The organism is Lysinibacillus sp. JNUCC 51 (assembly GCF_015999525.1).
Lineage (GTDB): Bacteria > Bacillota > Bacilli > Bacillales_A > Planococcaceae > Lysinibacillus > Lysinibacillus xylanilyticus.
This window is the reverse complement of record NZ_CP065545.1, coordinates 513,536-974,908: the sequence shown is the minus strand read 5'-3', so window position 1 is coordinate 974,908 and position 461,373 is coordinate 513,536. Positions and strand designations below refer to the sequence as shown.

Sequence of the window (461,373 nt, the reverse complement as noted above, 5' to 3'; positions counted from 1 at the left end):
TCATCTCAGGGTTATACATATAGACAATACTAATGATATAGAGCATTAGTACAGCGAGAATAATACAAAAAAGTTTAACGGTAGCTAGCACCTCATGTTTTAGTAAAGTAAAGTTCATGATTCTTTACCTCCACTTTCGTAGTAATGCATGAATATATCTTCAAGTGATTGTGAAATGATATCGAGGTCATTAATTTTATAGTCTGCTAATGTATGAAGCAATGTTTGGACATTACCCTGAACTTTTATAATTGCTTGAGTTGGGCTAATCTGTTCAATTTTAAGTTGCTCTCCTAAGAAACGAGACAACTCTTGCTCGCTTTGAAAATCAATTAAAAACTTTTTAGATTTTTGCTTTTTTAAGTCAGCAATTGTTTCAGTTGCTACAATTTTCCCCGCATTAAGTATCGCTACACGGTCACAAGTTTTTTCAATTTCTTCAATCATATGAGAGGACATGAATACTGTTGTTCCTTTTTCTTTTTCAGCTAAAATAAAATCGATAAACTTTGTTTGGATAAGGGGATCTAAGCCACTTGTCGGTTCATCTAGAATGACTATCTCAGGGTTATGCATAAATGTGCAAATGAGACCAAGTTTTTGCTTCATACCCTTTGACATTTTCTTAATAAGTCCATTGGCATTTAGTTCAAAGAATTGCATGAGTTCATTAGCTCTTGTTAAATCATTTAATCCTCGCATTTGGGCAATAAATTTGATAAATTGTTGTCCGGTCATTTTATCGATAAATGCAATTTCACCAGGTAAATAGCCTACAAATTTTTGAATTTCAGCCGTAGATTGTCGACAATCTAATCCTTTTATGAAACACTGTCCTTCTGTGGGCTGTAAGAAGCCCATTAAATGCCGTATTGTAGTAGATTTACCTGCACCATTTGGACCTAAAAATCCGAACACTTCACCTTTCTCAATTTGTAAGTCCACATTCTGTACACTATAAAAATCGCCGAACTTTTTAGTTAAATTATTGACCTCGATTAATGCCATACATTTCACCCCTTTGACTGTTCTTTAAAATGATTATAAGACTAATTATCAAAAAATAAATTACTATAAAATGAAACTTTAATCATTGGGCTACTACATCTTTCACTAATCGAGCTTTGTGCGATAAAAAAGAACATGAATGGCTTCTTTAAAAAGACTCCTTCATGTTCTGCGCTTAGTGATTATATATTCCCTGTAATATTAATTTGAAGATATCTATTCTCCATAATAATTATTAAGTGCTACTTCAAAACGTTCTTCTAGGTGCTTCGAAATATAACTCAACACAAATTGCTCCTTTTCCATCTCGATATGAGAGGAACGAAACATTTTGCTGAAAAAACCTGCTTTATTTTCTATAGAAAATTGCTGTAATGCTTCTGTCCGTAATGTCGACACAATTTCATTTTCGATTTGACGCTCACGAAGTTTTTGAACGATATCCTTAACGTTACGCTCTTGCAGTTCTAAAATTTGTTTTTGTAGATTTTCATTTTCTTGTTTAAGTTCAGCGGTTTCTTTTTGAAGTTCTTCAACTTGAAGATCCGATTCCGAGGATACTAATTGAATTTTTTGTGCGAGAAAGTCTTGATTTAACGTTACTTGCAATGCTCCATGCTCTTCGCTTGGGAAAATATTGAAAAGCCCCGTTTGTATCATTTGCTGAAGAACATTCCCAAGAACGTCAACTTTATTCACTAAATCATCAGTACCCATAGTTGTTGCAGTTATTTGATGATTGATGAATTGACCGTTGTCATCAATTCCAAGCAAAAGTTTTAAGCCTCTAACGCGGTGTTCATCTTTTAACAGTAAAATCATGCGAAGTCTTAAGATGGCAGGAAGATTTAAACGAATATTGGTGTTTGGGCTATTCGAAACATTATCAAAAATATACTGTTCGAATGGTTTAATGTAATAACGAAGCATCGCATCCGTAATTTCAAACCAACCTGCGACTTCTGCAATGGAATAATGATTCGATTCTTCAATATGCGCTAAATAGTCGTCATTATACAGTATTTCTTCTGAAGGCGTATTTTGTATTACGACAAACAATGGGTCATGTTGCACAATTCCGAGTACCATTTCTTTTGCATCATTTAGTTTAAGCATCCTTTCACACCCCACTTAATTTTTCCGTATAACTCTATATAGGTTTCTATTCTACTGGAAGCAATTGTATGACTATTTTGAATAGGAAATAATCATTAGAACCAATGAACTGAAGACTTTTTCTGACTCTTAAGAAAAATTTAAGAAATCTCCTCGTAAATCTTTAAGAAGTGCCCTTTATATTAAAAGTATTCAAATAATACTCGTGATCGGGGAGAGAGAAAATTTATGTTAACGTTCCTTACTGAATTTATAAAACATCCAAAAACTATAGGTGCGATTTCACCTAGTTCAAAAAAATTAGCAAAAAAAATGGTCGAGACAATTTGTTTTGAAAATGCCCAATGTATTGTTGAGCTAGGTCCAGGTACTGGTTCATTTACGAAAGAATTAATGAAAAGGAAAGAGCGTTCAACAAAGTTAATTCTTATTGAAAATAATGAGATTTTTTATGGAAAGCTACGTGAACAATTTCAGCATGAGCCGAGTATAATCGTAATACATGGATCAGCTGAGGATTTATGCAAATATATGTCAGCATTAAATATTGAAAAAATTGACTATGTCGTATCTGGGTTACCTTTTACATCATTGAATCCTGCAGTTTCCTCACGTATTTTACGGAATGTAAAGGAGTGCTTAGAAGACGGAAAATTTATTACATTCCAATATTCACTTGTTAGGAAATCCTTTATCCAAAACTATTTTGAGGATATTACACATGAAAAAGTATGGATTAACCTTCCACCTGCCTATGTGCTGAGCTGCAAACTTGGAAATGTGAGGGCTATTTAATGGGACTACAGGATCTTTTATCATATATTGAGCAATATGGTTATTTTGCTTTATTTTTCAGCTTATGGTTAGGAATCGTGGGTATGCCTCTACCTGATGAGATGATTGTTATGAGCGGCGGCTTTATGTCTTCGTTAGATAAAATGAGTGTGCTAAAAGCTTTTGTATTAACCTATCTAGGTGCAGTTTCAGGACTTTCCTTAGGATTTATTCTTGGTAAGGTGTTTGGCCATAAAATACTTGATAGATTGGTGAAAAAGAAGAAGGCTAAATATTTATTAAAGTCAAAAGAGCTACTAGATAGATACGGACATTTTGCTTTAGTTATAAGCTATTTCATACCAATTGTGAGACATATACTTCCTTACTTAGTAGGTATGAACAACATGCCGTTTAAAAAATACGCTTTGTATTACTATACAGCAGGTTTTGTTTGGACATTGATTTACTTTACACTTGGTTTATTCTTTGGAAAACACATTGAGCATATTTCCATAATAGCAACAAAATACGGTATATATTTTGGCGCTTTCGTCGTTATTGTTGGATGTTTTTATTATTTTTATAAACGAAAATTAAAGTCGGTAATGTAGAGTGTTTATATTATTTTTATATACTTAAAATAAAAAAATAGTTAAAATTAGGAAGTGTGTAAAGGTTGATTGGAGTGGAGACTGGTGACTCTCAGGAATCAGCGTCACAGCTAAGACCCAAGATCCTGTTGTTGCCGCTGTCGCTTCGCTTTCGCGCAGATAAAACCCTTTTGCTGACGCTACGTTAGCACTGCGCTTTCGCACAGACAAAAACACGTTGCTACCGCTACGCTTTCGTGCAAAAAAAATTGTGGGCCTAAAGCCTGTCACGGAATCGGAAAGGAGTTCTTTGAAATATCACAAAGCCGATTCCGGACGCGATTACGTCGAGGCATAAATTGATTATATTTTGAAATTGGTGGGATTAGATGAGTAAAGAAACAATACTTATTGTTGATGATGAAAAAGAGATTAGAAATCTTATTGCTATTTATTTAAAAAATGAAGGCTATGATGTTCTAGAAGCAAGTGATGGAGAGGAAGGCTTAAGTCTTTTAAAGAAACATAAAGTACATTTAATTGTTCTAGATATTATGATGCCGAATGTGGATGGTATTGAAATGTGTATGAAGGTACGAGAAATAGCCGAGATGCCAATTATTATGCTGTCAGCAAAGTCTCAAGATATGGATAAAATCGTTGGATTAACTTTAGGGGCTGATGATTATGTAACTAAGCCATTTAACCCTTTAGAGCTAATTGCGCGCATAAAATCTCAGCTGCGTAGATATATCAAAATGAATCGACTAGATGATATGAACGAAAATGAGATAGAGATTGGTGATATGCGAATCAATACCGAAACACATGAAGTAATCGTCAATAATGAAAAAGTGAAGCTTACGCCAAGGGAGTTTTCAATTCTTGATTTACTTGCAAGAAATCAAGGCATTGTGATGAGTGCTGAGCAAATTTATGAAAAGGTTTGGAAGGAAGAGGCTATACAGTCTGAAAACACGGTAATGGTACATATTCGTAAAATTCGAGAAAGAATTGAGACAAACCCGAGAAATCCTCAATATATTAAAACAGTATGGGGAGTAGGTTATAAAATTGAGAAAGATCATTAAGCCATTTAAATACATACTAAACAAGCTTAAATTGCTCATTTTAAACGCCATTACAAAAGTACGGCAAAGTATCAGAATACAACTTTTGACAACTTTTATTCTTTGTGCATTTTTAGGTTTACTTGGAGCAAAAGCCGCTCTTTCATTTGCTTTGAACATCAACCAAACAGCTAAGATTGATTATAGTCAAGGGATGCAGGAAATAAATGATCAAGCGAAGAGTGCCGCAGATCTAGCCAGCAATGATAATAGTTTAGAAGCAATACAGCAAATGATTGAATCAGAAAATTTAAAACTTGAAATGAAACAAAGTGCATTAAAAGTAATCGTTACCGATGAGAACGGAAAGGTTTTATACAAAACAAAGCAAGTGGAAGAGGAACAAATCAATTTGCATAATAAGATTAGGAATGTAATGGATTTTGCGATAAACCACCCACTCTATAATTATGAGATACCGGCAATCAAGCAATCGCGGGAAGAATTTATTGCCTTTTATCCATTAACTTTAGAAGAAAAAAACTTATATTTCTTTGTCAGTGGTATTCCTGAGGGGATGGTTATCGCGAGTTCGAATGAGGGTCTTATCCCATTATTTAGTGCAATTATTGTATTTACCTTTTCATTCTTCTATATAACGAAACGAAAAATGAAACAAATTGAGGTGTTGGCGGAGGGGGTTATGGAAATCGCAAAAGGGAATTTAGCCTATCGCATTAAGAAAAAAGGGCAGGATGAGATTGCTGTATTAACAGACAATGTTAATCATATGGCCGAAGCAATCATGACAAATATAGAGATGGAACGAAGGATTGAAAAACAAAAAAATGAATTAATTACTAATGTCTCGCATGACCTACGAACACCACTTACTTCGATTATGGGTTATTTACGATTGTTAAGAGATGAGAGATACGACACGAAGGAGCAATATGATGAGTATTTAAAGATTGCTTTCTCAAAATCCGAACAGTTAAAAAACCTAATTGATGATTTATTTGAATATACGAAGCTAACGAATGAAAGTATTATCCTTGGGCAACAAGAGGTATGTATCAATGAACTTCTCGATCAGTTAATCGAGGAGTTGATTCCTCAAGCGGAGGAAAACCATCGTACATTCAATAAAAATTTCTCGGAGGAGCGGATCTTTGCTACACTAGATTCTGAAAAAATTGTCAGGGTTTTTGATAATTTATTAATGAATGCAATTAAATATAGTACAGGTGATGGCGAGATTTTTGTTTCTCTTGAAAGAAAAGAAGAGAATGTTCAAATCTGTGTCGCAAATGAAAGTAATGAATTTACATCTGAAGAGCTAATGAGCCTATTTGATCGTTTTTATAAAAAAGATCAATCTAGAACAAGTGTAGCGGAAGGTTCAGGACTTGGACTTGCTATTGCTAAAAGCATTGTAGAACTACATGGTGGCAAAATTAACGCAAAATATACGGAAGGAATGTTGCAGTTTAACATCGAACTGCCAATTACAGCCTCCGGACGCAATTATGCCGAGGCAGATTGACTAAAAATAGAAAGGTAGCATTTAATAGAGCAATGCTACCTTTCTTCATGGGTGAATTAGTTGCTCAATAGTGAGAATATGATTGGCCTTAGTGTGGGGGAGTATCTTTTGTAAGTGCATTAAAATATTCTTGTCCTTAATAATAATTTGAATTTCTGTATAGCTATATTGTTTTTGGACTTCTTGAACATATTCTGTAATTTTCAATAAATGATGTGGCTCTTTCATTTCTACTTCTACAAAAAAGGGCAGCGTTAATTGATGTAAATTTAAGCAACCGCGACGAATCCAAATCGCTTCATTGACGTAATAACGGATAGGTAATTGACGATTACTTGCGATAAATAAATCCATTTATTTCTCCTTTTTTTATATCTTGATGTTAATAGTGACGGATAGCCTCCGCCTCCAATTATGGATAGGACCATGAAAATGATGGATAGCCCCGCCCAGATGATGGATAGAACTCTACCAAGTGTGGAAAGCCGCGACAAAGTTGATGGATAGAACCCCATAATGATGAATAGCCCCGCCTCAAATCGACGGATATTTGTACGCATCGATCGTCTCTAGAAAATATTTTAGCGCAGGTGACTGTACTTCGTCATTGCGATAAATAAACCAAGTTGGGATTTGTGCCTGCTTTGTTGCTAGTATGTGCATCGACAGTGACTGAGTATCCATATATTTTTGAGCGATTGCACGTGGCAGTAGTGTTACACCTAGCCCTGCAGCAACGCAGCCAATGATTCCATCGAGTGTGCCAAATTCCATACGCTTTTGTGGTTGCACACCGTCTTCACGCAACCAATGCTCCCAAATAGCTCTATATGAGCAGCCATGAGGAAAAGTAATAAATGTGCTGTTTTCTAAATCACGTTGGCTATCAATTCGTTTATGTTTGCTAGATGTGATGACAACAAGCTCCTCATAAACAAACTCCTTCGCAAGGATATTTTCTTTATAAACGGGTCCATTTACAAACGCACCATCTAATTCATAGTTTTCTAGCCGTTCGATATTTTGTTGAGATGGACTTGTCAATATAGTGATATCCACCTGATCATAGGCTTTATGGAAAGTAGTTAAGAGGGTAGGTAAGTGTAGTGCCGCAGTCGTTTCCATTGAACCAATTCGTAAAAGTCCTCTATTTTCCTCTGTATCCTGAAGTATTTCAAAGGATTTTTCATAGAGATGTAGCATTTTTAATACCATTTCATAAAACTGTTCTCCCTTTGGTGTCAATCGGATACCTCGATGTCCTCGATAAAAAAAGGTTGTTTGATACATAGCCTCAAGATTTTGTATTTTCATAGAGATGTTAGATTGGGTGTAATTAAGCTCTGCAGCAGCTTTAGAGAAGCTACCTGTTTGTACGACTGTCCGAAAAATTAAGAGATCATTAATATTCATATGTTCCCTCCAGCCATCAATTTATTTGATATCTATTATAAAGGATTAGTGCTATTTGTGATATCTGATTTTTCGTTATAGTGAGAAGGAGGGGAGGTAAAATATGCACAAGCAAACAGTTCAATATTTATTAGGAGGCATTTTTTCATTAGTCATTGCTATGAGTATTGGTCGTTTTTCCTATACGGTTATCTTGCCGTATATGCAAGATACTTTTGCCTTTAGTCATACTACAGCAGGTTTTCTAGCGACAAGTAATTATTTAGGATACTTAGTAGGAGCATTGGTGGCTGGTCGTTTACAAATAGGGGGTAAACGTATTCCTTTTTTACAAATATCACTCGTTATTAGCATTTTGACAACGGCTATGATGGGCTTTACTGATGCTGTTATCGTATGGTATGTGCTTCGTTTTATTTCTGGGGTTATGAGTGCATTAATCTTTGTAGTTGTTGCTAGCCTTGTACTCGATCAGTTAGCTGGGAATGGTAAAGCGCATTTATCAGGGCTTTTTTATAGCGGGGTAGGTGCAGGAATTGCTCTAAGTGCGGTTATTGTATCACCCATACATGCAATGTTTGATTGGAATGGAACGTGGATTGCTTTGGCGTTGTTTAGTGTCGTATTGCTTGTATTCGTCGTGTTGTTCATAAAGCCAGTTACTCAACATTCACAACAGAAACAAAGTCAAACAGTAGCGCCACAAAAAGTCCCACCTACGTCATGGATGAAGTGGCTAATTTTAGGTTATAGCTTAGAGGGCCTTGGCTATATTGTCACGGGAACATTTATCGTGTCAATCGCAGAAGAATCAACAAGCTTTCATGGTGATGCTACCTTTGTATGGTTTGTTGTCGGGATTGCAGCGATTCCATCCTGCATTGTTTGGTCTACGCTTGCACAGCGATATGGTTACGTGAGAACATTATTGATTTCTATGTTAATTCAAGGGTTAGGAATTATTTTACCCGCGTTTGCGACTAATAAAATGACACTTTATATAAGTGCCTTTATTTTTGGAGCAACTTTTATGGGAATTACTACAGTAGCGACAACATTAGCAAGACAAATATTGCCTGTGAACAGTCACAAAATATTAGGTTACCTAACTGCTGGATATGCTTTGGGACAAATGTTAGGTCCTTCACTTGCAGGAGCGCTAGCCAATTATACGAATAGCTATCAGTATGCCTTATTTGGCGCAACAGCCGTTGTAGTAATAGGAGCATTATGTCTTATTAGTGGATTAAAATATGAAAAAGTAAAAGTAGGAAAGCTAGCTACGCAAGTAAACCTTAAGTAAATAGACAAAGTAAGTAAGTCTACGAGTGACTTACTTACTTTTGTTTTAGTGGATATCACGTTTTTTGAAGTTCCCACCACGTACCTCTGATACATCAGAAATAACTACGAAGGCACTTTCATCGATATCTTTAATAATCGATACAAGTTTATTTTCTTCCATACGGTTAATGACACAGTTTAATATATCAGTTGGTTCATTGGAGAAACCGCCTCGTCCTTTAGTATATGTAACACCACGACCTAAACGAGCTTGAATAGCATCACCGATTTCATCTGATTTTGCACTAACAACACGAACATCTTTTGATTTTTCTAAACCAACTTGAATAATATCGATAACGTTTTTCGCAATATAATACGTTAAAGCTGAGTATAATGCACTTTCTAAGCCAAAAATAAAGCTTGCCCCTAAGAAAATAAAGGCATTAATAAATAATATAATATCCCCGACTGAAAATGGAATCTTACGTGATAGTAGCACAGCTAAAACCTCAGAACCATCCAAAGCGCCACCGTTACGTAAGACAATCCCAATCCCAACACCTAGTAACATACCACCAGATAAAACAATTAATAACGGATCATTTGGGCCTAAAATTGTTTTAACATCATGCATAAGCACTGTGGAAATAGAAAGAGCTGCTATCCCAGCACAACTCATCAATGCAAAAGTTTTACCTACTTGTTTGTAGCCAATCCAAATAAAAGGAATGTTTAATACAAAGAGCAGTACGCCTAATGGAATACCAAAAAGGTGTGCTCCCATAATACTAATACCTGTCACGCCACCATCAATGACATTGTTCGGAATTAATACCGCTTCAAGTCCATATGCTGCGATGATGGCGCCAATTATAATCATGATAAATTTTCGTGAGTTTTCAACTGTCTTTCTTCTTTTCATTAATCTTCTCCATTTCTTTACGTAAAAATATTACTTAAGGTTTTGGAATAATATTTATAGCAATTGTTTTTGTCTCAGTCTCTTTGCTTGAGTCGGCCATATTATAGTATTTAATTATTAAATCGTTTAATTCTTTTTCAAAGCTCATAAATTGATCATTCGTTAATGTCAAATCGATAAATGAAAAAGTTGCTAAATCTGCAAGTCTTTCTTCTTCATCAAGAGAATTTAAATAATTTTGATATTGAGATAGTAAAGCTAATTGATAGTTGGAAACATAATTTAATTTTTGTTTGATTGTTAGTTGTGTCCAATCCTCCTGACTAAGTTTTTCTGCTCCTTCATTTAATGCATAAAATTTTTCTGTAACAGAACGTACTTTTCGCTCTTTCACAATTTTTATGATGTCTTCATCCATTAAAATTTGAATGTGACGATATAAAGTAGCTTGAGGTACATCCTTTATGATAGAAATCATCTCCAAAGTACTTAAGCCTTCTTCTTTATCGTGCATTAGAGCTTGTAAAATTTTCATTCTCACAGGGTGCATTAAAACTTCTGCTTTATTCCGCATAAAAACGATCCTCCTATCAGATGGAATCAAGGGAAGCAATCAAATGTTATCAATATGAGAACATTATCAATAAATATACTATATATTTTTTTTTCAGATGTACAGTAGAAAGGTAATGAAATTTTTTACATACTCTGTTATCATTATCAATAATGATAATGAATGGGGGTTTTAGGAATGAAATTACATTATAGTTTTGATGATTTAAGCCAACTGGATTGGGCAAGCATACTTCCAATCATTTTGCCATTATTATTCGTAGGATTTGTTCTAATCATTGTTGCTTTATTCGATCTATATCGGCACCGAGATACGAGAGAAAACATACTAATGTGGACAATTATTATTTTGTTCTTTAATACAATTGGTTCTGTTCTTTACTTCATAATTGGTAGAAAGGATGTAAATAAACATGCGCTTAGAAATTAAAAATATTACGAAAAAGTTTAAACAAAAAACAGCAGTGAATGATTTTTCTATGGTTATTGATGCTAATGAATGTGTCGGATTAATTGGACCGAATGGAGCAGGAAAGTCTACATTAATTCAAATCATTGCCGACATTCTGAATGCAGACAAAGGGGAAATTCTTCTTGATGGTCAAAAAATTTCATCTATGAAAAATCAAATTGGTTACTTACCTCAGTATCCTAATTTTTTCTCATGGATGACAGCATTTGAAACATTGTCCTTTATGGGAACACTTTCTGGCTTAGAAAAAAATGAATTGCAGAAAGAGATCCCATTGCTTTTAGAAAAGGTCGGCTTAGGGAAAGAAGCACATCTCCATGTCGGGACGTTTTCAGGTGGTATGAAGCAACGTCTTGGCATTGCACAAGCATTATTGCATAAGCCAGCTTTAATGATTATGGATGAACCGGTATCAGCACTTGATCCAATAGGGAGAAGAGAAGTGTTAAACCTATTGAAAGAGATAAAAAAAGAAACGACCATTTTATTATCAACGCATATATTGAGCGATGCGGAGGAAATTTGTGAGCGCTTTGTAATGATTAAAAATGGTCACAAAATAGAGGATGCTACAAAATTAGAGTTACTTGAGCGCCATCAAGAATCAGCTATCTATGTAATGATTCGCAAGGTAGATTATCAGTGGTTAACAATGCTCGAACATTTACCTTATGTGAAGAAAATCGAAAGCTGTGGAAATGGCTTCAAAATCCACGTTGGAAATTTGGAAGCAGATACTAATCGATTAATACAGTACGGACTGGATTCAAAAGTGTTGTTTACTAAATTTGAAGTAGGTATTCAAGACAATCTAGAAGAAATATTTTTAGAATTGGTGGTGTAAATGAATGAATGCTTTTATCGAATTAAGTAAAAAAGAAGTACAGCAAATGGCAAGAGAGTTTAAAATATTGTGGCTACCAATTGTATTTATTTTCCTAGGGCTAACACAACCGATTATGATGTATTATTTACCGGTTATTCTACAATCAGCTGGTGGTGTTAAAGGTATAATAATTGATCCTACGATGGCAAAACCTGTCGGACAGGAAGTACTTGCCTCAACGTTAAATTCACAGTTTGATCAGTTGGGCATTATTATTCTGGTCGTCGCCACTATGAGTATTATCCAAGGAGAGAAAGCAAATGGCATGATGGCATTTATCCTAACAAGGCCAGTATCGATAACTTCTTATTTAAATAGTAAAATCATCATCCATTATATTTTGGCTGTTATATGTATAGCTCTTGGCTATGCAGTGTCCTATGGCTATTCAGCGTATTTATTTACTACTGTTCCTATGACACAAGCTTTATGGGCATTAGTTTTTTATTGTGTATGGCTGTTATTCATCATTACGTTTGTTGCGATGATGAGTACATTTTTTAAAAGTACGGCATTTATTGCACTAATAAGTATCGTTAGTCTATTAGTATGTCGTTTTATCGCTGGGCTACATCCATTCATAGACATTGTTAATCCTGCTAGTAATAGTATGTATGCAACAAATATTCTAATGTCAGGTGATGTGGGATCTTGGTATGGCCTCAATATTATAGTAACACTGCTGTTAGTTTTATTGATGGTCATTACAATGCAAAGTTTCATAACGAAAAAGAAATTTTAACTTCTATGGGATGAGGTGATGAAATTGTTATCGATACAAAATTTACAGAAATCATATGGACAGCATGAGGTTAAATGCCATCCCTATCTTTTGGCGATGAACCGTATGAAAGGATACGTATATAATTGAATGTAAAAATAGATCCAATGAGTAAAACTCCTTTGTATCAGCAGTTAATCCAGCAACTACTTTTTGAAATAGCGACAGGGAAATTGCAAAATGGTGACCCATTACCCTCCATTCGTGATTTAGCAGCTCAAACAAAACTCAATCTTCATACCGTTCATAAAAGCTACAAGGAGCTTCAGAAGCAGGGAATAATCACAATAAAACCTAACTCAAAAGCACTTGTTAAAAAGTCTTCTGAAGCAAAGGATGTTAACCTTCAACAAATTTCTATTAAGGTCGAACAAATAATGTGTGAAGCAAATGTTTTAGGGATTAGTGAGTATCAACTGCAGCAGATGTTTCATAAGAGTTTGCAAAAATATTATACTCAACGTTAAGAGAGAAAGAGATGACTTCTGCAATATAAAGAAGTCATCTCTTTCTAATTAGAGTGTATTTTAATCAATTATGCCTTGGAATAATTCCGTAACATGCGTTGGAGGCTTTAACTTCTTTCAGAGACACCCGTTGAAATGTAACTTAAATCCAAATTCATCTCACCAACTATAAAAGTGGGTTCTGCTGAAACAAGTTAAACTCATCCTTGGTCATCCCAAAATAGACCTCATCATAAAAGGTACCATTTGTATAAATCATATTTCTCAACCGGCCTTCTTCAACAAATCGCAGTTTTTTATGTAGAGCAATAGAAGATGCATTAAATGAGTAAACACAGATTGTTGCTTTTTGATAGCGTAGTTCAAAGAAATAATGCTTTAAAATCGTTAAAATCATATCTTTAGCATACCCTTTTCCTCTATGAGAAGGAAATACCGTGATAGCATAATCAAAGGTCCCATTCTTTGCATCACAACCAGAAACCTCAATTGTCCCCACGATATTGTTTGAAGCATCCTCCGCAATCCAGTAAAAATCATCACTCTCAGAAGATGCCCCTTGTGATATTTCATTTATCCATTCTTCAATTTGCTGATTTGTACGAGGAAAAGCGACTGAATCAAGGTTTTTAAGTATGTCATCATCTAAATTTTCAAATATATGAATATCCTCAGACTTTGGTGCCCTCAATCGTATTTTTTCTCCACGCCAATAGGAAACTTTCATTGAACTCATCTCCCTTTTTAATTTGTTCAGTTAAATTATACCATTGGAATTGTGTGGAAGGGAAAAAAGTAAGAAACCACTAAAAGAGTTCCTTACTTTTACAAATGCTATATTAAAAACACCGCCACAATGGTTGTAATCACAAGACCAATAGCCACTGGCAATAAATTACGCCTTGCAAGTTCGAATGGGCTAACATTACAAATTGCAGCAGCTGGGATTAGTGCCCAGGGAATTAATGTTCCGCCTCCTACAAAGATCGCTGTTATTTGCCCTAAAGCTGTTAAAGTTGCAGTACCTCCTCCAATAGCATTGCCAAACAGACTACCGACGGAACCTGCTAAGGAAATGCCTGAGAAGCCAGAGCCGTCTAAGCCTGTAATAGCGCCAACGACTGCTAAAGTGACGACTGCAATCCCCTTTGTTAATGGCACTACCGCAGCTAGACCCACACCGAGATCGTTGACGATACCATGTGAAGCGGCTGGTAAGTAGTCACCGATAATTTGTGTAAATCCAGAATCCCCTAAATAGAAAAGGCTGCGATTGGAATAACCGGTCCAAACACTTTAAATCCGAATTGGAATCCTTGAATGAAATAGCTTGTTGTCTTTTCGAGCCCTTGTTTTTTGTGGGCTACAACACAAAGTAATAGTAGGATAAAGACAGATGTGCCTCCTATTAAAGCTGTTGCATCTCCGCCTTGTAATTTTAATATAGACATTGCGATGACATCGAGTACAAAGGCAATTGGAATAAGTACTGCGAAAAAGCGTTTTTGCCCGAGTGTTAACAGGTTTTCAGCAGCTACTTGTTCTACTTCCTCATTTGTGTCGTTTGTTGCAAATAAATTCGCTGATCCACGCTTCATATCCCGTCGTAATAAAATATAGGCGACTACCGTAGTAACAACGCCCATTGTAATAACAAGGGGGATACTAGCAGACATTACCTCACTAACTGGAATACCAGCAGCATCAGCAGTTAGCTTAGGAGCTCCTTGTATAACAAAATCGCTTGAGAGAGCTAATCCGTGACCAAATAAATTCATCGCCATCGCCACACCGAGTGCTGGTAAACCTGCACGTAGAGCAACAGGTAACAAAACTGCCCCTAATAGTGCAACAGCAGGCGAAGGCCAGAAAAACCAAGAGATACACATCATTAAAAGACCAATCGTCCAATAAGCTAATGCGGGTGTTTTAATAATTTTCGTAAAAGGCGCAATCATGACCTCATTAATACCAGAAGTCATCATCACCCGACTCATTGCTACGATAATAGAAATAATGAGAATGGTCGACAAAAGCTCAGTGATAGCATAAATAAAACTGTTAAAAACACCACTAATGGACGAAGTTATATCGCCTGTAGCAACGATTGCTAACATGAATATGCCTAGTACACAAATGAGGGTGGTATCGCGACGTTTAACCATAAAGCCAATGATAAGGACAATAAAAACAACGTAAATCCAATGGAGAGCAGTAAATTCAATCCCCATACGTTTCCCCCTCAATATTCGATCTGATTCTATAGAATATGAAGGGGAAAAAAGTTGGTGATGGTTTAGAAAAAATTCTACTTAGTCAGAACGACGGAAAGTATGGTCAGAGCGACGGATAGAATAGTCGAAGTGACGGAAAGTATGGTCAGAGCGACGGATAGAATAGTCGAAGTGACGGAAAGTATGGTCAGAGCGACGGATAGAAAAGTCGAAGTGACGGAAAGTATGGTCAGAACGACGGATAGAAAAGTCGAAGTGACGGAAAGTATGGTCAGAGCGACGGATAGAAAAGTCGAAGTGACGGAAAGTATGGTCAGAGCGACGGATAGAATAGTCGAAGTGACGGAAAGTATGGTCAGAACGACGGATAGAATAGTCGAAGTGACGGAAAGTATGGTCAGAGCGACGGATAGAAAAGTCGAAGTGACGGAAAGTATGGTCAGAGCGACGGATAGAAAAGTCGAAGTGACGGAAAGTATGGTCAGAGCGACGGATAGAATAGTCGAAGTGACGGAAAGTATGGTCAGAACGACGGATAGAATAGTCGAAGTGACGGAAAAAAGAGCCAATGTGACGGATAGAATCGTCAAAGTGACGGATAGAGAAGCCAAAGTTGTGGATAGCGCCGCCCAATTCATGGATAGAAGCACCAAAGACGTGGATAGCGCTGCCAAATTCGTGGATAGATCCGTCATAGCGAAAAACTAGTAATAAAATAAAATAAAAGAGGTGTGATTTGGAAATTGTTATTTCCAGGAAAAATACTTATCGATAAAGGCGGAAGCAGACCAGTTGGTACATATAGATTAAACCACCAGTTATACAGGAAGTTCTGGTTTTAATTGACAATGATAATCATTATCGGTATTGTGGAAGTGGACTAGAAATCACATGTCCACCTATTCGCATACCAGCGGTTATTTGATTAATTTATGCCAGCATGAAGATGCCTAATACACAAATGAGTGCGGTGTCGCGACGTTTAACCATATCCAATTTTTATACATATTTATTGCGAAATATCCTAAATTTATCCTTGTAAGTTGTTGTAATAGTTTTTTAGAAATTTAAGTTTTATAAAACCGATATTCTTTTAATAAATTAAGTAATGAAGTAGAGGTGAACCATAGGTGAAGCAGGTGTTGGTAATTAAGAATGAACGGTCTTTAGCAAAGAAAATCGGAAGCGGTCTAAAGCAAGAAGGCTATTTCATTTTAACACTTCACAATGAAAACAGAGGTTTAAATATAGTATACGAGCAAGATTGGGATCTTATTATATTGGATTGGGATTCGTTAAGTATGTCTGGACCGGAAATTTGCAGACAAATACGGTCCGTTAAAACGACCCCAATAATCATTGTGACCGACAATGTGTCCAGTGAGGATTGCATAGCAGGATTACAAGCAGGAGCAGATGATTATATAAGAAAACCATTTGTAAAAGAAGAATTAGTAGAAAGGATAAAAGTTATCTTAAGAAGAGGGGACTATATCCAGTTAATCGAGAATGATTACTTTCGATTTAAAGATCTCTTCGTTGATGCATCCCGCAAAATTGTGACAAAAGGTGGTGAAAATCTCCCGTTTACTAAGCGCGAGTATGACTTACTTGTATATTTAATCAAGAATAAAAATACAATATTGAGCCGTGAAATGCTCTTGAATCAGGTTTGGGGATATGACGTAGCAGTCAATCCAAATGTAGTAGATTTATATATTGGGTATTTAAGAAAAAAGCTAAAGTGCGAGAAGAAAGACAGATATATTCAAACAATCCATGGCAGGGGCTATTCAATGATTGAATAGTAAAAATAAGATAATATATAAAGTACCGTTTGTTACAGCAATCAATATTAAACATAATCGAAAAAAAACGAGTAAAAACAGTTTCAATCAGTTTTGCTCGTTTTTTTGTTCTATTAAATCTGAAAACCAAACAGTTTCTGATAGATATTGAGTAGACGGAAACAATAAAAGTATTTTGTATCCAATCTAAGCTAGAAAGTAGACTTCTGTATAAACTTGTATTTTTCACAAGATTTTCACAGAATTAAAGACTATACTGTTTCACAGACAGGTTAAATGAAAATGATTATCAATAGCAATTGAGGTGGTTAGCAATGACTATGCAACTCAATGTATAGATTTCATCATTTTCAAAATAAATTACATAAGGAGTATATGTATGAAGAAATCTATGTTTTTAAAATTTGTTGGTATTATCGCAGTTTTGACATTGATGTTAGTAGGTTGTTCAGATTCAAGTAATAAATCTAATCAAGAGTCAAAGTCTAATGAAGATAATGGAAGTAAAGAGGTTGCTAAACCTGCGACAGTTGAAATCACTGATGCCCACGGAACTGTTACTGTTCCTGTAAATCCAAAGAATGTAGTTGCTTTGGATAATAGAACTTTTGAAACTTTAGCTGATTGGAACATTGACTTAGTAGCTGTTCCAAAGGATGTAATGCCTGCTGATTCACCATATGTAAAGGATGATTCGGTACAAAATATTGGAAATCACCGCGAACCAAATCTTGAAATTATAGCAGCTGCAAACCCTGATCTTGTAATCGTCGGTCAAAGATTTGCAGACTATTACGAAGAGATCAAAAAATTAGTGCCAAATGCAGTTGTTATTGATCTTAATGTAGATGTTTCAGAGGAAGCTGCTACGCCTGGAGAAAACTTAGTAAATGGACTTAAAAATTCTACAATTGCTTTAGGAAAAATTTTCGATAAAAATGAAGAAGCAAAACAAGTAGTAGCTGATTTTGATAAAGTTATCGAAAATGCTAAATCTGCTTATAACGGAAAAGATAAAGTTATGAGTGTTATCGTTGGTGGTGGGGATATTGGTTTTTCAGCTCCTCATTCTGGACGTGTTTGGGGACCAATGTATGAAATTTTCAATTGGGTTCCAGCATTAGAAGTTGCTGATTCTACTTCAGGTCATAAAGGTGATGAAGTTTCTGTTGAAGCTATTGCACAAACTAACCCTGATTGGCTTTTCGTATTAGATCGTGATGCTGCAATATCTGGTGAAGAAAATTCAGTTCCTGCTCAGGATGTTATTGCAAACGCACCTGCTCTTCAAAACACAACTGCTGTTTCTAAAAAACATATCATTTATGCACCAGCAGATACTTATACAAATGAATCAATTCAGACTTATATAGAGTTGTTTGAAAACCTTGCAAATACTTTAGGTAAGTAGTGTAAAGGAGTATAAAATAGTGCTAAAAAATGTAATTTCTAGGGTTGAGATAAATTCTCAACCCCAGTTTTATAACTACAATAAGATATGGACAAAGTCTTTTATATTAGCGGCTATAGTTGTTAGTATTTTAGGCATTATATCACTATTTACTGGAGTTTATGATATACGTGGACAAGAGGATGGAATGGAGATGTTTTTCATTACTCGTATTCCGAGAACAGTTGCATTAATGCTAACTGGGGCTGCAATGTCAATGGCAGGACTCGTAATGCAACTGATTACACAGAATCGTTTTGTTGAACCTACTACAACAGGGACTATTGAATGGTCAGGTTTAGGGCTGCTTTTTGTTTATTTATTATTTCCCGCCCCAACTTTAGTTTTAAGAATGACTGGTGCAATCATTTTTTCTTTTATAGGAACTATGATTTTCTTTTTGTTTTTAAGAAGAGTTAAACTTCGTTCTTCTTTAATTGTCCCGATTATTGGATTGATGCTTGGAGCAGTTATTTCTGCAGTGTCCACTTTTATGGGACTTCTTTTTCAAATGACACAAAGTATTGAAACTTGGTTTGTCGGTTCTTTTGCGCCTGTTCAGGTGGGAAGATATGAATATTTATGGTTAATTGTAATCGTTACTTTGTTTATTTTTATTTATGCTAATAGATTGACTTTAGCTGGACTAGGAGAAGATGTCGCAACAAGCCTTGGAGTTAATTACAATAGGATTGTTCTTGTGGGGACTGCCCTTATTTCTCTTGCAGTTGGAATTGTTGCAGCAGTTATTGGAAATTTACCCTTCTTGGGTTTAATTGTCCCAAACATTGTTTCAATGTATAGAGGTGATGATCTTAGGAGTAATTTACCTTGGGTATGTTTGATAGGAATGGGGACTATAACTGCTTGTGACATAATTTCTCGAACAATTATAATGCCTTTTGAAGTACCTGTTTCTTTAATACTGGGAACAGTGGGTGCAGTCGTGTTTATTATTATCTTATTGAGACAAAGAAAACCAAGGAGGCTACGATGAGCACATTGGAATATAGAAATAAAGAAAATGTCGAAATCGATTCTAGCCTTCATAATAAAAATAGATCAGCTAGGGCTTTTCGTTCTAAGAAGGAGGAAAGGCGTTATTGGTTTTTGCTGATAACATTGATTGCTTTGGGCATCCTTTCTTCATATGGACTTTTAGTTTATAACAATCCAGTTCCGATTGATTCACCTTCTTTTATCCCAGTTGTTAAGAGAAGGATAGTAGCTATTGTTGCAATGATTATTGCAGCAGTTTGTCAGAGCTTGTCGACTGTTGCTTTCCAATCCATTACGCATAATAGGATTATTACTCCTTCGCTTTTAGGTTTCGAATCACTTTACTCAACAATTCAAACTAGTACTATATTTTTCTTTGGGGCTAGTGCATTAATAAATTTTACTGGGGTTGGATCATTTTTATTTCAAGTTGTTGTTATGGTTTTAATGAGCTTGATACTTTATGGATGGCTACTTTCTGGTAAATACGGGAATTTACAACTTATGCTTTTAGTTGGAATTATTATTGGAACTGGGCTAAATTCAGTGGGAACTTTCATGAGAAGACTACTTGCGCCTTCTGAATTTGATATTTTACAGGCAAGATTGTTTGGTTCTGTTAATAATGCTGATTCTGCATATTTTCCTATTGTAATTCCTATTGTAATAATTGTAGCAATATTACTTCTTACTCATTCTAAGAATCTAAATATATTGTCACTAGGAAAGGATGTTGCTACTTCTTTTGGAGTTAAATATCAATCTAATGTAATTTATACGCTTGTATTAGTTGCTATTTTGATGTCAATTTCAACAGCTTTGATTGGACCACTTACTTTCTATGGTTTTTTAGTAGCAACTTTGAGCTATCAGGCGGCATCAACTTATGATCATAGATATATTTTTCCAATGGCTCTAGCTATAGGATTTTTGATAATAACGAGTGCTTACTTTTTGATGTATCATGTATTCCATGCTCAAGGTGTAGTTTCAGTTATTATCGAATTATTTGGTGGAATAATATTTTTAACTGTAGTTTTAAGGAAGAGGGCTTTATGATAAAAATTGATAATGTTAAAAAGTTCTATACTGATAAAGTAAAAATAGGACCTTTGGATATTGAAATACCAAAAGCGGGTTTTACATCTTTGATTGGACCAAATGGCGCTGGAAAGTCTACTACACTTTTGATGATTGGAAGACTCTTGGATATGGAGGAAGGACAAATTCAGGTGGCAAATATGGATGTTTCTGAAACCAAATCAAAAGACTTATCAAAAATTCTTACTATATTACGCCAAGAAAATCATTTTGTAACTAGGCTTACTATTAGACAACTAGTTGGATTTGGACGTTTTCCTTATTCAAAGGGAAGATTGACTATAGAAGATGAGGTTATTATTTCTAAATATATCGATTTCTTAGACTTAACTGATTTAGAGAATAGATATTTAGATGAGCTTTCTGGTGGTCAAAGACAAAGGGCATATGTAGCGATGGTTTTGTGCCAAGAGACTGAATATGTACTTTTGGACGAGCCTCTGAACAACCTTGATGTTGCTCGCTCTGTTCAAATGATGGAGCATTTAAGACGTGCAGCTAATGAATTTGGAAGAACAATTCTGACTGTTATGCATGATATAAATTTTGCAGCCAAATACTCTGATAGAATTTGTGCTATGAAAGATGGACAAATTGCCGCTTTTGGAACAGTAGAAGAGGTTATGGACTCGAAAATTTTGACAGATATTTTCGAAACAAAAATAGAAATTATCGAAGGTCCTTATGGTCCACTAGCTGTTTATTAGTTACGAAGTTTTAACTCAAAAAATGAGTAAGCCAAAAAAATTAATAGAAAATTAAATTATTTGCTGTAGCTTGCACAGATCATAATAGCTACTCTAGTTGAAAGTTGCTGCCTGTATTTTACAGACGGCAGCTTTTTCAAATGCCATTGCCCACGTTTATGATTGAAGTATATAGTAACGAGAAATTTAGTGATCTTAATATACTCTGACGTTTTTCAATGAGTAATTCAAAAAAAGGATTACAAAACCAAAATAACATAACATTGACAGATGATAACTACTTCACCTTTAGACTATTTCAAATTAAGCGTTACACAACAATAGAAAAATTGAAAGACTTAGGAGATATTCCTAAGCCTTTTTTTGCAATAAAATTATAAATTTTTACTTACTAACTTTAAGGTATCTTTAATATAATCATGATAAGGTGTTTCGGGTAGCGAATCTATATTACTAGCGGCTCTCTTTGCATAAATAAGTGCTTCTTCTACTTTTCCTAGCTGGAAAAGACAAAAAGCTCTATATGCATCTGCTGTGTAGAGAATACATAATTCCAGCGGATAACTATTTGTATTTGGCATTTCAAATCTTTCGAAATCTTTCAGCGCTTCTTTTACCTGTTTTTTACCTAACAAAGCTTTACCTTTTTCAAGATAATAAAAATCATTGTCAAGATTACCCTTCATTAAGGTAGCGTACTTATTTAAATAAAAAAGAGCTTGATCATAATCTTTTGGTATTTGATTATAATAATGAGCTTGAAGTAATAGTGTAAAAGCTAAGGACCTATCATTCTCACTACACACAGCAAACTGCTCGGATTTCTTTATAAAATAGGAAAAATCATTTTCATTGTTATGAAGAAGTGCTTGGAATGCTGCAATTCGGAAAATATTATCCATTTTATAAAAGACCATTTTTCTTTTTGATATTTCTATTAATTGATTAAGTTTATCCTTTCCGGATTTATATTCACCAATTCCGAAGAGTAAGACCATTTCAACAAAATTCGCTTCTATATCAACAAACAAATCAATTACTATTGCTTTTTCCTCATATTCTTTTTTTACGCTTCGTAACATTTTTAGAGCTGCATGATACTTGCCGTTTTTTGCAAGGTATTCCACTTCATATACTTTAGCAGCCAAGCAATGGCTATAAAGTGATAATCGTTCATAGATTGTTATTGCCTGATCTATCAAATTTTTTCCTCGGTTTTGATCTGTCTTTATTATTATCCTTCCAGAAATGTCTAATATTCTGGCGGATTCCAAAGAAATAGGAAACTGTTGTTCAAATATATTTTGGGTTAGATTAATTATCTGCTCATCGTTGTTTTTATCAAAAGCTTCCTCTAATCTCTTAAGTAAATACTTTAGCTCATTAGGAGTAGGGTTCCCTAACAAATACTGAGGATCACAGCCTAACTGACGTGCAATAAATTTTAAGCTCTCCATAGAAGGGTTTGCACGCCCATTTTCAATCATACTTAACATTCCTTTTGACATTTTATTATCGGCTAGTTGTAGAATTGTCATTCCTTTTTCTAATCTTAATTTTTTTATTCGTTTCCCTAACTCATTCATTTTCAACATCCTTTTTAATTCTAAAATATTAGTTCAATTATATTAAACTTTGGCTTGAAAAGACAATTATTACATGCTACGATAAGTTCAATCAAATTGAACTTTTGGATTGGGTTAAACAGAGGAAGAAGATGAGGGATTGAATATGAGTGCATTTATTGAGAACAAAGTTGAACAAAAGCTAGATATAGGTGGAATTGAATTATATTATGAATTGTTAGGAAGGCAGCATGAAGGTCCTACTTTAGTTTTCGATTCAGGGTATGGAGTAACTTTAGATAATTGGAATCCGATTAAAGATGAAATATCAAATTTTTCAAAAATGTTCATTTATGATAGAGCTGGTATTGGAAAAAGCGGTATAGATGATAGACCCCGACACAGTAAACAAAGTGTTGAAAATTTACATATTTTACTAAAAAAAGCAGGTGTGAAACCTCCATATGTATTGGTGGGTCACTCATTTGGAGGATTAAATATAAGATTATTTGCTAGTACATATCCAGAGGAAGTTGCGGGAATAGTTCTTTTGGATTCAACTCATGAGGATCAAAATAAAATATTGCCTCCTTTATTTTCAAAAGAAGTTCAGGAATCGTTTTATAATCAATTTACTTTAGAAGGTTCTCTTAATGAGGTTGAAGAAAGTCTAGAACAAGTTCGTAATTCTAATTCCTTTGGAAGTATTCCATTGGTAGTCGTTACAGGCGGTCTGCAGCCTTTCCATACAAAGGAATCTATGGCTGCTTGGATTAGATTTCAGAGAGAGCTAGCTAAGTTGTCATCGAATAAACAACATATTATCGTTGAAGATGCTGGACATGCGATACATATTGATCAACCACAAGTTGTTATTGATGTAATAAGAAATTTGTTAGCTACAGTAAAGAATAACAATAAGAATACTGGACATAACTTTTTTTAATTATTTATTGCTTATTTGGATTGTATTCTTAAATAATTTAAAACAATATAAACATCCAATATACCAATTATTAAACCAACAATTATAAAACATATACCCGTAACATTAACAACAATTGGTTTAAGTAGTTCAAAAACGAAAGATAATTCATTAGTACTTGAGGATAGAAAATAAAAGTACTTCACAGGCTTTTTGGTTCTTAATATGACAACAGTATGAGGGCGATTGAAAACACATAAGGTTTTCAAGTACAACAATTTTAGTGTCAGAAAAAATATCTTGAATCAGATGATGAATGTCAAAAAGTATAAACAAGCCGATCTTCACATTTGGAAAATTGGCTTGTTTATATTCTAAGATAAAGATACTTTACAACATCGAATATTCAGAGTGTTCCCTCTGTGCTTTGACGAGAGAAGAATTGTATCTGAGTAGCATTTTAAGGCTAAATGTTTGTGAATAAATGTACTTAAACTCCCATGAAAGAACTTAATCATCTTTCATTTTCTGTGATGTAGTGCTGGTTTTTGCGCTACATGGATGGCTAACGGGTGCGATTGTTCAATTAAACAGTCGCTATCCAATAACGTCGAGATTAGTTCAATACATATATAAGTGAAAAAATAAATAATGGAGGGGTAAGGTGACACATTTTTGTATAGAAATTGTTAAACCTCCAGTCATTGAGACACACACAAACACTTTTTAGGTTGCTTGATTCCAATATTAAATGGGCGTTAAGTAGCCTAATTTTTATTGTGTCCGCTCCTCATGTTGATTTGAAATAAAGTTGTACATTTAATAAAAAAGGTTAGATGTTCAAGCAAACTCGCGACGAAATAAACACGTTCAAAATCAATGCATTACTTGAAGAAACGTATTGGGAAAATCGACTTTAAGCGTAACATCTGTTGAGTAATTATCTGAATTATTTCGAACTATTTTAAGAAGAGAAAGGCTTAGGAGTTATTCTAAGCCTTTTTGTAGTTTTTCAGTGAAAGAGAATAGCATTGATTTTATGTACTTATTACATCACTTAACGAAATCCTATAAAAGTTTTTTTGAAAAAATGAACTATTTATAATACTAAATTGTTACTTGTATAGAAATCAGAAAAAGGAGGTGGGATTGTGGAACACTTTAGCGATGAGAGGGTTTTGTTTCAAACATATTATAAAGACGTCTTCAGGGCTTGCTATTACATGCTTCAAAATAAATACGATGCAGAAGATTTATGTCAGGATGTATTTGCAAAAGCTTTGAGTGAAGATTTTCGAGACATACAAAATCAAAAATCCTGGTTACTTAGTATTGCCATGAATATGTCTCGAAATTATTTAAAGAAAAAGAACAGACTGTTATTAAAAGAAAATTTTAATTTCCTATCATCTAAACAGTTTGACAATACCCAAAACATTGAGCAAACAATACAGATCAATGAAAATAAAAGTGAGTTAGTCGATTTATTGAACAAACTGCCTGTTCGTATACGGAAGGTTATGGTATTGAAGTATGTGCATGATTGTAAAGATAGAGAAATTGCTCAAATTCTAAAAATCCCTGAGGGGACGGTTAAATCGAGGCATTTTAAAGGCAAAAAATTAATGGAAAAGTTTATAGAAGTGGATAAAAATTTGTTACTTGAATGGAGGGGGCATCGTGAGTAATATGGACGATTTAATAAAAGAGCAAGTGAAGTGCGACCAAGTAGATTATCCTAATGAGAATGAAATGTGGAGTAAAATCATCCGTAAACAACAAAATCGTAATTATAAAACTAAAAAACATAGCTATAAACCCCGAATTATATTATCCGCCATTTTGTTTACAATTGTTTTATCATCCACAACTGTATTTGCTAAATATTCAACAGAAATCTTGGACTGGATGCGAAATATGAATAGATCAGGCATTATTACTTCTTTAGAAAATGGATTTGGACAAGAAGTAAATAAAACTGCTGAAAATGAAGTTGGTGTCTTAACTATCCATAATGTAGTTTCAGATCAAAATGGTACTACTATTAACTTTAGCTTAGATATTGATCACGAGTATCCCATAGATTATGCAAACTTCGAACAAGCGTTACTCAAAATTGACGGAAAAGAAATACAGATGGAAGCAAGTGCAGTCTATAATCAGGAATCGGATAAATTAGTAGGGGTCCTACATACAGATGAGGATATCCCACATAACAGCCATGTTACACTTCAACTAGGTGGTGTAAAGGAGATACAACTGAAAAGTATAGAGTTAAAAGATTTGGCTCACTCGAACAAATATCCTGAAAAGATAAACATTCATCAAGATGGAATATCACAAATAGATTTCATTTCAAATGATTATCAAAAAGGACAATATATATTGGATTATCTCATCGAACTGGAGGAACCCAATAACATTGAACACGCCTATTTATCCTATACCGTAGAAAATGAACCCATTGCGAATTCTGGCGTTACTCATAAACGTCCACAACCAAATGTCATTAAAAGAAGTGACTCACTAGAGATACAAAAAGAAGCGGTAGAAAAATTAGGGGTATTTTTAAGTTACAATGATACAGTAAGTTATAAACCAGAAACATGGAACTTGGATTTCCAATACAATCATGATCTTGCTAAACAATCTACCTTTGTTATCGACGTGGACAAAAAAGTTGAGCTAGGCTCTCGGCAACTTCAATTTAAAGAGCTTGTGATTACACCGAGTAGGGTGAAGCTATATTTTGATGAAAAAAATATAAAGACCAATTCTAATTGGTCTTATGTCTATAATTATCGTCAGATTAAATTGCGAATTGGTGAACAAGAATTGTCAGGAAATTATTTTGATGATGGTTATCTTTCCTTTGAAACACAGGAACTAATAAAGGATATTACGAATAAAGAAATTGTTCTTACTTTAAAAGATGCGACTGTCTCTTATGAAGCTGAAAAGCAAGACAAAGTAGACCTTACAAATATTTCTGATGTACCACAAACCATAAAAGCAGAATTAAACGGGTATCCAATTGATGTTACCTACTATGCTAATGGCAATGATTTAATCGTTGAATCAGAAAGTAAGAACGAGCAATTTGGTGGTATTACACAAAATGTTATTTATCAGAATGGCGAAAGAATCTTTGCTGAAACTCGTTCTAATGATGGAGTGTTAAGAACACATAAACAAGTGGAAACATTTAAAAATATAAAGGAGAAAGATATTACATTAAACTTCTTCCTTTATACTGTCAATGAAGATCGAGCTAAAACTATTATTTTACAGTAAATCATTTGTAGTGTAGATTTAAGTTTTAAATAATGAATGACTAATACTGCTGTAGAACATAATTGAGAATTGTTTTAAGAAAAAATAAAAGAGCCACTCTTTGTGAACCCCAATCGTTAGATTTTTGGTCTAACTTTTGGGGTTCACTGCTTTTTGAGTGACAATCTTTTAGAATAAGTGATATAAACAGTCCAGTCATTAACCAACACTTCAGTTGTTGCCTCTCCGCCGTTTGCTTTAACAATATCATCGGTATTTCAAGATTGATTCTTACTTATCCAGGGAAACATAGGGACATTTGTCTTCAAAATCTACGGAACGGGCCCATACCTGGGAAAAACGGTCTCCCGCCTGGAAAAAACGGTCTACCTGGGAAAAATGGTCTGACTGGGAAAAACGGACCAATCGGGAAAAACGGACTGACCGGGAAGAATGTTCTAACTGGGAAGAATGGACTGCCTGGAAAAAACGGTCTACCTGGAAAAAATGGTCTCCCGCCTGGGAAAAACGGGCTCATACCTGGAAAACGCATTGGAAATACCATTTTTTTAACTCCCTTCAATTGATTATATTATAGGCTATGTTCAATCAATGAAGTGGCTTAGACTAAGGCACAAATTTGGGATATTTGCAAAGGATGATTTTAAATTGTTCCACAAATTGCCACTCATCTAATACAGATACTCTTTAGTTGGCATCTGGAACCAATAATTTATTAACTTAAAGGATTGTTACGTAAAATGTATTCAATTCCGGTATGATAAAAAATATTATTCAACGTAGTGTAGTTCTTTTATTGAAATAGCTCAGTAACTAGGCCACCTCTGATAGATGATATTGTAAAGTCATATAAACAAATAAATGTAATCGGAATGACCAATAAAAGATAAACACGGTTATTTCATTTGGCACTGCGATGGATAATTTCTCTACTTTACTGAATTTGAAAGTGTGGAGCATTTTAAACAAGTGCTAGATGAATATGAAGAGAAAAAAATTGGTGATATGGTTGAATGATATGTTTATAGCCTCGTAGTGGTTATACACCTCGATAAATTATGTTTATTTAGTAAACGTATTACAACTAAAAGTAAAACATATAAAAAATGTTACAAAAAATAATGAAAATCAGTACATTTAAATGATAAAATTCCGATATTTAATATTGTCTAATGTCCAACATCTATATTTACGATACATCCACTTTTTGAAATAAAATAGTAATTTCAAAGCCTTTATACAAAAGTTTGAATAATAAATTCATCCTCTTTTTTAGAAAGTAAATGCTCTATTAAACCGGATGCTATTTGAATAGTAATACTCGAATAACATTAGAAATTCCTAAAAAAAAAATAAAAAATTTATTATTGTAATAGAGCATTGTGAGATAGTAACAGGAGGAACATGATGAGAAATTATTTCGAAGACCCGTACATAAAAATTGAGCAACAACTAATTAACTTAGTTAGTGAAATTAGTGAATATAAAGGAATGTTGACCGCTTATAAAGAGCAAAGACCTGATATATTTACCAATCTTGAAAAAGCTATACCCCTACAATACATAAAAAACTATATTTCGGTTTATGAGGATATAAAAGTTTCGAATAAGCGATTAAAAGAACTTATTTTAGATGATATGATACCTCAATCAATTTCGGAAGATGCGATATTTTGTTATTATGAAACTTTGACTCTTGTACATAAAAAATCCAGTACTTTTTCTATAAGTCCAGATACTATACAAGAATTGCATTTTCAATTAATTCATTATAATACCTCTGACAGTGCAAAATGGCGCGAAAAGCCATTTTCTATTCCAGGATTACCTGAAAAAGGGATGCACACGATTTGTTATCGTCCTCTTCCACCTGAAAATATTCCACAGGCAGTAGAACAATTATGCAATCAGTACAATTTATTGAACTGTAAAAAAGAGTTCCCTACACTTATATTGATAGCTCGCTTTATATTGAATTTTTATTGCATCATTCCTTTTAGTCAAGGTAATAGTAGATTAGCGCTTATGTTAATGCAATTACTATTAGTAAAAAGCGGATATACATTTGTAAAATATGTTTGTTTAGATGAATATATAAAGAAAAGAGAATCAGAATACTATGAAGCTATCTATAAATCATCGGTCAATTGGTACTGTAATGGGCATAATATTAGTTTCTGGTTAAAAGAGTTCTTAATTATTATTATTGAGGCTTATAAAGATCTACATAGCAGAGTACTGGATTCTATATGTAAACATACTAAGGTTGAGCGAATTCAGAATTTTATACATAACCAAAAACAACCTTTTACAAAAGAATGCATTCGAAGCATTTACCCAGATATAGCTGAAAGTACAATTAGTAAAGCTTTAACTGATTTGCAATTATTAGGAGAAATTAAACTTATTTCAAAAGGGAGAAATGCGCGTTGGATGAAAGTCCAATCTTAGTCTATACCTTTTTTGATGGGCTAATAAGCTTTTACAAAACAAAATAAAAATCTTATTAAAGAACCAGTTGCCAACCTTTATAAAGCAATTGGTTCTTTACATTTCAATCTAGAAACATTGAAAACCTCAAAAGATCCTTGTAACTACAAAGTCAAGTATACCCCTCAATAATGAAAATTTAGTAGGTTCCATTTCACAGCTAATATCTTTTATCAGAAGAGTCCTTAGGCCAAGGAATAATTGATAGAATTATTCCAATTACTTAATTAACCTATTATTAACAAAAATATGTCATTATTTAGTTGTCAGACGACTGAACTTTGTTAGATTGTGACACATTCAGATTAATATTGTTAATATTAATCAATTTTCAGACTCGAAATTACAGTGAAATACCCTATTTTTGCGTGAAATAGGTTATTTCCATCGTTATTTGCTAAAAAATGTGTACATGACTAAAATTTACATCATAGGAAATAGAAAGGATTTTTCCTAAACTCAAGTAAATTGGGGGGTGCTCAAAATATATATAAAACCGTATGAATTATTATGAAAAATATCAAATAGGGAGGTAAATAGAATGAAACGGAAATTAATTAAAGGATTAATGATAACATCCATTGTTGCAACAGGAGTTATTCCTGTACATACTTTTGCAACACCTATTGCTCAAGCAGAACTTCAAGAAGAGAACGTGACTCTTTCGTCATCTTTAAGAAAATTAGGTGCACAATCTAAATTAATCCAAATGTATATAGACCAATCTTTAATGAACCCGAATGTACAGCTAGATGAAGTACCAGCTTTACATACAGATCAATTTCTAATCAAACAAGATATGAAGGAATGGACATCGGAACTCTACCCAAAGTTAATTCTAATTAATTCAAAAAGTAAAGGATTTGCCACTAAATTTAATAGCTATTATCCAACATTAAAAGAGTATGTAGATAATAAGGAAGATAAGGAAGGTTTCCTCGATAGGTTGGAAGTTCTTCAAGAAATGGTTATAACAAATCAGGAAAATGTTCAATATCAAATTAATGAATTAACAGATCTTCAATTACAGCTTGATAAAAAGCTTAAAAATCTCGATACTGATGTGGCAAAAGCTCAGGAAGTACTTAGTTTAGAAGGAACAGGGAAGATAGACAAGCTAAAAGGCGAATTACTTGATACTAAAAAATCAATTCAAAATGATTTGCAAGAAATAGCGTTTCTACCAGGGGCTTTAAATGAACAAGGACTAAAAATATTCCAAGAAATCTATAGTCTTTCAAAAGATATTATTGAACCAGCTGCTCAAACAGCGGCAGCAGCGTATAACAAAGGAAGAGAAATTAACAACGCTATTTTAGAAGCAGAGAAAAAAGCAGAGCAAGAAGCAAAAGACAAGGGTAAATCTGCTTTAGAGATTGAAGCTGCTAAAAAAGAAGCACGGGAAGCAATTGAAAAAAATAATCAAGGTGAAATTGCAGCAGCAGCAGCCACAAAAGCGAAAGAGCATGACCTTATGAAAGTAATTGACTCAGAAAGAATCAAGAAAACATATAGTACCTTCGCTGAAGTAAATAAACTAAAGGCAGAACAACGAGCATATTTAGATGATTTAGAGCAGCAAAACCAAAAATTATATGATTTAACAACGAAACTATCGATAGCAGATTTACAAAAATCAATGCTTCTTCTTATTCAACATGATTTACATACATTTGCTAGTCAAGTGGATGTAGAACTTGACCTATTGAAACGCTATAAAGAAGATTTGAATTTAATAAAAAGTAGTATCACGAAGTTAAGTACGGATGCTGAAACTACTAACAATCTATCTCAAAAAGATACATTAAGACGATTAAAAAATGGTATTGGTCAACTTGAAGAACAAGTTCATAAATTTTGATAGTTTATTGAAAAATTAGGAGGGATTAGATTTGAAGAAACTTTCATATAAGGTGTTAACCGTGGCCACATTGGCAACGGTTATAACTGCAACTAACAGTGGCCCTATTCAGGCGCTTGCGCAAGAACAGAGCGTTCAAGAACAGGGAATTGGGAATTATTACACATTAGGACCTGAAGGACTGAAGAAAGCGTTAGCTGAAACAGGTTCTCATATTCTTGTTATGGATTTGTACGCAAAAACAATGATTAAACAACCAAATGTAAATCTATCAAATATTGATTTAGGTTCTGAAGGGGGAGAGTTAATCAAAAATATTCACCTTAATCAGGAACTGTCTCGAATCAATGCGAATTATTGGTTAGGTACAGCGAAGCCAAAAATTCAAAAGACAGCACGTAATATTGTAAATTACGATGAACAATTTAATAATTACTACGACACATTAATAGACACTGTAAAAAAGAAAGATAAGGAAGGGCTAAAAGAAGGTATTGGTGATTTAATCAGTTCGATTGATACAAATTCAAAAGAAGTTACAGAAGTCATAAAGATGTTAGAAGCCTTCAAAACAAAGCTATATACAAATACTATAGATTTTAAAAATAATATTGGTGGTCCAGATGGGAAGGGGGGATTAACGGCAATATTAGCGGGCAAACAGGCATTGGTTCCACAACTTCAAACTGAAATTGAGAATCTACGTGCCACTCAAAAAGCACATTTTGACAATGTACTAGCATGGTCAATTGGTGGTGGATTGGGAGCAGCAGTTTTAATTATTGGAACTATTGCAGGAGGGGTAGTAATTGTTGTGACTGGCGGAACAGCAACGCCACTTGTTGTCGGTGGCCTTACAGCTCTCGGAGCAGCTGGTATTGGTTTAGGAACAGCAGCTGGTGTTACGGCATCTAATCATATGAACTCCTACAACGAAATCTCCAATAAAATCGGGGAATTAACGATGAAAGCCGATTTCGCTAATCAAGCAGTTATTTCACTTACTAACGCCAAAGACACTTTGACATACTTATATCAAACAGTGGATCAAGCGATAATGTCTCTAACGAATATTCAACAACAATGGAATACTATGGGGGCAAATTATAAAGACTTATATGATAATATCGATCAAATGCAAGAACATAAGCTCTTTTTAATACCTGATGATTTAAAAGCTGCTAAACATAGTTGGAATGACATTCATCAAGATGCAGAATTTATTGCAAAAGACATTGCCTTTAAACAAGAAGAAAAGAATTGAAATAAAGATAGGAGGAATATAAAATGAAAAAAAAATCTCTTTACAAAGTACTCGCTGTATCGACGTTATTAACTTTGACAACGACTTCTGTAATCTCTCCAGTAGCAGCATTTGCAGAGACAAGTAAAATTGAACAAACAAGCAATAGTGATATGTCTCTTTCAGCAAATGAAGTAAAGATGAAAGAAACTTTGCAAAAGGCGGGGCTTTTTGCAAAATCTATGAATGCCTATTCTTATATGTTAATAAAGAATCCAGATGTCAACTTTGAAGGAATTAATATTAATGGTTATACAGATTTACCTGGTAAAATTGTACAGGATCAAAAGGATGCAAGATCACATGCATATACATGGGATACAAAAGTAAAAAAACAGCTTATAGATACATTGACAGGTATTATTGAATACGATACAAAATTCGAAAATTATTATGACATAATTGTAGAGGCCATTAATACAGGAGATGGAGAGACATTAATAGAAGGAATAACAGATTTACGAAAAGAAATTCAACAAAATCAAAAATATGCACAACAATTAATAGAAGAATTAACTAAATTAAGAGACGATATTGGACAAGATGTAAGAGCATTTGGCAGTAACAAAGATCTTTTGCAGTCGATTTTAAAAAATCAAGGGGTTGCAGTTGAGGATGATCAAAAGCGACTAAAAGAAGTTTTAGATTCTGTAAACTATTATAAAAAATTAGAGTCCGATGGAATAATAACAGTGTCTGTGCCTTCTATTCCTACTTGGATTGCTGGTGGTATCATGCTGGGGGTAGCTAGAGACCAACTAGGTCAATTAGAACCGTTATTAACACAATTAAATCAGACGGTTGATTATAAAACCACATTAAATCGTGTAGTTGGAATTGCACATAGTAATATTAGTGAGATGTACAATGCACTCGATGATGCTATTAATGCTCTTACTTTTATGTCTGCACAATGGAATGATTTAGACTCTCAATATTCAGGAGTACTGAGACATATCGAGAATGCATCTGAAAAAGCGGAACAAAATAAATTCAAATTTTTACTACCTAACTTGAAATCAGCTAAAGATAGCTGGAGAACATTAAAAATGGATGCAGACACATTAAAAGCAGGGATAAAAGAGTTAAAAATATAGCCTATTTTCAATAAAAAGTAGATTTGGAGAATATTTCATTTTCCAAATCTAGCTTTTTATTTTTGTTGTGTTATGTTATATCAATAAATCCGATACGACCTGAACAATTAGCAAGAAAAATATAATTGGTAATAAAATTTGGATCCACTTTGTTTTGATATAAGGAATTATCTTTAAGCCTAAGAACGAGCCAACGATAGAGCCAATTGAAACAGGAATGGTGATTCCCCAATTAACAATGCCCGTAAAGTAGTAAAAGAGAAATGCACCTGTACAACTTGAAAACGTTATAATTCTTGTTATCTCAACCGCTTTTATATAGGTATATTGCTTTTTAAGGTGATAGGTTACATTCATAAGTGCTGAGCCTGGTCCAAAACCACCGTCATATATTGAGATCGCAAACGGTATGAGTTTATTAATTGGTAGTTCCGCTGTCTCTTTAATATCCTTTACCATAAATTTATTACTGCTAAGTACAATGAAAAATGCGAAAATTAAGAAGACACAGGCTACCACATTCATGACTTGTCCCGATAATCGAGTGGCTAAAAATGCGCCCAATACACCTCCTAAACTAGAAATCATAATTAAAGGTGTAAATTTTTTTAACGATAAATGTCCTTTAATTAAAAATGATACGACATTTGATAGAGCTGAAATTCCGGTCGCGAATTTATTAACTGCTACGGTTGTATGAATCGGAATGCCAATAAGTAACATTGCGGGTAACAAAACGAAGCCTGCAGCGCCGAAAAGAACACCAATGACTGCTGCGAGTAAGCCAATTGTAAATAAAATAAATCCATTTACTGATAACCATTCATGTAGTAAAATTTCCATCAAATCACCTCTATACCCAAAATACTGCTAAATAATACATAAAACAAATATATATAAATTGCTTATTCATAAATTAAATTTATCCTTTATTCAGTGGGGGTTAGAACACCCACTGAAATAGAGGAACTCAGTCTAAGAACGCAACATCCAGTGGCAACGACTAAGTGACCAACATCATGTCGCTGACGCTGCGTTAGCACTATGCTTTCGCGCAAAAAAACATCTGTACCTGTCGCTACGCTTTCGGTACAAAAAACATCTGTTGGTCCAAAGCCTCCGGCGGATTTCACGGATTTTGAAAGGAGTGAATATAAGGAATGTTAGCCTAAAACCTTCGCACGCATCCTGCGAAAACGGCTAACTGCCCTGCATCGGTAAAAATGCCACGACCTGTGGCATTACCGAAATGACCGACATCGTGTCGGCCCTCGTGCAGGCCCGGGCACAATTCAAAATCCGGACGCATTGTTTATCTGCGCAAAAGCGAAGCGTCAGCGGCAAATATTTTCTGTAGCGAAAGCAAAGCGACAGCTACAATTACGCCAAGGCGAAATTGATTGATAGAAAGGTGTGAATGAAATGAATTTGCATGCGTTAAGGATTTTTACGAATGTAGCAAAGCTTGGAGGAATTACTGCAGCAGCAAATAAAATGCTTCTTAGCCAACCAGCCGTCACTATTCAAATACGGAAATTAGAGAGCGAAATAGGGGCAAAATTGATAGAAGGGAAAGGACGTGGCATTCAATTAACTCCTGAGGGGAGGTTTTTGTATGAGCAGGGAATGCGTTTATTTTATTTAGAAGCACAAATTGATGAAAAGCTTGGTAAATTTTTAGCGAAGGAAGAAAAATTACATATTGCTTCTTCCTATATACCAATAAACTATATACTCCCGCCTATTATAGCAGCGTATAAGCTTGCTAATCCTCACATTGAATTTTTGGTGTCGTTAGGTAATGTGAAATCTGTGGAGGAGCAAGTCATGAGTTATGAAGTGGATCTTGGTTTCGTCGTGCAAAATAAAATTGGTCACCCTGATTTACAGTTTGAAAAAATATTAGATATCCCGTTTTGGTTTGTTGTTCACCCATCACATTCTTTGGCAAATCAAACTGTTTCCATTTATGAATTATCGAAAGAGGAATTTATATATCGGGAACGTGGTAGCTCAACACTAGATTTATTGGAGGCCGTTTTTTACACGTTAAACAGTCCATTACCTAAATTAGGACTTCAAATGCAGGGCTTACATGAATCGATTAAAGTAGTGGAAGCAGGGTACGGTATGACTTTAGCGCCGTCCTACAGTGTAAAGGAAAGTATAACAAATGGGAAACTAGCTCGGGTGTATGTTGAACAGGCAGATATTCAGCAAAGTTTATTTATATGTACACGCAAAACAGATTTAGAAGAGCATCCATTTATTCAGTATTTAAAAAATCATTTAAACGCTATAAATTAACAATAAAAATCGGAAACTAGCATTAGTTATGCTTGTTTTTCACTTGTAGTCTTCAACTTTTATTAAGTAACGGCCACGATTCCTATAATTTGAGCTAAAGAGATTTGTTCATGCAGAAAATAACCGGTAGAGTGTCTGAAAAATTTCGTGATACCGACGATTGTCAAAACCTACGACGTTGTGATAGAATGAGAACAAACGTTCTTGTGTTAAGGTGGGATTATTTAGTCAATTAAGCATACAAATAAATTCCCTTCCACATAATAATATTTTATAGTAATTGTAGTTAAACACATATTAATTCAAGTAAGATTTTGCTTTATAACGAGGAGGATATCATGGGAAGATTAGTTCATTTTGAAATTCATGTAAGTGACATGGAACGTGCAAAGAATTTTTATGGAGAGGTATTCGGATGGTCATTTCAAGATTGGAGTGAGTATGCAGGAATGCCTTACTTTGGAGCAGTGACTGGCAATGAAGACGAGCATGGAATCAATGGTGCTTTAATGCAACGTCAAGGTGCTTCTCCGGAACCAAACCAAGCTTTAAACGGATTTGCTTGTACAATGGGTGTGGAAAATTACGATGTAACAGAAGTTAAAATTCTTGAGAATGGCGGCACGGTTGCAATGCCGAAATATGCTCTACCAGGAATGGCGTGGCAAGGATACTATATTGATACTGAAGGAAATATATTTGGAATTCATCAACCCGATAAAAATGCAAAATAGCATCCACTATAGATCAATAAAATATGCAAGGATAAGACACTAAGAGACTCAATGGATCTGACTTATTAATTGCTTAAAAGACCTGAGGTTGGTATTGTACCGGCCTAGGTCTTTTTATTTTTGCCTTCATTCGTTTGTGGATTATGAACGCTTGGGACTAAAACATAAGCGTTTAGCTTTTCGATAAAATAGCTAAGTCACAATGATTTGGCGCTTTCAATGGGCTTAATAACCCTATATTTGCTGATGCTCAGCAATTGTTTTTAAAAAACATTCCATCGAATTTGTCATATATGCATCTTTTCGTCGAATAAAGACGGTTGAAATCGTACCGTATTTTTTAGGAATTGGATGACAATAAACCTTGCCTGCTGAAGAAAGATGTTCAGCAGCCGATTGTGGTACAAGTGTAACGCCAAGACCTATTGCTACACTTTTTAAAATTGTCTCTAATATATTAAACTCCATGATTCTTTTTGGCAGTAAACCTTCATCTTTGAGCCAGAGTTCTAGCTTGGAACGATATCCGCAACCTTGATTAGATACAAGGATTGGTGTAGACATAAATTCCTCTATGTGAAAGGATTTGTTTTGTGATAGGAGAACGAGGTTTTCGGTAAATACATCATATTGTTCTAAAACTGGATGTTTAATCGGTCCAGTTATAAAAGCCCCATCTAATTGATGATCCGCTACTTCTTTAATAAGTTCCTCAGTTAAACCAGCTTGCAGTGTTAAGTCGACATTAGGATACCCCTTATAGTAAGACGCTAGAATGGTTGGTAATATACTCACTGTTTCGACTGTACCGATTTTTAATGTACCAGTCGGTGTATCATTATCTAAAAAGACTTGTTTCATTTCCTCGACATCCTGCAAAATTTTATTAACGTAAGCCAGCATTTTCCGCCCTTCTGGATTTAATGTCATCCCTTTTCTATGACGATAAAAAAGCGGTGTTTTGAGCTCCTTTTCTAATAGTTTAATACGTGCAGTTACATTGGATTGTACATAATTTAATTCTTTTGCAGCACCGCTGACACTTTGGTGATTTGCTACACTTTTGAAAATCTGTAAATCTCGAAGTTCCATTGAGCACCCCTCCTTAAAAACTATCATTATAAATGATAGTTAATATCACTTTCAATCATTTTACGTGATGTATTTTCTTTTTTATAATTCTCATTGTGAATTTTAACTTCTTTCAGCGGGTGCCCAAACACCCGCTGAAATAGAGGAACTCAGTCTAAGAACGCCACGTCCTGTGGCAACGACTGAGTGACCAACATCTTGTTGGCCCAAAGCCTCCGGACCAATTATGCCGAGGCATAATTGATAGAGTTGTAGAGAAACGAGGAAAAACAGTGAGAAAAAGTCAAATAATAGTAGGTATGATAGCATGTTTAATTGCTAGTATGTCATGGGGAGCCATGTTTCCAGTTGCAGATCATGCACTTGAATATATAAGTCCATTCTATTTTTCAATTATTCGATATGGGGCAGTATCGATTGTATTAGTTATTTTATTATGGATGAAAGAAGGTAAAAAAGCTTTTCGTTTAGAGGGGAAAGGTAAGTTGCTCGTCTTTTTTGGGACGATGGCGTTTACTGTTTACAACGTGTTAGTTTTTTTAGGTCAGATGTTAATGGGGAAATCTGGCGTTATGGTAGCGTCGATTATGGAAGCACTAATGCCGATGATTTCGATTGCTATTCTATGGGGGTATAAACATGTGAAACCGAAGAAGTATATGATTAGCAGCATGATCATTGCTTTTATTGGAGCTATTTTTGTTATTACAAAAGGCGATATGAGTTTCTTTCTTACACTGAAACATAATCTAGTTTCGCTCGCATTTATATTAATTGGTGTTGTAGGTTGGGTTATTTATACAATGGGTGGTCAAACATTTAATGATTGGTCTACTCTACGCTATTCTACATTAACATGTGTATTTGGCACAGCTGTAACAGGTATCATCACAATGATCATCACGGCACAAGGGTATGTATCAGTCCCAAGTACGGAAACGATTTTTGCTATTAAATATGATTTATTGTTTATGATGACACTACCAGGTATTGTAGCATTGCTTAGTTGGAATTATGGTGTGAAAATCTTATCATCTATTAATGGAATTTTATTTATTAATTTCGTTCCAATTACTACATTAGTCATTATGATGTTACAAGGATATAAAATAACAATCTTTGATATAGCAGGGACCCTACTTGTTATTTCAGCTCTAATTTGGAATAACATTTGTCAGCGTAGAGAAGAAAACACGAGTCCGCAGGTTATACAAGAGGAAGAAGAATTACGGCAGGCTGTCTAATATTAGAAAGGTTTGTTGTTTTCTTCGATAGCGCAATCGCCTTCTAAGTAAATTAAAGCAGGAAGTTTATCATATTTAATAAAGTAAATTTGACTTAAAGGGAGCATGTTTTTATTAATGAAAAAACATGCTCCCTCTTTATTTGATCATAGAAAACTCTAGGTTGAACAGTTACCTTTAATGTATGAAATCAATTTCTCTATAATAATATATTATTTCCTCAATGGACATTTCTTACAATATGGAATATCAGATTTTGTATTTACTTCATAGTATCGGCAACACGTTTTTCGAACTGGTGCTTCAATCCATGTCTCTTTAATCTGAATATAAGTCTGAAAAGGATTTTGCTCCATACCTAACCAATTGGCTTCAGCGCTTGTAAGGTCATTAAAATGTTCATTTAATTCATTTAAAGTATATAATTCTTCATTTTTACGAAGAGTTGCAAATAGCCTTACAGCGAGATTTTCCCATAGGATCTTTGAGGAAATTTTACATTCCTTGCTTATAATAGTAATAATCGGTGTTAAATTTTGTGCAAAAATGCGATTTTTCCAACAGTCGTCAAAAAGTTCTGTTGGATTTTCTTCAATTAGCAATTTAAATGATGTTACATCTAATCGAGCTGTAGACCACCAATCAATTCTTTTCTTTTGTAGTCCATAATAATCAAGACTCGAAGCTGCTACTAACACTGCATAACGTTTTAAAAATAAAGAACCTGCTACAGGTAAGGAAGAAGTATTTAAGTAATTTCCATACTGTTTAATGATTGGTAGTAAAATATCTTTATTCAATAATTGATGTAAAGGAACACCTTGAGGTGAGGGGTGCTTTTCCACGCCATAAGGCTCTAAATTCATTTTAAATACCTTCCTTTTCCTTTCGGGATACATAATGGAGTTCCAAAAAAAGGATCCTTGAACTATTTCTACTGTCTGATGATGAATTGCAACTATATGGTCTGCATAGCGACAAGCGAGATTCAAATCATGCAGAACCATAACAATCGTTCTATGTTCGGAGCGATTTAATTTAAATTAATAAAGTGTCAAAATACACTTTGGTGTTTCTTCAATTGTCGTTGTACCAAGAACAGGTTTAATTTCATATTTTGTTGACTTTGTTGTCTGATGCTGTATCTCCACATGCTACTTATAACAAATAGCACTGCAAATATTGTGAAGAATAATATTAAATACTTATTAATCATCATTTCTTTAATTAATAATGATTTTCATTTTCAGTTAGGATTGTAATATATATTATATTCAAAAACAAGGAAAAACTTGTTTTTTGTTTCTATATGTTGAAATTTAACTTGTCCTATGACCACTTAATTTGATATAGAGATTATGTATCACATTGAATGCAATTTTTATTTTTGCTATAGTGTTTGGAAAACTAGAGAGAGGGGAGCATAGATCATGATGGGAATTTTAGATTTAAAACGATTTACAAGTTTATCAAATGAACAGTGTGAAATTATTTTAGGTGTGGCCAAAAACCTTCAAATAATAGCTGACCTTTCTCAAGCAGACATTTTTATTGATTGTCTTTTGGAAGAAGATAACGCATCTTTCGTTGTAGCTGAAGCAAAGCCCACCAATATAGCATCTTTGTATAAAAAAAGTATGTTAGGGCAGATAGCGTATGAAGAAATGGAACCGGGTGTTTTATTTAGTTTGAAAACCGGAAAACCACTTTTTGGATCAAGAGGCATTACGGAAGAGCGCGGAATCATGCAACAAGATATTGTTCCTATAAATGATCAGCATGGGGAGACTATTGCGGTATTAATTAAGGAAAGAGATATCTCACAGGTAGTACAGAATGAGAGAAATATAGAGCAGCTTATGAAAGCGACTAATAGTGAAGAAAAGCAACGTGTATTTCAAGCCATTGTCGTTCAGGAAATCCATCATCGTGTAAAAAATAATTTACAGGTTATTTCTAGTTTGCTGAGGTTACAGATGCAACGCACTCACTCGGAGGAAGTATCTGAGGTATTTCACGATAGTATATCTCGTATATCTAGTATGGCTTTAGTACATGATTATTTGGCCCAACGTGGAATTGAGGAAGCGGATATTAAAGTTTTAATACAGCAAATTTCTTCTTTACTAGTTTCCTCGTCCATTATTCCAAGTCAACATATTACTGTGTCTGTTGAAGGGGAATCAATATTCTGTCTTTCAGATCAAGCAACAGCTATTGCATTAATAGTTAATGAGTTAGTTCAAAATAGCATTAAGCATGCTTTTCCTTCACAAAATTACGGGAAAATTGATATAAATTTGAGGAGACGAAAACAGATGGTTACGATTACAGTAACGGATGATGGATGTGGAATTGGTGATTCTTTTTCTTTAGACGATACATCATCTTTAGGATTACATCTTGTAGAGATGTTAGTTGAAGAGAGGCTGCAAGGAGTTCTTTCATTTCCTATGTATGACAAAGGGGCAAAAGTTTCAATAACTTTTCCGATAGTAGCTATTGAGGGTTCCTAAATAAATCTTAAATAACAATTTTAACTCCTTTCAGCAATATCTTCTGTACCGAAAGCATAGCGATAGGTACAGAAGTCTCCCACCTCTATAGGTGGTGAGATGAATGAGGTTTTAAGTTACTTTTCAGCAGGTGTCCATAATCTGCTGAAAGAAGTTAAATCCTTACTGATTCCGAACGCATTGTTTATCTGTGCGAAAGCGAAGCGACAGCAACAATTATGCCGAGGAATTATTGATTTGGTGCTTTGTTTCGTTAATGGTGTTGTCATTGTTTTCAAACTATTTACAAAACATTTGAGAGTATTGTAGAATGAACTAAAATAATAACTGAGGCAAAGGCGCCTTTCACGCCCGAAGAAAATTTCTTCAGGGATAAGTGAAAGCGCTTTTTTTCGTTTGATTGCAATCTTTTACATATAAAAAGGGGTGTTAAATGATGAAATTGTCTTGTGTAGTAAAAGGAACTCATTATACGTTTTCGTCGGTAAGGGAGGTACTTGCAAAAGCGAGTGAAGCGAAGTCTGGGGATGTGATGGCGCGTGTAGCAGCAGGATCATCGCTTGAGCGCATGGCAGCAAAAGTAGTACTTAGCGAGATGCAGCTGAAAGAAATTTATGAGAATCCGGTTATTCCGTATGAGATCGATGAAGTAACACGTTTGATTTATGATGATATTAGCAACACGATTTACAAGGATATTCAAAGTTGGACTGTCGGTGAACTGAGAAATTATATTCTGTCATCTGATACAGGTACAGATAAATTATTGAAACTTTCAAGGGGACTAACAAGTGAAATGATTTCTGCTGTTACTAAGTTGATGTCCAGCATAGATCTTGTTCTTGCTTCACAGAAAATGAGATATCAAGCACATTGTAATACTACAATTGGAGAGCATGGTCGTTTAGCATTTCGTTGTCAACCAAACCATCCAAATGATGTTCCAGAAGGCATTTTGTATTCAATAAAGGAAGGGTTGTCCTACGGAGCGGGTGATGCAGTTATTGGTATCAATCCGAATGTGGATACGATTGAATCCGTCAAAAAACTTTTGACTCTTTCACATGAATTTATTGAGAAGTGGCAAATTCCAACTCAAAATTGTGTTTTGGCTCATATAACAACACAAATGGAAGCTTTAAAGCAGGGGGCACCTATCGCTCTTATGTTTCAAAGTTTAGCAGGTACGCAAAAAGGGAATGAAGCGTTCGGTATATCTAAAAAAATTCTTGATGAGGGCTATGAGATGATGGCTCGATATGGTACATCTACAGGTCCGAACTTTATGTATTTTGAAACAGGGCAAGGTTCTGAGGTTTCTTTAAATGCTGATTTTGGGGTAGATATGCAAACGCTTGAATCTAGAAGCTACGGTTATGCACGCCACTGGAAGCCTTTCATGGTGAATACTGTTTCTGGCTTTATTGGACCGGAGACACTTTATGATGGACGCCAATTAATTAGAGCGGATCTTGAAGACGGATTTATGGGGAAATTGCATGGCTTACCAATGGGGATTGCTCCAACGTATACAAATCATATGGATGCCGATCAAAATGATCAGGAAGTTGCCGGTATCATAACGGCAGTTGCAGGAGCGAATTTTTATATGGGAGTACCAGGTGGAGATGATGTTATGTTGAATTATCAAGATACAAGCTATCACGATGATGCTAGTTTGCGTGAGATTCTGGGCTTACGACCACTTCGGGAGTTCGAAAAATGGATGGAGAATATGGGCCTAATGGAAAATGGAAAGTTGACGAAACGTGCGGGAGATTTATCAATTTTTGATTAGGAGGGGAGGAGCAAAATGGATATTCAAGAAATTGTTCAAAGAGTAGTTGATGAAGTGAAGAAAAACATGAATTCGCAAAAAAACGATATCGATCAAAATAAAGAAGAAACTATATATTTTCTAGAAGAACGTATAAAAGGGGTAGACAAGCCGCATAACGCTGCATCCATTGAGCGAGCACAAAGTATTACACCTGCCCGTATTGGTATTGGTCGAACAGGAACGCGTATGTTGACGAGAAGCTATTTACAATTTTTAATTGATCATGCAGCTGCACAAGATGCTGTATTAAGAGATGTAAGTGATGATTTTCTTCAAAATATGGGTTTACACAAGCTGGAAACAAGAGCTAGTGACATGAAGTCTTACTTAATGGATTTAGATGCTGGCCGAAAGTTATCAGATGAAGCTATTAACTATCTTGAAAAGAACGGGGAAAAAGGCAAAGATGTTCAAATTATTGTTTGTGATGGATTGAGCTCCTCTGCGGTAGAAGCAAATGTAGTTGATTTACTACCTGCTTTAATACAAGGGCTAAAATTAAAGAATATTAGTGTCGCAAAGCCGTTCTTTATTAAGCGAGCGCGTGTATGGGTGCAAGATGAAGTAGCAGCTATTGTTAATTGTGACCTTGTTATTTCATTGATTGGTGAAAGGCCAGGACTAAATACAGATGAAAGCTTGAGCGCATACATGATTTATAGGCCTACTGAAAAAACAGTTGAAGCTGATCGGACGGTCATTTCAAATATCCATAAAGATGGACTGACTTCAGTTGAAGCTGGTGCCTATCTTTCTGATTTAATCGAACAAATGCTTCTTGCTAAGTGTACAGGAGTTTCTTTTGCTCAACAAAGGAATAACAATATGTAATATTCCCCCTGTCGAGAAAGGTTGTGATGTTATGAAAAAACGGATTTTAGTTGCTGAGGACGAACCAATTATTAGACTGGACTTAAAAATGATGCTTCGGAACAATGGCTATGAGGTAGTCGGGGAAGCAGGAGATGGGGATCGAGCAATCGAACTTGCTTTTAAGTTAAAACCAGATCTAGTGTTAATGGATATTGAAATGCCAAAATTAAATGGTTTAAAAGCAAGTGAGGTTATTGGTCATCAGCTGGATATCCCAGTGTTGTTGATTACTGCATATAGTCAAAAAGAATTTGTAGAAAAGTCTAAGCAAGATAATATAATGGGTTATCTTGTTAAACCGGTTTCTGAAGCTAGCTTAATTCCCGCAATGATGATTGCACTTCAGCAAGCTAAGAGGACACAAACATTAAAGCAATCTTTACAACTAACACAAGCAAAAATTCAAAAACGAAAGATGATTGAACGAACAAAAGGGCAATTTGAAAAATGAGGTTTTTAATAAAATGCTAAAGTAAAGCAAGTAATAATAAACTTAATCTCACTTAAATTAGAAAGGTTAAATCTTTCTAGTTTAAGTGAGATTTTTATATTCAAAAATAAATACAAACCCTAATGATACCTAAGTTGAAGTTTAGAAGAATAATATGAAACTAATTATAAATCTCAGTCGTATAAAAAAATAAGGAGCTTCTGGATAGAAAAATCTACGATGAATATAAAAACAATATTTATAAAGGGAAGTGTGTTATGCAATTCGAAGGTGCAATGTTAGAATATCGTTTGCAAAAAGGTAAAGACAAGTTTGAACCAATCTATTATTATACTAAAATTGACTTGCCGCAAATTTTAACAAGAAGAGAATGTGAATTTTTTATTAAAGAAGGTAAGACTTATAAACAATTGTCTTCTGCTATTGAAGATGAGTTATTCGTGATTTATGTAGAATTGTATGAAGAAACACCTATGGAAATGCAAGAGCTCTTATGCGAAGGTATTAAACTTGAAATTCGCGAATTAAATACCTCTAAAAATCATCCGCTTATCACATTTGAATATATGGCGAATCATTTAGATATTTTAAGCATGATCGGCAGTATATATACATATATCGAAGACAAGGAGTGGGAGCGTGACTCAGCTGAAATTGATGAAGATCGAGGTGTGTATGTTTTATATGTTACGCCAACAGGATATATGCTTGCAACATCGGAAGGTGGATTTTTAACATGAAGAAAACAAAGAAGATGATGACAGGAGCATTAGCAGCTGCGGCTTTGGTGACGTTAACTGCTTGTGGAGAGGAAAGGGGATATGCAGAGCCAACAGGAACGGATTGCGATGATTGGGATTGGGATAAGGAAACGGGTACGTATTATTGCGATGATAATGATTCAACTTATGCGCGTAGTTACTACCATGGTGGGAAATATTATGGAACAAAAACATCATTACAAAAAAGTGCTGACTATAAAACATATGTATCGAATTACAAATCAGGAATAGGCAGTGGTTCAAAAGGCGGTTTTGGAGGGTAAAGATGAACCGATTTCGAGAAAATCGACAACAATTTTTTAGCCAAATAAAGGATTTTTGGCATGACATATATGGGATGGAATATGCTCTATTTGATATTAAGAGAGAAAGTTCAGAAACGATTAATAGGATTCGCCAAGCAACGGACCAGATAGGCCATATTTTTTATAAGTCGGCTGCTTTGTTGCGTATGGTAGATGATGAGACACTTTTGCATCTTGGATTTCCCACTGAAACTCACTCTTTCATCCGTTTGCAAACACTTCCAGTAGAAAGTGTCATTGCTCGTTTAGATTTAGTGGTGACCGATGAACAAGTAAAATTGCTTGAAATAAACGCAGATACACCTACATTTATAAAAGAAACTTTTTTTGTGAATGGGAAAATGTGTGAACAGTTTGAGATGCAAAATCCAAATGAAGGATGCGAAGACCAGTTAAAACAAGCGATTTTGAAAGCTGTAACGTCGTCGTTTCGTACGAGGAAAAAATATGAAGCTAGCAATATTGTTTTCGCAGCACATTCGGAACATGAAGAAGATAAATTGACAACAATGTATTTACAGGGACTCTCTAGTTTAAAAAGTCAGTATATGGACTTTAATCACCTACAACTTGTCGATGAGCCAATTTTAGAAAATGAAGAAGTTGTCCTACCACAAGGTCTTTATGATAGAAGCGGGGAAAAAATCGATGTTTTATATCGACAGACGTATCCTATTGAACATTTGATAGATGATGAAGATCCAATAACGAAGGAAAAAGTTGGTCAATCGTTGATGAAGCTTGTGGAACAACAAGACTTAGCCATTGTGAATCCTCCTTCTGCTTTTTTACTACAATCTAAGGCAATAATGGCGCTCATTTGGGGACTACATGAGGAAGAACATTCTTTTTATACACCTGAAGAACATAACGCAATACATAAATATTTTTTACCAACTTATCTAGATCCAGATGTTTTTTTGCAACAAGGACAAAGTTTTGTAAAAAAGCCTTCATTTGGTCGTGAAGGAGACACTGTTGAGATTTTTTCAAATACAGGTAAAAAAATTGCGGAAGATATTCATAAAACATATAAAGATGAACTTCCTGTTTATCAACAATTTATAGAGCTACCACAAACTATGATTCAAACGGAACAAGGTCCAAAACGAGCGCATTATATGTATGGTTGCTTTTATATTAATGGTAAGGCAAGTGCAATTGGTATTCGCGCAGGGGGACAAATTACAGATAACGGATCTTATTTTCTACCAATAGGATATTAGAAAATTGTAAGAATTTAAGAGTAAAGTGAAACAAACTGAAGCACGATAAAAGGAGTGTGTATTGAATGAGATATTTCTCATTAGATAGTTTTTTTAATTTTTTATTATATACAGGGACAGGGTTAATTCTCATTTTGATTGGTATTGTTGCATTTGCTTTTACAACAAAATTTTCAGAGTGGAACTTAATTAAAGAAGGCAATATGGCCGTTGCATTAAAGCTATGGGGAAAAGTGATTGGATTAGGCATCACATTATATACAGTATGGTCTTCAAGTGTTCATATACTTGATGCTTTTATTTGGGGGTTAATCGGAATTGCTACACAAGTAATTGTGTATTTGATTATTGAATACGTGTTAACACCAAAAACAAGCTTGGAGAAAAAAGTGGAAGAAGGAAATACTGCAGTAGGCTTCAGCTTATTTGCAGTGGGCATTACGGTAGGATTAATTATAGCGGGAAGTTTATCGTATTAATAAAGTATATTTGATAACACTATAATAATACATTAAAGGGAGCATGTTTTTTACGAATGAAAAGACATGCTCTCTTTATATTTACTGTTCACATCTGACATCGCCTAGTCGGAACGGAAATCAACGACACGTTATGTGATAAGTAGAAATATAGAAGGAATATTTCTCTTTATGCCGAAATAAAAAAGAGTACAAATAGAGAGCAATATTTCTATATTATTGTACAGTTTAACGATGACTACTATCTTATGAGGAGTGATGTAGTATGTATATTAAAAAAACAGGTTGTTTTATAAGTAGGGGAATACTAATTTAGTAGAGAGTTCGTGATTATGGGTTTCTCTACTACTAGAGGAGGAATCTGAAATTTGATTAGTCTAAAATCGATTGATCAAAGTAATTGGGAAGATTGTATTCAACTGAAGCCTAAGGAAGAACAGGAAGGTTTTATTGCTTCAAATCTATATTCAATTGCAGAAAGTAAATTTTTACCGCATATGAAGATAAAGGCGATCTATTATGTAGAAATGCTTATTGGTTTCGCGATGTACGGGATAGATTCGGATGACGGGAACTATTGGATATACAGGTTTATGATTGATGAACAATTTCAAGGGCGTGGACATGGCAAGAGCGCAATGAATTTGATTATTGAAGACATCCAGAGCAGAGATGATCACACTGACGTCATCTGGCTTGGGTATCAGCCGGACAACGAGCAAGCAAGAAAACTATACGCCAGTGTGGGTTTTGAAGAGGAAGGAATAGCTCCATGGGGAGAAATGTTAGCAAAGTATAATTTTAGTTAGAATATCAAAGAAAGTAATAAGTATCTCGTAACAAATGCTTTCAAGGGGATGTTCCAAAAGCCACAAATGGTTTTTAGAACATCCTCTTTTCTTTATTTATCTTCATTTAGCAGACGAAGAGAAAAACAGTTGGTGATTAGTAGTCAAAGTAATCTGTACTAACTGCTCTCAAGTCAAAGTAAAATTCGACTCCATTTTCAGTGTTATTTACGCCGAAGCTACTGTGATGACGTTCCAATATTTGTTTTACAATAGCTAAACCTAAGCCTGAACCACCAAATTCTTTGTTTCTAGATTTTTCCACTCTATAAAACGGATCCCAAATTTGTTCAATCTCATCATTGGGAATGAAAATATTTTCATTTTCAATTTTGAACATATATTTATTGAAACTCTCTAAATAGACAATTTTGATGTTGATACGGTTATGTTTTGGCGTATATTTTACAGCGTTGATAAATAAGTTGGTAATGACCTGTTCGATTCTTTTTATATCTCCATTTACATAAGCTTCCTCATCAATTTCAAACAGAATTTGCAATCCTTTTTCGTCAGCCATTGCTTTGAATTTATCATACACCTTTAAAAATGTATGCCATAAGTCAAAGGTGCTTTCAGTAAGCTGATAGATAGGGGACTCAAGTCTCGAAATATCAAGCATTTCTTGTACCATTTCCGTCATTCGGTCGACTTCATCCAAAATAACATCACAATATTTCAAGTCGCTTTGCTCATATACTCCGTTTTTTATGCCTTTAATATAACCGTTTATTACGGTTAAAGGGGTTTTTAATTCGTGAGATACGTTGGCAACAAACTCTTTTTCTTTTTCCTTCAACTTCAACTGTAATTCATAATCCTGTGCAAGTTTTTCATTGGCATGGACTAATTCCGTAATTTTCTGTTCTAAGTTGGTAGAAATTTTGTTTAATGCTTCTCCCATTTGTCCTAACTCGTCCTTGGACTTAACAATATATTTTTCACTGAAATTTTGATTTGCAATCTGATTAGCGATAGTGCTCATTTTAACTAGAGGCTTTGATAAAGTCTTGGAAAAAATGATTGCTATTAAAATAACGATGATCATCGTAAAAACAAATAAAATAATATAGTACTGATTTAGAGTCCCGATAACCTCATCTACAGATTGAAGAGAAGTGACGGCGAATATAACCAAATCTGTGCCTTCCACATTTTCAGTTAACACCAAATTATTAATGTCTGTCTGTGTGTCCCGTACCGTATTTATTTGATTAGTGAATGTTTGTTCTTCTTTTCTATCCATCATGACAATCATTTCTTGAATGAGGACATTCTTTTGCGCTGTGAAGGATTTATTTTCAGTTGGTTTAGAAATCACTTTTCCTTCAATTGTAATAGGCTTAGGCTGCTGATTCATCATGTCATTATCATTAGTGAATCCTTCAAAAAATATCGTGGAAATCTCGGTTGGCTCTAAGACTCGAGTACCCATTTTGATTTTATTCGGAAGGACCAAGGATTCCTTACCATCCATTAGTAGACCTTCGATTGAGATGCTGTTTTCTTTATTTATCTCTTTATAGTCGATGGAAAAAAAGTCATCTACGATTTTATACTCCTTGTTGTCCTTCGTTCTGACCACGAATTGAGTGTAATTATTGTTTAATGACGAACCGTAATGATGCTGAAGTTGATCATCGATAACCGTAATGATAGTATTGTTATTTTCCGAAATTTGTGTAATGTACTGATTAATAGTGTCAGTTGGCTCATGATTATTAATCTTTGATTCAATCGTACGAGCAAACTCTTCCATGTTTTGCTTTTTCGTATGGATATAGTAAGGTTCAAAGTAAGTCGATTGGAAGACGATTTGGATTATAAATATAGAAGCAAATAATAAAATATGAATTAAAAAAAGCTTATAGGCAATTCCTCTTTTTCGCATTATTCCACCTCGAATTTATACCCTAAACCAAATATGGTTTTAATTAGGTAGGCTTTATGCAGTAAGTTTTTTCTAAGTTTTTTGACTTGCGCATCTACTACTCTTGTATTTCCGAAATAATCATATCCCCATACTTCATTTAATATTTGATCTCTGGACAAGACAATATGCTTGTTTTCCATCAAATATAGTAAAAGATCAAATTGTTTTGGCTCTAATTCGATGGACGTGCCATCTATCCATACTTCACGTGTAAGTTTGTTAATAGTGACTCCTTTTAGCATCAAGGTTTCTTTGTCTCTATCTTCTTTTTTTACAGTGTAGATTCTATCGAGAAGAACTTTAGATTTAGCTACTAGAATCTCAGGATTGAACGGCTTAGTCATATAATCGTCCACTTTAAATTCATAGCCCATCAACTGATCTTCTATCTCTGATCGTGCTGTCAGCATAATGATAGGAACATCTGATTTTTTTCTAATTCTTCTGCACACGGAGAATCCGTCGATTTCTGGTAGCATGATGTCGAGAATAATTAAATCGACTGTTTCTTCTTCAAACATTTGCAGACCAACCTTACCATCCGTTGCAATTAGGGTTTTGTATTCGTGCATTGTAAAATAGTCTGCTAATATATTAGCAATTTTCATTTCATCTTCTATAATTAAAATCGTTCGCTTCATTAAGTATCTCCTTATTTAATAAAGCAGGCATCTTCGTAGTAAAATTACTTACCGTACGGAGAAAAATGCCTGCTAAATATATGGATTCGTTAATTCATCAATATTTGATATTCTCCGTCTTTTTCCTCATACTTGGCATCAAAGATTAATATATCATCTCTTTGAATCGTAAGTAGTTTGTCCTTAGAGAATTCGATGTCCTTTTTCGGAACATACACAATCGTGTAACCCATTAGCGTATTTGGATTCATCTTCGTTGGATCTTCCAAACCTTCCATAGGGGCTTTTAGGAAAAGAGATTTCATTTTGTTAAGTTTTATCCGAGTATCTGAAAGGATAATTTCTCTTGTCGCTGTCTGTATTTCTGCTGGATTCCCTTTATATTGATATTCCACTATCATATCCTCATACATAGCTGAGGAGTTTTGGATTGTCACAGGGATTCTGACTGCTACATACTGGTTATCCTTCTGTTTGGATACTATATCATCTACATAAGATTTTAGCTTATTATTATAAGAATTGTAATAATCATCGTTAGCTTTTTTTATATTTTGATGCCCTTCAGCTTTTTTGCTACCAATTTCAGATTTCAACAATCCTAAAGGAGAAGCTGTTAATATTGTTTTGTCATTAAGGTTCAATTCAACTGCAGAAGCAATTGCTAAAGCTCCGATATCATAAAATTCTCGGCCCTTCATCAAGAGTACTTCTTCTTGATCTTGATCAGCTGGAATAAAATTATCTATAATGTTTTGTGCAGTCAACTCATTTAATTCTTTTACAGATGCCTCTGGATGTTTAATCATCTGATATGCTTTTGACTCTAGATAAGTAGCCATTCCTTCCATATTATCATAGCCATCTTGTGCCTTATTCTTCTTGTTACTATTTAAATATAATTCATAAAAATATACCGCTTGTTGAATCTGATCGATTTTTTCATCTTTATTCTTAGATTCAATCGCTTTTTTTAGGTATTGGTACATTTCATTTCGATAATATCTACTGTCGATATCTTCGGGATATGTTTCAGCTCTTGTACCAAGACCTTCCACAGATTCTCCTGACTGAAGCAAAATATGAATCCCTTCATGCACAATAAACTTAAACACAATTTCATATGCTTTCTCACCTGAGCCAGAAATTATGTCTGACGCAAATTCAAGGTTAAATACATAGGTAGGGTGATCGTTGAATGTCGCGAGTTGGAAGGGCACGACCAACAATTGAGTATCTTTAATGGAATCCGTACTGTATTCGATCACTTCGTCTTTAGGTCCAATATCGGTTTTCTGGTTGTTAATTAAATAGGCCATTTTGTTAGAAGGATTCAACAATAATATTTGCTTATCCTCATTATTGAACGATGGCCATAGCTTGCTTGCATCGTCTATCAAAATCTTTTTAATATCTTTCACTAATTCAGGCGTTATTTCTCTAATTTTTTTACTATTTTCAATAGGGTTGCTGTCCATCGAATCTTCGTTTGACTTCTGGGATTCTTCAACCGGCTTTTCGGTTGTTTCCTGATTATTGTTGCTGCATGCTGTCAATATCGTTATGATCAAAATCATGAACAATAAACGTACAGTTTTTAACATAAATATCATCCTTCTTTCAATAATTAATCCTGTTTAAGCAGTTGAATCGGATTCAACTTTGCTGCTTGGTTAGCTGGAATCATACATGCCAACACATTAATTACAATCCCAAATCCTATAGTTAGTAGTACTGTAAATACATCAATATGTAACAGCTCGAAATGAATTTTAGCTTCTAGTGCACGGTTTAAAATAACCTGAACCACAATGCCTAGCACTGTACCATTGATAGAAGCCATGCCTCCCAATAAAATTGCTTCCGAAAAGAAGATCCAGCGAACTTCTCTGTTTCTGCCACCAATTGCTTTGAACAAACCAATTTCTTTTCTTCGCTCTAAAACACTGATATAAAGAATAATTCCTACCATAATAGAGGAGATCAATAGAATTAGCATAGAAACCCCAGTAATAGCAAGCTGTATATTTTTAAATGTTTTAGTTAACTCTTTCAATACGTTTTCAGGTGTTGTAATGGTATAGCTTTGTTTAAATTGGTTGACAACTGATTCGATTGAACCTTTATCATCCACATACACTTCATAGTTGTTAGTCGTTATTTCTGAATCTTTTCCAATAAATCTTGAACGTTTAACAACCTCTGTGTGGAAATCGTATGGAATATATGAATATTCTTTTCCAATAAAAGATTGTTCTGTAATGGCAGAAATTTTCAGCTTTTGTGTGTCCCATCTAGAGGGATAATTCGTAATTTCATCCATGGACAGAAATTTAATAGTAATCTCTTTACCAATTAATTCTTCCAGCTTGCCGCCTTCCTTTAGCAGTTTTTTTGCTGTGCTTTCTGACAAGGCGACTCCGTGCTCCTCATCTTTTGGAAGTTGGCCATATAATACCTTTGGCAAGGCGTATTCGTTGCTATTTTTTTCTTTATGCAAAGGCTTGACATCAAAGCTGATAATATCCGGCTTTTTCTCAATTCTTGCCGATAGCTCGAATTCAGGCTGCACTAATTTGATATGCTCATTTTTCTTGAGTTCATAATAATCGGAACTAACCATATAATCTTGTTCTTTTTTAAAATCTAATTTTTTACTGTCTATTACTTTATCGGATGAATACTGTATATAGTTGTCTATTCCGCTCCCGAACGCCAGAGCTAGTAAAAATCCACATATCCCCATAGAGATACCTATGGATACAAGGAAATAACGCCACCTTTTTTCCTTAATCCTATGATAGGAAAGTCTAAATGCTGATTTTAGTTGAAAAGAACGTTTCCGGGATGGTTCTTCTGTGATCTCCATTTGAACAGATTCCTGTTTATTTTGTTTCCTATCCTCGATGATTTCTCCATCTTTAACTCGAACGATTCTAGAAGCTTGCTCAGCAACCGCTTCATCGTGGGTGACTACAACAACCAAGCGACCTTGCTCAGAAATTCTTTTTAATAAATCAATTATTTCTTGAGAGGTTTGGGAATCTAAGGCACCGGTAGGTTCATCAGCCAAAATGATGTTTGGCGACTTGACCAACGCTCTTGCAATTGCAACTCTTTGCTGCTGTCCTCCCGACAATTCATTAGCCTTTTGGTGAATCGCTTTTTCCAGGCCGACTTCTTGAAGAGCTTGTACACATTTTTTGTGAGCTTCCTTTTTCTCATACGAGCTCATAGCTAAAGCCAACTCTACATTTTCCAATACGGTCAGGTGAGGAATCAGGTGAAAATGTTGAAACACAAATCCGACATTATCTTTCCGGTAATCAGAATACTGATTATCATTAAATGTTGACATAGGTGTTTCATTTATGAACACCTCTCCCGAATCTGGCTTATCCAGACCTCCAAGTGTGTTAAGGAGTGTAGATTTTCCAGAGCCCGAAGCTCCTACAATCGCGACGAACTCACCGTGATCTAACATTAAATTTACATTTTTCAATGCAGGGATTGGCGTTGACTTATCTGGATAATAGGTTTTACTAACATTTCTAATTTCTATCATGGAACCACTCCATTTCTTTTAACTGTTGTCTATAAAGATAGCGGTTGGCTATGATGGCCTTATGACTACCGTATGACTTTTTTGTGACTATTGGAAAAGAATATCGATTTAAAAGTCAGACCAGAAATTTTTTGTTGACTACAAAAGAAGGGGCTCTTCCATAAATCATTGATCAATGACTTTCGGGAGAACCCCTAAACTTTATATCATTTATATTGACTCATCGGACGGCCCAAGGAAAGCGCCCAGTCGGAACGGAAATCAACCCTACGTTATGGTGATGAGTCTTTATATTATGGTTGGTAAACTTCCCCTTTTATTATTACTTTAGAAGCTGAGATAAGAATTTCTAAATTTGCTTCATAATATGGATTTAAAATTTTGTTGATAGCACCCCATTTTTCATTGGATTTTTCATAGTCACCTTTTTTTTCAAGAGCTATTGCTTCTTCATAAAGTTTTTTTAATTCCGCTTTATCTTTTGCTTTGATTTCAAAATCAAAGTAAGTCATGTAATCTTCAAAGCTAAGTGGCTTCATGTAAGGTTTAATCATTTCATCAAATTGCTCCCATAGCTTTTCAGATAATTGACCATTATTATCTGTCACTGCTTTTTGAGCATCTTTATAAACTGCTTTTAGTTTCGGTAAGGCTTCAGCTGGAATATCTAATTCCAAATCTGAAATGTAATCTTCAAATGTTACAGGTGGATATAGTTCATCTAGGTAAGGTTGAAGAATCTTCTGAAATTCATCAAATTTTGCTTGTGCTTTTTCTTCTTTACCAGATTTCTCTAGTTTTATCCACTGTTCATAAATCGCTTTTAGCTGTTTTTTATCCTGTTCTTTAATAACTATATTTTTTTCACTAAATCCATACTCTTCCATGAACGCTTCGAAGGATACAGGTACCCAGCTAGCTAAAATATATGGCTTTGTGATTTTATCCATTTCACGATTGATTTTCTCTACTTCATCATATTTCTCTTCTTTTACTAACTGCTCCGTTTTATTAAACAATTTTTCTAATTTAGCTAGATCTTCTTTTGTGATTTCTTTAGGTAAGTCTTTTTTATAGACGTCAAACGTGTAGAAATCTGCATAATCTTGTACTAAGCTACCTTCTACAGAAATTTCTTGCCCTTCAACTAACTTCATTTTTGCTATTTGCTCATCTGAAAATTGTTGGATTCCAATATAGTAGTTTTTACCGTCTTTCCCTTTGATTGTCACACTATCTTCGTTAATGCTTTTAACAGTTCCTTTAATTTGTTGCTCAGCTTGAACAGTTATTTCGTTTGTTGGTTTTACTGATGTAGCTCCAGCTTGATGCGGAGCGAAGACAGCCATTCCAATTGTTAGTGCTGATGCGATCATCCAAGCTTGCTTAGTTGTTTTTTTCATAATCAATTCTCCTCTTTTTTATGACTCATATTACTTACACTTCATAAGATAGTGGTTTGTTATGAAGACCATATGAATTCGATATGACTTTTTTGTGACTATTGGAAAAGAATATCGGTGCATGCAAAAGCAAGCAAATGCGCTTGAATGTTACATACTTTTTGTATTGTCATATAACGTTTACTACATAGACATTTCAAAGAAATTTTCAGATACTATCCAAATGATGATAAAATTGCAAAAAAAATAATTTAGTGCAACTTTTCCTATTACTGAAACGAGGATAAGGTGAAAGGTGGGAAGAGATGGACATTGAACAGCTTTATTTGCGTTATATAAACGATATCTATCGGTATTTTTATTCCTTATGCAAAAACCCAACATTAGCAGAGGATTTAATGCAGGATACTTTTTATAAAGCGCACATTACATTACTTTCTAATACGGTCCAAGACATTAAACCATGGTTATTTAAAGTAGCTTATTATACCCATATCGATTACATACGAAAACAGCACCGTGTGGACCTTACGAATACTCTTGAACGATCAACACATATGACACCTGAAACCATTGCGGTAAATGAGGAATCCTTCCATTCGTTAATATCTTTACTCGATCAGCTATCGCCTTATGAAAAGCAGGCAATTATGTTGTGTGATCTGCACGATTGTACTTATGAGCAAGCGTCAAATATTTTAGATTTAAAATTAAATACGCTCAAAAGTCATTTATTACGTGGTCGAAAAAAGATGAGAATTTTAATAGAAAAGGAGAGACAACAATATGGATGATTATGAAAAATTAATAGCCAGCTCCAAAGAAGAAATCGCAAATATAAAAGATCAAAGTAAATTTCAAAAAGCTATTAAAAGAACAATTTTCACGTCAAAATCGAAGTTGATTTTTGCAACTTTAACAATGATATTATTGATTGTGCCAATTAGTTTTATGTTGACATTAATGTATTACGCATTCGGTACAAAGTCTACAACATTAATGGAAGTAGCAAGCAAAACGTTGTATGTTACTGAGCCAAATACATCATTAGAGGAAATAGAGTTTGATATGTCCTTTTCACCATTTTCAATGAAGCTTGCTTTTGAGCAGTATAAGCGAATAGGAGAGGAAGACTATAAAGCGAACAAGTATGATTTACGTTTTTTCCTTGGTGGTTTATCTAAAAAAGAAGTGACAACATCTTTAGAAAGAGTAGCTCCAAAAAACCCAACAGAAACGAATCCTTGGCTAATACATCCTGAAAACAAGAATTTGAATTTGGATATTGGTCGAGAATTGCGGGTGCTTAACGGTTTACCAGATGAAACAGTTGTGGAAGCTTATATTTCATTTTACGATTTAATGACAGTTAAAGAAGTTGAAGATGCAATGCCTAATGTCGATGTTGTGTGGGCTGCTGTCGATACAGGTGTAGAAAAAACAAATTTAAGCAAAGATGGCAAAGTTGTATCACCAATTGGCTATCCTGTGCAACGTGATAATTCTACTTGGTCACCATTTAGAGATTCAGCGTCAAATGAAGAAGTATTTAAAGATATTTTAAAGACTATGGAAAATCACGAAGAGCTTGCGACAGCAATTTCTAGCGCGAAAAATTTAGCATTGCCGGAGCGTATTGCTTACATTAATAAACATGGTGTAAAGACTTATGGGGTTGTTGTAACAGGACCGAAAAATGATGTCCTTACATCACTAGAAAAAATGAATAAAATTGTACGGTATTTAAAAGTTGGTGAGGTGAAATTATGGAACTGGTCACGTTAAAACGATTTGAAAAGGGATTCATCATAGCTGGATGGTTTGGAGTCATTAGTGGCTTATGCCTACTGCTATTACTTAATATTACGCTATTAACGAATATTTATATAACGACTAAAAACCTCTTTTTGTTAATTTATCTGACAGCACCTCTAAGCGTCCTTGCGTTATTTTCTAAAAAAAGTCGTTCATTAGGGCTATGGGGGTTAAGTACTGTATTATTTATCATAATATTTACAGTCATTTTTTTCGGCTTGGGATGGATAGTAACGCCGTTTCCTTAAAAAAGCTATTCCTATTGCTCCCCGCAATGGGTTTGGAGAACCGATGGGAAGGATCAATAGTTCTAGTAGATGGTGGTTTAACTTAATAATATTTCAATAAGAAAAATCCCGAATAATGAACGTTATTCGAGAATTTGTTTTTCTTATCTTGTGTTTTTAATTTATCCTAAAGCCTTCTAAGCAATTAATAGATTAATAATTTTAATCAGTTTTCGGTTTAGATACAGGAACAGATCGATTTAAAATACTGTTAGCAATCATTCCAATCATGATAATGATCATACCAATTAAAGATAATCCCATAGGCCAAGAACCGTTTAAAAAAACGATTTCACCAAGAACAGTAAATACCATTGTTCCAGCCTGTGTTGCCTCTACTGCCCCTAACAAAGCAAGGTTATTTTTCGCTAAGTCAGTAGCGAAGAAAAATGTCATTGTGGCGATAACACCCGAACATAAGGCTAATAAGAAACCTTGAGAGATTTGCCCAGATGTTGGTATGCCAGTTGTAGTCCAACCATAAATCGCTAATATAATACTGACTGGAAGGCTTCCAATTGCCATGCCTAACACGCGTTGAAATGTATCTAAGCGACCATCAACGACTTCCATCATTTTTCTATTACCGAAAGGATACAAGAATGCAGCGATGACCACAGGGAGGAAACCGGTTAAAAATTGAGAAACAGTAATATCTCCAGCTTCAGTTAATTGCATACAAATGACACCTGTTAAAATAAATAATGAAACGAGTAAGCTTCGCATTGGGATTTTACCGCGAACTCGTTTAACTCCTGACTTCGTCTCCAATGTAATAAAAAATAACGGAGATAATAGCAAACCAGCTAAAATGGTTATTTGCCATGTACCTGCTACGAGCCATGCAGGACTAAATACAGCAGCATAGCTTAATAAGGAATAAAATCCAACCCCGGCTATTGTGCCATAACCAAGCCATGCTAAAGGATGTTTACGCATTTCTCCCAATAGTGGACGAAGGTTTTTGCGAAATAGGACGATAAAGAATAAAATGGGTAAAGCGAATAAAAATCGGAAGGAAGCAGTCCAAGCCCAGCTTGTACCTGATACGTTCATAACTCGATTTATAATAAATGTAGCTGAAAAAAACGCAGATGATAAAATACCTAATAAGATAGCACGCATTTCGTTCGCTCCTTTCTAAATATATATTATAATATAATTATCAGCATAAAAAGTAAACTATAATATACTGAAAGCGGGGGGTTCCTATGAAAGAACAAGAGGATATGCAAACAAAAGAAGTAATTCTGCAAGTTGGTCAATTGTTACGACAAATACGCAATGAACAAAAATTAAGTTTAGAAGAGTTAGCAAAAAAAACGGGTGTTAGTAAATTAACGTTAGGGAAAATCGAAAGAGGAGAAACGAATCCTACATTAGGCGTCATTTGGAAGATTACAAAAGGATTATCTATTCCGTTGTCACGGCTTATGGTTATAGAAGATATAGTAAATGTTGCACGCTGCGGAGAAGGATTTATTATAGAAGAAAATCAAATGTGGCGATTAGAAACTATATTTCGATACAAAAAGGAAACAGGATTGGAAATGCATCGTGCTTGTTTGCAACCAAATAGCATATATGAAGCAGAACCTCATCATGAAGGAGCTATCGAATATGTTACAGTAATGAAGGGGACAATTTCGATTCAAGTTGGACAAGAAATATATACATTAAACGAATTTGATTCTATTCAATTTGAAGCAAATAGAAAGCATAGCTATGAAAACACCGGAAATGAAGTTGCAGTTCTCCATTTAACAATGAAATATCTATCTTGAAATAAGTAATTACTCTAGTAGTTTTATCTTTCGATTCTATGTGGGGGGCTTTAGCTGGAAGCGGCATTGGCGAGCCAACAGTGGACAGAACAAACAATAAGAAAAATCCCGAATAATGTCCGTTATTCGGGATTTTGTTTTTCTAACTTTTTGCTATTAATTTATTCAAAAGCTGTATTTATCATGATAATGTGAATTTTTTTAGCTCTACAGTCAACGTATTTGTCATTTCTTGAAGTTCTGAAACCTTTTCACTAATTTTTTCGAATGATCCTAACTGTGCTTGAGTAGAAGCGGATATTTCTTCTGTTCCTGCTGCGGTTTCTTCCGTAATAGCTGAAATGTTTTCAATGGCGCTGTTCATTTGCTTGCTCATTTCGCTTGTTTGCTCCATATCCATCGTAAGGAGCTGTAACTGATCATTAATATCTAATACATGAGTTGCAATCGCCTCAAATGACTTTTCAGTATCGGTCATCGATTGTAATTGTTCATTTGAAAGCTGATGTCCATGCTCTGCCGTAGAGAGAATGAGCGTAATGCCATCTTGTATATGTGTCACCATCGATGAGATTAAAGAAGTTGCTTTTTCTGTTTCATGAGATAGTTTTTTGACTTCCTCTGCTACAATTGCGAATCCTTTTCCGGCTTCTCCAGCACGTGCCGCTTCGATTGCAGCATTTAATGCTAATAGATTTGTTTGATCAGCAATAGCGTGTACTGCATTAGCTGCACCTTCAATTTCTGTTGTGAATTTAGAGAATTGAGTAACAGCCTCTTTGATGTTAATCGAAGTGGATGAAATATCCTTCGCGATAGAGGATTGCTTCTCTAGTGAGCTACGACCATTTTGAACTGCAGTAAGTGCTTTGCTACCGTTCACTGCTGATTGTTCACTTGTCTCCTGAACAGTAGTAAATTGATCTGCCATCGTATTCATAAGGATAGCAGCTGACTGGATATCTTCTGAAATAGTTAGGCTTCCCTTTGCCAATTCATCTGTTGATGTAGCAATTTGTTTATTGCCCTCGTTAACAGTATCAATATAGCTTGTGACATCTTTTGTAAATAGACCAACATTTTTGCCTACATGATCAATTGATTGTACGGTACTTTTTAAGCTAACAATCATTTTTGAAAAGTTCTCCGTTAGTTGATCAACTTCATTTCGACTGCCTTCCTTATAGGGCAGGGAAGAGGTGTCAATTGTCAAATTTCCTGCAGCCACCAATTGTGCACAATCCACGATTCGGTTAATCGGTTTAGTAATTCTTTTCGTTGCGACATACGAAAAAATGATAGTAGCAATAAGTAGAAGGATACTTCCTATTATTGTTGTTGTGGTAATAAATGAAATTTTTTGTGCTGCCAAATCATTCGTTTCTTTATACCATTCATTTGTTTCCTTTTTCAGTAGATACATATCGTTCAAAATACCGGATATTCTGATTGCTTGTTTTTTTATTTCAGGACGATTGTGAGCAAGAAATCCTGCTTCTGAAGCTTTTGCTAATGCATCGTATTTACCCTCAATTTTTTTGATGATTGCCTTATGCTCAGATATTTTTGCAATAGTTGAGAGTTTTTCTATATTTACTTTCGTTTCTTTTAAAATTGAAAGAGCTTCATTTTTATTGGCCTCACTATCTAAAAAAGTGTAGTTGTTTAATGATTGGCTCGCTACAACTAAACTTTGTTCAAGTTCTTTCACTGCCAGTAATAGTTCTGTATCATCTTGTGCAGTTGTTTGTATATCGAATGTTTGAACGATAATAAAACCAATCATAGCCATTGCGAGTCCAATGGGAATAAGTATGTTCAAAAATAGCTTTTTTCTTAGTGTCACTGGCTGTTCCCCTTTTCTGCAGAAACTTTTATTTTACCCGAGACAATATCTTCTTTTGCTTTTTCAAGAGCAGCCTGTTGTTCAGGTGTAAAATTAATAACTCGTATATCTGCAAGGCCTACTCCATTATCAGCTAAACCGAATGACAATGATTTTTCGGGAATTTTCCCTTCCTCATCTAATGTTTTAGCCATTTTAAAAACAGCTTGGTCGACATTTTTTAACATCGATGTCACGACAGTTTTTTCTGCAATGTAAAATTGATCAATATCAACTCCGGCCGCATATATGCCCATTTCTTCTGCTTTCTTTATGGCGCCAAAACCTGTGAAGCCCGCTGCATGATAAATAAAATCTACTTTGTTCTTTATGTAACGTTCTGCGATTGCGGCACCCGCATCGGTATCATCAAATGAGCCAGCATATTCACTAATAATTTCGATATTTGGATTATAATATTTAGCTCCCTCAATAAAGCCGTTTTCAAAGTGATGGATAACTGGAACATCTGCACCACCAATAAATCCTATTTTTCCAGTTTTACTCGTCATTGCAGCAACCATTCCAAGTAAAAAGCTACCTTCCTGCTCTTTAAAGGTTATGGAAGTGATGTTTGCAACATCTGATTGCCCGTCAATAAGGACGAATTGTTGATCAGGATATTTCTTCGCAGTCTTTTCCAATGCCTCCTGTACAGAGAAGCCTAGACCAATAATGATGTTATACTTTTCTGCGACAAGTTCCTCTAGCTTCTCTTCGTAATTACCATCAGGCGCCTCTTTATAATCAAACAAAATACCTAGTTCATCGCGTGCTTTCTCAAGCCCTTTAAAAGCTGAGTCATTAAACGATTCATCACCAAGCCCAGCATCCGAAAGTAAGATACCAATTTTATAGTCATCTTGCGCTTTTTCCGGCTGAGTAATTGAACAGCCTGCTAATAACAAAGCTATTAAGCAAAAGCCAATCATTAATTTTTTCAATATGAGTACCCCCAATTGTATGTATTATTTATATCGGCAAAAAGTTATTCTACGTCAGAGGTCAGACGATGATTTTTTGTTTTACCATTAAATACTATCAGATTTTTTGAAATTTACTACAGGGAAATGGGTTTAAATCATTATCGAAAATTTTTAATCACTAGTTATTTAGTTTGTTTTGAAACGTATTTTCTCTATGTGTATAGTGAAAAAGGTAGGGGGATATTGTGAAATGTTTATATATTTTGCAAAATTAACCCTTTTCTTTGTCAATTAAACTAGCCTTGCAAACATCCAAAGAGTTTGCAAGGCCCACTATCTGATAGTGAAGAATTAAATTGTACTAAATAATTTTAATAAATTTTGATTATATTCTGCTTTACATAGGCGGCTTTAAGTGTAAATTTATTAAATTATCAAAATTTGCAGAAAAATCAACAAATTTTGATTTTGATTATTTTGAAAGTTAGCGTATGGTGTGAATAACCACTATAAATAAAAACTAGTACTTGGTACGGTTATTATGTTTTTGCTAGCAGTCATGGATTCAAAAGGAAGTGAAATCCATAATCTTCGCAGCTAATAATAAGTGAGTGGTTCAAGTTTATCGAATTAGCCTAATAATAATTTCAATAATCTGATTATTATAACTGATGAGGCGATTCCGTTAATTCGAAGTACAAGCTTAGGGGGAGGTTATTATTAATTTTATATTAGTCAATATTGCATATTTTATTATTTATTATCCCATTGTTACTATTATTCACGAAATTGGTCATGCAATTTTTGTAAAGATATTCAGTGGGAAAATTATTTATATCGGATTTGGCGGGGGTGACTCGTTATATTGCAATGGAAGTAGTTCAAATGAATAGAACTAATAATGTACTTAAAATTGCTCCGGGTAAAATAAGCGGAATAAAGCAACGCACTTTAATTGAGGGAATTATAAAGTTTAGTAGAAATAAAAAAAGTCGAAGGTATTAGCTATGATTATTAATAAGAATTTTTCAAACCTATTATTTGGTAGGCTTTTTGTTAATATGGGCGACAGTCTATATTATATCACGATTATGTGGTTAGTTTTTGAATTAACCCAAAACACTTTATTTACTGGAATTGCAGGTGCATTATTTATGTTGCCTGAAGTTTTTTCATTTTTTTATGGGCCTATTATTGATAGATGTGATAAAAAGAGATTTTTAATAATTTTCACCTTATTACAGACTTTATTAATGTTAATTTTATATGTACTGTATTTTTCAGGCGGAGATGTAGCAATCTACAGTATATTATTCATTATTCCATTTCTTGCTTTTCTTTCTGAGTTTACTTACCCAATAGAAAACGCATTAATTCCTGGATTTGTGGGAAAGGAGGATTTAACAAAAGCTAACTCCATTATGGCTATTGCTGCGGATGGGGTAGATTTATTATTTAACGCTGTATCCGGTATTTTAATTGCTGTTACGTCCATAGCTTCAATTTTATTAGGTAATGCTGTTCTTTTTTTATTAGCCGCTGTTCTTTTCTTAAGACTCAAGATAAAGGAAAAACACCAAGATGTTAAAAACTCAGAACATGAAAAAAAAGAAACATACTTTACAGACCTTAAAGAGGGGTTAAAGTTTGTTAAAAAGAAAGAAATTTTAGCATTAATTATTCCATTTCTTGTTTTAAATCTATTACTAGCAACATTTACTGTAAATTTACCAGCTATATCAACAACAATTACGGGTTCTGTGATTTCTTACGGAATTTTGCTTACAGTTTCCGGGATTGGAAGTGTCGTAGGGGCAATTATCAGTAATTTTATTTCTAAAAATCTTAAAATGGGTGCAATAGTTATAAGTACAGTCTTTTTTTATGGGTTATCATGGCTAATTGGAATATCCCTAGGTGGATTTTTTATTTATATTTTTTCTTTTGTAGCTAGCATATTTATAGGAATTATAAATGTGGTTTTCACAGTAATTTTCCAAGAGCTCCCTCCTGAAAATATGTTAGGTAGAGTGAATACAACTATCAAAACATTAATTACCATTTTTATGCCAATAGGTGCCTTGCTAGGAGGATGGCTCCCGACTATATTAGGTTTGAAAAATACGATAATAGTTAATGCAAGTTTGATTATTATTCTAGCGTTATTGCTGCTTTGTATTAATTCAATAAGAAATATGGTTATAGATGCAGAAGAACTTAAAATCTAATGCTAAGTTTAATTTTACAAATATTGCTAAAAAGATAAGGGATCTTGAGGCAGCTATTAAAAGTAGTATCGAGTTTATTGCTTTAATTATTAAACAAAACCTGCATATTAGAAAACCAGTTTTTTACAACTCTAATACTCTCAAAAAGTTCACCTGAATTATTCATAGCTTTCTAAAGTTTGTGGATTTTCACGAGTTTTTTATAGAAGTCTCGTTTTTTTGAGAATTCATGCTTAAGTTAAACAGGGGTTGGAAATAAGAGGTGAATAAATTCATTGTTTGGACAGACTTCTCTCTTGGTGTGATGTCGATTTTTTTAAAAAGGGTTAAAAGTGTTATTTGATTTCTAGTTACTGCACCCGGATCTGTACGTCCCAAAAGAAGCGTGCGTACACGAAGTTAGATGACAATCTAAAGTAAAGCGAGCATCCAGATTTTATTAGTTTGCTTGCCACTTTAATGAAGTGCATACGAATTTTTTAGATTTAAATACCCTTGTAGTACTCTGGGAAACTCAGTATTTTTGGGGAAATATCTATCAAACTGTTGATTGATAATAAATTATATTTTCCTACTTTATTCAATAGGGGTTCAGCTAGTTGATAAACAAAAAGAAATTTAATAATGAGTTTGATATTAGCCCTCAATGATTCTAAGAACTATCGAGGGTTTTCTGATGTTGTGATTTAAAAATGTTGAAAAATAAATTTGCGGTAAGTGGCATTGATGATGAAATTTTTGCTATTTATAGTCGTATGATACAAGTAAATTTTACAAACAATGATTATTTAGTTCGTATCAATTAAAATAGCCTCGCAAACATCCATTTAGTTTGCGAGGCCAATTGTTTATATTAAACTGCACCAAATAATTTTAATAAATTTATTATGATAATCCCTACAATGCCGAAGTCTGAATCGCCAAATGTAGTTCCTTCATAGCCGATATCACCCATGAAGATAAGTAGAATTGCGGGGATAAAGCTAATAATTAATCCGTTGGCAAATGCTCCTACCATAGCACCGATTCTACCGCCAGTTGCATTACCGAATACTCCTGCAGCCGCACCTGTGAAGAAATGTGGTACAAGCCCAGGTACAATCACTTTTAGTCCTATGAGGGGAAGTATAAACATGGACACTAAACCTGCTACAAAGCTAAACAGGAAGCCGATAATAACTGCATTTGGTGCGAACGGGAAAATTGTTGGGCAGTCTAATGCAGGCTTTGTGTTTGGTACGAGTTTATCTGCAATACCTTTGAAGGCAGGAATTATTTCGGCAATCAGCATTCGCACTCCAGCTAAAATGATATAGACACCAGCGGCAAAGGTAATAGCTTGAATAATGGCAAAGACGATAAAATTCGAACCGCCGGATAGCTGTGTCTCAATATAGGATGGACCTGCGAATAGGGCAACGATAATAAAAAATAGACTCATAGTTAAGGATACAGCTACAGATGTATCTCTTAAAAAGCCAAGAGATTTTGGAACTTTTATATCTTCCGTTGATTTGGCTTTATTTCCAAAGAGCTTTCCAATTTTAGCAGATACATAATAACCAACACTGCCAAAATGACCGATAGCAAAATCATCACTACCTGTTATTTGACGAACGGTTGGTTGTAAAATGGCAGGGAATAAGACCATACAAATACCTAGTATAATAGAGCCAACGATGATAAGAGGTGTGCCACTCATACCGCCGACTGAAAGTGATGCTGCGATTAAACACGCCATAAATAATGTATGATGACCAGTTAAAAATATATATTTAAATGGCGTAAATCGCGCAAATAAAATGTTCATGATCATACCGAAAACCATAATCATGGCTGTAGATGTTCCGAAACTAGTTTGAGCGGCTGCTACAATCGCTTCATTATTTGGGATAACCCCTTGGACATTAAATGCATGATCAAACATATTACTAAAGTGATTTAAAGAACCGATTAAAACAGTTGCACCTGCACCAAGAATAACAAAGCCCATAACCGTTTTTAACGTACCAGAAAGAACTGTTGAAGCTGACTTTTTTTGGATTAATAAACCGACAAAAGCGAATAGGCCGACTAATATAGCTGGTGTTCCTAAAATGTCATTCATAATAACATCTAACATATTAACACCTCATCCTATCCAATTTTTAATGAAGTTCATCCTTATAACAGTGGTTTAAGCTTTGATTTAATTTCTGAAATACTCATCATATTAACAATACTAACGATATGACCTCTTCCTTCACCTAATTGATTAACAATATCTTTAGCACCAAGATAAATATCCGCTTTCTCGGCCTTGGCAGATGCTAAATCTGTATGAGTTACTTCAACAACTTTTCCAAGTTCAGTTAATGCTTTTTTTACATTCAATTCCATGATAAAGCTACTGCCTAAGCCATTCCCGCACACTACTAAAATCTTCATCAAGATTGCTCCTTTGCCACAATTTGTTGAATTTCTTTAATAATATCGTCTTTATGCTGGCAGGCGATGATGCTGTCTATTTGATTTGGTTCTTGCAAAATCTTTGTTAAGTCAACCAAGGCCTGCAGATGCGACGCGCTATCAGTCGCAGCTAAAACAATAATTAAGAATACAGGCTTTTCTGGTCCAAACAAAACAGGTTTTTGTAAGCTTAATAGGCTCATGGATAACTCGTTAACTCCTTCTGTGTGCCGTGCATGTGGAATCGCTACTTTTGGTGTTATGACTACATAAGGTCCATGTTTTTCAATGGAATGAATCATTGACTCAATATAGCGTTCTTCGATTTTATTGTTCTTTAATAGTGGACTTGCCGCTAAATGAATAGCCTCTTGCCAAGTATTTACAAAATTTGCGAGTTGTATAGTATCTTTTGTCAGTAACTCAGTTAGCAAAAACAACCCTCCTTTCATAGGGATAAACATACCCCATTTCATGTTATTATTGCTTACTATGAAATTATGTCATATGAGGATACATTTTTAATTGTTTTGCTAAATCGTAAATTGAATTTTTTACAAATGTATCCGTTTTGCTATCTAGACGAGATTTAGGATAAACAAGTTGAATCTTTCTATTAAGTGTCACATCGTGTAAGTCCTTTTTGATTAAAATTCCTGATTTTAACTCATCTTCGATTAGGGCAACTGACAAAAAGGCAATTGTTTTTCCGAAAGTAAGCATCTTCTTAATCGTACTAACAGAATCTAGCTCGATCGTATAAATGGAGGGGTGAAATGGGTCCATCCATTTTTCTATAAAATGATTTGTTGAACTTGAAGATGTATGCAATAATACTTTGTTTTTTAGGACATCTGCTTTTGTGATGTCCTTTTTTGTTGCAAGTTCATGGGTAGGGCTTAATGCTAAAACAAGTGAATCTTCGCCGATTGTTTCGTAATTAAGAGACGAATTTTCTTGTTTTGTTTCCATAATTAGCCCGAAATCTAATTCTTGAAGAGCTACCTTTTGTTCAATTTCGGGTGCTGTTTTTACTTCAAGAGATATTCGAATGTCAGGGTAAGCTGTTGAAACGAGATGAATAATATCCGGCATAAAAATATGTGCAGGTAGCCCGCTTGCTCCAAGCCTAATGGATCCGATATTGCCCGCTAAAAGATTTTCGACAAAGCGGTTCATATCTTTTTGTAGTTGTACAATTTGGCGAGCGTAATGATAGAGTCCTTCTCCCGCTTCTGTTAAGCGGTATCCACCTGCATTTGTCCGAAATAAACGGATGCCATATTCCTCTTCAATTGAGCGAATATGAAAGGATACTGTTGGTGCTGTAAGACCAAGCTCTTTGGCGACAGGAGCTAATTTTTTTAATTCTACAAGTAGGCAAAATGCCTGTAACTTCACATTGTTCATTTTATCCCCCTAAAGTAAATTAGAAAAAATCTTGTATTTGCTTTAGTTTATTAGATTTTTTTTAACGAGTTATTAATAGTAGATTAATATTTTCTAAATATCTGGAATTTATAGTTGTAATTAACAAGGAGGATATTATGAAAATCTCATTAACGAATATAGAGAAAAAATATGGACAGGCTCAAGCGCTATTGCCTATCAATATTGAGTTGGATAGCAAATTCATTACAATCTTAGGTCAATCAGGCTGTGGTAAGACAACATTATTAAAAATATTAGCAGGGCTTGAACAACCGACAAATGGAGAAATCCGTTTTGATGAAACAATTATTTATTCGTCCAAACTCCGTAAAAATGTAAAACCAAATAAGCGAAATTTGGCAATGGTTTTTCAGGATTTTGCATTATGGCCACATATGACTATTTTCCAAAACATTGCTTTTGGATTGAAGGGAATTGTTCCAAAGTCAGATATTCCGACACGAGTAGAGCACGTTATGCGATTGGTGAAAATGGAGGGATTTGATAAACGAAAGCCTGGTGAGCTATCTGGAGGACAGCAGCAAAGAGTAGCGCTTGCGAGGGCACTTGCGACAAATCCAAAGCTTATTTTGTTTGATGAACCTTTATCGGCTCTCGACGCAGTACTAAGAGAAAAAATGCAAGATGAAATCATGCATATTATTCATGAGCTAGATTGTCAGGCTATTTTTGTCACGCATGATCAAACAGAGGCTATGGCAATGTCAGATCAAATTATCGTGATGGAGGCAGGAAGAATTGCACAAGTAGGAACCCCAGAAGAAATATACCACGCCCCAGCAACACCGTATATAGCAGATTTTATAGGCAAGGTGAACTGGTTTGATAAAGGTAATTATATTGTGCGACCAGAAGGAGTTTCCAGATTACCACGCCCAGGTACAATTGCAAAACAAGCGATGATTTTAAAAAGTACCTTTGTTGGTGATCGGTATTTAGTGCAAGCACAGGTAGAAGGTAAGCACTGGAGCTTTTACGAAGCAGAACCTATAGAGCACGGGAAGCAGCTTGAAGTTTTTATTGATGAAAAACGAATATATCAATTGGAGGGTTTACATTGAAAAAACGAAGTTTAGAACTATTTGCTACAGCTGGAATTCTTTTAACATTAGCATTAGCGGGCTGTGGAAATAAAACAGTAGAGAGTGAGAAAGAATCAAGTGCAAAGCCGAAAGAAGAACAAACTTTAACGGTATATTCTGCTGGTCCAGATGGTTTAGCGGCGAATATTCAACAAGCTTTTGAAGAGAAAACAGGAATAAAAGTAGAGATGTTCCAAGGGACAACAGGCAAAATATTATCGCGTTTAGAAGCTGAGAAAAACAACCCTGTAGCAGACGTTGTCGTACTAGCTTCTGTCGCTTCAATGGATGGCTTAAAGGAAACAGATCAGCTTCAAAGCTATAAAGAAGCTGCAAATGCAAAGAAAATCAATAGCGATTGGTCTGATGCAAAAGGTTATTACTATGGTTATAGTGCCTCAGCTTTAGGAATTGCTTATAATACAAAAAATATACAACAAGCTCCGGCAGAATGGACAGATTTAGCAAAAGCTGAATGGCAAAATAAAATTAATATTCCAGACCCTAGCTTGTCAGGTTCTGCTGTAGATTTCTTATACGGATATACAGAAGCTGAAAAAATGGCTTGGGCTACGATGGAGAAGTGGAAGGAAAATGGTCTACAGGTAAATGGCGCTAATAAGGAAGCTTTAGATGCTGTTATAACAGGTGACAAAAATGCCACAATTTCAGGGGTAGATTACATGGCCTATAAAGCAAAAGCAGATGGTGAGCCAGTAGAAATTGTTTATCCAAAAAGCGGAACAGTTGTCAGTCCACGAGCTGTGGGTATTTTGAAGGATGCAAAAAACGTAGATAGTGCAAAAGCGTACGTTGACTTTTTACTGTCTGATGAAGGGCAAAAACTTGTGGCAAATGCCTACTTACTACCAGGGAACAAAGATATACCTGTTAAGGACCGTGCAGCCTTAGATGAAATTCCACAGTTAAAAGTGAACTGGAATGGTGCAGAAGCGAAGCAACTTGAAGTATTAACTAAATTCAATGGTATTTTTCGTTAAGTAGATGTGGGAGGTTTTTTAGCCTCCTTTAAGTTTTTCTAGGGAAGGATTGAATCATTAATGATAATGGAAGGCAGACGAACTTTTGGATTATTGCTGACGCTTGTCGTTACGTTTGCTATTGCACCGTTAATTGCCATTGTGCTTTATACATTTATGAGAGATGGGCAATTAGATGTTTCACAGATTAATAGAATGTTTGCCAATGAGAGAGTATGGCAAACGCTTGGAAACTCTATACTATTAGGAGTTTTAGTTATTATAGGGACAACAATTATAGCATTCCCCATGGCATTAATAAGAACGAAAACAAGCTTGTATAAATATAATTGGCTAGACATTGTTCTAACGATTCCGTTTATGACTCCACCGTATATTGGCTCGATGGGTTGGATATTGTTTATGCAAAATAATGGATTTCTCCAACAGCTATTTCCAAGTGCAGCTTGGATGACTGAAGCGTTCTTCTCCTTATCTGGAATGGTTATGATTATGAGTCTGCATCTTTTTCCTTTTTTATATTTAATGCTAAAAAATACGCTATTAAGAATCAATGGCTCCTTTCTTGATGCTGCACTAATTTTCGGTAGAAATCCTTGGAGAAATTGGACGAAAGTAGTATTGCCTTTATTGTTTTCTAGCTACGTTCTAGGGAGTTTGCTAATTTTCATCAAAACGTTAGCGGAATTTGGGACACCTGCAACATTTGGTAGTCGAATTGGTTTTCAAGTATTTACGACTGAAATTCATTCGTACCTATCGAGATGGCCTGTAGATATTAGTATGGCGACATCGCTGTCATTATTTTTATTGTCGGCTTGTCTCGTTATCTGGTATTTTCAAAATCTTATTGGACGCAAATATACATATAGCGTACTTTCAGGAAAAACATCAGCTATTCGTAGGATTAAAGATAAGTGGTATATCAAGCTCGGTTCATGGCTTTTTGTGGGGATCATCATTTTGCTATCAATCGGTATTCCTTACTTCTCGATTATCATGACATCTTTGCAAAAAGTAAGGGGAGATGGTTTACAAGCAGGCAATTTTAGCTTTGCCTCCTACCAGGCAGTATTTACAAGTGGAAGTGCTGGATTGTCAGCATTTTTAAATAGTGTTGTTTTCTCCATGATTACAGCTGTCGTTACAGCGATTATTGGTTTGTTCATTGCCTTATACATTAAAAAAGGAGAAACGAAAAAGCAGCAAGTATTAGATTTCTTTAGTTTGATGCCTAATATTATTCCTGGAATTGTTTTTGTAGTTGGGTTAATTATGTTTTGGAATGCACCGTGGCTACCAGCAACCATTTATAATACGAAAGCAATGGTTTTGGTCACGTATTGTGTACTTTTTTTACCGTATTCTGTGCAATATATAAAGTCCTCTTTATCACAATTAGATTCTTCGATATTCCAATCAGCAGCTATTTTCGGGAGAAGTAGTTGGGCTGTTTATCGACAAATCATCATTCCATTATTAATGCAGGGAATCCTTGCTGGGATGACGATGACGTTTATTATCTCAATGCGTGAGCTTGTCGCTGGATTACTTATTTTGCCCCCTTCAGTAGAGACTGGAGCAACATTTATTTACAGTCAATTTGAGCAAGGAAATGTCGGGGAAGGAATGGCTTTAGCAGTAATAACAGTCATCATGACCGTTATTTTCATGTTGCTGTTTGCCTGGTTACAAAAAAGGGGAGGGCATGCGGATGCTTAATGTAGAGATTTTAGGTGGGGTCGGTGAGTATGGCCGTAACTGCTTTTTCATTGAAAATAATGGACATGCTATTTTACTCGATTGCGGAGTGATGAACAATCGACAGAAGACTCCTCCGAATTTAACACGAGCTCATGTAGCGAAGGTTGATGCAGTGTTTATTTCTCATTCACATACAGATCATGTAGGTGCTCTTCCTTTACTTGAGACATTGGGATACAAAGGGCCGATAATTATGAGTAAAATGACTGCGCAGCAATTAAAACAGCCATGCAAACATACAAGAACCTTTAAACCAGAATCTATTGGACAGTGGTTAGTTGTTAGTAACTGTCTAGCCTTTCAATGGGGCTACAGTGGACATCTAATAGGGAGCGTTTGGTATAAAATTCGTTTTTTTGAGGAGGTGATATTTTACTCTGGCGATTATGTGGTGGATTCCTTTTTGTTGAAAGCAGAGCTGCCGATAGAGGACGGGACGGTATATGATGTAGCCATTATTGATAGCGGTCATGTTGAGAAGTGCATCAATAATTTAGAAGTATTACAGCAAATGACAGAATATATTAATGCAAATCCGGGCTGCCCAATTATTTTCCCATCTTCTTTTTCAGGAAAAACAGTAGATATTGCTACCTATCTTTTTCAGCATACGACAAGGGCGGTACGTGTAGATCATGATTTGTTGTCTTTATTTGATAATTATGATAAAGCTCCTGAAAATTTATTGGCTACCAAAACATTGTTGCAACAGTTTAAACTAGAATGTTTGGCAAAGAAAACAGAAAGTGAAAACGCCATTTATTTTATGCCTGAGCGTGATGAAGCGAAATTAGTGGAGCTACTTAATAATAAATCTACAGCTATAGTCATCTTTACAGGATATAGGAATAAAGGCGAATATAGAATGCGATTCTCCAAAAATCAATGCAAGGAATTTTTTTACAAAACGCATCCAGATTATCATGATATTATCGCACTATCTCAGAAAATACATGCACATAAAACAATCTATTTTCACAGTTCATTAACGAATAGCGAAACAACTTTCTTGCAATTACTTAAGGAGGAGATCATATGAAGAAATGTTTAGTGAATTTTTGTTTAATTGGCATTGTACTTGTTAGTATTATTGGCTTTGGTTCCACACAAGCGAAAGCAGCTATCGAGCCAGGGAATGAAATTAAATTCAATATTAAATCTGAGCTTTTCAGTGAATCGGATATTTTAAAAGTTTTCCAAGCTACAAAAAAAGATGAGGTAAAGGTATATTTCTTTGATACTTCAAATAAAGATTTCTTAAAAGAGGATTATATCCATCGTTTGCGTGTCTATAAAGGGAGCAATAAAATGGATATCACCTATAAAAAGAGATTTTTAAATACACCTCTAGATGAAGCAATCGCAATTACAGAAAGTCATGGCTTTACTGGAGCAGAGTCTAACTATAAATTTGAAATGGATATAAAGGGTGACAATCGTACATTTACCATAAGTCGTAAAGAATCATTAAAGACTACATCTAAAGTTTCCTATGATAATGTGGATACGAATGCGGCCAAAAAAATAATTTTAGAAAATGGTCCGAAGAAAATTTTAAATTGGGATTCTGAAGCATGGTATAAAAATACATTATCTCAAGCGGTAGTTTATGGTCCTGCAAAGGCAACGACATATATAGGAAGCTTTGCGGGCTATGAGGCAGATATTGAGATTTGGCAATATCAAGGAGAGATTATGGTAGAGCTATCAACGAAAGAGGAAGATGCATTAAAGGCCGCTGTTATAGAAAAAGAATGGCATGATCGATTAGAAACTGCAGGTTATTTAAGTGATGATCAACGTGGCAAAACGGCATTTGTAATGGATAAGTAATATAAATTAATTCGCGACACTTCTGGAAATGGTGAGCAAGCTATGGTGCTTGTCACTCGTTTAAAGAAGTAGAGCGAATTTTTCTTTTTGGTGTGAAGTAGAATAGAAGGTAAATAAAACAAAGAAAAATTTGTTCTAACTTTTACATTTTAGCTTACACTTACTATAGGACGAACTTAGTGTTGAACAAGGGAGGAAATGACATAGCGAAAAAAATGGGAATTGTCGCGCTACTTATATTCGGTGTTTATGTGCTGTGTATGTATTGGTATATATTCCACAGTGGTGGAGGTACAATACCACGAGCGATGCAGGGGACAGCTGCAGATCCAGTGATGTTTATGTCTGAAAAAGAACTATACTTAAGCGGTGAATATTCTAAAATACGGAACTTCCTATTCTTTGTTGCTACACCTTTGGAATGGTTAATCTATTTCATGATATTAATTATGGGCGTATCACGTTATTTCGAAAAAGTAGCTACATCACAAACAAAATGGAAGCTGTTGCAAAATGCAAGTTACTTATTCTTATTATCACTTTTACTATATGTTGTACTATTTCCACTCAATTATTATCGTTACAATTTAAGCAAAACCTACGGAATTAGTACGCAAGGTTTTTCGTCATGGATGCGAGATGGCATTATTGATTTTTGGGTCAACTTTGGCATGAGTTTTATTATCGTGACTGTCCTTTATTGGCTCATCAAAAAAAGTGCCAAAAGATGGTGGCTATATGCATGGTTTCTAACGATTCCATTTACAATATTTGTTATGTTTATTCAACCTGTAGTCATTGATCCATTATATAATGATTTTTATCCGCTAAAAAATAAAGAGCTAGAGGCGAAAATTTTGTCAATTGCTTCACAGGCGAATATACCAGCAGAGCACGTATATGAAGTCAATATGGCAGAAAAAACAAATGCCTTAAATGCCTATGTAACGGGTATTGGCAGTAATTCGAGAATTGTGCTATGGGATACAACCTTAAATCGTTTAACAGATAACGAAATATTATTTATCATGGCACATGAAATGGGACACTATGTTGAGAAGCATATTTATTTTGGCATTGCTGGATATCTTCTGTTGTCATTGATAGGCTTATGGCTGACGGCGAAATGTTTGAGATGGTTCATTGGGCGTTACGGAAAGGAATTAAAAATTAAAAAAATCGGTGATATAGGCTCTTATCCATTGTTCTTACTCCTAACATCTGTTTTATTATTTGCATCGAGCCCTCTGTCGAATTATGTTTCGAGGTATCAGGAAAATAGAGCTGATCAATATGCGATTTCACTAACGGGAGATCGAGAGTCCGCAATTACTGCATTCCAGAAGCTAACGATATCTGGTTTGAGTGAGGTAAATCCACAGTTACTCGTAAAGTGGTTCCGCTATACACATCCGCCAATGCTTGAACGTATTTATAAGGTAGCGGAGAAATCTGAAGAGAATAAAGAGGAGCCATTAAAAGAAGTGCCGATAAAAGAGGAGCAGAAAAAAGAATATCAGAAGAAATAAATGTCGTTGTTTTCACAGCAATAGTACCATATTCGGGTTTTTTGAACGAATAAGTTGGGTATTCTAAGGGAAAAGAAGTATAAAACTCGTTCGTTTATGATAGGGGAATTGTTATGCGAAATATTGTCGTTATTACACTTTCATCAATATTAGTCGCCTTTGCCTACAATCTTTTGTTAATTCCACATGAGATTTTAAGTGGCGGATTAAGCGGGATTGCTATCATGCTTGGTATTATTACACCCTTGAATACAGGGGTTTTAAATTTACTATTGAATTTGCCTTTGCTTATATTAGGGGTTTTGAAGCTAGGGAAACGATTTATTGGCTATACCATTCTTTCTGTAGTCGTATTGTCGGTAAGCTTGTATATTATTCCGGTTTATAAAGCTACACAAGATCCAATTCTTGCCTCATTATTTGGTGGTGTTATTGTGGGCTTAGGGTTGGGCATGATTTTTCGTGCGGCAGGTTCTTCTGGTGGTTTTGATATTATAGCGATGCTGCTAAGTCGCAAACGAGATTTTCCACTTGGTACTTTAATCTCTGCGATGAATGGTATCGTTGTAGCTATCTCCGGATTCGTTTTTAGCTGGGATGCGGCACTACTGACGCTCGTATCAATTTATGCTACAGGGAAGGTTGTCGACACTATTCATACGAGTCATATTAAATTGACAATGATGATTATTACGAGCAAGGGCGAGGAAGTAAAACAGCAGTTACTGCAAAAGCTTCATAGAGGTGTAACTATTATGGATGCAAAGGGTGCTTATTCAGGCGAAGGGCGAAAAGTTTTAATTACCGTCATTACACGCTATCAGCTTGCCGATGTTAAAGCTATGATCAAGGAAGCGGATGCCAAAGCATTTGTCAATATATTACAAACTACCGAAGTCATCGGCGTGTTTGATAGAGGCATAAAGTAATGGATGTTTTGTAATAACGAGTTATGATGACGCTCTGCTTTCTCAAGGTTCCTAAGAAGCTCAGTAGATGATTTGAAAAAATTAAATATTTCCTCTGCACACGTTATTGATTACAATTAAAATAATCGAACGTGTGTTTTTTTTATTTTGATATGAAAAGGGGTTAAATAATGAACAAAGAAACAATTCATGCAAATTGCCTAAAGCTTCGTGGAACAACGTATGATTTCAAAGAAGAATGGCAAGCGGATCGCTATCATATAGGTGGTAAAATGTATGGGATGATGGGCGGAGACGCTACTGGAAGACCGGTACTTACATTAAAATGTGAGCCTAATCGAGCCGAAGAGTTGAGAGAAGCTTATGAAGGTATTATTCCAGGTTACTATATGAATAAAACACATTGGAATTCAATCTATATGGATGCAGATGACGTGCCATTTGATTTAGTTGAAAATTTAATCAAACATTCCTATGAGTTAGTTTTTGGAAAGCTAACAAAAAAAGCTCAGCAGGAAATTAATTTAATGGAGGAAATGAAGTAAGAGTACCAGTAGATGAATACTAGTGCGCAATGTAAAGCCTCGCGTAAAGAAGTGGGAGTTAATTCGAGGAAGAAATGCTATGGTAGGCCAAAGAACTGATCAGGTGCAAGGAAAAAGTGCTCGGTTCCAACTGGTTTTGTTCTATCTACGAAAAGGAATACCTTAGAAGCAGTGAATCCTCACGCGAAACAATTTGAAATAAAAAAAGAATCTGCAAGTTTCTCTAACTTAATCTCGGAGAAAACAGATTCTTTTTTTATGTTACCTAGTTATATCCACGTTCACCAAATGGCTGAAGCTTGTCGAGCCATTTTTGTTCCAGCTTTTCTAGCTCTTTTTTTGCATCGAAATAGCCTTCTTCTTTTTTCTTCAAATATTCCACAACTTCAATATCGAAGGCATCCTTGCCGAGTGTGTTGTAATCGGCTTGTAGCTCTTTATTAGTATGTGTATTTGTTTTTAACATAAATTGAAAGCCGTTTAAGCGTTTTAAATTATTGAAGCTGCCAACAAACGTTTTACCATTTTGTTTATTGGTCATTGTAAAAACGCCAGCTTCGATTTTTATTTCTTTATACATTTCTTTTAATTCTTTTTTATGGTCCATTGGAAACCCTGCTTTCTTATTTTTTTATCCAGTAAGCACTGCCATCCTCTTGTCGATCCATGAAGCCGTATTCGATTAAATAGCGACGTATTTGCACATAGTCCTCATATATCGGTTGAATCATTTCGTTTAATTCTTTTTCGGAATACTGTTTTGTTTTATCGAAAAGCTTTGTGATTGCACGGAGTACTACAATTTTATGCTTTTCACGTTTTGGAAAGCGGACAAGTTCTTTACCAATACCGTCTGGAAAGTACTTTTCAAGTAATTGCTGTTCTTCAGAAATCGTAATATTATAACGATCGTCGACCATCGTAGCCGTTTTGTGAATAGGTACAAAGCTGTCTTCCTTTTGATTTTGTTCTTTTAATAGTTCCATCATTGCAAGGAAGGTTTTCGCTTGACGTTCCTTTTCTTTAAGGGTAAAGCGATGATGACGTATCGTTGTTGCACTACCAATCTCCAATTCTTCTTTAATGTCTTGATCGGTTTTTCCTTCATAAAATAAGCGTAAAATATGACTTTGATGATCAGTTAGCCCTGTCATTTTTTTATTTAGACCATTTAAATAATGAAATACAGATCGATGTGCAGCAGTAATATGATGTTGCATAAATTTTTCTGCCTCGTAGAGAACGCCTTCATATGGATAAATAATACCCTTTTCAATCTTTTCCCCGCAAAGCAAACAAGTGAAATGTGTTGTTTCATCATTGTAGCCTTTTTTTATGTCATGGATCGAAGCCTGCCAAAATAATTCATTTACATCCATTAAATGTCCTCCTGAAAAACAAACGATTAATAATTTTGTTTGCTTATTTATTATTAAAATAACAAATTGTTTAATTAAAATCAATAAAAAACACACCGTTTTATAAACGATGTGCGAAAATGTTTATTTATTTTTCTTTTTAAAAATAATAATAGATAAGATTGCTAGCACAATAATTGTGACAACAATAATGATAATGCTTGTTGAGGTACTTAGTATATTTCCATGAAGGTCATAGACTATACCATACATTTTTTTGTATTCTTCTACCTGTGAAGCAGGCGCACCTTCGAAAACCTTGGAAATTGAGCTTTCCATAAAAGAATTGCGTAATAGTAAAGTTGTATGACTGATAGGGAAATACATAATAAGGTTTTGAGCAAAACTTGGAAGTGCACCAACAGGTACATATACGCCACATAAGAAACCGAGTGCTGTACCGACGATTGTACTGAGCGTTGAAAATGAATGTTGGCTGTTAGCAAGTAACACAAGGAAGAGATTAAAAACACTGGCAAGTAACACTGATAAAAATAGTAATCCTACTACTTTTAAGAAATCCCCGAAGTTTAGTAGCCCACCGCCTGTTGATACGATAAAAATTTCACAGCCAATGAGGGCGATAAAGGAAAGGATACAGCCAATGAAAAAGGCATTTAATACATAGCTAAATTGAATGGTTGCTCGCGAGATAGGAGCTGTTAGAAAATCAGCCTGCGCTTTTGATTCAAGATCCCTTACAGCAATGCCATACGCAGCGAGTGTAGTAGAAACAGCGGTCATAGAAAGTAAACCTGCGACAATCCATTCATTAACCATCGTTACCAACGCTGGAGTAGCCTTTGTCACTTCTTCAATGGCATTAACTTGCATTTTTTGAAGAAATACTGCGTAAAGGACAATGACAATAATGACAGAAAGTAGCGAGTAGAAGACTTGTGTTTTATCACGTCTAAAAACCTTATTATTGCGTTTTACTAAGCTAAATAATGCTTCCATTAAGCTGCGCCTCCCTCGGCCATAATATGAAGAAAGACATCATCCATCGTACCTTTGATTACTTCAAACGAAGCAATAAGTGGTTCTGCATTTTTTAATAGCGTTAAAGCATGAAGTGTCGATTCGACTTGGATGGAGAAAATACCTAGCTTTTCAGTATAGGAGATGGCATTATCTTCGAGCCACTGTATCCCTTCAGAACTATTATGAAAAACAATTGCCATTGAATCATAGGCGTATTTTGTTTTAAGTTCATCAGGTGTCCCTTCAGCAACAATTTTTCCTTCCTTTAAGACGATAACTTGATGAGCGACTGCCGCTTCTTCCATATAATGAGTTGTTAAAAAAACAGTCATGTTTGTTTCGAGCTGAAGTTGCTTAACGGCTTGCCAAACAAATTGACGCGTTTGTGGATCAAGCCCAGTTGTTGGTTCATCTAAAAACAATATTTTCGGTCGATGGATAAGGGCTCGAGCGATATCAGCACGTCTTTTTTGACCACCCGACAAAGTTCCGTATTTGCGCTTTTCTATATCATCTAGATGCAAATATGTTGAAACGAATTGATAATTTTCGATTAATTGTTTTTTAGATAAGCCATATGTTTTACCACGGTGAAGTATATTTTCCTGCACCGTTAATCGTTCATCTAGTAAACTTTGCTGGAATACGACACCAATGGATTTTCGAATTTCCGCATTGTCGTTGCTTGCATCAAGTGTATAACCATTAATGTTTACAGTACCGTTTGATTTTTTTAATAATGTACAGAGTATTTCAATGGTCGTTGATTTTCCCGCACCATTCGCACCTAAAAAGGCGAAGAGAGAGCCTTGTTCAACCGTAAATGAAATACCTTTTACGGCCTGAAGATCGCCGTATTGCTTACATAGATTTTCAACTTGTATAGCAAAGGTCATATTGTTTATTCCTTTCTTTTTTGAATTACTTGATTGATTTTTGCAATATCATTTTTTTGAAGTACATAAATAATGCACCAAGCGAAAAAGAAAATAATAGCTTCACTTATAAAAATAGACGTAATGCTTGAATTTTCAAACCAGCGCCCGAAATAACCTGCAATCAACACACACAGGGTAACTGCAATTACATGTAGAATAAACTGAGCAATAAAAGGTAAACGCTCGATATCAAAAATGATGGACAGCAAACCAATTACAGCTCCAAGTATGGCGGCGATGATAATTTGTTCAAGTAATTCCGATCCTGACATTACAGCGTTATTAGATATAACACTTAATGTTACTAAGACGTAGGAAGAGCTAAGTGATATGAGTATTCCAATAATCATCATACGAATAAATTTCATATTATGAATCCCTCCCGATACCTAAGTGGTGTTTTAGTTCTTTTAAATATTTGCGGCTAACATGGACGGACACATCGTTTTCTAAAATCAGTTCTGTTGTACCGATTTTACCCATTTGAATAGAGGCAATTTTATTAATGTTAACGAGTGTCGATTTACTGACTCGGGCAAAGTCTTTTGCTAACTGTGCTTCCAGCTCATATAATTTCCGCTTCGTTTCGAATTCCTGTTCCTCGGTCTGCAAAAATACTTTAGCACCCTCAGCGTAAATAGAGTAAATATCTGAAATTTTTAGCATATGAATTTCCTGTTGAAAGTAGCCATCTAGCATGGTTGTTTGTGAAGCTTTAAGCTGCTTCATCAGTCGCTCAATTTGCTCGGTGTATTCCTTTGCATGTATATGAATCTCGGTTTCTTCTAGCTCACTATTGATTGTTAAATGAATTTTCATAGGAGGCCTCCTTTATATCTCCACTATGGAGAAACACTGAATCAGGTAATAATAATGTAGCATAGAAAATTTTAGGGTGAAGAAAATCTTGGATAAGTGGTTAAACTTTGTAGATAACAGGTTCAAATTTAACGATATATGACCTTGTAGAAAAAGTGATGAAGTAGAAAAATAGGCAATTTCACGGCATAATAGAATGATATAGTCACGAGGGGTTGCTTCTATGTTTATTTTTGACAAGCACATGTTTATTACATTATGCATTGGTTTAACAGGTGCGATTTTATTTAATGTATTACATATTCCAATGCCATGGTTACTTGGAGCTATTACGGCAGTGCTAATTGTTCAGTTATTGACGAAAGTACAATTGAAATGGCATAAATATTTCCGTAATTTTGGTTTAATTGTTGCGGGGTATTCCATTGGTTTTGCGTTTACACCGGATGCGGTGCAGGATATTAAACAATTTTTAGGAAGTATGATTGTTTTAAATGTATTATTTATTGTATTGTTTTTTTGCGTTAGTTATTTAGTAGCAAAACGAGCGGATTTAGATTTTGCGACCGCGTTAACATGCTGTGTGCCTGGTGGCATGTCACAGGTCGTAGCCTTTGCCGAGGAGCAAGGGGATATGGATATGGTCGTAATTACGTTTTTCCAAATATTAAGGGTTCTTTTAATTGTCGGCTTTGTCCCATTAATGGTTTCAGGCTCTGGGGGAACTGGTTTAGTTGTCAACGGAGCATATACATGGGGCCTAATAGCTTTACTTGCTGTAAGTGGAGTAGCGGGTTGGTTGGCACAAAAGGCTAAAATTCCGACAGGCTATATGCTTGGTCCAGTTTTTTTATTAATGGGCATAAATATTGCAGGGATTGATGTACCAAAATTGCCGTTGTCACTACTTCATATTGCGCAGCTAATGCTTGGAATTTACATCGGACTTTTATTGAAAAAAGAGGATTTACATTTATCGAAGAAGCATGTGTTTTACGCATTTGTATCGGCGGGTATCTTTATTGGCGCAGCTTATGGTTTAACATTTATTATGAAGAGTTTATACAGCCTTGATTTTAAAACAGGCTTTTTAAGCATTGTGCCAGGTGGACTTGATCAAATGGGAATTATTGCCGCTTCCGTGCATGCAAATGTCACGATCGTCACAGCATTTCAGCTATTCCGAGTGCTGGTCGTATCTGTTTTCCTTGTACCGTTTGTGAAAATGTTTGTGAAAAAGGTGAAAACGTAGAGTGATAGGGGAATATCCTCAGATTTAGCATGAGAATATTTATAAAAAATCTCGCACTTTTCCAATCTTATAGCTATTCATTTTAGCTTCTTTCTGTAAATGTTTTTTGTAGCTAGAGTTGATTTTTTATAAAAAACACATTTGAAATAATTGTCTTAATGCCTCCGGAAATTTTTCTTTTCCAATTTATCGGAATTATGGTATTATAAAGTTAACTATTATGAACGGAGGTGAAAAGGAATGAATAAAAACGCTACGAAAACATGTGTAAAAGTGGATACAGCTATGTATTTTGCACGTGTGATTACTTTCGATTTTGCGAACAACGGGATAGGTCTGTCCATTTTTAAGCAAAATCAAATATCAAACGTAGCGAATTAACCATTCTTTTTCACAAATTAATGAGGAAAAGACTGCTTGTTAATCGAGCAGTCTTTTTTGTGTCTATAGATGTTTTTCGCACGTTTCATTGGAGGAAAAAACGATGCAAATTAAGGCTGAGCAAATACAAAAAATTATTGGTGGAAATGTTTTATTTGAAGGGCTTCAAGTAGAAGTAAATACAGGGGAGCATGTTGCCATTGTTGGCGTGAATGGCAGTGGAAAAACGACTTTATTACAGTTACTAGCTGGTTCGGATACACCGGATAAGGGGCGAATTATAAAAAGTAAGGAAGCGACGATTGGTTATTTACATCAAATTCCACAATATCCTATGTTCTCAGTGAAGGAAGTGCTGGAGGAAGCATTTGCGGAAATTTATGCATTAAAGGCAAAAATGACAAAGCTTGAGCAGGAAATGCAGTTAGCTGTAACAGATAAGGTACTGCAGCAATATGGTCATGTGCAGGAACACTTTATGTTGCAAGGTGGCTATGAAATTGATGCGCAATTAGCGACGATTGCAAATGGTCTAGGTATTACACCATTGCTTGAGCAGCTTTTTAGTAGCTTAAGTGGTGGGGAGAAAACGAAGGTGATGCTTGGGCAAATCCTGTTAAGTAATCCTTCTATTTTGCTATTAGATGAACCGACGAACCATTTAGATATGCAGGCAATCGAATGGTTAGAAAATTATGTGCGAAACTTTGCAGGGATTGTTATTGTAGTATCACATGATCGCCATTTTATGAATCAAATGGCTCAAAAAATAATTGAAATTGAAGATGGAGAGGCATTTACGTATATCGGCAATTACGATGCATTTGTAGCACAAAAGGAAGCAAAGGTTGAACAGCAATTTGCTCAATACGAAGAACAGCAAAAGAAAATTAAAAAAATGCAGGAAACAATAAAGCGCTTAAAGCAATGGGCAAATGAAGCGAATCCGCCAAATGCTGGCATGCATCGTCGTGCTAAAAGTATGGAAAAAGCACTAGCCCGTATAGAGCGTGTGAAGAAGCCTTCAACGAAAAAGAAAATGAATTTAGCTTTAACAATGGCTGAGCGTAGTGGTAAAGAGGTTGTGCAAATGAGGGGCATTAGCCATGCATTTGAGAAACCATTATTTAAGGAAAGTAATTTAGCGGTTTACTTCGAAGAACGACTGGCAATTGTTGGTGGCAATGGCAGTGGGAAATCAACGTTATTAAAAATGATGCTAGGTGAAATAGAACCGAATGAAGGTGTTTGTCATGTCGGTAGCAGTGTTAAAATTGGTTACCTTTCACAGCAGTTTGAGCATAAAAATCCTGCCATTCGTTTAATAGATGCCTTCCGTGAGAGCGTCTCTGTGTCAGAGGCTGAAGCACGTCATATTCTTGCTCAGTTTTTATTTTATGGCTACGACGTTTTTAAAAAAGTGAAGGATTTAAGTGGCGGTGAAAAAATGCGCTTACGTCTAGCTCAGTTAATGTATGAGGATATTAATTTATTGATGCTGGATGAGCCGACCAATCATTTAGACATTGAAGCAAGAGAGGTATTGGAGGATACACTGGAATCCTTTGAAGGGACCATAATAGGTGTTTCTCATGACCGTTATTTTTTACAAAAGATTTTTACTAAAGTTGCATGGATTGAGCATGAAACGATTCAAGTATTTGAAGGCGATTATGAATGGGCAAGACAAAAACGCTTAGAAGTAGCAAAAGAACCAGTAATAAAAGAAATACCTGAAAAGTCCTATGCTGCTAAAAAAGAGATATCAATTGAAGAACAAATTGAAAAGCTCGAAATGAAATTAAAAGAGCCCACACTTGCCAAGGAGCAAAGTCAAAAGCTTGAGCAGCAGCTAGAGGATTTATATGAAAGATGGATTGAGGGAGGAACAGAAAATGCAAAAAATTGAGCACATCATGCAGTTAGATATTGATTATATTAAAAGTTTTAGTGAGATGGAGACATGTCACGAAGGAGTATTATTTTATAATAAGGAAATGCCGACATATTATGACGCTAATCATGCACACATTTGGAAGAAGATTACCGAGCCAGATATGTTTTTAAACAAAATCAAAAATTTCTATCAGTCAAAATCTCTGATTCCAAGATTGTATTTATACAACGTGGAGGAAAATCAGTCATGTATAGAAGTGCTAGAGAATCATGGCTTTCAATATGAAAGTTTTATTGATGATGTACAGTGTTGGAACGGTGAATACTTACAATTACCACATAATCCAGCAATACAAATTGAACGTGTAACAAATGCCAATATGGAGGAAGCATTAGCTGTAGAAATGAGTATTTCTACATTTGGGGAGCCTGCATTAATCAAAAAAGCCTTTGAGGAAACTTATCATTCTCCGCATTTTACGTACTATTTATTAAGATTGGATGGCACACCTTGCTGTACTGCCAATATTTTCGTCTCAGGAAATCAAGGGAGAGTCGAGAGTGTAGCAACACTTGAAAGCCATCGAGGTCGAGGTTTGATTGGATATATTTTGCAGCATATACAGCAAGAGTCGATAAAGCAGGGGTTAGAATATCTCTGGATTTTACCTATTAATGAACAGGTTGCAAAGGTCTATGATAAGGCAAATTTCAAATCAGTAGGTAAAATAAAATCAATTCATGCCTTTACTGAGGGAAAAAGCATTAAGCAAATACGACAAGATTCTTAATTAAGATATAAGATAAAAAAATTCGCCTTACTCCTGTAGGACAGCAATCCAAGTGGGATTCTCCTACAGGAAAAGAGCGAATTTTTTTAAGCTAGAACGTTACCTGCCAATTTTTATTACATGTTGCATGAATAGATGGGTGTTTTAAAATATAATCTGCAATTAGTTCCGTTATATCAATTTGTATTTCCTTTACGACAGGACGATTTTTTAAAAAATCAAAATTCCCCGCCCCAGTTGCACGATAGCTACTCATAACAACGTCGAACTTTTCATCCATCTTTATAGGCTCACCGTTGATGGTAAGCTTAGTAACACGCTCACCAATAGGCTTTGAAATATCCAAAATATATTCGATTCCTTCCCACATATCATAATTATAAGGCTGTGCTTTAGGATAAAGAAAAGACTTGGTTACTTTCAGTTCTCCTGCTTCCACAGTAAAATAAGTCGCTGATTGTTCAAGGGCGAGTAAGATGTCGAGCCCCGATAAACGAAGAACTTTTAATGTATTCGCGTAAATATAGTTTGTAACAATATCACGAATCGTTACCTCTTGCTTTAATCCTCCACACTCATCGTGAAAGAGCGCTGTACAAGAAATAGAAGATCCAGATGCCTCCATTTGAATATGATTTATAAATTCGATATATGGATGCTCTTGAATACGTGCCAAAAATGTATTCTCGATTAGCATATTTCCTTGAATGATCCCAATCGTTTCATCTAACCATGCCTCTGTTTTGTCGAAAGTAGGGGAGATGATGGCGCAAACAGATGTATTTGGTTTTATATCCTCCGTAACATATATCAGTGATGGTGTATGGGTAATAGAGTGGATTTTCTTTTGACTGTCCATCATAATTTTTAGTTCTATACTAGCTAAGCAAATTCCTTTAGTGTTAGGCTGTACTATTGATTTTCCCATAAATGTTGTACTAATTTCACGATGCTGATGACCGGAAATGATGATATCTACTTCTTCGATTTCAGTACATATACGATATCCTTGATTTTCCCCGTCTTCTTTTTCGAGTAAATCTCCGGTTTCTAGACTTCGCTCAAATCCTCCGTGGTAGCAAAGAATAAGAACATCAATTTGCTCATTTGAGCGTATCCATTTTGCCCAGTAGCTTGCACTAGAGAAAGCATCTTCAAAACGAAGCCCACTGATATGATCCGGTTTCTCCCATTTAGTTACGAAATGAGTTGTAACGCCTAAAATAGCTATGCGAACGCCTTCTATTTCTTTGATGATATAGGGCTTAGTAAAGTGCTGGCCATTATTCGTTAAAATGTTGGCGCCTAGCCATGGGAATTTGGACTGGCTTATTACAGATTGTAGGGCAGGTAACCCATAATTAAATTCGTGATTACCGAATATCATCGCATCATATTGAAGAGCATTGGCAACCTGTATTAATGGATTAGGCTCTTGTGTTTGAAACTTTTGATGATAATAGGTCAACGGGCTTCCTTGAATAAAATCTCCGTTATCAATTAAAATTGTTGGCCCTTCCAACCTTTTTTCCTGAATGATTGTTGCTATTTTGGCTAAACCAAGAGCCTCATTGTTTGTATTCCGGAAAGTTGTGGGCATTATATAACCGTGAATATCACTAGTCGCAAGTATTTGTATTTTTTTTAAAGTCATGAGAAGTCCTCCGTTAGTTAGTATATCCATAGTATATAAAGTTATTTTTAATAATTTTGCATATTTACGATATCAAAATATTGTTTTACATATAAGAACTATATATTTACTTTCTATTAATACCAGGAAAATATTTACTGTATACTCGGCCTAGTTGGAGCTGGTGGAATAGGAGCACCACTTATTTTTGCTATGCATGCCTATAAGTGGTCAGAGGTAGGAGCTATTTTATTGGGACTTATTTTGCTTATTTTAGTAGTGGAGTTTGTTTCAAATCGTATACGAACAAAGTTAGTTAGAGGATGAAGTGGTAAAATTTTTATCATAATAAAAAATTCAAAAATCCTGAATAGTATCGACTATTCGGGATTTTTGAATTATTGTTCAAAAGAAGGATTTTCAATCTTTAAAAGTTTTTTACTTGAAAAAATGTCGTATTCGATTTATTGTCTTTAGAGATACTTGTTTAATGGACTTGGAGGATATGGAATGCACGGAATTTATATACGCTATAATGTCTCAGAAGAAACCCCAGCAGCACAATGGCCCAAAAAAATGGATGCATTTGCGTATGTTCAACGAGGAAAGCCACAACAAGACAATGGCAACTTGCTGTCGATGGAAGAGCTGAAAAGCCATGCAATTCGCTATATTAAAAGCTTAAAAGACAATGCAAGTGATCATTTAGTAGAGCAACGCAATGGTGAAATTGAGCACTTTGATCGACGCTATATGGAATCCTTAAAGCTAAAGGAAAGCATCGATTCACAGCTTATTAATCTAGAAGAAATTCGTTTACTTTTACAGTTAATGAATGTCTTGAATTTATCACATGGTTTCGGAGAAAATGCTGGCAAGCTACTACGTCAAATTACCCCATATGCAAAAGAGGTAGAGCACCCAACATTCCAAACAACTCGTGTTGAGCGACATTTTTATTCAGAACTAATTGAACAAATTGAAGCAGTATATGCACGAATTATGCGTCAACACAACCCATCAACGACTGAAATGCAGCATTCAGAAAAGATATGGACAGCAGTTTGTGAGCAAGCAATTGAAAAGGTAGAATCGCGAATTGAACGCTTGTCTTCTATCAAGTTAAAGCATGAGAAAAATTTGCTAGAGTTTAGTCAATTAAAACAGCAAAATATTGAGGCAAAGGAACGTCTAGATATTGCTGTCACTGATCTTGATGCTATTTTAAATGTACTAGAATCCTAAATGCATTGTTAATGCCTATATAAAGCGGTTTGAGGGGGGAGCTATGAGCTAGCCCTATTTTCAATAGCTGTCAAATGTGTCGGTGGAATCGAAAGAACTACCAACACATTTAGAAGGCAGTGAAAAATAAGAAACCAGTAATCGCTTGGTCAAAAGTTTTACGTCAAAGATTTCAAGGTAGCCGAACTTCATAACAAAATTGAAAAGACATACTTCAGTTTCCTAAATGGCAATTGAAGTATGTCTTTTATTATATAGATGATAAAAACAAGCACCATTCTTTGTTGAAACACTCGATCCCCAAGGACCCAGGATTATGAATTCAAACAAATTGTTCCAGTTTTTATACCAGTTGGACCGTTAAACCCTGGAATTGTATCGATTACTGTATTTGTTGCTAAATCGATGACAGACACAGTTTGGTCAAGTTGATTTGTGACATAAGCAAGTGTCCCATCCGGTAAGATGGTTACTTGGTCAGGGGATAATCCTACAGGGATTGTAGCAATCACCAAATTTGTTATTGTATCTATGACAGATACAGTATTATTACCTTTATTTACAATGTAAACAAATGCTCCATCAGGTGTAATGGCAGTTCCCACAGGTCCTAATCCTACAGGAATTGTAGCAACTACCGTATTTGTTGCAGTATTAATTACAGATACAGTATTACTACTTTCATTTGTAACGTAAGCAAATTGTCCATTCGGTGTAATAACGATTGATCTTGGGCGAAGTCCGACAGGGATTGTAGCAACCACCGTATTTGTAGCCGTATTTATAACGGATACTGAACCTGGGTTGGGAAGTATGTTTTCGTTTGCAACGTAAGCAAATGCACTATTCGGAGTGAAAGCTATACCTTGAGGTAGGACCCCTACTGGAATAGTAGCGGTTACGGTATTTGTAGCTGTATCTATGACAGATACAGAATTAGCTCCAGGTCCATGATTTGATACATAAGCAAGTGCTCCATTTGGTGAAATCGCTACACCAAGAGGCTGACTTCCTACCGGAATGGTAGTGACTACTGCGTTTGTTGCAGTATCAAAAACCGTTACATTATTCGAGAAGAGAGCTGGAACATAACCAAATGCTCCATTTGGTGTAATCGCTACTTCTAGTGGGGCCGTTCCTACTGGAATGGTAGCGACTATTGTATTTGTCGCTGTATCAATTACTGATACCCTATTATCAGGAGTAGCTACCTGACCAGCGTCTGTAACGTACACTAAAAAATGACAAGGTGGAGGAGGTGGTGGTTCAGGTATAAATGGTGGTGTAAATGGTGGCTTACAACGACAAGGGCAACAAAAACCACAACAATTACAATGGCAACTTGGATTTGATCTAAACTTGAATTTTATAAATTTATTTTCTTTGTCCACAATGCACACCCTTTCTATCATATATTTTGATACATTGATACATTGATACTATATGCAAAAAGACTTATGTTGCTTGTACGCTTTACCTTAACTAAATAATTTTGAACAGCGTAGTTTACAATCATTGCTTGTTTCATAAATAAAGTGTTTGCTAATGATTCTTCGAAGAGGTCTTTATTAAAAATGACTTAACCTAAAATGAATGACAAGAATCATAAGAAAAGCATGTCTGCCGATTGAAGCTTCCAAATAAAGCTCAATCAGTGACATGCTTTTTGTTATATAAAAATCGATGGATAATACCATAATGTGTGGTTGATTTCCGTTCCGATTAGGTCCGATGAGCCGCTTGGGCCAACAAATGTTTTCTGTGCGAAAGCGGAGCGGCAGCAACAAATGTTTTCTGTGCGAAAGCGGAGCGGCAGCAACAAATGTTTTCTGTGCGAAAGCGGAGCGGCAGCAACAAATGTTTTCTGTGCGAAAGCGGAGCGGCAGCAACAAATGTTTTCTGTGCGAAAGCGAAGCGGCAGCGGCACGAAATTGGTCACGAAGGCGTTATCACAGGTGCTCTTAGCCTTCGTTCCTCTATTGCTAATCCCCCGAAGGAGTCAGTCGCCCAGCCCCCACTACAATCAACTAACTATGGTATATGTTTTAACAATAAAACTTATTTACTGCTTTTCTTTTTCCTCAGACTGCTCTTTCTTTGATTGACGAAAAATACGCAATAAATCGAGCGCAAGTAACAGTACGATAATATAAAAAATAGGACTGTTAAAGGATAGACCTATTTGTGACTCGCCTCCAAGCAATGTTAATACAATCCAAAGCCCTACTGTATATACTGTTAAGCCAACATAGGCTTTTTTTGAAAGCTTTTTATATCTATCTTTGTCTGAAGCGATTTGTATGATTACAAGAGCCATTAATATAAGAAGGATTATTTTTTTTGATAAAATCTCAGCTATTGTAGTGTGTGGAAAGAAATCATTGACGAATAGTAAGGTGAAAAATACAAGAATACAAAAATTTAAAATTGTAGAAAGTCTCATGCAATATCTCCTTAGTTGAAAGTATTCCTTTTATTGTAGCATGGCTAATAAGAAGTTTACGATTTCAAAAGTAGTCATTGGAAAATTAAGAAAATGTTAAAAATTCCGAAACTTTTCGCAGGCTTCATCCGTATAGTAGGTAATACAATGAAAAGGGGTGAGAAACTTGACGCTATTTGGCTATTCACTCGAGCAGATCTTTTTAGTGGGATTAATATTCGGGGGTCTTGCAACTCTTTTATTTACGTTTTTTAGTGATGCTGTTGAGGGCATTGGAGAGGGACTGCCGATTTTTAATCCAAGTGTCATTCTATCTTTCATTACGTTGATGTCAGCAACAGGATTTATTTTAGAAAAATTAGCCTTCTTCCCTAGCGTTTGGAACATTGTTGCTGCTTGTATCATCGGAGCTATTTTAAGTGCACTATTTTATTTATTTGTTCTTGTTCCGCTACGATCGGCCGATGTATCGTTAGCTTATACAGAAGAATCGCTTGGCGGACAGTTAGGAAAAGTTATTGTTCCAATCCCGACTAACGGTTTTGGAGAGGTAGTTATTGAAACAACTAGTGGAATGATTTCCAAGCGAGCAACAGGATTTGACAATGAGGCTATCGATTACGATACGACGGTACTTGTTGTAGAAGTTAAGGAAGGAACACTTTTTGTGAGATCTTATGATAAGAAATTTTTATAAAGGGGCGATATTTATATGTCAATGGAGATTTTAATTGTTCTAGGGATTGTAGCCTTTGTTTTAATTGCACTAGTTGCACTTTATGTGACAAAGTATCGTACAGCGGGTCCTGATGAAGCACTGATTGTAACTGGTAGCTATCTTGGCTCAAAAAATGTACATAAAGATGAGTCAGGAAATCGTATAAAAATTATCCGAGGTGGCGGTACATTTGTTTTCCCGATTTTCCAGCAAGGACAGCCATTAAGCTTGTTGTCTAGTAAGCTTGATGTGACAACACCTGAAGTGTATACGGAACAGGGTGTACCGGTTATGGCCGATGGAACAGCTATCATAAAAATTGGTGGTTCCATTTCTGAAATTGCTACGGCAGCGGAGCAGTTTTTAGGGAAGCAAAAGGAAGAGCGTGAAAATGAGGCACGTGAAGTGTTAGAAGGTCATTTACGTTCAATTTTAGGTTCAATGACGGTTGAGGAAATTTATAAAAACCGTGATAAATTCTCTCAGGAAGTACAACGTGTTGCATCTCAGGACTTGGCGAAGATGGGTCTGACAATCGTTTCCTTTACGATTAAAGATGTACGTGATAAAAATGGCTACTTAGAATCCCTTGGTAAGCCACGTATTGCACAGGTTAAACGTGATGCGGATATAGCTACCGCAGATGCAGAAAAGGAAACACGTATTAAGCGCGCTGAAGCATCGAAAGAAGCACAAAAGGCAGAACTTGAACGTGCGACAGAAATTGCAGAAGCAGAAAAAGAAAATCAATTAAAGGTAGCAGAATTCCGTCGTGAGCAAGATATCGCTAAGGCGCGTGCTGACCAAGCGTATGAACTTGAAACGGCTCGAGCGAAGCAAGAAGTTACTGAACAAGAAATGCAGATTCGCATTATCGAACGTCAAAAGCAAATTGAATTAGAAGAAAAAGAGATTTTACGTCGTGAGAAGCAATACGATTCAGAAGTTAAGAAAAAGGCTGATGCTGATCGTTATGCTATCGAGCAAAACGCAGCTGCAGCAAAAATGCGTGAGCTAGCACAGGCAGATGCGGAGAAATACCGTATCGAATCATTAGCACAAGCAGAAGCGGAGAAAATTCGTTTGGATGGTCTTGCGAAAGCAGATGCTGAGCGTGCAAAAGGGGAAACAGATGCGGATATTATTCGTCTTCGAGGTTTAGCAGAAGCCGAGGCAAAGCGTAAAATTGCGGAAGCATTCGAATACTATGGTCAAGCAGCTGTCCTCGATATGATTGTACGCATGATGCCAGAATATGCGAAAGAGCTTGCGAGTCCACTTGGCAATATCGATAAAATTACGGTTGTTGATACTGGCGGTGGAGAAGGAAATGGTGGTGCTAATAAAGTAACTGCTTACGCAACGAATTTAATGTCAACATTACAGGAATCGTTAAAGGAAACTTCAGGGATTGATGTGAAGGAACTAATTGAAAGCTATGCAGGTAAACATACATTGCGTCCAGAGCTAGAGCGAATAGCAGTAGGCTTAGGAGAGCAAGCACCAGCTTCAGCTAGTGAAACGCAAGGCGAGATAAAAGAAGCAGTTGAACAAAAATAAAAATAGTAGCCGCCTGATATCAGGCGGCTACTATTTTTATCTTACCTTAACTTGTTTCCACTCACTAGCGAGCATACCGTAAGCTACATGGTCAACATAATGATCATAAAGCCACTCTGCTGCACGAATCGTACCTTCTTTGGTAAAGCCAAGACGCTCAGGAATGGCACGGCTTTTTGCGTTGCCAACAGCAGCGCGAATTTCGACTTTATTGAGTTGTAAATCCTCAAAAGCATACTGTAATAAAGCCAATACAGTCTTCGTCATAATACCATGTCCTTGAGCGCCTTCACTGAGCCAATAGCCGATAGCAGCTATTTTATTGCTATGATTAATAGTATTAAAGCCAGCAATACCGACTATTTCATTTCGAAAAATGATGGCAAGAGTGAGGCTGCTTTTAGCTTCGTGTCCTTTTATACAGCCTTCAATATATGTCGTTGTATCTGCTACTTCTTTTGTAAAATCCAGCCAAGGCAACCATTCACGTAAATATGCTCGTGATGCATCCGTTAAGGCAAAAACAGCGTTAGCATCTTCTAATTCGACAGTACGTAAAGATAATTCCGGATTAATTGTAATTTTCAATGTTATTCACCTCTTTATTATTTTAAGGCATCATGCATAAAGCCCTTCATTTCACGACTAAGAACAGTTAACTCCTCAATGATTTCACTAAAATTTAGAACGAGCTGAGCCTATTCATTTGTTGCTTCATTGATTTGCCCCATATTTTGCTTAAGGTTTTCAAGGTTTCTATTTATATTTTTGTAGAGATGCTTCAATGTTGTCCGTGGCACTTGATGTTTCGAATGAGCTTTCTAACTTCCTACGCAACGATGTTAAAGCCAGCGCCATGCTGACCTGCGCGAGCCGCCTCGATAGATGCATTTAAGCCGAGTAAATTTGTTTGGCGAGAAATGCTTTTTATTAAATCTGTTACTTCATTTGTTTTCTCTGAATATTCAAGGTCGTGCTGTGCTTGTTTGCTAATTTCTTCACTTGTTGCTGCTAATTCCTCTGAATGTGAGGCAATAGTATGTATTTTGTCTTGTAGGCTGTTTACAATGCTATCCATTGTCACCATATAATTCTCGAGTTTAAGCTCATTGTCAATCGGTAGTCCAAATGCTAGGGCACCTACGACTTTACCATTTTCACGGATTGGAAATGAAAAAGCATTGATGGCAACGCCGTATACATCCTTCGGTATAACGACATCGGCATTTTTCCTAGTAAAGGCAATGAAAACATTTTGGTCATTAGCATTTACTTTTTGTCCATCTAGATAGCCTGAATCTACACGTTTGCCAGCGAAATATTTTACAACCGTCTCACTTTCCTTCTCAACGACAGCCACAATTGCCTCTTCTTTTAATGCTAGGTGAATATAAGGTGCTGAAAATGCTAAAGCTTCAATAATTTTTATGAAAATTCCTCCAAGTTTATGGAACGAAAATAGTTTAGTCATCTGAGCCCATTTTGCCAATGATTACTTTCACTGTAACACAATATTTGCCAACTCAAAATAGATAAAAACTAAATTCATATGAAGAAAATGTGAATCGCGGTAAAATTGTCAAATAAAATCGTGCACATAATAATAAAAAAAGAGTTAAATTTGTCTATTTTTTGACAAACTATCGTGTGTTTTAAAGATTATTGTATTAGAATAATAGTAGAATTGGAAGAACGTAAGGAGAGAGAGAAATGGATTACATTCAAAAGGGGACAAAGGCGTTCCATAAAGCAAACTGGGCTTTATTTTTAGCAGGCTTTATCACCTTCGCCAATTTATATGTATCACAGCCATTATTACCAACATTTGCGAAGGAATTTCATGTATCACCTGCAGTTGCGAGTTTAACGCTCTCTGTGACAACCTTTGCGTTATCCATCAGCATGATTATTGTGGGATCATTATCAGAGGCATGGGGGAGAAAATCTTTGATGACGATTTCTATTTTTGCGGCATCTATTATTACACTTGCACTTGCCTTTTCTCCTAATTTTGAAACGATACTAGTGTTACGTGTTATACAGGGCGTTGTTTTTGCAGGATTGCCAGCAATTGCGATGGCTTATTTAGGAGAGGAAATGGATCCCTCTAGTCTAGGTATTGCGATGGGTTTATACATAAGTGGTAATTCGGTAGGCGGGCTTAGTGGACGAGTTATTATTGGGACATTAACGGATCTTTATAGTTGGCAGGTGGGTATGATTGTACTGGGGGTCATCAGTCTTATGATTAGTGTATTATTTATCTCGATGCTACCTAACTCCAAGCATTTTACAGCACGTCGATTGCAGATAAAATCATTGGCGACATCTCTTTTACAGCATTTAAAGGATCTATCTATGCTTTGCCTTTTTGGTATTGGCTTTGTGTTGATGGGAAGCTTCGTGACTCTTTATAACTACATTGGCTTTAAATTGATGGCGCCCCCTTATAATCTAAGTGCTACGATTGTTGGTTGGATTTTTGTTATTTACTTAGTAGGTACTTTTAGCTCTGCTTGGTTCGGAAGTCTAGCTGATCAATACGGCCGTCAAAAGATGCTGTTATTGTCTATTGCGATCATGTTTATAGGGGCGATTTTAACATTAAATGGGCTACTTACTTTGAAAATTTTGGGGATTACAATCTTTACATTTGGCTTTTTTGCAGCACACTCGATTGCTAGTGGTTGGGTAAGTAAACGAGCCACTCATGATAAAGCACAAGCCTCCTCGCTCTATTTATTTTTCTATTATTTTGGTTCAAGTGTTGGAGGAACAGTAGGTGGGGTATTCTGGATGCATTACGGCTGGGTAGGCGTTATTGCAATGATTGCTGTATTTTTAGTCGTAGCATGCTTATTATCCTTTTTGTTAAAGGTGATTATTGCTAAACAACAACGCATTGCAGCAGGGCACTAGAAATAGTATTTTTTTGCTTAGCTTATTTACTTTCTCGTCCGCATCCATAAATATAGCCTTCTTCATTAATTATTATAAAAATGATTTGTCGTAAACTATCTGATAGTATAATGAGTAGACTGGTGATAAAGAGGAGTTGAAAGATATGTTCGCGCGTTTTAAAGGATTTTCTATTGTCTTTGCAATGCTGATGGTAGCATTTGTTTTGACAGGTTGTGGAGCTGCTAAAGAAAGTGAGCAATCGGAAGGCAATAAGGCAAAGAAAACGGAAGAAAATGTGGATTATTCATCAAAGGTGAAGGAAAATCCAATTGTAACGATTACGATGAGCAATGATGAAAAAATCGTCATCGAATTAGAGCCTTCTACAGCACCGAATACGGTAGCTAATTTTATTTCCTTAGTTAAAAAAGGCTTTTATGATGGTCTTATTTTCCATCGAGTTGTCCCTGATTTTATGATTCAAGGTGGAGATCCTTCAGGTAATGGTACAGGAGGACCGGACTATTCGATAGAAGGTGAGTTTACATCAAATGATTTTAAAAATGATTTAAAGCATGAACGTGGTGTCATTTCAATGGCTCGTTCAAATGATCCGAATTCTGCGGGATCTCAATTTTTCATTATGGTAAAGGATACTCCGCAACTAGATGGCCAATATGCTGCTTTTGGGAAAGTAATCGAGGGGATGGAAACAGTAGATGCTATCGCTGCTGTTGAACGAGAAGGTGAAAAACCAATAAAAGACCAACAAATGAAAAAGGTCGAAGTAGATACAAAGGGCTTTGATTACCCTGCTCCAAAGGTAATAAAATAACAGATTTATTAATCCGAAACAAAAAAGCATGAGAGATCAATTTTGATCTTCCATGCTTCTTTGTATTTAACCCATAATGTTGTAGCCTGCGTCAATGTAAATCGTTTCGCCTGTTACACCGCGAGATAAGTGAGAAAGCATCACGATTGTCATGTCTGCTACTTCATCTTGTTGAACATTACGTTTTAAAGGAGCTGTTTCTTCGATTTTGTGTAAAATTGTATTGAAAGAAGGGACCCCTTTTGCAGCAAGTGTGCGGATCGCTCCTGCCGAGATCGCATTAACGCGAATATTATCTTTACCAATATCTGCAGCAAGGTAGCGCATAGATGCCTCTAATGCAGCTTTTGCTACACCCATAACATTGTAACCATCTAGGACACGCTCTGCTCCTAAGTAACTCATTGTTACGATAGAACCGCCCTCAGTCATATAAGGATGTGCGGCTTTTGCTGCTGAAATAAGAGAATAGGCGCTAGTGTCTTGCGCAAATGCATAGCCATCACGAGTTGTATTTAAGAAGCGATTGTGTAAATCTTCTGCATTAGCAAATGCTACAGAGTGGACAATCCCATGGATTACGCCTACTTTTGTACCGATTTCTTCGAAAGCTGCTTTTGTGCTCTCGTCGCTGTTGACATCACATTGTACAATCAGTGAATCGGATTGTCCGATTTTCTCTAATTGCATTTGTAATTTTTTTAATGAACGTTCTTGACGGTATGTGAAAATAACGTTTGCACCTACATCAAATAAACGTTTTGCGATACCCCAAGCAATACTTCGATCGTTTGCCACGCCCATTACGACAATATTCTTATCTTTTAATTGTAATAAATTATCCATCATCTATAAGAACCCCTTTATGAAATAATATCTGTTATTAGTACCAACTACTAAAATCTTATCATACATAAAAAATGGTTGCAATAACAAGATGAAAAGAGGATCAACTTTACGTTGAAAAGTACAAAAAAATCTCTACTATGAAGGGGGATTTTCTGCAAGACTTTTAAATTGATATAAAGAATCTAACGATTGTGTATATCTTGGGGGAATTAATCATTAATCTAATTTTGGTGTTTGTAAAGCGAGGATAAAAATAAAGGCACCCGATTAAGGGTGCCTTTAAAGATACTTATGAAGTGTAAAACCTATTCGAATTTTAATGAGTCGCCATCAAAAGTTTCATCTGCTACTTTGATTGAGTCAGTTGGGCATCCTTCGAAAGCATCTTGCATGTCTTCTAGTAGATCTTCTGGAACTTCAGCAGTTCCCATGTTATCATCTAAAATAACGAAGGCAATACCTTCATCATCATAATCATAAATATCTGGTGCTGCGGCTCCGCAAGCGCCACAAGCGATGCATGTATCTTTATCAACAATTGTGTATTTAGCCATTTTTCATTCTCTCCTTTACATGTTCCTACAAAGCTTCATACTCATTTTAAAGATGTTTATCTTACTTTTCAACATAAATACTATTAAATTGGAGGAATTTGCGTCTATGTTTCATCAAATTTTATTGCAAATCTTTCAAAAACTAAATAATGAAAGAACAATTTCTGCTGCATATCATGTATTAAGAGGAAAGCGCTCAGGTCAGACTATTCAAGACATCGGCCTATTTCAGTTACATAATTATTTTGGGCTATTACCTAAGTTACCTAGGAAGACATTTGATGAAGCCGTAACTTCGTTTTTACAAAATAGTTGGTTAACTATGCAAGATTCTGGTCACTATTCCATGAAAAAGCTAGGTTTACAACGAGCGGAACAGACTCCTGATTTTTTATTTGATGGATGGCACTATCGAGGAAATGAGCATGTATTTTTTGCGAGGTTCTCATTAATTGTACAAAGTTTATCTTTTCTAAGTGCTGGGGTACGTTCATTTTCTCCTATTAGTAGGGATACGAATATTCAGTCTTGGGTTCGTACATTTTTAGTCGAGCATAACTATCAAGATGGGCATTTACAGCAACAATTATTGGAGGAATGTGAACAGGTGCTTTCTGTGTTACCCTTATCAGACGCCAACAAACAGCTTGTCCTCTATCGGTTAAGTGGTCATAGTTTACCGGGATGGACGTGGCAGCAGCTTGCGAGTGAAAGGAAGGAAACAGTTTTAGATTGTCAATTAGCGTTTATAGAAGTGCTACATACATTATTAAATGAAGTTCATCAGTCAAATGATTATCCGTTACTTGGAAAAATGGCAGAGGAATTAAGAGTAAAAGCATTACTAACCGATTCAGCGCAGCAAACAGCACATTTATATGAGCAGGGCTATTCAATTGAACAAATTGTGCAATTAAGGAAGCTAAAACAAAGTACAATTGAGGATCATTTGGTGGAATTAGCCATGAATGAACCGAACTTTTCAATTGGTCCATTCGTCTCCTATGAAGAAGCGGAAAAAGTTTGGCAGGCATCGAAACAATATCAAACCAAGAAATTGAAAACATTGCATGAAGTAGTTGAAGGTATGAGTTATTTCCAGTTAAGGCTTGTCCTAGCGAAAGGAGAAGTGTAAATGGAACTTGAACAAACGTTAGCAAAGTATTTTGGTTATACAACATTTCGTCCAGGCCAAAAAGAGGTCATTGAAGCAATCCTAGAAGAAAAAGATGTTATTGCTTTATTGCCAACAGGAATGGGGAAATCACTTTGTTATCAGCTACCAGGATATATCTTGCAGAAGCCAGTTTTAATTGTTTCTCCTTTACTTTCTCTAATGCAGGATCAAGTAGAGGAGCTAAAACGCTTTGGTGAAAAGAGAGTAGTTGCATTAAATTCATTTTTAACCGTAAGTGAAAAACGATATGTGTTACATTTTTTAGAGCAGTTTCGTTTTATCTTTACGTCACCAGAGATGCTTTTACAGCAACAAGTTCAAGACAAGCTTTCTCAAATGCAGTTAGGTCTTATCGTAGTGGACGAAGCACACTGTATTTCTCAGTGGGGCTTTGATTTTCGACCAGATTATTTACGAATTGGACAATGGTTTTCGCAAGTAAATCGTCCACCAGTTTTAGCATTATCAGCGACTGCGACGAATAAAGTAGTCAATGATATACGAGATACATTGTCGCTAGATACCCCATTTGAGTTTTTGTACAATGTGGATCGGCCAAATATTCATCTTGGGCGTGTCGTTTTTGAGGATAGGGCAGATAAAGCTCATTGGATTATGCAGCATGTTAAAGAAACGGCAGGACCGGGTATATTATATATGTCTTCGCGGAAGCGTGCTGAACAATATAGCGAAGCGCTTATACAGGCTGGTATACGAGCTGCAGCTTATCATGCAGGCTATGGTGCTGAAGACCGTCAGTTTATTCAGCAACAATTTATAGACGGTGAACTCGATTGGATTGTGGCTACAAATGCTTTTGGTATGGGTATCAATAAGTCAGATATTCGTCAGGTCATCCATGAAACGATGCCTTCTAATGTAGAAAATTACATGCAGGAAATTGGCCGTGCAGGGCGTGATGGTCAACCGGCGCTCGCAATTTTACTTTATAGTGATAGTGACGAGGAACTTGCGAAATTTGTTGTAACAGGTGATTTGCCAACAGCTGGTCATGTTGATCGATATCAGGAACTACTAAATCAACAAGTACATCCTTCACAAATGTTGAAAAATGGAGAGCTGAGTGAGACCGCTTTTCGTGTTCTTGATTACTGGCTGCAACAAGAAAAGATGGAACAAGTTAAAGAGCGTTTAAACCATTTAGCACTGGAAAAGTATCGTGCTGTCGATAAAATGCATAAAATTACTCAGACAAAAGACTGTATTCGCACGCAGTTAGTCGGGTATTTTGGGCAAAAATTGCTGAAAAAACCAGAAAACTGTTGTGAAAATTGTGGAATCCATTATGATGAAATCAATAAGGTACGCTTGAAAGAAGAGAAGAAAATAGAAATGATTCCTTGGAAAAGTCGACTAAAGCAACTCTTGGGTTGTTAAAGGTTCATCCATAGAAAGTCTGGGGTGGAATTTGTTAAAATGTATGCCATTCCGACTGAACGCCCCTAAGAAAGCGCTCAGTCGAAACAGAAATCAACCCCACGTTATGGTGATATGCCTTTTTTAGACTAATATTTACGGTCATTTACTTTTTTCGCAAAATTCGTCATAATAGAATGATAGAAAGCGTAGTAAGGTTGGAGGAACGGCGAATGAGTAAAGAAGATTATCGCGATAAAATCGAAGAACATCGTCAATCTTTTGAAGAAGAACAAAAAGAACAGCAAACTTTATCTAGAGTTTCAAGAATGAAGAAAAATGGAAATGACAATAAAAAGCCAAAAAATACAAAACGAAAACCGCCATTAATGACGATTCTTTTTGTAATTTTTATCTTAATTCCATTATCGATATTAGTCTATTTCTTAAAATTCTATGAACCTGGAACAACAATTGAAGAAGCTGAAAAAAAATCTACGGATCAAGAAGTTGTAGAAATTGATAAATCAGGGGATAAAGATAAGGTACCCGTGTCAACTGACAAAAACAAAGCAAAAGAAGACGATAAAGCAGACAAAGACAAAACAAAGGAGCCTTCTAAGAAAGATGCTGAGAAAATAGCAGCTGAGCAGAAGGCAGCTGAGGAAGCGAAAAAGGCAGAAGAAGCTAGAAAAGCCGAGGAAGCTAATAAAGCTGAGCAAGCTAGAATAGCACAAGCAGAAGAGGCTAGAAAAGCCGATCAGGAACGAAAGGCCCAGGAAGCACGTGATGAAGAAAAAGCAAAACAATCTGCAAGTGCAAGTACTCATACTGTAAAAGCAAATGATAATCTATATCGTATTGCATTGAATCACTATGGTGATGGCAGTGAAGCTACACTAGCGAAAATTCGTGCAGCAAACGGTATGTCTTCAAATGATGTAAGGATTGGGCAAGTTATTAAATTACCATAAGAAAAGCAGGTGTCATTCTTTGGCAATGATGTTTTTCTAGTATAAAATAATGGACAAACGTCAACACCAAATATGGTTGAGGCGTACGTCTGATTTAGTGAAAAGGCGATTCTTCATTATAATGAATCGTCTTTTTGCTTTCGTAAGGAGATGTGAGGGAATGATTTATTTTGGACTATTTGTTTTAGTAGTCATTGCGTTCCTGCTTTATATGTTGAAGGTGGCACATGAAAATAATGTTTTACATCATCAATTGTTATTAAAGGGTGAACAGGAAAAAATCCGACTATTTTTTATTTCGGATACACATTTACGAAAAATTAACCGTAAAATGATTGAGAAATTAGATGGTCAATTTGATGCTGTTATTATTGGTGGAGATTTTGCGGATGGACGCACACCTATTCTGCGTATTCATGACAATCTAAAATTATTAACTCCTTTAGGACCGACTTATTTTGTATGGGGTAATAATGACAGAGAAGTAGGTGAAGAGCAATTTCGAAAAATTTTACAGGAACATGGTGTTCAGATTATTGCCAATGATGCTGTATTACTACCTAAAAAAAACCGATTTTGGATAAATGCGATTGAAGACACATCTACAATGAAATGTAGATTTGATGAAGCATTTGCAAAAGTAGGAGAGAAAGACTTAGTTGTTTTCATCGCACATAACCCTGGTGTTTTTGCAAGAGTCCGAGAAAAATTTAGGGCAGATTTAATGATTGGTGGGCATTTACACGGTGGTCAAATTAGAATTGGTCCATACGGAATGCATCCAAACGGTTCTTATCGGGAGCGTGATGGTGTGATGACGTTAGTAAGTAACGGCTATGGTACGACATTATTACCTTTTCGACTGGGTGCGAGACCACAGTGTCATATTATTGACATCGAAATTTCGGGTAAATAAACAACCAAAACCCGATAGAAGGCGTATAATGAAAGCGATAAGGATTTATTCGGTAAAAGCCCGATTATGGAATAGTATTAGCAAATAGCTGATACAAAGTTGATAGGAGTGTCAAGAAATGCAGCAAGTAGATGCAATTATTGTTGGGGGAGGCCCATGTGGTTTATCAGCAGCAATAGCTTTGCAAAACATTGGATTAAAGCCAATTGTTATTGAAAAAGGAAATATCGTAAATGCGATTTATAATTACCCTACACATCAAACTTTTTTTAGTACGAGTGAGCGTCTAGCTATTGGTGATGTGCCCTTTATTATTGAAGGTCGTAAACCAAAGCGAAATCAAGCACTAGTTTATTATCGAGAAGTTGTGCGTTTGAAAGATATTCAAGTAAACCGCTTCGAGAAAGTAAAGAGCGTTGTAAAAAATGGAACGGTGTTTACAGTAACTTCAGATAAAGAGATATATACAACACCTTATGTTGTAATCGCAACCGGCTACTATGACCATCCAAATTATTTAAACATCCCAGGTGAGAAATTACCGAAAGTCTTCCATTACTTTAAAGAGGGACATGAATTTTTTGATACTGATGTTCTTGTCATAGGTGGAAAAAATTCAGCAGTGGATGCGGCGCTTGAGTTGAATAAGGCTGGAGCTCGCGTCACAGTAGCCTATCGTGGTAGTGAGTATTCACCTAGCATCAAGCCGTGGGTTTTACCAGAATTTGAAGGAGTAGTACGAAATGAAGAAGTCCAAATGCATTTCAATACAAATATACTGGAAATCCGTGAGCATGAGGTCGTAATAGAAATTGATGGTAGCAAGAAAACTATAAAAAATGATTTTGTTTTTGCAATGACAGGTTATCATCCAGATCATTCGTTTATTCGAGCAATGGGTGTCTCTATTGATTATGAAACTGGTCGTCCTTTCTTTAATCAAGAAACTATGGAAACAAATGTAGAAGGATTATTTATTGCAGGAGTTATTGCAGCTGGGAATAATGCCAATGAAATTTTTATTGAAAATGGCCGTTTCCATGGCGACTGTATAGCGAAGACAATTGCCAATAGAGCGAAATAGCAATAGGAGCTGTATAAGCGTGTATGCTTATACAGCTTTTTTTAAAATGTCGGATAGTAGAGAGAGCGACGGAAAGAAGGTCCATGGCGAAGGAAAGAGGTCGAAGCGAAGGAAAGAAGGGTCATGGCGACGGATGAAAGAGTCGAAACGACGGAAAGAAGGACCATGGCGACGGAAAGAGGTCGAAGCGAAGGAAAGAAGGTCCAGAACGACGGATGAAAGAGTCGAAGCGAAGGAAAGAAGGTCCAGGGTGACGGAAAGAGGTCGAAGTGACGGAAAGAAGGTCCAGAACGACGGATGAAAGAGTCGAAGCGAAGGAAAGAAGGTCCAGGGCGAAGGAAAGATGTCGAAGCGAAGGAAAGAAGGACCAGAGTGACGGATGAAAGAGTCGAAGCGACGGAAAGAAGAGCCAGGGCGACCGAAAGAGAGCAAAACGACGGATTGAAGAGCATACACAACTCATAGACGCCACAGAAAAGTGCCCAGTAGGATCGGAAAATCTAACCCATGTATGGTGATGAGACAAAATTTCATCGAAGCTGAAAAAAGGTGTGAAAGAATGCTTAGATTATATTGGTTTCTAAGTTATATTGTAGGGAACTTCATGACGGCGTATGTCGTTGGAAAAGTATATGGTATTAATTTACAGGAAGAAAGAAGTAAAAGCCTAGGAGCTAGAAATGCTGGCAGTGTAATTGGGAAAGGTGCTTTTCTATGGACCTTTTTAGGAGATTCTTTAAAAGGTGTGCTTATTGTCGGTGCAGGACGTTTATTGCATTTCGAAGAATGGGAAATCGTTATAGGCGCTAGTTTGGGCATGCTTGGTCATATGTTTCCGTTTTGGCTTAAGTTTAATGGGGGTAAAGGAGTAGCAACTTTTATAGGTGTAGGTCTGGCATTATCTCCGAGCTTATTTTTTATGATGGTTGTTGGGACTGTTATTACACTATTTGTCACTAGAAGTTTAACACTTAGTATGATAGGTGGCTTTCTATTATATGCTGGAGCGATTATCTATACAGATAAATTAATGTTATATATGCCAATTCTAGTAGCGATATTTTTTGTGATTATTAAACATATGTCAAATATTAAAGAAGCTTTAGGAAGAAGGAAGTGATTATATGTATTGGTGTAAAATTGCGCATACAGAAGCTGAGTTTGAGGAAATTGCACGATTAAATTATGAAACCTTTGTCGAAGAAATTCCACAGCATAAACCGAACTCTGAAAGGAAAAAAGTTGACCGTTTTCATCATGAAAATACGTATATCGTTGTTTATAAAGGAATAGAACTTATAGGTATGCTTGCATTTAGAGATCAAAGGCCGTTTTCAATCGATGAAAAGATAGGAAAGGTTGAGCAGTATTTATCAAAAGAGATTAGTGCTAAGTTATGTGAAATTAGATTGCTTGCCGTCAAGAAGGCATATCGAACAGGAAGAGTATTGTTGAAATTGACACAGGCACTAACTGCTTTTGCTTACGAAAAAGGTTATTCAGCAGCGGTTATCTCAGGTACTACTCGTGAAGAGAAGCTTTATAAGCAAATGGGATTTACCCAATTTGCACCTGCTACTGGGACAGAGGATGCTTTATTTTTACCAATGGTTTTAACGCGACAGCAGTTTGAAAAGTCTTTGCAGCAAAGACTTGCGAAGGAGTGCCATACATTTTATCCAGGTCCAGTGAAACAAAGCGAATCATTTATGTATTCAGAGCTTTCTCATCGTTCGTTAAGATTTCAATCATTATTTGAGCAAATGAGAAATAAGTTGCTTCAACTATCAGGAGCAGAGCATGTAGCCACAATTGTAGGAACTGGGACATTGGCAAATGAAGTTATGCTAGGGCAATTAAAGGCTCAACAACTAGGGCGTGGACTGATTTTAACAAATGGAGAGTTTGGAGAACGTCTTCGAAAACAAGCAGAGAGATGGTCATTAGATTTTGATGTCATTGAGCAAGATTGGGGAAGTTCCTTTGATACAAATATGCTGGACTCTTATTTGCAAAACAGAACTTATCAATGGCTACTTGCAGTACATGGAGAAACATCAACTGGTACTTGTAATGATATAAAGGAAATTTTACAGCTTACAAAGCGATATAACGTAAAGCTTTGCATTGATTGCATTAGTTCTTTCGGAGCAATGCCGTTTTCATTAAAAGATTGTTATTTAGCGACTGCAGTGAGCGGAAAAGCAATTGGTGCACTCAGTGGCCTGGCTTTTGTTTTTTCGCAAAACATTGTGAAATCTTCTACAACATTACCTTCTTATCTCGATTTAGCTAATTACCAGCAAGGTGCGATTCCGTTTACATTACCAGCAGTACTTGTTGCAAATGTTACTGCAGCATTACAAGCATATCCAGAAAGATATGGACAGCTACAGCAACGCTTTAAAACATTGCTACAGCTACCATATATGCACTACCAAGTTTCAACAAGACAGTATCCGATGCTAATCACTTTACAACTTCCTAAGGCTTTGGCAAATCTACAGAGAGATTTAAATTTAAATGGTTTTTATGTTCATGCTGATAGCCAATACTTATGCCAAAGAAATTTCATACAGCTCTCTGTTATTCAGCCAGATTTTGAGATAGCAATCAATCATTTACATAAAATCTTGAATTATTATAAGCAGATTGTAGATGCATAACTATAAGTGAATATTGAATACATTAGCCTTACATGAAAAATTCTTTTAAATCAAGAGGAGTCCCTACTTTGTTGAGTCCAATTAATAATTTTAATCGCGCCTTTTGACCATTAATACCGGTTGCAAATATAGTTCCTAAGTCTTCGAGCATCTTGCCACCGCCAACGTAGCCGTAAACACCTTCTGCGATTCCATTAAAACAACGGGATACGAGTATAACAGGAATACCGCGCTCTAAAAGACTTTCAATACCTTTAACAACCGTTGGAGGGACATTGCCTTGTCCAAGTCCCTCTAACACAACGCCATCATATTTACATGCAAGTACTACATCAAGTAAGTCAACTTCCATGCCAGCATACACTTTCAGCATGGCAACTCGTTTTGATAACCCATCAATTTCCACATATTGACGGCGGATAGGTGCATGATGAAATAATATTCTTGATTTTGTAATAAGTCCTATCGGGCCATATTGAGGTGACTGAAAAGTATTTACAGAACTAGTGCTTGTTTTTGTAGTGTTAACAGCAAGGTGGACCTCGTCGTTCATGACAACTAGTACACCTTTCTCACGAGCTTCTTCGTCTACGGCTACACGGACAGCTTCTACTAAATTATAAATACCGTCTGCACCAAGTTCGTTTGAGGAGCGCATTGCACCTGTTAAGACAATAGGAATTGATAAATCAGTCGTTAACTCTAAAAAATAAGCTGTTTCTTCTAATGTATCTGTACCATGAGTGATAACAACGCCATCTATTTTCTCCTCTGAAACTTTGTCGATAATAAGATTGCGTAATTTAAGCATTTCTTTTTGTGTAATATGTGGTGATGGGAGGTTAAAGGCCTCCATTTCAATAATTGAAGCAAGTGCATCAAGCTTACTACTTTCTTTCATTAGAGGATTTTCCTTGTTTGGCATAACGGCACCTTCATCGCTCATCGCCATAGAAATAGTTCCACCTGTATGAATTAATAAAATTGTTTTTTTCATAAAAAATATTTATCTCCTTTTAAAAAGTTTTATGTCATATCATGGTATAATAATATCAGTTTATCTTCGAGTAACAGATATTTTTTTGTCGAAAACAGAAGTTTAATGACGCAGAAGAAGTTTGCTAGCTGAGATATACGGATTTATTTTTTTATGCGGTTGTCCAATAATCGGTAGAAAAAGATAAACTTGGGATAAGGAATTTTACATCCTTTGAAAACGCCGAAGTTAACCAACATTTTGCACTACCGCTTCATGCGCAGAAAACATTTTGTTGGTTTATTCATTAGAAGGATGTCACGAATTTTAAAATCTTAACATAATTATGTCAAGGCGAAATTGATTTTTGAAAGGAGCCGGCATCATGATCATTCTATTATCAGCTGCCATTGCTCCCGGTCTAGCGCTTTTTAGTTACTTTTATTTGCGCAATCAGATGGCAACGGAGCCAAGAAGAACCTTACTTCAAACGTTTTTGTATGGCGCATTTTTAACGTTCCCAATCTTGTTCTTACAATATGTACTAACAGAGGAAGGGGTCTTTCGTTATCTTTATCTACAAGATGTAGTTTTTTCTAGTGTAGTTGAAGAGTTTTTTAAATGGTTTGTACTTTTAATCGCAATCTACAATCATGTAGAATTCGATGATCCCTATGATGGCATACTGTATGGTGCAAGTATATCGCTTGGCTTTGCCACGATAGAAAATGTGCTTTATTTATTTTCTTTCGGTTTAAATACTGCATTTATGCGTGCATTATTACCAGTATCAAGTCATGCTTTGTTCGGTGTTGTAATGGGCTATTATTATGGACGTGCCAAGTTTTCTAAGTTTGCAAAGACGAAAGAAATGATTGCTATGGCGCTATGTGCACCGGTAGTATTACACATTTTATATAATACAATTTTATCATTCAAAGGATATTGGGTATATTTAATGATCCCCTTTATGCTATTTTTGTGGTGGTTTGGGCTACGAAAAGTAAAGCTCGCTCATTATCACCTAGTACAACATTTGCATATGCATAAAAAAATATAAAGCGTAGAAATCTAAAAAAGATTTCTGCGCTTTTCTATTTTTTAACTGACCTGCATCCAGCAGGCCTAAGCACAAAGTCGATTCTAGACGCAATTTTGCCGAGGCAAAATTGATATGTATAAAATAAGTCGTTTGTTTCAAGCTATCAAAAAAGGAGTGATGATAATGCGTTTTGTAAGCATAGTTTTTGCCTTGATGTTGGGGATTAGTATATTTGCTATTCCGCAAAATGACGCTATTGCATTTACCGAGCAACAGATTTCTCGTGGTGCTTATGGTGATGATGTAATTGAGCTACAGGCGAGGCTACAATACTTAGGATTTTATAAAAGTAAAATTGATGGCAAATTTGGCTATAACACATATTGGGCTTTACGAATTTTCCAAGAAAAATATGGTTTACCAGTAGATGGGATAGCCGGCGCTAAAACTAAAAAAGCTTTATCGGGTTATTCAGATTACGATGAAGGATGGGTAAAAGCGCAATTAAATGCAGGAAATCAATTTACTTATTATGGTGGCATTCCACTTGAACGGCAAGTGAAAACAAACACTGGCGGTGGTGGTGGAGGTAATAGTAGCGGTAGTAGTAATAATAATGGGACTAAAACTCAAGTACCTCCAAAGTATACTGACAGAGATGTACAGTTAATGGCGAATGCGGTTTATGGTGAAGCTAGGGGAGAGCCTTATGAAGGTCAAGTGGCTGTAGCGGCTGTTATTTTAAATCGTTTGGAAAGCCCTGAATTCCCAAATACTATTTCGGGTATTATTTTCCAACCGTTAGCATTTACTGCGGTGGCAGATGGACAAATTTGGCTTGAACCAAATGAACGTGCAAAAGAAGCAGTTCTTGATGCTATGAATGGATGGGATCCTTCAGAAAATGCACTTTACTATTTTAATCCGAAAACAGCTACAAGTAAGTGGATTTGGTCACGACCTCAAATTAAACGAATTGGAGAACACATTTTCTGTTCATAAGGAAGGAGGAAAAAAATGAGAACTATGCTCGTTATACTCACTGCGGCAGTTATTGGCTTAGGTGCATATAGCATTAATTTGCACGGAAAAAATGTAAGTTTACAACGTACTGTGCTAGCTCAGTACACAGATAATTTAACGGATGCATCAGAGAAATTATCGCATTTACAGCGATCTGTTTCACAATCTCTATTGTTTCAGGATGACAATGCCATTCACAATGAGTTAGATTCTGTTTGGCGACTAAGCTCTGACGTTCGATCTTCGATGTCGAATATTCCTATCGGGCAGGAAATGTCTAACGACTGGCTAAGTTACTTAGGGCGTCTAGGAGATGAGGCAAAGAAAACAGCTGAAACAGGTGATTACGAAGCTTGGCGAGAAAAAATGCCACAAATCTCTACAAATTTACAATCACTTTCAGATGAGTGGTCGGCAGCAACAGTAGATTTTTATAAAAACAACGGTAAGATGGATGTCTGGTTACGCCAAGTAGATACTAAGAACCCAAATACAACATTTGATAATGTTCAAAAGACATTAAAAGATTACAGCGAAAAAGACTTCCCACTTACATTAAGTGAATCGGATTGGCAGAAAAAAATAGAGCTTAAAGCATTACAAGATTCAGTCATTACTGAAAAAGAAGCATTGGAAAAAGTAAAACAATTATTCCCTATCTTAAAAGATGCAACATTTACTGTAACGAAAAGTAGCGATACTGCACCTTATCCGTTTTATCATATCCAATTCCACCAAGATATTCGATTAGGATATGTTGATCTAACAGAAAAGGGTGGACATTTAATATCCTATTTAGTGGAACGTCCAGTAGATGAAGCAAGGCTATCACAAGATGAAATTATGAAAAAAGCTGAAGAATATGTAAAACGACTTGGAATGAGTGATGTTGCATTTGTGGAATCTCGTGAAAACCATCAAGCATGGCATGTGACATTTGCACGTGTTCACCCAGGCGATAAAGCATTAATTTATGCAGATGGGGTGCAATTAAAACTTGCTAAGGATACAGGCGAGTTACTTGGTGCAAATGCGATGGAATATATTCAGGCAGAGACGATCAAACCGCAAACTGCAAAACCAATTGATTGGAAAACTTTCTTCGATGATGATGTGAAAGTACAAGAAGTAAGAAATATTTATACAGATAACGGTTCATATGAACAACGTCTTTGCTATGAGGTAATTGCGGTCCGTGATAAAAACGCGCAAGAAACATTCCGAATTGTTATTGACGCTGAAAATCATAATGTTTTAAAAGTGGAATATTTAACTTAATATAAGAAAAAACTACCAGTTTATATAGCCAAAGTGAGCATCTCATGCGATAATATAGGTATATTTGTGTTCGGGGAGATGCTCATGGAAATAAAAATTGGTACTCAATTAGAACTTGAACCAACTTATACAGAACGTGTTGAAAAATTCCGCTGTAAAGTTGTAGAGCAAAAAGAAAATATTATTTATATCGATTATCCAATAAATGTTGCCACAAAGAAAACCGCTTTTTTAATAGATGGATCTGAATTTAGAGCAACTTTTCGCACAGAGGATAAGCAATCATTTGCATTCAATACTGAAGTAATTGGACGTAAAGCTGGTAATATACCTATGATTATGATGCATTGTCCAAAAGCAGATGACTTTATCAAAATTCAACGTCGTGAATATGTACGTGTGGAAACACCTGTGGATGTAGCGATACAGTTTAAGGATTACAAATATCAGCTAGTAACAACGGATATTAGTGCAGGTGGTTTGGCAGTGACCTTAAAAGGGGCAATTGCTTTTCAAGATGATGATGAGGTTAAGTTAACAATCGTTTTACCTTTTGCCAATGGGGATGCAAAATACGTGGTCACGGATGCGACGGTTGTTCGTATATTCGAAAAAGATGACCAAAAATTTGCAACTATTCAATTATCAGATACTGATGATGTAGACCAACAGCATATTGTTCGTTTCTGCTTTGAACGTCAATTAGTGAATCGTCGTAAAGAAATAAATCCTTTTGATGCTTGATTTTTAGGCTTTTTAACCTCTTACAGCGTGTGTCAAATAGAGGAACTTAGTCTAAGAACGTCACGTCCTGTGGCAACGACTGAGTGACCAACATCGGGCCGCTGACGCTACGTTAGTACTACGCTTTCGCAAAAAAACATTTGCTGGCAAAAACCTGCGGAAGGCATAATCGATTGGTCTTCCCATTCACTATTGGTGAGTGGAAAATACCATGAAATTTTGCAGGGAGTATACACACCTTCAAATCGAGTAGTATTTTTGATTTAAGAAAGCCCTCTGCTTAAAGAGGGCTTTTTTATGATACAATATGGTGTGATAGAAAGTAGGGGAGAATATGAAAAAAAACATTCAAATTGCGATTGATGGACCGGCTGGTGCTGGGAAAAGCACAATCGCGAAAATTGTTGCAGAGGCACTTGGATTTACTTATATCGACACAGGTGCTATGTATCGTGCTGTGACGTATAAAGCAATGCAACAAAACATACATTTAGATGATGAAACAAAATTAGCAGAAATGCTAGCATCTAGCACAATTGAATTAAAGCCTTCTTCTGAAGGACAACTTGTCTATTTAGATGGGAAGAATGTGTCGGCAGAAATTCGATCAAATGAGGTAACTTCATCTGTTTCACAAGTAGCGGCACACGCTAAAATACGCGAACTATTAGTAGCACAGCAACAAAAGCTTGCGGCTAATGGTGGTGTTGTAATGGATGGGCGCGATATTGCTACGCATGTATTAAAGACTGCAGAACTAAAAATCTTTATGTCTGCAACTGTAGAAGAGAGAGCAAGACGTCGTTTTATTGATAATCAAAAACGAGGAATTGAATCTTCTATTGAAAAGCTTCAAGAGGAAATTGCCCTGCGCGATAAAATGGATAGCGAGCGTGAAGCATCGCCACTAATTCAGGCAGCAGATGCCACATTTTTAGATACGACAGCATTATCAATTGATGAAGCTGCACAGGCCATTTTAAAATTAGCGCAAGAAAAAATGATATAAATCCTAAAATTTCAGACATTTTTTGAATTTAAAGGATTTATTTTTGTCTTTATCTTCAATTTCGAATAAAATAGTAAGGGAAGATGCGAAGGAGGGTTACATATGTCTGAAGAAATGAACTATGCAGAACAAACGTTTAACGAAGGTGATATCGTCAAAGGTATTGCAGAGCAAGTTGATGAAAAAGCGGTAACTGTTTCAATTCCAGGTGCACCATTTGACGGCATTGTACCAATAAGTGAACTATCAAGCTTACACATTGAAAAAGCGTCTGACGTAATTTCTGTTGGGGATGAGTTGGAGTTGATGATTACAAAAGTTGAAGAAGAAAACTATGTATTATCAAAACGTAAAGTAGATGCTGTAAAGGCATGGGATACACTTGAGCAACAATTCAACGCTGGAGAAATTTTCGAAGCGGAAGTAAAAGATATTGTTAAAGGCGGTCTTGTCGTTGATTTAGGAGTACGTGGCTTCGTTCCAGCATCCCTAGTAGAAGACTACTTTGTTGATGATTTCGAAGACTATAAAGGTAAGTCCCTAAGCTTTAAAATTGTTGAGCTTGATAAAGAAAAAAATCGTTTGATTTTATCACATCGTGCTGTAGTGGAAGCTGAAAAAGCTTCTCAAAAGAAAGATGTTATTAATCAGATTAAAACTGGCGATGTTTTAGATGGTAAAGTACAGCGTATCGCATCATTTGGTGCATTTATTGACCTTGGTGGTATTGATGGCCTTGTGCATATTTCACAAGTATCTCATGAGCATGTGAGTGATGTGAGCGAGGTTTTATCAGAAGGACAAGAGGTAAAGGTGAAAGTCCTTTCTGTAGACCCAGAAAATGAGCGTATTTCGCTATCTATTAAGGATACGATTCCTGGTCCTTGGTCGAACATAGAAGAGCGTGCAGCTAAAGGAACAGTCCTAGACGGAAAAGTAAAACGTCTTACTTCATTTGGAGCATTTGTAGAAGTTTTCTCAGGTGTAGAAGGTTTAGTGCATATTTCGCAAATTGCGCATAAACATATAAACACGCCACACGAAGCTCTAAAAGAAGGACAGGATGTACAGGTGAAAGTGCTTGACGTTAATGCTGAAGAAGGTCGCTTAGCATTAAGCATTAAGGATTTACTTGAAAATCCTGAGGCAGAGGAAGTTGTCGACTATGAATTACCAGAAGAAAACACAGGCTTCTCTTTCGGTGATGTCATTGGCGATAAACTAAAAAATTTTAAATAAACTAGACATGCGAGGATGCAGTTTGTGTCCTCGCTTTTTTATGTAGGAAACGGATAGAAAAATCAAAGAGATGGATAGAATAAGTCAAAGCGAGGATAGCCGCATCGAGCCACTAGAATTAAGAGAAAGTGATGAAAAAAATTCCAGAGAGATAAATAGAACAGTACATAGCGCGCTCTTTTATGGATATGATATGATATAATGGCATTTTTCGTGTATAATAGCGAAAGACAAGAAGTTGGAAGGATGAAGTACAGATGACGAAACCAGTAGTAGCCATCGTAGGTCGTCCGAACGTAGGTAAGTCGACGATTTTTAATCGTATCGTTGGAGAACGTGTATCGATTGTGGAAGATATTCCAGGAGTTACACGCGACCGTATTTATAGTTCGGCAGAGTGGTTAGCACATGATTTTAATATTATTGATACAGGTGGTATTGAGATTGGGGACGAGCCGTTTTTAGAGCAAATTCGTCAACAAGCAGAGATTGCCATTGATGAGGCGGACGTTATTATCTTTATGACAAATGGCCGTGAAGGTGTAACAGCTGCTGATGAGCAAGTAGCAAAAATTTTATACAAAACAAAAAAACCGGTCGTTTTAGCAGTGAATAAAATTGATAATCCGGACATGCGTGAGATGATTTATGATTTCTATGCGCTTGGCTTTGGTGAACCTTGGCCAATTTCTGGTTCTCACGGCTTAGGCTTAGGGGATTTATTGGATGAATGTGCAAAACATTTCCCTAAAGAAGATGAAGATCAATATGGGGACGAGGTCATTAAATTCTCGTTAATTGGTCGTCCAAATGTTGGGAAATCTTCGTTAGTAAATGCATTTTTAGGCCAAGACCGCGTAATTGTTAGTAATATAGCAGGTACTACTCGAGATGCTATTGACACACCTTATGAGTATGATGGTCAGGAATATGTCATTATTGATACTGCAGGTATGCGTAAAAAAGGGAAAGTGTACGAAACGACAGAGAAATATTCTGTATTGCGTGCGTTAAGAGCAATTGAACGCTCTGATGTTGTTTTAGTCGTTCTAAATGCAGAAGAAGGCATCCAAGAACAAGATAAGAAAATTGCAGGCTATGCACACGAAGCAGGAAAAGCTATTGTTATTGTTGTTAATAAATGGGATGCGATTGAAAAAGACGAAAAAACAATGAACGTCTTTACACAACAAATTCGTGAGCATTTCTTATTCTTAGACTACGCACCAATTATTTTTGTTTCGGCCAATACAAAGCAACGTGTACACCAAATTTTACCGATTGTACAACGTGTAAGTGAAAATCATGCAATGCGTATTCAATCATCTATCCTTAATGAAGTTATTGAGGATGCTGTGGCACGTAACCCAGCACCAGCTGATAAAGGTCGCCGTCTTCGTATCTACTATGCTACTCAAGTTGCGATACAGCCACCGACATTTGTGGTATTTGTCAATGAACCAGAGCTAATGCATTTCTCTTATGAACGATTTTTAGAAAATCGTATTCGAGAAACATTTGATTTCGAAGGAACGCCAATTCGTTTAATTTCCCGTGCTCGTGCTTAGGAAAATATACACATACAATACGCCAGCCCGACAAATAATTGTTGGGTGGCGTCTTTTTACAAGAAAGGAAAGTATAATTTTTCTAATGTCTACCATAAGATGCTTTGCGAGTTTTACTGTTGTAAGCCTTTCTCTAGCATTTTTCGTAACTATAAGAGTGAATTATCTTTTCTTAACAAGGGAGGATTTTGAATGGAAAAAGTTTGTGTGTTAGGGGCAGGCTCTTGGGGTACAGCACTTGCGATGGTACTTGCAGAAAATGGGCATGATACACTTCTATGGACTCATCGAACTGATCAAGCTGAAGAAATTAACAACCTGCATACAAATAGGAAGTATTTACCTGAAACAGTGCTACCGGCAAATTTATATGCAACAAGTGATATTGCTAAAGCAGTTGCTCATTCGGAGACAATTGTCGTAGCCGTACCTACTAAGGCTATTCGAGAAGTATGTGAAAAAATGATAGCAACACTCGATAAAAAAGTACTGTTTGTTCATGTATCGAAAGGGATTGAGCCCGATACATTAAAACGAATTTCGGAAATTCTGGAAGAAAGTCTACCAGCTGAATTTGTAGAAGATATTGTTGTACTTTCAGGTCCAAGTCATGCAGAGGAAGTTGTCTTGCACCACCCGACAACTGTTACAGCCGCTTGTGCAAGCATTGAAGCCGCCGAAAAAGTGCAGGATTTATTTATGAATCAATTTTTCCGTGTCTACACAAGCAAAGATGTGATTGGCGTAGAAATAGGTGGAGCATTAAAAAACGTAATCGCATTAGCTGCAGGTATTTCAGATGGTTTAAATTATGGTGATAATGCCAAAGCGGCACTTATTACTCGAGGATTAGCTGAGATTTCACGTCTTGGTGTTAAAATGGGTGGGAATCCATTTACATTTTCAGGACTTACAGGCATGGGAGACTTAATTGTAACATGTACAAGTGTGCACTCTCGTAATTGGCGCGCAGGTAATTTACTGGGGCAAGGAATGAAACTGCCAGAGGTACTAGACCAAATGGGCATGGTTGTTGAAGGGGTCCGCACAACAAAAGCTGCCTATCAACTAGCAGCGAAACATGACGTTGCTATGCCGATAACTACGGCGCTTTATAGTGTTCTATTTAGTGATATAGAACCGAAAGTAGCGGTTGATGCATTAATGATGCGTATGAAAAAGCGAGAAATCGATGACATGAAATACTAATCATAATATAGGACCGATTCCAGATGCAATTTTGCTAAAGGCTAATTGATTGAATAAAAGTGAATAAAAATGGTTCATATCGATATGCCGGATCTATTTGATTAGTTTTGTCATAAAATGGACATAAATAAGGTGTCTCAGTAAATAACTGAGACACCTTATTGTGTGCTTTGAGATTAAAAATCTATAACGCTATAAAGGTTGTCCATTTAACTTCTTTGAACAGAATTCTACCACCTCAATAGGTGGTATGATGCGGATTTAAGCTACTTTTCAGCGGGTGTCCAAACAACCGCTGAAAGAAGTCAAAGCCTCCGGCGGATGCCACACAAAGCCGATTCTGGACGCAATTATGCCAAGGCATAATGGATTGATAGTTACCGGACAACTATTTCTTTTTAGCGAAAGCACATAGTATAATATATTTTGATTGTTTCGTGACATTGAAGAAAGGTGGTTGTCTTAAATGGGTCCGTTAGCACATTTGCCAGCGCTTGATGTAATGTGGGTATCATTTTATTGTATCGGCTTTATGATTATATCTGTTGGCTTAATTTATTTAGCTCGTAATAAGGTTTCAAACGGTTTTTTACGTACAATCGTAAATTTAATTGCATACATACTATTTGGGCTTGGCACATTTTTAATGGTACTAATTGTAGCCACATGGCCTGCATAAAAATGATGAGGTGGAAGTGACATGAAAAAACTAAGTGCTTTTCTTTTGGTAGTAGTAACTGCTGTACTTCTAGTAGGTTGTGCATATCCAGAAGACGAAAAAGCGGCAAAATCAGTGCCTGATGCTGACCAATTAGCTGCAGTTCAGCGTGCGGTTAATGAATACCGCGAAGCAACTGGTGGACTAGTTCCAATTAAAAATAGTGAGCTAGATACAGATATATATATAAAATATTTAATTGATTTTGAAAAACTAATGCCAAAATATCTTGCACAAATTCCAGGGAACGCTTATGAAAAGGGTGGAATTTACCAGTATATTATTTGGGATCCTGAGAATGAAGCTAAAGTAAAATTGGTAGATTTAAATGCTGCAGAGAGAATTCGTGAAATTAATATTCGTAAACTTTCTACTCAATATTTACCGATAAAGGGTTCAACTTCAGATAATGTATTTCAAATTAACTTTGAAGAATTGGGTTATAAAAAAGATGTTACTGTGAAAAGCCCTTATTCTGGTACCGAATTACCGATATTTATGACAGGCGATGGTGAAATGCATGTCGACTATTCAATCGATTTAGGTCAACTACTAAAAGAAGACAAGCTTGATGTGAAGCCTGGAGATGATATTCGTCAGCTACTTGTCGATAAATATCCAGTCGTACCTGCTTATTCTATACCTTATACGGTAGATGATAAGGGTGAGCCAATTTATTTTATGGACGAATATAATAGTGACGCAAAAAAAGCTAGAGAAAAAGCTACAGAAAAAGCAATTCAAGAGTCGGAATCCAAAACTAAAAAAGATTAGTCATTAAGAGGCTGGGACAAAACCCACCTCTTAACTAAAAAGCCGGTGAAATTTTACGATTAGTAAAATTTCACCGGCTTTAAATTTTTTTCATAAAAAATAAGGACCACTTCTGATAAAATTAAGTCACCATAACAAAATTATACAGAAAGAAGGATCCTTATGTTTAAAGATTATAACATGAATCAATTAGTTTTGCCTTTAGATTTTGAAGTGAAGTTACAAAAGAATGATATCGCCTTCCATGTCCACCATTTAGTCGAAAGTATCCCGCCCGAAGCGTTTGAACCATTCCTTCGAAATGAGGGCTGTCCTGCCTACCATCCACGCATGATGCTTAAAATTATCTTATGTGCCTACACGCAATCTGTCTTCTCAGGGCGCAAAATTGAAGCGCTTTTAAAAGATAGTCTTCGGATGATGTGGTTAGCTCAAGGGCATGAACCAACCTACCGCACAATCAACCGATTCCGTGTCCAACCAGAGGTAAAAGAGTTGATTCGTCAATGCTTCGTTCAATTCCGCTGCCAGCTGGTACAGGGAGAATTAATTGACCAGGAAGCTATTTTTATTGATGGAACAAAGATTGAAGCGAATGCGAACAAATTTACATTCGTGTGGAAAAAGTCGGTTGAGAAATTTCATAACGGACTAATTGAAAAGTCAAACCAGCTATACGATGAGCTGCTTGAAAAAGAAATCATGCCAGAAATTGAACGGGAAAGTGAAAAGGAATTAGCATTGGAAGACCTCGCTCAAATGGTCGAAAAAGTTGATGAAGTGATTTCTGAATATGATCGAAAAATTGAAGAGTCATCGGATGTAGCAGAGCGAAAGGCTTTAAGAACGGAACGGAAATTCCCAAAGCAGGCTCGCAAACAATTGATCGACTATATTGAACGCAAACTAAAATATCAAAGAGACTTCGAAATCTTTGACGAACGAAATAGTTATTCGAAAACAGACCCGGATGCAACATTTATGCGTATGAAAGATGACTATATGAAAAATGGTCAATTGAAGGCAGGTTATAACATACAAGTGGCAACAGAAGGTCAGTATGCGCTTGCCTACAGCATTTTTCCGAATCCAACGGATACACGTACATTAATCCCATTTTTAGATGAAATCGAACAACATTATTTTAAGTTACCAAAACACATCGTCGCAGATGCTGGATATGGCAGTGAACAAAATTATGATGATATCCTTTCGAACCGTAAGCGAGAAGCCTTAATCACGTATAACATGTATGTAAAAGAACAGAAGAAAAAGCATAAGCAAAACGAATTCAATACAGAGAACTGGGATTATGATAAAGAACATGATCGATACACTTGCCCAAACCAACAACAGCTTGTATTTAAATATCGTTCCACGAAAACGGATAAGTATGATTTCACGCGTGAATTTAAGATATACGAATGTGAGGACTGTTCCGGATGCCCCCTACGTTCGTTATGTACGAAAGCAAAAGGGGGAAATAATCGTAAGTTAATCGTGAATGAGAAGTGGGAGCAACAAAAAGAATATGTAAGAGTAAAGCTTTCAGAAGAAAAAACGAGTACCATTTATCGTCAACGCAAAATTGACGTGGAACCAGTTTTTGGATTCTTGAAGGCTAATTTGCGTTTCACTCGATTTTCTGTGAGAGGAAAATCGAAGGTTGAAAACGAGATGGGCCTCGCATTAATGGCCGTGAATTTAAGAAAATTCACAGCCATTAGCTAATAGCTATATGGAGACAACATAAAAAATAGAGAAATCCGAATTTGAATGAATTCAAATTCGGATTTCTCACTAATGAAGCTAGTTATGTCCCAGCCTCTTTTCTTACGATTAGTCAACCTTATTTAAAGAATAATTTATATTTTTATGAGTGTGAAGTGGTGAGGGATATCCCTCACCACTTCACACTCATTTTTAGATACGCCAAAAAGACCTGACGATTTTTATTTTTTTCGAAAGGTCATTATGATATAGTTCTATGTAGGTGATTATGATTTTTGAGCTGGTAGTGCGGACTCATAATCGTAAAGAATGCCATGCGTCAGTAACTGAAATGTCACTTTCAGAAACTTATTGATGCAGGCGATGATCGCAACCTTATGAGGCTTCTTCTGAGGTTGCTTTTTTAATTTGTAGTAATAGTCCACAAAATGATTCGGTTTTCCTTTAGCCATAAGCATGGCGCACACCATAAAATATAAAATCTTCCGTAAATGTTTGTTTCCTCGTTTATTAATCCTGTCTCGATATTGCGTATTCCCAGACTGGTACCGCATAATATCAATGCCTGCGTAAGCATTCAGTTGTTTCGCATTTTGAAAGCGGCGGATGTCACCAATCTCTCCAATTAATCGGCACGCCGTTGAATCGCCAATCCCAGGAATCGAACGAAATACTAGATATTCTTTTCTTCCTTCCGACAATTCCACCATCTGTTTCACAAGCGCATCTTTCTTCTCTAGTAAATCCGCAATGCGAGCTGCGTAATCTCGTGCTTGATCACAACGAATATCTGTGGGTTTAATCGCTGGGTAACTATTTTCAGCTGCTTCTAATAATGTAATAGCTTTAGCCTCCGCACGCATTAGCGATAGTTTTTTTCGCGTATTGCCCTTTAAACGATTTTTAATAATCGTTTTTGAATGGGCCTGTAAAAGTGTTGGGTGCGGATATAGTTGTACAATATTTAAAAATAGTGCTGAACTCGGTGTAACCAGTTTTTCTAATTCTGGAAAACTCAACTGTAAAATGGCATGCATTCTACTTTTGAGTAAAATGATTTCTTCGTCAATTTCATCGTAATAACGAGTCAGTGCACGCATCTGTTCATAATAATCGTCTTGTATGTACGTTGTTTTGCGTTCCATTTTGAAATGTGTCTTCGCGAGTTCATGGGCATCACTGATATCGGTTTTATTGCGACGCATCGTTGCCATCTGTAAATTCGCTTCAAGTGGATTCATGCGGCAGTATGCATAGCCGTACTCTTTGAAAAACGCTTCGATAGATTTTGAATAGATGCCTGTTGCTTCAAATACGATATCTGGCGCTTGTCCATCTTGCTTTGTCATCTCTTCCATTCGTTCGTGTAATCGCTCGAAATCACCCCGTGTATGATGTAGCACACCTTCAAACTCACATTGGCGGTGACCATCATAAATCGCAACGGTACTTTTTCCTTTACTGACATCTAACGCAATGACATGTTTCATCTCATTCTTCTCCTTTTGACCAATCATAGAAGCCTTCACAGTACCTTATCGATTCCACTTTCTTATACACGATCTCTTGGATCCAACATACTAAACTGATTCATATAAGGGCATGAAGTTAGCCGGTTTTATATACGGACTCACAAATGGTCCCAGAGGCTGGTCGGCTTTTCTTCACTTCTACTATAAAAAAATAGTAGCACAAACCATGGCCTTGGTTTGTACTACTAATGTTAGTATGTTTCATATTTATCTATAAGCTCGCATATAGTGAAAAAGCGTAGATAAAGGAGGCAGAAACCTTGAGTGAAGCAGTATTTAGAGAAATTGCAGAGCGCACAAATGGCGATGTTTATATTGGTGTTGTCGGTCCAGTACGTGTAGGTAAATCAACATTTGTAAAAAAGGTTATGGAATCAGTCGTGTTACCAAATATTGTGGATGAAACAGAAAGAATGCGTGCACAAGACGAGTTGCCACAAAGCTCGCCGGGGCCAGTCATTATGACTGCTGAGCCGAAGTTTGTGCCTGCCCAAGCAACACGTATTGCTGTCGGTGAAGATGAAATGACGTTCCAAATTCGTTTAGCAGATTGCGTTGGTTATATCATTGAAGGGACAAAGGGCTATGAGGATGAAAATGGACCAAAATATGTCCATACACCTTGGCATACAGAGCCTATCCCGTTCCAAGAAGCGGCGAAAATAGGTACAGATAAAGTAATTCGTGACCATGCCAATATTGGAATTGTTGTAACAACAGATGGCACGGTAAATGGTATAAGTCGTCGTGCGGCTGAGAAAGCTGAAGAGGAAATTGTAGAACAATTAATGGATATTGGAAAACCTTTTGTCATTGTACTAAATTGTCAAATGCCAGCACGTGAGGAAACCGTACAGCTTCGGAATGAGTTATTTGAGCGCTATAATGTTCCGGTAATTGCTACTTCTATTGATCAAATGCGTGCATCTGATATTCAGTATATTTTGCAAGAAGCATTATTTGAATTTCCAGTTCGAACAATTGAGGTAGAAAAACCAGATTGGTTAGATGTTTTAGATGCAACACACCCATTGAATGTTGCGTTAATTGATTCGATGGAAGAAGTATTATCATCTATTATGAAAATAAGAGATGTACAGCAGGCGTCAGATGCTTTTAAAGCCATTGATTTTATTGACCAGAGTGAAGTGGTACATGTGGATGCTGGAGTCGGGACCGCAGTCATTCGAGTGTCATTACAAGGCGAGCTATATAAGTCGGTTTGCAATGAATGGCTAGATGAGCCGATTGAGACGAAGCGAGATTGGCTACTATTTATTAAAGAGGCAGCAGAAGCAAAAGAGGCTCAAAAACGCTTTAAAACTGCTATTAGTCAAGCAGATTCAACTGGTTATGGTGTAACATTGCCGATGATGCAGGAATTTGAGCCAACAGCACCAGAGCTCATTAAACAAAATAATTTTTATGGTGTACGTATGAAGGCAAAAGCGCCATCATATCATATCATTCGTGTAGATATGGAATCAGAATTCGCGCCACTAATTGGTTCTGAATTCCATAGTCAACAACTGCTTAAGGATTTAAATCATGCTTATTTACATGATCGTGATGCTTTATGGAATACACAGCTTTTTGGAACTCCACTACATGAAGTGTTAAAAGAAGGGATACGCTATAAAATGGATGCTGTTCCACCTACAGCCAAAAAACGGATGCGACAAACAATTGAACGTATGGTGAACGAGGGCGATAGAGGATTAGTTACATTTATTTTGTAGCGAAAAAATGAAAAATAAAGCACAAAAAAATACCACAGGGCTTTTCGTTTTTATGCGAAAAGTCCTGTTATTTTTGTTTTTTGGGTGAAAAACGTGTTTTTTGGTTATAATCATGTATGAATACAGTTGCGTAGCGGTTTTCTATGTGTTAATCTTTTTACAGAATTGGTTCATGACCCTTTGAGAGGAGGTGAATGGTGTGAATAAAACAGAATTAGTAAACTCTGTTGCTGAAGCTGCAGGTCTTTCTAAAAAAGACGCTTCTAAAGCAGTTGAAGCTGTATTTGATACAATTCAAGATGCTCTTGCAAAGGGTGACAAAGTACAATTAATTGGTTTTGGTAACTTTGAAGTACGTGAACGTGCGGCTCGTAAAGGTCGTAACCCACAAACTGGTAAAGAAATCGAAATCGCTGCTAGCAAGGTACCTGCTTTCAAACCAGGTAAAGCGCTTAAAGATGCTGTAAAATAATACACGTCTAGTAGTTACATAGAGCAGTCTTCATGTAAATATACATGGAGGCTGCTCTTTTTAACTTCTTTTAAGGTTGTCCATACATCCGCTAAAAGAAGTTAAAACCTCTATGACTCAATAATGCCGTGCCACTACGAAAAGTTGTGCACATAGCTAAAAATGTTAATGGTACATAGATAGATGCAATAAATGTAAATATTCATTATAGATATCATAAGCACAATAGGCATATCCTTAAAAGTTAAGATATATTTTGTAGAAACTTATACCATATATTTAGTTGATTGGAGTGAAGACAGGGCGACTTCACGAGAATCAACGCCACAGATGAGAGCGCAGCGAAGCGGGTAGAGGAACGAAGGCTAGTAGCATCACGTCCTGTGATAACGCCTTCGTAGCAACATCCTGAAGTTGCCGCTTCGCTTTCGCGCAAAAAAATCTGTTGCCGCTGCCGTTTCGCTTTGCTTTCGCACAGACAAAACTCAGTTTTTGTCCCGACGTCCCCAATAAAGCGCCCAGTCGGAACGGAAATTAACCAACGTTTATTGTAATGAGCCACAAATTATAATATGTGCTTCTAACTAGAAAGCAATAAGTGGCTATTTTGCTCATATAGCGATGAATTTCTTTTGAATCAAGTAAGTCGTTTTGCGCTTACCTTTTGGATGTGCTACGATGCATAAGGAAATGTGTAATGTATTGATACGCAGGAGGGTTTTTACGGATGTCGAATGTTGATTTATTGAAAATAGAAGAAGCAGTAAAAATGATTTTAGAAGCGGTGGGCGAAGATGTAAATCGTGAAGGTTTACTCGATACACCGAAACGTGTAGCAAAAATGTATGCAGAAATGTTTAGTGGCTTACATGAAGACGCAAAAGATTATTTTAAAACAGTGTTTCATGAAGACCATGAGGAATTAGTACTTGTAAAGGACATTCCGTTTTATTCGATGTGTGAGCATCATTTAGTACCTTTTTACGGAAAAGCTCATGTCGCATACATACCAAACGATGGCATTGTTGCTGGACTAAGTAAATTAGGACGTGCAGTAGAAACCATTGCTCGTCGTCCACAATTACAGGAACGAATTACTTCTTCTGTGGCAGAGACAATTATGGAAATGCTCTCTCCGAAAGGTGTTTATGTAGTGATAGAGGCGGAGCATATGTGCATGACTATGCGAGGACTTAAGAAGCCAGGATCTAAAACTGTGACTTCGGTTGCACGTGGCATTTACGAAGAAGATGAAGTAAAACGTAGAGAAGTTTTATCATTTATTCAAATGTCTTAAATTGAGTGTCTAATTATGTTATGATGGACTAAGAATTTGTCGGATTTAAGGAGTGTACAGACAATGGCGCAAGATTATATTATTATTCAAGCAGAGGAAGATGGCGTGCATGTAATCGGTTTAACACGGGGTACAGATACAAAGTTCCATCATTCTGAAAAATTAGATGCAGGCGAAGTTATGATTGCTCAATTTACCGAACATACATCTGCCATGAAAATTCGTGGGAAAGCACAGATTCATACGGCTCACGGTGTTATAAATAGCGAAGCTAAAAAGTAATAGAGCGAAATTACATTCAGAAGTGCTTTTTGAATGGTTTCCTGTCTATGCAATTTAGTAATGGCACATATAAATCGACTAGATGTGTAAACCTTAGTAATGTTTTTGCTCCGATTTTATCTTCTTTCAGCGGGTGCCCAAAAACCTGTACCTGTCGCTACGCTTTCGGTACAAAAGGCACCCGCAGAAAAGAGGAACTTAGGCTAAGAACTTCACATCCTATGAAAACGCCTGAGTGACCAACATCGCCCAAAGCCTCACGCGGATGTCACAGAATCGGAAAAGAGTTCCTAGAGGATGTTAGCCTAAAATCATCGCATCCATGCGATAACGGCTAATTGATCTGCATCGGTAAAAACGCCACGTCCTGTGGCATTACCGAAATGATCGACATCGTGTCGGCCCTCGTGCAGGCCTAAGTACAAAGACGATTCCGTATACAATTATGCCGTGGCATAGTTAATAGGCAGTTGGATTTCTTCCGTTTTTTAACGAGAATGCTCTTCTGCCTATCGTTTTGAATAAAGCAAAAATTTTTTATTCCGAATCGTCGCGTATGCTATAATGACTCAGTAAGCAAGCGTTAGGTCATGAAGTAACTAACGTATTTGAAATGAAATGGAGTAAGGTCTATGAATGCAACATACATTCAAAATTCAATTGCACAATTAAAAACAGAGATTTTCATGGATGTTCGTCATAGAACTTTGCAAAAATACACAGGGTTGCCTGTGCTAGATGAAAATCAATTATTTTACTTGTTAATTCCTTTTTTTAATGGGGAAGAGTGGCAACAAGAGGAAAGAGAAGCTGCAATCACTGTTGGAATTGTGTACGCAGCTTTAGCGGCTCACGATCATATTAAAGAATTAAACGCCACATCAAAAGAACAGCAGCTAACCGTTTTAGCTGGAGACTTTTATAGTGGCCGTTATTATGAGATATTAGCGATGTCGGGAAATGTCGCATTAATCCGAAGTTTGTCGCAAGGGATTGTGGCACGTTGTGAACACCAAATTAAAGTATATGAGGCAGAAAAACGATCAATCGAACAATGGTTTGCCTCAATAACAAACATTGAATCAGGACTAATCTCAAAATTTTTTGAGCTCTATTCTTTTGGTAATTACATTCCAATGGTGGAGAAGAGCTTATTGATTTTGCGTTTAGAAAGAGAATTGTCGACATATCAAAATGGACAAGTATCTTTAATGAGTAACGTTCTTGAAGAAAGTGCAAAATCTGCTGGAGCGACCTATGGCAACGTCATACAGGGTAAAATTGTGCAATTAAAAACAGAGCTGTTACAAGTTATAGAAGATGCATCGTTTTTACAAAGTGATGTTAAACAAGCTTTGCAAGCACGTGTAGAGGCATCCATTGCTTCTACTAATGGATAAGAGAGGTTTTTCAAATGGCTAAAACGAAAGAAGAGCACGTGCATGAAGTATTTGAAAGTATTTCGCAAAACTATGACAAAATGAATGGTGTTATTAGTTTCCAGATGCATGTAGGCTGGCGCAATGATACGATGAAGCACATGGCAGTAAAACCTGGAGCGAAGGCACTAGATGTTTGCTGCGGTACGGCAGATTGGACAATTGCATTAGCCGAGGCAGTTGGTGAAGGCGGAGAAGTAAAAGGGGTAGACTTCAGTAAAAACATGCTGAAGGTAGGCGAGGAAAAGGTAAAGCCATACCCACAAATTGAACTAATACATGGAAATGCTATGGAGTTACCTTTCCCAGACAATACATTTGATTATGTAACAATTGGTTTTGGACTTCGTAATGTACCAGATTATTTACAAGTTTTAAAGGAAATGAATCGTGTTGTAAAACCAGGGGGGATGGTTGTTTGTTTAGAAACATCACAATCTGAAATTCCAGGCTATCGACAACTATTCCGTTTCTATTTTAAATTTATAATGCCGATATTTGGTAAAATATTTGCAAAAAGCTATAAAGAATATTCTTGGCTACAGGAATCAGCAAATGATTTCCCAGGTATGAAGAAGTTAGCGGCATTGTTTGAGCAGGCAGGATTAGAAAAAGTAACGTATAAAGCATACAGTGGCGGTGCTGCGGCAATGCATATGGGCTTTAAAAAAGTACGTTAATGGGGGAAGGTTTTCACACGTGGAAAAGATGAAGTTAAAACTACTCTATTCCGATTTGAAATCAGATATCGATATCATTGAAAAAGAATTAGAAAAAGCGGTAAACTCTTCTTCATGTTTGATCAATGATGCTTCTCTCCATTTATTGCAAGCTGGTGGCAAACGGATACGACCAATTTTTGTGTTGCTTGGTGCGAAATTTGGCGAATATGATATCGAAAAGATGAAAGATGTAGCCGTGCCAGTAGAGCTTATTCATATGGCATCACTTGTGCATGATGATGTAATTGATGATTCCAATATGCGAAGAGGACGCCCGACTGTCAAATCACAATGGAATAATAGAGTTGCAATGTACACGGGCGATTTTATTTTTGCACGTGCACTTGAATATATTACGAAGCTTGAAGACCCATTAGTTCATCAAATTTTAGCACGTACAATGGTGGAAATTTGTAACGGTGAAGTTATTCAAATCGAAGATAAATTTAGATTAGATCAAGGATTAAAGGATTATTTTAGACGAATCAAACGAAAAACGGCATTACTGATTTCTTCTAGTTGTGAACTTGGTGCAGTGGCAGCAGGTGTCGATCCAAAAACGGTGAGACATTTGAAACGATTTGGCTATTTTGTAGGCATGAGCTTCCAAATTATCGATGATGTTTTAGATATTATGGCAACAGATAAAGAATTAGGGAAGCCAGCAGGTAGTGATTTACTGCAAGGTAATATTACATTACCGATTCTAATGTTAAAAGATGATCCCGAGATGAAACCTTATTTAACAAAAGTATTTGCAGGCACATTGACGGAAACAGAGCGTCAAAATATGCTGCAGTATGTGCGTAAATCCGACGCGATTGAGCAAGCTAATAAAATGAGTGATAAATATTTAAAAAAGGCATTACAGGAAATAGATGCATTACCAAAACATCCCGTTAAGAAAAAATTACGTGATGTCGCTTTATTTATGGGTAAGCGTAAATTCTAGCTTTTTGTTGTACAAAGGCTCATTTTTTGTTAATATTTATCGGTAGGTGTAAAACCTGTTATACGAACTTAAGGAGTGTTTTAAACATGGCAATCGAAAAAACTTTTTTAATGGTTAAGCCTGATGGCGTAGAACGTCAAGTAGTAGGAGATATCGTAGATCGTTTTGAACGTCGCGGTTTTGTATTGAAAGGTGCTAAATTAATGGTAATTCCTACAGAATTAGCAGAAAAGCACTATGCAGAACATGCAGAGCGTCCATTCTTTGGTGAATTAGTTGATTTCATCACTTCTGGTCCTGTATTCGCTATGGTATGGGAAGGCGAAAACGTAATTAAGCTTGCTCGTACAATGATGGGAGCAACTAAACCTGAAGAATCTAACCCAGGTACAATCCGTGGTGACTATGCAACAACTGTTTCTCACAACATCATTCACGGTTCTGATTCACTTGCTTCTGCTGAGCGTGAAATCGGCTTATTCTTCGGTGAAGATTTAGTTTAATTTGCTAATTTAAAAAGCAATCTCAATTTAATTTGAGATTGCTTTTTTTTTGTTCTAAAAAGAGTGCCGTTAGCTTTATTAGTGTGACAGATAGAACCCAAGGATTAAAAATAAACCTTCTAAAACAATGGTTAGAATCTTCTAGATACATATAGAAATTGTTAAATACTTCTTAGTCATGTAGAATAAAAGATATAATATTCTGATAATTAAGTCGGGTGTCACGGAAATCGGAAAGGGTTTAAAAAAGGATGTTTGCCTAAAATCATCGCATCCATGCTTTTACAACCCGCTAGCCTATGCACAAAGCCGATTCCGGACGCATGTTTATCTGCAGCGAAAACAAAGCGACAGCTACTATTATGCCGAGGCATAATTGATGAGCTTAATAATCAAGAATATATTTCCTAACATCTAAATACATTGGATGATAGGAAATGATAGAGATAACAGTACAAAGGGGTTATTTTATGAGAGAAGTAGTGATTGTATCAGCTGTTCGTACAGCGGTTGGCAGGAGTAAAGGGGCATTAAGCAATGTTCGAGCAGATGACTTAGCGGCAGATGTTCTGCAAGAAGTAGTGCAACGTGCAGGTATCAACAAGGATCAGGTTGAGGATGTAATTTTTGGCTGTGTAACGCAAACTGCTGAACAGGGAGCAAATATAGCTCGTACTGCATTATTAATGGCAGGCTTTCCGGAAAGTGTCCCAGGTGTGACAATCGATCGTCAATGTGGCTCAAGTCAGCAGGCTGTACATTTCGCTGCACAGGCTATTTTAGCAGGCGATATGGACATTGTTATTGCTGGTGGAGTTGAAAGCATGACGAGGGTGTCAATGGGGTCTAACACGAATGGTGCCCACACAGGTAAACGATTACAAGAAAATTATACAATTATTCATCAAGGGTTATCAGCCGAGAAAATATCAGAAAAATGGAATTTATCAAAGGAACAGCTAAATAACTATGCTTACAATAGTCATAGACGAGCATTGGCTGCAATTGAGGCAGGCCATTTTAAAAAGGAAATACTGCCTGTTCAAGTTACGCAAGAAAACGGCTCAATTACAACATTTTCTGTTGATGAGGGACCTCGGGCAGAAACGACAGTTGATAAATTAAATGGGCTTAAAACTGTTTTCCAGGAAGATGGTGTGATTACAGCTGGTAATGCAAGTCAAATGAGTGATGGTGCCTCGGCGGTAGTTATAATGTCTTTGGAAAAGGCACAGGAGCTTGGTATCCAACCGCTTGCTAAAATTGTTACAAGAGTTGTTGTTGGTTCAGATCCGACGTTAATGCTAACTGGTCCAATTGAGGCAACTAGACAAGCATTAGAACGTTCAGGTCTTACGATAGAGGAAATTGATACGTATGAAGTGAATGAGGCTTTTGCGCCAGTGCCACTTGTTTGGTTGCATGAAATTGGAGCAGATCCAAATAAATTAAATCCAGATGGAGGAGCAATCGCTTTAGGGCATCCATTAGGAGCGACAGGTACAAAGCTATTAACAACGATGCTTTATAGAATGGAACGAGAAAATTTACGTTATGGCTTACTTGCGATTTGTGAAGGTATGGGAATGGCGAATGCCACTATTATAGAGAAAATATAAAAGGGGTTGTGTTTGATGAAAGAAGTAATAGCAGTTGTAACTGGGGGAGCATCTGGTTTAGGAGAGGCGACTGTTCGTAAAATTGTTGCAGAGGGTGGCAAAGCAATGATTTTTGATCTTAATGACGAGCGAGGACATGCATTAGCAGAGGAGTTAGGGGAGAATGTTCGGTACGCCCGTGTAGATGTCACAAAAGAAGCTGATGTAGCGGCAGGGCTAGAGCAAGCAGTGGCGAAATTTGGGTCCATTAACGTCACTGTGAATTGTGCGGGAATTGCTGATGCAAAAAAGGTACTTTCAAAGCGTGGTGTACATGCCCTTGATTTATTTGAAAAGGTGATTTCTGTAAATTTAATTGGGACTTTCAATGTTATTCGCCTTGCAGCAGAGAAGATGCAACATAATGAGCCAAATGAGGATGGTCAGCGTGGCGTTATTATTAATACTGCATCTGTGGCAGCATTTGATGGGCAAATAGGACAAGCTGCATATAGTGCGTCAAAAGGAGGGGTGGCATCGATGACCTTGCCGATTGCCAGGGAGCTTGCTGAAATTGGTGTACGTGTTATGACTATTGCTCCAGGAATAGTAGAAACACCAATGTTTGCATCGTTACCAGAGCCAGCAAGAATAGCGCTTGCCCAAATGACTCCGTTCCCTAAACGACTTGGGAAACCATCAGAATATGCGCTATTGGTCGAAAGTATTATCAAAAATGGTTTATTAAATGGTGAAGTAATTCGCTTGGACGGCGCGATTCGTATGCAGCCGAAATAGAGGTAACATGAAGGTGCTTGACTCTAGCTAAATAAGCTAGACTGTTCATAGAACATAGAGAATGAGCAAAAGCTCCTGTGATTACGCATTTGTTGCTCTGAAGTGAGGTACTTGTCTACGGTTAGCGAGGGAAAAAATTAACTTGTTTTATATGGTTCATCACCGAAAGTTGTGGTTGACTTTCGTTAAAACGTCTACTTTGTAATTAAGTTGATTGGAGTGGAGGATGGGCGACTCCTTGGGGATTAGCGTCACAGATGAGACCCTGGAGCGAGCAGCGCGAGTGAAGCGGCTCATCGGACGCCCCCAGGAAGCTCTGCTCTGCGCGAAAGCGAAGCGTCAGCGGCAAAGCGCCCAGCTGGAACGGAAATCAACCACACGTTTTGGTGGTGATCCTTTTATATGTAATTATTGGTAGTAACAGTAAGCCTTGAACGATTCAAAAATTTATGAACTAAGGGGAGCGTTTTTATGCATATGATGGATACACCTTTATTATTAACAAGTTTTTTGGATCGAGCAGAACGATTTTTTCATGCGAAAAAAATATATTCGCGGACAAGCCCTACAACAATTCACGAGTTTACTTATAAAGAATATGTAAAACGAACTCGTAAACTAGCTGATGCCCTTACAAAGCTAGGAATGGAGCGGGGTATGAAAGTAGGTACCTTCGCTTGGAATCACCACCGCCATTTAGAAGCATATTTTGCAGTACCATGCGCGGGAGCTGTCTTGCATATGATTAATATTCGACTAGCAACTGAGCATATTGCTTATGTTATTAATCATGCAGAAGATGAAATATTACTAATTGATGATAACTTAGTTCCGCTTATTGCACCGATTGTCTCACAGCTTAAAACGGTAAAGCATTTTATTGTAATGGGAGATGCTGTCGAGCTGGAAAACATCCCATTACCGAATGCTCTTTCTTATGAGGCATTACTTGAAGAGGCGAATGATAATTTTAGATTCCCAGATGATTTAGATGAAAATACACCTGCTGGCATGTGCTACACAAGTGCAACAACAGGAATGCCAAAGGGTGTAGTGTATACTCATCGTAGTATTGTCCTCCATACTATGGCAGCAGGACTCTCCGATAGTATTGCAATAGGTGAGGCTGATGTTTTACTACCTGTCGTCCCAATGTTTCATGCGAATGCATGGGGATTTCCGTTTGCTGGTGTATTATTTGGTGCTACACAGGTGCTTCCTGGGCCAATGTTTACACCGCAGCTATTACTTGATTTGATTGAAACATATAAGGTAACGTTGACTGCAGGAGTACCTACAATTTGGCTTGGGGTATTACAGGAGCAACGCAAAACTCCTCGTGATTTGTCTTCAATACGGTTGATTGTATGTGGTGGTTCAGCATCGCCGATCGGTCTAGTGCGTGGCTTTGAGGAGGAGCTTAAAATTCCTTACATGACGGGCTACGGTATGACTGAGACGTCGCCACTTGTTAGCATATCGACGTATTTAACACATATGCAAGATTATACGATGGATGAAAAAATGGATGTTCGTATAACGCAGGGAATCACAGTACCGCTCATTGAGACACGCGTAGTTAATGAAAACGGTGAAGTACCTTGGGATGGCCAAACAATGGGCGAATTGACAATTAAGGGCCCTTGGATTGCTGCCGAGTATTATAACGATGAACGAACAAATGAAGCCTTTAAAGATGGCTGGCTCTATACAGGTGATATTGCTGTAGTGACAGTAGATGGTTATATCAAAATTACAGATCGGACAAAAGATTTAATTAAAAGTGGTGGAGAATGGATTTCTTCAGTAGAGCTTGAAAATGCTTTGATGTCACATCCTAAAGTGTTTGAGGCAACAGTTATAGCAATCCCTCACGAAAAATGGATTGAACGCCCTCTAGCATGTGTTGTACCAAAGCCTGAATTTAAGGATTCCATTACAAAATTAGAGCTACTAGAAGATTTGCAATCTCAATTCCATAAAACATGGATTCCTGATGACGTTGTATTTCTAAATGAAATACCGAAAACTTCTGTAGGAAAATTTATGAAGGTAAAATTGAGAGAAGATTTAAAGGATTATAAAGTAGAAGTTTAGGAGACTAAAAAATGAAGGTGGTAACTAACTGCCTTCATTTTTTATGTGAATAACTAGATCAATACCAAAACGAAAGGCTGTTTTCCGTTCCCACTGGGGCTTTGGCGCTGTCGCTTCGCTTTCGCATAGAGCAAAGCTTCCTGGGGGCGTCCGATGAGCTGCTTGGTACAAAAGAATGTAAGTCTCGAAGGTATTTTATCATAGGACATGATGCCGTATCTTTACCGGGTACTATGGTATTTCAGTTGATGTAACAAATAATCAATGAAGAGAATATTTTAACTAAATTGATAAAAGTATAAAAAGAAAAATGAAACTTTTTTTTCCATTTTGCCGTATAATTATTATTAATGAGAGGATGTGGACGTATGTCAATAGCATTGGCTGGGATTATTGCAGGAGTAGTTATTTGCTTAGCAGGTATTTTTACAGATACACATACAAAAAAACAAAAAATTAAATTAAAGGCTATTGAGAAGGAAGTAGAGCTAGAAAAGCTCAGATTAGAAACGTATACGATGGAAACAGAGAAATTACGTCTAGAATTAGAGCAATCCAAAGTGTTATTGTTAGAGGAAAAACAAAACTCATCTAAGTAACTTGGATTACTTGTGAAAGACTATTTTCAGGAAGGGCACTTTTCCGCTATAATGGAAATACGACGCTAGAGGGGAAGAAGACCGTATGTCTGATTATGAACAGTTTATAGAAGGTATAAAGCGGAAAACAGGAATAGATTTAGCACTATATAAAGAAGCGCAAATGAAAAGACGATTAACATCTCTGTATGAGAAAAAGGGATATCGTAATTTTGTGGACTTTCTAAAGGTACTTGAACAAGATCGTGATTTAATGAATGAGTTTTTAGATCGTATGACAATCAATGTTTCCGAATTTTATCGCAATGGGAAGCGCTGGGAAGTGTTGCAGAAAAAAATATTTCCGAAATTACTGCAATCTAATAAGCGTTTAAAAGTTTGGAGTGCTGCTTGTTCAACGGGTGAAGAACCCTATTCTTTAGTCATGGTATTGTCTCAATTAGTGCCATTATCTCAAATTCAAATCATTGCTACTGATTTAGATGAGAATGTCATTCAAAAGGCGAAATTAGGTGTGTACCCAGAGCGCTCATTAGCAGAAGTGCCAAGTGATATTAAAGCCAAGTATTTTGAGCAAGAAGGTTCCTTTTATAGGGTTAAGGATGAGATTAAACGTTGTGTGACTTTTAAGAAGCATAATTTACTTAATGACCGTTACGATTCTAATTATGATTTAATTGTTTGCCGCAATGTGATGATTTATTTTACTGAAGAAGCAAAAGATCAAATTTATACTAATTTTAGTAAAGCATTGCGCAAGGATGGGATTTTATTTGTTGGATCAACAGAGCAAATCTTTAATCCATCTCGTTATGAGTTTGAAGTCGAAGATACATTCTTCTATAGACGAAACTAATTAATAATATGAGAAAAGCATTCGTACAGAGACAATATGAATGTCATGTACATATTTTTAAATCTTAGACATAGATGAATCGTACGCTTTTCGCTTTTTATAAGCAAAAAGCGTATTTTTTATTAGTTATCTCACATCGAGGACTGTAAGGCTCAACCTCAAATTTTAACGAAAGCTTAGGTAGGGGATCAACTGATGGTGAAGAACAATAATATGTGGAGATGAAGAAGCTATCTTCTTTTAAATAAATCGTTCAGAATATTCTAATTTAAATTCATTCAGAAGTGTTTTGGTAGCGAAAGCGAAGTGCCAAGTCCTGTGGCATTACCGAAGTGGCCAACATCGTGTCGGCCTATTTAAGCCGATAAACTTCAAAATGATGAAAGGCGCTAGAACAATTCGGAATTTGCAAACAATTTAAACGAGTCTTAAAAGACATTTGCAAAAGGACTGTTTTTTTAGAGAATATATGTTATAGTGAAAAATACATACTTTAGCGAGTTGAAGGGAGAAAGCGTTTATGCGTTACTTAACAGCGGGAGAGTCACATGGACCCCAATTAACAACAATTATTGAGGGCCTACCGTCGCTCTTACCAATTACAGCAGAAAAAATTAACCACGATTTAAAACGTCGTCAAGGAGGACATGGACGCGGCCGCCGTATGCAAATCGAAACGGATACAGTGGAAATAGTCGCTGGTGTTCGTCACGGACAAACACTTGGTTCTCCCGTAGCACTCGTAGTCACAAATGATGACTGGAAGCACTGGACAAAAATTATGGGAGCAGAACCGTTAGCAGAAGATGTGAATCCTGAAGATATCAAACGTCAAATTTCACGTCCCCGTCCAGGGCATGCAGATTTAGTAGGAGGCATGAAATACGGACACCGTGATTTACGAAATGTGTTAGAGCGTTCCTCTGCGCGTGAGACAACTGTTCGTGTAGCAGTAGGTTCTGTTGCAAAAGCTCTATTAAATGAATTAGGCATTTCCATTGTGGCACATGTAACAGAAATCGTTGGTATTAAGGCAGACACTTCCATAGTGGAAGGGAAATCTGCAGATGAAATTCGTACCATTGTTGAAGCAGATCCTTGCTATTGTGTTGACCCAGAGGCTTCTGCAAAAATGGTGGAGGCAATTGATGAAGCGAAAAAAGCAGGTGACTCAATTGGTGGTGTTGTTGAAGTCATCGTAGAAGGAATGCCAGCTGGTGTCGGTTCATACGTTCATTATGACCGTAAGTTAGATTCGAAATTAGCAGCTGCCATGTTATCTATCAATGCTTTTAAAGGCGTTGAATTTGGTATTGGTTTCGAAATGGCGCGTCGTAAAGGTTCAGAAGTACATGATGAAATCATTTGGTCAGAGGAAGAAGGCTATACACGCGCAACAAATCGACTTGGTGGTTTAGAAGGTGGAATGTCTACTGGAATGCCTATTGTCGTACGAGGTGTAATGAAACCAATCCCTACACTATATAAACCGTTGCAAAGTGTTGATATTGAAACAAAAGAACCATTTAAAGCTAGTGTAGAGCGCTCGGATAGTTGTGCAGTACCAGCAGCATCAGTTGTTGCTGAGCACGTTATTGCCTGGGAAATAGTGAATGCAATATTGGAACAATTCCATAGCGATCAATTACCGCAACTAAAAGCTCAAATCGACGAACATCGTCGTTATACAAAGGGGTTCTAATTTATGCGAGTACCAGTAGCGACGAAATCACATCAATATGAGGTTGTACTTGGCCACAATTTTTTAACAGAAGCAGTTAAAGAATTTGATGAAAAGCTTCAAAAAGCTGACAAGCTCATCGTTTTTACAGATGCTAATGTGTGGGCGGCGCAAGGGGATTATTTCAAGGCTAATTTCCCTTATCATTTTGAGGTTTTCGTCTTACCTGGTGGTGAGGCGTGTAAAACCTTTGAACAATACAATGCAGCGCAAACATTTTTACTTGAACAAAAATGCTCACGTAAATCTTTTGTTTTTGCTTTTGGTGGGGGAGCTGTAGGTGATTTAACAGGCTTTGTTGCAGCCACTTATATGCGTGGGGTGCCGTTTATTCAAATCCCAACGACGATTTTAGCACATGACTCAGCAGTAGGCGGTAAAACAGCAATAAACCATCCACTAGGTAAGAATATGATTGGTGCGTTTTATCAACCAGAGGGAGTTATTTACGATACAATATTTATCGATAGTTTATCTGAGCGTGAGGTACGTTCAGGAACGGCAGAAGTGATAAAGCATGCAATGATTTCAGATGCAGCGTGGTTAGAGGAATTGATGGCTGCAGAGACAGTTATTCATTTCAGTACAGAAGAATTAGCGAAGCAACTTAGAAAAGGAATTGAAGTGAAGGCGCAAATAGTAGCTGAGGACGAAACTGAGCAATCCGTGCGAAAATTTTTAAACTTAGGTCATACTTATGGGCATGCCATTGAAGCGGCCGCGGGTTATGGAAAAGTAGCGCACGGCGAGGCTGTAATGATTGGTCTCGTATATTGTTTATTATTAAGTGAACGATATGGTGAATTAGACCGTAACTTCACGACAGCATTTTTGCAATTTGCAGTGAAGAATGGCTATCTATTTGAGGCTGTGAAAGAGTATACCTTTGAACAGTTAACAGAGTATTTAATGAAAGATAAAAAAGCGGAGTATGGTATTTTACAATTTGTTTTGTTGGATAAAATTGGTAAACCTTTTGTACAACCAATTGATTTAGCGGAATGCAGAGAAGTAGATGCCGAATTCCGACAGCTATTAGCGGAGGTGCTTGTATGATTCGTGGACTTAGAGGAGCAATTACAATTGAATCTGACAAGCCAGAGCTTGTGTGGGATGAGACAGCGAGATTAGTACGTGAAGTAGTAGCAGCAAATAATGTGGAAGTAGATGATATTGCTTCTATATTAATTTCCACAACACCTGATATTACGTCAGCATTTCCGGCACGCGCTGTACGGTTAATGGACGGGTGGCAGTATGTACCTGTCATGTGTACTCATGAAATGGACGTGCCAAACGCATTGCCACTTTGTATTCGTGTATTAATACATGCGAATGTAGAAGTGGCACAAAAAGATGTAAAACATTTGTATCTCAATGATGCAGTGAAATTAAGACCAGATTTAGCCCAAGCTAAATAATTAGAGGAGATGTTTAAGATGAAATGGAAACAACAATTGGACGGTATGCAAGCATATAAGCCTGGTAAACCGATTGAAGAAGTACAACGTGAATATGGCCTACAAGAAGTCGTAAAATTAGCATCAAATGAAAACCCGTTTGGATGCTCACCTAAGGTAACTGCTTATTTACAAAATAATTCAGTAAATCATGCTATCTATCCAGACGGCTATGCACAAAATTTACGCACTGCTGTTGCAAATCATTTAGGTGTCAAAGAAACACAGCTTCTTTTTGGTAACGGCTCCGACGATATCATTGCAATTATTACTCGTGCATTGTTGTATCCAGGTGTAAACACAGTGATGGCAGACCCATCCTTCTCTCAATACTGGCACAATGCCGAAATAGAAGGCGCTGAGGTACGTAAAATTCCTTGTGTCGAAGGTACACATGATCTAGATGCAATGATAACTGCAATTGATGATAATACATCGATCGTTTGGGTTTGTAGTCCAAATAATCCAACAGGTGTTGTGATTCCTGATGTTGAATTGCGTGCATTTTTAGCTAAAGTACCAAGTGATGTGCTAGTAGTATTAGATGAAGCATATATCGAATATGTAACGCATCCTGGTCACAAAGATACTCTACCTATAATTGATGAGTTTCCAAATGTACTATTATTGCGTACATTCTCAAAAGCATATGGTCTTGCTTCTTTCCGAGTTGGTTATGCAATTGGTCAACCAGAGGTTATTGCTAAATTAGATCCGGTAAGATCGCCATTTAATAATACAATTTTAAGTCAAGCAGTTGCGACAATCGCTATAAGTGATCAAGATTTTATAAAAGCTTGCCGTGAAGCAAATGAAAAAGGTAAAAAACAATATGTTGAATTTTGCGAAAAACATAATTTGAAATACTTCCCATCTGATACGAACTTTATTTTCTTTAATACGAATGCTGATAGTGATGTTGTTTTCAATGAGCTAATGAAACGAGGCTTTATAATCCGCAGTGGAAGTGCGTTAGGATTACCTGGGTTTATTCGCGTGACAATCGGAACAGAAGCTCAAAACGAAGCGTTGTTAGGTCACCTTGAAAACGTCCTAAAAGAGCAAGGAGTTTTTGCATGACACGCAACGTGCTCGTGGTAGGGCTAGGCCTAATTGGAGGGTCAATAGCCTTAGCATTACAAAAGGCACCAGAAACAAAAATTATTGGCTATGATATGGATGCGAAAACTCGTGAACATGCGAAAACGTTAAATATTGTTCATGATATTGTGACAGATCCAAAAGAAGTGGCGGCCGACGTAGATGTTATCATTTTTGGAACTCCCGTCAACGCAACGCTGGAATGGATGGAACAATTAAAAACATGGCCGTTAAAAAATAAAGTAATCGTAACAGATACAGGTAGTACAAAAAAGAAGATTATGCAAAAGGCTGGGGAACTACGTGAGCTAGGCATTACCTTTATTGGAGGACATCCAATGGCAGGCTCACACAAAAGTGGTGTTTTAGCTGCCAAGGCTCACCTTTTTGAAAATGCGTATTATATGCTAACACCGCTAGCAGGTGAAGAAATTGTTAATATGGCACAGCTTGAAAGTCTATTAAAATTTACACATGCAAAGGTTGTTAGTGTATCTGCTCGTGAGCATGATCATATGACAGCTGTAGTTAGTCATTTTCCACATGTCATTGCTGCTTCCCTTGTGCATCAGTTGGGTGGAGAAAATGGGGAATATCCGATGACACGTTCACTTGCTGCAGGTGGCTTCCGTGATGTGACGCGTATTGCCTCGTCTAATCCGATTTTATGGCGAGATATTACATTGCAAAATCGAGATGAGCTTATTGCACAGCTAGAAGGCTGGGAAAAAGAAATGACTCGTGTTAAGGAGCTGCTTTTCAATGGTAGCTCGGATGACATAGAAACATACTTTGCGGTTGCTAAAGAGCTAAGAGATGAATTACCGATTAGTGCAGGCGCAATGTTCACAACATTTGACTTATATGTTGATGTTCCTGACTATCCGGGGGTTATTTCTGAGGTGACTGGCTTACTTGCAGACGAAGCGATTAGTATTACAAATTTACGTATCGTAGAGTCACGAGAAGATGTTTTCGGGATTCTTGTAATTAGCTTACAAAGTGAAAGTGACCGTGAACGTGCAGCAGCGTGTATACAAAAGCGTGCTAATTATGAAACATATATTTCATAGGCAAAGAAATGCCTGTTTAACTTCTTTCAGCGAAAGTCTCCCACCTCTAAGGTTGTGAGACGAGTACGGTTTTAAGTCACTTTTCAGCGAGTATCCAAACATCCGTTGAAATAGAGGAACTCAGTCTAAGAAAGCCACGTCCTGTGGCAACGACTGAGTGACCAATATCATGCTGCTGTCGCTGCGTTAGCACTACGCTTTCGCGCAAAACACATCTGTACCTGTCGCTACGCTTTCGGTACAAAAAACATCTGTTGGCCTAAAGCCTCTGGCGGATGTCACGGAATCGACTTTGTGCTTACACAAAGTCGATTCCGGACGCAATTATGCCGAGGCATAATTGATTAGAAAGCGTCGGAATTACGGCGCTTTCTATCTTCATATTGGAGGGAAGAAAACGATGAGTGAAAAAGTATTACAATATGATAAGCCTTCCTTACAAGGGACTTTAACGATTCCAGGTGATAAATCTATCTCTCACCGTTCCGTTATGTTTGGAGCTATTGCAACTGGTAAAACAACAGTTGACGGCTTTTTATTGGGTGAGGATTGTTTAAGTACAATTGATTGCTTTCGCAAGCTCGGTGTGAAGATTGACGTAGAAGGAACAAATGTATCCATCGATAGCCCAGGTATAGAGGGGTGGCAAGAGCCTACAGAGGTACTATACACAGGGAATTCTGGAACAACGACACGCTTAATGTTAGGAATTCTAGCTGGATCTACTGTACATTCAGTAATGACAGGGGATGCGTCTATTGGAAAGCGACCGATGCGCCGTGTTATTGATCCGTTACGTCAAATGGGTGCACACATTACTGGAAGGGCAGATGGACAATATACGCCATTAGCTATTCAAGGTACAGCATTACAAGCTATTGATTACCACATGCCTGTTGCAAGTGCGCAGGTGAAGTCAGCTGTTTTACTTGCTGGTTTACGCGCTGAAGGTACTACAATTGTGCGAGAAATTGAAGTATCTCGAGATCATACTGAGCGAATGCTACGTCAATTTGGTGCAAAGGTTGATGAGGTGGATGGTGTTATTTCATTAAAAGGAGGGCAAAGTTTAACAGGGACGCATGTTTCTGTACCAGGTGATATTTCATCTGCAGCCTTTTTCTTAGTAGCAGGAGCTATCTGTGAGGATAGTAAAATAACGCTAGAAAATGTCGGAATTAATCCAACACGAGATGGTATCATCGAAGTGCTTCATAATATGGGCGCATCGATAACTGTTATACCGAATGAAGATAGCCAATCAGAGCCGACAGCAACAATTACAATCGAAACATCAACATTAGAAGGAACTACAATTGAGGGAGATATTATTCCTCGTCTAATCGATGAAATCCCGATCCTTGCTTTATTAGCAACGCAGGCAAACGGCAAAACTATTATTAAGGATGCCGAGGAATTAAAAGTGAAGGAAACAGATCGGATAACGGCTGTAGTGGATGAATTGAAAAAATTAGGTGCTAATATTGAAGCGACTGAGGATGGAATGGTTATTCAAGGACCGACCCCATTACGTGGTGCTAGCCTTCAAACCTATGGTGATCATCGTATAGGAATGATGGGCGCTGTTGCAGCACTTATAACAGATGGAGCTGTAGTTTTAGATGACGCAGAATGTATTGCGGTTTCATATCCATCGTTTTTCGAGCATGTAGAGGAAGTAAAGTAATGTAGTATCTTCATTCAGTAGAAGAATCCTACCTTTAAAGGTAGGATGATGAATGCGGTTGGGGGTTCCTTTTTAGCGAATATACCAAGCACCTACTGAAATAGAGGAACTCAGTCTAAGAACGCCACGTCCTGTGGCAATTTAGCTGTGCGAAAGCGAAGCGGCAGCAACAACAACAACAACGACTGAGTGACCAACATCGTGCTGTTGCTGTCGCTACGTTGCACTACGCTTTCGCACAGAATGAAACCCTTTTGCTGTCGCTGCGTTAGCACTACGCTTTCGCGCAAAACACATCTGTACCTGTCGCTACGCTTTCGGTACAAAAAACATTTGTTAGCCTAAACCTCCGGCGGATGTCACGGATTTTTAAAGGAATGAATTGTGAGGACACAATTCAAAATCCGGACGCAATTACGCCAAGGCGAAATTGATCCTTGACTCCCCAAGTCTTTTGGGGAGTTTTTTCTTGTTTCAAGAGAAAATGTTTTGTAGCATAAAGATATTAATGAAAGAATAGGTGAATGACTGTGAACAATTCGATGACTGAAATGATGCAAGCACTTGAACAAGGGGACTTAGCATTAATTGAACAGCTACTTGAAACATTTTTAACGAAAGAGCTACCTGAGGACATTTATGCGCTAGCTGAAGTTTTTATGCAGTATGGATATATGAAAGAAGCTGACCGTGTACTTGAGCATTTACAATTTTTATTCCCAGAAGAGGCACAGTTGAAAATTGATCGTGCAAACGTTTTAATGGAACTTGGCGATGAAGATGAAGCGTTAGATTTTTTATTAGAGGTAGAGGAGACAGCCCCAGAATATCCTCAAGCATTATTGGTGTTAGCGGATTATTATCAAATGCAAGGATTGTTTGAAGTAGCAGAAATGCGCATCAATGAGGCACTATCAATATTACCTGATGAGCCATTATTACAATTTGCTAAAGCGGAGCTTTTATTTGAAACGGGTCGTTTTTTAGAGGCTGCGAGACTATATGAAGAATTGTATGACCAACAGGTTGAATTTGCTGGGGTAAGTCTTACTGAACGACTTGCTGAGGTGTATCGTGCAGGAGCTGCCTATGAAACGGCCTTAGAGTACTATTTAAAAGCACTTGATGATGAAGTGAAGCCAGATGTTTTATTTGGTGCGGCGTATTCAGCCTTTCAATCACAAAAATATGAATTGGCCATTAAACAATTAGAGGAATTAAAAGAATTGGACCCTGATTATTTCTCTGCCTATTTATTGCTTGCTGAAAGCTATGCAATGACGGAGGACAATAAAAAAGCATACGCTGCCACTCTGGAAGGATTAAAGCGTGACGAATACGATAAGTCCTTATTCTTATTCGCGGGTAAAATGGCTTTAAAAACTGGATTGCCAGCTGAGGGCGAACAGCATCTACGTGAAGCCATCGCCTTAGATCCTGAATACATGGAAGCAGTATTAGCATTGATCTCTGTGTTGGCACAGCAAGAGCGTCATGAGGATGTAATAGAATTATTTGAAACGTTGCAAAAAAATGATTTTGAATGGAGCACCTTATACCCATTTGCTGCGGCTGCATATGAAAATTTAGAATTGTACGACCGTGCATACGAATTTTACCGTTTGGCATATAATGATTTTAAGGAAGACGCAGCATTTTTAGAAAAATATGTTTATTTCTTATTAGAGGAAGGAAAGCGTTTAGAAGCTAAAGAAGTACTCGGTCAATTAATAACTATTCAACCGGGTGAACTGGAGTGGCAAGAGAAGTTAGAAACCTTAGAATTTGAGTAAAGGAGGGAGTGGGTATGACTGCTTCTGTATCAGTTGTCGATAAAAAAGCATTTGTTAGATGGTTTTTAAAAAATTATCAATTGAAACGTCGTGAGTGTGTATGGATTTTGAATTACTTATTAAGTAACGATGAGTTATTGAAACGAATTCGGTTTGTTGAAGAAGCTCACTATTGCCCCAGAGCAATGGTAATGTCAACAGTTGACTCAACAGGTGTGCCGTTTCGTTTTTACAAAGGCAATGTAATGACAGCAGATGCTGAGAAATCCTTTCATGATTTACGTTTACATGAACATGAAGATATGTATATACAATTGAATTTTCCAAATATACCACCAAGTGCACAATACTTAGCAGTTCTTGAAGAAAACCCTTATATGCCAGAAGCACTGATTGTTAGTGAAAAAGATCGCTTACTGGCAGAAGAGCTGCTATCCAACAGCTTACTCGTATTCCAAGAAGAAAAATTACTCGCGCAAATTGATGAAGCCCTCGATCAAGGAGATGAAGAGCGCTTTTATGAATTGTCTAATTTGTTACAAGCTTTAAAGGAAACGGCCAATTTACGTTAGTTATAAGTAAAAATTGAATGTCCTTTATCTACCTCAATATGATAACATAACAAGTGAATGATTGTTTTCACTTTTTATTGGCTATTCTATTGAAGAGTGGAGAAGGGCATTTTTTTATCTTCATTCAGTGGGTGTACCGTACCCCACTGAAATAGAGGAACTCAGTCTAAAAACGCCACGCACTGTGGCAATTTAACTGTGCGAAAGCGTAGCGACAGCAAACAATTACGCCAAAGCAAAATTGATTTATGCAACAAGAGGAGGTTTGTCAGATGTATTTTAATGCAAGTGATGTGACATCGTTTATGGCACAGAAGGACTTTATCGATACAGCAATTGTTCCACTCGTAACTGTCGATTTAACTCCGGAAAAAATAAAACAGAGTGGTACCGACGCGGATTTTTTGTTATCGCTTACATCATTTATCGAACAACAGTTTAAAGGTCGTCTACTACTGATGCCACCATTTTCGTATAGTTCAACCTTAAAAAACGAAGATATGCCAAGGCAATTAGAGACACAATTACATAATGCTGGTTTTAAGCATGTGTTCTTCATTACTTGTGACCATTTTTGGACAAATATTGGAGATGAAGTAAATGTTATTTGGCTTCCAGCGATTCCGTTAGAAAGTATGGATAAAGGTGTGAAAAACTCCATTCTCGAAGATCAATTGCGACAAGTGGTTCCGATGCTTTCGACCAAATGGACACAGATTTAACAATTTGTTTCAATAAATGTTCACATTCTCCATCTTTCCACAGAATGCTATATTGACCAAGCTATGGAGTTGATATATCATAGATATGTCCTAGTATTACTATTTGTAAAAGCATGTCCGTTGGACTGACCTTTAAGTTAGAGGGGGGAAAAAAATGAGTAATAATCGAGTTTCTCGTCGTCAATTCCTAAGCTATACACTAACTGGTGTAGGTGGCTTTATGGCGGCAGGTATGCTGATGCCAATGCTTCGTTTTGCAATAGACCCAGTACTACAAAAACATGGTGGTGGGGACTTTATTAAAACAGAGCATAAAATCGCAGATATTACTGACAAACCTATTAAAGTTGACTTAAAATTTGAACAAGTTGATGCATGGTACAAATCAGAAGTAACAAATGTAGCATGGGTTTTCAAACAAGGCGATCAAATCGTTGCACTATCTCCTGTTTGTAAGCATTTAGGATGTATGGTGAACTGGGGAGAGAATTCAGAATTCCCAGATCAATTCTTCTGTCCTTGTCACGGTGGCCGTTATGAAAAAAATGGTAAAAATGTACCAGGAACACCACCAACAGGTCCGTTGGATGAATATGAAGTTAAAGAAGAAGCTGGTTACTTATTGCTTGGTCCAACTAAAGCAAATACTCTAGTTTAGTAAGGGGGTACAAAACAGTGCTAAATAAAATTTATGATTGGGTCGATGAACGCTTAGATATTACACCTATTTGGCGTGATATTGCCGACCACGAAGTGCCAGAGCACGTGAACCCTGCACATCATTTTTCAGCATTCGTTTACTGTTTTGGTGGATTAACTTTCTTCATCACAGTGATTCAAATACTATCAGGTATGTTCTTAACAATGTACTATGTACCGGATGTAGTGAATGCTTGGAAATCAGTTTATTATTTACAAAACGAAGTAGCATTTGGTGAAATCGTACGCGGTATGCACCACTGGGGAGCTTCATTAGTAATCGTAATGATGTTCTTACATACACTTCGTGTATTCTTTACAGGTTCTTATAAGAAACCTCGTGAATTAAACTGGATGGTTGGTGTAGGTATTTTCGGTGTAATGATGGGTCTTGGCTTTACAGGATACTTATTACCTTGGGATATGAAAGCATTATTCGCTACAAAAGTAGGTATCGAAATTGCTGCATCTGTACCGTTTATCGGTGAATGGATTAAAATCTTATTAGCGGGTGACTCAACTATTCTTGGTGCTCAAACGTTAACACGATTCTTTGCGATTCATGTATTCTTCTTACCTGCAGTATTGTTTGGGTTACTTGCAGCACACTTTATCATGATTCGTCGTCAAGGAATTTCAGGGCCGTTGTAATAGTTCTTGACGGTTCGATGATTTTTTAAAGGAGGGGACATAATGCATCGCGGAAAAGGAATGAAATTTGTTGGTGATTCTCGTATTAAAGCGAATCACAGAATGCCGAACGTTCCAAAGGATTATTCCGAATATCCAGGTAAGACGGAAGCTTTCTGGCCAAACTTCTTACTTAAAGAATGGATGGTTGGTGCTGTATTTTTAATTGCTTATTTAATTTTAACAGTTGCACATCCATCACCACTTGAAGGACCAGCTGATCCAACAAGAGCATACGTGCCATTACCGGACTGGTACTTCTTATTCATGTATCAATTATTAAAATATTCATATGCTTCAGGTCCATATAATGTTATTGGAGCAATTGTAATTCCAGGTCTTGCATTTGGAGCGCTATTATTAATGCCATTTTTAGATAAAAGTCCAGAACGTCGTCCATCTAAACGTCCGTTACCAACAGCGTTTATGTTATTGACACTGGCAGCTATGTTTTACCTAACATGGGAAGCGGTTGCTAACCATGACTGGGAAGCTCAAAAAGCAATGGGTGCAATTGTAGAAGAAGTTGATGTTGATATTGATGAATCGCTTCCAGGATTCGCAATTTGGAATGGTGACTCAGGAGACCAAGCTAAAACTTGTATCGGATGTCACGCTGCTGATTTAAAAGGTGGCCCAGCTGCTCCAAAATTACTTGGTAATGAGCTAACAGCTGAACAAGTTGAAGATATTATTCATAATGGTCGTGGTGGAATGCCACCTGGTCAATTCAAAGGTACAGATGAAGAAGCGAAGCAATTAGCTGAATTTATTGCGAGCTTAAAGGCTAAGAAATAAGCTTTGATTTAAAAGAGTCAGGAAACTGGCTCTTTTTTTCTTCTTACTTAATAATGTGACTGTTACAACACCAAAAAAGTTCCCGCAAAATAATTTTGTCCTATAAAATTTGATAGGAAATACATACTATTTGATATAATGGAAAATGATTCACTACTTTTGCCGAAAAAACTTGCTAGTAAGACCTGACGGTATTTGTGTGAACAAATCGAGGAGGTTAGGCAGTCAGTTGGCGAAAAGGGCTGGACCGTTATAGGAATTTATGTAGAGCTACACATAGTGCCTAGCCTAAAATTTGATGTGGTCATTTTTAATTTCTTTCAGCGGATTCCGGACGCAATTAGCCGAGGTATAATTGATAGGGAATGTTAGAAATGATGGCTCATCAACAAAAGTTAGGAATGATATTTATTAAAACGTAAGCATGCATATCTTGTTGAATGGCTGGAAGGTTTAGGTGGCTCCTTGGAAGTCAATTTCACGGATGAGACTTGGAACGAAGCGGCTCATCTGATTCGCTCAGTCAGAACGGAAATCACCCCCACGTTATGGATTTGGGAAAAAATACTGCCAATATTCATTATCGATAGTAAGTGGCAAATTAAAGACTATTTTATACATAATAACAGTTAAAAAAGGCATCTTAGTAAAGACAGAAGATAAAGGAGTTTTAAATATGCAAATTACACGTGCAAACATCTGGTATCTCCTTACACATAAGTCATTTTTAATACTATTACTTATTATTAATCTATTAGGAACTATTTACGGTTATTATTGGTATGGATGGCAGCTTGCCATCACAAAGCCAATTTTTTATATTTTTGTGCCGGATAGCCCAACAGCAAGCTTATTCTTTTGCTTTGTATTATTAGCTTGGATTATGAATAAAAAATGGCCGCTAATGGAAGTGCTAGCCCTTATTACATTGGTAAAGTATGGAATTTGGGCTGATGTTATGAATATTTGGACGTTGATTGAAACAGGATCAATTGGTTGGCAAGGCTGGATGCTCGTGGGCTCACATTTTGCGATGGCTGCGCAAGCCATTCTGTATCTCGGTAAATATGTTTTTTCATATTGGCATATTGCCGTGGCAGCGGTATGGACATTGCATAATGATGTGATTGATTATGTATTTGGCCAAATGCCGATGTATCGTGATTTAGAAAATTATACGAGCTATATTGGCTACTTTACTTTTTGGTTATCAATTATATGCATTTTCCTAGCCATCTTCTCAATTAGGTGGCGCAAATATTTGCCGAATTAGGTAAATGATTATAGAATTATAGTATCGAGGTAGAAAGGGGTTAGAAAATTGTCAACAAGTATGTATATTGTTTATTTTGCAATAATAATGCTGCTGCCGCTTTACGCACAAATGAAAGTAAAGGGTACGTATAATAAGTTTGCAAAAGAACGTACAATGAAGGGACAAACAGGTGCAGAGGTAGCGCGTGCGATTTTAGATGCGAACGGCTTATATGATGTACGAGTTGTTCCAACACAAGGTGTGTTGTCTGATCACTATAATCCGGCAACAAAAACAGTTGCTTTATCGGAAAGTAATTTCTACGAAGCGAGTATTGCTGGTGCTGCAGTTGCTGCCCACGAGGTTGGCCATGCCATCCAGCACAAAGAAGCTTATTCGATGCTGACATTACGTAGTAAGCTAGTGCCAGTTGCAAATATTTCATCAAATATGTCTTGGATATTTGTAATGATTGGTATTTTTGCAAGTAGTTCGAATATGTTACTTTTAGGTATCGTATTATTAGCAGCAGGTGTGGTTTTCCAATTAGTAACGTTACCAGTGGAGTTTGATGCTTCAAAGCGTGCTTTAGTGCAGATGAATTCTCTGGGGATTATTACAAATGAAGAAGAGCGCCCAGCACGAAAAGTGTTAAGTGCTGCAGCATTAACATATGTTGCCGCAGCAGCAGTAGCAGTATTAGAATTATTACGTTTAGTATTAATTTTTACAAATATGAGAAACGACGACTAATTAAAAGACTTGTTGTAGTGGTAATTCACTATAGCAAGTTTTTTAATCCGTTAAACTATGTATATAATTTATTATGTAAAAAAAAGCCTACGCTCACTAAAAAGTAAAATGTCTTTTTCGTGAGCGTAGGCAGGTTGTTAATGTTAATGGAGAGGTTGTTTTTGGGCGTCTAGCGTGAAGCCTTCTCCTGCAACATCTCGTACTTCTATTATAGATACGAAAGCGTGTGGATCAACCTCATGAACAATAGATTTTAAGCGTACAACCTCATTGCTACCAATGACACAATAAATAACTTCTTTTTGTTGTTTAGTAAAATGGCCATGACCTTCAAGTATAGTAAGACCGCGTTCCATTCGCAATGCAATCAACTCAGCAATGGCGCTAGACTTTTCAGATATAATAAGTGCACCACGTGCTGCATATGCTCCTTCTTGAACAAAATCGATGACTCGCGCGCCAACAAATACAGCAACAAGAGTATACATCATAGAGCGAGCATCTAAAAATGTTAGCCATGATAAGATAATGACAATTGCGTCAAAGATGAACATCGTTTTCCCCATACTCCAGCCAAAATATTTATGCCCAAGGCGAGCCAAAATATCTACACCGCCTGTTGTACCACCGAAGCGAAAGACGATACCGAGTCCTAGTCCAACAAAAACCCCTGCAAAAAGAGCAACAAGTAACAGATCGTCCTCTAAATGAATAGTAAATTGATACTTTTGGAAAACTTTAAGGAAAACTGAAACAGATAAAGTTCCAACAAGAGTATAAATAAATGATTTTTTTCCTAGTAAACGATAACCAATAATAAACATAGGAATGTTTAAAAGTAAATTCATTAAGGCAGGGTCCCAGCCTAGTGTAAAATAAAGTATAAGTGTTATCCCACTTAGGCCACCTTCACCAAGTTGATTTTGTATGTTGAAGTGGACGAAACCGAAGCTAAAAATAGCAGCTCCGAGCATTATTGCGATGATATTGCTGATTTTGATCTGTTTTAGCATATGACCTCCTGAAGTCCCAAACAATTGAAGTAGTGATATCTATTATCTGACATTTTATTGTTTTTGACAACAATGGTGTAAATTTTATAGGATGGTAAGTAGGAGTGTGATTTATAATGACTGAACAAGTGACAATGCATGCTTTACAGCAGCGTGTGGATGATTATATAGGACAATTTAAGGAAGGCTATTTCCCACCATTTGAGTTATTGGCACGTCTAACCGAAGAGCTTGGTGAATTGTCTCGCGAGGTACAGGACGTTTACGGGCAAAAGAAAAAAAAGAGTACAGAAGAAGTAAACAGTATTGAAGAAGAATTAGGTGACTTTTTCTTTGTTTTAGTTTGCTTTGCAAATGCTCAAGGCATTAAATTAGATGAAGCACTTTTACGCGTTATACATAAATTTGAAACAAGGGATAAAGATCGCTGGACTAGAAAGGATGGAGAATAATGTCAATTCGTGTAGCAATTGCAGGACCTAGGGGAAAAATGGGGGCTGAGGCTGTACATACGGTCATGAAGCATGACAAAATGGAATTAGTAGCAGTACTAGATTATAAGGAAGTAGGAAAAACATTAGCTGATCTGGATATGTTTCCGGCAAGTTATACGGCTCCAATCTTTACAGATATGTCTGAACTTGTAGAGGCGACTGCACCAGACGTATTAGTAGATTTAACAAGCCCGCATGCAGTATACAAACATACTAAAGAGGCCTTGAATTTAAATGTACGACCTGTAATTGGTACAACAGGCTTTACAGATGAACAACTAGTGGAATTATCAGCAATTGCTAAAGAAAAAGAGCTAGGCTGTATTATTGCTCCAAACTTTGCGATAGGAGCAATCCTTATGATGAAGTTTGCTAAGGAAGCGGCAAAATATTTACCTGATATTGAAATTATAGAAATGCACCACGATCAAAAGCTAGATGCTCCATCGGGAACAGCTGTTAAAACGGCGCAATTGATTCAAGAGGTGCGAACACAAAAGACACAAGGACATCTAGAGGAAAAAGAAACAATCGAGGGTGCAAGAGGTGGAGAGTTTGATGGCATGCGTATTCACTCTGTCCGTTTACCAGGTTTAGTGGCACACCAGCAAGTGTTATTTGGCGGAGATGGGCAGCTGTTAACAATTCGTCATGATTCGTTAAATCGTAATTCTTTTATGTCAGGTGTAGCATTTTGCGTAGAAGAGGTCATGAAAATGGATCAACTTGTATATGGTTTAGAAAACATCATCTAAAGATTGGGATGGAAGCATTATGAAAATCGCATTAATTGCACATGATCGTAAAAAAGATAATTTAGTACAGTTTGCTATTGCATACCGAGATATTTTAAATGAGCATACGTTGTTTGCTACGGGTACAACAGGACAGCGTGTTATTGAAGCTACAGGCTTAGAAGTAACACGTTTTCGTTCAGGACCACTCGGTGGCGATCAACAAATTGGCGCAATGATTGCCAATAATGATATGGACATGGTGATTTTTTTCCGTGATCCATTAACAGCACAACCACATGAGCCAGATGTTTCTGCACTTATTCGTCTTTGTGATGTTTACCAAGTGCCACTGGCCACAAATATGGGAACAGCAGAAATATTACTAAAAGGCCTACAAGAAGGCTTTGTGGATTGGAGACTGATTCAAGAAAGACGAAATTAAAAAAAGACGTGATTTAGAAAGGATGATAATCGAATGAAAAAGCTAAAAATCGGCATTACCTGTTATCCAACTGTTGGAGGCTCTGGTGTTATTGCAACAGAATTAGGAAAAATGCTTGCAGAGAGAGGACACGAGATTCATTTCATCACCTCAAGCGTACCATTTCGATTGAATAAAATTTATCCAACCGTCTTTTTCCATGAAGTAGAAGTTAACAATTATTCAGTATTTCAATATTCGCCATATGATATAGCATTAGCGAGTAAAATGGCGGACGTGATTAAGGATGAAGAACTAGATGTGCTTCATGTACATTATGCAATACCACATGCTGTCTGTGCTGTTTTAGCACGTGAAATGAGTGGTCGCGACATTGGGATTGTCACAACGTTACACGGTACAGATATTTCGGTGCTTGGGCAGGATTCCACTCTTTCGCAGGCAATTAAGTATGGCATTGACAAATCTGATATTGTTACGACAGTGTCAGAGGCATTAAAGCAACAAACTTATGAACTTATCGATACAGTAAAGCCGATAAACACGATTTACAACTTTGTTGATGAACGTGAATACTTCTCGCGCAATTCAGGGAATTTAAAGGAACAATTTGGAATTAAAGAAGATGAAAAAGTTATTATTCACGTATCTAACTTCCGTAAAATTAAAAATCTTCCGCATATTATAGACGCCTTTATGAAGATTCGTGCAAACATGAAGGCAAAGCTATTGCTTGTAGGAGATGGTCCAGAAAAGCATCGTGTAATGGATCAAGTAAAGGAAAGTCCTTATATGGAGGATGTTCTATTTTTAGGCAAACAAGAAAATTTGGCCGAATTATATGCGATAAGTGACCTTAAATTATTACTATCACAGCAGGAATCATTCGGGTTAGTTTTACTTGAAGCAATGGCTTGTGGTGTACCTTGTATTGGATCAGCAGTAGGCGGTATTCCAGAAGTCATTGAGCATGGTGTAGATGGCTATATAGTAGAATTAGGTGATACGGACGCAGTAGCAGAGTACGCCGTGAACCTATTGAATGATGAAGAGAAATTACAACGTTTCCGAGAAGCGGCTATCCGTGCAGTTGATGAAAAATTTCATTCATCTAAAATTGTAGAACAATATGAAAAATTGTATGAAAAGGTTGCTGAAAGAAATCATGCAAAACAATAAAGAATGGCAAGCTGCCTATTCAGTTATTGAACAACTAGAAAACGCAGGCTTTGAAGCAGTGATCGTTGGTGGTGCGGTACGAGATGCTATACTTGGTCGTCCTGCCCACGATGTAGATGTTGCGACAAATGCCATGCCAGACGAAGTAAAGTCTGTCTTTAATCATACAGTTGATATAGGGATTCAGCATGGGACGGTACTTGTTATCGACCCAGCTGGTTCTGTGGAGGTAACGACATATCGTACAGATGGTGAATATACGGACCACCGTAGACCAGAGGAAGTGCAATTTGTACGTTCACTAAAAGAAGATCTACAGCGCCGAGACTTTACGATGAATGCCATAGCAATGCGTCGTGATGGTTCTTTTGTTGATTTTTACGGAGGACGCCAAGATATTGAGGCTGGTGTAATCCGAGCTGTTGGTGATGCACAGAAACGTTTTTCGGAAGATGCATTACGAATGCTGCGAGCCGTACGTTTTTCAGCACAGCTCGGTTTTCTAATTGAATCAGAAACCTTGAAAGCAATGCAGGACAAGGCCGATAATATTTCTTGGATTGCGAGAGAGCGAATAAAAGCAGAGCTCGACAAGCTATGGGTAGGGAAAGATGTTTTTAATGGTATAAGGAAGCTTGAGGAAAGCAATTTAGTAAATTATTTGAATGGTACTTTTCAAGCTAAAGACTGGTATGAATTTAACACGCAGGACAAGCTATTAGGCTGGGCATATTTTGCGGTGTTACAGGGTGAACATTGGCGAGAAGTGCTAGGTGAATATCGTTTATCGAATAAGGAGATGGCGTTTGTAAAAGCTGTGTTTGAAGCTTTAAAAGCTTTAAAAAACGGCTGGACAAATATGGATTACTTTTTGTATACAGAACAGGAACTAGAAGCTGCTTGTTATTTTGCGGAACTGAGACAGCTTGACGTTCAAATGCCACAACAAAGTATACAGGAAATACAGACAAAGCTTCCAATTAGACACAAACGAGAGCTAATTGTAAACGGTACAGATTTATTAAAATGGTCCGGAAAAAAAGGTGGACCATGGGTAAAAGAAGCATTGCAGGCGATGCTTGAAGCAGTTGTCAATGGCGAGCTTCAAAATGACCAACAACAGATAAAAAATTGGATAGAACACGATTATTTCAAACAAGAATGATAACTATAGATTTTTTTTAACGAGGAGCGGTCTCAAAATGAATGAGACGGCTCCTTATTAATTTGGTTCTATAATATTTTTTTGCTTAATCACCAAAGGTTTTGGGTGACAATTGTTAAAACGCAAAATGAGTATAAGTTAATTGGGAAGGCTAGGCTGTCAAATCAAATCACAGCATCACAGATGAGACACTGGAGCGCGAGTGAGCGGATAGAGGAACGAAGACTAAAACCATCATGTCCTGTGATAACGCATTCATGACCAACATCCTGTTGTTGCTGCTTCCGCTTCGCTTTCGCACAGATAAAACAAATTGCTGTCGCCACGCTATCGCCCAAAACATCTGCCGCTACTGCTTCGCTTTCGCGGAGAAAATATTTGTTGCCCCGACGCCCCCAGCCGGAACGGAAATCAACCCTACGTTATGAGGGTAATCTAACGATCAGAAGCAAAATAGTTAAAATAACGAATAACTAGAGCTAAAAGATATTTGATGATAGATTGTGGTCAATTGTCATAATTTACAGTATGATTAATACAATAGAATCAATATTATGTAAGCAAATAAAAAAATATAGTAGAGTTTAATAAAGGATTGATTAGCATGAGTATTTCTATGAAGGATGAAATTTTAAAAAGAATATTAGCTGCTAATGGTGAAGCGGTTTCGGGTCAGGAGCTAGCAGATTCTCTTGGAGTATCACGTACAGCTATATGGAAACATATGCAGACGCTACAGGAGGAAGGCTATACATTTGAAACGGTAAAGAAAAAGGGCTATGTACTGACTGGTGTGCCAAACAGCTTAAGTCCAACACAAATTGAACTATTTTTAAATACTGAACGTTTTGGACGTGAAATTCATTATTTTGACGTTGTAGATTCAACACAAACAATCGCTCATAAGCTTGCACAGGAAGGCGCTCCACATGGCACTATTATTATCGGTGAGGAGCAAACTGCTGGTCGTGGTCGTATGGCGCGTCCATGGGAATCTGCAAATGGCACAGGTATTTGGATGACCATTATTGTAAGACCAGATGTTACTCCTCAGCAAGCTTCATCTTACACACTTGTCGTAGCAGTTGCGGTTACGATGGCTATTAAAACATTATATAACCATATTGAACCAGCCATTAAATGGCCAAATGATTTGCTCATTAACGGTAAAAAATGTACCGGTATATTAACAGAAATGCAGGCTGAGGCAGACTGTGTACAAGCACTGCTGGTAGGTATCGGTATTAATGCAAACCAAGTCGAAGCAGATTTCTCTCCAGAAATCGCTGATATTGCTACATCTCTACGTTTAGAAGCGGGTGAGGAAATTAATCGTGCAGCTCTTGTCGCATCTATTTTACAATATTTAGAACAATTTACGGAATTATACGTGAAGGAGGGCTTTGCTAGCATTAAAACGCTTTGGGAACAAATGTCATGTACCATTGGACAACGTATCGAAGTCACGACTTTACGCGGCCGCTATGAAGGCATTGCCAGTGGGATTACGGATGAAGGTGTACTACAGCTAACAGAGGATAATGGCACAGTCCGAACAATTTATGCTGGAGACATAAAAATTTTATAGAAACATGTGCACATACTTAATTAACAAGACCGTATATTTTCAAATCTGAAAATATACGGTTTTTCATATTCTTCGAAATACATTTAGCTCCGTATATTTTTTTCTCGTTTGTAGTCTTGTCTAAAGAAAATAAGAGAAAGTATTAGTGAAATTATTGGAAGAAAAAAGAATCCAGAGTCATATTTAACTGAATGCTCCATTTTTAATCCGAACAAATAAATGAATAAAGTAAAAGAAACAGATAAAGAGATCGTTCTCGCTATAGATTTCATTACAAGCCCCCCAATAATTTAATTTCTTTCAGCAACTCGCTGGAAGAAATTAAAGTCTTCAGCCAATTCCAGACGCAATTAAGCCGAGGCATAATTGATATAGTTCTCTATTTTATTTTTTCTATAAATACCTTATCAATATCATTCCATACGTAAATAAGCTCTTCTAATACTTTTCCGCCAATTTTAATTTCGGTGTTCTCGACATATTGTGCACCATAATATTCATAGAAATTACGTGTTTTATTATCTGCTAATACTTCAACAAATACTTTTTCGTATCCTTTTAGTTTAATATAGGCGAATATTTCTTTGAGTAGTTGCTTCCCGATTCCCATCCCTTGATATTCTTCTAAAAGATATATAGAAGTTAAATCAGTTGCATTCGGTACTGAATTAGTTTTTCGTGTGCCACCAGTTGCAAAGCCGATTATTTCATCTTGTTCATTTTCTGCCACCAGAACATAATTCGTAAGATCTGAAATATTCTTCTTCCAAAGTTCTGTTCGCTGCTCGTAAGATAAATTATTCAAAAAATCATCTGGAAGAATCCCTTTATAAGTCGTCCGCCAACTGTCAACATGTACTTTTCCGATACCTTGAGCATCTTCAATGTTTGCTTTTCTAATTTTCATATTGATCACCTCAAAAATCGTATTTTATATTTATGATGATGCCGTAACTGTCCTGAATCACTTCAGATCCTGCTTAATTTAAATATATATATTTCTAAAATATGAGTATAGAATACGATAAATGGGAATTTCCCTCTAATGTTTAGAGGGAAGAACTGAATCATATAAAAATCTTACAAAAAAAGACAGAATCACAAATATGTAATTCTGCCTTTTCTGAACTGGGAGCTTACTTTATTTCAACGTTAACTGTAAGTCACCATATGAAAGGGTTGCTTTTAGCAAGTTATCACCCTTAAAAGATTGCGATATCTTGCTAATTTGATCCTTCTTATCAACTGTAAGATCCCCGAAGTCAGTTTGTAATTCAAAGCCAAGTTCACTTTTTTTATTTTGTAAGTGAAGTGTAGCATCTCCAAAGTTAGACGTAATTGTGGATTGGCCATTTAATGTTCCATCTATGTTAATATCACCATGTTCACTTTCAGCAACAAAGCCATTACTTGAAAATTGTTTTAAATTCATATCACCAAATGATTGTGTAATCTCTGTTTTATCACCAGTAGTGTCCTTAAATATGATGTCTCCAAAATCCTCAACAAGATTTAACTCCTGATATTTCAGACCACGAATGGTTGTATCTCCAAAATTACTTTCAAGGATAACGGTTTTCAATGTTATATCTGAAGGAACATAGATTTTGATGGAAGGAGTTCTGAAGCTACCAAATCCGAATTGAAAACCATTCTTTTTCTTACTCTTAGTTTCAACAGTTAATGTATTATCTTTAATACTGTAAGTCACATCATCATTTTTAATAACATTTGTTTCTAATGCATAACGATCACTCGTAACAATTTCAACATCTCCATAGTGATTGATAACCTTGAGATTAGTGAAATCATCTAGTTTATAGGAGTTGTTTACTAGTTTATTGTTCTCTGGTAATTGGATGCCTTCATCGTTTAACACAAAACTCCATTTCCCACCAGAGAAATAACCAACTAGAGCTAACAGTATGCCAAAAGCAATCATAGTAATGGCAATATGGGTATGTCGAGACGTCATTAGTATCCCTCCTTCCGCTTCTTAGTTATTTTGTGGAATAGTTTACCTAATGCTTCAACACAAACAACAACGATTGTTTTGATCAAACGAGCAACGATTGGGAAAAGCAGGATGCCCAAACCTGTTACAATAAAGCCAACTCCCATAAAGAGTAATGCTGTTGGCCAATGCTGAGTTAGAATGAAGAAGCCTGAAATAAGTGCAACAATTCCACCGAAAAAGATACTAAGTACAGTTGCGATAATCGCAATGATAAAGCTGAATATAACTGCTCCAAATGAAAAAATAAGTGCTATAGCAACAACAAGTAACGGTAATGAAAGTGGAGCAGATATTATTGCTAAAATGATAAGCCAAATCGCAGACATATTCTTCTTAGTCGAAGTCGACGTTGAGGTTGCTTCTAAATCCTTTAATGCATAGTCCGCCATTATTTGTGATGCAACATGAGAAGGGGAACCTAGTTGTTGAATGACCCGCTGTTCATTTTCCTCTCCTGCTTCATCGAAATATTCCTCATAATAGGCAAGCGCAGCATCAATCTCATGCGCTGGAAGACGTTGTAATTTCCCCCGTAGCTTTTTCAAAAAGCTTGCTCTATTCATCATATTTCCCTCCTATAAGTACACAATCAACCTTTTCTTTATACTTTTGCCATTCTTTTAATAGTTCCAGTAATCGTATTCGACCTTGCTCGGTAATTTGGTAATACCGTCTATTTCTGCCTTGGTAGGGCTGATCGTAGGTTGTTAAGCAATTTGCTTTTTGTAAACGACGTAATACTGGGTACAGCGTAGATTCTGATATATCCATCACGGATTGTATTTGCTGTGTTAATGAGTAACCATAAGCATCCTCTTTATCGACGATAGCGAGTACACAAGCGTCAAGTAAAGCTGAGCCAAGTTGAAATGTCATCATCTCTCACCTCACAATGTAGTACCTATACAAGGTTTTATATTATATGTCGTATAGTATGGTGGAAGTATATTACATATCACATTGAATTGTCAAATTTTATTAAAAGTTCAAGAGGAAAATGACGATGGTGTCATTTTAAATTGACAATAAAAAGCAAAATGTTTATGATAAAAATGACAATAGTGTCATTTTATGTTTGGAGGTAAAGATTGTGCCAAAGGTAAGTCATGAATATGTAAAGGAAAAGAAAAAAAGCATTTTAGAAGCAGCAATAGCAGTATGTAAAGTTAAGCCACTTTATGACATTTCGATGAGGGATATTATTAAAGCTTCAGGAGTAAGTCAAGGTGGGATTTATCGTTATTATTCAGACCTGGATGAAATACTTATTGAGGTTATTAATCAAGTAAATGTTAATGCAGACTATAAACATATTATCGATGAAATTACGGATACGAGTAATTCTCCCACGAAAACAATCATTAAATTATTTAATTTTCTTGGAGAGTACATGAAGGAAAACGTATCAACAGTTGGCAAAATCCAATTTGAGCTTACGATTTTATTTGCTAACAATCCGGATAGAGAAAAGAAAATTTTATCGAGCATTTATGAGAATGAAAGTGGGCAATATTTTATGCAACAAATTTTTCGTTCAATCGATAAGGGTATTTATTCAGGATGTTTTCAGCTTGAGATTTCGATAGAGGATTTATCTACTTTTATAATGACGTCCATTGATGGCATTGTGAGAGACGTTGTCTTGCAAAAATGTTACGGGGTGTTCTCAAATGATCAAGTGCAGTTTGATGAGATTCGTTTGATGAATACACTTTGCAAATCCGTATTATTACTATTGGGTACCAAAGAAGGAGAGGATTAAAGTTGGGAATAGAGGTAAGAAGATTTCTATTTTATACCTTTGCAACGTCTTGGATAATATGGGGTAGTTTAGCCTTATTAACACAGCTGAATTTACTGAAGTTTGGCAATGCAATATATATGCTATTGTTTATTCTCGGTGGAATTACTCCTGCAATTTGTGAGATTTGGTTGAAAAAGAAATATTCTACTAAAGAAGAGTTTAAATTATTTATCCATAATGTAAAAAATCCAAAGCATCCTGTATCTTGGTATATTTTTGTAATCGGATTGGCATTTGCGGCTTTTTTTTTACCAACGCTATGGGGCGGAGCAACTATGGAGAATCCAATATATCTGGCGTTACTTGAATTGCCAATCATGATTATTGGAGGAGGGGTGGAAGAAATTGGCTGGCGTGGTTTTTTACAGCCTACATTACAAAAAAGATGGTCTCCCTTCATAAGCACAATGATTGTTGGCGTTATTTGGGCAGTCTGGCATCTGCCATTATGGTTTGTCATTGGATCAAATCAAATGAACATGAACTTCCTATGGTTTTCTCTAATAACTTTAGCGTTATCCTTTTTATTGACGATCATTTACCAATCCACTAAAAGTATTTTTCTTTGTATTATTTTCCACGCTTTAACCAATTCATTTTGGGATGTTTATGTACCAGTTACAAACGTATCGTCTGGTATATTAATATTATTATTTGCACTGTTTCTATTTACAGTATTTGAAGTTTATCGAAAATCAAACTTTCAGAAACGAATGGTTTGAATTTGGTAATAGTTATTGATCGTAATTATTAGAAAATAATATTTGAAGATTACTAGGTGAATCTGTTATAGTATGTGCGAAGGGCAGTATCCTTTTGTGAACGGCACCTTCAAAACGTAAGATCAATTTACAATAAATATCTGCCTTGATCTTTTAATGACAGGGACGGAAGAAAACAAGCGTTCAAAAATATAACTTGATTCAATGGAATGGGCAATTCTCACAAAGAGATTTAATTACTTATTCTTTTATTAAGTTATGGCCTCTATTCAACAACGAGAGGTGATTTTTGATGACGAACGAAACACTACCCTTCTGTCCATTTTAGGAACAGAGGGGTTTTTCTGTTTTCTTCCCTTAAAAAAGGAGGACTACATGATGAAAACAACTTCAGATTTTTTAAAGATGAAGGCAGCAGGTGAGAAGATCGTTATGCTTACTGCATATGATTATCCTGCTGCGAAATTTGCCGAGGAAGCAGACGTCGATATGATTCTAGTGGGAGATTCACTAGGTATGGTAGTTCTAGGCTATGATTCTACAATGCCAGTAACAGTAGCCGATATGGTTCATCATGCAAAAGCAGTGCGCAGAGGGGCAAAGGATACGTTTGTTGTTGTTGATATGCCATTTGGTTCGTACCACGGTGATGTACACGAGACGTTGAAAACGGCTGTAACCATGATGCAAGAAACTAGAGCAGATGCATTAAAGTTAGAGGGTGCAGACGATGTTCTACCAGCAATTCGTAAATTAACGTCAGCTGGCATTCCGGTGGTAGCACATTTAGGTTTACTACCTCAATCAGCAGGAGTACTTGGTGGCTACAAGGTTCAGGGTAAAACAGCTGAACAGGCAACGAAACTCATTGAAGATGCAAAAAAATGTCAAGAGGCTGGAGCATGTGCAGTCGTCTTAGAATGTATTCCACATCAGCTAACTGAGATGGTATCTGCTAATCTTATTATTCCAACGATTGGTATTGGAGCTGGTGTAGAGGCTGATGGACAAGTTTTGGTTTATCATGACATGTTAAGCTACGGTTCACACCATGTACCAAAATTCGTGGAACAGTTTGCTAATATGGGTCAAGAAGCAAGCCGTGGTATTGCTAGTTACGTAGAAGCGGTAAAAGCAGGTAATTTCCCTGCGCCGAAGCATTCTTTCACAATGAAAGAGGAAGCATTGGATCAGCTATATGGGGGCGTAAAGTAATGAAAGTCGTAACTACAATCCAAGCACTAACCGTAGAAATCCAAGCAGCTAAGCAAGCTCAAAAATCAATTGGACTCGTCCCAACAATGGGGTATTTACATGAGGGTCATTTAACGCTAGCAAAAACAGCTCGTGCTGAAAATGATTTAGTCGTTATGAGTATCTTTGTAAACCCAACACAATTTGGACCAGACGAAGACTTTGAAAGTTATCCACGTGATTTGCCACGGGATATAGCTTTGGCAGAATCTGCCGGTGTAGATATTGTTTTCGCACCGAGTGTTGAAGAAATGTATCCGCATGATGGTGGTATTCGTATACATGCGGGTGAACAGGCAACAATTCTTTGTGGGGCAAGCCGTCCAGGACATTTTGATGGAGTGTTACAGGTCGTATCAAAATTATTTCACCTAACACAGCCGACACGAGCTTATTTCGGACAAAAAGATGCACAGCAGGTTGCTATTATTGCTACGATGGTACGCGATTTTAATTTCCCTTTGGAAATGCGAGTAGTACCTATTGTACGGGAGGAGGACGGTTTAGCGAAATCCTCTCGTAATGTCTATTTAAGTGAAGCGGAGCGTCTTGAGGCACCAGCAATTAATGAAGCTCTACAGCTTGCTCGTGATAGCTTTTTAGCGAATAGGGATACTGCGAATGCGCTTGCTAAAGCAAAGGCACATATTGCAACACGCACCCATGGTCAAATAGATTATATTGAACTATTAGCGTATCCAGATTTAATTCCCGCAACTGCTGAGACTGAGCAAGTCCTTTTAGCAGCAGCCGTCTATATTGGTAAAACTCGATTAATTGATAATTGTATCTTTAATGTGAAAGAAGGATTGTAATATGTTACGAATGATGATGAACAGTAAAATCCACCGTGCTACAGTGACACAAGCAGATTTAAACTATGTTGGATCTATTACGATTGATGAGGATATTTTAGATGCAGTAGGGATGCTACCGAACGAAAAAGTGCATATCGTCAATAACAACAATGGCGCACGTTTTGAAACGTATATTATTGCAGGAGAGCGCGGATCAGGTGTTATTTGTGTGAATGGGGCAGCAGCACGCCTTGTGCAACGTGGAGATATTGTGATTATTATTTCTTATGTGTATGTAGATAATGCAGAGGCAAAAGACCATAAGCCAACAGTAGCTATTATGGGCGAGGGTAATACAATTAAAGAAATGATTGCCTATGAGCCAGAAGCAACAGTGATGTAGTAGGGAGGAAGCGTGTACAAATTGTACATGCTTCTTTTTATGTTTGGCTGTTTTCTCAAAGATTGTTGCTATTATGATATAAAATAAGAATAGAGGTTTAATCCACAATCGTGTAGATTAAACCTCTATTTAAGTAGTTAACATAATATTTGTTTAGTTAAACCTCTATTTTGGTTGATTAAAGGAAAAAATTAAAACATCGGCATTTTTTAGCAACCACAATCTTGTTCCTCATTATTTACTAATGGAATCAAAGGGAACCCCATAGTCTTCCAAGCAGCTATACCACCATTCAACTCTTTTACTGAGTACCCGTTTTCAATTAACATAATAGAAGCCTTCGCAGCTGTATTACACCAAACATCCCAACAATACAAAACGATTTCTTTGTCTTTAGGTATTTCATCTAACCGAATTTCTAATTCTGAAAGTGGGATTTCTAAAGCACCTTGTATTTTTTCTTTTTTCAATGCAGGAGAGCCATTCCTAACATCAATTAATAAATAATTTTCTGGTTGCCTTTTTTTCTCCGTCATATAATCCATTGGACTGAACGTTGATTCAATGCGATTTTTGAAATATGAGATTTGATTCATTTTATTTTTCTCCTATTCTTTTCACTATTTTAATTAAATACTTTTTAAACGCATCTTTTTCCTCATCTTCTAATGCTGACAACACTTCTCGCTCAGACTGATTCATTAACTCTAAACAATCATCTACGGTTTTTCTACCTTTTTCCGTAAGATTGAGACAGTAAGACCTTCTATCATTTGAGTTTTTGTCTCTAATTATATAGTGAAGAGATTCCAAACGATCTACGTGATCCACCATAGATGTCCTGTCTATTTTTAAATCTTCTGCAATTTCTTTCTGAGATGTGTTAGGACGTTCCTTTATTCTAATCAGGACTCCGAATTGTCTTGCATTTATACCATAAGGCTTCAACTGATCTATAAAATCTTCTTCTAACAGTTGTTCTACTTTTCCAGTTAAAAAACCAAATGATTTAAATATATCACTCAATTTAATACCTCCCACCAAATATTCACTTAATATGATAATCAGTATAACTGATTAATTGGTAAATGTAAATATTTTGAATGATTGAGTTCAGGAATAATCTACATTTAATTCTTACAGATGTTTTAAAGCCATTTTCAACAAATGTATCTGCTGCTTATATTGAAAATAGGTGATTTTTGTTTTCTCGTAATGATGCTACTGTAAAATAGTTAGATTTTTGACAAGCTGAAATAAGCATTTGTTCTACCCGATTTTCAAATGCCAAGTTTTTATGTATCTCAAGCCAACGATACCAGTAGAGGTAACTATCCAAATAATACGTACCAACGCCTTGATATCGCTCCATCTATCCCTTCAAACGACGATGGAAGTTATTAACGTGTTGTATGTGGAATATCCCTTTTTTTACTCGTTGATTTTGATTAAGATTAATTGTTTCGTGTTTAAGATTTTTTGTTGTTGCAAATTTTTTATAGTTGGTAGCTATATCCGTGCATAACAAAGAAGAATGGGCTATATTCCATTTTATTTTCTTCTTTTGGATATAGATCTTGTTCCATTGCCTTAAATAAGGCTAGTTGATCTGCTTTTCCTAATTCTCCGACTGCTTCATATACAGCCTTGTGTTTAATCTAAAAGGCAGAGGGATGCCGCTGAACCAAAAATGTGATAAAATTCATCTATCTAATGTGAACTGTGAGTTGAGATGTATGGTGGAAAGTCAAAAGTATGCAATTGTTGATTTAGAGACGACTGGTCATTCACCGGCAAATGGGGACCGAATGATTCAAATAGCAATTGTTATTATGAAAGATTGGAAAATAGAGCGCACCTTTACGAAGTTTATTTATCCAGGGAAAGCTATTCCAACTTTCATTCAGGATTTAACGCATATTACGGATGAGGATGTAAAGGATGCCTTGCCGTTTGAGGCACATGCCGACTACATATATGAACTGCTTGCTGATTGTGTATTCGTCGCGCATAATGCGGATTTTGACTTATCCTTTTTACAAGCAGAGTTCAAGCGTGCAGGTTTACCAAAATGGCAGGGTAAAAAGATGGACACGGTTGAGCTTGCCAAAATATTGTTCCCAATGTCACTGAGCTTTAAGCTAGGTGATTTAGCGGCAGATTTAAATATAGAGCTAACAAATGCACACCGAGCAGATGACGATGCCCGAGCAACTGCTGAGCTCTTTAAACATTGCTGGAAGGAGTTACTCAGTCTCCCTCAGCTAACTCTTGAACAAATGCATAAACGTTCATTCAGATTGAAATCAAATTTATCCCAACTTTTCTTTGAGGCACTTCAAATTAAACGACAGCATGTAACTGCAAATGAGAATGTCTCCTACTATCGCAATTTGGCTATTTGTGATGGACGAAAGAAGCATACAAATAATGCGGAGATTGTATCATATCCACAAACAGCAGCTGACAAAACAGCATTAATGATAAAGGCTATGTCGAATTTTGAGCAACGACCAGCGCAATTCGAGATGATGGACACTATTTGGGAGGCGCTTAATGATAAAAGGGAATGCGTTATAGAGGCTTCCACAGGCATTGGTAAAACAGCGGGCTATCTACTTCCTGCGATTTTGTATGCTCGAGCGGTCGATAAAAAAATTGCCATTAGCACATATACGTCGCACTTGCAGGAGCAACTTGTCGAGGAAGAGTTACCAAAGATTGAAAAAATTCTTGGCACTAAAGTAAATATTGCTGTTCTTAAGGGCATGCAGCACTATATTGACGTTGCGCGATTTGAGCAATGTATGGCTTATGCTGATGAAACTTATGATGATACATTTACGATTTTGCAGATTCTCGTCTGGCTGACTAAAACAGAAACGGGTGTGCTAAGTGAGCTCAATGTATCTGGCGGTGGACAACTATTTTTAGAGAAAATCCGCAAAATGCCTGATGAAAAACCTTCAAAGGGCTTTGATTTCTATGAGCAAGCGTTAAAAAATAGTGAATTTGCTGATTGTATTGTAACCAATCATTCTATGGTACTCAGTGATTTAGTCCGTCAAACACCGATCTTTACACAAGTTGACGGATGGATCATTGACGAAGCACATCAATTTATACAATCTGCCATGCAGCAGGACGAAGTTGTCTTCTCCTATACGCAGTGGAAGTATATTTTCGGTCAAATAGGAACGATAGAGGAAACCGCTTTGTTCCAGCAATTTAGTCAGGCTGCTAAGAAAAAACAACGGGTTTCTATGCAAAGCTTGCAGCGACTAGATGCACAATTTATACGCCTACAACGGACGTTCGATGAAACCATTCAGCGGGCTGTTCAAAAAATGCAACAACAAATAAAAGGAAAACAAGCTAGTAGTAAATGTACTTTGTTTTTAGAAGATGTATCTATAGCAAAAGAACCGCTTCTACAAGTAAGTAAGCTCACACAGCAGTGGCTCGATCTTGCAACAGAAGTAGGCCATGCCTTTGAAAATAATATTGAGCAATTGGATAAAAGTGAGCACTATATATTAACGGAGTGGCATTATTGGATCCGTGAATTAAAAGTGAAAATCGCTGAATGGGAGGAAATTTTCTTATCGCCACAAGATGATAATTCAGTGTGGCTAGAATTTGATTTAAGGAGCATTCCAGGAAGCTTGCAAGTCTTTAAAAAGCCTGTTAATGTCACGCCTATCATTGAAAAAGTACTGGCCCCGCTTCGTAAACAGGCAAGCATAGTATGGACTTCTGGTACGTTGACTGTGCCAGGTAATGAGCGTTTTGTAACACGCCAACTCGGTATTTCCGATAGTGTGCAAGTAATAAAGTTACAAGCACCACCATCCTATTATTCAGGTGCGAAGGCATTTATTGTCACAGATATGCCGGATATTCAACATGTGTCACAGGATGAATATATTGAAGCGGTCGCCCACGCCATTACACGTACAGTGCGAATGACTGAAGGACGTTGTTTTGTCCTATTTACCGCACAGGACATGCTTCGAAAAACAGTGGAGCTTATTCAAGATAGTGAACTCCTTGATGACTATATGCTTTTTGCACAAGGCGTTACGGGTGGTAGCCGTATGCGAATTCTGAAATCATTCCAAAAGTTTAGCCATTCGGTACTCTTTGGTACAAACAGCTTTTGGGAAGGTGTGGACGTTCCAGGTGACGCACTGGCATCGGTTATTGTTGTTCGTTTACCGTTTTCTTCGCCAGAGGAGCCTGTATTTAAAGCGCGAGCAAAGCATATTACTGCACAAGGTCGCAATTCCTTCAATGAGCTATCACTGCCAGAAGCCATCATGCGTTTTAAACAAGGCTTTGGACGTTTAATCCGTTCATCACAGGATAAAGGAGCCTTTATCGTTTTAGACCGCCGCATTTCTACAAAGTCGTATGGTAAGGAATTTATCAAGGCGTTACCACCGATTGATGTTAAGAAATTGCAGCTACCTGAGTTGTTAAAAGAACTTAATAATTGGCAGAAATAGTTGGAACCCCTTTTAGCAGTTTTGCTAAAAGGGGTTTTTTCGTATTTGCCTGGCATCTTGGGACGTTTTCAGCGGGTGTCCCAATCCTATTCCTAACTTAGCCTAGTTTGCCTTTCGTATAAATAAGCGGTTATTGCTAAAAATAAGACCGTCAAAATAGAGGATTTAATTACAATAATTATTTGTAGTTATCTCTCTTGTTATGACAGTTTTTTTCGCAGTATCGACGTTTTTTATACATGTGAAGCATGAACTTCAAATGTGTAACTGGCTTCGTATTTACTAATAAAGGAGGTGGAAACGTGAGCGTAGTTTATAGAATTGCTTTAGTGTTAGTCATCATTGGTGCAATTAACTGGGGACTCATAGGATTCTTTAGATTTGATTTAGTTGCCTATTTGTTTGGTGGACAAACAGCAGTATTGTCACGATGGATTTATGCATTAGTTGGATTAGCAGGACTAATATCCTTACCAATTCTTGTTATGCGATTTGATGAGGACGAAGATCTTGTTCCTGATCATGATCTTAATCTTAATCATAATCATGACCATCATACTCGCATAGACAGAAAACCAAGCTATGGTATGGAGTTTGGTGATGAAGCAGATTTTACTGCATTAAAAACAACTAATGAGCTAAAAGAAGAAAAAAAGGATACACATAGCAAAAAGAAAAATAAAAACAAAAACAAAAAATAACCTCGATTTTATTCCTCAAAAAAACTGGTGACCATTGATCTGCCCCTTAAAAGTTAGATTGGTGTCTAACTTTTTTGGGTCAGATCACATTTGGTTCGTCAGTTTTTTCGTTATGTCTAGGAGTAAAATGTAAGGTGAAAATCCGTATAGAAATCAAGGTTGGGGGATGCAGTTTTAAATATCCATAAACCTAGATAACGAAGCGGATTGTAGTTTGGAATATAAATTATTTGTTTAGTAATTTAAACCGTTAATTAATTATTAGTTTCTGCTAGAGTAAAAGGAGCCTTCTTTTTGATCCTTTTTAAAAATTGAAATGAAATAGCCTAATATAAAACCACTAATAAGTCCACCTACATGTCCAGAAATACTAATATCAGGTACGTTTAAGCTGAAAATAAAGCTAATGGCTAATAAGATAATAATAAATCTTTTATCATAGGAATTAAACTTATTTGGGTACCTGATGAGAAAGAATGTGAATATCCCTAATAGACCATAACCAGCCCCGGAGGAACCTGCTAATGGATAAACCCCAACATAAAAATAATAAATAAATATACCTGAAGCTATAGATAAAAGAATATAAGCTCCAAAAAAGAGTCTACTTCCGAAATATCTTTCAAGTGGTTTAGATATCAGTAATAAAATTGGTATATTTAACAATAAGTGAAAAAGGCTCATATGTCCGAATGCATAGGTTAAAAATCTCCATGTTTCACCGCTGTTAATTAATTCTTTTTCAAGACCTCCAAGAATAATAATTGCATCCTCATTATAACCATCAAAAAATAACATAGTTACGATAGAAGCCAAACTACATAGAAGAACTATAAATACAGTAGCCGGATAATACTGAATAAATTCTTTATAATTCTCTCTTATAGCAAACATTCAGCCACCAACCTTTAGATTAATAGATTTAAAATTATATTATGCAAGATTCGAAATCAAATATATACAGTTGTGTTTATTGGTGTGTTAACACATCTTCAATCAAAAATGCGATATAGAGATTTGTTTTAGTAAATGGGTTACTTAAGTCCATATCTAATAGTGTTTCTATTTTTTTTATTTTATAAAGTACTGTGTTGCGATGAATAAATTGACGCTCACTGATTTTGCGGGTACTACCATTTTCCTCAAGAAAAATGCGTAGAAATTGTACATAATCTGAGTCATGTAATTCATCATAGCGATAAAGCTGACCTAAGATGTCTTGGCTATATGATTTTATTAGTGTTTGATTTTGCACGGCCATGATAATTTTGTAGGCACCAATTTCTTTATATTTATATAGGAAACGATTGTTATGAAGCTTTGCTAATTGGATTACTGTTAATGACTCATCATAGCTTTTGCGAACATTTTCAAGCTCTTTATGATAATTTCCTTTACCAATGATAATATCCAAGTAACCATTTTTTTGCGTAATTTTGTCGTAAATTTCTTCAACAACTTTTGAGAAGGGAGTGTTTGGTGTATTGATTTGTGCTCTGTCGATTAAAAAGATGAGGTGATTTTTATGCTTTAGTTTTAAGAAGCGTTTATATCTATTTTGAAATGCAAATTGGATCATGACCTCGTAGCGGTCAATAGTAGCTTGTGCACCATTTGTAGTACATGAAATGATGGCTAGCTCCCTACCTTGTGGAAAACCAAGTAATGCTAATTGGTCTTTAATATAGTTGGTGTTTTGTTTGTAGTGAAAAAGTAAGTTATAAAGAACCTTTTCTTCGATAGAAAGCTCTTGATGGTGATTGGCGATAAATTGAAATGTTGTTTTTAATAGATCGGCTATACGATAATTCCATGGCATCTGAAAAATAGGGAAATCATGTTCGTTGGCAAAAGAGATTACTGAATCTGGTATATCTGGAATATATGGACCGGTATTAATAATGAAACCTGCTACCTTTTTAGTGAAAGCCAGTTTTACAAGTTGCTCTAAGGAATCTCCATCTGAAGATAAATTAATACCTGTAGTCACGACTAATTCATTAGGTCTACAGAACATAATTAAATCGATGCTTTCAACTACGTTAATCCCTGTAACTCTTCGAAAAGTTCCGTTATGTCCTGCTATTAATGTTAGCATTGGGAATTGAACTCCCTCGACAATTTTGCGAATAGTCCCCATTTCCTCCCCCCCTTATTATGAACATAACTTACCATATATTATGTGCAGATGCACATATTTTTTTAGTTTGCTATCTATATCTCATAATTTTTATCTTTTATAGAATGTGTATAACTACTGTGAAAGAGAGGACTTGCATATGTATAAGTGTAATAGTAGACGATTGCAAGAGTTAATTGAACAATTTAGTCAATTTGGAGCTACTGAAAATGGTGGCGTAACTCGTTTGTCTCTTTCGAATGAGGATGTATTAGCAAGAAACTATTTTTGTGAGTGTTGTGAAGAATTAGGGATGGACATTAAAGTCGATGATATGGGTAATATTTATGCCGTTCTACCAGGGAAAAAGGATGTTCCTCCAATTGTTATGGGGTCGCATTTAGATTCCGTTGAAAAGGGTGGGAAATTTGATGGTGTATTAGGCGTTTTAACGGCTATAGAGGCTATTAGAACGTTAAAGGAAAACGAGATTGAGCTAGATATCCCTATAATGATTGTGAATTTTACAAATGAAGAGGGTGCTCGTTTTGATCCAGCAATGATGAGCTCTGGTGTTATTTCAGCTAAATTTGAAAAAGAAAAAATGCTGCAATCTATCGATAAAAATGGTACTAGTTTCAAAGAAGCGCTGCAAGCAAGTGGTTATGAGGGAGATCAAGAAAATCGTTTAAAAGAAGCACTTGCTTATATTGAATTGCATATAGAGCAAGGACCTGTTTTAGAGGCGAAGCAATTGGAAATAGGCGTTGTTGAAGGTGTATTAGGCATGGTTTGCTATGAAATTACGGTGACAGGGCAATCCAATCATGCTGGAACAACACCGATGACAATGCGTCAAGATCCGATGATCGTAACTTCGAAAATCATTACGTATTTACATGAAGAGCTCGGAAAAATTGATGAACAGTTAGTGTTTACCTTTGGCCGAATGAATGTTTCTCCAAATATTCATACAGTGATACCGAACAACGTGACATTTACGATAGATTCACGTCATCAAAAACCAGAGATCATGCAAAAGGTTGAAGACATACTGAATAATCTTCCTACAGAGGATATGGGCTGTAGCATTAAGCCAGTTAAGCTATGGGGTAGAGATACAGTCTATTTTGATACTCATATTTGTAACGAAGTGGAAAGGGCTTGTCAGAGCTTCGGCTATACTGCCCATCGAATGTTTAGCGGGGCAGGGCATGATGCGCAATATATTGCGGGCATTGTTCCATCAGCGATGATTTTCGTACCAAGTATTAATGGTAAAAGTCATTGCGAGGAAGAGGAAACAACATTTGAGGATTGTGCGAAAGGAGCAGATGTATTACTTGAAACAGTATTGACTCTGCAAACAAAGTTCAGTATAGGGGAGACCTACACATTACATTAAGGTAGTTCCTAACATTTTTATAATTGAGCATTCTCCATTATTTTACGAAGGGTGAGGGGCAGAATGAAAAAAATTATTAAAGGCGGACGAGTTGCGACAGCTGCAGATATTTTTGAGGCAGATATTTTAATTGAAAACGGAAAAATTGTTCAAATTGGCAAAAATCTATCCGACATTGGAGCAGAAGTAATTGATGCAACAGGTAAATATGTGATGCCAGGAGGAATTGATCCGCACACACATTTAGATATGCCATTTAACAATACTGTCACTGATGATGATTGGAAATCTGGTACTATTGCAGCAGCTTTCGGTGGAACGACTACTATTTTGGATTTCTGCTTAACGGCTGGCGAGGATAAACTTTCAACTGCAGTTGAAAAGTGGCATGACAAGGCGAAGGGGAAATCAGCTATCGACTATGGATTCCACTTAATGATTGGTGATTTAACCCCTGAAACAGAAGCCGAATTGCCGCAAATCTTAGAGCAGGAGGGCATTACTTCTGTAAAAGTATTTATGGCTTATGCGAAAGAATTTCAAGCAACTGATCGCACCCTTTTTAAAGCTTTTAAAATAGCAAAAGACCTCGGTGCTGTTGTTATGGTGCACTGTGAAAATGGTTCTGTTATTGATGAGCTTGTAGAAGAGGCGCGACGTGCAGGTCATAAGGAGCCAATTTATCATGCACTTACTCGTCCAGCTGAATTAGAAGGAGAAGCGACAAAACGTGCGATTGAGTTAGCACATATTGCGGGCGCTACCCTTTATGTTGTGCATGTAACTTGTAAAGAGGCTGTAGATGAGATCATTGCTGCACGTGAGAAAGGCTATAACGTCTATGGTGAAACATGTCCACCATATTTAACTTTGGATCAATCTGCTTTAGCACAACCAGGTTTTGAGGGTGCAAAATATGTTTGGTCCCCACCACTTCGCCCAAAATATCATCAGGATCATTTATGGAATGCTCTTAAAGCAAAACAACTTCAAACAATCGGCTCTGATCAGTGCTCGTTTAGTTTTAAGGGTAAAAAACAGTTAGGAATAAATGATTTTTCTAAAATTCCTAACGGTGGGCCGTTTATTGAAGATCGCTTCAGTATTTTATATTCAGAAGGTGTAGCAAAAGGGAAAATTTCTATCAATGAGTTTGTCGATATGATTTCCACAAGTGCGGCAAAAATATTTGGTTTATTCCCACAAAAAGGAACGATTGCTATTGGTTCTGATGCCGATATCGTTATTTTTGATCCAGAGGTAAAACGAGAAATTTCGGCAAAAACGCATCATATGAACGTGGATTATAACCCATATGAGGGATGGGAAGTAACCGGTGAGCCAGTAAGTGTTCTAGTGCGTGGAGAATATGTCATTAAAAATAAAGAGTTTGTTGGTGTACTAGGTAGCGGGCAGTATATAAAACGTCCATTAAAAACAACAGCTGCAGAAGCACTAAACATTTAGTTAGTATTATGACCGATTGCTTTGAATGGAGAACAGAGCAATCGGTCTCGTAATATCTTCATTTAGCTAAATCTACCTCTATAAGTGGTGAGATGAATGTTGAATGTAGCATTTTTTCAATGGTGTAATTAATAAAGCTCATCACCAAAAGTTGTGGATGACTATGTTCAAACTTATGCTATGTATATAGGTTGATAGGAGTGGAGGCTGGCGATTCCTTGGGGCTCATCGGACGCCCCAGGAAGCTCTGCTCTGCGCGAAAGCAAAGCGCCCAGCCAAAACGGTAATCAAACACACGTTATGGTGACGAGCCATTATAAGAAGGAAAAAATGAACACATGAGGGGGATGTGGAAATGGCTCCGAATCAAGAAAATGCAATGTCCCAACAGTTAACACGTAATTTTTTAGAATTGACTAGCAGTATGACAAAGAATGAAGCAATAGAGGAATCCAATCGTTGTCTTTATTGCTACGATGCACCATGTATTAAAGCCTGTCCAACGAGTATACAAATCCCAAATTTCATAAAAAAAATTGCTTCTGGTAATATGAAGGGCTCTGCTACGACTATATTAGAAGCAAATCCAATTGGTGCAAGCTGTGCAAGGGTTTGTCCAACGGAGGAACTATGTGAAGGGGCGTGTGTGTTAAATTCCTCAACAAAGCCAATTAAAATCGGAGAGCTACAACGCTATGCAACAGATTGGGCAATGGCAACAAACGCTCAGCTATTTAAGCAAGGCCAAAACAATGGACAGAAGGTAGCGATTATTGGTGCAGGTCCTGCTGGTTTATCAGCTGCTCGTGAACTAAGTCGATTTGGTTATCAGGTCACTATTTATGAAGCTGAATCGAAAGCTGGTGGCTTAGGGAGCTATGGTATTGTATCGTTCCGTTTACCAAATGAAGTCGTTGATTGGGAAATTGAACAAATTGAAAAGCTTGGTGTGGAAATCAAAACAAACACAACTGTCGGTGTTGATATCTCTGCTGAAGAAATTTTGGAGCAATATGACAGTGTTATTTTAGCTGTTGGTATGGGAGCTGTGCCAAATCTGGGCATTGAAGGAGAAGATTTAGACGGTGTACATGATGCAATAGAGTTTGTCAGAAAGACAAAAATGGGACCGCTTACAAAAGATATTGTTGGGAAGAGAGTGGCTGTCATTGGTGCGGGGAATACAGCAATTGACGGTGCTACATGTGCAGTGCGTTTAGGTGCGGACAATGTTCAAATTCTTTATAGAAGAACACAAAAAGAAATGACTGCGTACAAATTTGAATATGAATTTGCAAAGCAGGATGGCGTGGAGTTTAAATGGCTAACAGCACCGAAAAAGATTATTGGCAATGAGTCAGGTGAGGTCATAGGTATCGAATGTACAAAAATGAAGCTCGGTGAAACAGGTGCTGATGGTCGTCAAAGACCTGAGGAGATCGAAGGGTCCAATTTTATTATCGAAGTGGATGCTGTTATTAAAGCAATAGGGCAAACACGTTTTGTGTCATTGATTGAAGCTTTTGGCTTACAGCATACAAATGGTGTTGTTGATATTGATGAAGCGACAATGCAAACTTCGAATGACAAAGTATTTGCATGTGGAGATGTCGTTTTCGGAAATGGCCAGGGCGAGGCGATGGTTGTAACAGCTGTACAGCAAGGAAAAGACGCAGCATACAAGATCCATGAACGTTTAACTTCTTTCAGCAAAGTGTCTATTGTACCGAAAGCGTAGCAACAGGTACAGATGAGTTGCAGAAATCTCCCATCTCTATAGGTGGTGAGGTGAATGCAAGTTTAAGTTACTTTTCAGCAGTTGTCCAAACATCCGCTGAAAGAAGTTAAAGCCTCCGGCGGATGTCACAGAATCGGAATGGAGTTCTTAAGGGATGTTAGCCTAAAACCATCGCATCCATGCGATAACGGCTAACTGACCTGCATCGTGCAGGCCTAAGCACAAAGCCGATTCTGAACGCAATTATGCCGAGGCATAATTGATGAAACCAAGTGAGATTGCATAAGGGAGGAACTAATATGGCAGACTTACGCATTGACTTAGCGGGCATTAAATCGCCGAATCCATTTTGGCTTGCGTCAGCACCACCAACGAATTCAGGCTATCAAGTACAACGTGCATTTGAAGCGGGGTGGGGTGGAGCTGTATGGAAAACATTGGGTGATCCGATTTTGAATGTTTCTTCCCGCTTTGCAGCTGTTAGCTTTAACGGCCAAAGAGTAGCAGGCTTCAATAATATTGAACTAATTACGGATCGTCCGTTAGAGGTAAATCTACAAGAAATTTATGAAACGAAAAAAAGGTTTCCACATCACGCAATCATCGCTTCTTTAATGGTGGAGCCAAAACAAGAAAAATGGCATGAGATTGTTAAACGAGTAGAAGATGTGGGAGTCGATGGCCTTGAGCTTAACTTTGGTTGTCCACATGGGATGGCAGAACGAGGAATGGGGTCTGCTTCTGGTCAAGTACCTGAATTGGTGGAAAAGCAAACGTACTGGGTGAAAGAGGCTGCGAAAACTCCGGTAATTGTGAAGTTAACGCCAAACATTACCGACATTACGGCAACAGCAGAAGCGGCCACAAGAGGTGGAGCAGATGCGGTTAGTATGATTAATACAATTAACAGCTTAGCCGGTGTCGACTTAGATACATGGAATACAATCCCTCATGTAGCAGGAAAGGGTGCACACGGTGGCTATTGTGGTCCTGCTGTTAAACCAATTGCACTCAATATGGTTGCAGAGTGTGCTCGTAATCCATTAATTAATGTTCCTATTTCGGGCATTGGTGGTATTTCCAACTGGCAAGATGCTACTGAGTTTATATTGATGGGAGCAACGGGCGTACAAGTTTGTACAGCAGCAATGCACCACGGCTTTAGTATTGTTGAGGATATGATCGATGGACTCAATAACTATTTAGACGATAAAGGCATTGCCTCTGTCATGGATTTAGTAGGTCGCTCAGTCTCTAGATATTCTAATTGGGGTGATCTGGACTTAAATTATAAAATCGTAGCTGCAATTAATAACGATGTTTGTATTAACTGTAACAAGTGCCATATTGCATGTGAAGATACGTCGCATCAATGTATCGATTTATATTCAGAAGATGGTCACCCAATGCTGAAAGTTCGAGAAGAGGACTGTGTAGGCTGTAATTTATGCTCAATCGTTTGTCCCGTAGATGGTGCTATTACAATGGTTGAGCGCAAATCTTCAATTCCACCAATGACTTGGAATGAACGTCAAACTTTAATTAGCAGTCTATCTAAGTAAAGTGTCTAAAATCAATTTCACTTTGGCTCAATTGTAGGCTTAATCTTCATTCATCTCACTACTTTCTAAGGTGGGAGGATTTTGCCGAATGAAGATAAACTGAAATTCCACCTTCCTTCAGCATGTTCATTGAAGGAAGGAATAACCTCATGTAAGTTGTCACGGAAATTTGATAAAAAAGGAGAGATTATATGGAACGAGATGGGAATTATTTAAAATCCCCAGATTTACTTCCAGTGACACATCAACAAAGAAATATTGGAACATTTGGTTTTGCAGTAATTTGGATAGGGATGGCAATTGTATTAGCTGCTTTTGCAATCGGAGGCTCAGCAATCATGAGTTTACCATTGCCAATGGTGATTTTAGCAACGTTGATTGGTTCTTGTCTAATTGGTGTATTTATGACGTTGATTGGTGATATAGGCATTGAACATGGCTTATCTTTCCCAGTATATATGCGTGCTCCGTTCGGGACATTTGGCACGCATATCCCGTCACTTGTCCGGGGTGTAACGGCTGCCTGTTGGTTCGGTCTGAATACTTATTTTGGAGCATTAGCTATAAACGGTATTTTGAATTTACTTTTTAATTTTGATAATTGGTTTATCTGTTTCATTGTCTTTGCAGCACTTCAATTATTTAATACATCACTAGGGATTAAATCTATTGAACGTTTTGCAGATTTGGCAGCGCCAGTTATTATTTTAATTTCCTGCTGGATGTATTATACACTGGCAGATAATGCAGTAGCTCAAGGGAAAAATATTTGGACGTGGGTGGAAGCACCGACTACAGGGTTCGCAACCTTCACTGCATTTATGGTAGTGATTATGGCAAACATGGGATTCTGGTCGACACTAGCAGCGGATATGCCTTCACTTTCACGCTTCTTTAAAGCACCAAAAAATGAACGCAGTTGGTTCAAACGCAATAAAACACAGCTAGTTGGCTCATTAATCGTCATGCCGATTACAAATACCTTCATTGTGACAATTGGTGCTGTGTGTTATATGGCTGTTGCCTCTGCTGATCCTATTAATGCTTTACAGCAAAGTGCAAGTGGTTTTATTTTAGGTATTTTATTGTTAATGATTGTATTAGCACAATGGTCAACGAACACTTCCGCAAATGTTATCCCAGCGGCAACAATCTTCTCAAATATTGGTGGTCCAAAAGTGCCGTTTTGGGTTGGGGTTGTTATTGCAGGAATAATTGGTATTCTAGCACAGCCTTGGAGTTTATTTGATGTGTTAGTCAATGCACTTTTAATTATCGGGGGAATTTTAACAGCAATCGTTGGAATTTTATTTGCTGATTATTATTTAATCCGGAAACGTCGCGTGCATGTAAAAGGGCTTTATGAATTAGAGGGTCAATTTAAATATTGGAATGGCTTTAACATAGCTGGTTTAATCGCTTGGGTTATCGGTGGTGCAGTGGCAAATATTTTCTCCACTTATTCTTCATTAGTAGGTTTTTTTGTAGGGGCACTTGTATATTATATATTAGCGAAGTATTGGTGGTTCAAAAAATACCCTCAAGCTGAGCTAGAAGATCCAAGTGATGCAAAATATTTAGGAATTACAGCTGGTCACAATTTGGATGAACTATTTGGACAGCAACAAGCACCTGCTCCAGCTGTTGTTCCAGATGAGAATGATGTCGTTGAACAACCAAATCCGCTGGTAGATATAAAAGGTGCTGAATAATATTAAACACCTAACAGAATATCAAGAGGTTGATTAACGGAAAGGTGGAGTGATAGCATGTCAGAACATCAACAAAGCACAGAGGAAATAAAAAAAGTGGATCATTATTTAGATAGCGGCTTTAAAATCAAATATGTTTATGAAAATTTAAGCGGAATGTTTGTAGAATTCGCGCGTCAAGAAGAGGTTATTCTGCTGCAAATTCTAACAGCAGATGCACGCAAATATTTCTCTGCAAAGCTCCAAGAACAAACGTTATTACAGTAACAAAGAAGACTCTATTCCATTCATCGTTACAAGATGGAATAGAGTTTTTTTACGTAATAAAACAGGTCGGTCGATCCGTTAACGGCTAAGTAAGATAAAATAGTTGCTACAACAGCTAATCCAATTATAATAACAGCCCAAAGTGATGGATAGAATCTTCGAAGTAATGGATAGAATCTTCGAAGTGACGGATAGAATCTTCGAAGTGATGGATAGAACCGCCGAAGTGACGGATAGAACATTCAAAATGATGGATAGAACCCCAAAACGCTCAGAATCCAAATCTTATTACTGCCATAATTGTGTTTTTCCTAAAAATACATTTGTGTTTTTCGAAAGAATTGATTATTATTATAAGATAATTCATCGTAGAAAGAACTTCAGAAAGAGGCGTAACTTAGTGGCGAATAAAGAATTAAAAAGGGGACTAGATGCCCGGCATATTCAAATGATTGCTCTTGGAGGTACTATCGGCGTAGGCTTGTTTATGGGCTCTGCTAGCGCCATTCAGTGGACAGGGCCTTCTGTGCTCCTTGCATATGCTATAGCAGGTATTTTTATTTTTTTCATTATGCGAGCAATGGGAGAAATGCTTTATATGGAGCCAAGTACAGGTTCCTTTGCAACGTTTGGCTATAAATATATACACCCATTAGCCGGTTATTTAACGGCGTGGAGTAACTGGTTTCAGTGGGTCATTGTTGGGATGTCAGAGATTATAGCAGTAGGGACATATATGCAATACTGGTATCCTGATTTACCAGCATGGATTCCAGGTTTAATTGCAATGGTGATTTTAGGCGTTGCTAACTTTATTTCTGTTAAAATGTTTGGAGAATTTGAGTTTTGGTTTGCCATGATAAAAATTGTGACGATTGTTTTAATGATTGTTGCGGGCTTTGGTCTTATTTTTTTTGGGATTGGTAATGGAGGCGTGGCAATAGGATTATCGAACCTTTGGAATCATGGAGGCTTCTTTACAGGCGGCTGGACAGGCTTCTTCTTTGCGTTATCATTAGTAGTTGCAGCTTATCAAGGTGTTGAGCTTATTGGGATTACGGCAGGAGAAGCGAAAAATCCTCAACAAACTATTACGAATGCGATTCAAAGTATTATTTGGCGAATTTTAATATTTTATATCGGTGCAATCTTTGTCATTGTAACAGTTTATCCGTGGGATGAATTAGGTACGATTGGTAGCCCATTTGTTGCGACTTTTGCAAAGGTTGGAATTACCGCTGCGGCAGGAATTATTAATTTTGTTGTCATTACAGCAGCAATGTCAGGCTGTAATAGTGGGATTTATAGTGCGGGACGTATGCTTTATACACTTGCCATGAATGGGCAAGCACCTAAATTTTTTGCGAAGCTTTCTAATAATGGTGTTCCTATTTTCGGCACAGTAGGTGTGCTAATTGGTTTGGTCATCGGTGTTATTCTAAGCTATATAGCGCCAAAGAATTTATTTGTATATGTATACAGTGCAAGTGTATTACCGGGAATGATTCCATGGTTTGTTATTTTAATAAGTCAAATTAGATTTAGAAAAATAAAAGGTGAACAGCTATCAAAGCACCCGTTCAAAATGCCCTTTGCGCCATTTACAAACTATATAACGATTGCATTTTTAATAATGGTACTAATCGGTATGTGGTTTAATGATGATACTAGAGTTTCTCTCATCGTGGGAATTATTTTCTTGGCTCTTGTTATCATTAGCTATTATGTTTTTAGAATTGGAAAAGAACGTCCAGTTAAATAATGAAATATTAAAAGGGTGTATTTCCACTATGAGATACATCCTTTTTGCTTTTGTAACAACCCATTTGGTATGTTAATTTTTAGCATCTTTAAAAGATCTTTTCGCATTAGGACTAGTGTTATTAGTAAAAGGGACAATCCGTTATAAATTGGATTGTCCCTTTTAACTTACGTTGCCGCTACGCTTTCGCACAAAAAACATCTGCCGCTGCCGCTACGCTTTCGCGCAATAAACATCTGCAGGCCTAAGCACAAAGTCGATTTCGGACGCAATTATGCCGAGGCATAATTGATTTATTGTTCTTTACGCATAATAAAGCTTAAATGTCTGCCAGCCTGTTTATTTTGACGGTAGGAAAAACCATCTGGGCTGAGGAATGTGCACGTTGAATCAATCAATATCTGCTCAGGAGGAATACCTGCAAGCTCACATTGTTTTTTGACAGTTTGCTGATTATCGATATGATATTTATTTGTTTGTGTATTGTAATACATAAAGTCCTCGGCATAGCCTAGGTTGTGGAATTTTTCATAAACATCTGCATCCACTTCAAATTTTTGCTGACTAAGTGCCATACCGATTTGAACGTGAAAATCATTTGGATTACATTGCTCATGCTCCATCAAATGTTGGAAAAGCTTTGTTGTGATTTCCTTGACTGTACCTTGCCAACCAGAATGCACCACGCCAATAAGGCCATTGACTTCATTATAAAAAATGACAGGTACGCAATCGGCTGTAAAACTACATAAAAGTAAATTCGATTCAAATGTATAAAGTGCATCTGTATTACTAATGGCATTGTCTATCTGCTTAGCGCCACGTCCCTTATCAGAAATCGTGACTTTATGGAAATTAGCACTATGTGTTTGTTGAGTGCAAATAAAATTATTTAAGTCACAATTTAAAGTAGCTGCTAATTTTTTTCGATTTTCTAGCACATCTGCTTCATTCACACATGTATGGAGTGCCATATTATTATGTTCTAGCTCGATGTCATCCTTTAAGGTAGTGCCTGCGATAAATTGTTCGTTATCAAAATAAATTTTAGTTTTCATATTATCACCTCGTCTTACTATATATGATTGGTTAATGAATGTATAGGCGCTTACTCTAAAGATTATTAGTGCCCTTAGTATTTTCTATAATTCTTTTGACATAAACAATAGATTTCTTCACATATAGTATCGAAGAATGAGAATTAGTGGGAAGGAGTTTGTAGATATGACTCAAGAAAAATTCATACTGGTCTCCCAATTCGGAATGTGGCTATTTTGGATAATTACATATATATTAATCATCAAACAAGGAATACGGGATAAGAGATATGGGATGCCCATGGCCGCAATTTGTGCCAATATTTCATGGGAATTTATTTTTTCATTTATGTATCCGCTAAATGACTTGCAAAGGATCCTTACTTTCTTGTGGTTTCTTTTGGATATCTTCATTTTGACGCAATTTTTACTTTATGGTTATAAGGAGTATAAGAAAATTATTTCGAGAAAGTTATTTTATTCATCTTTTTTCATAACACTCATCGTAAGCTTTCTGACGATTTTAGCGATGATGCATGAATTCCATGATAAGGCAGGCATATATGCAGCATTTTTCCAAAATCTGATGATGTCAGGGCTTTTTATCGCCTTATTCATACAAAGAGGGAACTTGAGTGGGCAATCAATGGGCATAGCCGTTTGTAAAATGATCGGTACTGTGTTTGCAGCAGTTTGCTTCTATTTGTATTTTAGAACACCATTGATTACTATCATTTCGCTTGCAATCTTTATTTATGATTGGATTTATATAATATTGATCTATAGGTTTAATGTGAAATATGCAAAATAAAAAAAAGCGCTCTACAATGTCATTCAACTTTGTAGAGTGTTTTCATTTTATAAACAAATAAAAATGATGAAATGAAACACACTATCAGCAATACACGAATAAGATGTCTCTGTAGTATGAAGATAGGGTAGGTGTTTTATTTGAAAAAGAAGTGGATGACCACGCTATGTATTATTTGTTCTATTGGGCTAGTTGGCTGTCAGGGGAAGTCCGAGGATGAGAAAAACCAAGAACAACAAATTCAAGAGTCAGAGCAAAAAGCTCAGGATGTAAAAAAGCCTGTTACCTTTGAACAGCAACAAACGGAGCCAGTCGTTGTTGAAATTGTGGACCCTTCAACAAAAGCTATTATACAAACAATTTCACCGAAAGAAATGGATTATGAAAGTAATAGACAATCGTATACAAAACAAATTGAGCAATTAGCAAAAGATTTAGCAAGAGGGAATGAAAAAACTGCAGGTTATGATAAGCGTATGATACTCGATAAGCTGGACGATCAAGGAAAAGTAATTAAAGGTAGTCCTTTAATTGTTTTAAAAGAAAGTGAATTAGTAGAAAGAATATTAGAAGCATCAGCGACCGGTGGCAAAGTGGAAATGCCTCTTTATGTTACAGAAAGTGGGTATTATTTTGAAGATATTCCTTATTTAGAAGACGTAGTTGTTGCATCCTATACGACTTACTTCAATACCCATGATGTAGGAAGAAATAAAAATATTGAACTTTCTGCAAAGGCAATTCATAATGTTATCGTTGGAAGTGGAGATAATTTCTCCTTTAATACAGTTGTTGGGCCTAGGGACGAAGTGAATGGTTATCAGCCTGCTCCGGAAATCATCAACAAAAAGGTGGTGATGGGCATTGGAGGAGGTATCTGTCAAACGTCCTCAACCTTGTTTAACGCAGTTGATCAAATACCAGTAAAATTTGTAGAACGTCATCACCATTCTTTAGATGTTGGGTATGTTCCAAAAGGAAGAGACGCTACAGTTTCTTATGGTGGCTTAGATTTTAGATTTCAAAATACAACTGACGTACCGTTTTTAATTAAAGCTAACTATAGTAAAAATTCTCTTACAATTGAGATAAGAACAGCAGAAAAATATGTAGCAATTTTGAAAAAGCCATAGTATTTTTTTATAGACACTTACAAGGTGTCTTTTTTTGTTGGGACAATAGAAAGATAATACTTGGTAGAGAAGTATCTCTGACTTTTTTTTCTTCTCGAAAAAGTAGTCGGAAATCACCCCCCGTTTTGCAGAAGATCGATACTGTATTTATCATTACACATATTCAATAACACCAAGAGGATCATAGCAATTTTTTAATCGCTATGATCCTCTTAGTTTATATGATATTTAAAATTTCTTGTGGAGTAGTAACTTTGTATTCGGGTTCCTCTTGTTGTATAACTTCAATAGCGTCATATCCCCAACTAACCCAAATAATAGGCACGCCCACTTTTTTGCAGGCTACAATATCTCTTTGCTCATCACCAATGTAAAACACATCTGAAGGTGTAATGCCTGAGTCCTTTAAAAATTTTTTTATCACTTTATCTTTTCCGAAAATACGAGTTGAAGAAAGAACATTTGACACACAATGAATGCTGTTCATTTTTAGAAATTCTAAAATGTTCTCCTGTGAATTGGAGGAAATAATAAGAATTTTATAGCCCTTTTTATCAATTTCCATAAGAACTTCTTTAATACCATCATAAAGATGAACATCGTTTAATGACTGGCGATACAAACGATAAAACTGTGGTAAAATCATGGGCAATTTATACATAGGGAAGTCGAATAATTTACTGCGCTCCGCTATAGATAATTTTTTCAATGATTCGATTTCCTTTAACTCTATTCCTTTAAATTTATATTTTTGCGCAATCGTATTCCAAGCTGATGCAAACACTGCTGTAGAATCTGCCAGTGTTCCATCAAAATCAAAGATAATATATTTCATGACAAACTTTCTCCTTTAATCATCTAGTTGTAAAGACGTTTTTTTCTTGAAAATGTTACTGGCTTTTTAACTTCTTTAGTAAGTGTTTTTTTGAAAGCGAAACGATAGGTACAAAAGTCTCTCACATCTATAGGTTGTGAGATGAATGCGGTTTCAAGTCACTTTTCAGTGGTGTCCAAACATCAGCTGAAATAGAAGGACTCAGTCTAAGAACGCCGCGTCATGTGGCAACGACTGGGTACTCAACATCATGCCTGCTGTTTCGCTATCGCACAGACAAACCCCTGTTGTTAGCATTATGCTTTCGTGCAAAAAACATCTGTTGGGCATAGCCTCCGGCGGATGTATCGGAAATCGAAAAGGATTGCTTTGTGCAAGTACAAAGCTGTTTCCGAACCCAATTATGCTGAGGTATTATTGTTAATAATGACATGATTATACAGAATATGAAACAACGTATTAAAATAACCCCAGTTGAATAAATTTTTTAGGTGCGTAAGGCATTTTCTTTGGTAAATATTGTACCGAAAAATACGTCGATTTCAATAATGTAAACTTCTATAAAATTTTATGTAGTTGAATGGACAAAAAAGTAAGAAGCTATTATTTCATTTACTAAGTCAGTATCATTGCAATTAGTGAATAAGAGAATCCGTGTGAACGCAGTTGCATCAGGACAGATTTAGGCGCCATTAACTCTAGTTATCCAGCGAAATATATACACATTTGGCTTAGCGAGCGGGGCAGTATTCACCCCATTGGTTTTTTTCTGGCTAAGGTGGTGGCTGTTTTATGTAGCGAATGTGAAATTAATTAGAGTGAAAATTTTATAAACAATTATCTGGATAATATTATAAAATAGTGTTATCGTAAGAAATAGCTAAATAAAAATATCCTTCAGGGTGGGGTGAAATTCCCAATCGGCGGTGATGAAGTTAATTCAAAGTCCGTGAGCGAAAGCTGATTTGGTGCAAATCCAAAACCGACAGTTATAGTCTGGATGGGAGAAGGGTTAAAGTGTGTGCTTTTTAAATTCATTTGAGTTTATAAGGTTTATTTGAGTACGCTTTTTTTGTAAACTACTTCCCATCGCTTAGCTGGGAAGTTTTTTTATTTTCTCTCAGTAGGTGTTTGACACACTCTGAAGACAATGCCTCCGGACGTATTTACGCCAAGGTGAATTTGATTTATTTAGCTAACTAATTGAATAGCAGTAGTTCTTCGGGGTAGGGTGAAATTCCCAATCGGCGGTGATGAAGTAATTCAAAGTCCGTGAGCGAAAGCTGATTTGGTGCAAATCCAAAACCGACAGTGACAGTCTGGATGGGAGAAGAACGATGAGATGACAACCTATGGAAAAATTTTGTATCCACGAGGTTTATTTGTTGACGTCTTATTTATATGAACTCCCAAACCCCTTTAATCTAAGGGGTTTTTTGTTTGTACGGAAAATAAATTTTTGATTTCAAGGAGGAGGAACAGACAGGAATAACTCCAAAAGTGACTAAACAAATGAATGAAAAAAGTAGGTGAAAAAATGTTCACAGGAATTGTTGAGGATATTGGTACAGTTAAAACCTTGCAAAGCGATAAACAAAGTATGGAAATAACCGTTGTTTCAAAGAAAATGATAGAGGATGTAAAGCTCGGAGACAGTATAGCGGTCAACGGTGTTTGTTTAACAGTGACACATTTTAATGAACTGGAGCTAACGATGGATGTAATGCCCGAAACAGTGAGAGCAACAAATTTACAGCAGCTTGCAGTTGGAGATCCGGTAAATTTAGAGCGTGCTATGTCAGCTAATGGACGCTTCGGTGGTCATTTTGTATCTGGACATGTGGACGGAGTAGGGAAAATATTGCGCAAGCGACCATTAGCAAACGCAGTCTATATTGATATTGAATTATCAAAGGAATTGACGAGCTACTGTATTCCAAAGGGCTCCATCACAATTGACGGAACGAGCTTAACACTTTTTCATGTCGAGGAAAACGGTGTCACAGTATCACTGATACCCCATACTTACAAAGAAACAATTTTAGGTATGAAGAAAATTGGTGCTCTCGTTAATGTAGAAACCGATTTAGTTGGAAAATACATTTTGCATCAACTTAAGTCTAGACAGGAATCGCCGACCATTACAAGAGACTTTTTAGCACAAAATGGATTTTAATCAACATATAACAGGAGGTGGCGATATTGCTACATTCAATTGAAGAAGCAATAGAGGATTTAAAACAAGGAAAGATAATTGTTGTAGTAGATGATGAGGATCGAGAAAACGAAGGGGACTTATTAGCGCTTGCGGAATTTATCACCCCTGAAACAATTAACTTTATGGCGACCTATGGAAGAGGGCTGATTTGTACTCCGATTTCACAGCAGTTTGCTCAAAAGTTAGCATTAAAGCCTATGGTTAGTGTTAATACAGATAATCATCAAACGGCATTTACCGTTAGTATAGATCATGTAGACACAACAACTGGAATTAGCGCCTTTGAACGGGCAATGACTATACAAAAAATGTTGGAGCCACAGGCAAAAGCTGCAGATTTTCGTAGACCAGGCCATGTATTCCCGTTAATAGCAAAGGAAAATGGTGTATTAGAGCGTAGGGGGCATACTGAAGCGACAATTGATTTGGCTAAGCTTTGTAATAGTATTCCTGCGGGCGTTATTTGTGAAATTATGGGAGACGATGGAGAAATGCTACGCTTTAATGATCTCGTCAAATATGCAGCACAACATTATTTAAAAATGATTTCAATTGAAGCATTGGCAACATATCGTCGTCAACAAAAAGTAGAAGAAAATAGAATGACAATATAAAGGATTATCGACAAAAGTTTGGAATGACATTTGTTAAAACGTACTCTATGTATTAAGTTGACTGGAGTGGAAACTGGGCGATTAATTATGATATTAGACAAAATAAAAGAGGAGAGATTAAAAATGGGAAAAAAATTTGAAGCACAATTAATTGGTACGGATTTAAAAATAGCAGTAGTAGTAGGTCGTTTCAACGAATTTATTACAAGTAAATTATTAGACGGTGCATTAGATGGTTTAAAGCGTCACGGTGTGGATGAGAACTCTATCGATGTAGCATGGGTTCCAGGAGCATTCGAAGTTCCATTCATCGCAAAACAGTTAGCTAAAACAAAGAAATATGATGCAATTATTGGATTAGGTACGGTAATCCGTGGCTCTACAACACATTATGATTATGTATGTAATGAATCAGCAAAAGGGATTGCAAATGTGTCATTAACTACAAATGTACCTGTTATTTTTGGTATTGTAACTACAGAAAATATTGAACAAGCAATTGAGCGCGCTGGGACTAAATCAGGAAATAAAGGCTATGACTCAGCAATATCTGCTATTGAAATGGCAAATTTACAGAAGATGATTGGATAAATCTTTCCGAATAATAGGATGGGAATTAAATAGGTAAATTATTCCTTGTAAAGCGTTTTAATCATAAAAGTATTCTTGAATATATTTTTAAACCATGGGGAAAATATCCGTAAGTGTATTTATGTTATTACTAATAAATGTACAAATTTGGAGCTGGCTCAGTAGGAGATGAGGGATATTTCTTCAACGGAACAAGAATTAAATTTGAAATCTTTGAAGTCACTATTTCGACGCTCTGATGATGTATTATTCCAAGAGTATTTCTTTCAGCAACAAAAAGTACATTTGATAAAATGTGATGCGATGATTGATGAGCATTTACTGCAGACCGTTATTGTGCATCGAGTTCAGTCATTATTTGCTGCAACATCAGAGGAAATGTTAGAAGAACATATACAAAACAATTTACATGTTCCCCATCTTCAGAAAATAACAAGTAAAGATGAGGCTATTACAAGAGTTTATAAAGGACATGTTTTACTTTATTTTGAAGATATGAATTTGCTTTATTCAAGTTATATCGCTAAAAAACCGAATCGGGAGCCTAAAGAAACAACCCTTGAATTAATTGTCAAAGGTCCGAGAGATGATTTCATTGAGGATGTTTTTATTAATATTGCTTTAATACGAAAACGATTACCTACTAATTCATTAAGTGTTGAGACATATGAACTTGGTAAACGATCCAAGACAACTGTAGCTCTACTTTATTTTGAAGATATCGTCAATCAAAGTATACTTGAAAAAATAAAATTACAGTTGCAACGAATTGATACTGACATTGTATTTAGTGGGGATTTATTGATGGAGAGAATTGAGCAGAGTGCAAAAATTATACCTAAACATGATTATACTGGACGCCCTGATTTTGCTGTACAGGCTTTAAGTAGAGGACGTATTATCATCATAGTTGATGGAGTATCATATGTAATCATTACCCCAGCTAATTCAATGTTACTATTTAAATCCGGTGAGGATAATGAGTATCCGATTATTGTAAGTTCTATGGAGCGTATACTACGAATAGTAGCTATCTTGATAAGTGTACTTACACCAGGTTTTTGGCTTGCACTAACAACCCACCATCAAGAACAATTGCCATTCATTCTATTGGCAACAGTTGTTGAATCAAGAACGGGACTCCCATTTCCAACTATTCTTGAAATATTAATGATGCTTTTTATGTTTGAATTATTTCGAGAAGCAAATATACATCTACCCAATGTTATAAGTGGTTCAATAAGTGTTGTCGGGGGATTAATTATTGGAGATGCAGCCATTAAATCGGGTGTTACGGGCCCTTCCATGATTGTAGTTATCGCTACTTCAAGTATTGCAGCTTTTACACTCGTCAATCAATCTATTGTAACAGCAATGAGCATTCTTAGGTTAATCATCATATTTGCATCTGCCTTTTTGGGGTTATTTGGATTCTTTATTTCGGTATTTTTCATACTTCTTTATACTGCAAACTTACGAGTATTAGGTGTTCCGTACTTAAATATGGGCGCGGATTTAAATTGGCAGGACATTAAAAAATCTTTAGTTCGCTTATCTCCTGCAGGTTATCGTACACGACCTAAATTTTTAAATGTACAAGATGAGACAAAGACATCGAGTAAGAAAAATAATACTTAGAATGAAGAGATCAGGCTTTTTTTATAGGCCTGGTCTTTTTTATCGCATTAGCGGAGAGAAAAATAATGTGATCTTTTGAAGCATAAATCGTAGAAGTTAAGATGTTTATATGTCGGATTGATCCAATCAATATATAATAAGGAAGGGATATGATAAAATGCAGTTTTCCTTTAAAGTTTACTTTCTGGAGAGGGCAAATTAAACTAATGTTTGCGATTAGTACATTGTGTCGCTCGAAAAATGAATTTAGAATTTTATTAGTTCTAGACAGACTACCCCAACTCAAAGAATGGGTAGGGTATAGCCCGAACTGTAAGTCTAGTAGCCAAAACTCGCTTGCGATGATAAAATGAGAAACAATATTCTTATTTAGAGAGACGAAAAATCCTGGATCGTATGCATTTTCCTAATAAAATGGAACGGTACTTTTTAACGTACAGGCAAGCAGATAGCCATTACCATTCAAACTTACCTAAAACATCTTGCGACTTAAGAATCATAAAAAAAATAAGTTTACTATAGTATAATAGAATTGTTGGATATTAATGTTTCCATAGTAGAAAGTATGATAAATGCCAACTTTGACTAACAATTTTTGTATTTAATGCGAGAGCCAAGCCCAAATTAAATTAAGGCATTATTCATGTCTATAGATGAGGAAGTACCAGTTTGTATGAAAACACGAAAAATAAAACTAATTTTATTACTATCAACTATCTTATTAATATCGTTTACAAGTTTAAACATCTTTACATCCTATATAAAAATAAAAAAGACAGTTGAAGAGTCAATAGCGAACCAAAGTCTGGAAGCGGCTAAATCTATTGCATCTTCAATTGATGTAGGGGCGTACAAACAATTTTTAGATAACCCCGTGAAAAATGATTATTATTGGCAATTAAGAAACTACTTAAATGATGCAAGAGTAAAAATAGGTGCTTTATTTGTTTATACATTAAATATTGAAAATCCAAAGGTATCCAAAGCAATGATTATGGGTTTACCAAGTGAAGTTCAAGGCTTTGATATCGGAATGGACTGTACAGTACCCGAGACACAAGTGCAAAAAGCTTATAATGGAGAAACATTTACAACAGATGTAATACAAGATTCTAATTATGGCTCCTATTTAACTGTTGGTGCACCGATTAAGGATGAAACAGGGGAGGTTATTTCATACATAGGCATTGATATAAGTGCAGACACATTAAATGGCATCAAGGGAAAAGTGATCCAAGACAATCTTTTTATCTTTATTTTTAATGGTGCGCTCATTTTAATCGTTATTGGCTCTGTTTTCTTCTTACAGAGATGGTATCAAAAAGAAGTAACTAAGGAAGTTGGAGCGACAGAAGATACATATCAAGCAGAAATTCAAACTTTAATCACTTCCGTGTCCTCTTTAAGACATGACTTCACTAATCATATACAAGTATTACATGGATTTCTGCAATTGGACAAACCAGATCAGGCCAAACAATATTTATATTCATTATCCAAAGAGGTTCAGGCTATTAAGTCTCTCAAATTAAACATTGATAATCCTGGCTTGTCGATATTATTACAAACGAAAAAACTAACTGCACAAAATCATAATATTGATATGGATTTTTCAGTCTCAGATGATGCATTTAAAAAAATTAAAACAACGGATTTAATCAAAATCTTGTCAAATTTAATCGATAATGCAATTGATGCGGCAAATGAGTTACCGGAAGAGCAACGTAAAATAAATATTTGCTGTAAAGTAGATGACGCCCAATATGAATTTAGGGTTACAAATACTGGACCAAATATTGTAGAAGAAGGGCAAATATTCAAACAAGGATTTTCTACTAAAAAACCGGAAAATGGTAAAATAAGAGGTCAGGGCTTGTTTATTGTGAATGAAATTGTCAATAAGTACGACGGTCAAATTTCTATCGATTCATCAAAACATTTAGAGACAACAGCAATAGTAACCATTCCAATAAAATAAATTAAGAAACTTCCTGTTGGAAATTTTTATTAAAAGTGTTAAAGTAATGCACTTAATAAATCATAACTCATATACTATGTGCAACTTTAAGCTGAACTAATTTTGATATTAGTTCAGCTTTTATTTGTGTTTAAAGATATAGTCTTAATAAAAGTATAGTTTAAGTAGAAGTAATTGTTTGACTAAATTAGATTTGGTAAAATAATGTAAAAAGGGTGATGCATATGATTAAATACCCGTTTTTAGAAAGAGATGCAACCATAGGAGTCACGGCACCTTCTTCTGGGGTACAAGTTGAGTTACATGATATGTTTAAACAATCGTGTGAGCGATTGAAAGTTCTACTTGTTAAATAAAGAGATAAACATGCTAAATAAGCTGCTGCTTTTCCGTGAAGCAACTCCTTCACGCTTCACTTTGCAAAAAACTATTTTAACATTCACCTTTACATTTTTTGAGCAATTCATTTCATATATTACTAATAATCAAAATGGTATTCTATGAGGAGGAGATGGAATATTTGGATAAATCAATCCTTGATTTATTGAAAAAGGGTGGATTCGTTTTGTATGCGAGGCATGGCCAAGCAACTGTCGGGGGAGATCAGCCAAATTTAAATTTTCAAGATTGTTATACTCAAAGAAATTTGTCTGAAGTTGGGCGAAGGGAGGCAATTTACTTTGGACAAATGCTTCGCTATTTACAATTCCCGATAAGTTCACCGATTGTCGCAAGTCCTTTCTGTCGTACGATTGAAACGGCACAGCTCGCATTTCCTTATGCCTATATCCAAATTGATCCGATTGGGTATGAAATTTATAAATTGGGTGGAAACATTCCTATTTATGAAAAAACAAATATATTATCAAATCTCCAATCGATGTTAGAAAGAAAGCCACCGCAGGGTACGAATCAAGTTATCATTGCCCATAGCTTTCCCGAAGGTGTTGGATTAGGGAATATTTCTAATATGGGAATGGTTATTGTTAAGCCAAAAGGTCCTGGAAATGGGTATGAAATAATAGATAAATTAACTTTAGAAGATTTATCACTTTGAGGTAGTAGCTCAAATTTAACTTCTTTCGGTAGACGCCTCCCACCTCAATAGGTGGTGAGATGAATGCGGGTCTGAATTACTTTTCAGCGGTTGTCTAAAGACCTGTATCTGTCGCTACGCTTTCGGTACAGAAAATAATTGTAACTGCCGTTTCACTTACGTTACATAAAACATTTGCTGAAATAGAGGAACTCAGTCTAAGAATGCCACGTCCTGTGGCAACGACTGAGTGACCAACATTGTGCTATGTTGCTGTCGCTTCGCTTTCGCACAGACAAAAACATGTTGCTGTCGCTTCGCTTTCGCACAGACAAAAACATGTTGCTGTCGCTTCGCTTTCGCACAGACAAAAACATGTTGCTGTCGCTTCGCTTTCGCACAGACAAAAACATGTTGCTGTCGCTTCGCTTTCGCACAGACAAAAACATGTTGCTGCCGCTACGCTTTCGCGCAAAAAACATCTGTTGGCCTAAGCCTTCAGCGGATGTCACGGAATCGGAAAGGAGTTCTTAAAGGATGTTAGCCTAAAATCATCGCATCCATACGATAACGGCTAACGGACCTGCATCCAGCAGGCCTAAGCACAAGTCGATTCTGGACGCAATTATGCCGAGGTATAATTAATAAAGGGATGGGAGAAAAACATGGAAATAAAAACAGTCTCACAGTGCACTTTAGAGGAAATTTTAAAAGCCTGGAATAAAGGCTTTGAGGGGTATTTTGTACGAATAGAAATGAATGAAGAGATGTTTTTAAAACGACTCGTTGGAGAAGGGCTATCGCCAGAGCTATCAATTGTCGCATTTGATCATAATAATCCTGTTGGTATTGTATTAAATGGCTTTAGACGAATGAATGGTAAGAAAACCTCTTGGAATGGTGGAACTGGTATTTCCCCAGACTATCGCGGCAAAGGTGTTTCTCGTGCATTAATGGAAGAAACAATCGCCATTTATGAAAGAGAGAATGTGGAAGTAGCAACGCTTGAAGCTATAAAAGAGAATAAAGTAGCAATTGCATTATACGAGAAATATGGCTATACAATTACAAATCAATTACTATTTTTAAGTGGCGAATATGAAGTAAATGTAGAAAAGCAAGCTGCAATCCATGTGGAAACTATTCGGCCAGAGCAGCTACCGCATTTATCTTTTTATCAGGAAGATGTTCCATGGCAATGTAGCTGGCAAAGTAATAAACAAGGTGAAGCTAAAATTTTTTATAACGAGAATAATGAAGCGATTGGCTATATGTTATATAGAACAGTATGGGATCAGGCAGGGGAAATCGACAGCATTGTACTTTATCAATTAGAACTGTTGGAGAATGGCACTGTAGAACAAATTCCTCACTTTATCGCAAGCATCACAAATCACAAAGTAAAACTAGCCACAGTTAACTTTCCAGCAAGTAATCCTGCCACGAGCTATTTGATTGAAAATGGGCTAGAAGTGAAGACAGAGCAAGTGCAAATGAAGAAGAACAGGGCTTAAGAATTTGTGGATTCATGAAGTTAAATAAATCTCCAGTTGTTCCAAGTATTTAAAGCCTCTGGCAGATGTTATGGGATCGGCTTTAAGCAAGCAAAATCGATTCAGGACGCATTGTCTATCTGTAGCGACAGCTACAACAATGCAGAGGCATAATGATAAAGAAGGTGTTATTAGTTATGAGGAAAATACTCATATGTAATTTACTAATATTTGTATTGGTAGGTTGTACACCGGCTATAAATACTAATCCTACTGCGAAATCTATTCTTAAAGAGCATTCTCAAGCGGATATTCTTCAGTATAATAATTTGATTTATATTAATGCTACAAGCTTGGAATCGATGAATCAATTAGAATATATTAAGTGTGAGAAAATAGGAGAAATTATTAAAACTACAAATTCATCTAAAGATTTTAAAGATTATTATGCTACTAAATTGGAAAGTGGAACAGAGATTTTCTCTACAAATGATAATAATATTTATACAATCATTGCGAACATAAATGGACAACAAGTACTTTATATGGCTTTGCTTGAAGGCTAGTTATCTTTAATTGGATTTTTAACTTCTTTCAGTAAATGTTTATATGTAACGAAAGCAAAGCGACAGCTACAATTATGCAGAGGCATAATTGAACTGGTTGTAAACATTCAAGAATTCCAGTATACTAATCCGATAAAGAATGTAAATAAAGGATGAATTTAAATGACGTTTGAAGAGATATTACCACGCTTGAAAGCGGGAGAAAAAGTAATTCGAAAAGGTTGGGGCGGTGCCGAATTATATGTGAAGCTTGTTGGACAAAGCGAACATGATGGTGAGGCTTTGAATCCTTATTTTTTAATTAATGTACGTGGTGAGGGCTATACAATGTTCACACCGACAGTCTGTGATTTATTAGCGGAAGATTGGATTATTGTCAATTAATCGAAAGTGCCATCTCAAATGAGGTGGTTTCTTTGTTTTTTGAGGAGAGATATATATGAAGTTTGAAGAATATAAGGGCAAGACAGTATTTGTAACCGGCGCTGCTTCAGGGATTGGACAGGCTCAAGCTATTGCATTTTTAGAAAATGGGGCCAATGTATTCGGTTTTGATTTAGATGAACAAGGGTTAGTAAATCTACATCACCAATATCCTGAACAATTTGCCTATAAAGTAGGTAGTGTGTGCAATAAGAACGATGTAGAGCAAGCATTTGAAGCTGCAATTTTATTATTTAAGCAGGTAGATATTTTATTAAATACAGCGGGCGTTTTAGATGGCTTTGCAAAAACGCTTGATACAGATGAGGCCCTTTGGGATAAAATTATGAATACCAATGTAAAAGGTACTTTTTTTGTGACTAATACGATATTGCCCCATATGGTAAAAAGAAAATCAGGCGTAATCGTTAATATGGCATCTATTGCAGGGCTTGTTGCAGGCGGTGGTGGGGCGGCGTATACAGCCTCTAAACATGCGATTGTAGGCTATACGAAGCAGTTGGACTTAGATTATTGCCGTGAAGGAATTCGTGCCAATGCCATTGCACCTGGAGCCATTCAAACACCGATGAACAAGGCAGATTTTGAAGGTGATGGAGAAATCGCAAAATGGGTCGCCAATGAAACGCCTGCTGGACGCTGGGCTCAACCAAGTGAAGTGGCAAGTTTAACACTTTATTTGGCTAGTCAATCAGCTGATTATATACATGGTTCAATTATGCCGATTGATGGCGGATGGCTTACTAAATAGTATTGTTCAATAATAAATTCTTCTGCTATAATACGCAAGTAAGCAAAATTTAGCTTGCACTGCGGCACTTCAGATAGAGCGAGAAGCTCTCTTCCTTTGGCCGTAGTTATTACTAAAATAGCGAACGTGCTATTTTACAAAGGAGAATAAAATTGAATACATCTATTGAAAAAGATTCTAGCCGTACTTCTGTAACCGAACTTACAAAGACGGCGCTAGTTGCAGCTTTATATGTGGCTGTAACTGTTTTATTGTCAGTCATTAGTTTTGGGGCAGTTCAACTACGCTTGTCGGAGATGTTTAACTACCTGGCCCTATACAACAAGCGCTACGTATTAGCCGTGACTCTAGGAGTAGTTCTCGCAAATTTTATGTCACCAACGTGGGTATTAGATGTACCTATTGGTGGAATTGCGACATTTTTAGTATTAATTCTTTGCCGAAAAGTAACGAAAAATATAACAAATGATCTTGTGAAAATGGTTGTTACCGCATTGATTTTTGCTTTATCAATGTTCACCGTTGCAGGACAGTTAACAATCCTGTATGATCTACCGTTTTGGGCAACATGGTTTACGGTTGGAGTTGGAGAGCTATTGTCAATGACTGTTGGTGGTGTGACCATTTATTTATTAAATAAAAAAATTGATTTAACGAAATAATTTTATGCATAAAAAGCGAGTATCCTTTACCATAACAAGGGTGCTCAGAATTGAACACAAGCTTACTCAGTACACTTTGGGCCGAGTTCATCAGCTCAAATACTTCAGCCTGAGTCAGACAATATAAAACCTCATTGCCCGGATTCTGGCTGGCATATTCCAGCACAAGATCCGGGCAATGATTCATTTCTAAGAGAATCAAGACTCCCGGCTCTTTAGCAATATTCCGCAGCCGTTCGGTAAATAGCTTTGGACCCTGCGCCTCCACGAATTGTATTTTACGCATCACTAAACCGACCTTCTTCATAAATCTATGTCCACATTATCCTAAATTTCGGTATTATAGTTTGTCTTATTATTCCATAACTTGATTACCTATCCCATATAGACCAGTCATTCATAGAAACAGTCGGAGGACAAATGAGCTGTACACAACAAAAGGGACCCCTCTTATGGTCCATGAAGTACCATTTGAGGAGTCCCTTCTGTGAAGAAGTATTGCTTATCTCTTAAGTTAAGGTTGAGTGACAGATGGAGTAGGCTTTACCTCTTCTGTCGGAGCATCAACTTTTTTAGGCGGAAGTACGATCTGATTAGACGGTACAGATAATATATTTAAATTTTCATTTCCTGAATTGTTTACGGTCATAACTACAGCTTGATAAGTAATCTTCGGATCGATACTCATTCCATTTATATCAAAATTTTTTATAGATGCACCTTTAGTATTATCGCTCACATTGAAGGAGTTGTAATTCTGTGGATTGACTTTATTTGCATCCGACAACTTGAAGTTTCTGACTTCATTTGATGGAATCAAGAATACTCGATATTCTGTTACGTTTTTTTCATTGCTTACTTTATCAAAGCTAATCCGTATGTCTTCATAGGTACCAGTATTCCCCGTGGTAGAAAGATTTACATTAGTTACTGCTTCTACCGCGCCAGAATTGGTTAATTTAATCTCATTCGATGCGCTAGATAATGTAAATGTGCCGGTTGAACTGTCTTTTCCAACTGACAATACGTAGACTTTATAAAGCGTTCCATTAGTGATAGATTTCCCATCTATATCCGTTGCTGTAGCGTTAAGAACCTGGGTAGTACTGTTGCCAGAAGTACTTACGACAGTATAGTTATTCTTGATATTGCTTACTTTTGAAGGATCGAAAGCACTATTTATAGGTACTACCATAATTCGATATTCACTTATATTCGATTCATCAGATGCATGATTGAACGTTACCTGCAAATCACGACCATCTCCAAAATCATTTACATCGCTTGCATTAACATTGCTAACCGCTTGAACGGCTTTATTCTTAGCAAGCGTAATATCTAACGAAGCAGAAGCTAGAGCATTGACGCTTGAAGAATTTCCATTCGCTACAGTCAGTACATAGACACGGTAGTTTGTGCCTTCGGTAATGAGATTACCGCGAACATCTCGAGTAGTCGAATCTAATGTTCTAGTTACCGATTTATTTCCGCCTCTGCTCTCAGTGATGTAATAAGAGCTACTATTGGCTTGTGACAGGTTGAAGCTGCTGGAATAAGCTGTCGGTACGACAAAAATCCGATAATGATTGACATTTGTTTCATCGGAAGGCTTCGTGAACGATACCTGCAAATCACGACCATCTCCATAATCATTTACATCAGCAGCAGTCAGATTAGTTACAGCTTGCACATTGTAGTTCTTACCTAGCGTAAGTGTAGACGTTGGCGCGGACAACGCATTGCTGCCGGAATAATTGCCATAGCCAACCGAGAGAACATAGACACGGTAGCTAGTTCTATCCGTGATATAATTACCGCGCACATCCCGAGTATTTCCCGAGAGCGTCAGCCCGTAATTGTTATTTCCTGATTTGCTCACAGTCGTATAATTGCTGCTGGATACATTATTAGCATCCGACAGACTGAAGTTGCTGTAATACGATGTTGGTACAACCATAATGCGATAATGACTAATATTAGACTCATCCGCCGCTTTAGTGAAAGAGACATAGAGATCACGACCGTCGCCATAATCATACAAATCGCTGGCATTGAGATTCGATACTGCACCTACATTACTGCTATATAGTGTAATCGCATTGGAAGCAGATGATAACACGTTATTCCCTGAGTTTGTAGCTACAGCCATTACGAATATACGATAGCTGACCCCATTCTGAATGGCATAACCGTCTGTATCTCGTGTGCCTGAAGAGAGAACCTGAGTAATATTGTAGCCAGTCTTGTTCACCTGCGTGTAATAAGAGCTGGATAGACTGTTCGCCTTCGTCAATGTGAAGTTTGAATAGTTGCTGGCTTTTACAACAAAAATCCGGTAAGAGCTAATGTTAGACTCATTGGATATTTTGTTGAAGCTAACTCGCAAATCGCGTCCATCCCCATAGTCGTTGACATCATCAACTTGAGTAATAACAGGAGTAGCCACTGTATTTGGACTTAGTGATACTGACGAAGAAGCAGATGACAGCTTATTAATAGCTGAATCAGTGCTACTAACTGACAGGACGAATGCTGTATAAGATACGCCGTTTTTAATGGACTCACCGGCGGTATCACGTGCTGATGAAGACAGAGTTCCTGTCATCGTACCGCCGTTGCTCCCTGATTTATACATTGTCGTATAGTAACTGCTAGATAAATTATTCGCAGTAGTAAGACTGAAATTGTTAGCATCCTTAGTCTTTACGATAAACACACGATAATTCGAAATATTGTTGTCATTTTGCGGACGAGTGAAGCTAACCGAAATATCGCGTCCATCGCCGAAATCGCTAATATCGTTAATCTTCACATTTGTTACCTCTGGAACTGAAGACGCGTTCGTTAGAGTAATCTTCGGAGAAGAATTTGATAAAACGCTGGAATAAGAACTTTTCCCAACGGCAAGTACATAGACCACATAAGGCTGATCATTTTTAATATAGTCTCCGTCCACATCCCGTGAACTCTGGGATAATGTTATAGAACGATTCGAGCCGCTAGTCGATACTTTCGTATAATTTGAAGCAGAGACCTTCAGGGCGGACGCCTGATTGAAGCTTTTTGAAGCCTTCACAACGAGAACCCGGTAATGATCCACAAGTGATTCAGTAGACGATTTAGAGAAGCTAACCTCTAGGTCACGCCCATCTCCCTGATTGCTAACATCTCGACCTGACACATAGCTCGCTGGAGAAATACTGATATTGCTAGGAGTGTCAGGGTTGCTAGGGTTGTCAGAGTTAATAGTTACGACCTGACTTCTCGAATTCCAGTCAACATCTTGGCCAAGTGCTTCACTAACGAAACGGACCGGCACCATTGTTCTGCCACCCAATATCTGTGCTGGTACATCAAGTGTAACTGTTTGGTTATTAATTGTAGCTAGCCTCGATTTAATCTTAAGAACTACCGTTGTATCTCCTTTAGTTGCTGTAACGGTTTGTTTCTTTCGATCCCAATCCACGCTTGCATCCAATGCCTCAAAGATTGCTCTAAGTGGCAGCATAACACGCCCTTGAACCATCACTGGTGGCTGGTCGGTCTTTAATTGAACCCCGTCCACATAAATCGTGATGGCCTTTGCCGCTTGAGCGGTCGCTGGTTGCAGCACTAACGGTACAATAAGTATCGCTGCAAGGAGCATGGTCCATATTTTTTTCATAATTTCCACCCTTTCTCATGCCATTCTGTTATCCTGGCATGATTAATATTATCGTATAATTAGTACGTATCAACAGGTGAAAAAGTTTCATATTCTTGCCTTGCAAAGAAAATTTAACCAAGAAGTTAATGCCATAAGCTTTCTTGGGCGTTTTCCTATATGGAATAATAGATGTAACTAAGTCGTGTCTTATTATTCATAGTACGAATGGAGAGGTTTAAATGGGGGGGCAGTACACCAGGGCATACTACCGCCGCGATGAAAGCCTTGGCTATTATCCCGGTCAATCAGGCTACCAGAACAAAGCAATTCCAAACAGGGGAACAGTGACCCACTTGTTGGTGCAGTAGGTACTGCTATAAACTTAGGATTATACAGATGGACTTATACAAAGCACTGGCAGCAAGCAGCTCATTTGCCTACATCGCCATAGCTATTCAGAAGGCTGTTGATTCAGTCACCAGCTTGCAAGTATCGCAGCTGCAACAACAGCTGGATCAGAATTTGGTCGATAACATATCTCCATAGAAGTAATCATCTGTAATCAAAAAGCTTGTCGCGATGATAAGCGACAAGCTTTGTCGAGAAGTATCATATATTAGATAGTTAATCTATAAAATGTGATTCGCTTATTCAGTTTTATTCCACTGTCACTGATAGCTCCTTTACAAGTAGGGATGGGGAGCCATACCCAGCCGGTAAGAAGTAAAGCTCAGAGCTAGATTCTTCGATATCGTTTAAGAACTCAAAGAAGTTTCCGGCTATTGTCATTGGCTTGACAGGGGAGACAATTTTGCCATCTTGAATATGGAATCCTTTTGCCGCGACTGAAAAATCACCAGAAACCGTATTTGTACCAGAGTGAAGGCCAGATAATTCAGTAATGAGAACTCCTTTAGAGACCGATGCAATTAACTCCTCTTTTGATCGCTTACCTGGTGAAATATATAAATTTTGAGGTGCAATTGATAGAGCACCTTTATAAGACTCTTTATGTGCATGCCCGCTCGATTCGCAGCCTTCCTTCTTTGCTGTTTTTCTATTATGCAATAGTGTTTGCAGAGTTCCATTTGAAATTATCGCCTGCTCCTTAGTTGCAACACCTTCACCGTCAAAGCTTGCTCCAGACAAAGCTTCAGGATGGAATGGGGCATTCAGTAATGTCAAACTATCTGACGCCACTTTTTGTCCGACTTTCCCTTTTAATAAAGATTGGTCCTTTTGTGCATTTTCAGCTGACAGAATAGGCATAAAAATACTTAGTAAAGAGGCTGTAGCATCAGAGCGTAGGATGATTGGATATTTTCCAGATGGAATCGACTTTTCGCCTAGATTCGCAAGTGCTTCCTCGGCTGCTGCTTTGGCAATTTCCTCGGCATTTAGAGAATGAAAATCACGTGTCATTTTCAAATATACACCTGTTTTCAGTTCCTCACCTTCTTTGACAACTGTAGAAAGATAGATGGCTAAACCGTTCTCCTTATGTGATAAGGATAGGTTTTTACTATTCGCTAATGAACGTTCAGTGTTATATTCTTGAAGGAAACAATAATCAAGCGTTACAATGCGAGAATCGTACGCACGAATTTTTTGTTCAATTAAACGAAGGAGCTCTATTTTTTCAGGAATTCCAATAGCCTCTAATTCCTCATTGTAAAATTCATATGGTGTATATTCATTACTGCCTTCAAAAATATCTATGCACTCATCTTCATCTAGAACATTTGCATTTGCTTTTGCACTATCGATTAAGAAGGACATCGAATCATCGTCTAATTTTTCTGTATAGGCGTAACCCATTTTTCCGTTATGCAGCCCACGTAGACTTAGACCTCCATCCTCAGACGTTTCATAGCTATCAATTTGTCCTTCGTAAAGCATACACTGAAAAGAGTTTTTTCGTTCAAAATATACTTCAGCTTCTTTAAAACCGGCTTTTATCGCCTTATCTAGAAGTTTTTCTTGATATTCTACAATGTTCATAAATTATTCCCCCTTCGTTCCTCCAACTGTTATTTCACTTACGCGAATCATTGGCTGGCCAACATTGACAGGAAGACTACCACTAATAGATCCGCACATACCAGCACCATGCGCAAGATTATTACCAACCCGATCAACTAGCTGTAAAGTTCTTGCCCCGTTACCTATAAGTGTTGCACCGCGTACAGGACGATTGATTTTTCCATCCTTAACAATATAAGCTTCCATAACCGCAAAGTTATAGTCACCAGTCGAAGGATTTACTTGGCCGCCACCCATATATTTTGCATAAATACCATATTCGGTAGATGCAATAATTTCTTCAGGTGTAGAACTGCCTGGAGCGATATATGTGTTTGTCATTCGGGATGTTGGATTGAAGCGATAGGATTGGCGACGAGAAGAGCCGGTTGGTTCAGCATTCATACGACGTGCATTAAATTTATCAATCAAGTAGCCTTTTAAAATACCATTTTCAATTAAGATGTTTTTTCGTGTTTTTTCCCCTTCATCATCAATGTTAAGGGAACCCCATTCGTTTGGAAGTGTACCATCATCAATATATGTAACAATTTCAGGGGCAACTTTTTCACCAATACGATTTGCAAAAACGGAATTGTTTTTCGCAACGGCTGTTGCTTCAAGACCATGACCACATGCCTCGTGAAATATAACACCACCAAATTCATTATCAATGATGACTGGAAATTTACCGCTAGGACATTCATCGGCATGAAGCATAGTGACTGCAATACGTGCAGCTTCACCAGCATAGTGCTCCAGATCTAGATTTTCGATAAATTCAAAGCCTGCATGTGCACTAGGACCATAAAAGCCTGTTTGCATTTCTTTGCCCTCGGAGGCGGTTGCCTGGATGGCAAGTCGACTATGAATGCGGGTATCTTCTACAAACTTCCCTTCTGAGTTGGCGATTAAAACATGCTGCTCTTCGTCAAGATATCTTACTTTAACTTGATTGATGCGTTCATCATAATTTCTAGCAATGTCATTAGCCTGTCGCATGATTGTTGCTTTTCTAGCATGCTCCATACTGTTTGGTAGAATGATAATGTTATGAATTGGCGTAATAATTTCTTTTTTCAGTGGTTGGATCGTTCCGGTAGAACCTCCTTTAATGGCAAGTGCTGCTCGTTTTGCTGCTGCTAGTAAGCCTTCCTCTGAAAAATCATTTGTGTACGTATAGATGCTTTGAAGTCCAGAAAAAATGCGTATACCAATGCCGAAATCACGTCCTGAAATGCTTTGTTCAATTTTTCCACTTTGTAATGTTAATTCATTGACAAATTTATCCTCGATGAAAACTTCGGAAAAATCACCACCTGTAGAAAGTGCTGCTTCAAGTACATTTTCAATTACTGATTGTTTAATCATATTTTTCCCTCCTTTTCTCGATTATACCAAATAATTCGAAAATTCCGTATTTGTGAAGTGTATCACATGATATATATATTCTATTTGTGACATTTTATGTTAGGGGGTGTTGTTAGAAGGGGGAATATTTCCAATGAATATCTACTTGAGAATTAAAAATTAATTATATTTAACATCTACTTACACCAAACTAGTGGAAAGGCATAGGAAGGTGATGGAATGAAGCAACAGCAATATAGTGCAGGGGATATTGTTTATATTTTTTATCGACATCCGTCTATAGAGGAAGTAGCAAACATACAGAAGGTTGCAGTAGTGAACAATCCGGATAAACCTAAGGAGTTGGCGCTATTCCTCTTTGAGACGTATTACCCGCTAACAAATGATATGTTAATATTTACTAGCGAAATGGATGCTGAGCAAGCTTATCATCAGTATTTCCATTGATGGAGACTGACAAGTGGCAATTTTTACTTAAATCAGCTTTTCAATATTTTAATGAGAGAAGACATGAAAAGTTTTCTCTCTAAATATTATTCTATAACTAACTGTGTTACATATGGTTCAATATATCTGCTATCTAATCCATCCAGTAACTTTAACTTCTTTCAGCAGGTGCCCAAACACCTGTAAAGGTCGCTACGCTTTCGGTACAGAAAATAAATTGCTGAAAGAAGTTAAAGCCTCCGGCGGATGTCACGGAATCGGCTTTGTGCAAGCACAAAGCCGATTCCAGACACAATTATGCCGAGTCATAATGGATTAGTGAGAAATATTGAATTGTCTCTGATTCTTTATAATCAATAACTAAATCGCCTTTAACATTTCTTGTATAATAGACTGCCGTAACTGAGTAAAATTCATCCCCATTTGAAACTTTATGATAATACTTTGAACCAGAAAAAATATCTAATAACTTTAGGTCCTCTATAACCAATCCTGTTTCTTCTAACACTTCTCTTTTTGCGGTATCTTCTAAGCTTTCTCCTAATTCCATCAAACCACCTGGAAGACCCCAACCTCCATCGTATCTTTTTTGTAATAACACTTCATTTACGTTATTGAGAATTAATACAACCGAACCAGGTAAAATGATGGGTTGGTGTCCTACATATTGTCTTAAAAATTTAACTTCTTTTAGCGGGTGTCCAAACATCCGCTGATAGAAGTTAAAGCCTCCGGACGCAATTATGCCGAGGCATAATTGATAGTATTCCATATTTACACTCATTTCTTTAATTGTTTTTATACTTATATATATGAATTATCTAAATAACAAAAAAGTCCTCCTTTAATTTGTATAATCCCAATCTTGGTGGTAACGCTAACTGAGATAGTCATGAGAGGGGAGAATACATTATGGATTCATTCCAAGTAAATTGTTGGTCGGAGCATGATGAACTTAAGGTTGTTATGCTTTGTGCACCTTCAAAATTAGATGTACCAGATTTAACAATAGCTGAAAATGTAGGATGGGATGCTCCTGTCAATCATGTGAAAGCAATGGAGAATTTCATGGAATTTAAGACAGCCCTAGAAAATGAGGGTGTTCATGTTATTGATTATTCGAAGGAGCTAACAAATGAAGAGAATATAGTAAGTGAGCAGCTTATTAATCGCTACTTTGTGCGCGATCTTGCCTGTGTTATAGGAAATAGTATTTTCCTTGGAGAGGCAGGTAGTTCGCTAAGGCGTCCAGAGTATCCACATGCGCACTCATTATTAGAAAAGTGGTTTCCAGAAAAAAATTTAAAAGTTCAACAACCATCTACTGCTTTAGAATGTGGGGACGTGCTCATTTTAAATAAGGATGCCGTACTTATTAATATTGGAATGAGGACAACGTTAGAGGCTGTGGAAAGTATCAAGGGTCGTATCTTCCAAGAAGGATTTTCGGAAATTGCAATCATTGATTTGCCAAGACGCTCCGATACACTTCATTTAGATATGAATTGTAATGTAACGAACGCTAATCTACTAATAGCTAAAAACTTTATGCGTTATTTTCCTGTTCACGTCTTCACAGCTCAAACTAGTCGTTTTGAAATGACAGAGCAATTTTTAAATCACCATGGCTTGGACGTTTACTGGCTTGAAAAATATAATACAATCCCTGATATCAATTTTATTAATCTTAATCCCGATACACTGTTGATTAGTAAGCAAGCAACGAAGCAACACTGGACGAAGCATTCATTATTGCAAAAAAAGAATTTGATAGAAGTTGATGTCACAGAGCTTGAAAAAGGCGGTGGTGGCATTCGTTGTATGACATTGCCATTGTTAAGAAAGTAAAGGAGGGTTGATCAAAATGACATCTAAAACAAGTAAAGGGAAGTTGTCTTGGTGGCAGCTTTCGCTTCTTGGTATAGGTTGTACACTTGGAACAGGATTTTTTCTTGGGACAAGTATGGCCATTCATAAAAGTGGTCCTGCTGTTGTGATTCCTTTTTTGTTGGCAGCGATTGCTACGTACATTGTCTATGACGCTCTTGTTAAGATGTCAGTTGACAATCCGGACAAGGGTTCGTTCCGTACTTATGCAAAGCAAGCTTTTGGCAAATGGGCAGGATTTAGTAATGGTTGGATTTACTTAATTTCTGAAATGCTTATTATGGGAAGCCAATTGATGGCACTTGGTATTTTTACAAAGCTGTGGTTTCCTACGCTTCCATTATGGGTATCTGCCTCTATTTATGCTGCACTTGCGTTAGTCGTTATTCTTACAGGTATGAAGGGCTTTGAAAAATTTCAAAATATTTTTGGTGCATTAAAGGCAGCGGCGGTTGTAATGTTTATTATAGTAGCGGTTGTCTTAATAATAAAAGGATTTAATTCGGAATCAACTACACTCGATGCATTACATGCAAATTATGAAGAATTTTTCTCACAAGGTTTGAAAGGAATTTGGCTTGGACTACTATATGCCTTTTATGCATTTGGAGGAATTGAAGTGATGGGTTTAATGGTTATTGATTTGAAAAATCCTAAAGAAGCACCGAAAGCCGGAAAAGTGATGCTTATTGCTATAACTGTTATTTTTATAATGGCTATTATGCTTGCCTTGGCGCTTGTTTCTTGGCAGGATTTTAATATTGAGGAAAGCCCATTTATTACAGCGCTTAATGGATATCACATCCCTTTTTTTGCAGACATTTTTAACGGAGTGTTGATTATTGCAGGTTTTTCAACAATGGTAGCCTCTTTATATGCGGTCATAACGATTCTCATTACATTGGCAGAGGATCATGATGCTCCAACGGCTTTAGCTAAAAAAGGGAAGATGAAGGTCCCATTCCCTGCATTTCTCTTTTTAGCTAGTGGTTTAATCATAACTATTGTTATAGGCTTTCTTATGCCAGAAAAGATTTTTGAATATTTGGTTACAGCTGCGGGCTTAATGCTAATTTATAACTGGCTCTTTATATTAGTGACATATAGAAAGTTAATGGAGCTGTCGAAGTGGGAGCATGTGAAGAATGGTATTGGGATGTTGCTCATTGTGGTGACGGTATCTGGGACGTTAGGGGAAAAAACAAGCAGACTCGGTTTTTTCGTGAGCCTGCTTTTTATCATCATCATAGGAATTGCGACTTGGATTGTCATGAAAAGGCAAAAGCACGGTAAGCATGTTTGACTTCTTTTAGCGGATGTCCAAACATCTCTGTACCTGAAGCTACGCTTTCGGTACAAAAAACATCCGTTGGTCCAAAGCCTCCAGCGGATGTCACGGAATTATGCCAGGCATAATTGATTATTGTTCTTTGTTCTGCAGAGAATGTTGCATTCGTAAAAAAGGACATTTCGATGCACTACTATTATCATCGCTTAAAAAATACTGCTTCCATTCAAAACTACCTTCTTGCCCATACCATTTTAAATCACTATGAGCTGGAATAGCGTCGTATTCGTTAATGCGTTGACGAATAAGTTCCTTTAATTTTCGACCAAAGACAGTAGTTTCGTTCATTTCTTCAAATATCCAGCGTGGCTGAAAGGCCATTAATAAAGTAGAAAAATTACGACTCTTGCGCAATTTATGTGCGGGCGTTGCACAAGACACAAAATAAGGCTGACCGTTAAAACAAAATTCCCATTCATGCTGAGCTGGATTGGTTGGAATTTCTTTTGGCCAATCGATATCATCGAATTTCGTTAAATTATTTAAAACAGACCAAAATAAATTTCTGTAATCTTCAACATCGAAATTTTTATGCATATCATTAGGGGTTTTGAAGAAAATGGTATGGGTTGTATATTTACCAAACGTTTTAGCGCACTTATCATATTCCTTTAAGCATCGTGCTAACGTCTTGATCGATTGCTCCTCTCGTGGATCTCCGATAAAACTATAGCGAAGCTCGTTCGACAAAAAACCTTTTCTAGCTGGAATACAGGGAAACGTATTTGCGTCATCTGCAACCATGGCAGCGAAGTCGGTATATGCTGACTGTTGCCAAATTGGAAGTGTTTCAAAATGTTCTTCGATCCACTTCTTGTCTAACACTGCTACTTCCACTTATGTCTCCTCCTTCTATACATCTTTATACTATTAAAGAAAAAGTAAATGGGTGACGATGTATAGGTATTAACGTTTTCTTAATAGCGAAAATAAGGGGAATTAGCACTAAACAGGCTTATTATTATAGCGTGTGGTTGATTTCCGCTCCGACTGGGCGCTTTCCTGGGGGCGTCCGATGAGCCGCTTCGCTGCGCTCCAGGGTCTCGGGCCAACAGATGTTTTTTGCGCGAAAGCGAAGCGGCAGCAGCACGATGTTGGTCACGAAGGCGTTATCACAGGACGTGATGATTTTAGCCTTCGTTCCTCTATTCGCTGATCCCCAAGGAGTCGCCCAGTCTCCACTCAACTTATATGCATGACATACGTTTAGCAAAATGTCATCCCCTAAATTCAGATGTTGAATCAATTTACTAGAAATCGTTTATATGGCTCAGTACCATAACTTGTGGTTGATTTCCGTTCTGACTGGGTGCTTTTATCGCTGCCGCTTCGCTTTCGCACGAGCAAAGCTTCCTGGGGCGTCGGGGCAACATCTGGGTTTTGTCTGTGCGAAAGCGTAGTACTAACGTAGCATCAACGGCATGATGTTGGTCACGGAGGCGTATCACAGGACGTGAGTTTTAGCCTTCGTTCTTCTATCCTCCACTCTATTCAACATTCGTTTTAATAAAGTCTCTAATTTTTGGTTGAAAAATTAATAGTTTCAATTTTATTTATGATAGATAAAATGATTAATGGTATGATAAAACCCTGATATTTCAATTATTTAACATTTTTAAGTGTTAAAAATTGAGAAGTTGAAAAAAATCAATGAAAGGGTGACAGGCATTTGAATTCGGCTAATATAAAATTAACAAATCGTATGTTAAGGATCTTCAAGAATGCGGAAAAAGAAGCTTTCTCTTCACAACATAAAGTGTTACAGCCTATTCATTTTTTACTTGCTTGTTTAAAAGAAAAAGAGGGGGCCATTGGCGAAATAGTATTAAAATGTACTGTAGATGAAGCTTCTATAAGAAACTTAGTTAATGAACTTGATCTAAAATCAGACAAGAATGTTACAAGTCATAATTTATTTAATGTTCCAATAACAAATGATGTTTTAACAGTTTTGGAGCAAACATCTTGTTATATGCAAAACTATAACCAAGTTTATATAAATGAAGGTCACTTACTTAAAGCATTAATAAAGACGAATATGGTTGATGAATTTGTTTCAGAAGAAGACAAGAAAATGATTTTAAAGCTTGGTACGACTTCGCGGGATATGATTACTCATCTTCACAATTATAATTTTCCAGATTCGATTTCTAGTAATATTCGTAGAGTCAATCTTGATGATAAAAACGCACTAATTCATTTTGTAGAAAGTCATTTTTCGCAAGAATGGTCAGAAACGATTAAAAGTGCATTTTTAAGTACTACGCCTTCCATCTATGTAGCTTTTGATAATAGGGGAGGTCTTGTTGGATTTGCTGGATTTGATGTTTATCAAAATAAAAAATGTTATTTTGGCCCAATGGGTGTTGCGAAATCTAATCGAGTGAAGGGGATAGGATATTCCCTCCTCCATCATTGTTTAAAAGATATGCATGAGATTGGGTATGAATATGCAATTATCGGAGGAGCAGGTCCAATCGAATTTTATGAAAAAGCATGTCACGCTGTTGTCATTCCTGCTACCGACATTTAAGGAGAAAGTTATGAATATAGTTCAAGCAAACACTATTTCTCCAGCTATTAAAAAACTACTTTCTTTTGCAACTTCGGATAAAAAAGTTCAACAAGAGTATGAAAAATATATACTTTTATCGAATAGGACATTGTATAGTGTTGAATTCGAAGGTAAAATAGCTGGTTGTATTGGTATAGAACAAATTAGCTTATCAGAGTGCGAGATTAAGCATATTGCTGTATTAGCTGATCAAAGAGGAAAAGGTATTGGTAGTAAAATGATTAATTTTATAGCAAGTAAGTACCCATCAATTGTTGCTGAAACGGATTATGAGGCCGTAGATTTTTATCGACGCTATGGTTTTTTTATAACTAGCCTAGGAGAGAAATATCCAGGTGTAGAACGCTTTCTATGTCAATATAATAAACAGTAAAAGAACCTGCATTGCTTTTCCTAATGAAAAGCAATGTAGGTTTTTTATGATTTTGGATTAAAGAACTTTTCGTCTAAAATGTTTAATGCATGATGAATATCCTCTAAATCATTTGTAGATACATGTTTGATAAGCTGTTTAAAGCGATCTTCTATACAGGCGAATGCTTCCTCCATTATTTTTTCTCCATCCTCTGTTAGGCAAACATAGTGCTTTCTTCGATCTTCGGTATCGCTAATTTTTTCAATAAACTTTCTTTCCTGTAATTTGCGTAATTCACGGCTTGTATTAGGTAAGGACATATGCTGACAATCACTAATTTCAGTAGGTGTAACTGGCTGGCTTACTTTTATATATTCTAAAATTTTATATTGTACAGGCGTAATATTATCTATTTTAACGTTTTGAGTTAGTTCATGTGTTACTTGATGTACCGCTGCTGTAAATGCTACGAACTGATGAAATAATTGTTTTTTGTCCAAATAGGTTCACCTCTTACTGAACAAGATAACAAAAAACTTATCTTAAAACAATTATCATTTGACAACTAAAGTTAGATAGTTTACCATTTTGTTATCAAATGATAACTAATGGAGGCGCTTAATGAATACATTAATTATTTATACATATCCCAATCATAAAAGTTTGAATTATGCTTTTTTGCAGGAGGTTATTAAGGGCTGTCAAGACAATCCTTCCGTTAATGAGATCCAAGTATTAGATTTATACGATGAACAATTTAACCCGATTTTAGTATTCCATGAACATAAACGCCGTCGCGATATGTTTCGTGATCCAAAGCTTGAGAAATATCGAGAACAAATTAGGTGGGCTGATAAAATCGTTTTTGTTTATCCGATATGGTGGGGCAGGCCACCAGCAATGCTTCTAGGATATATTGATCAATTGTTTGCGGCCAATTTTGCGTATAAAGATAAAAAGGGACTATTTCCAGAGGGCCTTCTAAAAGGAAAATCAGTAGTGTGCATTTCGACAATGAAGGGGCCAACAAAATATCCGCTATTTTGGCTAAATAATGCTCATAAAATATTAATGAAAAAAGCTTTGTTTAATTTTGTTGGCATTAAACAAGTGAAGTTTTTTGAATTCGGCAATATGGAAAGTAAGAAGGGGAGACAAAGCAAAAAACTCGAAAAAATTTATCAATATTTTAGAAAAGTAGCTTACTAGTTCATCTGCCTAATAGACTCGTGCAGACGAAGATTGAATCTCCTATGCGTTTGCACGAGTCTGATCTATTTCTAATGGCAGTGTTACAAAAAAAGTTGTAAATTCAGCAGGCATACTTTCAACAGTAATTGTTCCGTAGTGCATATCAATGATTTTCTTTACAATAGATAGTCCTAAGCCACTTCCTCCATTTTCAGCTGTTCTTGATTGGTCAGCCTTATAAAATCGCTCGAATACATGCTTTTGTTGTTCCAGTGTTATACCGATACCGTTATCACGAATAGCAATAGTGATTGTATCAATTTGTTTTGTCATTGATATTGAAATGGTGCCAGCAGCTGGCGTGAATTTAATGCTGTTGCTTAGTAAATTCATCCATACTTGATTTATTAAGTCCTCATCCGCCATTATCGAAACGTTTTCTAGTTGAAGATCCATGTCGATGTTTTTAGCTAGCCAATTGGGCTCAAGCGTTAATACGACGTTGCGCAGTTGCTTATCGAGCCGGTAATGACTTGGCTCGAAGGGGTGATGTTGTGATTCTAATGAAGTAAGCTTTAGTAAATTGTCACTTATTTTTGATAGTCGATTACTTTCCATCTCAATGATTGCTAAATAATGTTGTCGCTTATCCTCTGGTAGGTCAATGTTTTTCAATGCTTTAGCAAAGCCATTAATAGAAGTTAGAGGTGACTGAATTTCATGCGATACATTTGAGATAAATTCTTGACGCATTCTTTCCATTTCGCCTAATTCGACTGCCATATGGTTGATGCCATGTATTAATTGGCCAAATTGATCTTCATCTGTTTTAAGATCTAACTTGACAGTAAAATCACCTTTAGCAATACGACCTAATGCATCTACAATTGTATTCCAATAGTTCCGCTGTTTTTTTAGCCCAATTAAAAAGGTGATGATAACAGTGCAAGCAAAGAGAACAAAAACACCGACTACGGTCCATAATTGGAGCAAGAAACCTTGTGGATGCTTGCCTAACCAATCATAAAGCCAGGACGTTATGTGGTAGGAAATAAAAGCAAACACGATGCTAATAGTAAGAAGGAGCATTAAAATTAAAAAAAGCTTTAAACAATTTTTAAAATTTCTCATGAAACTAGTTCCAATCGATAGCCTAGGCCGCGAATTGTACGAATAGAAAATCCACTTGTTTCTTGAGGGAAACGTTGACGAAGTCTTTTAATGTGAACATCAACTGTACGTTCATCACCTTCATAGTCGTATCCCCAAATTTCTTCGATTAGCTGTTCACGTGAAAAAGTTTTTCCAGCATAGCTTGCTAACGTAAATAACAGTTCAAATTCCTTTAAACGAAGTGTTAAAGATTCACCGTTATACAAGACTTCATGTGTATTACGATTTAACTTAATATTGCCAGCTTCCACAAGTTGAGATAGGGAAATATGGTATCTTTTAAGTATTGATTTCACACGGACAATCAGCTCAGCTGGCTCAAATGGTTTAACAAGATAATCATCTGTTCCAAGATGAAAACCCTTTACCTTTTGCGAGGTTTCTCCCTTTGCGGTTAACATTAAGATTGGTAGATTATCATTAAATGAACGTATTTCTTCGCATAATTCCCAGCCATCCATTTTTGGCATCATAATATCCATAATAATCATATCCACCTTATCAGAATCCAGTTTGGACAGTGCATCCACACCGTCCGTAGCTTCAATTACCTCTAAACCTTCATTTTGTAAAAATACCTTAACTAATTCTCGAATATGCGCATCATCATCTACGACTAATAGTTTTGTCATGCTAACAAATCCCTTCGTTATTCCTCTTTAATACGTAATTGTTGCTTAGCAAACTCTCGATACATGTCATGAGTCTCAAATAGAGTATCATGTGTGCCACTGCCCGTAATATGTCCTTTCTCCACAAAAAGTATTTGATCAGCATCTACTACTGTTGAAAGACGGTGTGCGATTACAAGAGTTGTTCTACCTTGCATTAAATTATCTAATGCTTTTTGAACATAGATTTCCGATTTACTATCTAGACTTGACGTTGCTTCATCTAGCATTAATATTTGAGGGTCACGTAAAAGTGCTCTGGCGATAGAGATTCGTTGTCGTTGACCGCCAGAAAGCTTAATGCCTCGTTCTCCTACCTCTGTGTCAAATTGCTCGGGTAATTCATTGATAAATTGATCGGCATAGGCCATTTTGGCAACTCTCACAAGCTCTTCATCCTGCACTTCTCTATTAATACCGTAGCAAATATTTTCTCGAATCGTACCAGACAGCAGTGCACTTTCCTGAGCAACATAACCGATTTGACTTCTCCATGAATGCAAGGAGTAAGTGTTGATAGGGGTTTCTCCAAGTGTGATACTTCCATTAGTAGGCTGATAATATCTTTCTAACAGAGAAAACGTTGTTGTTTTTCCTCCACCACTAGGTCCAACGATGGCAGTAACTTGACCTGGTTCAATGGTAAAACTAATATTCGATAAAATCGGTTCTTCTCCATAAGCGAAGTCAACATTTTTTACATAAATCGGCTGATCCACTTTTTCTAATGTGTTTCCTTCAAAAATATTTTCCTCTTCATGCTCAAGTAATGCACTAATTCGCTCTGTAGCACCCATTGCTTTTTGAAGCTGTGTAAAGAACATTGTTAATTGGGTCATCGGCATGATGATTTGGATTAAATATAAAATAAATGCCACCATGTCGCCAGCTGTAAGCTCTCCAGAAGAAACTCGTACACCACCATAACCAATAATGGCCACAAGGACTGACATTAATACAAACGAAATGAGTGGTGAAATAAGAGCATGGATTTTAGCTTCTTTTAAACCAAACGTAAAGAGGTTTGTAATTCCTTTCATGCCACGCTTATATTCTATATTTTCAGCATTTGAAGCTTTTACTAATCGTGTCTCAGGTAAAACTTGATTTAGCACGGACGTAAATTTCGCTGTTTCATCTTGCATTCCTTTTGAAATAACAAACATACGTCTTCCTAACAACATTAAAATAATCATAGCAAGCGGAACAGCAATCAACATGACTAAGGTCATTTTCCAATCTAAAATTAATAGAATAATGATTGACCCAATAATAGAAATAACACCAGATAAACAGTTCGCAAGGTGTTCCGTAATGAGCTCCTTGACAACGGCTGTGTCATTTGTAACACGACTTAATGTTTCACCTGTATCGTTTTCATCATAATAAGGTATTGGCAAATGAAGTAGCTTTCTCCATAGCTGATCTCGTAATTTCGCGACAACATGATGTCCCACACGATTTAAATAATAAATAGAAAGGCCACTTGCAATTGCCTGCGCGATAAAAGCAATACCTAACAAAATAATTTGCCAATAATCAAGTGATTCTAATGAAAAGCCATCGACTAATTTTTTTGTAAATAACGGTACGATAAAGCCTACGCCCGTAGTTGCTAAACTCATAATTAATGCAATAATTAAAAGCCACATCGGCGGTTCAGCCTGTTTAACTAAGCGAACAAAACGCCGCCAATCCTTCATTTTTGTCGTATCTTTTGATGCCTCCAGCAAAGTAAATCCTCCTTCAATTTCATCAACAATATAATATGAATCTTCTATGTTACTAACTATAGCATGTCTATATGAACTGAATATGAAATGGAGTGGGATAATAAGGAAAAAAGGTTACTCGAAATTCTGAGTAACCTTTTATGTGTCTATGGTGTGCTTATTCAAACTGAAAGACTTTGCAATAAGCCGATAGAATCGTACTGCTAATTGAAATTGGAGTAACTTACTGTCAAACAAAAAAAGACGACTTTCCTTAAAGAAAAAAACCTGCTGATTAAGTGTCATTTTATTTGCTGGTGCTTCTGATTACCAATTTTAAACTGAATGAGGATCATGGCAATGACGATGACCATCATACCAATAATTGCGACTGTAAAACTACCTGTATAATCTCGTACAAGACCAACAAAAAATGGGCCAAGTGCGGCAAAAACGAAGCCAACCGATTGAGTCATAGCTGGCAAAATACTTGCTTCCTTTATGTTTTTGGCTTCATCAATTGGTAATGTTAATCCTAATGAGAATAAGCCACCAGCATCTATGCCAATGAAAAGACTCCTAAGCCAAGGGTTAGCGGAAAATAGTAGCATAGATAGACCGATTAATTCTAACAATGAACAACCCACTAGCCATACAGCTCTATGCTGAAAACGATTATTTAAAATCGGTACTAAAAAAGTTGCAGGCATTGGGCAACCGTTAATAGTGTCAACATCATGCCAGCTGTTGTTTACTAAAGTCCATATCTTCTACTATAGGTGGCAACCATGCCATGATTGTATAAAACATGAAAGCCATTAAGCCAAAAAAAGCAGTTAATAACCAAGCTTTTTGATTTGTTAAAAGTTGCTTTAAATTATTATCAGCACCTGAAGCGTCTGAGCCAGTGTTAGTGAATGGCTTTTTCTCAATTGGTTTCCACCAAAACAAAACAGCGATGACAGCAAGAATAGCCCATGATGCACATTCAGGACGACGCACCAAGCCGTAGCTTGTCGATTATTTATCGAGTAGATCGTTATGTAAGTCAAGCAACAAAAGCTTTAATTGAACAAATTGAAGTTTATTTTCAAGGCTAGTCCGAAAGTGGGCTGGCTTTTTCTATTGTTTTACTAGTGAATGCTCTAGGAAAATGAAAAATAATACAAAAAAAAGGTGTTCCATTTTTTGGATAGTTACCATATAATATTCATAAACCGACAGTCGGTCTATTTATAAAAACATCTCTTACTTTTTGTAAAATGGTCAGCATGTTGACATTTTAAAAGTCGTTATGTATTATTTAGTAAACATGGTGACTAAATAGAGAGGTGTTACATATGGATTTAAATCAATTATTGAAGGAATTGCATTTCATGCAGCAAAGTTATGCGACATTGTTTTCAGTTGTCAATAAAGTTCAAATAAAAGGAGATGAATATTTAGAGATATTAACTTCGAGACAGCATATGGCTCTTATTGCCATTGCCCATTTACCGGTAGAAAATACAACACTTGTAAATATCGCTAAAAAGCTTGGTACAACTAAGCAGACTGCGAATAAGTTAATAACGAGTCTTGCGAAAAAGGGCTATGTTCAAACGATACCAAGTAAATTAGATAAAAGATCCATCAATGTCGAGATTACTTCAGAGGGAAAAATAGCATTAATTGCTTGTTCGGAGAAGTCTACTTACTTTTTAGCAGATATCTTTAAAGACTTTACAACTGAGGAAATTGAAACATTGTGGAAGCTATTGCAAAAGCTTTATCGTTTTGATGGTGAGGAACTAGATGGATATGAAGAAACGGTAAATATGGAGGTAGAGGAACCAGAACAGATTTCGGACTTCCAAGAGAGAGTATTAGCGGAGTTATTCAAACGAAGATATGGAGATGAAGAACACCATGATTAATGGAAGTACATCATTTTTTTATACTCAAAAAGCAAAAGATGCTGAGCAAAAGTTAAAAGAAAAGGTTCATCTTATGAAACGGAAAATAAAGAAATCTGCGAATGACATTAAAGAAAAACTGCGTTGGAAATCAAATTTTAGTCGTACTGGAAATTATGTCTCCATTATTATAGGGATCTTATTGCTAATAATGTCTTGGAGTGCACAAATTGAGTGGCTCATTTGGTTAAGTACGATAAGTATTTTTAGTAATGTCTTTCTTCTTACAATACAAAAATATTCTACACTTTCAAAAGGGTCTTGAATGTTAAAGGAAAGGGGTCTAATGAATGGAATCACAGATTAAAAGAAAAGGCTTTTCAAAAGATTTTAACCTGATGGTAATTGGGCAAATTATTTCTATTTTAGGATCTGCGCTCTTAAGGTTTGCTTTATCACTATATGTACTAGATATTACAGGACGTGCGGATCTTTTTGCAGTACTATTTGCGATATCGAGTGTCCCGATGTTACTAGCACCGCTAGGAGGAGCAATTGCTGATAGGTTTAATCGACGCAATTTAATGGTGATTTTTGATTTTATGAGTAGCATAATTGTTTTTATTTTCTTTGCAATGCTAGCGATTGGTAATAGTTCCGTTTTACTTATTGGTGTTGTAATGGTACTGCTTTCCTTTGTTAGTGCTATGTATGCACCTACAGTGATGGCCAGTATTCCAGTACTTGTAGAAGAGGAAAAGCTTGAGCAGGCCAATGGAATTGTTAATGGTATTCAAGCATTGTCTAATGTAGCTGCTCCTGTATTAGGAGGAATACTATACGGTTTGATTGGCTTAAAAGTGCTTGTCATTGTGAGTGGTGTGTTCTTTTTCCTTTCGGCCATATTAGAGATGTTTATTCATATACCATTTATGCAACGAGAGCAAAGCAGACATATTATTCCGACGCTTGTAAATGATTTGAAAGAGGGCTTTAGCTATGTAGTGAAGCAATCTTTTATATTCAAATGTATGATTTTAGCGGCATTATTAAATTTATTATTAACACCGCTGTTTGTCGTGGGGGTTCCGATTATTCTCCGTGTTACGATGCAAAGTAGTGATACATTGTATGGAGTAGGGATGGGGTTAATTGATTTTGCTACAATTTTAGGAGCTTTATCTATGGGGTACTTTGCGAAAAAAATGGGTATCAATAATTTGTATATTTGGATTTTCATCACTGCTTTATTGATTGTCCCAATGGCTCTATCGGTGACACCTCTGTTACTTAATATTGGCTATTACCCATCCTATACTTTATTTGTTGTTAGCGCACTTTTAATCGCTATGATTATGACGATCATCTCTATTTACGTTATAACAGTTGTACAAAAAGAAACACCTAATGAAAACTTAGGAAAGGTCATGGCTATTATCATCGCTGTATCACAATGTATGGCACCAATTGGGCAAATATTGTATGGCGTATTATTTGAAGCATTTAGTGTTAAAGTCTACGTTCCTATTTTAATAATTAGTATTGTTATGGTAGTGATGGCAATTGCAACTAAGAGAATTTTACGCTTTGAAAATAGCGATGCAGCTTAATGATTCACTTTTATAGTTAGTTATACAAAATAAATAGATAACGACCAACATTTTCGTTATCGACTTCTACTTAACACCAATAATTTATAAAGCGCGAGAAATCAACGTTCTAAAATTGATTTCTCGCGCTTTTTAAGATTTTGACTAGTTTTGTTACAGCCTCTTGACATTAGTACCATCTTCTCCGACGCCTAGTAGCCATTCTTTGTTGTGGGAGTTGTAACTCAGTAGACGGGAAGATTGGTTGAGGGATGCTATTAATACCAGTAACATTATGAATTTGATGATCCGAAAGTTCTGCTTTGGAAAAAGTGATATTTTGAGTATTGTTCAAGAGTGGTGAAGAAAGCTGATTATATTCCACTTTGTCTTCTAAATAAGATGATTCATTAGAGCGAGTAATGTTTTGAGTACTAGTTAAGAGAGGGATAGTTTGCGGAGTAAATTCTATTTCGTCTGTATGCAAAGAATCTTGAGAGTTTTCTACTATTTCTTTGGTTGGAGTGATGTGTGGAGTAGTGATCAAGAGTGGTACAGTATGCTCGTTATTGCCCGTAACAATAGTCGTGTCTTCGTGATGCTGATCTTGCGAATGCTCTACTTTATGCTGGATTTCAGCATGTGGCTCCTGTACAGGGTGAACGTCCTTCATGACGAGTATTGGTCGCATCATGTCATGATCTTCGTGTTCAAGGAAATGACAATGCCACATATAATTGCCAGCATAATCTTTCCAATGCATAATAATTTTCGTAACTTTCCCGGCTTCCGCTTTTACAGTATCCTTCCAACCTTGCTCATAGTCGTGCGGTTCTTCAGGGGGACCTGTAAATTCCAGTTTACCTTCATTTTGATATAGCTCCATATTGAAAGGGCGTCGTTCTAGTATTTTAAATTGAATTAAATGTAGATGAATAGGGTGATCAAACCGTGTGGCATTAATGAAATTCCAGATCTCTATACTATCAAGTGCAGGTTTTTCAGTGGTAGGGTCATGATACATACGATTATTTAATAATAACATTGGTCGACCAAAATCATCTGTCGTAGCAGTTAATGGTAAATGTCTCTCGATATGTGCATCGTGTGAATGTAAATCCATTGATACTGCGAGTCTTTCTGGTATTTCACTAGTATCCTTACACTTTAAAGGAAGACATACGTTAAACTTCATGATTTCTCTTGTATATTCATCGATGAAATCTTCATCAGAATTGACTAATGTTATTTCCTGACCTTCATATTTGGAAAAATCGATAATGATATCTGTTCGTTCTGCCGGCAATAACTCAACAGATTGAATTTCTTGGGGAGCTGTTAAAAAGCCTCCATCTGTTCCAATCTGTGTCATAGGCTCATCATTTGAAAGGCTAATGACATAACCTCTTCTATTGGAGCCATTCAGAAAACGAAATCTATATTTACGAGGTTCAACATTTAAATAGGGCCAGACCTTGCCGTTTACAACGATTGTATTACCAACAAAGCCAGGTGTAATAGATGGATGTACGGGAACTGGGAATGGTGGTTCATCAGGATAGAAAAGTGAGCCGTCTTCATTAAATGATTTATCTTGAATTAAGATGGGGTACTCATAATCACCACAAGGTAGGTTAGAACGCTCCTCAAGTGAATCCCGTAGTAAATAAAAACCGGCTAATCCAGCATAAACATTTAAACGAGTTAGCGCCATTGCATGATCATGATACCACAGTGTTGCGCCAGGTTGATGATTAGTGTATTCGTGTATTTCTTTACTGAATTTTGGACCTGTTTGCGCATAATCTCTTGTATACCATGCCTCAGGATGGCCGTCGCTTTCCCAATCTACATTAGCGCCATGTAAATGTGTAACAGTTCTTACTTCCTTTGAATCATTTGCCGCATGAAGAGTATAATCGACGGGTAAGAAGTGCTGTAAGGGCAATAGATTTTTATATCTAACATAAATGCTTTTGTCTTTAGTGGCCTCAATTGTCGGTCCGGGATAAAGACCGTTATAGCCCCAGATGATCGATTTTGGGAAATCTTTATGGAAAGAATGCTCTGCTTGAATCATTTTCAGTTCATAATAGTCTTTTCTCTGTTGGCCCTTATAATATTTAGGTTTAGCGGTAACCGGTTTTGGCAGCTCATCCACAAATTTTGGTATTGTAGCTGGTTCTGTAGGATTAACTTCTTTAGTCAAAACATCACGTCCTTTTTCAATTCATAAAATTGCTCATTACCTCATCATATGGGTAAAAACAATAGGCAACTAGGACAAAAATGGAGATATTTGTACTTATAAAAAAATATCTACATTTATTAATCTGCGGGGTTTATCGCTTATAAACTGCTACAAGAGATTTAGACGCCAAAAGGTGTAATCATGGGCGTTTGTGTCAATTACATAAAATATTTAATATTAGCAGGCAAATCGATGCTTGAAGTAGGAATTTTTACTTTGAAAGGGGTATCCTTCTTAAGGGGTGAAATAAAAAGAAAAAAATTACTACTCGAATCATTTGAAAACGTTATTCTATCAACGTACAATATATGAAATTAAGAAACACGACAGCACAAAATTGTTGTATAATGTTGTGGTATGAGGAAAGAAAGCAGGTTGACAAAAATGGAAAGCAAAATGAATGTATACGCAGTTATAAACATGCAAAAGCATCGGGCATTCGTGTTAAAGAATAAGCTAGATGTGAAACTTAAGGTGAATATATGAAAAACTGGTTGATTTTCATTTCTGTCTTTATGGTTTCATTGTCACTTGTCATTAGTATTTTAGTACTCTGGAAAGCCGAGGCTCCATTCCATTCAATTGAAGAGAAGGCTGAACAGTTGGCACTTGATGCCAAAGCCCTCGCAGTTGTCTCGGAGTCCTACACATATAATGGCAAACATTCGTATGTCACTGTCTTCGGGGTAGATGAATATGGTGATAAAAAAGCTGTCTTTGTTCCGACGAATCTAAAAGCTGATTCAATTAAGGAAGTATTTTTAAAAGATGGTATTACGGAAAAGCAGGCATTATCGGTTTTAAAAAATGAAGGAAATGTACAAAATGTCCTCAGTATAAAATTAGGCTATGAGGAGCCAGGTGCTGTTTGGGAAATTACATACCTAAACAAAAACGATAAGCTCAACTATGTCTATATTATGTTTAAGGACGGCGACTGGTGGAAGCGCATTACGAATTTATAAGAGGAGTAGATCCCGTATGAAAAATTTATTAGCAAACCGTGTAAAAACTTTAACACCATCTTCAACTTTAGCGATTACTGCGAAAGCAAAGGAGTTAAAAGAGCAAGGTATTGATGTGATTGGTCTAGGTGCTGGTGAGCCTGACTTCAATACACCACAAAATATTTTAAATGCTGCCATTGACTCGATGGAAAAAGGTTTAACAAAGTATACACCTGCTGGCGGTCTTCCAGTACTTAAGAAAGCTATTATCGATAAACTTCAACGCGACAACAATCTTACATACAAGCCGAATGAAGTAATTGTAGGTGTTGGTGCAAAACATATTCTTTACACTTTATTCCAAGTTATTTTGAACGAGGGCGATGAAGTTATTATTCCAATTCCTTATTGGGTATCTTATCCTGAGCAAGTAAAATTGGCAGGCGGTGTACCTGTTTATGTGGAAGGCACAAGTGAGCAAGGCTATAAAATTACTGCGGATCAATTAAGAGCTGCTGTGACAGATAAAACAAAAGCAGTTATTATTAACTCTCCTAGCAACCCATCAGGCATGATTTATTCTCGTGATGAGATTGCAGAAATTGCTGCTGTTGCAGAAGAAAAAGATATTTTAATCGTGTCAGATGAAATTTATGAGAAGCTTGTATACAATGGTATTGAGCATTTTTCAATTGCACAGTTATCTGATGCAGTGAAAGCACGTACAATCGTTGTAAATGGTGTTGCAAAATCACACTCTATGACAGGCTGGCGTATAGGGTATGCTGCAGGGGATGCGGACATTATTAAATCAATGACTGACCTAGCATCACACTCTACATCAAACGCAACAACAACTGCACAATATGCAACAGTGGAAGCGTATAATGGACCTCAAGACGCTGTAGAAGAAATGCGTCAAGCATTCGAGTCTCGTCTTGAAAAAATTTATCCACAGTTAAGTGCAATTCCTGGCTTCAACGTTTTAAAACCTCAGGGCGCATTTTACTTATTACCAGATGTATCAGAAGCTATGGCTCATACTGGTTATGATTCAGTAGATGCATTCGCTGCGGATATTTTAACAGAAGCAAACGTAGCAGTGATTCCAGGCTCTGGCTTTGGTGCACCAACTACAATGCGATTATCTTATGCTACATCATTAGACTTATTAGAAGAGGCAGTCCGTCGAATTGATACATTTGTAAAATCAAAATGGCAAGACTAATCCTTTTAACATCTTTCAGCAGAAGTCGCCCACCTCTATAGGTGGTGAGATGAATGCGAATGTAAGCTATTTTTCAGAGGGAGTCCAAACGCCCGCTGAAAGAAGTTAAAGCCTCCGGCGGATGTCATGGAATCGGAAAGAGTTCTTAGGGGTTGTTAGCCTAAAATCATCGCATCCATGCGATAACGGCTAACTGACCTGCGACGTGCAGGCCTAAGCACAAAGCCGATTCCAGACACAATTATGCCAAGGCACAATTGATTGAATTTTGGAGGATTTCTATGAAAAAAATTATGATTCAAGATATGCCAAAGCATATCGGTGAAACCGTCAAGCTAGGAGCTTGGTTAGCGAACAAACGATCAAGTGGGAAAATTGCCTTCTTACAATTACGTGATGGTTCTGGCTTTGTTCAGGGCGTTGTTGTAAAAGAAGAAGTCGGCGAAGAAATTTTCGCCATTGCAAAAGGTATGTCCCAAGAAACTTCAATGTACATTACGGGAGAGGTTAAAGCAGATGAGCGTTCAAGCTTTGGCTGTGAAATTGCTGTAACTGGTATTGAAATACTACATGCTGCAACTGATTTCCCTATTACGCCAAAAGAACATGGTCCAGAGTTTTTAATGGATAACCGTCACTTATGGCTACGTTCTCGTAAGCAACATGCGATTATGAAAATTCGTAACGAAATTATTCGTGCAACTTACGAGTTTTTCAACAACAATGGCTTCACGAAAATGGACCCACCGATTTTAACTGGATCAGCTCCAGAAGGTACTTCTGAGCTATTCCACACAAAATATTTTGATGAGGATGCATATCTTTCTCAATCTGGTCAACTTTATATGGAAGCGGCTGCAATGGCATTAGGTAAAGTATTTTCATTCGGTCCGACGTTCCGTGCAGAAAAATCTAAAACACGCCGTCACTTAATCGAGTTTTGGATGATTGAACCGGAAATGGCATTTGTGGAATTTGAAGAAAACCTAGAAGTGCAAGAACAGTATGTAGAGCATATTGTGCAATCAGTTCTGGCAAACTGCAAATTAGAATTAGAGCGACTTGGTCGTGATACATCAAAACTTGAAAATATCAAAGCACCATTCCCTCGTATTTCTTACGACGATGCGATTAAATTGTTACATGAACAAGGATTTGACGATATTGAATGGGGCGATGATTTCGGTGCACCACATGAAACAGCGATTGCGAATTCATTTGACAAACCTGTATTCATCACTTGTTACCCAGTAGGCATTAAGCCATTCTACATGCAACCACATCCTGACCGTGATGATGTAGTATTATGTGCAGATTTAATTGCACCAGAAGGTTATGGTGAAATAATTGGTGGTTCTGAGCGTATTCATGACTATGATTTATTAAAATCACGTCTTGAAGAACATCAATTATCTCTAGATGCTTATGCATGGTATTTAGAGTTACGTAAACAAGGTTCTGTACCACATTCAGGCTTCGGTCTTGGATTGGAACGTACAGTGGCATGGATCTCTGGCACGGAGCACATTCGTGAAACGATTCCATTCCCACGTTTACTAAACCGCTTATATCCATAAGCACAACAACAAGTTTAGTTTTAGGTTTTGCTGCCCGTTAAAGCAGTTAAAATTAAAAAAGTCGCGTAGTGATGTATCTACGCGGCTTTTCTACTTACGATGGAAAAAGGAGTCAAGTATAATATGAGCACAAATAACAATCGACTCCGTACATGGACTGAGCAGAAAATGATTCAAATTCCTCAGCTTTTTTTTCAGTTTTATAAGGAGTTAAATATTGAGGATGATGAGGCACTTATTGTTATGCATTTACTTGCGTTCCATATGGAGGGAAATGATTTTCCAACGCCTAATGACCTGATGAATCGTTTGACAATGTCTGGCAATGACATTACTTCACGTCTACAGCGATTAATGCAAAAAGGCTTCCTTGAAATAACAAGCGACGTCGATGCAAATGGCAAACTATATGAAAAATATTCGGTATACCCACTTTGGGAGCGTATTATGCAGATGATTGAAATGAAGGAACATCAAAAATCAGCAGCATCACTTCGACAAGAAGAGGGTGAAATATTCCGCTTATTTGAAGAGGAAATGGGGCGTCTTTTATCTCCTTTAGAGCTAGAAAAAATTGGATCTTGGTTAGATGAGGATAAGCATAGCCCGGCGCTTATTAAGGAGGCTCTTAAGGAAGCTGTGTTTGCTGGCAAGCTAAGTATTCGTTATATAGATCGAATATTACTGGAGTGGAAAAAGAAAAATATTACGACACCACAGGCTGCACAGAAACAAAGCGAGCAGTTCCGCGAAAAACAAACATTTAACCGACCGCCAGTCCGAACAATGCAGCAAGAAGCACAGTCGACAAATAAAGTACAATTTTATAATTGGTTAGAAGAAAGAGAATAGGGGGCTTCCAACATGTTAACAAAAAAACAATGGGAGCATTGTCTAGCGGAAATGGATCGTATGTTTCCTGATGCACATTGTGAGTTAGTGCATGACAATCCGTTTGAACTAACTATTGCCACGTTATTATCGGCACAGTGTACGGATGTACTTGTAAACAAAGTAACGAAAACATTGTTTCAAAAATATAAAAAGCCGGAAGATTATTTAGCTGTGTCCTTAGAGGAGCTGCAACAGGATATTCGCTCCATTGGCTTGTATCGAAATAAGGCAAAGAATATTCAAGCATTATGTCAAAGGCTATTAGAGGAATACGAGGGAGAAATACCAGCAAGCCGAGAAGCACTAGTCACATTGCCTGGTGTTGGCCGTAAGACGGCTAATGTCGTGTTGTCTGTAGCTTTTGAAATTCCTGCACTTGCAGTAGATACACATGTAGAGCGCGTGTCTAAACGATTAGGGCTTTGTCGTTGGAAGGATTCAGTGCTAGAAGTCGAAGAAACAATTATGAAAAAAACACCGATGGACAAGTGGTCGAAAACACATCATCAGCTAATTTTCTTCGGTCGTTATCATTGTAAAGCTCAAAACCCTAACTGTCACACTTGCCCTTTACTTGATGATTGTAGAGAAGGGCAAAAGCGTTTAAAGAAAGGGCTGGTGAAGGAAGCGTGAATGTAGAGGCAATAGAAAAGGAAAAAATAGATGCTTGGTTTGCAGAGTGGACAGAGCTAGAAGGCCAAATTCATGCAGCTCATGATGCAAGGAATGGTGAAGCAAAAGGATTGATGGAAAAGGCCATTTTATTGTTTGAACGCTTAGTGCAAGATGCAGGGGATGAAGTGTTGCCTATAAACGGTGTCGAACGATTAACCTTTATAAAAGCAAAGCCTGGCCAATATGCCTGTTATCGTCAGCTCGATGAATTATTTAAGGAAACAAAAAAACGAGCAGCACGGCTACGCTTGCAGGCTGCAAAAAAGTAATATAGACGGATAGTCTCAGTAAATTGGAAGAGATAAAAAAGCAGAGTAGCTTTGAAAAATAGAATGGGTAATGAAATCTAATAACGAGCTCCTAAAATCCCCTCATTTTTGGGACCGTAAAATCTCTAGACGACTCTCTTCATTGTGATTGAGTCGTCTTTTTTTGATAGAAATTGAAATTGTTCTGATAAAACGAGATAATATTCCGATAAAAGTTAAAATTGTTCCGATAAAATCAGATTATGTTCCGATAAATCTTCAAAGTATTCCTATAAAAATGAACTCATCACCTTGTCCGCTAGCTTTCGCACAGAAAACATTAATTGTCTCCTCGTTTTGCGAAATATTTAATATAACAAATTAATTTTATTGACATATAGATTTTCAACAACAAAAAAGCAGAGTAGCGATATGCTACTCTGCTTCATTTTATTCAGTACTTCCGGTACCATCATCCGGTGCGGTTGGTTCAGTTGGCGTTGTTGGTGGCTGGCTACCATTATTGTTGCCGTTGTTACCTGGGGGGGTACCGTTATTTCCTGTATTGCCGCTGTTACCATTCCCACCAGCATTACCATTGCCATTGCCATTGTTTCCACTATTGCCGTTATTGCCACTGTTGTCATTTCCGTTACCATTGTGGTTACCGTTGTCTCCGTTGTTGCCATTTTCATCTGGTGCAGTTGGTTCCTCAACATCAGGTTTATCTGGCTCTTTATCTTTATCTTTATCTTTGTCTTTTTCTTTTTCTTTATCTTTATCATCTTCATCAGTCGTACCTGATATTTGGAAGGAAGTTGTACCTGGTTTACTGCGTGTACCATCTACAACTGCTACAACAGAAATCGTGTAATTGCCATCTTCCAGCTTGTTGCTAACTGTTAAGTCTTTGCTATCAGTTGTACCAAGAGAAATAGTTTCTCCACCTTCGCGTGTAGCGGATACCTCGAAGGTTGTTGGTAGCGGTTCATCCGTTTCCGGATTAAGCATTGCATCATGCTCCCAAGAAATATTGATAGATTGACCTTCTAAATCTAGGTTTGCACTTACATTGTAAGGTGTAGAAAGTTCTGGCATTGCGTATTCATTTGAAACTTCCTTAGGCTCTGTACCACGTACAAATAGCTCTGTTTGACGTTTCTCATTTGGAGTAAAGTTACTTGCTAATTTAAGTGGCTTTGAGCCTACTTCAATTGTAGCTTCAACAACTGAGTTTGGTTTTTTGAAACTTGGTGTTTCAACGTTCTGCGATATTTCTGACATAATTTGTTTAAATAAATGTTGTGGTAAACGACGTTCATCCCAAGTTGTAATAGGATCAAAGTGTTCTTCATAACCACTCCAAATAGCGATTGAATAGTTTGATGTGTAACCAGCAAACCATGAATCCGGTACACTTGTATCAGGTAAATTGTGCTTGCTAAAATCAGCGCTTGAATAGTTTGTTGTTCCTGTTTTACCTGCGATATCTAATCCAGATACATTGGCTGCAGTACCTGATGCATCAGGTTTATTGCCAACAACGTCACGTAACATATCTGTAACCATATAAGCTGTATAATCGCTCATTGCTACATTAGGTTCTGGTGTGTAGTCTTTTGTTGTTTTACCATCACGATAAACGATTTTTGTAATCGAATAAGGATCATTAAAAACACCATTATTCCCAAATGCTGCATAAGAAGCTGCCATTTGCGTAGGAGACATCGTAATATCCCCACCACCGATTGCATCAGATTCATAAACATTTTCAGAGTTAATACCTAAACGACCAACAAATTCTTTAGCTTTATCAATACCAACTTCTTTTAATGCTTTAACAGCTGGAACGTTACGTGAAGCATATAAAGCTTTACGTGCTGTTATTGCTCCCATATATCTATTATCCCAGTTCGTAATGGTTTGTTTCGACCCTGTGTAGTTCATAGGTTCATCCACAAGTGTTTGACCTGTTGACCATTTTAAATTTTCGATAGCTGGACCATAATCTAGTAATGGCTTCATTGTTGAGCCTGGTTGATGTTTTAAGTCATATGCATAGTTGAAACCACGTTCAGCCCCGTAATTGCGTCCGCCACCAATTGCTTGAATTTGACCAGTTTTCGTGTCAATAACAGCCACACCCGATTGAATATCTTCTGTTGGGAAGTTACTGTCATCATTCATAATTTTTTCAACAGTTTGTTGTGCATTCGGATCAAGTGTTGTATAGACTTTAATTCCTTCCGCCATTGCACTACCATCACCGTTTTTCTCTAGTTCATTAATAACGACATCAAGGAAGGCATCGTATTTAGAGCCAGAAAATTTTTGGCGTGTTGCATCGTCAGCTAGGCCAGCTTGAACGTCTACTTTCTTAGCTTCTTCCATCTGAGCTTTTGTAATTTTACCATGTTGATACATTAATCCTAGAACTGTATTACGACGTTTTTTTGCAAGTTCAGGATTTTTCAATGGATTGTAAGCATTTGGACGTTGTACTAATCCTGCAAGTAATGCTTCTTCATCTAAAGTTAAATCTTTTAGTTCTTTACCATAGAAATATTGTGCTGCTGTTCCGAAGCCATAAACACGACCTGACATTAGCATTTTGTTAAAGTACATTTCAAAAATTTCTTCTTTTGTATATTTACGTTCTAATTTGAAGGAAAGCCAAGCTTCCTGAGCCTTACGTTTTAATTTTTTCTCATTTTGTAAAAATGAGTTTTTAACAACTTGTTGTGTTAATGTCGAAGCCCCTTGTGCCCCGAAGCCATCACGGAAGTTTGCAAGAATCGCACCACCAAGGCGATAAAAATCCATACCACCGTGTTCGAAAAAGCGTACATCTTCCGTTGCAAGGATAGCGTTAATCATATCTTGTGGTATATCTTCATATTTTACATATTTCCGGTTTTCTGCACCAATTGTTGCAAATATTTCGCCGTTTTTATCATAAAACTCTGAGGAAACAGGGTCCTTCAGCAAGCTTTCATCTAGTTCAGGTGCGGAACTTGCATAAAAGGCGAATAACCCAGCACCACCAATAAAACATGCAGCTACAATAGCTATAAGTGTTAATGTAATGCGCTTGAACCATTTCTTCTTCGATGGTTTCGGAGCGCTTTTTTTATTTTTTTGAGCGAGAGCCTTTTGATGCTCACCGCGTGTCGGACGACGTTCAGTCATTCTACTATCTCCTCACTTTCAGAACCATGGCTTTTTGCTTCAATTAGCTTTTGGACAATCGGTAAATAATCGATACGTGGAAAATAGCTTGTAGGAATTTCAAAAGCATCCTTTTCTATAGTTGAAAAGGGAATCGATTTACGTTCACCGTTTTCCATTGCTAGCCAGGCCTTTTGTAAAACATCGTATGGCACGATAAAATATCGTTCATAAGCTGAGAAACGAACGATAATAAAAGCCACACCATTTTGTTCCGTCACTTGCTGCATATGTGTCATTTGATGCAAGTGAATATTCTTTAGGGGAAAACTGGTTTTTGAAGCAGTTTCCTTTGCATCAAAATCAATATAGTGCCCGTTCCAAACACCATTGTAATCTGTTGTTGAAGGTGTTCGGAAATAAGCCTCACGAATAACTGCAGCACTTCGTGATGGGTACTCTACTTTGACGATTTGCACGGGAACAGGTTTCTTATGAATGATAGCAAATCGCCTTTTTACATAATAATCGTTTGCTTCATTAATTTCATCTTCTAGTGTTTTTCCTCGATTACTAAAAGAAAAATCTTTTTCCTTTCCCTTTTTTGCTGTTTTTTGAACAGCTGGATTAGGGGAATATAATTTCCCGTTCGGATAACGAATTGTCACTTAGTTCACCCTCTATAATACTGCTATTATACAATAGTTTACCATGATTAAGTAGCAGTTCTCTACTTCCATTAATAGTATGATTGATGCTAGATTAATGGTGGTCGAAATTACCAATATAAAAATCGGTCATTGGGCAATTTTCGCCTCTTAAAGTCGAAAAATATCATGAATTATAACTAGTTCTTTCACGCAAATCGTCAAAATAACTGATGATATTCCCATGCGAATTAATAGAAAAAACCGTACTCCTCGTTAGCTTCTCTACTAGAAGATCAAATTTGAAGGGGACAAAATTTAATAGACTAGTTCAATTAAATTTTATCGAAATACTTCTTCTTTCAGCTAACTTACGCTTATTTTGTCACGCATGAAGGTAATTTTATACATGCGGGGAATACATAAATTAAAGCAAAGGAGGCGTTATTTTGAACAAGTTAAAACAATTAGTTGCGCAGTTGGATCTGGTCAATCAATTACTGTTAACGAGAGTGTCTTTGGAAAACAATGCACAGAGTATGCAATTTTTTATGCAGCTCAAATCTGTTAGCCAGAAAGTAAGCTTAGCAGAAAAGAACTGGCAAGTAAAGAATGCTTGTTCGCCTATTAGTAGTGAAAAATGATAGACTTTGGTACACTTATCTCATATGCAATTTATATAACTCAATATGAGCATTTTTCATACATTATTTGCCACGATGAATGATGTTCCTTAAAAAAGACACATCACCAAAAGCTAGGATTGTCATTCGTTTGAAAGTTATGCCATTTATATAAGCTGAATGGAGTGAAGACTTGGTAACTTCTTGGTCACAGTTGAGACACTAGAACGAGCCGGTAGTGGGACGAAGGCTAAAATCATCATGTCCTGTGATCGTGTATTCGTAAACGACGCCCTGCGTTGTTGCTACGTTTTCGCATAGAAGACCCTTCTGGTGATGAACGGTTATTATTCATCATTAGGCGAAAATTACTCATATAATTTAAATAACTTTGCAGACGAATATTTTAGGTAGGACGAATTTTAAAAAAACAGGTTCGGAAAATCAACTTAAAATGATACTATGCATTTACGTAAATGTTGATGAATCTTCATTTTAAGGATGAATCCAACTTAATTACTATAAGACTTAAAGGCTCGCCACCAAAAGTGGAAAGACATTTGTTGAAACGTGTGTCATGTAATAGGTTGATGAAGTGAGGCTTAGTTATTCTTTAGGATCAGCGTCACAGATGAAATCTGGAGCGACCGGTAGCGGAACGAAGGCTAAAAGCATGGAGTTTTGTGATTATGCCCTCGGCCAAAATCCTTTTGCCAAGAGCGGCTTATCGGATGCCCTCAGGAAAGTGCACAGTCGAACGGAATAAATCCCACGTTAGGTATGGTGACGGGCCTTCATTGATGAGATGAGGTGCAAAATTTTTGTTAACACAGCAAACTTCTAAATTAATAGATGAATGTGAAAGTTGTGTATCACGCTTCTGGCAAATGCGAGAGGAGAATCGTACTCCCGACTTTTTTGTTGAGGTTAAGCCACACGCTGATATTATTCACCAGCTGTTAAAGGAATGGCAGCAGGAGGCGAATAAGTGGATTCAAACAAATCAGCCAAAATATATGCATACACAACAAATTGCTTCAGCGGTTGAATCGATGGAGCAATTTGTTGTGCAATCCTTCTATAAAGAAACAAGTAAAAAGCGTTTTTTAGATGCAATTCATTCAGCCTCGTATACGCTAAAAATTTTTGAACGGCTAGTGAAGGAGATAGAAACAGATGTTATCGAAAAAAAGGACCATTAGTGAACTGTTAAACGAGTGGAGATATGATGAGGAATTAAAGGAACGCATTTTACACTGGCAAACGCTTGAAGGTCGGGAAGCTAAATATGCACCTTTTCCAGAGAATTTGCATCCTTCACTTGTTAAGGCTCTTCGAACAAGAGGGATAGAACAACTGTATACCCATCAACGTCAAGCCTTTGATCACGCGATGGAGGGTAATTCTTTTACTGCCGTTACACCAACAGCGTCTGGAAAATCATATTGCTACCATTTACCGGTACTACAAAAAATATTAGAAGATAAAAATTCACGTGCGATTTATTTATTTCCAACGAAAGCATTAGCGCAGGATCAGAAAAATGATTTAAATGAATTAATCGAACAAAGCGGTGAGGAAATTTTAAGCTATACGTATGATGGGGATACTGCGCCTGGCATTCGCCAAAAGGTTCGTAAGGCAGGGCATATTGTGATGACAAATCCTGATATGCTGCATTCGGGGATTTTGCCACATCATACGAAATGGGTTTCCTTATTTGAAAATTTACAGTATATCGTCATTGATGAGTTGCATACATATAAAGGTGTGTTTGGCTCACATGTTGCGCATGTTATTCGAAGATTAAAGCGCATTTGTGAGTTTTATGGCAGTAAGCCGATTTTCATTTGTACATCAGCAACCATTAAAAACCCAAAAGAGTTAGCAGAAGCTTTAACGAATGAAAGCCATGCCTTAATTAGTGATTCCGGAGCGCCAGTTGGGAAAAAGACATTTCTTTTTTATAACCCACCCATCGTCCATAAAACATTTGGCGTGCGTCGAAGCGCTGTTTTAGAGGTGAGCGATCTCGCTAAAAGATTATATACAGCAGGTATTCAAACTATTATTTTTGCTAAAAGTCGTGTGCGAGTAGAAATGATTGTGACGTATTTAAAGGAACTTACACGTAATAAGCTTTTAGATGAATCGGTGCGAGGTTATCGTGGTGGTTATTTACCCTCTGAGCGACGTGTTATTGAACGAGGGCTTCGTGATGGTACTATTCAAACAGTAGTTAGTACAAATGCGCTGGAATTAGGTGTTGATATTGGCCAATTACAAGCATGTATCATGACAGGATACCCGGGAAATATCGCAAGTGCTTGGCAGCAAGCGGGTCGTGCTGGTCGACGTCAAGACGAGGCGCTAATCATTTATGTAGCGCAATCGGCAGCACTTGACCAGTATGTTGTGAACCATCCACTTTTTTTACTTGGCAGTGCACCAGAGGAAGCACGTATATATCCTGAAAATATGCTGATTTTAATGGATCATTTGAAATGTGCAGCGTTTGAGCTACCGTTTTCCACACATGATACGTATGGTGAATATGAAATTCAGGAGTTATTGGAATATTTAGCGGAGGAAGGCGTTGTTTTTAAAACGAGTGAGAAGTGGCATTGGATGAGTGATCGTTTTCCGGCACATGATATTAGTCTTCGCTCTGCATCACAAGAAAATGTTGTGATAATTGATATGACTGTCCCTGCGCAAACAAAGGTTATTGGTGAAATGGATCGTCATAGTGCGATGACATTGCTACATGAAGAGGCTATTTATTTGCATCAGGGCATTCAATTTCAAGTAGAAAAGCTTGATTGGGAAGAAAAGAAAGCGTTTGTACGGGAAGTAGATGTCGATTACTATACTGACGCTAATCTAGCGGTCGAGATGAAGGTGCTAGAAGAAGATCGGAGCCGAAATTATAAGGGTGGTATTATTGGCTTCGGTGATGTTGGCTTAGTCGCACAGGCGACGATATTTAAAAAAATACGCTTCGGAACACACGATAATATCGGTTCTGGCCCTATTCATTTACCACCAGATGAAATGCATACAAGCTCATCGTGGCTATCATTCTCCGCGCTAGAAAAATGGTCGGAGGCGGAGCTTACGGACGCCATGACTGGAGCTGCTTATGCGATGAATGCATTCATTCCGATATTCATTCAATGTGACAGTAGCGATGTCGCAGTTGTCCCTCAAGTTAAGGCAACTCATAATGAACAACCGACATTTTTTGTTTATGATAAGTACCCAGGGGGTATTGGATTAAGTGAAAAGGTTTATGATTTATGGGAAGATTTGTTGCATAAGACCTTGGAGCATGTAGCAGGCTGTGCTTGCGAATCAGGTTGTCCTTCATGTATAGGGGCTCAGGATAATTTGCAACAAGCAAAGAAAAAGGTAGTAGAGTTACTGAGAATTTTAAATTAAAGATAAAAGAGGGCATGAGAGGAAAAAGTCTAGAACTTTTCCTTCAAGCCCTCTTCTAGTTTACTAGAATGGACTTTTGTTTTAGCGCAAAAGTTGAATAACGCTTACAGGAAAGGTTAAACAAAAGCAGCACCCCAAAAAATGATGCTGCCCCATGTAATTCATACTAATTACTTTGTTGTAATAAATACAGCGTCATCAAAAGTAATATTTGCACCTAGTGCTTCGCTTACAAAACGTAAAGGTACCATAGTTGTACCCTTATAAATTTCAGCTGCATGATTTAATTTAATTGTAGTTGTACCGCCGTTTGAAATAACGTAAGCATTTTTATTTCCAACGCCAATGACAATTTTTTTACTATCTTTGTATGCAGTCACTTTTTTTGTTGCATTGTCATAAGTAACAGTTGCACCTAGTGATACAAAAATAGCTTTCATAGGAACTAAAGTTGTTCCGTTTTTAATATAAGCACTTGGGTTATAATATTGCTTAACATTATTGATATATACATCTACAGTTGTCAGCACTGGCTCTGGTGTACTTTGAGTTGTCGGAGTTTTGTGATCTACATTGGTAGAAGGTACTACCTCGTTGCCTTTATTATGATAATGATAACCTGAGCAAAGACCTTTTGCTTTAGACTTTGCAGAACAGTTATGACCACCATTACTATCAAGACGACCTGGGTGTGCATCAGCCGTTAAGGATGTCGCCATAAACAAAGACAACATTGTAATAAATAAAACTAATTTCTTCATGAATATCCTCCTATTAATAAAATATGGAATTATTATACTACTAAATGGATTATATTCACAAAGTTTTATTTCAAATAATAGTTTTGATGTGAAATGGATCTATAAAAGTCAAAAATAACGAGTCTTGAATTATTACTCGGAATAATAGATTTTAGTTAGTCGGTAGAATATTTTTGGAGAACATTATTTTTAAACTTCTTAGCCTCAGATGCCAAGAACATTTGACTAGCCTTACTACTTTTACCTTCTCTTTGTGCAGAAGCTAAAAGATGCGTTATGATTATAGTAAGTGAAGAAAAAAGAACTACAAGTTTTAGCAATATAAAATGTAGAAAATGAGTGAAATGAATGTCTTACGAAAATAAAATTTTACAAATGAAAAAAATGCTCGGGAAAAAAACGACAGCAACAATAAAAAAAGAGGATAAACCTGCTTATCAAAAACCTGTTGCTCCAAGCTATACTGAGCAGTGGGAAAAGGCGGGCCTGACAGTTGTAGAAAATGATTTCGGTATTGTTTTTAAACGACAAGTGCGTTATCCGTTTAGTTTTCAGCATGGTCATTATAAGTTGCAGTCTTTTTTTGATGCATTAGTAAAATGGCAAGAGGCAAAGTTCGAGCATCCATATGCGTTAGAAAAGGATGAAAGGGTATTGTTTTTTGATACTGAGACTACCGGTTTAAAGGGTGTAGGCACACAAATTTTCCTATTAGGCTTTTTAGAGGTATCAGAAGAAGATGAAAGCTTTATTTTAACTCAATATATTTTAGCGGATCCTGCTCATGAGGCGGCGTTACTTTTTGAATCAAAGCTTTGGCAAAAAACAGCAACGGTTATTACCTACAATGGAAAAAGCTTTGATTGGCCGCAGCTTGAAACACGTTGGACACTCCACCAAAAAGAATTGCCTAAACTGCGTACACAACGGCAAATCGATTTGTTGCATAGTTCAAAGCGTTTATGGAAAAATGATATGGAACGAATGAAATTAAAATCTGTGGAAGAAGAGAAGCTTGGCTTTTCCCGTATTGGAGATGTACCTGGATATCTTGCACCTATCATTTATTTAGATGCAATCAAAAGTGGTGTTCCAGATGCACTTATGAAAGTCCTTCTTCATAATGAATGGGATTTACTTTCACTGATTACGCTTTATGTCCACTCTACAAATTTGCTATTTGAAGAGACAAGCGAAGAATCGGCAAAAACGTTTACGAATATTGGGAAATGGTACGCTGATTTAAAAGAGAGTTCACAGAGCGTAAAGGTTTTGGAAAAGGTAACGACCCAATTTGATGCACTTGAAGCAGGGAATGCACAATATTATTTAGCAATCCAGCATAAAAGAAATAAAAAGTTTAGTGAAGCAATCGATGCATTTGTGGCTTCTCTCCATTTCATTGATCAACGAAAAAAGTTGCATGTATTAGAACAGCTCGCTATGATATATGAGCATCAAATGAAAGATTATGACCAGGCCCTTTTTTATACGCAAGAGGGCATAAAATTAATTGATAATAATGAGCAATGGAGAGTAGAACAAAAACAGAAATGGGAAATTTCTTGGAAAAAAAGGTTACTTAGATTAGGAAATAAGAAATAATTTCCTGGGTAAGCGCAAGAAACGACAAGTTTAGCCTTACATTTGATGTTTTCGGACAGTATAATGTGATGAAGTGTGCTATAATGAAACGTATGTAGTGTGAGGAAGGGCGATGTGAATGGATATTAAATTAACGTCAAAAATGATCCTTGAAAAGGAATTTAAGAAAAATTTTAAAGGCTACAATGTTGAAGAAGTCGATTCATTTCTTGATGAAATAATACAAGACTATGAAACGTTTGAAAAAGTGGTGGCCCAACTTCGTGAAGAAAATAAACAACTAAAAGAAGAAATTGATAATACGCCTAAGAGACAACCTGTCGCATCAGCAACGGGTACGACAAACTTTGATATTTTAAAACGTCTTTCGAATTTAGAGAAACACGTATTTGGTAGTAAGTTGTACGAATAATTTTTTGTCAAATATATATTGTATTTATCATAAAACTCTAGTATAATCTTTTTATCATCATGAAATTCGAGTAATCGCTGCGGCGCTAGACGTCGTAGAGGAAAGTCCATGCTCGCACGGTTCTGAGATGACCGTAGTGTTCGTGCTTACTGAAAAAATAAGGTAAGGCAGCTGTAAAGGCTGACGGCGGAAGGAAAACCTAAGTCTTAATGATATGGTTGAAACTTCCTGAAAGTGCCACAGTGACGTAGCTTGTTTGGAAACATGCAAGGTGGAACGAGGTAAACCCCACGAGTGAGAAACCCAAATTATGGTAGGGGCACTCTCTAGAAGGAATTGAACGGATAGAGGGACAGAGTTCGCTCTGTAGATAGATGATTACTACCCGGCCGTACGAGGCGATAGCTGTTTGAGTACTCGGGAACAAAACATGGCTTATGGAATTTTTTGATGCTTATTATGAAATGACAAGCGCTCTCCAATTTGGTGGAGAGCTTTTCTTTTGAATACAGTTAGTAAAAGTTACTAGTTAATCATGTCTAGTCATACGCGATATACGTTTGAGAATAAGGCTGCACACTGTTGGTCATGCCTCTGTCGCTAAAAACATCTAATAAACTATTATCGCAACGATGTACATATTGTCTACATACGAGTAGACTGGCGCAAAAGCGCTTTTCTAAATAATGAGGGTAGTAAAGAGAGATAGGATGGAGCGGAAACATGAACGGAGTGAACGATAGTCTGGAGAAGCTAAATTCGATTTCCAAATACCCTACTGCCTTAATGACAAAGATCTTCGAAAATGTATCAGAGGGCATCATGATTACGGATAAAGATAAAAGAATAGAATTGGTCAATCCTGCATTTGAATTTGTAACTGGCTATAAGCGTAATGAAGTGATCGGAAAAACGCCAGCCGTTCTACAGTCAGGTGTTCATGAATTGCAATTTTATTTAGATATGTGGCAAACGATACGACAAGAAGGCAATTGGCAGGGGGAAATATGGAATCGCCGTAAAACCGGAGACGTATATCCAGAATGGTTAACAATTGTTGGTGTAACCAACGATGAGGGAGAAATTACAAATTACTGTGGTATTTTCACAGATTTGTCTGAAAGAAAAATAGTAGAAAATGAACTAGAAAAGCGTCTATTAACAGACTCATTAACGGAAGTATCAAATCGATTTGCATATATTGAAAGAATGGATAATCTATTAGAATCAACTTCTACTATTTCTCATTCAGTACAGCATGCAGTTTATTTTTTAGATTTAGATCGCTTTAAGCAAATTAATGATACGTTAGGTCATGCAGTCGGAGATACCATTCTAGTAGAAGTGGCAAAGCGCTTAAAAACGTTGTTAAAAAATAAAGATATCATTGCTAGATATGGCGGTGATGAGTTTATCATTACGTTAACGAACGTGAAGAATGCCAAAGAAGCCGCAAATTTTGCTGAACAAATTATTGGGATTATAGAGCAGCCAATGGATATTAATGGTCAAGATATTTTTATTTCTACGAGTATTGGTATCAGTATGTATCCATTAGATGGTGAAGCAACTGAGCAATTGATTCATTGCGCTGACAAGGCAATGACTTATTCCAAAAAGAATGGTCTTAACGACTATGCGTTTTATTTTGATGAATTGAAGACTGACTCTCAGCGCGTTTTATTATTAGATTCAGAACTACGAAGAGCCATCGAAAATCGGGAATTTGAGCTACATTTCCAACCTAAAATATCTTTGGAAAATGAAGAGATTCAAGGATTAGAGGCGCTTGTTCGTTGGAATAGTGAAAGATTAGGATTTGTTTCTCCAGTAGAGTTTATTCCATATGCTGAGGAAACAGGATTAATCATTCCTTTAAGCGAAGTGATAATAGAAAAAGCTTGTGAGGCAGTTATAGAGATGCGTCAATGTGGCTACAAAACTCCGGTTGCTATCAATATTTCAAGCATTCACTTTAAGCAACAAAACTTTTTAGACTCTGTTCAAGCGATATTAGAGCGTTATAACATGCCTGCTAACAATTTTGAAATCGAAGTTACAGAACGTACTGTGATGAACAGTGCAAATGAAACGGTTAGCAAGCTTGTACGACTGAAGAAAATGGGCTTTAAAATTTCTATTGACGATTTTGGGACAGGCTATTCGTCTCTAAGTTATTTAGTTCGCTTCCCCCTTGATTATTTAAAAATCGACCGAAGCTTTATTCAGCATATTGGCTCTCTCGATGAAAAACAGGCAGTAGTGGATGCAATTATTCAAATGTCGCATCGCCTAAAAATGAAAGTTGTTGCTGAAGGTGTAGAACAAGCACAACAAGTGGACATACTACGTAAAATGAACTGTGATATAATTCAAGGCTATTATTACAGCAAACCGTTGCCACTTCACGAACTTATTGAGTTTATGGAGTATTGGGAAATTGAACATCGAGGAAGGAATTAGAGTATGGCAAACTATAAATTAGTAGCAACTGCTGCAATGGGATTAGAGTCCATTGTAGCACAAGAGGTACAGGCATTAGGCTATGAAACAACAGTCGATAACGGCAAAGTATATTTTGAAGGTGACGAAACGGCCATTGCACGAACAAACTTATGGCTCCGTGTAGCAGACCGAGTAAAAATTGTTGTAGGACAGTTCCCTGCTAAATCTTTTGAACAGTTATTTGAAAGTGTAAAAGCACTACCTTGGGAAAAATATTTACCAGTTGATGCAGCGTTCCCGGTATCTGGGAAGTCTGTTAAATCAAAGTTGTTTAGTGTGCCAGATTGTCAGGCAATTACTAAAAAAGCAATTGTAGAGCGCATGAAACAGCATTATAAGCGCTTAGGATTTTTAGATGAATCCGGTGCAACCTATAAAATTGAAGTTTCAATTTTAAAAGATGTGGCTACACTTACTATTGATACTTCGGGTGCGGGTTTGCATAAGCGTGGTTATCGTCAAGCGCAAGGCGAAGCACCATTAAAAGAAACATTAGCAGCGGCACTAGTACAAATTTCGAAATGGAATCCGAATCGACCATTCGTGGATCCATTCTGCGGTTCTGGTACAATTGCATTAGAAGCAGCAATGTTTGGACAAAATATTGCACCTGGCTATAATCGTGAATTTATTTCAGAAGATTGGCCTTGGATGAAGGCAAAAATTTGGGATGCAGTACGTGATGAAGCGGATAGCTTAGCGAACTATGATCAACCATTAGAAATTATCGGGTCTGATATAGATCATCGCATGGTGAGTATTGCACAAGAAAATGCACTAGAAGCGGGCTTTGGTGATATGATTACGTTCAAGCAAATGCAAGCACGTGATTTTACAACACAGCTAACAGATGGTGTTATGATTGGTAATCCACCATACGGAGAGCGTATTGGCGATATCGAAGTCGTAGAGCAGGTAATTCGTGATTTAGGAAAGGTCATGAAAAACCATCCGACTTGGTCTGTGTACATGCTTTCTTCAATGAAAAACTTTGAGGAATTGTACGGTCGCCAAACTACGAAGAAACGTAAATTATTTAATGGCTTTATTGAAACGAATTATTACCAGTTCTGGGGACAAAAGTCTAAAAGAGATTAACAAACGATAACGGAAGATAAGATTTTTTCTTATCTTCCGTTTCGTCGCGTATAATAGGACCAGATAGTTAGAGGGGGAACGTCAATTGCGTAAATCTTTACCATTTGTATTAACGAAGGACCGCTCATTTTTTGAGTCATTAGGTGACTGGATGGGGGACGTCCTTTACGATGAATTACCTGAAAAAGGCTTTGAATGCCGTGATGAACAAATTTTTATGGCCTATCAAATTGAGCAGGCTCTAAAAGAGAAAAACGTGCTTTTTGCAGAGGCAGGTGTAGGGACTGGGAAAACAATTGCCTATTTACTACCAGCTGTATCGTATGCTCGCTATACTGGAAAACCTGCCCTGATCGCTTGTGCTGATGAAACCTTAATCGATCAGCTTGTTAAAGAGGGCGGCGATATTTATAAGCTACAGAAAACGTTAGGTCTTGAAATTGATGTTCGCTTAGCAAAGTCACGAGACCAATATTTATGCTTAAAGCGTTTTGAGGAAGCAGAAAAAGTGGTATCCGACGAATGGATCGATGATATTGCGTTTTCTATACCCGACGGAGTATATGCACAAGGCTCGATGATTGCTATACAACCTTATGGTGATCGTAGCGATTATCCGACTGTCAGCGATGAAGATTGGCAAAAAGTAAACTACAACTCGATTATGCAGTGTTCAGTATGTGATCAGCGTAATCGATGCGGTCAAACATTACATCGTGCACATTATCGTAAATCTGCGGATCTCATTATTTGTTCACAAGATTTTTTAATGGAGCATTTAGCAACAAAGGAATCTCGCGAACGTGAAGGGCAATTAGCTTTATTGCCTGAAGTGTCAATGATGGTGCTAGATGAAGGCCATTTATTAGAATATGCCGCACAAAAAGCAATGACATATAAAGTACAGGCGACAACAATTGTTACATTGTTAGAGCGTTTAATGGTAGATGGTGTGCGAGAACGTACATTATATGCGATGGAAAAATTACAAGATGACCATGAGTTATTTTTTGACCAGCTACGAGATGATCTAGTAGCTTCAGAAGAAGAGCGTAAACGTATTAATAAATCACCAAATCTGTTGAAATACGGTAAACAACTTATTGCTGATGTTGAAACATTACTCGAGGAATTTGTCTTTGAATCTGAAATGTATATGATTCCAGAGTATGAATTAAATATGGCGGAGGAGTATTTAGAACAATACGAGGCATCATTACGTATTTTCATAGCGCAGGGTGATGCAGTCGATTGGTTAGAGGAAACTGATGGAGAGGAAACGCTCGTAATTATGCCGCGTCTCATCACAGAAGTTTTAGCAGAAAAATTATTCTCTAAAAAGCTTCCGATAATATTTTCTTCAGCAACTTTATCAGTCAACAAAGATTTTTCCTATATTGCTTATAGCTTAGGAATTCGTGATTATCAATCGTTTTCTGTTCCATCTCCATTCGATTATGAAGAAGTTATGCAAATTTATTTACATGAGCTATCTCAAAAGGAGAAAACGGCGCGTGTTCAACAGCTATTACGTGACGGTGAAAAAACATTAATTTTATTTAAATCAAAACAGGCAATGTTAGATTTCAAAGCGGAGTTACCTCTTATGGAACGGATGTATGTAGCGTTTGAGGGGGACCGTGAACTATCTGGAATTGTTCGTGATTTCCAAGAAGGCACTCTCAAAACATTATGCTCCTATCATTTATGGGAAGGTCTAGATTTGCCGGAGGAGGCATTAACACGAGTTATTATTTATGATTTACCGTTCCCTCCACATGATCCATTATTTGATGCGAAACGTACATTTGCAGAAAATCCATATGAAGAAGTGGAATTACCGTTTATGCAACTTCGTTTACAGCAAGGGATGGGACGTTTGATTCGTACATCAAATGACCGTGGAGATATTCATATTTTGTTGAATGAAGACGAAGCAAAGCAGCGTAAAACATTTGAAAATATATTAGCGGTTACACCAGAAATAAAGTAGAAAAAAGCGAGTTTGCATCTGTTGCAAACTCGCTTTTTTATATATTAAAATAACATTTTTGTTGTGAAATAATAATGAGTTTGAAAAAAGTGTTGAATATTTCTCTTTTAAGCTATATAGTTCTTTGTAATGCAACGAAAATTATTAAAATTATTTATTTTTTATATTGAAAATAATTTTACAAAAGGTTTATAATAATGACAAAGAATTTTAAGAATAGTCAAAAATAACTTTTGTTATTCGATGATAGGGGGGTTGAGCCTGTCGAATATTCAATCTTTATGTCGAAAATATACAAGCTTATCTGCAACAGATGTAGATAAGTTAATAGAAATAGAAGCTACTTTATCGTATTATGCTGAGTTGACAGATTGTTATATGTTCATAGATTGTATGTTGGAAAACTTACCACATGCAATTGTTGTGGCAGAGGCTTTCCCAAAAACAGAAAATGGCTACGGCTTATACGAGAAATCTGTAATTGGTAAATTTGTATTTGAAAGCTTCGAACCAGCGGTATTTGCTGCGTTTAAAAATAAAGAAAAATCATCAATTACTAGAGCTATCACACAAGAAGGTATAACGGTTGAACAAAACGTTATCCCTCTCTTTAATGACCAACAACAGGTTATTGCTGTGTTAATCCAGGAAAAAAAGGTGGAAATGCAAACAACACCTAAAGATGATTTTCGACATATGCCTTTTGCATTAATTGAGCATATTGTAGAGCCGAATTCTCAACCGATTCCAGTAGTTTCTGATTTGCTAGTAGAATCAATTATTCTCACAAATCATGAAAACAAAGTTATCTATAGCAATCCTGCGGGTTACCAATTTATATCGGAACTATCAGGTCTAGAACGTTTTGACAACGTTGCATTGAATAAGGTTTTACCTTTTTTACAGGAGGTCTATGATAAAGGCGATGTCTTTTTCTTAGAAATTACGATTGATAGTAAATCCTTTATTGTGAAGAAAATTCCTATTCGTGACCAAAACGATAAAGTAACACTCCTCATTATTCAAGATCTTACAGAACTTAAGCTGAAAGAAAATGAACTAATGATGAAAACATTTGCTATACGAGAAATTCACCATCGAGTGAAAAATAATTTACAGACAGTTACAAGTCTATTGCGCTTGCAAATGCGAAATGAATTGTCAGCTTCTAGTGCAAGTGCTTTTCAAGAGGCATTAAATCGAATATATAGTATTTCATCTGTTTATGAACTTATTTTAGAAAATGAAGATAACGCTGAAGAGAAAGTAGACGTTATCGCGTTGTCTAAAAAAATTGGACATAAAATGGTTGGGACATCCAACACACCATCTATTCAGTTAACCTTTCATGACGATAATGTACAGTTATTTTGTCATTCTAAAAAAGCTGTTTCGCTCGCGTTGATTATTTGTGAGCTACTGCAAAATGCACTGAAATATGCTTTTATTGGTCGTGAGGAGGGTACAATCGACATTCAATTTCAACAGGATGCTTCAACGATTTCACTTCATATTTCTGACAACGGCGTTGGAATGCAAGAGGTGAAGGCATCATTAGGAATGGAGATTATTACAAGGCTTGTTGAATATGATTTAGCTGGCACATTTACAATTATCCCTAGCGAACAAGGTACACATACTCAAATTCAGTTCCCTGTAAGTGAGGAGGTATTTATCCTAAATGACTAGGAAAGTTATGATTGTCGAAGATGAGTCGCTTATTGCAATTGATTTGAAGTTTATGCTAGAGGATAATGGCTACGAAGTGGTAGCACAAGCGAATAATGGAGAATCAGCAATTGAGTTGGCTTTTACACATAAGCCACAGTTAATCTTAATGGACATTAAAATGCCAAAGCTAGATGGTTTAAAGGCAAGTAAAATTATTGAACAGCAGCTCGGAATACCGGTGCTATTTATATCTGCTTTTAGTGAAAAAGAATTGTTACTGTACATGAAGCAGGACAATATTTTAGGTTATGTTATGAAACCGTTTTCTGAGAGGAATGTCCTTCCAGCGTTGGAAGTGGCATTTCACCAAATTGATAAGTTCAACCGTCTGAACGGGGAATTGCTGCATAAACAAACAGAATTAGAAAAGCGAAAAATAATCGAACGAGCAAAAGGTTTGCTAATGCAGTCAGAGAACCTTAGTGAGGACGAGGCTTATAAAAAAATTCGCAGTGAGAGTATGCAGACTCAACAGGAAATGGTGCTTATTGCAAGGCGCATTATCAATACATTACAAGTAAATAGTTAAAGCAAAGACGCTTTAAAGAGAATTCCTCTTTAATGCGTCTTTTTTTTAATAAATAACAAAATTTTTTAGCAAATCTAAAGGGGTGATGATAAGGATGGCAATGATAGGAACGGTTATCGTTTATATTATTATGACTTGTGCAGTTTTAGGGGCAATCGGAGCAATTCGAGATGCTGAATATGGAATCGGTAAAGAGTTTATGAATGGTATTCATACGGTTGGACATATTTTTGTACCTGCTGCAGGGATCATGGCTGCTATACCTTACTTAACGTGGTTTATTAGTCATTTTATTAGTCCGATTTTTGAATTGATTGGTGCTGATCCAGCAATAGCAGCAACGACGATTTTAGCCTCGGACATGGGAGGATACCAATTAGCGAATGCGTTAAAAGAGTCTTATGAAGGATGGGTCATGGCTCTAGTTGTCGGATTTATGTCGGGTGCAACAATCGTGTTCTCTATTCCAATGGGTCTTGCCATGTTAGATAAGCGAGATCATAAATATATGGCTTTAGGTATTATGGCAGGTGTTTTAACAATTCCGATTGGAGCATTTATTTCTTCCATCATGATTGTGACGTTTAATACAGATGTTCGTGAAGTGATTAGTACAACAGCTGAACCAACATACGTGTTTGCCATTTCCGTTTTACAAATATTAATCAATTTATTACCACTATTTATTTTCGTAGTGTTAATCGCGTTAGGTCTTAAACTAATTCCAAATGGCATGATCAAAGGCTTCATGATTTTTGGACGCGTGATGGATGCTGCTATCAAGCTTGTGCTAGTGTTCTCGATTGTAGAAATTTTCACAGGTATTTTTACAAAGATTTTCGGTGCATGGGGCTTTGATCCGATCATGGCAGATAAAGTCGATCAGTTCCGGGCATTAGAAACAGCTGGATATATTGGTATTATGCTAGCGGGAGCATTCCCGATGGTGTACTTAATTAGAAAATATGCATCGAGACCACTAGAAGCACTAGGTGGGAAATTAGGCTTATCATCAGTAGGAAGCGCAGGTCTTTTAGCGACAATTGCTAATATTTTAGCCATGTTTACACTCATTCGACATATGCCACCTAAAGATAAGGTTATTAACATTGCTTTTGGTGTTTGTTCAGCCTTCCTTCTAGGAGATCATTTATCGTTTACAGCTAACTTCCAACCGACAATTATTTTACCTGTTATTACAGGTAAGTTTTTAGCGGGAGTGATCGCTATTATTTTAGCCTATAAACTATCTGTTCCAACAGCTCTAAGGCTAGAACAAGAAGATCGCAAGGCAGGCATTATTAAAGAAGGTGAATACTTAACAGATAAAAATCTTGAAAGAGGTGATGATGTGTGAGTGAAGAAAAGAAACGCTTTATTCAGGAGTTTGTGCCAGGTAAGCAACTAACATTGAGTCATCTAATAGCAAATCCTGACCCTGAAATGTTTCAAAAGCTAGGCATTCAAGAGGCAGGCGCACTAGGCATCATGACATGTACACCGAGTGAGACTGTTATTATTGCAGGGGATTTAGCAACAAAGTCAGCCAATGTAAAACTAGGATTTTTAGATCGCTTTACTGGCAGTCTCGTTATTGTTGGTAGTGTCTCAGAGGTGGAAATGGCGATGCAAGAGATCAATCGTTTTCTATCAGAGATGCTAGGCTATACGCCATCAAAAATAACTAAGTCATAGGATGTGCCGTATGAAAAATCGAGTAATGATCATAGGTGGTGTGCAAGCAGGTAAGTCGACACTGATGAATGCATTATTGGGGAAGGATAGACAAGCCAATAAAACACAGGCGCTCGTTTATGATGATTGGATTGTTGATACACCCGGAGAATATATAGAAAATCCGATGTATTACAGAAACATTATGGCAACATCGCTTGAAGTGACACATGTGATTTATTTGCAGGATGCCACCTCATCAAAGAGTGTTTTTCCTCCGCAATTTAGCTTAGGAATACCCAAAATACAAATTGGTGTCATTACAAAAATTGATGCACCCCATGCAGATGTAGAAAGGGCAATAACATTATTACAAAATGTCATGACGCATGGTCCTATTGTGAAAACTTCTTCGTGGCAAAAGCTTGGTATTGAGTTTATTGCGCCACTTATTCAGCTCAATTCTGACGAAGAAATTCGTCAGTTTGTGAAGGATCGTGATAGTCCTTATCTCATGTATTGCCCGTAGTGGCGAGAGGGGAGAGTAAGTTGAAGACAGAAAAAATTTATAGTGCAGGCATTGATATTGGTACAAGTACAACAAAGATGGTTGTCAGTAGTTTTCTGTTGAAAAACGTTGCAGGTGTAACGCATGTGCCACGAATAGAAATTATTGAAAAAACGGTTTTGCATCAAAGTCCTATAATTAAAACACCGTTTATCAATAAAGAAATTATCGACATGGAAAAAATCGAGCAATTTATTTTTCAGCAATATCAATTGGCCCAGATTTCACCAGCAGATATTTCAACCGGTGCCATTATCATTACAGGAGAATCTGCAACAAAGGAAAATGCTAGCGAGGTTGTCCATGCGATTTCAGATACTGCTGGTCACTTTTTAGTTGCTACGGCTGGGCCCGATTTGGAAGGCATTATTGCAGCAAAAGGCGCAGGTACCTTACAGCAATCTAAAAATACTGCCAAAATTATCGCTAACATCGATATCGGTGGTGGTACAGCAAATATTGCGGTAATGCAGTTTGGAGAAGTAATTGGTACATGTACATTACATGTCGGTGGAAGACTTATAGAGTTTCACAATGGCATTATCAAATCGATTTCACCACCCATAATGAAACTTATGGAGAAATGGTCAAATCCATTAAATGTTGGTGATTCAGCAGAAGATATACGTGTCACACAAATAATCCAAGAATTAGTGGAAATAGTAGCGAAGACGCTAAGCGGACAATTAATAGACGAACAGCATCCATTATTGCTAGGACATTTACCAACTTGGGATAAACCGGTTGAAGCAATCGTTTTTTCCGGTGGAGTAGCTTCCTGTATTTATGAAAATGAATGCACAAACCGACAGTATGATGATATTGGCGAAAAATTGGCAAAAAGTCTTTTGCAGCATGAACAGCTACAATCCTTTTTATGGCTAAAACCAGAGGAAACAGCTCGGGCAACAGTGACTGGTGCAGGTACGCAAACTACTGAGATTAGTGGTGCAACGATCCAAGTAGATGCGGAAGCATTGCCTTTAAAAAATGTGCCTGTTTTCAATTGCCATATAGATACGCACAGCAAAGAATTCGACTATGCAGTGAAAACAGCTGTTGCACAAGCTGATGCTCTATTTTCTATACAGGAGAATCGCTCTCCGTTTGCACTCTATTTTAGTCAGTTACCATATTTAAGCTTCCGGGATGTCCATGCATTATGTGAGGCTATTTTGAAACACTTAGCGATGAGAAGCTCCAAGGAAATACCAATTATCATAGTCATTCAATCAGATTATGCAAAGGTTATTGGTCAAACGATACAAGCGATCAATCAAACAGTTCCCATTATTTGCATCGATCAAATCAAAGTAGAAACAGGTGATTATATTGACGTTGGGGAAGTACTACCATCTGGTGTTGTCCCAGTCGTTGTAAAAACACTTGCTTTCCATTCAAAGTAAGGAGGATGAATGTGAATCTATCGGTGATATTTGGTGGAGAAAAATATAATTTTAATTCATTAAAGGATGTAATGGCGAAGGCCAATGAAGAAAAATCAGGAGATCAGTTAGCTGGAATTGCAGCTGAATCTGTACAGCAGCGAATTGCGGCAAAGGCCGTTCTAAGTGAGCTATTAGTGAAGGATATAAGAGAAAATCCGTTAGTTCCTCAAGAAAATGATGAAGTATCACGCATTATTGAAGGTGATATTAATGAGCAAATTTACGGAGAAATAAAAAACTGGAGTATCGAGCAGCTAAGAGAATATATTTTATCCAATGAAACAGGCGATCGGGAATTAAAACGATTAAGCAAGGGCATGAATTCAGAAATAATTGCGGCCGTTACAAAGCTGATGTCCAACTTAGATCTTGTCCATGCTGCCAATAAAGTAGAAATACTGTCGACTTGCAATATTACGATTGGACAAAAGGGCACACTGTCCTCGAGATTGCAGCCAAATCATCCAACAGACAATATTGACGGTATTATTGCCTCATTAAAAGAAGGATTGTCCTATGGTATTGGTGATGCAGTTATTGGTATTAATCCAGTAGATGATTCCGTTGAAAGTGTGAAAAAAGTATTGCATGCGACAAAGGAGTTTATCAATGATTGGTCGATTCCTACACAAAACTGTGTATTAGCACATATTACAACACAGATGAAGGCTATTAAACAAGGTGCACCAGCCGATATGATTTTCCAAAGTATTGCTGGAACGGAAATTGCTAATCGTTCGTTCGGTATTTCTGCTGATCTAATAAGAGAAGCAGAGGAGCTTGTGAAAAAGCATGGAACAGGAACAGGCCCGAACTTATTCTACTTTGAAACAGGACAAGGTTCGGAGCTATCTGCTGAGGCACATATGGGCATTGACCAAGTAACACTCGAATCGCGTAATTATGGATTTGCTAGACATTTTAACCCGTATATTGTGAACACCGTTGTTGGCTTTATTGGACCTGAGTATTTATACAATAACAAACAGGTAATACGTGCTGGCCTTGAAGATCATTTCATGGGTAAAATGCATGGTCTCCCAATGGGCGTGGATATTTGTTACACAAACCATATTAAGGCAGACCAAAATGATATTGAAGATTTAAGTGTTTTGCTAACAGCAGCGGGTGTCAACTTTATTATCGCTGCAGCTATGGGCGACGATGTCATGTTGAACTATCAGTCAATGAGCTTCCATGATGTCGCAACATTACTTCAAACGTTTGGTAAAAAACCAGCTCCTGAATATCTCGCGTGGTTAGAAAAAATGGGCATTTATGAAAATGGTCGTCTATCTGCAAGAGCTGGCGATTTATCTATATTTGAAAGGTAGGTGAATCCATTGAATGAACAACTAGTTTCGATGATCACACAGTTAGTTATGGAAAAGATGGGCAATAATGCGTCAGACAAATCTTATCATGACACAGCTGTGCCAACAGAAAACCAAAAGGAAACACTTATTAAGTTTCACAATACGGTAGCTAATGCTAATTATGCTGATGAAGTAGTAAGCCCGAGCACAATTGAACAATCAAATGAACCATTAATTAAGCTTTATCATACTGAATCAAGTAATTATGAACAATCATATTACAGCGCAAGTAATGATGAATCGACTTATACTTCAGTACCTATCACAGAATTTAAATTTGAAGAGGATGAAGTGTCTGAAAGTATTCAAGCTGCTAAAAAGCATACACCAGCAAGAATAGGTGTTGGCAGAGCTGGGACAAGACCAAAAACAAAAACTTGGTTAAAATTCCGACTCGATCATGCAGCGGCAGTAGATGCAGTATATGGAGAAGTGACAGAAGGGCTACTACAAAAGCTTGATGTCTTTCAAGTAACTACTAGAGTGACAGATAAGGAAGAATACATTACTAGACCGGATTTAGGTCGTCGTTTATCAGATGAAGCAAAGACACTAATTCAATCAAAGTGTAAGAAAAATCCAAAGGTACAAATCATTATTTCTAACGGATTAAGTGCAAGTGCGATTGAAGAAAATGTGCAAGATGTTTATTTAGCGTTACAGCAAAGTCTTAGCAATTTAAATATTGAAATAGGCACTACTTTCTATATTGATAAAGGGCGTGTTGCTCTTATGGATGAAATTGGCGAGATTTTACAAGCAGAAGTGATCGTTTATCTAATTGGTGAGCGTCCTGGCCTTGTATCTGCTGAGTCAATGAGTGCCTATATATGCTATCAACCTAGAATTGGCACAGTAGAAGCTGATCGAATGGTCGTTTCGAACATTCATAAAGGTGGTATCCCGCCATTAGAGGCAGGTGCTTATTTAGGAACAGTAGTTCAAAAAATATTACATTACAAGGCAAGTGGAGTAGGTCTTGTGGCAAAAGAAGGTTAGGGGGGCAAACAATGAATCCTCAAAAAATTATGGCAGAAATTTTGGCAATGCAAATCATTCCAAGAGTGAATAATGAATTAGCAGAGCAATTAGATTTAAAGCCATATCACAATAGCATTGGACTCGTAACTCTAACAATAGATGATGTTGGATATGTAGCGTTGGACGAAGCTACGAAAAAAGCAGATGTTGATGTTGTTTATGCAAAAAGCTTTTATGCAGGAGCTGCACACGCATCTGGTCCATTATCTGGTGAAGTCATTGGCATCATTGCTGGTAGCTCGCCTGATGAAATACGCAGTGGTTTCGATGCGATTCAGCAGAAAATCCAGTTTGATACGTATTTTGAAGCCATTCTTCAAAATGAAAACCACGCTCTTTTTGCACATACTGTAGCAAGCTGTGGTACGTATCTGGCTGAGCTGGCAAACGTTAAAGTTGGAACAGCCCTTGCTTATTTAATAGCACCGCCCCTTGAGGCTGTCGTTGGTTTAGATGCGGCATTAAAGGCGGCAGATGTAGAACTAAAGGTTTTCTTTGGTCCACCATCTGAAACCAATTTCGGTGGCGGTTTATTAAGTGGTAGCCAATCATCATGCCAAGCTGCTGCAAATGCTTTTAGAGAGGCTATTGAGAATATAGCGAGAAATCCAGTTGTTTAGAAAGGAGGGGCTTTATGGCCACACTAGATAAAGATTTATTAGCAATTCAAGAAATGAGAGACGCCGTGAGACGTGCCAATATTGCACAGGCTGCTTACATGCAGTATTCACAGCAACAAGTAGATAATATCGTCAAAGCTGTTGCGGATGCAGCATTTAAAGAGGCAGAACGTTTGGCAAATATGGCCGTTCAGGAAACAGGAATGGGCATACCTAATCATAAAAAAATGAAAAATGAGGTAGCCTCTAGAGATGTCTATGAAGATATTAAAGATTTGAAGACAGTTGGTGTCGTTGGATTCGATCGAATCAAGAAAGTTACAGAGATTGCTAGTCCATTTGGAGTAATCGCAGGCATTGTACCAACGACAAATCCAACATCAACAGCAATATTTAAAACACTTATCTCATTGAAAACTAGAAATGGTCTTGTACTAAGCCCACACCCATATGCGGTTGATTGTACAAAGGAGGCCTTGGATATTTGTAGAATAGCTGCAGAAGAAGCAGGCGCACCGGAAGGATTGCTACACTGTTTAACAATGTCTTCTATGGAAGCTACGCAGCAATTAATGAAGCACCCAGATATACACTTAATTTTAGCAACTGGTGGCGGTGCTCTAGTAAAAGCAGCCTATAGTTCAGGCAAACCTGCTTATGGTGTAGGACCAGGAAATGTCCCAGCTTACATTGAAAAATCTGCGAATATATCCAAATCTGTTCGCCAACTTGTACAAAGTAAGTCTTTTGATAACGGCACAATTTGTGCTACAGAGCAATCAATTATCGTAGATAAAGTCATTGCAGAGCAAGTTTTAACAGAGTTAAAGAAAAACAATGCGTATATTTTGAGCGATGAAGAGAAGGTGAAGATGGAGAAGCTTATTTCTCCTGTACCAGGTAAGGTAAATCCTCAAATTGTAGGTAAATCAGCAGCTTGCTTGGCAGATTCTATCGGAATTACCGTGCCGGAAGATACAAAAGTACTTGTTGGTATGGAAACGATGATTGGCAAGAACATTCCATTTTCACTTGAAAAACTATCACCTATATTTGCGTTATATACAGTTGAGGACAGCACAGAGGCAAAACAGGTGATGATTGATTTACTAAACATAGGTGGACGCGGACATTCTTGCTCGATTCATACAGAGAATACAGCTTTAGCCGAACAGTTTTCGGTCGATTTACCAGTGTCCAGAATTGTTGTCAATACATTATCATCTCTAGGCGCAGTTGGTGGAACTACTGGATTGGCACCATCCTTTACATTAGGTTGTGGTACGTTTGGTGGCAATATTACGTCCGATAACATTACAGCGAGACATTTATTGAATATTAAACGTATGGCTTATGGCATTAAAGATGTAGAAGTGCCAAAACCAGAATTTTTAGTACAACCGGTAGTAGAGAATATCAAGGCACAAGATCCATCTTTGGATACAGCCATAGTTCAACAAATTGTTGATCAAGTATTAAAACAAATAACATTACAAAATAAATAATTTGGAGGAATGACAAATGAGTACAGCATTAGGAATGGTAGAAACAAAAGGATTAGTAGGAGCAATTGAAGCGGCGGATGCAATGGTGAAGGCTGCTAGCGTTAATTTAGTAGGAAAAGTACATGTTGGTGGCGGTATTGTCACTGTATTAGTTCGTGGTGATGTAGGAGCAGTAAAAGCAGCTACTGATGCAGGTGCAGCAGCGGCGCAACGTGTTGGAGAACTTCTATCAGTTCATGTAATCCCACGCCCACACCATGAATTAGAATTAATTTTACCAAAAGCAGAAGCTTAATTTTATTTCAGTCCGAACAAAAGCGACGGAAAGAAGCTCTGGAGCGACTGAAGAAGAGCAGAAGCGACTGAAAGAAAAGCCGAAGTGACGGAATGAATGTCTGGACCGACGGAAAGAATCCTCGGATTGACGGAAAGAAGGTCCGAATAGACGGAAGGAAGTCGAAACGACGGAAAGAAGAGCCAAAGCGACTGAAAGAAAAGCCGAAGTGACGGAATGAATGTCCGGACCGACGGAAGGAATCCTCGGATTAATGGAAAGAAGGTCCGAATAGACGGAAGGAAGTCGAAACGACGGAAAGAAGAGCCAAAGCGACTGAAAGAAAAGCCGAAGCGACGGAATGAATGTCCGGACCGACGGAAGGAATCCTCGGATTAATGGAAAGAAGGTCCGAATAGACGGAAGGAAGTCGAAACGACGGAAAGAAGAGCCAAAGCGACGGAAAGAAAAGCCGAAGTGACGGAATGAATGTCCGGACCGACGGAAAGAAGGTCCGAATCGACGGAAGGAAGTCGAAACGACGGAAAGAAGAGCCGAAGTGACGGAAAGAATCCCGGAACCGACGGAAAGAACATCATAAACGGAAGGGCAGGATGTTACAATTGCGCTTCATCCTGCTTCATTTCCTATAACAATATAGCGAAATAGATATAGAGGTGGCTAACTTGAATACAGCGACAAAAACATTTCCTGTGGCCATTTCAGCTCGTCATATACATGTCAGTGAAGAGGATTTACAGGCACTTTTTGGTCCGAATGCAGCGTTAACAAAGGATTTTGATCTTTCGCAGCCAGGGCAGTTTGCAGCTAAAGAGCGTGTCTCTATTGAGGGACCAAAAGGTGTTCTTCACAATGTACGTGTACTAGGTCCAGTAAGAGCGGCAACACAGGTGGAAATTAGTCGAACAGATGCAATGAAATTAGGATTAACCCCTCCTTTGAGACAATCGGGTGATATCGAAAGTTCAGCTGGCATCAAATTAATCAATCAAGAAAAAGAAATAATCATTGAGCAGGGAGTTATTATTGCACAGGCACATATTCATATGACGGAAGAAGACGCATCAGCATTGGACGTACAAAATAATGAATTAGTATCTGTTGAAGTTGATAGTGAGCGACCTGTGACATTTCGTGGGGTTGTAGTTCGTGTATCAAACGATTTTAGTCTAGAGATGCATATTGATACAGATGAAGCAAATGCGGGCTTTATTGAACAGCAAGCACAAGGAAGAATTATCAGATCATTGACATAAGGAGGAGGTTAGATGCAGGAAAATTTAATCCAAAAAATTGTTGAAGAAGTATTGCAGCAAGTTTTAAAAGATCAGCCTTCCTCTCAACATGACGGAAAAATCCCTATTGGTGTATCAGCACGACATGTACATCTTGCTCAAGCGGAAGTGGAGCAGCTTTTTGGTGAGAATTATCAATTAACACCGAAGTTTGAGCTTTCACAGCCAGGACAGTTTGCTGCTGAGGAAACAGTTGTTATAGCTGGTCCAAAGGGTTCCATTGAGCGGGTACGCATTTTAGGTCCAGCACGTTCATTATCTCAAGTAGAACTTAGCTGGACAGACGCGATGAAATTAGGGGTTAAGCCACCTTTAAGGGTATCAGGAGATATAAAAGGCTCTAGCCCCGTTACACTTATTGGTCCAAAGGGCAGTGTCGTGCTAAATGAGGGACTCATTATTGCACAAGCACATATTCATATGTCGCCAACTGACAGTGCTCGGTTCCAAGTAGTGGACGGACAATCGGTACAAATTAAAGTAGAAGGTATAAGACCGATTATTTTATCAAATGTAATGATTCGCGTTTCAGAGCGTTATCGATTGGAGATGCATATCGATACAGATGAGGCAAATGCCGGTTTAATCCAACAAGGTGCATTTGCGGAAATTGTCAATGCTCAAGCTAACGAACAAATGAATGTCAAAGAACTTCCGCCAGTCGTAAGTCAGGCTGAAAAACCAGTAAGCTATCAATTTGATAAGAAACTACTTTCGCAAGTAGAAGTGCTTGAAATAGAGGCACAGGAAATTGTGGTTCCTAAAAAAACAATTGTGACAGCATTGGCGTATGACAAAATACGAGAGCTGAATAAGACGTTAACAATTCGCTCTGAGTAATTTTAGTATAATCCATGCAGGATAAAGAGGGTGAAGTTCATGCAGATGGGAAGAGTGATAGGGAGTGTATGGGCAACACGCAAAGAAGAAGGGTTGAATGGCTTAAAATTATTAATCATTCAACCAATCGATTCCAATCAACAGCCGATTCGTACAGAAATTGTAGCAGCTGACCGTATCGGGGCAGGAATTGGAGATGATGTGCTCATTACAAGTGGTGGATCATCCCGTTATATTATGAAAGAAAATCCGTTACCTATCGATGCGGTCGTTATAGGTATTATTGATTCTACAGAAGTAATGCGAGGTGAAGAGAATGAGTAGCGCTATTGGAATGATTGAAACAAAAGGATTAGTAGGTTCTTACGAAGCTGCTGATGCGATGATTAAGTCATCAGATGTAACTATCGTCAAGCAAGAGTTCGTCGATGGTGGGATTGTGACAGTAGTCGTAAAAGGTGATGTTGGTTCTGTCCAGGCAGCAGTAGAAGCTGGAAAAGCCGCTGCAATGCGTGTTGGAGAACTATTAGGCGCTCATGTAATTCCGCGACCAGATGAAGATGTTTTTCAAATGATTAAAGGACCAGAAGCTCCAAAGAAAAAGCCAGCATCAACTCCAACATCGACGCGTGCTAAAAAAACGACGGAAACAACAGCTACAGAAAATCGAGGTGAGGCTTAATGACATTTCGAAAAAGTAAAATCGCTGTTATTGGAGCTGGTCATACTGGTGCAACTTTAAGCTTATTTTTAGCCCAAAAAGAGCTAGGAGATGTTGTCCTGTTAGATATTCCAGAAGCGGAGAATCCAACAAAAGGAAAGGCGCTGGATTTATTACAAACAGGACCAATCGAAAAGTTTAATGTTTCTATTAAAGGAACGAGCAATTATGAGGATATAGCCGGAGCAAATATTGTCATTATTACAGCTGGTATTCCTCGTAAACCAGGCATGAGCCGAGATGATTTAGTGACAACGAATGCAAAAATTATTCAACAAGTATCTAGACAAATAAAACATTATGCTCCGAACAGCATAGTCCTTATATTAAGCAATCCAGTTGATGCCATGACATATGTTTGCTATAAGGAAACAGGCTTTCCAAAAAATCGTATCATCGGTCAATCAGGTGTGTTAGATACAGCGCGTTTTAATACATTTGTAGCACAAGAACTGCAAATTGCACCAGAGGATGTATCAGGATTCGTCTTAGGTGGACATGGCGACGAAATGGTCCCTTTAATTCGATATTCCTATGCTGGAGGTATCCCATTAGAAAAACTGATTCCTCAAGACCGACTACAGCAAATTGTAGAACGCACACGTAAAGGTGGCGGAGAAATTGTTGGTTTGTTAGGCAATGGTAGTGCTTATTATGCGCCAGCCGCTGCATGTGCACAGATGGTTGAAATCATCATGAAAGATCAACGTAAAATAATTCCTTCTATCGCCCTTTTAGAAGGAGAGTACGGTTACCACGAATTATTTTTAGGGGTACCGACAATATTAGGTGGCAATGGCATTGAATCAGTTATTGAATTGCACCTGACAAATGAAGAAAAAGCGGCGCTCCATCAATCGGCAGAAGCCGTTAAACAAGTAATAACACTTTGTCAAAACATTTAACTTCTTTGATATGTAGGATCCCCAACTATGTATCTGTTGTTATAAAATTTAGCTCGTAAAAATGTTTGATTGGAAACCGAACATTGTACTTAAAAGCTAGTTAAAATTCCCCCGTATTTTTTATATAAAAGTAGAAGCTCTCCTTAATCGTGAAAACGATGGGAGAGCTTTTTTAGTACACACACTCAAATTGAGCAATTAAAAAAAGAGGTGAATGTTAGGAAAAACGGCTTGCTAGCCACCGGAACCCATTAATTTTCCTTCCTTGTATGTAAATATGGGAATAATGATAGTAATCCTAAGATAGCTAAACAAACACCAATCCACAGAGGTGATATATAGCCATATCCATTACTAATACCTAGGCCCCCAAGTGATGAACCAATAACAATACCAAGCGTAATAAAAGAACTATGAATGGTATTTATCATAGTGCTATTATTAGCAGTTTTCATCACCCTCGCCACCATAGCTGGATTCATTGCTACGCCAGTGAAGCCAATAAAAACAGTAGTAATAGCTGCAATATATTTATTTTCAGCTCCTAAAGCAAATAAAGACAATGCTACGATTAAAATAATCAATCCACACAAAAGTGTTTCCATTGTATACTTATCAGCAAATTTGCCAATCACTATATTCCCAATGACTGTTGCACTACCATAGAGAGCAAGCAAAAATGGAATACTTGCGCTTGAAAAGCCTGTGATATTTGTAAAAATAGGCGTGAAATAACTAAAGGCTGCAAATGTACCACCTATAATAAACATACTTGTTATGTACGCTGCCAAAAGATGAATATTTTTAAAGTGCATGAGCTCATCTTTCCAGTTTAATCGTGCTTTTTTTGGCGATGATGGAAGTAACAATTGAATCATAATCCCCGAAACTAGTACGAGAATAGAAACAAACCAAAAACTCGTACGCCAACCAAAATTTTGCGAGATAACTGTTGTTATAGGTAAGCCTAAGACTGTTGCGATCATTAAACCTGCAAGAACAATGGATGCAGCTTTTCCCCTTGAATTAGAGGTAACCAAAGTTGCAGAAAAGGATATGGCAACACCAAATGCTGAAGATGAAGCAATACCGGTAATAATGCGTGAAACCATCATAACATCATAGTTCCAAGCGATAGCTCCGAGCGACTGGCCGATTAAAAATATAAACATTAAAAATAATAATGCTTGTTTACTGCGTATTTGTAAAAGAGTTGCAGTTAAAATAGGTCCTCCTACTACCATTGCTCCTGCATAAGCTGTAATTAAATACCCAATTGAAGATACAGAAACCTGAAATGCTAGAGTAAGCTCGTTCATCATACCTGCAACCATAAATTCAGATGTAGTCATACAAAAAATTGCTAGAGCTAGTAAATAAATAATCGATGGCATAAAAACACTCCTAATTTATTATTGTAACGATTGGTACAAAAATGATGCTAAAAAAGAGCGCACTAAGCGCCAAAAATAGATTCCAATGTTCCTTTCATAATCTGCTCAGACAACACCCGATTTTGCATCGAAACATTAAGAACACGAAATCCGTAATAACTGCTTAAAAATAGACTAGCTAATTCCTCGGCTGTTTGATTTTTTGAAATTTCGCAAGTTTGCAATCCTTCCTCCATTACTTTTTCAATTGCTAGTTTAAGAAGCTCGACATGTCGCGAGAAAATTTCTTGAACCATTAAGTCAATATTAGCTCTTTCCAAACTCGCATTAATTAATAAACAACCCTTTTGATCAATATTCTCAAAATCTTCTTTCAATGCCCATTCGAAAAAATTACATAACCGCTCTTTCAATGTAATTGGAGCATTTAATAATTCCTGCTGTTCCTTAATTCCAAACTCATGATAACGTTCTAATACTTGTTTATATAGTTCATGTTTACTACCAAAAGTATTGTATAAGCTGCCTTTCCCGAGTCCAGTATCATTGCATAAATCCTGTGTAGAGCACCCCTCATACCCTCTTATCCAAAAAGTTTTCATAGCTACATCTACAATTGAGGAATAATCAAACTCTCGGGGTCTGCCTCGTTTAGTCAAATTTATCCACCTCTCATTTACATTAATAGAATATCTTTTTTTGTACTAAATGGTCAATAAATTTTTTCAATCAAGGAAATTAAAGATAAAGGTAGTAAAGCATAAGTCTTAATTGACTTTGCCCTAAGGGGAAGGTGTATAAATGAATTGTAGACAATAACAAATCTTTGAGTGAGGTGGTTTTGTGCTATCAATTGGAGAATTTTCGAAGATATGTGGTGTCTCGACAAAAACACTTCGATATTACGATGAAATTGGATTAATTAACCCAGATGAGATAAATACTGAAAGCGGTTATAGGTATTATTCCATCGAACAACTAAAAAGGATGCTCTATATCAATCGGTTAAAATCGTATCATTTTTCTCTTGAAGAAATTAAAACTATGCTGGAAATAGAAGAGGATCAATCCGAAGAAATGCTTTGTTCGGCGCTTAACAATAAGAGAAATGAGATGCAAGAAAAACTAAAGGCTTTTGAATATCTTGTAAAACAACTAAGTCATGATATTGCAAACTTAGAAAAGGGGATACCGATCATGTCGTACCTTGACGCTATCGAAGTACAGTTGGTTGAAACAAAGCCAATGAATATCCTTCATAAGCGACTCATAATGAGCAGTGATGACTATGCATCGGGATATGGTGACTATTTTAGCAAGCTATACGAAAAGATTGCGACGGAGCAGCTCACTTTACTTGGAAAGCCGATGACGATTTACCACAGCCCTGAATTTAATCCTACTGGTAATGATACTGAGTTCGCTATTCCAATAGCTGAGTCTGTCAAAGGAACGAGAGATTTGCCTGGAAGCCTCTGTGCTAAATCTGTTTTAAAGGGGGCATATCCAGAATTAACATCTGTCTATGCTAATTTAATGAAGTGGATTGAAAACGAGGGTTATGAATTGATATTGCCGCCATATGAAATATATGTAACAGATCCACGTCAAGTAAACTCCCCTGAGGATTACATTACGGAGGTATATTTTCCTGTTAAGAAAAAATGACAAAATAACCATTAGGAGGTTCCTATGCAAACAACAATAAATTGGCACACGGTAAAGTCTGAAAAGCTTTCCAAGCTAGAGCACACGATAAAAAGTGATTATACCAATATAAATGGTATTGTAATAATTAGAAATGGTAATTTAGCATATGAAAAATATTTTAATGGGAAAAGTCCTGATGATTGTCACCACGTAGCATCTGTAACCAAAAGTGTACTATCTGCACTTATAGGCATCGCTATCGATAAAGGATATATTAAAAGCGTTGAAGAAAAGGTGTTAGATTTTTTCCCTAAATATATTTCTGATGCTAATAAGCAGAAACAACAGATTACTATACGACATCTTCTCACGATGACAGTACCTTATCCATATGAGGTTTGGAATGAGCCGCTAGATATTCTATGTCAACAGCAGGATTGGATAAAATATACACTTGATATTATAGGTGAAAATGGGGAAATAGGCGCTTTTAAATACTCCACAGCTGGAGCACATTTATTGTCAGCTATTCTTACTGAAAGTACTGGCAAGAGTGCACGAGCGTTCGCTAATGAACATTTGTTTACACCGCTTGGCATGAAAGAAATTCCTAACAATAAAATGAACGCTTATGGGTTTGATGATTTATTCGGAAAAAACGTTAAGGGGTGGGTACATGATCCAAACGGTTATTCGACAGGTGGATGGGGACTAACATTAACTACTCGTGATATGGTACGATTTGGCTACCTTTATTTAAACAATGGCGTTTGGGATCATAAAAGGATTCTCTCAGAGACATGGATTCGTGATTCAACAGAGATGAACTCTAATAATTACGGTTATTTATGGTGGCTACGACAAGAAGACGGACTTTCTACATATTCAGCTATAGGGGATGGAGGCAATATGATTTGTTGTATTCCAAAAATGAATATGGTTGTGGCAATTAGTTCAGAATTCATTATGAATCCACGAGATAGATGGCCGTTAATTAAAGAGTATATAATTCCAGCAGTATTATAATATTTTTGTTGTACATAAAAGAAGATAAATGAGTTATCAAACTACTTATACCCAAACTTACATTTAAGTTGATCCTCTCCGAGTAGAAATGAAAAGGTGGCAAAAGTCTTTTACATTCCTAATTGGGGAGGTTTTTTTATGAGAGAACAAAGTCTTTTTAAGGTACTTCTTTGAAATTACATCTACAAGAGGGAAGTAGTTTAAAAAAATGGACTATTATTATTATCTTTTAAAATATACTTTTATTAAGAATTTATTTTTAAATAAAGAGAGGGTAATAAATGAGTAGCTACTTGGTTATCCTTTTAGTCATTATTCTTCTTATGTTAAGGGAGAAAAAAGTTAGACCAACTCGAATGTGGATATTACCAATTTTGTTAATTTGGATACCGAGTACTTCTATTTTAAGTTCAGATAATTTAACGCCGAAAAGCTTTATCTTGTACTTCATTTGTTTAACAATTGGCATAGGTATCGGGATATGGAGAGGAAAATTAGAAAAAATTCGTGTTAATCATGAAAGAGGAGTCGTAACTACACAAAGTTCTGTCGCTGGAGTTATTTTATTTCTTGGCATTCTTCTTTTACGAGTACTTGCAGCAAAATGGGGGAAAGATCATGCTGTCATATCATTAACGAATGCTCTTATGTTTATACCGCTTGGTAGTGTATGTACTCGTCGGTGTATTATTTATATGAGATACAAACAACTTATGGGATGAAAAAATACGGATTTAAAATGTTTCTTTTCGCAACACCGGTTGCGTGAGTTTCTCCAATAAATGGCTATCCAATGTACTTCACGTTAGTGAAAGCACCGTGAAGACGCTTCTCATTCTACAAAAAACTGTGCAGGGGATCGAACGCAAGCAGTTGTACGAAAGGTATAATAAATTATAGAATTTAATCACCTACTATGCGATAAAAAATACTATAAAGTCCATAATATACAAAATATTCGAAAACATGATAAAATAGTATCGTGAAAAGGAGGATGAAGTATGACTGTTCAACAATTTACTGATTATGTGAAAAAAATGAAGCACTACGAAGAAGCATTAAGTGTGATTTATTGGGTAACTAAACTGTTACGATAAATTCAGGCAAAACTATACAAATCTGTATAGAAGCATAGATTTATAACAGAATACCCTTCGTATCAAGCGATTGGTGCGAACTCCACGTTAATTGCTTTTAACTCCTAAAGCCTTGTGACCAACGCGGAGCTGGAAACGGCAGACGTAACGGTGCGAAAGCAGAAAAAACAACAAGGATGGCATAAGCTGAAAAAAATTACTCAGTGTCCGTAAAGGATCATCGTGACAACGGAAAACGGTGGCGCTAAGTGCTTTGACAATGGATGTTTAGCAGCGAAAGTCCTAAATCTCTAATGAGACAAGGAAAACGTTCAACGACTATCTCCTTGAGGGAGAGTAAAACCGCAAGCGAATGGCGGAAGAAAAATGTGGCTCTTATTTAGAAGGTAAGATGAAGATATAGTCTGCGCTTATGTGAAAGCATAAGAGGTCTACTCGTGAGAGAAAGACTGCATGAAGGGTTGCGCCTTCGTGTGAACAAGAAAAATATATACAAATATAAAAAATGTTAACAACCTCTCTAAATAGGGTAATGTGATTTTATCATAGTGAAAGAGAGGTGGTACGCATGGAATTAATGTCCATTGGGAAATTTGCTAAACAAAAGTTGGTCATTGGCTATTGTCGAGCCAGTACATCAAGTCAAGGTGAAAAACAATGATATTGGCGACAAAGATTAAACTAAAACCAACTAAAGAACAAGAGGTTTTATTTTGGAAGTCTGCGGGGACTGCGAGATGGGCTTACAACTATTTCTTGGCTGAAAGCGAACGTATTTATAACGACGAGAAGCGTACAGTCAAAGAGGGCGAAGTTCGTAAGAAAATCAATAACGAACTGAAACCAACAACGCATAAATGGCTTAAGGGAGTCGGAAGCAATGTGATGAAGCAGGCCGTAAAAGATGCGGATATTGCTAGAAAGCGTTGGTTCGAAGGATTGACTGAAAAGCCAAGGTTCAAAAGCAGACGAAGAAGTAAAGTTAGCTTCTATGTAAATTACGAAAGTTTAAAACGAACAAATGAAGGTTTTAGAGGTGAAAAGATTGGCATTGTAAAAACTTGCAATGCACTTCCTAAGCTTAAAAAAGGTCATAAATATTCAAATCCACGCATTTCATTTGACGGACGAAATTGGTTCTTATCCATTGGATATGAGCAAGAATTTGAGCCATTTGATGTAACAGGTGAAAGTTTAGGAATTGATGTTGGGATCAAAAAATTGGCAGTTTGTTCTGATGGCGAATTCAAAAAGAACATCAACAAAACCAAAGAAGTCAAACGATTAGAGCAAAAGTTGAAGCGAGAACAACGACAACTAGCTCGTAAACTGGAAGCCAACACAAAAGCGTATACTAAAGAACGAAAGCCAATCTATAAAATACCTTTAAAGAATATGAAAAATGTTCAAAAGCAAAACGCTAAAATTCGTAATTTATATAAGCGACTGAACGACATCCGAACAAATCATTTACATCAGTGTTCTAATGAGATCGTGAAAACCAAGCCATCTCGTATTGTAATGGAACATTTACATGTAAAAGGTATGATGAAAAATAAACATCTGGCGAAGGCTGTAGCCGAGCAAAAGCTATATGAATTCAAACGGCAAATTCAATATAAATGTCAAAAATACGGAATTGAATTTATTGAAGCCGACAGATGGTTTCCGTCATCAAAAACTTGTTCTAGTTGTGGACAAATCAAATCCGATTTGAGACTGAAAGACAGACTATTTATCTGCTCTTGTGGATTAAAGCTGGATAGAGATTTGAACGCAAGCATTAATTTAGCAAATTATTCAATCTAAGGAGCTTAACTAGAAATAAACCTTAGATGTGTACGCAACGATACTGCGGAATTTAAGCCTTTGGAGAGTCATACTAAATGGTAGTAGCTTTTTGCGAAACCAGACTCGAAGAATAAGGAAGACACAAATACGAAAGTCGGAAGATATAAGTTGTGTCACAGTAGAGATGTCTACATTTTTTAGAAATGTATATGTTTTTCGTATCGGACATGCGTACCGGTGCTCCAAAGAAGGGATTAGCTCAGCGCTCAGAGGTAGTCGGAACATTATCTGCCTCCTTATTTGACATGCAAACTAGTGAAGAGTTAGGGCAATTACTAACGAATCTAGAGGGGCGAAAGGCAGATCTTGATTATGTTACGCTGCGTGTATTAGAGGAAGTACGTAAAGAGTATGATCAAAATAAAAAAATTCCGGCTGATGAATATAAGGAATTCGTAATTCTACAAACTAAAGCGGAAACAGCATGGGAAGAAGCAAAGGAAACAAATAATTTTGCTTTATTCCTACCTTATTTAGAGGAAATTATAAGCTGGCAGAAGAAATTCATTCAATATTGGGGTATTAAAAACGGTTCTCCATACAATACATTACTAGATTTATATGAACCTGAAATGACGACTGATGTTTTAGATCAAGTTTTTGGTGAATTACGTGAAACAATCGTTTCTCTTGTGCAAAAAATCGCAGATTCACCAAATAAACCAGATACAAGCATATTATTTAAGCATTTCCCTCGTGAATCTCAGCGTGCATTATCATTAGAAATATTAACACAACTTGGCTATGATTTTGATGCAGGTCGCTTAGACGAAAGTGTGCATCCATTTATGATTGGCTTAAATCATGGAGATAATCGTATTACAACAAAATATGATGAGAAAGATTTCCGCTCAGCAATTTTTGGAACAATCCATGAATGTGGACATGCCATGTACGAACAAAATATCGATGTGAAGCTTGATGGTTTACCGTTAGCAACGGGTACATCTATGGGGATACATGAATCCCAATCTTTATTTTATGAGAATTTTGTAGGTAGGAACGAAAAGTTCTGGGAGCATAACTACGAGCGACTTCAAAAGTATTCACCTGAGCAATTTGGCGATGTAGCATTAACTGATTTCCTGCGAGCAATTAATATGGTGGAACCATCGTTTATTCGCATTGAAGCAGATGAGTTAACATACCCATTACATATTATGATTCGTTATGAAATTGAACGTGACCTATTTAATGGCGATCTTCAAGCGAAAGATCTTCCACAAGTATGGAATGATAAATACGAGGAATATTTAGGTATTCGTCCTGAGACAGATGTAAAAGGGGTACTACAAGATATGCACTGGTCAGGGGGCATGTTTGGCTATTTCCCATCCTATGCTTTAGGAATGATCTACGCCGCACAATGGAAGCATGCAATGGATAAAGATATTCCAAACTTTGATGAGCTATTAGAAAAGGGTGAGCTCCTGCCAATTCGAGAGTGGTTAACAGACAAAGTCCATCAATATGGTGCACTGAAAAAGCCGTTCGAATTGCTACAGAATGCGACAGGCGAAGGCCTAAACGCGAAATATCTAGCAACCTATTTACAAGAAAAATATACGAAGTTGTATCAGCTCTAAAGTAAAAAGCGATTTCTCAGCTAGAGAAATCGCTTTTTTATGAAGATGCAACAGAATGTTACCAAAGCTTATAGCCTTTAGAGCCAGGTGGGGAGTTAGAAATAATATCGATAATTGGAATAGTATAAGCAAATAAAATTAATGCTACTAAAATAACAAGCCATACTTTAAAGTTCTCTAAGATAGCTGGTGTAGTACCCCCGTTTTCATGTACTTCACCAACTGGGAATTCCTCTTCGCCTTTTGGTGCAAACCATGCTAATTTCACCACAATATAAAGGATGATTATGATAGCGATGAACAGGATTGTACCACCAACAGCTTGAGCGATTTGATAAGGAATCCAATCATAAGCTTGTTGAGCACCTCCATACTCAGAGTAATCGGATCTACGAGGTGCACCGATCAGACCAGCAATATGCATAGCGGAAGACATTATTGTCATACCAGTAGCCCATAAAATAGCTGCAAAATTACCAAGATTGTTTAAAGATTTAGTCAATGTGCGACCTGTTAAATGTGGAATTAACCAAAATGCCGCACTGAAATAAGTTAATACGACGGCTGTTGCAACTGTTAAATGGAAATGTCCTGTAACCCAAATAGTATTATGGATTAATTGGTTCATTTGGTAAGAAGCATTGACGATACCGCCTGCGCCACCAGGAATAAACGCTACCATACCGATAAATGGTACGAAGAAACGAGCATCTTTCCATGGTAATTTTTTGAACCAGCCGTAAAGACCTTTGCCACCTAATTCACGACCACGTAATTCAAACATTGCAAACATCGAAAAGGCAGTCATTAAGGATGGTACGATTACGGCAAATGTTAAAACAACTTGAATGAATTTCCATGTGCCAGAAATACCAGGCTCTGTTAATTGGTGATGAATCCCAACTGGTACAGAGAAAATTAAGAATAGCATAAATGATAGTCTTGCTAAAGAATCAGAGAAAATTTTTCCGCCAATAACTTTCGGAATAATGACATACCAAACCATGTAGGCAGGTAATAACCAGAAATACACAAGAGCATGACCGAAATACCAGAATAATGTACGTGATAATGCTACGTCAACACGTTCAATGAAGCCTAAAGACCATGGAAGTAGCTGGAATAGAACAGAAGTAGCTACGCCTAAAGTTGCTACGAACCACATGAGATTGTTGACAACAACCATAAATGATAATAATGGGCTTCGTTGTCCGCTTCCTTTGTTATCTTTCCGCCACTGTGCATATCGTAAAATTTGACCTGCGCCGCCAACCCAAGAACCAACCACGACTAATGTAAGGCCTAAATAGAATATCCAGTGAGCTTTCAATGGAGCATAGAACGTATATAAAACAGTTGCCTCATTAAGTAGAACCATTGTTGCAGCTGCTGCCGTACCGATAGTCATTAACCAGAAGCCAATCCAGCCAAGGCGACGTTGACCATCTGAAAAAGTCCCTGACGTACGGCTAACACTGGCAATTTGGAAACCAAAAATAAAGAATGTTGTTAAAATAAGACCGAGTAAAACACCATGTACGGTTAAAACTTGATAGTAACCAATGCCTGCTGGTAATGTAAATTGTCCAGAACGAACGAAAACTTGTAATAAACCTGCAAGACCCCCTAATAACAATGCGATGAATGCAACGTAAATATGTGCCATCGCTAGCTTCGCATCACGACGATCCACTTTTGTCAAATTTTTATTGAGACTCATTTGGCTTCACCACCTTTAGCATAGAGTGCATCATCGTATGTCCTGTACCACAGTATTCATTACATACGATTAAAAACTCTCCTTCTTTATTTACTGTAGTTACATATTCCGAAATGTAACCTGGTTCAAGCATCATATTAATATTTGTACCTGCAACTTCAAAACCGTGCATTACATCTGCGCTTGTTGCGATAAATTTCACCTTAGCTCCAAGAGGAACTTCAATTTCTGGAGGATCGTAATTAAATGCTGATGCTAAAACAACCACTTCATAATCCCAATCCTTACCCTCTACTTTATGAACACCAGGATTATCGAAGGGGGCAAATTCTTTTACTTTCTCATAATCTAGTGTTTTTTTACCATTGTTCGGATGTGAGCCTTGATGGAATGCACCGATGCCTAGAATGATAAGGAATGCTACTAAAGTAGCAGCTCCAAACACAAGCCAATATTTTTCATACTTATGTAAGTGCATATGTCTCTGTCCTTTCTTAGTAGAATCAATTATGCCTTGGCATAATTGCGTCCGGAAACGGCTTTGTGCTTAGGCCTGCAAATGTTTTTTGTGCGAAAGCGTAGCGACAGCAACACAGCACCGACGCAGGTCAGTTAGCCGTTATCGCATGGATGCGATGATTTTAGGCTAACATCCTCTAAGAACTCCTTTCCGATTCCGGGTCATCCGCCGGAGGCTTTAATTTCTTTCAGTTGAAACCCGCTGAAAGAAGTTAAAAACGATTCATGAACAAATCGAAGCAGTACACCCAAAGTAAGATAATAATGATTCCTACTCCAAATACCGCATAGAGTGAACCTTTTAAATTTTCATCTGACTTTTTTTTATTTGCCATTTTTGCTCCTCCTACGCTTTTAATGTGTCTTTCTTATTGCCAATGATATATAAATAAATTTCTTTTTGATGTGAAAAAAATCACACTTCTTAGCGAAATATGTGAAAAAAGTGTGAAAAAATGAGGAGGAAATAAAAAATAGCCACCTCAATAGTCATTGAGATGGCCACTTATTGGATAAGATTAGAGTGATTTTTATTAAAATTACTTATTTTTTAAGAAATTTTACAAATTGAAATATAGACTTGAGCATAATGGAGCATCCTCTGTTAATTAAAGAGAATGAAAAAGAGTGTTCATAAATGTTTGATGTATTAGCATAGGATATATCATTTGGAACAGTTCGATATTCTAGTACTCTATTCTCCTTCAATAGTTAAAAGAACTGTCAGCGGACCAACGTTTGGAATTGTAACAGGGAGTACAAATGCTTTTTCAAAGCCGTATAACTTCGTGTTGCCAACCATCACTGTTGGCGGTGTGATATCAATTTCCAAGCTTTCTTGTCCTACGGTAGTACATAAATTTCCTGCAAACATATTTCCGAATTCCCCTGTAAAGGATTCCAACATTTCTCCTTCAAGAGGCATACCGAACATCGTATTGCCGATGCCGCTAAATATTTCTGGAGAAGAATCAATGATTACACGGCCCTTTAAATCCCCTATTAAACCAATTAAAACACCCATTTGCTGTTGTTGAAATGGTTCAGAAATAATACTAGGAGTTTTCACCTCTATATCCATGGGCAGGATCGATTTTAAAGCGTGAATTGTCCCATTTAAAATAGTTTGAAAGTGCTTCGAATTACTCATCGTTACCGCATCCTTTTTCCGACTTTTCTACATCTTACCATGTTGAAAGGGTAAGATGAAAGTATGACTTGACGAATTAGAGGGAAATTTATATTATATTAATGAGAATGATTTTCAAAATCAATAAATGGACGTTTAAGTCTTTCAAATAATAATTTTATATAAAAGGAGCGGTCAGCGATGACATTCGTATTTATTGGAGCGGCAGTGGTTATCTATATTGGAGTGGGAAAACACGTCATGAAACAGGCGACTGCACATTTGAAATAAGAGGATAACAGTATCTACAATTTCTATAAAAGTAAGGCGTGGTCTAAGTAATTTTGAGATCATGCTTTTTTTATTTATCCTATAGTAGCAATAACGACAATAAGAGTTGTTTGTTTTTTCAGAAATATATTGTAAAAGGGAATTGTTTTTTTGTAGAATTAAACAAATCAGTGCGGTACTATTTGATAAAAAATGATACATAAGATTAAAAAATTCAATAAATGACTGATTCTCTAAGCAATCAATCAGAGTTATAGTATCTGCACCAATAAATAAATATAAGATAGGGATGAGGAATCAAGCGACGTCCTTTAGAAATTAGGTGATGACAATGACAAAGATATTATTAACTGGGTTTGTACCATTTCTTGATTATAAAATCAATCCAACAATGCAAATTGTGGAAAATTTAAATGGAGAAATGATGGATGGCTATGAAATTGTAGGACGCATTTTGTCAGTAGATTTTCAGCAATCTGCTCAGCAGCTGAAACAATATATAGCTGAGACAAAGCCACAAATCATTATTTCATTAGGTTTAGCTGGAGGACGTTTTAAAATAACGCCTGAGCGAATTGCTATTAATATTAAAGACGGTGAAGCAGATAATAATGGTTATATACCAGTAGATGAGAGCATTTATGATGGTGGTGTAGATGCCTATATTACGAATTTACCTATTAGAAATATGGTGAATCGTTTATGCAAAGAGGGATATCCTGCGGAAATATCAAATACGGCAGGTACCTATTTATGCAATAATATTATGTATGAAGGGCTAGCTTACGCAAAGCAACATAAAGGGATTCGTGCTGGATTTATTCATATTCCTGCGTCATTTGATTTGGCGATTCAGCATGGAAAAATACCGGGATGGAATATTAATGATTTAATAACTTCTATTAGGCTCTGTATCGAGGAGACAATTCGTGCAACAAATGATTGATTTTCCTACTACGAAGTGGATTAGCCAACAGACCCTCCATTTTGGTAAACCGTTGCAGATAATGCGTAGGCATGTTCACAACTTTTCTTAGGTACAAGTTAGAGTAGCAAGGTAAAAAATCATGTTGGTCAAAAGCCGATTCATGACGCAATTTTGCCGAGGTTATGTCAGTACAACAAAAGAAAATCAAAATTTCCGCGCAAACATTATGTATACACGGAGATGGTCCACTTGCACTGGACTATGCTAAAAAAATTTTTAAGTTAGAAAAGTAGTATGGATGCCATGAAATATTCTAAGGCATCCATTTTTGTTTATATGAGGTTTATCCTTTTACTCATGAAATAAAGTATCTCTTATTTACTTAAGGCGATTAAAGTGTAGTCACTAATTCAACAGCCTCAACAATAATTGGTGTTCCTGTTGGTAAAGTTCCTGTAACAGTATGGAATGTTAATTCCGCTCCAGAAACTGAATAAGAACCACCTTCTTGAAGCACCCCATTTATATATAAATTATAGTACCCGTTTGTAACGATGGGGAAAGTAGTTGCAGCAGTACCACTATCATTTAAAAAGGTATTAGCGGCAACCGTTGTACCATCAGTGATCGTTAAGGGTGCAGCTAAAACATTGAAAAATCTTGTCGAACTTCCTGAAACATTGACATGAATATTAATAATAGACAGCGCCAATTAATTTTCACCTCCTTTCATTGATTTGCAATCTTACTTTGTAGAAAATCCTAATGATTCTATGATGATTGGTGTACCCCCATAAATTGTTGAATTATCTGGACTTAAGGTTATCGAGGTTGGAGTTAAGGTGTAAATTCCACCTTCTTGCATGACGGCATTGATATAAAGATTAATGTAGCCATTCGGATTAAAAATCTTAAAATCAGTTACTGGGTTCCCACCATCATCCCAAAATAGGCTAGCTGCTAGAGTCGCCCCGTTAGTTAAATCAATATCTGATGTAGCAATATAGAAATATCTATTTACTGTTGGAATAATATTTCCAATAGGATCAATGACCGGGGGAGGGTCTAATGAAGGAATGGTACTAGCTTTTATACGTGGCCAAATAAATCGATCTTCACACCCACACCCACATTTTTGCTCGATTTTTTGGTGATTCCTAAAGTTCACCATATCTTTATCCCTCCATTTAATTAATTTTTTCCCAAGTTAACTTTGTAATTTTCTATTATTAGTATTGCAATCACACATCAAATTTTTTTAAAACTTAATTTTCCTTACCTTAAAATATGAAAAAAATTATTATTTGCTTAGTTGTACATCTATTTTGAAATAGAAATTACTAGCTTTATAAAAAAATAATGGGCTACCACCATAAATTGAGGATGACATTTGTTAAAACTTAGACTTGCAAAAGTTGATTGGAGTGGAGACTATTTGGGGGAGTAATAAATGAACGAAGGCTAAAACTATCACGTCCTGTGATAACGCCATCGTCACTACCGTCGTGTTAGCCCGCCTTCAGGAAAGCGCTCAGTCGGAACGGAAATCAACCACGTTTTTATAGTGGGCCTGAAAAATGCATAAATTTTTTTGATTAAACAGGACGATATGGATGAATATGGCGTCTGAAACCTTTATATATATGCTTTTTAAAGTAAATAAGTGTTATACTTTATTTGTCGAATAAGGTAGAATACTAATTATGACTATCTCCATTCATAAAAACTACTTCCACTGAAGTGGTTTTTATGAATGCGGATATAGTTCATTTCCAAAACTAGACTGAAATAGAGGAACTCAGTCTAAGAACGCCACGTCCTGTGGAGTGACCAACATCGTGTTGGCCTAATGCCTCCGGCGGATGTCACGGATTTTTAAAGGAGTGAATTGTGCTCGCACAATTCAAAATCCGGACGCATTGTTTATCTGCGCGAAAGCGAAGCGACAGCGGCAATTACGCCAAGGCGAAATTTGATTAATATGAATAAAGGGGTTACTGTTTTTATGAAAGATTTTGAACAACAGTTGGAGGCGCTATTAAAGCAAGCTTCGTTACAATACATAATTTATCAGCATAATGGTGATACAGAGCGTATGGATAAGACATCACTTTTTGCACGTAAAATACAGCAAAAAGAATATGTTATTGGCTTTGCTGGACATTTCTCTGCTGGTAAATCAAGTATGATTAACGCACTATCAGGTGAAGATTTACTTGCGTCTAGTCCTATTCCAACGAGTGCCAATATCGTTAAAGTCCATAAATCAGATGAAGACTTTGCGATTGTCTATATGCACAATGAGAAGCCTGTAAAATTTGAAGCAGGTTATGATTTTAAAACCGTGAAAGAGCTTAGTAAAAATGGGGACCTAGTGTCACAAATTGAAATTGGTCATAGTACATCGACATTACCACTAGGCGTTACAGTTATGGATACGCCAGGTGTCGACTCAACAGATGATGCACACCGTATGTCTACAGAGTCAGCCCTTCATATTGCTGATATCGTATTTTATACAATGGACTACAATCACGTGCAATCAGAATTGAATTTTCAATTTACAAAGCAATTAATGAAGTACAATCCAAACGTTTATTTAATCGTAAACATGATTGATAAACATAATGAAAATGAATTAAGTTTTGAGGAATTTAAAGCAACAGTTCACAATTCCTTTGCGGCTTGGGGTGTAGTACCAAAAGGTGTGTTTTTCACTTCATTAAGAGAACCTGAGCACCCTTATAACGATTTTAAAGCTGTAAAGAAAATTGTTATGGATAGTATGAATGATTGGCAAGATCAACTTGTACAGACTGCATCAAATACGCTGCGATTATTACAAAGTGAGCATGATGCTTATTTAACAGAAGAAAGACAAGATCGTTTAGACATCGATGAAGATGTATTAAGTGCCGATGACTGGGCAAACCATAAAGATATTTTAGAGCAGTACAATAAGCTAAATCGTCAAGTTGAATTGTTCTCAATTGAGGCATGGAATGAAACGTTCGAAGATCAACGTAAAGAACTTCTTGCGAATGCTGCCATTATGCCAGCTGATTTACGCGATAAATTACGTCTGTATTTAGAGAGTCAGCAGGATGGTTTCAAGGTAGGGGGATTATTTACTGCTAAGAAAAAAACAGAGGAAGAGCGTAACCGCCGTAAAGAGGATGCCTATGTTGCCTATCAAAATGTTGTCCATGCACAGATTACTGGACATTTAAAAGGGTTAATGAAAAAGGTGTTAAAGGATGTCAGTGCATTAAATGAAGAACGTGCTACAGCTATTGATGCCTACGCCTTTGAATTACCATTCTCACTTATTGAGCAGCAGGTACAAGTTGGAGCTATATTAACTGGGGATGCCGTTCTAAACTTCGCAAACCGTGTGGCAGAGGCAACAAAACGCTACTTCATCCAGGAAACAGATAATTGGAAAGATGCACAAGCAACAACTTTAGAAGCGGTGGCTACTGAAACAGCTGCTCCATCTAAATTAAAAATGGCCGGGATGCAAGCGAAAGTTGATGCTATTCAGTCAGTGCTTGAAATCGAGGGCTATCAGCAATATAGTGCAAGTATTATGCATCAGGCAAGCAATGAAATACGTAAGCTAGCAAATCAACAGCTTACAAACTGGGATCATGCCTTTAAGCAAGATTTAGCAGATATTCGATTATTTGATGAATCGATGTTAAAGCCAAAAGAGGAGGCGTTACAGCAAGAAGAGGCACAGCAAGCAGTAAGTGCTACAAGTCTTCCTATTGAAGGTGTAGTTAAGCGTGCACTTCATACGGCAAATGCGGTAAAAGATGTACAAGGCTTTGCAGAAGTAGCAAGTTACTTAGAAAATAAAGTAGAACGATTACAGAAAAAGGATTTCACAATCGCGCTTTTCGGTGCATTTAGTGCAGGGAAATCTTCATTCTCTAATGCATTAATGGGTGCGAAAGTTTTACCTGTATCACCAAACCCTACAACGGCGGCAATTAATAAAATTCGTCCTGTGACTCCAGAGCATCCGCATGAAACAGCAGATGTACTGTTAAAAACAGCTGACCAAATGCTAGAGGATATACAAGCTTCATACGCAGCAGTTGGTTTATCAGTTTCTTCTTTAGAAGAGGCATTTAATCGTGCAGATGAGGGACTTGCGGTGCAGCTATCGGACGAACGCTTAAATGTGCATAAATCATTTATTCGTGCATATAAAGAAGGATTCCCAACATTTAAATCTGAGCTTGGAAAAGTATTACGTGTTAATCGTGAAGAGTTCGAAAAATTTGTTGCGCAAGAAAATAAATCATGTTTTGTTGATAATATTGATTTCTATTATGATAGTCCGTTAACACGCATGGGTGTGACACTTGTTGACACACCAGGAGCAGATTCTATTAATGCGCGTCATACAGGTGTTGCGTTTGAATATATTCGTAATGCAGATGCAATCTTGTTTATTACTTATTATAATCATGCTTTTGCTAAAGCTGACCGCGAGTTTTTAATCCAACTTGGGCGTGTGAAAGATGCCTTCGAACTTGATAAGATGTTCTTTATCGTCAACGCGATTGATTTAGCAACAACAGAAGAAGAGCAGGAAGATGTTAAGGGTTATGTACGTTCAGAGCTACAACGCTTTGGCATTCGCTTCCCTCGACTTTACGGTGTGTCAAGCTTATTGGCGTTAAAAGAAAAAGTAGAGGGTGCTGATTTAACATCAGGTATGCCACCATTCGAGGATGCATTCCACTCATTCTTAAATGATGAATTAAGTGCATTGGCTGTTCAGGCGCTTGCAGAAGAAGTCGATAAAACGGAGCAACGTTTAGGTGACTTAATTGCGCAAACAGAAGAGAACTTAAAGCGTAAAGATGAGCGTTTAGAGGAATTAACAACTCTTGAACAGCATATAAAATCGAAGTTTAATACGCTTAATACAAGTATGTTAGAAAGCGAAACGAAGCAAGAGCTTGATGAATTACTGTATTATGTTCTTCAGCGTGTGTATTATCGTTACCCAGAGTTCTTTAAGGAAGGCTACAATCCTTCAACATTTGCAGCAATGCCGGCTCAGCAAGCATTAGAGCATGCTTTAAAAGAAGTAATGCAAAGTTTACGCTTTGACTTTACACAAGAAATGCGTGTAACAAACTTCCGTTTATCACAGTTTATTAGTAAGAAGATGCAACAGCGCTTTAAAGATGAAGTACGTGAGCTAAAAGAATTAAACCGTAGCTTCTCATTCTTAGCGTTTGAATCTTCTGAGCCAGATTTACTTGATTTTGAAGGGCCATTTACAGATATCGCGAAATATTCGGGTGTGAAATCACACTTCCGCAATCAAAAGGCATTCTTTGAGAAGAATGAAAAAATGAAGCTAAGTGAAGCGCTTGAGGTATTAACAAAACCAGATGCGCAAAACTATTTAGATTCACAAAAAGTATCCTTAATGACATGGGCTATTACTTTTATTTCTGAGGAAGCGGAGAATTTACGTCTGCATATTTTCCATCAGGCACTTGAACAAATCGCAACAGAAAGACTTGCACTTCAGGAAGAAAGTCGATTAGCTTCTTGGAAAGCTATTTACGAACAATTACAATACGCATGAGGTGATTCATTTGGGAAAAGTATTCAAATCAGTTGAGGAAATTCAGTTAGATGGAGTCCGTTTCGTAGATGCTCGCTTTGATTTACAAAACAAAGAGGCGGGGAATAAAATATTTGAAGAGTCACACGCTCCTGGAGCGATTTATATCGATTTAGAGCAGGATCTATCAGATATGGGCTCTAACAATGGTCGCCATCCTATGCCAAATAAGGAAAAATTATCGGCAGTATTCCAAGGATTAGGATTAAGTTATGAGGACCAAATTGTCGTTTACGATCAAGGAGCGGCACCATTTGCACCTCGTGCTTGGTGGATGCTGACATATGCGGGCTTTCCAAATGTAGTAATTGTGAACGGTGGTGCACCTGCTCTAGAGGAAAAAATATCTTTCACAAAAGACATTATAAAATATCCACCGACTACAATTGAGTTTGTTTGGCGAGATGAACTATATGCTCCACGTGAAGCAGTTAAAGCCATTGTAGATGGAGAAGTTGAAGCAACGTTGCTTGATGCACGTGCCGCAGCTCGCTACCGTGGTGAGACGGAGCCTCTTGATTTGGTTGCTGGGCATATTCCAACTGCGAAAAACTTTGACTGGGAGCAATTAAAATCAGATGGCCGTTTGCAAGCCAATGATGCGTTACGCAGCAAGGTTTCTCAAGACGAGCACGTTGTTGTGTATTGTGGAAGCGGTGTTACAGCATCACCATTGTATGCAGTGCTAGCAGATGAGGGTTACGAAAATATTCAACTGTATGTAGGCAGCTTTAGTGACTGGATTACACAATATGATGTAGAAAAAGGAACAAATGAATAAATGATAGAAGAAGAAACGCTCACTTCGGTGGGCGTTTTTTTTGTTTTTATTGGAGTGGAAGGGGAGTAAGAGGCAAGTTGAAGGATAGAAATCAGAGCGCCGGAAAGAAAAGCAAGATGACGGATAGAAATCAGAGCGATGGAAAGAAAAGCCGAAGCGACGGATAGAAAGGCAAGAGCGGCGGAAAGAAGAGCCAAGGTGACGGATAGAAATCAGAGCGACGGAAAGAAAAGCCGAAGCGACGGATAGAAAGGCAACAGCGGCGGAAAGAAGAGCCAAGGTGACGGATAGAAATCAGAGCGACGGAAAGAAGAGCTGAAGCGACGGATAGAAAGGCAAGAGCGACGGAAAGAAGAGCCGAGGTGACGGATAGAAATCAGAGCGACGGAAAGAAAAGCCGAAGCGACGGATAGAAAGGCAAGAGCGACGGAAAGAAGAGCCGAGGTGACGGATGGAAATCAGAGCGATGGAAAGAAAAGCCGAAGCGACGGATAGAAAGGCAAGAGCGGCGGAAAGAAGAGCTAAGGTGACGGATGGAAATCAGAGCGACGGAAAGAGAAGCTGAAGCGACGGATAGAAATCAGAGCGATGGAAAGAAAAGCCGAAGCGACGGATAGAAAGGCAAGAGCGGCGGAAAGAAGAGCCAAGGTGACGGATAGAAATCAGAGCGACGGAAAGAAAAGCCGAAGCGACGGATAGAAAGGCAAGAGCGACGGAAAGAAGAGCTTAAGCGACGGATAGAAAGGCAAGAGCGGCGGAAAGAAGAGCTGAGGTGACGGATGGAAATCAGAGCGATGGAAAGAAAAGCCGAAGCGACGGATAGAAAGGCAAGAGCGACGGAAAGAAGAGCCGAGGTGACGGATAGAAATCAGAGCGACGGAAAGAAAAGCCGAAGCGACGGATAGAAAGGCAAGAGCGACGGAAAGAAGAGCTTAAGCGACGGATAGAAACGCAAGAGCGGCGGAAAGAAGAGCTGAGGTGACGGATGGAAATCAGAGCGACGGAAAGAAAAGCCGAAGCGACGGATAGAAAGGCAAGAGCGGCGGAAAGAAGAGCTGAAGCGACGGATAGAAATCAGAGCGACGGAAAGAAAAGCCGAAGCGACGGATAGAAAGGCAAGAGCGACGGAAAGAAGAGCCGAAGCGACGGATAGAAAGGCAAGAGCGATGGAAAGAAGAGGGAAGGTGACGGATAGAAATCAGAGCGACGGAAAGAAAAGCCGAAGCGACGGATAGAAAGGCAAGAGCAACGGAAAGAAGAGCCGAAGCGACGGATAGAAAGGCAAGAGCGGCGGAAAGAAGAGCTGAGGTGACGGATGGAAATCAGAGCGACGGAAAGAGAAGCTGAAGCGACGGATAGAAATCAGAGCGACTGATAGAAATCCAAAGTAGTGGATAGCACCGCTAAAATCGTGGATAGCACCGTCAAAATGATGGATAGACTCACCAAAATCGTGGATAGCCTGCCAAAGCGAGCAACTATGAAACAATATATGTAGATTGTACCCCTGCTACAGCAAGCTGTACTTTTTTAATGATTGTAAAATTCGATGCCATGGTCTCTCTATTATTAATACTGAGAGTTTTAATAGAAATCATCAATCGATGCGAGTTATGATGTGTTCATAAAATGACTGGTTATTCATTTTATGCTACACTTTTTTTACAAAAGGGGGGAGAAGGATGTTTAAACGAGAGAAAAGTATAGAGATTCAACAAAATCGTGATGTGCAATGTGCTCACGGTAAAGTGGCAGTTCAGGGGATTGGAATGAGTGTTTATAGTTTTTTTATGGATGGATTACTAATTGATACCGGCTCATACTCACTTTCACAGGAGTTCCAATCCTTTTTTAACGAAATACAGATTGAACAATTGGCGCTTACTCATTCTCATGAGGATCATTCAGGAAATGCAGCATGGCTTCAGCAACATAAGGATGTACCTATCTATATTCATCGCGATTCGGTAAGTGTTTGTGCAAAGGATGGAGACTATCCTTTTTATCGCCAGGCGTTATGGGGTGAACGACCGGCGTTTAATGCTCAACCATTCGGTGATACATTGCAAACGAAGTCAGCTACATGGGATATAATTGAAACGCCAGGGCATACGACAGATCATTTATCATTTTACAATCGAGAAACAGGTGCTTTGTTTACAGGTGATTTGTATATACAGACGAAAACTAAGGTTGTCCTTGATGAAGAGAATATCGTACATACCTTGGCGTCTTTGAAGAAAATATTAAACTATGATTTCGAAGAAGTTTATTGCTGTCATGCGGGCTTTCTAGCAGATGGTCGTACGAAAATACAAGAAAAAATTGCTTATTTAGAAGAAATGGAGAGCAATATAAGGCAATTATTTGATAAAGGTTATACGGTAGAAGAAATGACAAAATCAATATTTTCTCGTGATTACCCGATTACAAAAGTATCAGGAGAACAGTGGTCTTCCAAACATATTATTACCGCTTTTATAAATCAATTTACGCAAGAGTCCTTAAAATAAGGGCTCTTTTTTGTTGATTAACGAAACATTGCGTTGGAATAGGGGAAAGCAGAAATTAAAAATGAATACTTTAGGATACATAATAAAAAACTTTGTGAAAAAATGTGAAGAAAATGTGACGGAACCAGATGAAATAATGGATACGCTTACATTCGTTTGTGAAAAATTTCTCTTTTACACAAGAAAAATACTATGTGAAAAGTTGAACAGGCTTAATGGCGGTATTTGTACATTTTTTATAAAGTAAATCGATATTAATATTTTATTAAAATAATTGATTGTGAAGTTAATAACAAAGCATAAAATTAGCGCAGGTGATAATAAATGGCGCTATTTCAAAGTAAAAATAAAATTGACAGAAAATTCGTTGACTTTACTTTCACAAAGTATTATGATTCTGAAATATATAATAATTCAAAAGAAAAGGATGGGATTGAATGGACATTATGAAAAAGGCTTTAGAAATGCACGAGTATTATAGTGGGAAATTAGAGGTTATTTCTAAAGTACCTGTGCAAGATTCATATGATTTAAGTCTCGCGTATTCTCCGGGGGTAGCTGCGCCTTGTGTAGAAATTGAGAGAAATCCATCACTTGTTTACGACTATACAATGAAAGGTAATATGGTAGCGGTTGTTTCAGATGGTACGGCGGTATTAGGGTTAGGGGATATTGGTCCGAAGGCAGCATTACCAGTAATGGAGGGAAAGGCTATTTTATTAAAGCGTTTTGCCAATGTTGATGCTTTTCCTATTTGTTTAGATACGAAGAATACGGATGAAATCGTCAGCATTGTGAAGGCGCTTGCTCCCACTTTTGGTGCAGTAAATTTAGAAGATATTTCAGCGCCAAGGTGCTTTGAAATTGAAGATCGTCTGCGCCAAGAATGTGATATTCCTGTATTCCATGACGATCAGCATGGAACGGCGATTGTAGTAGGAGCGGGGATGATTAATGCCAATCGTATTGTGAAAAAAGATGTGGCAACGATGAAGGTAGTAATTAATGGTGCAGGAGCAGCAGGAATTGCTATTTTGCGTATTCTTGTGCAAATGGGCTATAAAAATATTTATATGTGCGATACAAAAGGTCTCATTTATGAAGGTCGCGCTGAAGGTATGAATCCAATAAAAGAAACGGTTGCCCATTTAACAAATTCAGAAAAACTACATGGAACGTTGGACGATGCTATTAAAGGTGCTGACGTCTTTATCGGTGTATCTGTTGCAAATTTATTAACAGAAGCCCATATTGCTTCAATGAATGAAGATCCAGTCGTGTTTGCACTAGCAAATCCAAATCCTGAAATTACGTTTGAAAATGCCAAAGCATGGGGTGTACGTATTATGGGGACAGGACGATCCGATTATCCAAATCAAATTAATAATGTGCTTGCTTTCCCTGGTATTTTCCGTGGGGCATTAGATGTTCGAGCAACAGATATTAATGAGGCAATGAAAATAGCCGCAGTGGAAGCAATAGCCGCTCTTGTAAGTGATGAGGAATTAACGGAGGAATATATTGTACCTAAATCATTAGATGAGCGGGTTGTTGAAATTGTTTCACAAGCTGTAAGTGGTGCAGCTGTTGAGTCAGGTGTGTCTGAGCTATTCCAACAAAATACAGTCCTTTCTATTTAATATGAATCTAAAAATCTCCCACTCTCTAGAGAGAGGGGAGATTTTTTTACATCATAAAAATACCTAAAACGAAAAAGAGAACAATAATCAGAATAATGATAAAGAAAAAGAAAATAATGCTTGGAATTAAGAGTGTAAAGAAGGCCATCCAATTGGATATTTGATGTGCCTCTGCAACAACCCCTACAGTAATGACGATTGACCAAATACCAATCACAAGTGTTACTAAAGTGGCTAGCCATAAAATCCAAGGTATCGATCCAGCGAAGTTAGGGTCCATTAGAGACTCAGGTGATGTAAATAACCAAATTAAATAAAAAGGAATAAGTACTATAAATGGAATAGCAGTTAAACTTAGCCCTTTAAATAATTGTGAGTACGTACCTGTTCCTTTAAAAAGTTTACCGAACAGCCAAGTGATTAGTGCAACAAAAGCCGTACCGATTATTCCTGAAATCGGTGATAGAATAACAGAAATTAGTGCGATAAGCCAAGGAGACCAGTCTATTAAAGATATCTTATCAATAAGGTCTGAAAGTATAACACCAATATAACCAATTGAAATAAGAAGAATCGCAAAGCCAATTGATTTTTCTTCGATCATATAACGGGTTGTTTGCTTTGGATGTAACCAAATAGACAAAAATGGATTAACCTTTATCCTTTCCTGTGTTGTTTCATTAAAGTCATCCATTAAATTACCTCCAAAATAATAGTATAAATGCATTATGCGTATAATTAGTATACGAGTGATTCAATGAAAAGTTTCGAAAGAAAGTAAAAATAATCTTATAAAAAAAGAGCCGCAAGAAAGCGACTCTTTTTGATTACTCGTATCTACAAGCATGGCATATAAATAGAATTTTTTATTCAGCTAACATAATTTTTTCAAGCTCTAATGGTTCTATGTATTGTTCGCCTTTGTAAGCGCGCATATTACCACCTGAAATTTCATCAATTAATAAAATTTCATTTGTTTTAGCATCGCGACCAAACTCTAATTTAATATCATATAGTGTTAACCCTTTTTTGGCAAGCTCTGCAGCAACAAATTTAGCAATTTCGATTGTGCGTTGCTTTAAAATTACGTATTCTTCGTGTGTTAACAGGTTTAACATGGCTAAAGCATCTTCAGAAATAGGAGGATCTAGTCGATCGTCATCTTTGATGGTAACTTCTACAAAAGAATCTAATTCTTGTCCTTCTTTTACGTAAGCACCATAGCGACGTAGGAAAGAGCCTACAGCCTTGAAGCGGCAAATGACCTCTAAACCTTTACCGAAAACAGTTGCAGGCTTTACAGTCATTGTTGCATCGTTGAAGTTTGCATCAACGTAGTGAGTAGGAACACCTTGTTCGTTTAGTTTTGAGTAGAAATAAGAAGTTAAGCGAAGTCCAGCTAATCCAGCGCCGTCGATTGTTAATCCAACAGTATTAGCACCTGGGTCGAATACGCCGTTTTCACCAGTTACATCATCTTTAAATTTTAATAAGTAATGACCATCTTCTAATTGAAACACATTTTTCGTTTTACCTGTATACAATAATTCCACAAAAAACCCTCCAATATTTCGTAGTACTTCATTATTATAACACGAATGTTTTAAATGATTAATAGTAAAAATGTTCGTTTTAAGTGATGTTTTTTTCGTTTTCTAACTTCGTTTCTAATGAAAAATAAGATGATAACGAATGTTCGTTATCATCTAAGGGTGGAGTAATTGTTATTAATAAACGCCTTCAGCTAGCATACCATCAGCAACTTTAATGAAGCCAGCGATGTTCGCGCCAATTACAAGGTTCCCAGGGTAACCATATTTTTCAGCAGCAGCTTTACTGTCCGCGTAAATGTTTTTCATAATTTCATGTAATTTAGCATCTACTTTTTCAAATGACCAGAATACGCGACTTGAATCTTGCGCCATTTCAAGAGCAGATACAGCAACTCCACCGGCATTAGCTGCTTTAGCAGGTCCGAATAATACGCCTGCATTTAAGAATTCGTTAATTGCTTCAAGATCTGATGGCATGTTTGCACCTTCACCAATAGCTTTTACACCGTTAGAGATTAAAGTACGAGCTGAATCGCCATTAATTTCATTTTGAGTAGCACATGGAAGCGCGATGTCACAAGGAATCGTCCAGATACCAGTACAGCCTTCTGTAAATGTAGCGTTTGGACGATAGTTTAAGTAAGTGGAAATACGATCGCCTTTTACTTCCTTTATTTCTTTAATTGCATCAAGGTCTAAACCTTCTGGATCGTAAACATAGCCTGAAGAATCAGAGCAAGCAACAACTTTTGCACCATAGGCTTGTGCTTTTTCGATAGCATATGTTGAAACGTTACCAGAACCAGAAACTACAACTGTTTTACCTTCGAATGAATCGTTGACATCTTTAAGCATTTCATTTACAAAATATACAGTACCATAACCAGTTGCCTCTTTACGGGCTAAAGAACCTCCATAACCAGGAATTTTACCTGTTAATACACCAGATTCGTTTGCTTTTGTTAAACGCTTATATTGACCCCATAAATAGCCTACTTCACGAGCTCCAACACCAATGTCACCTGCAGGAACATCGACATCTGGACCAATATGGCGGTATAATTCAGTCATGAATGCTTGACAGAAGCGCATGATTTCCGAATCTGATTTACCTTTAGGATCGAAGTTTGATCCACCTTTACCACCACCGATTGGTTGGCCTGTTAAAGCATTTTTAAAGATTTGTTCAAAGCCTAAAAATTTGATAATTGATTCATTTACTGATGGGTGAAAGCGAAGACCGCCTTTGTAAGGCCCCATTACGTTGCTGTATTGCACACGGTAACCACGGTTTACTTGAACTTGATTGTTATCATCTTGCCAAGCTACACGGAAGGAAATGATACGATCTGGCTCAACGATACGAGATAGGATATTGGCTTTAATATATTCAGGGTGTTGTGCAAATACAGGCACTAAAGAAATGAAAATTTCTTCAGCTGCTTGTAAGAACTCCGCTTGATAACTGTTTTGTTGTTTTAGTTGCTCGAATACACCATCAACGTATTCTTTTGCTAATTGGTCGTTGCTTACAGTTGTAGTTGTCATAGTAAAAAACCTCCAGTTATTTGATATGTGTATCGTATATCTATTTTTCGGACTATTCAATAAAATACTTTTTCCAACAGTCTTAAGTTTGTGAAAAATTGAACAAATGGGGATGGGATTTTATTATATTGAAATAATAATGAGATAAGTGATCTATCTAATTATGAGAAAGGAATGATGCTTTATTGTGAAGGTTTTAATTGATGCTGATGCCTGTCCAGTCGTGGATTTAGCGCTATCTATATCATCTGAGTTTGAGATTGAAACAATCTTGTTTTGCGATACATCCCACCGTGTTGAACGTGATAATGTAATAACAATTATTGTTCCTAAGGGTCCAGATTCGGTTGACTTTACGCTAGTGAATGCGCTTTCAAAGCATGATATTGTCATTACACAGGATTACGGTTTAGCGGCTATGGTTTTGGCAAGAGGAGGTTATCCAATCGATCAAAATGGGCGAGAGATGTCCAATGAAAATATCGAACGTTTGCTCGATATGCGCCATGTGGGACAAAAAATTAGACGTGCTGGTGGACGTACGAGAGGACCTAAAAAACGAACGCAAGAAAACAATATTTCGTTCGAATTGAAATTTCGACAAATTTGTGAACGAGCGATTTTAGCTCAAAAAACGGAGGAATCTAAAGGTGAAAAATGAACTTAAACACGAACTATTAAATCAATTTCCGAGACTAAATGAAATAGCAAATTATGATACTGTACTTTGGGAAAATACAAATCGAGAAAAAAAGGCGCAAACAAATCTTTTTTCAATGGAGGAAGTTGAGGAGGCAGAAGAAACACTTAAACGTTTTTCTTCTTATTTAATTGTAGCGTTTCCAGAGCTTGTGGAAAAAAAGGGACTTATTGAATCATCTTTGCAAGATATACCTTTAATGAAGAAAGCTCTTGAAAAGGAATATGATGTTTTAATACCTGGTCAAATTATCTTAAAATGCGATCATGCCTTGCCGATTTCTGGATCTATCAAAGCCCGTGGTGGTATTTTTGAAGTATTAAGGCATGCAGAACGGCTTGCGATCGCTAGTGGCAAGCTAACTATAGAGGATAGTTATGAAGTGTTGGCAACGAAGGACTTTCAAACGTTCTTCCAGCAATACACAATTGCCGTAGGTTCTACAGGTAATTTAGGATTGAGTATCGGCATTATGGGCAAAAAACTCGGCTTTAATGTCGTTGTACATATGTCGAGTGACGCAAAAGAGTGGAAAAAAGCATTGTTACGTGAAAAGGGTGCGACAGTTATTGAATATGAAGCTGATTATAGCATTGCTGTAGAACAAGGTCGTCGAGAGGCTGAACAAGATCCTATGTGTCATTTCATTGATGATGAAAATTCGAAGGACTTATTTGCTGGCTATGCTGTGGCGGCGAGGCGTTTAAAAGCACAGTTTGAAAAGACGAATATTACTGTGGATGAGGCCCATCCATTGTTCGTATATTTACCGTGTGGTGTAGGTGGAGGACCGGGGGGAGTTGCGTACGGCATACGTGAAATTTTTGGAGAGCATGCCCATATTTTCTTCGCAGAGCCAGTAGCATCTCCTTGTATGACAATAGGCTTGATGACAGGTTTACATGATGAAATCAGTGTAGAAGATATTGGTCTTACTAATAAAACAGAAGCAGATGGCCTTGCAGTTGGTCGCGCGTCAAAATTTGTTGGTAAAGTGATGGAAACTTATGTGAGTGGCTGTTATACAGTGAAAGATGAGGAATTATTTACGTCGCTCGGTTTAGCGATGGACTCGGAAGGTCTATTTTTAGAGCCATCAGCGCATGCAGGGATGTTCGGACCAATTCAGTTAATGAAAAATGGACAAAGTTATTTAGAAAAGCATGATTTAGTTGATAAGATGGAGCAAGCTACCCATCTTGTATGGGCAACAGGTGGAAGTATGGTGCCGGTGGAAATGCGTGAGGAATACATGGCAAAGGCAGTGCAAGTAGGAAGAATTATTGATTAAGGTAGTTAGTTAATGAGAAAACGCAAGAATGCTATAAATCAACATTCTTGCGTTTATTACTTTTACTCATTTAGAGTTATTTATATAAATAGTCCAACGCTTGATAATCTTCCTGATAGCGTCCACCGTCCGCTACTTCAGCGTGATATAGAGCTTTTAAAGCATAATTTTTTTGCAAATCCATTTCTGACATTAATTCCTTTAGGCGATCATGTAATTCACGGTTTTCTTTTACAAGTTGCTGCATTTGTGGTTTAAAATATTTCATACTGTCTAACTCCTCAATTTATAACGTGCTTACTAGTATAACACTTTTAGCTTTTGAAAATGCACTTATATTCATAATTCTGGCGGTAAAAGATTATTCAGTCGATCATGCCGTGAAGTATTGGCCTAAATTGCAATTTTACTTCAGATTTCCTAAGTCCTCGTTTTAAGTGTATTGGCTTGGCAACTATTCAACTCTGCTAAAATTTCTTCACGCAAGGAGGAAAGGGGAGGATTTGTATAAATTCCTCCTGTTAAATAATGATAACTTAAAGAAATGGAGTACTTCTAGTGCCATTTCCGCCTCCCATTGCAATCGCAACAACTCTCACATTACTTAAATAAATTTTGTAGACTATTAATTAACTTAAATAAATAAACAAACCTCCAAATCCATACATAGATTTGGAGGTTTAAATTTTTAACCACATTAGCAAGCGGTAAAATAGAGAATAACTACCCGTATAAGCCCCATTGGTGAAGGCAACAGGTGGATGCAGAAGACCACACTGATTAAAGTTTCACTTTATCATGGCATTGTTTTCGCTGGGCGGTTAAAAATACTTCCTGTGCTGCCCGTATACCTGCACCTGGCTCAAAGTCATATTCAAAATCTTGAAGTGCTGCTTCCATTAAAGAAACAGCCTGTAAAATATCACTTGGGAAGCAATAGCCCATATGGCCGAATCTGAAGATTTTTCCTTGCAAATGACCGAGTCCTCCAGCGAAATCTAAATGATACTGTTGCTTTAAATGCGACAAGAAGTCGCCAAGTGCAATCCCTTTTGGTGCCATAATCGCGGTAATGGTCGGAGATGCATGCTCATCCGTAGTGAGAAGTTCGATATTAAGGGCATTCATTGCATGACGAACCATGTTTTTCATTAGTTCATGGCGGGCAACAGTATGTTCAAAGCCTCCTTCTTCCTCTATAAGTTTACATACTTCGTGAAGTCCATATATAAGTGTGACAGTAGGCGTGTTTGGCGTCATCCCTTTTTCTGCCCAGCTACGATAGCTTAATAAGTTTAAATAATAGGACGGTGTATTATTTTCTTCAATAACGTTCCAAGCTCTATCACTAACGCTGACAAGAGAAAGTCCTGGAGGAAGCATCATCGCTTTTTGAGACCCAGTAACAAGAATATCGATTCCCCAGGCATCCATTTCAGCAGGAGCGCCACCTATGCAACTTACACCATCGACAATACATAATGCATCGGTTTCTTCACGTACAACTTGTGCTAATTCTGCAATTGGGTTTAAAATACCAGTCGAAGTTTCATTGTATGTGACAAAAACAGCTTTAATATCTTTCAATGGCTGCAAGAATTCTCGCAGCTCCTTAGCTGTGCAAGCTTGTCCCCATTCTTTTTCAAGCTTATGCACATGAAAACCGTATTTTTCACAAATTGAAACGAAATAGTCTCCGAACGCTCCAACAGTGATCACAACTACATTTTCGCCAGCAGAAACAGTGTTAACCGCCGCGGCCTCTAAAGCTGCAGTACCACCTGATGGAAGGAGTAAAATATCCTGCTTTGTCCCGAAAACAGGTTTTACTAATTCAATTGTTTCACGGTAAAGCGCTACAAATTCATTGCTTCGATGACTAATAATATCGCGACTCATCGCAAGCTGAACCTTTTTCGGAATTGGCGTAGGTCCTGGATGTCTTAAAATATTTTCATACACAATCATCAAACCCCTTTATAATTAAAAGTTGGAAATTCAAAATTTTCTAACTATAATATAGCATATATTTTCTGTTAACTAACTTCTTTTTCAAAACATGATAAGTTAAGTATTGTAAGAGAGTGGAAAATACTATGAATAGTTCCCGATTTTTCAACTTTTTTCAGCAAGTGTCTTTTGATAAAAGGGGTATCAGAAAAATTATTTTGATTCACTTATTATAGAGACGATAGAAAGGCTACAAATGAGCAAATAGCAAAGGATTTTATAAAGACGGGAACAGTGATTGCAGAATTCTTACCTTTAATGGACGAGGTTCCTAGTGTCTTCTAGAATAAGATTTTTTTCTATAGAGGGGTACTTGCTTTAAAAGGTATTCCTATGTTGATGGGACATTATAGTGTAAAATTACGTGAATAAGTTGAAAACCTCTTTACCCTTTTAAAGGTGTAAAGAGGTTTTCCATTTTGCATATGTAATTATGCAACAAAAGGTTTATTCATTTTCATTAAGCCGTAGATAAAATAGAATAGTCCGAATGTAATGAACGATAAAATAATATAAAGTACAGCTCTTCCAGGCTCACCAGACCAACGATAAAAGAGGCGATATGTGAAGTACATAACATAAAAACAAAGACCTATGGAAGCGAGTATACCTATAAATGGAATGATGAATGAAACAAGTAATAATCCAGCATAAATTAAAACATTCTTTTTCGCTTCGGCACGAACTGTTACATCATCATCACCCTTTGCTGTTAATAAGAAAAGGCTATAAACGTTAATAATAGGAATCCAAGCAACATAGGCAAGATCACCAAAGCCATTTGCTTTAGATGCCTGATAATAAATAAGTGAACTAATAACATAACCTGCAATACCCATCACAAGAAAAACCAACATAATGATAAGGAAAAAACCAGCGAAGAATGCATCGGTATCATTAAAATAATTAGAATCGTACATTTGAAAACCTCCTTTCTAAAAAAATACTTCATTATAATAACAGTACTAAAGTGTTAAATCTATAATGGTAAATACAGGGAATGTTAGATAATCGTACATATATACTATTTTTATGGAATATTTGTATTATTTTAATGATATTTTTTTGATATTTTTTGATGTAAGATTGATCGAATTGTAAAAATGAATATGGTACTATTGGGAATCTAGTGGTGAAGAATCATTTTATACAAATTTTTCTGTTTTAGATTTTTAATTTTTCTCTAAGGGTATTACTTCTACTAATTACATATTATTGATCTTATAATTTAAGTGGTGAATAAATTACTTTAAAATTAATTACAAACGAAAAAGATGAATTAGTTTATAAATTATTTGAAGTATTTATTTTGTACATCCTATGATATCTAACATTACGAAATACGTGTGCGATGGATTTATTTGATCTTAATTTTGCGAAATCTGACTTGGACGTTTGATTATTGTTTATTGATTATACAAATAGAAAAATTGAGGGTTAGTAAGGGACAGCATAGAATTGTTTATTTCAAAATTAATATTAGCATGCACATAATAAAGCCTTTTTTTGAATTTTTATAGTTACGTAGAAATAACCCTTTTAACCTTTTGTCTAAAAAAAAGTAAAAATAATTACCTTTTGTAAAAATATAAGACAATCTATTTTTAGTAAAATAAATGAATAGAGTAACACAATCTTTGTTTTCTGAATATTCAATTTATATAACAGGGAGGATTTATATGAAAGCGAACATTGTTTTTTTAAATGGTGAAGTTATTACTGTAGATGGACAAGATTCTATCCGAGAGGCACTAGCGATTTCTGATAACAAAATAGTAGCAGTTGGTTCGAATGAGGAGATTAAAAATTTAATTGGTGACTCTACACAAGTAATTGACTTGGAAGGAAAGTCAATTCTACCTGGAATTATTGATGCTCACTTACATCTGGTCATGTATGGTACTTTTCAACTCAGTATTAGCTGTAAAGAGCCTGGATTGGACTCCGTAGATGCAATTTTGACTGCTTTAAAAGACAAAGCTGCTACTACACCAAAGGGTCAGTGGATTCGCGCTTGGGGGTTCAATGAACGAACTGTTAAGGAAGAACGGTATCCTACTCTTGAAGAATTGGACAACATTTCAATAGACCACCCGATTGCCATTACCCGTATTTGCGGTCACATTGGAATTGTAAATTCAGTTGCTTTACGCCTATCAGGTATTAACGAAACAACACCTGACCCTCAAGGAGGTTTAATTGAAAGAGATGCAAAAGGTCAATTAACTGGACGATTGATCGAAAATGCTTATATGCAGTTTAATGAGATAGCAACTTTTTCAAATGAAGAAGTTTATCAAGCTATTCAAATCGCACAGCAACATTTCTTAAAAGTTGGTATTACAAGCGTTCATGAAGCTGGAACATTTTCAAAAGAAAATTACCGAATGTTACAATTAGCCTCCCAAAAAGGAGACTTGAAAATTCGTGTCTATGCGATGATTGCTAGTATAAGTGACTGTAAGCAGTTCACATTAAATATGATGGAATCTGGAGTAATAACTGGAACTGGAAATGAATTTTTTAAAGTAGGTCCTGCTAAATTGTTTACAGATGGTAGTAGTACTGGTCCGACTATTGCAACTCGTGAAGGTTATACAAGCAACCCTGACGATCATGGAATCTTATACTACACCGAGGACGAAATTTATGAAGTACTTGGTAAAGCACATGAATTAGGCTATCAAATTACTGTACATGCACAAGGTGATCAAGCAATTGAAACATATTTGAATGTTGTAGAACGCGCCCTACAAGAAAATCCTCGTGAAAATCATCGACATCGCATTGAACACGCTGGAATTTCAAGCCCTGATTTACAACAACGAATGAAAGAATTAAAGATGATTCCAATACCTAATCCACCATTTCCGTATGAATTTGGTGAAAGTTATTTAACGAACTACGGTGAACGTACGGACTTTATGTATCCTGCACGAGACTTTATTGATCAAGGAATTATTGCTGCTGCGGGGTCAGACTCACCAGTTACAACCTATAATCCGTTTATTGGAATTCACGAAGCGGTCAATCGACTCACTGCCAATGGAACTTCATTTGGTGAAAAGCAAAAAATAAATGTTCTTGAAGCCATTCGTCTTTATACCTATAACGGTGCATATGCAAGTTTTGATGAGGATATAAAGGGTAGTTTAGAACCTGGTAAATTAGCAGATATGATTGTCCTTGATCGAAGTATTTTGAAAACCCTTCCACAAGATTTAAAAGATATTCAAGTCGAATTAACAATACTAGATGGGGATATTCTTTTCGAACGTTCTAAAACGAAAATATAGTGATGAGGCTAGGGGGCTCTTATGACAATAAAAATTTCAAGCTGTCAATTTGAATTGCAAAAAGTTGATAATTTCTCTACCTTTAAGGACCGAATTTTACATGCATTCAATGATGTGCCACTAACAAGTGATTATGTGCTCTTACCAGAGTTATTTACGATGTCTTTACTAACAACTTATAACAATTACAATCAATTCACAGAAAAAGATAATGAGAAACTAGGTTTCTTTTTAGATGACTACCTTGAATTTTTTAATAATCTTTCACAGAAAAGAAAACAGATAATTATTGCGGGTTCTACAATTGAACCCGCCAATAAAGGAAATTACAATACGACTTATATCTTTGATGGAAATGGCAATGTATTTAAACATCGGAAGACACATATTTTCCCTGCTGAATGTGCTTGGAACACTATAGAGGGAGACGAATTAGAAGTTTTCAAAATTGGACCAGTAACATTCGGTATTGCCATATGCTATGAAATAGAGATTCCAGAAATTGCACATATATATAGCAAAAAAGGTGCCGATATTATCTTTTGCCCTTCCTATACGTTCTCTGAATATGGTTTCTGGAGAGTTCGCCATTGTGCACATGCACGAAGTGTTGAAAACCAACTGTATGTCGTTCATTGTCCTACGATTGGCGAAATCCAAGGGCCCATTCTAAATGGATTTGGGACCACCGCTATTATAGGTCCTGCAGACTTACCTTGGACTGAAAATGGCGTAATTGCAGAAACTACAAGTAAATCAAGTACAGTTATTACAGCTGAACTATCTCTTGAAGATCTTTACGAAAATCGTAAAAATGGGGCTGCAACAACTTATAAAGATCGTATCCGTAGAAAAGACATTTATACATTATGAATCAGGGAGGGTTACACTACTTTTTCGTAAGATAAAAAAGAATTTCAAAGGAGGCTTATATGAAAAACATAAAATTATTATTGCTGATACCGTTTATTGGAATGTGCTTATGTTTGCCATTTGCAAATAAAATAGAGCCTTATATTTTTGGTTTACCGTTTCTCCTGTTCTGGATTATCTTATGGATGATTTTATCATCATTAGTGTTAACGATTGTGTATAAATTGGATCCTGAAAACCAAGGGGGCGATGAATAATGAATATAGCTTTACTGATTATCTTTGCATTTGCATTAATTGCTCTTTTCCTTGGTATCCGAGCAACACACGGAAAAAAAATGAATGTCGATGAATTTGCTGTTGGTAATAAAGGTTTTGGTACATTATTCATTTTCTTACTAATTGCGGGGGAAGTTTATACTACTTTCACATTCCTTGGTGGTAGTGGTTGGGCTTATTCGAATGGAGCCGCTGCTTTTTATGTACCTGCATATATTTGTTTAGCGTATGTTTTATCTTATTGGATTGCACCAAAAATATGGAACTATTCAAAAGATCACCATATTATTTCTCAACCAGAATATTTTGCATCCAACTATAAAAGTCCGATATTAGGATTAGTTGTATCGTTTTTGGGTGCAATCGCATTGATTCCATATATAGTTATACAATTAAAAGGGTTAGGTATTATTGTTTCGGAGGCTTCCTATGGAGGGATTAGCCCAATTATGGCTAGTACTATTGGTGCGATAATTATTACAATTTATGTTACCATTTCAGGTATCCATGGCTCTGCTTGGACAGCTGTATTAAAGGATATTATGATACTAGGAGTCATTGTATTTTTAGGAATTTATATTCCGTACCATTATTTTGGAGGCGTACAACCTCTCTTTGAAGCTGTAGAAAAAATAAAACCAGAAAGCTTAACTCTCGCTAGTTCTGGATTAAGTATTTCTTGGTTTGTCTCAACCATTATATTAAATGCGTTCGGATTCTATTTATTACCAAACTCCTTTTCTGTATTATTATCATCTAAAAGTGCAAAAGCATTGAAGAAAAATGCAATTACCTTACCTTTATATACTCTATTACTCTTATTCGCATTTTTCATTGGTTTTGCAGCCATTGTAGAAATTCCAGGATTGCAAGGAGCTGAAGGAGATTTATCATTACTCCGATTAACGATTCAAACATTTGATCCTTGGATAGTAGGCGTTGTCGGTGCTGCTGGGTTATTAACTGCTTTAGTACCCGCATCTGTTATGTTAATGTCTGCTTCAATTGGATTAATGACTGGATTTTACAAGCTTGTGAAACCAAAGGCAACAGATCGCCAACAGTTATTTGCTTCAAAAATATTTGTGTTCGCTATAATATTAGTTGCATTCATCTTCACGATTACTGGAGGGGATGCTCTAGCAATCTTAAACATTATGTCTTACAGCTTAATAACACAACTTGTTCCAGCACTTCTATTTAGTTTTTATAAAAATCGCATTCTTAACAAATTCGGTGCAATGGTAGGGATTTTAACCGGTGTAGGGATCGTACTGTATGCTGCTGTAACATCACATAAACTAATTGATTTTTTCCCGAACATTCCACATGTAATTAATGACATCAGCACAGGAATGATTGCTGTTATTATTAACTTTGTAGTAGCTATTGTAGTAAGCTTTGCAACTAATCATTTAGTTGCGAAAGAGAAGGACACAATTGATACACAAGTAGCATAAAAACGACTTGATAATATAACTTATTATATAAAATTAGACGTTTATTCTAATGTGAATAAACGTCTTTTTTCTAAAAATAAGATGGTATTTCATTATCTTTCTATATGTGTATAAAAACCTCTTTAACCTTTAGAAGGTGTAAAGAGGTTTTTATACTTGCATATGTATTATGCAACGAAAGGTTTATTCATTTTCATTAAGCCGTAAATATAATAGAATAGTCCGAATGTAATGAACGATAAAATGATATAAAGTACAGCTTTCCCAGTTTCACCAGTCCAACGATAGAAGAGGCGATATGTGTAATACAAAGTAAAGCCAATAAGACCTAATGAAGCAATAATACCTAGAAACGGAATAAATGAAACAAGTATTAATCCAACGTAAATAAGAACATTCTTTTTCGCTGCTCCACGAACAGTTGCATTATCCTCACCTTTTGCCGTTAATAAGAAAAAGCTATAAACGTTTATAATTGGAATCCAAGCAATATAGGCTAAATCGCTAAAACCATTTATTTTAGATGCCTTATAATAAATAAGTGAATAAATAACATAGCTTATGATACTTAACACAAGGCAAATTAAAAGGATAGTAATGAGAAATATACCACCGAAGGCCGCATCGAAATCATCGTAATAATAAGAATCGTACATAAGAAAACCTCCTTTCCAAGAAAATTCTTCATAATAATAACAGTGCTAAAGTCATAAATCTACAGTTAATAATATCCGTAATTTATTGTTAATGATATAGAAATGCTATTTCGTTAGATATTTTATTTTGATAAAAGATTGATTGAATCAAAAAATGGGACTTTTAAACATATTTCTTTAGCATTGGATTCAACTAAACATTGCTTGAACAAGCTGTTTAGTATATCTATAAAAAATCACCGTTACGAATAATTAAGAAATAAATAAAATGCAAAAAATATACTTGGTAATATTGTTATAATGGTTTTGGAAATTATTGTTTTTTATTTTGTGAATTAATAATGAGAATAGGGGAGTTTGAGTTGCTAATTATTTTTTGTGTATTGATAGTTTTAAGCTTTTCCCTCATGGAAAAGAATTATCGGAAAAGTATCTATTATAAACTGACAAAAAATAATTACTTTGAAGATCAATTATGCCTTGGCATAATTGATAACTGAATGTAAATCCTAGGCTTTATTTACAGACGAAGAGAGTACATGCTATATTGCATGTAGCACTATTTGTAAAATATTAGGAGTGGGGCGCGTAGAAATTGAAAAAAGAAATTGGTACATTGATGTTGTTGAGTATTTTCGCACTATCTGGATGTAGTTTAGATAATTCAAAAACAGTTACACAAGAAACAGTAAAGTCTTCTAGTGAACAGGTAACACAGTCGGAACAAAAGAATGGTACAAATTTGATTGAGGCTTCCGATGATGAAAAAGTTAAACTCTACGCACTTAATGAGGCAAAGAATGAAATAAAAGATGTGATTTTGGATATTAATGGTAAGCAAAAAAACTTTGACTGGGAAATCCCTAATACAGGAACTAAACCCCAGTTATTCTATACTGATCTAACAAATGATAGTAAGGAAGAAGCCGTAATTATTATCCAAACCGTACGAGGCACAGGGTTAGATAACTATGATATTCATGTTATAAATGTTGAGGATTTTTCGGAGATTAAAGTACAAAGTTATGAAGATATTGTTGCAAATGAAATTAAATCAAATGTTGTTAAAAATGATGATGGTACATTAACGATTACAGCTAAAGCGCAAGGAAAAGAGTCTAAATTTGATTATGATTTTGATCCAGCACCAGATTTTAATCAAGATGAACTTGCTTTCGGCGGTGTAGTTATTTATAAGTTTGAGAATCAAAGAATAAAATTAAACATCCCAGGATCTGTCGGGGTATCCCCAGTATATGTGGTTGATTTCAATATCACATATAAATTCGATAGTGCTAAGAATGAATTCATTGTTGATCAAATTGAAACTATACCTATTGAAAAATAAAAAGAAAAGCTGTCCATAATTAAAGTGTACCTTTTGTAAAGGAAATTTTAAAAAAGCTCTGGGCAACTTGAAGAAGATGATGTCTGTATTGCAGGCGTCATCTTTTTTACGTTCCATGATCTTGGTATTGCTGTACTCAAACTAATAATTCTGCGGTCATAAATATCAATTTTTAAGGGAGAACATAGTAACGCTGAGTAAAAACTAAATGTTCACTATTCAGATTTCACGATCTAATTTCTATACAATCTCAGTAAGTGTTATTTAATGCGTTGTCACGTTTGATAATCCTATAATTTCAAGATATAGTTCTTATTACAGATAAAATAAGGAGGAATGGATATGGCAGAAATTAAATACGAAATTATTGAAACGATTGCGGTATTATCGGAGGGCAATAAAGGCTGGAAAAAAGAATTGAATTTAATTAGTTGGAATGATCGTGAACCGAAATACGATATTAGAGATTGGTCGGAGGATCATACAAAGATGGGGAAGGGTGTTACGTTATCAATGCCTGAACTACAGATTTTGAAAGAGTCGTTAGCTAAATTGTCAGACTAAGTTTTATGTACAGAGGGACTCTTTAGTGTTGTATTAAGCTGATATGTAAGCAGGCTATAATTTAATAGGTGCACATGCAGAGATAGATGTCGAAATATTCCCTTACACCTTACTAACGATACAGGTGTAAAAAATAAGTACAAATTTTTAATCTTTGAGGATTTTCTAATAGAATATATTTCGCGAAATTGTTAGACTAATAATAGCAACAATTCATAATGCAGGTGGCGGCTGAACTCCCTTTTGAAAGGGGGTGAGGCGGATGACAGTATTTGAAGCATTCAGTTTGATTGTACAGAGTAGCCTTTTGCTAATTGCAGTACTTACACTGATGCTTAGTATTATTGTCTCTCAAAATAAAAAGAAATAGCCACCCTGCCGGCTAAGTAAGGTGACTTTTTCTACAACTTAAACTTGGTCAGCCGCTATGTTGCGGCATGATTGTTGCTTTGACTGGATGTTGACGCATCCAGTCTTTTTTATTGTATATTTAGTGTATCATATTTATTCAAAAAAGAACATTTTATCGTGTAAAAGCAAGCACAGCTAATTATACAAAAATGTAATTGTTCTTTATCTCTCGATTAAATGAATTTTGCAATGTCATTTAGCGCTAAACGAGATGAGCCGTAAGCAGATGCTGCTGCTTTTCCGATAGCGATTAAGACGATTGGTACTAGATTATCTGTTAATTCAAAGCGCTCAGCAAAAGCCTCTTTATTGAAGCCACCCATTGTAACCGTATCATAGCCCATATCTTTTGCTAAAAGCATGATTTGCATAGAAATTAAGCCAGCATCAAATGTAGCTATATTTTTTAGAATCTCTTTAGGAAGGTTTGGATAAAGCTTTAATGAATTTTCAATCATCATATTTTTGGTTGCTTCATCCATATAGCCAAGCTCTAAGTTTTTTGTATAGACTTCCTCTACATTATTGTACATTTCAGTATCGCCTAAAACCGCGATGATGGCAGACGCAGTTTCGACTTGCTCCTGGTTATTAGCAATCAAACGTAGTTCTTTTTTTACTGTCTCATCTTGGATCACTAAAAAGCGCCAAGGTTGTAAATTGCTTGATGAAGGAGCAGTTGTTGCTTCTACAAGTAATTTCTCTAATTCAGATTGGGGAATTTTAAAATTCGCATCATATTTACGAACAGATTTACGATCATGCATTACTTTATTTATATAACTTTTTGTTGTAGTCATATGAAAAAAACTCCTTTATGGTTGATGAGATTTTACTATACGATATACTTTTCAGAATTCCAAGTAAATTGCTCGAATTAGAGAGTTTTTATTAAATTCTTTCAGCGGGTAAACATCCGCTGAATAGAGGAACTCAGTCTAAGAACGCCACGTCCTGTGGCAACGACTGAGTGACCAACATCTTGCCGCTGACGCTGCGTTAGCACTACGCTTTCGCGCAAAAAACATCTGTTGGCCTAAAGCCTCCGGCGGATGTCACGGAATCGGAATGGAGTTCTTTGTGCGGGCACAAAGCCGATCCCGGACGCAATTATGCCGAGGCATAATTGATAATTATTACTTAAATTTAAATGCTTCAAAGGCAACGCTTATATCTTTATTGCAGGATTTCAATTGCTTGGCAAAATGTTTTAGCATTTTTTCAGGGCCACACATAAAAATACTTGTTTGCGCTGATACTGAAAAATTTTCAAATGATAACCTGTCCTTTTGGGTGGTGTCAATAAAGTTCACTTTGAATTGTTGATTAGTATCTGCATATTCCTGTAAAAATTCTTTATAGATAGCATTGTCTTGACCATGATAAGTGTAAAATAATTCGATATCACGATCGACTGGCTGTGAATGCAAATAAGATAAAAATGGAGTAATGCCTATGCCACCAGCTATCCAAACTTGTTGTTGAGTCCCATTTTCGAAGTTTAAATGACCATAAGGACCATCAAGTGTGACTGGTGTATTCAGTTGAACTGAATCATATACATTCTTTGTGAAATCACCAAGCGCCTTAATAGTGACAAATATTTTATTCTCATTGCCACCTGAAATAGAAAAGGGATGCGGCGCCTTTTCTAGGCCATCTTGCAAAATCTTTATAAAAATAAATTGTCCATGTCGATATTGTAATTTTTTATCAAGTGTTAGCTCTAGTTCAATAACATTGGAGCCCAATTTTTTGATACCTGTAATGTTCCCTTGATATTTAAAAAACATATCCTGATACATCGTCAACATATATAATGCAGACATAAATCCAATAGTCGCAGTTATTGCGGTAAAAATTCCTAAAGGTGTAGGTTGTAATAAATCATATCTGCTGGAAAAATAGGCATGATATATTCCAAATGTATATGGGATAAGCAATAATCGATGAAAGATCCGCCAATGTTCATATTTTAGAAATTTAGCAAAAAGCGCTATTAAAATTAGCGCTATGAAACCATATTGGCCAAGTGATCCAAGTTCTTTCGCAAATTCGCTAAATGAAGTTTTTTCTACTTTATCCCAGTGAGGGACCTGACCTTGTAATTGCCCATGTATAATCACCAACACTAGTGATAATATTGCTAAATATTTATGATAAATATAAACATTTTCTAGCCCGTGAAACCAACGTTCAAAAATTTTCATTCTTGTAGCTAACAAAAAGACAAGAAAGAAGCCTGTAATGGCCACACCTCCAATGATGTGACTAAGCCTGTTGACTGCATGGATAGGCTCTATAGGTGTAGCAAAATACCACAGTAAAGCACTAATACACATTGTTAGTATGATAAACAAAATTCCTTTGATAGATTTCATATATAACCTCCAATATTATTCATTTTTATCTCTAATCCTCTTACATATACAATAAGAACCTGAAATGTTTCTGATATTTTTAATTAAGAGTGAATTTCTTCTACAATAAAAAGGGATTGTGTGTTCGGAATATATGTTCCCTTTTGTGGTGGAGTGTGTTAAATTAAGAAAGGTAAAAATATAGAGATATAAGGAGTGGAAGTAAATAATGCAAGGGAATACACATATTGTTGGAGGCATCACTGCAAGCCTTGCTTTTGCACAAATTTCAAATGATAATCCGCTTGTCTTAGTAGGAGCAGGCGTTATCGGTGCATTACTTCCAGATATTTGCCATGGAGGAAGCAAAATCGGGAGAAAGTTCCCCATCATTTCAAAAATTGTCAATTCTATGTTTGGACATCGTTCCTTTACACATAGTTTGCTTTTTTTATTTTTAATTGGGATGTTACTGCATACATTTATACCTTACGAATCCATTTCACTAGGTATTTTAATAGGAATGGCAAGTCATATTTTCCTTGATATGTGTACGAAGAAGGGTGTTAAGCTGTTCTTCCCAGTATCTATTTCAGTTCGTCTACCACTTACTACAAAAACGGGTAGTAAAGCTGAAAAAGTAGTGTTTATGTTGTTAACGATGCTTTCAGTCTTTTTTAGTTATGAAATTATTTTTAAGCTAATTGAAACTGTATAAACAAAAGAACCTAATACGAGAGTGAGATGCTCCTTCTTATGTAGACAGATTAAAAATCTGTTTATTTAAGGGGAGTATTTTTTATTCAGCAGTGAACGTAAGGGAGTATTTCATTGTAAATGATTTTTTGGAGCTCAAAATAACTTCGTCCGATATGTAGTTTTACTTCGATAGAGTCCCTACTTACTGCCGCATTTGCTGTATTTTCATGGAGAGTTTTTCATTACTGAAAATATTAATCTAGTTATTGACCTTTGTGTTACACAAACCTTTATAGTCAATATCAACAGAAAAAAGAATATTCAGAAGATTAAAATTACGAAAGCGGATGGGGGAGTTATTATAAAACGACAAACATTAATGCGAACACTGACTTTGTCTCAAGTTGTATATTTAGGGATTGCATGGAATAACCCGATGGTATTCTTTAATACTTATGGAATCGCTACTGTCACTTCCGAAGGTGTCATCATGGGGGCGTATATCATTGCATTTCTCGCAATCATGTTTACCGCATTTAGTTATGGAAAGATGGCAAAAGCATTTCCAATCGCCGGCTCGGCTTATACATTTACACAAAAATCAATTAATCCACAACTTGGGTTTCTGATTGGTTGGACAATCATGTTGGATTATATGTTGACGCCGATGGTCACTTGTTTAATGTCAACTGTTTTTTTAAATGCAGTTTTTCCAGGGGTCCCTCACGCCCTGTGGATTATCCTATTAACTGCAACCATTGTAATACCTAGCATCTTGGGTGTTAAGTTCACAGCATCTACGGGTAAGATTTTTGTTATTGCTCAAGTCGTTTTTGTTTGCATTTTTTGGATTTTGACCATCAAAAGTTTATTGGCAGGTGAAGGGGCAGGTACACTTTTCTCAATCCAACCTTTGTTCAATGCAGACACCGATTTGTCTGTAATTTTGGCAGGAGCGTCCATTCTTTGTTTCAGTTTTCTTGGCTTCGACTCCCTTACTACGTTGTCTGAAGAAACAATTAATCCTGAAAAAACAATACCAAGAGCGATTATCGTCATGTTGCTGATAATGGGTGTCCTCTATATCGGCTCAGCCTATTTGGCACAATTGGTTCACCCTGGCTTTTCTTTTGAAAGCACTGATTCTGCGGCTATGGAAGTTGTATATATGGTCGGCGGGAATTTGTTCAAATCTTTATTTGTGACAGCAGTAATTTTAGGGAATTTCTCTTCCGGTGTTGCTGCGACTACAAGCGCATCCCGTGTACTGTATGCAATGGGGCGAGATTCTGTACTGCCTAAAAAAGTGTTTGGGCATATCCATTCACGTTATAAAACACCGTCAACAGGAATTATTGTAATCGGTTTCATTTCATTGCTCGGTATTATACTGACACTCGACCAAGTCATTAAGTTTATTAATTTTGGGGCGCTAATTGCGTTTGCTTCAGTTAATTTGTCTGTCATCGTACATTATTTTATTCGGAATCGTAAGCGCTCTACTTTCACCGATTACATGAGATATCTGTTTATGCCACTACTTGGAGCAGGATTTACGCTATGGCTTTGGACTCACTTAGAGTTTGATGCATTGATTCTTGGAGGCATCTGGATGGCAATTGGCTTGGGGTATCTAATTTATATGACAAAGTTTTTCAGACAGGGATTGCCAGAATTCAGTTTCGATAAGGAGATTATTCCTGATCAAGTTCTTGTGGAAGACATGTAATGAAAATGTAAAGGACTTCAGTGAGATATTCTCGCCATTTGAAAGTAGAGTCGGCAAATGAAAGGGGGTGAGGCGATTCGAAAAGGCTGAATTTGGAAAATGAGTACAGCTTTTTGGAAAAAGAAAGATAGTAAGCTTTGAAAATGATAGGACGAAACGATTATTTTGGGGAAGTAATTCCTTGACAGTTAATTGGAATAGAACGTCATGCAATTCCTTCCACTTATAGGTGAGACTAAATATGAATTTAATAAAATATTGATAATAAATTAGGGGGTTTTTAGAATGCTAAACTTGAAAATGTTAGATTTGAAAATGTTTATTAATGGTGAATGGTCGGATTCTGTGAACATGGAAAAACGTAATATTATCAATCCAGCGAATAACGAAGTGATTGCAGAAGCTCCGAGAGCAAGTGTAGAAGAAACGCGAAATGCCATTGATGCAGCGCGAAATGCATTTGATTCAGGAATTTGGTCAAACTTGCCGGCTTCCGAAAGAGCCTCCTATTTATTCAAAATTGCAGATAAACTTGAGGAAAAAGCATCAGAGCTGAGTGAACTTGAAATGTTAAATACAGGAAAACCCCTTAAAGAAGCAGAGTTCGATATTGGGGATGCTGTGAATTGCTTCCGTTATTATGGAGGCCTTGTCACAAAACCAAACGGTCAAACTTATCCAGTTGCCGATCCAGTACAGGCACTTGTTGTCCGTGAGCCTATAGGCGTATGTGGTCTGATCGCGCCTTGGAATTTCCCATTATTGACAGGAGCTTGGAAAATTGCGCCTGCTCTTGCAGCAGGAAATACGATTGTGTTCAAGCCAGCGGAGTTGACGCCAATTACCACTTTCAAGCTCTTCGAAATTCTTGAAGAAGTAGGGATTCCAGCGGGCGTTGCGAATTTGGTGACTGGAGGAGGTTCAACTGTCGGAAATGAATTGGCTGAAAGTGAAAAAGTCGATATGGTTTCCTTTACTGGCAGTACAACTGTAGGCAGATCAATCATGAAAGCAGCATCAGGAAATATTAAGAAAGTTGCACTCGAATTAGGTGGTAAATCTCCGAATATCGTCTTCGCTGACGCAGATTTCGAAACAGCAGTCGATTATGCGCTTTATGGAATATTTGTGAATGCGGGCCAAGTATGTAATTCAGGTTCACGTTTACTTCTTGAAGAAAGCATTCATGACAAGTTCGTTGAAAGCCTGATTAGTAAAGCGCAAAAAATTCGTGTAGGTCGTGGTGATGATCCGTCGACTCAAATGGGTGCCCTTGTCGGTGAAGATCATATGAACTCAGTGCTAGATTATATTCAAATCGGCATCGATGAAGGAGCAAAATTAGTTTGTGGCGGTAAACGGATTACAAGTGGTGGGCTTGAGCAGGGCTGTTTTGTTGAGCCGACAATCTTTGTAGATACAACGCCTGACATGAGAATTGTTCAAGAAGAAATATTTGGCCCTGTGCTAGTTGTCCAAAAGTTCAAAGATGAAGCGGAGGCTATCGAGCTAGCAAATGATACGCCGTACGGTCTTGCAGCTGGAGTGTTCTCTCAAGATGGGGCTAAAGCTTTACGCGTTATTAAAAAAATTAGAGCAGGTATTACTTCAATTAATGCATACAATCTTGCTTACAACGAAGCTCCGTGGGGAGGATATAAGCAAAGTGGACTCGGTCGTGGGTTAGGCACGTTCGGTTTGGATGAATTTTCGGAAGTGAAGCAAATAAATATCAATTTAGAAGTTAGTCCGACGAATTGGTTTGAAAATTAACATCTCGTGAAAGAAGTTCGCTGACGTAAGGTCATGAAAAAAGGAAAGGGGAAATGGTTAATGATTTGGGATTTCAATTTCAATTTACCAACTTCTATTGAGGTTGGTAACGGGACAGTAAACAATGTAGGGAAAAGAGCGAAAGAGTTGGGAGGCAATAAAGTACTAATCATTACGGATAAAGGGCTGGCACAAACGGGGATTTTAAAAAGGGTAACAGATTCATTGGAACAAGAAGGGGTTTCTTTCCTTGTTTATGATGAAATTACTCCGAATCCGAAAGATGTAGACTGCGTAAAAGCCTACGAAAAATTCAAAGACGAAAATATCGACTTGTTATTGGGCCTTGGTGGTGGAAGTTCAATGGATACTGCTAAAGCAATTGGGGTACTTTTCACTCATGAAGGGGAGCTTAAAGATCGCTATGGTTTCAATCTTCTGGAGCGCGATATTACACCTCTTATTTGTATCCCAACCACATCGGGTACAGGTAGTGAGGTGACGACAGGATCTGTCATCACAGATACAATCACTAAACAGAAAGAAGCTATACTTGATATAAAATTAGCTCCGAAATTGGCGATTGTGGACCCTGAATTGACGCTGTCTTTGCCTAAATCAATTACCGCTGCTACTGGAATGGATGCATTGACGCACGCAATTGAAGCTTACACGAGCAATATTGCTGAACCGATTTCTGATGCACTCAGTCTTTATGCGATTGAAATAATTGCTAAGTATCTTCCACTCGCTGTAGAAAACGGTACCAATTTAGAAGCAAGACAAAACATGCTTGTAGGAAGCTTGATTGCAGGTATGGCATTTACGCACGCTGACCTAGGTGCGGTGCATGCAATGGCAGAACCGCTTGGAGGGTTGTATGATACACCACATGGAGTGGCAAACTCCATCTTCTTGCCTCATGTATTTGAATATAATATTCCGTCCAACCCGGAAAAACATGCGACAGTTGCGTTGAAACTTGGAGCAACAGCGGAAGGGAAGACCTTGGAGGAGATTGCCCAAGAAGGTGTTGAATTATTACATGAACTTGCAAGTAAAATTGGCATTCCGCAATTCCGGGATTTAGATAATGTTAACCCTGATGATTTCGAATTTCTTGCTGAAGGGGCATTTAAACATTTGTGTACAATTACAAATTCTCGTCAATTATCGAAAGATGACTACTTGAAATTGTTCCAAAAAACTTATGAGATGAAAATGAAACATTCATATCAATAGCCAAAACTATAGAGGGTTCTAAGTGTGTGAGTTAATAATAGCAGGGGGAATAATCATGGTTAATCACGATGAGAAACAATTTTTAAATCTGCCATTTACCGGAATATGTACGTTTGGGAAATATCCGATTTGCACAGATTTGGACCAGCTTGATGCCGATGTAGCGGTCATAGGGGTACCTAATGATATGGGTACCCAATGGAAATCGGGTGCAAGAATGGGACCGCGAGGAATCAGGGAAGGATCAACGCTATACAGTTTTGGATTAGAGGGAGCTTATGATATTGAAAATGATATCATGTATCTCGGGCCAGATTGGAAAGTTGTGGATTGCGGCGATGTCGATATGGTACATGGAGATCTAATGCAATGTCACGAAAATACAGAAGAAGCGATCCGTAAAATTGTTTCAAAAGGAGCAATGCCAGTAGTTTTAGGGGGAGACCATTCTATCACGGCTGCGGTAGGAAAAGGACTGAATGAAATAGGTCCATTTCATATCATTCAAATTGATGCACATCTGGATTGGGCAGATCACCGTTCAGGAATGCGCTATGGCCATGGAAACTGCATCCGCCGTTTATCGGAGATGGATCATGTACAGAAAATATTCCAATTAGGTATTCGTGGAATTAGCAGTAGTAAAAAAGAGGATGTTGATGCTGCAAGAGACTATGGTAGTGTGATCCTATCTCCACGTCAAATGAGAAAAATGGGGATTGAAGAAGTACTGGAGCAAATACCAGCTGGAGAAAGATATTATGTAACGATTGATATCGATGGATTGGATCCATCAATCGCTCCTGGTACGGGTACACCTTCACCGGGCGGCCTTCTTTACGATGAAGTGAACGAATTGTTGGAAGGGATTGCAAAAAGGGGAGAAGTGATTGGATTCGATTTAGTCGAAGTGGCACCTCCCTATGATCCTACTGGTATCACAGGGCAAGTAGCGGCACGCATCATGCTAGATTTGCTCAGCTATGTTTTAAAAGAGAAAGAGAATAGAAGGCTAGTATAAAAAAGTATACAATACAGGATAGGGTTAACTGAAATAAAGCGTTCAGAAATGTACTTGACAAATAGTCAGAAAAGATTGCATAGTTTGAATTAAAGGTTCGCCTAAAATTTTGAATGAAGATTCAATTGATTTATGGACGTAAAAGTAGGCGAGAAAATAATTCAGGATATAACGAATCACTTATTTTTTAAAGTTTATAGAGTGTGATGTAAACTAATCAAACCTGAAAATCTTTGAATTTGGTAAGTTTTTCTATACTCCTGCGATAAAAAATTTTAGCAGTCTATAAATTTTTTAGGAGGTAAGCAAACTGAAAGAAAAACTGACTATCGGTGAAATGGCAAAGCTGCGAGGATTGACTTCGGAGACATTACGCCACTATGACCGGATTGACTTGTTCAAACCACAATATATCGATCCTCATACAGGATATCGATACTATTCCATTTTTCAGTATGAAATTTTAGGAACCATTAAAGAACTAAGGCAACTTAGGATGACTACAGATGAGATCAAGGATTATCTTAATGAACGCAATTTCAGTAAATCGTTGGATATTATGAAAACCAAGCACGAAGAACTTGTTTTAAATCTGAAAGAATTAATCGAGATGGAAGAAAATATAAGGGAAAAGATTGCTTATTTGGAACAGGTGGAAAGAGAAAAGGAACTTCAGAAAGTCATATTCCGCGAAATAAAAAGTAGGCAATTACTTACTTTGCATGAGAAAATCAATAATAACTTCGAACTTTGTTATGGTGTCTTGAATTTAGAGAATATGCTTACGGAGAAGACACCCATTCTTGCTACTAACAGACTTGGCATTATTATCGAAGAGACGAATCTTAAATTGGGACGTTTTGAGGAACCTTCCACTATTTTCATTGTGGCAAAAAATAAGGAAGATATTCCGAATACATATCAATTGACGGTTCCAGGAGGATTATTTGCGTGCATCCGTTATAATGGAGAATTATTGTCGAGTCGTAGTGAAAGTTTAAGAAAACTACTTCATTATCTTAACAAAAACAGCTATCAGATCACGGGTGATGCATTGCAAATCATGCATCTCGATATTACGATTACGGATAAACCGAATGAGATTACCTTCGAAATCCAAGTTCCTGTTCGAAAACTTTGAGAATTATGTTAACGAGTACAGTATGTGATTAGCTCCGTTTTGATTGATATTTTTCTAAATGATCTAAATTAGGACGTTATGTAGTTCTTCTAGTATCCATTTCGATACGTTTGCTACTTACTACACAAACATGTAGTAAAGTTGTTATTAAAGATTCTTTTAGTCTTTAGCTATGAAATTATGGCTATTTCAAACCTTTAAACTAATGAAGCCCCAGTATGAGAAAACTATCATACTGGGGCTATTTTTTAAGGCAACAGCTTTAATCAGCCTGAACCTCTTCTACTGTTTGTTCTACTTCTGCTCGTGACATTTTTTCACGACCTTCTTGCATTGCCTTCAATGTTTTGTGGGCTAATGCAAGTGGTAAGCGACAGAATAATAATACCGTACGTTTATTAATATCTTTCATATACAGATCAGCTTTCGCAAGATTTTCCTCCGCATATGCAAATAAATCATCACGTGTCCAGCCATCAGGAACGAAACTTACTCCGCGCTCATCCATATCCTCATGCTGATTGCGTAAAATATTGACTGCTTGGAGACCTCGGCCATAGCCAATAGCTAAATCACGATCTGTTTGAATGTCTGCACCCCACGCCCAAAGCTCGGACAGCATTGTCCCAACAAGCCCAGCAACGTAGTATGTATAATCATCTAAATCCTCTCGCGTATGGACCTGCCAGTTGGCCTTTGCCCATTTTGCCATCCCAAATGCCATTTCACTCGTTGAAGCTTGGACAATATTACGTGAGCCTTCAGGGCAAAACGTTAGCCAATCTGCTAAACGAAGAGATACTTCAGGTAGTTGATCTGCATAAGGCGCTAATAATGCTTCATAAGCTTCAGTATTAAATGTATCCTTTAATAACTCACTTGTTGCCATAAGTAGATCGAATTTCACATCATTTGAAAGGTCTTCATGATCCTCAATTTCATCTATAGCACGCATTGCTAAATATGCTGCAGCCACAGACAATTTTAAATCATTTTTTAAAAAAGTAATCGGTATATAAAAAGTGCGACTAGTTTCCTTTAAAACATGCATCGCTTCTTTATAAAGTTTTTTTTGATCTTTCACTTGTATTCCTCCGTTCAAATGGTAACACATCTATAGTATATCGTATCGTAAAAGTGATGAAAGATAAAACAGATTGTTCAATTTATAATCAACTATTTTCAAATGGTATAGATTAAGACAAAGAGAGTGTAGATAACGGGGGTGCAATTTTTACAGGTTGGGTCGAGCAAGGTAATGGCAAAAATGATTCGAGAAGGGAACTAGTGATGGTTGGTGGATATCAGCTAGAATTGCTGTAGAAGGGATAATGTATATTGAGTGGCATTGCATTTTCACTTCTTTTGTTTTTATAGTAGAATAATGTTAAAGTTATAAAATACGACGAAAAACGTGTGATTAATAGAAAAAATTTGATATTTTTCGTGTTTTTTTTTATGAAAGTTTGCTAAGTTATTGCACATTTATTTCAACAGCGTTAAAGTTTAGGAAGGACAAAATACAACTTCACTTTTCAAGTATTTGTAGCTAACGCTTTGCTTTCGCTACAGAAAACATTTGTAGCTGTTGATTTGATTTAGGTACTGAAAACATTACACCGGATTTTGGCCACAATAACTCCTTGCAAAATCCGTAACATTTGTGGAGCATAAACGTTATTCAACTGGCTTCTAAAAGCCTCTTGAAAGCAAAATCTAGTATATATCTCATCATCTGAAATAGAGATTGTACGTAAAGTCAAAGGAGAATAGTATGCCAAAGGCTATAGGTATTGATGCAGGCGGAACATTGACAAAAGTTGCTTATTTAGATGAGCATAATGAGCTCGTTTTAACAACTTTCCCGTCAAATGATTTGCTAGCTGTGCAGAATTGGATTATTAATCATCCAGATATTGAGGATATTGGTGTTACGGGAGGGCGTACAGAACAATTACTTGATGTCATCAAAACAATGAAATCGATTCATTATATAGTAGAGTTTGAAGCCACATTGAAGGGCGTTCGATTTTTATTGCATAAGGAGGGCTACTTCTTCGAGCGGAGTATGATTACTAATATTGGTACTGGTACTTCAATTCATTATATGGAAGATAATACACATGTTCGTGTCGGTGGGACAGGCGTTGGTGGCGGAACATTAATTGGATTGTCAGCGCTTACAACTGGCATCACGGATTATAATGAAATAAGAGAACTGGCCTCTAAAGGTAATCGTGAAGAAATTGATTTACTTGTAAAGGATATTTATCAAGGGATGGACACTCCTATTGATGGGCAATTGACAGCCAGTAATTTTGGGAAAGTTGGTATTACAGAGTCTGTCAAACATCCAACAGAAGATATTATTGCAACAGTACAAGGGCTTGTCGGTGAGGTTATTACGACACTTAGTATTCAATATGCCGAAGAAAAAAATGCTCAACATATTGTTTATATCGGTTCAACTTTAAGTAATAATGATCATCTTACACGTGTTATTGCCAACTACACACGTACGAAAAAGCATACTCCAGTCTTTATAAATGACCACGGTTTTTCAGGTGCAGTCGGTGCATTATTAAATATAACTGAATATACGATTGTCTAAATACGATGTGCATTACTAATTCATATTAGTGATGTACATTTTTTTTATTTTCATTCAGTAGAAGAGTTATACCAATTCAAAATCCGGAGGCATTGTTTATCTGCGCCAAAGCGAAGAGTCAGCGGCAACTGTTTTATGTAGCGAAAGCAAAGAATCAGCTACAAATAACGCCGGCGAAATAGATTGTACTGGCAAGTTTTTGGTAATGACTGTAGTAATCCCCAAAGCATAAAACCTTCTATCCTGAGCAAATTACATGTAGGAGGTGAATATCCGTGGCCAACAGAAACACCAATAGAAACAACAAAAACAACAATAAAACAATGAATGTTAGAACGCATAATCCCTTTGATACCTACAAAAAAATAGACCTCGATAAATCAAACAGTAATAACAATAACCCGAATGACAACCTAAATGAAGAATTCGCTGCAGAGTTTGATGCGAAAGCCAAAAATAAAGATAATAAAACGAACCATAAGAAAAATCAACAGTCCAACAAAAACAAATAACCGAAATATTGGAGGTATAAATAATGGCAAAGAAGAGGAAAACAAGCTTTAAAAAGAAAAAGAAGGAAGATACACATAAAAGAAATGATCGTGAAGAATATTCAGCAGAATTTAATCAAGTAATTCATAACAATCCTCAGCAACCAAAACAATCCAGTAAAAAAAGATAAAGAAAAAGCCGCTCCTTAAGATGGATGAAATACTTAAGGAGCACTTATTTTTTGCTGTTTTGGCGATATTATGCCAAAAGAATATGAGAGGTTGATTCAATTGCGAAAATTTTGTGTAACACTAGGAATTATTCTTGTAATGATTGCTGTAAACATCCCAACAATTTCTTATGCTCAACAAGGAATACCAGCCCATGCACAATGGGGATATGTAGCGATAAAAGAGACAAGGGCAAAATACCCTCAAGCTAAAATTATCGATTATTTGCATGAGGGGAGCGAAGTTAATGAAGACTCTTCTATTGAAAAATTTAAGCTTTGGTTAAAACAAAGTGACAAGGAATTCGGTGTACATGTTCGGATCAAATATATAACAAATACTAATAAAGTAGTAAAAATTGAATTCCAAGAAATCACCTCATAAAAAAGAGGATGCCTAATTTCAGGCATCCCAGACTGTAGACAAACTATTTGAGAGTTCAGGTGCTAAAAGATAGTTTGTCTATTGCTTTATGTAAAATTTATCCAGATACATTTATACGTAGTGCTTTCTAGGCTACAATTTACTATAAGTGAGGAAGGAAGGTGTCTTATGAAAATATCCGTTTATGTTGCAAGTGCATTTAGCAAGGATCATAAAGGTGGAAATAAAGCGGGAGTGGTATTTATTGAGAATACATTGACCACTACTCAAAAAATGGCAATAGCCAAACAACTGGGCTATGCGGAAACCGCATTTATATCAGAATCTGAAATTGCTGATTATAAATTTGAGTATTTTACACCAAAAGAAGAAGTTGATTTATGTGGTCATGCCACAATTGGCTCTTTCGCGATACTGATGCAATTAAATAAACTTTTCAGGAATCGCTATACGATTGAAACGAACAGTGGTGTTCTTACTATTACCATAAAAGATGACATCATATTCATGGAACAAAACAAACCGATATTCTATGATGTTATATCTCCAAACGAGTTCATCGACTGTTTTGACATTAAAGCTATAGACAATAAATACCCAATTCAAATTGTCTCCACGGGCTTAAAAGATATTTTAATTCCTATAAAAAGCGAAACACGATTACATACACTGCAACCTAATTTTGAAAAAATTAAAGAAATCAGCAAGAATTATAATGTTGTCGGGATGCATCTTTATACTTTTAATGACAATCGAATTATATGCAGAAATTTTGCTCCACTATACGACATCAATGAAGAAGCAGCGACTGGAACTTCAAACGGTGCATTAGCTTGCTACCTTTATGAACAGCACTACTTGCAAAAAAAATTCTATGTATTTGAACAAGGTTATTCTTTACACTCGCCTTCCGAAATATTAGTTAAATTAGCAACTAATAGTAAGAATAAAATAGAAAAAGTTTATGTTGGCGGCAAAGGCTATTACTGTGAAACTAAGTGTTTAAATGTATAAAATATTGAGTGAAATTAAAAAACACCGAATAAAAAGGTTGAGAAAATAATTTCTCAACCTCAGACTGTAGACAAAAAATTTCATGGTTTTCGCTATACGAATATATTGGTAAAGAAAAAATGCACATGAAAATTGGGCTTACTTTTGCTTGTCTAAATATAAAAAAATTAGCAAAAATCCTGAAATTTAGAGACCAAAAGGACTCTATTTTTTTTTGCCTATTTCTGTGTTTTAATTCGAAAATAGATAAAAAAACAAACACATTATTTAATTGAACAATGTGTTTGTCTTCAATCTGAGAGGATGCCTAATTTCAGGCATCCTCCTTCAGTTAGCTTTCTAGGTTTTTAATAAACTCTCGCATTAATCCAGGTAAATCAGGCCACGCATGGCCACTAATTAAATTGTCGTCTGTATGAAGATTTGCATTGATATACGTTGCTCCTGCTACTTGAACTTCGGGCTTGCAGGCAATATAAGCGGTTAGCTCACGACCTTTCACAACCTCAGGAATGGTCGCGAAAATTTGAGCTGCGTGACAAACAGCAGCAATTGGTTTATTTGTTTCAAAGAAATGGCTCACTAGTGCTGGAACATGCTCATTTAATCGAATGTATTCTGGCGCTCGTCCACCAGGAATGATGAGTCCGTCAAATTGTACTGGATCAACCTCTGCAAATGATGAGTGTGCTTCTAATCCATATGCTGTACGCTCGATGTATGTATCGACTCCATCGACAAAATCGTGCAATACAGTCTGCAATTTCTTTACGGATGGTGCCGCAATCGTTACATCATAGCCAGCCTCAAGACAACGATAATAAGGATAAAAAATTTCTAAAGCTTCAACAGCGTCTCCTGCAAGTATTAGTACCTTTTTCCCCATGCTTTCATCTCCTTTTATTGTAGTCTAGTAGCTTAATTCGACGTTTTAAAAAAATTCCCTCCTGATATTTTTGGGAAAGCTGAAAATCGCTGATAACCCCAAAAGAACCTCGGATACATGCATGAAAATAGTTAATGAAAGTGAATTCAACGCAATCGACTAAGGACAAGTACACTTCGTTTCAAAACTTCAATCTACTTGCTTTACAACGAAAAAAATGAAGCGTATAGTATTTATTTAGCTAGGTAAATAAATTGGGAGGTTGCTAACATGAATCCTATATTTCATGCTTTATTCCAAAAAAGTCGTTATTTAACGAATTGTTTAAATGAAGTACTAAAACAGCACAATCTGTACAGCTCACAATGGACAATTTTATATTGTTTACATAGTCACGGACCTATGACATTAACACAAATCTGGAAATATTTGAACGTTGAAGCACCGAGTATAACAAGAGCAATTACTCGACTCGAAACTTTAGGGTGGGTGCTGAGAATAGATGGTGAAGATAAACGTGAAAAAATCGTTACCTTATCACCATATGCAGAGGAAAACTTGCCTGCTATTACTAAAACCATTTTAGCTTTTGAGGAAGAAATGGCAGGTACATTAACTGTCGAGGAACAACAGCAATTTCTGATTTTAATGGAAAAAATGAAAGGTTGATTATCATGCAGCAAGAGGGAAACACCAAAATATGGACGAAGCGGTTTATTAGTCTCTTTTTAACGAATATTTCAGTATTTTTTGTTTTTTATGGGTTGGTAACCACTTTGCCGCTTTATGCAATTGATGAATTGCATCAAACAGACAAGGAAGCGGGATTGTTACTGTCAGGATTTTTATTATCAGCCATTATCGTTCGTCCCTTTTCAGGTAAACTATTAGATGTTTTTGGGAAGAAAAAACTTTTAGTTATTTCAATAATCGGCTATTTTTTATGTACAGTTTTATATTTATTTATTCATCCTTTTGGACTTTTATTAGGACTCCGTTTTGTTCAAGGGATCTTCTTTAGTATTATTACTACGGCAGCTGGTTCTTTAGCAGCGGATATAGTGCCTGCCAATCGTAAAGGTGCAGGTCTAGGTTATTTCACAATGTCTACTAACTTAGCAGTAGTTATTGGGCCATTTATTGGTTTACTGCTTATTCAATATAGTAGCTTTAATGTACTATTTATAGTGATGAGTATTTGTATATTAGCAGGGGGCATTCTAGCTGTAACGATAAATACTGATGATTTGCCTAAGCCTGAACATCAAGGTAAATTGAAGTTTAAATTTGATGATTTATTTGAACGTCATGCACTTCCAGTAGCGGCTATTGCTAGTTTAGTAGCTTTTTCATATGCGAGTGTTTTATCGTTTTTATCAGTGTACGCACAGCAAAAAAATTTAATGGCTGTAGCGAGTCTGTTTTATGCAGTTTTTGCAGCCGCAATGCTTATAACACGTCCATATACAGGTAAACTTTATGATACAAAAGGGCCGCAATTTGTTATTATACCTGGCATTGTATTCTTTGCTATCGGTCTTGTTATGCTTGCATTCGTCTCAGGACCGGCATTATTTTTATTTGCAGCTATTTTTATTGGATTTGGCTATGGAGCAGTGACTACAAGCTTACAAGCATTAGCTGTACAGTCTACATCACATACACGCAGTGGTTATGCAACCGCAACGTACTTTACGATGTTTGACACTGGTATTGCGCTTGGCTCATATATTTTAGGTATGGTCGCTGTGAAAGCAGGCTATTCTTCTGTTTATCTAGCTGGAGCAGGCTTACTAGTTGTTGTCTTTATCATTTATTTAATTCGTTTAACTTCTTTCAGCGGGCAAACATCCGCTGAATAGAGGAACTCAGTCTAAGAACGCCACGTCCTGTGGCAATTAATCTGTGCGAAAGCGTAGCGGCAGCAACAACACACGACTGAGTTACCAACATCTTGCCGCTGCCGCTACGCTTTCGCGTAAAAAACATCTGTTGCTGCCGCTGCGTTAGCACTACGCTTTCGCACAAAGAACATTTGCAGGCCTAAGCACAAAGTCGATTCCGGACGCAATTATGCCGAGGCATAATTGATCAAATAAATAAAATCAAAAAAAGTAGTACATGTATGAGGAAAAAGAAAAAAACAGTTGGGACATCCCAACTGTTTTTGTTTTGCGCTATATTCGACCATATCCAGTAAAGTGCTTTTTCCAATAAGAGCTATTAATGTTAGCGATAGAAACACCACTGTCACTTGCGCTAATCATTTGATTATTTCCAAGGTAAATGCCTACATGTGAGATACCTGCTTTATATGTATTAGAGAAAAATACTAGATCTCCTACTTGAGGTGACTTTACTTTTTTAGCTGTATTGTAAAAACCTGCTGCTGACTTACGAGCTGTCGAAATACCAGCGTTGTTAAAAACGTAAGTAACATAGCCTGAGCAATCAAAACCTGTACTCGGTTTACTTCCACCAAATGAGTATTTTACGCCTAATTGTCGTTTAGCAATTTGTACAAGGTTAGTTGTTGGTTTAGGTTTAGATGTTGATACTAGTGGGGCATTGATGTTTAACTTTTGACCAATGCGAATTGATGTAGTAGATAAGTTATTCCATTTCATCAATGTTTGATAAGAAACACCGTACTGACTGCCAATCTTCGATAAAGAATCACCAGATTTTACTGTGTAAGTTGCTGCTGATGCTGTGTCAATTGTTGAAAAAAGTATAGATGAACTCAAAGCCAATGTAGCTAATTTTAATCCCCATCTATACTTTTTATTCTTTTTCATAATATATATCCTCCTAAAAACTTTAAAAGCTTAATATATAAATGATATTAACATTGTAATATTACAATAGTATGTCAATAAAATAACATTAAGGATACAATTATACTTACAAAAATTAGGAAATAACTAACTTTATGGTTCACCATCAAAAGTCAGGGATTTGTAAAACGTATGCCATGTTAAAATTGATTGAATGGGGACTTGACGATTCCTTTGATGCAGTTCTTTATGTTAGTGAGCATATGTAAGAAAACCCGAGGGATAAAAATAAAATATTGGGGGATATTAAATATCTGAATAAAGTGAAGGCAGAAGGAGAGATGAGACCGACTCCTGGTTTAAGGCAAGAGGCAGTCCGTAGATTAATTTTTTTCTTTTTGAATCGCTTTACGTGCAAGTGCATCTGCAGCTTTATTTTGCGTATCTGGAACCCATTTAATGAAAAATAAATCGAAGCTATTGACATGTGTAAGTGCCTGCTCAAGATAAGGTTTAAATTCCTCATTTTTCACATATTCTTTTTCCATAGAGGCTACAACTATTTTTGAATCTGAGCGCACTGAGACTAGGTTTGAACCAAGCTTTCGTGCTTCCTCAAGACCGCGTACTAAGGCAGTAAACTCGGCAATGTGGTTATTGGTTTCCCCTATATACTCACTGATTTGTATATGATGGCCTTCTCCTTTAATAAATATCCCAATACCACTAGGGCCAGGATTTCCTGCACTAGCAGCATCAATGTATACTTCTAACATAAAATCCCTACTTTTTGATTTAGATTTTACATTAATTGTACATCAATAGTGCTTTTTCACAATATCTTAGTTGATGATCAATTATGCCTCCGCATAATTGCGTCCGAAATCGGCTTTGTGCTTGCACAAAGAACTCCTTTCCGATTCCGTGACATCCGCCGGAGGCTTTAACTTCTTTCAGCGGGTGTTTGGACACCAGCTGAAAGAAGTTAAATATGGATAAACAAAATAGTTGCTTGTTCAAAATGTTCACTTCATAATAGTAAGAAGTGAAATTTGGGCGTGAAAGGGGCGAGAGTTCAATTTGGATAAAGTGACGGTTATGAAAGATATTGATGAACTAAATGATATGTATTGTGCTGATTGCTTAGTGATAAAACAATTACGTAAAGAGCGTGGTAAACCTGGTGCTCATCGTTTCTGTATTGAAGCTTGCACCGTAGGGGAGCGACTACAATTTCTCGGAGAAGAGCTCTTGAAGGTGTATAGTAAATAATGTTTTACAATATGGCTTATCAACTGTGGCAAAAAAATCATAGGTACTTAAAGGACTATGTTTAAATAAAATAAAGCTTAATGGATAAAAGTTTCGTTTTGCTCAATAAATAATAATATTTACTTATTCGATGCATAAAAAACATTAAGATCGGAAATAATGGTGTTGGTTGGTTACCATAAAAAAGCTACTTTATTATTTGCTCTTTACCGATAATAAATGTAGCTTTTTTCTATGGTAACTAAAATGCGCCACGCACTTTAAGATTGCTTAGAGTGTGTGGCGCTATTTTTAGCATTATTTAGTTGCAGCATAGTTACTTAAGTCTTGGTAGTATTTTGTGAGAGAGGAAGCTGAAATATCGAACGTCGCCGCAATTTCTTTTACAGTCATTGATAACGGCTCGAATAGCTCTTTTTCTTGACCATATCGAATTGCGCCAGCGGCAATAGCAGACTCTTTGCGCGCAGATGGTTGTCCTTCAATTAAATAGTCCTCTAATAGCTCTAACATAGGAGCTGTTTCACGCTCATTTTGCTCAAGGAAATCTTTAACTTGTGTAATTACATTGCTCTCAAAGTTCGTGAATTCCTCACCTTTATAACCGTTTGACACAAGTAACTCCCAGAAGGATAAATGCTCTTCTTTTAAGAATGCTCCAGCCTTCATCTCAGAAGCCTCGAAATTTTTCTTAAATTGTTCAAATACCTTTGTATGATCTTCAGGGAAGAAGATAAGCGTTGAAACAGCTAAATAATGCTCTGATTCTTTTGTACCATCTGGTAAGATGAATGCAAAGACATGCATACCTTCAGGGATAGGTTTGTCATTTTCACGACGAATATAAATTTCTTCATTTGTTAACACATGTGTAGCCTTGAAATATTTTTCTTCTACAACTGACACGGAACCAATAAATAGATGTGGTTGTGACCAGCCTTCTAACACTTTTACCGTAGAAGGTCTTACCGCTTTTTTCTTTGTTTTCTTTAAGTAACCTTTCCAAATAGATGGCTCTTGATGGAAGAAGAAGTCGTCTAATGCGATCGCCTCAATCAGCTCTCTTTGTAGTACGCTTTCTAATTTAGGTTGCCATGTACCTACATGCTCTATATAGGCACGAACATCTTTGCGTTCAGGATATTCTAAGTAAAATGTTTGTAGTACACGCTCTAATTCTTCGATTGCTACAGCTTCTACGGTAACCTGTTGTTTACCTTCACAACATTTTTTATATTTTTTGCCGCTACCGCATGTGCATGGATCATTACGTTTTACCATAATTAGAAACACTTCCTTTGAAAATTGTTAGTCGAATTTTGCTAAATAAATTGCATACAATTAATAATAACGGTACATTGGTATGAAGAAAAATGATTGTCTATTTAGAAATATCAAAAAACGTAGAGGGACGCCCTGATTCTAGTATATGTACGTATTTTCCTGCTTAGAACTAAAAAAAGAAAACCATCTACGCTTCTTACGTAATATAGGGTAAATAGTATAATAAAATAAAACTAGACCTTATATTTAGATATTTTGAGTTTGATTATATATAATCAAATTTTATAATCAAACTTTTTATATTTCATTAAGTGTAGCTTTGTAATAAAGATTGATTAAAATCATCTCTCCTCTGTATATTCCTTAGAGGTTAGATGATTTTTTATTGGATATTTATGTTAATGTAATTGTAAGGATTGTGAAGAAATGTACTTAAACTCTCATGAAAGAACTTAATCATCTTTCATTTTCTGTTTTTTAGCTATTATAATTTCGATTATTCTAATACCTATGGGAATAATAGTTATACATATTTATGCAAATCGAATTGAGAAATGTATATCCTAAATTATATGAGGAATTAAAATTGTTGATTAGTGGAAAACCTTCAACTAATAAATATGAGGAAATTAGTAAATAATCATCCACTACTTTTTACGAATATCCAAGAATTTGATCATACTTCAACTAACGGGGTGCTTTACTTGAAGACCATGAGCGAGGTCTTATTATAAGAGAGCGTTCAAAAGAGGATGAACGAAGTGTAATTATTACGCTAACAAATGAAGGAAACGAGTTTAAAGAAAAAGCAACATTGATTCCTAATTCAGTATTTGATAAAATCGGTTGTAATGAAGAAGAAATTAAAAGTTATAACAAGTCAGTTCGTAATTTACTTAAAAATGCTGACAACTGAGCAATAGCTTTATAAGCGTAGATGGCGACCAAGATAGTAGACTTTCGGAAATTTGCAGTCTAAAGTGCTTAAATAAGATTTTACCAATTGAGCCAACGGGGTGTGTTAGTTGAAGAAATTAGAAAGAACTTCCAATTATACGGAAGTTCTTTTCTCTGAAAAAGTAATGGAGGTTTTGTTATGAGTATTTATAATTATTTGGTAAAGAAATCGAACGGTGAAATTTTGTCTATGGAAACATATCGAGGAAAGCCGATGCTTATTGTGAATACGGCCAACCAATGTCAATTTACATATCAATTTGAAGATCTACAAAAATTGTATGATAAATATAAAAATGATAATTTTATTGTATTAGGGTTACCATGCGATCAATTTGGTAACCAAAATCCCGAAGATGGACAAGAAACGACAAAGCTTTGTAAATTGAATTACGGTGTAACATTCCCGATTTTTGAACTTGTTAAGGTAAATGGAGAAGGGACGCATCCACTATTTAATTATTTGAAGCATGAGGTAGATTTCCGCGAATTTGGCAAGTTCAATATGGAAGAGAAAATACTCGCGGAGAACATTTTGCAGTTAGAGCCGAGTTTTTTAGATGGGCGTAACATTCGTTGGAATTTTACGAAATTTTTAGTTGATGCACAAGGGAAAACAGTTGCACGTTTTGAGCCGACAGATTCTTTGCTTGATATTGAAAGTGTCCTTGAAAATATTTTGTAAGTGAATCTATTTTAGAATTGTTCTATAACATCCTTCGGGATGTTTTTATATTTCTCTGAAAAGTGAGTATCGAACAGTATCCCATCGCTGTTCTTTTTCAACTAACGGGGGCGATTGTTCAATAGAGCAGTCGCTTTTTTACTAACGGGGCAGGTTTGTTGAAGAGTGATGTTTAACTTGTATTCAACAAAACCAGCTAATAGTTGTCAAGATTTTTCAATAAAAATATTAAAACCTACATGCTATACTAAAAAAGGGTACACCAAATAAGCCTTCCTCTTTAGAATTGGAAGGTTTTGTTTAATTTGTTTATATATACTTTTTAATCCTCGTTTCGGAAGGGTACTTTCCTTTTTAGTAGTGCATAAATCCAATGTAAAAGCTTATTAGCACAAGCAATTATTGCTACTCTAAAAGGTTTTCCTTCTTCGCGTTTTTTATCGTAGAACTCTCTTAATTTTTTATTTCTAGGGAGTATTTCATCACTTGTTTTTTGCTTACGTGCATCTCTTATACCGCATTGTACAGCCATAAATAATGCTTGCCTTAACCTGCTAGAACCTCTTTTGGTTATGCGATTTATGGAAGCAGTAAATCTACCTGAAGAGTAAACGCTAGGATCTATTCCAGCGAATGCTACTAGCTTTTTAGGATGATTAAACCGCTCTATCTCTCCAATTTCAGAGATGATTGTTGCCGCAATCTTTTCTCCAACACCAGGGATAGACTGGATTATCTCATATTCTTCAATTTCTTTAGCGAGGGCATCTATTTCTGCTGCTAACTTTGACAGATGCTCTTGATATTGAAGAACAATGTTAATAAACATTCTTAGGTTAAAGATATGGCTTTGGTACAAGTTGTTTTGAAATGGATTACGTAATGCAGCTTCTCTCAATTTAATTACTTTTTCTTTTGCCCATTTTTCTGAACGGGTTGTACATAATTCCGCAATTTTATTAGTAAGATCTGATTCGCTAACACTTAAAACCTCTTTGGAGGTTGGGAAGATTGATAGAATCTGTAACGAAATTTTTGAATAGAGATTCCCAAAGACACCTCTATATTCAGGGAAAACCTGATCTAAAATGGATTGTAGCTGTAATTTTGTTTGTGCAGCTGTGCTTGATACTGTTTCTTGTTGTCTAGTGAGATTACGAAGATTTAAGAGTTGTATGCCTCTTTTCTTATATGGTTCTAACTCTTCCTTGTAATACAGTTCACATAGATGATAGGCATCAATGGCATCAGTCTTTACCTTGCGTAAACTTGTACTTCTAGCTCGATGAGAGACAAGTGGGTTTACAATAATATAGACGTATTGTTGCTCCTCCAAAAATTGAATGACAGGCATATGATATTGACCTGTAGATTCTAAAATAACCGAAGGTTGCTTACCATTAGCTAATTTCTCTATATCCCATAGAAATTCTAATAAACTATCTAAACCTTCAAGAGTATGTTTAATACTAAAGCTCTTTCGATATGGTTTGCCTTTATCTAAAAAGGCTTGCACCTGACTTTCTCCTTTTGAAACATCCAGACCTACGACTGGATTCATAATTAAATCTCCTCCTAAAGAAAACTAAATTCGTCGGTAACCCCTAAAGCTGCTTGTAATGTCATAGGTTCGCTTGTTAAACGGGATCCTTGTCCCAACCAGCTCGAAACATGTTTATACAAGTAGGGGGTGAACAGTTTTGTTGACGGGATTAAGTCCCACGGGCCAGACGTTCTACCCCGACTACCGTTATAATAAGACCTAAACGAAAAAGGTCAACCAGAAAAATCTGGCTAACCTCATATTACGATCGGGCCAGATTCTTGAAGATCAACATTGCTGAAAATGGTAATATTTGAGATGGTTAGTATTAAGCAAACAGGCAGTATAGTGGAACAAGGGTATGAAAGCGAGAGGGGATATTTATGACTTATAAGTTTGAGATTATGACTCAGGAACAAGCTGAGGATATTGCACATAATTGGCACTATGATGGAGAATATTCTTTTTATGATATAGAAGCTGATGAAGAAGATTTAGCTGAATTTTTAGACCCAGAAACAAGAGGTAACTCAATGTTTGCAGTTTTGAAAGAGGATGAAATCATTGGTTTCTTCAGTGTTAACAAAGTAACTTCTAATATTTATGATATAGGTTTAGGAATGAGACCAGATTTGACTGGTGATGGTAGAGGGTTAGAATTTCTAAATGCAGGTATTGATTTTGTCCAATCAAGATTTACACCAGATAAAATTACATTATCAGTGGCAACTTTTAATCGAAGAGCGATAAAAGTATATAGAAAAGTTGGGTTTAAAGATATTGATACATTTATGCAAGATACAAATGGTAGCACATATGAATTTCTAAAAATGGTTTATGAATGCTAATTTTAAAGGTTCCTTTGTTCAATTAAAGGGCGCGATTGTTGAATAAGCGTCTCTGTTCTTATTAAACTAAACCAGCTAATAGATTGTCAATAAAAATCTTTTAAATTAAAAAACACTTCATGCTATACTTAAAAGCGCAACCCAAATAACCCTCCGAATTCAATTTGGAAGGTTTTTGTTGTATTTGAAAATGCTGTCACTATATGGTTTCTTGGAATGGTGTTTTCGTTTTTAAAATCGCATAAATCCAATGTAAAAGCTTATTTGCACAAGCAATAATGGCTACTTTATATGGCTTTCCTTCCTCACGTTTTTAATCGTAGAAGGCTCGTAATCGCTTATTTCGAGCGATAGTTTCAGGTGTTGTTTTCTTTTTCCGACTATCTCGAATAGAACAACGAACAGCTGTATAAAGCATGTGGCGAAGCCTAGCCGAGCCAATGCATGTATTTATCTTCATCATTATCAAGTCTCGGCTCTTTCCACCCTGCAAATCGTTTGTCCTGTGCGGAATACATATTGCGTGGAAGTAAACCATATTTTAACAGCAGATAACTTTCTCTGTCTGTTATATATTTACCAGTAGTAGGGTTCTTGAAATCCTGCGGGGCTTTTCCTTCCCTTGGATGATAGATTCGTACCACAGCAAGATATGGATCTTCATGGTCAGGGTAGACGTCCTGTACCCATAAATGAAATACTTCACTATGCCTAAGTCCACCGCCATGCATCAGTATAGTAATGACAATATCACGCCAGTTATAACGGTCAACAAGATCTAATTCATAGTTCTTTCTTGTATTCTTAAACCCTACCCATAGGAGCTTATGTATTTTATTTTCGGGGAAGGCTTTTGTATCTCCTTTTGATGAGTATGGTTTTCTTCTTCTAACAGCATTACGAGCTAATTTTGCAGTTTCAGAGATTTCATGAACATCATTTAAATGCCCTAGAAATGAGTTCTGACTTGTGTTTATCTGTGCCATCCAGTTAAGTCGTTCTTCATATCTTGTGGCTTTTCTCCAAGGGTTTAATTGAGCAGCTCCATATTCTTCATATAACCAATCTGATAACCCATTTAAAGCAGATAAAAGCATATTCGCTGTTTCTACTCTTTTAGGTAACCAATAAAGTCCCGAAGGGTCTATGCCTTCTTCATTTATTGTTCCTGAATAAACAGACTCCGTAAATGTATCAAAGAATTCTTTTGGAGAAGAATAATATTTCTGATTAGCTTCCATATAATCAAGCAATAGTCCAACAGCTTGTACTAACTTCTTATGCCAAGTTCTGCTTTTACTACGATTCTTTATTTGATATCTGTGTAATTGTTCAAAAAGCATTGTCTCTCCATTATACTCAACTAAAAGAGTAGGAAAGTCTATGCTCCTGCCTGTATTATCCCTATATGTTTTTGAAGATACCTGAACATATCTCATATATATATACGCCTATACCAATAGTTTGATTATAATATTACATATAATACCATAGATGTTTGCATATAACTAAAATAAAAAAGGTACTACATCATTAAAATGTAATACCTTTTTAGTAGTTTGATTATAAATATTTCACCCTAGATAATAGCAATAGCATAGATGGTTCGCGCTTTGTTTAGCCTTTGATAGCTACCATTTCTGTCGTTAATCGTTCAAGCTCATCAATAAGGTGACCAATATAAGCAATCGTATCTCGAAGCGGCTGGTCTGTTGTAACATCGACACCCGCCATTTGAGCTAGCTCTACAGGTGATTTCGTACCACCAGCTTGAAGGACAGCTAACCATTCATCTACAGCCGTTTTACCTTCATTTAAGATACGCTTGGATACTTGTGTAGAAATTGTTAAACCAGCGCTATATGTGTATGGATATAGGCCCATATAATAGTGTGGTTGACGCATCCAAGTAAGCTCTGCTCCCTCAGTAATATCGACAGTGTCACCCCAGAAATCTTCTAATACGGAGCGTTTTAATTGATTTAAAACAGTAGCATTCACAGCTTCTCCAGCATCGACTAATTCATATACTTTTCGTTGATAAGCAGCCTCTAGTAAGTGTGTGACGAAGTTATGATAATACGTTTTGGATACAATATTTGAAATTACCCAACGTTTGAATCGAAGATCGTCGTTATGGGTTAATAAATAATTCGCAAGCAGCATTTCATTCATTGTTGATGGTGCCTCGATAAAGTATAACGAAGGACGACTGTTAAAATAGGATTGATGGGCATGTGCATTTACAAAATGACCTGCGTGCCCAAGCTCATGAATTAAAGTAAATACCTCATTCATACGTTCATTCCAAGACATTAAAATATACGGATGACTACCATATGGACTTGAACAGAATGCCCCAGTCGATTTTCCTTTGTTTGGTGCATAATCAATCCAGCGTTCGTTAAATGCCTTTTCGATCATCTCTTTGTAATCCTCACCCATAACGTCTAATGCTTTTTCAACATATTCTTTTGCTTCAGCCATTGTTAATTTCGGATCAAAGTCTGGATCAAGAGCAATCTTTAAATCAGCAAATGTCATTTTTTCAATGCCATTTGCTTGTTGAATAAGTTTTGCATAACGGCGCATATGAGGTGCAAGCTCTTTCGTAATCAGATCTATTTGACGATTATAAAGCGTACGATCAACATCTTGATCAAATAATAAATAGTCAATGACAGAATCAAAGCCACGTAAATCAGCCATTGTTTTTTCCTGTTGAATGTGTGTGTTATAGATTTTCGCAGTTGTGTGCTGATAATCCCGTAATTTATTTGAAAATACTTGGAATGCAGCATGGCGTACTTTTGTATCAGCGTCAAACTCCCAGTCATTTTCGTATAATACAAAACTAAGTGGATGTTTTTCGCCATTGGCCTCAAACTCTCCGAAATGCATATCAACCAGCTTTGCCGTATTATACGTTTCATAAGGTGCATCAAAAGTAGAGCTGAATGCAGCTAGTGCTTTTTCTACTTCTGGATGTAGCTGATGAGGCTTTTGTTTTAATAGTTCCTCTAAATAGACTTTATAATTAGGGCTTAATGTAGCAGCTTCTTCTAAAATAGACTCATCTAGTGCTAGTAATTCACTACGTACAAAAGAAAATGTACTACTTATTTTTCCGACTGCTGTACCATATTTTGCAGCACGCATTTGGGCTTCGTTATCTGTATGATCAGCTTGCTTATTTAAGCTTGCATAACTACCAATAGGAATTATGCTTTCATATAGTGCCTCATAAGCTGTTAAAATATCGATTACCTTTTGGGCATCCGTAATTGTACCTTGATATGTGCGTTCAAAATTTATTGCATCCTCCACTAACTTCGCTAATGATGGCTCAAATTCCGCGTCATTTTCAAGTAAATCTGTTAAATCCCATGTCTGTTCTACTGGTACATCTTTTCGTAATGGTAATATCTCCATTAATTAACACCCCTTTTGAGTAAGTGATTCCATTATAACGAAACTATTTCGGAAAGTGAAATAATTATAGAGAATAGTTTTAATCTTCTTAAAAATATAACAATAATGTAGAAACTAAGGAATTGAACAAACCATAAAACAAATAATCAGTGGTTTAATTGAAACGGGTGCTGACGATGAGTGGATTGCTAAAGTTTCAAAGATTCCAGTGACAAAGATAAAAGAAATTCGTAAGGAACTCAAGTAGTCTAATTGTAAATGACAATTTCTTATTAGGTTTGTTAAACGTCCAATTGAGGAATCCATCTGTTTTTTTGGACTGGCTATGAGCGGAAACTGTTTAGGTTTTGTATTTTTTGTATCTACAAATGCCCTTTTTGTGTCATGGAAAAAATGTGTGTATAGCTAGCATACTTTGCAACGCATACTAATATCTAGAACACTGGCACATTGGAGGAGAAATAATGACACAAAACTTAAACAAACAATTGAATAAACTTGTCGCTACATGGTCTGTACTTTATACGAAATTACACAATTATCATTGGTATGTCACGGGGAATGCTTTCTTTACACTACATGCAAAATTTGAAGAATTATATAATGAAACAACGTTAAATCTAGATGAAATTGCAGAACGTATCCTATCGAAGGATGGAAAACCAGTTGCTACGTTAAAAGAACATCTTGAGCTATCCTTTGTAGAGGAAGCAACAGGGAATGAGACGACAGAGGAAATGGTAGCTACAATCATTGCAGATTTCCAAAAACTTATGAAAGCTTTAAATGCGACAATGGAGCTTGCGGCAGAAGAAGGGGACGATCGAACGGAGGATATACTAAATGCTATGTACCAGTCCCTAGAAAAGCATACATGGATGCTGAAGGCCTTCCTTGGACATTAAACTACAAGTAAATGGTTAGGCGATGGGAACTCTTTAATGCTCTTGTCGCCTATTTTTTACATTTCATAAAAGTACAAGACCATTTTTTAAAAATGTGAACATGTATCTCAAAGCTATAACAATTATTACAGTTCGTAAAAAGAATGTGGAAAATGGTTTTTTTCTTGAATAGGATGGGTAGATACCAAGTAAGCCATAAAAATTAGGAGGAATTGAGCATGATAAATGAACAAAACCCACAAATTGAAGTGGCCCATACAAGGGAAGAAATGCTTCATATTTTAGAAAGTATGCGATTAGTAGCATATCACTTAGAGGACATTTACGTTATTGCAAAGGATCCAAGTAAATTTGAGGGTGTAGAATGGGATGCTAATGTTAAAACACATGAGGTCGGGAATTGGGTGGATCGATTTAAGTCTTGGTTTACCGGTGAAACGGCAGTAATGGAAGGACTGAAGCGATTTAAACTTACAGAGGGGCAAACAGCTTACTATGCTCACCTCGTAGAACAAGGCGTCATAGTATTATTTGCTCAACATTCAACTGGACGTATGACAGCATAATATATTCGTCATGATTCATGTGTAATGGGGAGGTTAAATCCCAGAGCCAAATATATCAAATAGACAGAGTGATTGCACATGCATCACTCTGTCTATTTGTGTAGTAAAGATTAATTTATAGCTTTTTCATGTTCATGTTTTTTAATAAAGCGTAATACATGGAGATGCTCCAATTGAGCAACAAGGTTACCAATTAGAATAAAGCTACCACCTATTATGATTTTTACCGTTATTCCTTCACCAATAAACATCATGGCAAACATTGCTGCGAAAATTGGCTCTAAGGAAAATATTAGTCCTGTATGTGTAGCAGAAGTAAACTGTTGTGCAACAGTTTGACCTACGAAGCAAAATGCACTACAAATGACACCAAGTCCTATAATAGCAATCCAAGAAGTCGTTGTATTTGGTAGTGTTGGTGTTTCGAAAATTAATGTTAATACAAGTGCATAAAGTCCAGCAAAACCAAGCTGGTAAACGCCATAAGAAATTGATTCAACGCTCCGTGTAAATGAACTGTTTAACAGTAAGTAAAAAGAATAACATAGTGCAGCGATGGCTATTAAAATATCACCTTTTTGAAAGGTAAATGAGCCATGTGCCGTTAAAATTGTAATCCCAATCATTGTGCAAATAATCGCAAAGCTAACTGCTCTTGAAGGTAATTTCTTTTCAATAAAACTGCTGAAAATAGGGACTAGGATAACTGTTAGACTTAAAATAAAACCAGCATTTGACACCGATGTTGTTTCTAGTCCGAATAAGCTTAGAACGAATACGATGAATAATATAAATCCTTGTATAGCTGCATATTTTAATGTTTTAATATCGACTTTAATCATACGTTTATAAAAGATAATACCAGCTACGACAAATGCGATGATACAACGCAATGCCACCACATTATAAACAGCCAATGTTTCAAGTCCCATTACCATAAAGGTATAAGATAAGCCCCAAAACATTGTCACTATAACCATCAATAAATTTGCTTTTCCTTGGATACTCATTTGCTCACCTACAATCTGTGTACTAAAACAGTTTTTATTCTAAAAATTACTATATCTCTTGTATTGTGATTAGTAAAACGAATGTTTATAATGGTTAGTATTAAAAAAATTCATGTATATTGAGGACAAGGCGATGAGTTTAGTCAAATATGAGATTTTAAATAAAGTGGCTGAGGTAGCAAGCTTTACAAAAGCAGCAGATGCATTGGGATTAACCCAATCTGCTGTAAGTCATGCTGTTTCAAGCTTAGAAAAGGAGTTCGGCTTTGCACTCATTCACAGAAGTCGAGCAGGTGTCACATTAACGAGTGAAGGTAATACAATGCTGAGGGCAATGAGACATGTCCTAGATGCACAAGAACTGTTACAGCAAGAAGCCGCTCACATACTTGGCGTTACTCGAGGGAAAGTGAGAATTGGTGTAATTTCAAGTATTTCCTCAAACTGGATGCCGGAAATTGTTCGTATTATGGACAATCAATTTCCTGGTATTCAAGTCGAATTACGTGAGGGAGATTATTATGAAATTGAACAATGGCTATTAAGTGGAGAGGTTGATGCAGGATTTTTAAATGGTCAAAAGTCTATGCAGTATCAGTTTACCGAGCTTCAGCAAGATCCATTGCTGTGTATTGTCTCCGATAAAAGTCCACTTTATAATAAAGCGGAAATTGATATTGTTGAACTAGAAGACATGCCATTTATCATGACTTCATACAAAGGAACAAATGATGTTAAAGTACTGTTAGAACAATATCACGTGAAGCCAAATATTCGCTTTGAACTATCGGAAGAGGTAGGGATTATTTCAATGATTGCTCACCAGCTTGGAATTAGTATTTTACCGAAATTAGTGACGTATAACTTGCCTCCTACGATAAAAGCTATACCTTTAAAACAAGGTGGCTATCGTACTATAGGAATAGCTATGAAACATCAGGCATCACCAGTGACAAAGAAATTTGCGGAAATATTAAGTTCATGGTTAAAAGAGCAAAATATGAATTAAACTCTTAGGAGAGCTACTAACTCTATAAAAACAACATTGAAGCATAACATAGCATTACGTTAAAATAGTATTTGTATATTTATCTTCATTCAGCAGATATTTTTTGTAGCGAAAGCAAAGCGACAGCTACAGAAGATTCTCACCTCTAAAGGTGGTGAGATGAATGCAATTTTGATTACTTTTTCTGTAGTTGTCCAAACACCTACTGAATGAAGATAAAGCCTCCGGCGGATGTCACGGATTTTTAAAGGAATGGATTGTGCAGGCACAATTCATTCCTTTAAAAATCCGGACGCAATTACGCCAAGGCGAAATTGATTAGAAAAAAGGTGAGTGTATGGGGACATTACGAGGTAAGACCGTACTAATTACAAGTGGGGGAACACTTGAAAAATGGGATCGTGTGCGTGGGCATACGAATTTATCGAAAGGGTCGATGGGCTGTTATTTAGCTGAAGCGGCACTAGCGGCTGGGGCAAGCGTATTGTATATGCATGGTTATTTTGCACAGCTTCCTGCGAACAAAGATAAAATGCGTACCATTCAATTTGAAGGTATTGAAGATTTAGGCGAGAAGATTCGTCATGCAGTTCAGGAAGAGCAGGTGGATTTCGTTATTATGGCAGCTGCAGGTTCTGATTGGCTCATTGACAAAGTGTATGACCAAGCTGGGAATTTAATAGAGGAATCAGGTAAAATGCCATCTGACGAGCCACCTATCATTCACTTTAAAAAGGCACCTAAAGTTTTAGGTCAAATAAAAGAGTGGCAGCCGAAAGTAACTTTAGTGGGCTTTAAACTTGAGGCAACAGATGATGAGGAATTTTTACTGTCTCGCGCACGTCTACGGATGGAAACGGCCAACGCTCAGTTTATGGTAGCTAATAGCTCACAATCTTTATATGGTGGAGATGAGCCACACTGGATTGTACCGGCTAAAGGCGAAGCTATAAAGGTTATGGGCAAGCAAAAGACAGCGAAAGCATTAATGGATCTTTTATAAAATGATTAAAACAAAAACTGTGTAGAGGTAAATTGATCTGCGCAGTTTTTATTTTTGCCCCGTGAAGTCTATAGTGATACTTACTGGCATAAATATAGACCATACTTCATATTCCTTCATTTCTTAGTAAACAACTAAGTTTTATAATATTTATATTGACAATGGGTTTTCTGAATTATAGAATTATTTCCAAGAAACGTATTTCTCTTATCGGGAGTGTTAGAAGACTTGGCCAAAATGAAGCTTCTTCGATAACAAATAGAATAGGTCAAATCTAGTAGAGCTTCCCAAGGGATAAGTGGGCTATGATTGACGTATTGGCCTCAAAATATGTTAAAAAGAAGGGGTGTATCGGATGACTCAACAGGCAAAGGTAGACGACAAAAAGCTAGAGGCAATTGCAAAGGCAATTCAAAATTTGGAATTTGGAGAAGTAAACATAACGATTCAAGATGGTGTCATTGTGCAAATTAACAGACTTGAAAAACAGAGATTTCCACAGAAAAAGTAAGCGGTATAATGATTGATTGTTGAACAAGTATTTGTAGGCCGAATTTATTTCGCTAAACTAAATCATCAGGGACTTATCATTTGGATTGTTCTAGAAACACACCTAAAAAAAAGCAACAATCCGACGTCAAAAACCAGGATGATTACAACGAATCAACCTGGTTTTGCGTATATTCTTCTTGCAATAGCCTATTGATAAAAACTATTCGGGATTTCACCAATATGTCTGCGATGATACAGTAAAGGTTCCTTCTGTGCATTTTCAATTTCTAGGACATGCCCGATAAATATTGTATGATCCCCAGCATCAATTTGCTGAGACGTTTTGCATTGTAAAATGGCTGCAGTATCATGTAAAATCGGTAGACCTAAAGTAGAGGTTGACCATTTAGCCTGGGCGAAACGATCTGGGATTTTACTTGAAAATAACGTACATAAGTGTTCTTGATTGCTCGCTAAAATATTGACAGCAAACTTTTGAGCAACTGTAAAATATGGATGCAGCTGTGATTTTTTATCGAGCGACCATAAAATAAGGAGTGGATCTATGGAAACTGACGCAAAGGAATTAACAGTTAAGCCAATAGGTTCACCTGCGTCATTACAAGCAGTTACAACCGTAACACCTGTTGGATAATTACCTAATGCTAGTTTAAAAGCAGTTACTTTGTCTGTCATTCTAATCACCTCTTCATTGATTTATGAAAATAAAAATTATTTTGATGAACTACTAGCATCGAAAACATTTAGTTGCAGAGCATTTAAAAAAAGATATCATAAAATATAGTAACTTCTATATAGTTGTAATATTCTAAATTTTATTTTAAACCAACAAAACTAACAGGTAAAGTATATAATAGAGAAAAAAGGGGGGTTCATTCATGACTTTATATTTTGACCATCTAGTTCATCAAGTTCAATCACCAGAAAATACAAAGGTTTTCTTAAATAAACGTAATATCCATACAGTTAACGGTGGTCAACATACAATGTGGGGGACATACAATACGTTAAGCTACTTTGGATTAAACTATATTGAGCAAATAGCAATTTATGATCGTGATTTATTTGAAAATGCAGTGAAATTACCCTATTCCCTACATTATACGTTTAAGCGTGTTAATGAGCGCTATGGTTTTTCAAGAATTGCATTACGTACAAAAAATATTGACGAAGAGGCACAACGTTTGCGTGCACTTGGATATGAAGTATATGGACCTGATGCTTGTAGTCGTACAAGACCAGATGGCTCTGTAATAGAATGGAAGTTATTGCACTTTGGGAAGCCGGAGCAGGCAATTGATTTTCCGTTTTTGATTGAGTGGACTGATACTGATGAGGAACGTGTTGCACAATTAAAAGCAAATGGAGCCATTGATAAGAATCAAACAATTTCGATGGAATCTATCCAATTTTATGTGAAAAATGTGCAAGCTACAGTGAATATATGGAGGGAAGTATTTCAGCTACCAGAACCTGAACAACAAGAACAGTGTATTTCCTTACATTTACCAAATATTCGCCTGGATTTTTATGACGAAGTCGCTGCAGCTACTATGACACTAGGTCATTTAAATGAAGGGCCGTTTGGGGTTACACTTAAGGATACTGACAGAACGAAGGAAACGCTAGTTTTTCCCGGAGCTTTTTATTGGATCAATTGCTGAAGGTATAATATCTAGAAGATAAAGCGGCGCTAATACAATTAAGAGCATCTGAAAAAAGGAGCCGTTCATCCATCGAACAGCTCCTTTGAGTTTATGCTTTCACAACATTTGACGCCTGTGGTCCTCGATTGCCTTCCACCACATCAAATGATACCTTTTGACCTTCTTCAAGTGTACGGAAGCCTTCCTCTTGGATTCCCGTAAAATGTACAAATACATCTTCTCCATCATCACATTCAATAAAGCCATAACCTTTTTCGTTATTGAACCACTTTACGATTCCTTGTTGCATAAGCATTCGCCTCCCATGCGCTTGAATGTAGAATAAAATCAATTAAGTCGTGACATAAATTGTGAAAATGTGAAAAAATGCATTTTCATTTAGAACATACATGAATTGAGCAAAGTTGTCAATTGATTGTCGAAATACTTGGATAACTTACTATGATTTTTTTCACAATTAAGTCTATAATGGAAATTAACAACATAGAAAGTAGGATGCCAAATGACAACGAAAAAACAACCTTTAACAGATCTAGAAATCGCTAATCAAGCGGTTATGCAACCTATTACTGAAATAGCGAAAGCTGCAGGTATTCCAGAGGATGCACTTGAACAGTATGGTCGCTACAAAGCAAAAATTGATCCATTAAAAATAACAGCACATGGTGAGGATGCAAAAGTTGTATTGGTAACAGCTATTAGTCCAACTCCAGCGGGTGAAGGGAAATCAACTGTAACGGTTGGGCTTTCTGATGCACTTCATCAATTAAATAAAAATGTTGTTGTTGCTTTACGTGAGCCATCACTAGGCCCTGTAATGGGTGTAAAAGGTGGTGCAACAGGTGGTGGATATGCACAGGTTGTGCCAATGGAAGATATTAACTTGCATTTCACTGGTGACCTTCATGCAATTACGACTGCGAATAATGCATTATCAGCCTTTATTGATAATCATATCCATCAAGGAAATGCTCTAAACATTGACCCTCGCCGTATAATTTGGAAGCGTGTAATGGATTTAAATGATCGCGCCCTTCGTAAAGTTGTTGTGGGTCTCGGAGGTCCTGTTCAAGGGATGCCACGTGAGGACGGCTTTGACATTACTGTTGCATCAGAAGTTATGGCAGTTTTCTGTTTAGCTACAAGTATTGAAGATTTACGTGAACGTTTAGCAAGTATCGTAATTGGTTATACATTTGACCGTGAGCCTGTATTCGTGCGTGATCTTCAAGTAGAGGGAGCCTTAACTTTATTATTAAAAGATGCCTTCAAACCAAACTTAGTGCAAACACTTGAGGGGACACCTGCCATTATTCACGGTGGACCATTTGCCAACATCGCACACGGCTGTAACTCGATTATGGCGACACAAACAGCTCGTAAGCTGGCAGATATCGTTGTGACAGAAGCAGGCTTTGGTTCAGATTTAGGCGCTGAAAAATTTATGAATATTAAAGCGCGTAAAGCGGGCTTTAAACCAAGTGCGGTTGTAATCGTAGCTACAATTCGTGCATTAAAAATGCATGGCGGTGTTGCGAAAACGTCACTTGTTGGCGAAAATGTTGAAGCACTTCTACAAGGAATTGAAAACTTAGCTAAACACGTCGAGACAGTTCGTTCATTTGGCGTCGAACCGATTATTGCTTTGAATCGTTTTATTACGGACACAGAGGCTGAGTTAGAAGCAGTCCTGAATTGGTGTAAAGAAAATCATGTTCGTATCGCGCGTACAAATGTCTGGGAGGAAGGCGGACAAGGTGGTCTAGGCTTAGCTGAACAAGTGCTAGCTGTTCTTGATGAAGATAACAATTTCTCACCTTTATATGATGTAACAGAATCTATTGAGGAAAAAGTACGTACAATTGTGCAAAAAGTTTATGGTGGGAAAGATGTGCAATTTACCGACCAAGCGAAAAAGCAAATCGCCCAAATCGAAAAATTTGGCTGGGATGCACTACCGATTTGTATGGCGAAAACGCAATATTCTTTATCAGACCAACCAAGTCTTTTAGGACGTCCAGAAGGCTTTACAATCACCATTCGCGAAGTCATTCCTAAACTTGGTGCAGGCTTCCTAGTTTGCTTAACTGGGGATATTATGACAATGCCAGGTTTACCAAAAGCACCAGCTGCCTTACGTATGGACGTGGATAATGAAGGACATGCAGTAGGATTGTTCTAGATTGAAAAAAATACAAAAGAATATATAAATGTAAAAGCTGCTCCTTTTAGTTATGAAGGGCAGCTTTTTAAACTTTTTTTTGAGAATGTCCAAACTTCCGATGTAAGAAATTAAGCCTCATGTGGTTGTCACTGTATTATGTCAAGGCATTATAGTTCTTGTGAAAAAGAGGGAAGAAAATTAATTGCCCACATATTCAATAAGGAGAAAACTAGCTAGCCATAAAAAAATTGCAATTCGAATGATTATATTCATTATATTCTCAAAAAAAGAAAGTTTTCTTTCACGCTTTAAAATTTTTAAAAGTCTCACAGAAAAAATTGAACATAAGAGAAGGAATGCTATAGATGTATGATATATATTTTCTAACAGGTTTACATTTTCTAACAAGCTTTTCAACATGATCATCCCCTCTTACTAAAACGTATGAGTAGTCTTGTTTTAGTATGCTGATACTTCAATAAATTAATTAAAGCTGACTTTATCGACAATATGATGGGCAGCTTTTATTGTTTCTTCTGCGGGTGTTCGTATTACAAACTTTTTGTTCCTATTTCCTATATAAATTAATACTGGACAGTATCATTGTGTTTGAACATGTTTGAAGTTGGACCTATTAACGAAGCATGATAAAATATAAAGAATTATGACCGTACTTTTAATGAACAAAAGGAAGTGAAAGTTGTGAGTGAAAAGGCATTACGGAGGATTCCGCTAACTAAATTGATGGATTTGAAAGTAGACTATGCATTTAAGCAAATGTTTGGTAGTGAAAAAAATAAACATATAACCATTGTTTTTCTTAATGCGATTTTAAATCGAACTGGTCGAAATACCATCCAATAAGTGGCTTTTATGAAACAAGAAGTTGGTGGAGGATACAAGGATGATAAGCAGTCGAGATTAGATATTGTTGTGAAAACGCAGGATCAGCAAATGATTAATATTGAAATTCAATTGTTTAATCAACACGATATGTTTAAGCGTACATTATTTTACTGGGCTCAATTGTATACATCACAATTACAAAAGGGTATGGGTTATCATAAACTGCTACCGACTATTACCATTAATATATGTAATTTCACGTTGTTTCCTCAAAGTGCGTATTATCACAGTACATTCCATTTATATGAGGATAAAACATTAGAGCATTAGTTATACAGGATGATGCTTTGGAAGTGCACTTTATTGAAATGAATAAATTCCTTGAACAATGGCAAAGAGGAGTTCTTAAGCAATTGGATGATATTTTAGCACGCTGGTTATTGTTATTAGGAATGGTTGATGCACGAAAGAAAAAGGTCTATGAAAAAATTTATCGTGAATTGGAGGAACTAGCGATGAAGGACGAACATTTATTACAAGCATTTAATGTTTGGGAAGAGCTAAGTTTATCACAGGAAGATGTTATTGCTTATCAATCACGCTTAAAGTATATCCTTGATGAAGAGGCAAAGTTAGAGGATGTAAAGCATATGGCAGAACAAAAAGGAATAGAAAAAGAGAAAGAAGAAACTGCTAACAAACTTTTAGCTAGTGGAATGGATATTGATTTTATTCATAGAATAACAGATTTATCTGTGGAGCGTATTAAAGAAATCAAAGAAAGGCTAATTCAAAATCGTGAAGATAAATAACAATAAGTTATGGTTAACAAGGTTCGTCATGTCCCTAAAATCTCCCGTGTTCAGATTTTTTTCCCTTAGAATATCTTAGAAGGGAAATTGGGAATAACAAGAAGCGAAGAAAAGGGAGATAGGAGATATATGGCTTTAAAAATGTCAATTAAAGAAAAATAAAAGCTGCCATCATCTACAAAAAATAAGATGGGCAGCTTTTATTGTTTCTTCAGCGGGTTGGTATTACATAACATAACTATCGTTCCTACTTCCTTCATAACTTAATACTTCATTTACGGCTTACATATAATTCGGAAAAATTGTTGCCTAAAAAAGAATTCTCTAGTTTTGTTAGCACGACTCTGATGATTTAACTTTTAGCAAAATGTTGGCAAGTAACTGGTATGCTATTTGCCATTAATGGGAGGAGTTACGTTCACACATATTCAAGATAATGAATAGAAGAAGGTAACATCGATTAATGATAAAAATATCACACGCTTGCGACATATGCTCAAAGCTTTCTTGGTCGTGAAAACAAGTAATTGTTTGTTCACTTATCTCGTCATGTACATTCACTATGCGGGTAAAACAAAGAATTTCTAAGGGAAAGTGTTCACTTTTATTTGTTTTAGATGATTGGTTTTCATTATACGCACGTCATCTTTCAACACAGTATTCAATTGTAAAGCCCGCTGAAGTTGTTTAATCTGTCAAAACATAGTTCTTGTACATTACTGAAATAATGAACCAACAGAACAAAAATAATTGTTCTGTACATTTATCTTACAATATTCTGAAAAATTAGTCAATTGAAATCAACTAATCATGTTGTTATTTTATTAAGCACGGAGGTTACTTAATTAACAACTAGTCTAAGCAATACCGTATAATAAAGTATGAAGGGACTGAACTAAGAATATGAACAATTTAATGAACAAAGTACGAGGGATTTACGAGCAATTTGATGCTAGTCATGATTTTCAACACATTGAACGTGTTTATCAAAATGCGTTAGCGATATTACATACGGAGCCAGAAGCCGATGCAGAGGTCGTGAAAATTGCTGTGCTGTTGCATGATGTTAGTGATAAAAAGTATACCGATAGCAAGGAGCAAGAGAATAAGCTAATTGCCGAGCTGTCTTTGAGCGAGGAGAAGAAGCAACATATTCGAGATTGCATCGCACAAGTGTCGTTTAATGGTGGCAATGAGCTAGAAGCAACTTCTATCGAGGCGAAAATAGTACGAGATGCAGATCGCTTAGATGCGATTGGAGCAATCGGTATTGCGCGCACATTTGCTTTTGGTGGAGCAAAAGGTCGGAAGCTTTACGATAAGGAAGAGGATGCTCGTACGGATATGACAGAAGAGGAATATCGCAATAAAAATACATCCTCAGTTACCCACTTTTATGAGAAGCTATTATTGCTGAAGGATTTAATGATTACAGAGAAGGGCAAGCAAATGGCTAATGAGCGCCATCAATTTATGGTACAGTTTTTAGAGCAATTACAAAATGAAATAGGTAAGTAATATCCACGATACAAAAAATAATCCGTTGTCTATTTCAATAGGCAACGGATTTTTAAGGCTAAATGTATCTTTTCAGTGAATCTTGCACATGCTACCTTTAATGAAAAGTATCTTTTTACCAATAATTTGAACAAAAAGGTAAATATTTCTGAAATCAGATCATTTTTTTCTAAGTAATAAGTTAAAATTCTTTTCTTTCATTACATAAAGCATTTATAATTACTAATGTTTTTTCGACAATGGGGATCTTGAATTAGATAATTCAAATATTAGATCGTGGGAGAAATCTCCTTTTAAATACATTGGGGTAACCGTCAAAGGAGTTTTAACATCATGAAAGAAACAAAAAGCGCAGTCAAATGGATTCCTTTCTTCATTTCCCTTGCTGTGGGCGTGGCTATCTGGTTTTGTCCAGTACCTTCAGGGGTGGAGGAAAAAGCGTGGCATCTGTTTGCTATTTTTGTTGCGACCATCATTGGATTTATAACGAAACCGTTACCAATGGGAGCTGTATCATTTATTGCTATGGCTATGATTGCAATAACAAATACATTAACTATTGAAGAGACATTAAGTGGTTTTGGTAATTCAACGATTTGGCTTATTGTTATTGCATTCTTTATTTCTCGTGGATTTATTAAAACGGGGCTAGGGGAACGAATTGCTTATGTATTTGTTCGTCTTTTTGGGAAAAAAACTTTGAGTCTGTCTTACTCTTTACTAGCGAGTGACCTAATATTAGCGCCAGCTATTCCTAGTAATACAGCTCGTGCTGGTGGTGTTATATTCCCAATCATCCAGTCATTATCTCATACTTTCGGATCTAAACCAGAAGACGGGACAGAGCGTAAGATGGGTGCCTTTCTTTTGAAAGTAGGCTTTCAAGGGAATTTAATAACATCTGCTATGTTTATGACTGCTATGGCAGCGAATCCTTTAATTGTTAAGCTAGCAAGTGATTCAGCTGGAGTAACTATTACTTGGTTTGGTTGGGCAATGGCGATGATTGTCCCTGGGTTAACAGCTTTAATCGTTGTTCCTTATGTTATTTATAAAATTTACCCGCCTCAAATCAAGGAAACACCAGAGGCAGCAGCTATCGCTAAGAAGAAGCTAGAGGAATTTGGTCCTCTGAAAAGTTCTGAAAAACGAATGATCGTAGTATTTGTAGTTGTGCTGTCGTTATGGATTGGCGGAGACTACTTAGGCATTAGTGCTACTACGGCAGCTCTTATAGGTCTTTCATTGCTGTTATTGTTAGATGTATTAACATGGGCGGATATTAAAAAGGAAGAAGGAGCATGGGATACACTAATTTGGTTTGCCACGCTATTTATGATGGCATCATTTATGAACAAACTAGGGTTGATTCCATGGTTTAGTAATGAAGTTGGTGGACTTGTATCTGGGTATAGTTGGATATGGGCTGTTGTCATACTAGCTTTAGTTTATTTCTATTCTCATTATTTCTTTGCGAGTTCCACTGCACATATTAGTGCTATGTATGCAGCATTTTTATCTGTTATGTTGCAAGCGGGAGCACCTGCGATGTTAGCAGCTATATTATTAGCGGCATTTAGTAATTTATTTGGCGCCACTACTCACTATGGTTCTGGTCCAGCACCGGTCTTCTTTGGTGCAGGTTATATTGATCAAAAAAAATGGTGGACAGTTGGATTTGTAGTTTCCGTTGTTACCATTCTGATCTTTGTTGTAGTAGGAGGATTATGGTGGAAGCTTCTAGGTTATTGGTGAAATAATTAGCTTCTGTATCCGGATAGAATATGTTCTATCCGGATTTTTTTTTGAGATTTTTAAGAAGTTTTTTACATACCCTCGCTCTTCTTCATTTTGCAGTTAATGGAGGAGGCGTTTTTTTAGATAGCTAAGAAGAGTTTGTTGTCCTTTGTTTACCTGTCATTTGGTGTTATGATAAAAATGGATATCAATAATAAACTACATATAAAAAGTAGTATGGGCACTAAACAACACCTAAATGAAAGAGATGGACAAGTGTAATGAGTCATTTAATAGTACAAAATTTAACGAAAACAGTGGGCGATAAAACGCTCTTTCAAAATATTGAATTTACGATTTATGAAGGGGAGCGAGCTGGGTTAATTGGTATTAATGGTACTGGTAAATCTACATTGCTTTCTATTTTAGCTGGTGAAATCGAAGCGGATGCAATGAATGTTGACCGCCCAAATAAATACCGTGTAGCTTATTTACCACAGGAGCCTACTTTTGAAAGTGGAGAAACTGTGTTACAGGCAGTGTTTGCAGGGGATTCACCTATTTTAAAACTTAATCGTGAATATGAGGAAACGGTTGCTGCACTTGCGTTAAACCCGACTTCAGAAAGTTTACAAAAAACGTTATTTAGTTTGCAGCATCGTATGGATGAGGAGCAGGCATGGGATGTCAATGCACTTGCTAAAACCGCGCTAACGAAGCTTGGAATTGAAATGTTTGATAAAGAAGTTTTAACACTTTCAGGCGGTCAGCAAAAGCGCGTTGCCTTAGCAAAAGTATTAATTGAACCGGCAGATCTTTATTTATTGGACGAGCCTACCAACCATTTGGATGTGCAGTCAACTGAGTGGCTACAGGAAATGGTGTTACGATTAAAGGGGGCAGTTATATTTATTACCCATGATCGTTATTTCTTAGATGAGCTGTCTACCCATATTTATGAGCTAGCTGATCAAACATTATACCGACATACTGGGAATTATGGGGATTATTTAGAAGCACGTGCAATTCGTGAGGAAATGAAAGCAGCCTCTGCACAAAAAGACCGTAACCGCTATCGCTCAGAATTAAAATGGATTCGTCGTGGAGCGAAAGCGCGTTCTACGAAGCAGAAGGCACGTATCCAGCGTTTTGAGCAGTTAGAGGAGAACTTAGAGCGTAAATCTGAGGATGTTTCTCTTGATATTGGACTAGCAACAACACGTCTAGGTCGGAAGGTATTAGAGGCTGAAAATATTTCAAAGGCATTTGGTCAACAAAAAATCCTTGATCACTTTTCATTTTTACTACAGCAGGGCGACCGTATCGGTATTATCGGAGCTAACGGTGTGGGAAAATCAACATTATTGAACATGCTAGCAGGAGAGCTGACACCTGATGCTGGTGAAATTCTTGTTGGTTCGACAGTGAAGTTAGCGCATTTCAAACAAACTTTACCTAAAATGAATGAAAATGAACGCATGATTGAATATATCCGAGAAGCTTCAAATGATATTACAGATGCAGAGGGGGTACGCTATTCGGCTGCTCAAATGCTCGAGCGTTTCTTATTCCCGCTTCATGCGCACGGTACACCTATCGGTAAATTATCAGGTGGCGAACGTAAACGTCTGCATTTATTACGATTATTAATGGAGCAACCAAACGTATTGTTACTTGATGAGCCTACGAATGATTTGGATATTGAAACATTGGGTGTGCTTGAGGATTTCATTGAGCATTTCCCTGGAGTCGTTATAACTATATCCCATGATCGCTTTTTCTTAGATCGAATTGCGAAAAAGCTATGGATTTTAGATGGTCTTGGGCATGTTGATGAGACGCTTGATATTTACAGTGAATATTTACAAAAGCGTGAACAGGAAGCTTCTGTAAAGGTAGAAGTGCCAAAAGTCGAAAAACCTAAGACTGAAAAGCCTAAATCGGATAAGAAAAAATTATCCTTTAAAGAACAAAAGGAATGGGAAACTATCGCTGATGAAATAGAGAAGACAGAAACAGCGATTATGGAGACAGAAGAAGGTATCGCCAACGCTGGAGCTGACTTTACAAAGCTACAGGAGTTAACGGCGAAGCTAGATGAGCTAAATGCACAATATGAACACCTTATTGAAAGATGGTCGTATTTAGATGAAATCGTAAACGGATAAGGAGCGAAAGACGTGAAGATTATAACAATTGAACCGACACCAAGTCCTAATTCTATGAAGATTGTCGTTGATACGGAGTTACCTTTTGGTAAAAGCTATAATTTTACAAAGGATAATAAAGATGATGCTACTGGTGAAGCAGCAGCCATTTTAGCAATTGAAGGTGTTAAAGGCGTTTATCATGTAGCAGATTTCTTAGCAGTTGAGCGTAACGCAAAGTATGCATGGGAAGGTATTTTAGCAAGTATTCGCCAAGTATTAGGGGAAGACGTACAGGACGTAAACAAAGAACAAGTAGCCAATGAATTTTATGGCGAAGTGTATGTTCACGTGCAATTTTATAAGCAAGTACCACTTCAAGTAAAAGTATTTGATAATCAAAGCGAGCACCGTGTAAGCTGCGGTGATCGCTTTGTGGAAGCTTTTAATAAAATTATTGAGACTGCAGTTGATGAAAACTATATTTTCCAACGTAAGTGGATCGACTACGGCGTACGTTATGGGGAGCTTGAGGAAATTGCGGAAGCAGTAAAACAAGAAATCAATGTGACATATTCCGAGGAACGTTTAGCGGAGATTATTGCAACGATTAATGATGCTGAGAAAATTATTATGAAGCCAGCTAAGCTAAAAATTACTGTTACACAGTTTAAGCAACCAGAATGGGAAAAACGTTTCCAGTTGCTAGATCAAATGGCAGATCCAGAGCTAGATGATTTACTGCTTTTAGATTTGGCGTTACAAGATGAGCAAATGTCTATTCGTCGACTTGCAACCGTTTATTTAGGAATGATTGAAGATGTGGCAGTCGTGCCATATTTGGAAAAGGCATTACAGGATAAAAGTGCAGCGGTCCGTCGAACTGCAGGAGATTGTATGAGTGACCTCGGCTTCGTAGAATTTGAAGATGCGATGCAACAAGCATTACAGGATAAAAACAAACTTGTTCGTTGGCGTGCAGCTATGTACTTATATGAGGTCGGCACTGAGAAATCATTAACAGCATTAAAGGTTGCTGCAGAAGATAAAGAATTTGAAGTAAAGCTACAAGTAAAAATGGCGATTGCCCGCATCGAACAGGGTGAGGAAGCAAAAGGTTCTGTTTGGAAGCAAATGACAGAGTCTCGCCAGCAATAAAACGAAACAGCCAGCATCTATTTGAGCAATTCAAAATAGATGCTGGTTTTTTATATTTCAATTCCGTTTTTTCATTAGGCTGGCTTCCAAGAAAATACTGATTATGGTTGATTTTAATGCATTTTCAGGAGGCGTTCGATAATTTTGAGATATGTGTATGAAGCAGTCGGAAAATTGGGGAAAGCAGATCAACTAGCCGTATGAAGGCAATGAAACAAGCCTATATCCAAAAGAAGTAAATAAAATGGAAAAATTACTTCCTAAGATCAAGGAGTTTCGCTTTGATTTTCTTTCAGTCATGTTTTTTTCATAAGTTTCATACATTGAAATCTCACAAGTTATTTTATAGTGGAACAGGAGAACAGGAATATAGGAGAGCAGGGGCATATTGTATATCGGTACCCTTGAAGTTTAAGCTATATGAGCACAGTGCATAATAAATAATAACAAATGACAAATAAAACAAGATTATAGTTTTTAAGGAGGGAAGATAAGTGCAGTTGAAATACGATTTCGTAGACTTGCCTTTAAATGAAATTAGAGTAGGCGCTACAGGAAGAACATTATTGGATTATTGTCTTAACCGTAGCCATATATTTGCCTTAGCAATGAATGAAGTCTTTGGATATGACATCATTGCAATTTGGCGCCCAATAATACAACACAACAGAGTTTTGCAGATGAAACTATTAAAGGTATATTTAGAAACATCTTATTTAGGCAAACGATGCTTGTTCGATCCGTCAGGTAATACCCAAACATCTGAAGTAATTAAATATGAAGGGGCCATTACAGAGCTTATCACCCCCCAACAGTTTAGAGGTCAAATGAAAGATTTGACTAAAACGTATTCCGAGGGAGATTTTGATGAAACTAATTTCGACAACTCATTCGCTCAAGAACTTGAAGAAATAAAACAATTCATACTAGAAAACCCAATTCGATACGTCCCTATCTTTAGTTATATTGAGAATGCCCTTACAGAAAGTGGTTGGGAGCAAGTAGAGAGAAGCTTTTCTCATCCGGATAAAGAAGAACCATTCCACCGGGCTGTTACCGGATGTAGATTTTCTGCTACTCGTTCAGTTGGTCAATTCCAACATATAATCATAATCGATGTATTAAAAGACGGGGGAGTTATATACCACATTGAGACCGATGATAATCATCGTATCTTCCAAACTGGTGTTTGCTCTATGGAACAATTCATCCTTGTTCTAAAGGAATGCGTCGATATTAAATATCCGATCAGATCACAAGTGATGATATCCGCCTTAAAGATAACGGGTGAAGTAATTTATACTACTATTACTAACAACTACAAACCGCTTTATTTAGTTGATTTTCTCGGCGGTAAACACTGGCTAGAAAATGATGATTTAATGGCCATATCCACTAACTAATTCTTAGTAGATTAGAGTAACTCTAAAATGTAAAACCAATTAGGCTCGTTAAGCTAAATTTTTCGGGTTCACCAATGATTTTATCTATTTGTAAGAATTTTGGAGAAGTAGCTTCAATGAAAGTTAAGAAACTAGATAAGTTCAAAAAGTATCGTATAGTTATACTTTGGGTCACTTCCAGCAGAGTGACCCTTTATTAATTTCTTACTTCAGTACGCTTCACCTTGAACATTTTCTTTCAAACGCGATATAAGAAATATTCTTCTCTTATTGAACTAACTTGCAGCGTTAGTTGAATAGTAACAATCTTTTCGAAAACAGATTTTCACTAAATCCTCTAATGTTCTCCTTAAATCTTCAAAAGTCGTAGCTCTAACATTTTGTATCCAGTAATAAGTTTCCTCGTATCTACCTGTGGTTAGGCAACCTCTAACATCATTAAATGTTTTAATTGTGCGAAAGCGAAGCGGCAGCAATAAAGCACTCTATCAGAACGGAAATTAACCACACATTATGTTGATAGGACATTAATTTTATAGAGCCTCTCTTAAGTCTCTTTTTATCGAAAAATAACATAATAGATATTATTTTGTCTTTTCTAGCTTTTCACTACTAAACATAAAGTTAAAAGCATTTTATATATTATTAACAAATTGTCTAATACTTGTTTAATAGGACAATGATAGAATTATTTAACTTCATTTAGCAGGTGTCCAAACACCTGTAGCTGACGCTTCGCTTTCGCTACAAAAAACACCTGCTAAAATAGAGGAACTCAGTCTAAGAACGCCACGTCCTGTGGCAATTTATCTGTGCGAAAGCGAAGCGACAGCAACACACGACTGAGTGACCAACTTCGTGTTGGCCTAAAGCCTCCGGCGGATGTCACGGAATCGGAAAGGAGTTCGATAAAGGATGTTAGCCTAAATTCATCGCATCCATGCGATAACGGCTAACTGACCTGCATCACGCAGGCCTAAGCACAAAGCCGATTCCGGACGCAATTATGCCGAGGCATAATTGATCTCTAGAATATTCTATAAAATAGGGAGGCGTTTGAATGACAGTTACAAGTTTAAAGACAACGGAATCTTATTTACGTGACCGCGAGGCAGTTATTGAGCTTACACAAAAGCTAGTACGTATAGAAAGCGTTTATCGAGAAGGCGATCCTAATGGCAATGAACAAGAAGTTGCGAATTTTGTCGCTCAATATTTACGTGATATCGGGATTGAAACACATATGGAGGAGGTTGTGCCAGGTAGGCCGAATGTAATCGGTATTATTGATTCGGGTAAACCAGGAAAAACACTACTCTTTGAGGGACATACAGATGTCGTTACTGAAGGAAATCGAGAAGCATGGACGTACGATCCATTCGGTGCAGAAATTATTGATGGTCGAATGTATGGTCGAGGTACAAATGATACAAAAGGAAATCTTGCGTGTATGATTACAGCTTGTCAGTCATTGTTACTGGATCAGGATGAATTTACAGGCAAGATTATTTTATGTATTCCGTGTGATGAAGAAGGATTGATGCTTGGTATTAAACATTTTATAAAAAATGGTTGGGCAGATGATGTAGATGGGGCCATTATATGTGAACCGCAAGAAAATAATGTAAGTATTGCGCAGCGTGGGGCAATTCGCTTGAAAGTAGATATCTTCGGTAAAATGGCGCACGGTGCAATTTCTTGGAGTGGCATTAACCCGAACTGGCGTATGGCACGTTTTATCGTGGAGCTTGAAAAATTAGAAAAAGAAGAGCAAGCACGTTTAGGGCGTGACCCAATGCTTAATTGGCCGTCAATTACACCAACGATTTTACGAGCACCTGTAAAAGGAGATGCGCAAATTAATGTTATTCCTGATCATTGTATGACGACGCTTGATATTCGTACAGTTCCTGCGCAGGATCATGATGAGCTTCTCGGAAAGATTGATGCAATTATTAAACGTCTGCAAGCAGATGATCCTGATTTCAAAGTTGAACTAACAGTGCTTGATAACCGTCCCGCAACAGCAACAGACAAGGATGATCCGGTTGTACAGGCTATTTATGAAGCAGTCGCAGAGGTAACGGAAAAAGAGCCGAAATATAATGGTGTCCCAGGAGCTACAGATGGAACGTTCCTTCATGTACATGGAATACCAATAGTTACAGTTGGAGCGGGTGATCGTGATATTCCCCATCAAATTGACGAATATGTCGATATCGAAGAATTAGCTGAAACAACGGCCATTTACCGTTTGGCAGCATTAAAGTTTTTAGCAGGTGATGCACAATGACTCACACAAAGATTGCAGTTATTCCGGGCGATGGTATTGGAAAAGAAGTAATGGAGGAAGCACTTAAGGTACTAATTTCTCTTCAGGAACACGATTCATCTTTACAATTAGAAACAACAATTTTTCCTTGGAGCTCGGATTATTACCTCAAGCACGGTCGAATGATGCCTGACAATGCCTTAGACATTCTAAAAGAATTTGATGCGATATTATTCGGGGCTATTGGAGATGCTCGTGTTCCAGATGATGTGACAGTATGGGAATTAATTATGCCAATACGAAAAAGCTTCCAGCAATATGTTAATTTCCGTCCGATTAAATCACTACCTGGCATTGCCTCGCCGCTTGCCAATGGAAGGGATATTGATTTTGTTATTTTCCGAGAAAATGCGGAGGGGGAATATTCAGATAGTGGTGGGCGAATTTATCATAATCAACCACAGGAAATGACGATTCAAAATACGATTATGACACGAATCGGTATAGAAAAAATTGTCCAAGCAGCTTGTGATTATGCCTATAAAAATGGCAAAACAAAAATTACGAGTGCGACAAAATCGAACGCAATTATCCATTCAATGAAGTTCTGGGATGAGCATACTAAGAGAATTCTAGCACAAAGCTCACCAACAATAGAGTTAGAATCTATCTATATCGATGCTTTAGTAGCTTATTTCGTAGAGCGACCACAAGATTTTCAGGTTGTAGTTGCTTCCAATTTATTCGGAGACATTTTATCAGACTTAGGGTCAGCCATTGTTGGGGGGCTTGGATTGTCACCGTCAGCTAATTTAAATCCGGAGAAAGAATTCCCATCAATGTTTGAGCCTGTGCATGGGTCAGCACCAGATATTGCAGGAAAGTGCATAGCAAACCCAATTGCACAAATTTGGTCACTTGCTTTGTTACTCGGACATATCGGAAGACCAGATATAGAACAGTTAATTGTTCATGCGATTGAGAAGGTTCTTCGAGAAGGTGTTGTGAAAACTGCAGATATTGGTGGACAGGCTACAACAGCACAAATGGGTGATGCGATTTGTCAGGAGATTATTAAAATGAATTTAGCGGCAAGGGGTGTATAGCATGGCAGCAGAACAACAGGTTATTATCGTCACAGGTGCAGGGGGCGGTATGGGGAAAGCTATAATTCAGGAACAGCTTGCAAAAGGCAATATTGTTGTAGGGCTCGATTTATCAGTAGCTTCTTTAAACGATTTAGCGCAGGATGCATTGCAATGCTTTGAAGTCAATGTCTTGCAAGAGGAGCGCGTGAACGAAGTGTTCAAGCAGGTTTTTGACAAGTATGGTCGGATTGATGGACTTGTCAATGCACTTGGTATAGCGCAGTCAGCGACACCGCTTGAGCAAGTAACGATGGACGAGTGGGATCGGTTAATGAATGTCAATGTTAAAAGCTTATTTATTACAACAAAGGCAGTCATTCCTTACATGAAGCAGCAGCAAAAAGGTTCAATTGTCACAATCGCTTCCATTTCTGCTGTACGTCCACGCCCAGGGTTACAGGCTTATATTGCTTCTAAAGGGGCGGCGGAGAGCTTTACACGTGCTTTAGCTATTGAACTAGCGCCGTTCCAAATACGTGTTAATACGATTCATCCAGGGCCAGCCGATACACAGATGCTTGGTCAATTTACGGCACAAGGAGCGGACATCGAGCAAACAAAGCAGAGTGTCTTTGTTCAATCGGTCCCCCTTGGACGATTAGTGAATCCATCAGACATTGGAGGAGCAGTAAGTTATTTACTTTCAGATACAGCGGGCATGGTTACAGGAACGACCTTACATGTAGACGGTGGTCGTGGACTATAGGAGGGATAATGGTGAAAAAAATTCCGATGTTTATTAATGGTGAGTGGATTCACGGTGGTATGGAGGAGGCCATTTTAGATGTTATGAACCCCTCTACTGGTGAAGTCATTGCCCAGATTACGAATGCGAGTAAAACTCATGTCGACGAGGCTGTACATGCTGCACGTGTAGCGTTTGAAAGTGAAGAGTGGCGGAAAATAAAGGCTTATGAACGGGGACAGCTACTTGTTGAATTCGCCCATTATATACGCAAGCATGCAGAGGAATGGAGTTTATTAGAATGTCGTGATGTTGGAAAGCCGTTAGCACAAGCAAGAGCCGATATTGAAGCGGCAGCTCGCTATTTTGAGTTTTATGGTGGAGCTGCAGATAAAGTAATGGGGGACACGATTCCTATTGAAGACGGTATTTTAAATGCGGTAGTGTTGGAGCCTGTTGGAATTACCGTACATATCGTGCCTTGGAATTATCCTATTCAAATCACAGCGAGAAGTGTAGCAGCTGCAATTGCTACTGGTAATGCAGTAATTGTTAAAAGTGCGGAGGACACACCATTAACTACACATGCCATAACGGAATGGTTTGCGGATAAATTGCCAAGAGGTATTTTTCAGCATATTACAGGCTTAGGCCGTGATGTAGGTCCGTCTTTAACATCTCATCCAGATATCAATCATATTACGTTCACAGGTTCTGTTCCAACAGGCATTGCAGTGATGAAATCAGCTGCTGAAAATGTTGTACCTGTGACGTTAGAGCTTGGTGGGAAATCACCGAATATTGTTTTTGCGGATGCCAATATGGAACAAGCGCTTGAGGGGGTAGTACGTGCCATTATTCAGAATGCCGGACAAACATGCTCTGCGGGGGCCAGACTACTAATTGAAGAGAGCGCCAAAGAAAAATTCATTGCACAATTAGTGCAAAAATTCCAAGCATTAAAAGTGGGGCCGGGTGAGGCTGACGTTGATATGGGGCCACTTTTAAATGAACGACAATATACGAAGATTTCCACACTGCTGCATAAGGCGAAGGAAAATGGCTATGTGATCACAGGTGGTGAAACACTGACGATTAAGGGCTATGAAAAAGGATATTATGTTGAACCAACAATACTTGCAGGGGTAGAAGCTAACGATACACTTGCACAGGAGGAAATTTTTGGACCGGTGTTGACTGTATTGTCGTTTACGACGGTTGAGGAAGCAATTACCCTAGCGAATAGTACAGACTATGGCTTAGTTGCAGGAGTTTGGTCGAAGGATTTAGATACTGCACATTATGTCGCAAGCCGTGTCAAAGCTGGACAAGTGTTTGTTAATAACTATGGAGCAGCGGGCGGAATTCAAATGCCGTTTGGTGGCTATAAAAAGAGTGGCATTGGTCGAGAAAAAGGTTTTGTCGCTTTAAGAAATTATACACAAATGAAAAATATCGCAATACGCTATGCACCACCAAATCTTATGTGAGATGGAGGAATGCGTATGGACCAGTCAAAAGAAAATAAGGTGCTACTAGAAGTAAATCATTTAAAAATTATATTCCATTTAAAAAATGGTAAGCAGGCGAAAGTTGTTGATGATGTGAGCTTTACGATTCGTAAAGGAGAAACAGTTGCGCTTGTAGGTGAGTCTGGAAGCGGTAAAAGTATTACATCGTTATCAATTATGCGATTACTGCCCATTCCACCAGGAGAAATTACGGCTGGTACCATTAAACTGAATGGTAAAAATCTCTTAGACTATAAAAATAAAGAGATGAGCACTATAAGAGGCAATGAAATTAGTATGATTTTTCAAGAGCCGATGACATCATTGGATCCAGTTTTTACAATTGGTAATCAAATGATGGAAGGGATTCGCAGACATCAAAGGATTCCCAAAAAAGAGGCGTGGGAGAAATCTCTACAGCTGTTAAAAGAAGTTGGTATTGCCAATGCGGAAAAGGTTATTGCTGAATATCCGCACCAATTATCAGGTGGGATGCGCCAGCGTGTCATGATTGCGATTGCAATGTCTAATAACCCTCAGCTGCTGATTGCTGATGAGCCAACAACTGCACTTGATGTAACCGTACAGGCACAAATTTTAAAGCTTATGATGAAGATGAAGGAAGAACATCATTCAGCTATATTATTTATTACGCATGATATGAGCGTTGTAGCAGAAACAGCAGATCGAGTTATGGTCATGTATGCTGGACAAATCGTAGAAGAAGCACCAGTGCGAGAGCTTTTTAGGAATCCAAAGCATCCGTATACAACTGCTCTTTTAAAAACAATGCCTAATCTAGATACAGATGTTAAAAGGTTGCCCTCAATCCCGGGTACTGTTCCACCAGCATATGCGTTACCAGATGGCTGTCGTTTTGCACCACGCTGTCCATTTGCGATGGAACAATGCCACAAGGTGCTACCAGAGGTAATCCATATTCAAGACGAACATAAAGTGCGCTGTCATTTATTTACGGAGAAGGGGGCGCTTGATCATGACCAAGAAAGAAGTTTTGCTTGAAATTAATCATTTAAAAGCCTACTTTCCTGTGAGACGGAAGTCGATGAAGGAAGAGAAAAAAGTCATTAAAGCAGTCGATGATATTTCGCTTGAAATTTTTCGTGGCGAGACGCTTGGTATTGTAGGAGAATCCGGCTCCGGAAAATCGACGTTTGGCCGAACTATTTTAAAACTTGTCGAACCGACCGAGGGAGAAATTTTATATAATGGACAGCCCATACAGCAGTTAAGGGGCAGTAAGTTGCAAACCTATCGCAATCAAATGCAAATGATTTTTCAGGATCCTTTTGCATCACTCAATCCTCGTATGCGAATAGGTACTATTATTGAAGAACCGATGAAGCTGCAATTAACATTAACGAAAGAGCAACGTAAAGAACGTGTAAAGGAGCTTTTACAAAAGGTAGGTCTACCAGAGGATGCTATGCAAAAGTTTCCACATGAATTTTCGGGAGGTCAAAGACAACGAATCGGGATTGCGCGGGCTCTTGCTATTCATCCAGAGTTCATCATTGCGGATGAGCCTGTATCTGCCCTAGATGTTTCAGTGCAGTCACAGGTCTTAAACTTAATGATGGATTTACAGGATGAATTTCATTTGACCTATTTATTTATTTCTCATGATTTAAGTGTTGTGAAGCATATTAGCGATCGAGTGGCTGTGCTGTATTTAGGGAGGGTAGTGGAAATTGGCTCGAAGAAAGAATTATATGAGAATCCACTGCATCCATATACGAAGGCGTTGCTCTCAGCCATTCCAGTTATTAATTTTGATCAACCGAAACAAGAAATACCGTTACAGGGTGAATTACCAAGTCCTATGAATCCTCCTGTGGGCTGTGTGTTTCATACACGGTGTCCGTATGTGATGGAAAGATGTCGTCAAGAACGACCTGTGCTTCAGGAAGAGAATAAACATCAACGGGTAGCGTGCTTTTTATATAGTGAATAAACTGAAAATTTAGTTTTTTTGAACGGGGTGTGTATTATGTTTGGAAATATTACAGATGTACCTGGAGTTATAGTTGGACATGCAGAAAATAGAGAAGGCATTACAGGTTGTACAGCGATTTTAGTCGAAAATGGTGCAGTTTGTGGTGTCGATGTAAGAGGTTCAGCGCCAGGAACTCGAGAGACTGATGCACTTGATCCTATTAATGAAATTGATCATGTTCATGGGGTTTGCTTGTCAGGAGGAAGTGCATTCGGATTGGATGCTGCGACAGGAGTAATGCAATTTTTAGAGGAGCAGGGTGTTGGCGTAGATGCAGGTGTTGCAACAATTCCAATTGTTCCAAGTGCGGTGCTGTTCGATTTATTTATTGGGGATCCTAAGTCAAGACCTACTGCTCCAATGGGCTATCAAGCGGCTAAGAGTGCGGTTGTTGGTCCATTTGCAAATGGTAATACAGGAGCTGGTTATGGTGCTACTGTAGGGAAATTAGCAGGTCCTCAATTCTGTATGAAAGGTGGTCTAGGCAGCGCCTCTATAGCTGGTAAAGAGGATGTTATAGTTGGCGCCATTGTGGCTGTCAACGCTGTTGGAGATGTGAAAGATCCTAATACAAGAGAAACACTAGCAGGTGCAAGGAATCCACAAACAGGGGAATGGCTTGATTGCTGTGCTTATTTAGAGGAGCATGTGCAATCGGAAGGATTATCTGGTACGAATACGACCATCGGTGTCATTGCAATGAATGCCAAACTGACAAAAGCAGAGGCAAAAAAAATAGCCCAACTTACACAAAATGCTCTCGCAAGAACAATTTATCCTGTACACACTATGTTGGATGGAGATACGATTTTCGTGCTTGGAACAGGAGATAAAAGATACCCAGTTGACTATCTGGGTCATTTGGCTACAAGAGCTATGGAGGAAGCGATTATTACTGGCATTACAGCTGCTGATAGATTAGCTGAAGTAGAAAGCTATAAAAGCATTCAAATAATGAGCACATAGGGGATAGGGGGAAATGCCATGAGGCTAAAGAACAATTGGTTAATGCTGTTGATGACATTGATAGTAGTTTTACTAATTAGTGCCTGTTCAAGTGATGACAAAAAAGATGAAAGTTCTAAAGGAAAGTCCGTAGCAGATTTACCTCAAGACATCGTAGTACGTATAAATGACGATCCAGATTTTTTAGATCCACATAAGGCAACAGCATCTATCTCGTACCAAATGATTCTCAATATTTTTGAAGGATTAATGGCACCAGAAACAGATGGAACTTTAAAAGAAGGGTTAGCTGAAAGCTATGCAATATCTGAGGATGGTTTAACATATACATTCACAATTCGTCCGGGTGTGAAATTTCATAATGGTGAGGATTTAACTGTTGAGGATATTCAGTATTCATTTGATCGTTTAATGGGGAAAAACGGTGGCGAAAAGATGTCAAACAGCTTTGATAATGTTGCGTCAACAGAAGCACCAGATGCCAATACATTTGTGATCAAGCTAAAAGAGCCAAACTCTAACTTCTTATATTCATTAACTGCCCGACAATCAGCTATCTTACCAAAAAGCAATGATGGAAAGCATAATGAAAACCCGATAGGTACTGGACCATTTGCTTATGTAAAATACTCTCCAGGTACTAATTTAGAATTGAAGAAAAATGAAAACTACTGGAAGAAAGGGTTACCATACTTGAACAAAGTGACGTTTACCTTCCAATCGGATGATCAAGCAGCGATTATGAGTTTAATGGCCAATGAAGTCGATTTAACGAGTGTACCATGGCAGCGCGTAAGTGAAGTAGGTGATAACTATAATTTATCTCATCAAAATAATAACTCATCATTAATCGTTACATTTAATGAAACTAAAGCTCCTTTTGATAATGTTAAAGTCCGTCAAGCAATTAACTACGCAATTAGTAAGTCCGATATTATTGACTCAGTGTTTGCAGGCTATGCTGTACCACTTGGATCAAATATGAGTCCGGCTATGGGGGACTATCAAAAGAAAGGCTTAGAAGATATGTATAAGCGCGATGTGGAAAAAGCCAAAGCATTATTAGCAGAAGCGGGCTACCCTGATGGCTTTAAAACAAAAATTACAGTGTCTTCCCATAATGATATGTATTCAAATATCGCGCAAATTGTAGCGGCAAATTTAAAGGAAATCGGTATTAATGTGGAAATTGAGGTTGTAGAATGGGGAATTTGGCTAGACCGAGTTTACTTTGGTCGCGACTATCAGATGACAACGATAGATTTAACAGGTCGTGCCTCTGCATATGAAGTATTAAATGATTACATTGCAACAAATGATAGTGAAAATTTCTTTAGATTTAAAAATGATGAATATGACAAAATTATGACAGACGTTTTAAAGGAAAGAGATCAGGCAAAACAAATTGAATATTACCATCGCGCACAGGAAATTTTAGCTGAGCAGGCAGCAGCGGTATATATCGCAGATTATCAGATTGTTTGGGGCTCTAATAAGCAAATTACTGGTTTAAAGAGCTACCCATTCTGGTTCCATGATATGTCTGAGGTTAAATTCTCTAACTAGAAAGGGATGAGTGCTAGATGATGTATATATTACGTCGATTCATCCTGTTAATAACAACCATCCTTCTTGTGTCGATAATTACGTTCGGTGTTTTTCAAATTTTACCTGGTGATCCGGTTCGGACAATGTTAGGCACTGAAGCGGATCCCACACAAATTGAAAATTTGCGATCAGAGCTTGGTCTGAATCGCCCCCTTTATGAGCAATATACAGACTGGATGAAGGGATTATTGACAGGGGAATTAGGAAATTCTATTCGTTTTTCAATGCCAGTAAAAGATTTATTGTTTGATAGACTTCCTGTAACGATGTCATTGGCTGGGCTCACTCTCATATTTGTGCTACTCATTTCCTTACCGTTGGGTATGTTTGCAGCGAGAAGACAAAATAAGTTCAGTGATGTTTCATTATCGACAGTAACGCAAGTTGGCATGGCCATTCCTTCTTTTTGGCTTGGGATGATACTCATTTTATATATTGGCATGCAGTTCAGCTTCTTTAAAATAAGTGGGTATATTCCGTGGACGCAAAGTGTGGCAGGAGCATTAAGTACGCTTGTTCTGCCAGCTTTAACAATTGCAATTCCACAAATTGCGGTCAATTTCCGCTATGTTCGTACGGCTATTTTAGAGCAAGTTCAGCTCGATTATGTGCGTACGGTTCGTAGTAAAGGGATGTCAGAGCAAAATGTTATGTATAAGCATGTCTTAAAAAATTCGATGATCCCAATATTAACGGTATTTGGATTGATCATGGCTGAAGTTGTTGCCGGAACGATTATTGTGGAGCAAGTATTTTCGCTACCAGGTGTCGGCCAACTCCTGATCACTGCTATTAGTAATCGTGATTTTCCATTAGTACAGGGAATCGTTATGTATATTACTGTTGCGGTGGTCATGATCAATTTTATGGTCGATATTTTATATTCTGTGTTAGATCCTAGAATCCGATTACGATGAGAGGTGGATACGATGAAAAATATTCAAAAGTACATGAAAAATATCAATTTAATCATTGGTCTACTAGTCATTGTCGGGTTTCTAATCGTAATGATTACCAGCTTTTTTTATACACCACATGATGTGAACTCGATGAATATACCACAAAAATTACGAAGCCCAAGTAGTGATTATCTTTTCGGTACGGATGAATTTGGTCGTGATATTTTTAGCCGTATTATGAAAGGAACACAAACGGCCTTTGCAGTCGGTCTACTAACGGTATTTATCGGAACAATTTTTGGTATTTTAATTGGTGGAATAGCTGGGTATGTAGGTGGTTGGATCGATGAAATTTTTATGCGCATGATGGATGCATTAATGGCCTTTCCGGGAATTATTCTAGCTTTAATGCTCGTTGCGGTATTTGGACCAGGGATTGTGAATACAGCTATTGCATTAGGTATTATTGCCATACCGGCCATTGCCAGAATTACACGTAGTGGCTTCGTCCAACATCGTGACAATGAATATGTCTTAGCAGCAAAGTTAATCGGCGTAAAACCTTATAGCATTATGTTTCGCCATATATTACCCAATATTTCATCACAGATTATCGTTGCCGCAACTGTAACCTTTGCGACTGCGATGCTTGCAGAGGCAGCATTGAGTTATTTAGGGCTTGGCGTGCAGCCACCAAACCCTAGTTGGGGACGAATGTTAAAAGATTCACAAGCTTATTTAGTTGGAGCCCCTTGGTATACTTATGCGCCAGGTGGAGCCATAACAGTACTTGTATTAGGTTTGTATATGCTTAGCAATGCGTTACGCGATTTTATGGACCCACGTTCAAAAGCGTAAGATATCTGGTGCTGTTTTTTTCAATAATTCATAGGCCTTTACTGCTATTTCTATATTGAGGCGATGTGGGGCCTGTAAAAAATCAGCACCTAAAATATTTTCTAGTCGTTCAATTCGTTTATAGAGCGTTTGACGGACAATGAATAATTGTTCAGCAGTATCATTTTTGGCACCATTACATGCTAAATAAACACAGAGCGTTTGATAAAGGTCGTTACCATTCTTTTGATCAATCAACAGAATTTCTTGTAAATAATCTTTAACATATTGCAAAAGAGCAGCATGGTCCTGATGCAATAACAATCTGTAAACACCTAAATCCTTGTGGTAAATAGAAGAAGCAAGTTCATTGTGTTGCATCTGAATGGTTGTTTTTGCTTCTTTATAGCCTTTTTGAACGTTGTGTATGGATTGATAAACATTGCTAATGCCAAAGGTGAGGGTTATTTGCTCGAAAAGCTGTGGGGTTTTTCGAGCAACAATCTGTTTTATTGCTTGATTAAAAGAGTCACGATTTTCCTCCATATCATCTGCAGCAATGTAAAATGCTAAGATAATAATTTCATGCTGTCGTACAGAAACGGTAGGGAAAAAGCCAAGTTTTTTTAGGATGGAACGAACAAACATAACATTTTGTAGCTGTATTTCTTGCCAATCTTCCTCTGAAAAGGTATTGGCATAATCAAGCATATTAAACACGACTACGCGATAATAAAGATTGCGATTTTCCAGTGGCAAATAACTTTGATAATACTGAAGATCAATGGGTTCTCCTTGTATTAAGGCGAGGATAAATTCATCCTCACGACTTTGCTGCCGTTCCTGTAGCATTCGATTACGCATCAAAATTTGGGCAATCGACATCGTTGCACGTTCAAGATTTAACAATGTATAATCATTTGGCTTCGGCAATAAAGAATGCATACATAAATAGCCCCATACTTGTCCAAGTCCATTGACCGGAATGATGACGAAATGATCTTTGTCAAAGGACAGTAGTTGGATGGGTTCTTGTAATTCTAGTTGCTGGCAGTGGTCCTCCATAAGTTGTAAATACTTTTTGGCTTCCATTGGGTAATAAAAGTTTTTTGTATCTTCGGAGACAAATAAAAATAATGCATCGGTATCTTTGTGAAGTACCTGTAAAATTTTTAAAATTCCATTTGGCATTAACGACAATTCCATGAAAGTCTTTGATATTATATCTAGCTGTGTTAATGCTTGCTGGTGCTGATTAATAATATACGTATGTAGATCCTGCGTAATATCGATAAATCTTACAACCTCTTCAAAAATGATGATAGGAAAATCATGAGCATTAGCCATTGCAACCAGTTCTACAGGGACATAATCAAAATAATCACCAATCTCAATACAAAGAGCTGCAGCACCGTTACGAATAAGGTTTTGTAAATAAGCAATTTGTGTTTCACGCTCTAACTGTAAACCTACACCAGTAGTTAATATGAGCTCGCCACCATTTATTAAAGTATCAAAATCTTTTATTTCTAATATATGTGTCCATAGTACTTGTCGACTTAGGCCTTGTTGTCCTGCGATTAGCTTGGCGGATTTAAAATGCTTTCGCTTTAATACATCACGTACAAGTAGAGAATGTTTCGACATAATAAGCACCTACCCTTCGAGTGTACAATAATTATGTTTGATTAATCAGAAAATTTCAACATTAAGAAGAATAATAGAGTAATTACGGTGAAGAAGGGTATCCGGGGATAGAGGTGAACGAGATGTGTGGTGTGGAGAGATAAAAAGGTATTTTTCATAAAAGAAGGCGATTCCAAATGCTCAGAAGCGCAGGAATCACCTTTAATAATTTCGTGTATGACCTTTTTTTACATATTCCAAATCAGTTTCAATGTTTTGACGAATACGAATTAGTAAGTCGTGAATACTGTCAATTTCTTCAGGAGAAAAACCATCTAATGCTCTAGCATTCGAATAGTCTCCTTCTCGTTTTAAAAATGGATAAATCTTGAGACTTTTGTCTGTCGGGAAAAGCTGTTTGTTTTTCTTGTTACCAATTTCATTACGCTTTTCTACAAAGCCTTTAGTCTCCAACTTTTGAATCGCTCGGGAGGCAGTTGTACGATCTACCTTTAATAGTTCAGCAACTTTTTCCTGAATAATACCAGGGTTTTCACAGATGCGGGTGACATACAAATATTGTCCCTTTGTTAAATCAAGTTCTTTAAACTCAATATTACTAATGGAATCAAGTGCCCGCGCAATCGCACCAATATCTCGCAAAATTTCCTTCATTGATTGCCTCCGAAAAAATTATTGTATTTGCAATAAAAAATGCTCTATACTATATATTATCATCCATGCAAGGAAATTTCACTTCATATCTACAGGGAGAGGTTCTAAAACGGCTCATTAGGAGAGCGCCCAACGGAAATCAACCCTACATTATGCTGATGAGCCTAAAGCGATGTATCAAGTAATAATCGGGGGGAATATAAAGATGAATACGAAAAAAATTACAGATGAACAAGATTTACAAATAGCATTTGCCATTCGTCAAAAAGTTTTTATAGAGGAGCAAGAGGTACCTGAGGTAGAAGAATTTGATGAATTCGATACACTAGATGCAGCATGTGATCATATTCTTGTGTATTATAACGAACAACCTGTTGGCACTGGCAGACTGCGAGTTGTTGATGGCTATGGCAAACTAGAGCGTATATGTATATTAAAAGGATTCCGCAAATTTGGTTTAGGTAAAGTGATTATCCAAGGTTTAGAGGAAATAGCACTTGAAAAAGGTTTAACAAAATCTAAATTAAACGCACAATCCTATGCAGAGGGCTTTTATGAAAAATTAGGCTATAAGCGAGAAGGCGAAGAATTTATGGATTGTGGCATTCCACATATTTTAATGAAAAAACAATTTAAATAGGGTATAAAGGTTGTTTAAAGGGTTATAACACATTAAAAAATAGCAAACTAGTTTTAGTGTTAGTTTGCTATTTTATTTTAATGCAATAGGTCCTTTATTTTTTCCCATAATGGCTTAATTTCTTCTTTATTTGGCACATTTTCAAATATCCAATGTGATTCGTTTTCGAAGAAGGTCACTAATTTCTTTACTGCCATCTCATGAGTTACAAGGCTCATACAATTCATAATATCGACTATCTCATGTAATGGGTCAGAGGGTAATGAATTAGATAACGTTTTAAGTCCAAGTAAAGCCCGCTCAGGACAATATTTATGCAGTAGTACTTTTGCGAAGTGTTCTAAACAATTCCGCAGTAAATGAACACTCCAAATCTCATTTCCACGTTGAGCACTCCAATAATATTGATACAAATACCAGACAGTATCATCTACAGCATCTTGAAATTCGAGTGGGGTTAATGATAAAGTTGTATTTTTCTGTTTAGCTGTTAGGATTCCATTTGGATCAAATAATATTTTCATAGTATCCTTATTAATTATTTCAGAGGGTGTTACTGTAAATAAATCGATATGAATCAAATCTTCATATACGACCAATAGCTGGGGGGCAATTATATAGATGTCATCAACGAATAATGTTTTATCTTCATTCAGCAGAAGACTCTTACCTCTGAAAATGGTTAAATGAATGCGGATGTGGTTCCTTTTCAATGAGTTTCCAAAAACTTGCTGAATGAAGATAAAGCCTCCGGCGGATGTCACGGATTTTAAAAGGAATGAATTGTGCAAGCACAATTCAAAATCCGGACGCAATTACGCCAAGGCGAAATTGATTATAAGCCTCAATATGTATGGTGCGGTTGGGCAAAAAGGCTTCAACATTTTCTTCATTCACAACGCAATAAATATCGATATCTGAAAATTCATCATGCTCATTTCTAGCCATCGATCCTCTTAAAAATATAGCTTCAATATATTGATCATCTTTTAGACTTTCAAGTAAAACCTCAACAACATGATCTAATTTCAAGTGTATCCCTCCTTCTAATAAAACAAGCTACCCAAAATATTTTTGAGCAGCCTTATTTTGCTAGATTTCCTTAACAACAGTACCTGAGAAGCTATCGTGGGGAAGAAGTCGTCCATTTTGTTGTTCGAATGATTTTGGATTTTTCAAGTAATCGAATGTGCTAATTGAGTCACGGTAAGCCATTCGTTTTATAATTTGAGAGGAAGTCAGTTTAGCCCCATGTTCATTTTCAAGAACTAGTCCCATTTTTTTATAGCCAACTGTTTGCCCTTTTTTACGCAATTGTACTAATTCAAGTGACCACATAACGACTGTCGGTGTAACGATGGCATGAATCGCCTCGTTTTTTACCTTTTTTCGAAGGATATACTCTACACCAACTGCGACAGCCGACGAAATAGCTATATCGATTAAAAATGCTTTTGTTCGTTTTTTTGAAATAGATTTCACCAGATCTCCTCCTCGTAATAAGTTGATAAATAGTTAAAAGAGCATATTATCTTTAAATGGCAATTCTTGCTTAGTAAGGTAAGATGCAATGGCACCATGGTTTTCTGTCGAAGCTCCTGCATAATGATTTGCGAATGTAAGGAGAGGGATAGCCTGCTGCTTACAAAAGTCTATTAGATTGATTACAGTAATCTGCTTGCGAAGGAGAATTGCTAACAATGCTCCAATAAAGGCATCGCCCGCTCCGGTTGTATCAATTGCATGGACCTTGTCAGCTGGCACTTCGACATGAAGCTTTTTAGTATAAAGACTTGCTCCCTCTGCTGCACGAGTAATTATGAGTACTTGTATTTTCCCATGAAATAATGAATGGACTGCTGTTTCCTCATCCTCAATCGCTGTTAAAAATAAAAGCTCCTCCTCGGACAATTTAACGATATGGGCCTTTGGTAAAAATTCTAAAATAGTTTGACGACATGCCTTCTCATCATTCCATAGTGGCAAGCGAACATTGGGATCAAAAGAAACAAGACTACCTGCCTGATGGGCCTGTTCAATCAAGGCCACATGTGCATATTTCATTGGGCTTTCGATTAAATTTACGGAACAAAAATGAAGAATATCTTTATCTGTTAATAGATTAGGTGGGAGTTGCTCTTTGGTGTAAAGTAAATCTGCTGCGTGGCGACGATAAAACAAGAAATCACGGCCTCCATCACTTGTCAGGGAAACAAAGGCTAGACTTGTTTCACCTTTAACGGTTTGAACAATATAGGTCGTATCGACATCGGCTTTTTTTAACGTTTCTACGAGAAAATCTCCAAAAGCATCCTGACCTACTTGTGTAATGAGTGCAGCTTGTTGCCCAAGCTTTGCACAAACAGCTGCAACATTCGCAGGGGCCCCACCAGCATTTTTAGTAAATTGCTCAACTGTAGCAAGGGTGGTATTTTGTTCAGTAGGTGTAAAATCAATTAATAATTCACCAATTGCATAAAGTTTACTCACGGTATTTTCTCCTTTACATCTGTCTGAGGCATACGCTTTTTCTTTGGAACGTAAATTGTGTAAAAAATGCCACCAAAAATTAATACAATACCAACTGTTTGCATGAAGCTCGGCATAAAATCAAGCAACAACATATCAAGCAATATAGCCACAACAGGGTCAACAAATACTAATACTGAAACTAGAATGGTAGAGAGGCTACGAATACTATCAAAAAATAAATAGTAAACAAATCCTGTATGAATAAAGCCTGTTCCTAAAATATACAGCCAGTTTGTTGTCGTTAAGCCTTCAAAAAGCGAAAAATTAACAAATGGCAATAGTATGACAATTCCGACTGTTGTTTGGATATATGTTAATGCGTAGGAGCTAAGATTTGTTATTGTTTTACTTGTTAGCATTGTGAACGCGTAAAACAATGCAGACAGTAATGCCCATATAAAGCCTGATTTCATGAATTCGGAGAGTGACATAAAATTATTTAAGCCAATAATGAACATACTCCCGATAAAACAAGTTAATGTTGCTAGTAGTGCTTGAATAGTCATCTTTTCTTTTAAAAACAATGCGCCAAATATTAATACGAATATCGGTGCTAAATTATAGATAGAAATGGCAATGGAAATCGACATTTCTTCAAAGGCTTTAAATAAAAATACCCAGTTTAAGACAATAAAGACACCGCATAGTAGAGTACGTAATATTTCTTTTTTATCCCATATTTCCGTTTTATGACCACCTGTGATAAGCCACATTCCTCCTAGAAAGAGAGTAGCACATATACATCTAATAAATACTAGCTCAGTAGCAGGTACGCCAGTATGAACGGTAAAAAATCCAATAGAGCCAAAAAGGGCCATTGAAACAGTTAGTTTGATAATTGCTGAAATGTTCATCCAAAACCTTCTTTCTATAAAATTTATAAAATTTTTAACGCATGTGAAAGTAGGGGAGACTATACGTATTTTCTCTTCGTTATCAAAGATCTTCGCTCAGGTATAGAGTGGAAGCGGCCATGCTCGTCTACAAATTTTTTAATCCCTAAGGTTTAAAAAATAGTTGAGAAAGCCGACAGGTATATCAACTGTCGGCTCTATATTAATAGTTCTACAATTATCCTCGGATTTGGCCGTTACCGTGAATGAAATACTTTGTAGAAGTTAACGCTGGTAAACCCATTGGTCCACGAGCGTGTAATTTTTGCGTACTAATACCGATTTCTGCACCATAGCCAAATTCAAAACCGTCTGTGAAGCGAGTTGATGCATTGTGATAAACAGCTGCAGCATCCACGCTATTTAAGAAAGTATCTGCTACTAACTGATCCTCAGTAATGATGGCTTCCGAGTGGTTCGTGCCGTATTTATTAATGTGTTCAATTGCTTCATAAACATTTTCCACAATTTTAACGCTGATTTTTAAATCTAAATATTCAGTTGCATAGTCTTCTACTGTTGCTAGTTCTGCGAAATCAAGAGCTTGGCAAACAGTTGCATCGCCGATAATTGTCACACCGGCTTGATGCATAGCACCTAGTAGTTGTTTGCCGTGCTCCTTAAACCAATCAGGATGAATAAGTAAGCTCTCTGCGGCATTACAAACCGAAGGACGTTGTGTTTTCGCATTAATACAAATCTTTTCTGCTTTTATGTAGTCGGCCGTATGATCCACATAAATATGACAGTTGCCAGCACCTGTTTCTAGTACTGGTACAGTAGCTTCATTTACTACTAAGTCGATAAGTGCTTTCCCACCACGAGGAATTAATACATCTAAGTATTCTTTTAAATGGAATAATTCTTTGACAGTTTCACGATTCGTATCCTCGATTAATTGTACTGCATCCACAGGGATAGCCGTTTTGCTAAGTGCACGATGAATGCTTGCCACAAGTGCTACATTAGAAAACTTGGCTGAAGAACTACCACGTAAAATAACCGCATTTCCTGTTTTCAATGATAATGTTGCCGCATCTACTGTTACATTAGGTCGCGCCTCGTAAATCATTCCGATAACGCCAATTGGCACTAGGCGCTTTTCAATCAGTAATCCATTATCTTTTTCTATTCGCTCTAAGAGACTGCCTACTGGATCATTTAATTCTACAAGTAATTGAATAGCACTTGACATAGCTTCTACTCGTTCTTTGTTTAGCATAATACGATCAAGGGTAGAAGCGGGCATTCCTTGTTGCTCGCCCTTTGCTAAATCCTTTGCATTTTCAGCAAGGATATAATCTTGGTCGATTATTAATTGTTCAGCAATTTTTGTGAGAGCTTCGTTCTTTTCACAAGTTGTTTTAATATTTAAAATATAGCTAGCTGCCTTTGCAAGCTTTCCTTTTTGTTGAACTTCACTTGTCATGTGAATTCCTCCTTAATTTGTTTGAATTTTTAGCCATTTATCTCGGTGAATGACCTCGATAGGATAGTTCGCTAACTCATCTGTACGTTTTCCCATCGCATGTGCTAACTCTAGGGAAGAATATAAGACCTCACCACGACCAAGCAGTCCCTTGTCACTATAGACCTCGACTACGTCTCCATTTGCAAAATCACCTTCGACACGACAAACACCAGCAGGCAACAAGCTTTTGCCATTTGCCAATAATGCATGCTCAGCACCGCTATCTATAAAAATTTTACCAGATACTTCCGTAAGTGCAATCCACTGTTTATTATTTGTTAAAACAGCAAGCGCTTCATGCTCAACATACGTACCATCACCACGGCCTTCTAAGATGTCGACAAGCTTAGTAGCACCATGACCAGTCCCGATAAATACTTTGACACCTGCATTTAAAGCTGCTCTAGCTGCCAGTAATTTAGATTCCATACCACCTGTACCGACCTTTGAACCTGTACCACCATCTGCGAAGCCAAGCATTTCATCAGATACCTCTGTTAAATGATCAATTCGTTTGGCATCTGGGTTTTTATTTGGATTAGCGTTATACAAGCCATTGATATCTGTTAAGATAATGAGCTGATCGGCATGAACGAGACCACTTACAAGTGCCGATAACATGTCGTTATCTCCAAAGGTTAATTCGCTGACAGATACCGTATCGTTTTCGTTAATGATTGGCAGCATGGAGCGCTCTAATAATTCCTCAAATGTGGCATAGGCATTTTTATAGCGCTCTTTTTTTGAAAAATCAGTGCGTGTTAGTAAAATTTGTGCAGGCACAATATCATAAATGCTAAATAATGCATTATAGGTTTGAATAAGTAAACTTTGCCCAACTGCCGCCGCAGCCTGTTTTCCTTTTACTGTGACAGGACGAGAAGGGTACCCTAGTTGTTTAAAGCCTGCTGCAACTGCACCTGATGAAACAAGTAATACTTCATGACCGTATTTTTTTAATTCAGCTATCGCTTGAACATGGTCCATTAAACGTATTTTATCAATTTCACCTTTTGCGTTTGTTAAGGAGCTACTCCCGATTTTGACGACGATTCTTTTTCTTTCCATAGTAATACCTCCAATTCGCCATTACATTTGCAATATGATTTAAACTTTAGCAGCTGTTAATATTTGCTAAAGATTAAAAATAAAAAACCTTTTCATCCTAAAAAATTAGGACGAAAAGGTTTACTTTCCGTGGTACCACCTACATTGAACGTCAATGACATTCCACTTTACTCATAACGCTGAGACTGCGCCTAGTTTAGCTAGGACGTTTTACGAAGTAGGTTCTTTAGTCTTTCTTGTACAATGCCTTACAGCCGATGGGCATCGCTCTCTGATCAAACAGTTTCTAAGTACTAGTCTTCGCTCGCTTTTATTTTTATAATTGAATATCTTTTTTGAATGATATTTCATTCCTCAAAAAGTAATTGAATAAAGAATGCACTACTTTAGCAAGTCTGTCAAGCTAATTAGGGATGATAGTTTTTAAAAAAAGTAGCTAATACTGAACAATCGGGGTTAAAGTGTGAGGGGAATCACAACTTTGTTTACTTGTACCACCAGATTGCGACTAATAGTGGGAGCATTGCTAAAACAATCACGAAAAAACTCCATACTATTTGTTTTCCAGAAGACATATTTTTCGGTTTTATACTCATTTGTTCATAGAGTTCGTTGATGGCACGTTGTTCCTTTGCATAAAGCATTGTTTGAAATTCATCGTAATCTTGAATATAACTTGAAGGAGGGCGAGGGCTAAAGCGCAAACTTCGAATATCGTCAGTAATTTCTTTTTCACCCATCCAATAAGTAATGACTGGTGCTAACCCTGAATTATGCGTAGCTAGTACTTCGATATCATGTGTTTTCATTTTATAATAGACATTACCTTGCTCGTCTTCATATTGCTTTACAATATCACTTACTGCCATCGACAGACACCTCTTTCTCCAAAACAATACTACTTTTACGTTTTACTAATATTCATTATAATGTATTAAAAAGAAAAGTGTTGCATAAGCGAGCATAATTAAACTGAATAATTTTTTGTAAAAATTTAGAAGGGGGCATTTCGTATAGTATAATGGAAATAATTCCATTTTATAAATGTTTGTTAGCATTACACTTTCGTTTTACAGAAAATCATGTGTTTCTGCCGCTGTGGATTCGCATATTTGTTGCCCCGACGCTACCAAGAAAGAGCCAAGTCGGAACGGAAATTAACCCCACTTTATAATGTGCAATTTTTTGAAAATAAAATAGAAAGAAGGGAAAGTATTGGCAGTTTCTACGTTATTGGCGTTTTTAGGAGCGGCAATTATTTTAACATTAATGCCAGGACCAGATAATTTATTTGTTCTTGCACAAAGCATCACACAGGATAAAAAAGCGGGAATAGCGACATCACTTGGTCTGTGTACAGGTTTGCTCGTTCATATAGGGGCGGCTGTTCTCGGAATCTCAGCTATAATTTATCAATCAACAGTTATTTTTTCTATTGTTAAGTTTGCAGGAGCAGCGTATTTATTGTATTTAGCTTGGCAATCTTTTCGCTCGAAAGGGGATCCTTTCACGCTTGAACAGCAAAATAAACAAGCATATGTGAAGTTATATCGAAAAGGTATTTTAATGAATATTTTAAATCCAAAAGTTTCTTTATTTTTCTTAGCACTGTTGCCACAGTTTGTAAATCCTTCTAGTGGCCATGTAGGTTTACAGATGTTAATTTTGGGTATTGTATTTTTAGTACAAGCGCTAATACTATTTTCATTATTTAGTATTTTTGCTGGTAAAGTAAGAAAAGTAATTATTGGGAAGCCTGCAATTGCTAAAAGATTAAATATGGTCCAAGGAGTACTTTTCACTTTTATTGGAATACAAATAGCGCTGAGTAAACAGTAAGATGGGGGATATTCATGGCAATTTTACATATAACGTTTAGCTTATCTACACAAGGTTCGATAAAACATGCGATACGACAGCATCATTTACAACGAGATGAGTCAGTGCTTAGTGTTAATGAGATTTTCTCGATAGGTCCATTGAACACAGAAGAACGAAAAAGCTGGTTAGATGCTCATTTCTTTAGGGATAATGAAGAACGTGAATTGTACGAGGATCTTCACCAAGCATGGAAGAAAAAAATTGCAAGTTTACCTTGCGATGTTGATGTCTGGGTTTGGTACAGCCAAAGTACTCATGAAGAGATAGGGTTACGTTTTATCATGAGTGAGTTGATCAATAAATGTAGTATTATGGTATATGGAATTGATGCCACAGAGGGCTTGAAACGTGTTGAGCCAAACATGAGGATTCGTCATACAGGTGAACTTTCATCAGACTTGCTAATGAGACTCCGTTCTGAGGCAAAGCGCTTTTCTATTGATGAGTGTCAGCAACTTGCAAAGGAATGGGAAGAGCTGAATCAAAACCCTAGTACACTGCGAGTTTGGCAAGATGGCATTGTACATGTAGCGGAAGATGTATTGGATCCAATCATTATAGAATGTGCGGAAAGAGCACATACCGAACTAAATGAGGAATGGCTTATTCCGATGCGTATTATCGGTGAAATAATTGGTGAAGTTGATGACTATTTAAGTGAAGAGTTTGTGGAAAACCGTCTGATGACCCTTGCAAAGCAGGGACTTTTTAAAATTGATGGAGATACGACAGATATGTATTCTTATCAAGTAAAATATGTAGGGGAAACAATAAAAAAGTAGCATCTTTGCAATAGAGGCTGGGACAAAACCCATCTCTAAACTAAAAAGCCGGTGAAATTTTACGATTAGTAAAATTTCACCGGCTTTAAATTTTTTTCATAAAAAATAAGGACCACTTCTGATAAAATTAAGTCACCACAACAAAATTATACAGAAAGAAGGATCCTTATGTTTAAAGATTATAACATGAATCAATTAATTTTGCCTTTAGATTTAGAAGTGAAGTTACAAAAGAATGATATTGCCTTCCATGTCCACCATTTAGTCGAAAGTATTCCACCCGAAACGTTTGAACCATTCCTTCGAAATGAAGGCTGTCCTGCCTACCATCCACGCATGATGCTTAAAATTATCTTATGTGCCTACACGCAATCTGTCTTCTCAGGGCGCAAAATTGAAGCGCTTTTAAAAGATAGTCTTCGGATGATGTGGTTAGCTCAAGGGCATGAACCAACCTACCGCACAATCAACCGATTCCGTGTCCAATCCGAGGTGAAAGAGTTGATTCGTCAATGCTTTGTTCAATTCCGCTGCCAGCTGGTACAGGAAAAATTAATTGATCAGGAAGCTATTTTTATTGATGGAACAAAGATTGAAGCGAATGCGAACAAATTTACATTCGTGTGGAAAAAGTCGGTTGAGAAATATCATAACGGACTAATTGAAAAGTCAAACCAGCTATACAATGAGCTGCTTGAAAAAGAAATCATGCCAGAAATTGAACGGGAAAATGAAAAGGAATTAGCATTGGAAGACCTCGCTCAAATGGTCGAAAAAGTAGATGAAGTGATTTCTGAATATGATCGAAAAATTGAAGAGTCATCGGATGTAGCAGAACGAAAGGCTTTAAGAACGGAACGGAAATTCCCAAAGCAAGCTCGCAAACAATTGATTGACTATATTGAACGCAAACTAAAATATCAAAGAGACTTCGAAATCTTTGACGAACGAAATAGTTATTCGAAAACAGATCCGGATGCGACATTTATGCGTATGAAAGATGACTATATGAAAAATGGTCAATTGAAGGCAGGTTATAACATACAAGTGGCAACAGAAGGTCAGTATGCGCTTGCCTACAGCATTTTTCCGAATCCAACGGATACACGTACATTAATCCCATTTTTAGATGAAATCGAACAACATTATTTTAAGTTACCAAAACACATCGTCGCAGATGCTGGATATGGCAGTGAACAAAATTATGATGATATCCTTTCGAATCGTAAGCGAGAAGCCTTAATCACGTACAACATGTATTTAAAAGAACAGAAGAAAATGCATAAGCAAAACGAATTCAATACAGCGAACTGGGATTATGATAAAGAACATGATCGATACACTTGCCCAAACCAACAACAGCTAGTATTTAAATATCGTACCAAGAAAATGGATAAGTATGATTTCACGCGTGAGTTTAAGGTATACGAATGTGAAGACTGTTCCGGATGCCCCCTCCGTTCGTTATGTACAAAAGCAAAAGAGGGAAATAATCGTAAGTTAATCGTGAATGAGAAGTGGGAGCAACAAAAAGAATATGTGAGAGTAAAGCTTTCAGAAGAAAAAACGAGTATCATTTATCGTCAACGCAAAATTGACGTGGAACCAGTTTTTGGATTCTTGAAGGCTAATTTGCGTTTCACTCGATTTTCTGTACGAGGAAAATCGAAGGTTGAAAACGAGATGGGCCTCGCATTAATGGCTGTGAATTTAAGAAAATTCACAGCCATTAGCTAAGAACTATATGAAGACAACATAAAAAATAGAGAAATCCGAATTTGAATGAATTCAAATTCGGATTTCTCACTAATGAAGCTAGTTATGTCCCAGCCTCTTTCTTACGATTAGTCAACCTTATTTAAAGAATAATTTATATTTTTATGAGTGTGAAGTGGTGAGGGATATCCCTCACCACTTCACACTCATTTTTAGATACGCCAAAAAGACCTGACGATTTTTATTTTTTTCGAAAGGTCATTATGATATAGTTCTATGTAGGTGATTATGATTTTTGAGCTGGTAGTGCGGACTCATAATCGTAAAGAATGCCATGCGTCAGTAACTGAAATGTCACTTTCAGAAACTTATTGATGCAGGCGATGATCGCAACCTTATGAGGCTTCTTCTGAGGTTGCTTTTTTAATTTGTAGTAATAGTCCACAAAATGATTCGGTTTTCCTTTAGCCATAAGCATGGCGCACACCATAAAATATAAAATCTTCCGTAAATGTTTGTTTCCTCGTTTATTAATCCTGTCTCGATATTGCGTATTCCCAGACTGGTACCGCATAATATCAATGCCTGCGTAAGCATTCAGTTGTTTCGCATTTTGAAAGCGGCGGATGTCACCAATCTCTCCAATTAATCGGCACGCCGTTGAATCGCCAATCCCAGGAATCGAACGAAATACTAGATATTCTTTTCTTCCTTCCGACAATTCCACCATCTGTTTCACAAGCGCATCTTTCTTCTCTAGTAAATCCGCAATGCGAGCTGCGTAATCTCGTGCTTGATCACAACGAATATCTGTGGGTTTAATCGCTGGGTAACTATTTTCAGCTGCTTCTAATAATGTAATAGCTTTAGCCTCCGCACGCATTAGCGATAGTTTTTTTCGCGTATTGCCCTTTAAACGATTTTTAATAATCGTTTTTGAATGGGCCTGTAAAAGTGTTGGGTGCGGATATAGTTGTACAATATTTAAAAATAGTGCTGAACTCGGTGTAACCAGTTTTTCTAATTCTGGAAAACTCAACTGTAAAATGGCATGCATTCTACTTTTGAGTAAAATGATTTCTTCGTCAATTTCATCGTAATAACGAGTCAGTGCACGCATCTGTTCATAATAATCGTCTTGTATGTACGTTGTTTTGCGTTCCATTTTGAAATGTGTCTTCGCGAGTTCATGGGCATCACTGATATCGGTTTTATTGCGACGCATCGTTGCCATCTGTAAATTCGCTTCAAGTGGATTCATGCGGCAGTATGCATAGCCGTACTCTTTGAAAAACGCTTCGATAGATTTTGAATAGATGCCTGTTGCTTCAAATACGATATCTGGCGCTTGTCCATCTTGCTTTGTCATCTCTTCCATTCGTTCGTGTAATCGCTCGAAATCACCCCGTGTATGATGTAGCACACCTTCAAACTCACATTGGCGGTGACCATCATAAATCGCAACGGTACTTTTTCCTTTACTGACATCTAACGCAATGACATGTTTCATCTCATTCTTCTCCTTTTGACCAATCATAGAAGCCTTCACAGTACCTTATCGATTCCACTTTCTTATACACGATCTCTTGGATCCAACATACTAAACTGATTCATATAAGGGCATGAAGTTAGCCGGTTTTATATACGGACTCACAAATGGTCCCAGAGGCTGGTCGGCTTTTCTTCACTTCTACTATAAAAAAATAGTAGCACAAACCATGGCCTTGGTTTGTACTACTAATGTTAGTATGTTTTATGATTGAGCACTTTTTTTTTTATATGATTAATAGCGGTTTGCTATTACTTTTCTCCGTAAAAATCGAATACAAATTGCTGAAATTGTATTGCTGACGGTGAAAGATATCGATTTTCAATCCAAGCCATACCTATTATCCGTTCACAAACCATATCTTCCACACGAATTTTAGCTAGTTTATTTGGATTCAAGTCTTCATCTACAGGTAGCAACGATACGCCAAGCCCAGCACTTACAAAACCAGCAACAGTTGATACCTCATCACCTTCAAATGTAATCTTTGGTTTGATACCTGCAGCATTTAATAATTTATCAGCTGTACGACGCAATGCGTAACCCTTTTTCATTAGAACAAAATTCTCATGTTCAAGCTCCTTCATTTTGATGCTTTTACGGTTGGCGAGGTGATGGTCGATTGGCACCATAATATAAAGCTCATCACGCCATAGCTCCTTCCAACAAACAGGTGGCTCCGTGTCAATCGCTGCGAGTAAGCAAAGATCTAACTCTCCTGCGAGTAATTGCTTTAACTGGGAGTGTGAGTAATTTTGTGTAAAGTGAAAGCGTATATGCGGATGTTTTTGACGGAATGCGCGGATCAGGTCAGGTACGATGCTAGTCCCTAGAGTATGTAAAAAGCCGAGTGATACATCTCCTAACTCTGGGTTATTAAGCTCCTGTAATTCTATAACTGCCTTTTCATATTCTTTACGCATGCGTTGGACGCGATACAAAAAAAGCTCGCCATATCGGTTGAGCATAATCGAGCGTCCTTGTCGGTCGAATAAAGGTACACCTAATTCCTCTTCAAGCTTTGAAATAGAACGACTTAATGCAGGCTGAGAAATAGCTAATGCTTCAGCGGCACGAGTCATATGCTCAAGTTTTGCTACTGTGACGAAATATTCCAATTGCTGCCACTCCATTTTCTCATCTCTTTTCCCGTTATTTTATGAGTTAACAGCATTATAACGGTAAAAGAGTAGGAAGTATAGGCACATAAAGTGAATCTTTAATCAGTGGGGTTTTTCCACTAATAATAGTCTTCAACAATCGGGATTTTACGGGTAATTCAACTCCCACCTAAATTCTTTGCTTTCGTTGAAATTTGAGGTAGAAATCTTGTACCTGTCGCTTCACTTTAGGTACAGATAAATTACTGCGCGTTAATGCTGGAAAAAAGATTTTAAAAACTTTGCACTTAAAAAGAGAAATAAAAAAATAAAAAGTAACAGAAAGCGTTATATAACAGTCATTAACCTCACATCATTAATGCATGAAACACATTAATATGATAAAAACTATAAATTGTACATTATGAATAAAGGGTGTTAAGATAGACACATAAATTACACAATTACAAATTTCCGTGAAGGGGATACTATAAAATGAATTTATCTAAGCCACAACCTCTAACAATTGAGGGAGGCAAAAAAGCCGTACTATTATTGCATGGATTCACAGGTAGCACAAAAGATGTAAAAAAGCTAGGTGAATTTTTATCAAAACGTGGTTATACAGTTCATGCACCGATTTATAGTGGGCATGGTGTAGAACCAGAAGCATTACTTGAAACAAAACCAGAAGACTGGTGGAACGATGTTGTGGAAGGTTATAACTTCCTAAAAAGTAAAGGTTATGAAGAAATTGCGGTAGTAGGAATTTCACTTGGCGGCGTATTTTCGTTAAAAGTAGCTGAGACGTTTCCTGTGAAAGCATGTGTTGCCATGTGTGCACCAATCACTCGCGATAACTCAAAAGGCTTATTTACACGTTTATATCATTACGCTCGTTTATATAAACATTTTGAAAATAAATCAAAAGATCAAATTATTTCAGAATTACATGAATTACGTATTACACCGAAGGATTCATTAGATGGTGTGACACGTTTAACTACAGAAACGCGCGATGAATTATCTACAATCAAAGCACCTACATTAGTATTACAAGGTTCATTAGATGATGAACTTTATCAAGAAAGTGCACCATTCATTCTAAACACTGTGGAAACAGATGATAAAGAGATCATTTGGTATGAAAATTCTGGTCATATTATTACATTAGATAAAGAGCGCGAAAAAGTGTATGAGGACGTATATAAGTTTTTAGATCATATAGATTGGTCAGTAGCAAACTAAGGGGCTGTCAGCAGACAGCTCTTTTAGTTTTGTCTACTTAAAGCTAAGAACTGTACAATTAACGATTATAAAAGAAAAAACTATTGAATTTAAAATAAATGCCTGATACCATAGTTAGATTGTAGCAAGGAAATCTCTTCGATTTAAATTATTTGCAATAGTTAAATACATCTAAGGAGTACATCAAAATGCAACAGAAAATACCTTTTTCTACATATGCAGTCATTGGTACAATGCTTTTCGGACTGTATTTCGGAGCAGGGAATCTTATTTTTCCAATTCAACTTGGACAATTAGCAGGGACCAACTTTTGGTTTGGCCTAATTGGATTTTTAGTAACAGCTATCGGTTTACCGTTTCTAGGTATTTTAGCTATTGGTTTATCAGGAAGTAACGGTTTACGTGACTTAGCAAGCCGTGTTCACCCATTATTCGGTGTCATCTTTTCATTAGCCCTCTATTTAACGATCGGTCCTTTTTTTGCGATTCCACGTACAGCGACAGTTCCGTTTGTTGTTGGCTTTGAACCTTATATACAAGCCGAGCATACAACACTTTTACTTGCTTTATTTAGCTTCGTATTCTTTGCCATCGTTTTTTATTTCTCATTAAATCCAGCAAAAATTATGGATTATATCGGAAAGTATTTAACACCAGCATTTTTAATTGTGTTATTTATTTTAATTATTATTAGTATTGTAAAACCGATGGGGCATTTCCAACAGCCAATCGGGGATTATGTTGATTCAGCATTTATGACAGGCTTTAAAGAAGGCTATAACACAATGGATGCGTTAGCCTCATTAGCTTTTGGTATTGTCGTTATTAACGCCATTAAAAGCGCAGGAATATCTGATAGAAAAGAAATTGCTAAAGCAACGTGGAAATCTGGTATTTTTGCCATGGCATTAATGACTTTAATATACGGTTTAATAACGTATATGGGGGCATCAAGTATTGATGCCGTTGGTACATTTGATAATGGTGGCTTAATATTTGCCGCAGTGGCAGATCACTATTTTGGTTCATACGGGGCTATTTTATTGGCAGTTATTATTGTCCTTGCTTGTTTAAAGACAAGTATTGGCTTAATCACATCATGTAGTGAGTTTTTCCACGAAGTGTTCCCGAAAATAAGCTATAAATGGTTTGTTTTTTTATTGTGCATAGTGTCATTTACAATTGCCAACTTCGGATTAACAAATATTATTAAGTTTGCCATTCCAGTGCTGATGTTCCTCTATCCAATAGCAATTGTCTTAATTTTACTTGCTTTATGCTCATCACTATTTAAAAATAAGCAACCGGTATATGCGATTGCTATGATTTTCACAATTTTTATTAGTGTGATTGATGGTTATAAAGCGTTAGTGGCCAGCATTCCTACTGCGAAATTAAGTATTTTTGATGCAATTGAAAAAGCTTATTCTAACTTTTTACCTTTTTACGACATGGGCTTAGGATGGATATTACCAGCCTTAATTGGGGCGTTTATAGGATGCCTATTCCCAGCAAGAAAAGCGGGGAAAATTTAAATATAAAATGATTAAAAGCACGCACAATGGATATATGTGCGTGCTTTTTCTTATATTAAAGCTTAGTAAGCTGTCCAGCCACCATCAACAGCAATCACTTGTCCATTGACAAAACTCGCTTCATCTGAGCCAAGGAATATAGCAAGCTGGGCGATTTCTTCAGGTTGTCCCGCACGTGGGTTAATAGCTAAGCCTAGTGCTTGGCGAGCTGCACCTGTTTGACTCACATTTGTCATTGTAGAAGCAATATTTGTGATAACTGCACCTGGAGCGATACCATTGCAGCGAATATTTTTATCAGCATACATAAACGCTGTATTTTTTGTGAGACCAACAACAGCATGCTTAGAAGCAGTGTAGGCAGCTCCCGCACGTGCGCCATATAGACCGCCAGCAGAAATGTTGTTAACGAAGACACCATGTCCTTGAGCAAGGAAAATCTCTGTTGCCATACGCATCGAACGCATTACGGCAGTTGTATTTACCGCGAATACTTTGTCCCATCGTTCATCAGAAACTTCACCAACTGGCTCCATTCCATCCATAATACCAGCATTATTCACTAAAATATCTAATTTGCCATAAGCATTTTTTGTTTCATCAAATAAGCGCTGTAAATCTTCTGTGGATGCAACATTTGTTTGAATGGCGATTGCTGAGCCACCAGCAGCGTGGATACCTTCGACAACAGCTTGTGCACCTTCTAAATTTAAGTCAGAAACTACGACCTTTGCTCCTTCTTTTGCATAACCTTCTGCAATTGCTTTACCCATACCAGACGCTGCACCCGTTACGATGGCTACTTTATCTTCTAATCTCATCTCAAAAACCTCCTAAAATTTATGTTCTCTCACCGGAGTTTGTCCCAGTGATATCGAGGGATATTATGTTAGATATTGAACATGTGTTCATTAAAATAATATAATGATTTTGTAAGCGATTTCAATGCGCAAAATACTAAGAACTGTTCAGTAATCAACACATATAAAAAAATCTGTTTAGTTAAGGGGATAAAAAATTTGAGTACTAACGATTTAAGGGTTGTTAAAACGAAGCAAGCACTACATAATGCTTTACTAACTTTATTGAGTGAAAAGCCTTTAGAAAACATTACAATCGCAGAAATTTGTCGGGTGGCAAAGGTGAATAGGGGTACCTTCTACTTGCACTATGAGCAAAAGGAAGGACTTTTTGAGGAATATTTTCAGGGAATTATGGAGGATTTGAATAATTCTTATGAGGAACCGTACCGTGCAGTAACAACGTTAGATAAAAACCAAATAGATCCGAAAACCGTTTGCTAAATATGTATCTTCTAAAATGTTTCTTCCAATGATATAATCAAAAGTTAGCAATAGCGTCAGTACAAAATGTTTACTGTGCGAAAGGGAAGCAATTGCAACAATATAAAAGGCGGTTGTGGGTCTACTCTCACCCACAGGAAACGATAGCCTAGAGCGGAAATCACCTTTATTTAAAGTACTGCTTAGCAAAGGTATCTTCACTGTTTTATGATTTTACTATAAAAGCGATGTACTAAATCGTCATTAGTACATCGCTTTTTTGATAATATTATTGAACAGTGGCAGGGGAAATGTGCTCACTTTCGCTTTTTACTATTGTTCTTCTTAAAGCAACGACCATAGCAGAAATTACTAGTGTTACAGCTATGATAATTCCTAACGAGCTACAATTACTCATCAAATTATCAGTGCTTCCACCAAAAATAATAGTGAAATACCCGTCTGCTCCGTAAGTAGCTGGAAGAATTGTAGCTAGTTTATTGTAAAAATCTGATAGCATTGCTTGTGGAACGAGAGCACCTGAAGTAACTAGCTGTATAGAAAGAGCACAAATGTTAAAAATCATGCCCAAGTTACCCAAAATTATGATAAAGGCTTGAGCCAAGCAGAGGAAAGCCCAAAACATTAATGCTTGAAAAAGATATACTGTTAAAAAGTTTACTTGACTTGAAATATTAAATAGGTGCATTAAGCCAATAGTTAATAGCGGAAGGGCGAAGGCTACACCAATATTAATGAGCTGTCTTGCTAGGAACAATTGCCATTTCGAAACTTTATCTTGCACTATTTGTGCTGCCTGCTGATGCTGCATTATCATTACCATTGCACCAACAAACGACGAAATAATAACCATTAAAGGAACAAAATTCGCAGCAAACTCTTCAACATTATTCGTTTTAATAATAGTAGAACCTATCGTATGATCCTTTACACTCATAATTGTTTTAGCAACGGCTTCGTTAATTTGTTGTACTGTATTTTGTTCCATTGGAAGCTGTGAGAAATTTTGAGAAAATGCTTCAATGGTCTTACCCTGCTGTATAGGATAAACTTTGTGGTTAATTTCCTCTGTAACTTGTTTGGCTACTCCGTCCATCATATTTTTTGCGATACTTGCATTTGCTTGATTAATAGAGTAAATAATTTCAGCCTCTTTACCTTTTTGTAATTTACTCGTAAAGTCGCTAGGGATATGAATAATCATATGGACATCACGTTGATTTAATGCTTGCTTAGCTTTGTTTAGAGAGATGTAATTTTCTATTGTAAAAGGTAGTTTTCCTTTAATTTCATTTACTACTTGTTGCCCCATCTCAGTATCTTCACTAATTAGTCCAATCTTTAAATTCCCTGTTCTGTCATTTACACCATCATAGGCAGTCATCCATATGGAAAAGAAAATTACCTGGAATGCAATTGTAATGACAATGCCAATATAAGTTTCTCGAATTTTAAATAAAGCTTGTAAACCTTTCATCATTTACCTCCTAAATATAAGTAAGTACTTACTTGCATCGAAAGGAAAAATTTTTTCTAGGGAGCTAATCCCCTAGAAAAAATTGAAACGCTCGTTTTTAACAATTCTTCAGTGGGCATGTTAGAAACAATCGTTCCTAAGCGTGCCCGTGACATGAAATGACCAAAATTTACAGCGATAAAAGATAACGCTGCTGCTTCGAAATCAACCTCTCTCATTTTTCCTCTTTCATACATTTCCTGAAAATAATGAATTAGCTCATTTTTAATATGAAGAGGGATATTAGCAATCTCTTCATTAATTTCAGGAAACTGCATAGCTTCCTTAAAGCCAATCATTACAAAGTCTTTAATAGACATTAAAAAGTTAAAATGCTTTACAGAGAAATTTAGTAAATCCGTTTCCAAATCCCATGTAACATTTTTATTGATCTCTTGCTGTAAAAGAGGAAAATAGGAAAATTGCTCAATAATGGCCTTCAAAATTCCACGCTTATTTCCAAAATGGCGAAAAATTGTTACTTCATTAACCCCAGCTAGTTCAGCAATTGCTTTAGTTGTTGCCGCAGTGTAGCCCTTCTCACTAACGAGTTGTAAAGCTGCATCTATGATTCGTTCTGCGGTACCTTTTGTTGACAATAGAATTCTTCCTTTCGTGCAAGTGATTACTTACATGCTAGCATAGTGCAATTTCTAATGCAATAAAAATATTAACAGACAATGGAAAATAAATAACGCTTGCGTGACAAAGTAAAGCTCAGGTAAGATCAAGAACTGCTTGAGTATCCAGGAAAATCACTATGGTAAAACCAAAAATCACTCAAGCTGAATCAAAACACCAACATAGTGATACACTGCAAGTATGAAAAAGTATTAATAACTTTTTATGGAAAAAATAACATTGACAATTATATCGTCTGCTGATATATTTTGAGTATATCGCCAGGCGATATAAAAAGGGGGATTTGTATGACTCAAGAACATCCGCCATTAACAGAAGGCGTTTATTATATTTTGTTAGCTTTATTTGATGCAAGGCATGGTTATGGCATCATGCAACTAGTAGAGGAAATGAGTAATGGTCGTGTTCGGCTTGGAGCGGGGACGATTTATGGAGCAATCAAAACATTACTCGAGCGTGGTTGGATTGAGGCTCTAGATGGTGATGGGCGAAAAAAGGAATACATTATTACTGAAAATGGAAAAAAAGTTATTAAATACGAAATTTTGAGATTGAGGGAACTTTTTGACAATGGCATCCGTATAACAAAGGAGGATGGAACGAATGGATAAATATCGATTAGTCGTCAACCCATATGATATTGAGAAATGGGTCAATGAAATGGCAAGCCAAGGTTGGCTTTTAAAAAAGTTCACTTGGATACGTTTTACATTCGAACGCGGGGAGCCAGGTAGCTATATTTTTCGGCATGATGAATTTGAGCGATTTGGTGCCTCATATGAAGACGAGTACTTAGAATTTCTAAAATCCTCGGGAATTGAACAGGTAGATCGTTCGGGCAATTTCGTATTCTTTAGAAAGCCAGCAAAAGATGGACCTTTTGAGCTTTACTCTGATAAGAAAAATAAAATTAGTAAGCTGTCTCAAAAAATTTCCCTGCTACTATCAGTCATACTTCTTAATTTGATGATAGGTGTAATTGGTTTGAGTGGGATTTTTTCTGTACAGGCAATAGACTGGATTAAATTATCAATGAATATCACTAATATTCTTATGGTCGTGTTATTCTCTATACCATTATTAAAACTTGTGCGTGTGCGCCATAAATTGAAGAAGGATTTGGATCTGTTTACAGATTAGTAGAGGAGATAGTTAAAAAATCTGGTTGCTTATTTGCCAAGTTCGATAATAAGCAGCTTCAAAGTATAGGATGAACATTTTGCTTCAAAATTATTTTCCGGGAAATCAGAAAAATCGAAAAAACAAAAAGGAAATGCTGCGTTTCTATGACTACTATTAGAGCGTATATTTAACCAGAAGTTCGCATCAGTTTTATAAGATTAATAGATTGGAGGTGGGACTTTATGAAAAAAAGAGTGTATCGTTTTTTTCTTGATTATGAAAAGGAAGAAGCATGGGTTAATGATATGGCGGAACAAGGTTGGCATCTAAAGCGTACAATGCTGGGATACTTTATTTTTGAAAAAGGGGAACCAGGTCAATACATTTATCGCAATGAACTAGTCAAAGGTAAAAATCAAGACTACTATAATTTTTTAGAGACGATGAATATTGAGTTTGTTTCAAAATTTGGAGGATGGGCTTATTACCGCAAAAAGAAATCAGAAGGTCCATTTGAATTATTTTCAGATAGTTCTTCGAAAATAAAGTACTTAAAATCAATAAGACGTCTCTTTATTTCAGTAACGCTGCTAAATCTTTTGATTGGATTTATCAATCTTTATATTGGACTTGGTGAATCAACAGAAAGATTTTTAAACACGGGATTATCATACTTAAATTTTGTAGTCGTAATAATTATGTGTATGCAAATATTGAAGGTTGAAAGACGTAAAAAAGGACTACAACGAGAATTACATATATTTGAAGCGTAGGAGGAAAAAAGATGACATTACAATTAGAGCATGTCACGAAGAAATACAAAGATTTCACAGCGGTCGACAACTTAAATTTCACCATTGAAAAAGGGGAGATTTTTGGGCTGATTGGACAAAACGGCGCCGGTAAAACAACAACGTTTCGTATGATTTTAGATTTACAGGAAACAACAGCCGGTACGATTACATGGGATGGCAAGTCAGTTAACGCTATCAACCGCGATGTACTTGGTTATTTACCAGAGGAACGAGGCATTTTTCCAACGATGAAGGTAGAGGATCAGCTTTACTTTTTTGGCGAGCTACGAGGCATGAAGAAGTCGCAGTTAAAGAAGGATATTGACTTTTGGATTAGCCGATTTGAACTCGAAGATAGAAGGAAAGATAAGGCTGAAACTTTATCAAAGGGGAATCAGCAGAAAGTACAACTGATTGCTAGCTTTATTCATAAACCGCAGTTTTTAATTCTAGACGAACCATTTAGTGGACTTGATCCCGTGAATAAAGATTTACTAAAGGATGCCATATTGCTTTTAAAAGAACAGGGCACAACGATTTTGTTCTCTAGTCACCAAATGGATAATGTAGAAGAACTATGCGACCATCTTTGTCTATTGAAACGTGGAGTATCTCTATTTTCAGGTAGTTTGCTAGATTTAAAGAAACAATACGGAAAAACAAGATTGGCAGTACGTACAGAGTGGACGACAACTCAATTGTTGGCACTTGAAGGTGTTAAGGATGTTCGAGAGGAGAAAGAGCAAACAGTGCTCATTCTGGAGGATGAAAGCTTTGCACAAAGTATTTTCGAACAGCTGTCAAATGGTAAATATATTGAAAAATTTAGTTTAGATTACTTATCGTTAGATGAGATCTTTAAAGATAAGGTAGGTGGCAACATTGTCGAAGTTTAATTTATTAGTGAAACAGCTTTACAAATCAAAATTAAAATCAAGATCCTTTGTTGTAATGACATGCATATATATACTGGGGATGTCTGTTGCAGTTTTCTGGTCTGATATTAAAGATCTTTTTACGGGTGATGATCATACCCAACAAATTGCAATCGTCAATGAAACAACAGCCGACTTAAGCGGTCTCTTTGTTTCAAATGGCGATATGAAATTTATACAAAATGAGTCGAATATATCGACGTTAGAAAAAAAGGTCAAGGACGAAAAGCTAGATGCAATCATTAAAATAACAGATCAAAAAGGTCAACTACGTGCCGAAATTGCCACTTTCACGCCGTTGAAATTAAATGATCAAGCTGCGTTGAATTCCATACTGCAACTTGCTGGCCAAAATTATACTGTACAACAGCTATCACTAACACCAGACCAAGCAGCGCAAATTATTGGTGCAAAAACGATTATCTCGAATAAAAACTTAAATGAAAAATCTGCTGACGGTAAAAGCGAAGAAGAAAAACAATCAGGATTATGGGTATCTTATGCAGTTGGTATTTTAATCTATTTCTTTATTTCTACATTCCTATCTATGATTACAACGGAAATTGCATCTGAAAAAGGTTCACGTGCAATGGAAATGCTACTAGTAAGTGTAAAGCCAGCTACCCATTTTAAGGCAAAAATTGCTGGTGTACTATTACTCGCATTAACACAGATGGGTATGATTGCAGTTGTATTCCTAATCTATGCAAAATTCGCGAAGAATGGATTTATTTGGGATATGGCATCAAGCATTGTTAAAGAATTATCGATAGGTTACGTGATATATGCAATTCTATTCCTGCTATTAACAATTATTCTTTATTTAATTGTTGGTGCATTATTCGGTTCTTTAGTGTCTAAAGTTGAAGAAGCGGGTCAAGTATTAATGCCAGCCATGATGATTACATTAATAGGCTTCTATGTTATGATCTCGGGGATTAGCAACCCAGATACAATTTTCATTAAGGTCTTCTCTTATATTCCATTTACTTCAGGAATGATCATGCCGATGCGTATCGGGGCTACTGATATAGGAGTAATGGTACCACTTATATCGCTAAGTATTTTAATAGCGACAATTATTGTTGCTTATTTATTCAGTATTTCATTCTATAAACGCAGTGTTCTAACTTATAGTTCAGGGGGCGTTATTAAGAAAATTAAAACTGTGCTAAAAGTGACGACATGATGATGGGAGCAGCTACACTCTTTTTAAAGAAATAACATATATTTAAATACTATACACCGAATAGTGGACACTTAAAGAAAAGTGCCCTATTCGGTTTTTTAATAATATAATTGAATGCTATCAAAGAATGTTCGTTAAATGAGTGCAAATAATTTCACCTATTAAAGGTTTATATGCAGAAATTCTTCTTATTCCACTATGGTCAATATGTGAACAATATTTTGAAATATATTATGTAATTTTTGGTATAATTACATATAACTATATATATTAAGGAGTGACTATATGAAAAAACTACTTATAGTAACAAGTTATTTAGTCTTTTTTATATTAGGAGGCTTAACCTTTACTTACCTCTCAACAACGGAAGCAGCAAGCAATATGAAAAAGATTAGCGTTTTTCAAGATACAATTAATTACTATGTAGATAAGGTTGGAAAAAAACCACAAGAGGGTCAATCTGGCTTTATTTATGAAGGTACTACTTATGTTCCATTGCGTTTTATTGCGGAATCTTTAGGGGAAAAAGTGACATGGGATGGAAAATCAAAATCCGTTTATATTGGTGATGTTCCGAAATTCATCTCTTTAAAAGATGTAAAACCTATTGGGAGTGATGAAGACCACTTCTTCCATTACCCAAGCTCGATTGTTATTAGTACCGGAGAAAAGTTTGAACAATCCTATCAACTTGGTGGATATCATGGTGGAGGGGCTGTACAAGATCATACAGTTGAATACTTAGCTAATGGAAATTACAAAGGATTCGAAACGTATTTAGCACCAGTTAAAAAGTTAGCGGCGGGCTCTTTCGGCATAGGTTCTATGAAAATTTACGCAGATAATAAATTGATTTATGATAGTGGATCGATAAAAGACAAAGTAAAGGTTAATGTTAAGTTAGACGGTGCTTCAAAAGTGAAGTTTGAAATTGAAGGCAGTGGTTTAGGTATATTAGATCCTAAATTTATTCAATAAATTAACAAAGTAATATAGAAGAATCTGAAACCTAAAAGAAGTTTTTATAAGGGAGTTCCTTTATACGATTAAACTTTTTTCAAAAACAGATTCTTCTTTTCTCGCAATTCAAGTTTTATCGGTTCATTTTAATCGAACTTTGCAAAACGACAAGGATTACAAATGGAGCATTTAATCCTTTCCAGGCTCCATCTTCAGTTAAAATCAAGGTGTCACCATAAGAAGATAAGAGGATATAATCTCCGATAAATTCTGGTAGATTAGAAGTGGGGATTTCTACGCTTAAAGATATTCATTTAATCCTGTAAGTTGTTTTGTAGGTGACTGGAGTTGTAATGTAATAACTACGATAGCCAGCTTCTTCTGATGAATTTTGGTAAATAATATGGTTAATCTATACACTTGATATATGAGTGTGACTGATATTTTGCAAGTTTTTACTAAAATGAAACTTTTTCAGTTTGGAATCGTATGTAATAAAAGAGATAAATCGCAGGGGGTAAAACTTTATGTCAGAATTCGACAACGACCTATTAAAATCAAAGGATCCATTCGCATCAGAAAATCCATTATTACAGCCTAATCCATTATTTCAGGTGGAGCAAGAGCAAAAAAAACCAGTACTTGTTTCTGAACAAGAGCTATCACAAATTGCTCAAAATCAACTTGCATTAAAGCAAGATCCAGAGGTCCATGCGTTAGCACAAAAAATTGATGTGAAAGATCAAATTGCCATGCTGGAGCTTGGAAAAGAAACAGCAAATGGTATTTCTACTTTTTCAGATAAAATGCTAGCAACGATGAAAACAAGTAAGCTTGAGGAATCAAGTGTATTATTAAATAATTTAAATAGAATTATGGATAAATTTGATCCTCAAGATTTCGAGGAGGATAAAAAAGGTGGCTTCCTTACTAAACTATTCAGTAAAGGAAAAGAACAATTAGAAAAGTTTCTATCCAAATATGACAGCATGAACAAGGAAGTGGATGTTATTTTCCGCGAGGTTCAAAAATACGAAGGTGAAATGAAACGTAATACAATTGATCTTGAAAACCTTTATGATCAAAACTTAAATTACTTCCAAACTTTAAGTAAATTTATTGCGGCAATTGAAGTGAAAACAGATGAAGTACGTTCATCATTACCAGCACTTGAACAAAAAGCACAAACTGGTGATCAAATAGCGGCAATGGAATATGAAACGATGCTACGTGCTGTTGATTTACTAGAACAGCGTCGTTATGACTTGGAAATGGCGCAGCAAGTTTCATTCCAATCTGCTCCACAAATTCGATTAATGCAGCAAGGCAATAACCATTTAATTGCTAAAATTAACTCTGCGTTTGTGACGACAATTCCAATATTCAAGCAAGGGCTTATTCATGCAGTGACGTTAAAGCGCCAAAAGCTTATTTCAGATTCAATGACTGAATTAGACCGTCGTACGAATGAAATGCTTGTACGTAATGCAGAAAATATTAGTAAAAATAGTGTTAATATCGCTCGTGCAGCTGGTAGCCCAAGTATTAAAATCGAAACAATTGAAACGACATGGCAAACAATTATGTCTGGTATTCAAGAAACGAAGCAAATTCAAGCAGAAACAGCTAAAAATCGTGAGGAAGGCCGTAAACGTATTGAACGTTTACAGCTTGAATACGAAAAGCTGAAAAAAATGTAATCGTAAAGCTTCTTGCATCTCTTTTCGCAAGAAGCTTTTTTATATTGACAAAATAAAAATTAATACGATAATAAGACCAATGAAAATTATTTTTCAAATGTGAAGGAAGCTGAAAAATGTTAAATAAGGCTATGCCATTACACGAACAAATACGTGATGGAGTGAAGAAAAGTCGATGAACAAAATAAATCCAACAATATCGTGTGAAACGTTAAAAGATGGAACACTTGCTATTGATATGACAGAAACACTTATGCTGTTATCGCAAAGTCGCTATCAAGAATTGACACATATAGAAAAGCTATATAATGCTTTACCTAAAGATTTAGATGAAAAGCATCATGTTTTAAAGCAGGATCAAAAAAATTTAAAGAAACAAAATGTACAACTTGTAGATGATATGAAAAAAATGCAGAAGCAAAATGCGGTCTTGCAAAAAAAGTTAATGGAATATAATTGTGTCGTAGAGGAGTTAAAGGAGATTCGTCGACAAAATACAGAGCTATTAATTGAACTAAGTAAACATACTGCCTTGTCTAAAGATTCACTGTCAGGTCCGTTAAAATCTATGATTCGTGATATGAGAGAGCAGGGTGTTGGAATCAAAGAAATTCACATTCGCATTAAACGTCAAATAAATTCTGATATCAGCTATAGTATGGTGCGTAAATATATTTCTGAGCTTGAATCGGAAAATAAAGAGTAATGACAAGTTTTCATTTACAGTTTCCACTCAAAGTCCTATAATAAGTCTATTCTTTGAATGGTAATATGCGCAAAGTCGTATAGATTCAAAACAGAGTAGGAGAGTTAGAGGCAATGTCAAATGAGAAAAAAGGGGTTTTGGCAGCATTTTTTGCCTATGCTTTTTGGGGTGCATTTCCGCTTTATTGGAAACTACTTGAACATGTACCGAGCATGGAAATTTTATTATCGCGCGTCATTTGGTCCTTTGTCTTTACAGTACTAGCAGTAATAGTATTTGGAATGCGCAAGGATCTTCTCGCAGACTTAAAATATTTGTGGTCAAACCAAAAGCAATTTTGGCAGCTTGTTGGAGCTTCATTTGTTATTTCGATGAACTGGTATTTATATATTTGGGCAGTTAACCATAACCACTTAATTGAAACGAGCTTAGGCTATTATATTAATCCTTTACTGTCAGTTATTTTAGGGGTTATTTTCTTTAAAGAATCACTTAATCGTGCGCAATGGGTGGCTACCGGAATTGCCTTTATTGCTGTTATTATTTTAACGATAAATTATGGATCAATCCCATGGGTAGCACTTCTTATTGCTACATCCTTCGCTATTTATGGTGTTTTGAAAAAGAAAATTAAGCTTGATGCGACAAGGGGTTTAGCCATTGAAACGTTATTTATTTTACCGTTTGCATTAGGCTATTATGTTTACCTCTTTACAACGAATCATGCCTCATTTTTACATGTTGATGTGAAAACAGACATCCTCATGATTGTAAGTGGAATCGTGACAGCAGTACCGTTAATTTTATTTGCGAAAGGTGCACAAAATATTCCACTCTATTTATTAGGCTTTATTCAATACGTATCGCCAACGATTACGTTAGTTATAGGGATCGTACTTTATAAGGAACCGTTTAGTCAAATAGAGCTTTTGGCATTTAGTATTATTTGGGCAGCCTTACTACTGTTTTCAGGCTCGAAAATCATTGAAGTGAGAAGAGCCCATCATAAATCAGCATAAGTGAATATACTAATATTAGTAGTACGAACCATGCCTTTGGTTTGTACTACTTTTTTGTGTTTTTGAAAAATCTCTGCGAAGCAAAGGGGCAATTCGCTTTGGGCCCGTTTTTCTTTTGAAAATGCTGTTTTCTTAAAAATTGTTGCTATTCAACTAACGATGCAAGTTAGTTTAAGAGTGTTGTTTAACTTGAATTCAACAATTGAGCCATTTTGTAGAATAGTGTATAGAGGGATGAACGAAACCACTTGACTGATATGAAGCTGCTAACATGTAGCATGCATGCCCCGAACAGATAATTCAAATTGATATGATTATCGAATAAAATACTTTCCAAAAACTGCCGAAAGATCTCACTAAAACTCATATGATTGTGATTTTTATCTCCCAATATATCAAAAACCTAAAGAAAAGTTATTTTTTTAATATTTTTAATATAGTTTATACAATGATAACATTATCAACAAAAGAGCGAAGAATGCTATGAAGATAGGTCGGAGCATGTTAATATCCATGGTAATTTCAAACCAATCAATCAAAAGTAGACTTCCTATAGTGCAGCATCAACATAAAGACGACATCAAAGAATACCAACATAAATAAACGCACAGTAACTAACGAGGGGGAAAAGTAATTGACAGATAAAACATATTGGCTAAAGAATGTTCAATTGGAGACCGGCTATCGTTATCTATATGGTACAGTTACAGGAACTGAAACGGAAAGCTTTCACGTTCAAGTTACGGCAGGAAAAATAACAGATATTGTTTCGGTGGACAAGCCTTTAGAAACAAATTTCCCTGTAAAGGACGCAAAAAACTATTTGATGTTGCCCTCCTTTAGAGACATGCATGTACATCTTGACAAAACCTACTATGGCGGACCATGGAAAGCACCCTCCATCCCGACGAAGGGAATTATTACTCGTCTGGAAGAGGAAGAATTATTGCTTCCAAAACTACTTCCTGTTGCCACAGAACGGGCTGAAAAGTTACTGAACTTGCTCACTAGTAAAGGCTCAACTCATATTCGTGCACATTGTAATGTCGACCCAGTCATTGGCTTAAAAAATCTTGAGGCAACTGTACGTGCTGTGGAAGCTTATAAAGAAAAAGCTACAGTTGAAATCGTTGCTTTCCCACAACATGGATTATTGCGTAGTGACTCCGTTCAACTTGTTAGAGAAGCCCTGCGCAATGGGGCTTCACTTGTAGGTGGAGTCGACCCAGCAACCATTGACGGAGATCTTGAAAAATCGTTGCAAACTGTGATGGAGCTTGCTGTTGAAGCAAATGCAGATATTGATCTTCATTTACATGATGGAGGTCATCTAGGTATCTTTACCTTTAAACGGCTTGCAGCTCTAACACAAGAAGCTGGATGGCAAGGTAGAGTCACAATTAGTCATGCATTAGCATTTGCCGATATTTCACGTGCGGAAGTAAACGAAGTAGCTGAACTACTAGCCAAGCAAGGAATTTCAATTGCATCTTCCGTTCCTATTGGTCATACAATACCAATCCCACTACTTCAAGAGAAAGGTGTCAATGTTTCTCTTGGCGTTGACAGTGTTATGGATCACTGGTCTCCCTTTGGAAAAGGAGACAGCTTGGAAAAGGCAGGAACATTGGCAGAACGCTTCGGTTTAAGCGATGAACGTTCACTAGGACAAACTCTTCGGTATATTACCGGTGGCATAACTCCGTTAAATATAGAAGGAGAACATGCTTGGCCAAAAGTAGGTGACAATGCTGATTTCGTTTTAGTTGATGCGAGTTGTTCAGCTGAAGCAGTTGCAAGGAGAGCAACAAGAAAGGCTGTAGTGTTTAAAGGAAATTTTGTTACAGACAATCTTTCATGACTCACATAAGAAAGGGTAGATAATATGGATAATACATTTTGGCTGACAAACGCCCTAGTAGAGAGTAAATACCAAGTAGAAAGTGATATGGTAACCGGCACAAAGACCGATTGCTGCCACCTGTTAATTCAGGATGGGAAAATCGCAAAGTTTATCTCTGCTAGTGAGACAATTTCAGACGATTTCCCACAAAAGGATGTAAAACAGTTGTTACTTCTACCATCCTTTACCGAAAAACATTGTCATTTAGATAAAACATTGCTTGGTGATGAATGGCGTGCAGTAACACCAGTTAATCATATTTATGAACGACTTGAAATCGAGAAAAAAATACTTTCTTCTCTAAAAACAACTACGCAAGAACGGGCAGAAAAATTACTGGATATATACTTGAACGCTGGGGTAACACACGTTCGTACCCATGTGGACATATATCCAGAGGTTGGATTAAAAAATTTAGAAGAGGTCCAAAAAGCATTACAAACATTTGAAGGTAAATTATCATATGAAATTGTTGCCTTTCCGCAACACGGTTTGTTACGTACAGAGGCACATGATTTAGTAAGGGAAAGTCTACGTCAGGGAGCAACATTGGTAGGAGGAGTTGATCCAGCTATAGTTGATGGTAATATCGAAAAATCGTTACATGATATGGTTGACCTTGCTGTTGAAGGGGGTGCGGGAATCGACCTACATTTACATGATCCGGATCACCTAGGTGTCTATACCATGAAAAGATTGGCAGTATTAACGAAAGAAGCGGGTTTGCAAGGTAAAGTAGCAATAAGTCATGCATTTGGACTTGGGGAAATCTCAAAGGCACATGCAGAAGAAATGGCTGAAATTTTGGCTGATGCAGGTATTTCTATCATTACTAGTGTACCAATTGGAAGAAAATTCCCGCCTGTAGGCTTATTGCACAAGAAAGGAGTCCATGTTTCTGTTGGATGCGATAATATTTTCGATGTCTGGTCCCCATTTGGAAACGGAGATATTTTGGAACGTGTCAGTCGTTTGGCAGAAATTTCAGGGTGGGCTGATGAACGTTCATTGTCACAGACACTTGGATTTATAACTGACGGGAAAACTACTTTGAACAATAATGGCAATCAGATTTGGCCAAGAGTGGGAGACGAAGCAAACATTGTCTTTGTTGAAGCTTCTTGCTCTGCAGAGGCTATTGCTAGAAGATCCAATAGAACCGCTACGATGTTTAAAGGTAGAGTAGTAGCGGGAGAAATATAGGAAAGAAAATCTTTGAGACTTCTTCGGGAGTCCTGCTAAATGTGTGGTCCCCCTTTTAGATGCTTTTGCAATGTTCTATGGAATGCAAATGGGATATTATTTAATAGTGCGATTGTTTTTATTGTGGTTTTCGTAACTTTAGTAAAAAATATAGCAGCGGAAAAATGTGATTCAGTTTTAAAGATTGAGATCATCTTTTAGTACTACTTTAATCGGGCGCATTTTCAGAGGATGGATCTGTGTTCTTTCACATGAAAGGGTCATATATTTTGAATTAATAAATCCCAATTTCTCAATTATGACAAAGAGAGATTGGGATTTTGAATGTTGGAATATCATTGATCCTGTAAATCCGTGTTTTGCTGGTGGTACCTCGTTAACAGTTTTGTGAAGTTTTGAGCGGTTTTTGATAGATGATGATCCTTCAGCCATATTAAGCCAGTGGATGCAGAAAGCTCTGTATCAGTAATTTTGAAAGCTTGGATATTGTAGTTTTTGTATTGTTTAATGACGGTTTCTGGAACAATAGCTTCCCCAAAGTTACAAGCAACTAAATCTAATAATAGAGAGATATCAGAGCACTCGGCAATAATGTTCGGATGTAGTTGAGCTTTCGAAAATGCTTCCAAAATCATATAATGCACTCCTAATCCTTCTGTACTCGGTAATATCAGCGGGTAGTTTTGAATGTCAGCAAGCATAATCTGATGATTAAAAGGCTGCTTTTTATTTGAAGTAATAAAGTAAAAAGGTTCTGTATAAAGATGGATAGCTGAAAAATCATCTAACTCGAGCGGTAATCGAATAATCGCCAGCTCTACAATCCTGTCTCTCACTAATTGACAAAGATGAGATGACTCATTTTGTTGAATAGTATATGTAACTTTAGGAAATTTTTTTTGAAATTGGTGAAGTAAGTCTTGTAATCCGTTTACTGAAAAAGTATTGATACCTATCGTTAGTCTTCCGCTTTCCCCGTTTCCGACTTCCTTTACCTCCATTCTGGCTTCTTCCATTAACTGAGTCATTTGTAGAGCGTACTTATATAAGGCCTTTCCGGCTTCCGTAATTCCTAAAAATTTCCCAGTTCTTTCTATTAATTTCGTTCCTAATTCATTTTCCATTGTTTTCAGTTGCTGGCTTAGCGGAGGCTGGGAGATATGAAGCCTTTCAGCAGCAGCAGAAATTTTTCTTTCCTCTACAATTGCTATGAAATATCGCAGCTGTCGAATATCCATATATGAAAAAAACCACCTTCTCATATGAAAAACTTAAGTAATATTAATTTTTTAATATTTTTTATATACTTGAATCAATTTCATAAATCACTTTTTTCAAGAGCTTAGACTGCTCCAATTAAGAAAATTTACGTTTTTTGCCACTATTTCTTACAAAATTTTTTGTTGCCCCTAAGTTTAAAAATCGTAACCAACATAAGCACCTTTACTTTTTTACCAGCATATAGTAAGATAATGACAAATTAGATAACAATGATAATTATTGAGAGGTGCTTTTGATGAGTGCGGTAGGTTCTAAATAGGAACAACTTAAAGAAATAAATTTAATGACGCCAGGGGATATATGTTAGTATGTAACCCTTTATTTAGTCGTGGCTTTATTTCGATACCTATGAAGATACCTACAATACTTTATAAAGCTTGTAATGCACTGACTAAACTTCATGTAGATGAAGTCTTTTTCACGATGCTTTTTACACATGCCTTGTAATGGTAAAGCTGTGGGTTCTCCCACAGCTTTTTTTGTCTTTTTTAACTTATTTCAGAGGGTGTCCAAACACCCTCTGAAATAGAGGAACTCAGTCTAAGAACGCCACGTCCTGTGGCAATTTATCTGTGCGAAAGCGCAGCGACAGCAATAGGGTTTTATCTGTGCGAAAGCGTAGCGGCAGCAACAACACACGACTGAGTGACCAACATCGTGTTGGCCTAAAGCCTCAGGCGGATGTCACAGAATCGGAGAGGAGTTCTTTGTGCATGCACAAAGCCGGTTCCGGACGCAATTATGTCGAGGCATAATTGATTTGAAAAAAAAATCATTGCTATCTAATGAGTAGGTATCTTCATGAATGATAATGGAAAAATCAGCGTGAGGAGAATTTAAAATGAATCATACTACTTTTGAGAAGTTACAATACAATGAATTGAAGGAAATCGTTAAATCTTACTGTGTCAGTGGATTAGGTAAACAGTTATTAGATAAATTAACGCCGAGCCCAAATTTGACAGTTGTTAAAAATCGTTTGAATGAAACGACTGAGGCACGAGCAATTTTAGATGCAGAAGGTCATGTCCCGTTTTTAGGGGTATCGAATATTGACAATACCATTAAAAAACTTGAAAAGGGGATTATTTTAGACCCTAGTGAATTGGTTAGCATTTCAGACTTTTTAAGAGGCTGTAGAAAACTTAAAAAGTTTATGCTGGAAAATGAATTTTTTGCGCCAGTACTTGCATCCTATGCTAATTCAATGTCTGAATTTAAAAGTGTGGAAGAGGAGATTAACTTTGCGATTAAAGCTAATCGTGTTGATTCAGCTGCTAGTAGAGAGTTAAAACGTATCCGAAATCATATCGAAACAACAGAGGAAAAAATTAAAGAACGCTTAACTAAATTTTTAAATAATAGTGCTAATAAAACTTATATCCAGGAATTTTTTATTAGTAAAAAGGATGATCGATACACGATTCCAATTAAAGCTTCCTATAAAAATCATGTACAAGGGACGATAGTAGAGGTTTCATCTAAAGGTGCAACAGTCTTTATGGAGCCAAGTACAGTAGCTAAACTAAATATGGAATTAGCCACTTTGAAGGCAGAAGAAGCGGTGGAGGAATATCAGATTTTGGCGACTTTATCTGGGCTTCTGATGGAAAATATTCGTGAAATCAATATTAACATGGAGTTAATTAGCCAATATGATATGGTGTTTGCCAAAGCCAAGTTTAGCAAGAATATTGGAGGAGTAGAACCAAGCTTAAATGATTATGGCTATATTAAGCTCGTTAATTGTAAGCATCCACTGTTAACAGGTAAGGCGGTACCACTTCATTTTGAAATTGGTAAAGACTATCGCAGCTTAATCATTACAGGACCGAATGCTGGTGGTAAAACAGTTGTCCTAAAAACTATTGGTTTGTTAACATTGGCTACTATGTCAGGTTTCCATATTGTTGCCGATAAAGGTACTGAAATAGCCGTATTTGATCATATTTTTGTAGACATTGGTGATAATCAAAGTATTGAAAATGCACTTAGTACGTTTTCATCCCATATGAAAAATCTCTCAGATATTATGAGGGCATCCAATAATAATACGCTTTTGTTATTTGATGAAATAGGAAGCGGTACGGAACCAAATGAAGGAGCAGCACTGGCGATTTCCATTCTAGAGGAGTTCTATCAAATGGGCTGTATGACAGTGGCAACTACTCACTATGGCGAAATTAAGCGTTTCTCTGAAATGCATAGTGATTTTATGAATGCGGCTATGCGTTTTGATAGTGAAACATTAGAACCGTTATATAAATTAGTTATCGGAACATCCGGAGACAGTAATGCACTATGGATTTCTAAGAAAATGAATATACGTGAAACAATATTACAAAGAGCCAAGAGCTATATTGACAATAAAGAATATCATCTAGAACGAGTAAATGTCAGTAAAATCAGGAAGCCTAAAATTGAGCAAGAGAGAACAAAAGCTAAGTATGAATTTAAAAAGGGCGACCGTGTGAAGCTGTTAGATCATGATGACGTTGGAATCGTTTATCTAGAAATGGATAATTTCTATAATGTTGTTGTGTTCTATGAGAGAGAATTCAAAAAGGTGAATGTTAAGCGACTGGCATTAGAGCTACCGGCAACAGAATTATACCCTGAAGGATATGATTTAGAGACATTGTTTGTGGATTATAAAGACCGGAAGCTTCAGCATGATATAGAACGCGGTTCGAAAAAAGCCCTTCGCAAGATTCAGAAGGAAATGAAGAAAGATAAATCGAGCTAAAATAAAAGGGATTGCACATTGTGCAATCCCTTTAATATCTATTGAACCGAATTAATTTGCGCTTTAATTGAAAAATAAGTTTCATCAATTTTTTGTTTATAAGGTAGATCGATTAAATCTTGAGAATCCAAATAGGCCATTTTGGCAATTTCGTAGGCAGTTGTTAACTCACCGAAATGTGCATAGCACAGTGCTTTATAGGAAAAGCACTCATTTAAACTTAATATGTCAAATGGATGTAAAATGAATGGGGGAACGTTTGTAAAATGTTCAAATGTTTCCTTAGCTTCTTCATATTGACCTAGTAAATATAAGGATTTCCCTTTTTCTGAATAGTAAAAGTTTTTATCGAGTTTAATTGAGCCCTCATGTATAAGCGTTCCAAAACGTTCTATCTCCTCTAGTGCCTGCTGATAATCGTGAGTGTAACTGTTATAATAATGCGCACGTAATACGAAAATAAAAGCGTCGACATCTACTTGTTCGACAAAAATCCGGTACTGCTCAAGCTTCTTCAGCATATGCTCTACTTGCTCGAAATCATGGTCAATCATGGCACAAAACGACCCAATACGATACATATCATCTATATAAGAGTAAAATTGATTTTTATGTGCATTGGTAATGGCCTCGTTAATGAGCTGTTTACCTGCTTCAATTTCGCCAATTGCTACTTGAAAAACGCAAATATAATAAGCCATTTTCCCTGCATCTCGCGAATCTAATTGGTAATTTTCCTGCTCAGCCTCTTCTTTCGCCTGTAAAATACAAGAATAAGCCATTTTGTATTTTCGATTTTCTGCTAATATACCCAACTGTAATAAATAGGTTTCAAACCAATGACTCAGTAAATTAATTTCTTTAAACATAATACGTGACTCTTGAAGCGGTGACTCCCATGTCGTTAATCCCGCATAATATTGTGCTGCAGCGTATATATACAGCAAACGACCTCCTTCATAACTAAGCGGAAGCCCTTCTACATAAGGTTTAATCATCTCGACTATTTGCTGTGCATTATCTGTACCACCAAGCTTTAATTCCGTAAACAAAATTTCTACCTGCTCTAAAAGTTGCCGAAGCGAAGAGGGTGTTACTTGTTCAAGTAATTCACTTGCTTTTACTCCTAAACGTTCCGCTATATAATCAAGACTTTCCATCGAAGGCTTGGCCTTATCATTTTCAATTTGACTTAACATACCTTTTGTTAGACGATCACCGGCAAGTTCCTCTAACGTTAATTTACGTTCCTTCCTTAATTTGCGAATTCTTGTGCCTAAAGAGTCCACTGCCTCGCCTCCTATTTCAATGAAAGTGAATATCACTATTTTGTTTAATTATATTAAACTTTTTCTTGCATGGGAAGTGGGAGCTGTGTTATATTTCGTTTAATTAAATTAAACTTTTTAACCTAATTAAAAATATGGAGGGATTTTAGATGAATGAAGAGCAAAAATATAAAAAGGCGACGTATCATTTATGGACATTTACTGCCAGTAAAATGATTGCCATGTTAGGTTCTCATGTGATGGCTTTTGGAATTAGTTTGTATATTTTAGCTATGACAGGTTCAGCAATGAGCTTCGCAACCAATATGATTTGTTCTGTGTTACCACGTGCACTTGTAGCTCCATTAGCAGGTTATGTGGCTGATAAATTTTCGAAAAAGCGTACAATTCTACTTGCACAAGCTGGTACCATTTTGACAGTAGGGGGCTTATTGCTTTACACAGAAACAGTAGGTTTATCGGTGTATGCGGTCTATACGGCTACTGTGTTCAATACAATTTGCTCTGCTTTTTCTGGGGTAACGTTTTCGTCTGCGATTGCAACGCTTGTTAATCCAGAGCGTTTACAGCGTGCCATGTCATTTAACCAATTGTCGACGTCTGTAGCTATGATCGGGGGACCAGTAATTGGGGGAATGATGTACGGCTTCTTTGAAATGGACGCATTTTTAATGGTCAATATGGTGGCTTACGTTATTGCCTTTTGCTTAGAAGCAACGATGAATTTTAACCTCTATAGTACAAGAGGGGAAGATGTGAAAAAAGAAAAAATGTGGGAAGGGCTTAAGGGTGGCTTTCATTATATAAAACAACAAAAAGTCATTAAAACGATTATGTGGGTTGCCTTATGGATTAACTTATTCTTCTCAGCAATCGCTGTTGGAGGAACGTATATTATTATTGAATTGCTCAAAGTAAAGTCCACACATTTTGGCTTTATTGAGGCTTCGGGTGCAGCGGGTATGCTAGCGGCTTCCCTTTATTTTGCGACAAGATCAGAGGTGAAAGCACCATTACGTTTCTCAAAAATTAGCTTACTGCTATTGTCTGGTAGTGTTGGGTTAGCAGTGATTCCATTAGTAACAGATTTTTCATATGTAGCAATTGTTATCTTTTACCTTATCATTTATTTTATTTTCGCTATTTTTGAAATGGGTATTAATATGCCAATCGGGGTGTATATGCAAAAAAATATTACCGAAGAATACCGTGGGCGTGTCTTTGGGCTAATGGAAACGATGGCTATGTCGATGATGCCAATTGGTATGGTGGTTTATGGCATGTTATATGATACATTACCAGCGATTGTTATTTTGCCGGTAACAAGTGTGATCATTATTATGCTCTCACTAGTCTTGCTACGGACATCTATCCTAAAAGAAGCTCACCCAGAGTTTTATAATAAAGAGGTCATGACAGAGACTGTTGCCAATTAAATTTATTCTTATAAACAAAACGAGGCATGTTAGTATGCCTCGTTTTGTATTACTGATCCTCAATCACAATATAAGTTGCTTTAATTGGTCCATGTACACCAACAATAAGAATCATTTCGATATCTGCCGAATTACTTGGACCTGTTATAAAGTTGATGCAGGAAGCAATTTGTTCGCCATTTCTAACTTTTTCGCTAATTAAGCGGGCTGCTTGTGTCATTCTTGGAACGATAGTGCTTTTTGGGATTAAAATAATAGAGTTCTCGGGTAAAAAGCTGACGGATCTACCTTTATCCTTACTACTAAAAAGTACTGCAGTTCCAGATTCCGCTAATGTTATTTCACTTATCGTTATGCCAATGTTAGCTTTTTCAGCGTGTCTAATATTTTCCTCTGGCTGCTCCGAATCCCATTCGTACAGCTGAATATTTTCTAGGGGCCATTGCTCGGTCAACAATGATGATAGCCCATAGTTTTGGAAACGCTCGTCTTTCCATGCTATTACAGACTGGCCTCCGTAATTTTCAACTACTTTTTGTAAATCTGCAGGGAGATTAGCTGTATTTGTAATGACAATATCCGTATGAATATTTTTACATTGTTCAACTAAAACCTCTACTAACTCATTTTTTGTCGCTTCTTTTAGGACGCGATTTTGAGGGTTATATTGCCATGTAGGACGATCGATTTCTGTTTTTGTCGCACGCCCAAGCTTTTTCGCAATGTTTGCTAAAAATACATCTCTATTTTCAATAGTACTTGTCATTATTCATCGCCTCCTTTTTGGCGGTGTTTAAACCAGTCACGGAAATTATCTTTATTGGGGGCTGGAAAATCCCTAGCTTCCGTCCATGCTTTTAGTGGGCCTGGTCCATTTGAAATTTTCTGATCTTTTGTAAATGGGGACACTGCTGGTGAAGCTATTTTTGTCGCTATTTTATATAGGGTAGGGGAGGAAGCACCTAAACCAAAGGCCTTCATCAATAGCTTTTCTGATACAGGTGCTTTGCCTTCGTTTTCAACAATTACTTGGCGATGTCTATGAATAAGCTGATGTAAAGGTATTTTGACAGGACACGCATCTGTGCAGGCACCGCATAATGTAGATGCGTATGGTAATTCTTTGAAATCCTCATAGCCGCCTAATAATGGTGAAAGAACGACACCTACTGGCCCAGAATAGATAGAACCATAAGAATGCCCGCCAACATGTCGATAAACAGGGCAAACGTTAACACATGCCGCACAGCGAATACATTGTAAAATAGGCTGGAATTCGCTGCCTAAAATATCAGAACGTCCATTATCGACGATTATCAAATGGAATTCCTCTGGTCCATCCGTTTCACCTTCTTCTTTGATTCCTGTTAATGTTGTAATATAGCTTGTTAGCTTTTGTCCAACTGCGCTTCTTGTTAATAAGCTTACTAGCACTTCCATCTCTTCAAATGTAGGAACTATTCTTTCCATTCCCATTACTGTAATTTGCGTTTTTGGTAAGGCAGTTACTAGATCTGCGTTTCCTTCATTTGTCACGAGTGTAATCGAGCCGCTCTCTGCAATAGCAAAGTTACAGCCTGTAATGCCAATGTCTGCTGTTAAATATTCATTCCTTAATTTTTCACGTACATAAAGAGCTAGTTCCTCTGGCTTTTCGGTCTTCTCATAGCCTTGTTTTTCTTTAAAAATATCACGAATCTGCTCCTTATTTTTATGCAAAGCTGGGGCAATGATATGAGATGGTGGCTCGTGATCGTCTACTTGCAAAATGTACTCTCCAAGATCTGTTTCAATGACCTCACAACCGAGTTTTTCTAAAGCGGCATTTAAATCAATTTCCTCTGTCACCATCGATTTTGATTTCACGATTTTAGCAGCATTTTTCTTTTTTGCGATATTTTGAATGTGGTCTGTCGCTTCTTTAGCTGTTTGCGCAAAGAAAACATGGCCACCTCTTTTAGAGACATTTTCACTTAGCTGATATAAGTAATAATCTAAGTTCGCCAGCACATGCTTTCGAATTTCTTCGCCGTGAGAGCGCCATTCCTCCCAATGGCCGAGCTCATCAGATTGTTTGAGTCGACGTGTTTGTAAGCGCTCCTGTGCGCTGGACACAGCACCGCGCATAAAAGTATTTTCTAATTCTTTCGATACTCGATGATTAAAGCGATCATCACTTGTTTTCATAGCCATTTTTTGAACCCCCTCCTAGCGGCAATTTAATACTTCCGCAATATGCATGACTTTAATAGGCTTACCTTGTCGATTAATTCGACCACCAATATTGATTAAGCAACCAGCATCGGCTCCGATTAAAATGTCTGCCCCTGTTTCTTCAACATTTTGTACTTTTTCATTGACCATTTCTCCTGAAATATTGCCCATTTTAACTGAAAATGTTCCACCAAAGCCACAGCACCTATCTTTTCCAGGGAGTTCTACATACTGTAGGCCTTTAACTTGATTTAATAATTTAAACGGTGCATCCGTAACACCAAGCAGACGTGTCATATGGCAGGAGGTATGATAAGTTGCCTTACCCTCTATATGTGCACCTACATCCTCGACTTTTAATACATCTACGATAAACTCTGTAAATTCATATGTTTTATCTGCTAATGCTTGCGCTTTTGGTTCCCAAACAGGATCTCCCTTAAACACTTCTGGATATTCCTTAAACATATAAGCGCAGGAACCAGAAGGGGAGACAACGTATTCGGAATGCTCGAAGGCCGTGATCATTTTTTTCATAGCATTTTTAGATTCTTTTACATAGCCACTATTATAGGCAGGCTGCCCACAGCAAATTTGATTTTCAGGAAAGTCTAGGTCACAGTCGAGCCTTTCAAGAACTTCAACAACAGCTTTTCCTACATCACCTTGAAACATATCAACTAAACAAGTCGCAAAAAGTGTTACTTTCATGAGTATCGCTCCTTTTTGTCTCTAATCTCACTATTCAACAGGTCATCTGATGACTTAATTTTCATAATACTACAACTTATCAGATTAACGAAAGGTGTTTATTGTTAATTTTCAAAATATTAAAAGGCTGCCTATAATACAAACTAGGCAGCTGCTGTTATTTCATAGATTCAGTTGTTTCGAAATATTGCATTAAGACCTTTTCCACATTACTTAAATGTGAAGCCATAGCATGTTTTGCGAGCTCTTCATTTTGCTGTTTAATTGCGAGGAAAATTTGCATATGTTCATCATACAACTTTTCGCTTGTAATTTTTTTAGAGTACAACCAAATTCGACGTGTCTCTTTCATCGTTTCGATCATTAAACCTGAAACCTGGTCTAATAAAGTTGTAAGCAGGGGGTTTTGAGATGCTGCAGAAATGGCCGCGTGAAATTGAAAGTCCACTTTTTCTCCTAATTCTCCATCTCCTTTAACCCGTTTCATCTCATCTAAAATTTGCAGCATTGACTGCATGTCTTCTTCAGTTCGATGAATGGCAGCGCTAGCCGCAGCGCCTACTTCGATAATTTTCCGTACTTCTAACAAATGTGAGATATCTTGCTTATTAGTTAAAATGGCAGTTGATAGGGGAAAATCGAGCTGATTGGATTGATTACTTTTAACGAATGTACCTGAGCCTTGTTTAATTTCAATTAGCCCCATTGCTTTTAAAGCGGAAAGAGCTTCTCGAATAGCAGATCTGCTTACATGTAGCTGTTCAGCAAGTTGTTCTACTGAGTCAAGTCGGTCACCCGGTTTCAGTTCGCCAGCTCTAATTTTTTCATAAAGGATTTCTGATACTTCCTCATATATTTTTTTCGGTTTAATTTTTCTTAACTCCAAGACTACACCTCATTATCAGTTGCTCTATTGTTTTTTATTATACATGAAGAAAAATAATTTACTCGCAATTAAAAATACTTTATGTAAATTAAAAGGGTACTTTAACTTTGAAATAAGCGACAGGTAACGACTTAACAACAGGTATTCATTTCCCGCAATTGAATTGTTGCTAGCGTCTTTTGGAAATGCTAAGAATTACATAACTAGTAATGCAGAATTATGGTGAATTTTGTTGACAGATAATATAAGGGGGGCGCATAATGCAAAAGTACATGAACAAATACACGTTGATGTAATAAGGTTTGAAAAAATTTTGTATGATAATATGATGGAACTTCATTTTTTCAACATCTTTTTGCCATGAAACGTTCACAAACAGGAATGGCGCAATTTACAGTGATTTTTGGTACGATGGAAACAGTAACTGTAAGGAGAGAGTGAGAAAATATGGAAACTGATATTAACTTATTTTTAGCATTAGGTGCAGGGTTTTTAAGCTTTATTTCACCATGTACCCTTCCGCTATATCCAGCATTTTTATCATACATAACAGGTATGTCATTAGATGAGCTAAAATCGGAACGAGGTATGATGCAAAAGCGTGCAATTTTGCATACACTCTTCTTTTTACTAGGATTTTCAATTATCTTCATTATGATTGGGCTAGGAACATCACTAGCAGCAGAGTTCTTCCTTAATTATCAAACATTATTACGTCAGGTTGGTGCCATCTTAATCGTTGTATTTGGTTTAATGATTGTGGGATTACTACAAATTGACTTTTTAATGAAGGATCGAAAATTCCAATTTAAACATCGACCATCTGGTTATTTTGGATCTGTATTAATCGGAATAGCCTTTGCAGCTGGTTGGACGCCGTGCACAGGTCCAATTTTAGCATCGATTATTTCATTAGCTGGTGCAAATCCAAGTGCAGGTTTTAGCTATATGTTAGCTTATTATTTAGGCTTTGCGATTCCATTCTTTGTGTTATCTTTCTTTATAGCACGTATGACTTGGATTCGTACACACAGCCAAAAAATTGTGAAAATCGGCGGTTATATTATGATTGTCGTTGGTGTATTGTTATTCTTTGACGGATTAACGTATTTAACACGCATTTTACAGCCTATTTTTGGTGGATTTACAGGCTTCTAATCTGCTAAACTAAATGGGCATACAGTACTTTAACTTAGAGGGAGATGAACATGTGCCTACAGTTTTAGTAGTGGATGATACGCTCTTTATGCGTGTTGCAATAAGTAATATGTTTACGGAATGGGGTTATGAGGTAGTCGGCAAGGCTGCAAATGGTAAAGAAGCTGTAGCGATGTACCGTGAGTTACAACCAGATCTTGTAACGATGGATGTAACAATGCCCGTTATGACAGGTATCGCAGCAGTAAAAGAAATCATCCCCGAATTTCCAGATGCAAAAATAATTATGATTACAGCTTTAGGACAACAGAAGTTAATCGTGGAAGCGATTGAAAGTGGTGCAAAGGATTTTATAACAAAGCCTTTCGAACCAGAAAGACTAAAAGCTGTAGTTGATCAATTAATTGGACAAAATTGTTAATGACATTAGAGGAGGAATTTTTATGTTTAGCAATATCCCTTCTCAATATTATGTAATAGGTTCAACCATAATGGCCATTTTTATGGGTACCTTTGTCATGGTTTTACGTATGCGAGCATCTAAGAAACCGACAAATGAGAAGAAAATTATCATTCCACCTATTGCAATGTCTTCAGGTGCGATAATGTTTTTATTTGAACAATTTCGAGTACCACCCATGCAAATCCTTGAATCGGCAGCAGTCGGCGTGGTGTTCTCAACAATCTTAATCGCCACTTCTAAATTTGAAGTAAAAGGTCAAGATATTTATTTAAAACGTTCAAAAGCATTCATTTTTATATTAATCGGACTGTTAGTGTTCCGTATAATTGCAAAAATGATATTAAGTAGCTCCATTGACGTTGGAGAATTAGCAGGAATGTTTTGGATTTTAGCGTTCGCTATGTTACTCCCTTGGCGAATCGCAATGCTCATTCAATTTATAAAAATCAAAAAAACAATTCCGCTAAAGAATATTTAAATGGAAAAACTACACTAGAGATTATCTAGTGTAGTTTTTTTTGAACGCATTTTGGATGATGGATAGAGCAGATTGAGCGACGGATAGGGTTGCCGAAGTGATGGAAAGAAAATTGACAGCGACGGACAAAAGAGCCGTGGTGACGGATGAAAGAGCCAAAGCGACGGATGGAAATCAGAGCGACGGAAAGAATCGTCAAACCGACGGAAGAAAAGAAGAAAGCGACGGATGAAAGAGCCGAAGTGACGGATGAGAGACCCAAAGTGACGGATGGAAATCAGAGCGACGGAAAGAATCGTCAAACCGACGGAAGAAAAGAAGAAAGCGACGGATGAAAGAGCCGAAGTGACGGATGAGAGACCCAAAGTGACGGATGGAAATCAGAGCGATGGAAAGAATCGTCCAGCCGACGGAAGAAAAGAAGAAAGCGACGGATAGAAGAGCCAAAGTGACGGATAGGGGTCAGAGCGACGGAAAGGATCATCCACCCGACGGAAAGAAAGAAGAAAGCGACGGATGAAAGAGCCGAAGTGACGGATAGAAATCAGAGCGACGGAAAGGATTGCCGAAGTGACGGAAAGAATCGTCCACCCGACGGAAAGAAAGAAGAAAGCGACGGATGAAAGAGCTAAAGTGACGGATGGAAGTCAGAGCGACGGAAAGGATCGTCCACCCGACGGAAAGAAAGACGAAAGCGACGGATGAAAGAGCCGAAGTGACGGATAGAAATCAGAGCGACGGAAAGAATCGTCCAACCGACGGAAAGAAAGAAGAAAGCGACGGATGAAAAAGCCAAAGTGACGGATGAAAAAGCCAAAGTGACGGATGGAAATCAGAGCGACGGAAAGAATCGTCAAACCGACGGAAAGAAAGAAGAAAGCGACGGATGAAAGAGCTAAAGTGACGGAAAGAATCGTCCAACCGAGGGAAAGAAAGACGAAAGCGACGGATGAAAGAGCCGAAGTGTCGGATGGGAATCAGAGTGACGGAAAGAATCGTCCACCCGACGGAAGAAAAGAAGAAAGCGACGGAAAGAATCGTCCACCCGACGGAAGAAAAGTCGAAAGCGACGGATAGAAGAGCCAAAGCGACGGATAGGAATCAGAGCGACGGAAAGAATCGTCCAACCGACGGAAAGAAAGAAGAAAGCGACGGAAAGTGCTGTCTTGAGCGACGAATAGACGCCCCTATACTGGAGGATTGAATCGAGGAAAAAATTATTAAAAAATATGACGAAACTTATTTAAAGGCAGTAAAAACGCTGCACAAATCAGTGTGCAGCGTACCATCAATCAAATAGATGTTCATATGGAGCGACGTCAATTTGCATTTCATCTAACTTTTTGCGTAAAAATTTATGGTCGCGTTTTGGTGTTGCTTGGATATAGCCACGAATAATCAAATCATGGTTAATGGAAGGTGCTTTTTCTTCTAAAGCAAGCTCGCCAATTTTTCCTGCTATTTTTTCCTTAGCTACTTGTCTAAATAGCTCGGGTACTGGGCTTACAAGTTCATATAAAAGTTCTTTCTCAGGTTGTCCCCATAGATGAATGGTTTTATCTAAATAATACTCTTGCCAATCTAAATCAGATTTACCGTCCTGCTTTGGTAAAGCCTTTAAAAATTTGCGGAACATAAAAAATCCGCCTATCGCCATAAATGAAATGAGTACAACTACCCAAAATAGGATAAACCATAAAAACCAACCACTTAACAAATCGTTCACCTCTTTGCCTTCTCTCACTCTATTATAAAAGCTTACATATAAAATTTCATCCTAAATGTCCCTTTTTTAGCAATAAGTCTGTATATATTGTGAAAGAAAGGAGGTGACCCTCATGGCAAAAGTCAATTTCGTAGGTGCTACACTACGCTTGAAGTATGTCGCTGGATATAATGCACAGAACGAGCCCATTTTCACAACAAAAACTTACCGCAATTTAAACAACTCGCATACGGCAAAGGATTTAGTAGAAGTAGCATATGCCATTGCAAGTCTATCTTCACACGCACTAGACAGCATTGTAAAACAAGAAACAACAGATTTATCCTAAAGGGGGGAAAGTTATGACACAAATTTTAGAGCTTCAATTTGAAACAGCAGCAGGGAAAACGACAACGGTAGCGATTGATGCACCGAAGCCAAAGGTAACAGCGGAGGAAATACGACAGGTAATGCAAACAATCATCACTAAAAATGTTTTTGATGGACAAGCTAGCGCTCTAGTTGCGATGAGTGGGGCTCGCATCGTAGATCGACAAGTAACAGAGTTTGAATTAGGGATAGAATAGCATGAAATGGTCTTTGCGAAATTTTTTCGCAAGGGCCATTTTCAGCAATAGTATTTGTAATAAGTTTGTGAAGGAGGGTCCAACATGGAACAGTGGTTTAACATGATATCGGATATCGGTTTTCCTATCCTAGTGTCGTTTTATTTACTGCACCGAGTAGAAGTTAAATTAGATGCAATTCATGATGCACTTGTTTCCTTAAAGTGAAATCGATTTCACAAAGATGTACGAAAGATGTCACTTGAGTAACCTTGTCAATATTTACATCCTACGATAGGATGAGGATAGTGCAGGTAGGGAGAGTGTTAAGGATGAGAAATAAAATAATTGGGCTTGTTTTACTTTTTGCATTAGCAGTAGTGCTCAGTGCGTGTGGAAATACAAAATTTAAAGCAGATTATAGCTTGGAATTACCAGATTTTGAACATGTCAATCAACGCGGTGAAAAAGTTTCTTTAGAGAGTTTAAAAGGAAAACCGTGGATTGGTATGTATATTTTCACGAATTGTACATCAATTTGCCCACCAATGTCCTTTAATATGACGCAAGTTCAAGAAAAGCTGAAGAAAAAAGGTGTGGAAGATTATAATATTGTTGCGTTTTCAGTTGATCCTGACGTTGATAAACCAGAAGTATTAGCTGATTATTTGAAAAGATATAATGTTCCAGATGAATCAAAATGGAATCTACTTACTGGTTATTCACAAAAATATATCGAGCAGTTCGCTGTGAAATCAACAAAAATAATCGTCAAAGATGATCCTAACACCGATCAAGTGATACACGGAAATCAATTTTTCTTAGTCGATAAAGATGGCAAAATCGTAAAAATGTATTCTGGATTCGCAAAGAATGCCGAGGATGTCCCTATTGACACAATTGCATCAGATATAGAAACATATATTGATGAAAATTTATAATGGATAGAAGGAAACCGTCTCAAGGATAAACTAAGAGACGGTTTTTATTGTTGAAATTTAATCTTTTATACCTTTAGCCTCGTTTATAGTGTAGAAGGAGGGAAAGATTTTGACTAATACAGATTATTTAGAGCAACTAATGGAGCTACATACAGAACATTTATTTCGAATCGCATACTACTATACGAAAGATCAACGAATAGCTGAGGATATTGTTCAAGATGTATTTATTAAATTTTATCATCACCAAAGGTACTATGAAGAAAGAGGCGAGATGAAGGCTTATTTAGCACGTATGACCATTAATAAATGTAAGGATTACTTAAAAAGCTGGACTTATCGAAAAATTACATTTCAGCATAATTTTTTTGCCAAACAAAAAACTGTTTTACAAGATACACTCATTCGTCAAGATGAACAAGCTCTTTTAGATGAAGCCATTTTACGGTTACCAATAAAGCCACGTGAAGCAATTGTCTACTTTTATTTGGAGGAGATGACAATCAAGGAAATATCAGAGCTACTGGCTATTCCTGAGGGTACCGTAAAATCTCGTTTAAAGAAAGGGAAGGAATTATTAAAAGTAGACTTACAGCATATTGAATGGGAGGTACTTTTCCATGGATAAGCATACAATGCATGTATTGAAGGATGTCTCAGCACATAAAGAAGCAATCATTCAAAAGGTTCGACAACAAATTCAGCAAGAGCCGTATCCATCAAAGCAACTTTGGCCGTATCGTGCAATGGCCATCATGATAACATGCTCTATCTTACTATTTATTGCATGGCAAGCTTCGAAACCGATTGACCATGCAACGACAGAAATACTTCATGAAGAAGAAAAACAATCATTCACCGATTTATTTCAAACAGAAGTTGAAGGAAAAGAGACAACATCCAGTCAGTTTTTTCAAATTGTAGATCACTTAGATCACCGGGAAAATATCAAATTTTATGCACCGCTTCAGGGCTTCGAGGCTATGCAAGCAGTGGCGGCTACTATGGAGAATGCTGTCCATCTAATAGACCCTGAAAATCTTCCATTTAAATCAAATATACAAGAGGTCTATGCGGTAACATCAGATATGGAAGATGGTAGCCTGCAAAAGCAGTATCAGTTTAGTTATAAAGAAAAGTCTCTCACTGGAGTGGATCGTCAATATATTATTTTGACGGTAACAAATGTAAATAATAACCCTTTAATAAACTATAAATTTACGGAAGATAGTCAGGAGGAGATCACGAATGTAGGTTTGAATTTTATGAATCCTTTGTATTATCGTGCGATGACACCAGATAAATGGCTTGCGTATTTATACTATAATTATGATGAGGCGGACAAGCGCATTTATCGAATGAGTACAAGAGCAAATGAGTTTTATACGTATTATAATGGCTATGTATATCATATAGGCTATCAATTAAATGGTGATCAACAGGAAGCACAAGAAAAAATGGTTGAGCTTGCAAGGGAATTTATCCCACACTTAAATTAAGCGAAAGCAAAAAAGTTAGGTGGAAGATAAACTGCTTCTAATAGCTCTATTGGTGAAGGCAGCAATCAGTAGTGATGAAGACCTCTCAGCTGTATTCTTGGTAACAACTAGTTACTAAATCGGAACATTTCATCCTATTTATATTAAAATAGTAGAAAAAAGGATGGGGGGATCACCAATGACGGTAGCGCAAACGTATTTAAATGTTGTCCAAAAAAGATTTAGAAGTGTTAAAGAGCTAGGAGATAAAACACTCGAACAACTGGAAGAGGCCCAATTGCACTGGACGTATAATGAAGATTCAAACAGTATTGCAGTTATTGTAAAACATGTTAGTGGCAATATGGTATCAAGATGGACTGACTTTCTAACGACTGATGGTGAGAAAGCATCGAGAAATCGTGACGATGAATTTACTGATAGCCTTCAGACAAAAGAAGACGTTATGACGGTATGGGAAGAGGGCTGGCAAGTATTTTTGGATGCTTTACAAGGATTAACGGAAGCTGATTTACAAGGGTTTGTCACGATAAGAGGGGAACAGCATTCCGTAATAGATGCTATCGAAAGACAAATGTCCCACTACTCACAACATGTTGGTCAAATCGTTTACATCGCTAAACAATTAAAGGGTTCTAAGTGGCAAACATTAAGTATTCCAAAGGGACAATCTCAGGCTTTCACAGAGTCTATGGTAAAAAAATATCAATAATAAATAAGAAGAGGCTGGGACATAACTAGCTTCATTAGTGAGAAATCCGAATTTGAATTCATTTAAATTCGGATTTCTCTATTTTTTATGTTGTCTCCATATAGCTATTAGCTAATGGCTGTGAATTTTCTTAAATTCACGGCCATTAATGCGAGGCCCATCTCGTTTTCAACCTTCGATTTTCCTCTCACAGAAAATCGAGTGAAACGCAAATTAGCCTTCAAGAATCCAAAAACTGGTTCCACGTCAATTTTGCGTTGACGATAAATGGTACTCGTTTTTTCTTCTGAAAGCTTTACTCTTACATATTCTTTTTGTTGCTCCCACTTCTCATTCACGATTAACTTACGATTATTTCCCTCTTTTGCTTTCGTACATAACGAACGTAGGGGGCATCCGGAACAGTCCTCACATTCGTATATCTTAAATTCACGCGTGAAATCATACTTATCCGTTTTAGTGGAACGATATTTAAATACAAGCTGTTGTTGGTTTGGGCAAGTGTATCGATCATGTTCTTTATCATAATCCCAGTTCTCTGTATTGAATTCGTTTTGCTTATGCTTTTTCTTCTGTTCTTTTACATACATGTTATACGTGATTAAGGCTTCTCGCTTACGGTTCGAAAGGATATCATCATAATTTTGTTCACTGCCATATCCAGCATCTGCGACGATGTGTTTTGGTAACTTAAAATAATGTTGTTCGATTTCATCTAAAAATGGGATTAATGTACGTGTATCCGTTGGATTCGGAAAAATGCTGTAGGCAAGCGCATACTGACCTTCTGTTGCCACTTGTATGTTATAACCTGCCTTCAATTGTCCATTTTTCATATAGTCATCTTTCATACGCATAAATGTTGCATCCGGGTCTGTTTTCGAATAACTATTTCGTTCGTCAAAAATTTCGAAGTCTCTTTGATACTTTAGTTTGCGTTCAATATAGTCGATCAATTGTTTGCGAGCCTGCTTTGGGAATTTCCGTTCCGTTCTTAAAGCCTTTCGCTCTGCTACATCCGATGACTCTTCAATTTTTCGATCATATTCAGAAATCACTTCATCTACTTTTTCGACCATTTGAGCGAGGTCTTCCAATGCTAATTCCTTTTCATTTTCCCGTTCAATTTCTGGCATGATTTCATTTTCAAGCAGCTCATCGTATAGCTGGTTTGACTTTTCAATTAGTCCGTTATGAAATTTCTCAACCGACTTTTTCCACACGAATGTAAATTTGTTCGCATTCGCTTCAATCTTTGTTCCATCAATAAAAATAGCTTCCTGGTCAATTAATTCTCCCTGTACCAGCTGGCAGCGGAATTGAACGAAGCATTGACGAATCAACTCTTTTACCTCTGGTTGGACACGGAATCGGTTGATTGTGCGGTAGGTTGGTTCATGCCCTTGAGCTAACCACATCATCCGAAGACTATCTTTTAAAAGCGCTTCAATTTTGCGCCCTGAGAAGACAGATTGCGTGTAGGCACATAAGATAATTTTAAGCATCATGCGTGGGTGGTAGGCAGGACAGCCCTCATTTCGAAGGAATCGTTCAAACGCTTCGGGCGGGATACTTTCGACTAAATGGTGGACACGGAAGGCAATATCATTCTTTTGTAACTTCACTTCTAAATCTAAAGGCAAAACTAATTGATTCATGTTATAATCTTTAAACATAAGGATCCTTCTTTCTGTATAATTTTGTTGTGGTGACTTAATTTTATCAGAAGTGGTCCTTATTTTTTATGAAAAAAATTTAAAGCCGGTGAAATTTTACTGATCGTAAAATTTCACCGGCTTTTTAGTTTAGAGATGGGTTTTGTCCCAGCCTCTTTCTTACGATTAGTCAACCTTATTTAAAGAATAATTTATATTTTTATGAGTGTGAAGTGGTGAGGGATATCCCTCACCACTTCACACTCATTTTTAGATACGCCAAAAAGACCTGACGATTTTTATTTTTTTCGAAAGGTCATTATGATATAGTTCTATGTAGGTGATTATGATTTTTGAGCTGGTAGTGCGGACTCATAATCGTAAAGAATGCCATGCGTCAGTAACTGAAATGTCACTTTCAGAAACTTATTGATGCAGGCGATGATCGCAACCTTATGAGGCTTCTTCTGAGGTTGCTTTTTTAATTTGTAGTAATAGTCCACAAAATGATTCGGTTTTCCTTTAGCCATAAGCATGGCGCACACCATAAAATATAAAATCTTCCGTAAATGTTTGTTTCCTCGTTTATTAATCCTGTCTCGATATTGCGTATTCCCAGACTGGTACCGCATAATATCAATGCCTGCGTAAGCATTCAGTTGTTTCGCATTTTGAAAGCGGCGGATGTCACCAATCTCTCCAATTAATCGGCACGCCGTTGAATCGCCAATCCCAGGAATCGAACGAAATACTAGATATTCTTTTCTTCCTTCCGACAATTCCACCATCTGTTTCACAAGCGCATCTTTCTTCTCTAGTAAATCCGCAATGCGAGCTGCGTAATCTCGTGCTTGATCACAACGAATATCTGTGGGTTTAATCGCTGGGTAACTATTTTCAGCTGCTTCTAATAATGTAATAGCTTTAGCCTCCGCACGCATTAGCGATAGTTTTTTTCGCGTATTGCCCTTTAAACGATTTTTAATAATCGTTTTTGAATGGGCCTGTAAAAGTGTTGGGTGCGGATATAGTTGTACAATATTTAAAAATAGTGCTGAACTCGGTGTAACCAGTTTTTCTAATTCTGGAAAACTCAACTGTAAAATGGCATGCATTCTACTTTTGAGTAAAATGATTTCTTCGTCAATTTCATCGTAATAACGAGTCAGTGCACGCATCTGTTCATAATAATCGTCTTGTATGTACGTTGTTTTGCGTTCCATTTTGAAATGTGTCTTCGCGAGTTCATGGGCATCACTGATATCGGTTTTATTGCGACGCATCGTTGCCATCTGTAAATTCGCTTCAAGTGGATTCATGCGGCAGTATGCATAGCCGTACTCTTTGAAAAACGCTTCGATAGATTTTGAATAGATGCCTGTTGCTTCAAATACGATATCTGGCGCTTGTCCATCTTGCTTTGTCATCTCTTCCATTCGTTCGTGTAATCGCTCGAAATCACCCCGTGTATGATGTAGCACACCTTCAAACTCACATTGGCGGTGACCATCATAAATCGCAACGGTACTTTTTCCTTTACTGACATCTAACGCAATGACATGTTTCATCTCATTCTTCTCCTTTTGACCAATCATAGAAGCCTTCACAGTACCTTATCGATTCCACTTTCTTATACACGATCTCTTGGATCCAACATACTAAACTGATTCATATAAGGGCATGAAGTTAGCCGGTTTTATATACGGACTCACAAATGGTCCCAGAGGCTGGTCGGCTTTTCTTCACTTCTACTATAAAAAAATAGTAGCACAAACCATGGCCTTGGTTTGTACTACTAATGTTAGTATGTTTTAGTTGAAAAACAGTATTCAATTGAATCCGTTAAAAGCATCTGCTAAATGGTGCTCTTAATCTTTTTTTTGCGGACGGAAGAAGTAGCGGCAGCATCCTCTACACATTTATCGAAAATGGCGATTGAGAATCAATTTTAGCATTTAAATATTAATGAAAAGAGCCTCTACACATCATATCTAAAGCATGAAACATAAAGGTTACATAATGAAGAAATGCAAGAATAGAAGAATTTTATGTTAGGAAAATCAAAAAAATGAAAAATGGGGTTTGAATTTAAGTATTTCGTCCGATAAAAACTTATGAAGAAATTTTATTCAATAAAAGAAGGGAAGGTACGAACCGGGGGGAGTTATCTTTTTGAAACTAAACAGAAACTACAAAATAGAAGAAAAAATATTATAAGAACTAGTGAAGACAAAAGGAGAGCGGTCGCATGAAACGATTATTTAGAAGCTTTAAGGGTAAGCTCTACGTATTATTTGCTCTTATCTTACTAATCCCAGTTATTTCTGTAGGAAGCTTATCGTATCTTTCAGCAAAGAATTCGATAAAAGATGAAATACTTTTTAGTGCGGATGAAAGTGTAAATATTTTAAATACGTTAATTGATAATACCATTAGTGAAAAAATGAATGACATTAATGTCCTCAGCAAGGAAATAGATTCTTCAATGTATAAAGAGCATGCAACGGTATTAGATACAAAATTTCAGCAATATATAAAGCTACATCCAGATGTACTAACTATTTATATGGGAACAAGTGAAGGATCCGTATTTGTAGAACCAAAATCTAATAGTGCGGATTACAATCCTTTGGAAAGAGATTGGTACAAACAAGCTACGGCTTTGAAGGGAGAAACGTTAATAACGAATCCTTATAAAGATGTAGCGACAGGAGATATGGTCGTAACAGTTGCTCGTCAGGTAAAAGATAAATCAGCGGTATTAGCAATTGATATAAAATTGGCAAACCTTCAAAAAGTTTCGGACTCTATTAGTATCGGAAAAAATGGATATCCTTCTATTTTTGGTGAAAATAATATGGTCATTTCACATCCGACTATAGAACCGGGAAGCGAATTAAAAGAAAGCTTCATCGATAAAATGTACGACAGCAAATCTGGAACGTATGAATATGTCTATGACGGTGAAGACCGAATTTTGTTCTTTACAACGAATGAATTGACGAATTGGAAAATTGCAGGCACAATTTTTGCAAAAGAAATTGATGAATCAGCATCGCCAATTTTATTTAATACTTTACTCGTGTTAATTATTGCGATTGTCATAAGTGCAATTGTTTTCTATTTTGTTATGAAGGGAATCATAAAACCGATTAAATCGCTCAAAGATAGTGCAGTAACCATTAGTAAAGGTGATTTAACAGAGAAAGTGATAATTACTTCTCAAGATGAGATTGGGCAGCTAGGACAAGCCTTTAACGATATGCAAGAGAGTCTAAGGACACTGATTCAAAAAATAGAAGAAAATGCTGAGGAGGTAGCTTCGTCGGCAGAGGAACTAACAGCCAATGCCACTCAAACGAGCGTTGCTACAGAAAAGGTGGCTATTTCGATACAAGATGTTGCGACGAGTGCTGACACACAAACGACAAGTGCCAACAAGAATGCAGAATCGTTACAGGAACTTTCTAAGGCCATTCTTCATATCGCGGAAATCTCTTCAACTGTGACGGATCTTTCACAGCACGCAACGCTACAGGCAGATGAAGGTGGAAAAGCAGTCCAAAATACAAAAGATCAAATGCAATCTATCCATTTATCGGTAACCGATTCAAACATGAAAATTCAAACACTACATGAACGCTCGAAGCAAATTACATCCATTCTAGATGTAATTACAAGCATTGCAGATCAAACTAACTTACTGGCTCTTAATGCAGCAATTGAGGCAGCAAGAGCAGGAGAGCATGGAAAAGGCTTCGCAGTTGTTGCAGATGAAGTGAGAAAGCTGGCGGAGCAATCACAGAAGTCTGCACAACAAATTTTCGAGCTAATTCATGGTATTCAGTTAGAAACAGAACAATCTGTAAACATCATGGCAAAAGTTACAGAGGATGTTCAAAATGGACTGCATGTATCGGATGAGGCTATTACGAAATTCCAAGTCATTAAGACAAGCATGGATAAAATTACTCCTAGAATGGAAGAGGTATCTTCTGCTTCTGAACAGATGTCAGCAAGTGTGCAAGAGGTGACAGCTATTACGGAGGATTTGGCATTCTCTGCACAAGGAAATGCAGCATCTACAGAGGACGTTGCAGCATCTACAGAGGAACAATTAGCTTCGATGGAAGAAATTAATGCTTCTGCACAAGCGCTTGCGCATATGGCAGATGAGTTAAAACAGCTAATTAGTCAATTTAAATATTAAAAGAATCAAATCTACGAAAAACTATAGTGTCAATGAGATAAGGTGTCCTATTAAATAAAGTATGACTCTTGTACAAAACGAATGAAATCAGCTTTACGATTCTATTTTGAGATTCGACTGCGTGACTATTTTGTTTTTCAACACTAATAAATGTGTCTGTGTTATAACTAGCTGATATTAAAGAAAAAGAGAGATCGAATAGCATCGATTTCTCTTTTTTCTTGTTTGATCGAGTCATTCTATTAAAGCACATTTCGTTTTTAACCTTAGATTTTCAATGGACTTGAGTGAAACGCAAATAAGCCTTCAATAATCCAAAAACTGTTCTACATCGTTTTTCAGTTGTCGCTAGATGGCACCTGTTTTTTCTGAAAGCTTTGGAATTACATATTCTTTTTCGGGCAACAGGTTTTTGTATACACACAAGCGAAGCGACAGCCATGAACCTATTTAAAGTGAGATTCTAAGTATAGTTGAATGATGAAGAAGTACAAAATAGAAGAATTTACATTAGTTAATCAAAAAAATGAAAAAAAGGGTTTGAATATATGTATTTCGTCCGATAAAAGCCTAGGGTGAAATTTCATCGATAAAAGAAGGGTAGGTTGTAAACAGTAGATAGAAGCGGCATTCTTTTTGAGTCTAAATCATCGAGTATAGTGCCAGTAAAAGATAATACGAAATTATACAAAAAACACACATCTTAAGAACTAATGAAGACAAAAGGAGAATTGTTGAATGAAAAAAATATTTGGTAGCTTTAAGGGCAAGCTCTATACATTGTTTGCTCTAATCTTGCTAGTCCCAGTTATTACTGTTGGGACTTTTTCATACCTTTCGGCAAAAAAATCGATAAAGGAAGAAATATTATTTAGTGCAAATGAAAGTGTAAATATTTTAAATAAAGTCATTGATGAAACCATTAGTGCTAAAGTAAATGACATTAATGTTTTTAGCGAGGAAATAAATTCTTCTAAGTATGAACAGAACGGAGCCGCGATATTAACAAATTTCCAACAATATATGAAGATGAATCAAGATGCTTTAAGTGTATATCTTGGAACAAATGAGGGAGCATTATTTCTAGAACCAAAATCGGATCTTAAGGATTACAATGTTTTAGAAAGAGATTGGTATAAAAAGGCTACGGCTTTAAAGGGAGAAATTTTAATAACGAATCCTTATATTGACGCATTTACTGGAGAGATGGTTGTAACAGTTGCCCGTCAGCTAAAGGACAAATCTGGGGTAATAGCGGTTGATTTAAAATTGGCAGACATTCAAAAAACCGCAAGCTCAATTCAAATCGGAAAAAATGGATATTCTTCTATTTTTGATGAAACTAGAAAGGTCATTTCACACCCAACTTTAGAACCTGGTAGCGAATTAAAAGAAAGCTTCCTCGACAAAATGTACGACAGCAAATCTGGAACGTATGAGTATGTCTTTGACGGTGATGACCGAATTTTGTTCTTTACAACGAATGAATTAACAAATTGGAAAATTACTGGTACTATTTATTCAAAGGAAATTGATAAATCAGCATCATCCATTTTAAATCATACGTTACTCGTGTTAATTATTGCGATTGTCATAAGTACGATTGTTTTCTATTTTGTCATGAAGGGAATCATAAAACCGATTAGATCGCTCAAGGATAGTGCAGTAACCATTAGTAAAGGTGATTTAACAGAGCAAGTGACAATTACTTCTCATGACGAGATAGGACAGCTGGGGCAAGCCTTTAACGATATGCAAGACAGTCTAAGGACACTTATTCAAAAAATAGAACGAAATGCTGAAGATGTAGCATCGTCGGCAGAAGAGCTTACAGCCAATGCTAATCAGACAAGCATTGCCACAGAAAAGGTTGCCATTTCGATTCAAGATGTTGCGACAAGTGCTGACACACAAACGACAAGTGCCAACAAGAATGCAGAATCGTTACAGGAACTTTCTAAGGCCATTCTTCATATAGCGGAGATCTCTTCTACGGTAACAGATCTTTCACAGCACGCAACGCTACAAGCAGATGAAGGTGGAAAGGCAGTCCAAAATACGAAAGATCAAATGCAATCTATCCATTTATCGGTGACCGATTCAAACACGAAAATTCAAACACTACATGAACGCTCTAAGCAAATTACGTCCATTTTAGATGTAATTACAAGCATTGCAGACCAAACTAACCTACTAGCGCTCAATGCAGCGATTGAGGCAGCAAGAGCAGGAGAGCATGGAAAAGGCTTCGCAGTTGTTGCAGATGAAGTAAGAAAGCTAGCGGAGCAATCCCAGGAATCTGCACAACAAATTTTTGAGCTAATCCATGGCATTCAGTTAGAAACAGAACAATCTGTAAACATCATGGCAAAAGTTACAGAGGATGTTCAAAATGGACTGCATGTATCGGATGAGGCTATTACGAAATTCCAAGTCATTAAAACAAGCATGGATAAAATTACTCCTAGAATGGAAGAGGTATCTTCTGCTTCTGAACAGATGTCAGCAAGTGTGCAAGAGGTGACAGCTATTACGGAGGATTTGGCATTCTCTGCACAAGGAAATGCAACTGCTTCAGAGGACGTTGCAGCGTCTACAGAAGAACAATTAGCTTCGATGGAAGAAATTAATGCTTCTGCACAAGCGCTTGCGCATATGGCAGATGAGTTAAAACAGCTAATTAGTCAATTTAAATATTAATAAAATCAGGCATAACAAAAAACGCCATTCCGTTTGAGGAATGGCGTTTTTGAATAATTATCGATCTTCTTCCCAACAATCAGTATTTTTCAATTTTGGGATTGATTTTGCATAAAATACAGGATTTTTGCCTGCATTTCGTTGCATTGTAAAGTCGTCTAACACTTGGAAGGCAATTTTACCAAGTAACAGGATGATCGTAATATTGATAATAGCCATTAGTCCCATGAATAGGTCTGCTAAGTTCCAAACAAGCTCTACTTGCGCAAGAGAACCAAACATCACCATAGCAAGAACTAAAATACGGTAGCCAAACATCCAACCTTTATGAGCATTCATAAACTCAATATTAGATTCACCGTAATAGTAATTACCGACAATAGAACTAAATGCAAAGAAAATAATAGAAATAGCGATAAAGTAAGGAGCCCAATCACCCACATGTACAGCTAAAGAATTTTGTGTAAGAATAATTCCATTACTTTCACCAGTATTATAAAGACCAGCTAAAATAATGATAAACGCTGTTGCAGAACAAATCATAATTGTATCAAAAAATACACCTAAGCTTTGCACTAATCCTTGCTTAGCAGGGTGAGAGGTATTTGCTGTAGCCGCGGCATTAGGAACACTACCCATACCAGCTTCATTAGAAAATAATCCACGACGTACACCTTGCATAATAGCAACCCCAATCGCTCCACCAGCAGCTTCACGAAGACCAAACGCTTCTGTGAAAATCAGCTTGAAAACGGCAGGTATTTCAGACAGATTCGTCACAACAACATAAAAGGCTACGGCTAAATAGAAAATAGCCATCACGGGTACAAGTACTTGTGTAACTTTTACAATTCTATGTACGCCACCAAAAATAATCAAGGCCGTTAACACAACTAACATAATACCAATGATATAGGGCTCAATATGAAATGCCTCACCTACAGATGTTGCAATCGTATTCGATTGAACAGCATTAAATATAAAGCCAAAGCTTAACGTTAAAAGAATACTAAAAACGATCCCTAATTTTCGTTGACCTAACGCTTTTTGCATATAATAAGCTGGTCCACCACGGAACGTATCGCCATCCTTTACTTTGTACACCTGTGCAAGCGTACTTTCAATAAATGCAGTTGCCATTCCTAAGATGGCGATAATCCACATCCAAAATACCGCTCCAGGTCCACCTACCCCGATTGCTAACGCAACGCCTGTGATATTACCAGTACCTACACGTGAGGCTGCACTAATCGTAAAGGCTTGGAACGGAGAAACACCTGACTCTCCCTCTCTTTTTTCTACTATTAAACGAAACATTTCAGGGAAAAGTCGAATTTGCACAAACTTTGTGCCAAAGGAAAAATACAATCCTGCAACTAATAACAATGTAATAATGAAATATGTCCATATTATATTATTAGTATCATTTACAATATTCGATATCCATTCCATTTTTGCTTACCTCCAATCTCAATACGCTTTAGTCTACACTGTTTTTTTGTCAAATTTCAACTTTTTGAAAATAATGAATTATTTTAATTTTTATATAGTGCAATATTTGATCCGCTAGTTCTAGATATTGTTTAGGATGTGGACATTTGATACCTATTTATACATTCGAAATAGCAATCAATTATAAATATTTGATCTCAGTTTTTTACCGAAATTTTACCTGTTAAAAATAATAAAATGAAACGAAAGAAAAAAATGCATGCAGTAATGAAAAGGAGGTTAAGTATGGTATTTTCCTTTCTTTTGTATTGGCATTCTTTAACTCCTTTCGTCGGGTATCCAAACACCCGCTGAAATAGAGGAACTCAGTTTAAGAACGCCACGTCCTGTGGCAATTTATCTGTTAAAACAATTGCAGGCCTAAGCACAAAGCCGATTCCGGACGCAATTATGCCGAGGCAAAATTGATTGATGATGGTTATGTTGATAATCATATTTGCAGGAATTATCACTTTTTTATTCCCTAAGTTTCCATCTATTGTTGTATTGATCTTTAGTGGTTTAATAGGCTTTGTGTATTCCATATGCATTGATTTTAAGGACGCATATATATTTTTTATTGGTATAAATTGTGTTGTTTCTTTCATTTCCATTTTATTGATTAGATATTTGAAATCTAGCAAAGAAAAGCTGAAGAAATGGAAAAAGAGCTTTATTTTTTTTGAAAATTCCCTTATTTAAGTTAGGATTGTTAGTATAATAGAGAAATTAAAGGGGGAATTTGTGTGAAAACAATTGGCATGATTGGCGGTATGAGCTGGGAGTCTTCTGCCGAGTATTATCGTCTGATGAATGAAGAGGTAAAGCAACAATTAGGAGGCTTACATTCAGCAAAATGTATTTTGTATAGTGTAGATTTTCAAGAAATCGAGCATTATCAAGCTGAGGGAGAGTGGTCGAAGGCAGGGCAAGTGCTTGCAGAGGCGGCGCAATCTCTAGAGAGTGCAGGGGCAGAATTTATTGTTATTTGTACAAATACAATGCACAAGGTTATTGATATTATTACGAAAAAGATCACAATTCCGATTTTACATATTGCTGATGCGACAGCAAATCAAATAGAAAAAGCTAGTTTACAAAAAATTGCCCTTCTTGGGACAAAGTACACGATGGAGCAAGATTTCTATAGAGCTAGAGTAGAGGGTTTTGGTATTGAAGTGCTTGTTCCGCCTGCTGAGGAACGAACTGAAGTCAATCGTATCATCTATGAAGAATTATGCTTGGGCAAAATTGAACAAACATCGAAAGACTATTATTTACGTGTGATAGAGAACCTTGTGCAATTGGGAGCACAAGGAATTATTTTAGGCTGTACAGAAATTGGATTACTCATTAAACAGGAGGATGTGAACGTACCTGTTTTTGATACAACTCTTATACATGCACAGGCTGCTGTAAATATGGCGATTCATAAGGGGGACTAATATGCCAAGAAAAGTACGAGAAAAGGGGATCGTAATTGGAACGTTAACAACAGGTGAAAAAAACTGTATTACCGATGTTGCTGGCGTGCGTGTAGGTCATGTAACGCTTGATGAGAAAATTAACCAAGACGGCGCTTATGCATGTACTGGGGTAACTGCGATTTTACCCCATGAAGGCAATTTATTTCAGCAAAAGGTTACTGCTGCAAGCTATGTGTTAAACGGATTTGGTAAAACGACAGGTCTAGTGCAAGTAAACGAGCTTGGAGTAATTGAATCGCCCATTATGCTAACGAATACATTTGGTGTTCCGGCAGTAACTCAAGGAACGCTGCAGTTTATGCTAGATTCGAATAATGAAATAGGTCATTCAACAGGAACTATTAATATAGTAGTTGGGGAGTGTAATGATAGTTATTTAAATTCCATCCGAGAATGTCCTATTACACCAGGGCATGCTATAGAGGCGATTTGCAAGGCGTCAAATGAACCTGCAGAGGAAGGGGCAGTCGGAGCGGGAAAAGGAATGATGTGCTTTGGCTACAAAGGTGGTATTGGCTCATCATCCCGAATCGTAACTCATGGGTCAACGAATTATACAGTAGGATGTATGGTCCTTAGTAATTTCGGACAAAGCTCAGAGTTTCTAGCACATCGATATACTACTTCAAATGTTCAAAGTGAATCGACATCATCTCCAACAGATGGCTCCATTATCATCGTACTTGCTACAGACGCTCCGCTTAGTAGTCGTCAACTGACACGTGTCATTAAACGATGCGGCATCGGACTAGGACGTACGGGCAGTCACTTTTCACATGGTAGCGGAGATATAGTCATTGGCTTTACAACAGCACACCAAATCGCTCATGTATCAGAACAGCTTATTGAAATACGTACACAACTACGAGAGGATCACCCTATCATGAATCAATTATTTGCAGCAGCTGCAGAAGCAACAGAGGAAGCGATCTTAAACTCACTTTCACAGGCACAAACAACAATTGGTCGAAATGGACATAAAGTTGAAGCATATCAATTTTAAATGGGGATGTGAAAATATCATTACACATAAATCAATAGATGAAATTGTAGAGCATATTAATTTTAGTCCTTTACTACCTAATGATAAGCAAATGCAAAATATCTATAATTTTTCAGTGCGCCCGGAAACAAAAAATGATCGTAGTTCGATATACTTTTATGCAAAACTTCAGAATGGAATTATTCGAGTAAAACAATTTTTCTATGATTGGGCTTTCCCTTTTATCTATGCAGATACAAATTTAGTTAGACAAGGTTACCCTTTCGTAATAAATAATAGAGTGGGCTTTATTGGAATTGATTATAAAAATAACAAAGCTTTATGCTATTCTGTAGGATTTACAACTGTGGAGATGTCCGTTTTTGAAGGTGATGTAACGGACGAAGAATTAATAGAATATATTACAAATTTAGTGTTGATAAACTATGATTTGTCAAAACAATCTTTCGCTACTGTAAGTTATACTGCTAGATATGATCAAGGTAAATGGGCAGAAGATGAAGTAACGAGAGTAAAATGGTTTGAACCAGAAACAATTAATGGGGAAAATACTTTCTCAGAGATATTATTAGATTATAAGCTAGATTCGGTTGGGATTGGTAAAGAAACGAATGAAGTCCAATTGCTTTATCGACAAAAGGACAACCTTACAGACGGGTGTTGGATTTCAATAGCACCGCATACTTTAGAACAGGATTTACCAAAAGCTTTAGGAAGAAATATTGGAACTCGTCAAAAATGGAGATTTAGATTATTGAAAATTCCATATGAAAATAGAAAAATTGAAGTATATTATGGAGTTCAAGAAACTAAAAATCCGGCAAGGTGGTTCTGGTTTAGCTTTAATAATAAAATTATTCAATGTCATATTCGTTCTTCAGTATATGAAACGTCATCTTTAGTGCGCGAATTATTAATAAAGATATTTTATAGTTGGCATGTTTAGTAGAAATAACTAGAAGTGTTTACCTTCATTTTGATTAATTTCAAAATGGAGGTTTTTTATAACCAATTTAATTTGATTCAATTACTAAAAATCATCATCGAAAGTTGTGGATGATATTTGTTAAAACGTATGCATATTAGTTGATTGAAGTGGAGACTGAGCGACTCCTTGGGGATTAGCGGCTCATCGGACGCCAATAGGAAGCTCTGCTCTGTGCGAAAGCGAAGCGTCAGCGGCAAATGTTTTATCTGTGGCGAAAGCGAAGCGACAGCAACAAATGTTTTATCTGTACGAGAGCGAAGCGACAGCAACAATGTTTTATCTGCGCGAAAGCGAAGCGTCAGCGGCAAATGTTTTATCTGTGGCGAAAGCGAAGCGACAGCAACAAATGTTTTATCTATGCGAAAGCGAAGCGACAGCAACAAATGTTTTATCTGCGCGAAAGCGAAGCGTCAGCGGCAAATGTTTTCTGCGCGGCAGCGATAAAAGCGCCCAGTCGGAACGGAAATCAACCACACTCTATGTGAAGGGCTATAAATTTGAAGATGGTTATTCGCCATTTTTTATCATCTTTCGGTAATCTTCTACCCCATCCTCGAATAAATTCCTATATAGGTGAAGAAACATTATTTTTCGACTCCTTGCATCAATTATATGGCGGATATTGTTTGAAATGCAGAGAATAGCTATTACTCTGTAATATTTCTTTTTTTATCTAGTCAATAAATTTAAGGTATGATACATTCATTAAAAACTGAATTATCCGAAAATTTATCGAAACCTGAAATTGGAGGTGTGTACTATATATGACGCTGTTTTTCAACCTATTGAGGTAAATAAAACTTCAATAAGGGACTCAACGCCAGCAATTCGTGAAAATGGCGAGCCATTAATTAAAATCGGAGAAGAACATTCGAGGATTTTTATTAAACCAATTTACTATCATCAAAAAATACCAAACAGTTTACAAGCAATTTATTTACGACAGAGTGTGTATGAACGATTAACACAAGCGCTGTTGTTATTGTCTAAAAATTATAGCCTTATCTTATATGATGGCTATCGTCCGTTCCAAGTGCAGCAATTTTTGTTTACGAGTTTTTCAAAACAAATCGCACAGCGTTTTCCCCATTTTACTGAGCAAGAGATTGTAAAAAAAACGCTAAAGTTTGTTGCGTTTCCTAGCGTTGATCATGCTCATTTTGCCCCTCATTTAACAGGTGGAGCGATTGATGTGACACTAGGAGATTTAGATGGCAATGCTTTAAATTTAGGTACAGCATTTGATGAAATCAGTGAAAAGTCTGCGACACGCTATTTTGAACAACATCCAGAGGAAGATTGGGAAGCCTGTGTTCATCGACGTCTTCTATATAACTGTATGACAATGGTTGGCTTTACGAATTATTCAGAGGAATGGTGGCATTACGATTTTAATAATGTTTCATGGGCAAGACGTGTAGGTGCACAAGAAGCTAGCTATGGGGCCGTGGAAGCAATAATTCAAGATAATAATGTAAAGGAGTTTCGATTTCTATGAAGGTCTATATTAGTGCAGATATTGAAGGGATTACTGGTACAACAGCTTGGAGTGAGACGGAGCTAAACGCGCCAGATTATCAGTTTTTCCAAAAGCAAATGACAAAGGAAGTAGAAGCCGCTATAGAGGGGGCTATTCTTGGTGGAGCGACAGAAATTTTATTAAAGGATGCTCATGATTCAGCACGCAATCTTGATATTTCAAATTTACCAGTAAACTGCAAAGTTATTCGAGGTTGGACGCTTGATCCGATGTGTATGGTTGCGGGACTTGATAAGAGCTTTGATCGGGCAGTTTTTATTGGCTATCACAGTAAAGGAGGAAGTGCGCGTAATCCTTTAGCACATACGCTTTGTGTTTTTGCTGATGTGAAAATCAATGGTGAATACGCGAGTGAATTTTTAATAAATACGTACGCGGCTGCTTTACATGGTGTCCCCGTTTCGTTTGTCAGTGGAGATGTGGGGTTAACAGAGGAGATTCAATCTATCAATGATAACATCATCACATTTGCCACGAAAGAAGGGATAGGAAGTGCGACCATTAGCGTGAGTCCACAGCTGACGATTATGGAAACGAAACGACTTGTTGAGGACTCGATGAAGGTGTCACGTGAAGATTTACAAGTGACATTACCTGAGCGCTTTGAAGTGGAAATCATTTATCGAGATCATACACGAGCGTATCGAAATTCTTTCTATCCGAACGCTACGTTTAAGCCACATAATACCGTGGAATTCGTAACGGATGATTTTTATGAGGTACTTCGAATTTTACAGTTCTTAACATAAGTAACGAAAAGGTAGGTGAATCGATGAAAATTAAAAATATTGTCGTGGGAAAGGTTGAGGCACCGCTTATAACACCATTTAAAACAGCACTGAGAACAGTACATAGCATTCACAATATTGCCGTCTATGTTCATGCTGATGAGGGGCAAATAGGCATCGGTGAAGCGGCACCGACTGCAGCTATTACTGGTGAAACACTAGGGTCTATTTCGCACGCCATAGAAGAGTATATAAAGCCAACCATTATCGGGATGGATATTGAAGAATTAACAGAGATCATGGAGCGAATCGACAGCAGTATTTATCAAAATACCAGCGCAAAAGCTGCGGTAGATATGGCGATTTATGATTTATTTGCTAAGTACTATCAAACACCTTTGTATAAATTACTAGGGGGCTATCGGAAAGAATTAATAACAGATATTACGATAAGTGTTAATGATTCTGAAGAAATGGTGAAGGATAGTATAGCCGCTGTACAACGAGGTTTTCAAATTTTAAAAATTAAGGTGGGGAAAGATCCTGCAGGTGATGTCGAGCGGGTTGTTGCCATTCGTGATGCAGTTGGACACGCCATAACATTACGTGTTGATGCAAATCAGGGCTGGACACCGAAGCAGGCTGTACAAATTATTGGTGCACTTGAAGATGCTGGTACAAATGTTGAATTGGTTGAGCAGCCTGTTCATTGTCATGATCTAGCTGGAATGCAATTCGTGACAGCTAATACATTAACAAATATTTTGGCAGATGAAAGTGTTTTCTCTGCAAAAGATGCCTATACAATTATTGAAAAGCGAGCTGCAGATTTGATTAATATTAAGCTCATGAAAACAGGAGGCATTTATCAAGCGCAGAAAATTTGCCACATTGCTGAGGCAAACGACATACCATGCATGATTGGTTGTATGCTAGAGACAAAAATTAGCGTTAGTGCCGCTGCACATTTTGCCGCATCACAGAAAAATATCACGATGGTAGATTTAGACGGACCAAGCTTATGTACGAAAGATCCTATTGCTGGTGGTCCAATATTTGAAAATGATCGAATTAGGATGACGGATGCTGTTGGAATTGGATTTTCATAATAAAGTGCAGCTTCAATCAGTGAGGGGGTTTTTCATCCCTACTGACTGTAAATAGAACCAATCGGGCTTTATGGATAGTTGATCTCTCACTTTTATTTTTTGTTTCGCTATAGTGGGATTTTCACTGTCTCTTTATGTAGATAAATAAGATTACTAGGGGGATGCTTATTATGAAAAGGTATTGGTTGCTTTTCGTGTGTCTTGTTGTAATGCTTTGTGCAGCCTGTAGTGATGATTCATCAAGTGAAAAAAATCAGAGTATCGCGTGGTTTATTCAGGGGAAATAAAAACGTTAAATTACTTAAAGACCTCTGAAACGAATGAGTTTGCTATGGCGGCGAACTTGGTCGATGGATTAATTGAGTATGATAAGTATGGTGTTGTACAACCAAGCTTAGCAACAGAATGGTCATCAAATGACGATGCTACAGTTTGGACGTTCAAGCTTCGTGACGATGCAAAATGGGTTACACATGACGGTAAAGAGTATGCGGATGTTGTTGCTCAAGATTTTGTAGATGGCTTACATTATGTACTTGATGCAAAAAATGAATCATCAACAGCTTGGATTGCTACGGTCGTAAAGAATGGGGAAGCATTCTATAACGGTGATATGACAGATTTTACGAAGGTTGGCATAAAGGCAATAGATGAACATACAGTAGAATATACTTTAGAAAAGCCAACACCTTACTTCCTATCTATGTTGAACTATGTCTGCTTCTTCCCGGTTAATGGTAAGTTTATAGCGGAAAAAGGCGATAGTTTCGGTACGACTAATGATAATTTCCTTTATAACGGATCATTTATTTTAGATAAATTCGAGCCGCAAAATGAAAGAGTACTTGTGAAAAATGATAAGTATTGGGATAAAAACAATGTTCTGATTGATCGTATTCGCTATAAATACAATAAAGAAGCGGCTACAGTTGAACCAGAATTATTTTTACGAGGAGAAGTCGATTCAGCTAGTATACCAACTTCTATTATTGATGAGTGGTTTAAAGATGAAAAGAAAAAATCACAAATTCGACAAACACAAAATAACTTCTATACGTATTTCTATGCATTAAACTTTAACCCGCAATTTGATGAAGAATACGAGCCTGAAAATTGGAAGAAAGCGGTCAATAATAAAGATTTCCGAAAATCTTTATTCCATGCATTTGATCGTGAATCTGCAATGTTAACTTTAGAACCTTTTAATCCAAAAGATTTGCTTAGCAACACGATTACTCCAAAAAACTTTGTCGATGTGGAGGGGGTTGACTATACACAGTTAACACCATTAGCTGATATTGCAAATAACGACTCCTTCAACAAGGAGAAGGCATTGGAATACAAGGAAAAAGCGAAAAAAGCGCTTGAAGGAAAAGTTACTTTCCCAATAAAAGTGGTAATGCCTTATAACTCAGGTATGCCGGATTGGGCAAATCGTTCACAAGTGGTTGAACAGCAGATTGAAAAATTATTAGGTACTGATTATGTAGATATTATCATAGAGGCAGGACCATCAACAGGCTTTTTATCAGAGGTGCGTAAACCTGGTAAATTTGCATTACTCGAAGCAAACTGGGGTCCAGACTATGCCGATCCGTCAACGTATACGGATCCATTCACTGCAGACGGTACTTATAATAAACCGGAGCTAGCTGAAGGTTATAAAGAAGCAAATGGAAAATCAAAGTACCAAAACTTAGTGGACGAAGCAAAGGCGACGATCGATACAGAAAAACGTTACGAATTGTTTGCAAAAGCGGAAGCCTTCTTAATTGATGAGGCATTTGTTATCCCTTATTCAGTAGGGGGGAGCGGCTATGTTGCCTCTAAATTAAATCCATTTGAAGCTCAATACTCTCCATTTGGTGTGACTGCTGAGAAATTTAAAGGTCAACGAGTTTTAGATAAGCCAATGAGTAATGAGGAATTTAAAGAAGCTTTAGCGAAGTGGGAGAAAGAGCGTGCGGATGCATTAGCTAAAGCGGCGAAATAAAAACATTGTGTTTCATTGCAAGATAAATGCATAAGCGGTGAGTATTTATCTTCATTCAGAAGACTCCAACCTTAGAAGGTGGCGTGGTGAATGCAGATGTGGTTCCTATTCAACCCACTGAATGAAGATAAAGCCTCCGGCGGATGTCACGGATTTTGAAAGGATGAATATAAGGATGTTAGCCTAAAACCTTCGCATCCTGCGAAACCGGCTAACTGACCTGCATCGGTGCTGCTGTCGCAACGCTTTCGCGCAAAAAACATCTGCAGGCCTGAGCACAATTCAAAATCCGGACGCAATTACGCCAAGGCGAAATTGATTCAAGGAGATACCGAAATAAAAAAGTCGGCGTCTCCTTTAGTCTTTCTGGAGAAGGAGGATGAAATGATGCTGTGGTATATAGGTAAACGTTTATTACAATCAGTTTTAACACTATTTATTATTATTACGATTGTTTTTTCATTACTTCGTTTAATGCCAGAAGAAGGTTATTTAGGGGCAGCGGCGAATAAAATGTCACCTGCACAACAAGAAGTATATTTAACGAATTTAGGTTTACGCGACCCGTTACTTGTACAGTTAGGGAATTTTTACGCTAAGCTGTTTCATGGTGATTTAGGTAAATCCGTTACATATCGGACAGATGTGCCAGTTGTCACGATTATTGCAGATAAAATCATGTATTCCTTGCTCTTTGGTTTAGGTGCGGTTGCACTATCGCTTCTAATCGGAGTTCCGCTCGGAATATTGATGGCCCAGATGAAGGGACGCTGGTTGGACCGCTTAGGGACTGGCTATATTGTCATAATCGTAGCGGTGCCAGCCGCCGTCTATTATTTAGTCATTCAAATGTATATTACAGAAATTTTTCATTTACCAATGCTTTTTGATGAGTATAAGCCTATTACGTGGATTTTACCACTTACTTCAATGGCACTGGCGCCGACTGCATCCTATGCTATGTGGATGAGGCGTTATATGGTAGATGAACTTAACAAGGATTATATCAAACTAGCAAGAGCAAAAGGGGTCAAAGAACGTACATTAATGTTTAAACATGTACTACGAAACGCTTTTATTCCGATGGCGCAGTATTTACCAGCAACTATTCTTTTTACCATTACAGGTTCCATCTACATTGAATCCTTATATTCCATTCCTGGTATGGGGGGCTTACTCGTAGATGCTATACAACGACAGGATAATACGATTGTACAAGGCTTAGTGCTTGTTTTCTCTTCACTTGGAATTATCGGACTAATTTTAGGTGATATTGCAATGGCCCTTGTTGATCCGCGGATTAAACTGGGGAAAGGGGAGAGTGTACGTTAATGGGAATGTATTCAGAGGAAATAAACAATATTTCAAACAAATCACGTGAATCATTGTTCGAATTTGCGGAAGTAGATGAACGTCAAGCTGAAGAAACAGCCTATTCTAATTATTCCTATTGGCGTTCAACATGGAAATCCTTTTTGAAAAATCGCATCGCTGTCTTTTTATTAGTTGGCGTGCTTATTATCGTAGCTTTTACGATTTTACAGCCTTATTTACCAGCGCAAAAATCACCGACTGAAATATATTTAGATGAGCAGACAGGTCTCCAAGCACGTAATATTTCACCAAATGCTGAATTTTGGTTTGGGACAAATTCCATTGGGCAGGATTTATGGTCACGTATTTGGGCAGGGACAAGAACCTCGTTATTTATTGGCTGTGTGGTTGCTTTAGTAGAGGCTATCGTCGGTATTACAGTAGGTACGCTTTGGGGCTTTTCACGGAAATTAGAGGTGCCCATCACACAGCTTTACAACGTCGTTGATAACGTACCGACTACGATCGTACTTATATTAATGTCTTATATTTTGCGACCAAGTATTTCAACCATTATTATTGCCATGTGTATTACCGGCTGGGTAGAAATGGCAAGATTTATACGCAATCAAATTGTGATTTTGCGTGATCGTGAGTATAACTTAGCCTCAAAATGTTTAGGAACACCCGATTATCGAATCATTTTAAAAAATCTTTTACCTTATCTCATTTCAGTCATTATGTTACGAATGAGTCTAGCTATCCCATTTGCAATAGGCTCAGAAGTATTTTTAACATACATTGGATTAGGACTACCGATTAGTGAGCCGTCTTTAGGAAATTTAATCAATGAAGGACGAGTGCTCATGATGTCTCCAGAATTAAGATATCAGCTCATTTTTCCAAGTATTGTATTAAGTGTCATTACGATTGCATTTTATATTATAGGAAATTCATTTGCAGACGCAGCAGATCCGAAAAATCACGTATAAGGGGGATGTTGGAAGTGATCCAAACTCAAACACGTATTTTAACTATTCAAAACCTAGTCATTAAATTTACACTTCGTGGTAGAGTGTTAACGGCCATTCGTAATATCTCCCTCGATTTGTACAAAGGTGAAAGTCTTGCAATCGTTGGCGAGTCAGGTTCAGGAAAATCCGTTCTTATGAAATCAATTATGGGTTTGCTCGATAAAAATGGCTACATTGATCAGGGACAGATCATCTATAATGATCAGGATTTAGCGCAGTTTAGAACCGAGCGGGAGTGGCTTAGCATTCGTGGAAAAGAAGTGGCAATGGTTACACAGGATCCAATGACATCATTAAATCCACTGAAAACGATTGGCAAGCAAATTGAGGAATGTGTTATTTTACATCAGAATTTAAAGGGCAAAGCAGCATACGAAGAAACTTTGAAATTGTTAAAAGATGTCGGTATTCATGATGTGGAAAAACGTTATAAGCAATATCCTCACGAATTTTCTGGTGGCATGCGTCAACGAATTGTAATAGCTATTGCGCTAGCGTGTAAGCCTAAAATCTTAATTTGTGATGAGCCAACAACTGCATTAGACGTAACAATCCAAGCACAAATTTTACAGCTTTTGAAAAATCTTCAACAAAAATATGGACTAACAACCATTTATATAACGCATGATTTAGGCGTTGTCGCGAAAGTTGCCGATCGTATTGCAGTTATGTATGCAGGTGATGTCATCGAGGTGGGAAAGACAGATGAAATTTTCTTTAATGGCAAGCATCCCTATACATGGGCACTCATTTCTTCATTACCGCAACTAGGCTCAAAAGGGGAGCAGCTTTATTCCATCAAGGGTACTCCACCAAATCTTTTTCAAGAAATTAAAGGAGATGCATTTGCACCTCGTAATCAATATGCATTAAAGATTGATTTTGTCGAGCGCCCACCATTTTTCCAGGTAAGTGACACACATTACGCTCGTACTTGGCTATTAGATCCACTTGCGCCGAAAGTAGAGCCTCCTGAAGCGCTACAAGCCTTTTTCGAAGAAGGGAGACGATACGCGCATGAGTCATAATGAAGTATTAGTTGAGGTGAAAAATTTAAAAGTTGTTTTTGGGAAAGGCAAAAATAAATTTATAGCTATTGATGATGTCAGTTTCGATATTTTTAAAGGTGAAACATTTGGTTTAGTAGGTGAATCAGGGTCTGGAAAAACAACAATAGGCCGTGCAATTATGCGTATCAATGAAGTAACCGAAGGACAAATACTGTATCACGGTAAGAAACTAAATGGCAAAATATCGAAAGAATGGGATCGAGAAATTACACAGAAAATCCAAATGATTTTTCAAGATCCTATGGCATCGCTAAACGAACGCGCAAAGGTAGACTATATTATTTCAGAGGGGCTTATTAATACAAAAAACTTTAAAAATGAGGCTGATCGTCAACAGAAGGTACGCGATGCATTATTAAATGTAGGGTTATTACCGGAGTTTTCTAGTCGCTTCCCACATGAATTTTCAGGAGGACAGCGTCAGCGTATCGGCATTGCGCGTGCACTAGTAATGGAGCCAGAGTTTATTATTGCGGATGAACCAATTTCAGCATTAGACGTATCCATTCGTGCACAAGTATTAAATTTATTAGCAAATCTACAGCAGCAAAATGATTTAACCTATTTATTCATAGCTCATGACTTATCTGTAGTCCGATTTATTACGGACAGGACTGCTGTTATTTATAAAGGTAAAATTGTTGAACTAGCTGAGACAGAAAAGCTATTTTCTAATCCCCTCCATCCATATACAAGGGCATTATTATCGGCAGTACCTGAGCCAAATCCTTATAAAGAGCGTGATAAAGTCGTAGAAAGCTATGATCCGTCACAGCATAACTATGACATTCAGCCGCCGTCATTTTTCGAAATAGAGGAAGGTCACTTTGTATTGGCCAATGAAGAGGAATTGGAAAGATACCGAACTTCACTAAAAATGGAGGTAAGCAAATGATTCGTCCAAAGGCATTGAAAAAAGGTGACACAATTGGTCTTATAAGTGCTTCAGGTGCAACCCCGCCTGAAAAATTTCTTCCTGCCGTTAAAAGTATAGAAAAGTTAGGTTTTAATGTTGTTGCTGGGGAAACATGTCGAGCAAGGCATGGTTACTTAGCAGGCTCCGATGAATTAAGAGCCTGTGAAGTTAATCAAATGTTTAGAGACTCTAACATTGACGGCATCTTCTGCATACGTGGAGGTTACGGAGCGACGAAAATTTTACCACTTCTAGATTTTGATATGATTAAGGCAAACCCAAAAGTATTTGCTGGCTATAGCGATGTAACAGCATTACATATCGTTTTTAACCAACAATGCGGCTTCGTCACGTATCATACACCAATGCCCTCTACAGAATTTATTCGGCCGGAGATGGATGAATATACTTGGAAATCCTTTATCGAAAGTGTAACAGCAACTGAACGTACGGACTATTACCTTGAAAATCCACTTGGACATACAATGACAACGCTTGCTGATGGAAAAGCAACAGGGCAGCTTATTGGTGGGAACTTAACACTAGTTACAGCATCTCTTGGGACACCTTATGAAATTGATACAAGGGGCAAAATCTTATTTTTAGAGGATATAGACGAGAGTGAGCAACGTGTTGATCGGATGCTTACTCAATTAAAATTGGCGGGCAAATTAAACGAGGTGGCAGGTATCTTATTAGGGGCTTGGACAAATTGCAGTCCTGAAAATCCAAAACATCCGGAGCATAGCTTATCACTACAAACAATTTTTCAAGAAATTTTAGGTCCACTCAATATACCTATCATTAAAGACATTACTTGTGGCCACTGTTTACCAACGATGTCACTGCCATTAGGTCGAACTATTACAATGGACACGGAGAATCAAATGATAAAAGTTATAGAGTAGGTGTGAAATATGAAGCAAACGATTACACAGATTCTTCAAAAAGCACCCTATAAAGTGCATATGTTTGTGAAAGATTGCAAAACGGAGCATTTTTATATTAGTGAAAAAATAGAGGACACGTTTTCCAGTGCTAGCTTAATTAAAGTGCCTATACTACTTGCTGTTCTGAATTATGTAGAAGACAACAACCTATCATTAGAGCAAGAGATTATGATAGCACCTGAAGAATGGGTTGAATTTAGTGTAATTAATGAGCAGCGACTAGAGCAAAGTACCATCTATGAGCTTTTAGTATGGATGATTATTACGAGTGATAATACAGCAACAAATGTACTAATCGATTTTCTTGGGTTGGATACACTCAATCAATATTTTCGTGAAATTGGACTTCTGCAAACTACAGTTCAACGTAAGATGATGGATTTCGAAAGACTAGCAAAAGGCTTTGATAATACTACGTCTGCACGTGATATGGCACTGCTATTTTCAAGAATTTATCACAGAGACTTGTTATCAACAGCGTTTAGTGATCTAACGATAAATATTTTAAGTCGTCAACGTGTACACGAATCACTAAAGCGTTATTTAGTAGATGATGTGAAACTTGCTCACAAAACAGGTGGTCTTGATACGGTAGATCATGATGTTGGAATTGTATATAGCAGCTCTGGGGATTATCTTATTGGCGTTTTTATCACAGAGGTTACTAATAATGATCAAGCTAGGCAGCTAATTGGTCGTATTTCCAAAGTTGTTTATGATTATTTGGTGAAGCGGAAGGAGATGATAGAATGAATGCCATTGTGACGTCAATGATTGCAAATTTACACGAAAAGCCAGATGAAGCTTCAGAATTAGTGGATGAGGTACTATACGGAATGACGGTTCAAATCATGGAAGACATAGATGAGAGTTGGGTACGTATACAAACCGCTTATCGCTATGAAGGGTATTGTCATAAAGATAACTTACTAGTGGATGAAGCCAATACGAAAACTTGGCTACAAAATGCAAACCATTTTATTAACCAAAGCTTCGCTGATGTTTTGCAACAGCCCCGAATTCAGAGTACTAAAATGATGACACTCGTTAAAGGCTCAATCATCTGGTCGGTTTCCATTGACGGGCTAGATCCGGAATGGGCAGCAGTGCAATTAGTGGCGGGGGAAATCGGTTATGTACGTAGAAAATGGTTACAAGATAAAATTCCAGAAAACAGCTTAACTGAGCAACAATTACGAGAAAATGTTGTCCAAACAGCGCTGAGTTATTTAGCAACACCCTATCGATGGGGAGGAAAATCGCCGCTAGGTATTGATTGCTCAGGTCTATGTTCAATGGCATATATGCTAAACGGGGTATATATTTATCGCGATGCCAATATCGTTGAAGGTTTTCCTATCAAGGAAATATCCATAGAGCACATACAAAAAGGAGACTTATTATACTTCCCGGGACATATTGCACTGTATATAGGAGATAATCTTTATGTCCATTCATCACTTGGTGGAAATGAAGTAAATATTAATAGTCTGAATGATTTACATCCGCTATATAGAAAAGATTTAGCAACAACAATAACATCAGTAGGGAGCTTATTTTAATCCTCTGAATGAAAACATTTTATCATCATAAGTTTACGAGTTGACTCGAAGGCTTAATAAAACAGTGATATTGAATGTTCAGAAAGATATTAATAATGAGTTTTCATGTTGGCGTTTAAAAGAGTGATGAAAAGCAAATATTACTAAAACCTCCATGCTACAAGGATAAATCCTGATTCAGCTTGGAGGTTTTGGTTAATATTTGTAAATATTTAATTGTTGACCGGCTTCAAGTCTATCAGAACGAAGCTGATTCCATTGTTTAATGGAAGTAACTTTAACATTATGAGCCTCTGCAATATGCATAAGAGAGTCTCCATCAGCTACGGTAATTGTTTTTTTATCTTTGACAGGACTGTCATACTGTTGTAAATCATACTTTGCAATTACTGCATTAAGTTTTTCATTATATTGTGAATCTGTTGCATAGGAGCCTGTTAAAAACTTCGTAGCATCTGTATAAGACTTTGTATTGCTTTTAAAAACTCCTGCATAGAAATTTTTGTTCCAGGAAACACCATTACGCATTAATTTCACATAATCTTGTATGGAAGCTTCATAGGAAGGGTATTTGCGAAATGCCGCCATCACCTTTGTCATATTACCAGAACCATCATCCTCAGATGTTTCCAATGTTACGGAGTTATTTTGATAACTACCTTTCATACCAAATAAATTGTTATTTGGAGCAGATCCAAGACCACTTTGTCCATGCTCACTTTCTAACACGGCTTGCGCAATAATAACCGATGCATATAAGTCATTTTCAGCTCCTTGTTTCCTAGCAATTTCTGCAATAGAGCCAATAAACTCTTCTACACTAGGGCTATCATCGACAACTACAGGCTCTGTAGTTTCATGAGTATTGAAAAATTGTGTCACCATAAAAATCGAAATACAGATAACGATAACAGTAATCATAAGTCCTTTGAAAAAATTAATTAAGTATTTCATTGTTCATTGATGTTGGTAGATTACAACATCTCCCTTCCTCCTTTCTTTTCAGTAACAAAGTTTTATATATTTCTAATTATACATAGTCATAAATAGAAATAAAGTCATGTCTATTTGAGTACATCATTAATTGAACGAAAAAACCCCTCATTTTGTTCCTCATTTTCTAGCTATTTTTGGAATGAAAGTTCAGTTTAAATATAGTTGGATAAACATTTTTAAAGCTATTCATTTTGGAAGGAAATCTTATTACTTAAAACAGAATACGATTTTCTATGGAAATTATGAGATAAATAGAGTAGAGCGTCAAGAGGTCTAACGTCTTGATATAAGACAAAAAAATAAGTTTGAAATGACTTAAGATAGTGAAATATATATAGTAACACGATGTATCTGTAAAAAGTGTTAGTTCTAGACCTACTATGCTTTACGTATATGAAATGAAGAGGATTAAAATAGTAGTTTATTTCTAATTAACATTAAATGAATGCCAAAGTGGTCAAAGTTTTGCAAATGTTAAAGGTGTTTTCGTTCCATATTAAAAGTAGTTGATTGGAACGAAGCGACCCATCGTATGCCCCTAGTCGACCCCTTTTATAGTTTTTTAACAATATATATTTAATATAGTGAGTTTACGCAATGAATGTGTGATTCTTGAGAAGCGTTATTTAAAGGAGCTTATACTATGATAGCATTTGAAAATGTCACAAAGAAATATGTAAATGACCAAATCGCGGTGAAAGCTATTAATTTAGAAATCAACAAGGGGGAATTTTTTGTTCTTATTGGACCTAGTGGCTGTGGAAAAACAACATTATTAAAGATGATTAATCGATTAATTCATTTAACAGAAGGAACTATCCGTATTAATGGTAAAAGAATTAGTGATTACAACATACATGAATTGCGATGGAATATCGGCTATGTCCTTCAACAAATTGCGCTTTTTCCCCATATGACGATTGAAGAAAATATAGCTGTTGTGCCTGAATTGAAGAAATGGAGTAAACCGAAAATCCAGCAACGAGTCCGTGAGTTATTAGAAATGGTTGGACTTGAACCCGATAAATATAGTCAGCGCAAGCCAAAAGAGCTTTCTGGTGGTGAGCAACAAAGAGTTGGTGTTGTTCGTGCATTAGCAGCTGATCCCGAAATCATTTTAATGGATGAGCCTTTTAGTGCTTTAGATCCGATTAGCCGTACAAAATTACAAGATGACCTTCTTAAGCTTCAGCAAACGATACAAAAAACGATCGTCTTTGTTTCGCACGATATGCAAGAGGCCTTAAAATTAGGCGATCGGATATGTGTAATGAAGGATGGGGAAATCGTACAGATTGGTACCCCTCATGAAATCATACAAAATCCCGTTAATGATTTCGTTCGAGAATTTGTTGGGATAAAAGAATATGGGATAAATACTTTCCATATCCAAGCTGTAATTGAACCAATTGCTGATGAGATTTATCAAAGAAATCGAGAGAACATCATTTCTTCCAAGGATTCTTTGAACACCATTCTTCAAAAATTAGCTCATGATGAATGTATAGGTGTGGAAGAGAACGGAGAAATAATTGGCATTGTCACGAGAGCATCCATATTTCAGTATTTAGCACATGATTCCTTAGAAAGAGGTAATTTAAATGGCTAATTTTCTTGATGTGTTTAGCGAACGAAAAGGCCAGCTATTAGCGTCTTTAGTAGAGCATATTCAAATTTCCTTCATTGCACTATTTTTTGCAGTGGTGATTACTATTCCTCTAGGAATCTATTTAACGAATAAAAAGAAAATAGCAGAAAGTATTATTGGTATTAGTGCAGTTTTACAAACGATTCCTTCATTAGCTTTATTAGGATTATTGATTCCATTGTTCGGCATCGGAAAAATACCTGCAATTATTGCCTTAGTTGTTTATGCACTTCTTCCGATTTTACGTAATACATTTACTGGGATAAACGAAGTAGATCCGTCTTTAAAAGAAGCAGCGATGGCGATGGGAATGAATACTCGAAAACGATTAGTGAAAGTAGAATTGCCTCTTGCTATGCCTGTTATCATGGCAGGGATTAGAACAGCTATGGTATTAATCGTCGGAACGGCAACATTAGCAGCATTAATCGGGGCTGGAGGCTTAGGGGATATCATTTTGCTTGGAATTGACCGAAATAATACGGCACTTATTATTTTAGGTGCAGTACCTGCGGCGATTTTAGCTTTAGTGTTCGATTTCTTACTAAAAAAACTAGAATTACTGTCATTTAAAAAAACTATTACAGCATTAGGTATTATTAGTGTTGTGGCATTATTAATGATTATCTTCCCGTTACTAAACTTCAAAGAGAAAGAAGAAATTGTCATTGCAGGTAAGCTTGGCTCTGAGCCTGAGATTTTAATTAATATGTATAAATTGCTTATTGAAAATGAAACCGACTTAAAAGTGCAATTAAAACCTGGACTTGGTAAAACTTCCTTTGTATTTAATGCACTTAAATCTGGCAGCATCGATATTTATCCTGAATTTACTGGAACGGCAATTTCAGAGTTTTTAAAAGAGGAAGCCATCAATAATAATCAGGAGGATGTTTATAATCAGGCGAAAGAAGGAATGATGAATAAATTTGAAATGGTGATGCTTAGTCCGATGAAATATAACAATACGTATGCATTGGCAGTATCAAAGGAAGTAGCTGATACCTATCATTTGCAAAATATTTCTGATATTAAGCCTATTCAAGAATCGATAAAAGCAGGCTTCACATTGGAATTTAATGATAGAGAAGATGGTTATTTGGGCATTCAAAAACGTTACGGTATCACGCTTTCTAACATAACAACGATGGAGCCAAAGCTTAGATATCAGGCGATCGAATCTGGGAATATAGATTTATTAGATGCGTACTCAACGGATAGTGAAATACGTCAATATAATCTACAAGTTTTGGCTGATGATCAGCAATTATTTCCACCGTATCAAGGAGCTCCTTTACTAAGGAAAGAGACGCTAGAAAAATATCCTGAGATTGAAACAGCCTTAAATAAGTTGGCAAGTCAAATAACAGATGATGAGATGCGCGAAATGAATTATCAAGTAAATGTAGAAGGTCAAAACATTGAAGACGTGGCCCGCGAATATTTAATAAAGGCAGGACTATTATAAGAAGAAAATCTTGTGATATAAGAAGCTAGAAAAGAGATGTTTTTCTTTATCTAGCTTTTTTGTTTGTTTTGTCTCGGATTTTGAAGAGAGCCAAGGCAAAGTGTTTAGTTTAACTTGAACGTATCTGTAAGAGGATATATTTGCGTAAAAACGAAGCGACAACGTCAATCACGATAAGGTGAAAATACTTGATTTCACCTGTGACTATATTCTTGGGTATATTATACTTATTATCTGCTAACTAAGGGCTATATAGTTTTTTTAGTACTATAATAATTAATATTCAAAGGAACAACCTCGAAAAATAACGAATATAGGAAATAATGGAAAATCAAAAATAAGATAGAATTATTCAATAAACAATATTTGGATGCTCATCACTTCGATAGTATAATTTCTTCCAGTTCAAGTTGTTTTGGTTATAATTATGGATTAAAATGGGTATCAGCTCAAAAAATAGCTTTTATCATTCGATTTGACAGTTGAGCCAAGAAATTTAAAGAGATACAATTTGGAGGAAGAAATGAAAAAGAGTTTATTTTTAATGTCTTCGTTAATTTTATCAACTTCAATCATTCTTAGTGGTTGTGGAAAAGGCGGGGACGAATCAAAGAAAGATGATGAACCAAAGAAAACACAAGAGGAAAAAGGACAAGATAAAGATAAAGATAAAGATAAAGTCCAAAAGGAAGAACCTAAAAAAGATCAAGAATCAACTAAAGGTTCAGCTGACTTTGCTTCCTTAATTTCTTATATGGAAAAGGAAACTCAAGGGAAAACTAAAGTTCTTTTTGAAAACAATGAACCACAAGTACATAAAATGGAGAATGTTTCAATTTCACTTGATTCATATTCAGTTGTAGAGTTAAAGGATTTCCACACAGATTTTAATATTCCATTTGGTGAAGAAAATAACGGTGGCGTCATTTTAGCTAAATATACAGTGAAGAATGATATGGATAAAGATGTTTATTACATGCCTAGTTTAGATGTTACATTTACGGGTGCTAGTAAATATTATACGAATGATAAGTATTTGATTCCTGAAGAAGATCAATTACCAACAAAACTAAGCCACCAAACAGATTACTTGCTTAAAGCGGGTGAAGAGGTAACTGGGTATATCGCATATCCATTCGGTGAGACAGATTTAGCAAAAATTAATGCACTAGGGACAGTAACAGTAATGGTTCCAGTACCGCTTACTGAAAAAGAAAAATATGACGCTACTATTGGTTCAGAAGGAAGATTTAATCTTGCTTTAAATACGGGTGGTTCGAAAAAAGTATCAAGTAATTCGTCATTTTATCAAGATAAAGTAACATTGGACAATATGGGTGAAAAGAAGATGTCGAAGGAAAAAAGCGACATCAATGAAAGTAAGAAAATAGGGGATGTAAATGCTATTCTAGAAGGATATCAGTTTACACAATTTACACCTAATGAGGTGGAAGCACCTCGTTTCTCTAATTTCACGAATGGTGTCACTTTATTAACTGTGAAATTCAAGCTAGAAAATAAAGCGACAAGTGAAATTGGCTTATCTTCTATGTCTTCAAAATTGACAGTCAATGATGGCATGCAATATTTATTAAGCGAAGGTATGCTATTAAATTATCAGTATAATGACGTGATTAAAGCTGGTGAAACTGGCGAGCTATTACAAGTTTTCGTTTTAGATAAAGAGCAGTACGAAAAAATCTGGAAAGATAAAGCCTTTGAAATTGAACTAGGTCCTATCCGAAATAAAGGCGCGGAGGATACTTCAAAAGGTAAAAAAGAAACGTTTACATTACCGAAATAAAATGCATGAGCCCTCTCACTAATTGAGAGGGTTTTAGCTTGGCGACAAAAGAATAAAATACAAAATAATGTTCGAAAAGAAAATGCTATTCGGGTTCGAAGCGTATTATCAATGTAATTGACGATGTGAAATAATAGCTTTAAAATAAAAAAGACCGTCCAGACGGTTTTTTTACTTTTGAAAGGGGCGGTTGTATGTCATCAAAAGCAGATTTAAAACGTTCACATATTATCCAAACGGCAATTCAATATTTAAAGGACAATGATTTAAGTACTTTAACTTTAGATAAAATTGCTAGTAGTGCGAACATTAGCAAAGGTGGTTTATTGTATCATTTTAAGACGAAGGATGCCCTTCAAACAGCAATCGCTGAAACGATTATGAACGAGGTTATACAATCCTATGAACGTTTCGCAAGCCTTGAGCAAGGGACAGGGAGATTAACGAGAGCATTTATTTTAGCTTCTCAAAATGATCTTGCAAATGGTGCAGCTTTAAATATTGCGATTCAAATTATGCAAAATGACCATTCAGCCATCTCAACAGTTTATGAATGTTTACTAGACGAGTTGTTCCAAGATGGCTTGGAGCAATCCGTTGTGCATTTGATTCGGTTAACGATTGATGGATTGTATTATTCACAGTTATTAAATATAGCACTGATTTCTGATGAAGCAACAAAAGGTGTCTTTGAACAATTAATGTACATGACAAGGAAGGACTAACATACATGAGTGCTTTTGGTTTTTTATTTATTTCAATAATCTCAGAAGTTTTTGCAAGCTCGATGCTGAAACTAACAAATGGTTTTAAACGATTATTCCCGTCAATTGGCGTAGTGGTTGGGTATGGAACAGCTTTTTATTTCTTTTCTCTAACATTACAATCTTTAGCAATTGGCACTGCCTATGCAATATGGGCAGGGATAGGAACGGCACTAACGGCGATAATCGGTATAGTCTTTTATAAGGAATCATTTAATCTAAAAAAAATAATAGGTATTCTATTAATTATTGTCGGTGTGGTTATTCTTAACCTTGCTGGTAGCGGACATTAGGGAGGAATTTGTAAATGAAGGGTTATCTATTTTTAGCGTTATCCATCGTCAGTGAAGTATTTGCAACAACGATGCTCAAGTTTTCAGAGGTATTTACAATTCTAGGTCCATCTATAGCTGTCGTATTGGGATATGGCATTTCATTTTATTCATTGTCCCTATGCTTAAAAACGCTACCATTAAGCCTTGCGTATGCCATTTGGTCTGGTATAGGTACAGCATTAACAGTGGTTGTTGGAATAGTTGTATGGGGAGATATTCTTAATCTTTACTCAGCCTTAGGCATTGTATTAATCATTGGTGGTGTTATTCTTCTAAATCAGGGAGACCAACACAATGCGACAACTTAACATTCAAAAAGAAAAACGTTCGAAAATGGACGTTTTCTTTTTTTGTAGAATCCTTATTTATGAAAAAAGTCGTCATATTCCTAATTGCTACATATTATAGCGAGAGGTGTTAAATATGTTTGTATTTGTTTCAAAGTTTTAGGATAGCTCATTAAGACTTAGGAGGGCTGGGGAAATGAATAATGAAAACACAAAAAAACATTTTCTATGTGAAGCGCTCTACGATATAAAAGCACTCCAGGATATCATAAAGGATTTTCATTCTAAATATTTTGGTCAGCTGCTTGTGAAAATAGTGGGAAATGATACAATTCCCTTTTTTTTAATAAGACACGACGGTACTCATTTAAGATTAATGGATACGGTAAAGCAGTTTGAAACAGAGTTTTTTCGCATAGAGAATATTGATAGAGAACAATGTCGAGGTACTGTTTCGCTTTTGCGAGCCTATGATTATAGAGGGCATGATACGAATTTAATGGCAGAGGTTGTGCGATTAGAGCGAACATCCTCAGAAAAATCCATTGAATTAAGTGGTATTTCTGCGATTCAGTTATTAAATCCTGACATGTTAAAAAAGAAATTTATTATTGAGCCCAAAGAATGATTAAATTTACAACTTATTTCAGTTGGTGTCCAAACATCTTTCCCTGTCGCTTTCCTTTCGGTACAAAAGACATCCGCTGAATAGAGGAACTCAATCTAAGATCGCTACGTTCTGTGGCATTACTGAAATGACCGACATCGTGTCTGCCGCTACGTTAGCACTACGCTTTCACACAAAAACATCTGCTGGCCTAAGCACAAAGCCAATTCTGGATGCATTGTTTATCTACGTGAATTAAAGCGACATTGGTAAATGCTTTCTGTAGCGAAAGCGGCAAATGTTTACTGCGCGAAAGCGAAGCGACAGCGGCAAATGTTTACTGCGCGAAAGCAAAGCGGCAGCGGCAAATGTTTACTGCGCGAAAGCAAAGCGGCAGCGGCAATTATGCCGTGGCATAATTGAGACTACTAAAATAACATAATAATTAGAGCATCTGTCTAGGTGCACGTTGTATTCTTTGAATTTATTAGAAAGAGAATTTTACGAAGGGAAGAGGTTAATGAATGACAATTATCGGAATGCTGCATCATCGGCTAGATCCTAGAACTGTTCTTAAGTCATATGCTTTTGCGGCCGTTGCACAAGCTGAAGGGGCTCAATTTTTTTACTTTACACCCAAAAGCGTAGACTTTGATAAATATTACATTAGAGGAATGGTATATGAAAATGGTGATTGGCATGAAAAAGTGATGCCCTTCCCAGATGTTATATACAATGCAGGAAGTCCGGAAAAATTATCGGTATCAAAAGACATTATTGAGAAATTGAAAAAGGAAATACCTTTTACAACTCATTCTATAGGAAATAAATGGAATGTTATGAAGCGGCTCCAAGAAGCAAAGGAATTTGATAAGTATTTAATTCCATCTGAGATTGTGGAAAATGTCGATATACTCCATAAATTTATGGCTTTTAATGAAAAAGTCGTATTTAAACCGATAGATGGCCGGAAGGGAAAAGGGATATACTTTATTTCGAAAGTAGGAAGAACTAACTTTGAGGTAAAGAAGGATAGGGAAACAAATGTTTGTTCAAAGTCACAGCTAGATGATTTAATTAGAGAACAACTTTCTACAGGCACCTTTATCGTCCAACCCTATATCCAATCCGTAACAGCATCAGGTCAAGTTTATGATTTTCGTCTTCATGTTCAAAAAAACGGTGAAGGTAAATGGGTTATAACGACGATTTATCCACGAATTGCACCAAATGGTTCGATTATACCTAATATTAACAATGGTGGTTTTACAAATTATTTAGATCCTTTTCTAGAGCAGGAATTTAAAGAAGAAGCTTATAATATTCGACGTATGCTAGAGCATTTTTCACTGTCACTAGCTCGACATTTAGATGATATTCAGATGGAACAATTCGGTGAAGTTATTGATGAGATTGGCATTGATGTAGGCTTAGATGAGCAAAGAAAAATTTGGATGTATGAAGTGAATTGGCGACCAGGTTGCCCTCCTGCTTTTTATTTAGAATTAGACGTGGTCATCAATACTATAAGGTATGCAATGTACCTTGCTAAGAACCGAGGCGAAATTAAAAGGGAGATTTTGCAGCGTAAGAAAAATAAGGATTCAGTTGGAGGGCAGGCTTTACCAAAAGGAAAGGCTTCTCCAAAAGAAAAAACTTTACCAAAAGAAAAGGCTTCACCAAAAGAAAAAGTTTTACCAAAAGGAAAAGCTTTACCGATTATCGCAATTACTGGTAGTGCTGGAAAAACGACATCAAAAGCATTCCTTGCCTCAATTTTATCGGTAAAATGGAATATCTTTGAGTCAAAAGATTATTGGAATACAACAGAGCATACAAAAAAACATAAAGAAGAAATTAATGCTTCACATGAGGCGGTTGTACTTGAGTACGGGATGGCTTATCCAGGTATCATAACGAATCATTGTAGCATTATTCAACCGAATATTAGTATTATTACAAATATCGGTTTAGCTCATGTGGGCAACTTTGATGGAGATATTAAAGGAGTGGCCAAAGCAAAGTCGGAATTAATACATGGAATGGATCAAAACGGTTTATTAATATTAAATAAGGACGATGATAATTCTAAGTATTTAGAGAAACAGCAATTTAAAGGGAAAATTTTAACGGTTGGTGTTCGTAACGCAGCGAACTATAAAGCTTATGATATTCAATATAAAGACATCGGTATGTCATTTAAAATAAAGCTGCATGGACAGGAAATTGCAATGTATATCCCAATTTTAGGAGAACATCATGTTTATAATGCGCTTAATGCCATTGCGGTTGCAGATTATTTAGGGTTTAGTCCAGAAGATATAAAAAAAGGGCTGAATTTCAAAAAACCACCTAGAAGATTAACAATTTATAACTGTCGCGATAACATTACACTTATTGACGATACTGTTCACTCTCATCCTCAGGGTGTACGTGCTGCTATTGATGTACTTACAAATATTGCGAAGAAACGTAAAATTGCTATAATTGGTCAAATGCGGGAATTAGGGGATTTGAGAGAAGAAGAATATCGTAAAGTGGGCGAATACATTTATGAGCAAGACATAGATCTATTCATAACTTATGGTTTCAGAACGCAGGAAATGGGAGAAGCGGCGAAGGCAAAAGGGATGGATCCTACTAAAATTTATCATTTCCTCAATAAGGAAGAATTGCATGCACTCTTAGAGAAAGTCATAAAACCACATGACACCATTTTAGTAAAGGGTGCTAGTAAAACGAATATGTTTGATACGATTAAATTTTTAGATCAAAAATATCAAGAGTAAATAAAATATCCCTAGTAATTGACCTTTTGAAGGAAACAATTACTCGGGATATTTTTTATGCTAAATAAGTCTTTGTATGAGAGCATTTTCAGAAAGTATTCTAACTTCTTTTAGAGGGTGCTGAAATAAGTTAAAGCCTCCGGAAGCAATTATCCAGAGGCATAATTGATAATTAAGATGGTTTTAGAATGAACTTTATTTCTTTTGCAGCTTTATAGGCTTTATTTTTAGCCTCCGCTAATGTTGCGCCTACCGCAATTACATATGCATAACGATGACCCATCGATAAAGGAGGAGTTAGCAATGCCCCTTTTTTGGGCTTTACATATACTTCCACAACTCCTGGTGAATTAGTTGCTTTATTTCTTCCAATAACTTTTTCTAAAATACCTTTACTTTGAACAATGACGTATTTTGTATAGACAAACTTTCTATGCTTCGGATTGATATCAGGGCGTTCACCTAAAAATAATTTAAGTGTTTCTTCCACTAAATTAAACCCGAAAGCGGCATGAAGCATAGTATTCATTGCTCCTCCTGAGATTCGCGGATTAATCTCAATAAGCTTCCAACCATTTTTTGTTAAACGAAGCTCTAAGTGCAATGCACCATTTTCGATGTTAAACTCTTTAACAATTGATTGCAGTACTTCCTCAAGTCCGGTTTGAATTTCTTTAGGGGCTTTAACGAGAACACCATAACCAGTAATGATAAAACGTTTACCTTGAGTAATCTCTTGTTCAATAATACCGATGATATTTGCTTGTCGGTTATAGACAAGTGCTTCTACTAAATATTGCGGACCTTCGATATATTCCTCTACCATAATTGTTTCACCAGGATTTTTGCTTCGTAGATGGCTCAGGTGTTTCTCCAGTTGACCTGTATCGTTTGCTAATAAAACATCTTTGGAGCCTGTTGATTTTGGAGATTTTACAATAAGCGGAAATCCCAGGTTATTAGGGACGGACTCATTTGGCTTGAGAAGAAAAAACTTTGGAGAATAAGGCTGGTTCTTTAAAAAAATTCTAGTTTTCTCTTTATCCTCCATCATTTCAATAGCTGTTGAAGATGTTTTGTTGTCACAAAATTCATCACATAAAATTGAGGCAATATGAACAAAGGGATCAACGAAACTAACGATAGATTTTATTTCAAAGCCATTTTTAGATAAATTGAGTATTTCGTCTTTCATGATCTTTATATTCGAAGTATCAATAAGAATCATTTTATGAATATCAGGGTAGGCATTTCTCTGCTGTAATTGCTTTTCGTTGTTAGTAAAAAGTACAGTAAAATATCCCATTTTTTCTGCTGCTCTTGTTGCTTCACGACTTGACCCGGATTTGTTTGTGCCAATAAATATAATTGTTTTCAGGTATATCACTCCTTCTATTGTTACTTAGATGCTTAATCAACTATATATATATGCTAAGAAATAGGTTTCCTCTAGTTAAGTATCTCGTATACATCCAAGCAACTTTTAAGAAGTTACATATACTAGAGAGGAAAGGAGGGGAAAATAATATGAAGCCTCTTACGGTGCAGGATTTAACAGCGATAACTGCAGGCCATTTAGTGCAAGGGTCGAAGGAAGTGTTGATTCAACATGGCGCATATCGACTGAAGCAATTGAAAAGACCAAATACCGCCCTTTTTACAAATAAGCCTATTGTCAACTGGAAAGACTATGAGTCATTTTATCCAATAGTGCTTGTAACTGATAGACTATACAGTCAAAAAGGAATACCTGAGCAAATAATCATCATTAAAGTAAGAGATATAGATGAGGCCTATTGGAAGTTTATAAATTTTTATCGCAATCAATTTAATATCCCAATCGTAGCCATTACTGGTACTTCTGGTAAATCGACGACAAAAGAGATGATCAAACATATACTTTCTGCAGAAAAAAATGTAGTATCCACGCCACTAAGTAGTAATTCTAGAACTGCTTCTTTGCAATATTTACTGAATATTGATGATCATACCGACGCAGCCGTTTTTGAAACAGCTGTTGGTTCACCGGGGGACATCACACTTGCGGGAGAATATTTCAAGCCGACTATTGGGATCATTACAAATATAGGAGCACATCATTTGAATTATTGTAAAACTTTAGAGGGCTATATCCAAGCAAAGGGTGAAATGTTGGACATTATTAGTCCTGCAGGCACATTAATCCTTAATGCTGAGGATATCAACACAAGTAAAATAGATTTATCGAAGTTTAAAGGACGCATTATTAAAGTAGGTAAGCATCATTCCTGTGATTTTCGAGCAAGTAATATTCGCTACCACAAAAACGGTATGCTGTTCAACGTTCATCACAAGAAGCAACTCCATGAAATCTTTGTACCAGGTTTTGGTGAGCACCAAGTATATAATGCACTTGCAGCGATTGCAGCTATTTATGAAATGGGTTTGCCGATTTCTTTAGCAGCTAAACAACTGCAAACATTCCGAAAATTGAATAAGCAGCTTCAGGTGTTTAAGGGCATTAATAATTCCGTATTAATAGATGATACATGGAATATAACTACTACTTCTTTGGAGGCAGGATTAAAGGTTTTGAATGCGCTCGGAGAAGGCAAGAAAAAGATTGCCATTATTGGGACGATTACAGATTTAGGGTCTTGGGGATATATTATTCACGAGCAAGCAGGAGAACTAATTGCTCAAATTGGGGTCGATGTCCTCATTACGATAGGAGAACATGCAAGCATTATGGCGGTTCATGCTATTGAGGAAGGTCTTACTTCACCTGTTCATATTTTTAAAAATACTACGCTCGTCTATAAATTGTTAAATAAAATTGTAGATGAAAATACTATCATTTTCATTAAAGGAGATATGTATAGTAAAGAAGTTTCTAAGTTGGCAGATGATTTAAAATTTAAAAAATCATCTACTTCCGAATAGATTATTGTTATTCACCTAAATAAATGTTATTTTTCATCATTTACTAGATTGAGCATGCCTATAACTAATTACTAGAAATGCAGAAGTATGATCATGTTAACTCATTTATTCAGAAATGTACATTATAGGAAGGGGGCGTAGTTAACTTGCAACATATTAGTGTGAGCGAAATAAGAAAATTATTACAAGGAGAATTAATAAACGGTTCTGAACTCTGGTCTGTTAAACATGCAATTTATTATAACCGACATGAACTGACTCAAAATAATACACTTATGTTCGTTAGTAAAAATGATACTATCAACTGGCAAGAAATAGATCAAAAGGGGCCATCTCTAGTCATTTCTGATAAATCATCAGAGGAATTGAAACATGCGCTGAAGAATACAACCGTTATAAGTGTCAAAAGTATTGTGCAGTCCTATTGGAAATTCATGGATTATTACAGAAAGCTATTTCAAATACCTGTCGTTGCTTTGACCGGAACATGTGGTAAAACGACAACGAAAGAAATGATTAAACACATAGCTAGTAAGGAATGGAATGTTCAAGCATCTGTCAGCAGTAAAAATGAGCCACGGCAATCCTTACCGTACTTGACTGGGATCAATCAGAATACAAAAGCAGCTATCTTTGAATTAGGACTGGGGAATATAGGGAATATTAAACACCAATGTATGATCTATCAGCCTACAATTGGTATTATTACGAATATCGGTGTCCATCATTTAGATGGATGTATAAATCTTGATGGCTATATAAAAGCAAAGGCTGAAATTGTAGATGGAATAAGAAAAGATGGCACGTTAATCATTAATGGTGATGATGAAAACATTAAAAAAATCTCTTTGAATAAATTTAAAGGGAAGGTTATTACCTTTGGCGTTCGCGAAAAGTCAGATTATCAAGCTACAAATATCAAATTCGCAAAAGGCGGCATGAAATTTGTATTAAAAGTAGAAAACGATAATTACAATTTGTTTGTTCCTGGATACGGAGAACACCAAGTATATAATGCATTAGCGGCTATAGCTGCCGTAAAGGAAATGGGACTTTCCATTGATATCGCAATTTCACAAATAAAAACGTTCAAATCGATGGCAAGACACTTAGAATTTTCTACAGGCATTGGTGAATGTACTATAGTAGATGATACTTGGACAAATAACCCGACTTCTGTGGAAGCAGCACTGAAGGTTCTAGATACGATAGGAAAAAGGAAAAAAGTAATTCTTATTTTAGGTGACATAAAGAGATTAGGAAATTTCGAAGAGAAATATCATCGTGAGATTGGCACAATGGTCGCAAAAAGAAATATCGATACGCTTATTACTATTGGCAAAAGAGCAGAAAATATTGCGAACCAAGCGTTGAAGGAAGGCACGAAAGCAGATGTGCATATGTTTAAAGATGTTACAGGAGTTTTAGAAGTACTAAACAATAAGCTCGATAGTGAAACCATTGTACTTATTAAAGGTCCTATGTCTAGCAAATCTATGATAGAATTTGCGAATCAGTTAAAAAATAAATAATAGAAAAAGAGGTTGGGACAAAACCCATCTCTAAACTAAAAAGCCGGTGAAATTTTACAATCAGTAAAATTTCACCGGCTTTAAATTTTTTTCATAAAAAAATAAGGACCACTTCTGATAAAATTAAGTCACCACAACAAAATTACAGAAAGAAGGATCCTTATGTATAAAAATTATAACATGAATCAATTAATTTTGCCTTTAGATTTAGAAGTAAAGTTACAAAAGAATGATATTGCCTTCCACGTCCACCATTTAGTCGAAAGTATCCCGCCTGAAACGTTCGAACCATTCCTTCGAAATGAGGGCTGTCCTGCCTATCATCCACGCATGATGCTTAAAATTATACTATGTGCCTACACGCAATCTGTCTTTTCTGGTCGCAAAATTGAAGCGCTTTTAAAAGACAGTATTCGGATGATGTGGCTTGCACAAGGATATGAACCAAGCTATCGCACAATTAACCGTTTTCGTATCCAACCTGAAGTAAAAGAATTAATTCGCCAATGTTTTGTCCAATTCCGTTGTCAGCTTGTGCAAGAAAAAATCATTGATCAAGAAGCAATTTTTATTGATGGAACGAAGATTGAGGCGAATGCGAATAGATTTACGTTCGTTTGGAAGAAATCCATTGAAAAATTTCATGGTAGCTTGATAGAGAAATCGAACCAACTATACAACGAGCTACTTGAAAAAGAGATACTACCTGAAATTGAACGAGAAAGCGAAGATGAATTAACGCTAGAAGAGCTAGCTCAAACGGTCGAAAAAGTAGATGAAGTGATTTCTGAATATGATCGAAAAATTGAGGATTCATCAGATGTAGCAGAACGAAAGGCTTTAAGAACGGAACGGAAATTCCCAAAGCAAGCTCGCAAACAATTAATCGACTATATTGAACGCAAACTAAAATATCAAAGAGACTTTGAAATCTTTGACGAACGAAATAGTTATTCGAAAACAGACCTGGATGCGACATTTATGCGTATGAAAGATGACTATATGAAAAATGGTCAATTGAAGGCAGGTTATAACATACAAGTGGCAACAGAAGGTCAGTATGCGCTTGCCTATAGCATTTTTCCGAATCCAACGGATACACGTACATTAATCCCGTTTTTAGATGAAATTGAACAACATTATTTTAAGTTACCAAAACACATCGTCGCAGATGCCGGATATGGCAGTGAACAAAATTATGATGATATCCTTTCGAATCGTAAGCGAGAAGCCTTAATCACGTACAATATGTATTTAAAAGAACAAAAGAAAAAGCATCAGCAAAACGAATTCAATACAGCGAACTGGGATTATGATAAAGAACATGATCGATACACTTGCCCAAACCAACAACAGCTTGTATTTAAATATCGTACCACGAAAACGGATAAGTATGATTTCACGCGTGAGTTTAAGGTATACGAATGTGAAGACTGTTCCGGATGCCCTCTCCGTTCATTATGCACAAAAGCAAAAGAAGGAAATAATCGTAAGTTAATGGTGAATGAGAAATGGGAACAACAAAAAGAATATGTGAGAGCAAAGCTTTCAGAAGAAAAAACGAGTACCATTTATCGTCAACGCAAAATTGATGTGGAACCAGTTTTTGGATTCTTGAAGGCTAATTTGCGTTTCACTCGATTTTCGGTACGAGGAAAATCGAAGGTTGAAAACGAGATGGGCCTCGCATTAATGGCTGTGAATTTAAGAAAATTCACAGCCATTGGCTAAAAGCTATCTGGAGACTACATAAAAAATAGAGAAATCCGAATTTGAATGCATTCAAATTCGGATTTCTCACTAATTGAAGCTAGTTATGTCCCAGCCTCTTTTTCAAAACATGTAATTTTGTGTTGATCATTTTAAATTTGAAGCATTTTAAATGATTCTAGTAAACGATCTTAAAAAACACGTTTTGCTGTAATATAATGCTCTTTATAATAATCAACCATTAGTACTCTTGTAGTAATACCACTAGAGCTTGGAATGATAATACGTTGATCTCCTGCGTAGATAGCTACTAATGAAGGGGTTTTAGAGCCTGTAACACTATTGAAGAACACTAGATCACCCTTTTTTAAATTGGTACGTGATACCGTTGTTCCAACATTCATTAGTTCCTTTACATTGGTTGCACCAAGTTTAACTCCACTCTTACGATAGATGAAGTCTACATAGCCTGATGCTGTAAAGCGAAGACTTGCTTCATTATTTGTAGAGCTCATAGTTACTTTATTTTTATAATTAAAGGCGTTTTCAACAATTTTATCGCCTTTCGTTGCAGGATTAGCTGAAAGTAATGTAGGTAATACTCTACGGGCCCCAACATAATTATCTTTATAATATGCTTTGCCGTTTAAATCAGAAATAATGATATTTTGCTTAGAATCAGCCATATGAATCATTTTGTTGTCGCCGATATACATACCAACGTGGTCAGGGTCTGTCCCAGTTTTTTTACTCTTAAAGAATAGTAAATCACCTTTTTGTAATTGGTTTCTGCTAACAGCTGTTCCTTGCTGTAACATATAATCCTCATTATAAGTTCCAATGTCTACCCCATTTTTCTCGAAAATGTACATAATAAATGAAGCACAAGAAAACTTGTAAGGATATGTATCCTTGTATACGGAATTGCTGTATGTCGCCTTACCAATTAAGCTTTTTCCAGTTTGAATTAGTTGATCTGCTTTCGCATTAACTGCTTGTGTGTTATTCAGGGCATTTGTTGTTGCAGCCTCTACTTCTATGGGTTGAACAGTTGGTTGTACCATTCCCACTGCACTAAAACCTATCGTCAATGCTAATGTTGTATTTAAAAATCGTTTATTCATGATGTAATTTCCTCCTGAAGCTTTTTGTTAGGATTAATCCCGATTTGGCTTGCCATTGGAATTAATCGTAGCATGAAAATGTAGGGCTTCTTTGAGGTAATTGTTACCACGGCGAATGGGAAATCACTGTAAACACCTGATATAAAGCGCCTCATCGCCTTAATTTACAATTATATTACAAATGTTTCAGTTGGGTGAAGTGTTGTAGGATGGAAGGGTCATAGGTGCAGGTAGTACAAGCATTTCTAAGCGGTGAAAGGCGGATGTCGATAAAAATCAGAAGGTTGGGTGATAAATCGCGAAAGTTAATCGATAAAACTAAAAAGTTGGGCGATAAAAACGTAAAAGTGTTCCGCTAAAATTAAAAAATTGGATAACATTTTGTTAAAACGACTGTCAGGAAATAGCCCTCACACTGCTGAAGATTCATACTTTAAACAGCATGCCAGTTGAATAGAAATTTAACTTCTATTCAACTGTTTTCTTTTAAATTTCCTGAATCATCTCCACTCTATTACCGAATGGATCTCTAAATTCAAAACGTTCAAAATGAGGAATTGGAACTGAATCGAAAATTTCGATATGTTGTTCAGCTAATGCCTTTTTCCACTGCTCTATATTTTCAACTTGATAGGCAATATGAGCCTTTGTCGTTAATCTATCAAAGCCATCCTCTGTACCTACATGGACCTCTTTATTGCCAACCTGTAACCAAAATCCACCTCGTCCTTTTAGCGAATCAGGCTTTTTAATTTCTTTTAGACCTAATACTTGACAGTAAAAATGTTTCCCTTTTTCTTCTTCACCTTTTGGAATTGTTATTTGAACGTGATGTAAGCCTACAACCATTTTTTCTCCCCCTTTAATTCTTCATCGATACTTACTTCTAGGATAATAATGCCAAATCCTTTAATTTGACGAATTAATAGTTTTTTTTCTCATGAATGAAGCCTTTGTAAAGCCAGTAAGAAGTATTAGAGAATAGGCCAATAGAAGCCATGAGGCGAAATAACGATCTACATCAGCCGATAAGTTCGGAAAAATATTGTCGAAATAGAATAATACAACTGCATCGATGAGCATTCCGGGTAGTACGATACAAATAGCAGCCAGTAATCGCTCTGTACCTTGTATTTTTTTCATAGAATAAATAGGTATTGTCGATATCCAAATGAGTGGAATAACTAAAATGTAAGCACCAAACATGAGAAAAGGTTCTTCAAGGGTAAAAAAGTATTGCCCTACAAATCGAAACGCAGCACTTGCAAATAGCCAAATCCCAAAACCCCAGCATAAAAAGAATGGCATAGTAGTTCCTCCTCAAGTTATTTTCCTAGACGATGAAGTGTTTCAAGGATTTTTTCGAATTGTTGATAGAATGCATCTACATCTACATCGTCTCTCATCATTACTTGTATTGCAAAACCATCAATAATGGCATTAAAAAAAATGCTCCATGTTTCCATTGAAACGCCATCAATGGGGGATGTATCCCATAATCTTTCTAAAACGTTACATAAATGTTCATTTTCAGACGCTAGGATTTGTCCGATTGTCTGTTTAATAATTGGGTTACTAAAGCCAAAGACGATTAAAGTGAAAAATAATTTATGATAAAAAGAATCGTTTTCATATCGACTTTTAGCAGAGAGAAGTGCAGCTTGAATCACTTGTTGATCAGTCGTCAAAATCTCATTCCAAGAATTTTCACAGATGTCTTGGACAATTTCAAGAATTATTTGCTCTTTTGATTTGAAATGATAATAAATAGTTCCTTGTGTCACACCAGCTTGCTCAGCAACGGCCTTTAATGTAAACTTTTCAATTCCTCTTTCTACTAAACTTTGCTTCGCAGCATTTAATAAATCTGACTTTTCGATACCAGTAGGTTTGGCCATCCTTTTACACCTCCTTTGTTATTAGTTAGTCGGATAACTAACTCTAAAATAACAAAACATCCTTTATTTTACAAGTCTGTTTTAGCAACAGATGATACCTGAGCCTATTGAAAATAATAGAAGCACTCAATAATACCAGATACTATGGTATAATAATAAAAATGGGATAATAAGATAGAGGTACAAATCATAAATTCGATTTGTTTAAAAGGGAAGATCGATGTAAATCCGACGCTGTCCTGCAACTGTAAATGTGAGGACGTATCAAAAAACCACTGTTACGCATTGTAATGGGAAGGTGAAAAGTGTGATGAACATATTCCAGGAGACCTGCCCTTATCTAGTACATCCAAAAAACCTACGAGGATAGGGGTTGGATGCCTATTTGGTTGTCTATTATAAACGTTGATATATGCAAGGTTAACAGTACACTAATAAGGTTTACTTTAGTAAAATAAGGTATATTATATTTGTTGAATAGATTCTCTTTAAGGACAAGAAAAGTAGGTGAACAAAGTGGGGAAATATCAATTGGATACTAAAGGTAAGGCAGCTGTGACAAAGTATCATGAAAAACACAAGCCTGCCAAATTTGATAAAAAGCAGCAACTTGAAAAAATACGTGCGGAATATTTGAAAAAGAAGCAAGAACAAACAGATAAATAATATGAATGAAAACATAGGAAGACTAAAATCTCCCTATGTTTTTCTTATTCGAAGTTCTTTTTTTCAATTGATGATAAGAGTTTATTATTCCCAAAAATTTCAGATTCGGTGACAAAAAACTCGTCATCGGATATCCATTCCTCACTAAAAAATTTCAGTAGCAGAATCAATAGACCTGTGATATTAGTAATCTATTAAGAGAGTGTCAATGTACACAAACCACTCTGGTATAATAATAAAAACGGAATAATAAGATAGAGGTACAAATCATAAATTCGATTTGTTTAAAAGGGAAGATCGGTGTAAATCCGACGCTGTCCCGCAACTGTAAATGTGAGCACGTTTCAAAAGACCACTGTTACGCATTGTAATGGGAAGGTGAAAAGTGTGATGAACATAAGCCAGGAGACCTGCCTTTATCTAGTACAACCAAAAAACCTACGAGGATAGGGGGTGTTGAGTGTGACTAGAGAATTTCTCCTGCATGCTCATAGTACGATGATTGCTAAAAGGGTAGCTTCTATTAGACTGCTTTTTTCGCCATGTCAATCACCGTATTATGTCGTGTATTTGTCATAGTAGACATCTTTCTGAAGAAGGAAAGATGTTTTTTATGCTAAATTGAAGGAGTGTTACACATGAATCTACAAGTAATCGAGTATTATGAAAGTCTGTTAAAAATTGAAGTTATGGAGAAGCAATTTACAAGTACTTCTCAAACATTAAAGGAGACAGTTGAACAATATGTAGGACAAGATGCTGTTCATAAAAATGATATTTTAACAGCTTATTCGAATGTAATGAAAGAACTAATTGGATAAAGTGAAACTTTAATCAGTGGGGACGCATTAACCCCACTGATTATTAGTTTCACCAATCGGGCTATTACGGGCAGTAAAACTCGCGCCTAACTTCTACACTTTTGCTAAATTTATTACTGCCCGTTAAAGCGGGATAAAGTGAAACTTTAATCAGTGGGGACGCATTAACCCCACTGATTATTAGTTTCACCAATCGGGCTATTACGGGCAGTTTAAACTCGCGCCTAACTTCTTTGCTTTTGCTTATTTATTACTGCCCGTTAAAGCGGGATAAAGTGAAACTTTAATCAGTGGGGACGCATTATCCCCACTGATTAGTGTCACCAAAATTAAAAGGCTACCTAATGTTCACCCCAATACGGACATTAAGTAGCCTTTCTTAATAAAAACAATCCTTTTGTTTTCCTTAACCTAATAATATCAATAGGAATACATTTAATTTGTCATAAAAAAAACTCTAGGACTTCATACTTATTTCACTTTTTATATATATAATAATTTTGCGCTTATTATTATAGATTGGAGAATTAGACATGAAGAACACGCTTTATCAGAGCTTTTGGCGAACGCATTTTTATGCCGCATTATTTATAACTCCACTTCTTATTTCGCTAACATTAAGTGGTATAGGTTTTTTATTTTATACCAATGTTGAAAATCAGTTATATGATAAATACTTTTTTGGTGAAAGTGGAAAAACCGAGGTACAATCTATTGATGATGCTGTTAAACTTGCAGAAGAATCATATGCTGGCTATAAAACCAATAAAATTATTGAGTTAGAAGAGCCATATAATACTCGACTTACGATGAAGAATGCAGATGGCAAAGAGAAATACGTGTTTTTAGATGATCATAACCAAATTATTGGTGGTCAAGATGCTGGTTACACATTTGCAAATATTATGAGAAATGCACATAGTTCTTTATTTATTGGGGGAACTTTTGTCAATTATTTAGTAGAACTAGCTGCATGCTGGGCTATTTTTTTACTACTTTCAGGCATTTATATGACGTTTAAAGGAAAAGTACTAAAGAAAACAAAGCAGACAAACAAACGTCAAAAGAGTAGAAAATTCCATGCGCTTGTTGGAACAATTATAACGATACCAATGCTTGTTATTATATTCACAGGCTTACCATGGTCTGCGTTTATGGGGAAATATATTTACCAAGCTTCACAAGATCATCCATCTTTCGGTACGCCGTTATTGCAGCAGCAGCCACCTACATCTGATGTCAGTGAAATTCCGTGGGCTACTCGTCAAGAAACCCCTCCAACGTCAGATTCAGGACATGAAGGACATGCAGCACATCATGGTAACGGAGCCGATACGGTCTGTGGTACGAACCCTTACCAACTAAGCGTAGAAAAGTTGCAACATGAAATTAATGCAATGAATATATCAAAACCATACGCGATTATCTATCCTACTAGTGAAGTCGGTGTCTATACGGTTGCAAAATCTAGTAACACAGGTGTCACAGGTCTTGATGTTAGTCCATATGATGAAACGACAATGTATTTTGATCAGTATAGCGGGAAATATATAGACAAGGTAGGATATGAGGACTATGGTATTCTTGCTAAATGGTTCACGTGGGGAATTCCTTTGCATGAAGGTCACTTGTTTGGCTGGCCAAATAAATTAATTAATTTACTAGTATGTCTAGCATTTTTAGTAGTTATTATTTGGGGAGTTAGCACATGGCTATTACGAAAGAAACAAGGAATGCTATCTGCACCACCTAAAATTTCTCAAAAGGTATCCATTCCTTTTATCATTTTCATGATAATTTTAGGGATACTGATGCCACTATTTGGGCTTTCATTAATTGCTGTGGTACTCGTTGAATTAATCATAAATTTAGTGTCTAAAAATAAATTAGCAAAAAAAGAAGTCAATTAAAATGTTAAGCGATACTGTATCACTTTTTAAGTGAGGAATGCAGTATCGCTTTTCTTTTTCTAGAGCCAACCTTTTTCACTGGCAACTTGAGCAGCTTGTTGTCTAGACTCGACATGGAGTTTTTGAATAGAGGTTGATAAATAGTTTCGAATAGTACCTTTCGTTAAAAATAACTTTTTACTAATCTCATTAGTTGTGAGTCCTTCTTTTACAAGCTGCAAAACAGCAATTTCACGTTCATTAAGTGGATTCTGTTCTTTCATAAACAACGTAGCAGCTAAATCTCTGCTGACGACCTTCTCACCATTCATCACTGTTCTAATTGTTTCGATTAAATAGTCGATCGGTTCATCTTTTAATAAATAACCATGTACCTCACAATCCATCGCTTTTTGTAAATAACCAGGCCGTGCGAAAGTAGTGACAATCATCACCTTGCACGGTAAATTTGCCTGTCTAATTTTTTCAGCAAGCTCAAGACCAGAAAGATGAGGCATTTCGATGTCCAATACACAAACATCGGGTAGTTCTTGTTGAATATATTCCCATGCTTTTTGGCCATCTGAAACTTCTGCGATTACATTTATATCGGGCTCAAACGACAATAAGGAAGTTAAGGCGCCACGTAACATTTGTTGATCCTCTGCTATTAATACTCGTATCATGTAGTTGACTCCTTTTTATAGTGTTGAATAGGCATTGTTAATGTCACAATCGTTCCGCCATTCGGTAAGTTGTCAATGGAAGCATTTCCTTGAAGGGCTTTCATTCTTTCTTTCATCGATGATAGTCCATTCCCATGTCCTTGGTTATGTAAGCCGACACCATCGTCGGCAACGTTTATCCTTAAAACTCCATTTATATAGTTGATATCTATTTGGCATTTTTTTGCTTGACTATGTTTAATAATATTTGTGGTTGCTTCCCGAAGACATAGGGAAAGCATCGTTTCTTCTACACTAGCTAGCAGAAGCTTTGGACAATTATTTCTTATTTTTATTGAAATATCTGCTGTTTGTAAATGCTGCTTACAATGAATAAGCTCACTTTCTAACGAAATAAAATTCATATCGGAGACTAATTCTCTTACTTGTTTTAGTGCTGTTCGTGTTGTTGCTAAAATATCATTTAGCTCATCCTTAACACGCGTTGTATCTTTATCGACTAATTTTGATGTTAGTTCGCTTTTTATTTTAATCATTGTCAATGTATGACCAAGTGTATCGTGGAGGTCTCTCGCAATACGCTGTCTTTCTTCTTGCTGAACAAGCTGGGTATTTACCACTGTTAATTCCGATTGTAATTTTTTGGACTTTTCTACGTAGTAAATTAGCATTGGAAATAATAGCTGAATGATCATAATAGGTATTATTGCTTGGGATTGTAATTTGAACGAGGCTCCTGATTCAAACCAAATAACTATAAAAAACATAAAGGCAATGGCAATCATTCCTATAGCAATATGCCATTTCTTTTTAGCTCTCCCAATTAAATCAGCAAATGTAAATCCAAATAATAACATAGTAGATCCTTCATAAATACCCAGTATGATAATAAGCGTAAAGCCTAGTAAAGAAGCTAGCAATAAACGCCAATCTTTAAACCATAAAGCAATATATAAGGCTGCTAAAAATAGCATAAGGATAATTAATTTAGCTATTAACGGTATTGGAGAGTTCGAACTTAATACCATTGTAAATAAAAAAACTAGTGATACAACATCGATAATTAAATAGCGCTTTGCCTGGTCTCTTGGATAAATCTTTATATTTCACACCAACCCTTGTCGATTATTTCTGCGTGACACTTTGAATGGCATGTTTCCGAATCCATTCCATTGGTCCAACATGAAAATGCTTGATACAAATATGCGCAATGAAAAGTTGTAGAAGGGAGAGGGTTAGCCAAATACTGATAACTTCAATACTATTCAATTTTCCACCCAAACCTAAGCCCCAGCCATAGAAAATAATAGAAGAAATAACATTTTGAAGTACATAGCAACTTAAAGACATTTTCCCAATCTCGCCAAATCTCTTCCATACCCAATCAAGCTTCTTATATTCTACCATTTTACCTAATATACCAATATAACCAATAGATAGAATTGGTGCGAATAAATAACGAACAGGTAAATCAAATGCTCCTCCAGGAATAAAGATTAGGAGATTTAAAGGCACCCCAATAAAAATACCGATTTTGAATAGTTTTTGACGCGCCTGACGTCCTTTGTCATCTTGCGAAAATACACCATTTCTCATCAGCTTAACACCTAGTAAAAATAAAAAGATATTCATTGGAATAATAAAAATAGCTTCCGTTCTATAATAAAGAAAATGTGTTAAACGATATTGTATTTGCTCAAACCAAGTGCCATTTTCATAAAGATTAACGACTGGATCGAGTCCAGCAAGGGAAACATTGGCAGCACCCTGCAATGTGCCGACTAAAATTATTAGAATCATTAGTGCATGGAAACTACCAAAAATGTATAAAGCTCGTTTAATTGCTTTATCACCAAATTTAACGATAAAGGCAACGATGACGGCTGTCACAGCATAGCTCATTAAAATATCATATTCCATGACTAAGGTGAAGTGGATAAGACCTTCCATAAATAAAAAGACTATTGTCCAAATGTACATTCCAGGCCAAGCGTTTCCTTTTCGCAAGGCTTGTTGATATTTTAATTCTAGACCTACACCAAACATTATTGTTAATAAACCAAGGAGTTTACCGTTTACTAAAAATAGGACTGCCATTCGTAAAAAATCGTTCAATGACCACCAACCTGAATAACTACTCGTTGTGATATACGAAATATCTCCAAGATAAGCAAAAATCCAAATATTTGTGCCAAGTGTCCCTAATACGGCAAAGCCTCGTAACATATCGATTAACGGTAATCTTTGTTGTACCTTCATATAAAATCACTCTTTCTTTGTTTTCTTACAATAATGATAAGAAAACGAAAGGAAAAAACATATTCACACCAGTCAAAGGTTCTTTATGACAGGTGTCATTTTATGGTGTATCAAATTAGCAATGATTTAGCGTAAAAGGCCATTACCATAAATCGTGCCTATTTATTTTAAATTTAAATATTGTGAAAACTAATTCGATTAGTTAAAATATGAATATAATTAGTTTGTGAAGGGGATTTGATTTTGAATGAAAATCACGAAGATTGGTACCGTGTTTCAATTGTCATTTATGCCAAGGATTTTTCCTGTTAATTGTTATTTTGTCGAGGAAGAAAGCGAGCTTACACTTATCGATGCAGCACTACCATATAGTGCAAAAAGTATAATAAAAGCGGCTGAAAGTATTGGTAAACCGATTACGAAAATCATCATTACTCACGCACATAGTGATCATATAGGAGCGTTAGACACGTTAAAGGAATTATTACCAGATAGTCAGGTGTGCATTTCTTCAAGAGATGCATTGTTATTGGAAGGGAATAGTGCATTACTTCCAAATGAAAAAAACACACCCATTCGGGGAGGTATTCCAAAAAATATTAAAACTAAACCGGACTTATTACTTGAAGAAGGAGATCGTGTTGGTTCATTAGAAGTGATTGCAACCCCAGGTCATACACCCGGTTCCATCACTCTTTTTGACACGCGCAATAGAAGTTTAATCGCTGGTGATGCCCTTGTAACTAGAGGAAAACTAATAGTAACGGGAGTGATGAATCCGTTGTTTCCATTTCCTGCTCTAGCAACATGGGATAAAAGCACAGCTCTAAAAAGCGCAATAAAATTAAGGGATTTAAAACCAAGCTTACTTGCTGTTGGGCACGGAAAGATGTTGAGGCAACCCCAGGAACTTTTGAACATAGCGATAGCAGCAGCAGAAAAAAATTTTAGATAATCAAAATAGGAAGTGATAAAAATGACACGTCGAATGAAAATAGATTTATCAATTATTTTACAAAAGGCAACGGAGCTAGTTGATGAACAAGGATTGGACCAACTTTCAATTGGACTATTAGCCGAAAAATTGGAAATCCGACCACCTTCCTTATATAACCATCTTGAAGGGTTAAATGAATTAAAGCAGATGTTAGCCATACAGGGAGTAAAGAAACTAAATGAATATATGCTTCAAGCTGCAGTGGGACGTTCAGGCGATGAGGCCATTCGTGCAATTAGTCAAGCATATATTCAATTTGTTAGAGAGCATCCGGGGCTGTATGATGCTAGTACTCGCTTTCCAGATTCTAACGATCAAGAACTACAGCATGCTCAAGAAGCTGTCGTGCAACTTGTACTTCAAGTGCTAGATGCCTATAATTTGCAAGAAGAAATTGCGATTCATATGGTCAGAGGATTACGAAGTATTTTACATGGATTCACTTCTATTGAACAAATGGGGGGATTTGGGATGCCCCTTGATATCAATAAAAGCTTTACAATCCTAATCAATACCTTCATTGAGGGCATTCATGCAGTGATGATTAATGAAGATAAATATATGTAAAGGAAGAAATTTTGATCCTTTTTAAAAGGATTATTATTGAGTGAGGGGCAAAAAATAAGAAGAAGCGGGAAATGCCACAGAGGATTAATTTCCCGCTATAGATGTTGGAGTAGGAGCTTTGTCGTTGAACGATTCTTCTGCTCTTTTTGAATAACCTCCCACACTATTTAGTACATGAATATATTCTATAGTCTAAAATGCCTTCATATTTTAAGTTCATATCGAAATGTTTATCCATTACCTCATAAAGTTCAGGTGCAATATCCTTTGAATGTTGAAGCTCAGGGATTGAGAAGATTGAGTTATTTTTTTGTATATGAATATTTTTAAAACTAGCCTGATTAAACAAAGCTATCCAATCCTTTTTCATTAAACAAGAATCAAATCCATAAAACTGTATGATTTCCTCTTCATTTTTTTCTTCAAGTGGTTGATTAATAGTAAATTCAATGGCAATAAACCGACCGCCTTTCTTTAATAAACGAAAAATTTCTTTTAGGGCATTAGGTTTATTGACAAAAGAAAGAACAGATTCAGAAATAATAAAATCAAATGTATGATCAGGTAATGGTACTTGTTCTATAGAGCATTGCATTATTTTTACGGGTAAGTGATTTTTTTTCATTCTCCTTTTAGCTTTTGCGACCATTTCAGAATTTATATCAATACCTGTTACTTTTGCTTTATATGTCTCTGCCAAATAGGCAGAGGTTTGGCCTGTACCACACCCTACATCCAAAATGTAGGAGTTTTCGTTAATGTTCTCTGCCTTGAATATTTCCTTTGTTAGATTAATACCACCAGGATGCGCACCGCCAACGCCAAATTTGGACAGAAATTCTAGGTATTTTGAATTTTGAATCGGAATCCCTTCTTTATTCGTATTTTTGTATAATATGAAAT

At 36.8% G+C, this 461,373-nt stretch carries 429 protein-coding genes, 1 other RNA gene, 15 pseudogenes and 4 riboswitches (1 of these 449 running past the window's edge); of the genes and pseudogenes, 309 read left to right on the top strand and 136 right to left on the bottom strand.

Translation table 11 applies throughout. The annotated features are described in order from the left end of the window. The 3 genes from JNUCC51_RS05050 to JNUCC51_RS05040 all read right to left on the bottom strand — a co-directional run. Positions 1-118, bottom strand: partial view of an ABC transporter permease subunit gene (locus tag JNUCC51_RS05050; protein WP_337991108.1) — the beginning only. 680 nt of this gene lie to the left of the window's left edge; the window shows 118 of its 798 coding nt (coding positions 1-118); its start codon is at positions 116-118; its stop codon lies off the left edge, out of view. Further along, complete coding sequence (locus JNUCC51_RS05045; RefSeq protein ID WP_337991107.1) at positions 115-1,008, bottom strand: ABC transporter ATP-binding protein; 894 nt, start codon at positions 1,006-1,008, stop codon at positions 115-117. Before JNUCC51_RS05045 ends, JNUCC51_RS05050 begins: the two co-directional genes overlap by 4 nt. 216 nt (positions 1,009-1,224) lie before the next feature. Next, positions 1,225-2,124, bottom strand: a complete 900-nt coding sequence (locus JNUCC51_RS05040; RefSeq protein WP_337991106.1) for a coiled-coil domain-containing protein — start codon at positions 2,122-2,124, stop codon at positions 1,225-1,227. A gap of 228 nt (positions 2,125-2,352) precedes the next feature. On the opposite strand from JNUCC51_RS05040, the gene JNUCC51_RS05035 reads away from it, so the two are divergent. From JNUCC51_RS05035 to JNUCC51_RS05020, 4 genes are all read left to right on the top strand, one after another. Beyond that, positions 2,353-2,919 (top strand): class I SAM-dependent methyltransferase, encoded by a 567-nt coding sequence (locus tag JNUCC51_RS05035; RefSeq protein WP_337991105.1) that lies wholly within the window; start codon positions 2,353-2,355, stop codon positions 2,917-2,919. Further along, the gene (locus JNUCC51_RS05030; protein ID WP_337991104.1) at positions 2,919-3,512 is read left to right on the top strand and encodes a DedA family protein; all 594 of its coding nucleotides are present in this window, start codon (positions 2,919-2,921) and stop codon (positions 3,510-3,512) included. Before JNUCC51_RS05035 ends, JNUCC51_RS05030 begins: the two co-directional genes overlap by 1 nt. Positions 3,513-3,880: 368 nt before the next feature. After that, positions 3,881-4,582, top strand: coding sequence for a response regulator transcription factor (locus JNUCC51_RS05025; RefSeq protein WP_337991103.1), 702 nt, complete (start codon positions 3,881-3,883; stop codon positions 4,580-4,582). Beyond that, positions 4,566-6,107 carry a sensor histidine kinase gene (locus JNUCC51_RS05020; RefSeq protein ID WP_337991102.1) on the top strand — a complete coding sequence of 514 codons (1,542 nt, stop codon included), beginning with the start codon at positions 4,566-4,568 and terminating at the stop codon, positions 6,105-6,107. Before JNUCC51_RS05025 ends, JNUCC51_RS05020 begins: the two co-directional genes overlap by 17 nt. A 45-nt stretch (positions 6,108-6,152) precedes the next feature. Here the strand turns inward: JNUCC51_RS05020 and JNUCC51_RS05015 are convergent, their stop codons facing one another. Then, positions 6,153-6,461 carry a hypothetical protein gene (locus JNUCC51_RS05015; protein WP_337991101.1) on the bottom strand — a complete coding sequence of 103 codons (309 nt, stop codon included), beginning with the start codon at positions 6,459-6,461 and terminating at the stop codon, positions 6,153-6,155. 180 nt (positions 6,462-6,641) lie between these two features. Continuing rightward, on the bottom strand, positions 6,642-7,520 hold the full coding sequence (locus JNUCC51_RS05010; RefSeq protein WP_134023261.1) for a LysR family transcriptional regulator: 879 nt from the start codon (positions 7,518-7,520) through the stop codon (positions 6,642-6,644). A gap of 103 nt (positions 7,521-7,623) precedes the next feature. Between JNUCC51_RS05010 and JNUCC51_RS05005 the strand changes: the two genes are divergently transcribed. After that, complete coding sequence (locus tag JNUCC51_RS05005; protein WP_337991100.1) at positions 7,624-8,823, top strand: YbfB/YjiJ family MFS transporter; 1,200 nt, start codon at positions 7,624-7,626, stop codon at positions 8,821-8,823. Positions 8,824-8,868: 45 nt separating this feature from the next. Here the strand turns inward: JNUCC51_RS05005 and JNUCC51_RS05000 are convergent, their stop codons facing one another. Together JNUCC51_RS05000 and JNUCC51_RS04995 are read right to left on the bottom strand one after the other, a co-directional pair. Further along, complete coding sequence (locus JNUCC51_RS05000; protein WP_337991099.1) at positions 8,869-9,729, bottom strand: YitT family protein; 861 nt, start codon at positions 9,727-9,729, stop codon at positions 8,869-8,871. A 34-nt stretch (positions 9,730-9,763) separates the two neighbouring features. Beyond that, on the bottom strand, positions 9,764-10,303 hold the full coding sequence (locus tag JNUCC51_RS04995; protein WP_337991098.1) for a helix-turn-helix domain-containing protein: 540 nt from the start codon (positions 10,301-10,303) through the stop codon (positions 9,764-9,766). A 177-nt stretch (positions 10,304-10,480) separates the two neighbouring features. Here JNUCC51_RS04995 and JNUCC51_RS04990 point away from each other — a divergent pair, with 177 nt between their 5' ends. The 4 genes from JNUCC51_RS04990 (at position 10,481) to JNUCC51_RS04975 (ending at position 12,908) form a co-directional block, all read left to right on the top strand. Then, entirely contained in the window at positions 10,481-10,732 is a 252-nt protein-coding gene (locus JNUCC51_RS04990) for a PLD nuclease N-terminal domain-containing protein (protein WP_337991097.1), read from the top strand. Next, positions 10,716-11,618, top strand: a complete 903-nt coding sequence (locus tag JNUCC51_RS04985) for an ABC transporter ATP-binding protein (RefSeq protein WP_337991096.1) — start codon at positions 10,716-10,718, stop codon at positions 11,616-11,618. The genes JNUCC51_RS04990 and JNUCC51_RS04985 overlap by 17 nt, the downstream gene beginning before the upstream one ends. A 4-nt stretch (positions 11,619-11,622) precedes the next feature. Then, a complete protein-coding gene (locus JNUCC51_RS04980; RefSeq protein ID WP_337991095.1) occupies positions 11,623-12,402 on the top strand; it encodes an ABC transporter permease in 780 nt (259 codons plus the stop codon). Positions 12,403-12,527: 125 nt separating this feature from the next. Beyond that, the gene (locus tag JNUCC51_RS04975) at positions 12,528-12,908 is read left to right on the top strand and encodes a GntR family transcriptional regulator (protein WP_337991094.1); all 381 of its coding nucleotides are present in this window, start codon (positions 12,528-12,530) and stop codon (positions 12,906-12,908) included. A 166-nt stretch (positions 12,909-13,074) separates the two neighbouring features. Here the strand turns inward: JNUCC51_RS04975 and JNUCC51_RS04970 are convergent, their stop codons facing one another. The 3 genes and pseudogenes from JNUCC51_RS04970 to JNUCC51_RS04960 all read right to left on the bottom strand — a co-directional run bounded on the left by JNUCC51_RS04970 (position 13,075) and on the right by JNUCC51_RS04960 (position 15,775). Continuing rightward, positions 13,075-13,635, bottom strand: a complete 561-nt coding sequence (locus JNUCC51_RS04970) for a GNAT family N-acetyltransferase (protein ID WP_337991093.1) — start codon at positions 13,633-13,635, stop codon at positions 13,075-13,077. Positions 13,636-13,742: 107 nt separating this feature from the next. Next, positions 13,743-15,139: pseudogene (locus tag JNUCC51_RS04965) on the bottom strand (hypothetical protein). Between the two features lie 81 nt (positions 15,140-15,220). Beyond that, positions 15,221-15,775 carry a hypothetical protein gene (locus JNUCC51_RS04960; RefSeq protein WP_337991092.1) on the bottom strand — a complete coding sequence of 185 codons (555 nt, stop codon included), beginning with the start codon at positions 15,773-15,775 and terminating at the stop codon, positions 15,221-15,223. Between the two features lie 497 nt (positions 15,776-16,272). On the opposite strand from JNUCC51_RS04960, the gene JNUCC51_RS04955 reads away from it, so the two are divergent. From JNUCC51_RS04955 to JNUCC51_RS04935, 5 genes are all read left to right on the top strand, one after another. Continuing rightward, entirely contained in the window at positions 16,273-16,950 is a 678-nt protein-coding gene (locus tag JNUCC51_RS04955; RefSeq protein ID WP_337991091.1) for a response regulator transcription factor, read from the top strand. A gap of 379 nt (positions 16,951-17,329) precedes the next feature. Next, positions 17,330-18,361: a siderophore ABC transporter substrate-binding protein gene (locus JNUCC51_RS04950; RefSeq protein ID WP_337991090.1), complete on the top strand. Its 1,032-nt coding sequence runs from the start codon at positions 17,330-17,332 to the stop codon at positions 18,359-18,361. A 19-nt stretch (positions 18,362-18,380) separates the two neighbouring features. Then, positions 18,381-19,397 carry an ABC transporter permease gene (locus tag JNUCC51_RS04945; RefSeq protein WP_337991089.1) on the top strand — a complete coding sequence of 339 codons (1,017 nt, stop codon included), beginning with the start codon at positions 18,381-18,383 and terminating at the stop codon, positions 19,395-19,397. Continuing rightward, complete coding sequence (locus JNUCC51_RS04940) at positions 19,394-20,458, top strand: iron chelate uptake ABC transporter family permease subunit (protein WP_337991088.1); 1,065 nt, start codon at positions 19,394-19,396, stop codon at positions 20,456-20,458. Before JNUCC51_RS04945 ends, JNUCC51_RS04940 begins: the two co-directional genes overlap by 4 nt. Then, complete coding sequence (locus tag JNUCC51_RS04935) at positions 20,455-21,207, top strand: iron ABC transporter ATP-binding protein (protein ID WP_100544701.1); 753 nt, start codon at positions 20,455-20,457, stop codon at positions 21,205-21,207. Before JNUCC51_RS04940 ends, JNUCC51_RS04935 begins: the two co-directional genes overlap by 4 nt. Before the next feature lie 374 nt (positions 21,208-21,581). Here JNUCC51_RS04935 and JNUCC51_RS04930 read toward each other — a convergent pair whose 3' ends face one another. Beyond that, positions 21,582-22,793, bottom strand: coding sequence for a helix-turn-helix domain-containing protein (locus JNUCC51_RS04930; RefSeq protein ID WP_337991087.1), 1,212 nt, complete (start codon positions 22,791-22,793; stop codon positions 21,582-21,584). A 145-nt stretch (positions 22,794-22,938) separates the two neighbouring features. Here JNUCC51_RS04930 and JNUCC51_RS04925 point away from each other — a divergent pair, with 145 nt between their 5' ends. From JNUCC51_RS04925 to JNUCC51_RS04915, 3 genes are all read left to right on the top strand, one after another. Beyond that, positions 22,939-23,718 carry an alpha/beta fold hydrolase gene (locus JNUCC51_RS04925; protein ID WP_337991086.1) on the top strand — a complete coding sequence of 260 codons (780 nt, stop codon included), beginning with the start codon at positions 22,939-22,941 and terminating at the stop codon, positions 23,716-23,718. A 1,130-nt stretch (positions 23,719-24,848) separates the two neighbouring features. Further along, positions 24,849-25,385 (top strand): RNA polymerase sigma factor, encoded by a 537-nt coding sequence (locus tag JNUCC51_RS04920; RefSeq protein WP_337991085.1) that lies wholly within the window; start codon positions 24,849-24,851, stop codon positions 25,383-25,385. 1 nt (position 25,386) lies between these two features. Further along, on the top strand, positions 25,387-26,991 hold the full coding sequence (locus JNUCC51_RS04915) for a DUF4179 domain-containing protein (protein ID WP_337992185.1): 1,605 nt from the start codon (positions 25,387-25,389) through the stop codon (positions 26,989-26,991). A 304-nt stretch (positions 26,992-27,295) separates the two neighbouring features. Here JNUCC51_RS04915 and JNUCC51_RS04910 read toward each other — a convergent pair whose 3' ends face one another. Beyond that, positions 27,296-27,535: a hypothetical protein gene (locus JNUCC51_RS04910; RefSeq protein ID WP_337991084.1), complete on the bottom strand. Its 240-nt coding sequence runs from the start codon at positions 27,533-27,535 to the stop codon at positions 27,296-27,298. Positions 27,536-28,398: 863 nt separating this feature from the next. Between JNUCC51_RS04910 and JNUCC51_RS04905 the strand changes: the two genes are divergently transcribed. From JNUCC51_RS04905 to hblA, 4 genes are all read left to right on the top strand, one after another. After that, positions 28,399-29,442, top strand: coding sequence for a Fic family protein (locus tag JNUCC51_RS04905; protein WP_337991083.1), 1,044 nt, complete (start codon positions 28,399-28,401; stop codon positions 29,440-29,442). Positions 29,443-30,022: 580 nt separating this feature from the next. Further along, entirely contained in the window at positions 30,023-31,342 is a 1,320-nt protein-coding gene (hblC, locus tag JNUCC51_RS04900) for a hemolysin BL lytic component L2 (protein WP_337991082.1), read from the top strand. 31 nt (positions 31,343-31,373) lie between these two features. Continuing rightward, on the top strand, positions 31,374-32,606 hold the full coding sequence (hblD, locus tag JNUCC51_RS04895; RefSeq protein ID WP_337991081.1) for a hemolysin BL lytic component L1: 1,233 nt from the start codon (positions 31,374-31,376) through the stop codon (positions 32,604-32,606). A 23-nt stretch (positions 32,607-32,629) separates the two neighbouring features. Beyond that, a complete protein-coding gene (gene hblA, locus JNUCC51_RS04890) occupies positions 32,630-33,742 on the top strand; it encodes a hemolysin BL binding component B (RefSeq protein WP_337991080.1) in 1,113 nt (370 codons plus the stop codon). 75 nt (positions 33,743-33,817) lie between these two features. Here hblA and JNUCC51_RS04885 read toward each other — a convergent pair whose 3' ends face one another. Continuing rightward, positions 33,818-34,585 carry a sulfite exporter TauE/SafE family protein gene (locus JNUCC51_RS04885; RefSeq protein ID WP_337991079.1) on the bottom strand — a complete coding sequence of 256 codons (768 nt, stop codon included), beginning with the start codon at positions 34,583-34,585 and terminating at the stop codon, positions 33,818-33,820. Positions 34,586-35,164: 579 nt separating this feature from the next. Between JNUCC51_RS04885 and JNUCC51_RS04880 the strand changes: the two genes are divergently transcribed. Both JNUCC51_RS04880 and JNUCC51_RS04875 read left to right on the top strand, forming a co-directional pair. After that, positions 35,165-36,049 carry a LysR family transcriptional regulator gene (locus tag JNUCC51_RS04880; RefSeq protein ID WP_337991078.1) on the top strand — a complete coding sequence of 295 codons (885 nt, stop codon included), beginning with the start codon at positions 35,165-35,167 and terminating at the stop codon, positions 36,047-36,049. 338 nt (positions 36,050-36,387) lie between these two features. Next, the gene (locus JNUCC51_RS04875; RefSeq protein ID WP_337991077.1) at positions 36,388-36,783 is read left to right on the top strand and encodes a VOC family protein; all 396 of its coding nucleotides are present in this window, start codon (positions 36,388-36,390) and stop codon (positions 36,781-36,783) included. A gap of 234 nt (positions 36,784-37,017) precedes the next feature. Here the strand turns inward: JNUCC51_RS04875 and JNUCC51_RS04870 are convergent, their stop codons facing one another. Continuing rightward, positions 37,018-37,875 (bottom strand): LysR family transcriptional regulator, encoded by an 858-nt coding sequence (locus JNUCC51_RS04870; protein WP_337991076.1) that lies wholly within the window; start codon positions 37,873-37,875, stop codon positions 37,018-37,020. 272 nt (positions 37,876-38,147) lie between these two features. Here JNUCC51_RS04870 and JNUCC51_RS04865 point away from each other — a divergent pair, with 272 nt between their 5' ends. Then, positions 38,148-39,119 carry a DMT family transporter gene (locus JNUCC51_RS04865; protein ID WP_337991075.1) on the top strand — a complete coding sequence of 324 codons (972 nt, stop codon included), beginning with the start codon at positions 38,148-38,150 and terminating at the stop codon, positions 39,117-39,119. Positions 39,120-39,331: 212 nt separating this feature from the next. Here the strand turns inward: JNUCC51_RS04865 and JNUCC51_RS04860 are convergent, their stop codons facing one another. Both JNUCC51_RS04860 and JNUCC51_RS04855 read right to left on the bottom strand, forming a co-directional pair. Continuing rightward, on the bottom strand, positions 39,332-39,985 hold the full coding sequence (locus JNUCC51_RS04860) for a hypothetical protein (protein ID WP_337991074.1): 654 nt from the start codon (positions 39,983-39,985) through the stop codon (positions 39,332-39,334). Further along, positions 39,982-40,162, bottom strand: a pseudogene (locus tag JNUCC51_RS04855) (cobalamin/Fe(3+)-siderophore ABC transporter ATP-binding protein); the annotation flags it as partial. The gene JNUCC51_RS04860 and the pseudogene JNUCC51_RS04855, both read right to left, overlap by 4 nt. 387 nt (positions 40,163-40,549) lie before the next feature. On the opposite strand from JNUCC51_RS04855, the gene JNUCC51_RS04850 reads away from it, so the two are divergent. From JNUCC51_RS04850 to JNUCC51_RS04805, 10 genes are all read left to right on the top strand, one after another. After that, complete coding sequence (locus tag JNUCC51_RS04850) at positions 40,550-41,635, top strand: sensor histidine kinase (protein ID WP_337991073.1); 1,086 nt, start codon at positions 40,550-40,552, stop codon at positions 41,633-41,635. A gap of 99 nt (positions 41,636-41,734) precedes the next feature. Beyond that, on the top strand, positions 41,735-41,944 hold the full coding sequence (locus tag JNUCC51_RS04845; RefSeq protein WP_337991072.1) for a hypothetical protein: 210 nt from the start codon (positions 41,735-41,737) through the stop codon (positions 41,942-41,944). A 127-nt stretch (positions 41,945-42,071) separates the two neighbouring features. Then, complete coding sequence (locus tag JNUCC51_RS04840; RefSeq protein ID WP_337991071.1) at positions 42,072-43,433, top strand: ethanolamine ammonia-lyase subunit EutB; 1,362 nt, start codon at positions 42,072-42,074, stop codon at positions 43,431-43,433. Between the two features lie 15 nt (positions 43,434-43,448). Continuing rightward, positions 43,449-44,306: an ethanolamine ammonia-lyase subunit EutC gene (gene eutC / locus JNUCC51_RS04835; RefSeq protein ID WP_337991070.1), complete on the top strand. Its 858-nt coding sequence runs from the start codon at positions 43,449-43,451 to the stop codon at positions 44,304-44,306. Between the two features lie 31 nt (positions 44,307-44,337). Beyond that, the gene (locus JNUCC51_RS04830) at positions 44,338-44,799 is read left to right on the top strand and encodes an ANTAR domain-containing response regulator (RefSeq protein WP_337991069.1); all 462 of its coding nucleotides are present in this window, start codon (positions 44,338-44,340) and stop codon (positions 44,797-44,799) included. A 257-nt stretch (positions 44,800-45,056) separates the two neighbouring features. Then, positions 45,057-45,539, top strand: a complete 483-nt coding sequence (locus JNUCC51_RS04825) for a hypothetical protein (RefSeq protein ID WP_337991068.1) — start codon at positions 45,057-45,059, stop codon at positions 45,537-45,539. Further along, entirely contained in the window at positions 45,536-45,844 is a 309-nt protein-coding gene (locus JNUCC51_RS04820; RefSeq protein WP_100544670.1) for a hypothetical protein, read from the top strand. The genes JNUCC51_RS04825 and JNUCC51_RS04820 overlap by 4 nt, the downstream gene beginning before the upstream one ends. Positions 45,845-45,846: 2 nt before the next feature. Then, a complete protein-coding gene (locus JNUCC51_RS04815; protein ID WP_337991067.1) occupies positions 45,847-47,112 on the top strand; it encodes a glutathionylspermidine synthase family protein in 1,266 nt (421 codons plus the stop codon). A gap of 65 nt (positions 47,113-47,177) precedes the next feature. Then, positions 47,178-47,591 (top strand): DUF350 domain-containing protein, encoded by a 414-nt coding sequence (locus JNUCC51_RS04810; protein ID WP_337991066.1) that lies wholly within the window; start codon positions 47,178-47,180, stop codon positions 47,589-47,591. Positions 47,592-47,959: 368 nt separating this feature from the next. After that, positions 47,960-48,400 (top strand): GNAT family N-acetyltransferase, encoded by a 441-nt coding sequence (locus JNUCC51_RS04805; protein ID WP_337991065.1) that lies wholly within the window; start codon positions 47,960-47,962, stop codon positions 48,398-48,400. 136 nt (positions 48,401-48,536) lie between these two features. Here JNUCC51_RS04805 and JNUCC51_RS04800 read toward each other — a convergent pair whose 3' ends face one another. From JNUCC51_RS04800 to JNUCC51_RS04780, 5 genes are all read right to left on the bottom strand, one after another. Next, positions 48,537-50,330 carry a sensor histidine kinase gene (locus JNUCC51_RS04800; RefSeq protein ID WP_337991064.1) on the bottom strand — a complete coding sequence of 598 codons (1,794 nt, stop codon included), beginning with the start codon at positions 50,328-50,330 and terminating at the stop codon, positions 48,537-48,539. After that, positions 50,330-51,013, bottom strand: a complete 684-nt coding sequence (locus tag JNUCC51_RS04795) for a response regulator transcription factor (RefSeq protein WP_337991063.1) — start codon at positions 51,011-51,013, stop codon at positions 50,330-50,332. Before JNUCC51_RS04795 ends, JNUCC51_RS04800 begins: the two co-directional genes overlap by 1 nt. Before the next feature lie 89 nt (positions 51,014-51,102). Beyond that, a complete protein-coding gene (locus JNUCC51_RS04790; protein WP_337991062.1) occupies positions 51,103-52,617 on the bottom strand; it encodes a hypothetical protein in 1,515 nt (504 codons plus the stop codon). Positions 52,618-52,640: 23 nt separating this feature from the next. After that, positions 52,641-54,578, bottom strand: a complete 1,938-nt coding sequence (locus tag JNUCC51_RS04785; RefSeq protein WP_337991061.1) for an ABC transporter ATP-binding protein/permease — start codon at positions 54,576-54,578, stop codon at positions 52,641-52,643. 293 nt (positions 54,579-54,871) lie between these two features. Then, positions 54,872-55,981: an ATP-binding protein gene (locus tag JNUCC51_RS04780; RefSeq protein WP_337991060.1), complete on the bottom strand. Its 1,110-nt coding sequence runs from the start codon at positions 55,979-55,981 to the stop codon at positions 54,872-54,874. Between the two features lie 305 nt (positions 55,982-56,286). Here JNUCC51_RS04780 and JNUCC51_RS04775 point away from each other — a divergent pair, with 305 nt between their 5' ends. Genes JNUCC51_RS04775 through JNUCC51_RS24765 form a run of 3 tightly spaced genes read left to right on the top strand, consistent with a single transcriptional unit; the run spans position 56,287 to position 58,044 of the window. Next, positions 56,287-56,775: a sigma-70 family RNA polymerase sigma factor gene (locus JNUCC51_RS04775; protein WP_337991059.1), complete on the top strand. Its 489-nt coding sequence runs from the start codon at positions 56,287-56,289 to the stop codon at positions 56,773-56,775. Continuing rightward, entirely contained in the window at positions 56,768-57,766 is a 999-nt protein-coding gene (locus JNUCC51_RS04770) for an anti-sigma factor (RefSeq protein ID WP_337991058.1), read from the top strand. Before JNUCC51_RS04775 ends, JNUCC51_RS04770 begins: the two co-directional genes overlap by 8 nt. After that, positions 57,748-58,044: a hypothetical protein gene (locus JNUCC51_RS24765; protein WP_443136974.1), complete on the top strand. Its 297-nt coding sequence runs from the start codon at positions 57,748-57,750 to the stop codon at positions 58,042-58,044. The genes JNUCC51_RS04770 and JNUCC51_RS24765 overlap by 19 nt, the downstream gene beginning before the upstream one ends. A gap of 201 nt (positions 58,045-58,245) precedes the next feature. Here JNUCC51_RS24765 and JNUCC51_RS04765 read toward each other — a convergent pair whose 3' ends face one another. Further along, the gene (locus JNUCC51_RS04765) at positions 58,246-59,208 is read right to left on the bottom strand and encodes a DMT family transporter (RefSeq protein ID WP_337991057.1); all 963 of its coding nucleotides are present in this window, start codon (positions 59,206-59,208) and stop codon (positions 58,246-58,248) included. An 86-nt stretch (positions 59,209-59,294) separates the two neighbouring features. Between JNUCC51_RS04765 and JNUCC51_RS04760 the strand changes: the two genes are divergently transcribed. After that, a complete protein-coding gene (locus tag JNUCC51_RS04760; RefSeq protein ID WP_328009168.1) occupies positions 59,295-59,867 on the top strand; it encodes a helix-turn-helix domain-containing protein in 573 nt (190 codons plus the stop codon). Between the two features lie 181 nt (positions 59,868-60,048). Here the strand turns inward: JNUCC51_RS04760 and JNUCC51_RS04755 are convergent, their stop codons facing one another. Both JNUCC51_RS04755 and JNUCC51_RS04750 read right to left on the bottom strand, forming a co-directional pair. After that, positions 60,049-61,713 (bottom strand): methyl-accepting chemotaxis protein, encoded by a 1,665-nt coding sequence (locus JNUCC51_RS04755; RefSeq protein WP_337991056.1) that lies wholly within the window; start codon positions 61,711-61,713, stop codon positions 60,049-60,051. Continuing rightward, positions 61,710-62,696, bottom strand: a complete 987-nt coding sequence (locus JNUCC51_RS04750; protein ID WP_337991055.1) for a BMP family lipoprotein — start codon at positions 62,694-62,696, stop codon at positions 61,710-61,712. Before JNUCC51_RS04750 ends, JNUCC51_RS04755 begins: the two co-directional genes overlap by 4 nt. 989 nt (positions 62,697-63,685) lie before the next feature. On the opposite strand from JNUCC51_RS04750, the gene JNUCC51_RS04745 reads away from it, so the two are divergent. Then, positions 63,686-64,906, top strand: coding sequence for an MFS transporter (locus tag JNUCC51_RS04745; RefSeq protein WP_337991054.1), 1,221 nt, complete (start codon positions 63,686-63,688; stop codon positions 64,904-64,906). A gap of 853 nt (positions 64,907-65,759) precedes the next feature. Here the strand turns inward: JNUCC51_RS04745 and ulaA are convergent. The 4 genes from ulaA to JNUCC51_RS04725 all read right to left on the bottom strand — a co-directional run bounded on the left by ulaA (position 65,760) and on the right by JNUCC51_RS04725 (position 68,764). After that, positions 65,760-67,028 (bottom strand): PTS ascorbate transporter subunit IIC, encoded by a 1,269-nt coding sequence (gene ulaA / locus JNUCC51_RS04740; RefSeq protein ID WP_337991053.1) that lies wholly within the window; start codon positions 67,026-67,028, stop codon positions 65,760-65,762. Positions 67,029-67,069: 41 nt separating this feature from the next. Further along, on the bottom strand, positions 67,070-67,333 hold the full coding sequence (locus JNUCC51_RS04735; protein ID WP_337991052.1) for a PTS sugar transporter subunit IIB: 264 nt from the start codon (positions 67,331-67,333) through the stop codon (positions 67,070-67,072). Continuing rightward, the gene (locus JNUCC51_RS04730) at positions 67,333-67,788 is read right to left on the bottom strand and encodes a PTS sugar transporter subunit IIA (RefSeq protein WP_337991051.1); all 456 of its coding nucleotides are present in this window, start codon (positions 67,786-67,788) and stop codon (positions 67,333-67,335) included. The genes JNUCC51_RS04735 and JNUCC51_RS04730 overlap by 1 nt, the downstream gene beginning before the upstream one ends. 64 nt (positions 67,789-67,852) lie before the next feature. Beyond that, complete coding sequence (locus tag JNUCC51_RS04725; protein WP_337991050.1) at positions 67,853-68,764, bottom strand: LysR family transcriptional regulator; 912 nt, start codon at positions 68,762-68,764, stop codon at positions 67,853-67,855. Between the two features lie 137 nt (positions 68,765-68,901). Here JNUCC51_RS04725 and JNUCC51_RS04720 point away from each other — a divergent pair, with 137 nt between their 5' ends. The 8 genes from JNUCC51_RS04720 to JNUCC51_RS04685 all read left to right on the top strand — a co-directional run bounded on the left by JNUCC51_RS04720 (position 68,902) and on the right by JNUCC51_RS04685 (position 77,489). Further along, on the top strand, positions 68,902-69,867 hold the full coding sequence (locus tag JNUCC51_RS04720) for an ABC transporter ATP-binding protein (protein ID WP_337991049.1): 966 nt from the start codon (positions 68,902-68,904) through the stop codon (positions 69,865-69,867). Beyond that, complete coding sequence (locus JNUCC51_RS04715; protein WP_337991048.1) at positions 69,864-70,889, top strand: ABC transporter substrate-binding protein; 1,026 nt, start codon at positions 69,864-69,866, stop codon at positions 70,887-70,889. The genes JNUCC51_RS04720 and JNUCC51_RS04715 overlap by 4 nt, the downstream gene beginning before the upstream one ends. A gap of 60 nt (positions 70,890-70,949) precedes the next feature. Further along, entirely contained in the window at positions 70,950-72,611 is a 1,662-nt protein-coding gene (locus JNUCC51_RS04710) for an ABC transporter permease (protein WP_337991047.1), read from the top strand. Further along, positions 72,604-73,692 (top strand): MBL fold metallo-hydrolase, encoded by a 1,089-nt coding sequence (locus JNUCC51_RS04705; RefSeq protein ID WP_337991046.1) that lies wholly within the window; start codon positions 72,604-72,606, stop codon positions 73,690-73,692. Before JNUCC51_RS04710 ends, JNUCC51_RS04705 begins: the two co-directional genes overlap by 8 nt. After that, complete coding sequence (locus JNUCC51_RS04700; RefSeq protein ID WP_337991045.1) at positions 73,689-74,486, top strand: hypothetical protein; 798 nt, start codon at positions 73,689-73,691, stop codon at positions 74,484-74,486. The genes JNUCC51_RS04705 and JNUCC51_RS04700 overlap by 4 nt, the downstream gene beginning before the upstream one ends. A gap of 203 nt (positions 74,487-74,689) precedes the next feature. Continuing rightward, on the top strand, positions 74,690-76,015 hold the full coding sequence (locus tag JNUCC51_RS04695; protein WP_337992184.1) for a M48 family metallopeptidase: 1,326 nt from the start codon (positions 74,690-74,692) through the stop codon (positions 76,013-76,015). Between the two features lie 113 nt (positions 76,016-76,128). Further along, positions 76,129-76,944 (top strand): YitT family protein, encoded by an 816-nt coding sequence (locus JNUCC51_RS04690; RefSeq protein ID WP_337991044.1) that lies wholly within the window; start codon positions 76,129-76,131, stop codon positions 76,942-76,944. Positions 76,945-77,114: 170 nt separating this feature from the next. After that, positions 77,115-77,489, top strand: a complete 375-nt coding sequence (locus JNUCC51_RS04685) for an MmcQ/YjbR family DNA-binding protein (protein WP_337991043.1) — start codon at positions 77,115-77,117, stop codon at positions 77,487-77,489. A 265-nt stretch (positions 77,490-77,754) separates the two neighbouring features. Here the strand turns inward: JNUCC51_RS04685 and JNUCC51_RS04680 are convergent, their stop codons facing one another. From JNUCC51_RS04680 to JNUCC51_RS04655, 6 genes are all read right to left on the bottom strand, one after another. Then, positions 77,755-78,096, bottom strand: a complete 342-nt coding sequence (locus JNUCC51_RS04680; RefSeq protein ID WP_100544644.1) for a GIY-YIG nuclease family protein — start codon at positions 78,094-78,096, stop codon at positions 77,755-77,757. A gap of 16 nt (positions 78,097-78,112) precedes the next feature. Continuing rightward, positions 78,113-78,868, bottom strand: a complete 756-nt coding sequence (locus JNUCC51_RS04675) for a DUF2087 domain-containing protein (protein WP_337991042.1) — start codon at positions 78,866-78,868, stop codon at positions 78,113-78,115. A 123-nt stretch (positions 78,869-78,991) separates the two neighbouring features. Then, on the bottom strand, positions 78,992-79,867 hold the full coding sequence (locus tag JNUCC51_RS04670; RefSeq protein ID WP_337991041.1) for an ABC transporter permease: 876 nt from the start codon (positions 79,865-79,867) through the stop codon (positions 78,992-78,994). Beyond that, the gene (locus tag JNUCC51_RS04665; RefSeq protein ID WP_337991040.1) at positions 79,867-80,787 is read right to left on the bottom strand and encodes an ABC transporter ATP-binding protein; all 921 of its coding nucleotides are present in this window, start codon (positions 80,785-80,787) and stop codon (positions 79,867-79,869) included. Before JNUCC51_RS04665 ends, JNUCC51_RS04670 begins: the two co-directional genes overlap by 1 nt. A 5-nt stretch (positions 80,788-80,792) precedes the next feature. Further along, the gene (locus JNUCC51_RS04660; RefSeq protein ID WP_337991039.1) at positions 80,793-81,197 is read right to left on the bottom strand and encodes a DUF3021 domain-containing protein; all 405 of its coding nucleotides are present in this window, start codon (positions 81,195-81,197) and stop codon (positions 80,793-80,795) included. Position 81,198: 1 nt separating this feature from the next. Continuing rightward, the gene (locus JNUCC51_RS04655; RefSeq protein WP_100544639.1) at positions 81,199-81,648 is read right to left on the bottom strand and encodes a LytTR family DNA-binding domain-containing protein; all 450 of its coding nucleotides are present in this window, start codon (positions 81,646-81,648) and stop codon (positions 81,199-81,201) included. Positions 81,649-81,871: 223 nt separating this feature from the next. Here JNUCC51_RS04655 and JNUCC51_RS04650 point away from each other — a divergent pair, with 223 nt between their 5' ends. The 4 genes from JNUCC51_RS04650 to JNUCC51_RS04635 all read left to right on the top strand — a co-directional run bounded on the left by JNUCC51_RS04650 (position 81,872) and on the right by JNUCC51_RS04635 (position 85,968). Then, positions 81,872-82,900: an AbrB family transcriptional regulator gene (locus JNUCC51_RS04650; protein ID WP_337991038.1), complete on the top strand. Its 1,029-nt coding sequence runs from the start codon at positions 81,872-81,874 to the stop codon at positions 82,898-82,900. Between the two features lie 240 nt (positions 82,901-83,140). Next, the gene (locus JNUCC51_RS04645; RefSeq protein WP_166672191.1) at positions 83,141-83,281 is read left to right on the top strand and encodes an RAxF-45 family protein; all 141 of its coding nucleotides are present in this window, start codon (positions 83,141-83,143) and stop codon (positions 83,279-83,281) included. Between the two features lie 103 nt (positions 83,282-83,384). Further along, positions 83,385-85,190: a ribosomal protection-like ABC-F family protein gene (gene abc-f, locus JNUCC51_RS04640; protein ID WP_337991037.1), complete on the top strand. Its 1,806-nt coding sequence runs from the start codon at positions 83,385-83,387 to the stop codon at positions 85,188-85,190. Then, on the top strand, positions 85,177-85,968 hold the full coding sequence (locus tag JNUCC51_RS04635) for a GNAT family N-acetyltransferase (RefSeq protein WP_337991036.1): 792 nt from the start codon (positions 85,177-85,179) through the stop codon (positions 85,966-85,968). Before abc-f ends, JNUCC51_RS04635 begins: the two co-directional genes overlap by 14 nt. 91 nt (positions 85,969-86,059) lie before the next feature. Here the strand turns inward: JNUCC51_RS04635 and JNUCC51_RS04630 are convergent, their stop codons facing one another. Then, positions 86,060-87,622 (bottom strand): bifunctional metallophosphatase/5'-nucleotidase, encoded by a 1,563-nt coding sequence (locus JNUCC51_RS04630; RefSeq protein ID WP_337991035.1) that lies wholly within the window; start codon positions 87,620-87,622, stop codon positions 86,060-86,062. 141 nt (positions 87,623-87,763) lie between these two features. Between JNUCC51_RS04630 and JNUCC51_RS04625 the strand changes: the two are divergent. Both JNUCC51_RS04625 and JNUCC51_RS04620 read left to right on the top strand, forming a co-directional pair. Next, positions 87,764-87,928 (top strand): annotated as a pseudogene (locus JNUCC51_RS04625) (phosphonate ABC transporter, permease protein PhnE); the annotation flags it as partial. A 183-nt stretch (positions 87,929-88,111) separates the two neighbouring features. After that, positions 88,112-88,846 (top strand): hypothetical protein, encoded by a 735-nt coding sequence (locus JNUCC51_RS04620; RefSeq protein WP_337991034.1) that lies wholly within the window; start codon positions 88,112-88,114, stop codon positions 88,844-88,846. Positions 88,847-89,160: 314 nt separating this feature from the next. Here JNUCC51_RS04620 and JNUCC51_RS04615 read toward each other — a convergent pair. Both JNUCC51_RS04615 and JNUCC51_RS04610 read right to left on the bottom strand, forming a co-directional pair. Then, positions 89,161-90,153 (bottom strand): annotated as a pseudogene (locus JNUCC51_RS04615) (choice-of-anchor I domain-containing protein); the annotation flags it as partial. Between the two features lie 755 nt (positions 90,154-90,908). After that, positions 90,909-91,289 (bottom strand): hypothetical protein, encoded by a 381-nt coding sequence (locus JNUCC51_RS04610; protein ID WP_049666919.1) that lies wholly within the window; start codon positions 91,287-91,289, stop codon positions 90,909-90,911. 166 nt (positions 91,290-91,455) lie between these two features. On the opposite strand from JNUCC51_RS04610, the gene JNUCC51_RS04605 reads away from it, so the two are divergent. Further along, the gene (locus JNUCC51_RS04605) at positions 91,456-91,986 is read left to right on the top strand and encodes an NfeD family membrane protein (protein WP_337991033.1); all 531 of its coding nucleotides are present in this window, start codon (positions 91,456-91,458) and stop codon (positions 91,984-91,986) included. Between the two features lie 15 nt (positions 91,987-92,001). After that, a complete protein-coding gene (floT, locus tag JNUCC51_RS04600) occupies positions 92,002-93,567 on the top strand; it encodes a flotillin lipid rafts scaffold protein FloT (protein ID WP_337991032.1) in 1,566 nt (521 codons plus the stop codon). Positions 93,568-93,603: 36 nt separating this feature from the next. Here the strand turns inward: floT and JNUCC51_RS04595 are convergent, their stop codons facing one another. Together JNUCC51_RS04595 and JNUCC51_RS04590 are read right to left on the bottom strand one after the other, a co-directional pair. Beyond that, positions 93,604-94,155 carry a GNAT family N-acetyltransferase gene (locus JNUCC51_RS04595; protein ID WP_337991031.1) on the bottom strand — a complete coding sequence of 184 codons (552 nt, stop codon included), beginning with the start codon at positions 94,153-94,155 and terminating at the stop codon, positions 93,604-93,606. A gap of 241 nt (positions 94,156-94,396) precedes the next feature. Then, positions 94,397-95,038, bottom strand: a complete 642-nt coding sequence (locus JNUCC51_RS04590) for a methyl-accepting chemotaxis protein (protein ID WP_337991030.1) — start codon at positions 95,036-95,038, stop codon at positions 94,397-94,399. Between the two features lie 239 nt (positions 95,039-95,277). Here JNUCC51_RS04590 and JNUCC51_RS04585 point away from each other — a divergent pair, with 239 nt between their 5' ends. Next, positions 95,278-96,486 (top strand): MFS transporter, encoded by a 1,209-nt coding sequence (locus tag JNUCC51_RS04585; protein WP_337991029.1) that lies wholly within the window; start codon positions 95,278-95,280, stop codon positions 96,484-96,486. A gap of 145 nt (positions 96,487-96,631) precedes the next feature. Next, positions 96,632-97,303 (top strand): peptidylprolyl isomerase, encoded by a 672-nt coding sequence (locus tag JNUCC51_RS04580; RefSeq protein ID WP_337991028.1) that lies wholly within the window; start codon positions 96,632-96,634, stop codon positions 97,301-97,303. A 66-nt stretch (positions 97,304-97,369) separates the two neighbouring features. Here the strand turns inward: JNUCC51_RS04580 and fabI are convergent, their stop codons facing one another. Further along, positions 97,370-98,152, bottom strand: a complete 783-nt coding sequence (fabI, locus tag JNUCC51_RS04575; RefSeq protein ID WP_337991027.1) for an enoyl-ACP reductase FabI — start codon at positions 98,150-98,152, stop codon at positions 97,370-97,372. 305 nt (positions 98,153-98,457) lie between these two features. Further along, the gene (locus tag JNUCC51_RS04570) at positions 98,458-98,706 is read right to left on the bottom strand and encodes a ferredoxin (protein WP_004232564.1); all 249 of its coding nucleotides are present in this window, start codon (positions 98,704-98,706) and stop codon (positions 98,458-98,460) included. Positions 98,707-98,812: 106 nt separating this feature from the next. Between JNUCC51_RS04570 and JNUCC51_RS04565 the strand changes: the two genes are divergently transcribed. From JNUCC51_RS04565 to JNUCC51_RS04530, 8 genes are all read left to right on the top strand, one after another. Then, the gene (locus tag JNUCC51_RS04565) at positions 98,813-99,841 is read left to right on the top strand and encodes a YpbB family protein (RefSeq protein ID WP_337991026.1); all 1,029 of its coding nucleotides are present in this window, start codon (positions 98,813-98,815) and stop codon (positions 99,839-99,841) included. Further along, entirely contained in the window at positions 99,842-101,281 is a 1,440-nt protein-coding gene (locus JNUCC51_RS04560) for a RecQ family ATP-dependent DNA helicase (RefSeq protein ID WP_337991025.1), read from the top strand. Positions 101,282-101,493: 212 nt separating this feature from the next. Beyond that, positions 101,494-102,234 (top strand): LysM peptidoglycan-binding domain-containing protein, encoded by a 741-nt coding sequence (locus JNUCC51_RS04555; RefSeq protein WP_337991024.1) that lies wholly within the window; start codon positions 101,494-101,496, stop codon positions 102,232-102,234. 160 nt (positions 102,235-102,394) lie between these two features. Continuing rightward, a complete protein-coding gene (locus tag JNUCC51_RS04550) occupies positions 102,395-103,150 on the top strand; it encodes a metallophosphoesterase (protein WP_337991023.1) in 756 nt (251 codons plus the stop codon). Between the two features lie 118 nt (positions 103,151-103,268). After that, complete coding sequence (locus JNUCC51_RS04545; protein WP_337991022.1) at positions 103,269-104,234, top strand: YpdA family putative bacillithiol disulfide reductase; 966 nt, start codon at positions 103,269-103,271, stop codon at positions 104,232-104,234. Between the two features lie 19 nt (positions 104,235-104,253). After that, positions 104,254-104,535, top strand: coding sequence for a hypothetical protein (locus tag JNUCC51_RS04540; RefSeq protein ID WP_337991021.1), 282 nt, complete (start codon positions 104,254-104,256; stop codon positions 104,533-104,535). Positions 104,536-104,793: 258 nt separating this feature from the next. Beyond that, on the top strand, positions 104,794-105,354 hold the full coding sequence (locus JNUCC51_RS04535) for a glycerol-3-phosphate acyltransferase (protein WP_337991020.1): 561 nt from the start codon (positions 104,794-104,796) through the stop codon (positions 105,352-105,354). Positions 105,355-105,358: 4 nt separating this feature from the next. Beyond that, entirely contained in the window at positions 105,359-106,900 is a 1,542-nt protein-coding gene (locus JNUCC51_RS04530; RefSeq protein ID WP_337991019.1) for an aminotransferase class V-fold PLP-dependent enzyme, read from the top strand. Positions 106,901-106,928: 28 nt separating this feature from the next. Here the strand turns inward: JNUCC51_RS04530 and JNUCC51_RS04525 are convergent, their stop codons facing one another. After that, on the bottom strand, positions 106,929-107,897 hold the full coding sequence (locus tag JNUCC51_RS04525) for an asparaginase (protein ID WP_337991018.1): 969 nt from the start codon (positions 107,895-107,897) through the stop codon (positions 106,929-106,931). Between the two features lie 364 nt (positions 107,898-108,261). Between JNUCC51_RS04525 and prsW the strand changes: the two genes are divergently transcribed. From prsW to JNUCC51_RS04470, 11 genes and pseudogenes are all read left to right on the top strand, one after another. Then, entirely contained in the window at positions 108,262-108,936 is a 675-nt protein-coding gene (gene prsW, locus JNUCC51_RS04520; protein ID WP_337991017.1) for a glutamic-type intramembrane protease PrsW, read from the top strand. Between the two features lie 165 nt (positions 108,937-109,101). Further along, the gene (gene sleB, locus JNUCC51_RS04515) at positions 109,102-109,920 is read left to right on the top strand and encodes a spore cortex-lytic enzyme (protein WP_337991016.1); all 819 of its coding nucleotides are present in this window, start codon (positions 109,102-109,104) and stop codon (positions 109,918-109,920) included. 15 nt (positions 109,921-109,935) lie between these two features. Next, a complete protein-coding gene (locus JNUCC51_RS04510) occupies positions 109,936-111,219 on the top strand; it encodes a PepSY1/2 domain-containing protein (protein WP_337991015.1) in 1,284 nt (427 codons plus the stop codon). 84 nt (positions 111,220-111,303) lie between these two features. Beyond that, entirely contained in the window at positions 111,304-111,963 is a 660-nt protein-coding gene (locus JNUCC51_RS04505) for a flagellar brake protein (protein ID WP_337991014.1), read from the top strand. 334 nt (positions 111,964-112,297) lie between these two features. After that, a complete protein-coding gene (gene cmk / locus JNUCC51_RS04500; RefSeq protein ID WP_337991013.1) occupies positions 112,298-112,972 on the top strand; it encodes a (d)CMP kinase in 675 nt (224 codons plus the stop codon). A 102-nt stretch (positions 112,973-113,074) separates the two neighbouring features. Next, positions 113,075-114,211: a 30S ribosomal protein S1 gene (gene rpsA, locus JNUCC51_RS04495; protein ID WP_337991012.1), complete on the top strand. Its 1,137-nt coding sequence runs from the start codon at positions 113,075-113,077 to the stop codon at positions 114,209-114,211. Positions 114,212-114,468: 257 nt separating this feature from the next. Next, positions 114,469-115,779 (top strand): ribosome biogenesis GTPase Der, encoded by a 1,311-nt coding sequence (gene der / locus JNUCC51_RS04490; RefSeq protein WP_337991011.1) that lies wholly within the window; start codon positions 114,469-114,471, stop codon positions 115,777-115,779. Between the two features lie 192 nt (positions 115,780-115,971). Next, positions 115,972-116,988, top strand: a complete 1,017-nt coding sequence (locus JNUCC51_RS04485; protein WP_337991010.1) for an NAD(P)H-dependent glycerol-3-phosphate dehydrogenase — start codon at positions 115,972-115,974, stop codon at positions 116,986-116,988. Positions 116,989-117,454: 466 nt separating this feature from the next. After that, the gene (locus JNUCC51_RS04480; RefSeq protein ID WP_337991009.1) at positions 117,455-117,667 is read left to right on the top strand and encodes a DUF2768 domain-containing protein; all 213 of its coding nucleotides are present in this window, start codon (positions 117,455-117,457) and stop codon (positions 117,665-117,667) included. Between the two features lie 21 nt (positions 117,668-117,688). Then, a complete protein-coding gene (locus tag JNUCC51_RS04475; RefSeq protein WP_337991008.1) occupies positions 117,689-118,480 on the top strand; it encodes a YphF family lipoprotein in 792 nt (263 codons plus the stop codon). 162 nt (positions 118,481-118,642) lie between these two features. After that, a pseudogene (locus JNUCC51_RS04470) lies at positions 118,643-120,202 on the top strand (IS1182 family transposase); the annotation flags it as partial. A 275-nt stretch (positions 120,203-120,477) separates the two neighbouring features. Here the strand turns inward: JNUCC51_RS04470 and JNUCC51_RS04465 are convergent. Then, on the bottom strand, positions 120,478-121,701 hold the full coding sequence (locus tag JNUCC51_RS04465) for an IS110 family RNA-guided transposase (RefSeq protein WP_337988445.1): 1,224 nt from the start codon (positions 121,699-121,701) through the stop codon (positions 120,478-120,480). 302 nt (positions 121,702-122,003) lie between these two features. Here JNUCC51_RS04465 and spoIVA point away from each other — a divergent pair, with 302 nt between their 5' ends. The 27 genes from spoIVA (at position 122,004) to JNUCC51_RS04330 (ending at position 149,441) form a co-directional block, all read left to right on the top strand. Then, positions 122,004-123,482, top strand: a complete 1,479-nt coding sequence (spoIVA, locus tag JNUCC51_RS04460; protein WP_337991007.1) for a stage IV sporulation protein A — start codon at positions 122,004-122,006, stop codon at positions 123,480-123,482. A 199-nt stretch (positions 123,483-123,681) separates the two neighbouring features. Beyond that, positions 123,682-123,954 (top strand): HU family DNA-binding protein, encoded by a 273-nt coding sequence (locus JNUCC51_RS04455; RefSeq protein ID WP_004232618.1) that lies wholly within the window; start codon positions 123,682-123,684, stop codon positions 123,952-123,954. Between the two features lie 727 nt (positions 123,955-124,681). Continuing rightward, entirely contained in the window at positions 124,682-125,251 is a 570-nt protein-coding gene (gene folE, locus JNUCC51_RS04450; protein ID WP_079559906.1) for a GTP cyclohydrolase I FolE, read from the top strand. Between the two features lie 63 nt (positions 125,252-125,314). Further along, a complete protein-coding gene (mtrB, locus tag JNUCC51_RS04445; protein WP_053593578.1) occupies positions 125,315-125,533 on the top strand; it encodes a trp RNA-binding attenuation protein MtrB in 219 nt (72 codons plus the stop codon). A gap of 632 nt (positions 125,534-126,165) precedes the next feature. After that, complete coding sequence (locus tag JNUCC51_RS04440; RefSeq protein ID WP_337991006.1) at positions 126,166-126,933, top strand: heptaprenyl diphosphate synthase component 1; 768 nt, start codon at positions 126,166-126,168, stop codon at positions 126,931-126,933. A gap of 14 nt (positions 126,934-126,947) precedes the next feature. Then, the gene (locus tag JNUCC51_RS04435) at positions 126,948-127,652 is read left to right on the top strand and encodes a demethylmenaquinone methyltransferase (protein ID WP_337991005.1); all 705 of its coding nucleotides are present in this window, start codon (positions 126,948-126,950) and stop codon (positions 127,650-127,652) included. A gap of 19 nt (positions 127,653-127,671) precedes the next feature. Continuing rightward, positions 127,672-128,646 carry a heptaprenyl diphosphate synthase component II gene (gene hepT, locus JNUCC51_RS04430; RefSeq protein ID WP_100544601.1) on the top strand — a complete coding sequence of 325 codons (975 nt, stop codon included), beginning with the start codon at positions 127,672-127,674 and terminating at the stop codon, positions 128,644-128,646. 86 nt (positions 128,647-128,732) lie between these two features. Beyond that, complete coding sequence (gene ndk / locus JNUCC51_RS04425) at positions 128,733-129,149, top strand: nucleoside-diphosphate kinase (protein WP_132359254.1); 417 nt, start codon at positions 128,733-128,735, stop codon at positions 129,147-129,149. Between the two features lie 470 nt (positions 129,150-129,619). Next, complete coding sequence (locus JNUCC51_RS04420; RefSeq protein ID WP_337991004.1) at positions 129,620-130,768, top strand: thiolase family protein; 1,149 nt, start codon at positions 129,620-129,622, stop codon at positions 130,766-130,768. A 15-nt stretch (positions 130,769-130,783) separates the two neighbouring features. Then, entirely contained in the window at positions 130,784-131,545 is a 762-nt protein-coding gene (locus tag JNUCC51_RS04415) for a 3-hydroxyacyl-CoA dehydrogenase (RefSeq protein WP_337991003.1), read from the top strand. Positions 131,546-132,016: 471 nt separating this feature from the next. Further along, complete coding sequence (locus JNUCC51_RS04410; RefSeq protein ID WP_337991002.1) at positions 132,017-133,642, top strand: long-chain fatty acid--CoA ligase; 1,626 nt, start codon at positions 132,017-132,019, stop codon at positions 133,640-133,642. 368 nt (positions 133,643-134,010) lie between these two features. Further along, positions 134,011-134,241 carry a hypothetical protein gene (locus tag JNUCC51_RS04405; protein ID WP_100544596.1) on the top strand — a complete coding sequence of 77 codons (231 nt, stop codon included), beginning with the start codon at positions 134,011-134,013 and terminating at the stop codon, positions 134,239-134,241. An 85-nt stretch (positions 134,242-134,326) separates the two neighbouring features. Next, on the top strand, positions 134,327-135,097 hold the full coding sequence (locus JNUCC51_RS04400) for a CheR family methyltransferase (protein ID WP_337991001.1): 771 nt from the start codon (positions 134,327-134,329) through the stop codon (positions 135,095-135,097). A 520-nt stretch (positions 135,098-135,617) separates the two neighbouring features. After that, on the top strand, positions 135,618-136,799 hold the full coding sequence (gene aroC / locus JNUCC51_RS04395) for a chorismate synthase (RefSeq protein ID WP_337991000.1): 1,182 nt from the start codon (positions 135,618-135,620) through the stop codon (positions 136,797-136,799). A gap of 3 nt (positions 136,800-136,802) precedes the next feature. Next, positions 136,803-137,894 carry a 3-dehydroquinate synthase gene (gene aroB / locus JNUCC51_RS04390; protein ID WP_337990999.1) on the top strand — a complete coding sequence of 364 codons (1,092 nt, stop codon included), beginning with the start codon at positions 136,803-136,805 and terminating at the stop codon, positions 137,892-137,894. Further along, the gene (gene aroH / locus JNUCC51_RS04385; protein WP_053482554.1) at positions 137,891-138,259 is read left to right on the top strand and encodes a chorismate mutase; all 369 of its coding nucleotides are present in this window, start codon (positions 137,891-137,893) and stop codon (positions 138,257-138,259) included. Before aroB ends, aroH begins: the two co-directional genes overlap by 4 nt. A gap of 18 nt (positions 138,260-138,277) precedes the next feature. Next, entirely contained in the window at positions 138,278-139,378 is a 1,101-nt protein-coding gene (hisC, locus tag JNUCC51_RS04380; RefSeq protein WP_337990998.1) for a histidinol-phosphate transaminase, read from the top strand. Next, complete coding sequence (locus JNUCC51_RS04375) at positions 139,375-140,472, top strand: prephenate dehydrogenase (RefSeq protein WP_337990997.1); 1,098 nt, start codon at positions 139,375-139,377, stop codon at positions 140,470-140,472. Before hisC ends, JNUCC51_RS04375 begins: the two co-directional genes overlap by 4 nt. Positions 140,473-140,872: 400 nt before the next feature. Then, on the top strand, positions 140,873-142,159 hold the full coding sequence (aroA, locus tag JNUCC51_RS04370; RefSeq protein ID WP_337990996.1) for a 3-phosphoshikimate 1-carboxyvinyltransferase: 1,287 nt from the start codon (positions 140,873-140,875) through the stop codon (positions 142,157-142,159). Positions 142,160-142,683: 524 nt separating this feature from the next. After that, positions 142,684-143,952, top strand: a complete 1,269-nt coding sequence (locus tag JNUCC51_RS04365; RefSeq protein ID WP_337990995.1) for a tetratricopeptide repeat protein — start codon at positions 142,684-142,686, stop codon at positions 143,950-143,952. A 14-nt stretch (positions 143,953-143,966) separates the two neighbouring features. Further along, complete coding sequence (locus JNUCC51_RS04360) at positions 143,967-144,524, top strand: ReoY family proteolytic degradation factor (protein ID WP_249074130.1); 558 nt, start codon at positions 143,967-143,969, stop codon at positions 144,522-144,524. Between the two features lie 272 nt (positions 144,525-144,796). Beyond that, on the top strand, positions 144,797-145,246 hold the full coding sequence (locus tag JNUCC51_RS04355; protein ID WP_100544586.1) for a DUF2487 family protein: 450 nt from the start codon (positions 144,797-144,799) through the stop codon (positions 145,244-145,246). A 154-nt stretch (positions 145,247-145,400) separates the two neighbouring features. Continuing rightward, positions 145,401-145,904, top strand: a complete 504-nt coding sequence (locus JNUCC51_RS04350) for a Rieske (2Fe-2S) protein (RefSeq protein WP_337990994.1) — start codon at positions 145,401-145,403, stop codon at positions 145,902-145,904. Between the two features lie 17 nt (positions 145,905-145,921). Beyond that, positions 145,922-146,596, top strand: a complete 675-nt coding sequence (gene qcrB, locus JNUCC51_RS04345) for a menaquinol-cytochrome c reductase cytochrome b subunit (RefSeq protein WP_049666761.1) — start codon at positions 145,922-145,924, stop codon at positions 146,594-146,596. A 42-nt stretch (positions 146,597-146,638) separates the two neighbouring features. Continuing rightward, positions 146,639-147,433: a menaquinol-cytochrome c reductase cytochrome b/c subunit gene (locus JNUCC51_RS04340; RefSeq protein ID WP_337990993.1), complete on the top strand. Its 795-nt coding sequence runs from the start codon at positions 146,639-146,641 to the stop codon at positions 147,431-147,433. A gap of 676 nt (positions 147,434-148,109) precedes the next feature. Next, the gene (gene lhaT, locus JNUCC51_RS04335) at positions 148,110-148,706 is read left to right on the top strand and encodes a lipoprotein heptaprenylglyceryl N-acetyltransferase LhaT (RefSeq protein WP_049666757.1); all 597 of its coding nucleotides are present in this window, start codon (positions 148,110-148,112) and stop codon (positions 148,704-148,706) included. A gap of 60 nt (positions 148,707-148,766) precedes the next feature. Continuing rightward, the gene (locus JNUCC51_RS04330) at positions 148,767-149,441 is read left to right on the top strand and encodes a zinc metallopeptidase (RefSeq protein ID WP_100544783.1); all 675 of its coding nucleotides are present in this window, start codon (positions 148,767-148,769) and stop codon (positions 149,439-149,441) included. A gap of 143 nt (positions 149,442-149,584) precedes the next feature. On the opposite strand, the gene JNUCC51_RS04325 is transcribed toward JNUCC51_RS04330, so the two are convergent. Next, on the bottom strand, positions 149,585-150,454 hold the full coding sequence (locus JNUCC51_RS04325; protein ID WP_337990992.1) for a YitT family protein: 870 nt from the start codon (positions 150,452-150,454) through the stop codon (positions 149,585-149,587). 116 nt (positions 150,455-150,570) lie between these two features. Between JNUCC51_RS04325 and JNUCC51_RS04320 the strand changes: the two genes are divergently transcribed. From JNUCC51_RS04320 to JNUCC51_RS04295, 6 genes are all read left to right on the top strand, one after another. Continuing rightward, the gene (locus JNUCC51_RS04320) at positions 150,571-150,906 is read left to right on the top strand and encodes a nucleotide pyrophosphohydrolase (RefSeq protein ID WP_337990991.1); all 336 of its coding nucleotides are present in this window, start codon (positions 150,571-150,573) and stop codon (positions 150,904-150,906) included. Then, entirely contained in the window at positions 150,906-151,703 is a 798-nt protein-coding gene (dapB, locus tag JNUCC51_RS04315) for a 4-hydroxy-tetrahydrodipicolinate reductase (RefSeq protein ID WP_337990990.1), read from the top strand. Before JNUCC51_RS04320 ends, dapB begins: the two co-directional genes overlap by 1 nt. Positions 151,704-151,722: 19 nt before the next feature. Next, the gene (gene mgsA, locus JNUCC51_RS04310; protein WP_049666749.1) at positions 151,723-152,127 is read left to right on the top strand and encodes a methylglyoxal synthase; all 405 of its coding nucleotides are present in this window, start codon (positions 151,723-151,725) and stop codon (positions 152,125-152,127) included. Positions 152,128-152,160: 33 nt separating this feature from the next. Beyond that, complete coding sequence (gene bshA / locus JNUCC51_RS04305) at positions 152,161-153,306, top strand: N-acetyl-alpha-D-glucosaminyl L-malate synthase BshA (RefSeq protein WP_337990989.1); 1,146 nt, start codon at positions 152,161-152,163, stop codon at positions 153,304-153,306. Continuing rightward, on the top strand, positions 153,293-154,471 hold the full coding sequence (locus tag JNUCC51_RS04300) for a CCA tRNA nucleotidyltransferase (RefSeq protein WP_337990988.1): 1,179 nt from the start codon (positions 153,293-153,295) through the stop codon (positions 154,469-154,471). Before bshA ends, JNUCC51_RS04300 begins: the two co-directional genes overlap by 14 nt. 604 nt (positions 154,472-155,075) lie before the next feature. Then, the gene (locus JNUCC51_RS04295) at positions 155,076-156,059 is read left to right on the top strand and encodes a biotin--[acetyl-CoA-carboxylase] ligase (RefSeq protein WP_337990987.1); all 984 of its coding nucleotides are present in this window, start codon (positions 155,076-155,078) and stop codon (positions 156,057-156,059) included. 379 nt (positions 156,060-156,438) lie between these two features. Here the strand turns inward: JNUCC51_RS04295 and JNUCC51_RS04290 are convergent, their stop codons facing one another. The 4 genes from JNUCC51_RS04290 to JNUCC51_RS04275 all read right to left on the bottom strand — a co-directional run bounded on the left by JNUCC51_RS04290 (position 156,439) and on the right by JNUCC51_RS04275 (position 158,955). Next, a complete protein-coding gene (locus JNUCC51_RS04290) occupies positions 156,439-156,966 on the bottom strand; it encodes a GNAT family N-acetyltransferase (protein ID WP_337990986.1) in 528 nt (175 codons plus the stop codon). Positions 156,967-157,200: 234 nt separating this feature from the next. Beyond that, the gene (locus tag JNUCC51_RS04285; RefSeq protein WP_337990985.1) at positions 157,201-158,034 is read right to left on the bottom strand and encodes a DUF4097 family beta strand repeat-containing protein; all 834 of its coding nucleotides are present in this window, start codon (positions 158,032-158,034) and stop codon (positions 157,201-157,203) included. Then, positions 158,034-158,639 carry a DUF1700 domain-containing protein gene (locus tag JNUCC51_RS04280; RefSeq protein WP_337990984.1) on the bottom strand — a complete coding sequence of 202 codons (606 nt, stop codon included), beginning with the start codon at positions 158,637-158,639 and terminating at the stop codon, positions 158,034-158,036. The genes JNUCC51_RS04285 and JNUCC51_RS04280 overlap by 1 nt, the downstream gene beginning before the upstream one ends. After that, entirely contained in the window at positions 158,632-158,955 is a 324-nt protein-coding gene (locus JNUCC51_RS04275; RefSeq protein WP_443136973.1) for a PadR family transcriptional regulator, read from the bottom strand. Before JNUCC51_RS04275 ends, JNUCC51_RS04280 begins: the two co-directional genes overlap by 8 nt. A gap of 211 nt (positions 158,956-159,166) precedes the next feature. On the opposite strand from JNUCC51_RS04275, the gene JNUCC51_RS04270 reads away from it, so the two are divergent. The 5 genes from JNUCC51_RS04270 (at position 159,167) to panD (ending at position 163,056) form a co-directional block, all read left to right on the top strand. After that, entirely contained in the window at positions 159,167-159,838 is a 672-nt protein-coding gene (locus tag JNUCC51_RS04270) for a TetR/AcrR family transcriptional regulator (protein ID WP_337990983.1), read from the top strand. A gap of 2 nt (positions 159,839-159,840) precedes the next feature. Continuing rightward, positions 159,841-160,602 carry a CPBP family intramembrane glutamic endopeptidase gene (locus JNUCC51_RS04265; RefSeq protein ID WP_337990982.1) on the top strand — a complete coding sequence of 254 codons (762 nt, stop codon included), beginning with the start codon at positions 159,841-159,843 and terminating at the stop codon, positions 160,600-160,602. A 378-nt stretch (positions 160,603-160,980) separates the two neighbouring features. Next, positions 160,981-161,817, top strand: a complete 837-nt coding sequence (gene panB / locus JNUCC51_RS04260) for a 3-methyl-2-oxobutanoate hydroxymethyltransferase (RefSeq protein ID WP_337990981.1) — start codon at positions 160,981-160,983, stop codon at positions 161,815-161,817. After that, entirely contained in the window at positions 161,817-162,671 is an 855-nt protein-coding gene (panC, locus tag JNUCC51_RS04255) for a pantoate--beta-alanine ligase (protein ID WP_337990980.1), read from the top strand. Before panB ends, panC begins: the two co-directional genes overlap by 1 nt. Position 162,672: 1 nt before the next feature. Further along, complete coding sequence (gene panD / locus JNUCC51_RS04250; RefSeq protein WP_100544567.1) at positions 162,673-163,056, top strand: aspartate 1-decarboxylase; 384 nt, start codon at positions 162,673-162,675, stop codon at positions 163,054-163,056. A gap of 209 nt (positions 163,057-163,265) precedes the next feature. Here the strand turns inward: panD and JNUCC51_RS04245 are convergent, their stop codons facing one another. From JNUCC51_RS04245 to JNUCC51_RS04235, 3 genes and pseudogenes are all read right to left on the bottom strand, one after another. Beyond that, positions 163,266-163,652: a rhodanese-like domain-containing protein gene (locus JNUCC51_RS04245; RefSeq protein WP_337990979.1), complete on the bottom strand. Its 387-nt coding sequence runs from the start codon at positions 163,650-163,652 to the stop codon at positions 163,266-163,268. Between the two features lies 1 nt (position 163,653). Next, positions 163,654-164,082, bottom strand: coding sequence for a MarR family winged helix-turn-helix transcriptional regulator (locus JNUCC51_RS04240; protein ID WP_337990978.1), 429 nt, complete (start codon positions 164,080-164,082; stop codon positions 163,654-163,656). A gap of 154 nt (positions 164,083-164,236) precedes the next feature. Continuing rightward, a pseudogene (locus JNUCC51_RS04235) lies at positions 164,237-164,590 on the bottom strand (IS1595 family transposase); the annotation flags it as partial. Between the two features lie 202 nt (positions 164,591-164,792). Here JNUCC51_RS04235 and dinG point away from each other — a divergent pair. Together dinG and JNUCC51_RS04225 are read left to right on the top strand one after the other, a co-directional pair. Continuing rightward, complete coding sequence (gene dinG, locus JNUCC51_RS04230) at positions 164,793-167,564, top strand: ATP-dependent DNA helicase DinG (protein ID WP_337990977.1); 2,772 nt, start codon at positions 164,793-164,795, stop codon at positions 167,562-167,564. Between the two features lie 302 nt (positions 167,565-167,866). After that, the gene (locus JNUCC51_RS04225) at positions 167,867-168,265 is read left to right on the top strand and encodes a DUF378 domain-containing protein (protein ID WP_337990976.1); all 399 of its coding nucleotides are present in this window, start codon (positions 167,867-167,869) and stop codon (positions 168,263-168,265) included. A 261-nt stretch (positions 168,266-168,526) separates the two neighbouring features. Here the strand turns inward: JNUCC51_RS04225 and JNUCC51_RS04220 are convergent, their stop codons facing one another. Next, positions 168,527-169,159: a rhomboid family intramembrane serine protease gene (locus tag JNUCC51_RS04220; protein ID WP_337990975.1), complete on the bottom strand. Its 633-nt coding sequence runs from the start codon at positions 169,157-169,159 to the stop codon at positions 168,527-168,529. A gap of 76 nt (positions 169,160-169,235) precedes the next feature. Next, complete coding sequence (locus JNUCC51_RS04215) at positions 169,236-170,405, bottom strand: PucR family transcriptional regulator (RefSeq protein ID WP_337990974.1); 1,170 nt, start codon at positions 170,403-170,405, stop codon at positions 169,236-169,238. Between the two features lie 139 nt (positions 170,406-170,544). On the opposite strand from JNUCC51_RS04215, the gene JNUCC51_RS04210 reads away from it, so the two are divergent. The 7 genes from JNUCC51_RS04210 to JNUCC51_RS04180 all read left to right on the top strand — a co-directional run bounded on the left by JNUCC51_RS04210 (position 170,545) and on the right by JNUCC51_RS04180 (position 180,297). Further along, complete coding sequence (locus tag JNUCC51_RS04210; protein ID WP_337990973.1) at positions 170,545-171,789, top strand: Zn-dependent hydrolase; 1,245 nt, start codon at positions 170,545-170,547, stop codon at positions 171,787-171,789. 63 nt (positions 171,790-171,852) lie between these two features. Beyond that, a complete protein-coding gene (gene hydA, locus JNUCC51_RS04205) occupies positions 171,853-173,256 on the top strand; it encodes a dihydropyrimidinase (protein WP_337990972.1) in 1,404 nt (467 codons plus the stop codon). A gap of 355 nt (positions 173,257-173,611) precedes the next feature. Further along, entirely contained in the window at positions 173,612-174,994 is a 1,383-nt protein-coding gene (locus tag JNUCC51_RS04200) for an NAD(P)-dependent oxidoreductase (protein ID WP_337990971.1), read from the top strand. 299 nt (positions 174,995-175,293) lie between these two features. Beyond that, positions 175,294-176,556, top strand: a complete 1,263-nt coding sequence (gene preA, locus JNUCC51_RS04195) for an NAD-dependent dihydropyrimidine dehydrogenase subunit PreA (protein ID WP_337990970.1) — start codon at positions 175,294-175,296, stop codon at positions 176,554-176,556. Between the two features lie 191 nt (positions 176,557-176,747). After that, positions 176,748-178,268: an NCS1 family transporter gene (locus JNUCC51_RS04190; protein WP_337990969.1), complete on the top strand. Its 1,521-nt coding sequence runs from the start codon at positions 176,748-176,750 to the stop codon at positions 178,266-178,268. 57 nt (positions 178,269-178,325) lie between these two features. Continuing rightward, a complete protein-coding gene (locus JNUCC51_RS04185; protein WP_134019535.1) occupies positions 178,326-178,535 on the top strand; it encodes a hypothetical protein in 210 nt (69 codons plus the stop codon). 400 nt (positions 178,536-178,935) lie between these two features. After that, on the top strand, positions 178,936-180,297 hold the full coding sequence (locus JNUCC51_RS04180; protein WP_337990968.1) for an amino acid permease: 1,362 nt from the start codon (positions 178,936-178,938) through the stop codon (positions 180,295-180,297). A 293-nt stretch (positions 180,298-180,590) separates the two neighbouring features. Here JNUCC51_RS04180 and pgeF read toward each other — a convergent pair whose 3' ends face one another. Next, positions 180,591-181,355: a peptidoglycan editing factor PgeF gene (gene pgeF / locus JNUCC51_RS04175; RefSeq protein WP_337990967.1), complete on the bottom strand. Its 765-nt coding sequence runs from the start codon at positions 181,353-181,355 to the stop codon at positions 180,591-180,593. Positions 181,356-181,521: 166 nt separating this feature from the next. Between pgeF and JNUCC51_RS04170 the strand changes: the two genes are divergently transcribed. Both JNUCC51_RS04170 and JNUCC51_RS04165 read left to right on the top strand, forming a co-directional pair. Then, the gene (locus JNUCC51_RS04170) at positions 181,522-182,145 is read left to right on the top strand and encodes a transmembrane-type terpene cyclase (protein WP_337990966.1); all 624 of its coding nucleotides are present in this window, start codon (positions 181,522-181,524) and stop codon (positions 182,143-182,145) included. Positions 182,146-182,285: 140 nt separating this feature from the next. Beyond that, entirely contained in the window at positions 182,286-183,278 is a 993-nt protein-coding gene (locus JNUCC51_RS04165) for a VanW family protein (protein ID WP_337990965.1), read from the top strand. Between the two features lie 217 nt (positions 183,279-183,495). On the opposite strand, the gene JNUCC51_RS04160 is transcribed toward JNUCC51_RS04165, so the two are convergent. Then, complete coding sequence (locus JNUCC51_RS04160) at positions 183,496-184,113, bottom strand: HAD hydrolase-like protein (RefSeq protein ID WP_134019527.1); 618 nt, start codon at positions 184,111-184,113, stop codon at positions 183,496-183,498. Positions 184,114-185,002: 889 nt separating this feature from the next. Further along, positions 185,003-185,129, top strand: a riboswitch (FMN riboswitch). Positions 185,130-185,326: 197 nt separating this feature from the next. Then, positions 185,327-185,452: riboswitch (FMN riboswitch) on the top strand. Positions 185,453-185,650: 198 nt separating this feature from the next. Between JNUCC51_RS04160 and ribE the strand changes: the two genes are divergently transcribed. The 12 genes and pseudogenes from ribE (at position 185,651) to JNUCC51_RS04100 (ending at position 196,104) form a co-directional block, all read left to right on the top strand. Beyond that, entirely contained in the window at positions 185,651-186,289 is a 639-nt protein-coding gene (gene ribE / locus JNUCC51_RS04155; RefSeq protein WP_337990964.1) for a riboflavin synthase, read from the top strand. Positions 186,290-186,315: 26 nt separating this feature from the next. Further along, positions 186,316-186,918: pseudogene (gene ribB / locus JNUCC51_RS04150) on the top strand (3,4-dihydroxy-2-butanone-4-phosphate synthase); the annotation flags it as partial. A 150-nt stretch (positions 186,919-187,068) separates the two neighbouring features. Then, on the top strand, positions 187,069-187,536 hold the full coding sequence (ribH, locus tag JNUCC51_RS04145; protein WP_337990963.1) for a 6,7-dimethyl-8-ribityllumazine synthase: 468 nt from the start codon (positions 187,069-187,071) through the stop codon (positions 187,534-187,536). 168 nt (positions 187,537-187,704) lie between these two features. After that, positions 187,705-189,174 carry a spore germination protein gene (locus JNUCC51_RS04140; protein WP_337990962.1) on the top strand — a complete coding sequence of 490 codons (1,470 nt, stop codon included), beginning with the start codon at positions 187,705-187,707 and terminating at the stop codon, positions 189,172-189,174. A gap of 673 nt (positions 189,175-189,847) precedes the next feature. Continuing rightward, positions 189,848-191,152: a sensor histidine kinase gene (locus tag JNUCC51_RS04135; protein ID WP_337990961.1), complete on the top strand. Its 1,305-nt coding sequence runs from the start codon at positions 189,848-189,850 to the stop codon at positions 191,150-191,152. 224 nt (positions 191,153-191,376) lie between these two features. Beyond that, positions 191,377-191,490, top strand: a pseudogene (locus JNUCC51_RS04130) (LD-carboxypeptidase); the annotation flags it as partial. Between the two features lie 173 nt (positions 191,491-191,663). Continuing rightward, positions 191,664-192,209 (top strand): histidine phosphatase family protein, encoded by a 546-nt coding sequence (locus tag JNUCC51_RS04125; protein WP_337990960.1) that lies wholly within the window; start codon positions 191,664-191,666, stop codon positions 192,207-192,209. A gap of 644 nt (positions 192,210-192,853) precedes the next feature. Further along, a complete protein-coding gene (locus JNUCC51_RS04120) occupies positions 192,854-193,702 on the top strand; it encodes a GNAT family N-acetyltransferase (RefSeq protein WP_337990959.1) in 849 nt (282 codons plus the stop codon). A gap of 176 nt (positions 193,703-193,878) precedes the next feature. Next, on the top strand, positions 193,879-194,247 hold the full coding sequence (locus JNUCC51_RS04115; protein ID WP_337990958.1) for a hypothetical protein: 369 nt from the start codon (positions 193,879-193,881) through the stop codon (positions 194,245-194,247). A gap of 162 nt (positions 194,248-194,409) precedes the next feature. Further along, complete coding sequence (locus JNUCC51_RS04110; RefSeq protein WP_049666662.1) at positions 194,410-194,631, top strand: DUF2829 domain-containing protein; 222 nt, start codon at positions 194,410-194,412, stop codon at positions 194,629-194,631. 55 nt (positions 194,632-194,686) lie between these two features. Beyond that, positions 194,687-195,442 (top strand): 3-oxoacyl-ACP reductase, encoded by a 756-nt coding sequence (locus JNUCC51_RS04105; RefSeq protein WP_337990957.1) that lies wholly within the window; start codon positions 194,687-194,689, stop codon positions 195,440-195,442. Between the two features lie 152 nt (positions 195,443-195,594). Further along, positions 195,595-196,104, top strand: a complete 510-nt coding sequence (locus JNUCC51_RS04100; protein ID WP_134019501.1) for a QueT transporter family protein — start codon at positions 195,595-195,597, stop codon at positions 196,102-196,104. Positions 196,105-196,297: 193 nt separating this feature from the next. Here JNUCC51_RS04100 and JNUCC51_RS04095 read toward each other — a convergent pair. The 4 genes and pseudogenes from JNUCC51_RS04095 to JNUCC51_RS04080 form a co-directional block, all read right to left on the bottom strand. Then, a pseudogene (locus JNUCC51_RS04095) lies at positions 196,298-196,411 on the bottom strand (glycosyltransferase family 1 protein); the annotation flags it as partial. A gap of 207 nt (positions 196,412-196,618) precedes the next feature. Next, positions 196,619-199,768, bottom strand: coding sequence for a copper amine oxidase N-terminal domain-containing protein (locus tag JNUCC51_RS04090; RefSeq protein ID WP_337990956.1), 3,150 nt, complete (start codon positions 199,766-199,768; stop codon positions 196,619-196,621). Between the two features lie 639 nt (positions 199,769-200,407). Continuing rightward, a complete protein-coding gene (locus tag JNUCC51_RS04085; protein ID WP_337990955.1) occupies positions 200,408-201,751 on the bottom strand; it encodes a TldD/PmbA family protein in 1,344 nt (447 codons plus the stop codon). 3 nt (positions 201,752-201,754) lie between these two features. Next, entirely contained in the window at positions 201,755-203,143 is a 1,389-nt protein-coding gene (locus tag JNUCC51_RS04080; RefSeq protein ID WP_337990954.1) for a TldD/PmbA family protein, read from the bottom strand. Between the two features lie 219 nt (positions 203,144-203,362). Between JNUCC51_RS04080 and JNUCC51_RS04075 the strand changes: the two genes are divergently transcribed. After that, positions 203,363-203,590 (top strand): transcriptional regulator SplA domain-containing protein, encoded by a 228-nt coding sequence (locus JNUCC51_RS04075; protein WP_337990953.1) that lies wholly within the window; start codon positions 203,363-203,365, stop codon positions 203,588-203,590. A 295-nt stretch (positions 203,591-203,885) separates the two neighbouring features. Here the strand turns inward: JNUCC51_RS04075 and JNUCC51_RS04070 are convergent, their stop codons facing one another. Further along, complete coding sequence (locus tag JNUCC51_RS04070; RefSeq protein WP_490356153.1) at positions 203,886-204,362, bottom strand: NUDIX hydrolase; 477 nt, start codon at positions 204,360-204,362, stop codon at positions 203,886-203,888. A 140-nt stretch (positions 204,363-204,502) separates the two neighbouring features. Here JNUCC51_RS04070 and JNUCC51_RS04065 point away from each other — a divergent pair, with 140 nt between their 5' ends. Both JNUCC51_RS04065 and JNUCC51_RS04060 read left to right on the top strand, forming a co-directional pair. After that, positions 204,503-205,438, top strand: a complete 936-nt coding sequence (locus JNUCC51_RS04065) for an arginine deiminase family protein (RefSeq protein WP_337990952.1) — start codon at positions 204,503-204,505, stop codon at positions 205,436-205,438. A gap of 16 nt (positions 205,439-205,454) precedes the next feature. Further along, on the top strand, positions 205,455-206,780 hold the full coding sequence (locus JNUCC51_RS04060) for an amino acid permease (RefSeq protein ID WP_337990951.1): 1,326 nt from the start codon (positions 205,455-205,457) through the stop codon (positions 206,778-206,780). A gap of 117 nt (positions 206,781-206,897) precedes the next feature. Here the strand turns inward: JNUCC51_RS04060 and JNUCC51_RS04055 are convergent, their stop codons facing one another. Next, positions 206,898-207,662 (bottom strand): YqcI/YcgG family protein, encoded by a 765-nt coding sequence (locus tag JNUCC51_RS04055; protein ID WP_337990950.1) that lies wholly within the window; start codon positions 207,660-207,662, stop codon positions 206,898-206,900. Between the two features lie 832 nt (positions 207,663-208,494). Here JNUCC51_RS04055 and JNUCC51_RS04050 point away from each other — a divergent pair. Beyond that, entirely contained in the window at positions 208,495-209,358 is an 864-nt protein-coding gene (locus JNUCC51_RS04050; protein ID WP_337990949.1) for a GNAT family N-acetyltransferase, read from the top strand. A 10-nt stretch (positions 209,359-209,368) separates the two neighbouring features. Continuing rightward, the gene (locus JNUCC51_RS04045) at positions 209,369-209,773 is read left to right on the top strand and encodes a GNAT family N-acetyltransferase (protein ID WP_337990948.1); all 405 of its coding nucleotides are present in this window, start codon (positions 209,369-209,371) and stop codon (positions 209,771-209,773) included. Positions 209,774-209,817: 44 nt separating this feature from the next. Here the strand turns inward: JNUCC51_RS04045 and JNUCC51_RS04040 are convergent, their stop codons facing one another. Then, the gene (locus tag JNUCC51_RS04040) at positions 209,818-210,255 is read right to left on the bottom strand and encodes a MarR family winged helix-turn-helix transcriptional regulator (protein ID WP_337990947.1); all 438 of its coding nucleotides are present in this window, start codon (positions 210,253-210,255) and stop codon (positions 209,818-209,820) included. A 121-nt stretch (positions 210,256-210,376) separates the two neighbouring features. Between JNUCC51_RS04040 and JNUCC51_RS04035 the strand changes: the two genes are divergently transcribed. Continuing rightward, on the top strand, positions 210,377-210,964 hold the full coding sequence (locus JNUCC51_RS04035) for an NAD(P)H-dependent oxidoreductase (RefSeq protein ID WP_337990946.1): 588 nt from the start codon (positions 210,377-210,379) through the stop codon (positions 210,962-210,964). A 42-nt stretch (positions 210,965-211,006) separates the two neighbouring features. Here the strand turns inward: JNUCC51_RS04035 and JNUCC51_RS04030 are convergent, their stop codons facing one another. The 5 genes from JNUCC51_RS04030 to JNUCC51_RS04010 all read right to left on the bottom strand — a co-directional run bounded on the left by JNUCC51_RS04030 (position 211,007) and on the right by JNUCC51_RS04010 (position 215,504). Beyond that, positions 211,007-212,077, bottom strand: a complete 1,071-nt coding sequence (locus tag JNUCC51_RS04030; RefSeq protein ID WP_337990945.1) for a sensor histidine kinase — start codon at positions 212,075-212,077, stop codon at positions 211,007-211,009. After that, positions 212,074-212,751 carry a response regulator transcription factor gene (locus tag JNUCC51_RS04025; RefSeq protein WP_100544451.1) on the bottom strand — a complete coding sequence of 226 codons (678 nt, stop codon included), beginning with the start codon at positions 212,749-212,751 and terminating at the stop codon, positions 212,074-212,076. The genes JNUCC51_RS04030 and JNUCC51_RS04025 overlap by 4 nt, the downstream gene beginning before the upstream one ends. A 17-nt stretch (positions 212,752-212,768) precedes the next feature. Beyond that, positions 212,769-214,493, bottom strand: a complete 1,725-nt coding sequence (locus tag JNUCC51_RS04020) for an ABC transporter ATP-binding protein (protein WP_443136994.1) — start codon at positions 214,491-214,493, stop codon at positions 212,769-212,771. A gap of 311 nt (positions 214,494-214,804) precedes the next feature. Then, positions 214,805-215,212 (bottom strand): MFS transporter, encoded by a 408-nt coding sequence (locus JNUCC51_RS04015; RefSeq protein WP_337990943.1) that lies wholly within the window; start codon positions 215,210-215,212, stop codon positions 214,805-214,807. 25 nt (positions 215,213-215,237) lie between these two features. Further along, positions 215,238-215,504, bottom strand: coding sequence for a hypothetical protein (locus tag JNUCC51_RS04010; protein ID WP_337990942.1), 267 nt, complete (start codon positions 215,502-215,504; stop codon positions 215,238-215,240). A gap of 338 nt (positions 215,505-215,842) precedes the next feature. Here JNUCC51_RS04010 and JNUCC51_RS04005 point away from each other — a divergent pair, with 338 nt between their 5' ends. Genes JNUCC51_RS04005 through JNUCC51_RS03995 form a run of 3 tightly spaced genes read left to right on the top strand, consistent with a single transcriptional unit; the run spans position 215,843 to position 218,007 of the window. Further along, complete coding sequence (locus JNUCC51_RS04005; protein ID WP_337990941.1) at positions 215,843-216,418, top strand: MarR family winged helix-turn-helix transcriptional regulator; 576 nt, start codon at positions 215,843-215,845, stop codon at positions 216,416-216,418. Then, a complete protein-coding gene (locus JNUCC51_RS04000; protein ID WP_337990940.1) occupies positions 216,411-216,722 on the top strand; it encodes a hypothetical protein in 312 nt (103 codons plus the stop codon). Before JNUCC51_RS04005 ends, JNUCC51_RS04000 begins: the two co-directional genes overlap by 8 nt. Before the next feature lie 25 nt (positions 216,723-216,747). Next, entirely contained in the window at positions 216,748-218,007 is a 1,260-nt protein-coding gene (locus JNUCC51_RS03995; protein ID WP_337990939.1) for an MFS transporter, read from the top strand. Between the two features lie 169 nt (positions 218,008-218,176). Here the strand turns inward: JNUCC51_RS03995 and JNUCC51_RS03990 are convergent, their stop codons facing one another. Continuing rightward, on the bottom strand, positions 218,177-220,195 hold the full coding sequence (locus JNUCC51_RS03990; RefSeq protein ID WP_337990938.1) for a multicopper oxidase family protein: 2,019 nt from the start codon (positions 220,193-220,195) through the stop codon (positions 218,177-218,179). A gap of 524 nt (positions 220,196-220,719) precedes the next feature. Between JNUCC51_RS03990 and JNUCC51_RS03985 the strand changes: the two genes are divergently transcribed. The 6 genes from JNUCC51_RS03985 (at position 220,720) to JNUCC51_RS03960 (ending at position 225,827) form a co-directional block, all read left to right on the top strand. Beyond that, positions 220,720-221,202: a cell wall elongation regulator TseB-like domain-containing protein gene (locus tag JNUCC51_RS03985; RefSeq protein ID WP_337990937.1), complete on the top strand. Its 483-nt coding sequence runs from the start codon at positions 220,720-220,722 to the stop codon at positions 221,200-221,202. A 16-nt stretch (positions 221,203-221,218) separates the two neighbouring features. Beyond that, a complete protein-coding gene (locus JNUCC51_RS03980) occupies positions 221,219-222,412 on the top strand; it encodes a pyridoxal phosphate-dependent aminotransferase (RefSeq protein WP_100544457.1) in 1,194 nt (397 codons plus the stop codon). A 281-nt stretch (positions 222,413-222,693) separates the two neighbouring features. Beyond that, positions 222,694-223,989, top strand: a complete 1,296-nt coding sequence (gene asnS, locus JNUCC51_RS03975; RefSeq protein WP_337990936.1) for an asparagine--tRNA ligase — start codon at positions 222,694-222,696, stop codon at positions 223,987-223,989. Between the two features lie 123 nt (positions 223,990-224,112). Beyond that, on the top strand, positions 224,113-224,841 hold the full coding sequence (locus JNUCC51_RS03970; RefSeq protein WP_337990935.1) for a DnaD domain-containing protein: 729 nt from the start codon (positions 224,113-224,115) through the stop codon (positions 224,839-224,841). 12 nt (positions 224,842-224,853) lie between these two features. After that, on the top strand, positions 224,854-225,516 hold the full coding sequence (gene nth / locus JNUCC51_RS03965) for an endonuclease III (RefSeq protein ID WP_049666611.1): 663 nt from the start codon (positions 224,854-224,856) through the stop codon (positions 225,514-225,516). Continuing rightward, the gene (locus tag JNUCC51_RS03960; protein ID WP_337990934.1) at positions 225,513-225,827 is read left to right on the top strand and encodes a YpoC family protein; all 315 of its coding nucleotides are present in this window, start codon (positions 225,513-225,515) and stop codon (positions 225,825-225,827) included. The genes nth and JNUCC51_RS03960 overlap by 4 nt, the downstream gene beginning before the upstream one ends. A gap of 429 nt (positions 225,828-226,256) precedes the next feature. On the opposite strand, the gene JNUCC51_RS03955 is transcribed toward JNUCC51_RS03960, so the two are convergent. After that, positions 226,257-228,995, bottom strand: coding sequence for a transglycosylase domain-containing protein (locus JNUCC51_RS03955; RefSeq protein WP_337990933.1), 2,739 nt, complete (start codon positions 228,993-228,995; stop codon positions 226,257-226,259). Beyond that, positions 228,992-229,642: a Holliday junction resolvase RecU gene (gene recU, locus JNUCC51_RS03950; protein WP_337990932.1), complete on the bottom strand. Its 651-nt coding sequence runs from the start codon at positions 229,640-229,642 to the stop codon at positions 228,992-228,994. The genes JNUCC51_RS03955 and recU overlap by 4 nt, the downstream gene beginning before the upstream one ends. Before the next feature lie 428 nt (positions 229,643-230,070). Between recU and JNUCC51_RS03945 the strand changes: the two genes are divergently transcribed. The 3 genes from JNUCC51_RS03945 (at position 230,071) to JNUCC51_RS03935 (ending at position 233,685) form a co-directional block, all read left to right on the top strand. Further along, positions 230,071-230,265 (top strand): hypothetical protein, encoded by a 195-nt coding sequence (locus JNUCC51_RS03945; RefSeq protein ID WP_049666603.1) that lies wholly within the window; start codon positions 230,071-230,073, stop codon positions 230,263-230,265. Positions 230,266-231,065: 800 nt separating this feature from the next. Continuing rightward, a complete protein-coding gene (locus JNUCC51_RS03940; RefSeq protein WP_337990931.1) occupies positions 231,066-231,446 on the top strand; it encodes a YppE family protein in 381 nt (126 codons plus the stop codon). Next, positions 231,421-233,685, top strand: a complete 2,265-nt coding sequence (locus tag JNUCC51_RS03935; RefSeq protein ID WP_337990930.1) for a DEAD/DEAH box helicase — start codon at positions 231,421-231,423, stop codon at positions 233,683-233,685. The genes JNUCC51_RS03940 and JNUCC51_RS03935 overlap by 26 nt, the downstream gene beginning before the upstream one ends. 170 nt (positions 233,686-233,855) lie before the next feature. Here the strand turns inward: JNUCC51_RS03935 and JNUCC51_RS03930 are convergent, their stop codons facing one another. Next, entirely contained in the window at positions 233,856-234,446 is a 591-nt protein-coding gene (locus JNUCC51_RS03930) for a copper amine oxidase N-terminal domain-containing protein (RefSeq protein WP_337990929.1), read from the bottom strand. Between the two features lie 348 nt (positions 234,447-234,794). Here JNUCC51_RS03930 and JNUCC51_RS03925 point away from each other — a divergent pair, with 348 nt between their 5' ends. The 23 genes from JNUCC51_RS03925 to mdh all read left to right on the top strand — a co-directional run bounded on the left by JNUCC51_RS03925 (position 234,795) and on the right by mdh (position 256,607). Continuing rightward, positions 234,795-236,051, top strand: a complete 1,257-nt coding sequence (locus tag JNUCC51_RS03925; RefSeq protein WP_337990928.1) for a ribonuclease H-like domain-containing protein — start codon at positions 234,795-234,797, stop codon at positions 236,049-236,051. Between the two features lie 118 nt (positions 236,052-236,169). Next, entirely contained in the window at positions 236,170-236,463 is a 294-nt protein-coding gene (gene gpsB, locus JNUCC51_RS03920; RefSeq protein ID WP_132359074.1) for a cell division regulator GpsB, read from the top strand. A gap of 62 nt (positions 236,464-236,525) precedes the next feature. Then, an RNA gene (gene rnpB / locus JNUCC51_RS03915) (RNase P RNA component class B) lies at positions 236,526-236,906 on the top strand. Between the two features lie 280 nt (positions 236,907-237,186). Continuing rightward, the gene (locus JNUCC51_RS03910) at positions 237,187-238,926 is read left to right on the top strand and encodes a GGDEF domain-containing phosphodiesterase (protein ID WP_337990927.1); all 1,740 of its coding nucleotides are present in this window, start codon (positions 237,187-237,189) and stop codon (positions 238,924-238,926) included. Between the two features lie 3 nt (positions 238,927-238,929). Further along, entirely contained in the window at positions 238,930-240,066 is a 1,137-nt protein-coding gene (locus tag JNUCC51_RS03905) for a THUMP domain-containing class I SAM-dependent RNA methyltransferase (protein ID WP_337990926.1), read from the top strand. A gap of 85 nt (positions 240,067-240,151) precedes the next feature. After that, positions 240,152-242,059 (top strand): ATP-dependent DNA helicase, encoded by a 1,908-nt coding sequence (locus tag JNUCC51_RS03900; protein ID WP_337990925.1) that lies wholly within the window; start codon positions 240,152-240,154, stop codon positions 242,057-242,059. Between the two features lie 243 nt (positions 242,060-242,302). After that, positions 242,303-243,748 (top strand): histidine kinase N-terminal domain-containing protein, encoded by a 1,446-nt coding sequence (locus JNUCC51_RS03895; RefSeq protein WP_337990924.1) that lies wholly within the window; start codon positions 242,303-242,305, stop codon positions 243,746-243,748. Further along, positions 243,741-244,319: an ANTAR domain-containing response regulator gene (locus JNUCC51_RS03890; RefSeq protein ID WP_049666583.1), complete on the top strand. Its 579-nt coding sequence runs from the start codon at positions 243,741-243,743 to the stop codon at positions 244,317-244,319. The genes JNUCC51_RS03895 and JNUCC51_RS03890 overlap by 8 nt, the downstream gene beginning before the upstream one ends. A gap of 94 nt (positions 244,320-244,413) precedes the next feature. Further along, on the top strand, positions 244,414-245,676 hold the full coding sequence (eutH, locus tag JNUCC51_RS03885; RefSeq protein ID WP_337990923.1) for an ethanolamine utilization protein EutH: 1,263 nt from the start codon (positions 244,414-244,416) through the stop codon (positions 245,674-245,676). Then, on the top strand, positions 245,673-246,014 hold the full coding sequence (gene eutS, locus JNUCC51_RS03880; protein ID WP_337990922.1) for an ethanolamine utilization microcompartment protein EutS: 342 nt from the start codon (positions 245,673-245,675) through the stop codon (positions 246,012-246,014). The genes eutH and eutS overlap by 4 nt, the downstream gene beginning before the upstream one ends. Positions 246,015-246,024: 10 nt before the next feature. After that, the gene (locus JNUCC51_RS03875; RefSeq protein ID WP_337990921.1) at positions 246,025-246,522 is read left to right on the top strand and encodes a EutP/PduV family microcompartment system protein; all 498 of its coding nucleotides are present in this window, start codon (positions 246,025-246,027) and stop codon (positions 246,520-246,522) included. Between the two features lie 20 nt (positions 246,523-246,542). After that, positions 246,543-247,967: an ethanolamine ammonia-lyase reactivating factor EutA gene (locus JNUCC51_RS03870; protein ID WP_337990920.1), complete on the top strand. Its 1,425-nt coding sequence runs from the start codon at positions 246,543-246,545 to the stop codon at positions 247,965-247,967. A 5-nt stretch (positions 247,968-247,972) separates the two neighbouring features. Next, positions 247,973-249,343, top strand: a complete 1,371-nt coding sequence (locus JNUCC51_RS03865) for an ethanolamine ammonia-lyase subunit EutB (RefSeq protein WP_049666575.1) — start codon at positions 247,973-247,975, stop codon at positions 249,341-249,343. A gap of 9 nt (positions 249,344-249,352) precedes the next feature. Then, positions 249,353-250,384, top strand: a complete 1,032-nt coding sequence (eutC, locus tag JNUCC51_RS03860) for an ethanolamine ammonia-lyase subunit EutC (RefSeq protein ID WP_337990919.1) — start codon at positions 249,353-249,355, stop codon at positions 250,382-250,384. 11 nt (positions 250,385-250,395) lie between these two features. Further along, complete coding sequence (gene eutL, locus JNUCC51_RS03855; protein WP_337990918.1) at positions 250,396-251,046, top strand: ethanolamine utilization microcompartment protein EutL; 651 nt, start codon at positions 250,396-250,398, stop codon at positions 251,044-251,046. Positions 251,047-251,060: 14 nt separating this feature from the next. After that, positions 251,061-252,551, top strand: a complete 1,491-nt coding sequence (locus JNUCC51_RS03850; protein ID WP_337990917.1) for an aldehyde dehydrogenase family protein — start codon at positions 251,061-251,063, stop codon at positions 252,549-252,551. Positions 252,552-252,567: 16 nt separating this feature from the next. Beyond that, on the top strand, positions 252,568-252,846 hold the full coding sequence (locus JNUCC51_RS03845) for a BMC domain-containing protein (RefSeq protein WP_053482447.1): 279 nt from the start codon (positions 252,568-252,570) through the stop codon (positions 252,844-252,846). A gap of 216 nt (positions 252,847-253,062) precedes the next feature. Beyond that, positions 253,063-253,224 (top strand): hypothetical protein, encoded by a 162-nt coding sequence (locus JNUCC51_RS03840; RefSeq protein WP_337990916.1) that lies wholly within the window; start codon positions 253,063-253,065, stop codon positions 253,222-253,224. A 287-nt stretch (positions 253,225-253,511) separates the two neighbouring features. Next, the gene (locus tag JNUCC51_RS03835; protein WP_337990915.1) at positions 253,512-254,102 is read left to right on the top strand and encodes a phosphate propanoyltransferase; all 591 of its coding nucleotides are present in this window, start codon (positions 253,512-253,514) and stop codon (positions 254,100-254,102) included. Between the two features lie 12 nt (positions 254,103-254,114). Continuing rightward, positions 254,115-254,981 carry a phosphate propanoyltransferase gene (locus tag JNUCC51_RS03830; RefSeq protein ID WP_337990914.1) on the top strand — a complete coding sequence of 289 codons (867 nt, stop codon included), beginning with the start codon at positions 254,115-254,117 and terminating at the stop codon, positions 254,979-254,981. A gap of 39 nt (positions 254,982-255,020) precedes the next feature. After that, positions 255,021-255,305, top strand: coding sequence for a EutN/CcmL family microcompartment protein (locus tag JNUCC51_RS03825; RefSeq protein WP_053593749.1), 285 nt, complete (start codon positions 255,021-255,023; stop codon positions 255,303-255,305). Continuing rightward, the gene (locus JNUCC51_RS03820) at positions 255,298-255,663 is read left to right on the top strand and encodes a BMC domain-containing protein (RefSeq protein ID WP_337990913.1); all 366 of its coding nucleotides are present in this window, start codon (positions 255,298-255,300) and stop codon (positions 255,661-255,663) included. The genes JNUCC51_RS03825 and JNUCC51_RS03820 overlap by 8 nt, the downstream gene beginning before the upstream one ends. Then, positions 255,663-256,607 carry a malate dehydrogenase gene (gene mdh, locus JNUCC51_RS03815; RefSeq protein WP_337990912.1) on the top strand — a complete coding sequence of 315 codons (945 nt, stop codon included), beginning with the start codon at positions 255,663-255,665 and terminating at the stop codon, positions 256,605-256,607. The genes JNUCC51_RS03820 and mdh overlap by 1 nt, the downstream gene beginning before the upstream one ends. 251 nt (positions 256,608-256,858) lie before the next feature. Here the strand turns inward: mdh and JNUCC51_RS03810 are convergent, their stop codons facing one another. Beyond that, positions 256,859-258,001, bottom strand: coding sequence for an MFS transporter (locus JNUCC51_RS03810; RefSeq protein ID WP_337990911.1), 1,143 nt, complete (start codon positions 257,999-258,001; stop codon positions 256,859-256,861). A gap of 62 nt (positions 258,002-258,063) precedes the next feature. Further along, positions 258,064-258,660 (bottom strand): TetR/AcrR family transcriptional regulator, encoded by a 597-nt coding sequence (locus tag JNUCC51_RS03805; protein ID WP_337990910.1) that lies wholly within the window; start codon positions 258,658-258,660, stop codon positions 258,064-258,066. A gap of 184 nt (positions 258,661-258,844) precedes the next feature. Here JNUCC51_RS03805 and JNUCC51_RS03800 point away from each other — a divergent pair, with 184 nt between their 5' ends. From JNUCC51_RS03800 to JNUCC51_RS03780, 5 genes are all read left to right on the top strand, one after another. Then, positions 258,845-259,669 carry a MerR family transcriptional regulator gene (locus JNUCC51_RS03800; protein ID WP_337990909.1) on the top strand — a complete coding sequence of 275 codons (825 nt, stop codon included), beginning with the start codon at positions 258,845-258,847 and terminating at the stop codon, positions 259,667-259,669. A 24-nt stretch (positions 259,670-259,693) separates the two neighbouring features. After that, positions 259,694-260,677, top strand: coding sequence for a serine hydrolase domain-containing protein (locus tag JNUCC51_RS03795; RefSeq protein WP_337990908.1), 984 nt, complete (start codon positions 259,694-259,696; stop codon positions 260,675-260,677). Between the two features lie 281 nt (positions 260,678-260,958). Next, complete coding sequence (locus JNUCC51_RS03790; RefSeq protein WP_337990907.1) at positions 260,959-261,399, top strand: CcdC protein domain-containing protein; 441 nt, start codon at positions 260,959-260,961, stop codon at positions 261,397-261,399. 1,032 nt (positions 261,400-262,431) lie between these two features. Then, positions 262,432-263,583: an RNA-guided endonuclease InsQ/TnpB family protein gene (locus JNUCC51_RS03785; protein WP_337990906.1), complete on the top strand. Its 1,152-nt coding sequence runs from the start codon at positions 262,432-262,434 to the stop codon at positions 263,581-263,583. A 191-nt stretch (positions 263,584-263,774) separates the two neighbouring features. Beyond that, positions 263,775-265,211, top strand: a complete 1,437-nt coding sequence (locus JNUCC51_RS03780; RefSeq protein WP_337990905.1) for a carboxypeptidase M32 — start codon at positions 263,775-263,777, stop codon at positions 265,209-265,211. Positions 265,212-265,269: 58 nt separating this feature from the next. On the opposite strand, the gene JNUCC51_RS03775 is transcribed toward JNUCC51_RS03780, so the two are convergent. The 4 genes from JNUCC51_RS03775 to JNUCC51_RS03760 form a co-directional block, all read right to left on the bottom strand. Next, positions 265,270-266,931, bottom strand: coding sequence for a b(o/a)3-type cytochrome-c oxidase subunit 1 (locus tag JNUCC51_RS03775; protein WP_337990904.1), 1,662 nt, complete (start codon positions 266,929-266,931; stop codon positions 265,270-265,272). Next, positions 266,918-267,409 carry a cytochrome c oxidase subunit II gene (locus JNUCC51_RS03770; RefSeq protein WP_337990903.1) on the bottom strand — a complete coding sequence of 164 codons (492 nt, stop codon included), beginning with the start codon at positions 267,407-267,409 and terminating at the stop codon, positions 266,918-266,920. The genes JNUCC51_RS03775 and JNUCC51_RS03770 overlap by 14 nt, the downstream gene beginning before the upstream one ends. Positions 267,410-267,662: 253 nt before the next feature. Further along, on the bottom strand, positions 267,663-267,785 hold the full coding sequence (locus JNUCC51_RS03765; protein ID WP_268636764.1) for a hypothetical protein: 123 nt from the start codon (positions 267,783-267,785) through the stop codon (positions 267,663-267,665). A 359-nt stretch (positions 267,786-268,144) separates the two neighbouring features. After that, a complete protein-coding gene (locus JNUCC51_RS03760) occupies positions 268,145-268,600 on the bottom strand; it encodes a chemotaxis protein CheX (RefSeq protein WP_337990902.1) in 456 nt (151 codons plus the stop codon). A gap of 601 nt (positions 268,601-269,201) precedes the next feature. On the opposite strand from JNUCC51_RS03760, the gene JNUCC51_RS03755 reads away from it, so the two are divergent. Together JNUCC51_RS03755 and JNUCC51_RS03750 are read left to right on the top strand one after the other, a co-directional pair. After that, positions 269,202-269,816: a pyroglutamyl-peptidase I gene (locus JNUCC51_RS03755; protein WP_337990901.1), complete on the top strand. Its 615-nt coding sequence runs from the start codon at positions 269,202-269,204 to the stop codon at positions 269,814-269,816. A gap of 164 nt (positions 269,817-269,980) precedes the next feature. Next, positions 269,981-270,091: a LamB/YcsF family protein gene (locus tag JNUCC51_RS03750; protein ID WP_337990900.1), complete on the top strand. Its 111-nt coding sequence runs from the start codon at positions 269,981-269,983 to the stop codon at positions 270,089-270,091. Positions 270,092-270,189: 98 nt separating this feature from the next. Here JNUCC51_RS03750 and JNUCC51_RS03745 read toward each other — a convergent pair whose 3' ends face one another. Both JNUCC51_RS03745 and JNUCC51_RS03740 read right to left on the bottom strand, forming a co-directional pair. After that, positions 270,190-270,510 (bottom strand): DUF4183 domain-containing protein, encoded by a 321-nt coding sequence (locus tag JNUCC51_RS03745; RefSeq protein ID WP_337990899.1) that lies wholly within the window; start codon positions 270,508-270,510, stop codon positions 270,190-270,192. A gap of 33 nt (positions 270,511-270,543) precedes the next feature. Then, the gene (locus JNUCC51_RS03740) at positions 270,544-270,969 is read right to left on the bottom strand and encodes a DUF4183 domain-containing protein (protein ID WP_337990898.1); all 426 of its coding nucleotides are present in this window, start codon (positions 270,967-270,969) and stop codon (positions 270,544-270,546) included. Positions 270,970-271,803: 834 nt separating this feature from the next. Here JNUCC51_RS03740 and JNUCC51_RS03735 point away from each other — a divergent pair. The 6 genes from JNUCC51_RS03735 to JNUCC51_RS03710 all read left to right on the top strand — a co-directional run bounded on the left by JNUCC51_RS03735 (position 271,804) and on the right by JNUCC51_RS03710 (position 280,388). Beyond that, positions 271,804-275,415 carry a dynamin family protein gene (locus tag JNUCC51_RS03735; protein WP_337990897.1) on the top strand — a complete coding sequence of 1,204 codons (3,612 nt, stop codon included), beginning with the start codon at positions 271,804-271,806 and terminating at the stop codon, positions 275,413-275,415. Positions 275,416-275,425: 10 nt separating this feature from the next. Further along, entirely contained in the window at positions 275,426-276,235 is an 810-nt protein-coding gene (locus JNUCC51_RS03730; protein WP_337990896.1) for a sulfurtransferase, read from the top strand. Positions 276,236-277,014: 779 nt separating this feature from the next. Beyond that, a complete protein-coding gene (locus JNUCC51_RS03725; protein WP_337990895.1) occupies positions 277,015-277,140 on the top strand; it encodes a hypothetical protein in 126 nt (41 codons plus the stop codon). An 80-nt stretch (positions 277,141-277,220) separates the two neighbouring features. After that, complete coding sequence (locus JNUCC51_RS03720) at positions 277,221-277,346, top strand: hypothetical protein (RefSeq protein WP_337990894.1); 126 nt, start codon at positions 277,221-277,223, stop codon at positions 277,344-277,346. 571 nt (positions 277,347-277,917) lie between these two features. After that, on the top strand, positions 277,918-278,748 hold the full coding sequence (locus tag JNUCC51_RS03715; protein ID WP_337990893.1) for an MBL fold metallo-hydrolase: 831 nt from the start codon (positions 277,918-277,920) through the stop codon (positions 278,746-278,748). Positions 278,749-279,185: 437 nt separating this feature from the next. Then, the gene (locus JNUCC51_RS03710; RefSeq protein WP_337990892.1) at positions 279,186-280,388 is read left to right on the top strand and encodes an NAD(P)-dependent malic enzyme; all 1,203 of its coding nucleotides are present in this window, start codon (positions 279,186-279,188) and stop codon (positions 280,386-280,388) included. Positions 280,389-280,434: 46 nt separating this feature from the next. Here JNUCC51_RS03710 and JNUCC51_RS03705 read toward each other — a convergent pair whose 3' ends face one another. The 3 genes from JNUCC51_RS03705 to gdhA form a co-directional block, all read right to left on the bottom strand. Continuing rightward, a complete protein-coding gene (locus tag JNUCC51_RS03705; RefSeq protein ID WP_337990891.1) occupies positions 280,435-281,082 on the bottom strand; it encodes a YIP1 family protein in 648 nt (215 codons plus the stop codon). 172 nt (positions 281,083-281,254) lie between these two features. Further along, positions 281,255-281,941 (bottom strand): phosphoribosylaminoimidazolesuccinocarboxamide synthase, encoded by a 687-nt coding sequence (locus tag JNUCC51_RS03700; protein ID WP_337990890.1) that lies wholly within the window; start codon positions 281,939-281,941, stop codon positions 281,255-281,257. 174 nt (positions 281,942-282,115) lie between these two features. Further along, entirely contained in the window at positions 282,116-283,489 is a 1,374-nt protein-coding gene (gene gdhA / locus JNUCC51_RS03695; RefSeq protein ID WP_337990889.1) for an NADP-specific glutamate dehydrogenase, read from the bottom strand. A gap of 187 nt (positions 283,490-283,676) precedes the next feature. Between gdhA and JNUCC51_RS03690 the strand changes: the two genes are divergently transcribed. Further along, the gene (locus JNUCC51_RS03690) at positions 283,677-284,150 is read left to right on the top strand and encodes a YaiI/YqxD family protein (protein WP_049666526.1); all 474 of its coding nucleotides are present in this window, start codon (positions 283,677-283,679) and stop codon (positions 284,148-284,150) included. Continuing rightward, positions 284,140-285,480 (top strand): D-serine ammonia-lyase, encoded by a 1,341-nt coding sequence (dsdA, locus tag JNUCC51_RS03685; protein ID WP_337990888.1) that lies wholly within the window; start codon positions 284,140-284,142, stop codon positions 285,478-285,480. The genes JNUCC51_RS03690 and dsdA overlap by 11 nt, the downstream gene beginning before the upstream one ends. A 76-nt stretch (positions 285,481-285,556) precedes the next feature. Here dsdA and JNUCC51_RS03680 read toward each other — a convergent pair whose 3' ends face one another. The 3 genes from JNUCC51_RS03680 to JNUCC51_RS03670 all read right to left on the bottom strand — a co-directional run bounded on the left by JNUCC51_RS03680 (position 285,557) and on the right by JNUCC51_RS03670 (position 288,410). After that, positions 285,557-285,748, bottom strand: a complete 192-nt coding sequence (locus JNUCC51_RS03680) for a hypothetical protein (protein WP_337990887.1) — start codon at positions 285,746-285,748, stop codon at positions 285,557-285,559. Between the two features lie 512 nt (positions 285,749-286,260). Then, positions 286,261-287,442: a pyridoxal-phosphate-dependent aminotransferase family protein gene (locus JNUCC51_RS03675; protein ID WP_337990886.1), complete on the bottom strand. Its 1,182-nt coding sequence runs from the start codon at positions 287,440-287,442 to the stop codon at positions 286,261-286,263. Between the two features lie 479 nt (positions 287,443-287,921). Further along, a complete protein-coding gene (locus JNUCC51_RS03670; RefSeq protein ID WP_337990885.1) occupies positions 287,922-288,410 on the bottom strand; it encodes a hypothetical protein in 489 nt (162 codons plus the stop codon). Between the two features lie 759 nt (positions 288,411-289,169). Here JNUCC51_RS03670 and JNUCC51_RS03665 point away from each other — a divergent pair. The 4 genes from JNUCC51_RS03665 to JNUCC51_RS03650 are packed head-to-tail and all read left to right on the top strand — an operon-like array spanning position 289,170 to position 293,397. Beyond that, positions 289,170-290,786: an amidohydrolase gene (locus tag JNUCC51_RS03665; RefSeq protein WP_337990884.1), complete on the top strand. Its 1,617-nt coding sequence runs from the start codon at positions 289,170-289,172 to the stop codon at positions 290,784-290,786. Positions 290,787-290,807: 21 nt separating this feature from the next. Further along, on the top strand, positions 290,808-291,659 hold the full coding sequence (locus tag JNUCC51_RS03660; protein WP_337990883.1) for a nitrilase-related carbon-nitrogen hydrolase: 852 nt from the start codon (positions 290,808-290,810) through the stop codon (positions 291,657-291,659). Between the two features lie 59 nt (positions 291,660-291,718). After that, on the top strand, positions 291,719-291,916 hold the full coding sequence (locus JNUCC51_RS03655; RefSeq protein WP_049666508.1) for a DUF3311 domain-containing protein: 198 nt from the start codon (positions 291,719-291,721) through the stop codon (positions 291,914-291,916). After that, complete coding sequence (locus tag JNUCC51_RS03650; RefSeq protein WP_337990882.1) at positions 291,916-293,397, top strand: sodium:solute symporter family protein; 1,482 nt, start codon at positions 291,916-291,918, stop codon at positions 293,395-293,397. Before JNUCC51_RS03655 ends, JNUCC51_RS03650 begins: the two co-directional genes overlap by 1 nt. Before the next feature lie 167 nt (positions 293,398-293,564). On the opposite strand, the gene JNUCC51_RS03645 is transcribed toward JNUCC51_RS03650, so the two are convergent. Beyond that, positions 293,565-294,053: a hypothetical protein gene (locus tag JNUCC51_RS03645; protein WP_337990881.1), complete on the bottom strand. Its 489-nt coding sequence runs from the start codon at positions 294,051-294,053 to the stop codon at positions 293,565-293,567. Positions 294,054-294,648: 595 nt separating this feature from the next. Here JNUCC51_RS03645 and JNUCC51_RS03640 point away from each other — a divergent pair. From JNUCC51_RS03640 to JNUCC51_RS03630, 3 genes are all read left to right on the top strand, one after another. After that, positions 294,649-295,401 carry a hypothetical protein gene (locus JNUCC51_RS03640; RefSeq protein ID WP_337990880.1) on the top strand — a complete coding sequence of 251 codons (753 nt, stop codon included), beginning with the start codon at positions 294,649-294,651 and terminating at the stop codon, positions 295,399-295,401. Positions 295,402-295,743: 342 nt separating this feature from the next. Further along, entirely contained in the window at positions 295,744-295,965 is a 222-nt protein-coding gene (locus JNUCC51_RS03635; protein ID WP_134019211.1) for a YdbC family protein, read from the top strand. Positions 295,966-296,227: 262 nt separating this feature from the next. Further along, positions 296,228-296,335 carry a putative holin-like toxin gene (locus JNUCC51_RS03630; protein WP_240518187.1) on the top strand — a complete coding sequence of 36 codons (108 nt, stop codon included), beginning with the start codon at positions 296,228-296,230 and terminating at the stop codon, positions 296,333-296,335. Between the two features lie 214 nt (positions 296,336-296,549). Here the strand turns inward: JNUCC51_RS03630 and JNUCC51_RS03625 are convergent, their stop codons facing one another. Together JNUCC51_RS03625 and JNUCC51_RS03620 are read right to left on the bottom strand one after the other, a co-directional pair. After that, complete coding sequence (locus JNUCC51_RS03625) at positions 296,550-297,176, bottom strand: nitroreductase family protein (protein ID WP_337990879.1); 627 nt, start codon at positions 297,174-297,176, stop codon at positions 296,550-296,552. Positions 297,177-297,512: 336 nt separating this feature from the next. Beyond that, entirely contained in the window at positions 297,513-298,757 is a 1,245-nt protein-coding gene (locus tag JNUCC51_RS03620; RefSeq protein WP_337990878.1) for a ferredoxin reductase family protein, read from the bottom strand. A 208-nt stretch (positions 298,758-298,965) separates the two neighbouring features. Here JNUCC51_RS03620 and JNUCC51_RS03615 point away from each other — a divergent pair, with 208 nt between their 5' ends. The 6 genes from JNUCC51_RS03615 to JNUCC51_RS03590 all read left to right on the top strand — a co-directional run bounded on the left by JNUCC51_RS03615 (position 298,966) and on the right by JNUCC51_RS03590 (position 306,341). Next, entirely contained in the window at positions 298,966-299,454 is a 489-nt protein-coding gene (locus JNUCC51_RS03615; protein ID WP_337990877.1) for a metal-dependent hydrolase, read from the top strand. Positions 299,455-299,829: 375 nt separating this feature from the next. Then, entirely contained in the window at positions 299,830-301,164 is a 1,335-nt protein-coding gene (locus tag JNUCC51_RS03610; RefSeq protein ID WP_337990876.1) for an APC family permease, read from the top strand. A gap of 300 nt (positions 301,165-301,464) precedes the next feature. Next, positions 301,465-302,937: an aldehyde dehydrogenase family protein gene (locus JNUCC51_RS03605; RefSeq protein WP_337992182.1), complete on the top strand. Its 1,473-nt coding sequence runs from the start codon at positions 301,465-301,467 to the stop codon at positions 302,935-302,937. 60 nt (positions 302,938-302,997) lie between these two features. After that, positions 302,998-304,179 carry an iron-containing alcohol dehydrogenase gene (locus JNUCC51_RS03600; RefSeq protein WP_337990875.1) on the top strand — a complete coding sequence of 394 codons (1,182 nt, stop codon included), beginning with the start codon at positions 302,998-303,000 and terminating at the stop codon, positions 304,177-304,179. Between the two features lie 55 nt (positions 304,180-304,234). Continuing rightward, positions 304,235-305,200 carry an agmatinase gene (gene speB, locus JNUCC51_RS03595; RefSeq protein WP_337990874.1) on the top strand — a complete coding sequence of 322 codons (966 nt, stop codon included), beginning with the start codon at positions 304,235-304,237 and terminating at the stop codon, positions 305,198-305,200. A 337-nt stretch (positions 305,201-305,537) separates the two neighbouring features. Further along, entirely contained in the window at positions 305,538-306,341 is an 804-nt protein-coding gene (locus JNUCC51_RS03590; protein WP_337990873.1) for a MerR family transcriptional regulator, read from the top strand. A 262-nt stretch (positions 306,342-306,603) separates the two neighbouring features. Here JNUCC51_RS03590 and JNUCC51_RS03585 read toward each other — a convergent pair whose 3' ends face one another. Further along, positions 306,604-307,425 carry a squalene/phytoene synthase family protein gene (locus tag JNUCC51_RS03585; protein ID WP_337990872.1) on the bottom strand — a complete coding sequence of 274 codons (822 nt, stop codon included), beginning with the start codon at positions 307,423-307,425 and terminating at the stop codon, positions 306,604-306,606. A 690-nt stretch (positions 307,426-308,115) separates the two neighbouring features. On the opposite strand from JNUCC51_RS03585, the gene coaW reads away from it, so the two are divergent. The 6 genes and pseudogenes from coaW to JNUCC51_RS03555 form a co-directional block, all read left to right on the top strand. Beyond that, positions 308,116-308,952: a type II pantothenate kinase gene (coaW, locus tag JNUCC51_RS03580; protein WP_100543033.1), complete on the top strand. Its 837-nt coding sequence runs from the start codon at positions 308,116-308,118 to the stop codon at positions 308,950-308,952. A gap of 275 nt (positions 308,953-309,227) precedes the next feature. Continuing rightward, complete coding sequence (locus tag JNUCC51_RS03575; protein ID WP_400719611.1) at positions 309,228-309,464, top strand: hypothetical protein; 237 nt, start codon at positions 309,228-309,230, stop codon at positions 309,462-309,464. A gap of 23 nt (positions 309,465-309,487) precedes the next feature. Further along, positions 309,488-309,634, top strand: coding sequence for a hypothetical protein (locus JNUCC51_RS03570; RefSeq protein WP_337990871.1), 147 nt, complete (start codon positions 309,488-309,490; stop codon positions 309,632-309,634). A 100-nt stretch (positions 309,635-309,734) separates the two neighbouring features. Further along, a complete protein-coding gene (locus JNUCC51_RS03565; RefSeq protein ID WP_337990870.1) occupies positions 309,735-310,058 on the top strand; it encodes a DUF3889 domain-containing protein in 324 nt (107 codons plus the stop codon). A gap of 168 nt (positions 310,059-310,226) precedes the next feature. Beyond that, positions 310,227-311,072: a PhzF family phenazine biosynthesis protein gene (locus tag JNUCC51_RS03560; RefSeq protein ID WP_337990869.1), complete on the top strand. Its 846-nt coding sequence runs from the start codon at positions 310,227-310,229 to the stop codon at positions 311,070-311,072. A gap of 72 nt (positions 311,073-311,144) precedes the next feature. Further along, positions 311,145-311,347, top strand: a pseudogene (locus JNUCC51_RS03555) (IS5/IS1182 family transposase); the annotation flags it as partial. A 56-nt stretch (positions 311,348-311,403) separates the two neighbouring features. On the opposite strand, the gene JNUCC51_RS03550 reads toward JNUCC51_RS03555, so the two are convergent. Next, the gene (locus tag JNUCC51_RS03550) at positions 311,404-311,958 is read right to left on the bottom strand and encodes a DJ-1/PfpI family protein (protein ID WP_337990868.1); all 555 of its coding nucleotides are present in this window, start codon (positions 311,956-311,958) and stop codon (positions 311,404-311,406) included. A 270-nt stretch (positions 311,959-312,228) separates the two neighbouring features. Between JNUCC51_RS03550 and JNUCC51_RS03545 the strand changes: the two genes are divergently transcribed. Together JNUCC51_RS03545 and JNUCC51_RS03540 are read left to right on the top strand one after the other, a co-directional pair. Next, complete coding sequence (locus JNUCC51_RS03545) at positions 312,229-312,627, top strand: MarR family winged helix-turn-helix transcriptional regulator (protein ID WP_337990867.1); 399 nt, start codon at positions 312,229-312,231, stop codon at positions 312,625-312,627. Positions 312,628-312,632: 5 nt separating this feature from the next. Further along, entirely contained in the window at positions 312,633-313,820 is a 1,188-nt protein-coding gene (locus JNUCC51_RS03540) for an MFS transporter (RefSeq protein WP_337990866.1), read from the top strand. Between the two features lie 315 nt (positions 313,821-314,135). Here the strand turns inward: JNUCC51_RS03540 and JNUCC51_RS03535 are convergent, their stop codons facing one another. Together JNUCC51_RS03535 and JNUCC51_RS03530 are read right to left on the bottom strand one after the other, a co-directional pair. Beyond that, positions 314,136-314,756 carry a C40 family peptidase gene (locus JNUCC51_RS03535; protein ID WP_337990865.1) on the bottom strand — a complete coding sequence of 207 codons (621 nt, stop codon included), beginning with the start codon at positions 314,754-314,756 and terminating at the stop codon, positions 314,136-314,138. 362 nt (positions 314,757-315,118) lie between these two features. Further along, the gene (locus JNUCC51_RS03530; protein ID WP_337990864.1) at positions 315,119-315,511 is read right to left on the bottom strand and encodes a ribonuclease HI family protein; all 393 of its coding nucleotides are present in this window, start codon (positions 315,509-315,511) and stop codon (positions 315,119-315,121) included. Between the two features lie 304 nt (positions 315,512-315,815). On the opposite strand from JNUCC51_RS03530, the gene JNUCC51_RS03525 reads away from it, so the two are divergent. Further along, positions 315,816-316,007, top strand: coding sequence for a zinc-finger domain-containing protein (locus JNUCC51_RS03525; RefSeq protein WP_337990863.1), 192 nt, complete (start codon positions 315,816-315,818; stop codon positions 316,005-316,007). Between the two features lie 297 nt (positions 316,008-316,304). On the opposite strand, the gene JNUCC51_RS03520 is transcribed toward JNUCC51_RS03525, so the two are convergent. Beyond that, complete coding sequence (locus JNUCC51_RS03520; RefSeq protein WP_337990862.1) at positions 316,305-317,288, bottom strand: YecA family protein; 984 nt, start codon at positions 317,286-317,288, stop codon at positions 316,305-316,307. Positions 317,289-318,018: 730 nt separating this feature from the next. Between JNUCC51_RS03520 and JNUCC51_RS24760 the strand changes: the two genes are divergently transcribed. Together JNUCC51_RS24760 and JNUCC51_RS03515 are read left to right on the top strand one after the other, a co-directional pair. Then, the gene (locus tag JNUCC51_RS24760; protein WP_443136993.1) at positions 318,019-318,207 is read left to right on the top strand and encodes a hypothetical protein; all 189 of its coding nucleotides are present in this window, start codon (positions 318,019-318,021) and stop codon (positions 318,205-318,207) included. A gap of 180 nt (positions 318,208-318,387) precedes the next feature. Continuing rightward, positions 318,388-318,933, top strand: a complete 546-nt coding sequence (locus JNUCC51_RS03515) for a glutathione peroxidase (RefSeq protein ID WP_337990861.1) — start codon at positions 318,388-318,390, stop codon at positions 318,931-318,933. Positions 318,934-319,255: 322 nt separating this feature from the next. Here the strand turns inward: JNUCC51_RS03515 and JNUCC51_RS03510 are convergent, their stop codons facing one another. Then, positions 319,256-320,494 carry an IS110 family RNA-guided transposase gene (locus JNUCC51_RS03510; RefSeq protein WP_337990860.1) on the bottom strand — a complete coding sequence of 413 codons (1,239 nt, stop codon included), beginning with the start codon at positions 320,492-320,494 and terminating at the stop codon, positions 319,256-319,258. A 365-nt stretch (positions 320,495-320,859) separates the two neighbouring features. On the opposite strand from JNUCC51_RS03510, the gene JNUCC51_RS03505 reads away from it, so the two are divergent. After that, positions 320,860-321,324 (top strand): GNAT family N-acetyltransferase, encoded by a 465-nt coding sequence (locus tag JNUCC51_RS03505; RefSeq protein WP_337990859.1) that lies wholly within the window; start codon positions 320,860-320,862, stop codon positions 321,322-321,324. A 199-nt stretch (positions 321,325-321,523) separates the two neighbouring features. Here the strand turns inward: JNUCC51_RS03505 and JNUCC51_RS03500 are convergent. The 3 genes and pseudogenes from JNUCC51_RS03500 to pepF form a co-directional block, all read right to left on the bottom strand. Further along, positions 321,524-321,763: pseudogene (locus JNUCC51_RS03500) on the bottom strand (IS110 family transposase); the annotation flags it as partial. Next, complete coding sequence (gene gmtY, locus JNUCC51_RS03495; protein ID WP_337990858.1) at positions 321,753-322,763, bottom strand: gamma-mobile-trio recombinase GmtY; 1,011 nt, start codon at positions 322,761-322,763, stop codon at positions 321,753-321,755. The pseudogene JNUCC51_RS03500 and the gene gmtY, both read right to left, overlap by 11 nt. A gap of 178 nt (positions 322,764-322,941) precedes the next feature. Then, on the bottom strand, positions 322,942-324,756 hold the full coding sequence (pepF, locus tag JNUCC51_RS03490) for an oligoendopeptidase F (RefSeq protein WP_337990857.1): 1,815 nt from the start codon (positions 324,754-324,756) through the stop codon (positions 322,942-322,944). Positions 324,757-325,220: 464 nt separating this feature from the next. On the opposite strand from pepF, the gene JNUCC51_RS03485 reads away from it, so the two are divergent. Both JNUCC51_RS03485 and JNUCC51_RS03480 read left to right on the top strand, forming a co-directional pair. Further along, the gene (locus JNUCC51_RS03485; protein ID WP_337990856.1) at positions 325,221-325,661 is read left to right on the top strand and encodes a Dps family protein; all 441 of its coding nucleotides are present in this window, start codon (positions 325,221-325,223) and stop codon (positions 325,659-325,661) included. A gap of 218 nt (positions 325,662-325,879) precedes the next feature. Then, positions 325,880-326,227, top strand: a complete 348-nt coding sequence (locus JNUCC51_RS03480; RefSeq protein ID WP_337990855.1) for a general stress protein — start codon at positions 325,880-325,882, stop codon at positions 326,225-326,227. A gap of 110 nt (positions 326,228-326,337) precedes the next feature. Here the strand turns inward: JNUCC51_RS03480 and JNUCC51_RS03475 are convergent, their stop codons facing one another. Further along, positions 326,338-327,237, bottom strand: a complete 900-nt coding sequence (locus JNUCC51_RS03475; protein WP_337990854.1) for a DMT family transporter — start codon at positions 327,235-327,237, stop codon at positions 326,338-326,340. A gap of 133 nt (positions 327,238-327,370) precedes the next feature. On the opposite strand from JNUCC51_RS03475, the gene JNUCC51_RS03470 reads away from it, so the two are divergent. The 3 genes from JNUCC51_RS03470 to JNUCC51_RS03460 all read left to right on the top strand — a co-directional run bounded on the left by JNUCC51_RS03470 (position 327,371) and on the right by JNUCC51_RS03460 (position 329,760). Next, on the top strand, positions 327,371-328,246 hold the full coding sequence (locus tag JNUCC51_RS03470) for a LysR family transcriptional regulator (protein ID WP_049666464.1): 876 nt from the start codon (positions 327,371-327,373) through the stop codon (positions 328,244-328,246). Positions 328,247-328,583: 337 nt separating this feature from the next. Beyond that, a complete protein-coding gene (locus tag JNUCC51_RS03465) occupies positions 328,584-329,249 on the top strand; it encodes a phosphopantothenoylcysteine decarboxylase domain-containing protein (RefSeq protein WP_337990853.1) in 666 nt (221 codons plus the stop codon). Between the two features lie 355 nt (positions 329,250-329,604). Then, a complete protein-coding gene (locus tag JNUCC51_RS03460) occupies positions 329,605-329,760 on the top strand; it encodes a YezD family protein (protein WP_079560078.1) in 156 nt (51 codons plus the stop codon). Between the two features lie 188 nt (positions 329,761-329,948). Here JNUCC51_RS03460 and JNUCC51_RS03455 read toward each other — a convergent pair whose 3' ends face one another. Next, positions 329,949-330,437, bottom strand: a complete 489-nt coding sequence (locus tag JNUCC51_RS03455; RefSeq protein ID WP_337990852.1) for a flavin reductase family protein — start codon at positions 330,435-330,437, stop codon at positions 329,949-329,951. Between the two features lie 203 nt (positions 330,438-330,640). Between JNUCC51_RS03455 and JNUCC51_RS03450 the strand changes: the two genes are divergently transcribed. Then, the gene (locus tag JNUCC51_RS03450; RefSeq protein ID WP_337990851.1) at positions 330,641-331,426 is read left to right on the top strand and encodes a VOC family protein; all 786 of its coding nucleotides are present in this window, start codon (positions 330,641-330,643) and stop codon (positions 331,424-331,426) included. Positions 331,427-331,517: 91 nt separating this feature from the next. On the opposite strand, the gene JNUCC51_RS03445 is transcribed toward JNUCC51_RS03450, so the two are convergent. After that, positions 331,518-331,718, bottom strand: coding sequence for a cold-shock protein (locus JNUCC51_RS03445; protein WP_100543016.1), 201 nt, complete (start codon positions 331,716-331,718; stop codon positions 331,518-331,520). Positions 331,719-331,931: 213 nt separating this feature from the next. Here JNUCC51_RS03445 and JNUCC51_RS03440 point away from each other — a divergent pair, with 213 nt between their 5' ends. Continuing rightward, positions 331,932-333,611 (top strand): formate--tetrahydrofolate ligase, encoded by a 1,680-nt coding sequence (locus JNUCC51_RS03440; protein WP_337990850.1) that lies wholly within the window; start codon positions 331,932-331,934, stop codon positions 333,609-333,611. Between the two features lie 180 nt (positions 333,612-333,791). Here the strand turns inward: JNUCC51_RS03440 and JNUCC51_RS03435 are convergent, their stop codons facing one another. Continuing rightward, the gene (locus JNUCC51_RS03435) at positions 333,792-334,013 is read right to left on the bottom strand and encodes a hypothetical protein (RefSeq protein WP_337990849.1); all 222 of its coding nucleotides are present in this window, start codon (positions 334,011-334,013) and stop codon (positions 333,792-333,794) included. 324 nt (positions 334,014-334,337) lie between these two features. Between JNUCC51_RS03435 and JNUCC51_RS03430 the strand changes: the two are divergent. The 17 genes and pseudogenes from JNUCC51_RS03430 (at position 334,338) to JNUCC51_RS03350 (ending at position 355,178) form a co-directional block, all read left to right on the top strand. Continuing rightward, positions 334,338-334,769, top strand: a pseudogene (locus JNUCC51_RS03430) (Rpn family recombination-promoting nuclease/putative transposase). Positions 334,770-334,792: 23 nt separating this feature from the next. After that, positions 334,793-335,251, top strand: a complete 459-nt coding sequence (locus tag JNUCC51_RS03425; protein WP_337990848.1) for an Rpn family recombination-promoting nuclease/putative transposase — start codon at positions 334,793-334,795, stop codon at positions 335,249-335,251. A 903-nt stretch (positions 335,252-336,154) separates the two neighbouring features. Continuing rightward, entirely contained in the window at positions 336,155-336,769 is a 615-nt protein-coding gene (locus JNUCC51_RS03420; RefSeq protein WP_337990847.1) for an HD domain-containing protein, read from the top strand. Positions 336,770-337,102: 333 nt separating this feature from the next. Further along, positions 337,103-338,524 carry an anion permease gene (locus tag JNUCC51_RS03415; RefSeq protein ID WP_337990846.1) on the top strand — a complete coding sequence of 474 codons (1,422 nt, stop codon included), beginning with the start codon at positions 337,103-337,105 and terminating at the stop codon, positions 338,522-338,524. A 263-nt stretch (positions 338,525-338,787) separates the two neighbouring features. Continuing rightward, complete coding sequence (locus JNUCC51_RS03410; protein ID WP_337990845.1) at positions 338,788-340,674, top strand: ABC-F family ATP-binding cassette domain-containing protein; 1,887 nt, start codon at positions 338,788-338,790, stop codon at positions 340,672-340,674. A gap of 12 nt (positions 340,675-340,686) precedes the next feature. After that, positions 340,687-341,811 carry a conserved virulence factor C family protein gene (locus JNUCC51_RS03405; RefSeq protein WP_337990844.1) on the top strand — a complete coding sequence of 375 codons (1,125 nt, stop codon included), beginning with the start codon at positions 340,687-340,689 and terminating at the stop codon, positions 341,809-341,811. A 494-nt stretch (positions 341,812-342,305) separates the two neighbouring features. Further along, on the top strand, positions 342,306-343,214 hold the full coding sequence (locus JNUCC51_RS03400) for a hypothetical protein (RefSeq protein ID WP_337990843.1): 909 nt from the start codon (positions 342,306-342,308) through the stop codon (positions 343,212-343,214). Positions 343,215-344,274: 1,060 nt separating this feature from the next. Beyond that, entirely contained in the window at positions 344,275-345,507 is a 1,233-nt protein-coding gene (locus JNUCC51_RS03395; protein WP_337990842.1) for a M20 family metallopeptidase, read from the top strand. Further along, complete coding sequence (locus JNUCC51_RS03390; protein ID WP_337990841.1) at positions 345,504-346,592, top strand: tartrate dehydrogenase; 1,089 nt, start codon at positions 345,504-345,506, stop codon at positions 346,590-346,592. Before JNUCC51_RS03395 ends, JNUCC51_RS03390 begins: the two co-directional genes overlap by 4 nt. A 1-nt stretch (position 346,593) precedes the next feature. Then, positions 346,594-347,340, top strand: a complete 747-nt coding sequence (locus JNUCC51_RS03385) for an SDR family NAD(P)-dependent oxidoreductase (RefSeq protein ID WP_337990840.1) — start codon at positions 346,594-346,596, stop codon at positions 347,338-347,340. 11 nt (positions 347,341-347,351) lie between these two features. Then, on the top strand, positions 347,352-348,809 hold the full coding sequence (locus JNUCC51_RS03380; protein ID WP_337992181.1) for an aldehyde dehydrogenase family protein: 1,458 nt from the start codon (positions 347,352-347,354) through the stop codon (positions 348,807-348,809). A gap of 15 nt (positions 348,810-348,824) precedes the next feature. Continuing rightward, entirely contained in the window at positions 348,825-349,853 is a 1,029-nt protein-coding gene (locus JNUCC51_RS03375; protein WP_337990839.1) for an ABC transporter ATP-binding protein, read from the top strand. Continuing rightward, positions 349,828-350,805, top strand: coding sequence for an ABC transporter ATP-binding protein (locus JNUCC51_RS03370; RefSeq protein WP_337990838.1), 978 nt, complete (start codon positions 349,828-349,830; stop codon positions 350,803-350,805). The genes JNUCC51_RS03375 and JNUCC51_RS03370 overlap by 26 nt, the downstream gene beginning before the upstream one ends. Before the next feature lie 36 nt (positions 350,806-350,841). Continuing rightward, positions 350,842-351,813, top strand: a complete 972-nt coding sequence (locus JNUCC51_RS03365; protein WP_337990837.1) for a P1 family peptidase — start codon at positions 350,842-350,844, stop codon at positions 351,811-351,813. An 18-nt stretch (positions 351,814-351,831) separates the two neighbouring features. Beyond that, positions 351,832-353,379, top strand: a complete 1,548-nt coding sequence (locus JNUCC51_RS03360; protein ID WP_337990836.1) for an ABC transporter substrate-binding protein — start codon at positions 351,832-351,834, stop codon at positions 353,377-353,379. 17 nt (positions 353,380-353,396) lie between these two features. Further along, positions 353,397-354,338, top strand: a complete 942-nt coding sequence (locus JNUCC51_RS03355) for an ABC transporter permease (RefSeq protein WP_337990835.1) — start codon at positions 353,397-353,399, stop codon at positions 354,336-354,338. A 12-nt stretch (positions 354,339-354,350) separates the two neighbouring features. After that, complete coding sequence (locus JNUCC51_RS03350) at positions 354,351-355,178, top strand: ABC transporter permease (protein WP_100542998.1); 828 nt, start codon at positions 354,351-354,353, stop codon at positions 355,176-355,178. Here the strand turns inward: JNUCC51_RS03350 and JNUCC51_RS03345 are convergent. Both JNUCC51_RS03345 and JNUCC51_RS03340 read right to left on the bottom strand, forming a co-directional pair. Further along, positions 355,167-356,804 carry a PucR family transcriptional regulator gene (locus JNUCC51_RS03345; RefSeq protein WP_337990834.1) on the bottom strand — a complete coding sequence of 546 codons (1,638 nt, stop codon included), beginning with the start codon at positions 356,802-356,804 and terminating at the stop codon, positions 355,167-355,169. The genes JNUCC51_RS03350 and JNUCC51_RS03345 overlap by 12 nt on opposite strands. Before the next feature lie 201 nt (positions 356,805-357,005). Next, on the bottom strand, positions 357,006-357,458 hold the full coding sequence (locus tag JNUCC51_RS03340) for a MarR family winged helix-turn-helix transcriptional regulator (protein ID WP_337990833.1): 453 nt from the start codon (positions 357,456-357,458) through the stop codon (positions 357,006-357,008). 205 nt (positions 357,459-357,663) lie between these two features. Between JNUCC51_RS03340 and JNUCC51_RS03335 the strand changes: the two genes are divergently transcribed. Beyond that, positions 357,664-358,098: a GNAT family N-acetyltransferase gene (locus tag JNUCC51_RS03335; RefSeq protein WP_337990832.1), complete on the top strand. Its 435-nt coding sequence runs from the start codon at positions 357,664-357,666 to the stop codon at positions 358,096-358,098. Positions 358,099-358,175: 77 nt separating this feature from the next. Here JNUCC51_RS03335 and JNUCC51_RS03330 read toward each other — a convergent pair whose 3' ends face one another. The 8 genes from JNUCC51_RS03330 to JNUCC51_RS03295 all read right to left on the bottom strand — a co-directional run bounded on the left by JNUCC51_RS03330 (position 358,176) and on the right by JNUCC51_RS03295 (position 364,931). Next, positions 358,176-358,811, bottom strand: a complete 636-nt coding sequence (locus JNUCC51_RS03330) for a nucleotidyltransferase domain-containing protein (RefSeq protein ID WP_337990831.1) — start codon at positions 358,809-358,811, stop codon at positions 358,176-358,178. 85 nt (positions 358,812-358,896) lie between these two features. Next, complete coding sequence (locus JNUCC51_RS03325) at positions 358,897-359,130, bottom strand: nucleotidyltransferase domain-containing protein (protein WP_337990830.1); 234 nt, start codon at positions 359,128-359,130, stop codon at positions 358,897-358,899. A gap of 60 nt (positions 359,131-359,190) precedes the next feature. Then, positions 359,191-359,580, bottom strand: a complete 390-nt coding sequence (locus JNUCC51_RS03320) for an RDD family protein (protein ID WP_337990829.1) — start codon at positions 359,578-359,580, stop codon at positions 359,191-359,193. Between the two features lie 33 nt (positions 359,581-359,613). Beyond that, positions 359,614-360,588, bottom strand: a complete 975-nt coding sequence (locus tag JNUCC51_RS03315) for a carbohydrate kinase family protein (protein WP_337990828.1) — start codon at positions 360,586-360,588, stop codon at positions 359,614-359,616. Further along, positions 360,585-361,484, bottom strand: coding sequence for a DMT family transporter (locus JNUCC51_RS03310; RefSeq protein ID WP_337990827.1), 900 nt, complete (start codon positions 361,482-361,484; stop codon positions 360,585-360,587). Before JNUCC51_RS03310 ends, JNUCC51_RS03315 begins: the two co-directional genes overlap by 4 nt. Positions 361,485-361,701: 217 nt before the next feature. Then, complete coding sequence (locus tag JNUCC51_RS03305; protein ID WP_337990826.1) at positions 361,702-362,952, bottom strand: glutamate-5-semialdehyde dehydrogenase; 1,251 nt, start codon at positions 362,950-362,952, stop codon at positions 361,702-361,704. Positions 362,953-362,964: 12 nt separating this feature from the next. Next, a complete protein-coding gene (gene proB / locus JNUCC51_RS03300) occupies positions 362,965-364,062 on the bottom strand; it encodes a glutamate 5-kinase (protein ID WP_337990825.1) in 1,098 nt (365 codons plus the stop codon). A 485-nt stretch (positions 364,063-364,547) separates the two neighbouring features. Continuing rightward, on the bottom strand, positions 364,548-364,931 hold the full coding sequence (locus tag JNUCC51_RS03295) for a sodium:proton antiporter (RefSeq protein WP_337990824.1): 384 nt from the start codon (positions 364,929-364,931) through the stop codon (positions 364,548-364,550). A gap of 346 nt (positions 364,932-365,277) precedes the next feature. Between JNUCC51_RS03295 and JNUCC51_RS03290 the strand changes: the two genes are divergently transcribed. From JNUCC51_RS03290 to JNUCC51_RS03280, 3 genes and pseudogenes are all read left to right on the top strand, one after another. Further along, a complete protein-coding gene (locus JNUCC51_RS03290) occupies positions 365,278-365,901 on the top strand; it encodes a LysE family translocator (protein ID WP_337990823.1) in 624 nt (207 codons plus the stop codon). A gap of 14 nt (positions 365,902-365,915) precedes the next feature. After that, positions 365,916-366,725, top strand: a complete 810-nt coding sequence (locus JNUCC51_RS03285; protein ID WP_337990822.1) for a DUF1835 domain-containing protein — start codon at positions 365,916-365,918, stop codon at positions 366,723-366,725. 168 nt (positions 366,726-366,893) lie between these two features. Beyond that, positions 366,894-368,453 (top strand): annotated as a pseudogene (locus JNUCC51_RS03280) (IS1182 family transposase); the annotation flags it as partial. Positions 368,454-368,727: 274 nt separating this feature from the next. Here JNUCC51_RS03280 and JNUCC51_RS03275 read toward each other — a convergent pair. Both JNUCC51_RS03275 and JNUCC51_RS03270 read right to left on the bottom strand, forming a co-directional pair. Then, positions 368,728-369,951 (bottom strand): IS110 family RNA-guided transposase, encoded by a 1,224-nt coding sequence (locus JNUCC51_RS03275; RefSeq protein WP_337988445.1) that lies wholly within the window; start codon positions 369,949-369,951, stop codon positions 368,728-368,730. Between the two features lie 290 nt (positions 369,952-370,241). Further along, the gene (locus JNUCC51_RS03270; RefSeq protein ID WP_337990820.1) at positions 370,242-371,123 is read right to left on the bottom strand and encodes a LysR family transcriptional regulator; all 882 of its coding nucleotides are present in this window, start codon (positions 371,121-371,123) and stop codon (positions 370,242-370,244) included. Between the two features lie 462 nt (positions 371,124-371,585). Here JNUCC51_RS03270 and JNUCC51_RS03265 point away from each other — a divergent pair, with 462 nt between their 5' ends. Together JNUCC51_RS03265 and brnQ are read left to right on the top strand one after the other, a co-directional pair. After that, on the top strand, positions 371,586-372,338 hold the full coding sequence (locus tag JNUCC51_RS03265) for an alpha/beta hydrolase (protein ID WP_337990819.1): 753 nt from the start codon (positions 371,586-371,588) through the stop codon (positions 372,336-372,338). A 188-nt stretch (positions 372,339-372,526) separates the two neighbouring features. Continuing rightward, positions 372,527-373,873: a branched-chain amino acid transport system II carrier protein gene (gene brnQ / locus JNUCC51_RS03260; RefSeq protein ID WP_337990818.1), complete on the top strand. Its 1,347-nt coding sequence runs from the start codon at positions 372,527-372,529 to the stop codon at positions 373,871-373,873. A 62-nt stretch (positions 373,874-373,935) separates the two neighbouring features. On the opposite strand, the gene JNUCC51_RS03255 is transcribed toward brnQ, so the two are convergent. Next, positions 373,936-374,694 carry an SDR family oxidoreductase gene (locus tag JNUCC51_RS03255; RefSeq protein WP_337990817.1) on the bottom strand — a complete coding sequence of 253 codons (759 nt, stop codon included), beginning with the start codon at positions 374,692-374,694 and terminating at the stop codon, positions 373,936-373,938. A gap of 198 nt (positions 374,695-374,892) precedes the next feature. On the opposite strand from JNUCC51_RS03255, the pseudogene JNUCC51_RS03250 reads away from it, so the two are divergent. After that, positions 374,893-375,171: pseudogene (locus JNUCC51_RS03250) on the top strand (TetR/AcrR family transcriptional regulator); the annotation flags it as partial. 274 nt (positions 375,172-375,445) lie between these two features. Here the strand turns inward: JNUCC51_RS03250 and JNUCC51_RS03245 are convergent. Both JNUCC51_RS03245 and JNUCC51_RS03240 read right to left on the bottom strand, forming a co-directional pair. Continuing rightward, positions 375,446-376,654 (bottom strand): YhgE/Pip domain-containing protein, encoded by a 1,209-nt coding sequence (locus JNUCC51_RS03245; RefSeq protein WP_337990816.1) that lies wholly within the window; start codon positions 376,652-376,654, stop codon positions 375,446-375,448. A 56-nt stretch (positions 376,655-376,710) separates the two neighbouring features. Next, a complete protein-coding gene (locus JNUCC51_RS03240; protein ID WP_337990815.1) occupies positions 376,711-377,292 on the bottom strand; it encodes a TetR/AcrR family transcriptional regulator in 582 nt (193 codons plus the stop codon). Between the two features lie 330 nt (positions 377,293-377,622). On the opposite strand from JNUCC51_RS03240, the gene JNUCC51_RS03235 reads away from it, so the two are divergent. From JNUCC51_RS03235 to JNUCC51_RS03185, 11 genes are all read left to right on the top strand, one after another. Next, complete coding sequence (locus JNUCC51_RS03235) at positions 377,623-377,946, top strand: PadR family transcriptional regulator (RefSeq protein ID WP_134021709.1); 324 nt, start codon at positions 377,623-377,625, stop codon at positions 377,944-377,946. Next, the gene (locus JNUCC51_RS03230; protein WP_337990814.1) at positions 377,939-378,475 is read left to right on the top strand and encodes a DUF2812 domain-containing protein; all 537 of its coding nucleotides are present in this window, start codon (positions 377,939-377,941) and stop codon (positions 378,473-378,475) included. Before JNUCC51_RS03235 ends, JNUCC51_RS03230 begins: the two co-directional genes overlap by 8 nt. A 224-nt stretch (positions 378,476-378,699) precedes the next feature. Beyond that, positions 378,700-379,230, top strand: coding sequence for a DUF2812 domain-containing protein (locus tag JNUCC51_RS03225; protein WP_337990813.1), 531 nt, complete (start codon positions 378,700-378,702; stop codon positions 379,228-379,230). Between the two features lie 11 nt (positions 379,231-379,241). Then, on the top strand, positions 379,242-380,147 hold the full coding sequence (locus tag JNUCC51_RS03220; protein WP_337990812.1) for an ABC transporter ATP-binding protein: 906 nt from the start codon (positions 379,242-379,244) through the stop codon (positions 380,145-380,147). Continuing rightward, positions 380,134-381,375 (top strand): ABC transporter permease, encoded by a 1,242-nt coding sequence (locus JNUCC51_RS03215; RefSeq protein WP_337990811.1) that lies wholly within the window; start codon positions 380,134-380,136, stop codon positions 381,373-381,375. Before JNUCC51_RS03220 ends, JNUCC51_RS03215 begins: the two co-directional genes overlap by 14 nt. A 285-nt stretch (positions 381,376-381,660) precedes the next feature. After that, positions 381,661-382,353 carry a stalk domain-containing protein gene (locus JNUCC51_RS03210; RefSeq protein ID WP_337990810.1) on the top strand — a complete coding sequence of 231 codons (693 nt, stop codon included), beginning with the start codon at positions 381,661-381,663 and terminating at the stop codon, positions 382,351-382,353. Positions 382,354-382,862: 509 nt separating this feature from the next. Next, positions 382,863-384,035 (top strand): toxic anion resistance protein, encoded by a 1,173-nt coding sequence (locus JNUCC51_RS03205; RefSeq protein ID WP_337990809.1) that lies wholly within the window; start codon positions 382,863-382,865, stop codon positions 384,033-384,035. 175 nt (positions 384,036-384,210) lie between these two features. Then, positions 384,211-384,741, top strand: a complete 531-nt coding sequence (locus JNUCC51_RS03200; protein WP_337990808.1) for a hypothetical protein — start codon at positions 384,211-384,213, stop codon at positions 384,739-384,741. Positions 384,742-384,854: 113 nt separating this feature from the next. Continuing rightward, positions 384,855-385,760: an EamA family transporter RarD gene (gene rarD, locus JNUCC51_RS03195; RefSeq protein WP_337990807.1), complete on the top strand. Its 906-nt coding sequence runs from the start codon at positions 384,855-384,857 to the stop codon at positions 385,758-385,760. A 634-nt stretch (positions 385,761-386,394) separates the two neighbouring features. Continuing rightward, positions 386,395-387,621, top strand: a complete 1,227-nt coding sequence (locus JNUCC51_RS03190) for an amidohydrolase (protein ID WP_337990806.1) — start codon at positions 386,395-386,397, stop codon at positions 387,619-387,621. A 24-nt stretch (positions 387,622-387,645) separates the two neighbouring features. Further along, positions 387,646-388,866: an amidohydrolase gene (locus JNUCC51_RS03185; protein WP_337990805.1), complete on the top strand. Its 1,221-nt coding sequence runs from the start codon at positions 387,646-387,648 to the stop codon at positions 388,864-388,866. Positions 388,867-389,201: 335 nt separating this feature from the next. Here the strand turns inward: JNUCC51_RS03185 and JNUCC51_RS03180 are convergent, their stop codons facing one another. Next, positions 389,202-390,104 carry a LysR family transcriptional regulator gene (locus JNUCC51_RS03180; RefSeq protein ID WP_337990804.1) on the bottom strand — a complete coding sequence of 301 codons (903 nt, stop codon included), beginning with the start codon at positions 390,102-390,104 and terminating at the stop codon, positions 389,202-389,204. 884 nt (positions 390,105-390,988) lie between these two features. Here JNUCC51_RS03180 and JNUCC51_RS03175 point away from each other — a divergent pair. After that, positions 390,989-392,893, top strand: a complete 1,905-nt coding sequence (locus JNUCC51_RS03175) for an endonuclease MutS2 (protein WP_337990803.1) — start codon at positions 390,989-390,991, stop codon at positions 392,891-392,893. A 38-nt stretch (positions 392,894-392,931) separates the two neighbouring features. On the opposite strand, the gene JNUCC51_RS03170 is transcribed toward JNUCC51_RS03175, so the two are convergent. After that, a complete protein-coding gene (locus JNUCC51_RS03170; protein ID WP_337990802.1) occupies positions 392,932-394,182 on the bottom strand; it encodes a helix-turn-helix domain-containing protein in 1,251 nt (416 codons plus the stop codon). Between the two features lie 149 nt (positions 394,183-394,331). On the opposite strand from JNUCC51_RS03170, the gene JNUCC51_RS03165 reads away from it, so the two are divergent. Further along, complete coding sequence (locus JNUCC51_RS03165; RefSeq protein WP_337990801.1) at positions 394,332-395,618, top strand: MFS transporter; 1,287 nt, start codon at positions 394,332-394,334, stop codon at positions 395,616-395,618. Between the two features lie 49 nt (positions 395,619-395,667). Here JNUCC51_RS03165 and JNUCC51_RS03160 read toward each other — a convergent pair whose 3' ends face one another. The 4 genes from JNUCC51_RS03160 to JNUCC51_RS03145 form a co-directional block, all read right to left on the bottom strand. Beyond that, on the bottom strand, positions 395,668-396,384 hold the full coding sequence (locus tag JNUCC51_RS03160; protein ID WP_337990800.1) for a LutC/YkgG family protein: 717 nt from the start codon (positions 396,382-396,384) through the stop codon (positions 395,668-395,670). Continuing rightward, entirely contained in the window at positions 396,384-397,811 is a 1,428-nt protein-coding gene (locus JNUCC51_RS03155) for a LutB/LldF family L-lactate oxidation iron-sulfur protein (RefSeq protein WP_337990799.1), read from the bottom strand. Before JNUCC51_RS03155 ends, JNUCC51_RS03160 begins: the two co-directional genes overlap by 1 nt. 15 nt (positions 397,812-397,826) lie before the next feature. Further along, on the bottom strand, positions 397,827-398,543 hold the full coding sequence (locus JNUCC51_RS03150) for a (Fe-S)-binding protein (RefSeq protein WP_337990798.1): 717 nt from the start codon (positions 398,541-398,543) through the stop codon (positions 397,827-397,829). A gap of 157 nt (positions 398,544-398,700) precedes the next feature. Then, positions 398,701-399,429: a FadR/GntR family transcriptional regulator gene (locus JNUCC51_RS03145; protein WP_337990797.1), complete on the bottom strand. Its 729-nt coding sequence runs from the start codon at positions 399,427-399,429 to the stop codon at positions 398,701-398,703. Between the two features lie 447 nt (positions 399,430-399,876). On the opposite strand from JNUCC51_RS03145, the gene JNUCC51_RS03140 reads away from it, so the two are divergent. The 7 genes from JNUCC51_RS03140 (at position 399,877) to JNUCC51_RS03110 (ending at position 402,732) form a co-directional block, all read left to right on the top strand. Then, on the top strand, positions 399,877-400,587 hold the full coding sequence (locus JNUCC51_RS03140) for a cytochrome c biogenesis CcdA family protein (protein ID WP_337990796.1): 711 nt from the start codon (positions 399,877-399,879) through the stop codon (positions 400,585-400,587). A 52-nt stretch (positions 400,588-400,639) separates the two neighbouring features. After that, positions 400,640-401,008: a response regulator gene (locus tag JNUCC51_RS03135; protein WP_337990795.1), complete on the top strand. Its 369-nt coding sequence runs from the start codon at positions 400,640-400,642 to the stop codon at positions 401,006-401,008. Positions 401,009-401,030: 22 nt separating this feature from the next. Beyond that, entirely contained in the window at positions 401,031-401,528 is a 498-nt protein-coding gene (locus JNUCC51_RS03130; RefSeq protein ID WP_337990794.1) for a CcdC family protein, read from the top strand. Between the two features lie 146 nt (positions 401,529-401,674). Next, positions 401,675-401,863 carry a hypothetical protein gene (locus JNUCC51_RS03125; protein ID WP_337990793.1) on the top strand — a complete coding sequence of 63 codons (189 nt, stop codon included), beginning with the start codon at positions 401,675-401,677 and terminating at the stop codon, positions 401,861-401,863. Positions 401,864-401,916: 53 nt separating this feature from the next. Beyond that, positions 401,917-402,048 carry a hypothetical protein gene (locus JNUCC51_RS03120; RefSeq protein WP_337990792.1) on the top strand — a complete coding sequence of 44 codons (132 nt, stop codon included), beginning with the start codon at positions 401,917-401,919 and terminating at the stop codon, positions 402,046-402,048. 50 nt (positions 402,049-402,098) lie between these two features. After that, positions 402,099-402,233: a hypothetical protein gene (locus JNUCC51_RS03115; protein WP_337990791.1), complete on the top strand. Its 135-nt coding sequence runs from the start codon at positions 402,099-402,101 to the stop codon at positions 402,231-402,233. Positions 402,234-402,510: 277 nt separating this feature from the next. Further along, positions 402,511-402,732: a hypothetical protein gene (locus tag JNUCC51_RS03110; RefSeq protein ID WP_337990790.1), complete on the top strand. Its 222-nt coding sequence runs from the start codon at positions 402,511-402,513 to the stop codon at positions 402,730-402,732. An 84-nt stretch (positions 402,733-402,816) separates the two neighbouring features. On the opposite strand, the gene JNUCC51_RS03105 is transcribed toward JNUCC51_RS03110, so the two are convergent. Then, positions 402,817-403,245 carry a DUF2621 domain-containing protein gene (locus JNUCC51_RS03105; RefSeq protein ID WP_337992180.1) on the bottom strand — a complete coding sequence of 143 codons (429 nt, stop codon included), beginning with the start codon at positions 403,243-403,245 and terminating at the stop codon, positions 402,817-402,819. A 121-nt stretch (positions 403,246-403,366) separates the two neighbouring features. Here JNUCC51_RS03105 and JNUCC51_RS03100 point away from each other — a divergent pair, with 121 nt between their 5' ends. The 7 genes from JNUCC51_RS03100 (at position 403,367) to JNUCC51_RS03070 (ending at position 406,951) form a co-directional block, all read left to right on the top strand. Next, entirely contained in the window at positions 403,367-403,582 is a 216-nt protein-coding gene (locus JNUCC51_RS03100) for a DUF1659 domain-containing protein (RefSeq protein ID WP_337990789.1), read from the top strand. A 13-nt stretch (positions 403,583-403,595) separates the two neighbouring features. Beyond that, complete coding sequence (locus tag JNUCC51_RS03095) at positions 403,596-403,820, top strand: DUF2922 domain-containing protein (RefSeq protein WP_337990788.1); 225 nt, start codon at positions 403,596-403,598, stop codon at positions 403,818-403,820. Positions 403,821-403,904: 84 nt separating this feature from the next. Further along, positions 403,905-404,027, top strand: coding sequence for a YvrJ family protein (locus JNUCC51_RS03090; protein WP_082172762.1), 123 nt, complete (start codon positions 403,905-403,907; stop codon positions 404,025-404,027). A 104-nt stretch (positions 404,028-404,131) separates the two neighbouring features. After that, complete coding sequence (locus JNUCC51_RS03085) at positions 404,132-404,740, top strand: SCO family protein (RefSeq protein ID WP_337990787.1); 609 nt, start codon at positions 404,132-404,134, stop codon at positions 404,738-404,740. 109 nt (positions 404,741-404,849) lie between these two features. Next, positions 404,850-405,368: a sigma-70 family RNA polymerase sigma factor gene (locus tag JNUCC51_RS03080; RefSeq protein ID WP_337990786.1), complete on the top strand. Its 519-nt coding sequence runs from the start codon at positions 404,850-404,852 to the stop codon at positions 405,366-405,368. Continuing rightward, the gene (locus JNUCC51_RS03075) at positions 405,361-406,239 is read left to right on the top strand and encodes a hypothetical protein (protein ID WP_337990785.1); all 879 of its coding nucleotides are present in this window, start codon (positions 405,361-405,363) and stop codon (positions 406,237-406,239) included. Before JNUCC51_RS03080 ends, JNUCC51_RS03075 begins: the two co-directional genes overlap by 8 nt. 178 nt (positions 406,240-406,417) lie before the next feature. Continuing rightward, positions 406,418-406,951 (top strand): DUF1572 family protein, encoded by a 534-nt coding sequence (locus JNUCC51_RS03070; RefSeq protein WP_337990784.1) that lies wholly within the window; start codon positions 406,418-406,420, stop codon positions 406,949-406,951. A 116-nt stretch (positions 406,952-407,067) separates the two neighbouring features. Here the strand turns inward: JNUCC51_RS03070 and JNUCC51_RS03065 are convergent. Together JNUCC51_RS03065 and JNUCC51_RS03060 are read right to left on the bottom strand one after the other, a co-directional pair. Next, positions 407,068-408,627: pseudogene (locus tag JNUCC51_RS03065) on the bottom strand (IS1182 family transposase); the annotation flags it as partial. Between the two features lie 323 nt (positions 408,628-408,950). After that, positions 408,951-410,174, bottom strand: a complete 1,224-nt coding sequence (locus JNUCC51_RS03060; protein ID WP_337988445.1) for an IS110 family RNA-guided transposase — start codon at positions 410,172-410,174, stop codon at positions 408,951-408,953. 680 nt (positions 410,175-410,854) lie between these two features. On the opposite strand from JNUCC51_RS03060, the gene JNUCC51_RS03055 reads away from it, so the two are divergent. Then, positions 410,855-412,816 (top strand): methyl-accepting chemotaxis protein, encoded by a 1,962-nt coding sequence (locus JNUCC51_RS03055; protein WP_337990782.1) that lies wholly within the window; start codon positions 410,855-410,857, stop codon positions 412,814-412,816. 738 nt (positions 412,817-413,554) lie between these two features. Next, positions 413,555-415,516 carry a methyl-accepting chemotaxis protein gene (locus JNUCC51_RS03050; RefSeq protein WP_337990781.1) on the top strand — a complete coding sequence of 654 codons (1,962 nt, stop codon included), beginning with the start codon at positions 413,555-413,557 and terminating at the stop codon, positions 415,514-415,516. Positions 415,517-415,573: 57 nt separating this feature from the next. Here JNUCC51_RS03050 and JNUCC51_RS03045 read toward each other — a convergent pair whose 3' ends face one another. Beyond that, positions 415,574-416,968, bottom strand: coding sequence for an alanine/glycine:cation symporter family protein (locus JNUCC51_RS03045; RefSeq protein WP_337990780.1), 1,395 nt, complete (start codon positions 416,966-416,968; stop codon positions 415,574-415,576). Positions 416,969-417,753: 785 nt separating this feature from the next. Between JNUCC51_RS03045 and JNUCC51_RS03040 the strand changes: the two genes are divergently transcribed. From JNUCC51_RS03040 to JNUCC51_RS02970, 15 genes are all read left to right on the top strand, one after another. After that, complete coding sequence (locus tag JNUCC51_RS03040) at positions 417,754-418,452, top strand: aspartate/glutamate racemase family protein (protein WP_337990779.1); 699 nt, start codon at positions 417,754-417,756, stop codon at positions 418,450-418,452. 1 nt (position 418,453) lies between these two features. Continuing rightward, positions 418,454-419,497 carry a DmpA family aminopeptidase gene (locus JNUCC51_RS03035; protein ID WP_337990778.1) on the top strand — a complete coding sequence of 348 codons (1,044 nt, stop codon included), beginning with the start codon at positions 418,454-418,456 and terminating at the stop codon, positions 419,495-419,497. Then, complete coding sequence (locus JNUCC51_RS03030) at positions 419,478-420,443, top strand: hypothetical protein (RefSeq protein WP_337990777.1); 966 nt, start codon at positions 419,478-419,480, stop codon at positions 420,441-420,443. Before JNUCC51_RS03035 ends, JNUCC51_RS03030 begins: the two co-directional genes overlap by 20 nt. 250 nt (positions 420,444-420,693) lie before the next feature. Continuing rightward, complete coding sequence (locus tag JNUCC51_RS03025; protein WP_337990776.1) at positions 420,694-421,023, top strand: hypothetical protein; 330 nt, start codon at positions 420,694-420,696, stop codon at positions 421,021-421,023. 213 nt (positions 421,024-421,236) lie between these two features. Next, a complete protein-coding gene (locus JNUCC51_RS03020) occupies positions 421,237-421,983 on the top strand; it encodes a M15 family metallopeptidase (protein WP_337992179.1) in 747 nt (248 codons plus the stop codon). Next, positions 421,980-422,774 (top strand): M55 family metallopeptidase, encoded by a 795-nt coding sequence (locus JNUCC51_RS03015; protein ID WP_337990775.1) that lies wholly within the window; start codon positions 421,980-421,982, stop codon positions 422,772-422,774. Before JNUCC51_RS03020 ends, JNUCC51_RS03015 begins: the two co-directional genes overlap by 4 nt. 23 nt (positions 422,775-422,797) lie before the next feature. Next, complete coding sequence (locus JNUCC51_RS03010; RefSeq protein ID WP_337990774.1) at positions 422,798-423,862, top strand: dipeptide epimerase; 1,065 nt, start codon at positions 422,798-422,800, stop codon at positions 423,860-423,862. 331 nt (positions 423,863-424,193) lie between these two features. Continuing rightward, positions 424,194-425,855 carry a peptide ABC transporter substrate-binding protein gene (locus JNUCC51_RS03005; protein WP_337990773.1) on the top strand — a complete coding sequence of 554 codons (1,662 nt, stop codon included), beginning with the start codon at positions 424,194-424,196 and terminating at the stop codon, positions 425,853-425,855. A gap of 387 nt (positions 425,856-426,242) precedes the next feature. Beyond that, positions 426,243-427,187 (top strand): ABC transporter permease, encoded by a 945-nt coding sequence (locus tag JNUCC51_RS03000; RefSeq protein WP_337990772.1) that lies wholly within the window; start codon positions 426,243-426,245, stop codon positions 427,185-427,187. Then, the gene (locus JNUCC51_RS02995) at positions 427,187-428,161 is read left to right on the top strand and encodes an ABC transporter permease (RefSeq protein ID WP_337990771.1); all 975 of its coding nucleotides are present in this window, start codon (positions 427,187-427,189) and stop codon (positions 428,159-428,161) included. Before JNUCC51_RS03000 ends, JNUCC51_RS02995 begins: the two co-directional genes overlap by 1 nt. Before the next feature lie 14 nt (positions 428,162-428,175). Next, positions 428,176-429,231, top strand: coding sequence for an ABC transporter ATP-binding protein (locus tag JNUCC51_RS02990; protein WP_337990770.1), 1,056 nt, complete (start codon positions 428,176-428,178; stop codon positions 429,229-429,231). Continuing rightward, positions 429,221-430,168, top strand: coding sequence for an ATP-binding cassette domain-containing protein (locus JNUCC51_RS02985; protein WP_337990769.1), 948 nt, complete (start codon positions 429,221-429,223; stop codon positions 430,166-430,168). Before JNUCC51_RS02990 ends, JNUCC51_RS02985 begins: the two co-directional genes overlap by 11 nt. Further along, a complete protein-coding gene (locus JNUCC51_RS02980) occupies positions 430,165-431,097 on the top strand; it encodes a S66 peptidase family protein (RefSeq protein ID WP_337990768.1) in 933 nt (310 codons plus the stop codon). The genes JNUCC51_RS02985 and JNUCC51_RS02980 overlap by 4 nt, the downstream gene beginning before the upstream one ends. A gap of 9 nt (positions 431,098-431,106) precedes the next feature. Beyond that, the gene (locus JNUCC51_RS02975) at positions 431,107-431,892 is read left to right on the top strand and encodes a serine hydrolase (protein WP_337990767.1); all 786 of its coding nucleotides are present in this window, start codon (positions 431,107-431,109) and stop codon (positions 431,890-431,892) included. Then, positions 431,889-432,701, top strand: a complete 813-nt coding sequence (locus JNUCC51_RS02970; protein ID WP_337990766.1) for a C40 family peptidase — start codon at positions 431,889-431,891, stop codon at positions 432,699-432,701. The genes JNUCC51_RS02975 and JNUCC51_RS02970 overlap by 4 nt, the downstream gene beginning before the upstream one ends. Before the next feature lie 195 nt (positions 432,702-432,896). Here JNUCC51_RS02970 and JNUCC51_RS02965 read toward each other — a convergent pair whose 3' ends face one another. Next, positions 432,897-433,622, bottom strand: coding sequence for a glucosaminidase domain-containing protein (locus JNUCC51_RS02965; RefSeq protein ID WP_337990765.1), 726 nt, complete (start codon positions 433,620-433,622; stop codon positions 432,897-432,899). Between the two features lie 718 nt (positions 433,623-434,340). Between JNUCC51_RS02965 and JNUCC51_RS02960 the strand changes: the two genes are divergently transcribed. From JNUCC51_RS02960 to JNUCC51_RS02925, 8 genes are all read left to right on the top strand, one after another. After that, a complete protein-coding gene (locus JNUCC51_RS02960) occupies positions 434,341-435,306 on the top strand; it encodes an ABC transporter ATP-binding protein (protein ID WP_337990764.1) in 966 nt (321 codons plus the stop codon). Continuing rightward, complete coding sequence (gene opuFB, locus JNUCC51_RS02955) at positions 435,299-436,813, top strand: osmoprotectant update ABC transporter permease/substrate-binding subunit OpuFB (protein ID WP_337990763.1); 1,515 nt, start codon at positions 435,299-435,301, stop codon at positions 436,811-436,813. Before JNUCC51_RS02960 ends, opuFB begins: the two co-directional genes overlap by 8 nt. 523 nt (positions 436,814-437,336) lie before the next feature. After that, positions 437,337-438,617 (top strand): DUF5068 domain-containing protein, encoded by a 1,281-nt coding sequence (locus JNUCC51_RS02950; RefSeq protein ID WP_337990762.1) that lies wholly within the window; start codon positions 437,337-437,339, stop codon positions 438,615-438,617. 194 nt (positions 438,618-438,811) lie between these two features. Beyond that, entirely contained in the window at positions 438,812-439,342 is a 531-nt protein-coding gene (locus JNUCC51_RS02945) for a TetR/AcrR family transcriptional regulator (RefSeq protein WP_337990761.1), read from the top strand. A gap of 5 nt (positions 439,343-439,347) precedes the next feature. Next, positions 439,348-439,674 carry a DMT family transporter gene (locus JNUCC51_RS02940; protein WP_337990760.1) on the top strand — a complete coding sequence of 109 codons (327 nt, stop codon included), beginning with the start codon at positions 439,348-439,350 and terminating at the stop codon, positions 439,672-439,674. 14 nt (positions 439,675-439,688) lie between these two features. Then, a complete protein-coding gene (locus JNUCC51_RS02935; RefSeq protein WP_100544325.1) occupies positions 439,689-440,024 on the top strand; it encodes a DMT family transporter in 336 nt (111 codons plus the stop codon). Positions 440,025-440,199: 175 nt separating this feature from the next. Continuing rightward, a complete protein-coding gene (locus tag JNUCC51_RS02930) occupies positions 440,200-440,631 on the top strand; it encodes a hypothetical protein (RefSeq protein ID WP_337990759.1) in 432 nt (143 codons plus the stop codon). A gap of 503 nt (positions 440,632-441,134) precedes the next feature. Beyond that, on the top strand, positions 441,135-443,399 hold the full coding sequence (locus tag JNUCC51_RS02925) for a YheC/YheD family protein (protein WP_337990758.1): 2,265 nt from the start codon (positions 441,135-441,137) through the stop codon (positions 443,397-443,399). Between the two features lie 172 nt (positions 443,400-443,571). Here JNUCC51_RS02925 and JNUCC51_RS02920 read toward each other — a convergent pair whose 3' ends face one another. Next, entirely contained in the window at positions 443,572-444,777 is a 1,206-nt protein-coding gene (locus tag JNUCC51_RS02920) for an ATP-grasp domain-containing protein (RefSeq protein WP_337992178.1), read from the bottom strand. 149 nt (positions 444,778-444,926) lie between these two features. Here JNUCC51_RS02920 and JNUCC51_RS02915 point away from each other — a divergent pair, with 149 nt between their 5' ends. The 3 genes from JNUCC51_RS02915 (at position 444,927) to JNUCC51_RS02905 (ending at position 449,584) form a co-directional block, all read left to right on the top strand. Further along, on the top strand, positions 444,927-446,321 hold the full coding sequence (locus tag JNUCC51_RS02915; RefSeq protein ID WP_337990757.1) for a UDP-N-acetylmuramoyl-tripeptide--D-alanyl-D-alanine ligase: 1,395 nt from the start codon (positions 444,927-444,929) through the stop codon (positions 446,319-446,321). A 146-nt stretch (positions 446,322-446,467) separates the two neighbouring features. Then, positions 446,468-447,853, top strand: coding sequence for a UDP-N-acetylmuramoyl-tripeptide--D-alanyl-D-alanine ligase (locus JNUCC51_RS02910; protein WP_337990756.1), 1,386 nt, complete (start codon positions 446,468-446,470; stop codon positions 447,851-447,853). A 162-nt stretch (positions 447,854-448,015) separates the two neighbouring features. Beyond that, positions 448,016-449,584, top strand: a complete 1,569-nt coding sequence (locus JNUCC51_RS02905) for an IS1182 family transposase (protein ID WP_337990755.1) — start codon at positions 448,016-448,018, stop codon at positions 449,582-449,584. 170 nt (positions 449,585-449,754) lie between these two features. Here the strand turns inward: JNUCC51_RS02905 and JNUCC51_RS02900 are convergent, their stop codons facing one another. From JNUCC51_RS02900 to JNUCC51_RS02885, 4 genes are all read right to left on the bottom strand, one after another. Beyond that, a complete protein-coding gene (locus JNUCC51_RS02900) occupies positions 449,755-450,687 on the bottom strand; it encodes a C40 family peptidase (protein ID WP_337990754.1) in 933 nt (310 codons plus the stop codon). A gap of 486 nt (positions 450,688-451,173) precedes the next feature. Further along, positions 451,174-451,536, bottom strand: coding sequence for a VOC family protein (locus JNUCC51_RS02895; RefSeq protein ID WP_337990753.1), 363 nt, complete (start codon positions 451,534-451,536; stop codon positions 451,174-451,176). Between the two features lie 60 nt (positions 451,537-451,596). Continuing rightward, positions 451,597-451,995: a DUF5367 domain-containing protein gene (locus JNUCC51_RS02890; RefSeq protein WP_337990752.1), complete on the bottom strand. Its 399-nt coding sequence runs from the start codon at positions 451,993-451,995 to the stop codon at positions 451,597-451,599. A 17-nt stretch (positions 451,996-452,012) separates the two neighbouring features. Continuing rightward, a complete protein-coding gene (locus tag JNUCC51_RS02885; protein WP_337990751.1) occupies positions 452,013-452,585 on the bottom strand; it encodes a TetR/AcrR family transcriptional regulator in 573 nt (190 codons plus the stop codon). 161 nt (positions 452,586-452,746) lie between these two features. Next, positions 452,747-452,937: riboswitch (cobalamin riboswitch) on the top strand. Positions 452,938-453,101: 164 nt separating this feature from the next. Here JNUCC51_RS02885 and JNUCC51_RS02880 point away from each other — a divergent pair. The 3 genes from JNUCC51_RS02880 (at position 453,102) to JNUCC51_RS02870 (ending at position 455,982) form a co-directional block, all read left to right on the top strand. Further along, on the top strand, positions 453,102-453,251 hold the full coding sequence (locus tag JNUCC51_RS02880; protein WP_166672109.1) for a hypothetical protein: 150 nt from the start codon (positions 453,102-453,104) through the stop codon (positions 453,249-453,251). A 241-nt stretch (positions 453,252-453,492) separates the two neighbouring features. Beyond that, a riboswitch (cobalamin riboswitch) is annotated at positions 453,493-453,683 on the top strand. A 206-nt stretch (positions 453,684-453,889) separates the two neighbouring features. Continuing rightward, positions 453,890-454,072 (top strand): hypothetical protein, encoded by a 183-nt coding sequence (locus JNUCC51_RS02875; protein WP_268636621.1) that lies wholly within the window; start codon positions 453,890-453,892, stop codon positions 454,070-454,072. Between the two features lie 533 nt (positions 454,073-454,605). Continuing rightward, a complete protein-coding gene (locus JNUCC51_RS02870) occupies positions 454,606-455,982 on the top strand; it encodes a PepSY-associated TM helix domain-containing protein (protein WP_337990750.1) in 1,377 nt (458 codons plus the stop codon). Positions 455,983-456,041: 59 nt separating this feature from the next. Here the strand turns inward: JNUCC51_RS02870 and JNUCC51_RS02865 are convergent, their stop codons facing one another. The 3 genes from JNUCC51_RS02865 to JNUCC51_RS02855 all read right to left on the bottom strand — a co-directional run bounded on the left by JNUCC51_RS02865 (position 456,042) and on the right by JNUCC51_RS02855 (position 458,906). Then, positions 456,042-456,647 (bottom strand): response regulator transcription factor, encoded by a 606-nt coding sequence (locus JNUCC51_RS02865; protein WP_337990749.1) that lies wholly within the window; start codon positions 456,645-456,647, stop codon positions 456,042-456,044. Then, positions 456,644-457,675 (bottom strand): sensor histidine kinase, encoded by a 1,032-nt coding sequence (locus tag JNUCC51_RS02860; RefSeq protein WP_337990748.1) that lies wholly within the window; start codon positions 457,673-457,675, stop codon positions 456,644-456,646. Before JNUCC51_RS02860 ends, JNUCC51_RS02865 begins: the two co-directional genes overlap by 4 nt. Before the next feature lie 97 nt (positions 457,676-457,772). After that, on the bottom strand, positions 457,773-458,906 hold the full coding sequence (locus JNUCC51_RS02855) for a DUF418 domain-containing protein (RefSeq protein ID WP_337990747.1): 1,134 nt from the start codon (positions 458,904-458,906) through the stop codon (positions 457,773-457,775). Positions 458,907-459,153: 247 nt separating this feature from the next. Here JNUCC51_RS02855 and JNUCC51_RS02850 point away from each other — a divergent pair, with 247 nt between their 5' ends. Together JNUCC51_RS02850 and JNUCC51_RS02845 are read left to right on the top strand one after the other, a co-directional pair. Beyond that, entirely contained in the window at positions 459,154-459,861 is a 708-nt protein-coding gene (locus tag JNUCC51_RS02850; protein ID WP_337990746.1) for an MBL fold metallo-hydrolase, read from the top strand. Positions 459,862-459,882: 21 nt separating this feature from the next. Beyond that, positions 459,883-460,470, top strand: a complete 588-nt coding sequence (locus tag JNUCC51_RS02845; RefSeq protein ID WP_337990745.1) for a TetR/AcrR family transcriptional regulator — start codon at positions 459,883-459,885, stop codon at positions 460,468-460,470. A 163-nt stretch (positions 460,471-460,633) separates the two neighbouring features. Here JNUCC51_RS02845 and JNUCC51_RS02840 read toward each other — a convergent pair whose 3' ends face one another. Next, the gene (locus JNUCC51_RS02840) at positions 460,634-461,209 is read right to left on the bottom strand and encodes a class I SAM-dependent methyltransferase (RefSeq protein WP_337990744.1); all 576 of its coding nucleotides are present in this window, start codon (positions 461,207-461,209) and stop codon (positions 460,634-460,636) included. Positions 461,210-461,373: the final 164 nt, after the last annotated feature.

Coding starts and splice junctions, on each gene's coding strand:
- JNUCC51_RS04910 (WP_337991084.1), bottom strand. CDS start 27,535: ATGGTATTTCCAATGCGTTTTCCAGGTATGAGCCCGTTTTTCCCAGGC.
- JNUCC51_RS02995 (WP_337990771.1), top strand. CDS start 427,187: ATGGGAATGTATTCAGAGGAAATAAACAATATTTCAAACAAATCACGT.
- JNUCC51_RS03620 (WP_337990878.1), bottom strand. CDS start 298,757: ATGAAATCTATCAAAGGAATTTTGTTTATCATACTAACAATGTGTATT.
- JNUCC51_RS03375 (WP_337990839.1), top strand. CDS start 348,825: ATGGACCAGTCAAAAGAAAATAAGGTGCTACTAGAAGTAAATCATTTA.
- asnS (WP_337990936.1), top strand. CDS start 222,694: ATGAAAAAAATTATGATTCAAGATATGCCAAAGCATATCGGTGAAACC.
- JNUCC51_RS04405 (WP_100544596.1), top strand. CDS start 134,011: ATGTCAATAGCATTGGCTGGGATTATTGCAGGAGTAGTTATTTGCTTA.
- JNUCC51_RS04245 (WP_337990979.1), bottom strand. CDS start 163,652: ATGAATCAAATCTCATATTTCAAAAATCGCATTGAATCAACGTTCAGT.
- JNUCC51_RS04560 (WP_337991025.1), top strand. CDS start 99,842: ATGGAACTTGAACAAACGTTAGCAAAGTATTTTGGTTATACAACATTT.
- JNUCC51_RS03070 (WP_337990784.1), top strand. CDS start 406,418: ATGACGGTAGCGCAAACGTATTTAAATGTTGTCCAAAAAAGATTTAGA.
- JNUCC51_RS03475 (WP_337990854.1), bottom strand. CDS start 327,237: ATGAGTATCCAAGGAAAAGCAAATTTATTGATGGTTATAGTGACAATG.
- hydA (WP_337990972.1), top strand. CDS start 171,853: ATGAAAAAAATTATTAAAGGCGGACGAGTTGCGACAGCTGCAGATATT.
- JNUCC51_RS04590 (WP_337991030.1), bottom strand. CDS start 95,038: ATGACTAAACTATTTTCGTTCCATAAACTTGGAGGAATTTTCATAAAA.
- JNUCC51_RS04930 (WP_337991087.1), bottom strand. CDS start 22,793: ATGAATGAGTTAGGGAAACGAATAAAAAAATTAAGATTAGAAAAAGGA.
- JNUCC51_RS03150 (WP_337990798.1), bottom strand. CDS start 398,543: ATGAAAGTAACACTTTTTGCGACTTGTTTAGTTGATATGTTTCAAGGT.
- JNUCC51_RS04665 (WP_337991040.1), bottom strand. CDS start 80,787: ATGACCTTTGCTATACAAGTTGAAAATCTATGTAAGCAATACGGCGAT.
- JNUCC51_RS03185 (WP_337990805.1), top strand. CDS start 387,646: ATGGATAATACATTTTGGCTGACAAACGCCCTAGTAGAGAGTAAATAC.
- JNUCC51_RS04815 (WP_337991067.1), top strand. CDS start 45,847: ATGAACCGATTTCGAGAAAATCGACAACAATTTTTTAGCCAAATAAAG.
- JNUCC51_RS04720 (WP_337991049.1), top strand. CDS start 68,902: ATGAAAATCTCATTAACGAATATAGAGAAAAAATATGGACAGGCTCAA.
- JNUCC51_RS03630 (WP_240518187.1), top strand. CDS start 296,228: ATGACAGTATTTGAAGCATTCAGTTTGATTGTACAGAGTAGCCTTTTG.
- JNUCC51_RS03840 (WP_337990916.1), top strand. CDS start 253,063: ATGAATGTCCGGACCGACGGAAGGAATCCTCGGATTAATGGAAAGAAG.
- JNUCC51_RS03760 (WP_337990902.1), bottom strand. CDS start 268,600: ATGAGTAATTCGAAGCACTTTCAAACTATTTTAAATGGGACAATTCAC.
- JNUCC51_RS03775 (WP_337990904.1), bottom strand. CDS start 266,931: ATGAGTCTCAATAAAAATTTGACAAAAGTGGATCGTCGTGATGCGAAG.
- JNUCC51_RS03010 (WP_337990774.1), top strand. CDS start 422,798: ATGAAAATTAAAAATATTGTCGTGGGAAAGGTTGAGGCACCGCTTATA.
- JNUCC51_RS03715 (WP_337990893.1), top strand. CDS start 277,918: ATGTTTAAACGAGAGAAAAGTATAGAGATTCAACAAAATCGTGATGTG.
- JNUCC51_RS03955 (WP_337990933.1), bottom strand. CDS start 228,995: ATGACTGAACGTCGTCCGACACGCGGTGAGCATCAAAAGGCTCTCGCT.
- JNUCC51_RS03175 (WP_337990803.1), top strand. CDS start 390,989: ATGAATCATACTACTTTTGAGAAGTTACAATACAATGAATTGAAGGAA.
- JNUCC51_RS03275 (WP_337988445.1), bottom strand. CDS start 369,951: ATGAAACATGTCATTGCGTTAGATGTCAGTAAAGGAAAAAGTACCGTT.
- eutH (WP_337990923.1), top strand. CDS start 244,414: ATGGCAATGATAGGAACGGTTATCGTTTATATTATTATGACTTGTGCA.
- JNUCC51_RS02885 (WP_337990751.1), bottom strand. CDS start 452,585: ATGGCCAAACCTACTGGTATCGAAAAGTCAGATTTATTAAATGCTGCG.
- JNUCC51_RS03720 (WP_337990894.1), top strand. CDS start 277,221: ATGGAAATCAGAGCGACGGAAAGAAAAGCCGAAGCGACGGATAGAAAG.
- gdhA (WP_337990889.1), bottom strand. CDS start 283,489: ATGACAACTACAACTGTAAGCAACGACCAATTAGCAAAAGAATACGTT.
- JNUCC51_RS03385 (WP_337990840.1), top strand. CDS start 346,594: ATGGCAGCAGAACAACAGGTTATTATCGTCACAGGTGCAGGGGGCGGT.
- JNUCC51_RS03590 (WP_337990873.1), top strand. CDS start 305,538: ATGGCAAAGCTGCGAGGATTGACTTCGGAGACATTACGCCACTATGAC.
- JNUCC51_RS03750 (WP_337990900.1), top strand. CDS start 269,981: ATGTCAGTACAACAAAAGAAAATCAAAATTTCCGCGCAAACATTATGT.
- eutL (WP_337990918.1), top strand. CDS start 250,396: ATGAATCCTCAAAAAATTATGGCAGAAATTTTGGCAATGCAAATCATT.
- JNUCC51_RS03600 (WP_337990875.1), top strand. CDS start 302,998: ATGATTTGGGATTTCAATTTCAATTTACCAACTTCTATTGAGGTTGGT.
- JNUCC51_RS03235 (WP_134021709.1), top strand. CDS start 377,623: ATGACTCAAGAACATCCGCCATTAACAGAAGGCGTTTATTATATTTTG.
- JNUCC51_RS03570 (WP_337990871.1), top strand. CDS start 309,488: ATGGCAAAGAAGAGGAAAACAAGCTTTAAAAAGAAAAAGAAGGAAGAT.
- JNUCC51_RS03395 (WP_337990842.1), top strand. CDS start 344,275: ATGACAGTTACAAGTTTAAAGACAACGGAATCTTATTTACGTGACCGC.
- JNUCC51_RS04610 (WP_049666919.1), bottom strand. CDS start 91,289: ATGAGACTTTCTACAATTTTAAATTTTTGTATTCTTGTATTTTTCACC.
- JNUCC51_RS04915 (WP_337992185.1), top strand. CDS start 25,387: ATGGACGATTTAATAAAAGAGCAAGTGAAGTGCGACCAAGTAGATTAT.
- JNUCC51_RS04680 (WP_100544644.1), bottom strand. CDS start 78,096: ATGGACCATAAAAAAGAATTAAAAGAAATGTATAAAGAAATAAAAATC.
- JNUCC51_RS03810 (WP_337990911.1), bottom strand. CDS start 258,001: ATGCCATCGATTATTTATTTACTAGCTCTAGCAATTTTTTGTATGACT.
- JNUCC51_RS04075 (WP_337990953.1), top strand. CDS start 203,363: ATGAAGCAACAGCAATATAGTGCAGGGGATATTGTTTATATTTTTTAT.
- JNUCC51_RS03635 (WP_134019211.1), top strand. CDS start 295,744: ATGGCAGAAATTAAATACGAAATTATTGAAACGATTGCGGTATTATCG.
- JNUCC51_RS02870 (WP_337990750.1), top strand. CDS start 454,606: ATGAAGAACACGCTTTATCAGAGCTTTTGGCGAACGCATTTTTATGCC.
- JNUCC51_RS03205 (WP_337990809.1), top strand. CDS start 382,863: ATGTCAGAATTCGACAACGACCTATTAAAATCAAAGGATCCATTCGCA.
- JNUCC51_RS02875 (WP_268636621.1), top strand. CDS start 453,890: ATGAATCTACAAGTAATCGAGTATTATGAAAGTCTGTTAAAAATTGAA.
- JNUCC51_RS03615 (WP_337990877.1), top strand. CDS start 298,966: ATGCAAGGGAATACACATATTGTTGGAGGCATCACTGCAAGCCTTGCT.
- JNUCC51_RS05010 (WP_134023261.1), bottom strand. CDS start 7,520: ATGAATATTAATGATCTCTTAATTTTTCGGACAGTCGTACAAACAGGT.
- JNUCC51_RS03665 (WP_337990884.1), top strand. CDS start 289,170: ATGAAAGCGAACATTGTTTTTTTAAATGGTGAAGTTATTACTGTAGAT.
- JNUCC51_RS04200 (WP_337990971.1), top strand. CDS start 173,612: ATGGCTCCGAATCAAGAAAATGCAATGTCCCAACAGTTAACACGTAAT.
- JNUCC51_RS04330 (WP_100544783.1), top strand. CDS start 148,767: ATGTATATTGTTTATTTTGCAATAATAATGCTGCTGCCGCTTTACGCA.
- JNUCC51_RS02845 (WP_337990745.1), top strand. CDS start 459,883: ATGACACGTCGAATGAAAATAGATTTATCAATTATTTTACAAAAGGCA.
- abc-f (WP_337991037.1), top strand. CDS start 83,385: ATGCAAATTAAGGCTGAGCAAATACAAAAAATTATTGGTGGAAATGTT.
- JNUCC51_RS03970 (WP_337990935.1), top strand. CDS start 224,113: ATGAGCACAAATAACAATCGACTCCGTACATGGACTGAGCAGAAAATG.
- JNUCC51_RS04935 (WP_100544701.1), top strand. CDS start 20,455: ATGATAAAAATTGATAATGTTAAAAAGTTCTATACTGATAAAGTAAAA.
- der (WP_337991011.1), top strand. CDS start 114,469: ATGACGAAACCAGTAGTAGCCATCGTAGGTCGTCCGAACGTAGGTAAG.
- JNUCC51_RS04780 (WP_337991060.1), bottom strand. CDS start 55,981: ATGAAAAAAACAACTAAGCAAGCTTGGATGATCGCATCAGCACTAACA.
- JNUCC51_RS03850 (WP_337990917.1), top strand. CDS start 251,061: ATGGCCACACTAGATAAAGATTTATTAGCAATTCAAGAAATGAGAGAC.
- JNUCC51_RS04085 (WP_337990955.1), bottom strand. CDS start 201,751: ATGAACATTGTAGAATATCAAGAAAAACTTCTAGATAAGGCGATAAAA.
- JNUCC51_RS04810 (WP_337991066.1), top strand. CDS start 47,178: ATGAGATATTTCTCATTAGATAGTTTTTTTAATTTTTTATTATATACA.
- JNUCC51_RS04020 (WP_443136994.1), bottom strand. CDS start 214,493: ATGAAGGATTGGCGGCGTTTTGTTCGCTTAGTTAAACAGGCTGAACCG.
- JNUCC51_RS03130 (WP_337990794.1), top strand. CDS start 401,031: ATGTTTAGCAATATCCCTTCTCAATATTATGTAATAGGTTCAACCATA.
- JNUCC51_RS05005 (WP_337991100.1), top strand. CDS start 7,624: ATGCACAAGCAAACAGTTCAATATTTATTAGGAGGCATTTTTTCATTA.
- mdh (WP_337990912.1), top strand. CDS start 255,663: ATGACATTTCGAAAAAGTAAAATCGCTGTTATTGGAGCTGGTCATACT.
- JNUCC51_RS02945 (WP_337990761.1), top strand. CDS start 438,812: ATGTCATCAAAAGCAGATTTAAAACGTTCACATATTATCCAAACGGCA.
- JNUCC51_RS02900 (WP_337990754.1), bottom strand. CDS start 450,687: ATGAATAAACGATTTTTAAATACAACATTAGCATTGACGATAGGTTTT.
- JNUCC51_RS03550 (WP_337990868.1), bottom strand. CDS start 311,958: ATGGGGAAAAAGGTACTAATACTTGCAGGAGACGCTGTTGAAGCTTTA.
- JNUCC51_RS03100 (WP_337990789.1), top strand. CDS start 403,367: ATGGCAAAAGTCAATTTCGTAGGTGCTACACTACGCTTGAAGTATGTC.
- JNUCC51_RS04505 (WP_337991014.1), top strand. CDS start 111,304: ATGGAAATAAAAATTGGTACTCAATTAGAACTTGAACCAACTTATACA.
- JNUCC51_RS04555 (WP_337991024.1), top strand. CDS start 101,494: ATGAGTAAAGAAGATTATCGCGATAAAATCGAAGAACATCGTCAATCT.
- nth (WP_049666611.1), top strand. CDS start 224,854: ATGTTAACAAAAAAACAATGGGAGCATTGTCTAGCGGAAATGGATCGT.
- JNUCC51_RS04525 (WP_337991018.1), bottom strand. CDS start 107,897: ATGAAAAAAACAATTTTATTAATTCATACAGGTGGAACTATTTCTATG.
- JNUCC51_RS04290 (WP_337990986.1), bottom strand. CDS start 156,966: ATGAAAATTAGAAAAGCAAACATTGAAGATGCTCAAGGTATCGGAAAA.
- JNUCC51_RS03765 (WP_268636764.1), bottom strand. CDS start 267,785: ATGGCAAATAAAAAAAAGTCAGATGAAAATTTAAAAGGTTCACTCTAT.
- folE (WP_079559906.1), top strand. CDS start 124,682: ATGTCGAATGTTGATTTATTGAAAATAGAAGAAGCAGTAAAAATGATT.
- JNUCC51_RS04275 (WP_443136973.1), bottom strand. CDS start 158,955: ATGATGACATTTCAACTTGGCTCAGCTTTACTTGACGCTTGTGTACTC.
- JNUCC51_RS03705 (WP_337990891.1), bottom strand. CDS start 281,082: ATGGATGACTTTAATGAAACAACACAGGAAAGGATAAAGGTTAATCCA.
- ulaA (WP_337991053.1), bottom strand. CDS start 67,028: ATGTTAGATGTTATTATGAATGACATTTTAGGAACACCAGCTATATTA.
- JNUCC51_RS03060 (WP_337988445.1), bottom strand. CDS start 410,174: ATGAAACATGTCATTGCGTTAGATGTCAGTAAAGGAAAAAGTACCGTT.
- JNUCC51_RS04985 (WP_337991096.1), top strand. CDS start 10,716: ATGCGCTTAGAAATTAAAAATATTACGAAAAAGTTTAAACAAAAAACA.
- JNUCC51_RS03465 (WP_337990853.1), top strand. CDS start 328,584: ATGGGGACATTACGAGGTAAGACCGTACTAATTACAAGTGGGGGAACA.
- JNUCC51_RS04015 (WP_337990943.1), bottom strand. CDS start 215,212: ATGCCTGCAACTTTTTTAGTACCGATTTTAAATAATCGTTTTCAGCAT.
- JNUCC51_RS04905 (WP_337991083.1), top strand. CDS start 28,399: ATGAGAAATTATTTCGAAGACCCGTACATAAAAATTGAGCAACAACTA.
- JNUCC51_RS02940 (WP_337990760.1), top strand. CDS start 439,348: ATGAGTGCTTTTGGTTTTTTATTTATTTCAATAATCTCAGAAGTTTTT.
- JNUCC51_RS02865 (WP_337990749.1), bottom strand. CDS start 456,647: ATGATACGAGTATTAATAGCAGAGGATCAACAAATGTTACGTGGCGCC.
- JNUCC51_RS03660 (WP_337990883.1), top strand. CDS start 290,808: ATGACAATAAAAATTTCAAGCTGTCAATTTGAATTGCAAAAAGTTGAT.
- JNUCC51_RS04785 (WP_337991061.1), bottom strand. CDS start 54,578: ATGATAGAAATTAGAAATGTTAGTAAAACCTATTATCCAGATAAGTCA.
- JNUCC51_RS04185 (WP_134019535.1), top strand. CDS start 178,326: ATGTCAGAACATCAACAAAGCACAGAGGAAATAAAAAAAGTGGATCAT.
- JNUCC51_RS04970 (WP_337991093.1), bottom strand. CDS start 13,635: ATGAAAGTTTCCTATTGGCGTGGAGAAAAAATACGATTGAGGGCACCA.
- JNUCC51_RS02905 (WP_337990755.1), top strand. CDS start 448,016: ATGTATAAAAATTATAACATGAATCAATTAATTTTGCCTTTAGATTTA.
- JNUCC51_RS03415 (WP_337990846.1), top strand. CDS start 337,103: ATGAAAGAAACAAAAAGCGCAGTCAAATGGATTCCTTTCTTCATTTCC.
- lhaT (WP_049666757.1), top strand. CDS start 148,110: ATGCAAATTACACGTGCAAACATCTGGTATCTCCTTACACATAAGTCA.
- brnQ (WP_337990818.1), top strand. CDS start 372,527: ATGCAACAGAAAATACCTTTTTCTACATATGCAGTCATTGGTACAATG.
- mgsA (WP_049666749.1), top strand. CDS start 151,723: ATGAAAATCGCATTAATTGCACATGATCGTAAAAAAGATAATTTAGTA.
- JNUCC51_RS04675 (WP_337991042.1), bottom strand. CDS start 78,868: ATGGATGTAAATGAATTATTTTGGCAGGCTTCGATCCATGACATAAAA.
- JNUCC51_RS04950 (WP_337991090.1), top strand. CDS start 17,330: ATGAAGAAATCTATGTTTTTAAAATTTGTTGGTATTATCGCAGTTTTG.
- JNUCC51_RS03670 (WP_337990885.1), bottom strand. CDS start 288,410: ATGTACGATTCTAATTATTTTAATGATACCGATGCATTCTTCGCTGGT.
- ribH (WP_337990963.1), top strand. CDS start 187,069: ATGGGAAAAAAATTTGAAGCACAATTAATTGGTACGGATTTAAAAATA.
- JNUCC51_RS04735 (WP_337991052.1), bottom strand. CDS start 67,333: ATGAAGATTTTAGTAGTGTGCGGGAATGGCTTAGGCAGTAGCTTTATC.
- mtrB (WP_053593578.1), top strand. CDS start 125,315: ATGGCGCAAGATTATATTATTATTCAAGCAGAGGAAGATGGCGTGCAT.
- JNUCC51_RS05035 (WP_337991105.1), top strand. CDS start 2,353: ATGTTAACGTTCCTTACTGAATTTATAAAACATCCAAAAACTATAGGT.
- JNUCC51_RS04210 (WP_337990973.1), top strand. CDS start 170,545: ATGTATAAGTGTAATAGTAGACGATTGCAAGAGTTAATTGAACAATTT.
- JNUCC51_RS04300 (WP_337990988.1), top strand. CDS start 153,293: ATGCAAAACAATAAAGAATGGCAAGCTGCCTATTCAGTTATTGAACAA.
- JNUCC51_RS04620 (WP_337991034.1), top strand. CDS start 88,112: ATGCACGGAATTTATATACGCTATAATGTCTCAGAAGAAACCCCAGCA.
- JNUCC51_RS04105 (WP_337990957.1), top strand. CDS start 194,687: ATGAAGTTTGAAGAATATAAGGGCAAGACAGTATTTGTAACCGGCGCT.
- JNUCC51_RS03455 (WP_337990852.1), bottom strand. CDS start 330,437: ATGACAGACAAAGTAACTGCTTTTAAACTAGCATTAGGTAATTATCCA.
- JNUCC51_RS03370 (WP_337990838.1), top strand. CDS start 349,828: ATGACCAAGAAAGAAGTTTTGCTTGAAATTAATCATTTAAAAGCCTAC.
- JNUCC51_RS03095 (WP_337990788.1), top strand. CDS start 403,596: ATGACACAAATTTTAGAGCTTCAATTTGAAACAGCAGCAGGGAAAACG.
- JNUCC51_RS03410 (WP_337990845.1), top strand. CDS start 338,788: ATGAGTCATTTAATAGTACAAAATTTAACGAAAACAGTGGGCGATAAA.
- JNUCC51_RS03335 (WP_337990832.1), top strand. CDS start 357,664: ATGAATACGAAAAAAATTACAGATGAACAAGATTTACAAATAGCATTT.
- JNUCC51_RS03265 (WP_337990819.1), top strand. CDS start 371,586: ATGAATTTATCTAAGCCACAACCTCTAACAATTGAGGGAGGCAAAAAA.
- gpsB (WP_132359074.1), top strand. CDS start 236,170: ATGGATATTAAATTAACGTCAAAAATGATCCTTGAAAAGGAATTTAAG.
- JNUCC51_RS03450 (WP_337990851.1), top strand. CDS start 330,641: ATGACTTTATATTTTGACCATCTAGTTCATCAAGTTCAATCACCAGAA.
- rarD (WP_337990807.1), top strand. CDS start 384,855: ATGTCAAATGAGAAAAAAGGGGTTTTGGCAGCATTTTTTGCCTATGCT.
- JNUCC51_RS03985 (WP_337990937.1), top strand. CDS start 220,720: ATGAAAAACTGGTTGATTTTCATTTCTGTCTTTATGGTTTCATTGTCA.
- JNUCC51_RS03365 (WP_337990837.1), top strand. CDS start 350,842: ATGTTTGGAAATATTACAGATGTACCTGGAGTTATAGTTGGACATGCA.
- JNUCC51_RS03820 (WP_337990913.1), top strand. CDS start 255,298: ATGAGTAGCGCTATTGGAATGATTGAAACAAAAGGATTAGTAGGTTCT.
- JNUCC51_RS03535 (WP_337990865.1), bottom strand. CDS start 314,756: ATGAAAAAGAATAAAAAGTATAGATGGGGATTAAAATTAGCTACATTG.
- JNUCC51_RS05000 (WP_337991099.1), bottom strand. CDS start 9,729: ATGAAAAGAAGAAAGACAGTTGAAAACTCACGAAAATTTATCATGATT.
- JNUCC51_RS04440 (WP_337991006.1), top strand. CDS start 126,166: ATGAATGCAACATACATTCAAAATTCAATTGCACAATTAAAAACAGAG.
- JNUCC51_RS04690 (WP_337991044.1), top strand. CDS start 76,129: ATGCGAAATATTGTCGTTATTACACTTTCATCAATATTAGTCGCCTTT.
- JNUCC51_RS03055 (WP_337990782.1), top strand. CDS start 410,855: ATGAAACGATTATTTAGAAGCTTTAAGGGTAAGCTCTACGTATTATTT.
- JNUCC51_RS02950 (WP_337990762.1), top strand. CDS start 437,337: ATGAAAAAGAGTTTATTTTTAATGTCTTCGTTAATTTTATCAACTTCA.
- JNUCC51_RS03995 (WP_337990939.1), top strand. CDS start 216,748: ATGGAATCACAGATTAAAAGAAAAGGCTTTTCAAAAGATTTTAACCTG.
- JNUCC51_RS03735 (WP_337990897.1), top strand. CDS start 271,804: ATGAAAGATTTTGAACAACAGTTGGAGGCGCTATTAAAGCAAGCTTCG.
- JNUCC51_RS03910 (WP_337990927.1), top strand. CDS start 237,187: ATGAACGGAGTGAACGATAGTCTGGAGAAGCTAAATTCGATTTCCAAA.
- JNUCC51_RS04885 (WP_337991079.1), bottom strand. CDS start 34,585: ATGGAAATTTTACTACATGAATGGTTATCAGTAAATGGATTTATTTTA.
- fabI (WP_337991027.1), bottom strand. CDS start 98,152: ATGATGGATAATTTATTACAATTAAAAGATAAGAATATTGTCGTAATG.
- sleB (WP_337991016.1), top strand. CDS start 109,102: ATGCGTTTTGTAAGCATAGTTTTTGCCTTGATGTTGGGGATTAGTATA.
- JNUCC51_RS03420 (WP_337990847.1), top strand. CDS start 336,155: ATGAACAATTTAATGAACAAAGTACGAGGGATTTACGAGCAATTTGAT.
- JNUCC51_RS04080 (WP_337990954.1), bottom strand. CDS start 203,143: ATGATTAAACAATCAGTAATTGAAAATGTACTTGAAGCAGCACTTTCT.
- JNUCC51_RS04070 (WP_490356153.1), bottom strand. CDS start 204,362: ATGGAATACTATCAATTATGCCTCGGCATAATTGCGTCCGGAGGCTTT.
- JNUCC51_RS04190 (WP_337990969.1), top strand. CDS start 176,748: ATGGAACGAGATGGGAATTATTTAAAATCCCCAGATTTACTTCCAGTG.
- JNUCC51_RS04220 (WP_337990975.1), bottom strand. CDS start 169,159: ATGTTTGCTATAAGAGAGAATTATAAAGAATTTATTCAGTATTATCCG.
- JNUCC51_RS03895 (WP_337990924.1), top strand. CDS start 242,303: ATGATAGGGGGGTTGAGCCTGTCGAATATTCAATCTTTATGTCGAAAA.
- JNUCC51_RS04870 (WP_337991076.1), bottom strand. CDS start 37,875: ATGGAACTTCGAGATTTACAGATTTTCAAAAGTGTAGCAAATCACCAA.
- JNUCC51_RS04830 (WP_337991069.1), top strand. CDS start 44,338: ATGAAAAAACGGATTTTAGTTGCTGAGGACGAACCAATTATTAGACTG.
- JNUCC51_RS04580 (WP_337991028.1), top strand. CDS start 96,632: ATGTTCGCGCGTTTTAAAGGATTTTCTATTGTCTTTGCAATGCTGATG.
- JNUCC51_RS04645 (WP_166672191.1), top strand. CDS start 83,141: ATGAATAAAAACGCTACGAAAACATGTGTAAAAGTGGATACAGCTATG.
- JNUCC51_RS04550 (WP_337991023.1), top strand. CDS start 102,395: ATGATTTATTTTGGACTATTTGTTTTAGTAGTCATTGCGTTCCTGCTT.
- JNUCC51_RS03515 (WP_337990861.1), top strand. CDS start 318,388: ATGAGTATTTATAATTATTTGGTAAAGAAATCGAACGGTGAAATTTTG.
- JNUCC51_RS04160 (WP_134019527.1), bottom strand. CDS start 184,113: ATGAAATATATTATCTTTGATTTTGATGGAACACTGGCAGATTCTACA.
- JNUCC51_RS04375 (WP_337990997.1), top strand. CDS start 139,375: ATGACACGCAACGTGCTCGTGGTAGGGCTAGGCCTAATTGGAGGGTCA.
- JNUCC51_RS03520 (WP_337990862.1), bottom strand. CDS start 317,288: ATGGTAAAACGTAATGATCCATGCACATGCGGTAGCGGCAAAAAATAT.
- JNUCC51_RS02915 (WP_337990757.1), top strand. CDS start 444,927: ATGAAGCCTCTTACGGTGCAGGATTTAACAGCGATAACTGCAGGCCAT.
- eutC (WP_337991070.1), top strand. CDS start 43,449: ATGGATATTCAAGAAATTGTTCAAAGAGTAGTTGATGAAGTGAAGAAA.
- cmk (WP_337991013.1), top strand. CDS start 112,298: ATGAAAAAAAACATTCAAATTGCGATTGATGGACCGGCTGGTGCTGGG.
- JNUCC51_RS03770 (WP_337990903.1), bottom strand. CDS start 267,409: ATGCACTTACATAAGTATGAAAAATATTGGCTTGTGTTTGGAGCTGCT.
- JNUCC51_RS04765 (WP_337991057.1), bottom strand. CDS start 59,208: ATGCGTGCTATCTTATTAGGTATTTTATCATCTGCGTTTTTTTCAGCT.
- JNUCC51_RS03245 (WP_337990816.1), bottom strand. CDS start 376,654: ATGAAAGGTTTACAAGCTTTATTTAAAATTCGAGAAACTTATATTGGC.
- JNUCC51_RS04410 (WP_337991002.1), top strand. CDS start 132,017: ATGCATATGATGGATACACCTTTATTATTAACAAGTTTTTTGGATCGA.
- JNUCC51_RS04585 (WP_337991029.1), top strand. CDS start 95,278: ATGGATTACATTCAAAAGGGGACAAAGGCGTTCCATAAAGCAAACTGG.
- JNUCC51_RS04285 (WP_337990985.1), bottom strand. CDS start 158,034: ATGACGTCTCGACATACCCATATTGCCATTACTATGATTGCTTTTGGC.
- JNUCC51_RS04570 (WP_004232564.1), bottom strand. CDS start 98,706: ATGGCTAAATACACAATTGTTGATAAAGATACATGCATCGCTTGTGGC.
- JNUCC51_RS03710 (WP_337990892.1), top strand. CDS start 279,186: ATGGACATTATGAAAAAGGCTTTAGAAATGCACGAGTATTATAGTGGG.
- JNUCC51_RS04400 (WP_337991001.1), top strand. CDS start 134,327: ATGTCTGATTATGAACAGTTTATAGAAGGTATAAAGCGGAAAACAGGA.
- JNUCC51_RS04045 (WP_337990948.1), top strand. CDS start 209,369: ATGAATATAGTTCAAGCAAACACTATTTCTCCAGCTATTAAAAAACTA.
- JNUCC51_RS02850 (WP_337990746.1), top strand. CDS start 459,154: ATGAAAATCACGAAGATTGGTACCGTGTTTCAATTGTCATTTATGCCA.
- JNUCC51_RS02965 (WP_337990765.1), bottom strand. CDS start 433,622: ATGATTACTGTTATCGTTATCTGTATTTCGATTTTTATGGTGACACAA.
- JNUCC51_RS02890 (WP_337990752.1), bottom strand. CDS start 451,995: ATGCCATTCTTTTTATGCTGGGGTTTTGGGATTTGGCTATTTGCAAGT.
- JNUCC51_RS03075 (WP_337990785.1), top strand. CDS start 405,361: ATGGATAAGCATACAATGCATGTATTGAAGGATGTCTCAGCACATAAA.
- JNUCC51_RS02925 (WP_337990758.1), top strand. CDS start 441,135: ATGACAATTATCGGAATGCTGCATCATCGGCTAGATCCTAGAACTGTT.
- panB (WP_337990981.1), top strand. CDS start 160,981: ATGAAAACAACTTCAGATTTTTTAAAGATGAAGGCAGCAGGTGAGAAG.
- JNUCC51_RS04800 (WP_337991064.1), bottom strand. CDS start 50,330: ATGCGAAAAAGAGGAATTGCCTATAAGCTTTTTTTAATTCATATTTTA.
- JNUCC51_RS03530 (WP_337990864.1), bottom strand. CDS start 315,511: ATGTTAGAAGTATACATTGATGCTGCTAGTGCAGGAAATCCTGGCCCT.
- prsW (WP_337991017.1), top strand. CDS start 108,262: ATGATCATTCTATTATCAGCTGCCATTGCTCCCGGTCTAGCGCTTTTT.
- JNUCC51_RS03785 (WP_337990906.1), top strand. CDS start 262,432: ATGATATTGGCGACAAAGATTAAACTAAAACCAACTAAAGAACAAGAG.
- JNUCC51_RS04745 (WP_337991054.1), top strand. CDS start 63,686: ATGATTATTAATAAGAATTTTTCAAACCTATTATTTGGTAGGCTTTTT.
- JNUCC51_RS04840 (WP_337991071.1), top strand. CDS start 42,072: ATGAAATTGTCTTGTGTAGTAAAAGGAACTCATTATACGTTTTCGTCG.
- JNUCC51_RS04535 (WP_337991020.1), top strand. CDS start 104,794: ATGCTTAGATTATATTGGTTTCTAAGTTATATTGTAGGGAACTTCATG.
- JNUCC51_RS04650 (WP_337991038.1), top strand. CDS start 81,872: ATGTTTATTTTTGACAAGCACATGTTTATTACATTATGCATTGGTTTA.
- bshA (WP_337990989.1), top strand. CDS start 152,161: ATGAAAAAGCTAAAAATCGGCATTACCTGTTATCCAACTGTTGGAGGC.
- JNUCC51_RS04115 (WP_337990958.1), top strand. CDS start 193,879: ATGAGGAAAATACTCATATGTAATTTACTAATATTTGTATTGGTAGGT.
- pepF (WP_337990857.1), bottom strand. CDS start 324,756: ATGGAGATATTACCATTACGAAAAGATGTACCAGTAGAACAGACATGG.
- JNUCC51_RS03740 (WP_337990898.1), bottom strand. CDS start 270,969: ATGGTGAACTTTAGGAATCACCAAAAAATCGAGCAAAAATGTGGGTGT.
- JNUCC51_RS04340 (WP_337990993.1), top strand. CDS start 146,639: ATGCATCGCGGAAAAGGAATGAAATTTGTTGGTGATTCTCGTATTAAA.
- JNUCC51_RS03270 (WP_337990820.1), bottom strand. CDS start 371,123: ATGGAGTGGCAGCAATTGGAATATTTCGTCACAGTAGCAAAACTTGAG.
- floT (WP_337991032.1), top strand. CDS start 92,002: ATGTCAATGGAGATTTTAATTGTTCTAGGGATTGTAGCCTTTGTTTTA.
- JNUCC51_RS04140 (WP_337990962.1), top strand. CDS start 187,705: ATGAGGGATATTTCTTCAACGGAACAAGAATTAAATTTGAAATCTTTG.
- JNUCC51_RS04360 (WP_249074130.1), top strand. CDS start 143,967: ATGACTGCTTCTGTATCAGTTGTCGATAAAAAAGCATTTGTTAGATGG.
- JNUCC51_RS02930 (WP_337990759.1), top strand. CDS start 440,200: ATGAATAATGAAAACACAAAAAAACATTTTCTATGTGAAGCGCTCTAC.
- JNUCC51_RS03035 (WP_337990778.1), top strand. CDS start 418,454: ATGCCAAGAAAAGTACGAGAAAAGGGGATCGTAATTGGAACGTTAACA.
- JNUCC51_RS03350 (WP_100542998.1), top strand. CDS start 354,351: ATGAAAAATATTCAAAAGTACATGAAAAATATCAATTTAATCATTGGT.
- JNUCC51_RS03155 (WP_337990799.1), bottom strand. CDS start 397,811: ATGGCTATGAAAACAAGTGATGATCGCTTTAATCATCGAGTATCGAAA.
- JNUCC51_RS04790 (WP_337991062.1), bottom strand. CDS start 52,617: ATGTTAAAAACTGTACGTTTATTGTTCATGATTTTGATCATAACGATA.
- JNUCC51_RS03200 (WP_337990808.1), top strand. CDS start 384,211: ATGAACAAAATAAATCCAACAATATCGTGTGAAACGTTAAAAGATGGA.
- JNUCC51_RS05045 (WP_337991107.1), bottom strand. CDS start 1,008: ATGGCATTAATCGAGGTCAATAATTTAACTAAAAAGTTCGGCGATTTT.
- JNUCC51_RS03440 (WP_337990850.1), top strand. CDS start 331,932: ATGACAACGAAAAAACAACCTTTAACAGATCTAGAAATCGCTAATCAA.
- JNUCC51_RS02895 (WP_337990753.1), bottom strand. CDS start 451,536: ATGGTTGTAGGCTTACATCACGTTCAAATAACAATTCCAAAAGGTGAA.
- JNUCC51_RS04630 (WP_337991035.1), bottom strand. CDS start 87,622: ATGACTTTAAAAAAAATACAAATACTTGCGACTAGTGATATTCACGGT.
- JNUCC51_RS04420 (WP_337991004.1), top strand. CDS start 129,620: ATGAGAGAAGTAGTGATTGTATCAGCTGTTCGTACAGCGGTTGGCAGG.
- JNUCC51_RS03830 (WP_337990914.1), top strand. CDS start 254,115: ATGCAGGAAAATTTAATCCAAAAAATTGTTGAAGAAGTATTGCAGCAA.
- JNUCC51_RS03925 (WP_337990928.1), top strand. CDS start 234,795: ATGTCTTACGAAAATAAAATTTTACAAATGAAAAAAATGCTCGGGAAA.
- JNUCC51_RS04465 (WP_337988445.1), bottom strand. CDS start 121,701: ATGAAACATGTCATTGCGTTAGATGTCAGTAAAGGAAAAAGTACCGTT.
- JNUCC51_RS02985 (WP_337990769.1), top strand. CDS start 429,221: ATGAGTCATAATGAAGTATTAGTTGAGGTGAAAAATTTAAAAGTTGTT.
- JNUCC51_RS04065 (WP_337990952.1), top strand. CDS start 204,503: ATGGATTCATTCCAAGTAAATTGTTGGTCGGAGCATGATGAACTTAAG.
- JNUCC51_RS03645 (WP_337990881.1), bottom strand. CDS start 294,053: ATGTACGATTCTTATTATTACGATGATTTCGATGCGGCCTTCGGTGGT.
- JNUCC51_RS04925 (WP_337991086.1), top strand. CDS start 22,939: ATGAGTGCATTTATTGAGAACAAAGTTGAACAAAAGCTAGATATAGGT.
- JNUCC51_RS04510 (WP_337991015.1), top strand. CDS start 109,936: ATGAGAACTATGCTCGTTATACTCACTGCGGCAGTTATTGGCTTAGGT.
- JNUCC51_RS04120 (WP_337990959.1), top strand. CDS start 192,854: ATGGAAATAAAAACAGTCTCACAGTGCACTTTAGAGGAAATTTTAAAA.
- JNUCC51_RS04475 (WP_337991008.1), top strand. CDS start 117,689: ATGAAAAAACTAAGTGCTTTTCTTTTGGTAGTAGTAACTGCTGTACTT.
- panD (WP_100544567.1), top strand. CDS start 162,673: ATGTTACGAATGATGATGAACAGTAAAATCCACCGTGCTACAGTGACA.
- JNUCC51_RS03140 (WP_337990796.1), top strand. CDS start 399,877: ATGGAAACTGATATTAACTTATTTTTAGCATTAGGTGCAGGGTTTTTA.
- JNUCC51_RS03875 (WP_337990921.1), top strand. CDS start 246,025: ATGAAAAATCGAGTAATGATCATAGGTGGTGTGCAAGCAGGTAAGTCG.
- JNUCC51_RS03725 (WP_337990895.1), top strand. CDS start 277,015: ATGGAAATCAGAGCGATGGAAAGAAAAGCCGAAGCGACGGATAGAAAG.
- JNUCC51_RS03865 (WP_049666575.1), top strand. CDS start 247,973: ATGAATGTGAATCTATCGGTGATATTTGGTGGAGAAAAATATAATTTT.
- proB (WP_337990825.1), bottom strand. CDS start 364,062: ATGGAAAGAAAAAGAATCGTCGTCAAAATCGGGAGTAGCTCCTTAACA.
- JNUCC51_RS04860 (WP_337991074.1), bottom strand. CDS start 39,985: ATGAATTTAGAGCCTTATGGCGTGGAAAAGCACCCCTCACCTCAAGGT.
- JNUCC51_RS04670 (WP_337991041.1), bottom strand. CDS start 79,867: ATGGAAGCATTATTTAGCTTAGTAAAACGCAATAATAAGGTTTTTAGA.
- dinG (WP_337990977.1), top strand. CDS start 164,793: ATGGTGGAAAGTCAAAAGTATGCAATTGTTGATTTAGAGACGACTGGT.
- JNUCC51_RS04415 (WP_337991003.1), top strand. CDS start 130,784: ATGAAAGAAGTAATAGCAGTTGTAACTGGGGGAGCATCTGGTTTAGGA.
- JNUCC51_RS03935 (WP_337990930.1), top strand. CDS start 231,421: ATGTTATCGAAAAAAAGGACCATTAGTGAACTGTTAAACGAGTGGAGA.
- JNUCC51_RS03255 (WP_337990817.1), bottom strand. CDS start 374,694: ATGAGATTAGAAGATAAAGTAGCCATCGTAACGGGTGCAGCGTCTGGT.
- JNUCC51_RS04795 (WP_337991063.1), bottom strand. CDS start 51,013: ATGAAGCGAACGATTTTAATTATAGAAGATGAAATGAAAATTGCTAAT.
- JNUCC51_RS03435 (WP_337990849.1), bottom strand. CDS start 334,013: ATGTTGAAAAGCTTGTTAGAAAATGTAAACCTGTTAGAAAATATATAT.
- JNUCC51_RS04060 (WP_337990951.1), top strand. CDS start 205,455: ATGACATCTAAAACAAGTAAAGGGAAGTTGTCTTGGTGGCAGCTTTCG.
- JNUCC51_RS03355 (WP_337990835.1), top strand. CDS start 353,397: ATGATGTATATATTACGTCGATTCATCCTGTTAATAACAACCATCCTT.
- JNUCC51_RS02860 (WP_337990748.1), bottom strand. CDS start 457,675: ATGGTATTAAGTTCGAACTCTCCAATACCGTTAATAGCTAAATTAATT.
- JNUCC51_RS03790 (WP_337990907.1), top strand. CDS start 260,959: ATGAGTAGCTACTTGGTTATCCTTTTAGTCATTATTCTTCTTATGTTA.
- JNUCC51_RS03445 (WP_100543016.1), bottom strand. CDS start 331,718: ATGCAACAAGGAATCGTAAAGTGGTTCAATAACGAAAAAGGTTATGGC.
- JNUCC51_RS03125 (WP_337990793.1), top strand. CDS start 401,675: ATGAAAGAGCCAAAGCGACGGATGGAAATCAGAGCGACGGAAAGAATC.
- JNUCC51_RS02975 (WP_337990767.1), top strand. CDS start 431,107: ATGAAGCAAACGATTACACAGATTCTTCAAAAAGCACCCTATAAAGTG.
- hisC (WP_337990998.1), top strand. CDS start 138,278: ATGAAATGGAAACAACAATTGGACGGTATGCAAGCATATAAGCCTGGT.
- JNUCC51_RS04170 (WP_337990966.1), top strand. CDS start 181,522: ATGACTCAAGAAAAATTCATACTGGTCTCCCAATTCGGAATGTGGCTA.
- JNUCC51_RS02980 (WP_337990768.1), top strand. CDS start 430,165: ATGATTCGTCCAAAGGCATTGAAAAAAGGTGACACAATTGGTCTTATA.
- JNUCC51_RS05025 (WP_337991103.1), top strand. CDS start 3,881: ATGAGTAAAGAAACAATACTTATTGTTGATGATGAAAAAGAGATTAGA.
- JNUCC51_RS03225 (WP_337990813.1), top strand. CDS start 378,700: ATGAAAAAAAGAGTGTATCGTTTTTTTCTTGATTATGAAAAGGAAGAA.
- JNUCC51_RS03510 (WP_337990860.1), bottom strand. CDS start 320,494: ATGAATCCAGTCGTAGGTCTGGATGTTTCAAAAGGAGAAAGTCAGGTG.
- JNUCC51_RS03485 (WP_337990856.1), top strand. CDS start 325,221: ATGACACAAAACTTAAACAAACAATTGAATAAACTTGTCGCTACATGG.
- JNUCC51_RS04110 (WP_049666662.1), top strand. CDS start 194,410: ATGACGTTTGAAGAGATATTACCACGCTTGAAAGCGGGAGAAAAAGTA.
- JNUCC51_RS03655 (WP_049666508.1), top strand. CDS start 291,719: ATGAAAAACATAAAATTATTATTGCTGATACCGTTTATTGGAATGTGC.
- JNUCC51_RS03160 (WP_337990800.1), bottom strand. CDS start 396,384: ATGACAAGTACTATTGAAAATAGAGATGTATTTTTAGCAAACATTGCG.
- JNUCC51_RS04635 (WP_337991036.1), top strand. CDS start 85,177: ATGCAAAAAATTGAGCACATCATGCAGTTAGATATTGATTATATTAAA.
- JNUCC51_RS03890 (WP_049666583.1), top strand. CDS start 243,741: ATGACTAGGAAAGTTATGATTGTCGAAGATGAGTCGCTTATTGCAATT.
- JNUCC51_RS04480 (WP_337991009.1), top strand. CDS start 117,455: ATGGGTCCGTTAGCACATTTGCCAGCGCTTGATGTAATGTGGGTATCA.
- JNUCC51_RS04760 (WP_328009168.1), top strand. CDS start 59,295: ATGAAAGAACAAGAGGATATGCAAACAAAAGAAGTAATTCTGCAAGTT.
- JNUCC51_RS03625 (WP_337990879.1), bottom strand. CDS start 297,176: ATGACTACAACAAAAAGTTATATAAATAAAGTAATGCATGATCGTAAA.
- JNUCC51_RS05015 (WP_337991101.1), bottom strand. CDS start 6,461: ATGGATTTATTTATCGCAAGTAATCGTCAATTACCTATCCGTTATTAC.
- JNUCC51_RS04660 (WP_337991039.1), bottom strand. CDS start 81,197: ATGAAATTTATTCGTATGATGATTATTGGAATACTCATATCACTTAGC.
- JNUCC51_RS03680 (WP_337990887.1), bottom strand. CDS start 285,748: ATGAAATATTTTAAACCACAAATGCAGCAACTTGTAAAAGAAAACCGT.
- JNUCC51_RS04655 (WP_100544639.1), bottom strand. CDS start 81,648: ATGAAAATTCATTTAACAATCAATAGTGAGCTAGAAGAAACCGAGATT.
- JNUCC51_RS04125 (WP_337990960.1), top strand. CDS start 191,664: ATGGAATATTTGGATAAATCAATCCTTGATTTATTGAAAAAGGGTGGA.
- JNUCC51_RS03905 (WP_337990926.1), top strand. CDS start 238,930: ATGGCAAACTATAAATTAGTAGCAACTGCTGCAATGGGATTAGAGTCC.
- hblA (WP_337991080.1), top strand. CDS start 32,630: ATGAAAAAAAAATCTCTTTACAAAGTACTCGCTGTATCGACGTTATTA.
- JNUCC51_RS03120 (WP_337990792.1), top strand. CDS start 401,917: ATGGAAAGAATCGTCCAGCCGACGGAAGAAAAGAAGAAAGCGACGGAT.
- JNUCC51_RS03545 (WP_337990867.1), top strand. CDS start 312,229: ATGAATCCTATATTTCATGCTTTATTCCAAAAAAGTCGTTATTTAACG.
- JNUCC51_RS04350 (WP_337990994.1), top strand. CDS start 145,401: ATGAGTAATAATCGAGTTTCTCGTCGTCAATTCCTAAGCTATACACTA.
- JNUCC51_RS04355 (WP_100544586.1), top strand. CDS start 144,797: ATGTATTTTAATGCAAGTGATGTGACATCGTTTATGGCACAGAAGGAC.
- JNUCC51_RS04710 (WP_337991047.1), top strand. CDS start 70,950: ATGATAATGGAAGGCAGACGAACTTTTGGATTATTGCTGACGCTTGTC.
- JNUCC51_RS04565 (WP_337991026.1), top strand. CDS start 98,813: ATGTTTCATCAAATTTTATTGCAAATCTTTCAAAAACTAAATAATGAA.
- pgeF (WP_337990967.1), bottom strand. CDS start 181,355: ATGAAAACTAAAATTTATTTTGATAACGAACAATTTATCGCAGGCACT.
- JNUCC51_RS04435 (WP_337991005.1), top strand. CDS start 126,948: ATGGCTAAAACGAAAGAAGAGCACGTGCATGAAGTATTTGAAAGTATT.
- JNUCC51_RS04325 (WP_337990992.1), bottom strand. CDS start 150,454: ATGCTAAAACAGATCAAAATCAGCAATATCATCGCAATAATGCTCGGA.
- JNUCC51_RS03090 (WP_082172762.1), top strand. CDS start 403,905: ATGGAACAGTGGTTTAACATGATATCGGATATCGGTTTTCCTATCCTA.
- JNUCC51_RS04770 (WP_337991058.1), top strand. CDS start 56,768: ATGGATGATTATGAAAAATTAATAGCCAGCTCCAAAGAAGAAATCGCA.
- JNUCC51_RS03780 (WP_337990905.1), top strand. CDS start 263,775: ATGTTTTTCGTATCGGACATGCGTACCGGTGCTCCAAAGAAGGGATTA.
- JNUCC51_RS04530 (WP_337991019.1), top strand. CDS start 105,359: ATGTATTGGTGTAAAATTGCGCATACAGAAGCTGAGTTTGAGGAAATT.
- JNUCC51_RS03180 (WP_337990804.1), bottom strand. CDS start 390,104: ATGGATATTCGACAGCTGCGATATTTCATAGCAATTGTAGAGGAAAGA.
- JNUCC51_RS04980 (WP_337991095.1), top strand. CDS start 11,623: ATGAATGCTTTTATCGAATTAAGTAAAAAAGAAGTACAGCAAATGGCA.
- JNUCC51_RS04825 (WP_337991068.1), top strand. CDS start 45,057: ATGCAATTCGAAGGTGCAATGTTAGAATATCGTTTGCAAAAAGGTAAA.
- JNUCC51_RS03345 (WP_337990834.1), bottom strand. CDS start 356,804: ATGTCGAAACATTCTCTACTTGTACGTGATGTATTAAAGCGAAAGCAT.
- aroC (WP_337991000.1), top strand. CDS start 135,618: ATGCGTTACTTAACAGCGGGAGAGTCACATGGACCCCAATTAACAACA.
- JNUCC51_RS03360 (WP_337990836.1), top strand. CDS start 351,832: ATGAGGCTAAAGAACAATTGGTTAATGCTGTTGATGACATTGATAGTA.
- JNUCC51_RS04850 (WP_337991073.1), top strand. CDS start 40,550: ATGATGGGAATTTTAGATTTAAAACGATTTACAAGTTTATCAAATGAA.
- aroH (WP_053482554.1), top strand. CDS start 137,891: ATGATTCGTGGACTTAGAGGAGCAATTACAATTGAATCTGACAAGCCA.
- JNUCC51_RS03845 (WP_053482447.1), top strand. CDS start 252,568: ATGAGTACAGCATTAGGAATGGTAGAAACAAAAGGATTAGTAGGAGCA.
- JNUCC51_RS04545 (WP_337991022.1), top strand. CDS start 103,269: ATGCAGCAAGTAGATGCAATTATTGTTGGGGGAGGCCCATGTGGTTTA.
- JNUCC51_RS04685 (WP_337991043.1), top strand. CDS start 77,115: ATGAACAAAGAAACAATTCATGCAAATTGCCTAAAGCTTCGTGGAACA.
- JNUCC51_RS03505 (WP_337990859.1), top strand. CDS start 320,860: ATGACTTATAAGTTTGAGATTATGACTCAGGAACAAGCTGAGGATATT.
- JNUCC51_RS24765 (WP_443136974.1), top strand. CDS start 57,748: ATGGAACTGGTCACGTTAAAACGATTTGAAAAGGGATTCATCATAGCT.
- JNUCC51_RS03480 (WP_337990855.1), top strand. CDS start 325,880: ATGATAAATGAACAAAACCCACAAATTGAAGTGGCCCATACAAGGGAA.
- JNUCC51_RS03650 (WP_337990882.1), top strand. CDS start 291,916: ATGAATATAGCTTTACTGATTATCTTTGCATTTGCATTAATTGCTCTT.
- JNUCC51_RS04025 (WP_100544451.1), bottom strand. CDS start 212,751: ATGACAAAACTATTAGTCGTAGATGATGATGCGCATATTCGAGAATTA.
- JNUCC51_RS04000 (WP_337990940.1), top strand. CDS start 216,411: ATGATTAATGGAAGTACATCATTTTTTTATACTCAAAAAGCAAAAGAT.
- JNUCC51_RS04995 (WP_337991098.1), bottom strand. CDS start 10,303: ATGCGGAATAAAGCAGAAGTTTTAATGCACCCTGTGAGAATGAAAATT.
- JNUCC51_RS03085 (WP_337990787.1), top strand. CDS start 404,132: ATGAGAAATAAAATAATTGGGCTTGTTTTACTTTTTGCATTAGCAGTA.
- JNUCC51_RS04880 (WP_337991078.1), top strand. CDS start 35,165: ATGAATTTGCATGCGTTAAGGATTTTTACGAATGTAGCAAAGCTTGGA.
- JNUCC51_RS03005 (WP_337990773.1), top strand. CDS start 424,194: ATGGCGGCGAACTTGGTCGATGGATTAATTGAGTATGATAAGTATGGT.
- JNUCC51_RS02960 (WP_337990764.1), top strand. CDS start 434,341: ATGATAGCATTTGAAAATGTCACAAAGAAATATGTAAATGACCAAATC.
- JNUCC51_RS04485 (WP_337991010.1), top strand. CDS start 115,972: ATGGAAAAAGTTTGTGTGTTAGGGGCAGGCTCTTGGGGTACAGCACTT.
- JNUCC51_RS03470 (WP_049666464.1), top strand. CDS start 327,371: ATGAGTTTAGTCAAATATGAGATTTTAAATAAAGTGGCTGAGGTAGCA.
- JNUCC51_RS03210 (WP_337990810.1), top strand. CDS start 381,661: ATGAAAAAACTACTTATAGTAACAAGTTATTTAGTCTTTTTTATATTA.
- JNUCC51_RS03460 (WP_079560078.1), top strand. CDS start 329,605: ATGACTCAACAGGCAAAGGTAGACGACAAAAAGCTAGAGGCAATTGCA.
- JNUCC51_RS03050 (WP_337990781.1), top strand. CDS start 413,555: ATGAAAAAAATATTTGGTAGCTTTAAGGGCAAGCTCTATACATTGTTT.
- JNUCC51_RS04820 (WP_100544670.1), top strand. CDS start 45,536: ATGAAGAAAACAAAGAAGATGATGACAGGAGCATTAGCAGCTGCGGCT.
- JNUCC51_RS04320 (WP_337990991.1), top strand. CDS start 150,571: ATGACTGAACAAGTGACAATGCATGCTTTACAGCAGCGTGTGGATGAT.
- ribE (WP_337990964.1), top strand. CDS start 185,651: ATGTTCACAGGAATTGTTGAGGATATTGGTACAGTTAAAACCTTGCAA.
- JNUCC51_RS03000 (WP_337990772.1), top strand. CDS start 426,243: ATGCTGTGGTATATAGGTAAACGTTTATTACAATCAGTTTTAACACTA.
- aroB (WP_337990999.1), top strand. CDS start 136,803: ATGCGAGTACCAGTAGCGACGAAATCACATCAATATGAGGTTGTACTT.
- JNUCC51_RS04725 (WP_337991050.1), bottom strand. CDS start 68,764: ATGAACAATGTGAAGTTACAGGCATTTTGCCTACTTGTAGAATTAAAA.
- JNUCC51_RS04700 (WP_337991045.1), top strand. CDS start 73,689: ATGAAGAAATGTTTAGTGAATTTTTGTTTAATTGGCATTGTACTTGTT.
- JNUCC51_RS03795 (WP_337990908.1), top strand. CDS start 259,694: ATGCAAACAACAATAAATTGGCACACGGTAAAGTCTGAAAAGCTTTCC.
- JNUCC51_RS03540 (WP_337990866.1), top strand. CDS start 312,633: ATGCAGCAAGAGGGAAACACCAAAATATGGACGAAGCGGTTTATTAGT.
- JNUCC51_RS03605 (WP_337992182.1), top strand. CDS start 301,465: ATGTTAGATTTGAAAATGTTTATTAATGGTGAATGGTCGGATTCTGTG.
- JNUCC51_RS03285 (WP_337990822.1), top strand. CDS start 365,916: ATGGCAATTTTACATATAACGTTTAGCTTATCTACACAAGGTTCGATA.
- JNUCC51_RS04135 (WP_337990961.1), top strand. CDS start 189,848: ATGAAAACACGAAAAATAAAACTAATTTTATTACTATCAACTATCTTA.
- JNUCC51_RS02855 (WP_337990747.1), bottom strand. CDS start 458,906: ATGAAGGTACAACAAAGATTACCGTTAATCGATATGTTACGAGGCTTT.
- JNUCC51_RS03015 (WP_337990775.1), top strand. CDS start 421,980: ATGAAGGTCTATATTAGTGCAGATATTGAAGGGATTACTGGTACAACA.
- JNUCC51_RS05040 (WP_337991106.1), bottom strand. CDS start 2,124: ATGCTTAAACTAAATGATGCAAAAGAAATGGTACTCGGAATTGTGCAA.
- opuFB (WP_337990763.1), top strand. CDS start 435,299: ATGGCTAATTTTCTTGATGTGTTTAGCGAACGAAAAGGCCAGCTATTA.
- JNUCC51_RS03390 (WP_337990841.1), top strand. CDS start 345,504: ATGACTCACACAAAGATTGCAGTTATTCCGGGCGATGGTATTGGAAAA.
- JNUCC51_RS04295 (WP_337990987.1), top strand. CDS start 155,076: ATGAGTATTTCTATGAAGGATGAAATTTTAAAAAGAATATTAGCTGCT.
- hblC (WP_337991082.1), top strand. CDS start 30,023: ATGAAACGGAAATTAATTAAAGGATTAATGATAACATCCATTGTTGCA.
- JNUCC51_RS03310 (WP_337990827.1), bottom strand. CDS start 361,484: ATGAACATTTCAGCAATTATCAAACTAACTGTTTCAATGGCCCTTTTT.
- JNUCC51_RS04035 (WP_337990946.1), top strand. CDS start 210,377: ATGAATACATTAATTATTTATACATATCCCAATCATAAAAGTTTGAAT.
- JNUCC51_RS04875 (WP_337991077.1), top strand. CDS start 36,388: ATGGGAAGATTAGTTCATTTTGAAATTCATGTAAGTGACATGGAACGT.
- preA (WP_337990970.1), top strand. CDS start 175,294: ATGGCAGACTTACGCATTGACTTAGCGGGCATTAAATCGCCGAATCCA.
- JNUCC51_RS03295 (WP_337990824.1), bottom strand. CDS start 364,931: ATGGCAGTAAGTGATATTGTAAAGCAATATGAAGACGAGCAAGGTAAT.
- JNUCC51_RS04030 (WP_337990945.1), bottom strand. CDS start 212,077: ATGAGAAATTTTAAAAATTGTTTAAAGCTTTTTTTAATTTTAATGCTC.
- panC (WP_337990980.1), top strand. CDS start 161,817: ATGAAAGTCGTAACTACAATCCAAGCACTAACCGTAGAAATCCAAGCA.
- JNUCC51_RS03165 (WP_337990801.1), top strand. CDS start 394,332: ATGAATGAAGAGCAAAAATATAAAAAGGCGACGTATCATTTATGGACA.
- rpsA (WP_337991012.1), top strand. CDS start 113,075: ATGTCTGAAGAAATGAACTATGCAGAACAAACGTTTAACGAAGGTGAT.
- JNUCC51_RS03755 (WP_337990901.1), top strand. CDS start 269,202: ATGACAAAGATATTATTAACTGGGTTTGTACCATTTCTTGATTATAAA.
- gmtY (WP_337990858.1), bottom strand. CDS start 322,763: ATGAGATATGTTCAGGTATCTTCAAAAACATATAGGGATAATACAGGC.
- dapB (WP_337990990.1), top strand. CDS start 150,906: ATGTCAATTCGTGTAGCAATTGCAGGACCTAGGGGAAAAATGGGGGCT.
- JNUCC51_RS04845 (WP_337991072.1), top strand. CDS start 41,735: ATGAATGAGGTTTTAAGTTACTTTTCAGCAGGTGTCCATAATCTGCTG.
- JNUCC51_RS03560 (WP_337990869.1), top strand. CDS start 310,227: ATGAAAATATCCGTTTATGTTGCAAGTGCATTTAGCAAGGATCATAAA.
- JNUCC51_RS04990 (WP_337991097.1), top strand. CDS start 10,481: ATGAAATTACATTATAGTTTTGATGATTTAAGCCAACTGGATTGGGCA.
- JNUCC51_RS02970 (WP_337990766.1), top strand. CDS start 431,889: ATGAATGCCATTGTGACGTCAATGATTGCAAATTTACACGAAAAGCCA.
- JNUCC51_RS04005 (WP_337990941.1), top strand. CDS start 215,843: ATGGATTTAAATCAATTATTGAAGGAATTGCATTTCATGCAGCAAAGT.
- JNUCC51_RS04090 (WP_337990956.1), bottom strand. CDS start 199,768: ATGAAAAAAATATGGACCATGCTCCTTGCAGCGATACTTATTGTACCG.
- JNUCC51_RS02935 (WP_100544325.1), top strand. CDS start 439,689: ATGAAGGGTTATCTATTTTTAGCGTTATCCATCGTCAGTGAAGTATTT.
- JNUCC51_RS04705 (WP_337991046.1), top strand. CDS start 72,604: ATGCTTAATGTAGAGATTTTAGGTGGGGTCGGTGAGTATGGCCGTAAC.
- JNUCC51_RS03930 (WP_337990929.1), bottom strand. CDS start 234,446: ATGAAGAAATTAGTTTTATTTATTACAATGTTGTCTTTGTTTATGGCG.
- JNUCC51_RS05030 (WP_337991104.1), top strand. CDS start 2,919: ATGGGACTACAGGATCTTTTATCATATATTGAGCAATATGGTTATTTT.
- speB (WP_337990874.1), top strand. CDS start 304,235: ATGGTTAATCACGATGAGAAACAATTTTTAAATCTGCCATTTACCGGA.
- JNUCC51_RS03305 (WP_337990826.1), bottom strand. CDS start 362,952: ATGACAAGTGAAGTTCAACAAAAAGGAAAGCTTGCAAAGGCAGCTAGC.
- JNUCC51_RS03980 (WP_100544457.1), top strand. CDS start 221,219: ATGAAAAATTTATTAGCAAACCGTGTAAAAACTTTAACACCATCTTCA.
- JNUCC51_RS04365 (WP_337990995.1), top strand. CDS start 142,684: ATGACTGTGAACAATTCGATGACTGAAATGATGCAAGCACTTGAACAA.
- JNUCC51_RS04940 (WP_337991088.1), top strand. CDS start 19,394: ATGAGCACATTGGAATATAGAAATAAAGAAAATGTCGAAATCGATTCT.
- JNUCC51_RS03045 (WP_337990780.1), bottom strand. CDS start 416,968: ATGGAATGGATATCGAATATTGTAAATGATACTAATAATATAATATGG.
- aroA (WP_337990996.1), top strand. CDS start 140,873: ATGAGTGAAAAAGTATTACAATATGATAAGCCTTCCTTACAAGGGACT.
- JNUCC51_RS03230 (WP_337990814.1), top strand. CDS start 377,939: ATGGATAAATATCGATTAGTCGTCAACCCATATGATATTGAGAAATGG.
- JNUCC51_RS04215 (WP_337990974.1), bottom strand. CDS start 170,405: ATGGGGACTATTCGCAAAATTGTCGAGGGAGTTCAATTCCCAATGCTA.
- coaW (WP_100543033.1), top strand. CDS start 308,116: ATGCCAAAGGCTATAGGTATTGATGCAGGCGGAACATTGACAAAAGTT.
- JNUCC51_RS04775 (WP_337991059.1), top strand. CDS start 56,287: ATGGACATTGAACAGCTTTATTTGCGTTATATAAACGATATCTATCGG.
- JNUCC51_RS03340 (WP_337990833.1), bottom strand. CDS start 357,458: ATGAAGGAAATTTTGCGAGATATTGGTGCGATTGCGCGGGCACTTGAT.
- ndk (WP_132359254.1), top strand. CDS start 128,733: ATGGCAATCGAAAAAACTTTTTTAATGGTTAAGCCTGATGGCGTAGAA.
- JNUCC51_RS03825 (WP_053593749.1), top strand. CDS start 255,021: ATGCAGATGGGAAGAGTGATAGGGAGTGTATGGGCAACACGCAAAGAA.
- JNUCC51_RS04280 (WP_337990984.1), bottom strand. CDS start 158,639: ATGAATAGAGCAAGCTTTTTGAAAAAGCTACGGGGGAAATTACAACGT.
- JNUCC51_RS03220 (WP_337990812.1), top strand. CDS start 379,242: ATGACATTACAATTAGAGCATGTCACGAAGAAATACAAAGATTTCACA.